Below are 461,373 nucleotides of genomic sequence, written 5' to 3'. Positions count from 1 at the left end.
TGCCGCTTTGCCTCGCGGTAAGCCGATGATTTCCGAAACGCAAAAGCAGGCAGCGCCTCCGGGCGTGCGCCTGGAAGGCAGCACCGATGCCTTGCCGCTGTCGCCCTCGCTGGGTGTGACGCTGGATGCGGCGCGCATGCCGCGACGCTCCACCCTGGTGGATCGTCGCGTGTTGCTCATCACGGTGGTGGCGGTGCTGCTGGGTGTTGCGGCTGCCTTCATCGCGCGGCTGCTCACGGCGTTGATCGGGCTGGTGACGAATCTGGCATTCTACGGACGCTTGTCGACGACGTTCAGCTCGCCGGCCGATAACCATCTGGGGCTCTGGGTGATTGTGGTGCCGGTGGTCGGCGGCCTGATCGTGGGTGCGATGGCACGCTGGGGTTCGCGCGCGATCCGTGGTCACGGCATTCCCGAAGCGATGGAGCAGGTGCTGCTCAACGAGTCGAAGATTCCGCCGCGGATCACGTTCCTGAAGCCGATTTCCTCGGCGATCGCCATCGGCACCGGTGGCCCGTTCGGCGCGGAAGGCCCAATTATCGCCACCGGCGGCGCGCTTGGCTCGTTTGTTGGTCAGATGCTGCATGTGACTGGCGCGGAGCGCAAAGTGCTGCTGGCGGCCGGCGCGGCGGCGGGCATGGCGGCGGTGTTCGGTTCACCCGTCGCTGCCGTGGTACTGGCGATCGAGCTGTTGTTGTTTGAGCTGCGTCCGCGCTCGTTGATTCCGGTGGCGCTGGCGACAGTGGCAGCGACCGGCGTGCGCTATGCGACCGTGGGTTCGGCGCCGGTATTCGCGATGCCGATGCTGGCCACGCCTGGCGGCCTGGCGCTGCTTTCCTACGTGGTCATCGGTGCATTGCTCGGCTTGATCAGCGTCGGCGTGACGCGCATCGTCTACGGCATCGAGGATGTGTTCGAGAAGCTGCCGATCCACTGGATGTGGTGGCCGGCGATCGGCGGTGTCGCGGTGGGCGCGATCGGCTATGTCGCGCCGCTCACACTGGGCGTGGGCTACAGCAATATCGAGAACATCGTCACCGGCCAGCTCACGCTGCAGGCGCTCGCGTTCCTGTGCGTGATGAAATTCCTGTCGTGGTCGATTGCGCTGGGTAGCGGCACGTCCGGCGGTACGTTGGCGCCGCTGTTCACCATTGGTGGTGCGCTCGGTGCGTTGATCGGCATGGGCATCGCCATGCTGGCGCCGCAGTTCGGCATCGACCCTCGGATTGCCGCCCTGGTCGGTATGGCGGCGATCTTTGCCGGTTCCGCGCGTGCGCTGCTCACGGCGGTGGTGTTTGCGTTCGAGACCACCGGGCAGCCTGCCGGTCTGTTGCCCTTGCTCGGCGGTTGCACAGCGGCGTATCTGATTTCCGCGCTGCTGATGCGCAATACCATCATGACCGAGAAGATCGTCCGGCGCGGCGTGCGCGTGCCGGCCGAGTACGCAGCCGACTATCTGGACCAGGTAGTGGTGCGCGATGCCTGCACTCGCACCGTGGTGACACTGCGGACCACGCAGACGCTGGCCGAGGTGCGCCGCTGGTTCAACGAGGGTCTGCCCGACATGCAGCACCAGGGTTATCCGGTGATCGACGATGAGGGGCACGTGCGTGGTGTGCTGACTCGCCGCACGCTGCTGGATCCGCAATGGTCGTACACGCTGACTTTGGGCGAGCTCATGTTGCGTGAGCCGATCGTGGTGAAGGAAAGCCATTCGCTGCGCGAGGCGGCCGATCACATGGTGGCGCAGAACGTGGGCCGCCTGATCGTGGTGGGTGATGAGGCACCGCACGTGCTGGTCGGCATTCTTACCCGCGGCGATATCCTCGCCGCGCACGGCCAGCGTCTGCAGGAGGCGCGCCAGGCCGGCCGCTATCTGCATTTCAGCAAGGGACGCGTCAGGAAGCGTCCGCTCGGCACCTGATCGTTACGTGCGGCGGTAGGTTGGGGTGAGCGGAGCGATGCCCAACAAGACCCTCAGCCATCCCGCAAAGACGTTGGGCTTCGCTCCGCTCACCCCACCTACGCCAACGTGATTACATCTCGTGGTCGCCGATCAACACCACATCCGCTGGGCGCCGCGCGAACAGGCCCACCGTAACGATGCCCGGCACCTGGTTGAGATCGCTTTCCAGCGCCGCCGGGTCGGTAATCTGCCAGCCGTGCACGTCGATGATCCAGTTGCCGTTGTCGGTGATCACGCCGTCGCGCCACACCGGCTGGCCGCCACGCTTGACGATCTCGCGGCCGATCAGGCTGCGGGCCATCGGGATCACCTCGATCGGCACCGGAAACTTGCCGAGCAGCTCGACCCGCTTGCTGGAATCGATGATGCAGACGAACTTCTGACTGGCCGCGGCGACGATCTTCTCGCGGGTCAGCGCAGCGCCGCCGCCCTTGATCAGACGCTTGTGCGGATCGCACTCGTCGGCACCGTCGATGTAGATCGTCAGCGGGCCGGCGGCGTTGAGGTCGAGGACCGGAATGCCGAGCTTCTTCAGCTGCGCGGTGGATTGCTCCGAGCTGGATACGGCACCCTGGATGCGGTCCTTCAGATCAGCCAGCGCGTCGATGAAGAATGCCACGGTGGAGCCGGTGCCGACGCCGACAATGGCGCCGTCTTCGACGTAGCGGATCGCGGCCTCACCGGCCTGGCGTTTTTCGTTGACGCTGTTCATGCGGATTCCGTGTTGAATGGATGTCGCATTATGGCGGTGGCTCGGGTTCTGGGCGAGCACTGAAGCGCAGCCCGGCGGTCGATCAACTTCTGGGCGAGCACCCGCCCCTCACCCCAACCCTCTCCCCAAAGGGGAGAGGCGGTAATTTGAGGTGTTTATTCCAGACCGAGGATGTACTGCCAGTCCGCAGCAGCTACCGGCATGACCGATAGTCGGTTGCCCTTGCGCAGCAAAGGCATCTCGGCCAGAGCGGCGTCGCCCTTGAGTTCGTCCAGGCTGATCGTGCGCTTCAGCTTCTTGACGAACTTCACGTCGACCAGCATCCAGCGCGGCTGATCGCGCGAGCTGCCGGGGTCGAAATATTTGCTGTCATGGTCGAACTGACTGGGATCCGGATAGGCATCCGTGGCGACTTCGGCGATGCCAACGATGCCGGGTGTGGCGCAGTTGGAGTGGTAGAAGAAAACCTGATCGCCCGGGCGCATGTCGTCACGCATGAAGTTGCGCGCCTGGTAGTTGCGCACGCCGTCCCATGCTTCGCGGCGCTTGCGCTTGAGGTCGTCGATCGAGAACGCCTCGGGTTCGGATTTCATCAGCCAGTAATTGACGGTCGCGGATTTGGCGAGGTCGGTTTTTTTGGAGCCAGTCATGCATTCGCCTCGTAGCCAGGATCATTCGCGTTGCAATCGATCAACTCACGATCGGTGGCAATGAAGTCGAGCGCGACGTCCCACTTTGCGGCCTCGATCTGCGGCAGTTCCTGGAATGCGTAGGCGATGCCGACCAACAGCGGTTCGGTCGGGCGCACCTGATCCTTGAGGAAAGCGAAGCTGCGGTCGTAGTAACCGCCGCCGTGCCCGAGTCGATGGCCGCGACGATCGAAACCGAGCAGCGGCACCAGCACCAGGTCGAGCTGGAACGGCTCGAACAGTTCGGTCGGCTCGACCGGCTCGGGGATGCCGTACCGATTCGGTTGCACATCGTCGCCGGATTGCCATGGCGCGAATTGCAGTCGCTGACACTTGCCGATAACCGGCAACAGGAACTGCTGGCCACGTGCGGCCAGCGGCGGGATCACCAGATTCAACGGAAGCTCGCCGTGACTGGCCCAGTAACCCGCAACGCGGCTGTCGGTAAGGTATTCGGGCAGCTGCTCCAGGCTGCGGCGCAGGCCTTGTGCAGCGGCCATGCGTTCGGGCGGGGTCAGTGCGCGGCGGCGCTCGGCCAGACTCTGGCGAAGCTCGCGTCGTTCGGCGGTGGCGTCCACGTGTCGCGCGTCTCCCATCGAAAGCGCGCCCGGCGGACGTCGCTGCGAGCGACCGATCCCGGCTACCGTCAGATGACGGCAGCCGGCCCGGAAATGAAGTGGCGTAAACCGCGATGCCGCTGCACACCGAACGACCTTGATCCAAGATGGATCAGGTGGGAGAGCTACATGGCCTCAAGGCTTTCCGCACGTGGCGGACATGCACAACAGCCGATGTGAAGCCGACCCGGGGCCGTATTTAGGAACAAGGCAAATGTAAGAGTGTGCTGGCGAACATCGCAGAAGACGCCGAGATCCATTTTAGGCGCTTGCCCCGAAATGTGCCACTGGGGATGGACTGCTCAGGTTCATCGGCAACGTGTTTGTATCGGGTGTTCAGCGCTTGCAGTGTGCCTACGCTTGGAGTAATACCGACAGGATTCAGCGCTTCAGCAAATCGCTATCGAGCGCGGCATCCAGCTTGCTACGCAATGCTGCGAGACCGTCGCTCAGACGTCGTTCCTGGCCATCGTGCTGCTTGCGCAGTGCAAGGAATTCATGCGTGACGCTGATGGCAGTCAGCACCGCCAGCCGTTCGAAGCTGGGCGCCTTCGCGTTTGCGCGCAGTTCGCGCATCTTGCGGTCGAGGAAGCCGGCTGCTTCAAGCAGACCGGCGCGTTCTTCCGGCGCGCAGGCGATCAGGAATTCGCGGTCGATCAGTCGCAGCGCGACCGGTTCACTGACAGGTGTATTCATCAACCGTTGCTCTCAAGCGATTTGAGTCGTTGGATCATCGCCTCGACCCGGCTGCGTGCCTGCTCGTTGCGCGCCAGCAGGCCGGCCCGTTCACCGGATAGTTGCTCCTGGCTCTGGCGTAGGCTGCGGTTTTCTTCGGTGAGCCGGCGCACGGTATCGAGCAGCCGGTCAAGCTGCTGCGCCAACGCGGCCAGCTCTTGATGGACATGGTCGGACTGGATGGGATCGGGCACGCTCATGCGAGAAACTATAGCAGGACGTTGGCGGAAGTCAGCGCTGTCGCAGCCAGTAACCGATGCCCCTCCCGACATCTGCACTAAACTGGCGGCTATTCCTTGCTGGAGCACCGCCATGACGGCTAACGGGCTTATGGGCCATGACGATATCGATGCGCTGATCATGCGCTTGCGACTGGGCACCGAAGCCAGCGAACTGCACGGTTCGCTGTGCGGCTACCTGGCCGGTGGCGGCTCCTTGCGGGGCACGTCGGTGCTGGCCGCATTGCAACTCGACGGGGAAGCCACCAACCCGACACCGGATGATCAGGCGCAGCTAGAGCGCCTGGCCAAACAATGCGAAACCGAACTGGCCGACCCTGAACTCGGGTTTGAGCCGTTGCTGCCGGAAGATGACCGTCCGTTGACCGAGCGGGCCGAGGCGATGGTTGACTGGTGCCGTGGATTTCTTGGCGGCTTCGGACTCGCCGGCACGTCGGCGCATGCGCAGTTGTCGGACGAGGCGCAGGAGATCCTGCGCGACCTGGGCACGATCGCCGGATCGTCCTTTGACTTCGGCAGTGAAACGGAAGACGAGGACGCCTTGATCGAAGTGCAGGAGTTCGTGCGGGTCGGCGCGATGTTGTTGCACACCGAATGCACCGCGCACGGGAAGCCCGCCAGCGGCAGCCTGCATTGATTCCGACGGCACCGGCGTTGGCGGCGTTGGCGATCTCACGAGAGGAGTTCGCGCGGCGGCGCCATCAGCTGATGCAAATGGCCGGCGAAGATGCCGTGCTGCTGGTCGCAGCGGCGACCGAGCGCATGCGCAATGCCGATGCGGCATGGCCGTACCGGCAGGATTCGGATTTTCACTATCTGGGCGGCTTTCCCGAGCCTGATGCGGTACTGGCGCTGCTGCCCGGTCGCCGGCATGGTGAGGTCGTGTTGTTTTGCCGCGAGCGCGATCCCGCGCGTGAACGCTGGCATGGCCAGTCGATTGGCACCGAGCGAGCGGTGGCCGAGTACGGCATGGACGACGCGTTTCCGATCGAGGACATCGACGACATCCTGCCCGGCATGATCGAAGGTCGTGGCCGTGTATATTGCCACTTCGGCCGCGAGCCGGAGTTCGATGCACAACTGCTTGGCTGGATGCGTCGCTTGCGTCAGCTGCGTGGCGGCGGCGTGGTACCGAAGGAATTCGTCGCGCTCGGCCATCTGCTGCACGACTTGCGGCTGTACAAGTCGCGCGCCGAGCTGAAGCTGATGCGGGCATCAGCCGCGATTGCGGTCGAGGCGCACCTTGCGGCACTGCAGGTGGCGACCCCGGGACGTCACGAGTATGAGGTCGAAGCGGAATTGCTGCGGGTGATCCGCGGCCGCGGCGCGGTGCCGGCGTTTCCGCCGATCATCGCCGGCGGCGCGAACGCCTGCGTGATGCACTACCAGGCCAATCGCGCGCCGCTCAACACAGGCGACCTGTTGCTTATCGATGCCGGTGCAGAACTTGATTGCTATGCGTCCGACATCAGCCGCACGTTTCCGCTCAACGGCCGTTATAGTCGCGAGCAGCGCGCGCTATACGAAGTGGTGCTGGCTGCACAGCTGGCCGCGATCGACGAGGTGCGCCCCGGTCAGCCATTCAATGCTGCCCATCTGGCAGCCGTACGGGTGCTCGCCGAAGGTCTATGCCAGCTCGGCCTGCTCAAGGGCGATGCCGATGCGGCGATTGCCGATGGCAGCTATCAACGTTTCTTTCCGGCCAAGACCGGCCATTGGCTGGGCCTGGATGTGCACGATGTCGGCGACTACCGCCTTGATGGCGAATCGCGCCTGCTGGAGCCGGACATGGTGCTGACGGTGGAGCCGGGCCTGTATGTGGCGCCGGACGATCGAACGGTGGCAGAGCGCTGGCGCGGTATCGGCATCCGCATTGAGGATGACGTGGTGGTCACCCGCGACGGCAACGAGGTGCTCACTGCTGCGGTACCCAGAGACGCCGATGAAATCGAGGCGCTGCTGGCCGCACGCTAGTCCCCCTGGGTCAGCTCAATTCATCCGGCAGCTGTGAATCAGCGCGGCGGAGATTCGCCTCGTCGGTGGCGTGCACCTCGTACCACATCGCATTCAGGATGGCGAAGGCGCAGGCCAGACCCAGCCCCAGAATCCATGAGAAATACCACATGCCGGCTTACCTCGTGTCGGTGTAGAAGCGGTTGCAAGAAAACCAAAGAGCGCCGAGTACATTGTTGTAGGAGCGCACCCTGTGCCCGATGCTCTTGGCGATCCTGCGAAAGGCATCGCGCACAGGGTGTGCTCCTACAGAAAAATTAATAGCCGCCGTGCGCCTTGCGTATCTGTTCCAGCGTGACTCGTCCGCGCATCACCCGGTAGACCCAGCTGGTGTAGAGGATGATGATCGGCAGCAGCACGGCGGTAACCACCAGCATCGTCTGCAACGTGCCACGACTTGAGGAAGCGTCCCACACAGTGAGGCTGGAACGAGGGTCGAGGCTGGACGGCAGCAGGAATGGAAACAGGGCGAAACCGGCCGACGCGATCGTGCTGCCCACCATCAGGCTGCTGGCGATAAAGGCGGAGACGCTGCGTCGGCTGATCAACAGTTGCACACCGACCGCGGAAACCAGTGCGAGCAATGGTGCGGCCCAGAACCACGGGTATTGCATGTAGCTGGCAAACCAGCTGCCGCCCTGAGCCACCTGCTTGTACAACGGATTGGAAACACCATCCATCACCACCGGCCCGGCCACCGCATAACCGGGAATGCCGTAGGCCACCCAGACACCGGCCAGCACATAGAGCGCGGCGTAAATCAGCGTCATCCAGCGGGCGACTTTCACTGCGCGCACGGCAATCGTGTGGTCGGCCTTCAGCGCAGCCCAGCAGGCGCCATGCGCCAGCAGCATGCTCAGCGACACCAGCCCGGTCAACAGCGCGAACGGATGCAGCAGTTCGAAGAAGCCGCCATGCCAGCTCATGCGCAGGTCATCGTCAAACTGAAACGGTACCCCGAGGAACAGGTTGCCGAACGCGACGCCGGACACCAGCATCACCACCAGCCCGGAGCCGGTGAGCACCCAGTCCCACAACGAAGCCCAGCGCGGGTCATGGATCTTGCCGCGGAAATTGAAGCCGACTGGGCGCAGGATGAAGGCAAGCAAGACCAGTGCGATCGCAAAATACATGCCGGAAAAAGATACCGCATAGAGCATCGGCCATGCCGCGAACGTGGCGCCACCGGCAAGGATGAACCACACCTGGTTGCCCTCCCAGGTGGGCTCGATGCCTTCCAGCAGCACCAGACGTTCCTCATTGTCGCGACCCAGGACCTTGAGCAGCCCGGCGACTCCGAAATCGAAGCCGTCCATGATGGCGAAGCCGATCAGCAGCGTGCCGAGCAGGGCCCACCAGATCACCCGCAGCGTGGTGTAGTCGAGCATGGTGAGATCCTCAATGACCGGCTGTGGTGGATGGGTCGATGGACGGCCAAATGCCCAGGCCATCGGGTCCCTTGCGCGTGAACTTGAGCATCAGAGTCACGTCGACGATGGCCAGCGCGGTGTAAAACAACATGAAGCCGCCGAGTGACGTCAGCACCTGGCCGGCACTCACCGACGACACGCCCAGTGCGGTGGGCAAGACACCTTCGATCGCCCAAGGCTGGCGTCCGTATTCGGCAACGATCCAGCCCAGTTCAATGGCCAGCCACGGCAGCGGCAGACTCCATAGCGCGAGTCGCAGATACCAGCGCTGGCTGTCCAGCTGGCGCGTGCTGGCCTTCCAGAACGACAGCGCGAACAGTGCGATGAAGTAGAAGCCGCAGCCGACCATGATGCGGAATGCCCAGAACAGTACGGGCACATTCGGGATGGTGCTGTCGGCTGCTTTCTGGATATCCGCCGGCGTAGCCTGACGTGGATCATCGACATAGCGTTTGAGCAGGAGTGCGTAGCCCAGGTCGGCGTCGTGGGCAGCGAGTGTCGCCTTGGCCTGCGCGTTGTTCTTGTCCTGGCGCAACGCAAGCATCGCGTCGTACGCCGCGATGCCCTGGACGATGCGCCCCTTGGCGACGCCCACCAGTTCATCGATGCCCGGTATCTTCTCGTCCAGCGAGTGGGTGCCGATCAATCCCATCACCCAGGGAATGCGGACTGCACCCAGGGTCGTGCGATCCTTTATGTCGGGAATGCCGACCAGCGTGAACGACGCCGGCGCGGGTTCGGTATGCCACATCGCTTCGATCGAAGCCATTTTCATCTTCTGGTTCAGCGAAACGGCGTAGCCCGATGCATCGCCAAGCACCACCACGGACAACGCCGCGGCCAATCCGAAACTCGCCGCCACGGTCATCGAGCGTTTCGCGAAATCGATATTGCGCCCGCGCAACAGGTACCAGGCGCTGATCGACAGCACGAACATCGAGCCCATCACGTAGCCCGCGCTCACCGTGTGCACGAACTTGTCCTGTGCGACCGGGTTGAACAGCACCTCGGAGAACGAGGTCACTTCCATGCGCATGGTCTGCGGGTTGAACGCGGCACCGACCGGGTGCTGCATCCACGCGTTCGCAATCAGGATCCACAGTGCCGACAGACTGGTGGCCAGTGCGAGAAACCATGTCACCAGCAGATGTTTGATTCGCGAGATGCGATCCCAGCCCATGAAAAACACGCCAACCAGCGTCGCTTCGAGGAAGAACGCCATCAAGCCTTCGATCGCCAGCGGCGCGCCGAAAATGTCGCCGACATAATGCGAGTAGTACGCCCAGTTCATGCCGAACTGGAACTCCATGGTCACACCGGTGGCTACGCCCATCGCGAAGTTGATGCCGAACAGCACGCCCCAGAACTGCACCATTCGCTTCCATACTTCGCGCCCGGTCATCACATAGACGCTCTCCATGATCGCCAGGATCCACACGAGTCCCAGCGTCAGTGGCACGAACAGAAAGTGGTAAAGCGCGGTCAGCGCAAATTGCAGGCGTGACAGCGTGACGACATCGGCATCGATGATCATGGGTGACCTGCGGGTGGCGTTTGGGATGTGGGTGCCAGCAGATGTGCGATCGCCTGCGGGCTGGTATCGGGTTTCGGCTGTGGCGCGAACAGCAACCACCAGATCAGCATCAGCAGCACGATCTTGAGCGCGATGACGCCGAATAATTCAAGCGTCAGTCTGCGCAGCGGTCGGCGCGGCGTGCTGGCCATTTCTGTCGGAGGTTGGGTGACCGCGGAGCTGGGCATACGGCGGATCCTTGCGGTAGCTGTTCGCAAGCATACGCCGCCCAGGTGTTGTGTGAGTGTGGAGGAACGTCACAGTGGCGGATCGCCGCAGCTACGCCGCGGCGGTGGCTTGGCGCCAAAGCAGGCAGCAGCGATTCCGCCGCCTTTGCGACAACCGGCTTAGGCCAGCCCGAACGCATCCCGCGTAAGGTTCTCCGGTGCACCGTCGGTGCATACCACGTCGTCCTCAATGCGGATGCCACCGTATTGACGGAAGTGATCGACCCTGGCCCAGTCGACCTCGCCCGCCTGCGGCTTCGCTTTCAGCTCTTCCAGCAGCATGTCGATGAAGTACAGGCCGGGCTCGATCGTCACCACCATGCCCGGTTCCAGCGCGCGCGTCATGCGTAGATAGGGATGGCCGGCCGGGCGTGCGATGGTGCCGCCGCATTCGCTCTGCTGGAAGCCAGCGACGTCGTGCACCTGCAGGCCGATAGGATGGCCAAGTCCGTGCGGGAAGAACACGGCAGTCACGCCGGACGCCACGGCACTCTCTTCGCTCATCCGGATGAAGCCATGTTCGCGCAGCACGCCCGCGAGCACGTGATGGGCATGGATATGCAGATCGGGGTAACTCTGCCCCGCGCGCACCTTGCTGACGAAACCTTGCTGGGCAGCGTCGACGCTGTCGATCAGTGCCTGGAATTCGCCGCCATTCGCAGCGGCGTAGGTGCGCGTGATGTCGCTGGCGTAACCGGCCGCGCTGGCACCGGCATCGATCAGGAACGAGCGGCCATGCGTCGGTGGCTTGCGGTCGAAGTTGGTGTAGTGCAGCACCGCGCAGTGTTCGTTCAAGCCCACGATATTCGCGTACGGCAACTCGGCATCGGTTTGTCCGGCGGCGGCGAGATAGGCCTGCTGGATGGCCAGCTCGCTGGCGCCGGCGTGGAACGCCTGTGCGGCGGCGCGATGCGCGCGAGTGCCGATGCGGCTGGCTTCGCGCATCAGCTCCAGCTCGTACGGTGTCTTGTAGCTGCGATACCAGTGCAGGTAGTCGAGCACCGCAGCCGGGTTGTTCGCTTCGACACCTTCCTGTGTGGGGCAGGCGGCAGCGATCACCGCGCGGTTGCCGGCGGGCAGTTGCGCCACCGCCTCGGCGGCGTTGCGCACGATCACGATGTCGAAATGTTCGACCCAGTAACCCTGCGGCGCCTGTGGCACTACGTGCCAGTAGTCGCGCGGCTGCAGGAAGATCAGCTTCGGCTTGCTGCCAGGCGTGTAGGCGATCCAGCTGCCCGGCGCATCGGTCAGCGGCAGCCAGTGCTTGAAGTGCGGACTGACCACGAACGGATAGTCCTGATCATCCAGAAACTTGCGCAGCGGCGTGCCGGCGGCAATCAGCAGGTGCTCGAAACCGCCCAGCGCGAGTGCGTTGTCCGCGCGTTTTAGCAGGGTGGAAAAGTGCTGTGGATAGAGCGAAGCGAGTGATTGGTGCATGAGGATTCCTGCGGGGCGGGGCGCCGAATCGTGCAGCACGCTGCGGTGGATTCGACAACGCGAGCAATGGGAACGATCTGTAGGAGCGCACCCTGTGCGCGATGCATCTTCGGCGCGCCGTCGTTATGGCGTCATCGCTCCGTAGGCTTCGCGCACAGGGTGCGCTCCTACCACCCGCGGTCAGGCAATTATGAAGAGGCGCTCAGGCCTGCGCCAGCCAGCTGTCGAGTCGGGCTGCGTCGGCATCGCTGATTGCCACGATCCGGTAACCGGCCCAGATCTGTCCGGGACTGGCGGCGGGCTCATGCCATTGTTCCTGGATGCCCACCTCGATCGGTTGCGACTGGGTCAGCAGGCGGCCCGACGACGGCAGGGGCAGGCTTACCTGGTAGAGCGCTTCGCTGCGTGGCTCGTTCGCACTGATCAACAGCATGCCGGTGCTGGAAAGGTTGCCCAGGTGCCCCATCGGCTGACCGCTGATCACATCGGTCACGATCGCGGTGAAGGTAGCGCGCTTGCGCTCGGCGCGACGCTGATTGCTGGCTTTGTCGGGCGGGTTCATCGGCGATCGGATTCCTGTGGGGTCGGACGCGGCGCGGCCACCGGCTGACGCAGGTTGCCGGTCAGGCTGCGCCAGGCGCGATCGAGCAGACTCTCGCGCTGCGTGGGCATTTCACACGCGCGGCCGCTGGCGATCTCCTGGGCCAGCTGCATCAGATTCATTTCCTCGCCGCGCTGGCCGCGTCGACTGACCAGCAGGCAGCGGCCGGACATCGGCGAATACCAGGCCAGCTTGCGCTGAACAAGTAGCCCGGTGGTCGGATCGACAAATTCGAACCAGCTGCCAAACGGCAACTCGCGCAAATGCTGCTCGATGCGCCGTGCGCGAGGGCTGGCGACTGGCGTTCGCGACGGCGATGGTGCGGATGCCGACGGAGATGCAGGGGCAGATGCCGGCGTAGAAGTAGGTGCAGCAGTAGGTGCCGCAGAGGTAGGTTTAGGGACAGTTGCAGAAGCAGAGGCAGGTGCAGGTGCAGAAGCAGAAGCAGGCGCAGAAGCAGGTGCAGAAGCAGAAGCAGGCGCAGAGGCAGAAGCAGAGGCAGAAGCAGGTGCAGAGGCAGATGCAGATGCAGATGCAGATGCAGGTGCAGGTGCAGGTGCAGGTGCAGATGCAGGTGCAGGTGCAGGTGCAGCGACCGGCTCCTGGCCCGCGTGCTCGCCCAATCGCTGGTGCTGTTTCAGGCGTAGCGCGAGATCGGTGGCGCTCGGCAGCACTACTGATGGATCGGGATTTTCCGAGCCAAGCAGCCGCTGCGCGACCTGTACCGATTCCTCGGCATGCATGCCGATCTGCTGCAGGCCGTTTTCTACGTCCACTTGCAACTGCAGACGGTCGGCTACCGGCAACCGGCCGAGCAACTGATCAGTGATGGCCAGCTGCGCCCTGAAGTCATCGCTGTCCTCGCCATGACGCAGCAAGGTCAACGCCAACACATCCGACCAGGCCCGATCGAGCAGGGCGCGCAGCAGGCCACGCGGCGGTGATTGCGCAAAGCGCTCAGCCATCAGTTCGCTGGCTCGCCGACGCGCCTGATCCAGCCGCTCACGACCCTGTGCGGCCTCCACGTGACGGCGCTCGGCGGCTTGCGCCTTACGTGTGAGCAGTGCCAGATGATGTTCGATATCGGCCAGCAGGCTCGTATACAGGCCGGTACTTGGCGGTTCCTTGCTGGCGCGCGCGACCAGTTGTTCGAGCTTGATCGCCAAGGGGCGATTGATCTCGTCGTCGCTGCCATCGAGCCAGTCGTTGGCGGCCCCGGTGACAGTGTCCAGCAGCTTTCGCGCCGGATGCTCGGGCTTCTCGAAGAATCCATGGTCGGCGATCGCCATGCGCAAGACAGGCAGCTGCAGGTCGCCGAGCAAGGCGCGTGCACTGCCACTCTGCTGCAGTTGCTGGCCGAGCTGCTCGAACAGCATCGCGACCAGCTCCACGGTGTCGCCCTGTACATCGCTCAGCTGGGTGCGCGGTGCGCCACTGGGGTTGCCGATATTGAGCTGCGTCAGCAGCTCTTCGCGCAACCGCTGGGCGCTGCGCAGCTCGCGGCTGGCATGATCGGTGACCTGTGCCAGATGGTCTTGCAGTGCGCTCAGCGCGGCCTGCAGTTCATCGGGGCTGGCGGCACGCCCGGCTGGCTGACCGCTGACCATGCCCTGATCGGCACGTCGCTGCGCCAACAGGTCGCGAAGCGATTCCAGCACCTGGATGGGGGCGTCTGGTGGCGCACCGGCCGAACTGGCGTGGCGCGCTGGTTCCGCCGCCGTCGCGGCGGCGGCAGCTACTTCGGCTGCCGTGGCAACGTGTGGCCGATTGCTGACATGGCGCGGCACCGGAATGCTGCGCAGCTGCGGCAGGATCCCGTCGGCCTGCAATTGCGCGTTGATGGTGTCGTAGATCGGGGCCAGCGCCTGGATCAGCCAGTGGTCGAAACTTTGCAGCAGGAGCAGATAGTGCTCCAGCGGCAGATCCAGTGCGCTGCTGGCCTGGTGAAACGCCTGCGCCAGGGCATGCGGTCCCAGCGGCAACGATTCGGCCTCCAGTGGCGGTGCTCCCACCAGCACGGCGAGCCGGTAACCCAGTTCGTATAGCGCGTTGCTGTGACGCACTTCGCCACGCGTGCCCAGCTGGCTCAAGGCTATCGTCAGCTCTTGTTTTACGGGATCGAGCAACTCCAGCGATTGCCATGCCTTGGCCTCGGCCGGTGCCTCTGATCTGGCGGTAGCGGTGTCGATGTTGTTGAACGCGGCGCCGACCTGGGCGATGAATTGCTGCTCCAGCACGGTGCGATCCTGCAGCACGCGTTGCCGGCTGGCGAAGCAATCCTGCTGCTCGGTGTGCCGGTGCGTGCGCTCGGCCAGGGTAAATAGTTCACGCTCGAACTCGCTCAGGCATCGCCGTAACGGTTCGTGCAGGCCTTCCGCGCATAGGGTAAAGCTCGCCTCAAGCAATTGCTGCGCGCGTGCAGGCCAGCGTCCGCTGCTGAGGCGCGCGGCCTGATGCGACGCAAGCGAACGACGTCGATCCTGTCCGACATCCATGAACGAACCCTGTTGATCCCCTGGAGGCTTGAGTTTATGCCGGTTGTCACGATCATGCCATGGCTCTACGGATAAGCGTATTCAATCCAGAAAGCTGGCAATCACGTCGTTGAGAAAACGCTGACCCAGGGGGGTGGTATGCAGTTGGTGCGGGCCTTCCCGCAGCCAGCCTCGCTTACGGGCGGCAGCCAGCATTGCGGCAATGCGCCCGGGCGGCAGCCCGGTGCGCTCGCTGAAGTCGGCTAGCGGCACCCCGTCGACCAGGCGCAACGCGTTCAGCATGTACTCGAATGGCAGCTCGGCTGCGCTGACCAGGCTATCGCCACCGATCCGCGCCGGGCCCCCTCTGGCCTCCATATAGGCGCGGGGCAGGCGGGTTTTCCAGCGTCTGTGCACCTGGCCGTCACCCACGTCGCTCCATTTGCCGTGCGCGCCGGCCCCGATGCCGAGGTAGTCGCCGAAGCGCCAGTAATTGAGGTTGTGCACGCAGCGGCGGCCGGGCTGCGCGTAGGCGGAGATCTCGTACTGGCCGTAGCCGGCTGCGGCGAGGCGCTGCTCGCAGGCTTCCTGCATCGCCCAGGCGTGATCGTCATCGGGCAGCGGCGGCGGGTTGGCCGCGAATGCGGTGTTCGGTTCCAGCGTCAGCTGATAATGCGAAACATGGGTCGGCTGCAGCGCGATCGCGCGTTCCACGTCGGCCAGCGCGCCATCCAGCAACTGCTGCGGCAGCGCATACATCAGGTCGAGGTTGATGTTTGTGTAACCGGCATCCTGGGCTGACTTCACCGCTGCTTCCGCTTCCACGGCGGAATGGATGCGGCCCAGGCGACGCAGCTTGTCGTCGTCGAAACTCTGCACGCCAAACGAAATGCGGTTGACTCCGGCCGCCAGATAGCCGTCGAAACGGCCATGCTCGACGGTGCCCGGATTCGTCTCCAGTGTGATCTCGCAATCGTCGACGAACGGCAACCGTGCGCGTGCGCCGTCGAGGAAACGCTCGATCAGCTCAGGGGCGAACAGGCTTGGCGTGCCGCCCCCGAAAAACACGCTGATGATGGGACGGCCCTGCACGGCCGCGCCGAAGTCGACCAGATCGGCATCCAGGTCGGCCAGCAGCAAGTCGGTATAGGCGTCATACGGCGGCGGCTCGCTGCGCACGCCGTGCGAATTGAAGTCGCAATAGGGGCACTTCTTCACGCACCATGGCATGTGCACATACAGCGACAGCGGCGGCGCGAGAAGGCTCACGGCTGTCGCTCGGCCAGTTGCGCATGTAGCTTCGCCAGCGCCTGGCCGCGATGGCTGAGCCGGTTCTTCAGGGCGGCATCCATCTCGGCGACGCTCTCGCTGCGGCCCTCGGGCAGGAATACCGGGTTGTAGCCGAAGCCGCCGGTCCCCCGACCCTCGTCCAAGATGCTTCCGTACCAGCGCCCTTCGGCGATCAGCGGGGCAGGGTCATCGGCACGATGCAGCAAGACCAGCACGCAGATGAAAAACGCGCCGCGTTGCCCGGGCGGCACTCCATCCAGGTCGCGCAGCAGTTTTGCGTTGTTGGCAGCATCGTCGCCATGGCCGCCGCTATAGCGCGCCGAGTACAGGCCTGGCGCGCCGTGTAGATGGTCCACGCACAAGCCCGAGTCGTCCGCCAGCGCCGGCAGGCCGCTCGCGAGCGCGGCGTGGCGCGCCTTGAGCAGGGCATTCTCGACGAAAGTCAGGCCGGTTTCCTCGGCATCCCCGATACCCAGGCTGCCCTGGCTGATCACTTCGAAACCGCTGTCGGCGAGCATCTCGTTGAATTCGACGAGTTTGCCCGGGTTGCTGCTGGCGAGAACAATGCGTTGCATAAACCGACTAGCCACCCTGCGCCAAGGCGGCACGCTGTGCGGCGACCAGCTCGCCGATGCCTTTTTCGGCCAGCGCCAGCAGTGCGTCCATCTCCTCGCGACGGAACGCATGACCCTCGGCGGTACCCTGGACCTCGATGAAGCCGCCGCCGTCGTTCATCACCACGTTCATGTCGGTGTCGCAGTTCGAGTCTTCGGCATAGTCCAGATCCAGTACCGGCATGCCCTGGTAGATGCCGACTGATACCGCGGCAACCGCGCCGACAATCGGATTGCGTTTGAGGTTTTCGCGCTTCATCAACACGTTCACCGCGTCGACCAGCGCCACATAGGCGCCGGTAATGGCCGCCGTGCGGGTACCGCCATCGGCCTGCAGTACGTCGCAGTCCAGCGTGATCACTCGCTCGCCCAGGGCCTGGCGGTTGATGCAGGCGCGCAGCGAGCGACCGATCAGCCGCTGGATTTCCATCGTGCGGCCGCCCTGGCCGCCGCGTGCGGCTTCGCGCTGCATGCGGGTGTTGGTGGCGCGTGGCAGCATGCCGTATTCGGCAGTGACCCAGCCCTCGCCCTTGCCGCGCAGCCAGGCCGGCGCACGATCTTCGACACTGGCCGTGCACAGCACGCGGGTGTCGCCAAAGCTCACCAGCACCGAGCCCTCGGCGTGGCGGGTGTAGTGGCGTTCGATGCTGACGGTACGCAGCTGGTCGCTGCTGCGGCCACTGGGACGGGCGACGGAATTCATGGGGTAGTTCCTGACTTCGCTTGGCCGGATTGGGCAAGGCGGGACGGGAGAGTTTACCATTGAGCACTTTTCCCACGTTCGGATGACCGCCGATGATCCGCAGCATGACGGCCTACGCCAGTGCAGAAACCACCGGACCCGCCGGCACGCTCAGTTGTGAGCTGCGCACGGTCAATCACCGTTACCTCGAGCTGAGCCCACGCCTGCCGGACGATTTGCGCAGCTTCGAGTCGCTCCTGCGCGAACGCATTGCGACGAAATTGTCACGCGGCAAGCTCGACATCACCGTGCGCCGCACCAGCGATTCGCGCACCGATTCGCTGCAGGTCAACAACGCGCTGCTGGCCCGATTGTCGGAATTGAACCTGGACATGGCGGCGCGATTCCCTGGCCTGCATGTGGAGTTCACCGAGTTGCTGCGTTTCCCCGGCGTGTTGCAGCAGAATGCGATCGATCCCGAATCCCAGCAGGCGGCGTTGTTCGACGTACTCGACCGCGCGTTGGACGCGCTCACCGCAACGCGTGAACGCGAAGGCGAGAAGCTGGGCGAGATTCTGCGCGACAAGCTCGACAGCATCGAACGCGTGGTCGCCGATGTGCGCGGCTGGATGCCACAGATCCGCGCGGCGTTGCGCACCCGACTGGAGACGCGACTGGCCGACCTCAAGCAGCCGGTGGAGCCGGGTCGGCTGGAGCAGGAACTTGTATTGCAGATCACCCGAACCGATGTGGACGAGGAGCTCGACCGGCTCAGTACCCACATCGGCGAAACACGCCGGGTGCTCGGCTTGCAGGAGCCGGTGGGCCGGCGGCTGGATTTCCTGATGCAGGAATTCAATCGCGAGGCGAACACGCTGGGCTCCAAGTCGGTCGACGCGCGCAGCACCAACGCCGCCGTCGAGCTGAAGGTGCTGATCGAGCAGATGCGCGAACAGGTGCAGAACATCGAATGAGCGCGATCGATTCCACCCGTAGTGACTTCACCGTCGACGAGGCCAGCAGCGAGCAGATCGAAGGCACCTTGTTCGTGGTCGCCGCACCCTCGGGCGCCGGCAAGTCCACGCTGGTCAATGCGCTGCTCGAACGCGAGCCGGCGATTTCGCTGTCGGTGTCGCATACCACGCGGCCGCCGCGCACCGGCGAGCTGTATGGACGGCACTACTATTTTGTCGAACGCGGTGAATTCGAACGCGAGGTTGCCGAAGGTATCTTTCTCGAACATGCCGAAGTGCACGGCAACCTGTATGGCACCTCGCGCACGACGGTCCAGGCGCTGCTGGCGCAGGGGCGCGATGTCCTGCTGGAAATCGACTGGCAGGGCGCCGGGCAGATTCGCCGAACCAAGCCCGATTGCGTCAGCGTGTTCATCCTGCCGCCGTCACGGACGGAACTTGAACGCCGCTTGCGTGGTCGTGGTTCGGACAGTGCCGAGGTGATCGAGCGCCGGCTGCACAATTCGCGCGAGGAAATCGCCCATGCGCACGAGTTCGACTACATCCTGATCAACGACGTCTTCGAGCGGGCGCTGGGCGACCTGCAGGCAATCGTGCGAGCGGTGCGCCAGCGCAGCGCGCTGCAGTGGCAACGGCATGAATCGTTGATTGTGGAACTGTTGGCGGCCGACCCCACATCTGAGTGACGTAACCCCTCGCTGCATGGCCTTCACACGCCTATTCAGCTACTTTGGCTCCTTTATCCTCGCAAGTTACCGCCCATGACCGAACCCGTTCGCGCCACGTCCGATGACAGCACGCTGGTGCGGGTCCGTGGCCTGACCACGGTGCTAAACGGCAAGACGATCTTCGATCGGCTGGACATGGATATCCCACGCGGCAAAATCACCGCGATCATGGGTCCCAGCGGCACCGGCAAGACCACCCTGCTCAAGCACATGACCGGGCAGATGCGTGCCGATGCCGGTGAGATTCTGGTCAATGGCAAGAATGTGCCCGACATGTCGCGTGAAGCCTTGTACAAGATGCGCGAGGGCATCGGCTATCTGTTCCAGAATTCGGCATTGCTGACCGATTTCGACGTGTTCGAGAACGTGGCATTTCCACTGCGCCAGCATACGAAGTTGCCGGAAGTGCTGATCCGCAACCTGGTGCTGCTGAAGCTGCAGGCGGTGGGTTTGCGTGGCGCGGCGCGGCTGCTGCCGAATGAGTTGTCCGGCGGCATGGCGCGCCGGGTGGCTCTGGCGCGCGCCATCGTGTTCGATCCCATGCTTATCATGTATGACGAGCCGTTTGTGGGGCTCGATCCGGTGGCCTTGAACCAGGTGCTCAAATTGATCCGCACGCTCAACCAGACGCTCGGCATCACCAGCGTGCTGGTGGCGCATGAACTCGACGCGATCAAGCAGGTGGCCGATCATGTATTCCTGATCGCCAACGGCAAAGTAGTCGCGCAGGGCGATCCGAAAACCATCGCCAATGACGGTTCGGCGTGGACCCGGCAGTTCTTCGGCGGCGAAGCGGATGGCCCGGTGCCGTTCCAGTACCCCGCCGGCGATTACGCGCAGGCACTGGGCTTTGGCGGAGCGGCAAAATGAACCCGCGCGCACCGCAAGGCAACAATGTAGTGACCCAGTCGCTGGCACAGATCGGCAACTGCGGACTGTTCCTGCTGACCCTGCTGGCGGCGATACCGCGCAGCTTCCGCTATGTGCGCGAAACGATTCGTCAGCTGTGGTTCGTCGGTGCGATGAGCCTGACGATCATCATGGTCTGCGGCTTGTTCGTCGGCATGGTGCTGATGCTGCAGCTATATCACGTGCTGTCGATTTTCGGTGGCACGTCGGCGAGCGGCATGGTGGTGGCGCTATCGGTTTATCGTGAACTCGGACCAGTGGTGACGGCGCTGCTGTTTGCCGGTCGCGCCGGCACCTCGATCACCGCCGAGATCGGCCTCATGCGCGCGACCGACCAGATCGATGCGATGGAAATGATGGCGGTCGATCCGATTGCATACGTCGCCACGCCTCGTTTCCTGGCAGGACTGATCGCGATGCCCTTGCTGTGCTGCGTGTTCTGCGCCATGGCGATCTTCGGTGGTCATCTGATTGGGGTGAGCTGGCTCGGCATCGACAACGGCACGTTCTGGTCGAACATGACGGCGGTGGTGGAAGTGCACACCGACATCGTCAATGGCGTGCTGTTCAAGAGCCTGGCGTTCGGTGCGGTGGTATCGCTGATCGCGGTCTACCAGGGCTTTACCACGCCGCCGACCAGCGAGGGCGTGGCCTATGCCACCACCCGTACCGTGGTGGCTTCGTCCATTGCGATCCTGGCGCTGGACTTCGTGCTTACCGCCTTCCTGATGTGACCGCGTCATGACGATTGCCCTTATGTACCTCCTTTCATCGAGTCATCCTTCATTGAGGACTGTGCCGTGAGCCAGCCAAGAAATTCCTACGCCGTCGGCACCGGCCTGTTCATCGTGCTGGGTTTTGCCGCGCTGGCCTATCTGGCCACGCAGACCACGTCGGTGGCGAATGTGCATCAAGGCGCCAGTTACACCGTCGATGCGCACTTTGCGAACATCGGGCAGCTGAAGGAACGCGCACCGGTGAAGATTGCCGGCGTGCGGATCGGCCAGGTGCAGTCGATCACGCTGGAGCCGGGTCGGGAGGTGGCCGATGTGAAGCTGGCAATCGACACCCACTACGACAAGATCCCGCAGGATTCGGTGGCGAGCATCTATACCAGCGGCCTGCTCGGCGACCAGTACATCGGCATCCGGTACGGCAGCTCAAAGAAAACCGTCGCTGACGGCGGTACGCTCGTGCTGACTCAGCCGGCACAGCAGTTGGAGGAAATGCTCGGCAAGTTCTTTGGTGCCGGCGGTGTCGCCGACAACCTGGGTGGCACGTATACGGTGAAGGCGAACTTCACCAATGTCGGCGCGCTTTCAGTGGGCGCCCCGGTGAAGATGGCCGGCGTGCCGATCGGCAGTGTGCAGTCGGTTATCGCCGATCCGGTGAAGCTGGACGCCGAAGTCACACTGGCGATCGACAAGCGCTATAACGCGATTCCCGACGATTCGGCCGCCGCGGTGTTCACCAGCGGTTTGATCGGTACCCAGTATGTTGCGATCCAGCCAGGCGGTTCACCGGACGCGCTCAAGGATGGCGATGAGATGGTGTTGACCCAGTCGGCGATGCAGCTGGAAGACCTGATCGGCAAGTTCCTGGTCAACGGTTCGTCAGGCGACAAAAAAGATGCCGGTAACGGCAAACCCTCAGAATCCCCCGCCCCAGCCGGCAAACATTGAACGAGCCGGTTTTGCTGAAGGAGTTACCCATGTTGCGCAGACTGGCTCTTGCCACCGCCCTTGCAATCGGCGCCATCGTTGCCGCCCCGGCGGCATTCGCCGCCCAGGACGCGGCTTCGACGAATGCACCCGCTTCCCAGCGGGCGCCCGAACAGATCGTGCAATCGATTGCCGACCAGTTGGCGAATGCCATCGATGGCCACCGTGAAGAGTTGAAGCACAATCAGGAAAAGTTGATCAACATCATCGACGAAGTGTTCCTGCCGAACTTCGACGTCGACTATGCCTCGATCCTGGTACTCGGGCAGCATGCCCGTGAAGCGACGCCGGACCAGCGCAATCGCTTCGCCAAGGCGTTCTACAACTCGATTACCCATCGTTACGCCCAGGGCCTGCTTGACTACACCCGGGGCCGCGTCAAGGTATTGCCGTTCAACGGCGACCTCAACGACAAGCGCACCGTCGTGCGTACCCAGGTCGTGATGGACGATGGCAAGCTGGTGTCGATCGACTACGCGTTCCGCAAGAGCCGCTCCGGCGACTGGAAGGCCTATGACGTGATCATCGAGGGCATTTCCTATGTCACCAACTACCGCAACCAGGTGGATGCGGAAATCCGCAAGGTCGGCATCGATCAGCTGATCAAGAACCTGGAGACCCAGGGCGAGAATGCGCTGAAGACGATGGAACAGGAAAGCAAGGGCGCGCAGTGACTACGGCTGTCGAACGCGAGGTCGTACTGAGCGCCACCACGCCGGGCACGCTCGCCGTGAGCGGCGTGCTGAGCTTCGATACGGCGGCTTCGGCGTTGCGGGAGATCCAGGCCGCGCTGGCTAAAGGCCCGGTGAACACGCTCGATCTGGCTGGTGTGCGGCATTGCGACAGCGCAGGGCTGTCGTGTGTGCTGGCGGTCGCTGCCGAGGCTGCGCGAGGTGGTGATGCGTTGAAGGTCATCAACGTGCCGGCCGGCATGCAGGTGCTGGCACAGGTCTGTGAGGTCGATCGTCTGCTCGGCTGAGCTGACGCGAAGATGCGCTAACGAAGAAGGGGCCCATGGGGCCCCTTCTTCTTTTTGATGTTCGAGTCGTCAGCGCCGACGGCTACTGTTTGTTGGCTTGATCGGGATGCTTGTTCTCCCACTGATGCTGTTGATCCAGCAATTGATCGGGATCGAAGTTCTTGTCGTCCAGCCCCTGCATCTGCTCGATGACCTTGTCCGGTGGATTACCGTCGTAGATCTGATACACGCGTTGCTGCCGGTAGGCGTCGCGGATGAAAACATAGGGGTCGTAGGCGGATGCCAGGAAGCTCTCGGCGTCGATCGCGCGCGCGCGCAGCGAAACCAGGTAGATCACTTCCGGGATGTAGTACTGGCCATCCTTGAAGTGGTGATTTTGCGAGTAGAGGCTCAGCGGATCGAAGAAATAGCTGTCGACCGGCAGTCGCCACACGTCGCGTACCGTGGTTGGGCCAACGAACGGCAGCACCAGGTAGTCACCATCCGGGATGCCCCAGCGGGCCAGTGTGATGCCGAAGTCATTGTCTTCCAGTGGCAGGCCGATCTGGCTGGCTGGATCGAAGAACCCACCCATGCCCAGCGTAAGGTTGACCAGGAACCGGCCGCTGCTTTGCAGCGCCTGTTTCGGGCGTGCCTGCAGCAGGTCATTGGCGACCGTGATGGGCATGCGGATATTGGTGAAGAAGTCGTTGACCGAGCGGCGTACCGGCGCATTGGTTATGCTGCGATAGCCCACGGCGACCGGGCGAACCACCGCCTGATCCAGTGAATCGTTGAACGCGAAGACCTTGCGGTTGACATGCTCCAGGGGATCGTCGGTGCGCGGTTTGGCGATGGTGCAGCCGGCCAGCAACGCGATAGCGAGCAACGGCAGCCAGCGGCTCAGGCAGAGGGAGCGGGGCAGTGAGGTCATCGGTGCAAGGGGATTCGCGGCGGGGACGGTATATTGTACTGGCTGGTTTTATATCTTGCACAGCTTTCAATCTGCTTTCGCCGTCCACATCCTTCGCGCGGGCAGCCAACCATCATACGCGCCGCGTCGGCTGCATTGCCAGCAAAGCACGCGCTGGCTACACTGTCAGACCATATAAGTCATTTATTCTTTGAGGATTTCGCATGGCACGTATTACCGTGGAAGACTGCCTCGAGGTGGTCGACAACCGTTTCGAGCTGGTGCTGATGGCGACCAAACGCGCGCGCCAGCTGGAAAAGGGTGCCGAGCCGGCCGTCAATCCCGGACAGGACAAGCCCACCGTGCTGGCCCTGCGCGAGATCGCCGAACGCCGTATCGATCAGGCCATGATCGACCAGATCGACAAGAGCGAGCGTGAGCGGGCCGAGCGCGAGGCGCTGGAGTGGGCCGCTGCCGAGGTTGACGACGACCTTTCCAAGGGCGGTGACGACTGATGGATGGCGGTTGCTGTAGCACGCGCGTCCATCGCACCGGCTTGCCGGGAGACTTTGGACGGGCCCTGAAGGGTCGCGCGCATACAGCCACCGTCTGGTTTTACCGCCGTTGTCGCGAGGTGGGTGCCTGAATCGGCCCCCGCAACGATGACCACGGCCACGCATCCCGCTTCCGCCGACATGTCTGTGTTGCCGCCGTATGTGCTGGCTCTGAAAGAGCGCATTGCCTACTTGCCTGAAGGGCAGGTCGAGCGCGTGCTGCGCGCGTTCCAGGTTGGCGCGCAGGCGCACGAGGGGCAGGAGCGCAAGAGCGGCGAGCCGTACATCACGCATCCGGTGGCGGTGGCCGGCATCCTGGCGGAACTCGGCCTGGATGCCGAAACGATCATCGCGGCGATCCTGCACGACACCCTGGAAGACACCGAGTTGAGCCGCGACGCCCTGGCTGCCGAATTCGGCGAGGTCGTGGCCGAGCTGGTCGATGGTGTGACCAAGCTGGACAAGATGCGCTTCGGCAGCCGCCAGGAAGCCGATGCGGAAAGCTTCCGCAAGATGCTGCTGGCGATGGCGCGCGATTTGCGGGTCATCCTGATCAAGCTCGCCGACCGCCTGCACAACATGCGTACGCTGGGCGCCAAGGATGCCGACTCGCGCCGCCGCATCGCCCGCGAGACGCTGGAAATCTTTGCGCCCATCGCGCAACGCCTGGGTATGAACAAGTTCAAGGCGGAGCTGCAGGATCTGGGCTTTCGCGCGTTATACCCGGATCGTTACCGGGTGATCAGCGAACGCATCCGTGCGGCGATCGGCAACCGCCGCGAAGCCATGGGCAAGATCGAGACGGCGCTGTCGATGCGGCTTACGGCCGATCATCTGCAAAGTCGCGTGGTCGGGCGGATCAAGTCGCCGTGGAGCATTTATTCCAAGATGCGTGGCGAGCACAAAAGCTTTGCCCAGTTGATGGATGTCTACGGTTTCCGCGTGGTCGTCGACAGTGCGATGAGCTGCTATATGGGGCTCGGCGCGGTGCACGCGCTATACAAGCCGGTCGACAAGCGTTTCAAGGATTTCATTGCGATCCCCAAGGCGAATGGCTACCAGTCGCTGCACACCGTGTTGCTGGGGCCGTTCGGCGCGCCGATCGAAGTGCAGATCCGCACGGCCGAGATGGACTCGGTGGCCGAGCGCGGTGTCGCCGCTCATTGGGCCTACAAGACGGACAGCGGCCCGGCCAACAGTGCGCAGGCGCGCGCACGCGAGTGGCTATCTTCGCTCGCTGATAGTTCGGCCAACACGGTGTCGTCGGAATTCATCGAAGCGGTCAAGATCGACCTGTTTCCGGACGAGGTCTATCTGTTCACTCCGCGCGGCGACATCCTCTCGCTGCCGCGCAATGCCACCGCATTGGACTTTGCCTACGCCGTGCACACCGATGTCGGCGATCACGCGGTGGCCGCGCGCGTCGACAAGAAACTACTGCCGCTGCGCACGCGACTGGAATCCGGCCAGCTGGTGGAAATCATCACCGCGCCGTCGGCGATGCCGAATCCGGCGTGGCTGGAATCCGTGGTCACCGGCAAGGCGCGCACCGCGATCCGCCAGTACCTGAAACATCTGCAGCACGAGGACGCGGTCGACTTCGGCCATCGCATGCTCGATCGCGCGCTGGATGCGTTGGGCAGCAGCCTGGACGGTATTCCGGCGGCGGTGCTGGATCGCTTCCTCGAGGCATCCAAGTTCAAGCGGCTGGAAGAGCTGCTGTCCGACATTGCGCTGGGCAACCGAATGCCCGACGTGGTCGCCAACCAACTGCTCGCGTCGCGTGGCAAGAAAGCTGGCAAGCTGCCGCAGGCCCCTCAGCATGTGCAGGAGAAAATCCGCATTACCGGCGCCGAGCGCGGTGTGCTGAGTTTCGCCAATTGCTGTCATCCGCTGCCGGGCGACGACATTATCGGCTACCTGTCATCAGGCAAGGGCATCGTGGTGCACCGCGAGGAATGCCCGAATGTGATCGAATTGCGCAAGTCACCGGAACGCAGCGTGGCGATCGAATGGGATCGCGATGTGCAGGGTGACTATCGCGCGCAACTGCGCATCGAAGTCATCAACCGTCCCGGCGTGCTCGCCACGGTGGCTGCCGCGATCGCCGCGGCCGACTCGAATATCGAGAACGTGGAATACGTCGAGCGCGACGCCGCCGCTGCGACGCTGCTGTTCGCGATGGAAGTGAAGAACCGCAAGCACCTGGCCGACGTGATCCGCCGCGTGCGCCGCACCGGCGTGGTCAGTGGCGCCTACCGCTATCCGTTGTAAAGCGGGGAGGGGCGAGGGGCGAGTAGCGAGGGCGTCGCCTCAGAGTTCAAGGTTGCGCCCTCGCTACTCGTCCCTCGCCCCTCGCTCGCTCTACACTTGCGTTTTGCCCGAGGGTTTCCCATGTCCCGCAGCATCATCGCCACTGATCAGGCACCGGCCGCTATCGGCCCGTATTCGCAGGCCGTGCGTCATGGCAACACGGTGTATTTCTCGGGCCAGATTCCGCTCGATCCGGCGACTGCTGCGCTGGTCGAAGGCGATATCACGGCGCAGACGCGACGCGTGTTCGACAATCTCGACGCCGTAGCCAAGGCGGCCGGCGGCTCGCTGGCGCAGATCGTGCGGGTGGGCATTTACGTCACCGATCTGGCGAATTTCGCCGCGGTCAATGCCGTCATGGCCGAATATTTTCAGCCGCCGTACCCGGCGCGTTCCACCATCGAGGTGTCGGGTCTGCCGAAGGCGGCTCACGTCGAGGTCGACGCGGTCATGATGCTGGACTGATCGCAGCCAGCGGCCAGCGCTGACAGTTGTCGGCGACATCCCCGCTGATGTCCGTCTTACGGCGACGGGCCGTGCTCGGTTAGGCTTGGATGTGATGACCACCCGCACCGCCCGTTCCGCTCCCATCGCTGGCACTGACCCGGGCATCGCTCCGGTCACGGTGCTTGCCGGCGTGGGCCCTTCGCTGCTTGCAGCGCTGTCCCGGCTCGGACTGGAGCGGGTGCAGGATCTCTGGTTCCACCTGCCATTGCGCTACGAGGACAAGACGCGGGTCACCGCCATCGCCGATCTGCGCGTAGGCGAGCGGGCGCAGGTCGAAGGTGTGGTCGAGGCGGTCGAGCGCGGCTTCCGTTATCGCCCGCAGTTGAAGGTAGCGATCGGCGATGCGAGCCAGCAGACCCTGCTGCTGCGCTTTTTCCATTTCAATCGGGCGCAGGCCGAGCAACTGCTGCCCGGCACCCGCCTGCTCTGCTTTGGCGAAGTACGGCATGGTGCGCAGGGACTGGAGATGGTGCATCCGCAATATCAGCGGTTGAGCGGCGACGATGCGGTCACGGTCGATGAATTGCTGAGCCCGATCTATCCGACCACCGAGGGGCTCGGGCAGAAGCGGCTGGCCAGCGTGATCGGCAAGGCGCTCGCGTTGCTGCCGCCGGCTGCGCAACTGGAGTTGATCCCACCCGAGCTGTGTGCCGAACACGGTCTGACATCATTGCGAGATGCCTTGCTGTACGTGCATCGACCGCCGCCGGATGCGCACCTGGGCCAGCTCATGCTCGGCCATCATCCGGCGCAACAGCGCCTGGCGTTCGAAGAGTTGCTGACCCAGCACCTGAGCCTGAAGCGCATGCGCGCGGCGGTGCGTCTGCGACATGCGCCAGCGCTCGGCGGCGACCACCATTTGCGTCAGCAGTTGCTGGCCGGCTTGTCGTTCGCGTTGACGGCAGCGCAGCAGCGCGTCGGCGCGGAAGTCGCGCAGGATCTCGCGCAGTCCAAGCCGATGTTGCGGCTGGTCCAGGGCGATGTCGGTTCGGGCAAGACCGTGGTCGCGGCGTTGGCCGCCCTGGCCGCGGTGGAGTCGGGCTATCAGGTCGCGCTGATGGCGCCGACCGAGCTGCTGGCCGAGCAGCACCTGCGCAATTTTCAGCACTGGCTGCAACCGCTCGGCGTCGATGTCGAATGGCTGGCCGGCAAGGTCACCGGCAAGGCCCGTACGGCCGCGCTCGCGCGGGTCGCTGCGGGAGCGCCGGTGGTGATCGGAACGCACGCGCTGATGCAGGAAGGCGTTGCGTTTGCGCGGCTCGGATTGGTGATCGTCGACGAGCAGCACCGCTTCGGTGTGCAGCAGCGACTGGCACTGCGCGACAAAGGCAAGGAAGGCGAGCAGGTGCCGCATCAACTGGTGCTGACCGCTACGCCCATCCCGCGAACGTTGGCGATGAGTGCATATGCCGATCTGGACGTGTCATCGATTGACGAGCTGCCACCCGGTCGCACGCCAGTACAGACCATCGCTATTTCGAATGCGCGCCGGTTCGACGTGATCGAACGCATTCACGCCGCCTGCGGTGAAGGGCGGCAGGTGTATTGGGTGTGCACGTTGATCGAGGAGTCCGAACAGCTGCGCGCGCAAGCGGCCGAAGTGGCACACGCCGAACTGTCGGCCGCTCTGACCGGCTTCAAGGTCGGTTTGATCCACGGTCGCATGAAGCCGAAGGAAAAGCAGGCCGTGATGGATGCGTTCAAGAGCGGCGAGCTGTCCGTGCTGGTGGCGACTACCGTGATCGAGGTTGGCGTGGATGTGCCTAACGCCAGCCTGATGGTGATCGAGAACAGTGAGCGACTCGGGCTGGCCCAGCTGCATCAATTGCGCGGTCGGGTCGGTCGCGGCATGCTCGCTTCCAACTGTGTGCTGCTGTATCAGCCGCCACTCGGTCAGCTCGCACGCGAGCGGCTGCAGGTGATGCGTGAAACCAGCGACGGTTTCCGCATTGCCGAGAAGGATCTGGAACTGCGCGGTCCGGGTGAAGTACTCGGCACCCGACAGACTGGCCAGCTGAGTTTTCGCATCGCCGATCTTGCGCGCGACGCCCATTTGCTGCCCGCCGTGCAGCAGGTTGGTGAACGGATGCTGGCGAAGCATCCATTGCAGACCGAGCGGTTGATCGAGCGCTGGATCGGCGGCGCCGCGCGCTATGTGCACGCGTGAGAGTGGGCTCGCTCATTCAGCGCGTGCGGGGTCATTCGTTCGTCCACCCGATACACTAATCCGCCCGACCTCAACAGGCCACCATGACCAAGCCGCAACTGCTGATTGATACCGATCCGGGCGTCGACGACGCGCTGGCGATCCTGATGGCGCACGCGCATGCCGATATAGCCGGCTTGAGCATTGCTGCCGGCAATGTGGGACTGGGCCATACCGTGCGCAATGCGCGCACGCTGGTCGACCTGCTGGGCGCCAGCACGCCGGTGTTTGCCGGTTGTTCCACACCGTTGGTACGAGCGCCCAGCGAAGATGCTGCGTTCGTGCACGGACAGGACGGTTTTGGCGATGTAGGTTTTCCCGAGCCTAAAGCGCTGCAGACAGATGAGTCGGCCGCCCTGGCCTTGTTGCGATTGACCCGCGAGCGGCCGGGTGAGTTGACGCTGGTGGCGCTCGCCCCATTGACCAACCTCGCGCTCGCGTTGCGGCTCGATCCCACGTTGCCCGATCGGGTCGCCCGGTTGGTGGTGATGGGTGGCGCAGTCACCGGCCACGGCAACACCGGCAACGTACCGGCAGAATTCAATATCGGCTTCGATCCGGAAGCGGCGCATGTCGTGTTCGAGGCGTTTCCACAGTTCGATCTGGTCGACTGGGAAGCGACCTTGCGGCACGCGTTTGACGAAGTGCAGTTCGATGCGTGGCTGCAGGTTGGCGACCACCGCGCCGATCTCTACGGCCGCATATCGCGCACGGCCCGTACGTACAACCTCAAGCATGCCCGTCGCGGGGTGATTGCGGCCGACGCGTTGGCAATGGCAGTGGCGATCGATCCATCGATCGTCACGCGCAGTGAGACGCGCGCCGTTGCGGTGGAGTTGGATGGACGGCTGACCCGGGGTGCGACCGTCGTCGATTGGGCTGGGCGGCTGGGCCGGCGCGCGCAGGCGAAGATCGTGCTGGAGGTCGATCAGGACCGCTTTGCCGCCATGGTACGGCACGCGCTCGGGGCGGAAACCTGACGTTCCGTATGGAGGTCTACCCATGCTCGATAGCGTTCGAACCGGCACGCAAACAGCTTCCGGCATGGCTTCCTTGGGCCATTCAGCAGGTTCTCTGGGCACCGGAGGGTTGCGGTGAAGGTGGATCGGCCGTTACAATGCCGCTCTTTTCACCATCGCTTTAGAGCCTGCCATGAAGCCCGATATCCATCCGAACAACAAGCCGGTGGTGTTCCAGGACCTGTCGTCTGACTTTGCGTTTCTGACCAAGTCGACCATGTCCAGCAAGGAAACCATCAAGTGGGAAGACGGCAATGAGTACCCGCTGATCAAGGTGGATATCTCCAGCCATTCGCACCCGTTCTACACCGGCAAGCAGAAGACGCTTGACGTGGGCGGTCGCGTCGACAAGTTCCGTCGCCGCTATGCGGGCGCTGCCAAAGAGTAAGCGCTTGCGCGTGGCCATCTTCATTGATGGCCCGCCAGATCTCGGTTGATCAGATTCGATCTGAACAGATCGGATTCAATCAGAACAGAATCAAGACGCGGGGCGAGTGCAGGCTTGCCCCGTGTTTTTTCGTGCCTGCGGTTTGTCCATTCGTCGTCGAATGTTGGCTGGACCTTGTGCGATAATGGGGAGTGCCAGACGCCGCGGCGTCCGTTGCACGGCATGCTTTCCCCGGCGTACCACGCCAAGCATTCCCCAAGCCGGCCGGCGCCGCATCACGGTTGCCCCGGTTGACCCACATGAAGGAGGTTTCCGTGTCCGACCCCAAGATCGTCAAGCTGGTGGATGAGTCGAGCAATCGCAGCAGTGAACTGCCGCTGATCAGCGGTACGCTCGGGCCTGCATGTATCGACATTGGCACTCTGTACAAGGACACCGGCCACTTCACTTACGATCCGGGCTACGGCAGCACCGCCAGCACCAAGAGCGCGATCACTTACATCGATGGCGACGAAGGTGTGCTGCTGTACCGTGGTTACCCGATCGAGCAGCTGGCCGAGAAGTCCAGTTTCCTCGAGGTGTCCTATCTGCTGCTCAATGGTGAGCTGCCGAACAAGACGCAGTTCGAGGGCTTCGAGCACGAGATCACGCATCACACGATGATGCATGAGGCGCAGAAGAACTTTTTCCAGGGCTTCCACCACGACGCGCATCCGATGGCCATGCTCGCCGCCGCGGTCGCCTCGCTGTCGGCGTTCTATCACGATGACCTGGATGTGGAAGATCCCGCCGATCGCAAGCTTGCCGCGATCCGCCTGATCGCGAAGATGCCGACCATCGCTGCCGCCTGCTTCCGTTATTCGGTGGGCTGGCCGATGCGCTACCCGCGCAACAACCTCGAGTACGTCACCCGCTTCCTGCACATGATGTTCGAGGTTCCGAGCGAGCCGCTGGAGATGAATCCGGTGGCGGCGAAGGCACTCGATCTGTTGTTCATCCTGCACGCCGACCATGAGCAGAATGCGTCCACCTCGACCGTGCGTCTGGTCGGTTCCACGGGTGCCAATCCGTACGCATCTGTCGCGGCTGGTATCACGGCGTTGTGGGGTCCGGCACATGGCGGCGCGAACGAGGCGGTGCTCAAGCAGCTCAAGGAAATCGGCACGCCCGACAATGTCGAGACGGCGGTCAAGCGTGCGAAGGACAAGAATGACAGCTTCCGCCTGATGGGCTTCGGCCATCGCGTCTACAAGAACTTCGATCCGCGCGCCAAGATCATCCGCGAGATGTGCCACAAGGTGCTGGCCGAACTGGGCGTCAACGATCCGCTGCTCGATGTGGCAATGAAGCTCGAAGAGGCGGCGCTGAAGGACGACTACTTCGTCGAGCGCAAGCTGTATCCAAACGTCGATTTCTACTCCGGCATCATCTACAAGGCGCTGGGCATCCCCACCGAGATGTTCACCGTGATGTTCGCCATCGCGCGCACCTCCGGCTGGATCTCGCACTGGATCGAGCAGCACGAAACACCGGGATCGCGCATCGGTCGTCCGCGTCAGATCTACACCGGTGCCGGCGTGCGCGATTACCTGCCGACGGCCAAGCGCTGACGCGAACGGGTCCACGCTGATGTAACGACAAACGCCCCGGCCTGGTCCGGGGCGTTTGCGTTGTGCGCTATGCGCGGTGCAGACATGCTCCCTCCTTCTGCGTGCCCCGAAGAAGGGAGTCCCTTGTTCGGGGCATGCAGAAGAGGAGGGGGCAGCCGGCTCAGCGCAAGGCCATGCTCAGCTGTTGTTCGAATGCATCGTCGGAGTCTTCGGCCAGCAAGATTTCCACCTGTGCCAGCGAAGCGCGGCGCATGGGCCGATCGTCGGCCCGGTCCAGCGGTGCCTGACGTAGCGCATCGCGTGGCAGCACGGTCAGATCGAACGGCAGCTCGTCGGCGGCAAACAGCAGCACCGGGTATTCGGGCTGGTCGTCGCGGTTGTTGCGCAACCGCCGCGTTTGCGTCTCGATCGGCACGCCGTGCTCGCGCAGATAAAGTCCAACCGCGTCGGGGTCGTCGCTGAAAACGTGCAGGCACACGGCCGAGTGCGCATCCGCGGTGCCTTCGAGTACGGCGCCGACCAGTCTTGGCTCGAACGAGGCAAGAAATTGCATGGCCTCGACCGCTGCTTCTCGCCGCTGTTTGAGCAGCTGTGGCTGACTGTCGGCGAGAAACAGGCGTTGGTGTTCACGCAGCGCATCCTCGATCTCGAGGTTGCGCGGAAGTGCCTGTGTATCGAGGATGCCCAGGCGTTCGGCGGCCTTCAGCTTGGCGTGATGAAAATCGCGGATGCCGTGCTCGCTCATCAGGCGAGCGGCTTCCTGGGCTATGCGTAACCGGTTGCGTCGCAGTCGGTCATGCGCGTGGATGCGGTGATGTTCGCCTCGGGACATGGCACGCTCCTCATCGATCGGTGGCCAGCGGCAAGGACGGGGTCCACCATACCGGAAGTTGATCCGGAAGTTGATCCGAAGTTCAGAAGATATCGTAGGCGTGATTCTGATCCTGGTCCTTCAGCTGGGCAGCCTGGTTGCGCAGGCGATCGACATCTTCCACCTTGAATATCTCGTTCATCCCATTCGGATCACCAGGGCCTGAGGGCAAGCCGCTGTCGCGATTGATCATGACCGTACTGATGCCTGGCGGCATCGGCAACATGCTCAAGGGCAGGTTCTTGAGCACCTCGGCGGTGTAGTCCATCCAGATCGGCAGCGCCACTTTGGCACCAAACTCGCGATACCCCAGCGACGCGTAGTCGTCGTAACCGACCCATACGGCGGTTGTAAGGTCGCCGTTGAAACCGACGAACCAGGCGTCACGCCAATCACTGGTGGAACCGGTCTTGCCGGCCAGATCGGCGCGGTCCAGCACTTTGGCGGCGGCAGCGGTGCCGAGCGGATTCTGGATCACGTCTTTCATCAGTGACGTGAGCAGGAAATCGTTGCGGGGGTCGATGACCTGCGGGGCGAGTACCGGGGGATGGGCGCTCTCGCCGTGCACATCGGCCGGCAACACCGCTATGCCCACGCCATCGACGCTGCTGGCGGAGGCGGGTGCCGTGCTGGCGGCGGCGACGCTGTTGGCCGGGGTCAGGATCATGTCGGCTGGTGGCGGGCCCGGTGGTCGGGTGTCGAGCAGACGCTCCTGGCAGTTGCGGCAGGCCCGTGCGGGATTGGCCAGATACACCGGCTTGCCACCACGGTCGTCAATCTCGTTGATGAAGTACGGGGTGACCAGATAGCCGCCGTTCGCGAACACTGCAAAGCCGCGGGCCATGCTCATCGGCGATACCGAAGCCGTTCCCAGTGCCATCGACAGGTTCGCCGGTATCGAATCGAGCGAGAAGCCGAAGCGGGTGACGTAGTCGCGCGCGTAGCGTATGCCGATCGCATCGAGCAGGCGCACCGAGACCAGGTTCTTGGATTCCACCAGTGCTTCGCGCAGGCGCATGGGTCCGGCGAATTTGCCGTCGTCGTTGGATGGCGTCCAGATGCCACCCGGCTTTGAAGGGTCAGGCAGCGCCAGCGGCGCATCGTTGATGATCGAGGCCGGGGTGAATCCTCGCTCGAACGCCGCCGAGTAGAAGTAAGGCTTGAAACTCGAGCCGGGCTGGCGTGCCGCCATGACGGCGCGGTTGAACTTGCTGCGCGCAAAACTGAAGCCGCCGACCAAAGCCTGGATGGAGCCGTCTTCCGGATTGATCGAGGTCAAAGCCGCTTGCGCAGCAGGGATCTGGTCGAGCTGCCATCCGCCCTTGGCGTTGAGTGACACACGGATGATGTCGCCGCGCTTGAGTACGCCACTGACGCTGCCTGGAGCAGCGCCGGTGCGGTCGTCATTAATGCGGGGGTGAGCCCAGTTGATCGCGGCCAGGTCCAGGCTGATGCTCTCGTGGCTGGGCAGATAAACCGTGGCTTCCTTGGCGCTGCTCGCCGTGACCAGGCCAGGCTGCATGCCCGAGATGTCACTGTAGCTGGACAACAGGTGGTCGTAATCCTGCTCGCTGGCGTCGGCTGGCAGATCCTGATGTGCCTCCGGCCCGCGCCAGCCGTGGCGATGGTCATAGGAAATCAGGCCATCGCGCAGCGCCGTCACGGCCGCCGCCTGGCGGGTGCTTTGCAGGGTGGTCTTGACCACGTAACCCTCGGTCAACGCATCGTTGCCAAGCCGGTCGAGCACTTGTCGACGCACCATTTCTGCGAGATACGGCGCATCCACCTCGATCGGCTGCTCATGCGGAAACGCGTGATTTGCTTCGGCAATCGCCTGTTCGTACGCCGCCTTGGTGATGTAGTTGTGCTTGAACATCTCGCCCAGCACCCAGTTGCGCCGGGCCATCGCGCGCGCAGGGCTGTTGAGAGGATTGACTACCGAGGGCAGCTGAAACGTCGAGGCGATCAGGGCACATTCGGCCGGGGTCAGCTGGTCCAGCGTCTTGCCGTAGTAGTAGGCCGCCGCCGCGCTTACGCCATAAGAGCGATGGCCGAGGAACATCTTGTTGAGGTAGAGCTCAAGGATCTGGTCCTTGCTGAGCTCATGCTCGATGCTCAGCGCGATGAAGATCTCGGTGAGCTTGCGCGAATAGAGCTTTTCAGGGCTGAGGAAGAAGTTGCGCGCCACCTGCTGGGTGATGGTCGAGCCGCCGGGGCCCTTGTCGCCGCCGGTCACGATCACGTGCCAGCCCGCGCGCGCGATGCCGCGCCAGTCCACGCCCGGGTGGTGGTAGAACTCCGCATCCTCAGCAGAAAGCACGGCGTGCTTGAGCAGATCCGGTACGTCGGCAATCGCCACTGGAATGCGTCGAGTCTCGCCAAAACTGGCAATCAGCTTGCCATCGGCGGTCAGCACGCGCAGTGGTACCTGCATGTGATAGTCCTTCAGGACCGCCACCGAGGGGAGTCTTGGTGCTATAAGCCAATAGGCCACGCCGACTGCGATAACTGCCAGAAGCAAACCCGAAAAGGCCAGGATCAGTACCCAGCGCAACAAACGTTTGATTATTCGCATGGTGTGGGGATAGCGAGACCTGAGTCAAAACATGGCAGAGTATAGATGTAGCAGTATTCCTAACATGGGGCGTTGTGGGGCCGATTAGGAAGGATTGTTTGCAAGGGTTGCGCCATCTGTGGGCGATGTCGCAAATGTGGTGGACATCACGTCAATTACTTGAGAAAGTTTCCGTAGGCCGTTGCCATTGCGTTAATTTTTCGATTTAATGCCACTGCGCATCCCACCAGGACTCTGGTTACGGGCGCTAGGGGCAAGGGGGATACACCGTGGGGCTCTTTACACCCAAGAAGCCGGCGCTGATTGGTGTCGACATCAGTTCGACTGCCGTCAAGCTGCTGCAGCTAAGTCAAGTGGGCGGGCGTTATCGCGTGGAGCATTACGCGGTCGAGCCACTGCCACCCAATGCCGTGGTCGAAAAGAACATCGTCGAGGTCGAGGCGGTGGGCGACGCGATTCGTCGAGCGCTGGCGCGATCGGGGTCCAAGCTCAAGCATGCGGCGGCGGCGCTGGCCGGATCGGCAGTGATCACCCGCATCATCCCCATGTCCAGCGAATTGTCCGACGATGATCTGGAGGGTCAGATCCAGGTCGAGGCGAATCAGTACATCCCGTATCCGATCGACGAAGTCAGCCTCGACTACGAGGTACTCGGGCCGGTACGCGACAACCCTGACATGAACAATGTGCTGCTCGCTGCCTCGCGCACCGAGAACGTCGACATGCGGGTGGCCGCGCTCGATCTGGGTGGTCTGACCGCCAGCGCGATCGACGTCGAGGCGTTCGCGATGGAGAACGCGTTTGTGATGGTCGCCGACCAACTCAACGTCGGACGCGATGCGCTGGTGGCCGTAGTCGACATCGGCGCCACCATGACGACCCTGTCCGTCTTGCGCAACCAACGCACCATCTACTCGCGCGAGCAGGTCTTCGGCGGCAAGCAGCTGACCGACGAGATCATGCGCCGCTTCGGCCTCTCCTATGAAGAAGCCGGCCGCGCCAAGCGCAAGGGCGGCTTGCCCGAATCGTACGAGAGCGAAGCGCTCGAGCCGTTCAAGGAGTCGCTGGTCCAGCAGATCAGCCGCCTGTTGCAGTTCTTCTTTGCCGGTAGCGAATACAGCAAGGTTGACCAGGTCGTGCTGGCCGGCGGATGCGCCGCGATCGACGGGCTCGGCGCCATGCTGGAAGAGCAGCTCGGCGTGTCCTGCATCGTCGCCAACCCGCTGGCGCGCATGTCGCTTTCGCCCAGGGTGCAGGCACAGTCGCTGGCCCAGGACGCGCCCGCACTGATGATTGCGGTCGGCCTCGCCTTGAGGAGCTTCGACTGATGGCACACATCAATCTACTTCCGTGGCGTGCGGAACGACGCAAGCTACGCGAGCGCGAGTTCTACATGCAGCTCGCGGCTGCCTTTGTGGCCGCGCTGGGCGTCCTGCTGTTGTGGGGATTCTGGATGGGTCAGCGCATCGACAACCAAAATGACCGCAACGCTTATCTGCAGACCGAGATCAAGGATCTCGACGTGCGCATTGCGAAGATCAAGGACCTTGAACAGGTGCGCGAGCATCTGCTGGCGCGCAAGCAGATCATTGAACAGCTGCAGGCAGACCGTTCGCAGATGGTGCATCTGTTCGACGAGCTGGTGAAGACGATACCCTCCAGTGCGCGTCTGAGCGGTCTCAAGCAGAACGGTCAGGCCTTGTCGCTGGATGGCGTGGCGCAGTCCAACGCCAGCGTCGCCGAATACATGCGCAATATCGAGGCGTCCCAGTGGATGGGACATGCCGACCTGCGCAAGACCGAAAACAGCCATGATTCCAGCCGTATGCCGTACACCTTCGGATTGGATGTGGCATTGAGCCGGCCGAAATCCGACGAACCCGATGGTGTGGATGGCTCGCCTGCCGTCGGCCCGGCGCCCGCTACGTCAACCACTTCCGCCCCGGCGCCGGCAGCCTCGGTTCCGAACGCACCCGGCACGGCAGCGAAGACGGTCACCGGCATGCCTGCTGCTACGTCGGCACCCGCCAGCGTACCGGCGAAACCTGCCGCTGCAGCAGCGGCCAAGCCGGAGACGAAAGCGGTGAATGCGCCCGTCTCGGGAGGAACCAAACCATGAAGTTCCTCAACGACATTCGCAATCTCGACCGCAACAACGTTGGAGGCTGGCCACAATCGGTCAAGATGTTCTTCACCGTGCTGGTGTTTGCCATCGTGCTGCTGGTCGGCTGGTACTTCTTCATTGGCGACCAGCAAGACAGCCTCACGTCGCTGGCCGGCAAAGAAGAACAGCTGAAGCAGGAGTTCGCGACCAAGCAGGCGAAGGCGGTCAATCTGGAAGCGCTGCAGCAGCAGCTCGACGAGATGCAGGACATGTTGCGCCAGCTGCTGCGTCAGCTGCCCAGCAAGACCGAAATGCCCGAGCTGCTGGTGGATGTTTCGCAAACCGCGTTGTCGGCGGGCCTGGAAACCGAGTTGTTCCAGCCGGGCCCTGAAACGCCGAAGGATTTCTACGCGGAAAAGCCCATCACGCTGCGCATGAGCGGCACCTATCACCAGTTCGGCGCGTTCATCAGCGGGGTGGCTTCATTGCCACGAGTGGTGATCCTTACCCTGCACGATGTGTCGTTGACGCCGAAGACGCCGGCCAAGGGCAGTGCCCCTACGGATGGCCTACTCGTTCTGCAGGGCACCGTGAAGACTTACCGCTATCTGGATGACGAAGAGAGCGCCGCCGCGGCCAAAAAGCCGGGCCAAGCCAAGGCGGGGGGGCAGAAATGAACAAGTTTGCTGCCATCAAACCGGTCCATGTGACACGGGTGTTGCTGATGCTGGGCGCAGCGCTGGTGCTGAGCGGTTGCACCCGCGGTATGTCCGATCTGCGCGAGTGGGTCGCGCAGGAAAAGGCCAAGAAGGGTGCGCCGATCCAGCCGTTGCCGGTGATCAAGACGTTCGAGTCCTTCCTGTACGACGATCAGGGCAAGCGCGACCCATTCAGCCCGAGCACGGCTGAAATGCAGCCGACGAGCGCCAACAGTGGCCCACGGCCAGATGCAAATCGTGCCAAGCAGCCGCTGGAAATGTTTGCGCTGGACAGCTTGAAGATGGTCGGCACGGTCGGTGCCGGTGGAACCTTGGAGGTGCTGATCAAGGACCCGGGCGGTGTGATCCATCGTGTCCACAGTGGCGAATACATGGGCCAGAACTATGGGCATATCACCAGCATCGGTGATGACCATATTGATCTGGTCGAGCTGGTATCCAATGGTAATGGCGGCTGGATGGAACGTCCGGCCAGCATCGCGCTCGACGCGAAATAGGAATACAGGGGCTGATGCAATGACCAACCAAATCCAATCCGTCCGGGGCCGTGTCATGCGCCATGCGAGCCGTTACATGTTGCTGGGTCTGCTGATCGCCGGTGCCACCTGGGCCAGCGATGCCATGGCAGCCAGCACTACGCTGAAGAACCTCAGCTTTGAGGCGCTGCCAGGCGGCAGTGTCGAGCTGCACATGGACTTCGGCAACGGCCCGGTGCCGGAACCGAAGATCTTCAGTACCGGCAATCCGCCGCGCATCGCAGTCGATCTTGCCGACACCGACAACGCCGCCGCCCGCCATCTCGATATCGGCAAGGGCTCGACTTCCGGCGTGTCTGCCGTGGAAGCCGGCGGTCGAACGCGGGTCGTGGTCGAATTGATGCGCGCGTCGTCTTACCGTTCACGTGTCGAGGGCCACAGCCTCGTACTCACCATCAACAACGGCACCGCCGATCAGTCCACCACCACGGTCGCGACCATCGATCCGTCCAAGGCGCTGCCTTCGACGATGAATAACGGCGCGACGATTTCCAACATCGACTTCCGCCGGGGACCGAATGGCGAGGGCCGCGTGCTGATCAGCTTCAGCGGCAACGGCGCCAATGCGCAGATGAATCGCAAGGGCGACAAATTGCTGGTCGATATCGATCACGCAAATCTGCCGGCCAATCTTGCGCAACGCCTGGATACGCTGGACTTCGCCACGCCGGTGCAGTCCATCGTTACTCGCGCCGGCACCGGTGGTGGTGGTGCCCACATGGAAATCGCGATCACGGGCAACGTCGATACCTCGGACTACCAGACAGGTGACCAGTACGTGGTCGAAGTGACGCCGAAGCATGCCGATGCGAAGGCGGAAGCGCTGGCGAAGCTCGGTCAGGAGCCCAGCTATAACGGCAAGCGGGTCACCTTCAACTTCCAGGACATTCCGGTGCGCTCGGCGCTGCAGTTGATCGCCGACATCTCCGGGTTGAACCTGGTTGCTTCGGACAGCGTCGGTGGCAGCGTCACGCTGCGACTGGTTAATGTGCCCTGGGATCAGGCGCTGGATGTGATCCTGCGTGCCAAGAGCCTGGACAAGCGCCGCAACGGCAACGTGATCTGGGTCGCGCCGCAGGCTGAGCTGGCCAAGTACGAGCAAGACCTGGCCGATGCCAAGCTGAAGTCCCAGGACACCGCTGAACTGGTCACCGACTATGTGCCGATCAGCTACGGCAAGGCGGCGGATATCGCCAAGCTGCTGACCACGGGCAGCCTGCAAGCTAACCAAGGCGGTGGCGGGGCCAGTGGCAATACTGCGCATGGCTTCCTGTCTTCACGCGGCAGTGCTTCGTTTGACGTGCGCACCAATACTTTGTTGCTCAACGACACGCCGGAGAAGATTAAGCAGCTGCGTGACCTGATCGCGGTGCTGGATACGCCAGTACAGCAGGTACTGATTGAGTCGCGCATCGTGATCGCCACCGACAATTTCGAACGGGATCTAGGTGCGAAGTTTGGTGCCAATGCCACGCGAACCAATCCCAGTGGGCAGGTGATCCAGACCGGCGGCGTGCTTGGCGGGACCCCCGGCAACAATGGAGGCGGTGCGACGACCGCTGCCGCAGCAAGCCCCGTCGGTGCCGGCGGTCTGAACTTCAATCTGCCCTCCACGACGACGGCAGGCAGCATCGGCCTTGCGATCCTGGGCAAGAACTACTCGCTCGATCTGGAGCTTTCCGCGGCGCAGACCGAAGGTCTCAGCGAAACGATCTCCAGCCCACGGGTGATTACGGCGAACCATGAGGAGGCTGACATCCGCCAGGGTCAGGAAATTGGCTACGTGACGTTCCAGAACAGTGCCACGGGCGCCGCCGGCAGCGGCACCGCCACCGTACAGTTCAAGGACGCCGTGCTGGAGCTCAAGGTGACCCCGACGATCACCGCCGACGACCGCATCTATCTGCAGATCAACGTCACCAAGGATGCACTGGCTGGCTACGTCACCGTTCCGGGCAGCGGTCAGGTACCGACCATCGACACCCGCTCGATCAATACCTCGGTGCTGGTGGACAATGGGCAGACCGTGGTGCTCGGTGGCATCTACGAGATCGACAAGTCCAACACGATCGTCAAGGTGCCTGGTCTGGGTGACATCCCGGTGCTCGGTGCGCTGTTCCGGCAGAGCACGCGTATCGTCAACAAAGCCGAACTGCTGATCTTCGTGACGCCGCGCATCCTCAGCGCCACGCTGCAGTAAATTTCACTTCATGCAAGCAAAAGAGGCGGCTTCGGCCGCCTCTTTCTTTGTATGGCCCGCGTCGACGCTTCAGTCAGACTAAACTTCTGGCGATGGCCATGGTCTGTAGAACGCTGCCGGAACCTTCTCCATTGCGCCGTGCCGGACAGCCTCCCCGCGTAATGTCGAGAACGGAAACCGAAATGGAAATGCCTGAAAGCCGGTCTGAAAGCCGACCCGAAATCCGGCCCTTGAGCGATCTGCAGCAGGCCTTCGCGCAACTGCGCGACGATCTGCAGCGCTGCATCATTGGCCAGCCGCATCTGATCGACTGCCTGCTGGTGGCGTTGCTGGCCGATGGTCATCTTCTGGTGGAAGGTGCGCCGGGCCTGGCCAAGACCACGGCGGTCAAGGCGCTGGCGGCACGGATCAAGGCGGATTTCCATCGGGTGCAGTTCACTCCCGACCTGCTACCGGCGGATCTCACCGGCACCGACGTATTCCGCCCGCAGACCGGCAGTTTCGAGTTCGAGCGCGGCCCGCTGTTCCACAACATCGTGCTGGCCGATGAAATCAATCGTGCGCCCGCCAAGGTACAGTCGGCGTTGCTCGAAGCGATGGCTGAACAGCAGATCACCGTGGGCCGCAGCACCTGGCATCTGCCCGAGCTGTTCATGGTGATGGCCACCCAGAATCCGATCGAGCAGGAAGGCACCTTCACCTTGCCGGAGGCTCAGCTCGACCGTTTCCTGATGCACGTGACCATCGGTTATCCGGACGCCGCCGCGGAGCTGGCGATACTCAAGCTGGCACGCGAGCAGGCACGCCGTCGTGCACATCCCACGGCGCCGGTGCAGGCACTGTTGAGTCAGTCCGACGTATTTGCCGCGCGTGATGCGGCAATGGCGGTGCATATGGCGCCCGCGCTGGAGGAATACCTGACCCAGCTCGTGCTCGCCACGCGTGATGCGGGTCGCTACGGGCCTGAACTGAAGCGCTGGATTGCCTGGGGTGGCAGCCCGCGTGCCACCATCGCACTGGATCGCTGTTCGCGCGCGCAGGCATGGCTGGCTGGACGCGATTACGTACTGCCGGAAGACGTACATGGGATTGCACACGAAGTGCTGCGGCATCGAGTGCTGCTCAGCTACGAGGCGGAAGCCGAAGGCGTACGGCCGGATCAGGTGATCGATCGCCTGCTGGATCTCGTGCCGTTGCCGTAAGAGCCTGTTCATGAGCACAACCATGAGTACTTCCGTACGCAAGCAGGTCGATGGCGATGGCCGCAGTCAGGTTTCGTTGGCCGAACTGATTTCATTGCGTGCACGGGTGACGCGTGCACGCATGGCGCCCTTGCCCAGTCGCGCAGCGCGCAGTGGTCAGCAGTCCAGCCGTCTATACGGCCGTGGCATGGACTACGCCGAATCGCGCGTTTATCAGGCCGGTGACGACGTGCGTCGACTCGATTGGCGACTCACTGCCCGCAGTGGAAAGCTGCATACCAAACTATTCCAGGAGGATCGCGAAGGCTGTCTGCTGATCGTGCTGGATACCCATGCCAGCATGCGTTTCGGCACGCGCGTGCGGTTCAAATCGGTGCAGGCTGCACGCGCTGCGGCGTGCGCCGCCTGGTACGCGGTCCAGGCTGGCGAGCGGGTCGGCGTGATGGCCTTCGGTCACGCTGATCAGCTACTGCGTCCGCAGGCGGGTTCGCGTGGCGCGCTGGCGGTATGCGGTGCGCTGGCCGGTTGGGACGCGTTGCCGTCGTCAGACAAAGAGGAGCCACTGGCTGATGCATTGATACGTGCCGGACGCGTGCTGCACGGAGCCAGCCGCGTGCTGCTGATCAGCGATGGCTTCAGCTGCGATACGCGGGCGCGACTGCGTCTACTGGATCTCACCCGGCATGCCGGTGTGAGCGTGCTGGTGGTCGCCGATGCACTGGAGCAGGCGTTGGCACCGCCCGGACGCTATCCGATGGAACATGCCGGCGAGCGTAGCGAAGTGCTGCTGCAGTCCGAACGCCAACGTCGCGAATTTCAGCGCGCGCTTGGCGCTGGTCCGGCACGGCTCGGAGAACTGGCGCAGTCGTTGGGCTTGCGCCACGGCAGCATCGATACTTCGAGTGACCCGTTCGCGTCGGTGGCGACCCTGCTCGGCACCGCGAGGCTGTCCCGATGATCGCCTCGGTCATCCAACCGCCGGCAACGGCCCCAACGCAAGGGCCGAAGCTGCGCGATATCCATCTGCCGCCGGAGCCCTCGTGGTGGCCTCCGGCGCCAGGCTGGTGGGTGCTCGCCCTGCTGTTGCTTGTACTGTTGTTGGCAGGCGTATGGTTTTGGCAGCGGCAGCGACGGGTAGTTCGGCAGCGCGCACAGGTGCTGGCCGAACTCGATCGACTCATGCTCCAGCACCAGCACGACAGCGATCAGGCCGCGCTGGCAAGTGGGCTGCATCAACTGCTGCGGCGGGTGGCGCGTCGGCATGATGCACTGGCCACCCAACAACGCGGTGAAGCCTGGCGGCAGACTCTGGCGCGCGTGCCGGTCGATGCGCTCACGCTGGATCTTTTGCTGGCACTGGATCAGGCGATCTATCGCCCGCAGTTGTCGTTCGATCACGCAGCTGCAGCAGCAGCCGTGCGGAAGTGGCTGCAGTTGGCATTGAAACCACGCACGTGGAAGCCGGCACGGATGGAGCGCGGACATGTTTGAGTTTGCATGGCCGTGGGTGGTCGTGGCGCTGCCATTGCCATGGCTGTTGCGACACTTGCTACAGCCGTCAGCGCCGGGACAGGCCCTGCATCTGCCCCAGCCCGGCCTGCAATTGACCAAGGTGGTTGGCAGGGCCACGCATGGCATCGTTCCATGGCTGCTGGCGCTGGCGTGGCTGTGTCTGTTGACGGCCGCGGCACGGCCGCAGTGGGTGGGGCCGCCGCAGGCGCAGCAGCGTAGCGGTCGCGCGCTGATGCTGGCGGTGGATCTGTCCGGCAGCATGCGCACCGAAGACATGGATCTGGCCGGACAACCGGTCAGTCGCTTTGAAGCTGTCGAAGCGATTGCCGGAGATTTCATCCATCGCCGCAGCGGCGATGAAATGGGTCTGATCCTGTTTGGCAGCCAGGCTTTCCTGGTGACCCCGCTCACCTACGACCTGTCGGCCGTGCGCGCACAACTGCAGAGCGCAGTCGTGGGTCTGGCTGGCACCGAAACGGCGATTGGCGACGCAATTGCGGTGGCCGTGAAGCGGTTGTCGGCGCTACCGGAACAAGCACGCGTGCTGGTACTGCTTACCGACGGCGTCAACAACACAGGCAACATCACGCCGCGCGAAGCGGCGCACGCGGCCAAGGCCGCCGGCGTGCGCATCTATACCATCGGCGTGGGCGCAACGCAGATGCGGGTGCCAGGATTTTTCGGCAGCCAGCTGATCAATCCATCGGCGGATCTGGACGCGGACATGCTGACCACGATCGCTAAGGAAACCGGCGGTCAATTTTTCCGCGCCACCGATGGTACCGAGTTGGCCGATGCGTATCGCGCGATTGATGCCCTGGAGCCTATGCCCCAGCAAGGGCCCACGTTGCGTCCACGGCATGAATTGTTTCGTTGGCCGCTGGCTGCCGCGATCTTGCTGCTGTTGCTGGTGATCGCGCCGCGCCGGTTTGCCCGGTTGCCGGAGCAGGCGGCATGAGCGCGACGCTGCAACAGTTCCATTTCCTGCAGCCGTGGTGGCTGGCCACGCTGGCCCTGTTGCCCTTGTTGCTGTGGCTCGGCGTGCGGCGCAGTTCGGCGCAGCTGGAGCTGTCGCGGCTGGTGGATCCCGAACTGCTCCCTTATCTGCTGCGTGGACGCGCCGCGAACCTACACGTGCCGGTGTGGCTGTTTGCGATCGGCTGGTCGCTGTGCGCGCTGGCGTTGGCCGGTCCAAGCTGGAGCCGAGTACAGCAGCCGCTGTATGCGAGTCGCGCCGCACAAGTGGTGGCGATCTCGCTGTCGCAGCACATGCTTGCGCGGGATGTGGCACCGAGCCGGCTCGATCGCGTGCGCTACAAGGCGCACGATCTGCTGGCCAGCAATCGCGATGGCCTGAACGCGCTGATCGCCTATGCCGGTGAGGCATTCGTGGTGGCGCCGCTGACGTCCGATGCGAACAGCCTCAGCGATCTGCTGGATGCGATGGCGCCCGACACCATGCCGGTGGACGGCGATAGCGCCGCACTGGCGATCCAGCGTGGCGTGACGCTGATCGAGGACGCCAAGGCGGCGGGTGGATCGCTGGTGCTGATCACGGACCAGGCCGATGCGGCCGCCGACGCAGCGGCGCGCAAAGCGAAGGCTGCGGGTGTGCAGGTGTCGGTGCTCGGGGTGGGCACGCCGCAAGGTGGCCCCATACCGCTGGCCGGTGGCGGCTTTCTGCATGACGCGCAAGACCACATGGCGCTGGCCGGTCGTGATGATGCTGCGCTCAGCGCGCTGGCGGCCGCCGGTGGTGGTCGTTATGTGCCGATGAGTGCGGACCGCAGCGATATCGATGCATTGCATGCGCAGTTGCGTTCCGCTCCGGTGAAGGCGGTGAACGGCCCCGTGGGCGATGAATGGCAGGATCGTGGCCCGTGGTTGCTGCTGCCGTTGCTGCTGGTCGTGGCGATGGCATTCAGGCGCGGTTGGCTGCTCTTGCTGCCGCTGATCGTGTTGCCGCTGTTGCCTGGCAACGCCAGTGCCACGAGCTGGCAGGACCTGTGGCAGCGACCCGACCAGCAGGCTGCGCAGGCTTTGCAGCGAGGTCAGCCAAAGCAGGCGCAGCAGCTCGCGCACGACCCCGCCTGGCGCGGTGCAGCGGCGTATCGCGCGGGCAACTATCCGGGCGCGGCACAGGCGCTGCAGCAAGCTCCAGGGGGCGATGCGGCGTACAACCTCGGCAATGCCCTGGCCAGGCAAGGCCAATATCAGCAGGCGATCGGCGCTTACGATCATGCATTGAAACTCGCCCCGGGCAACGCCGACGCCAAGGCCAATCGCAAGGCGGTCGAAGACTGGTTGCGACAGCAGCAAACGCAGCCACAAGATCAGCAGCAGTCGAACGAGCAGAAGAAGCCGGGCAAGAACGGTGACAACGGTCAGCCGTCGTCCGGCGAGCAGGGCAAGGATGGCAAGTCGGACTCGCAGCAGGCGCAGGATGAGAAGTCCGCGCAGGACGCTGCCGGCAAGCCGGGACAGGATGGACAGCCGCAGAAGTCCGGTCAGGACAAGGAGGGCCACGACAAGCAAGATCAGCCTGGCCAGGACCAGGCTGCAAATCAACCCAGGCCGCTGAGCCCGCAGCAACAGGCCGGGCAGAAGGCCCGCACTGATCAGGCGCAACAGGCTTTGCAGAAACAGATGGATCAGGCGTTGGCGGCGCAGCAAAAAGACCAGTCGGGGGCGACCCATCAACTCGGCGCGATGCCGAAGGACGACCCACAATCAAAACTGCCCGCCGATATAAGGCAGGCGTTGCAGCGCGTGCCGGATGATCCGGGCGCGTTGTTGCGGCGCAAATTCGAGCTGGAATATCAGCAGCGTCATGGCGGCGTACCGAACGAGGAAGGGCAACCGTGATGCTTCGACGAATTATCGGACGTTGGCTGCTGGCGGTGCTGCTGGTCCCGGCACTTGGCCACGCCGCAACCGTACAGGCCACGCTGGATCGCAGCAGCGTGCAACTGGGCGAGACTGTAACGTTGAATCTGCACATCAGCGGTGATGCCGGCAATCTGGGTGCGCCTGATCTGGGCGCGCTGGGCAAGGACTTCGAGATCCTCGGGACGTCGCAAAACAGCAGCCTCAGCGTGATCAATGGTGCGGCCACCTCCGAGCTGACATTTGGCGTGGCGCTGCGGCCAAGGCGTGAGGGTTTGCTGCAGATTCCTGCGCTGACCGTGGCCGGCGCCCAGACCAACCCATTGCAATTGCAGGTGACCGCACCCGATCCTGCCGCGGCGGCGGCGACCCACAAAGATGTTTTCATGGAAGCGCAGATCGAGCCGGGACACGGCTACGTGGGCCAGCAATTGAGTTACGTCGTGCGGCTGTATTTCGCATCGGCCATCAGCAATGGTGCGCTGGATGATCCACAGCTCAGCGGAGGCGTAGTGAGCCGGGTGGGTGCTGATCTGAACTACGACGCCGAGCGCAATGGCCGCCCCTACCATGTCATCGAGCGGCGTTATGCGTTGATCCCGCAGCACGCCGGGCACCTCGAGATTCCCGCACTGGGATTTCAGGGTGACGCGGTTGATCCGAACGATCCCAACAGCTTCTTCGGTGCCAGCATCCCGATTTCGGCCAGTGCACCGGCGGTGGCGGCCGACATACAGGCGGCACCGGCCGACTGGGGCAAGACTGCGTGGCTGCCGGCTCGCCAGTTGAGCCTGACGCTGGATGGCTGGCCCGGTGCGCAGAATCAGTTGCGGGTGGGGCAGCCGCTCAATCTCACGATGAATCTGCAGGCAACCGGCCTGCCGTTTGAGGCCTTGCCCGAGCTCAGCCTGCCACCACTGGATGGCGCCACGGTATATCCGGACAAGCCGGTTTCGGGCACGCGCAATGATGGCCAATGGATCGCCGGCTGGCGTCAGCAGGCGTTTGCGATCGTGCCCGAGCGTGCCGGCAGGCTGACCATTCCAGCCACCACCTTGAAGTGGTGGAACGTGCTGACGGACCGCATGGAAATGGCGCAGATTCCGGCGCACAGCGTGACCGTGTTGCCGGCAATCGGCGGCCCTGCGGCTGCTCATCCGGCCAGTCCGGCGGTGGCGTCAACAGCCGTAGCTACCGCGACAACGACTTCGGCCGAATCGACAGCCGCGCACGCCACGCCATGGCGCTGGATTGCCCTGGGCAGTCTCGGCTTGTGGCTGCTCAGTGTGCTGGCATGGTTGCTGTGGCGTCGTCGGCGACGTTCGCCGTCGGTCGTCACGCCGATGCCAGCGCAGGCCTCCGCGCGTCACTATCAACAGGCATTTCTCGATGCGGCTCGCGGCCGCGATTCGGCCGCACAAGTACATAACCTGCTGGCATGGGCACGCGCCGAACGGCCGATGATCCAGAATCTCGGCGATCTGGCTCAGGCGCTCGGTGATGGGCAGCAATGCGCAGCGATCGCCGACTTGCAACAACGCCACTATGCCGGCACGCCAGCGCCGGCTACTGGTGCTGCGCTGCTGGAGGTGTTCAAGCGTGGCTTCGTGTGGCGTACTTCCGCTGCGCGCAACGACGATGCGGATTTACCGCCGCTGTATCCGTTCAAGGTGCATTGAGTTCAAGCTTCATCAAGTTCCCGCTTCATCAAGTTCCCGCTTCATCTAGAGCCCGCTGACAGCTGGCACGCATAGTGTCGTTGAAGCAGCACAGACTGACGTCGATGGATGAATCCTCGTCGAGTTCGTCGCGCAGCGTGGCCACGGCCACACCTGCCGCCAGTGCGGCGGGATAGCCGTAGACGCCGCAGCTGATCGCCGGAAACGCGATCGTGTGCAATCGATACTCGCGTAGCAGACGCATGGCGTTTCGATAGCAATATTCGAGCATACGCGCTTCAGCGTGGTTGCCACCGTGCCAGATCGGCCCTACGGTGTGGATGACGTAACGCGCCGGCAGCGCAAAGCCAGGCGTGATGCGTGCCTCGCCGGTCGGACAGCGCACGCCCGGCGAGCATTCGGGAAGGGCACGGCAGGCTTCCAGCAAGGAGGGTCCCGCCGCACGATGGATGGCGCCATCCACACCGCGGCCACCGAGCAGCGTGGGGTTGGCCGCATTGACGATGGCGTCCACATGGAGCTGGGTGATGTCGGCGGTGATGGCGTTGATGGGCATGGCTTCGAAGGTTGCCGCAACGTATGCTTCGGAAGGGCGACGGGGCGCGACGAGGTTTCAACGGATCATGGCAAAAACGGAAGATATTTCCTTCGGCTATCTGCTTAGCGATGTGACCTTGCTGTTTCGCAAGCACTTCGATCGGCGCGCCGTGAAATTCGGGCTGACTCGTGCACAGTGGCGCGCCACGAAGGTGTTGTACCACCGCGAAGGGCTAAGGCAAACCGAGCTGGCCGAATTTCTGGAAATGGAACCGATCGCGGTGGGTCGGGTGATCGACCGGCTGCAGGCGGCCGGCTTTGTCGAGCGCCGGCACGATCCGAAGGACCGCCGTGCGTGGCGCTTGCACACCACCGAACAGGCGCGAGTGATTGTCGATGACATGGAGTTGATCGCCCGCGACCTGCGCAAGGACGCCACCGTCGGTATCGACTACGACGAACTGGAGCAGGCGCTGGCCGTGATCAACCGGATCAAGGAAAACCTGCTCGCGCTGGATCAGGCGTCACCGGATGTGCCGACGCCGTAGAGCTTGCGCAAAGTCAGCTCAGATCCCTTGTGGGAGCGACTTCAGTCGCGATGGCTCTTCGACCATTTCGACAAGAGCATCGCGACTGAAGTCGCTCCCACAGGTTCTCGCACTTACTCCTTGCTGCCGTCACCAGCGAATGCGTCAGGCGCGGAGCCAAAGTCGCCATCCGCCTGTGCGGCCATGTACGAGAACGCCGCATACACGGCGATGTTTTGCGCCAGTTGCTTGGGATCGATCTTGTCCAGCGTGTCGTTGGCAGTGTGGTGCCAGTCGAAGTAGTAGGTGGCGTCCTGCTCCAGCGACAGCGCGGCCATGCCCTTGCCATGCATCTGCGACAGGTCGGAGCCGCCGCCGCCGGGACGTTTGGCGTCATAGGTCACGCCGATCGGCTCCAGTACCTTGGCGATCTGCTCGATCGCGCCACGTGCCTGCGGCTTGACGCTGGCGCTCATTTTCCACACCGGCGCTGCGCCGAGGTCAGACTCGGTGCCGAGCTGGAATTTGCCGACTTCGGCCGCGTGTTTATCGGCGTAAGCCTTGCCGCCCCACAGGCCCATCTCCTCGTTCGCGAACGCGATGACCCGGATCGTGCGATCGGGGCGCTGCGGCAGGTCGTGGATCAACTTGGCGGCCGCCATCGCGATCGCCACGCCGGCGCCGTCATCGATCGCGCCGGTGCCCGGGTCCCACGAATCGAGATGGCCGCCAATCGCGACCACCTGGTCGGGATGCTTGCTGCCGGTAATCTCGCCGATCACGTTCGCGCCGGTGTATTGGCCGACGATGCCACAGTCGAGATCGAGCTTCATGGTGACCGGTTTGCCATAGGCCAGTTCGCGTTCAAGCTGGTCGGCATCCGGGTTGGACAATGCTGCCGAGGGGATGCCCTTGGCCCCATCCTTGAAGCCGGTAACGCCGGTATGGGCGATGCGCTCCTGCGCATCGGTACCGGCCGAGCGCAACAGATAACCGGCGGCGCCCTTCGATGCGGCAAGCACCGGGCCACCCACGCGCATGGCCGAACCCATGCCGTAGTCGTGACCGTCTTTGGTTCGCTGCATGCGGTAGCCGACGTAGACGATCTTGCCTTGCAAGTTGGCCGGGTCGGCCGCCTTCAGCGCATCGAGGCTGGCGAACTGCACTACTTGTGCGGTGAGGCCGCCTTTCGGGGTGCCCGGCGAATAGCCCAGCGCGGTCAGCACGAGATGCTGCGGGAACGGCGCGACAATGGAACCGCTTTCGCTGCGGCGCTCCCACAACGGATACGTCACCGGTTCGGTGTAGACCTTGTCGAAACCGAGCGCCTTGAATTTTGCGATGGCCCAGTCGCGTGCACGCTGATCGTTCACGCCGCCAGCAAGACGCGGGCCAATTTCCGTGGTCAATGAAGTGACGATCTGATAGCCGGTGTTGTCCTGCAGCGCCCGGTCACGCAACTGTTCGGCGGTGTGCACGGCGGCGGCAGGGATGGTGGTGTCGTGGTCGGCGGCACTGGCCGTCCCGACCGCCATCAGCAGACTGGCGGCGAGCAGAGTGAGTGGAAGTCGGCGCATCAAGAGATCCTCGGCAGCAAACCCCGATTATGGCGTGGCGGGCGAATGCTGCTTGGGCCACAAGTCATGCATCGGGTGATGCATGGCGTATGGATGCAAAGAGGCCGGACACTCGTGGAATGTCCGGCCTCGGGATGATCGCGATGGCGTGCTGCCCGACGCTTAAACCCTGTCGATTGGCCTGGCTTTCAGCAGATCGCGGATCTCGGTAAGCAGGGCAACATCGGCCGGTGTAGACGGAGTTTCCTCGGGCTTCTTCTGCATGCTGTTGATCGCCTTGACCACCAGGAAGATCGCCGCCGCGATGATGAGGAAGGTGATGATGGTGTTGATGAAGGCGCCATAGCCGATCGCCACTTCGGCAATCTTGTGTTTCGGATCGCTGTCGTCACCCGGCTTGAGTACCCATTTTATCGAAGAAAAATCAACGCCGCCCGTCAGCAGGCCGATCGGCGGCATGATGATCTGCTCGACCAGCGAACTGACGATCTTGCCGAATGCAGCACCGATAACCACGCCGACTGCCAGGTCGACGACACTGCCGCGCATGGCGAAAGCCCTGAATTCCTGCAGCATGCTCATGCTTCTCTCCTTGGGTTGGCGATTGACCTGAGGGACTTTAGCGCGATGCCTTGGCTGCGGACAGCGGAGGGGTGCCTTGGGTCAGACGACCTGGCCGTTCAGTTCGGCGACTCCGACCAGCTCGGCATGGAAACGGTCGCCGCGTTGCAGTGCAGCAACACCGGCCGGCGTGCCGGTAAAGATCAGGTCGCCAGCCTTGAGCTCGAACAGCGTAGACAATGCAGCGATGATCTGCGGTACGTCATGCACCATTTCGCTTAGCGTGGTCTGCTGACGCAGCTCGCCGTTGACGCTCAGCCGCAGCACGCTGTTCGCGTCCAGCGTCGCCTCGGCTGCCGGACGCAGCGCGGAAATCGGCGCGGAATGATCAAATGCCTTGGCGACATCCCATGGATGACCCTTGGCCTTGGCCTGCGCCTGCAGGTCGCGACGGGTCAGATCCAGCCCTACGCCATAGCCCCAGACCAGCGATGACGCCTGTTCGGCGGTGAGATCATGGCCGCCGGCGCCCAGCGCCACCACCATCTCCACTTCGTGATGCAGCTCGCTGGTGGCTTGCGGGTAGGGCACATCGGCACCGTCGCTGACTACCGCATCGGCCGGTTTGCAGAAAAACATCGGTGCGGATTTATCCACGGTGGCGCCCATTTCGCGCGCATGTTCGGCGTAATTGCGGCCGATGCAGAACACCCGGCGGATCGGGAATCGTTGATCGCTACCGATGATCGGCAGGCTGGGAATGGCGGGGGGAGCGATGATGTAGGTCATGCGGCAAGCGTAGCAAAAGCGGGCGGATCCAGTCGCGGGTGTAACCTCGTGCAACGCCATACGGCAGGAGAGTGCCGTGAATCATGCGTGTGTCTGCTGCATCGCCGCGACGATGTCTGGCAGGAGGTCCGGGCCGAATGGCATCTGAAGCGGGCAAAAGGTTACCCTCTCTCCAGGCATACCCGGGCAACGGGGGAGTCGACGTTTGCCCGGATGACACCTGTCATCGACGATGACTGATGCTGCACCCTGATCGCGATGTGGGTGATCAGTCAATCTTGCACTCATCGGGCAACCGGCCATGCCGGCAGGGAGTAAGGGTGGACAACGCGGATCTGTTGAAACAACTTCGCATCGAGCGCCATCAGCGCGAGGATCACGGCAGCGGCTCGGGCCGCTGGCCGTGGGCCGTCGGCATCGTGCTCCTGCTGTTGCTGCTGGGCGGGGCGGCCTGGATGCTGATGGGTCACTCGGCCGTGCTGGTGCAGACCGCGCAAGCGGTATCGCCAACTACCGATAGCGAAGCCGGTGCCGTGCTGCAGGCCACCGGGTATGTCACCGCGCGGCGGCAGGCCACAGTATCGGCGCAGATCACCGGCACGTTGATCGCCGTACTGATCGAGGAAGGTGATCACGTAACCAAGGATCAAGTACTGGCGCGGCTGGACGACAGTGCCTACAAGGCAGCGCTCGATACGGCTGTGGCGCAGGCCGCCGCAGCGCATGCACTGGTGGCGCAGTTCCAGGCACAGCTCGCGCAGAACTTGCGGGATGCGGCGCGCGAGGAATCCCTCGCCACGAGCGGTCTGGTTTCGACGCAGCTCGCCGAGCAGGCTCGTACGCTCGCCAACAGCATGCGTGCACAACTCGGGTCGCAGCAGAAACAGGCCGTGTCGGCAGACGCACAAGTCGTCGAGGCAAAGGTCAATTTCGATTACTGCGTGGTGCGCGCGCCGTTCACCGGTGTGATCACCACGAAGGATGCGCAGGTCGGCGAAATCATTTCGCCGTTCTCCGCCGGCGGCGGTTTCACCCGCACCGGCATTGGCACCATCGTCGACATGGATTCGCTGGAGGTGGACGTCGACGTCAACGAGGCCTACATCGGTCGCGTGAAGCCAGACATGCCGGCCGAGGCGGTACTCGATGCCTACCCGGACTGGAAGATTCCGGCGCACGTGATCGCCATCGTGCCGGCCGCCGATCGCGGCAAGGCCACGGTAAAGGTTCGCGTGGCGATCGAACAAAAGGACAGCCGCATCGTGCCGGACATGGGTGTGCGCGTGTCGTTTCTTGAGGTGAAGCCGAAGGTCGCAGCGCAAGCACCCAGGGGCGTACTGCTGCCGGCCAAGGCGATCGTGCAGCGCGACGGCCACAGCGTGGTGTTCGTGGTCGTCGACGGCAAGGTGCGGCAACGTACGGTGGAGCCGTCGACTCAGAGCTATGGCGAGCTGCGGCTCGTTCCCGCAGCGGTCAGCGTGGGCGACAACGTGGTGCTGTCGCCGCCCGCCTCGCTGCATGACGGTTCGGACGTCCAAATGAAAGCCGCAACACCGTAGAGGTTCTTACTTGTGGGAGCGACTTCAGTCGCGATGCCCTTGCAAAGTGCTCAAAGAGCATCGCGACTGAAGGTGCTCCCACAGGAACAGTCATTCATCAGGAGTACTGCCATGGGTACGTTGATCGAAATCCGCGACATCTCCAAAGTTTATGAGCGCGGCAAGCAGAAAGTCGAAGTGCTGCATCACATCAACCTCGACATTGCCCAGGGTGATTTCCTGGCGCTGATGGGGCCATCCGGTTCGGGCAAGACCACCCTGCTCAATCTCATCGGTGGCCTGGATACGCCCAGTGGCGGCAGCATCACCGTGGCCGGTCAGCGCATCGATCAGCTAGGTGGTGGCGCGCTGGCAAAATGGCGTGCGGCGCATGTCGGCTTCGTCTTTCAGTTTTACAACCTGATGCCGATGCTGTCGGCGCAGCGCAATGTGGAGTTGCCCTTGCTGCTGACCAAGCTGTCGGGAGCGCAGCGACGCAACAACGCAGCCATTGCATTGCAATTGGTCGGTTTGCAGGACCGCGCATCGCACAAGCCGAATGAATTGTCCGGCGGCCAGCAGCAGCGCGTCGCGATCGCCCGCGCGATCGTCTCCGATCCCACCTTGCTGGTCTGCGACGAGCCGACCGGTGATCTGGATCGTCAGTCCGCCGAAGATGTACTCGGGTTGCTGCGGCAACTCAACCGCGAGCATGGCAAGACCATCGTGATGGTCACCCATGATCCGAAGGCCGCCGAGTACGCGAACCATACGTTGCATCTGGATAAAGGCACGCTGGTCGAGCAGGCGTTTGCCTGAGGAGGTCGCGATGAAATATCTGCATTTAATCTGGGCAGCACTGTTCCGCCGCAAAATGCGCACCCTCCTCACGCTGGTGTCGATCATCGCCGCGTTTCTGTTGTTCGGCATGCTGGACGCGGTGCGCACCGGCTTTGACGATGCCGGCAAGAGCGCCATCGGTGCGCAGCGCCTGCAGACCGGTTCGAAGCTGTCCTTCATCCAGACCCTGCCGCAGGCGCTGGACGCACAGATCGCGCAGGTCCCTGGCGTGAAGTCGGTGGGCTATGCGAACTGGTTCGGCGGTGCCTATCAGGATCCGCATAACCAGGTCTTCAGTTTTGCGGTCAGCGACAATTACCTCGACCAGTATCCGGAGATTGACGTCAGTGCAGACGAGCACAAGGCGTTCGACAACACGCGTACCGGAGCACTGGTCGGTGAGCAGCTGGCTGCCAAGTATCACTGGAAGGTCGGCGACAAGATCCCGATGCAGTCCACGATCTTTCCGCAACAGGACGGCAGCAAGAACTGGACGTTCGACATCGTCGGCATCCTGCACTCGAAAGACAAGAAGGCCGGTGGCTTCTTCGATCAGATGTTTTTGCTGCACTGGAAATACTTTGACGACAGCACGCCATACAACCGCGGCACTGTGGGCTGGTATGTCAGTCGCGTCACGGATGCGAACCAGGCCGATCGGGTAGCCAAGGCCATCGACGCGCTGTCGAACAATTCCGATCACGAGACGCGCACGCAAACCGAAGCTGCCGCCACCGCATCATGGATGAAGCAACTGGCCGACGTCGGCTTGATCGTCAGCTCGATCATGGGCGCTGTTTTCTTCACCTTGTTGCTGCTGTCGGGCAACACGATGATGCAGGCGGTACGCGAACGGACGTCCGAACTGGCCGTGCTGAAAACGATTGGATTCTCCAGCCATGCCGTGATGGCAATGGTACTGGCCGAATCGGTGCTGCTGCTGTTGCTCGGTGGCGTGCTGGGACTGTTGCTTGCCGTTGTGTTGGTTGCGGGTTTTCATGCGGCGACTGGCGGCGCCATACCGATGGCTCCGGTAGGTGCCGACATCTGGATACACGGGCTGGTGTTGATGGTGGTCGTCGGCTTGCTGGTGGGTGCCTTGCCCGCGCTGCGGGCGATGCGTCTGAACATCGTCGATGCACTGGCCGGGCGCTGAGGAGAATGACCATGTTGAATGAACTTATGGACTCCCCGATGGCGCTGTTTTCCGTGGTGCTGCTGTTGCTGGTGGTGTGTCTGGCACTGTGGATGCTGTTGAGCCGCCAGGGCAGGCAGGCCGCGTCGGTTACCGGTGTGGGTATCAGCACACTCAGGCAAAGACTCGGCATGTCATCGGTAGTCGTAGTGGGCATTGCCGGTGTGGTCGGCGTGCTGGTTGCGCTGCTGGCGATGAGCGAGGGTTATCGCGAAACGTTGAGCAAGACCGGCAGTGCCGATACGGCCATCGTGATGCGCGGTGCCTCGGCCTCCGAGGTGATGTCGGTGCTCGACCGCGCCAGCGTGACGCTGATCCCGCAGGCTGAAGGTATCGCCCGTGATGCGAAAGGACGACCGATCGCCTCACCGGAACTGGTGGTGGCGGCGAACCTGCCGATCAAGGGTGGTAGTGCGGATGATGAGGGCAGCGTGCAGCTGCGCGGTGTCGGCGAACAGGCATGGGCCGTGCGCCCGCAGGTCAAGATCATTGCCGGTCGCACGTTCACTCCTGGCTTGCGTGAACTGATTGCCGGCAAGGGTGCAACGAAGCAGTTCGCCGGGCTGGAGCCAGGTCATCAGATTCGTCTCGGCAGCCAGGTGTGGACCGTGGTTGGCATATTCGCGTCGGGCGATTCGCTGGACTCGGAGATATGGGGTGACGCAGGCGTGGTCGCTGACACCTATCGCCGCGGTGGCAGTCGCGCTTCGGTGACGGTGCGGCTGAGCGATCCGCAGACATTCGATGCGTTCAAGGCCGCGCTGGAAGCGAACCCGCAGCTGAAGGTGGATGTCGACACCACGCTCAACTACTTCAGCAAGCAGTCCGAGGGCACAACGAAGACGATTCGCGCCATTGGCATCACGGTCGGCCTGATCATGGCGATCGGTGCGTTGTTCGGCGCGTTGAACACCATGTTTGCCGCGGTTGCCTCGCGGGCACGGGAAATCGCCACACTGCGTGCGATCGGTTTCCGCGGCTTGCCGGTCGTGGTCGCGATCATGCTGGAAACCATGCTGCTGGCGCTGCTCGGCGGTCTGCTCGGTGGCCTGCTTGCGTGGTTGTTGTTCAACGGCTACAGCGCCTCCACGCTAGCTGCCGGTACCGTAGGCAAGCTCAGTTTTGAGCTCAAGGTCACGGCGAAGCTGTTGTGGATTGGCGTGCTGTGGGCACTCACGATCGGATTCATCGGCGGCCTGTTCCCGGCATTGCGGGCGGCACGATTGCCGGTGACTACAGCCTTGCGCGAGCTGTGAGAGGCGCTGCCACGTAGGTTGGGGTGAGCGCTAGCGAACCCCAACTTTCCCGCAGCATGGCGTTGGGCATCGCTGACGCTCACCCCAGCCTACACTGCTGCTCGAAGTATGCCCTTCCTCGGGTAAGGAGGGGCAAGCTTTGCTCCCTCCCCTGCTCGCAGGGGAGGTTGGGGTGAGGTTGCTCTTCGCGATGAAGATCAAGAGCTTTATCCTCTCCCACCCTCCCCCTGCAAGCAGGGGGAGGGTGGGGATCAAGATCCGTGCAAGAAAGGGCAAGCCGTCCGGCACTAGCTTCGACGCTGTTTCGCCAGCGTGATCACGCCCACGCCAATCAGGATAATCGCCATACCGGCGAGGTCGTACGGACCGACGTGTTCGCCGACAAGCAACACGCCAAACAGCACAGCCACCGGTGGATTCACATAGGCGTAGCTGGTCGCCAGAGCGGGGCGTGCATGCTTGAGTACGTAGAGGTAAGCGGTGAATGCGATGATCGATCCGAACACGGCCAGGTAGACGAGCGCCAACGTCGAGCGTGTGCTCGGATGCAGCGGCAGATGTTCGCCGCTGGAAAAACCCAGGGCGAGCAGGGCAACGCTGGCGCATAGCATCTGCGCGGCGGTATTCATCGGCCCGGGCGGCATTTCCTTGCGGCGACTCCAGACCGATCCGAAGGCCCAGCACATCGCAGCGACAATGAGCGCCAACGCACCCAGCCGCGAACCCGACAGGCCGCTGCCGAGGTTCAATACGATTACGCCGACAAAGCCGATCAGCAGGCCAATGCTCTCGCGCCGGTTCGGCCACGCGCCGTACATGCCGGAGAACAGCGCGGCGAACAGCGGCATGCTGGCCACTGCGACAGCAGCGATGCCCGAGCTCACCCGTTGCTCGGCGAAGCACACCAGGCCGTTGCCAAAACCAAGCAACAGAACACCGGTGAACGCGGCGTTGCGCCATTGCCGTGGCGTGGGCGGTGCCATGCCACGCCAACGCAGGAATCCGTAAAGTGCGGATCCGGCGCACAGGAAGCGGACGCCAGCGAGCAGGAAGGGCGGATAGCTCTCCAGCGCGTAGCGGATGCCGAGATACGTCGATCCCCAGATCACATACAGCGCAAACAGCGCCAGTGGGATCAGCACACGATGATCTGAAAGTGGGCGCGCGGTTTCTGCCGCGGCACCGGCGGAGAGATCTGACATGGGTAGGCAAGCCGGGGAGTGGGTGGCCTGATTATCCGCGAGCTTGCCGGCGTGGGCGAGTGTTAGTGCTGACACCGGCCGGCGCCAGCGCGGCCTGTTCGCGGGCAAGCAGTTCGCGTTTGCGTTCGACGCCCCAGCGCCAGCCGCCAAGTGTGCCGTCCTCGCGCACGATGCGATGGCAGGGCACGATCAGCGCGAGGCGATTGCTGCCGCACGCGCGGCCGATGGCGCGCGCGGCTTTTGGACTGCCAAGCTCCGCGGCGAGTTCGCCATAGCTCTTGGTGGCTCCGTGCGGAATCCGCGTCAGTGCATCCCACACCCGCCATTGAAACGCGGTGGCGGCGACATCCAGCGGTGGCAGCGCCGGTGCGTCCTCATCGCTCCATCCAAGTTCATGCGCGATCCGCGCGATCACTGCGTCGAGCCATTCCTCGCGACCGTTGTCGACGCGTTCGTACTTGGCCTGTGGAAACTCGGCGGTCAGGCGAGTTTCGAGTTCCGCATCGTCATCGCCCAACGTCACGGCGCAGATGCCGCGGCTGGTGGTGGCGACCAGCAGCTGGCCCAGCGGTGTTTCGGTGGTGGTGTAACGAATGGAGGCGCCGGCGCCTCCGGCGCGATAGCTGGCCGGGGTCATGCCGAGCAGGCGATCACTATGCTCGTAGACGCGGCTGCCGGAGCCGAAGCCTGCCTCGTAGACGGCGGTGGTGACGGCGGCACCGTCACGCAGCGCAACTTTCAGCTGATCGAAGCGACGGGCGCGATGATACTCAGCGGGGCTGATGCCGTAGCGTCGACGAAATGCACGTTGCAGATGACTGGGACTGAGATTCGCGGTCTGCGCCAATGCGCTCAATGTCGGCGCTTCATCGGCGCCCTCGAGTTGCAGGCGCACGCATTCGAGTGCGGTTTCGGTGGACTGGCTGCGTGCGTTCATGACGGCATCCAAGGGTGATGCCTGCAGACTAGGGCGACCGGGCAACGTCGACCATCCGGATCGTGCGGTCGCTGCCCTACGAGAAGTGTCGTGCGCTCAATGCGCGACCGGGCGTCCCTGCTGGATCACCACAAATTCGCCTTCCAGCACTCGCGGCTGGTGGTTCGCACCCGGCGTCGTGGTCTGATTGATCTGGCGGCCACGGGTCCATTGACGCCAGGCCAGCAAGAGGCCGCCGCCGACCAGCAACACACCCGCTACAACCAAACCGAACACTAGCAACACGCCAATGAGCGCCACGCCAAGCAACAGCGAAAGCGCGCGAACCAGGGGATGGCGGGAACGACGCATGGAAGGCATGGAAAAGTACATGTGTTAAAAATCCGTGTGGTAAAATCAATGACTTACGCGTGCAACCATGGGGCCAACCGGTCCGCGAGGCAAGTGCCGATGGATACAGTGACTTCCGCCGATTCGCCGTCCGAGGGACCTCTTTCCGGGCGGGCGCTATGCAGGCTGGACGAGATTCCCGATGGTGGCGCCACCGCCGTCGACGCCATGCTGGCTGATGGCGAGGAGAGTGTCATTCTGCTGCGGCATGGCGAGCAGGTGCAGGCCTATCTCAATATTTGTCCGCATACGGCGCGTCGGCTGGACTATGCGCCGGGCAAATTTCTGCTCAAGAACAACACGCTGATCTGCGCCGTGCACGGCGCCACTTTCAATCAGACGGATGGCCTTTGCGTCGCCGGGCCTTGCCGAGGGGAGCATCTAAGAATGGTACCCATACGGGTGGAGACTGACGGCACCATTCATCTGGCTCCGGGAGCGTAAGACAGGTTGCCACGCTGGCGTTCTTGTACTCCCGCTGGAAGCCGGAAGGGGCGGGAGAGGCTTATTGATCTGGCCCATTTCCCGAATGCCCTTCGACTCCGCTGCGCTACGCTCAGGGCGAACGGTTTGTACGACTCCGCTGCGCTAGGCTCAGGGCGAACGGTTTGTACGACTCCGCTGCGCTAGGCTCAGGGCGAACGGTTTATACGACTCCGCTGCGCTACGCTCAGGACGAGTTGTTTATACGTAGCACTTGTGGCCTGGATCAATAGCTTCGGCTACTCGGTGATCTGCTGCAGGTTGTCTTCGAAGTTGTCGCCATCGCGGTCACTGGTCAGGCCATACAGCGTGTAGCGCTTGCTCAATTGCGCGCCACCATCGCGCAACAACGGCTGCCACAGGATGCCAGCACTGCTGGTGTGGGAACTCGGCAACATGAGGTCGAACGGAATCGACACGTAAATGCCCTTGTCGAAACTGCCCTCGCCGAATTGCTGGCCATCGACATTGGTGAGCGTGGCATACGCGCCCATGCGCACACCGTTACGGAACTCACGCGAGACATCGATCGTGGTGCCCCAGTCGCCGGCCAGGTAACGCCCGACGCTGACGGCCAGCGTGACATCCTTGTAGCCCGTGTCCCAATAACCGGTCACATGGCCGGTGACGACGTGGTAGCTAAGGAAAGAGAAATCCTGATCGAAGCCACGCTGCTTGACCCAGTTGAGGTCGGTGCCGATCGCCCAACGATCGCCCATCGGCCGATACAACACTTCGCCGCCAACGCCGCCGAACATGCTCTCCAGCATGCCGCCGTAGGCCATGCCATATAGATCGTTGCCCAGCAGGCGCGCTGTCGTCAGCTGGAAATCGGGCATCGTGATGGTCGAGCTGGTCAGGTAGTAGCGGATGTCGGTGCGGACTCGTGGCAGGTCGCTTGGCGCGGTGTAGGTGAACTTGTCGTAGTTGTTGATCAGGTTCGCACTGACGTCGCCGCTCCACCACAGGTTAGGCCTGAAGTAATAGTTCGCGTCGTAATTGGCGGCAACCTGATACAGGATAAATCCATCCGGGCCACCCACGGACTGGCCGTAAGTCAGAGAGAAGCCACCGTCGAATTTCTTCAGCGGCGCCTGGTACAGCACTTCTTCGGACTGCGGTAGCGGCGCATCCTGCTCGACGCTGCGGCGGAACGTCGACAGATCGATATTGTGATCGAGCAGATCATCGAAACTCTGCCGCTGCACGCTGGTGGCGACCACCGGTGTGCCTTTGCGGGTATCCACCACGGTGTACCAGTCGATATCCGACCCGAGCTGATTGTCCAGCACGCGTGCGGCACGGCCCACACCCTTGGCCGGGTAGAAATAACGCTGCTGTTCGCCGGTGATCAACAGCTCGCTGCCCCGACGGCTGACTTCTGACACCTTGATGCCGGCGTTGCTCTGCAATTCGCTGCTGACCGTCGCCCAGTTCACCTGTTCCGGTGACTGTGTGGGCGGCGTCTGCACACGAGCAGGTAGCGGGGGATCAAGCACTTTGGTCGGTCCAGTGCCCTCGGCCAGATTGGTATGCAGGGTGAAGCCGAACATCGCGGTTGTCCCGCGCTCAAACGCCAGGCTCAGGTCGATGTTGCGATTGAGCCGGTAGACCACGCCAAGATTGATCGGCGTACGTTGTTTCTGGTTGTTGTTCTGCGGTTCGTGTTTGTAATCGTTGCCTTCGTACTCCAGCTTCAGCACCAGTGCCTGCCATGGTGTCTGGTAGCTGATGCCGCCGAAGAGGGCAGTGGGGCCGCGAAAATAGTCGCTGCTGCTGAAATCACCGGTGGTCTTGGAGGCGGCCGGTCGGATGGCGAACCTGTCGCTGAAGATGTCCAGCGGGTTGGAGATGTCGCCCCGGCTACCCGCATAGCCCCACGCCAGGCCCAGGCTGGCATCGACCGGGCCGAAGCGTTTGTTGCTCACCACGTATTCGCTGGAGAACAGTCCGGTGCCACCAACATCGCGGATGCCAACGGCCAGCTCCGGCAGATAATGGCTTTCCTGCCACAGACGTACTTTGACGTCGATCGACTTGTCCTTGTAGCTCTGGTTGCCACTGAGCGGGGCCGGTCCATACGGGCGGTTGCCAATATCGGTGTAGCGGATGATGCCTTCCAGCCACGGCAGCGGTTGCAAGGTGAAGTTGTAGCGCGTGTAAGGCGTGACCTGGCTGGCGGTGAACGCGATTTCACCCTCGTCCGCCATCCGTGCAGTAGCGGTTTGCAACAGCCCGGCGCCGCCCCAGTCACTCTGCGTGGGTGCGCTTTGCGCATGCACCGAACACGCAACGAGCCAGCCAGCCAAGGGCAACAGGCAGGTGCAACGACGACGAGCAAGCTGGAGCGTAGCGTTCAAACCCACGAGTTCCTGTTGTGCATTTCAAAATCAGAGAGCGAGAGCAATCTTTCCCCGCCCTGCGTGCAGCGCAGGGAGAAAGGAAGTGGCGTGCATTGCTCCTCGCTCTGCTTGCCCCGAAGAACGGACTCCCTGCGGTCGCACGGGGAGGTTGGTAGGGGGTGATGCTCCTTGCGCCAGACCATCACTTTGCCCGCGGCCCAGGCAACAGTTGGGTGGCGAGAAAGGTCGCCAGATCGTGGTTGAACGACGGATCGACCTGGCTGATCGCGCGTGCACGCAACGGCACATAGATCAGCGCACCGGGTGCCAGCGTCACGGGAGTACTGCGGTTCCACAAGGCGATGCCTTGCTCAAACACATGGCCGTCCGGTTCGATCACAAAGATGATGTCCTGGTCGGCCTCACCAGTGGCTGCGCAAGCAGCCAGATAGCGCAGCGCATCCTGCAGCGGCACCAGCGGCAACGTGCAGGGTTGTTGCACGGCGCCGACTACGCGGATGGCATCCGGCCGCAGCGGGTAGTACAGGCGATCGCCGTCAGCCAGCAGGCGGTTTTCCGGAGGGTTCACTTCCACAGCCCGCGGGTCGAGCAAGGCCGGCTGTCGTCCAGTGACGGGCATCGGCTTGATCCAGTCCGTCATCGCGCCCGCGAGTGAGGCCAGGTCCGGCTTGCCTTGCTGTCCGGCCTGCTGCCGCAGGCTGTCGAGATCGAACAGCACACCCGCTTTGAGCCGCTCCTGTGATTCCAGCAAGCCCGGCCGCAACCAGGCGGCGCCCAGGATATAGGCCTGCGCCAGTGGCTGGGCGGCCAGCGCCGCATCGCTGAGACGGCCGTGATCCTTGAGCGTTTGTGTAGCAGCGTTGGCGACAACACCGGTGAGTTCTACCTGTACAGGTGCGGCGACCGCAGATGCACACCATGCCAGCAGCGCAAACAGACACATCCTGCGGTGGGTGTGTAGGCGCCTCATGGCTGCTTCTCCCGGTAGGGTCGCAGCTGCAGCAGTTTGAGCGTCAGGCCGGGTACCACCTGTTGTTCGCTCTTCCACACGAAGCCGTCTTGCGGATCCACCCAATAATGATTGGTGGCGCGGTAATGCGCGCCGGGTGCGCTGAGCTGTTCATCCACGCGCAGCACCTGGTGTGTGGTGCCGAGTATCATGATCTGCTCGCTACCGACGGGGGTCAGCCTTGCCTCGACATGCACGCCATAGCGATAGCCGGGTGACCAGTCTTCGTCACGGCTATATTCCATCGGGGCGGTGAGGGTTTGCAGACCATGAGCGAATGGATCATTGGCAGGCAGCTGCAGGCCATCAAGGTTCTGACTCAGTCCGACGGTTTGCACTACGCGACCATGCTCGATGAACACCACCGTCTGGTGTGTGCCGTACCACGCCTCGCGGCGGCCATCGACGTTGCCGAGAATCAGCACGGCGCTGCCTTGCGGACTGGTTGCCTCAAGCTGGTAATACGGCTTGGCAGCCACTTCGGCAGCGCTGGGATCAACCGAGGGAGACCCATGCACCGCCAGCTTCATCGCATCGATGGAGGAACGAGAGAGGTCGGTGCAGCCGTGCACACCCAGCAGCAACAGCGGCCATGTGAGCAAAAAGCGATGCCACCGTGGACTCGATCCTGCGTGCTTGCTGGTTGTGTGTGCTATTGGCGGCGTCGCGCGCGCCATAGTCGTCGGCTGATCCGGTTGCAAGCTTGCGTCCCCGTTCTTTCTGGTGTGGTGCTAGGCAGAGGTCACGCTGGCAATCGCAGCGATCAACAGCCGATTTCTATAGGAGCGCACCCTGTGCGCGAATGGATTTGCCGCAGCACCCGTTGCGCACAGAGTGCGCAATGACAATCGACCAAGCCCCCGCGGAACAAAAAAATCGAAACGAGCACTGCCAACTAGTGGCCTACGTCGTAGCTCGCACTGGCCGCATTCGTGATCAAGCCGGACACCGGCAACAACTGACTCAACAGGCGGTTCCAGCGAGTCACGCCGGCTGGGCCGACAAACACCACATCGCCCGGTTTCACCTTGAACTGGTCGGCCAGCGCAAATGCCACCGGCGAACGCGCATCAAGCTGAAAGACCTTGGCCGGGGCCCGCGCCAGATCCTGTACGCCACGAATCACGTAAACAGCGTTGCCCTTGGACGTCGTCTCATTGAGGCCGCCGGCACGACCCAACACCTGAGTCAGCGTGAGATCGGTGGTCTTGAAGCTGATCGCTATGGGACGCGTCACCTCGCCCATGACATAGGCTTCCTGGCGGTCGTTGTACGGCAGAAACAGGCGGTCTCCCGGCTTCAGGTAAATATCCTGCGCCACATGATTACTGCTGTTCAGCGCATCCAGATCCAGATGGTAATCGTGGCCGTCGCGGGTCAACACCAGGCCCGACAGGTTTGCCTGTTCGGTATTGATGGTGGCCGTACCCAGGGCCTGTGCCAGGGTCAGCGGCACCGCCGTGATCGGCTGCGGGTCGGTTTTCACGAAGGCGCCCTGCAACAGCACACGTTGACTGCCGTAGCCGATCACACTCACATCGACCTGCGGTTTTTCGACGTACTGGGCGAGCTTTGAGCTGATCGCCTGGCGCAGCTCTTCAATCGTCATGCCGGCGACTTTGAGGGGGCCAACGTAGGGATAGAACAACGTGCCGTCCGATCGCACCAGGCGGCCATTGGCCAACGTCTGCTGCTGCGGACCGGCGGGCGAGGTCAGTTCCGGGTGATCCCATACCGTGATGTACAGCGTGTCACCGGCGCCGATCACGTACGGCTCGGTTTGATATGCCAGCAGCGCCGGAGGTACCGCCGCGGTTTGCGCGGCAGCGCGATCCATGGCCAGCAATTTCGGGGTGATGGGTATCAGTTCGACCTGGCTGTTGTCTGCCGAATCACCGCGGACCATGCCGCCCGTCGAGAGGTGCTGGCCAGGAGCCCACATGCAGCCATTCAGGAGTGCGGCAAAAGCAACAACGGTCAAGGTGGTGCGAATTTTCACGATTAGGTACTGCTCATCATTCAAAGGAAAAACTACGGACACAACAAAAGTGCCGGGTTTCCCCGGCACTTTTCTGGATTCAGGTTACGGACTTAATGAGTGCCGGTGGTACCCGTCGTACCCGTCGTACCGGTGCCACCGCCAGCGCCGCCGGAGGTGCCGCCGGACTTGCCATCATGGCTGGAGCCGGAACCGCCAGCGGCGGCGGCTATCGCAACAGCGCCAAGGGCTACGCTGACGACGGCCGTGGTGCTTATGGCGCCGGTAGCTGCCGCACCGGCACCGGCAGTGCCCGCGACGTGTGCCGGCGGCGGCGCAGTCTGAGCAAAGGCCGAGCCCATCATGCCGGCGGCGAGAATTGCAAAAATCATCATCTTCATCTGTCAGTCCTTGTGGTCGGAATCCTGGATCACGTGCCAAACGGTTTAACTATAATTTATCTAAAGGATGCAAGTACAGGCGATCGACTCGTGCCGGTCGAAAGTGCATCCGTGATTGATGCGTGCCGGGGTCGTGTGTACGCAAAATCCTGCAGGGTCTTCAGCCGCGGCCGTCTCGGCTATCATGCTACGTTTGCCGACGTGCGTGCATATATAACGATGCTGCCGAACGTGCTGGTTTAAGAGTGCGGCGGAAGCCGCGAAATGGTTTGCCTGTTGGAATGGACGTGGCTGCGGCTGTCTCCGGTAGGCATATTTTTTAGGGGAAGCGGAATCCGCTCCGAGCGCACTCGGACTACCGCGTTCTCCTGAAGTGGGGGCTTGTCGTCGATCTTGCTGCCTGGCAGCTTCTGTTCGTCGATGTCCAGGATTTGAGGAACTTCAGTACAGTGTTCAAGCGGGTATTAACCGTCTGCATCGGCAACATCTGTCGCAGTCCTACGGCCGAATACATGTTTCGGCAGCGTTTGGCGCCGCGCGATATCCAAGTGAGCAGTGCAGGACTCGGTGCGCTTGCCGGCCATCCCGTGGATGCGACGGCTCTGCTGCTGTTGGCCGAACACGGTATCGACGGCGCGGCGCACCGTGCCCGGCAACTTACCCCAACCATGCTGCGCGATGCCGATCTGGTACTCGGCATGGAAAAAAGTCATGTGACCGCCATGACCCGGCTTGCACCGGAAGCCAGCGGCAAGATTTTCGTCTTCGACAAATGGTTGCAGGGACGGGACATCCCCGACCCGTATCGGCAGCAGCGCGTCGCGTTTGAACATGTCTACGGCATGCTCGCTCAAGGCGTCGACAGTTGGCTGCGCTACCTGTAACCCACTTTCATATTCAAGAGATGACCACCTGAATGGCTGCTACGCAAACCACATCGCAAAGCGATGACGAAATTGATTTGGGCGAACTGCTCGGTACGTTGATCGATCACAAATGGGTGCTCATCCTGGTCACCGGCCTGTTCTTCGCGATCAGCGTGGTATATGCCGTGCTGGCTACGCCAATCTACGAGGCCGACGCGATCGTGCAGGTGGAGCAGAAGGTGCCCGACCTGCCGGGCCTCAGCGCGATCACTCAAACGCTGGGCGCGTCGAGTTCGGAAGCCACCACCGAGATTGCGCTGATCACCTCGCGCACGGTGATCGGCGCGGCAGTCGGTGATCTGGGCTTGAGCGTCGAAATCAACCCGCGACGTTTCCCGTTGATCGGCAATTTCATCGCACGCCATTATTCGCCGGATGAACCCGGTGCCGTGGCCCCGCCCATGCTCGGCATGAGCCGTTATGACTGGGGCGGCTCGACCCTGAATATTTTCCAGCTGGATGTCCCGACCAGCCTGCTGGAGAAGTCGCTGACTCTGATTGCCGGCAAGAGCGGTGCCTACACCTTGCTTGACGATGATGGCAACACCCTGCTCAGCGGCCGGGCAGGTCAATCCGCCAGCGGTCACCGCGTGACCATCCAGGTCAAGGCGCTGGTCGCCAACCCCGGCGCGCGTTTCGAAGTCATCCGCCATCGCGATCTGGCCGTGATCAGCCAGCTGCAGTTGGACGTCAACGCCACCGAGCAGGGCAAGGACTCCGGCATCATTGCGCTGAGTTACGACAACGCCGATCCGGTGCTGGCTACCCAACTGCTTGACCAGATCAGCGGGCTTTACGTGCGGCAGAACGTGGAGCGCAATTCCGCCGAAGCGGCGAACAGCCTGAAGTTCGTCAGGGAACAACTGCCCATCGTCCGGCGTGATCTGGAAAAGGCCACGGGGGCCTTGAACGCCTACCAGACCAAGGCACATTCCGTCGACATCACCATGCAGACCAAGGGACTGCTGGAGCAGGAGGTTGCGGTCGAGACCAGCATCCAGCAACTGCGCATGCAGCAGGCCGACATTGAGCGCCGCTATACGCCACAGCATCCGGCCTACAAAGCCTTGATGGAGCAGATCGGCCAGTTGCAGTCGCAAAAGGACTCCATGGAGAAACAGGTCGGCAACCTGCCCGATACCCAGCAGGAATTGCTTCGACTGACCCGTGACGTGCAGGTGGGCGACGAGACCTACACCGCGCTGCTCAATCAGGCACAGCAGCTGGATATTGCCCGCGCCGGCACCGTCGGCAATGTGCGCATCATCGACAAGGCGGCGGTGGACGTCACCCAGCCGGTGAAACCAAGAAAGGCCATCGTCGTGCTGGGCGGTACTTTCCTTGGCGGCTTCCTTGCCGTCGCCTTCATCTTCCTGCGCAAGATGCTCAATCGCGGTGTGGAAGATCCGGCTGCCATCGAGGAGTTGGGTCTGCCGGTGTACGCGTCGGTACCGCTGAGCCTGCATCAGGGGAGCGTCGAGAGCGTGCGCGAGCTGCGCAGGCAGCAAGTGCCGGTCGCCCATGATCGCCGCCAACACTCTGGCACGCCCATTCGACTGCTTGCCTTGAACGATCCCGCTGACCTGGCTGTCGAGGCCATACGCAGCCTGCGCACCAGCCTTCATTTCGCCATGCTGGAGGCAAAAAACAACATCCTGATGATTTCCGGCGCCAGCCCGAACGCGGGCAAGACCTTCGTGTCCACCAATCTCGCGGCGGTGGTGGCCCAGGCCGGTCAGCGGGTATTGCTGCTGGATGCCGACCTGCGCAGGGGCACCTTGCACCGGGTCATGGGCAGCTCGGCGGCACCAGGGCTATCGGAACTCCTGGTCGGCAAGGCATCTCTTGAAGAGGCCCTGCACCACAAATCGCTGGAGAATCTGAGCTTCATCGGCCGTGGGCATGCGCCACCGAACCCGTCCGAGCTGCTGATGCATGCCAATTTCACGGCCTTGCTGAAGACGTTGATGCCGCTATACGACCTGATCATCATCGACACCCCGCCGATCCTGGCGGTCACCGATGCGGCCATCATCGGCCATCACGCCGGCACTAGTCTGATGGTGGTGCGTTTCGGCCTCAATCAGGCGCGCGAAATCGCGCTGGCCAAGCAGCGCTTCGAACAGAATGGCGTGGAGATCAAGGGGGCCATATTCAATGCTGTCGAGCGGCGCAGCGCCGGTTATTACTCCTACGGTTATTACGACTATCGGGAAGCGACATCCTGATTACGGAGGGTGACGTTTTTTGTCTTTGTGGCATGAAAAGTGCGAGACTTGGCACAGTCACAGGATTGATTTTGTGCTTAAAGCGGACGTCGGGGGGCTTGCCGACGCCGATTGGAACCTGTTGATGACGCTCTCCATGCGGGTTGGTCAGGGCTTGGGGGTGAATGGCGCGATGGTTGCTAGGGACTTTGAGATGCGTTGCCAAAACGCGAATCGAATATCAAGGACGAGTGATGCTTTTGCTGACTCCGGGCGGTTCACGAGCCCACAGTTCAGGGACAACGTTTTTCTCCAAATACGCCGCGCTACTGCACATGCTCATCCGCATGGGCGATGTGGTTGTCGTTGTGTTGGCTGCAGTCGTGTGCAATTGGGCTCGCTTCGCCACGCTGACTATGGAACGGCCCTACCCTGGGATCGTGCTGCGCGCGGTGTTGCTCGTGTTGTTGATTTTTCCGTGGTTTGGCCTTTACCGCAGTTGGCGTGGCGAAGGAGTCGGCAGGGAAATCGCTAGACTGGCGCTGGCATTGGCCACGGTGATGGTGGTACTGCTGATATCTCTATGGGCCGTCAAGGGCTCCGACGAGTATTCGCGGCTCTGGCTTGGCGGCTGGTTTGCAGCGGCCCTCATCCTGCTGAGTGTGCATCGCTGGGTGGGGCGCTTCCTGCTGGGCTGTATCCGTCGACTTGGCATGGACAGTCGCAAGGTGGTGCTGGTGGGGGCCACTCAAGCCGGCCAAAAAATCATCGCGGCTGCCTGCAACAGTCCGTGGATGGGCCTCGATATCGTCGGTTACGTACAGACGCCGTACGATCAGTCGGCCATCGAAGGCATCCCGTTGCTGGGCAGTCTCGACACCTTCATCGAAAACCTGCAGCAACACGCACCGGATCAAATATGGGTAGCCTTGCCGATGCGTGCCGAGGCCGAGATCAAGCGCCTGTTGGAAGCTACCAGTGACCTGCCCAGCACCATCCGGCTGGTGCCGGATATGTTTGGCTACGAACTACTCAACCATCAGGTAACAGAGTTGGGTGGCGTGTCGGTGATTACGCTGCGTGGAAGTCGAGTCACGGGGCATGCACGAATTTTCAAGGCCATCGAAGATCGTGCGCTCGCCGCGGTCATCCTGTTGCTGATCAGTCCGATCATGTTGTTGCTGGCAGTGGGAGTGAAATTCAGTAGCCCTGGGCCAGTGTTTTATAGGCAAAGGCGCGTCGGTCTGGATGGCAAGGAATTCGAGATGCTCAAGTTCCGCTCCATGCCAGTGAACGCGGAGCATAAGGGTGTGATCTGGGGTAATGCCAAGGACAAGAACGTCACTCGCTTTGGTAGATTCATTCGTGCCAGCAGCCTTGATGAACTACCGCAATTTCTGAATGTGCTGAAAGGCGAGCTTTCCATCGTCGGTCCGCGTCCCGAGCGGCCCGTGTTCGTCGAGCAATTCAAGAGCGAAATTCCTGGCTATATGCACAAGCATCTGGTGAAAGCGGGCATCACCGGATGGGCACAGATACACGGCTTGCGCGGAGATACTGATCTGACCAAGCGCATCGAGCTCGATCTGCATTACATCAACCACTGGTCGATCTGGTTCGACCTCAAGATCATCCTGCGCACGCCGTTCGTTTTGCTCAAGCGCACCAACGCCTATTGAGCGGTACAGAACGCGCCCTGCAATGGCACACATGCTCGACGCGCGACGTGCGCGGTGGTCGGGATCGTCTGGCAACGAACCGCTGGATCACCAAGAACATTTTTCAGGTACCAAATATTGAACGTCACGATTTTCGGCACCGGCTACGTGGGATTGGTTTCAGGCGCCTGTCTGGCTGAAGTGGGTCATCATGTTGCTTGCGTCGATGTCGATGTGACGAAGGTGGATGGGCTCAATCACGGTGTGATTCCGATTTACGAGCCGGGTCTGGAGTCCATGGTCAAGAGCAACCATGCCGAGGGTCGGCTGGCATTCACCACCGATGCCGTCACCGCGATCGCGCATGGCGAGGTGATCTTCATCGCCGTGGGCACGCCGCCGGATGAGGATGGCAGTGCGGATCTGCAATACGTACTGGCAGTGGCCAGGACTATCGGCCGTCACCTCGACAAACCGGTCGTGTTGGTCAACAAGTCCACTGTGCCCGTGGGTACTGCCGACAAGGTGCGAACGGCGATCGCCGTCGAGTTGAACGCACGAGGCGTCGACGTTCCATTCGAGGTGGTCTCCAATCCCGAGTTCCTCAAGGAAGGCGATGCGATCAACGATTGTATGCGCCCTCATCGCATCGTGATCGGATCAAGCGACAGCGAAGCTGTGGACAAACTGCGCCACCTGTACGCCCCGTTCAACCGCAATCACGACCGCATGGTGGTGATGGATGTCCGTTCGGCCGAGCTGACCAAGTACGCCGCCAACGCGATGCTCGCCACCAAGATCAGCTTCATGAACGAGATCGCGAATATCGCCGAGCGGGTGGGCGCCGACGTGGAGATGGTGCGTCAGGGTATGGGTTCGGATCCGCGCATCGGCTGGCACTTCATCTATCCAGGTGCTGGCTATGGCGGTTCGTGCTTCCCCAAGGACGTGCAGGCGCTGGCGCGTACGGCGCAGCAGGCTGGTTACGAGGCGCAGTTGTTGAACGCCGTCGAGGCCGTCAACGAAACCCAGAAAGGCCATCTGTTCGAGTTGATCGCACGCCACTACCACGGGGAGCTGGCCGGCAAGACGTTTGCTGTGTGGGGCCTGGCCTTCAAGCCGAATACGGATGACATGCGGGCTGCTTCCAGTCGTTGCCTGCTGGCGCAGCTGTGGGAATCCGATGCGAATGTGCGCGCCTATGACCCCGAAGCCAGCCTTGAAGCACAGCGTATTTTCGGCGAGCGCAACGACCTGGTGCTGTGCGATTCCGCGATAGCGGCGCTACAAGGCGCTGATGCGCTGGTCGTGCTCACCGAATGGAAACAGTTCCGCAGTCCCGATTTTACACAGGTCGGCCGGATGCTAGGGGGACGGGTCATCTTCGATGGTCGCAACCTCTATCAACCCGAAGAAGTTGAGGCTGCCAATATCGCTTATTACGGCATTGGTCGCGGGCGTAGCTGCGTCGGCTCGTCATCGCTTGCCGAGCGACAAGAGTCGCTCGCGTAATGAGTATGCGCGCGCGTATTCCCGCAAAGGTCGCGAGGGGCGTGATCTTTACCTTGCGACCACTTCGGACGATCGCGACATGACGATGACGAAGTCTCGCCTGCGGGAGAACATCGTCTCGCTCTTCGTGCTTCAGGGGGCCAACTATGTGCTCCCGTTGGTCGTCGTGCCGTATCTCGTGCGTGTGCTGGGGCCGGCGAATTTCGGGCGCCTGGCGTTCGCACAGGCTTTCATCCAGTACTTCATTGTGCTTACCGAGTATGGCTTCAACCTGAGCGCGACCCGCACGGCAGTTCAGCTACGGGATGACCCCGAGAAGCTGTCGCGGCTGTTCAGCGCCGTCATGGGGGTCAAGCTGGTTTTGATGTGTGCTGGATTCGTCGTCATGCTCCTGGCGGTCGCGTTCGTGCCGAGTTTTCAACATGATTATGCGTTGTTTGCTTCTGTCTACCTCGGGGTGCTTGGCAGCGTACTGTTTCCTGTCTGGCTCTTTCAGGGGCTCGAGCGCATGCGGCAAATTTCGTTCCTGACGATCACGGCCCGACTCCTGGTGATGGCTGCGGTATTTGTCTTTGTACGTAAGCAGAGCGACTTCCGGGTTGCAGCGGCGCTGCAGGCAAGTGGCTTCCTGCTTGCAGGCATCTTTTCGCTGTTCGTCATTCCGCGCATCGTCAAACTCAAGCTGTGCTTGCCATCCTTGCGCGAAATGCGCCAGGTGATGTCCGACGGCTGGCATGTGTTCGTGGCGACCATCGGCGGCAGCCTCTACAACAGCAGTAACGTGGTTTTCCTTGGTTTGCTGGTCTCGCCGGTAATCGTTGGCTATTACGCCGCCGCCGAGAAGTTGATCAAGGCGCTGCAGAGTGCGATTGCGCCAATCTCCCAGGCGGTGTACCCGCATGTGGCGGCACTGCTGAAGCGATCACGTGGCGAAGCACTGCATTTCCTGAGCCGACTGCTCAAGCTGCAGGGAGCTGGCACGCTGGCCATTTCTCTGGTCTTGTTTGCGTGTGCGCATCCGATTGCATTGCTGCTGTTTGGTCCACGCTATGAACCCAGTGGGGACTTGATCAGGATCATGTCCGTGATCCCGTTCATCATCGGGCTCAACAATATCCTTGGTGCGCAGGTGCTGGTGCAATTCAGCCTGGGCCGGTTGCTGTCCTACAGCACCATGTTGCCAGCGCTGCTCCATGTCTCGTTGCTGTATCCGGTGGTGAAGCTTACGGGTGTGACCGGTGTTGCGTTGCTCGCCGTGTTTACCGAAGCCTTTGTCTTGTTCATTCGTATCGGCGGCCTGGCCAGATGGCATCGCGACATCGTTCACGGTTTGCTGGGCCGCATTGGCGGCAAGGGTGTCACCCCATGATCGCCATTCGCAGAAGATTCATTGCATGACACCCGCATCCATCTTTGCCGTTACCGTTACCTACGGCCAGCGTCGCAGCCTGCTCGAGCAGATGTTGGTTGCGACGCTGGCAGAGGGTATCCGGGATATCGTCATCGTCGACAATGGCGCGGGCTGGGACGTGGGCGAGTTGGTGTCGCAGTATCCGGATGCCAGCCTGCACTTGGTTTCCATGGGGTCGAATCAGGGCTCGGCCGCAGGCTTTGCTGGCGGCATTGGCGCAGCCATGCAGGCCGGTGCCGAGATGATCTGGCTGCTGGATGATGACAACAGGCCGCTTACGGGCGCACTCCACGCACTACTTGAAGTCTATGCCGTGCTGCTCGCTCACGGTGGCACCAAGCAAGACACGGCAGTGCTCGCGTTTCGCCCGGAGCACCAGGCCGATGTGGCCATGGGCGTGCCCCAGGCGCGGATCAATCCGCGTCGCTCCAGTTTTCTGGGCTTTCATGTGCTGGATATCCCCTACAAGCTGTGGCGACGCACGCCCTGGGGCAAGCCACAAGCGCGTCATGGTCTGCCGGCGATGGTCAAGCTGGACATCGCACCCTACAGTGGCCTGCTGTTGCATCGGGAGGCGGTCGAGGCCATTGGCCTGCCGCGTACCGATTTTGTGCTGTATGCCGACGACAGCGAGTGGTCGTTTCGCATCACGCGACGTGGTGGTCGCATCGTGCTGGTCACGACTGCCCACATCGAGGATCTGGAGTCGTCGTGGAACATCAAACGGCGCTTTGGCACATCCTTTTCCGGTCTTTTGTGCGGCCCGGGTGATTCCCGTGCGTTCTACAGCACGCGCAATGCCGCCTTTCTTTGCACGCATTGCCAGCCGAGTAACTGGCCCTTGCGCGCGATCAATCGCACTACTTATTTGGCGCTGCTCTGGTTTCTGGCGTGGGCGAAGGGGCGGCACGGCCGATACCGCTTGCTTAACCAGGCAGTGAGTGATGGCGTGGCCGGCCGCCTTGGCCTCCACTCGGAGTACCCGCTTTGAAGATCCTGTTTCTGAATACCCTCGATGATCCAGCAGATGGTGGCGGAGCCGAGGTCACCATGTGGACCTTGATGCGCGCGCTGACCGAAGCGGGCCACCAATGCATCCTGCTTGCTACGTCCAAAGGCCATGGACTTCAATGTTCAGAGCGTGACGGCGTACGCGTCTGGCGTGCCGGAATTCGGAATATCTATTGGCCGGGAAAACGAAATCGGGCACCGGCGGCGGCGCGATTGCTGTGGCACGCGATCGATAGCTATAACCCGCTGATGCAGGGTTACCTGGAACAGATACTGGAAACCGAAAAGCCGGACGTGGTGTCCATCCACAACCTGCCGGGGTGGTCCTCGGCGGCCTGGGGCACAGTGCGCCGTGCTGGCATTCCCAGTGTGCAGGTACTGCACGACCAATATGCACTCTGCCCCAAGAGCGCCATGTTCAACGATGGGTGCAATTGCCAGCGCCAGTGCATGAGTTGCCGTCTGCTGAGGCTGCCGCATCGGGCGTTGAGTAATGGCGCCTCGGCCGTGGTGGGGGTGAGCCGCTTCATCCTCGATAGGCATCTTGACTACGGTTGCTTCGCCCAAGTAGCCCATCAGCGCGTGATCCACAATGCACGCCAGCCGAGTCCACTGGGGCTGGATGCGCCAAACGTGCCACATGCTGGGTTGCGGATCGGATTCATCGGCCGGTTGGATCCGACCAAGGGTGTAGAGGCCTTGCTGCAGGCGTTCCGCGAATATGAGCGGCCTGATGCCGAGCTGTGGATTGCCGGCACCGGCAAATCGGTTTACCAAGCATCCCTGCCGGCGATGGTGCAAGACCCGCGTGTACGATTCCTTGGGCACGTGTCCCCGCGCGAGTTCTACCCTCAAGTGGATTTTGTAGTGGTGCCTTCCCTGTGGAACGATACTTTTCCGGGTGTGGTGTTCGAGTCGCTGGCTTTTGGCAAGCCGGTGATCGGCTCACGCCGCGGTGGCATCCCGGAGATGATCCGTGACGGCGCGAATGGGTTGCTGTTCGATCCGGACCGGCCACAGGAGCTCGTGGCGGCGTTGTGGCAGCTAAGTGATGACTCCCTACGCGAACGCATGGGTCGTGACGCCCGAGAATCTGCCGCGTCGTTCCTCGATGTTAATGCGTGGGTAGACCTATACGTCGGTCTGTATCGCGAACTAGTGCGGTCAGTCAGCCCGCTGCCTGAAACCACATGAGCGCATACCGGTTCCCATGGGTGACGGCCACCACGTCCGGTACTGACACACCCACATTGGGGTGGAACGCGACGGAATTTGATCTGCTCGGATGAAGACACTCAACTATCTTTCGCCACGTTCCCTGCTGGTGTATGCCGGCGCGCTGCTGTTTGCCTTTACATTGGTGCCACCAGGAATCTACGTTCGATATATGGACGAGCCGAACATGATGTTCGGCAACATCGTCCTGTACCTATTCTTATTCTGCTGTCTGACCGTCCTACGGCTCGGTGTTTATCTTGCCAGTCGAGCGCCAGCGGTCAGGGTGCCCCTCCTTCCTAGCATGCTAAAGGTGGGGCCGTTTTCTTATCTACTTGCGCCGGTGGGTGTTGCCCTGGGGCTACTGGCGGCAACCATCGCGTTGGTACTTCACAACAGTCCGGGCATCTTGGCGCTGGCTCTGTCGGGACAGGGTGCGGAAGTGAAGAGTGCCATGACAGAAGCGAGCAACGGGGCATTCAACGGATCGCTGCCATTGGCCATGGGGGTGTCATGGTGGGCGCTGGCCAAGTATCTGGATTCGCGTGCATACATATCCCGGATGCAACGCGTACTGGTATCGGTTCTCGTCGCTCTGCTGGTGCTTGCGCTCATTCTTGCGGCAGCCCTGATGATGTCGCGCTTCGTGCTGATGCCAACTTTGTGCGGGCTCTTCGTCATTTACGTCAGGCACAAAATCGTTAACGACGGCATAAGGGTCGGATGGTTCATCTTGCGCACGGTGATCGCGCTGGCTTTGGCATTAATCCTATTTGGGCTATTTTCGGTCTTGCGAACGGGCAGTGACGGGCATGCGATGGCACAAAGCTTCATTGGCTATGGGCCTGCATCATTGAACCATTTGGCGGCCTTGCTGGAGGGCAGGCTCGATACAAAAGGGCTTGACCAATATCTGCGTCAGGAGAATTTTGGCTTCTTCTACAAGTTTCCCTTCATGACGAGTCTGCTGGGAAATGCGGATACATTTGCCGAGGGGTTTCAATCCATGTTCAATCGTACATGGGGATCTGGATTGAATGGCGCATACATCTGGTTCACCTCATTTGGTGAGATTGCAGCCCAGCTGAATGTGCTATCGATCGTTTATCTTTTGGTCTATGGATATTTCGTGGGCCGGGCTTGGCGCGGCTTTGTAAAGGCCACCACGTTCGGAATGATTACATATCCTTGGGCGGCATTTGGGCTGCTATCGAGTTTCGGATACAACATTATCGCCAAAAGCTTCCTCTCGGTACTGTTGTTGCTTGCGCTGCTCCTGTGGGCCTATTCGGGGCTGGTGCGTGTGAAGCAGAAGTATCGCGCAATGTAAAGGAAAGACGTGCGGACGGTTTCTCCTGGGTGGGCGCGTACATGCCGGTGAAGCTGAGTGGATATGCCATTTCAAGGATCCGTGTGGGCATGGATCGCAAATCGGCTTTGGTTTTGTCTTTCCGAGTGAAGAGTCGTTATTTTTGGCAGGGATTGATGGTGCATGCACATTTTGATGATTAGTGTCCGGGCAGACCATGGTGGCGGACCCAGGCACATGGAGCTACTCCTGCGTGCCTTGCCCGAGACAGTCGACGCGTTTGTGGCTTGCCCCACTGAGCCACCGTACGGTGAGCGTTTCCATGTGTTGACACAAGGACGAGTCTTTTCATTGCCACACCGACGTTTTAGTCTTGTATCGGCTGTGAAATTGGTGGCCTATGCAAGAAAGCAGCGCGTTGATTTGATCCATACCCACGGTAAAGGCGCAGGGCTTTACGGCAGGATCGTGGCCGCGCTGACGAGGAAGCCGTGTCTGCATACACCGCACGGAATACACGTTGCCCAGTACGGGATCTTTGCCAAGTGGGCATATCGCCTTTATGAAAATGCTTCGGCTCGATGGGTCGATCGGTTGGTATTCGTTTCCGCTGAGGAGCAGAATTCCGCGCAAAATGAAGGCCTGTGGCTGCGCACTGCGTCGAGCGTGATCGTCAACGGCGTGGATGTCGTCACGGACGAAAGCCGAGACCTCATGCGACATGCTATGCGTGTTTCCCACGGGGTCAATGACGCAGCGTTGATAGTTGTAACTCTCAGTCGCTTTGATTTCCAGAAAAACATGCAGGAAGCCTACGAAGTTGCGAAAGCATTTCCTGAGGCCATGTTTTGGTGGGTGGGTGAGGGCGGCGAGAGTGATGAACTGAAGCTGCGGGCCAAGGCTGAAGGGGTTGGCAATTTGCGGTTCCTTGGCGTGTTGGACGATCCGACGGCTGTCCTTGCTGCATCCGATATCTACTTCACTACGTCGCGGTGGGAGGGTTTGCCGCTTGCGGTGCTCGAGGCGATGTCGATGGGGTTGCCCGTGGTGGCCAGCGATGTAACCGGACATAGGGAGCTTGTGGGTAAGTCGGGTGGGGGCGAGCTCTATCCGCTTGGGGTTGCCTCGAAAGCGGTCGACGCGTTGCGGCGTCTTACCATGGATAACACGTTGCGACGGGAGATGGGCGAGCGAGGTCGAAACGTCCAGCGAAAAGGCTACTCCACGAGGCAGATGACTGACTCGGTGGTATCGCTCTATCGCCGGCTTGCTCGAAATGTTGGTGGCCAATGATGCGTATTGCCATCGTCCATGACTGGCTGACGACCTACGCCGGTGCTGAGCGCGTGCTGGAGCAGCTGCTGTCGATGTATCCACAGGCCGATTTGTTCGCCGTCTGCGACTTCGTGCCCGAAGGCGATCGTCATTTCCTGCAAGGTCGAACGCCCACCACGAGCTTCATCCAGAAACTTCCGGGTGCACGCAAGCGCTATCGCAACTACCTGCCGCTAATGCCGCTGGCGATGGAGCAGCTCGATGTTTCTGGCTACGACATCGTGATTTCCAGTTCGCACGCCGTCGCGAAGGGTGTGCTTACCGGTCCAGATCAACTGCATGTGAGCTACGTCCACACGCCGATCCGCTACGCCTGGGATCTGCAGCATCAGTACCTGCGGGAGTCGGGGCTGAATCACGGCTTGAAGGGTTGGTTGGCTCGGGTCCTGCTGCATCGCATCCGCGTGTGGGACTCGCGCACGGCCAGTGGCGTGGATGCCTTCGTGGCGAACTCGCAGTTCATCGGGCGACGTATCTGGAAGGTATATCGACGTGAATCGGACGTGGTCTATCCGCCGGTGGACGTGGAAGTATTCACGATAGGCGAAAGCAAGGAAGACTTTTATCTGACGGCATCCCGATTGGTGCCTTATAAGCGGGTCGATTTGATCGTCGAGGCTTTTGCGAAGATGCCAGAACGCCGACTGGTGGTAATTGGCGATGGTCCAGAGCGAGCGAAGGTCGAGCGGCTTGCGGCTGGCCACCCCAATATCGAATTGCTGGGCTACCAGTCGTCTGAGGTATTGGTCGACCACATGCGGCGGGCCAAGGCCTTTGTCTTCGCTGCCGAGGAGGACTTCGGCATCACTCCCGTCGAGGCCCAGGCCTGCGGAACCCCTGTCATTGCCTACGGACGGGGTGGATCGCTGGAGACTGTGCGTGGTCTTGCCGTCGATAAACCAACAGGGGTGTTTTTTGATTCCCAGTCTGTCGCGGCAATGATTCACGCGGTGGAACAGTTCGGGCAATCGGTATCCGCGTTCAAGGCTGTGCATTGTAGAGAGAACGCATTGCGCTTCTCAGCGAAGCGTTTCCAGACACAGTTTGCCGAGCTTGTTGTTCGTGAATGGACGGCCTTTGAGAGGCGGCGCAATCCCGGATGACGGATGACTTGCATGCCTCGGCATTGTGAACGAGAGCGTGGCCAATGGATGAGCAAGTACGCACCCGCGCAAGTCGTTAGCGACACTGAATACTGCGCCGAGATTTCCTATATCCGTTTTCGTCGATTAAATAAGGGCATCCTTAGTCATCTTTGCGCTTGCAATGCGGGCTTTGCCAGGCTCCATGGCCTCTCGGTGTCGACACGCGGGGCATACGTCGACAAGGGAGTCAGTGTGCAATTTCTATCGCGGTCCGAACGATGTCTCTCTGGTGATTTAGAACTTTGCCGGAAGTAGTTCGCCAGCGTACGTAGTAAAGGTAGGGAGTGTCGCCTGAGACGTCGTAGAAGCGGGATTCGCTTGTAAGATCGATTATGGAGTAGAAGCTGTCGGGATCCGGATCACCTTGACCTGGTCGCCACCAGTTGTCAGCGACACTCGTTCTCAATGTAACTGGTGTACTCCAATGAATGAGGTCGGCTGAGACCATGGCGACAATGACCCGTTTGTTGCTTCGGGCGATTGCAATGAATTTCCTGATCTTGGTGTTGTAGCTAATGGTCGCGACGTAGTAGCTATTATCGATGACCGGTAGGCAGGTGCCTGTGTGTTCCTTGTCATCGCTGTAAGGACTGCCCATCCTTGTCTTGAACGAGTCGCCGTCCCACGCCAACCACGGTTGTGTGAACGGGTTGGGGGTTCTAAACAAGCAGGTCCCACCTGTCTGAGGAGAAAATGGCATTGCCCTTGCCATGAAGTAGTAATAGCCATCGGCTGGGTTGCTTACCACGTTGGAAGAGTCGCGAATGCCGATGGAGTCAATGCTGGTGCTGAAGGTTGTCGGGACTGACGCTGCGGTGTGTAGTTCGCCTGAGAGCGGTGAGAACGTGTTGCCGCCGTCATGGGATGCAAAGCTGACCATGTTTACACTGAGGCAAATTGGAGCCCAATAAGGTTGGCCAGGCTTAAGACGAGCGGCGCATTCTGATAGGTATGCGGGGCCATGAAATTCGTCATGTACCAGCGCGTATACATCCTTACCGTTAGTCGTGACTAGGCCTGTGATCCAGTCTTGGTCAGCAAAGTGAGACGGATTGAAGTCCTGTTTCGAGGGCAGTATGGAGCGGCAGTCCTTTCGAGAAAAAGCCCTTCCGTCGTTCGAGTAAAAGGGAATGTTGTTGTGATGAGCTGCAATCAGTTCAATTTCGCCGTTCTCACGCTTGATCATGCGTGGCGGGGCGTCTGGAACATCCAGTGCAAGAGCTCCATTGGTGGGTGACTCTCTGCGCGAGCACGTGAATGCTTCTGCGGGAATGACAACCTCATCAGGCCCGACAAGGCGAATTTTTGGCGGAGGAGGGACGTCGTTCGATAAGCATGGCAATGTTGATCCAAGAAAAATCAGCATTCCAAGAATCGATCGCGCAGCGCAAATCGAATATGCTAATTGCAGATTCCTAAAGTTGCTCAAGTTTTTTTCCAATGTTTTGGGTCGTGCAGAAAGCGATTCAATAGAAGGTCTAACGAGATGAGGGCATTGAACGTCATTGTAGACAACAGATGGACTGGTGGTGGTATCGGTCGGCTCTATCGGGAGGTGCGTTCCGATCTGCGTCGTAAAGGTGATTTGTTTAGTGATGTTGACATCAAGTTCTCGTTTGCTAACCCACTGGCTCCGTTTTCTCTGGGTCGTGCTGCGGCCGATTCTCGTGGTAACGTATTCTGGTTGCCTGGCCTCATGCCTCTGGCCTGGTGCCACGTTCCCTCTGCGATCACCATGCATGACCTCATCCATCGCATGCATTGTGGCCCTGACCGCCGGGCTTATAATGACCACTTCATAAAGCGTTTAGCGCGACGCTCCTTCGTCGTTCTCACTAATCGGATTATTCCGGCCGATAGATCATTGAGTCGCTAGACAAAGGCTCCTCGGATATTCGAGTGGTCCGTAATGATGTTTCGAGCGCTTTCAGTTCGTCAGGTCCGATTCTCGAAATTGGCTCACCCTATATCCTATGCGTAGGTAACTACCGTGCGCATAAGAACATAGACGTATGCTAACTGGGTTTGCCAACGCTGGGCATGGTAAGGATGCTCTTCCCGTATGTGCGGGGCCGCCGGCTGAGTCGGTTCCAGCTATGGCAGTTACGCTTGGTATTTCCCAGTAGCTACGATTTCTTGATGGGGTTAGCGAAGAGCGATTGGCGGCAGCCTGTCGCGGGGCCAGAGGCGTTGTTCAAGTCTCGCTCTAACAGGGATTTGGTCTGGCTGTTATCGAGGCAATGGCTTGCGGAACCACGGCGTCTGCTCATGAACGACCTCTTTGCAGAGGTGGGTGGGCAGGTTTCGGCGCTAGTTGGTCTGCTTACTATCGATGCAATCGCCTGCGCGATGAGGAGTTTACGAGACTGTGAGGTGAGGTGGCGGCAGCGCGAAAAGTGTCAGCGTGTGTCGGGTCACATGTGCAGGCACGACGCGTGATCCTGGCAGCGGGGAATGTGTCGCGCAGTTTCATGGCGGCTGAGCAGCTGCTGGAGTTGATCGAGAAGCAGTCCGGCAGTTGCCTGGCCGACGACGACACCGTGTATACGGTCGTAGCTGACCGGGATATCGGAGCGCCCCTTGTCCAGAAGGGACTTTCTTCGGTCGTGCGCGAATGCTCTGGTGCTGATGTGCCAGCAGCATTTGCGCACAGGATGCGCTCCTACAGGGTTTGATAAGGCGTTGCGCTTCTCTGGAGGAGTCCGCTAGGCGGCGTCGCCTTGGTCGAATGACCTGCAGATTCCGATAGCGGCTACGCCGATGCAGGCGCCCAGTGACATTCCCAAGATAAACATAAGCATCGCTGCATCCCCCTATGGATGCCGTTCTGCAGGACGGTTGGAAGCTGGATTTTCGGCTCATGGAAATAATACAGATGGCCACCACGTCACAGTTTATGATGTTGCTGTGCCGCGGGAGGGCGCGCCCGTGGGTCGCATCTGATTGAGACGCGGAGGAGCGTAGTGCATCCACAAGGGACTTCCCTCGGTCGTGCGCGAATGCTCCTGGCACCGATCGCGGTCAGAGCATTCGCGCACAGAGCCTGCCTCGGACTCGATCCGGTCCGGGGGCGCTCCTTCAGGTTTGATGCGCGATGTTGGGTCGGGTTAGGTGTCCATATCCATGGTTCGAGGGAATCACATGCAGGTGTTGGTTTGCGGCGGTGCCGGTTATATCGGCAGCCACATGGCGAAGTGGCTGGCGGCACGCGATGTCGCGGTCACCGTGCTGGACAATCTTTCTACCGGGCATCGCGAGGCGGTGCAGTGGGGCGAGTTGGTGCAGGCGGACCTGCTGGATCCGGCATCGCTCGATCGCGCGTTTGCCGGGCGCCGATTCGATGCGGTGATGCATTTCTGCGCTCGCTCGCTGGTGGGGGAGTCGATGACCCAGCCGTATGCGTATTACGCCAACAATGTCAGCGGCACCTTGAATTTGCTGCAGGCGATGCAGCAGCACGGGGTGGGCCGTCTGGTGTTCTCATCCACGGCGGCGGTGTTTGGCCAGCCGACCCGTGATCGCATCGACGAGGATCATCCCAGGGCGCCGATCAACCCGTATGGCGCCAGCAAACTGATGGTGGAGCGCATGCTGACCGATGCGTATGCAGCCTATGGGCTGCGCTCGGTGGCCTTGCGCTATTTCAATGCGGCGGGCGCCAGCCCGGATGGCGATATCGGTGAGGCGCATACGCCGGAGACGCACCTGATTCCCAACGTGCTGCGTGCGGCGCTGGGTACGGGGCCGGCGCTCAAGGTGTTTGGTGACGACTACCCCACGGCGGACGGCACCTGTGTGCGCGACTATGTGCATGTGGACGATCTGGCGCAGGCGCACCTGTTGTCACTGGCGTACATGGATCAGCACGCAGGGGCGCATGTGTTCAACCTGGGTAATGGCCGCGGCTTCTCGGTACGCGAGGTGATTGGCGCGGCAGAGCAGGTCAGTGGCAAGGTCGTTGCGCATGAGATCGCGCCACGGCGTGCGGGCGATCCGGCGGTGCTGGTCGCGTCCAGTGAAAGGGTGCGTACCGAGTTGGGCTGGCAGCCGAAGTACACAGCATTGGCGCCGATCATCGAGAGCGCATGGCGATGGCATTGCAAACCGAGCTTCTGATGCACTGGCTGGATGGTGAAGGCCGCGGCGCGACGGGCTTGGGGTGGTGATGCTGCTCGATCGTCAGACATGGATACATATCACCGCTCTTGGCGACAGCGCGGTGACGCTGCCGTGCATCGGCTTGATCACGCTGTGGCTGCTGCTGGCAGCGCCAACGCGGGGACTGGTCTGGCGCTGGTTGCTGCTGGTTGTCGGCGTGATGGGATTGGTGGCGGTCAGCAAGCTGGCTTTCATGGTGTGGGGAGTGACCTTGCCCGGGCTGGAATTCACTGGCCTCAGCGGACATTCCGCGCTGGCGGCTGTGGTGTGGCCCGCCATGGGTGGACTACTGGTCGGGCGAGGCGGTACGACTTGGCGAATGTCGGGTGTGCTGCTGGGATTGCTTTTGGCGGTAGTGATCGCGTGGTCGCGCGTGGTGTTGCATGCGCATTCGGTGTCCGAGATCGTGCTCGGCTCGGCAGTGGGTACGGTCTTCTCACTGGTGTTTCTGGGGCTGCATTGGCGAGCCTGGCGTTTGCCGTGGCCGTCGTATATGGCGCTATTGCCCCTGCTGCTGGTGTTGCCGTTCGTGTATGGGCGACACTTCCCGTCGCAAGACATGCTGGTGACGATAGCCCGGCACCTGTCTGATGGGCCGCTGCACACACGCCAGGAACTGCATTGGCCCTGATCGCGGCCGGTGGCCGCAGCATCACAGAGTCAGGGAGCCGCCGTTTGCGGAGCATGTCGAAGAGCCCACGGCTCTGTAGGAGCGCACCCTGTGCGCTCCCGCAAGATGGAGTCAGCGGTTGATCAGTGACGAGACTTCGGCGGTCCGTTCCAGCATCAAAGCGCCATCGGCGCGTGATTCCACGTTGAGACGCAACAAAGGTTCGGTGTTGGAACTGCGCAGGTTGAAGCGCCAGTCGCCGAAGTCGGCACTGACGCCGTCGGTGTGATCGAGCGCTGGCGACTGTGCGGCAAAATGCGCCATCACGCGCTCGGTGGCGGCGCGTGCATCGGCTACCTTGAAATTGATCTCGCCACTGCAAGGGAAAGCTTGCATCCGGTCTTCCACCATCTCCGCTAGCGAGAGCCCGCTGGCCGAGATCAGGTCGGCGATCAGCAGCCAGGGGATCATCCCCGAATCGCAATAGGCGAAGTCGCGGAAATAATGGTGCGCGCTCATCTCGCCGCCGTAGATCGCGTTTTCAGCACGCATGCGTTCCTTGATGAAGGCGTGCCCGGTCTTGCTCATGACGGGGATGCCACCGGCCTCGCTTACCATCTCAACAGTGTTCCAGAGCAGGCGCGGGTCGTGGATGATCTTGCCGCCCGGATGGCGTGCCAGCAGCGCCTTGGCCAGCAGGCCCACGAGGTAGTAACCCTCGATGAAGCGGCCGTCGGCGTCGAAGAAAAAGCAGCGATCGAAATCGCCATCCCAGGCCACGCCGAAGTCGGCGCCGTGCGCGCGCACGGCATCGGCGGTGGCAGCACGGCACTCGGGCAGCAACGGATTGGGAATGCCGTTGGGAAAATGGCCGTCAGGCTGGTGCTGGATGCGGATGAACTGGAATGGCAGCTGCGGGGCCAGCTGGTCGATCACCAGGCCGGCGCCGCCGTTGCCAGCATTGACCACGATCTTGAGCGGCTTCAGTCGATCGCGATCGACGTAGCCAAGCAGGTGCGCGATGTAGGCGGACTTGTCCGTCATTGTGCGTGGCAAGGCACTGGATGTCGGGATGGGTGCAGCATGGCTTGCAGCGAAATCACGTATCGCAAACAGCCCGCTGTCGCCGCTGATCGGGCGCGCGCCTTCACGCACCAGTTTCATACCGTTGTAGTCCATCGGATTGTGGCTGGCCGTGACCATGACGCCACCCGCCGCGCCGAGGTGGGCCGTCTGGAAATAGACCTCCTCGGTGCCCCCCAGGCCGATGTCGATCACCTCGCGCCCGGCGCTGTGGAAGCCCTCGGTTAATGCATTCTGCAGCGCCAGACTGGTCAGCCGCACATCGCGGCCCAGAACTACGGGACCGGGTTCCAGTTGATATGACATGGCGAGGCCGATCTTGTGGGCCAGCGCTTCGTCGAGCTCATCGGGGACGCGCCCACGAATGTCATAGGCCTTGAAGCAGGGGAGCGAGGTCATCCGTGGTTCCTGACGATTGCAGTGAGCCGGACATGATAGCGGGCCGCATCGCTTCCTTGCCGCGTTCTGCCACGGTGGCTCTTGCAGCCATCCTTTTGAACACGTCGGCAGTCAGCAGGCTCTGCACGTCGAACACGGGACAGTTTTCACAACCGAGGCTGCGAATGTCCTCCTCGCCGCGGTCGAGAAAAGTCCGAGGTTTCGCGGCCGGCAGCATGGCTTCACAGCCAGCGGCAGGCCGACATAGCCGAGCCCGACGATCGCGATTTTCGTGGAGGAGAATGTGGGGTTCTGCATGGGGCGGTCCGGAGGCTTGCTGCCGCGAATGGACCAGGCAACCGTCTAATGGTCCGCGCGAATTATGTATTGGATCAGCGGAACATCAGGTTGATCGCGATCAGGGTGACCACGAGCACGATCAGGGTCAGCGGCAGGCCGACGCGCAGGAAATCCTTGCCGCGATAGCCACCGGGGCCGGTGACCATCATCAGCGCCGGGTGACCGGAGCTGAGCAGGAAGGTGTTGGACGAAGACACGGCTACGATCAGCGCATAAGCCGATGGGTTGCCTCCCGTGGCAACCGCCACGCTGATCGCGATCGGCACCATCATCACGGTGGCGCCGACGTTGGACATCACTTGCGAGAACAGCAGCGTGAGTATCGCCAGCGAGGCTTGCAGCACCCAGTGCGAGCTACTGCCCATGTGTTGGAGTACCTGTTGGGCGATCCACGCGGCGGTGCCGGTGGCATCCATCGACCAGCCCAGCGGAATCAGGCAGGCGGTGACGAAGATCGTCTTCCAGTTGATCGCCCGGTAAGCCTCGTCCATGTTCAGCACGCCAGTCAGCAGCATGCCGATCGCGCCGGTCATCATCGCTACGGACAGGTCGAGATGAGTAAACAGCGCCAGGCATTTTGCCAGCACGAAGAAGCCCACCGCTTGCCAGATCTTGCCCGGGCGTTGTTCCTGTTTGGGAATATCGGTGACGACAACCAGGTCCTTGTCTTCCGCCGCCAGTGACAGATCGCGCCAGTTGCTGTGCAGCACCATCGTGTCGCCGGCGCGCAGGGTGACCGCGCGCACGTCGTCGCGAAACACCTGCTCGCCGCGGGTGATCGCCAGCACCGAGATGCCAAAACGCTTGCGCAGGCGCAGGTCGCCCACGGTCTGCTTGATGAAACGCGAGACCGGCGGAATCACCACTTCGGAAATGCCGGCGCGAGTTGGATTGAACAATTCGCCGAGCTGGCGCATGTGGGTCGACAGCCGGCACAACTGATTGTTCGCGAACCGGCTCAGTTGCTCGCGCGGACCCAGCACGCCCAGCACGGATCCGACCCAGATGACGTGATCGGCCGGCGGAGCCATGCGCGCTTCGTTGCCGCTCTTGATCGCCAGGATCAGTGGCGCGTCGTACAACTGTTCCACTTCGCCGATGCTCATGCCGACCAGTGGGCTTTCCGCGGTGACGGTGAGTTCGGCGGTTTCGCCGCCAATGCCGTAGGTCTCGGCGAAGTAACTCTCGGTGCGGCCGGGGGTGACTTTCAGCCGTTCGTCCTCGTGCCCCGGCAATAGCTTGCGGCCGAAGAAATAGAAATACAGCACGCCGACCAGCGACAGCGCCAGGCCCACCGGGGTCACGCTGAACAGGCCGAACTTCGGGATCGTGTGCGCACCTGGCAGCAGGTTGGCGTTCGCGCTGGCGATCAGGTCGTTCAGCACGATCAGCGGCGAGTTCGCGATCAGCGTGGTGTTGGTCGCAGTGAGGATGCAGAACGCCATCGGCAGCAGCAATCGCGAAATCGGCACGCCGGTGCGCGCGGACAAGCGGCTGCTGACCGGGATCATCAGCGCCGCCAGTGCCTGGCTGGGAATCACCGCGCTGAACAGGCTGGCGACCAGATTGATCACCAGGCCAAGGCGCGACTCCACGCCACGCGCCATGCGCATCACGAAACGTGCGGTGAGGTTGAGGACACCGGCGCGGTCCAGCCCCTCGCCCATGATCATGATCGCGATGATCGCGATCACCGCGTTGCCGGCGAAGCCGTTGAATACGCGATCGGATGGAATCAGCCCGGTCAGGCCGATCGCCACCACCACCAGCAACGCCACCATGTCGGCACGGATCCACTCCAGCACCAGCATCAGCATGGTGAAGCCCACCAGCCCGAGTACCATGATCATTTCGGGGGTGAGCGAGAGTCCCACTAGCGCGCGTCCCGGAAGGGCGGCTGGCAACGGTAGATACGGCGGGGCAGTGGAAGCTTCACGCTGCGTCGATTCGTCCCTGGGTGGATCACCCAAGTATAAGCGGGCGAGCAGCGCTGCTGGTGAATCGGAGCAGCATGGGATTGCGCGCGCCGCACGCAAGGAGCGCCGGGTTTCGGGAGCTGCTCAGGATTTGCGGTAGAGCAGATCCCAGACACCGTGGCCGAGTTTCAGGCCGCGCCGTTCAAAGTGGGTTTCGATGCGCCATTCGGGCTTCTCGGCGTACTGGCCGGAACCGAGTTGATTGCGCCAGCCGGGCGCCGCCTCCATGACCTCGAGCATGTGCTCGGCGTAGGCCTGCCAGTCGGTGGCCAGATGCAGCAGGCCGTTCGGTGCCATGCGCGAGGCGAGCAAGGCAACGAACTCGGGCTGGATCAGTCGGCGCTTGTTGTGGCGTTTCTTGTGCCAGGGATCGGGGAACCAGATGCGCGCCTCGGCCAGCGTGCCGGGCGCGATCTCGTGCTGCAGCACCTCCACGGCATCGTGCCGGTACAGCCGCACATTGTTCGCCTCGCGCGCGGCCAGCGCGTTCATCAGTCGGCCGACGCCGGGGCCGTGCACCTCGACACCGATGAAGTCGCGTGCCTGATCATGCTCACTGGCCCAGGCGAGGGCTTCACCGTTGCCGAAACCGATCTCCAGCACCAGCGGCGCCTGGCGGCCGAAGCTCGTGGTGAAGTCATGCGCGGAGCCGTCGCCGCGATAGTCGATGCCGTAGCGCGCCCAGTGTTCATCGAACGCACGCTGCTGCGCGGGTGTCATGCGCCCTTCGCGCAGCACGAAGCTGCGGATGCGGCGCATGTATTCCGGAGCGCTGGTGTGGCCGTCGTGCTCGTTGTCGGGTGTGTCGGTCATGGAAATCCTGGAGCTTCGGGCTCCATGTCTTGCTTGGTTTTGCTCCTCCCTCTTCTTCCGGGCAAGCAGGGGGGGAGTAGCGAGCAAGCCATCGTGCCGTCAACCGTGATGAAGTGCCGGCGTGTTGGTTTTGCTTTGCTCTTTCCGCGAGCAGGAGAGTACGAAGTGACTCAGCCGATGGTGCCGTCAATCGGTGATGAAGCGGAGGCATAGCGCTTGCGCGGAATCCGGCCGGCACGGAACGCGGCGCGTCCGGCCTGGATCGCCAGTTTCATCGCATGCGCCATAAGCACCGGATCTTTCGCGCCAGCAATCGCTGTATTCATCAGCACGCCGTCGCAGCCCAGTTCCATGGCGATCGCTGCATCGGAGGCCGTGCCGACGCCAGCGTCGACGATGATCGGCACCTTCGCGTTCTCGATGATCTCAAGCAGGTTGTAACGATTCTGGATGCCGAGACCGGAGCCAATCGGCGCGGCCAGCGGCATCACGGCGACGCAGCCGATGTCTTCGAGGCGCTTGGCCAGGATCGGGTCATCGCTGGTGTAGACCATCACATCGAAACCGTCGGCAACCAGAATTTCGGCGGCCTTGAGCGTTTCCACCACGTCGGGAAACAGCGTGCGCTGGTCACCCAGCACCTCGAGTTTTACCAGCTTGTGGCCGTCGAGCAGTTCGCGCGCCAGCTTGCAGGTGCGCACCGCATCGGCCGCGTTGTAGCAACCGGCGGTGTTCGGCAACAGGGTGAATTCCTGCGGCGGCAGCGCATCGAGCAGGCTGGGCTGGCCGGCGTCCTGGCCGACGTTCACGCGACGGATCGCCACCGTGACGATCTCTGCACCGGCTGCCTGCGAGGCACGGCGGGTTTCGTCGAAATCCTTGTACTTGCCCGTGCCTGTGAGCAGGCGGGAACCGTAGCTCTTGCCGGCAATGATCAGTGGATCGGCGGAATCGTAGGTCTTGATATTCATGTTGTGGTTTGCCAATTCGAGCAATGCGACGCGGCTGATCAGCCGCCGCCGATCGCGTGGACGATTTCGATCTGATCGCCATCGACGAGGGTGCGGGTGGCGTGCTGGCTGCGCGGGACGATCTCCCGGTTTACTTCCACTGCAACACGCCGTCCGGCGTAGCCGGCTTCGTCGAGCAGCTGGGCGACCGTGGTATGCGGGTTGCAGTCCAGTGGACTGCCGTTGAGCGTGATAGGCATCCACGCATTCTAGCCGGATTGCGTCGCGCGCTCCGACGGGTGGCGTCGCAACGGTTTTCCTCGGTCAGGTGGTTTTTGATTGCCTGGGGAGACCGAATCCATCCGTTTCCCTGCAGCGAGCAGGGCTGGTTTCCGTCGGGTGCTTCAATCTCGGAGCTCGATGATTCTGCGCCGGTGAGTTGGCACTCCGCCGGATTGAAAGGCTTCGGGTCCGTTCGGTCCGGGCCAGCTGGCCGTTCAGGGTAAGAAAGTCGAAGTCGTCGCGACCGGCAAGGCGAGTGCTGCTGCGGCCCGAGCTGGAATTCGGACGCGGCCGCAGGCCTCCCTGGACAGCCTTCGGGGCGCTCGACAGTTCCCACCGCGCGAGTCCCGGGTTACCATCCGCCGGCCAAGCGGGTGTAGCTCAATGGTAGAGCTGTAGCTTCCCAAGCTACTGACGAGGGTTCGATTCCCTTCACCCGCTCCACTCCCTCGATCCCCACCGAGCAATTTCGAATTCCCATGGCGGATCTGATCAAAGTGGACCTGATCAAGGCGGATCTGGTCAACGCTAGTCTGATCACGTTGGGCTGGCGTGAACGGCTCTCATTGCCGCAGCTCGGCATCAGCATGCTCAAGGCCAAACTGGATACCGGCGCGCGCAGCAGTTCGCTGCATGTCGACACGCTCGAAAGTTTTCAGCGGGACGGTATCACCTGGCTGCGCTTCACCATGCATACCAGTCGGCGTCAGCCGGCGGACGTATGTTGCGAAGTGCCCGCGCTGGATCGGCGCACGGTGACGGATACCGGAGGCCGGCGCACCGAGCGCTGGTTTATCCGTAGTGAGCTGGAACTGGCCGGACAGTGTTTCAGCGTCGACATCAATTTGACTGATCGTCGGCATATGCTGTTTCCACTATTGCTTGGCCGCAGCGCCCTGAACGGCCGCTTTTCGGTTGACCCCTCACTTTCCTATACCCAGTCGCGGCCGCACCTGATGGCCACCGACCATTGATGATGGCCCCCGTATGAAAATTGCGATCCTGTCGCGCAATACGCGTCTGTATTCCACCAAGCGGCTGGTCGATGCGGGTCGCGAACGTGGTCACGTGGTACGCGTGCTCGATCCCTTGCGCTGCTATGTGCGCATCGCGCCGGGCGCCGTGGCGATCCGTTACAAGGGTAAGGAAGTGCGTGACATCGATTGCGTGATACCGCGCATCGGCACCTCCAGCACGTTCTACGGCACTGCTGTGCTGCGCCAGCTGGAAATGATGGGCGTGTACACCCCCAATCCGTCGGACGCCGTATTGCGGGCGCGCGACAAACTGCGCTGTCTGCAGATTCTCGCTGCGCAGGGGATCGATATGCCGGTCACGGTGTTTGGCGACAACCCGGATGACACGGCCGACGTGCTGGCCTTGCTCGGTGACCCGCCGCATGTGATCAAACTCAACGAAGGCAGCCAGGGCACCGGCGTGGTGCTGGCGGAGAAACGCAGCGCATCGCAAAGCGTGATCGAGGCGTTCCGTGGGTTGTACGCGAACTTCCTGGTGCAGGAGTTCATCGCCGAGGCGAAGGGAAGCGACCTGCGCTGCTTCGTGGTCGGCAAGAAAGTGGTGGCCGCGATGCAACGCGACGCCAGCCCGGGCGAATTCCGCGCCAATTTGCACCGCGGTGGTACCGCCGTGGCGGCGACGTTGAGCGCGGAAGAAAAGCGCATTGCCGTGCGCGCGGCCGGTGCGCTTGGACTGGGCATCGCCGGCGTCGATCTGTTGCGCTCCAATCGCGGACCGTTGCTGCTCGAAGTGAATGCTTCGCCCGGCCTGGAAGGTATCGAAGAGGCCACCGGTATCGATGTGGCCGGCGCCATCATTGATCTGTTGCAGACCCAGGCGAGCGAGTCGCCGGTGGGCGTGCGGCCGCGTCGCGCCGCCCTACGAAAGGCGTAGTACGAATGCGATCCTGACCCATTGTGACGATCAACGTCTGGTGTGCGAGCACGATGCGCCACCGGGGTCACACATTCCCCGCGCGACGTGCCACACCTACGGCGAAATTCAGCGGAAGCAGCGCGAAACCCAGCGCCACATGCAAACGTTTCAACAAATGCCCCAGTTCAAGAGCGACGGTTGAGCACGGCTTGCCACCTGATGGTCGGCGAGGCGGGTTCCAACGTATAGGGGGTGAGATGACAAGCCGCCCATGGGGTTCGTTGCAGTCCGTCGGGGAGCAGCGGGGGAGGCTGCGTCAATGCGGTAGGGGGCGCTGGCATGGCGTTGGCAACGCCGTATATGCTGCTGATGCGTTGTTGCCCTGGCTGATCGCCCGGAGCCCGTCTGGCTACGAAGAAGATAGTACGAACATCTTCGTTGACAGCGTCGCGGCGACTGTTTTACGATCGGGCGCAGGTAGATCAAGCGTCCGGTTCCCCGCGTCGGGGTGCGGCTTGGTCGGGGGTAGTTGAGCATGAAATTGAAGACTTGGCTGGTGGGCGTAGCCGTGGGTGCCGCGGTGTTGCAGGTGGGGATTGTTCAGGCGAAGACTGACGTGGTCGTCAAGGCGGAAAACAAGGACGACTTTACGGCGGTGGTCGCCGCCATACATCAGCAGATGCAGCCCGGCGGCCATTATGAGTTCACCAGCAAAAAGGACCGGGCAGCCGTCGACACGCAATTCGGCGAGATGCAGTCATTGTTCGACAAGTACGGCACCGTCGATCAGATGGATCAGGCCTCGAAGGTTCAGCTGTTCAATGATCAGCAGGCCGTCAACGCGATCCTGACCCACAATAGTAGCGATCGCCTGGTATGCGAGCACATCGCGCCGCTCGGATCGAACATTCCCAAGACCGTCTGCAAGACGTACGGTGAAATTCAGCGGGAGCAGCGGGATAGCCAGCACTACATGCAGAACTTCCAACAGGTGCCTCAATTCAAGAGCGGCGGTTGAGCGGCATTTGCAAGTGATGGCCGACGAAGCAGGCTCTGCCCTCTTTAACCAAGTGGGAGTGACATGAAAGCACAAGCGTCTGGTGTACCTAGGCCTACCGAAGCGGAGCTTGAGATCCTGCACATACTGTGGGCGCGAGATGCCTGTACGGTGCGGGAAGTGCACGATGTGCTGTCGGTCGATGAGACCAGCGGTTACACCACGGCGCTGAAGTTGTTGCAGGTGATGCATGCCAAGGGACTGGTCGAACGCGATGACACGCAGCGCGCCCATGTATACCGTGCGACGGTCAGCAAAGAGCGGACCCAGAAGCGGTTCCTGCTGGACATCGTGCAGCGTGTGTTCGAAGGTTCGTCTTCGCAGCTGGTGCTGCATGCGCTGGGCAGCCAGCGTGCCAGCCGCGAAGAGTTACGCGCGATCCGCAGCCTGTTGAACAAACTCGACAAGGACGCGCCGTGATGGACGCACTGCCGTTGATCCTTGCCAGCGCACACCTGATCGGCTGGACACTCGTGCATTTTGTCTGGCAGGGCGTCCTGCTGGGTCTGGTGTATGCGGCGGTGCGGGCCGTGTTGCCGCGCGGCGAGGCGCGCTATCGGTTCGGCATGGCCATGCTGATAGCGCTCGCCTTGTGTCCCTTGCTGACGGTGTGGCGAATGCTGGAAGCGCCTTCGTCGGTGCTCCGGACAGCTGGCGCGATGGTGAGCTCGACCGCCATCGGCGACGGCGCGACGGGCAGTGCATGGACATGGGATAGCGGGCTCGATGCCGCCTTGCCCTGGATTGTGCTCGCGTGGTCTTTGGGCGTGCTGGTGCTGTCGTTGCGTGCGTGGCAGCAATGGCGCGGACTGAAGGCGCTGGTGAAGATGGCCGAGCAGTTGCCTATGTGGCAGTTGCGGGTCAACGATATGGCGGAACGGTTCGGTCTGCGTCGACGTGTGACGGTGCTGTGCAGCAAGGTCATCGCAACGCCAGCCCTGGTGGGCTGGATGCGGCCGGTGATCCTGTTGCCGATGGCGGTGGCGTGCAGTTTTCCGGTGGCGCAGGTCGAGTTGATCCTTGCTCACGAGTTGGCGCATTTGCGTCGATGGGATCCACTCGCCAATCTATTTCAGGTCGCGCTCGAAACCGTGTATTTCTATCATCCCGTGGTGCACTGGATTTCGCGCGACGTGCGCAACGAACGCGAAATCTGCAGCGATGAGCTGGCCATTTCAATCAGCGGTGGCGACCGGCACGAGTTTGTGGCGGCATTGGCCGAGCTGGGTGAATTGCGTGAGCGACATGGCTCGCTGCTGCTTGCCGCCAGTGGCGGCGTCTTGCTCGATCGTGTGCAGCATATGGTGGTGCCGATGCAGGAAGCTACCCGCGCACGCACGCCAGCCCGTTTTGTCGCGGTGCTGCTCGGAGCAGTCCTGGTGTCACTGACGCTGCGGCTTGAGTGGAAGCAGGACCAGCTGCAGCGCAACCTGACCGATTCCATCATGCAACTGCAGTCGATGATCGCGCCGTCATGGTTGCCGTTGGCCCAGTTGCACGTGGCGTGGCATCTGTCTGATCTGGCGCCGAGCCATGCCGTGCTGGCGCGACCGCTGGTGGACACCCCGCCCGTGGTCGCCGCGCCAAGTCCGCTCGCATCACCAAGTGCCACGACGCTCGCGATACTGCCGCATCCAGCGCCGTTGCTGGTTTCCGACTTGCTGCCAGCCCATGGCGTGTCACTTGCGCGCCTTGCCGAACCGGTAGCTCCGCTCGCTTCGTCCGTGCCGTCGATGCCGATGCCCGTACGCATGCGCCAGCCGGTCTATCCGCAGAATGCGCTGGCGCGAGGCATCGAAGGGCAGGTTGTGGTCGAGTTCGGTCTGGCTATCGATGGCAGCCTGCGGGATTTGCGCGTGATCAGCGCGCAGCCTGCGGACGTGTTCGATCAGGCGGCCATACAGGCGATGCGTGGCTGGAAATATGCGTTGCCGACGGATGTGCTCACACAGCGGCGATACCGCCAGACCCTGGTGTTCACATTGAATGCGGCGAAGAGCGGTACCCCATCAAGCACCCAGGCTGGCGACGAGGTTCAGGCGCGCGTCGGCTGCCGGGTCGCTACCGGGACGTTGATTTGTCGCCTTCCTGGCGATACCGATTCGCATGCGGCCGGAGCGGATGAGCAGTAGTGAGTTGCGGCGCATAAGGTTGAGGCATGCTGCTGATCACGGGAGCTTGCTTAACGGTGGCACGGGTATCGGTTAACCACACCGTAACCCGGGACACCCTATAAAGCATGCACTGTCTGTCTGCCTGACACTCCAGCCGCCTAGGTTCGAGCGACGGTAGATGATGGTATCGGGGCTGTAGCTTGGGTCCAGGTGTGGCGACGGCGAGTCGCGCATCTGGGCCTTTTTCTTGCCTGCGTGATTGTTGTGTTCAGTTTCGCGCGGCGATCGGGCGCGCTTCCCCCCAACAAGCTTGTTAAGCTTGTTAAGCTTGTAACCCCAGCCGTTCCATGTCCGGCTGCGCAGGAGTGACACATGCGCGTTCTGGTAATCGAAGACAACAGCGATATCGCGACCAACATCGGCGATTATCTGGAAGACCGCGGCAACGTGGTCGATTTTGCGGGCGATGGCGTCACCGGCCTGCATCTGGCGGTGGTGCATGATTTCGACGTGATTGTGCTGGACCTCACCCTGCCCGGCATGGACGGTCTGGAAGTGGCGCGCAAGTTGCGTCACGAGGCGCACAAGCAGACGCCGATTCTGATGCTCACCGCGCGCGATGCGCTGGAGCAGAAGTTGACCGGTTTCGAATCCGGCGCCGACGACTACATGACCAAGCCGTTCGCGCTGCAGGAACTCGCCGCGCGGCTGGAAGTGCTGGCACGCCGTGGCAAGGGTCCGCAGAGCCGCGTGCTGAAAGTGGCCGATCTCACGTTCAACCTCGACACGCTGACCGTGAATCGCGAGGGCAAGTCGATCCAGTTGAATCCGATCGGACTGAAATTGCTCCAGGCGCTAATGGAAGCGAGCCCGTCGGTAGTCACCCGTCAGGATCTGGAACAACGTGTATGGGGCGAAGAGCTGCCGGACAGCGATTCGCTGCGCGTGCACATCCACGGTTTGCGTGCGGCAATCGACAAGCCGTTCGAGAAGCCGCTGATCCACACGCGGCACGGCATTGGCTATCGGATGGTCGAGCCGGATGCAGTCCAGGCGTAAGCTTCGCTTTCGATTGATCGTCTCCTTCGCGCTGTTCGGCTTTGGCCTCAGCGCGTTGTTTGCTGTGGCCGCGCTTTATGAGCGTGCCAAGGTTGAAGATCAACTGGTGGTGTCCTCATTGCAGCAGGATGCGGACAGCTACGTTCAGCAAATGCACGAATCGCCGGGTCAGCCGTTCTATTCCAAGCTGATGACGGGTTGGGGCTGGAGCGATCGCACGATCTACAAGGCACCTCTTTCCTGGCAGGAATTGCCCGTCGGCGTGCATGACCTCTATGAGGCTGATGACGGCGGACAGAAGCACTACAAGCTCGCCGTCAGCCGCAAGTACGGCCTGATCGCGTTCGTCAAATACGACGTCAGCCGGGATGACCTCGGTAAGCAGCAGTTGCTGATCAGTGTGATTGGCGCCGTGTTCCTGTTTGGACTGCTCTCGTTGGCGCTTGGAGTCTGGCTTTCACGCAAGGTGCTCAAGCCAGTCAGTGATCTGGCCAACCGTCTGCGCGACTTTCGCAAGAACGGCAAGGCCGAGCCGCTGGCGCCGCATTTCGCTGACGATGAAGTGGGCGAGCTGGCCCATGCGCTGGACGAATATTCGGAGCGGCTTACCGAAATGGTCGAGCGCGATCGCGAATTCAATTCCGACGTCAGCCACGAATTGCGCACGCCGTTGGCGGTGATCGCCAGCACCACGGAATTGCTGCAGGGTTCGCCCGACCTGACGGAAAAACTGAGCGAGCGCCTGAAACGCATCGAGCGCGCTTCGCGCCAGGCGACCGAACTGATCGAAGCCTTGTTGCTGCTGTCGCGTGCCGAGCGACGCGGGCCGACGCGTGGCGAAACCACCGAGGTCGGCAAGGTCGCCGCCGACGTGATCGAAAGCCAGCGCCCGCAGATGCGCGGCAAGCCGCTGACCATCGACCTGGTCGTCAACGAGGCGGTCAACGTCAACGCCCCGGCTTCAGTATTGTCGGTGGCACTGACCAACCTGATCGGCAACGCGATCAAGTACACGCTCGAAGGCAGTGTGCTGGTCGAAGTAGGGCAGGGTCGCATCGAAGTGATCGACACCGGCCCTGGCATCAAGCCGGAAGATGCCGAGCGATTGTTCCAGCGTGGCGTGCGCGGTGAAGGTGCTGGCGGCAGCGGCGCGGGCCTGGGCCTGGCGATCGTGCGCCGGCTATGCGAGCTCTATGGCTGGGACGTGTCGATGCGTCCGCGCGCCGATGCCAACGGCGCGATCGCGAGCATCGTGTTTAGTTAAGCAGGGGCGAGGGACGAGTAGCGGGGGCGATTGCGACAAGCCTTCTGTGCGGCCGAACACGGCGCTCTCGCTACCAGCTACTCGTCCCCCGTCCCTCGCGAATCAGACCGTTTCGAGCCAGCCCCACTGATCGTTGGTCTTGCCGGTGAACAGGCCGAAGAACAACTCCTGCAGGCGGCGGGTGACCTGGCCGGCCTTGCCTGCGCCGACCTGTTTGCCGTCGACCGAACGGATCGGCGTGATTTCGGCGGCCGTACCGCACATCAGCAGCTCGTCGGCGAGGTACAGGTATTCGCGGGGAATATCGCGTTCGACCACTTCGATGCCATCTTCGCGGGCCAGCGTCTTCAACGTATCGCGCGTGATGCCGGCGAGGATCGAGGCACTGGCGGGGGTGGTATGCAATACGCCGTCGAACACCAGGAACAGGTTCTCGCCCGCGCCTTCGCTGAGCAGGCCGGTGGAGGCCAGCGCGATGCCTTCGCCGAAGCCGAGTCGGCGCGCTTCACGCGCGATCAGCTGGCCGGACAAGTAGTTGCCGCCGGCCTTGGCGCCTGCCGGAATCGTGTTCGGCGCGAACCGCTGCCAGCTGGAGACACACGCGTCGATGCCGTTTTCCAGTGCCTCGGCACCGAGGTACGGCCCCATCGGCCATGCGGCCACCGCGATATCGATCGGCGTTTCGGCGGACAGGCCGAAACCACCCAGTCCGCGATACGCGACCGGGCGCAGGTACGCTGCACCGAGGCCGTTCTTCTTGATCACCGCGCGGCAGGCCGCGGCGAGCTCATCGGCGGAATACGGCAGCACCATGTCGTAGATTTTCGCCGACTGATACAGCCGATGCAGGTGGTCGGTAAGCCGAAAAATGGCCGCACCGTCGGGTGTGGCATAGCTGCGGATACCTTCGAACACCGACGAGCCGTAATGCAGCGCATGCGACATGACATGGGTGGTCGCTTCCTGCCAAGGCTTGATGCTGCCGTTCTGCCAGATCCACTCGGGGTATTGCTGCGCCATGACGGTTCTCCAATGGGGACCGCTCATGATAGCTGTTAGGGCGTCGTGTGGCTGGCGTGACGTCGTCAGTCGGTATTGCGCAACCACAGGCAACCGGCATGCCGCACGATGCCGAAACGCAGCTCATGTGGGCTGCCGCTGCCGTCAGTGCCGGCCGTATGCAGCACCAGCTGATCGCTGGCTGGCGGCGAGGCGGGTGGTGTAGTTGGGGCGTAGGGATCGGCGCTGCTGCTATCCGCCGCTGGCGGCGAATCGCGCGAGGGGCTGAGATCCAGCAACGGCCGTTGCATCAGTGCGCTCAGCGAGCGGATATCGGCGACGGCGGCGCCGTGCCCATAGCCGTTCCACAGCATCAGGCCGGCCAGCCGGTTGGCGTCGTGGTTGGCAAACGCGTCGATCACGCTTTGCCGCAATGCGTCTATCGTCGCCGCGCACAGGGTCGTCGGCGGTGGTTCGAGCGGGTGGCTGCTCTCACTCGGCTTGGCCGCGGGATCGACCGAGGTGGCCTGAAGTGCGGTGCAGGGCTGGTCGGTGAATACCGGACTGCCATTGGCGCCGACACAATGCTGGATCGGGTTCTGCGCCACGGCAGGCGCAGCCCAGATGAGCAGAGTGAACCACAGCAGGGCAGATAGCAGGCGCATCACACCAGCATACCTGCGCCCGGGGTCAGCTCAGCTGCTCCAGTACCGACTGGGTCGCCTTGGCGCGATTGAGCGTGTAGAAGTGCAGCCCCGGCGCGCCGCCCTGCAGCAGGCGACGGCACAATTGCGCCACCACCTCGGCGCCCAGCCCGCGGACCGACTCGGCATCGTCGCCGTGCGCCTGCATCCGCTTGGCGATCCAGCGCGGAATCTCTGCGCCGCACATGTCGGAAAAGCGTTTCAGCTGGCTGTAATTCGCGATCGGCATGATGCCCGGCACGATCGGCACGGTCACGCCCAGCCGGCGCACGTCATCGACAAAACGGAAATAGGCGTCGGGATTGAAGAAATACTGGGTGATCGCGCCGTTCGCGCCGGCATCGATCTTCGCCTTGAAATGGTGCAGGTCGGCCAACGCATCGTCTGCCTGCGGATGGATTTCCGGATACGCCGCCACTTCGATGTGGAAGTACTCGCCGCTGTGCTCGCGGATGAAGCTCACCAGCTCGGCGGCGTAGCGAAAATCACCCGGCGTGGCCATGCCCGAGGGCAGGTCACCGCGCAACGCCACGATGCGTCGATAGCCGGCCTCCCGGTAGCTGTCCAGCAGCGCACCCAGCTCGGCGCGGGTGCCACCCACACAGGACAGATGCGGCGCCACGTTGAGGCCATGTTGCCGATGCAGGCGGGCCACCGTATCGCCGGTGTAGCTGAGCGTTGAGCCACCGGCACCGAACGTGACCGACGCGTACTCCGGCTTATGCGTCTTCAGCAGCTGGGCGGCACGATCGAGCTGGGCCCGCTGCTCGTCGGTCTTGGGCGGAAAGAATTCGAAGCTGATTGACGGCATCGCAAAGGTTCCAGATAAGCAGTGCAGGCAAGTATATATCTCTATTTCGCGATGGAGCGATATATGAAGATCAGATCCATAACCGTTCGCCCTGAGCGTAGGTCCGCAGGACCGAAGTCGAAGGGCTGCCCTTCGACTTCGCTGCGCTACGCTCAGGGCGAACGGAGGGATTGGGATACAACGGCGGGACAGGGATACAACGGAGGGAGTGGGGGTAGCGCAAATCAGAAAAGAAGAAGGGCGCTTGCGCGCCCTTCTGAACTACTGCACGACTGATCGGGTGATCAGTAGCGGTAATGTTCCGGCTTGTACGGACCTTCGACCGGCACGCCGAGGTAGCCGGCCTGCTCTTTGGTCAGGGTGGTCAGCTTCACGCCGATCTTGTCCAGGTGCAGGCGTGCGACTTCCTCGTCGAGCTTCTTCGGCAGGATGTAGACCTTCGGCTCGTACGTGTCCTTGTTCGCCCACAGGTCGATCTGCGCCAGCGTCTGGTTGGAGAACGAATTGGACATCACGAAGCTCGGGTGACCGGTGGCGCAACCGAGGTTCACCAGGCGGCCTTCGGCCAGCAGGAAGATCGCGCGGCCATCCGGGAACACGTACTTGTCGACCTGCGGCTTGATGTTGATCTTCTCGACGCCGGCCATTTCGTTCAGCGCATCGACCTGGATCTCGTTGTCGAAGTGGCCGATGTTGCAGACGATGGCCTGATCCTTCATCGACTTCAGATGCTCAAGCGTCAGCACGTCCTTGTTGCCGGTGGTGGTGACATAAATGTCGCCACGGCCCAGCGTGCTTTCGACGGTGTTGACTTCGAACCCTTCCATCGCCGCCTGCAAGGCGTTGATCGGATCGATTTCGGTGACCACCACGCGCGAACCGTACGCACGCAGCGAGTGCGCGCAACCCTTGCCAACGTCGCCATAACCGCAGACCACGGCGACCTTGCCGGCCAGCATCACGTCCATCGCGCGCTTCAGGCCATCGGCCAGGGACTCGCGGCAGCCGTAAAGGTTGTCGAACTTGCTCTTGGTGACCGAGTCGTTGACGTTGATCGCCGGGATCAGCAACGAGCCGGCTTCGGCCAGCTGGTACAGGCGATGCACGCCGGTGGTGGTTTCTTCGGAAACGCCCTTCCAGTCGCGAACCACGGTGTGCCAGAAGTTCGGGCGCTCGGTATGCACGCGCTTCAACAGGTTCTTGATGACCTGTTCCTCATGCGAGGAGGCCTTTTCGTCGACCCACTTGGAGCCTTTCTCCAGCTCGTAGCCCTTGTGGATCAGCAGGGTGACATCGCCGCCATCATCGACGACCAATTCCGGGCCGAGGTATTTGTCGGCGCCCTTGCCGGGGAAGGTCAGCGCGTCGAGCGTGCAGTCCCAGTATTCCTCCAGCGTCTCGCCTTTCCATGCGAACACCGGCGTGCCGGTCTTGGCGATCGCGGCGGCAGCATGGTCCTGGGTCGAGAAGATGTTGCACGAGGCCCAGCGCACGTCGGCGCCGATGTCCTTCAGCGTTTCGATCAGCACGGCGGTCTGGATCGTCATGTGCAGCGAACCGGTCACGCGCACACCCTTAAGCGGCAACGTGGCGGCGTGCTTCTTGCGGATCGACATCAGGCCCGGCATCTCGTGTTCGGCGATGTCCAGCTCCTTGCGGCCCCAATCGGCGAGCGAGAGGTCGGCAACCTTGTAATCGTGGGTCATTTCTTTGGTAACGGCGTTCATGGATGTCTCCGGTTAGTGCGAATCGCTTCGCGTCAATCAACCGGGCGCCGTTGTGGAACGTGCCGCGCCGAGCCTGGCCGTCTCGTGAAAGTCTGCGGGGTAGGCAGGCTGTTGCGGATGGACCCGCATTCACGAACGGTCGCAGCGCCCCTCGGCGGGCAGTACAAGCCCCCAATTATAGCGGCAGTCGGGCGGGGATGCCTCCTGCGCTCTGATTCGGTAGTCTGGCCGTTCACCTTGCGCTGGAGTCACACGTGGAAGAAAGCCGCGAATCCGAATTCCTGCCGCATGACGGCCCGCTGCGCGAGGATGTCAGCCGACTCGGCGCAATGGTCGGACGAATGCTGGCCGAACAAGGTGGCAAGGCTTTCTTCGGGCGGGTCGAGCAAGTGCGTATCGCAGCGATCCGGCGGCGTCGCGAAGGCGCCTCGGTGGACGAGCTGGCCGGTTCGCTGGCCGGCCTCGAGGCCGGAGATGCCGAGGCACTGGCGCGCGCATTCGCCACCTACTTCCAGGCCGTGAATACCGCCGAACGGGTGCACCGCATTCGCCGCCGCCGCGATTATCAACGCGAAGGCAGTGCGCCGCAGCCGGAGTCATTGGTCGACGTACTCGGTCGACTGAAAGCGCAGGGAGTCGGCGCGGATGAGTTGCTGGGCTGGCTGGAACAGCTGTGGATCGAGCCGGTGTTCACCGCGCATCCGACCGAGGCGGTACGCCGTTCGTTGCTGGAAAAAGAACAGGCGGTGGTGCGATCGCTGGTCGATGGATTCGATCAAAACCGCACGCCGCAGGAACGCAAGGAGGATGACGATCGTATCTTCATGGCGCTTTCCTCGGGCTGGCAGACCGCCGAGGCCTCGCCAGTTCGACCCACGGTGCAGGATGAACACCATCACGTCGGCTTCTACCTGGTCAATCCGATCTACCGCATCGTGCCTGCGTTGTATGAATCGCTCGCCTCGGCCTTGCAGGAGGTCTACGGCGTGGCAGTCTTGCTGCCGCGCCTGCTCGGCTTCGCGACCTGGGTGGGCGGCGACATGGACGGCAATCCAAACGTCGGCGCCGAGACCATCGCCGCCAGTCTGGCCACCCAGCGCGCCCATGTGATCGAGCACTACGTGGCCGACGTGGCAACGCTCGCCCGCTTGCTCAGCCAGACCGAAGGCCGCGTCGCCGTCGACGCGCGTCTGCAACAGCGACTGGACGACTACCGCGTGCGCTTTCCCGCGGCGGCGCAAAAAGTGCGGCCGCGGCACGCCGACATGCCTTATCGCAGCCTGCTTACCCTGATCGGCGGCCGGCTTGAAGCCACCCAGGACGACAATCATGTGGAAGGCTATACGTCTGTTGCCGAACTTCTGGATGACCTGCAGCTGATTGCCCGAAGCCTGGTTGACCATCACGGTCTGCATGCCGGCGCCTACGCGGTGCAGCGGTTGATTCGACGCGTGCGCACGTTCGGCTTGCATCTGGCGCGGCTGGACGTGCGGCAGGATTCACGCGTTCACGACGACGCACTGGCCGCGCTGCTGGATGATCCGGCGTGGAACGAGCATGCGGCGGATGAGCGTGCCCGGCGACTGCAGCCATACGCCAGCGGTGAGCAGGCGTTTGGCGGCAGCTCGGATGCGAATGCCGTCAGCACACGCGCGGTGTTCGACGCGCTGCACGTTGCGCACGGCCGCTATGGTTCGGGCGCGATTGGTCTGTACATCATCAGCATGGCGCGCTCGGCGGCCGATGTGCTGGCGGTGCTGGCATTGGCAAGGTACGGCGGCTTTGCGGATACGTCGCCTTTGCCCCCTCTCCCCCTCGGGGAGAGGGCTGGGGTGAGGGGGCGCGCTGGCGATAAAGCTACTTCAGAGCGAGCTTCGATCGACAGCTCGGCGAGCACCCGCCCCTCACCTCAATCCTCTCCCCACGGGGGAGAGGAGGCCAATGCGGTGGGCGTTGTCCCGCTCAACATCGCTCCACTGTTCGAGACGGTTGACGACCTGAAGAACGCGCCGGCCACGTTGCGTGCGCTACTCGCTGATCCGGTCTATCGTCAGCATCTGGCCGCACGCGGCGATCAGCAGTGGGTGATGCTTGGCTATTCGGACAGCGGCAAGGATGGCGGCACACTCGCCTCGCGCTGGGGTCTGCAGCGCGCGCAAGTGGAGTTGCTGCAAGTGGCGAATGCCGCCGGCATCCGGCTCGCGTTCTTCCATGGCCGCGGTGGTTCGGCCAGTCGCGGCGGTGCGCGCATCACGCCGGCCTTGATGTCGTCACCACGCGGTGCCGTCGCAGGCGTGCTGCGGGTGACCGAGCAGGGCGAGGTGATCCATCGCAAGTACGGTATCCGTGCGTTGGCGCTACGCAATCTTGAGCAAACCGTCGGCGCCGTACTTCGCGCTTCATTGCGTCCGCGTGAGACGGAACCGCGCGAGGAGCGCTGGCGCGAACAAATGGACAAGTTGTCGACGAAGAGTCGGCAGGCCTACCGCGCGTTTGTAGAGCGCGAACACTTCGTCGACTATTTCCGGCACGCCACGCCGATCGACGTGATTGAGCGGATGACGCTCGGCTCGCGTCCGGCCAGCCGGCGCAGCATGCGCGGCGTGCAGGATCTGCGGGCGATTCCATGGGTGTTCGCGTGGACCCAGTGCCGTTCGATCATTACCGGATGGTACGGATTGGGCACGGCGCTGGAGCAGGGGGTTGCCGAGTTCGGCGAAGCTGGACTGGCCGAGATGGCGCGTGATTGGCCGTTCTTCAGCAATCTGCTGGATGACGTGGAAATGGTGCTGGCCAAGTGCGACCTGGATATCGCCGAGGCGTTCTCGAAACTTTCCGGCCCGCTGCATGAGGAATTCTTCGGCCTGATACGCAGCGAGTTTGAACGCACCCAGCGCTGGCTGCTCAAGCTCAAGGGCAGCGACGCGCTGCTGCAGGGCGATCCACGTCTCGCCGCCTCGATCCGTCTGCGCAACCCCTACGTCGATCCGATGAGCCTGCTGCAGGTCGATCTGCTGCAGCGCTGGCGTGACGGCGATGGAAAAGACGATGCGCTGTTGCAGGCGCTGGTCGCCTGCGTCAACGGCGTATCACAGGGTTTGCAAAACACCGGCTGATGGCTCGGACTGGTCGTGGCACTATCGCGAAAGTCCGTTACTCGAATCAGGGAAGCAACGAAATGGAAGCAATCCGGAAAGCGGCTCTGGCAACGTTGTTCATACTGGGCACCATCAGTGTCGTGGGATCGGCAATGGCTGCTGAGGGTAAGCCACAGAATCCTCAGACACAGGGCGACCCGGCCCAAAGCAGCCCGGCATCAAGCGGGCCGGACATCACGGCCGCAAGACACTTCCTGGAGAGCCTTTACGCCAACTACCGAGTTGATGGCGAAGGCGTCCCCAATCAGACGGTGAAGGACGTCGACGTCTATGATCCGTCGTTTCTGGTGTTGATGCATGCCAATCAGCAGGCTGCCGGGGATGGGGAGGTCGGATACCTCGATGGAGATCCCCTGTGCGACTGCCAGGATTTCGACATCCGCGCGGTGAAGTTCGACTTCAAAGCTGTCGGCAAAAGCCAACTCGTTGCGACGGTGATGTTTCACAACCTGGATCGGGATACCACGTTGCGTCTGGCACTTCGTTTCACTTCACGCGGCTGGCGTGTCGCCGATGTGATTTCAGCGAGCGACGGCAGCCTGCGTGCGGGTCTTCAGAAAAGCACGCTCGAGTTGAAGCGAAACGGCGCTGCGCACTGAGCGCGTGGCCGTGCGTGGAATCTTTTTTGACAAACTCAACCAGCGCCAATGACCCCAACCTACGTTCTCCATGCGTAACAGCGGGCTCTTGTGGGAGCGACTTCAGTCGCGATGCTTTTCTACCCTCTCAAGAGCATCGCGACTGAAGTCGCTCCCCACAACTGCAACAGCCGGCAAGCGTCGGACGTTACGAAGCATCCAGTGCTGACCAGCGTGCGTAGGCTGCATCCAGCTCGGTCTGCAGTTTCGCCACCGCTTCGTTTGCTTTCGTGATCGTGGCGCTGTCCTGCTTGAAGAAATCCGCCGTCGTCATCGCCTCGCCATGCGCGGCGATCGCGGTTTCCAGTTCTTCAATGCGTGCAGGCAGCAGATCCAGTTCGCGCTGATCCTTGAAGCTCAATTTCCGCTTTGACGTCGCGGCGGCTGCAGGTGTGGCTTCGTCGCGAGTCAGTCCCGGCTTGGCCGCTGCCGCAGCAACCGCGCTTGCAGCCGCCGGCCGCTGGCGCAGCCAGTCGGTGTAGCCCCCGACGTATTCGCCGATCTGGCCATTGCCTTCCAGTACCAGCGTGCTGGACACCACGTTGTCGAGGAACGCGCGATCGTGTGAGACCAACAGCAGGGTGCCCTGGTAATCAGTCAGCAATTCTTCCAGCAGTTCGAGTGTCTCGACGTCCAGATCGTTGGTCGGCTCATCCATCACCAGCAGGTTGGATGGCTGGGCAAATAGCTTTGCCAGCAGCAACCGGTTGCGCTCGCCGCCGGACAACCGGGTGATCGGTGCGCGGGCGCGCTCGGGCGAAAACAGGAAATCCTGCAGATATCCGACGATGTGTTTGCGCTGGCCATTGAGTTCGATGAACTCGCGGCCCTCGGCCACGTTGTCGAGCGCATTGAGCTGGTTGTTGAGCTGCAGGCGATGCTGATCGAAGTAAGCGACCTGGATGCTGGTGCCCATTTCCGATTCGCCACGCTGTGGCTTCAATTCGCCCAGCATGATCTTCAACAGCGTGCTCTTGCCGGCGCCGTTCGGGCCAATGATGCCGATGCGGTCGCCGCGCATGATGGTCGTGGACAGATCATCGATCAGCACGCGGCCGCCGTAGGCCTGATGCACGTGCTGCAGATCGATCACCTTCTTGCCCGAGGATTGCGCACTGGCCAGCGTCATCTTCGCGTTGCCGGTGAGGTTGCGTCGCTCGGCGCGCTCGTTGCGCAGCGCCTTCAGCGCGCGCACGCGACCTTCGTTGCGGGTGCGTCGTGCCTTGATGCCCTGGCGGATCCACACTTCTTCCTGCGCCAGCTTCTTGTCGAACAGCGCGTTCGCCTGCGCCTCGGCATGCAGGCGTTCCTCGCGCCGGCGCAGATAGTTTTCGTAATCGCCGGGCCAGTCGGTGAGCTGGCCGCGGTCGATCTCGACGATGCGTGTGGCCAGTGCGCGCAGAAAGCTGCGGTCATGCGTGACGAAGATGATGCTGCCTTCGAACTGCTTGAGAAAATTCTCCAGCCAGCCGATCGCCTCGATGTCCAGGTGATTGGTCGGCTCGTCCAGCAGCAATACATCGGGCTTGCGTACCAGTGCCTGTGCCAGCAGCACGCGACGTTTCATGCCGCCGGAAAGCGCCGCAAAATCGGTGTCGGCCGGCAGCTCGAGCTTGGTCAGCACCTCGGTCACCCGGCGATCCAGATCCCAGCCGTGTTGCGCTTCGATCTGCGTCTGCACGTCGCCCAGGGCGTCGAAATCGGCCTGCGTGTGCAGCTCATGCAACAGATGGTGATAGCGCGCCAGCAGGTGGCCGAGATCGCCCAGCCCCTCCGACACCACGTCGAACACGTTGCCTGCAGTGTCCTGCGGCACCTCCTGCGCCATGCGCGCGATCACTACGCCGCTTTGCACTCGCACTTCGCCGTCGTCGGCATGCAACTCGCCGGCGATCAGCTTCATCAGGGTGGATTTGCCTTCGCCGTTGCGACCGACGATGCAGACACGCTCGTTCGCTTCGATCGACAAATCGACGTGTTCGAGCAGGAGGGGGCCGCCGATACTGAAGTCGACGCGTTGCAGTTGGATAAGAGACATCCGCCCATTGTAGCGGGTACCCCTTTGAAAGCCGCCTTTCAGAGGTTTGATTTTTTTGAAAGTTTTATTGTGATTTCTTTCAAAGCTCACTAAAGTCAATGTTCGTGCCAACAATGGCTTCAATGGACGTGATCGTGGATGCTGCGGACTTTCAGTCAGCCGAAGCCGGTCGTTTGGTGCGCACACCACAGGGACCGCCGGCCTTTGTACCTGCGCCACTGCCGCCGCTCATCGTTTTCGATCATGCATTGGTACTTGCGCTGTCGCGTGCCGACGCTGCTCTAAGTGAATTGTCCGGCCTCGGTCGACAGCTGCCCAATCCACATTTGCTGATCGCGCCTTATCTGCGCCGCGAGGCCGTGTTGTCCTCGCGTATCGAAGGCACCCAAGCCAGCATCGCCGACCTGCTTGCCGACGAAGCCGGGCAAACTCCACAGGCACCGCCCGATGACGTGCTGGAAGTACGCAACTACGTCGTTGCGCTGGAGTATGGCGTACAGCGGCTGCACTCTCTGCCGCTCTCACTGCGACTGGTGCGTGAGCTGCACGAAAAGCTGCTGCATGGCGTACGCGGCGAGACCGCCACGCCTGGCCGTTTTCGGCGAAGCCAAAAATGGATAGGGCCACCGGGCAGCACACTGGCCAGCGCGTTTTACGTGCCACCGCCGGTGGAGGAGATGAAGGAGGCACTTGGCTCGTGGGAGCGCTTCATGCATGAGCGCGACGAACTGCCCGACCTGATCCAGTGTGCATTGATGCATGAGCACTTTGAGGCGATCCATCCGTTTCTCGATGGTAATGGTCGAGTGGGGCGGCTGCTGATCACCTTGTTCCTGATCGAGCGGGAACGACTCCCCCAGCCGCTGCTCTACCTGTCCGAATATATCGAACGCGAGAGACGCGGCTACTACGAAAGCCTGCAACGCATTCGCACGCACGGCGACTGGAATGGCTGGCTCCACTATTTCCTTGCTGGAGTGCGCTGGAGCGCGCGCCGGGCGGCGAGACAGGCGCGCGAGCTGATGGATCTGCGCGAAACGATGCGTCGGAAGGTCGTCGATTCGCCCAAGGCGTTGGCGCTGGTGGATGAGCTGTTCGCCAACCCACACATCAATGCCGCCCGGGTGAAGGCGTTGCTCGGCGTGTCCGATCCCACCGCTCGCGCTGCATTGGCCGAGCTGGAGCATGCTGGGCTGCTGCAGGAAACCAGCGGTCGCCAGTGGGGTCGGCAATATCTCGCACGCGGTGTGCTCAAGGCGATCGAGATGCCGGCCAATGACAACAACCATGAAGACTGAAGGAATGCCCCCGCATGCCTGAACTGAACTGGCTCGGCGACCGCAAGGCGCGCGAGAAGCGCGACATCGGCATGGTGTGGGCTGCCGTCAGCAACGGTCGATGTGTGTTTGCGATGGTGACTGATGCGGCAACCGCCGGTATGTCGGTCAAGGCGCAGTTGCGACAGGCGATCGGCGCGTGATGTTTCGAGCACCGACACCATGACGGCCTTTCGCTGCACGGCAAAGCTACTCAAGGTCATGAAGGCTGAGCTACCCGGTGAGTTGCTGCCAGCGAGCAACCGGCTCGGTGAATGGACGGCCAATCTGGTCCGCGTCGGTCGGATCAATCTGGTGCTGGCAGTGAGTGAGCCGACGCGTTTCGCTGTGGTGATCGATGCTGCACCCTATGCGACGGTGCCGGAGCGTTTCGTCCACGCGTTGTTCAACGCATTGCTGGATTTGGGCATTCCCACCGACAGGGCCGCCGCTGAGGTTACAGCGATGCAGCCGCTGACGTTGGCGGCGAGCAACTCGAAATCGGTACTGGGAACGCTCAACCAGTTCGCCTGGGAGATGGAATGTGATCTGCGAGATGGGTGCGCACATTCGGCACGCGAACTGAGTCATCGGCTGGTGCAAACCATCGTGTTGAAGCCGAGCCACATTGTTTATCCGGCGGATCGTGTGCGCGAAATGTTCGGTCTGCCGCCGATCGATCATCGCGACCGCCTCGCGATGCTGGCGCGCTCGCAGGTCGAAAGCTTCGGAATGCCCGCCACGGGATCCATGAATTAATCGCCCCAACAGCAGCCCCTACACCAAAGTGGGTGGGTTGACATTTCCGGCAACCTATTTAAAAACATACATTTAACGAGGGAAGTTCGCGCGTCACCTATGGATATTGCGGCGACGATGCATTATCGTCGCGCCCACGTGCGCCGATGTTGCAGTTTGAGTAGCGAGGAATCTGGGTTGGCTATCAAGTTCACAAAGCCAGGGCGGTTGCTGAACCGGGTTCGCGGCATGTTCGTGGCCGTGCTCCTGTGCGGCCTCGGCAGCTTTGCCGGTGTGGCCCATGCCGGCTACGCCGCCATTGTCGTGGACGCGACAACCGGTGAGGTGCTGAACGAGGTCAACGCCGACGAGCAGAACTATCCGGCCTCGCTGGCCAAGATGATGACGCTGTATCTCACCTTTCAGGGGCTGCAGAACGGCAAGCTGAAGATGGATGATGAGTTTCCGGTTTCGGCCTGGGCGGCAGACAGAGCGCCGACCAAGCTCGGTCTGCGCCGCGGCCAGACGATCTCGGTGAACGATTGCGTCTTCGGCATGATCACGAAATCGGCGAACGATGCAGCGACTGTTATGGCAGAAGGTCTCGGCGGCTCGGAGAGCCACTTCGCCGACCTGATGAATGCTCAGGCACTTCGGCTCGGGATGACGGGCACCCACTTCGACAATGCGTCGGGCCTGCCAGATCCGCAGAACACAACGACGGCACGCGACATGGTGAAACTGGCCATGGCGCTGTATCACGACTTTCCCCAGTACGTGCAGTTTTTTGCGACCAAGGAATTCATGTTCCGTGGCCAGCTTGTGCGCGGACACAACCATCTCATGGACAGCTATCCGGGCATGGATGGGCTGAAAACCGGCTTCACCGACGCGTCCGGATTCAATCTCGCCTCCACCGCCGTCAGGGATGGCCACCGCCTGTTTGGTGTGGTCATGGGCGGGCGTACTGCCTCGGCCCGCGACCATTTGATGGCCCGCTTGCTGGATGATGGCTTCGATCACCGGCAGACCCCTGCGATCCTGGTCGCTCAGGCCAGCAGTCCCAGTATGGCGCACCGGGTGCTGGCCGCGTTGTCGCCCATCGGTAGCGCCGAGGCTGAAGCGGTACCGGCACCACAGCATCATCGTCGCCGGGGTAGCAAATCCGAGCCGGTCGCGCATAACGTGTGCATTCCGCATAAGGGTGTCGTGTGTCCCCGTCGCGAGGTAGCGCATCATTCAAGGCGCGGCGCGACCCGACTCGCCCAGCGCAACAGCAGCAAGAAACCGGTTGTCGCGGCGTCGAGTAGCGACGGCTAGCTTGACCTGGGGCCACGCATGAGCGGGCCGCGCTTCGCACAGGTGTATTCAGTTCAGGGCCGCCGCGCCGAGACGCGTGAACCCTACGCTGAAGCAGTACATCCGGTTCTGGCGTGATCCGGCTTCGCGCAATTTCCCTACGCTCCCATTGGTCCGGGCGTTGGCGACAGGGCGGCGAGTCCGGGTCGCTGAGCGCATTTGCTCAGGTTTTCCCGGTTTGCGATGGTTTTCGCGATGTGCACAAACAAAAACCCCGCGGCGTGCCGCGGGGTTTTTGTTTGCCAATGCAGCGTGGCTTACTTCAGTTTGGCGTCGGCGCGCAGCGCCTCGGCACGATCGGTCTTTTCCCACGAGAATGCGGTGAAGGTTTTGCCGTCGGCATCCTTCATCTCGTGCGGGGTGCGGCCGAAGTGGCCGTAGCTGGCGGTCTGCTGGTACATCGGGTGAATCAGGTCGAGCATCTGCAGAATGCCGTACGGGCGCAGGTCAAAGTGCTTGCGGATCAGCTTCTCGATCTTTTCGTCGCTGATCTTGCCGGTGCCGAAGGTGGTCACCGAGATCGAGGTCGGGTGGGCGACGCCGATCGCGTAGCTCACCTGCACTTCGCAGCGGTCGGCGATGCCGGCGGCGACGATGTTCTTGGCCACGTAACGCGCGGCATAAGCAGCCGAACGGTCGACCTTGGACGGATCCTTGCCGGAGAACGCGCCGCCGCCGTGGCGAGCCCAGCCGCCGTAGGTGTCAACGATGATCTTGCGACCGGTCAGGCCGCAATCGCCCACCGGACCGCCAATGACGAACTTGCCGGTCGGATTGATGTGGAACTTGGTGCCCTTGTGCAGCAGCTTCGCGGGCAGCACCGGCTTGAGGATGGTCTCGCGCACCGCCTCGATCAGGTCTTTCTGCTTCACGCTCGGATCGTGCTGGGTCGACAGCACCACGGCGTCGATGGCGGTGGCGACACCGTTCTCATAGCGCAGGGTGACCTGGCTCTTGGCGTCCGGACGCAGCCACGGCAGCGGCGAGTTCTTCTTCTTGCGAACCTTGGCCTGCTGCTCGACCAGGCGGTGCGCGTAGTAGATCGCCGCTGGCATGAAGTCCTTGGTTTCGTTGGTGGCATAGCCAAACATCAGGCCCTGGTCGCCGGCGCCCTGGTCTTCCGGGTTCTTGCGATCCACACCCTGGTTGATATCCGGCGACTGCTTGCCGATCAGGTTCAGCACGCCGCAGGTCTCGCCGTCGAAACCGACTTCCGAGGAGTTGTAGCCGATGTCGACGATGACCTTGCGGGTCAGCGCTTCCAGGTCGATCCATGCATTCGTGGTGACTTCGCCAGCGACGATTGCCACGCCGGTCTTGACCATGGTTTCGCAGGCAACGCGGGCGCGCGGGTCCTGCGCGAGGATCGCGTCGAGCACGGCGTCGGAGATCTGGTCGGCAACTTTGTCCGGATGGCCTTCGGAGACCGATTCGGAGGTGAACAGGTAATTGGACATCGCGGTTTATATCCTTTCGTGCGGATAGAGAGATACAAGAGCCGGACATAATACATCCCCGCTCCCGGTTTTGCAGCCTCAGCATGCCGATGAAGGATGACGATTTCATGCCGATTCAGCCATTTGGACGGCTTTTTGGCCTGTGAAGGGTCATCCTGAAGCCCGTCTCGGCCGCCGCTCCCCAGGCAGGAAGCGGCTTTTCCGCTCAGTACACCGTGGCATGGGCCTGGACGAAGCTGAAGAAGAACACCGCATTGGGATCGTTGCGCACGGCATGAAGTTCACGGCGCATGCCCTCGACGGTGGTCGTGTCGACCTTGCCGTCCGCGATCAGCTGATCGGCCGCCGAGACCAGCAGCTCTTGCCAGAACTCGATCATATGTTTGCGCCGCCCGGGCTGGCGGTTGTCCAGATGGATGGTCTTCACCTGTGTCTGCACATCGCGGTAGCCGCCGGCCAGCAGCAGGTTGCCCAGCTTTGCGCCGATGAACGGATCGCCACCGCTGTCGTACTGGTGGTCGTTGAAGGCCATCCAGTAGCGCAACAGATTGGGCGAATAGGGGTCGAGGAAGAACGATGAATTGAGTACCTCGGTGACATAGACCAAGGCGCCGGGGCTGAGCACGCGGCGTACTTCGCTCAGCACTCGCGCCGGGCTCGGCATGTGTTCGAGTACCCAGCACAGATAGGCCGCATCGAAGCTGCGCTCGGCGAACGGAAGGTCGGAGGCATCAGCCTGCTTCAGCGCGTATCGCGATTCACACCACGCGGTGGCAGCGAGGTTCTTCTCGGCAGCAGCCAGCTGCGCGGCGGACAGATCCACGCCGGTAACGTGCAGTTCCGGAAACCGCCGCAACAGGATTTCCGTCTGCGCGCCCACGCCGCAACCCACTTCCAGCAAACGCGTGGCACCCCCGTAATCGATGTTGCCGAACAGACTGGTTTCAAACATGCGCGCCTGGCGCACCAGTCGCGACTGCTCCTCGGCGGAAAAGCCGTGGATGTACGGGAAGTCACCAGTAACGATGCTGTTCACGAGAGTGCCCGTGAAGTCGGGGGAGTGTTTCGTGCGGTTCTTGATCGCGTGCAGAACACAGTACACCTCCCACGCTGACTGGAGTAAGTCCTGTTACCGGCGTTCTGGCACGCAGTCGGGCGCCGGGGATCAGAGGGCGCCATTCAGGCGGCCAGAAGTTCGCCGGCCGCGAGTGCGGCGAAGTAGTCGCGGGTCAGGCGCAGCTGCGCCTCGGCCGATTCGGCTCGATTGACGACCTGCCGGAACGCGGCATTTTCCGGCCGGTCCCTGGCATACCAGCCCAGATGCTTGCGGGCGATGCGCACGCCCTGCAGTTCACCATAGAACGCATAAAGCTGTTCGAGATGACCGATCAGAATCTGTGCGACTTCGGCCGGCTGCGGTGCAGGCAACAACTCGCCAGTCGCAAGATAGTGTGCGATCTCGCGGAAGATCCAGGGCCGCCCTTGCGCGCCACGGCCAATCATCAACGCATCCGCGCCAGTGACATCGAGTACGTGCCGCGCGTGCTGCGGCGTGTTGACGTCGCCATTGGCCAACACGGGAATGCGCACGGCCGCCTTAACGGCGGTAATCGTGTCGTATTCGGCTTCGCCTTCATATTTGTCGGCGCGAGTGCGCCCATGCACGGCCAACGCGGCGATACCGCTGTCTTCGGCAATCCGCGCGATGTTGAGCGCATTCTTGTTCTGACGGTCCCAGCCGGTGCGGATCTTCAGGGTCACCGGCACCTCAACCGCGTCGACCACCGCCTTGACGATGCGTGCCACCAGCGGCTCGTCCTGCAGCAGCGCGGAGCCGGACCACACGTTGCACACTTTCTTTGCCGGGCAACCCATGTTGATGTCGATCAGCTGTGCGCCGTTGGCGACGTTGAAGCGCGCCGCCTCAGCCAGCATTGCGGGGTCATAACCGGCGATCTGCACACTGACCGGTTCGGGTTCGCCGGCGTGATCCATCCGTTGCAGCGACTTGCGCGTGTGCCACAGGCGCGGGTCGGCGTTGGTCATTTCCGACACGGCCAGACCTGCCCCCAGCCGTTTGCACAGCAGGCGGAATGGTTTGTCGGTGACGCCGGCCATCGGGGCCAGCACCACCGGCGGGTCGATGCGGTAAGGACCAATCTGCATTCGCCCATTGTAGCTGTAGCCGAGAATGGCCTGGCGCCGTTATGCGGAGGGTCACCTGCACTGGGAGCGGCTGCTATCCTGAGTCGGTTCATCACGCAGGAGCCCAATATGAGGTGGCGAACGCTCTTGTGGGCCTTGCTGGTGTTGCCGGCGCTGGCGTCGGCACACCATGCCGACAAGGACGCTCGCGGTCTGCACGACGTCACCGTGCTGATCATCCGGCATGCCGAAAAAGCCGAGCCGGGTAACGGGCTCAGTACACTTGGCGAGCAACGCGCGGCTGCCTACGCCAGCTATTTCGATCCACTGCGACTGGATGGCGAGAGCTTGCAACCGCAGCAACTGATCGCCACGACTGACAGCAAGGCGAGCGAACGGCCCCGGCTGACCTTGACCCCACTCTCATCGCGCCTGTCCTTGCCGATCGAGCAACCTTTTGCCGACGATCAGGTTGATGAACTGGTCAGGTCGCTGCGCAAGCAGAATCAGGCAGCCGTCGTGCTGATCGCGTGGCATCACGGACACATCGGCAAGTTGATCAATGCGTTCGGTGGCAGCGCCAAGGATCTATTGGGCAGCAAATCATGGCCAGCGGATGTCTACGACTGGATGGTGGTGCTGCGTTTCGATGATCGCGGCCGGTTGATCGAATCGCGCAGCGAGCGGGTGCAGGAGCACCTGCTGCCCAGCGACAGCGGGAGGACTTCGGGCACCTGATCGCGTGTTGAGGAGGTTGCCGTAGGCGGATCAGCGATTCGCCCGCACGTGCTTGTGTTTGAACAGCAGTGCGAACAAGACGGCTACCACCAGCGCATACAGTGCAAAGGTCAGCCAGATGCCATGCCAGTCCTTTGCGCCGGCGTGGGTGAAATAGCGATCGATGATGATGCCGCTCAGCGAACTGCCCAGCACCGCGCCGACACCGTTCGTCATCAACATGAACAACCCCTGCGCGCTGGCGCGGATCGACGGATCGCTCTGACCCTCGACGAATAGCGAGCCCGAGATGTTGAAGAAATCGAATGCCATCCCGTACACGATGCAGGACAGCACGATCATCCAAAGCTCGTGGCCCGGGTTGCCGAACGCAAACAGGCCGAAGCGCAAGGTCCACGCCAGCATGCTGATCAGCATCACCGTCTTGATCCCGAATCGCTTGAGGAAAAAGGGGATGGCCAGGATGAACAGCGTCTCGGAGATCTGCGAAATCGACATGATGATTGCTGGATAGCGGACCGCCACCAGACCCTTGTACGCATCGATGTTTTCGAAGTCGTGCAGGAACGTGTCGCCATACGCATTCGTCAGCTGCAGCGCGGCGCCCAGCAACATGGCGAAGATGAAGAAGATCGCCATCTGGCGGTTGCGAAACAGCGAGAACGAGGTCAGCCCCAGCGTGTCGATCAGCGACAGCTCGGACATGCGTTTGAGCTTCGGCGGGCAGGCCGGCAGCGTGAACGCATACAGGCCCAACAGCACCGCTGCGCCGGAGGCCACGTAGAACTGACCGGCGGAGGTCTCCAGATGCAACAGGCTGACCGTCCACAAGGCCGCGATGAAACCGATCGTGCCCCACACCCGGATCGGCGGATAGTCCCGCACGACGTCCTTGCCATCGTCTTTCAGTGCCGCGTATGCCACCGTGATCGACAGCGAGATGGTCGGCATGTAGCACATCATGTTGATCAGCATCACCCAGAACAGGGTGGTGGGGTCATTGATCATCGGTATCGCGAACAAAACCGCGGCGCCGGCCAGATGCAGCAGGCCGTAGAGCTTCTCCGCATTGATCCATTTGTCGGCAATCACGCCCGCGATGGATGGCATGAACAGCGAGGCGATACCCATCGTCGAGAAGATCGCGCCGAACTCCGCGCCTGACCAGTGCTTGGTCTGGAACCAGTAGGCGCCGATGGTGAGCAGCCACGAACCCCAGACGAAGAACTGCAGGAAGTTCATGGCGATGAGTCGGAGCCTGAGACTCATGAACGATTAGCCAGCATGTGTATTTCCCTTGTCGAGCCGGGGAACGTTCCCATGGCCACCAAACCCGGTGAGGTTAGAGGATGCTCCAAGCTTGCGGCAAGGTAGGCTGCGGCGCAGCTCAGGTGCCATCGCCGAGCACGGCGGCCACATGCGCGCGCAATTCCGGCAGAAGTTCGGCCTCGAACCACGGGTTGCGCGTCAGCCACACGCGGTTGCGCGGGCTCGGATGCGGCAGCGGCAACACGCCATTGGCGAGATGCGTGCGCCACGCCAGCACGGTGTCGGTGAGTGTGCGACCGCGCCGCTTGCCCAGCAGCCCGGCCTGTGCGTACTGGCCGATGGCCAGGGTCAGGCGCACCCGCGTGAGCATGGGCAGCAGCCGCGGATGCCAGGTCGGCGCGCATTCCGGCCGCGGCGGCAGGTCGCCACCACGAGCGCTGCCAGGAAAGCAGAAGCCCATCCCTACGATCGCAATGCGTCGCGCGTCATAGAACAGGGTGCGATCCACGCCCAGCCATGCGCGCAGGCGATCGCCGCTGACATCATCGAACGGGATGCCACTCATGTGCACTTTGCGCCCGGGTGCCTGGCCAACGATCAGCAGGCGCGATGAAGCCATGGCCTGCAGCACGGGTCGCGGACCGAGCGGAAGATGCGCTTCGCAAATCTTGCAGGCGCGAATTTCGGCAAGTAGCTGATCGAGCGCGCAACCTGCCTGCCCGCGGGGGCGCTCCCTCGCCTGCGTGTCCTGAAGAAGGGATTCCCTTCGGTCGCAGGGGAGGGCCGGAATGGGATGCTCTTTGTCCATGCGCTTCACGGCAACAACTTGCCCGGATTGAGGATGCCCTCCGGGTCGAACGCGTGCTTGATGCTGCGCATCAGATCCAGCGTGCTTGGCGCGAGCGCCAGCGGCATGAATTCGCGCTTGACCATGCCGATACCGTGCTCGCCCGACAGCGTGCCTTCCAGTCGAATCACCAGCGCAAACACCTCGGCAAGACACGCATGTGCGCGTTCGCGCTCGGCATCGTCGCGCGGCAGCAAGTTCACATGCAGGTTGCCATTGCCGGCGTGGCCGAAGGTGACGATCAACACGTCGTGCTTCGCAGAGAGTTGCTTGATGCCGTCGACCAGCGCCGGCAGATGGCTGACCGGCACCACCACGTCCTCGTTGATCTTGTTCGGCGAAATCGTTCGCTGCGCGGGCGAGAGCGCCTTGCGTGCTGCCCACAATGTCCGTGTTTCCTCGGCGGTCTCGGCGATGCGCAGCTCCTCAAGTCCGTCACCACGCGCGGCGCGCGAGACGGCTTCCACAGCGGAAGGCAGAGTCTCCGGTTCGCCGTCGACCTCGATCATCAGCAGCGCGCCGGCCAGCGGCACGCTGTCACCGCCGTGGTCGTGCGCCAGCTTCAATGCAACGTCGTCAATGAACTCCAGCGCGCATGGCGTCACCGGCTGCGCCATGATCCGCGCGACGGCGCGAGCGGCGGCACCGACGTCGCGATAGGTCGCGCGCAGCGTGCGCACGGCCGAAGGTTTCGGCGTGAGTTTCAGGGTGGCTTCGGTGATCAGTGCCAGCGTACCTTCCGAGCCGATCAGCAATCGGGTCAGGTCGTAGCCGGTGGCGCCCTTGCTGGTGTAGGTGCCACATCGGAAGCCCTCGCCGTTGCCGCTGACGGCGCGCATGCCAAGCGTGTTCTCGCGTGGACTGCCATATTTCACCGTGCGCGGCCCGGCCGAATTGCAGGCCAGGTTGCCGCCGATGCTGCACCACGGCGCCGACGTGGGATCGGGTGGCCAGAAGAAGCCGTGCGGCAGCAGCGCCTGTTGCAGATCCCCGTTCAATACACCGGGCTCGACCACCGCGAGGCGATTGTCCGGGTCGATCCTGAGGATCCGGTTCATCCGTTCGAAGCTCACCACGACGCCACCGTTTACGGGCACCGTGGCGCCCGTGGTGTTACTGCCACGGCCGCGCGCGATAACCGGCACCTTGTGCCCACGACAGGCCTGCACCAGCGCTTCGACCTGCGCATGCTCGGTGGGAAACACCACCGCGTCGGGCAGCGCGTGGAGGCGCGAGTTGTCGTAGGCGTAGGAAATTCGCTCTGCTTCGCCGGTGGCGAGTGCATCGGCGAAAAAAATCCCGCGCAGACTGGCGAGTAGTTCATCAGGCAATGGCATCGCTAAAGCCTATCCCAATGCGCGAAGAAGTTGCGTTTGCATCCGCGGCGCCGGATCTTTCAATGAGCTTCGAACGCGCCACGCAGCCAATCCTGACGGATGTTGTCTGCTGGACCGTCGTAGGTCACCACATCGAAGCGGCAGGCACGTCGTGCGTGTTGCGGATGTGCAGCCAACCAGTGTTGGGCGGCCTGAATCAACTTGTTTTGTTTGCTGGCAGTGACCGACGCCGCGGCATCGCCATGACTGGCACTTTTTCGATAACGCACTTCGACGAAGACCACGGTGTCGCCTTCACGCATCACCAGATCGAGTTCACCGTGACGCGTCGTGTAGTTGCGTGTGAGCAGTCGGAGGCCGGCGCGTTCGAGTTCGGCGCAGGCGCGCTGCTCGAAGGAGTCGCCGGCGGCTCGCATCAGCCTGAAGCTGGCTGGAAGCCGCCGGTTGGGGACGCGCTGGCTGGCGCTGGCGAGCTGGTGTCAGGTGGCGGAGCTCCGGAAGGGACGTCATCGGTCTGCAGGCTGCCACCCAGCGGCCGCGCCAGGCCGTCCTGGAACTTGGCCCAGATCAGCACGCGGCGCACTCGACCGAACTCATCGGCGGTGAGCTGGCCACTGGCGCCGGGTAGATAGCTGCCGGGGTGCGCGCGCAGCCAGTCGAGGTAGGGCACCAGGTTCCAGGCGTCCATGCCGAACGCGAACAGCCGGGCGGCGCCGCCCTGCGCACCCGGCAACTGGGCGGCGATATCGGCATGGACGGGTAGGCCCGGCTGGGCGTCGAACAGCCACGGCGCATCGCAGAATTCCACGCCTTCCAGGTCGCGATTGGCGGTGGCATCGTCGATGCCGTCATACACATGCGAGGTGGCAAACACCGGAAGATGGATATTGGCGACCAGCAGCTGCGGCAGCAACGAACGCGCCTGGTTCGGCCGCATGCTGATGAAGATGCCTGCGTCGCCGGCACCGGTGCTGGCATCGGTGGGGCTCAGGCCGCTGGGCGCCGCCGTGAATGTCGTCAAGGTGGTCGAGCCGTCCAGTTGTCCGCCGCGGGCGGCTAGCTCGGCCTTGAATGCGCTGGCTGCGCGTTGGGCAAAATCGTCGTTGGAGATCAGTACATAGGCGTGCCGCACACCGCGTTCGACCATGTGGTCAGCGGCTTGGGCGCCTTCGGTTTCCGGCAATAAGCCAAATTCACTGATGTTGCCGGCTGGCAGTTGCTTGTCATCGGGATGATTCAACGCCAGCAGCGGCACCGGCAAAATCACCTGTCCGAATACCGCGGCTACTTCAGCGCGAGTAAGTGGGCCGACGATCAGCTGCGCACCATCACCGACGGCCTGCTGATACGCCTTGACGGCGCCGTCGGCGGTGCCTCGGCTGTCATACACGCGCACCGTCGGTCGGGGTGCGTGGGTGTGTCCGGCATCGATATAGGCCGCGAAAAAGCCTTCGCGTATCGACTCACTCGCTGCAGCGAAATTACCGTCGCTGGGCAACAGCAGCGCGATCTTCTGGGGGACCTTGTAGCCCTCGCGCACGTTCGCATTGGCGCCCGGCAGCAGGGTGCCGACGGGCTGTTGCAATTCCGGTTGCGGCTGCGCCACGGCCACGCCGAGTCGACCCAGTGCCTCATTGACCCATGGCAGCATGCGGTCGCCCGGGTTCATGGCGGCGGCACGCTGCTTGAGTGGCTGGGCACCTAATTTGACCAGCAAGTTGAGCGCCTGCTTGCGGTTCTGCGATTGATCGAGACCGCTCAGCTGGGCGTCCATCTGCACGCGGGTTCGGGCAGCGCCCCAGTTGTCCCCACTGGCTTCCATCGCGCGTGCGCGCAGCTCCAGCAGCCGCAGTTGCAGCGAGGGCGGCACCGTGACATTCGGCTGGGTGGTGAGTTGCAGCGCGCTGACGGCATCATGCTGGGTTAGTGCCAGTTCGGCGCGCAGCAGGTCAAAACGCAGCGGCTCGTCGTCGGTCAACCGCTGTCGCTTGATCTGCGCAAGGGTGGGCGCGGCGAGCGGAATCTGGCCTTCCTGCCTCCATGCTTCAGCGGCCAGCAGGCGGTAGTGATCGCCTCTGCCGGAGGATTGCGTAGCGAGCGTGAGATACGCCTCCGCCGCTTGGTCGAACTGTCCTTGCTGCGCCAGGTTTGCGGCGTTCTGCGCGGCGACGAGTTCGGCTGGCGAAGGCTGCACGTTGGCCAGCATGCAACCGGTCAACGAGAGCAAAAACAGCAGTCCGATCGCGGCAACGCGCGAGAGGCGCAAGAAGCGCATGGGAACTCCGTTGATCGTCAAGGTCGGCAATGCGCGATCATAGCCGATCGTATTGCATTGCCGACCCGCGGCTCAGGAGTTTCCGATGTCATCAGTTCAGCCAGGCAGCCTGTGGGTGGTAGCCACCCCGATCGGTCATCGTGAAGACCTTTCGGCTCGCGCGATCGAGACCTTGCGCGCGGTCAAGGTGATTGCTGCCGAAGACACCCGGCATAGCCGCCCGTTGCTGGTACACCACGGCATCGACACGCCGCTGATCGCCTTGCACGAACACAACGAACGCGATGCGGTGGACGCCATCGTGCGCCGGATGACGGCGGGCGAATCGGTGGCGCTGATTTCCGACGCCGGTACGCCGCTGATCAGCGATCCGGGCTTCCGACTGGTGCGCGCCGCGCGCGCGGCCGGCATCCGCTGCATTCCAGTGCCGGGGGCTTGCGCCGCGATTGCGGCGTTGTCCGTGGCGGGCCTGCCCAGTGACCGGTTTGTGTTCGAGGGATTTTTGCCGCCGAAAGCGGCGGCGCGCCGCAGTCGTCTGCAGGAACTGGCCGGTGATGCGCGGACGGTGATCTTCTATGAGTCGTCGCATCGCGTGGCCGAGAGCCTGGTCGATATGCGAGATATTTTCGGCGCCGAGCGTGAAGCCGTGCTGGCGCGCGAACTGACCAAGATGTTCGAGACCGTGCTCGGCGAGCCGCTGGCCGAACTTGCGGCGCGCGTCGCGGCCGATCCCGATCAGCAGCGCGGTGAGTGCGTGATCCTGGTCGCTGGCCGTGGCGAGGAGGCTGACGCGAAACTCGCCGAAGGTCAGCGTGTCTTCGCGATCCTGCGCGACGAGTTGCCGCCGGCAAAGGCGGCCAAGCTTGCCGCAGCGATCAGTGGCGCTCCGCGCAAGCTGCTGTACGAGGGGTAGGAGCACACTCTGTGCGTGATGCTCTTACTCCGCCTGGGGATAAGAGCACCCCACCCCGCGCCAACCCTGCCCTGCAAGCAGGGCAGGGAGCGCGCAGGCGGAGCATAAGCAGGGCGGCGCTCCTGCGGCAGCGACGCTGTGGCGTCAGCTTTGCTCCTCCCCTGCTTGCAGGGGAGGGTTTGGGAGGAGTGAAGCTTTTGATCTTCCGTCGGGCTGTCGACCACTGGCCGAGAGGCCCGTGAGACGCGCCTGAGAATACGGGGGCTTCCGAAAAGCATCGCACCTAGGGTCCGCTCCCACTAGACTGGGCGGTGGAGTCGGCCGGGCAGTCGCGTCGCACGCAAGTGCATCGAGGAAAGTCCGGGCTCCATAGGGCAGAGTGCCAGGTAACTCCTGGGCAGCGTGAGCTGACGGCCAGTGCAACAGAGAGCAGACCGCCGAACGGCATCTTCGGATGTGCGTGGTAAGGGTGAAAGGGTGCGGTAAGAGCGCACCGCACGCGGGGCTAACGTCGCGTGGCACGGTAAACCCCACTCGGAGCAAGACCAAATAGGGGAACGATAACGCGGCCCGCGTTGTTCCCGGGTAGGTTGCTGGAGCCAGACGGCGACGTCTGGCCGAGAGGAATGACTGTCGCGTCGCAAGACGTACAGAACCCGGCTTACAGGCCGACTCCACCTCTTTTTCTTGCGTTTCACCTTTGGCGTGGCGGCAATCACGCCAAAGGTGGGCAGGCGAGCGCCGGGGATGAACGCCGATTCATCGCGATGGCCCCGCAAAGCCAGATTTAGCCTCGTCAGGCGCCGTGATCGCCTGGTTGCTGAATGAAAAAATCCCTTGCTTTCAACCACCTTGCGCAAGTTCGTGAGAAAGCGCTGGAAATACCGTCACAACTTCGCCTTTCTCCTTGATTCACAAGCGAAATTCCCTTGACAGTCTCATAGGGCGAGACTATCGTGGGTTCCGGTGTGAAATCGTGGGTTTTAGTGGAGTTTGTGACCGTGTTCCAAGGCGAAACCGCCATCACTGTAGACGACAAGGGCCGAGTGGCCATCCCGACCGCGTACCGCGAGTCGGTGATGGGCGAGTGCGCCAATCGTCTGGTGATTACCTACAACCCGTTCGAGTCGGGTTGTCTGTGGCTGTTTCCGCAGGCGGAGTGGGAGCGCGTGCGCGACCAGGTGAATGCCCTGTCCAGCGTCAAGGCGGTGCATCGCGCATTGCAGATGAAGCTGGTGGGTGCGGCAGCTCTGGTCGAGCCGGATAGCGCCGTACGCATCCTGCTGCCGGCAAGTCAGCGCAGCGCCGCTGGCATCGAAAAGAAAGCGGTGCTGCTGGGCATGGGTAACAAGTTCGAGCTCTGGAGCGAGCAAGCGCATCTGGCGAAGATCCGCCAGACCATCGGTGAAGACGAAATCAGTGACGACATGGCGGATCTGCGTCTCTAAGACGCGTGCGCTGGGGTTGGGAGTGCGGCATGACGGAGCAGCAATTGCAGCACATCCCGGTGATGCTGGGTGAAGCAGTGGAGGGTCTCGCCGTGCAGGCAGGCGGGCGTTATCTCGATGGTACTTTCGGTCGCGGTGGTCATGCCCGCGCCGTGCTGTCGCGCCTCGGTCCCGACGGTCGCCTGTTGTTGATGGATCGCGATCCGACGGCCATTGCCGCAGCACAAGCCGAGTTCGCCGCCGATCCACGGGTACTGATCCGGCACGCCAATTTTTCCACGCTGGCCGAGTGGGACGAAACCAGCGCCGGGCTCGATGGCGTGCTGCTCGATCTGGGCGTGTCCTCGCCGCAGCTGGACGAGGCCGCACGCGGCTTCAGCTTCATGGCCGACGCGCCGCTGGACATGCGCATGGACACCAGCCAAGGCGAGAGCGCGGCCGAATTCCTGGCGCGTGCGGATGAGCGCGAGATCGCCGATGTGCTGTGGAACTATGGCGAAGAGCGTCACAGTCGGCGCATCGCACGAGCGATCGTGGCTGATCGTGATGCCACCCCATTCACCCGCACCGGCCAGCTCGCTGCGTTGTTGGAACGCGTGGTCGGCCGCCGTGAACCGGGCAAACATCCGGCCACGCGCAGTTTCCAGGCGCTGCGGATTCGCGTGAATGGCGAGCTGGATGCGTTGCAGGACGGGATGAACGCCGCGCTGGATCGGCTCAAGGTCGGTGGGCGGCTGGCCGTGATCAGCTTCCACTCTCTCGAAGACCGCGCGGTGAAATTATTCATCCGCGATCACTCCGGCCGTGTGCAGAACAGCCGGCGCGGGCCACCGGTGCTGGCCGCGCCGGCACGCCTGGCAGCTGTCGGCAAGGCGCAGTTTCCTTCCGACACGGAGATTGCCGGGAACCCACGTTCGCGTTCGGCGGTGTTGCGCGTGGCGGAGAAGCTTTGATGAAAGTGATCGGCGCCCTGTTCATGCTGATGATGCTGGCCGCGGTACTGGCCAGCGCGCTCGGCGTGGTGTGGACGCGTCACGAGAGCCGTGTGCTGTTCGTCAGTCTGACGGCTCTGCAAAACCAGCGCGACGATCTGAACATCGAATACGGCAAGCTCGAGCTGGAACAGGCGACGTATGCCGAGCCGCGTCACATCGATGACGAGGCTCGCCAGCGACTCGGCATGCTCGAGCCAACTCCGCAAGACATTCGGTTGTTGAGCCAATGAGCTGGCGCGAGCACATTACAGCCCCCCACCGGCAAAGTCGTCGTCACGGCGGCGGCCCCAGCGCACGCAGGCGCATGGTGGTGGTGGTGAGTCTGCTGGGGCTGGCATCGCTCGGGCTGATGGCACGCGCGTTCGATCTGCAGATCGTGCGCAAGCAGTTCTACCAGCAGCAGGGTGACGAGCGCTTCCTGCGCCAGATGCCGATCCCGGTATCGCGCGGCACCATTTTCGATCGCAATGGCGAGCCGCTGGCGGTGTCGACGCCGGTGATGTCGATCTGGGCCAATCCGTCCGAAGTCCTCGAGAACGCCGATCGCATCCCGGATCTGGCCAAGGCGCTGGGTGTGGATGCGGCCGAACTCGAGAGCCGGCTGGAGCAGCGCTCCAATCGCGAGTTTGTCTATCTGCGCCGGCAGATGCGGCCGGAAGCGGCGCAGGCGGTGCTGGACCTGGGTATTCCGGGCATCGATGGCCAGCGCGAATTCAAGCGCTATTACCCATCGGGCGAAGTGACTGCGCACGTGCTTGGTTTCACCAATATCGACGATCACGGCCAGGAAGGGCTGGAGCTGGCGTACGACGACTGGCTTTCCGGCAAGCCCGGCTCCAAGCAGGTCATCCGCGATGGCAAGGGACATGTGGTCGAGGATGTCGAGCAGATCCGTGCGCCGCAGCCCGGGCGCGATATCACGCTGAGCATCGATCGGCGCGTACAGTTTCTCGCCTATAGCGAGCTAAAGGCCGCGATCGAAAAATCGCAAGCCGATTCCGGCTCGATGGTGATCCTCGACGTGCAGACCGGCGAAGTGCTGGCGATGGTCAACCTGCCGACCTACAACCCGAACGCTGTGGGCGACACGCCGCCGGCGGGCCGCCGCAATCGCGCGATGACCGACGTGCTCGAACCCGGCTCGACGATCAAGCCGATCCTGATGGCCGCCGCGCTATCCAGCGGAAAATTCACCCCGACCAGCCCGCTGATCAATACGACCGGCGGCCATTGGTTTTATCTCGGTCACGATATCCATGACACGCATGACTGGGGCGTGCTGACACCGACGGGCGTGATCATGAAGTCCAGCAACGTGGGTGCCGCGCACATCGCGTCGGACCTCGATACCACGTTGATGTACGACACCTACCGCGCGTTCGGTTTCGGCACCAGCACCAACAGCGGCTTTCCCGGTGAAGCGTCCGGCCTGCTCAGGCCAGGAAGCCGCTGGGGTCTGCGCGACAAAGCCATTCTTGGCTACGGATACGGCTTGAACGTGACCGTGCTGCAGCTGGCCAATGCCTACAACACGATCGCCGATGGCGGCGTCATGCATCCGCCGACCTTCGTCAAGGGTGCCGACAACGACCCGAAGACCATCGTTGCGCCGCAGATCGCCACTGAACTGATCGGCATGCTCGAAACCACCACCCAGCCCGGTGGCACGGCAGCGCCGTACGCGTGGATCGCCAACTACATCGTCGCCGGCAAGACCGGCACGGCACACAAGGCTGCTGCGGGTGGTTACTCGAAGGACAACTACGGCGCCGCTTTTGCGGGCATGGTGCCGGCGACGAATCCACGACTGGCGGCAGCGGTGGTGGTCGACAATCCGCGCAAAGGCAGTTACTACGGTGGCTTGGTCTCGGGCCCCGTGTTTGCCAAAGTGATGGCCGGCGCGCTGCGCCTGCTCGATATACCACCAGACAACATCGGTCGCTGGTATGCCGGCGGTCCGCTGCAGGGTCAGAACGGGCTGACGGGTAACCAGGCACCGGTCGCGCCGAATATCGAAGAAGCACCAGCCGACGAGGCGACGCCATGAGCATCGGCCACCTCGATCAATTGCTGCTGGGGATCGCCGATGCGCAGGTCGCCGAAACGCCCGGTGCGAACCGCATCGTGGTGTCTGGGCTGACGCTCGATTCGCGCCAGGTGCGTCGTGGCGATGCATTTTTCGCCTTGCGCGGTTTGCATGGACATGGCATCGAATTTGCCGCGAACGCGGTACAGCGTGGCGCGCAAGTAGTGCTGGCCGAAGCGCCTGCCGTCGAGACGGAACCGTTGAATGTGCCGTTGCTGTGGATCGACGACCTGCATGCGCAGGTCGGCGAAATCGCGGCGCGTTTCTACGATCGTCCCGCCGAATCGATGCGTGTGATCGGCATCACCGGCACCAACGGCAAGACATCTTGCGTGCAGTTGCTGGCGCAAGCGCTGACCTTCCTGGGTCATCGCGCGGCCACCATCGGTACGCTCGGCGCAGGCCTGCACGGACAATTGCGCGAAGGCGAGCGCACCACGCCCGATGCGATCAGTGTGCAGGGACTGCTGGCGGGTTTTCGCGATGCCGGCGCCACTCATGTGGCGATGGAAGTTTCGTCGCACGCGCTGGAGCAGGGTCGTGTCGCGGCGGTGGACTTCGAGCTGGCGGCATTCACCAATCTCACCCGCGATCATCTGGACTATCACGGCAGCATGGAAGCCTATGGTGCGGCCAAGGCGAAGCTGTTCGCATGGCCGGGCCTGCAGGCCGCCGTGATCAATATCGACGATGCGTTCGGTCGTGAACTTGCGTCGCGATTGCCCGCTGGCGTGAAGCCCCTGCGGCTCAGTATGTCGGACGATCCCGATGCAGAGATTGCGGCCAGCGCCATCATTACCTCGGCCGAAGGTCTCGCTTTCCAGCTGCGCACACCGTGGGGCACGCATGCGTTGAGCAGTCATCTGCTTGGCCGTTTCAATGTTGCAAACCTGCTTACGGTAGTGGCTTGCCTTGGCGCGCTGGGTGAATCGTTTGAGCGCATCGTGGCTGCGGTCAAGATTTTGCAGCCGGTCAATGGCCGCATGAGTCGGCTTGGTGGCCAGCATCACCTGCCACTGGTCGTGGTCGACTACGCCCACACGCCGGATGCGCTGGAACAGACACTGACTGCGTTGCGCGCGCATTGCGCCGGTCGCCTGATCTGCGTGTTTGGCTGCGGCGGCGAACGCGACGCAGGCAAGCGCCCGGTGATGGGCGAGATCGCGGCGCGGATGGCGGATATCGCGATCGTGACCGACGATAACCCGCGCGGTGAAGACGGCGATGTCATCGTGGCGCAGATCGTCGCCGGCATGGGTGCGGCGCGGTCGATGGCCGTGGAGCGTGATCGCGCGGTGGCGATCGGTCATGCGTTGAAACTCGCACAGTCAGGCGACGTCGTGCTGATCGCCGGCAAGGGCCACGAAACCTATCAAGAAGGTGCTGCCGGCAAGCGACCGTTTGATGATCTGGCAGTAGCGCACGCGGCGCTTGAGCAGATGACGTGGGAGCCACGCGCATGATGCGGTTAAGCGCCATCGCCATGTGGACACACGGTCGGCTACTTCGCGCCGACTGCGTCGGGGCCGAGGCCTCCGGCGCGGACGTTGAGGTGACCGGCGTCGCGATCGATACGCGCAAGCTCCAGCCGGGAGACCTGTTCGTGGCGTTCAAGGGCGAGCATGTGGACGGCCATGACTTTCTTGCCCAGGCGGAGGCGCGTGGCGCTTCGGCCGCACTGGTCTCACGCAAGATCGACAGCAAGTTGCCGCAGGTGCTGGTTGACGACGTCGAGCTGGCGCTGGGCGACCTGGCCAGCGCCGCGCGTGCTCAACACAATGCGCGGGTGATCGGCATCACTGGTTCCAACGGCAAGACCACAGTGAAAACGCTGACGGCCTCCATCTTGTCGCTGCATGGCCGCACCCACGTCAACACCGGCAGCTACAACAACGAGATCGGCTTGCCGCTGACCTTGCTGGCGATGCCTGCGAACACCGAATACGCGGTCCTGGAAATGGGTGCCGGCAAGCCCGGCGACATCAGCTATCTCGCTGCCATCGCGCGGCCCGATATTGGCCTCGTCAATATCATCGCGCCAGCGCATCTTGAGCGGATGGGTAGCGTGGAAGGCGTCGCCGAAACCAAAGGCGCGCTGTATCAGGCGTTGCCAGCGGACGGCGTGGCGATCATCAATGCGGACGACGCGTTCGCCCGATTCTTTGGTGGACTGGCCGGTTCGCGCCGCGTGCTGAGCTTCGGCCTGGATCACAAGGCGGATGTGGGCGCTGACATCATCGAGCAGCGTGTGGATGGATCGCGTTTCGTGCTGAGCACGCCGGTAGGCGATGCCGAAGTGGCGCTACCGTTGTCGGGGCGGCACAACGTGGCCAATGCGCTGGCAGCTGCGGCGATTGCGCTGGCGCTGGATGTGCCGCTGGCGACGATTGTCACGGGACTGCAGCAGGCGCGCGCCGTCGAGGGTCGGCTCAAGCGCGAGGCCATGGCGGGCGGCTGGACGCTCATCGACGACAGCTACAACGCCAACCCCAGTTCGATGGCGGCCGCGATCGACACGTTGGCGTTGGCTTCCGGCGAGCGCTGGCTGGTGCTGGGCGACATGGCGGAACTGGGTGCGGATGCGCGCTCGCTGCACGCCGCTGTCGGCGCGCATGCGCAGCAGCATGGCATCGAGCGCCTGTTCGCCGTCGGTCCGTTGAGCGCCGCTGCGGTCGAGGCATTCGGCGCACAAGGTGAACATTTCGAGGACAAGGCTGCACTGATCGCTGCCTTGCAGTCACGCCTGCACACCGGCGTGACATGTCTGATCAAGGGCTCGCATTCAGCGGGCATGGAACAGGTAGTTGCTGAATTGAAGCAGGCTGCATTGAAACAGGCCAAATCAAAACCAGAAGGCGCATTGAAGGACCACAAGCCAGGGGAGGGCACTTCTCATGCTGCTTGAATTGGCCGACTGGATGGCACGGCATTTCACCGCGCTGCATCTGTTCCAGTACATCACCTTCCGTACCATCATGGCGGCGCTCACGGCGCTGGCAGTGTCATTGCTGCTGGGCCCCGCGCTGATCCGCAAACTGAGCGCACTCAAGGCCGGCCAGGTGGTACGCAGTGATGGCCCGCAGACGCATCTGGTCAAGGCTGGCACGCCGACCATGGGCGGCGTGATGATCCTGCTCTCGGTCACTATCGCCACCTTGCTGTGGGCCGACCTGCAGAACCGCTACGTATGGGTCGTGCTGGCGGTGATGCTCGCGTATGGGGCGATCGGCTTTTACGACGACTACCGCAAATTGGTACTGAAGGACAGCCGTGGGCTGGCCAGCCGCTGGAAGTATTTCTGGCAATCGGTGTTCGGTCTCGGCGCAGCCCTTTTCCTTTACTACAGCGCGCCACATGCGATCGGCACTCTGCCGGTAGCCGAGACCGCGTTGTACGTGCCGCTGTTCAAGCACGTCGTGCTGCCGATGGGTCTGTTCTTCGTGGTGGTGACCTACTTCATGATCGTCGGGTTCTCCAATGCGGTGAACCTCACCGACGGTCTGGACGGTTTGGCCATCATGCCGACCGTGCTGGTTTCCGGAGCGCTTGGCATGTTCGCGTATCTGGCCGGCAACAAGGTGTTTTCCGAATACCTCGGCATTCCCTCGATCCCGGGCGCGGGCGAGCTGGCGATCTTCTGCGGTGCGCTGGCGGGCTCGGGGCTCGGCTTCCTGTGGTTCAACACGTATCCGGCGCAGGTGTTCATGGGTGACGTCGGCGCGCTGGCGATGGGCGCGGCACTCGGTTGCGTCGCCGTGATCGTGCGTCAGGAAATCGTGTTGCTGGTGATGGGCGGCGTGTTCGTGATGGAAACCGTCTCGGTGATGTTGCAGGTGGCGAGCTTCAAGCTCACCGGCAAACGCATCTTCCGCATGGCGCCGATCCATCACCATTTCGAATTGAAGGGCTGGCCCGAGCCCCGCGTGATCGTGCGTTTCTGGATCATCAGCGTCGTGCTGGTGCTGGTCGGTCTTGCCACGTTGAAGGTGCGCTGATGTTCGACTTCGACAGCAACCAGGCAACACGTCGACAAGGCCCGCGCGGCAGCTTCGATCTGCCGTTGCTGGTCGCGCTGATCGGACTGGCCAGCGTGGGCGTGGTGATGGTCGCCTCCAGTTCGATCGCGGTCGCTGACAGCGAGCACAAGGGTGCGTTCTACTTCCTGATTCATCATCTTGTTTTTCTGAGCCTCGGCCTTGTTGCGACCGCCTTCGCGATGCGCACCGAACTCAAGCTGTTCGAAAAGTATGCGTTCCATCTGATGCTGCTCGCATTTGCGATGCTGCTGGCAGTGTTCATTCCGCACTTCGGCATGCGGATCAATGGTGCGCGGCGCTGGCTGAATCTGCTGGTGACCAGCTTTCAGCCGGTCGAAGCGGTGAAGCTGATCCTGGTGACATACATCGCCAGCTATCTGGTGCGCCATCGCGAAAGTGTGGAAACGCGTTTCCTCGGCCTGATCAAACCGATCATGGTTGCCGGCATCATCGTGCTGATGCTGTTGGCGCAACCTGACTTCGGCTCAGCCACGCTGGTTATCGCGGTGACCATCGCCATGGTCTGGCTCGGCGGCGCGCGGCCGATTTTCCTGTTCATCATGGGCTTGCCGCTGATGCCCCTGCTGTACATCGCAGCGACTGGCGAGAGCTATCGCATGAAGCGGTTGACCACTTTCCTGCATCCGTGGGATCACCCGTTCGATGACGGCTTCCAGCTGACCCAGTCGCTGATGGCGATCGGTCGCGGTGAATGGACCGGCGTGGGGCTCGGCTCGAGCGTGCTGAAGCTGTCCTATCTGCCGGAGGCGCACACCGACTTCATCTTTGCAGTGATCGGCGAGGAGCTCGGGCTGGCCGGCGTAGTGCTGGTGATGGGCTTGTTCGCGCTGGCGGTAGGTCGCGGTCTGTATCTTGGCTTGAAAGGCGTCGAGATCGGCCAGCGCTTCGCCGGCTACGTCGCGTTCGGTATCTCGCTGATGCTGGCGATGCAGGCGATCGTTTCGGTGGGCGTGAATCTGGGTGCATTGCCGACCAAGGGACTGACCCTGCCGCTCATCAGCTACGGCGGTTCGTCGATGGTGCTGACTTGCGCGATGGCAGGCGTGCTGCTGCGGGCCACCTTCGAGATCAACCGCGCGCTGGATGCGCGTGAAGTCACCAGGCGCCTGCCAGCGGCCGTGGTCGCGGCCGATGCAGGTATCGCGCTCAAGCCGCGTGAGGCGGTGGCCGCATGAACGCATCAGCACCCGTCCTGATCATGGCCGGCGGCACCGGCGGCCACATCTTTCCCGGCTTGGCTGTTGCCGAGTGTCTGCGTGCCCAAGGCGTGCCGGTGGTTTGGCTGGGAGCCGTGGGTGGCATGGAGACTCGCGTGGTGCCGGCACATCAGCTCGAGCTGCACACCGTGGCAGTCGGCGGCCTGCGCGGCAAAGGTTTGAAGACACGCTTGCTGGCGCCGCTGATGCTGCTGCGGGCGTTGTGTGCGTCGCTGCTGGTATTGCGCAGGATCAAGCCGCGCAGCGTGCTGTCGATGGGCGGCTACGTGGCGGGTCCCGGTGGTCTCGCCGCATGGTTGCTGCGGCGGCCATTGCTGGTGCATGAACAGAATCGCGTGGCCGGTTTCACCAATCGCAAGCTGGCCACGATCGCCAAACGCGTGCTGGCCGGTTTTGCCGATGCGCTGCCGCAGGCCGAATGGGTCGGCAATCCGGTGCGCGGCGCGATTGCGGCGCTGCCGATACCGACGCAGCGCATGGCTGGCCGCAGTGGCAAGCCGCGGCTGTTGGTGCTCGGCGGGAGCCTTGGCGCGCGCGCCTTGAACCAGGTGTTGCCGCAGGCGTTGTCGCAATTGACGGCGTCCGAGCGTCCAGAGGTGTTGCATCAAGCGGGCAGCCGCGGTCTCGACGAGGCACGCGAGGCCTATGCGAATGCCGGCGTCGAGGCACAAGTAGTGCCGTTCATCGACGACATGGCGGCCAGCTACGGTTGGGCCGATCTAGCCGTGTGCCGTGCCGGCGCGCTGACTCTGGCCGAACTCACGGCCGCGGGACTCGGCGCGCTGCTGGTGCCATTTCCGCACGCGGTGGACGACCACCAAACACGCAACGGCGAAGTACTGGTGGCGGTCGGCGCCGCCGAGTTGATTCAGGAGCGTGATCTGGACGTACAGCAATTGGCGCAGCGGCTGACATCGCTGTTGCAGGATCGCCCGCGGATGATCGCGATGGCCGTTGCGGCCCGCACCCTGGCCAAGCCCGACGCGGCCCAAGTCATCGCGCGCGCCTGCATGGAGGTCGCCGCATGACGCCCCGTCGCCTGCATGCGCACGAAGATCTGATGAGCACGTTTCGTCGGGTGCACTTCATCGGTATTGGTGGTGTCGGCATGAGCGGCATCGCCGAGGTGCTGCACAATCTGGGATACGCGGTATCCGGTTCGGACCGCGCGAATTCGTCGACGGCTCAGCGGCTTCAGCAGCTGGGCATCACCGTGCATGTCGGTCATGCCGCCGAACATGTGGGCGATGCCGACGTGGTGGTCACCTCGAGCGCGATCAAACAGGATAACCCCGAGCTGGTGACGGCGCGTGCCGCGCGCATCCCGGTGATACCGCGGGCGGAGATGCTCGGCGAGCTGATGCGTTTCCGCCGCGGCGTCGCCATTGCCGGTACCCACGGCAAGACCACCACCACCAGTCTCACCGCCAGCGTGCTGGCCGAGGCTGGCTATGACCCGACGTTCGTGATCGGTGGTCAGCTGAATGCGGCTGGCGCGAATGCACGGCTGGGCACGGGCCAGTATCTGGTGGCGGAAGCTGACGAATCGGATGGTTCGTTCCTGATGTTGTCGCCAGTGATCGCTGCGGTCACCAATATCGACGTCGATCATCTTGAAAACTATGGCGGCGACTTCGCGCAGGTGAAGAAGGCGTTTGCCGATTTCCTGCATCGGCTGCCGTTCTATGGACTGGCCGTGTTGTGTGTGGACGATCCGGAAGTTGCCGAGTTGGCGAAGTCCACCCCGCGCCGCGTGATGACGTACGGCATCGATACCCCGGACGCCGACGTGCGCGCGGTGGATCTGACCCAGCACGGCTTCGAAATGCATTTCAACCTGCTGTTGCCGGGTCGCGACGAACCGCTGCCAGTCAAGCTCAATCTGCCAGGCCGGCACAACGTGCTGAACGCTTTGGCCGCTGCCGCGATCGGCTGGCAGCTGGGTGTCGAGGCACGCGCGATCGCGCATGCACTGGAGCACTTCCAGGGCGTCGGCCGGCGCTTCCACCGACGCGGCGACATCATGCTTGATCAAGGCAGTGTGTTGCTGATCGACGACTATGGCCATCATCCGCGCGAGCTCGCCGCGGTGTTCGCCGCGGCGCGCGGTGGCTGGCCGGATCGCCGCCTGGTGGTTGGTTTCCAGCCACATCGCTACAGCCGCACGCGCGATCTGCTGGATGACTTCGCGAACGTGCTGGCCGAGGCCGACGTGCTGGTGCTGACGGACGTCTATCCGGCGGGTGAGGCGCCTATTGCCGGTGCCGATGGCCGCGCGCTGGCGCGCGCCGTACGTGCGCGCGGCAAGGTCGACCCGGTACTGATCGAGCATCCGCGTGAATTGAAAGACACCTTGCCGACCCTGTTGCATGACGGCGATCTGCTGTTGTTGCTGGGTGCCGGCGACATCGGCACGGCGGCGCTTGAGCTGGCGCAGGCCGGCCATCTGAGGACAGGCAAGTGAACAGCGACAACGTCAACAAGATCAGCAGCAGGATCACCGATCCCGCCCAGTTCGGCCGCGTCGCCGTGGTGATGGGCGGTAGCTCGGCCGAGCGCGAAGTGTCGCTCGATTCCGGCCGCAACGTGCTGGCCGCGCTGCAGGCGCGGGGTATCGATGCGCATGCGATCGACGGAATTCCTGCTCTACTGGACGCACTGCGCGCCGGTCACTTCGCCCGCGTGTTCAACATCCTGCACGGCCAGCATGGCGGTGGTGAGGATGGTGTGCTGCAGGGAGCGCTGGAGTCGCTCAACGTACCGTATACGGGTTCAGGCGTGCTCGGCTCCGCGCTGTCGATGGACAAGACGCGCTCCAAGCGGGTGTGGCAGTCGCTCGGATTGCCGACACCGAAATTCGCCGCATTGCCGCGCGGTGCGGATGTGCATGCGGCGGCGCGCCAGATTGGTTTCCCGCTGATCGTGAAGCCCGCTTCCGAAGGTTCCAGCGTCGGTGTGACCCGCGTGTTTGCGGAAAGCGATCTGGATGAGGCAGTCAAGCTCGCGGTGAAATATCCGGGCGACCTGCTGATGGAGACACTGATCGAGGGCGACGAGCTGACCGTCGCGATTCTCGGTCGCGAGGTGTTGCCGAGCATCCATATCGTGCCGAAGGCGGCGTTCTACGACTACAACGCGAAGTACATCGCCGAAGACACTCAATACATCTGCCCCGGCCTCGACGGCGCGGCTGAAAGTGACATACGCGCGCTGTCACTGGATGCGTTCGATGCCCTCGGCTGTGCCGGCTGGGGTAGGGTCGATGTGATGCGCGATGCCGCCGGTCGCAACTGGCTGCTGGAAGTGAACACTGCGCCGGGCATGACCTCGCACTCGCTGGTGCCGAAGGCGGCTGCGGCTGCGGGCGTCGATTACCAGGAACTGTGCTGGCGCGTGCTCGAAACCAGTTTCCGGGGGGGCGCATGAGAGGAGCCGTTCGCTTCGTTGCCTGGTGTTTGGCCATTGCGCTGATCGCGCTGCCGATCGTCGGCGTGCTGCGCGGATGGTTTGCGGCCAATCGCTGGCCGGTGACCGAGCTGACCGTGCAGGCGGAGTTCAAGCATGTGAGTGCGCCCGAAATCCGCGCCGTGGTGTTGCCGCGCCTCGGCAAGGGCTTCTTCGCACTGGATCTCGACTCGGTGCAGAAAGCCGTCGCTGCCTTGCCGTGGGTGGAGTCGGTGGAGGCACGCAAGCGCTGGCCGGATACCTTGCTGCTGCGCATCTACGAACGTCAGCCGTTCGCGCGCTGGAACGACAAACAGCTGATCAGCCGGCAAGGCCTGGTGTTCGACGCGCCGGGTGCGACCGACACCGATGCATTGCCGGATCTGCGTGGGCCGGATGCGCGGCTGGCCGAAGTGGTGAGCTTCTATGCGGACACGCTGAAGGCGTTCGCCGGCACCCATCTGCTGATCACCGGCGTTGCGCTGACCGAGCGCGGCAGCTGGAGCGTCACGACCGCCAGCGGCGCGCAGATCGTGATCGGCGATCGCGATCAGGCTGGCCGACGGTTGCACCGTTTCCTCAATGTCTACCCGCAGTTGATGGCCGGTCATACCGACGGCTTCACCTACGCCGATCTTCGCTACACCAATGGATTTGCCGTGCGCTGGCCGCAGTTGCCGGTCGCTACCCACGCTGGAGGCTCGCCCCGCACATGAAACCGCGCAACGACAAACAACTGGTAGTCGGTCTTGATATCGGCACCTCGAAAGTGGTGGCGATCGTCGGCGAGTACGAGCCAGGCGAGCCGATCACGGTGATCGGCATCGGTACGCATGTCTCCCGCGGCATGAAACGCGGCTCGGTGGTCGACATCGAATCGACCGTGCACTCGATCCAGCGCGCGGTGGAAGAAGCCGAGCTTATGGCCGGCTGCGACATTAGGTCAGTGTACGCATCGATCTCCGGCAGCCATCTGGAAACCCGCAACTCACACGGCAACGCAGCGATCCGCGACCGTGAAGTGACCGCGGCTGACCTGGAGCAAGTGCTGGAAGCGGCCAGCGCGGTGGCGATCCCGGCTGACCGCAAGGTGCTCTACAAGGAGTCGCAGGAATACCGCATCGACGGCCAGGACGGTATCCGCTCACCGGTGGGCATGAGCGGCGTGCGGCTCGAGGCAAACGTTCATCTGGTTACCGGTGCGGCCGCCGCGGTGCAGAACATCAGCAAGTGCATCCAGCGTTGCGGACTGTCGGTGGACGAACTGGTGCCGTCAGCCTTGGCCAGTGCGAAGGCCGTGCTGACCGACGACGAGCGCGAGCTCGGCGTGTGCCTGGTCGACATCGGCGCCGGCACTACCGACATCGCGATCTATACCCAGGGCTCGATCCGCTATACCGCCTCGCTGCCGGTCGGCGGCGATCAGGTCACCAGCGATATCGCCTATGGCGTGCACACGCCGACCGCGCATGCGGAGGAAATCAAGATCAAGTACGCCTGTGCGCAGACAGGGCTGGCGCATGCCGAGGAGACTATTCAGGTCCCCAGCGTCGGCGATCGTCCGCCGCGCCGTCTCGCGCGGCAGTCGCTCGCACAGAGTGTGCAGGCGCGCTACGAGGAAATCTTCGAGATGGTGCAGGACCAGCTGCGCCGCTCCGGCTACGAGAGTTTGGTGGCTGCCGGAGTGGTGCTGACGGGCGGCGCCTCGAAGATGGAAGGCGCGCTGGAGCTGGCCGAGGAGATCTTCCACAAGATGGTGCGCATTGGCGTGCCGCAGCAGATCAGCGGCCTCGGCGAAGTCGTCTCCAGCCCGCTGCACTCCACCGGGGTGGGCCTGCTGCTGCACGGCATGCGCGCGGGCGGCATGCGCGGCAGTGGGCCGGTCGGCGGCAACGTCGGCGGGCTGGTTGGCAAGTTGCGTGGCTGGATTACCAGGAATTTCTGACAGCGGCACATTGATTTTTTTTGGTGGTGCAGGGAGCGCCACCAAGGGCGAAAGGATGTTTGCCCACCACCGTGGACCGGCAGGTGTCGCGTTCCATGGTTACAACGACAACAACTCTACGGAGGACGGGAAATGTTTGAACTGATTGAAAAACTAGCACCCAATGCAGTGATCAAAGTGATTGGCGTAGGCGGTGGTGGCGGCAATGCCGTGGCGCACATGCTGAATGCCAATATCGAAGGCGTCGAATTCATCGTCGCCAACACCGACGCGCAAGCAATGACCAGCTGCAGCTCGCGCACCCACTTGCAGCTGGGCGGCAACGTGACCAAGGGTCTCGGTGCCGGCGCCAACCCCGAGGTCGGCCGTCAGGCCGCACTGGAAGACCGTGAGCGCATCGAGGCCATGCTCGAAGGGGCCGACATGGTGTTCATCACCGCCGGCATGGGCGGTGGTACCGGTACCGGCGCGGCGCCGGTGGTGGCACAGCTGGCCAAGGAAAAGGGCATCCTCACCGTGGCGGTGGTCACCAAGCCGTTCCCGTTCGAGGGTCGCCGGCGCATGCAGGTCGCCCTGAAGGGTATCGAGGACTTGTCGCAGCATGTCGACTCCTTGATCACCGTGCCAAACGAGAAGCTGCTCAGCGTGCTCGGCCGCGAAGTCACCCTGCTGAATGCGTTCAAGGCCGCCAATGACGTGTTGCAGGGCGCCGTGCAGGGCATTGCCGACCTGATCACCGCCCCGGGCCTGATCAATGTCGACTTTGCCGACGTGCGCACCGTGATGTCAGAAATGGGCTTGGCGATGATGGGCTCGGGTACGGCTCGTGGCGACGACCGCGCACAGGCGGCTGCCGAGGCGGCGATCAAGAACCCGCTGCTGGAAGACGTCAATCTCAACGGCGCCTGCGGCATCCTGGTCAACGTCACGGCCGGTCCGAACCTGACCATGCGCGAGTTCGACGAGATCGGCCGGATCATCCATGACTTCGCCAGCGAAGACGCCACCGTGGTGATCGGCACCTCGCTTGACCCGGAAATGAAGGACGACGTGCGTGTCACCGTGGTGGCCACCGGCCTCAACCGTGCCGTGGCTTCGCGCCAGTCGATCCGCATGGTCGAGACCCAGCAGGTGCAGATGCGCCCGCGGCCCGTGGTGCTGCGTACCGGTACCGGCAATGAAGTAGTGGACTACGCGCAACCGGAGATGACCATCAGCAGCACTAACCGTGCAGAGGCCGCCGTGGCTCCCGGAAAGGGTGCTGAGCCGGGCTTCGACTACCTGGATATTCCAGCGTTTCTGCGTCGTCAGGCCGACTGAAGCGGGTCGACTCAACCTGAATAGCGCAAATTAACGTTAAGGAGATGCAAAAAAATTGAACAAACGCCCGTTGGGCTTGTCAGTCAACCATCGTGTCAGTTGCGGCCGTTCCGTCCGCGGCTTGACCAATTCAGTTTCGGTCGGCTTTCTTTAGCGACGGAATGTGTTGATAGGCAACGGCCAGTCAGGTGCTCATGCGAGTAGCGACGAGACGATGCGCCTGGATGGCGCAAGACCACAGCCAGGCGGGTTTGCCCGCTATGGCCGGTCCGATGTTCGTGCCGGATTCCCGTCCCAGGCACGGACGTCGCGTCGATGCGCAGATGCTTGGTCGGGGAGCAGGGTCCGAATGTCCTCCATCTCAAGGATGAAAGAAACATGAAGGTCCAATCATACTGTACGGTACGGTTTGCTATTGCCACAGGTTAAAACTGTGTTAGCATCCGCTCCTGATTGGCTGCTACCTCCACAGGTACCAACAAAAATGATCAAGCAGCGTACGCTTAAAAATATCATCCGAGCCACCGGTGTCGGCTTGCACACCGGCGACAAGGTGTACATGACGCTACGTCCGGCAGCGCCGAACACCGGCATCATCTTTCGCCGCACGGATCTCAATCCGCCGGTGGACATTCGCGCCCGCCAGGACAACGTCGGCGACACTCGACTGTCGACCACGCTGGTCAATGGTGCCGCCCGCGTTTCCACGGTCGAGCATCTGCTGTCGGCAATGGCTGGCCTGGGCATCGACAATGCCTACGTCGACCTGTCAGCGCCGGAAGTGCCGATCATGGATGGCAGCGCCGGGCCCTTCGTGTTCCTGCTGCAATCGGCCGGTATCGAAGAACAGAATGTGGCGAAGCGCTTCATCCGCATCAAGAAGTCGGTGAAAGTGCAGGACGGCGACAAGTGGGCCAGCTTCGATCCGTTCGAGGGCTTCAAGGTCGGCTTCTCGATCGACTTCAATCACCCGATCATCAGCAAACGTACCTCCCGTGCGGAAATCGATTTCTCCACCACCTCCTTCGTCAAGGAAGTGAGTCGCGCACGCACCTTCGGCTTCATGCGTGACATCGAGGCGATGCGCGAGCAGAACCTGGCGCTGGGCGGCTCGATGGACAACGCCGTGGTGTTGGATGACTACCGCGTATTGAACGAAGACGGCCTGCGCTACGAGGACGAGTTCGTCAAACACAAGATTCTCGACGCGATCGGCGATCTGTACCTGCTTGGCCACAGCCTGATTGGCGCCTACCACGCACACAAATCCGGCCATGAGCTCAACAACAAGTTGCTGCGCACGTTGATGGCCGACGCCACGGCGTGGGAAGAGGTCAGCTATCAGGACGATCCGGCCACCTCGCCGATCTCCTACGCGCACCCTGCACAGGCGATCTGATTCCGCCTGCCGCCCGTCGGTTGCTCCGACTAGCCAAGAAGGCCGTGTCTATGACACGGCTTTTTTTGTGACGCAAGTCACACTTTGACGGGTTTTCTTCACGCCCTGAATACGCGCCGCGGTGTTCCCAAACGGTCGCGCATGGTATAAACCCATCCTTCTGCAACAGACTGCGACCGACTTATGAGGGCCGCCAAAGCAGGAAAGAGTCGATTCAGGGCGCCAGGTGCGTTCCGTCGGCTCCGGAATCAGCGGTTTCGGCGAGGGACGCCAGCTCAAGGAACAGAACCCGTAGTTCGGGGTCTGAGATTGACGCCGCGGCGGCCCGAAGATGGGTGGCTGCGGCGGGCGAAAGCGGTTTAGACCGATCCGGCTCTGTTGCAACCGGTGGTTGGGGGACCACTTTCACGGTGACTGAACTGGCGCATGTGCCGATGGCATGTGCGGCGGCAAGGATCTGTGTCTGCATCAAGCGCAGGCGCGATGCCCAAGCCGGTGAAGACGCCAAAAAGATGAGGCGGTCGTTGCGCAAGTTGGCGAATTTTACCTGCTCGCGTAACGGTGACGGCAGCGTCTGACGTAGTGCGCGATCCAGCGCTTCCAGCGCGCCGGCCTTTTTGGCCAGCGTCGCGAAGGAGCCACAGTCGACGATGGATTTCGGTCCATTGCCGATACGGCGGGAAGTGGCCTGATTGGGCTTGGCCTGATTGGGGCTGGCTGGAGCGAAGCGCTGCATGGTGCCGAATTCGACTTTGGAAAGACATGCAAATCATACTCGTGTCACGTGCCAGGAAATTGCCCAAAACCCTTGATTTGGCGGATCGGCGCCTGCGCTGGAAGCTGCTTTCGATGCTCACGCTGGCGGTGCTCGGCTGCGTAGGCTTAGGGGTGGCGCTGGCCTTGACGGTCGCCAGTCCGCGCGACCGCGCGCTGGGTGAAATCCACGATCTGCAACAGCAGATTCAACAGCAGAATGGCCAGTTGGGCGGTGTACGCCAGGATGCCCAGCGTGGGCTCGATGCGCTGGCGATCAAATTGGGCCAGTTGCAGGCCCAGTCCACCCGTCTGAACGCCTTGGGCGAGCGGCTGGCCCAGGTGGGCAAGCTTGACGACGGTGAGTTCAATTTCGACCAGCAGCCACCGGTTGGCGGTATCGAGGACGTTGGCGGCAGTGCTTACGCCTTGCCGCAGGCGCTGGACAGCAGCATCAACCAGCTTGCCGGCCAGTTCGACATCCAGCAGGCGCAATTGTCGGCGCTGCAGAGCCTGTTGCTGGACGCGAAGATCGAATCGAATCTGAAACCCACCGGGATGCCGGTGCCAGGCTATATCTCATCCTATTTCGGTGTGCGTGCGGATCCATTCGATGGCCGTTCCGCGCGGCATACCGGGATCGACATCGCCACTCCAATTGGCACGCCGGTGCATGCCGTGGCCGAGGGCATGGTGACGTTTGCAGGCGTCCGCAGTGGCTACGGCAACGTGATCGAGATTGATCATGGCAACGGCTACATGACCCGCTACGCGCACAACAGCGCGCTGGAAGTGCGCCCCGGCCAGCATGTGCAGGTGGGCGACGTGGTCGCCGATGCCGGTTCCACCGGTCGCTCGACCGGGTCGCATGTGCATTTCGAGGTCTGGTACGACGGCCGGGTGGTCAATCCGCTGGCCTTTGTGCGCAATCATCGGTAGAACGACCGGCCTTGCGGCGGCCAGCCCCTTGAATCCGCTGGTTGCCGACGCCATCCCGGTTCACGGAATCGGCACGCACTGATGGGCGTGCTTTGATGAGCCCTGCCTTTATGAACCGTGCTTTGCGGGCCGTGGTTTTGCGGGCCGTGCTTTTGTGGGCATGTAGTAATATGCCTGATTGGTCCGCGCCTGTTGCGGACATTCTGTTACCCAATCCGGAAGATCGATGTTCAACCGTGCCCTGACGAGCCTTTTCGGTAGCCGCAACGAGCGCGTACTGCGCCAGCTTTCCAGAACCGTTACACGCATCAACGCGCTGGAGCCCGAGTTCGAGAAGCTGGGCGACGATGCCTTGCGCGGCAAGACGGATGAGTTCAAGAAGCGGGTTGCCGATGGCGAGTCGCTGGACAAGCTGCTGCCGGAGGCATTTGCGGTAGTGCGCGAGGCGGCCAAGCGGACGCTTGGCATGCGCCACTACGACGTGCAGCTGATCGGTGGCATGGTGCTGCACTCGGGCAAGATCGCCGAGATGCGCACCGGCGAAGGCAAGACCCTGGTCGGTACGCTGCCGGTGTATCTCAATGCGCTGGCCGGCAAGGGCGTGCATGTGGTGACCGTGAACGACTATCTGGCGCGCCGCGACTCCGCGCAGATGGGCAAGCTGTACAACTTTCTCGGTCTGAGCGTGGGTGTGGTGTATCCGGGCATGGATCACGCCGACAAGCACGCGGCGTATGCCACCGACATCACTTACGGCACCAACAACGAATTCGGCTTCGATTACCTGCGCGACAACATGGCACTTAGCAAGGAGCAGCGCTATCAGCGCGGCCTGCACTATGCGATTGTCGATGAGGTCGACTCGATCCTGATCGACGAGGCACGCACCCCGCTGATCATTTCCGGGCCGGCCGAAGACTCGCCGCAGCTGTATCTGGCGGTGAACAAGATTGTGCCGCGGATGAACCGTCAGCCGGATGAGGAAAGTGCTGGCGACTACTGGGTTGACGAGAAGCAGAAGCAGGTGCACTTGTCCGAAGAGGGCATGCAGCACGCCGACGAGCTGCTGCGCGAAGCAGGTGTGATCGAGCAGGACAGCGGTCTGTACGACTCGAAGAATCTGGCGGTGGTGCACCATCTGAACGCGGCGCTGCGCGCGAACGGCATCTATCAGCGCGACGTCGACTACATCGTGCGCGATGGCGAAGTGATCATCGTCGACGAATTCACCGGCCGTACGCTGGCGGGTCGACGCTGGTCCGATGGCCTGCATCAGGCGGTGGAAGCGAAGGAAGGCGTGCCGATCCAGCGCGAGAACCAGACGCTGGCGACGGTCACGTTCCAGAACCTGTTCCGCATGTACAAGAAGCTGGCCGGCATGACCGGCACGGCCGACACCGAAGCGTTCGAGTTCCAGAGCATCTACGGCCTGGAAGTGGTGGTGATCCCCACCCACATGCCGATGATCCGCAAGGACAACTCGGACATGATCTTCCTGGCGCAGGATCCGAAATACCGCTCGGTGATCGAGGACATCAAGGATTGCCACAAGCGCGGTCAGCCGGTGCTGGTCGGCACCACCTCGATCGAGGTGTCTGAGTTGTTGTCGGGCATGCTGACCAAGGCGAAAGTGGTGCACGAAGTGCTCAACGCGAAGCAGCACGAGCGCGAGGCGCATATCGTGGCGCAGGCCGGTGCGCCGGGTCAGGTCACGATCGCCACCAACATGGCTGGCCGCGGCACCGACATCGTGCTTGGCGGCAGCCTGGACGCGGCCATGGCGGCACTGCCGGCCGACGCCAGCGAGATGGATCGCCAGCGCGTCAAGGCCGAGTGGAAAAAACTGCACGAACAGGTGCTGGCGGCTGGTGGCCTGCACATCATCGGCACCGAGCGGCACGAGTCGCGGCGTATCGACAACCAGCTGCGCGGTCGTTCCGGCCGTCAGGGTGACCCCGGCTCCTCGCGCTTCTATCTGTCGCTGGAAGACAACCTGCTGCGCATCTTCGGTGGCGAAGGGCTCGTCCGCTGGATGAAGCGCTTCGGCATGAAGGACGACGACGCGCTGGAAGATCGCATGATCAGCCGGCAGATCGAAAAGGCCCAGCGCAAGGTCGAGCAGCACAACTTCGATATCCGCAAACACTTGCTGGAATTCGATGACGTTGCGAATGACCAGCGCAAGGTGATCTATCGCCAGCGTGACGAATTGCTCGAGGGCGAGGATGTCTCCGCCACCGTCGCCGATATCCGCGAGGATGTGGTGCAGTCGATGGTGCTGGCGCATGTGCCGCCGGAGAGCATCGACGAACAGTGGGACCTCGCCGGCCTCGATCGCGAGCTGGAAAGCGAGTTTGGTATGTCGCTGGAGCTCAAGCACTGGGTCGAACAGCAGCAGGAAATCGATGCCGGCGCGATCCTCACGCATGCGCGCAATGCGGTGAACGAGATGTTCCAGGCGAAGGAGGCCCAGATCGGCTCCGAAACCATGCGTCAGCTCGAAAAGCACATCATGCTGACGGTGGTCGACAACGCCTGGAAAGATCATCTGTCCAACATGGATTACCTGCGCCAGGGCATCTATCTGGTCGGCTATGCCCAGCAGGATCCGAAGCAGGCGTTCAAGCGCGAATCGTTCAAGCTGTTTTCCGAGATGCTCGAGCGGATCAAGACCGAGGTCGTGCAGATGCTGGCGCGTATCCGCATTCGCAGCGAAGAGGAAGTCGCCGCGATGGAAGCCGAGCAGCAGCGCATGGCGGAACGCCTGCAGAAGCAGATGCTGGCGACCGGTGGCGGTGCGCCGGTAGACGCCTTTGCCACGGCTGCCGTGGAGCCGTCAGGTGCCACGACTGGCTTCGCAGCCAAGGCGCAGAGCGATGCCCCCAAGGCTGGTCGCAACGATCCTTGCCCCTGCGGTTCGGGGAAGAAGTACAAGCATTGCCATGGTCAACTGGCCTGAGCTGCATCAGTAACGAAAAACCCCGCTGCGGCGGGGTTTTTCCTGGGTCACAGGGTCAATCCTCGCCACCAGGCGGCCGCTTGCGGTGCGCCTCGGCGTTCACGGTGATGTATTGCGGCTCTTCACTATCCAGTCGCAACGCGGTGAGTTGCCCGCCCCACACGCAGCCGGTGTCGATCGCATGCACACCGTATCCGGCGAAGCGACCAAGCGCTGACCAATGGCCACAGACGACCCGGGTGTCGCGGCGACGCAAGCCCGGTACCTCGAACCAGGGATACAGCCCGGCTTTTTGTGTGCCCGGCATGCCCTTGGCTTCGAAATCGATACGGCCGTTGACATCGCAATAGCGCATCCGGGTCATCGTGTTGATGGTGGCGCGTTGGCGATCCAGCCCCTGCAGTCGGCTCGTCCACAGCGCCGGCCGGTTGCCGAACAGATTGCTCAGCAACCGCGGGTGGCGCGGGCTGGACAGCTCGCGCTCGACGTCCTGCGCGGCGCGCTGGGCCTGGCGCAGTGTCCATGACGGTGCGAGCCCCGCATGCACCATCGTCCAGTTGAGTTGCTCGTCATGGTGCAGCAGCTTTTGCGAGCGCAGCCATTCGAACAGCACCGGGGCGTCGTCGGCGAACAAGACTTCGCGCAGTTCGGGATTCACCCGAGCCTGCGCGTCGGGGCGCCGCTGCGCTATCGCCAGCAGGCTCAAGTCGTGATTGCCGAGCGTGACCACAGCTTGCTCGCGCAAGCTGTGGATCAGACGCAGCGTATCCAGCGACTGCCCGCCGCGGTTGACCAGGTCGCCACAGAACCACAGCTGGTCCCGCGCCGGATCGAAGCGCAGCTTTTCCAGCAGTCGTTGCAGTTCGGGGTAGCAACCCTGCACGTCGCCAATCGCATAGGTGGCCATCTCAGAGCAGGGCCATCAGTGAAGCGTTCGCGGGATAGACAGGGTGAAGGTCGGAATCGGCGCCTCGAACTGGGTGCCATCGTCGGCCAGCATCTGATAGCTGCCGCCCATGGTGCCGACCGGCGTCTCCAATACGGCGCCGGAGGTGTATTCGAAATCGTCGCCAGGACGCATCCATGGCTGTTCGCCGAGCACACCGTCCCCCCGCACTTCCTCCACCTTGCCGTTGGCGTCGGTGATCATCCAGTGGCGTGCCAGCAGGCGTGCCGGCATGTCGCCAGCGTTGCGCAGGGTGACGGTGTAGGCGAAAACGTAGCGATTGTCACCGGGCTTCGATTGATCGGGGACGAAACGGGTTTCGACCTGCACGTCGATCGTGTAGGAAGATTTTTCAGTCATGGCCCGATTGTAAGGCCTGTCGCCGTGAATGGGGCGCAGCCGCCGCGATTGTCATGAAGACGGTGGTCACTGGCGTGACTGTCATGAGCGTGACCTTCACGAACGTGACCTGCGTGGCGCACGCCCGCGTCAGAGATTGCTGTAGATCTTGGCCAGCCGTACGAAATCGTTGGGAGCGAGCGTTTCGGCGCGCGCCTTGGGGTCGACGTCGGCGCGACGGATCGCATCGCTGTCCAGTAATTGCTTGAGTGCGTTGCTGAGCGTCTTGCGCCGTTGGGCGAAGGCAGCCTTGACCACGGCGTAGACATGTTCGGGATTGGCGTCGTGCCGTTCGTGCGGCGACAGCGGCAGCAGCCTCACGACGGCGGAGTCCACTTTCGGTGGCGGGCGGAATGCCTCCGGCGGCACGGTGAACAGCGGTTCGACCCGGCAGGCCAGCTGCAGCATCACGGATAGCCGTCCATATACCTTGCTGCCGGGCTCGGCGGCCATCCGCTCGACCACTTCCTTCTGCAGCATGAAGTGCATGTCCTGAATCGCTGCGGAGTGCTCGACGCAGTGAAACAGGATCGGACTGGAAATGTAGTAGGGCAGGTTGCCGGCAATGCGCAGACGTTCCACACCATGGCTGTGTGCGAGCGCGGTGAAATTCACCTTCAACACATCGGCGTGAATGATATGCAGTTCGCCAGCGGCAGCAGCACGCGCCTGCAAACCGGGGATCAGGTCGGTATCCAGTTCGATCGCCGTGAGCTTGCCGGCCGCCGCCAGCAACGGCAGCGTCAGCGCGCCTTCGCCGGGGCCGATCTCGACTACGAAATCTTCGGCCCTTGGGGCGACCGCACTGACGATGCGCTCGATATAACGGCGGTCGTGCAGGAAGTGCTGGCCGAAGCTTTTCTTGGGGCGGGCGTTCATGAAATTTCTCGCGAGATGGGCCTTTCATCCCGGCCATCTTCGAGCGAGGGGGAAGGGGATAGGGAGGCACTGCGCGCAATCAAATCGATGGCCATCATGACGGCGGCGATCAAGCTGGCAGGATCGGCTCGACCGGTACCGGCCAGATCCAGCGCGGTGCCGTGATCGACCGAGGTGCGGATAAACGGCAGGCCGAGAGTAATGTTTACAGTACGGTCGAACGCTTCGCTTTTCAGCACCGGCAGCGCCTGGTCGTGATACATCGCCAGCACGGCATCGTAGTGCGGGCGTTGTGCCGGCACGAACGCCGTGTCGGCGGGCAATGGGCCGAGCAGCTGCATGCCGTCTTTGCGCAGCGCCTCCAGCACCGGGATCACCGTGTCGATTTCCTCGCGGCCAAGGTGACCGCCTTCGCCCGCATGCGGGTTGATCCCCAGCACGGCGATGCGTGGCTCGGCAATGCCGAACTTGCTGCGCAACTCGGCATGCACGATGCGTAGCGTGCGGGTCAGCGAGGCGTGGGTGATCGCCGCGGATACTGCGGCCAGCGGCAGGTGCGTGGTCGCCAGCGCTACGCGAAGTTCCGGGCTGGCCAGCATCATCACCACGTCGGCTTGCGCGCGTTCGGCGAAGAACTCGGTGTGTCCGCTGAAGCGGATGCCGGCGTCGTTGATCGATGATTTTTGCAGCGGCGCAGTGACCACTGCGTCGTATTGACCGGTCATGCAGCCATCGGCAGCCTCGGTCAAGGTCGCCAGCACATGCCGTGCATTGCGTGGATCGGGCTGACCGGGTATTTCATCGAATGCAAGTGGGACGTGCCGCAGAAGAAGCGTGCCTGGGCGGCGCTGAGTCTGCGGGCTGCCATCGTCATCGATCAACTCGATGACCGCACCGCAACGACTCGCAGCGCGTTCAAGCAAGCCGCGATCGGTGATCGCAATCAGGCTGGCTGCCAGCGGGGTGGCCGCCAGCCTGATCAGCAGTTCAGGGCCGATACCCGCCGGTTCACCAGCCGTAACGGCGAGCCGCGGGAGTGGCGTCTGGTTCAAGCGAGCTTACGGCGACGTGGCAACGTCAGCCTGGCTGTCCGTATCGCGCAGTTCCGGTACCAGGATGTTGATGTAGGCGTTGGAACGCATCTCGCGCAGGTAATCGTCATAGGCCTGGTCGGATTTGCGATTGCCAATCGCTTGACGTGCCTGGTCGCGGGCGATCTGGTTCGTGAGGTCGCTCTGACGCGTACCAAGTCGCTGCACGATATGCCAGCCGGCTTCGCTCTGGAACGGTTTCGATACTTCTCCGTCCTTGAGCTGATCCAGTTGCTGGGCGATGGTGGTGCCCCAGGCCTGTTGCTGGAACCAGCCCATGTCGCCACCGGCATTGGCCGTGGTGTCGTCCTTGGAGTCTTCCTTCGCCACGGTGGCAAAGTCCACATGTTTGTTGACAATGCGGTTGTAGAGCTCTTGCGCCTTCTGCTCTGCCTGTGCCTGGCTGACCAGGTCGCTCGGCTTGATCATGATCTGGCGGGCATGGAATTCAGTGACCATCTGCTGACTGGGTTGGCGCTGGCCGATCAGCTTGATGATGTGGAAGCCGGTCGGGCCGCGCAGTGCCGCGCTGACGTCACCGGGCTTCATCGACCCGACCGTATCGGCAAATGCCGGCGGGATCTCGTCCATCCGCCGCCAGCCCAGGTCACCACCGTCCAGTGCATCGCTGGCATCGGAGTAGCGGATGGCCGCCGCGTTGAAATCCATGCCGCCCTTGATTGCGGCAAGCGCCTGCTCGGCCTTGGCCTGGCTAGCCTGGATGGCGGCGGCGTCCGCGCCTGAGGGGGTGCTGATCTGGATATGCGACAGATGCACTTCGCCACCCTTGTACGCCGCACTGCTGAGCAGGTTGTCGATCTCGCCATCAGTGACCGAGACCGAGTCACGCACCACGCTCTGATGCAGGCGCTGCACGGTGATCTGCTCGGCCAGCTGCTCGCGGAATGCCGCAAAGCTGTTGCCGTTGCGTTCCACTTCGGTGCGCAACTGCTCGGGCGTGAGCTTGTTTTGCTGGGCTACGCCAGCGACAGCCTGGTCGACGTCGGCATCGGAGATGTGAATGCCTTGATCCTGCGCCCGCTGAACCTGCAGCTTCATCAGAACCAGTCGATCCAGCACCTGCTTGCGCAGCACGTCCATCGGCGGCAATTGCCCAGGCTGGTTGGCGTATTGCTGCTGCACCGAATGCACGGCGTCGTCCAGCTCACTTTGCAGGATCACGTCATCATTGACGACAGCGTCGATGCGGTCCAGCGGGGGGCTTGCAGGGGCGGCCGGTGTCAGCAGCTGGGCGTGGGCAGGCAGGATGATCGCGAGCGCGAGCAGGAGGAGTGCAATGGGTTGCTTCATCAGTGGGGAGCCTGAATCGCCGGGGGCGAATGCGAATTATTGATAGCCAAGAATATCACGGCGCAACAGTGGATCGATTTCGCCGCCCGACGAGCCGATCCCCTTGAAGACCACCTCGAACATGATGGCGTTATTGCGAAGATTGGTACCGCTGCCAGGGGCGAGCGGGGCCTGACCGTAGAACGTCTGATCCACGTAATTACGATCGACCAGCCGCAACGTAACGCAACAGTTGTCGTATTCGACGCCAACCAGTGCCTCGACCGTGCCGCTGATTGAGGTGGCAAGTCCCTTGACCGGCTGGGCGTAGGTCCACGACCCCATCAGCCGCCAACGGTCGGACAACGGGTAGACCGCCGAAACACTGAATTGTTTCAACAGGCCGTTAAGATAGTGATAGGAAAAATTGAGGACGCCGTCCGTACCCAGTCGGTGCTGCAGCTCCACAGTCGCCATGTCGGTATGGTCGGTGTTCGGGCTCCACTGATAGGTGGTGTTCAGGCGCCACCGGTCAGCCAGCTGCAGGTTGAGCTGGGCCACGTAGTCCGAGCCTGACCAATCCGTTGATGGCGCCACGGTATTTTGCCCGGTCGGCAGCTGCACTCGTTGCGGAGTGAAATAGGTGATCTGGCCGAAGCTGGCCGACAACCGTTCCACACCATTCTCGTCGAGCAGGCGAGTGGTCAGCGCCCCGGTGAGGTCGTTCGCATTCATTTGTCGATCTGCGCCGGAATACTGATTCGGCGAGAACAGCTGCCAGTAGTCGAACGTCATCAGGCTCGTGTCGAACAGTGGCAAATTGTTCTGATTGCGATACGGCACGTACAGGTAATACAGGCGCGGTTCGAGCGTCTGCGTATAACTGTTGCCGAACAGCGTAGTGCTGCGATCGAAGATCAGTCCGCTGTCGATGCTGGTTATGGGCAATGCGCGGCTGGGCGATTGCTCGGTGAATGGCGAGGTTTGTCCTGACGCAAGCAATCCGCCGTAGCCGTAGTTGCCATAGTTGCTATCGAGGTCATATGCCGTGTAGCGATAGGCCACCTTGGGTTTGACGAACCAGTACGAACCCTGGAAATCAGCGGCGAGGAACGGGTACAGATCGAGACGATTTCCGTCCACGAAATCGCGCTGATAGCTGGTGACGCCATTCTGGTTGACCAGCGAATACTCGTTTTTGGTGAACGCAACGGCTTCGTTGTTCATGCCGAATTCGAGCCAGCGCGATATCGGGACATTGAAATTCAGCGTCGCGCGCGGCAGCCGGTTGTAAGGGTTCACGGAGTCGGGCAGGAACGGGTTTACGTTCTGGTAGACGTCGCCACCGAGCGTCGAATTCCACCAGGTGCCGCTGCCAATGGCATACACGCTGGACGTCAGCGTACCAATCGCGCTGTTGTCCAGCAGGCTGCCGAAGTCGTACAGGTAGTTACGGTCCGAAGCATGGTTGATGTTGGTGGTCAGGTACCAGGTATCCCACAGGTGCGAGGCACTGATGTATTTGACCAAGTAGCGATCTTCGCCCTTGGTCTGGGCCGCGGTGCCGCTGTCGTTGGTTTGATCGTTCGGGAGAAACTCGGCATCGAGCTGGCCGGTGTAACCGGGGAACAGATAACGGAATTGGCCGCCCAGCATCTCACCGCGACTGGTGAAGACACTCGGTGTCAGGGTGGCATCATAATTGGGTGCCAGATTCAGGTAATACGGCGCCATCACTCGAAAGCCGGCGCGGCTGGTATTGCTGAGGATCGGCGTCAGAAAGCCGCTCTCGCGCTCATTGTCGAGCGGAAAGGTGAAGTAGGGCAGGTACAGGATGGGTACGTTGAATACACGTATCGTGGCATCGCGGGCCACGCCGCGTTCTTTCACGTAGTCCTGCAGGATGGACTTGGCGTGGATTTCCCAGATGTGGTGGCCAAGATCGCAGGTGGAGTAGGTCGCGATGCTGTATAGGCGGTGGTCCGAGTCGAACATTTCGCCGCGCTGGGCGACGCCGTTGCCGCGTGACTTCAGCATCTGGTAGCGCAGGTCGCCATCGGCAACGCCGGTACTGGCGTTGTTGTTGCCGCGCATGTGGGCGGCGGCCAGCAACGACCCGGCGTCCTGGTAACGGACGTTGCCTTGCGCGTCGTAGTCGGACGTGTCGTCGTTGTAGGCGGCCGTGTCCGCATGCAACTCCTGGTCGGCACGCTGCATGTTCACGTTGCCCGACAGGTGGTAGACCGTCTGGTCGGAGCTGTCGACGTGCTGTGCCCGCGCGAACGTGGTGCTGGTTTCGCGCACCGTGCTGTCCTTGCTCAGGAACGGATCGTAGAACTCCAGCAGTGCGTTCGGCCGGCACATCGAATAGTTGTAGGGACGCGTCGTGCAATGGAACGAACCCAACGGACAGACCTGTTCGGGGCCGTTCTTGGGTTGATCACGGGCACTCGTGGCATGGACGTTGCTACCAATCAAGGCAATTGCTGTAGCGACAGCCAGCAGGCGGCGCGGGGGGAGCTTAGGCATCACAAGGAAAATCTGCCGGCTTTGGAAGCCCGTTAAGCTAGCAGAAAGTCCCCACGTAAGGCAGGTCAACGTTTTCCGGACGGCGTGAGGATTCAGCATCAATGAGCAGAAGTTGAGCAGGAGCGGCGTCGGACGGTGCGCTGCTCTGACGCTCGGGCCTTCTCCCTTTGGGGAGAAGGTGGCCCGCAGGGCCGGATGAGAGGCGGGTGCTCGCGGGGAGCTGACTTGGGGCTGGCTTTGATGGGGCTTTGAGGCAAGCACCAGCCCCTCACCTCAATCCTCTCCCCGTAGGGGAGAGGAGGCGAGCGAGCGCGCTTCGCGCGGATTTAATCCATAAGTGCGCTTACATGCGCGCTTGCACTGGCTGCCAGTGCGGCCAGCTCATAACCGCCTTCCAGCGTGGAGACCAGTCGGCCGCTCGCGTGCGTGTGGGCCAGCGCGACCAGCCGTTCGGTGATCCAGGCGTAGTCTTCATGGCCCAGCTTGAGGTCCGCCAGCGGATCACTGCGATGGGCGTCGAAGCCGGCCGAGACCAGCACCAGCTGCGGCTTGAATGCGTTCAATCTTGGCAGCAACAGACCTTCCCACAGTTCGCGGAATTCGTATGAGCCGGCCCCGGGCGACAACGTGGCGTTGACGATATTGCCGACGCCGCGTTCGTCCTCGCGGCCACTGTCTGGATACAGCGGCGATTGATGGCTGGAAATAAACAGCACCCGCGGCTCGTGCTCGAAAATGGCCTGGGTGCCGTTGCCGTGATGCACGTCGAAATCGGCGATCGCGATGCGCTTCAGGCCATGTGCGGCCAGCGCGTGGGCGGCGCCCACCGCGATATTGTTGAACAGGCAGAAACCCATCGCCTGATCGCGGGTGGCGTGGTGGCCCGGCGGTCGCACGGCACAGAACGCATGCTGGATATCACCCGCCATCACGGCATCCACGGCGGCCACTGCAGCACCGGCCGCGCGCAGTGCCGCTTCCACCGAACCGGGCGACATGAAGGTGTCCGGATCCAGCTGAAAGATGCCTTCGAGCGGGGCGCTGCTCAGGATGTGATCGACGTGGGCGGCACTGTGCACCCGCAACAGCTGCTCGCGGGTCGCAAGCGGTGCTTCGGCCCGCTCGAGTGCGGCGTGGCGGTCATGGTCCAAGGCCTGCAGCACCGCTTGCAGGCGCGCCGGGCGTTCAGCATGGCCTGGGCCGGGGTCGTGCTGCATACAGGCGGAATGGGTATACAACCGCAGCATGCGGGGTTATTCGGCAGGTTGGGGTTTGCGGCGGCGCTCGTGCTGCCACAGCACTTCGCCGTGGCCACTGGCGCGCGCCAGTACGCGGGCGATCACAAACAGCAGGTCGGACAGCCGGTTGAGATAACGCTGTGCCTGCGGCCGTACTTCTTCAACCCGCGCCAGCGCGATCACCTCACGCTCGGCGCGACGGCATACCGTGCGTGCCAGATGACAGCAGGCCGCGGCCATGCCGCCACCCGGCAGGATGAAATCTTTCAGTGGCGGCAGCGGATCGTTGAAGCCGTCCAGTACTTGTTCCAGTCGATCGATATCGGCGTCCTCGATCATCACCATGCCGGGGATGCAAAGTTCCCCGCCAAGGTCGAACAAGGCGTGCTGCACCTGGCCAAGTACGTCGGCCACCGCGACATCCACTCCGTCGGCCGCCAGCACCATGCCGATGGTGCTGTTGAGCTCGTCTACCGTGCCGTAGGCGGCTACGCGCAGCGAGTCCTTGGCTACCCGTGAACCATCGCCCAGGCCGGTGCTGCCGTCGTCGCCGGTACGGGTGTAGATCTTCGAGAGTCGGTTGCCCATCGATCGGCCGCCGTTGGCTTAGTGGTGCAGGCCGGGTCGGTCCGACTGCCGCAGCACACGCGCCAGTTGCACCACCAGAACGTGCAGAACCGCACCGATGGCGACATAGCGCACGGTGGTGTCGAGAAACCACAGATACCAGTCGCCCAGATTGACGAACCAGCTGGCCAGGTTGCGCGGCTGCGGCACGCTGGCGCTGAGCCAGTAGAAACTGCCATTGGAAATGAGGTAGCACACCGCTTCGCTGACCAGCAGCGCGACCACGGTCAGGCCCAGCGTCTGCAGGCGCAGCCCGACCTGATGCTTGGCCAACCAGCTGCCGCCGAACCAGAGTGCGCCGAAATACACGGGCATGAACCAATAGGCCGCCGACACGCAGTAGTGGCTCCAGAAATCGACGCCCTGGCCGGTGATCACGAAGAAGTCGATCAGCACCGCTTCGGCAATCAGCAACGGAAACGCCCAGCGCGCGGAACCGCGCAGCCAGAAACCGGCGAGGAAGAACACGCCCCATGACGCATCGGGCAACGCACCGAAGTGATGGAGGCGGGTGGCTGCCATCGCCAGCGCAAGCAACAGGAAAATGCCCACGCGTTGGATCTGCGTCTTGGCCATGTGGTGCTCCATGAAAGCGACTGAACAGACCGCCAGTTTAGCCCAATGTGCTGCAACACAGGTCGGGTCAGCGCGTATTATCGGTATATGACTGCCCCGGATTCTCCCGAAGTGAACCGCCACGACGTCCTGATCATTGGGGGCGGCCTGGTGGGCGCCAGCCTGGCGATCGCGCTGGACGCCGCCGGCATCGCCGCCACCCTGGTCGAAACCGCCGCGCCGCGCGCTGACGCCCAGCCCAGCTATGACGAGCGCAACCTGGCGCTGGCGCGAGCCACCGTCAACGGTCTTGCTGCGATCGGCGTCTGGCGGCATGCCGCCGCGCGCGCCACGCCGATCCGGCACATCCATGTCAGCCGTAGTGGTGAATTCGGTAGTGCACGGATCGATGCGGACAAGCAGGGTGTCGACGCACTGGGTTGGACCCTCCCCGCGCGTGAACTCGGCGCGGCGTTGCTGCGTCGGCTGGACGAATGCACCCGGTTGACCCGGCTCGCCCCCGCTACGCTGGCGGCGTTGCAGCCGATGGCCGGGGGCTGGCGCGCGCAGATCAAAACGGCGGACGGCATGCGCGAGATCGACACCGAGTTGCTGGTCGGCGCGGACGGAACCGAGTCGTTCGTGCGCACGCAGCTCGGTATCGACGTCGAGCGACACGATTACGGGCAGACCTTGTTCGTCTGCACTGTCACTCCTGAGCGCGATCATCAGCAGCGCGCCTACGAACGTTTTGCCGATGACGGCCCCATTGCGCTGCTACCGCTGGCCGAGCGTCGCTGTGGGCTGGTCCTCACCGTGGCCGCGGATGAAGCGGACGCCGTCGCCACGATGGACGATGCCGCTTTTATCGAACTGGCGCAGCAGCGTTTCGGCTGGCGTCTGGGACGCCTGACCCGACTCGGCAAGCGACATCCATACGCGATCCATCGCGTCGCCGCGCAACAGCTGACCGGACCCCGCGCGGTGCTGGTCGGCAATGCCGCGCAGACCGTGCATCCGATCGGTGCGCAGGGATTCAATCTGGGTTTGCGTGACGCATTGACCCTGGCCGAGTTGGTCGCTGCAGCAACCGATCCGGGTGCGCCTGAGTTGTTGGCGCGCTACGCTGCGCGCCGCGCGTCGGATCGCGAAGGAACCATGGCAATGAGTCATGGCCTGGTGCGCCTGGCCTGTCTGCGGCAGCCGCTGCTGGCACCATTGCGGTCGCTGGCGCTGCTGGCTTGCGACCGCGTCCCGCCGCTGCAACGCGCCTTGGCTCGACGTGGCATGGGGTTTCGCGGCGAACCACCGCTGGCGGTATTGGAGCGGCTGCCGTGAACATACCTACGCAGGAAGCCTCGGTCCGCCGTCGCGCGCCAGCGCTGGATGCAGCGGTGGTCGGTGGCGGCATGGTCGGCGCTGCCGCTGCGCTGGCGCTGGCCCGTGCCGGCTTCGCCACGGCATTGCTGGAGGCGCGTGCGCCGAAGGCATGGCATCTGCATGATGAAGTGGATCTACGCGTGGTCGGACTGGCGCCATCGTCGCTTGCCTTGCTGGATGAGCTTGGCGTATGGCCGTCCATCCGCGATGCACGCGCCGGCCCGTATGCGCACATGCATGTATGGGACGCCGAGAGCGGTGCGGCGATCGATTTCGACGCCGCCAGCGAAGGGCGCGAACTGCTCGGCTACATTGTCGAGAACAACCTGGTGCAATGGACGTTGTGGGAGGCACTGGAAGCAGCAGGCGTGCGTCGGCTATGTCCGGCCGAGGTGCGCGCGTTCGACGCGAGGGAAGATCGTATCCAGCTCGAATTGGCCGACGGCGAAACGCTGGCGGCCCGCTTGCTGGTGGCCGCCGACGGCGCCGCCTCGCCACTGCGACAACTCGCCGGCATTGCCACGAGCGGTCGCGACTATGCGCAGCGTGCGGTGGTCGCGCACGTCAGCACGGAGCGGCCGCACGACGGCACCGCATGGCAGCGCTTCATATCGACCGGACCGTTGGCGTTGTTGCCGCTGGCCGATGGCCGCAGTTCAGTAGTGTGGTCTTTGCCCGAGGCCGAGGCACTGCGGGTGCTGGCGCTGGACGATCGGGCGTTTCTCGACGAGCTCGGCCTTGCCAGCGATTTTCGCCTGGGCCGCATCATGGACACGACACAGCGCGCTGCGTTTCCATTGAAGCTGCAACTGGCCGAGTGCTACCAGGCCGAACGCTTCGTGCTGCTTGGCGATGCCGCGCACGCGGTGCATCCATTGGCGGGGCAGGGCGTGAACCTGGGCTTGCGTGATGTCACCGAGCTGCGCGACACATTGGTCGCAGCGCGCGACGGGGGCCGCGATATCGGCGCCGCGCATGTGTTGCGCCGCTATGCACGGCGCCGGCGCAGCGCCGATACACTCGACGCACTTGGCTTCGATGCGCTGGCGCGCATCTATGCCTTGCAGTCTCCGGCGCTGGTCGCGGCGCGTGGCCTGGGTGTGCGCTTGCTTGACCGCCTCGCTCCGCTCAAGCGACGCCTTGCGGAGCATGCTGCCGGACTCTGACAATTTCCTTCCCTTGCATGCCTCGAAGATGGGATTCCCTTCGGTGGCAGGTGGAAGTCAGGAGAGATAGAGCTTTCGAGTTCGTGGCCAAAGAGCACTCACCCCAACCCTCCCTTGCGTGCAGCGGAGGGCGTTTGCAAACCCATCGGAGTAATCATCATGCGTTTCGCCCGACTTTGCTGTCTGTTGCTGCTTGCAGGTTCCGCGTTCGCCACCCAGGCGAAGATGGTGCACCGTCCGGTCGAATGGACGCAGGACGGCACCAGCTTCCACAGCGTGCTGGTCTACGACGATGCATCAAGCGCAAAGCGTCCCGGCCTGGTGATGGTGCCTAACTGGTACGGCGTGAACGACGCTGCCGTACAGAAGGCCGAGATGATTGCCGGCAAGGATTACGTCATCCTGCTCACCGACATGTACGGCGCCAGCGTGCGTCCGCAGCAGGGCAATGCCGAGCAGGCGGGGGCCGCCGTGAAACCGCTGTACGGCGATCGCGCGCTCATGCGCAAGCGGGTGAACGAAGCGCTGGCCCAGCTCAAGGCGCAAGCTTCGACGGCGCCGATCGACACCGGCAAGCTGGGCGCGATCGGCTTTTGCTTCGGTGGCTCGGCGGTTCTGGATCTGGCACGCAGCGGCGCGGAAGTCGCGGCGGTGGTGTCTTTCCACGGCGGCCTGAGTACCGACGACCCGGGGCTGGCGAAAAACATCAAGGCGCGTGTGTTGGCAATGAACGGCGCCGACGACAAGGGCACCATGCCGGACGCCGACAAGTTCATGGATGAGATGCGCGCCAGTCCGGCGGACTGGCAGTTTGTGGTGATCGGTCATGCCGTGCACTGCTTCACCGAGGTCGGCGAGAACTCGGCGGGATGCCGCTACGACGCGCGTGCCGCGGCACGCAGCTACCGGCTCATGCACGACTGGCTGCACGCGGCGTTCACCAACACGCCCTGATCGCGATTCAGAGGGCGCGGTGTGCCCACCTTCGGCAATAAATCAATGGTCCGCCCCGGAGGAGGGGCGGTACCAGTCGGGCGGACTTGCTCGCAACATCGTCACAAACCGGTCAGCACAATTCGGGCGCCAGACTCCCGTAGCGCATCGGTGACGATGCTCGGGCCTCCGTATGCCATTGCCGCCCTCTGCCATGGGTCTCCCTTACCTTCAGGACAACCATGAAAATCAGACGAGGCGCCGTACGCGTACAGGACCGGGCAGAGCTGCTGCGCGCCCTGCAGAATTCGAAAATGGCACGATCCGCCCATGCCTATGTGCGCGGCAACACCGTGCAGTTCTATGAATGGCTGGAGGCGAAGCACGGTTGGGCGATTCCGCAGGGACCCGCCGTGTGGATCTGCGGCGACTGCCATGTCGGCAACCTGGGTCCGCTCGCCGATGATGAAGGTCAGGTGCAAGTGCAGATTCGCGATCTCGATCAGACCGTGATCGGCAATCCCGCGCATGACCTGATCCGGTTGGCGCTCTCGCTGGCGACCGCTGCGCGCGGTTCGGACCTGCCCGGAATCACCACTGTGCGGATGATCGAGGCGCTGATGGCCGGATATGAGTCGGCGTTTCCTGAAACCGATGAGCCGACACCGAAGAAGCCGCAAGCGGTCACCCTGGTGATGAAGAAGGCGCTGGAACGAACCTGGAAGCACCTAGCGCGGGAGCGCATCGACGGCGTCGAACCGACCATCCCGCTGGGCAAGCGGTTTTGGCAGCTGGACAGTGGCGAGCGCAAGGCGATAGAAGCCTTGTTCAGCACGCCCGCCGTGAGTGAGCTGGTGACGCAGCTGGAGAGTCGCCCCGACGATGCACACATCAAGGTGGTCGATGCCGCTTACTGGCGCAAAGGCTGCAGTTCCCTGGGCCGATTGCGTTATGCGGTTCTGCTCGAAGTGAATGGGGATACCGAAAAAGGTGGTGACCTGTGTCTGGTCGACATCAAGGAAGCCACTCCGGCCGCTGCGCCCCATGCGCCGCGGATCGTCATGCCGCGTGACCACGCCAAGCGGGTGGTGGAGGGCGCCCGGCATCTTTCACCGGCGCTCGGCAATCGCATGCGGGCAGCGTCCCTGCTGGATCGCCCGGTCTTCATCCGCGAGTTGTTGCCGCAGGACCTGAAGCTTGAGATCGAGCAGATGGGCCGAAGCGAGGCGCTGAAAGTTGCGCACTTCCTGGCCATGGTGATGGGGCATGCGCATTGCCGACAGATGGACAGCGCTACGCGTCGCGCCTGGCGCAAGGAATTGCAACGCAATCGTTCGAAGTCGCTGGATGCGCCGTCATGGCTGTGGTCAAGCGTGCTGGATCTGATGGGTGAACATGAGCGCGGCTACCTGGAGCACTGCCGCAAATACGTGCTGCAAGGCGAGCATTGATCCGATCCCCGCGATCGTTGCACCGCATCCTGCTGCGGTTGCGCGGATCCGGGCTGACGATCAGTACGCGCGGTTGACTGCGTACGAGGCGAGTGTGAATAGCGCCTCGCGATAGGCGGAGTCGGGCAGATTGCCCAGGGCGGCGCGGGCGGCGTCGGCATGCGCTACAGCACGTTGGTGGGTGCGTTCGAGCGCGCCGGAATCGCGGATCGCGGCGATGATGTGATCGAGCGAATCAAGCCCGCCGTGTTCGATCGCGTGGCGCAGCGACTGTGCCTGCTCCGGCTTCGATTTTTCCAGCGCGTAAATCAGCGGCAAGGTCGGCTTGCCCTCGGCCAGATCGTCACCGATGTTCTTGCCCAGGGTGTCGGCGTCGCTGACGTAGTCGAGCAGATCGTCGGCAATCTGGAACGCGTAGCCGAGCTGCATGCCGTATTCGCGCAGCGCCTGCACCTGGAGTGGTGGCAACCCGCCGAGCAAGCCGCCGAGTTCGGTAGCAGCGGCAAACAACACGGCGGTCTTGCGCTCGATCACCGCCAGATAGGCCTCTTCGCTCACGTCGGCGTTGCCGATGTTGAGCAGTTGCAACACTTCGCCCTCGGCGATCGTGTTGGTGGTGTCGGCGAGGATGCGCATGATGCGCATGTCATTGAGTTCCACCATCAGCTGGAACGAGCGCGAATACAGGAAATCGCCGACCAGCACACTGGCGGCATTGCCCCAAAGCGCGTTCGCCGTCTTGCGGCCGCGGCGCAGGTCGGACTCGTCCACCACGTCGTCGTGCAGCAGGGTGGAGGTGTGGATGAATTCGATCACCGCGGCCAGCTTGATGTGCTGGTCGCCCCGGTAGCCGGCCGCTCCGGCGGCCAGCGTATGCAGCATCGGGCGCAGCCGCTTGCCGCCGCTGGCAATGATGTGATCGGCGATCTGGTTGATCAGCACCACGTCTGATGACAGCCGCTGGCGGATCAGGGTGTCGACGCGTTGCATGTCGGCAGCGGCGAGATCGCGCACTTGGGCGAAGTCGGCGGGGCGGCGGGCGTCGGCTGGCATCGAGTTCATGGACACTTCAAGGCGGCGGTGTATCGGTAGGATTATAGGGCCGTGCGACAGATTGCGCCGCCACCCATCGTTGCAAGCTCGGCTGTGGCGGGCGAGGCGGGCTAATTAAGGAATTGCAATAGAGCGCGGCCGGCCCAATGATGAGCACTAGCGGTTTCGTGGAACCGTGCATCGAGTACCGATCCGATGGCACATGAAATCATCTCGCTAATCGCGCAATACGGCCTCTTTCTGGTCTTTTTCAACGTCCTGTTGGAGCAGGCCGGCGTGCCGCTGCCGGCCGTGCCGACCTTGGTGGTGGCCGGCGCACTGGCGGCGAGCGGGCATTTGGCCGTCGTCAATCTCCTGCTTGCCGCGCTCGCCGCCTGCCTGATCAGCGACCTGATGTGGTACTGGGCCGGCCGGCATTACGGAGCGGGCGTGATGCGCACGCTCTGCCGTATCTCGCTGTCGCCTGATTCGTGCGTGCGGACCTCCGAGCTGCGCTTCCAGCGGTGGCGCGGACAAGTGTTGCTGATCGCGAAATTCGTGCCGGGGTTGTCCACCGTGGCCCCGCCGCTGGTCGGTGCGATGGGCTTGCGGCTGCCTGCATTCGTGCTTTTCGATGGGCTCGGTTCACTGCTCTGGCTGGGTGCCGCCGTCGGTCTGGGTTACGTTTTTGCCGAGCAGATCGACGTCCTGCTGGCCGCGTTGGCCAGTGCCGGCACGTTCGCGTTCGAGCTGCTGCTGGGCCTGCTTGCGCTCTACATCCTGGGCAAATGGTGGCAGCGCCGGCGTCTGCTGATGACGCTGAGGATGTCGCGCATCACGGTAGAGGAGTTGAGTGAGGCTGTCGCCAGCGGCCAGGCTCCCGTGGTGGTGGACGTGCGTTCGGATGCGTCGCGCCAGCTCGACACGCGGGTGATCCCCAGTGCGTTGCTGCTGGATTCGGGCAGCATCGATCGGACCGTGAATGACATTCCGTTCGAGCAGGAGCTGGTGCTCTACTGCAACTGCCCGAACGAGGTATCTGCCGCCAAGGTGGCGAAAATCCTGATGGACCAGGGCTATCGGCATGTGCGCCCGCTGCTTGGCGGGCTGGATGCGTGGGACGCGGCCGGCTACGAGATCAGGAGGTTGCCATCGGCATCCGCCGGGGCCGTTGATGGGACGCTGCGGGCGGCCATCTGAGCTCGGCGCCGCCATGCCTTCGGCCTGGACCCATCTCAGCCCCCTTCGCTCGGCTCCCTCACCCTTCGCCCTGAGCGTAGGCCCGTAGGGTCGAAGTCGAAGGGTGCCCCCCTCGAGCGCCCCTTGCTGGCAACGCCATCACGGTCTTGAAGTGTCGAGAGTGGCGAGCCTCATGGCGGCTCCTGCGGCTGCCGGATTCGGGTGGTAGGCCCAGCGAAACTGGGCCTAAACGCAAATCTTTACGCGTTCTTTACGGGGTGGCGGCGATTCGCTACCCCGTTGTTATGCGCGACTTCCTACGATGCGCCTCATTGCTGCGCCCTATCGTTTGAGGAGTCCATTCCATGGATGCCATCTATCTGCTTCTGCTGATCGTGCTGTCTGCCGCCATGATCGGTTTCCTGCTGCTTTGCGACCGTCTGGGCCAGCGCAAGTAACGCGCGCGGGCGCCTTTGCGCCTGTCGTGGACCCCGCGTCCCTCATGGAGCTCTTTTCGTGAACATCATTTATGTGTTGGCCACCGTGATCGCGGTGGTGCTGGCCGGCTATCTGTGCGTGGCCCTGCTCAAGCCGGAGTGGTTCGAATGAACGCCAATGACTGGATTCAAATTGCCCTCAGCCTGGGCGTCCTGCTGCTGTTGGTGAAGCCGCTGGGCAGCTATATGGCCCTGGTATTTGCCGATACGCCGAACAATGTCGCTCCCAATAAAGTCCTCCGTTTTGGTCAGGGCACTGAAAAGCTGCTCTATCGCCTGTGCGGAATCGACAGCCGTGAAGACATGGGCTGGCGCCACTATGCGGTGGCCATGCTGGCGTTCAACCTGATCGGCCTGCTGGTGGTCTACTTGCTGCAGCGTCTGCAGCCGTGGCTGCCGCTCAATCCGCAGCATTTCGCGACGATCACGCCGGACTCGGCGTTCAACACGGCGATCAGCTTTGCCTCCAACACCAACTGGCAGGGTTACGGCGGCGAGTCGACGATGAGCTACCTGACCCAGATGCTTGGGCTGGCGGTGCAGAACTTCGTGTCGGCGGCGACCGGCATGGCGATCCTGCTGGCGGTGATTCGCGGCTTTACTCGACGCAGTGCAAAGACGGTGGGTAATTTCTGGGTCGATATGACCCGTAGCACGCTCTACGTGCTGGTTCCGCTGTCGCTGGTGCTGGCGTTGCTGCTGGTATCGCAGGGTGTCGTGCAGAACTTCAAGAGCTACGTCGACGTACCTGTAGTGCAGACCACCACGATGACCGAGGCCGTCAAGGACGCCGCCGGTAATCCGGTGCTCGATGCGGCGGGAAAACCCGTCACGAAGGATAGCCAGGTCACGACGCAGACCTTGCCAATGGGCCCGGCCGCTTCGCAGATTGCGATCAAGCAATTGGGCACCAACGGTGGTGGTTTCTTCGGCGCCAACTCGGCACATCCGTACGAGAACCCGACGCCGTTCAGCAACTTCCTCGAGTTGCTGTCGATCCTGCTGATTCCCGCGGCGCTTTGCTACACGTTTGGTTCGATGATCGGCGATCGGCGGCAAGGCTGGGCCTTGCTGATGGTGATGTCGCTGATCATGGTGCCACTGTTGATTGCCTGCACGAGTGCGGAGCAGGTCGGTAATCCTGCGCTATCCGGACTCAGTGTCGACCAGCACGCCACGGCGTTGCAGGCCGGCGGCAACATGGAAGGTAAGGAGACCCGTTTCGGCATCGTCAATTCCACGCTGTGGGCGACTTACACCACGGCGGCGTCGAACGGCTCGGTCAACGCACAGCATGACTCGTTCACTCCGCTGGGCGGCATGATCCCGATGTGGTTGATGCAACTGGGCGAGGTGATCTTCGGCGGTGTCGGTTGTGGTCTCTACGGCATGCTCGCGTTCGCGGTGGTCGCGGTGTTCATCGCCGGGCTGATGGTGGGCCGTACGCCGGAATACCTTGGCAAGAAAATCGAAGCGCACGAGATGAAGATGGCCAGTCTGGCCGTGTTGATCCCATGCATGCTGGTGGTGGTTGGTACGGCCATCGCGGTGATGATGCCGGCCGGCGTGGCTGGTGTGGCAAACCCGGGTCCGCACGGTTTCAGCGAGATCCTCTACGCGTTGAGTTCGGCGTCGAACAACAACGGCAGCGCGTTTGGCGGTCTGTCAGTCAACACCCCGTTCTGGAATGTGTTGCTCGGCATCTGCATGTTCGTCTCTCGCTTTGCCCTGGGCATCGCCATGCTGGCGCTGGCTGGATCGCTCGCAGCGAAGAAGCATGTACCGGTATCGGCCGGCACGCTGCCGACGCATACCCCCCTGTTCGTGGTGCTGTTGGCCTGCGTGGTGGTCGTGGTGGGTGCATTGACCTTCCTGCCCGCTCTGGCTCTTGGCCCCATCGTCGAATCCCTGATGTCTGCTGCAGGACACTGATCCATGAATTCCTTATCTAATGCGGAACGGTCTAATGTGGAACGGCCTGATATGGCACGTCCCCCAGTGGACCGCCCCCAAGTGGCCCCTCGTGCCGGTGCAGTTAGCAGCTTCGGCCGCGAACTGATCCTCAAGGCGATCGCCGATTCGTTCCGCAAATTGTCGCCGCGGACGCAATTCCGCAACCCGGTGATGTTTGTGGTGTTCGTGTGCAGCGTGCTGACCACCCTGTTGTGGGTGCAGGCACTGAGCGGTCATGGCGAAGCGCCGACGAGCTTCATCTTCTGGGTCAGCATCTGGCTGTGGTTTACCTTGCTGTTTGCGAACTTCGCCGAAGCACTGGCGGAAGGTCGCGGCAAGGCGCAGGCCGCTGCCTTGCGCAGCTCGCGCAAAGATGTGGTTGCCAAGAAACTGGCCGGTCCCTACCGCGACGCCGCCATCACGTTCACACCGTCGAACGAATTGCGTACCGGCAACTTCGTGCTGGTCGAAGCGAATGAACCGTTGCCCGGCGACGGCGAAGTGGTGATGGGCGCGGCCAGCGTGGACGAGAGCGCGATCACCGGCGAATCCGCGCCAGTGATTCGCGAATCCGGTGGCGATCGCAGCGCGGTCACCGGCGGCACCCGCGTGCTGTCGGACTGGCTGATCGTGCGTATCACCAGCAATCCGGGCGAAAGCTTTCTCGATCGCATGATTGCGATGGTCGAGGGTGCCTCGCGGCGCAAGACGCCGAACGAAATCGCGCTGACCATCCTGCTGGCGAAGTTCACCCTGATCTTCCTGCTGGCTTGCGCAACCCTGCTGCCGTACTCGATCTATAGCGTGCAGGCCGCCGGTAGCGGGCATCCAATTACGCTAACTGTGCTGATCGCGCTGCTGGTCTGCCTGATTCCCACCACGATCGGTGCGCTGCTTTCCGCAATCGGCATCGCCGGCATGGATCGGATGATTCGCGCCAATGTGATCGCCACCTCGGGCCGTGCGGTTGAGGCGGCGGGCGATATCGACGTGTTGCTGCTGGACAAGACGGGCACGATCACCCTGGGCAATCGTCAGGCGGTGGCGTTCCTGCCGGCGCCGGGCGTCGAAGAGAGCGCCCTCGCCGACGCCGCGCAGCTGGCTTCGCTGGCCGATGAAACACCCGAGGGTCGCAGCATCGTGGTGCTGGCGAAGGAGAAGTTCGGCATTCGTGAACGCGAGCTGGAAGCGAATGCCGCTCAGTTCGTGCCGTTCACCGCGCAGACCCGCATGAGTGGCGTCGACATGACCGGCCGCAGCATCCGCAAGGGTGCGCTGGACGCGGTCGAGAAGCACCTCGATGCCGTCGGCAGCCATCTGCCACCACTGGTCAAGCGCATGGCCGAAGAGATCGCCCGTCGCGGCGCGACTCCCCTGATCGTGACCGAGGGCACGACGGCGCTTGGCGTGATCGAGCTGAAAGACATCGTCAAGGGCGGCATCCGCGAGCGTTTTGCCGAGATGCGCCGCATGGGCATCAAGACGATGATGATCACCGGCGACAATCCGCTTACTGCGGCGGCGATCGCGGCTGAGGCTGGCGTGGACGATTTCCTTGCCGAGGCCACGCCCGAGGCCAAGCTCAAGTTGATCCGTGACATCCAGGCCGAAGGCCGCCTGGTCGCGATGTGCGGCGACGGCACCAACGATGCGCCGGCGCTGGCTCAGGCTGACGTGGCGGTGGCGATGAACACCGGCACTCAGGCGGCCAAGGAAGCCGGCAACATGGTCGACCTGGATTCCAATCCGACCAAGTTGATCGAAGTGGTCGAGATCGGCAAGCAGATGCTGATCACCCGCGGCTCGCTCACCACGTTCTCGATTGCCAACGACATTGCGAAGTATTTCGCGATCATTCCGGCGGCGTTTGCGACCACGTATCCGGCGCTCAACGCGCTCAACGTGATGCATCTGGCCACGCCGCAGAGCGCGATTCTGTCCGCGGTGATCTTCAACGCACTGATCATCATTTGCCTGATTCCATTGGCGCTCAAGGGCGTGGCCTATCGCGCACTCGGTGCTGGTGCGCTGCTGCGCCGCAACCTGCTGGTCTACGGACTGGGTGGCGTGGTGGTGCCGTTCCTTGGCATCAAGCTGATCGACATGTTGCTGGTCCTTTGCGGACTGGCCTGATTACCCCTCAACGTCATCCCGACCAACCCCGAAGAGGGGGCAAGGGTCGGGATCCAGTCAAGAAAGCGCGTCACCTCAATCGGAGTCACTGCCTTGCAAACGCTCAAGCTTTCAGTATCGATGCCTGACGAAACCCACCCGGATATGGAGCTGCGGCTCTCGGCAAATGATTCGGCGTGCGATGTCGTCATCGCGTTGCCGCTGCGTTCGCGCAGCGAGGCCAGCGCCGGGACGCCCCCCGTTGTCACTGTCCATGGCGCGGTACCGGGCACCGATACTGATTCTTCGCGTGGCACCAGTGCTGAAGAAGAATACGTGCTTGGCGGATACGCCGGCATCTGACCGCCGCATTGCGCGGCTCCCAACAACTATCTCAATCGAAGAAAGTCCGGCAAATGCCGGTGCAAGGACCACCCATGAAGTACAACAACAAACTGGCCGCCACTGCTTTGCTGGCGATGATTCCGACCGGGTATGCGATGGCAGCGACCACCGCCATTGATAGCGTGGATATAGCGGCAGCGCCACAGTCGGCGGTCACCGCGCCGGCATCGACACCGGCAGCTGCACCGCTGGCGAGCAGCGATTGCTCCAATGGATTTCTCAGCCGCCTGGCTTCTGCCTATCGCGAAGATGCGCAGCCAGCCGATCCGAACGCACCGGCAGCCGCGCGTCGCGCGATGCCGGCGCCGCTGGATTCACCGCCGTTTCCGAACGCCGAATGGCAGCTTGGCGGCGTGGACACACCGATTGGCGTGCCGGACGGCAATGCGCAGTACCCGCTCGAGAAGGCATTGAGCTGCACCGCGCTCGGCCAGTGGATGCAGAAGAACCGCATCGAGGTTTTCGGCTGGGTCAATCCTTCGGCCAACCTGAGTTCGTCGAATTTCAGCAACTTTCCGCTGTCGTACGCGACGCGTCCGAACCGTGTGGAATTCGATCAGTGGGTGCTCAATATCCAGCGTGTTCCCGACACGGTACAGACCGACCATCTCGACTGGGGCTTCGATATCTCCAATCTGTATGGATACGACTACCACTACACCGTCACCAAGGGTGTCTTCAGCAATCAGCTGCTGAACAACCCCGCGCCAGGCCAGCCGCTCAATGGCCATATCTATGGCGACGATCCGATGCTGTTCTACTACGACCTGTACATCCCGTGGGTCGCCCAGGGCATGGAGGTCCGCATCGGTCGCTGGCTTTCGCTGCCGGATATCGAGGCACAGTTCTCGCCGCAGAATTATCTTGTGACTCATTCGATCCTGTACACGGTCGATCCCTATACCCAGATGGGTGTGTTGACGACCACCAAGCTCAACGATCAGTGGACGGTTCAGTTGGGTATCGATGGCAGCAACGACACGGCGGACTGGAATCATTCGGCGCGTCCATCGCTGCAGGCTTGCGTGCGCTGGGTATCGGCAAGCAACAACGACATGCTTTATCCCTGCCTGAATAACGTCAATGGCTCCAACTACAATTACAACAACGTGCAGATGTATGTGATGACCTGGGGCCATCGCTTCAACCAGAGCGTACACATGCTCACCGAGGCCTATCGCATGTTTGGCCGCGGCATTCCCGGCTTCGGCCCGGGCGGCACGCCTGGTGTTGTCGCGTCTTCCCCGCTGGCCGGCGAGGCTGGTGAATTCGGTGTCGTCAACTATCTGAACTTCGAGCTGAATTCGAGCAACATGCTGTCGGTCCGCAACGAGTTCTACAACGACGAAAAGGGTCAGCGTACGGGCTTCGCCACGCGCTACAGCAGCCACACCATCGGCATAACCCATTGGGTTTCGCAGGATCTGGAAATCCGCCCGGAGCTGCGCTACGAGCACTCGTATGACGTGTCGGCGTATGACGGTGGCAGGAAAGACGATCAGGAAACCGCGTTGATCGACGCGATCCTGCACTACTGAGGTCAAGACTATGAGCAGGTTGTTACGCAATTCACTGATGATGTTGGTGGTGATGACGGTTATTACCGGCATCGCCTATCCACTGCTGGTTACCGGAGTGGCGCTGCTGGTGTTTCCGGGGCAGGCCAACGGCAGCCTGATCGTTCGTGATGGCAAGCCGATCGGCTCGAGTCTGATCGGCCAGTCGTTCACCGAGCCGAAGTACTTCTGGGGGAGGCCATCGGCGACTTCGCCGCAGGCCAACAACGGTATGAGCTCCGGTGGCTCCAACATCGGCCCGACCAACCCGGCGCTGACAGACGCAGTGAAGCAGCGTATCGCTGCCCTGCAGGCGGCTGATCCCGGCAATCACGCGCCGGTACCGGTCGATCTGGTCACTTCGTCGGGCAGCGGGCTTGATCCGGAGATCAGCCCGGCGGCGGCGCAGTACCAGCTGGGCCGTGTGGCGAAGGCGCGAGGTATCAGCGATGCACAGCTGAAATTGCTGATCGCCCAGGCCACCTCGGGGCGTCAGCTGGGCTTGCTCGGTGAGGCACGGGTCAACGTGCTGCAGCTCAATCTCGCGCTGGATGCCTTGCCCGCGCACTAGACTTTGGCGGTAAGGTGCCGAGCTACCATCCATCCGCGATCCCCATCGGCGACCCCGCATGAGCGAACCCTCCCGAGAAGCACGTGCCGATGCCTTGCTGAGCACGGAACGCGACGAGCGTAACCATCGGTTGAAGGTCTTTCTCGGCGCCGCTCCCGGCGTCGGGAAGACCTACGCGATGTTGTCGGCTGCGCGCGAACTGAAGCGTCAAGGCGTGGACGTGGTAGTGGGGCTGGTCGAGACCCATGGCCGCTCGGAGACCGCGGCACTACTGGACGGGCTGGAGCAACTGCCGCGCCGGTCGGTGAACTACCGCGGTCGTGACTTCAGCGAGTTCGATCTGGACGCTGCGCTGGTGCGCAAGCCGGCCATGCTGCTGGTCGACGAGCTGGCCCATCGCAACCTGCCAGGCGGCCGCCACGAGCGGCGCTGGCAGGACATCGCCGAGCTGCTCGATGCCGGCATCGAGGTGTATACCGCACTCAACGTGCAGCACTTGGAGAGCCTCAACGACCAGGTGCGACGGATCACCGGGGTCACCGTGCGGGAGACGGTGCCCGATGCCTTCCTCGATCGAGCGCGGGACATCGTGCTGATCGACCTGCCGCCGCGCGAGCTGATCGCGCGGCTCAAGCAGGGCAAGGTCTATGTGCCGGAGACCGCGGCGGCGGCACTGGACGCGTTCTTCTCACCCACCAATCTGGCAGCGCTGCGCGAGCTGGCGGTGGACACCATCGCCGGCCACGTCGACAGCGACCTGCGCGAGCACATGCTGGCGCGCGGCGGTGCGATGCCGGTGCGCCGACGCGTGCTGGCCGCGATCGACGGCCAGGCGCAAAGTGAATACCTGGTGCGCGTGGCCCGGCGCATCGCCGAACGCCGTGGTGCACCGTGGAGCGTCGCGTTTGTCGACACCGGATCAACCCTCGACAAGGCCCGCCGCGAGCGACTGGAGAGCGCCATGCGGCTGGCGCGGCGACTTGGCGGTGACACCGTGGTCCTGCGCGGCCATGCGATCGCCGATGAGCTGATCGCGCATGCCGATCGCGAAGGAGTCGGCCAGATCATTCTCGGCCGTACCCGCGAACGCGTGGTGGCGCGCATGCTGGGTCGCTCGCTGACCCAGCTCCTGCTGCGGCGCGGCGCGCATCTCGAATTGACCATCATCGCCACGCCGACCGAGCGCGCGCAGGCGCGACGCAAGTTGCGTCTGGTTGGCATGCCGGGTGGGGTAGGGCGCCGCGGTGAGTACATCTACGCCACCCTTGCCACGCTGGTCGCGTTCGCGTTGTCGTTTGTTGCCGACCGCTACCTGTCGGTGGCGAACCTGTCGCTGATCTTCCTCACCGCGGTGCTGGTCGTGGCGGTTCGCACGCGCATGGCGGTGGCCGTCTATACGGCCATCTTGTGTTTCCTTGGCTACAACTTCTTCTTCGCGCCACCGCGCTACACGCTGGAGATCGCGAACTTTGACGATGTGCTGGCGGTCAGCCTGTTCCTGATCGCCGCCCTGGTCTGCAGCCGTCTGGCGACCCGGTTGGCCAGTCAGGTCGAGTCGCTGCGTGCGGCTCACGTATATACGCGCGCCTTGCTTGCGCTGGGCCAACGGCTGGCCACCAGCACCGACGCCGACGGTATCCGCAAAGTGGGTGCCGATGCACTGGCGCAGGCCTTGCGCTGCGAGGTGGCAATTCTCGCCCGTGCCGCCGACGGCAACCTGCAGGTTGCCGCCGCCGTGCCACGCGAGATGGCACTCCTGACGCAGGATCTGGCGGCAGCCGACTGGTGTGAACGACACGCGGAGCAGGCCGGCCGTTACACCGACACGCTCAATGCCGCGCCGTGCTGGACCTTGCCCTTCGGTAACGAGGAAAACCGACGCGGCGTGGCTGCCTTGCGGTTCCCCAAAGGCAACAGTGAGCCTGATCCTGACCAGCGCAGCCTCGCCCTGGCGATGGTGCAGGATATTGGCCAGGCGCTGGAACGCGCCAGACTCGGCGACGAACTGGAAGGCGCCCGTGTCCAGGGTGAAACCGAACGCTTGCGCAATGCCCTGTTGTCCTCGGTATCGCACGACCTGCGTTCGCCACTGGCCTCGATGATCGGTTCGGCCGGCACCCTGGCAAGCTATGGCGACCAGCTGCCCGCGGGCGAGCGCCGCGAGTTGCTGGAGGCGATTCTCGGCGAAGGCCAGCGGCTGGATCGCTATATTCAAAACCTGCTCGACATGACGCGGCTGGGCCACGGCACACTCAAGCTGGATCGCGACTGGACCGATGCAACCGAAATCGTGGTCGCCGCGGTCAATCGTTTGCGCAAGCTGTTTCCCTCGCTGCGGGTGGAGACGTCATTGCCGCACGACACCGTGCTGCTGTTCGTGCATCCGGCGCTGATCGAGCAGGCGCTGTTCAATATCCTGGAGAACGCAGCACGCTTCACGCCAGCCGATGAGGCGGTGCAGGTGATCGTGCACAGCAGTGACGGGAAGTTGCTGATCGACGTCAGCGATCGCGGTCCCGGCATTCCGGAGGCGGAACGGGCGCTGATCTTCGACATGTTCTATTCCGTATCGCGCGGCGATCGCGCGACACAGGGCACCGGCTTGGGCCTGGCGATCTGCCGCGGCATGATCGGGGCGCACGGCGGCAGCGTGGAAGCTTTGCCGCGCGACGGCGGCGGCACCACGATTCGTATTACCCTGCCATTGCCGGCACCGCCCGATGCCCCACCTTGATCAAATAGCCATGAACTCATCCCCTCGCGTGCTGGTGATCGACGACGAGGCGCAGATCCGCCGCTTTCTCGACATCGGCTTGCGGGCCGAGGGCTACGAGGTGCTGCTGGCCGCCACGGCCACCGAGGGTCTGGCGCTGGCGGCGACGCGTACGCCGGATCTGGTGATTCTCGATATCGGCTTGCCCGACATGGAAGGCCATGCGGTGCTGGCCGAGTTGCGCCAGTGGAGCCAGGTGCCGGTGCTGATGCTGTCGGTGCGCGACGCCGAGAGCGAAAAAGTGCGTGCGCTCGATCACGGCGCGAACGACTACGTGACCAAGCCGTTCGGGATCCAGGAGCTGATGGCGCGCTTGCGCGTTCTGTTGCGCAACCGGCCGGACGAACCGGAGCTGTTGCCGCGTTACGACGACGGCCATCTCGTGGTGGACCTGGCACGGCGCGAAGTAACGCTGGAAGGCGCGCCGCTCGCGCTGACCCGCAAGGAATACGCGGTGCTGGCCATGCTGCTGCGCCACGCCGGCCGTGTGGTCACCCAGCAACAACTGCTGCGTGAAGTGTGGGGCCCAACCCACACCAGCGACAGCCAGTATCTGCGCATCGTGCTGGGCAAGCTGCGGCAGAAGCTCGGCGACGATCCCGCTGCGCCACGCTGGCTGAAGACAGAACCCGGCGTGGGCTACCGCTTTCTCGGCGGGAGTTGAAATCGCGACCGCTCTCGACCGGAAGCCTTCGGCGCGATGCGGGCAACAAGCTAGCGAACGATAAACCAGGCCACAACGACACTCGTCACCGCGCAGGCCACGAAACTGTCGAGTAGTACGCCAAGCACAAAGCCGCGATGGAAATTGACGAACAGCGCCATCGACAGCAAGGAAGGCAGCGGCAAGGCGACCCAGCACAGCGAACCAAAGGCGAGCCCCTGCAACCACCAGGCACGGCCATGCGCGGCAGTGACCCCACCCGTAAGCGCGAAGAGCAAGCCCAGGCCAACGCTACCCAAGATGATAAATACACTTGAAAGCGCGTACTGCTTTGCGCCCTCCGGCCGCCATGTATTCGGCGTGAGCGCCTGGAAGCGATGGAACAGCGCGCCCATGAACAGATACCCGGTAAAGATGGAGACAACGCCTCCAACGACCCCGCCCAACAAGGCAGACATCACGTTCATGGCTCAGTCCTCCAGCACGAAAGTGTTTCGCTGACATCCTAGGGGTTGCTGACCTGGCTATTGAGGTCCAGCCTCCGACGGCCGAGCTCACCGCGCTCTGATGAAATCGACAAACGCGCGCAGCGGCGCAGGCAGATGGCGGCGTCCGGAATAGTAGAGAAACGGTCCGGTAAACGTCTGCCACCACGGCTCCAGCAACGGCTCGAGCGTCCCACTGTCGAGGTGAGGACGCAACCAGTCCTCGAACAAATGGACCACGCCCAGGCCACCCACGGCCGCCTCAACGACCAGATCTACGGCGGCGCCCAGGCGGACCATCAGTGGGCCCGAAGGATCAACCCGCACGATCTCTCCGTCGCGTTCGAACTCCCACGTGGGAATCGCGCCGCCCGCAAACTGTCCGCGCAGACAGGCATGAGTGAGCAGGTCGCGCGGGTGTTCTGGCCGACCTCGGGCATTGAGATATTCCGGTGACGCGGCAGTCGCGAAGCGCTGAAAGCGCGGGCCGATCGGCACAGCGATCATGTCCTGCTCAAGCCGCTCGTCGTAGCGGATGCCGGCGTCGCAGCCCGCCGCGAGCATGTCGACGAAGCTGTCCTCCACGATCACTTCAAGTTTGATCTCGGGGTAGGTCTTGAGGAACGGCGTGACGATCGAAGGAAGCACGATGCGGGCGACGTTGGCCGGTACGTTCAGTCGGAGCGTTCCCGTCGGGCGGTCTCGGAAACTGTTGACGACGTCCAGCGCAGATTCCACTTCACCGAGAGCGGGCACGAGCCGTTCGGCCAGGCGAGCCCCCGCCTCGGTCGGCAAGACACTGCGGGTCGTGCGGTTGAGTAGCCGCACGCCGAGTCGCGTTTCCAGGCGCCGCACAGACTCACTCAGCCTCGAGGCGGAGGTGCCGCTTGCGCGAGCCCCTTCGCGGAAGCCTCCCGCCTGCACTACCGCCAGGAACGCAAAGAGATCCTGTAGATCTGTCGCCATTGTTCGGTTTTCCGCACAACCCGTGCTGATTTAGCCGGATTATCGTGCAATCGGTCAACGCCTATAGTCGTGCGGTGCCTATCTCGGCCGCACCTTTCCTGGAGCCAACATGACCAACCTTATGAAATCGGGGACTTTCTCGTTGGGTGACCGCAAGGTGACCCGGATGGGCTACGGCGCCATGCAGCTGGCGGGTCCCGGCGTATTCGGACCGCCGAAAGACCGCGACACCGCGCTTGCGGTGCTCCGTGAGGCGTTGGCGTCTGGCGTGGATCACATCGACACCAGCGACTTCTACGGACCCCACGTCACCAACCAGCTCATCCGTGAAGCACTGCATCCCTATGCGCAGAATCTGGTGATCGTGACCAAGGTTGGCGCCACACGCGGAGCCGACGCGTCATGGAATGCGGCACAGAGCCCCGCCGAGCTGACGCGCGCGGTGCATGACAATCTGCGCAACCTTGGCGTGGATGTGCTGGATGTCGTGAACCTGCGCATCATGGGCAATGTTCACGAGCCCAGCGAAGGATCCATCGAGGAGCAGTTCACCGCATTGGCCGAGCTGCAGCAGCAAGGTCTGATAAAGCACCTTGGCCTGAGCAACATCACCGCGACTCAAGTGACGGAAGCGCAGCGCATCGCCAACGTCGTCTGTGTGCAGAACCACTACAACCTCGTGCATCGCGATGACGACGCGCTCATTGATGAGCTCGGCCAAAAGGGCATCGCCTACGTTCCCTTCTTTCCGCTCGGCGGCTTTACGCCGCTTCAGTCAGGGATCTTGTCCTCGGTCGCGCAAAGACTCGATGCGACGCCGATGCAGGTTGCCCTCGCTTGGCTGCTCGCGCGCGCACCCAACATTCTTCTCATCCCCGGCACATCGTCACTCAAGCACCTGCAGGAAAATTTGGCGGCAGGGGAGCTAGTGCTTGCGGAAGACGTTCTTGCTGAACTGGATGAGATCGGGCGGAAGCGCGGGGAATACGCTGGTTCTTGAAAGTCCCTACGCGAACCACAGCCGCCATGTTCGCGAAGCATGGGTGTCGGACCCTGACTCGGACAAGCCTCTGTCAGAGGCTAAGGATGTCCCCGCATGTGCCGGCGACCTCTGCCGGTCGATGCTTATGGAAAAATCGTTCTAACCGCTGGTGTCCACACACTTTGAGGTGGCACATGATCGTATTCAACGTGGGTCGTAGAGGCATCACAACGTTGTCGTGCAATGGAAATCCTCTAGGGACGTATCGTCGATATCGCCGGTGCCGTAGTAACTGACTCTGGACACGGTCATCGCACCAATATGATTCTGGTAGCGAAGGTGATAAATCGTGGTTGAGGCACCGAACGTTGAGGTGCTCACTAAAATCACCAAGTTGCCCAGTTGTTCTTTGAGGACAACGATTTTCCAGTTCGGTCCATTTTGCGCCCTGACAATTAGATCGGCCCCGGTGGTATCGATTGTGAACTGACCGCCCATTTTCAGCAGGTCAATCCTTGAGCCGCCATCGGGAAGAATGTCTTTCAGGAGTCGGCCGTCTTTGGTGGGCGCTGCTAGTAAATATGCATAAGCCTCGCTAACGGATTTGCACTGGGCCTTAAAGCCTTCAGGCAGCTCCATCAGTGGAGGAGTCGTCAGACTGGCAAGCATCATCAGAGTCGTGATCACAGGACTTCTCCAGCATCATCAGCGGCAAAAACGTGGCGGAGACGTCGGCTCAAGCTAAACGAGATCGGCGTGGCGCCAATCAAGCACTATTACCACTAGCTGATGGGCTGGCGGTGCACCCAGGACAACCACTCCGCGTTGAGCGCAGACGATATCAAACTTATTGGCCTGCCTCGGGATCTTGCCAAAATGCAACTAATCTATCGGCGCAAACTGGGCGAACAGGTCAGTGAATTCCGAAAGACCGATCAGCGGAACGTAGTCACACACCTGGGCATACTCAGCCCATAACTTGTGAACTGCCGGGTTGCCGTGTGCCTTCTCGATGGCGCCATCGCACCACTCGAATATTTCGACGATGGTCCCATCTTTGCTTTTCAGTGCGATGGGCGGCCGGTCAGTTGCGAGACCAAGGTTTCGCAGATACGGCACGTGCTCTCTGACCAGGGCAAGTAGCTCGCTCTCCTTGCCCGGCTTCGGCTTATATCCAACGATCACGACGGCACCCATGGCGAATCCTCCTTGCTAGGCACTGCTGGACGAACTTGACGCGGCTCTGGAACGGGCGGCGTGGAAGCAGCGCCCCTAGCTTGCGCGGCGATGGCCCACGCTGCAATGTTCGCCACGAGCTAAGGGCGGGGACGTTGGATGTCCCAACGATAGTCCGACCTCGCGGTTCGATTTTGACTGATCCAGCCGCTTGGTTTGCGGCAAACTTCGTCAGGCGCGACTCGCATCGGACGGGAAACTGCCGGGCCACTTAAGGAGCCAGGCGAAGCGTCGGTGCCGACGACGGAGTGCGGATTGTGTTTGGCTCGTCCGCGCCTGGATAGGCGCCGCATTGCCGACCTTGTCACGGGCCGTGACAACGTTGGTGGTGAAGCGTCGGATGTTCGCATTGTCAAACAAGAGACGTCGGGTGAAGGACTCGAAGTCGTCCACGTCGCGCGCAACCACGATCAGGATGAAGTCCGCTTCGCCCGTGACGTAGTAGCACTGCTGCACGTTCGGGTCGGCTCGTGCGCCCTTTCGAAATGCGTCGAGCATGTCGGCACGTTCGCGCTCCAGTTCCACGCCGACGATGAACGTCATGGCTTGTCCCACAGCGGTGGGATTTACGATCGCGACCTCGGCGACGATCACAACCACCACCGGTAACGGAGAGACAGCCGCGCACGTTTTCGCGGAGAGCCCTGCTTTCACTGCGGCACGGTCGCCTCTGTCTCGGCATCGGCGATGGTACCGACGGCATGCAAATGTCCGCTCCCATGAGAGCGGACATTTGCAGTCAGCTATCCACAGCGCCACCCCATCGGCGCAACCGTGGATCAGCATCATTCTGAGCAGGAGGCGAATACTTCAGGCACCCTGCCCGATACTCAATAAAGCGGCGTGCCCGCCTGGTAAGCGCTGACGAAGGACTGCCAGTCCAGATTGACCTGGGCTGCATAGCTGAAGGCGAACGTCGAGATTTCTGACTCCAGTCCGCTGGTGCTGCTGACGGCATTGCTGACTTGTTTGTCGATGCTGTAGGGCACGATGGCGCTGTTGTAGTCCTGATCGGAAACCGCATGCGCGGAGGCCAGTGCCTGGCCCAGGTAGGTGGCAGCGGTGTTCAATTTGCCGGCGCTGGTCAGCTGGGTGTAATCGAAGTCTTCTTCGTACGGGGATTTCTCGTGGAAGAAATAGTTCAGGCCGTTGATCGTGGCGTAGCCGATCAGCACGTCGGCATTCAAGGTCTGCGCCTTGGCTGTCATGGCGACGCGGTTGGCTTCGTTGTTGTTGTAGTCGACGGCGGGCAGCTGGCCATTGTCTACCTCGGCCACGGCACTGGTGGTCTCCTGCTTGATCTCCAGGATCACGTCGTCCGAAGTAGAGGTGGAGGGACCTTCGATGAGGATGTAGTAGCGCAGCTTGCCCAGGCTGCCGACGCCCGAGCCCAGCTTCTGGCGGATGTCCTTCACCTGGTAGTAGCTGGCGGCGTACTGCTTGGACGAAGCAATGGTGCTGATGTAGCTGTTCATCGCTGCAACGATGTTGTTGTAGGTCGTGCTGTTGACTGTGACCAGGGTGTTCGCGATGGTCTGGAAGCTGCGCGAGCCGCCGGTGACTTGCGTGTACTTGCTCAGCAGGCTGGAGCGGCTATCGCTCTTTGAATCGCTGATGGTGGTCTGCACCGCGCCGGAAGTATTGCCGTTCTTGAGCTGGAAACTCAGCTCGGCGCTGCTGCCACTGAAGTTGTTCATTTCACTGACATAGGCGCCCACCATGGTGTTGATCGCGGTGGTGATATCGCTGTCGGCTACGCCGTTGGCGCGGCCGGCCAGCACCATGCTGGTGGCCAGGCGGCGCAGGTCCCAGACATATTGACCGAGGTAGCCTTCGTCGAAGTCATCCACCGAGAACACGTTGTTGCTGCCGCTGTCCTGCCAGGCGCCGAAGTTGCCGATGTGGGCGTCACCGCCGATCCAGGTGTAGCCGGTCTGCGTGGTGGCATAACTTGATGCCGGCAGAGTCGCCATGTCCTGGTAGAAAATATGATCGGTGCCGCGATAGAAGTCGAACGCGTCGCCCGCCATGGTCGACATCTTGGTGGCCAGATCGGTGCTGTCAGTCGCGGCAAAGGGGTGGTTGTAGTTGTAGATCTGCGACACCACCCAGCTGGTGCGCGAGGTGGCGGCCTGCGCGGCGGATACGCACAGCAAGCTGGCGATGGACAGGACGATCAACGCTTTCTTCATGGCTGGTTTCCCCTGGGCACAAGAAAGGCACGGCTGGGCCGTGCCTGGTGAGTAGCCGCGGATTCAATCAGCGTGGAATGACAAGGGCGTGACGTGGCGAGGCCGCCCACGCAGCACGATGTTGCGTCGACATCCGAAGCTTCAGCGGATCGGGTTCAACCGTGCTTGCGACTCTGCATGATGCATTTTGAGTGCGTGTCTAGCCTGCCGAAAGCGTGCGCCAATAGCGGACTTCATCGATCGTCAGGCCCCAAACCAGGGCGGTTCGGTGCATGCCGTCGGACTGCCACTGATCGGTTTGGTAGAAACGCTCTGCGCGGGTGTTTCCAACCAGGACCCACAACAGCGCACGCCGGAACCCGAGGTCCAGAAGATGGGCGCGAGCTGCCGACATCAAGGCCATGCCGATGCCGCGGCCCCACCAGTCAGGATCAACATAGAGCGCACACAGCTCTCCATTCCCCGGCGCAGCCGGGTCGCTCGAAGGAGCGCTGGTAGCAAAGCCATGAATGACTCCCGCTTCAGCCGCAACGATCGTCTTTGGCTGACGGGGGTCCGGGCTGGCGAAGTTGTACCGCTGCGCCCGTTCCTCCGGCTGCAGCTGATCGAGGTAATCATCCGGAAGCAGGTTTCGGTAGCCCACCTGCCATGAGCGCACGTGGACGCGCGCCACGCTCATCGCATCGTCGGGTTCGGCGGCTCGCAGAAGCATGCCTGACTCTAGCGCATCGAATGCGCATGAAATGAGGCGAAGGCGTGTAGGGAGCATGCCCGGATGGCGTCATTCGGCTTTGACATCCCGCATGGCGCAGGCCGTTGCGTCGACCGGGCGAACTGCCTCGCAGGGTGTAGGCCCGTCGATTGCTGTGTCGACTGTCATTGCGAATGTCAGTGTCAGCCCCGGCGCGGGAGACGAGCCGGAATACCGCCGCCAGGGCGGCCCGCCCGCAATCACTTGGCCCGGCCGTCGGCCTGGCGCTCAGGCTTGCCGTAGCAGATGCCGCGGAATCTGGCGGGCAGGGGCAGCGGCCTGCACATTTCCAGCGCCAGATTGGCGGCAGCCGGCTATGATAGGAGGCCGACGGGCGCCCCCGATAACGGATGGCGACTGGCAAACCAACGACAGCGGCCGATGCTTCAACATCGGCCAAGCACAGCGAGGTAGACACATGGCACGCGGCATCAACAAGGTCATCCTGGTTGGCAACCTCGGCGCGGATCCGGAAATGCGCCACACCGGTGGCGGCACGGCGGTGACCACGCTGAATCTTGCCACCTCGGAAAGCTGGACCGACAAGCAGAGCGGCGAGAAGGTCGAGAAAACCGAGTGGCACCGGGTGAAGTTGTTCGGCCGGCTGGCCGAGATCGCCGGTGATTACCTGAAGAAGGGCCGACAGGTCTATATCGAAGGTTCGCTGCGCACCGACAAGTACACCGACAAGGCCGGCGTCGAGCGCTACAGCACCGACATCATCGCCAGCGAGATGCAGATGCTTGGCGGCAACGAAGGCGCCGGTGGTGGTGGGGGCGGCGGTCAACGCGAGCGCCCGCAGAGTGCCAGCGGTGGCCAGCGCCAGGGTGGCGGCAGCTACGGCGGCCAGTCGCGCGACAATGATGATCGCGGCAGCCAGCAGCGTCAGGCGCCGTCGCCGGCCGACAGCGGTTTCGCGGATGACGAGATCCCCTTCTAGACAACACCTTGGATTAAGAGTGTTGCCTTTTGGCCTAAAAGCCCCCGAGAAATCGGGGGCTTTGTGTTTTCTTGGTTGAACATTTCCGTGTCGTCTTTAGCATCGACCGTTCGTCCAGGCTGCACCTTGAAAAATGTCGGGTTCAGTGATCAGCCTGGAGGCTGAAGCCTGAGCGACCGCGCGATGTTCGCCCTGACGCTAGGGCTTCAGTGGCGGGTAGCCTTCTGTGTAGATCCACTCCGTCGCTTTCGCCGGTGCATGGCAGCCCTTGCAGTTCAGCTTGTAGTCGAACGTCGGGCGCACGACCCCATCCTTCATGGGGAGACTGCGTGAGGCCACCGACGGGTTGGCGGCGTCAAACCACGACCAGCCCCAGCCATCACCCCACACATCACTCGCGGGATGGTGGCCATTGCGGTCCCTGACCATGACGAACCAGCCCCTCAAACTGTCGACGTGACTGACCGTGCCGGTCGTCATAGCCTCGGTAGCTGCGCGATAGACCTCTTTCACAAGTACCGCGCCATCGGGAAAATGCCCGTCCTTGCGATAGGCGTCGATGGTGCCGGGCGATGCGTAGAGGACGTGCATCTCTGCCGATCCCGGGCCCTGGTCCCTGGCAACTGCCCAGGTCCCCAGGAACTGGTATGTCGTTCGATAGTTGGCGGGCACGTGGAGCTTTCCGAAACGGTCGACCGCCGTATCGACCTTCACCCGACCGGCAGGATCTGAGCCAGAGCTCGTCGGTCCAGAGGCGGCGAACGCAAGAGCGGTCACTGCAAGAACGGCCACCGATCCGGCCACACTGACAATCGCAGCGTTGAACAGCTTCATGATTGATTTCTCCGCCCGACCTACTGCCGCCGATCCGCGCCGTGTCCGAGATTGCGACCCGAGGAAAGTGCCGGCGCGGAGCCGCTGCATTCGGCATTCTCGAGAATTAACGTCAACACGCTGCAGTATCGATGCCCGTGGCGCTCAGCGGAATTCACTATACGCTGGTAGGGGAAACACGACGACGATGGATTCGGGATAGAGGCGCCAAGCTGGTGCGCATTTCTATTTTATGTGTTCCTTGTGCGCGCACTGATGAATCAAACAAGACGCAAGTTTGCCTGTCCCCTGGAGCAAGACTGAGGAGTCGGTCTTCCATGGCTCAACACATTCAACATCGGTCCAGAAGTTGGAACATTGACGTCGCGGCCATGGCCGGATTCTTCACGGGCGACCAGCTCAGCAGGGACATCGCTTAGCTGACTCGTTCCCGGTCGTATGGCCTGCGGCGATGGATCGATTCCGTTAGGAGCTCAGAGGTAATCCGCGGCTGATTTGCTTACGGAGACTTGCATCGGGTCTCGACATCGATTCCAGGATGACAAATGATCCGCAGAGGTAAATCCATTAGACAAAGGTCTCGGCACGAACCTGGAATGGATCTATCGACATATATCTGCCACTGCGCGCAGGGGCGCCACGCCATCGGCAGGCTGGCTTATTTGCGCCGTGCCGGCTTCGCATCGATAGGTGCCAGAATCCAATGCAGAGCGATGAGTTTGCCGGTATCTGTCGGTCGCGTGTGGAGGAGCAGCTCGGCCAAACGCTGAAGCAATTGATTCACTTCCGCGAGCTCCGCAGGATCAACCCAACCCCTGAGCCGCGCCACCCACAATTCGCGCGACGGTCCTTCGGTCACGGTGCCGCCTTGACTCACCGATCGCACAAAATCGCGCTGCGCGAGGCGCGACATGCTCGAGGCGACACGAGCAACAGCTCTGGCATTAGCGGTCGCGCCCGGCTTGTAGCGCAAGCTCAAGTGCTCCCCTTTGGGGACCGTCAAATGATAGCGCCGTGCGGAAGCCTCGGCGCGTTCTTCGACCAGGCCTCCACGCACCAGCGCGCGTAGATGGTAGTAGAGCCCATCCGCAGGCCGACCGAGTTGCACTGCTAATTCGGCGGCCGTCGCTGCGCCCCCCAATGCCTGAATAGTGGTGACGAGTTCGAGGCGAATCGGCGTGGCCAGTACGGCGATTTTTTTCGCATCCTCGATGATGCCGTTCGCAGGTTTCTTCGCCACCAGCTGGATTGCCTTCGTTGAAAGTATATGCAATTGTTCAATCAACCCGATGGTCGTGCAAGTACCCCACCTGACAACGGAGATGCACATGACCTGCAGACTATCCCTATCGGCGCTGTTGAGCCTATTCCTGCTGGTACCTACAGCGAAGGCATACGCTGAGGATGCGAATAGCGTATTTGCGCGCTTTAAGGCCGCCAGCGGCGGTGTGCACTGGGACGGCGTGCGTTCGCTGGATAGCACTGCTGAGACAACGGGAGGTGGCCTCAGCGGAAAGGTCCACCAACTTCAGGATCTGTTGACCGGCCGCTCCAGCGAAAGCTATCAGATGGGTGCCATTGACGGTGCCGATGGATACGACGGCATCCATGGCTGGGAGCGTGATTCCGGTGGCGAAGTGGCCGTGCAAGATACTCCCGGGGCCAAGCGCCTTGCGCGTAGCCAGGCTTGGATGAATGCATACGCTTACTGGTATCCGCAGCGCATGCCCGCCACGTACGGAGCGGTGGAAACGCGCGAACTGGACGGCAAACGGTTTAATGTCATCAAGGCGATACCCGAGGGCGGCGAGCCGGTCACGTTATGGTTTTCAATGGATACCGGTCTTCTGGCCCGCTTTGCCCAGCCGGATGGAGACGGAGGAGTGCAGACGACGGCACTCGATGACTACCGTAAGATCGACGGCGTACTGCTGCCGTTTCACTTTGTGAACGATGATACGGATGCGGCCGGCCGCACCGATCCGCGCAATCATCAGGATATCCGGGTCAATCGCGCCAACCTCAATGCCGCGGTGTCCGATAGCGATTTCGCCGTACCCGCCATGGTTGCCACCGCGCACATCAATGATGCAAGCGGTACTACCCGCGTCCCGTTCGACCTGGCCAACAACCACATTTACATCGACGGTTCTGTCAACGGCAAGCCGGTCCGTCTCATGTTCGATACCGGTGCCGGCAATCTATTGACGCCAGCAGCCGCCAAGAGGCTGGGTCTCACCAGCGAAGGCAAACTTGCTTCTGGTGGCGTTGGGGAGCAACTCAACAATCGGGGTTTCGCTCGCGCCAAGGAGGTTCGCGTCGGAGCTGCTACGCTCGCCGACCCCGTATTCGCGGTGACCAATCTTGGTGACTTGCCGAAGGTCGAGGGCGTACCACTCGATGGATTGGTCGGTTACGAGATGTTCCGGCGATTCGGGGTGACGATAGATTATGCAAAAAAACAGATTACGTTCTCCGAACCGAAGAAATTCACACCGCCGCCGGGCGCCGCCGCACTGACATTTGATCTCGACGGCCACTATGCCGTCATCTCAGGCACATTGGATGGCGTGCCAGTACGAGTCATTGTCGACACGGGCTCGCGCGGGTCGCTCGTTATGACTGCGGCCTTCGTGCACGCACACGACCTGATCACGAAATACGGCGCGTCGCCGGAAGCGGTGACCGGTTGGGGCGTTAACGGTGGATCGCGCGGGCGTCCGGCGCGTTTCGGCACGCTGCGCCTGGGTGACTTCGATATCGACGGCGTCGCCGGCGATCTTTTCGTTGGTGACAAGGGCGGTCTCGCGAATCCCGATTGGTCAGGCGATCTTGGCGGCGGCGTATTGCATCGCTTCACCGTCGCGTTCGACTACGCCAATAAGAAAATTTACCTCGCACCGAATGTTGACATCGATAAACCGTATGCCTTTGATCGCAGCGGCCTGTGGTTGCTTGTCGATGGTGACTCGCTGAAAGTTGTCGACGTCGCCAAAGATAGTGCGGCTGAGCAAGCAGGTATGCACATTGCTGACCGTATCAGCTCAATCGATGGCGTGGCCATTGCCACAAAGTCACTTTCCGACTGGCGCCAGCAACTGCGCGAGCTGCCGGTGGATACGCGGCTGACTATCCGATTCCAGCGCGACGGCAAGATTAGCGACGCGACACTGACTCTGGCAGATCGGATGCCGGCAGCGGCGAAGCATATAACTGGCAAAAGCAGCGCGGACGGAAAGCTCTAGCGACTTCGGGTCGATAGCCAGGGCCAACAGGCTCCGTATGCGTGGAAAAGCTGTATCCCGATGATGGCCAAAGCCACCCCGAAGCGGAGTGGCTGAAGCCTTGTCGGGTTCAGCGTTTCTGCATGAAGACTTTGGATGCGATAGCAAAGGAAGAGTTTATGAAGGCACTATCGATCGGTCTGGTTTTGATGTTTGTTTCGCTGCAAACGTTCGCTCAGACCGTTCAGGCGGATCTGCCCTCCAATGACGAGACGGCTTGCTTGAGCCATGACCCCACTATCAGTATCCAGGCGTGCACTGCGGTGATCCAATTGGGACAAGCCACCGCAAATCTGGCTACCTTTTACATCAATCGTGGGCTTTCCTACGCCAGGCAGGGGCTCTACAGCCAGGCTATCGCCGATCAAACCAAGGCAATCGCGCTCAATCCCGATGAGGCACACTCATACATCAATCGCGGCAGCTTCTATGGCAAGACTGGCCTCTACGATCAAGATATTACCGATCAAACCGAGGCGATCTCACTCAGTCCCCATTCCGACATGGCCTTCCGCAATCGCGGCAACGCCTATAGCGCCAAGGGACTGTACGATCGGGCCATTGCCGACTACGCCAAGGTGATCCTGCTTATGCCCGACAGCGATGTAGCCTACTTCAGTCGCGGCTACGCCTATAGCGCAAAGGGTCTCTACGACCTGGCTATCGGCGATTACACGAAGGCTATCTCCCTCAATCCTGACTACGCTCTTGCCTACAACAACCGTGCCTTGGTTTATCACCGGAAAGGTGAGAACGCGAAGGGCTTGTCCGACGCCGAGAGGGCAGTGGTACTGGCACCGAACGACGCCGCATTCATCCAGACAAGGGCACAGGTGTACGAACAACTCGGTCAGCGCGACAAGGCTATCGCCGACTATCGCGCGGCACTCAAATTGGCCCCCGACATGAAGTTCGCTCAGGATGGGCTAGGTCGACTTCGGGTAGCGCATTAGCCCCGCTCGTTTTGTCTGTGGAGACAGCCAGGAACTGCTTCTGAGTCGTGAGGCAACCGCTCAAACCTCGAGGCCCGAATCATGCGGGCCTCGAGGTTTTCAGGGATCACGTTCGGTAATCACGTCCGGACGTCGGTGACTCACTTCACGGTGAACGTGTTGTTGCTGCGGTCCACGTCGGGGACCAGGTGCGCCGGGTCGATGGTGGCGGACTTGACTGGCTTGCTGCCGTCCACGCGGACGATGTAGCTGTGGTGCTGCATCCAGGTTTCCACCGGGACTCGCACGTCCTGTTTGCTGCCGTCGGTGTACAGCACCTCCAGCGTGGCCGGCAGCACGAGTTGGTCGAGATTGGCCACGGTGACTTGCGCACCTTTGTGCCAGTCGCCATCGACCGGCGTCACGTTTTGCACGGCCAGGTCGAGCTTCCAGTTGTGCTGATACCAGCCGCGCCAGAACCAGGCGAGATCCTCGCCGGTCTCGCTATCCATGAAGCGGAAGAAATCCGACGGGCTGGGATGCTTGTAGGCCCAGGTCTGGATGTACTTGCGGAACGCCGGATCGAAACGCGCAGGGCCGATGATCTGTTCGCGCAGCAGCACCAGGCCATAGGCGGATTTGAAGTACGTGACCGGGTGGCGGTACTTCTCCTTGGTCTGGTCGGCGATGGTCAGTAGGGGAGGTGCGTCGGGATCGGTCAGTACCTTGACGATTTCATCGGCCGGATTGCCACCGCCGGGCGCGTATTCCTCGTCGCGCTTGGGCGCGAATTCGCCGTGGTTGAAATGATCGGCTTCGTAGATGTCGATGAAGGTGTTGAAGCCTTCATCCATCCACGCATGGCGGCGCTCGTCGGTGCCCACGATCATCGGGAACCAGGTGTGGCCGACCTCGTGCGCGATCAGCGGCTGCAGTTCTTTGCTGTGTGCGGTCTTGTCGTCGAAGGTGATGCCCGGGTATTCCATGCCGCCGGCGGTGCCTGCTTCATTGATCGCGACCGGGTAGGGATACGGAAACCACTGCTTCGAGAAATACTCGACCGACGCCTTGACGTATTCGGTGGCGCGGCCCCAGGCGTCGTTGCCGCCGCTTTCCACCGGATACGCGGACATCGCCAGCGCCGTTTTGCCGCCGGGCAGGTTGATCCGTGCGGCGTCCCACACAAAGGCTTTGGACGCACCGAACGCCACGTCGCGGCTGTTCTGCATGCGGAAGTGCCAGGTCAGCGTGCCACTCTGGTTTGGACGGCTGGACGGATCGTTCACCTCGGTGGGTGAACGAATCATTACGGTGGCATCGCTATGCCGCGCCTGTTCCAGCCGTTGCTGCTCGGTTTTGGTGAGCACCTCTTGTGGGTTCAGCAGTTCGCCGGCACCCACCACGATCATGTTCCACGGTACGGTGATCGAATAGTCGTAGTCGCCGTAGTCGAGATAGAACTCCTGGTTGAGATACGGGGCGGTGTCCCAGCCGACCAGGTCGTCGTAAACGCACATCCGCGGAAACCACTGCGCGATCTCGAAGATGTCGCCGTTCTTGCTCGGGTTGACGTCGGTGCGGCCGCCGAACTCGCCGGGCACGGTATAGCTGTAGCTGACATGCAGGCGCAGCTGACCGTCGTGCGCCTTCAGCGGCGTGGGCAGGGTTATCTGCATGCGTGTGTCGGAGACCAGCCAGTCCACTTTCTGCAGCTTGCCATCGGCGCCCTCCACCTGCACCGACGCTATGTTGTAGCCGTCGGTGAACTCGGTCGGGAAGCGATCGTCGGCGAATGCGCCGCGGGCGTCCTTGCGATAGCGGTTCTGGTCGAGCTGCAGCCACAGCACGTCGAGTTCGTCGGGACTGTGGTTCGTGTAGGTGACTACCTCCTCGCCGCTCAGCTTACGGCTTGCCGGATCGAGCGCAGCCTTGATCTGGTAGTCCGTGCGGTTCTGCCAGAACAACGGCCCGGGCTTGCCGCTGGCCGAGCGGTACGCTGTCGCCGGCTGCGGATAGTTGAACGGAGCAAAGGTTTGCAGCGGATCGAACTTCGTGGCGCTGTCAGGCGCTGCCGCATGCAACGGCATGGCCGCTGCGCAGAGCAGCGACAGGCAAACGGTGAGGCAGGGGATTGGCAGGGTACGCATGCATCAGTTCCGGGAAGGGTGTGTGTCATCACGTGTGTGGCAGCGGAAATGATGGCGGCGCGTTGTCGTCAGCGCTGCCCCATGGCTTGTCCGGCGCTGACGGCCGAGGCAGGCGATGCTGGGACCCGCTGCATGTATTTTCCTTTCGGCGCATTGTGGGAGCGACTTCAGTCGCGATCGCTCTCCGCTGCTCGATCAGCTTTTGGAGCATCGCGACTGAAGTCGCTCCCACAGGGGAGGTGCCGGCTTCAGCGAGGGGGCAATACATTCAGCAATTCGTAGCAGGCGCCCATGGTGTGGTAGTCGGTCTTGCCTGCCGGGCTTTTTTCGTCGTCGATCTTGCGGTTGTCATTGGTGAGGATGCGGTACCAGGCGCCGTAGTTGTGGTCGACGAAATGCTGCCACGCGTAAGTCCACAGTTTCTCGTACCAATCGTCATAGACGGCCAGACCGGTACGCGCATGCAGCAATGCGGCGGCCGCCAGTGATTCGGCTTGTACCCAAAAATATTTGTCGCCATCGCATACGCTGCCATCCGGGGCGAAGCCGTAGCTGATGCCGCCGTGCTCGGTATCCCATGCGCGTGCCAGTGCGGTGTCGAACAGCTGCATCGCCGTTGGCAGCAGCCAGTTTTCCTCGCGACCGCGTTCGAGCAGCAGCGGTTCAAGGATCAGCAGCAGCTTGGCCCATTCGGTCAGGTGGCCGGGCTGGAAACCCCAAGGGCGAAACAAGTGCTTCGGGTCGTCCCGGTGGTAGTCCCAGTCGACGTTCCAGTCACTGTCGTAGTGCTCCCAAACCAGGCCGCCGGCCTTGGCGGCCTGGCGCCGAGTGATGTGGTCGGCGAGCATGAGTGCACGTTCCAGATAGCGCGGTTCGTCGCTCGCCTGATAGGCAGCCAGCATCGCCTCGCACATGTGCATGTTCGCGTTCTGGCCGCGATAGCCGCTGAAGTGCCAGTCGGCATCGGCCTCGTCCCGATACAACCCCGCGTCGGCATCCCAGTAGCGTTGCTCCAGCAGCTGCCAGGTCTCCTCCATCCATGCCGCCGCCTCGGTGATGCCGGCTTTGCGCGCCGTGGCATAGGCAAGCAGAACGAATGCCACACCATAGGCATGGTTGGTGCGATCTTCCGGCTGACCGTCGCGGATCGTCCAGGCGTAACCGCCGCTGTGCGGGTCACGATGCACGTCGCGCAGATAGCGCAGGCCATGTCGCGCGGCATCGAGGTATTCGGCGGTTTCAAACTCGATCGCCGCCATCGCATAGTTGAAAATGAAGCGCGTGCTGCTGACCAGATGCCGGTCACGGTCATCGTAGATCGTGCCGTCGTCCTTGAAGTAGTGAAAAAACCCCCCGGCCGGATCGATCGCACGTGGGTGATAAAACGACATGGTCTGCGCGATGTGGTCGCGCAGAAATGTTTCGGAATGGAAGTCGGGCAAGGTCGGTACGTTGTTCATGCGTGGGCATCCATGAAGGCCAGCACTTCGCCTTCGTTCGGCATCGCGGCAAAGGAACCCTGGCGGGTCACGGTCAACGCGCCGCAGGCGGCGGCGTAGCGCAAGATCGCGTGCAGGCGTGGCAGCTCGGTCACCAGATGGTCGATCCGCTCGGGACCCACTTCAAGCCCGGCCAGCCGGCACAGCAGGCCGCCGACGAATGCGTCGCCGGCCGCCGTGGTATCGACGGCATCGACCGGATAGCAGGGCAGTTCGCCTTCCGCATCGGGATGGAACCAGCGCAGCGGTCCGGCGCCGTCGGTCACCACCACCAGTCGGGTGCGTCCAAGCCACAGTCGATCGAGTGCTGCCTGCTCTCCGTCAAGTGCAAGCCACGCAAATTCCTCGGCGCTCATCTTCACCACGTCGGCCAGATGCAGGGCAGGCCACAACAACGGGCGCGGGTCGACCTCGGCGGACCACAGTGCCGGACGCAGATTGACATCGAAGCTGACCAGCGCGCCGGCATCGTGCGCGCGTTGCATGCCGTCGCGAGTGGTCGCGGCCAACTCCGGATCGGTCATGCTGTTGGAGCACACATGAAACACCGCTACATCGCGAAATGCGCCCGCGCGAAAGTGCGTGGGCCGGAACAGCAGGTCGGCCGTGGACGACCGATAGAAACTGAAGCTGCGTTCACCGCACGCATCCAGTGTGACAAACGCGAGCGCGGTGTTTGCCGCATCGGTGCGGGCGATGTCATCGGTGCCGACGCCGGCACGCTTGAGACTGTCCAGCAAAAAGTCACCGAATGCGTCGCGCGCCAGCATGCCGGCGAAGCGCGCTGCGCCACCGAGTCGCGCCACCGCCACCGCGACATTGGCCGGAGCACCGCCGGCGAACGGCACGAAGTGCTGCCCAAAGCCATGGCCATCGTTACCTTCGGCATGAAAATCGATCAGTGCCTCGCCAAAACAGAGAATCGGTTGCATCGTCATGATCGTAGTTTCTTAGAGTGAACAATGAGGCGCCGCAGCGGCATCGCTTTTGAAGCTGACTTACTCGGTGACGCGTACCTTGGAACCACGGACGCCGTAGAAAACGATGTACAGGTAGCACAGCAGTGGTAGGAAGAACGCGTGTTGCAAACCGATGTGATCGGCGAATACGCCCTGCACGTAGGGGATCAACGCGCCACCCACGATCGCCATGATCAGCAGGCTGGAGGCCTTGCTGGTCAGCGGCCCCAGATGCTCGATGCCCAGCGCAAAGATGGTCGGGAACATGATCGAGTTGAACAGTCCGATCGCGATGATGCTGACCACCGCCACCTCGCCACTGCTGAGCATCGTGGTGAGCACCAGCAGCGCGTTGATCGCGGCAAATATCGCCAGCAATACGCGCGGCGAGATTTTCGCCATCAGCGCCGAACCGATGAAGCGGCCGATCATCGCGCCGAGCCAGTAAAAGGATACGTAGTGCGCGGCCTGCTGTTCGCTCATGTGGCCGATATCCGGCATCGACAGGTAATTGACCATGAAGCTGCCGATCGACACTTCGGCACCGACATAGAAAAAGATGCCGAGCACGCCGAACAACACGTGCGGATGACGCAGCACCTCGGCGAAACCATGCCGTTCGTGGTCGCCTTTGTCGGTCGCCTCGGTCAGCGCAGGCAAACGGAACAGCCACACGAAAATCGCGAGCAGAAACAACACCACGGCCAGCCCGATATACGGACCCTGCACCGCCTGCGCCTGCTGGGTCTGATAGACCAGCTGCTGCACCGGACCCAGCTTTGCCAGCTCGTCTGGTGTCTTGACCACGTTGGACAGAATCAGCAAGCCGCCGAACCAGGGAGCCAGAAAAGTGCCAAACGAATTCAGTGCCTGCGCCAGGGTCAGCCGACTGGAGCTGGTTCTTTCGGGACCGAGCAGGGCCACATACGGATTGGCGGCCACCTGCAGCACGGTGATTCCGGTAGCCAGCACGAACAGCGCGCCAAGGAACGCGGGATACAGGTGAAAGCCTGCGGCAGGCCAGAAGCCCAGCGCACCGACACCGGCGATCGCCAGCCCGGCGACGATGCCTTTCTTGTAGCCCAGTGAGGCGATCAGCCGCCCGGCGGGCAGCGCCATCAGAAAGTACGCACCGAAGAACGTGAACTGCACCAGCATCACTTGCGCGTAACCGAGCTGGAAAATCGACTTCAGATGCGGAATCAATATGTCGTTGAGACAGGTCAGGAAGCCCCACATGAAGAAAATGGTGGTGAGCACGCCCATTGCCATCGGGTAGTCGGTGTACCGCTCGCGGCCCGCCTTTGCAGTCGATGTGACGGGCGAAGGCGAGTGTGGACTGATAGCTGAAGTCATGCGGTTTTCCCCTGGAACGGATCAGGCGGTGGGTGGCGCGCAGCTGCTTTCACGCACGACCAGCTGCACCGGTGCGATGGTCTGGCGGCTATCGGCCTGAGGTTCCTGCAATCGCTGCAGAATCAGTTTCGCGGCTTGCTGCCCGCGCTCGCGCGGTGCGGTCGACAAGGTAGTGAGAGGCGGCATGCCCAGCGCGGCTTCGGCGATGTCATCGAAGCCGGTCAATGCGAAATCCTGCCCCGGGCGCAGCCCACGCTGGTTGAGACCGAGCATCAGCCCCAGCGCAACCGCATCGTTGTAGCAGACCGCCGCCGTCGGTGTGGGCGTGCCTGCGAACAAGGCGCTGGTTTGATGGGCGGCTTCAAGTCGGGTCGGCGCGCATTCGATCCGCCAGTGCGGTTCGATCGGCAGCCTGGCCGCTTGCATCGCCTGCACATAGCCGGCGTGGCGCTGACTGCACGAACTGGAGTCGCGATGGCCTCCGAAGAACGCGATGCGTTGATGGCCACGGGCGATCAGGTGCTCGGTGGCCAGACGTGCGCCGTGCTGGTTGTCCAGCATCAGCTGGTCCCAATGCGCGAACTCCGGCAACGTGCCGCCCAACTCGCGATTGAACAGCAGCAACGGTGAGCGCGCGCCGACAGCAGCCAGCACGTCATGCGCATTGCTGTGTTCGGCCGGCGACAGGATGATGCCGCCGGGCCCATGTTCCAGCAGCGAGCTCAATACGGCTTGCTCGCGCGTGGCCGATTCACTGGTGCAGCCGAGCAGGGTGACGAAGCCGGCTTCGCCCAAAGTCTGGTCTACGCCGGCGGCGAATTCGGCGAAGAAGGGATTGGCCAGATCATTGAGTACCAGCGCGATGCTCGACGAGGTGCGGCGGCGCAGGTTGGCGGCGGAGCGGTTATAGACGTACCCTTGCAGGCGAAGCTCTTCCTCGACCCTGGCGCGAGTATGCTTGTTCACCAGCGGGCTGCCACGCAGCACCAGCGATACCGTGGCACGCGACAACTCGCACCCGGCGGCGATGTCGTTCAAGGTCACCTTGCGGTTGATCGGGGTATGGCTGGACATGACGCTCTGCCGGATTAGAACGATCTAAATGTAACTTATCGGCGGAGATGCGCACGTCGCGGCGCAACATGCGTTGTTTCCCGCCGGGTGCTAGCTTGTCGACCTGAATCGATCCAAATTCGAGGTTGACAATGACTGTCCGGTTGCGCCGCGTACTCCCCTGGTTGCTTAGTGCCTCGCTCGGCCTGGCTGCTACCACAGCAGCAGCTGCGTCAAATCCGCCCGCAGGACATGCTGGCGAGGTCGATCCGCGCATTGGCACCGGCGGCGACGGACATACCTTTCCTGGCGCCACGGTGCCGTTTGGCATGGTCCAGCTATCCCCCGACACGGCCATGCCGGACTTCAAGCACGCGTACAAGTGGGCCGCGGGGTACCGGTACGACGACCCCAGCATCATGGGTTTTTCGCACACGCACTTCTCCGGTTCCGGGCATTCGGACCTGGGCGACGTGCTGGTGATGCCGATCGCCGGTGACGTGCAGCTGGAGCCCGGCGACGCGGGCAAACCCGGCAGCGGCTATCGCTCGCGCTTCAGCCATACCAGCGAAGTGGAGCAGGCCGGCTACTACGCCGTGACGTTGAGCGACTACGACATCCGCGCCGAGCTCACCGCCGGGCGACGTGTCGGCTGGCATCGCTACGGCTTTCCCGTGGGCAAGCCGGCGCACGTGCTGCTCGATCTGCGCCCGAGCATTTACGACTACCCGGGCAAAGTGCTGTGGGCCAGCTTGCAGGTGCATGCCGACGGCACGGTCACCGGCTGCCGTGACACGCGTGGCTGGGCGCCGGGTCGTGAGCTGTGCTTTGCGATGCGCTTTTCGCAACCGATGACATCGCGCGAGCTCTACAACCGCGAGAAAGATCTCGTCTACAAGGGTTTCAGCGGGCCGGGTAACCAGCCGCAAGACCGTGATGCGCAGAACGGCCGAGCCCTGGTCGGGGTGTTCGATTTCGGCCAGCTGAAGCAGCCGTTGCTGGTGAAAGTGGCGATTTCCTCGGTCAGCGAGGCGAACGCGACCGCCAATCTCGATCAGGACGGCAAAGGCTGGGACTTCGATGCCCGCCGTGCCGAGGCGAAGGCAGCGTGGGACAAGGCGCTGTCGGCGATCGACGTCGAGGGCTCGTCGGATCAGCGCATCGGCTTCTACACCTCGCTGTATCACGCGATGCTGGCACCGACATTGAGCATGGACGTCAATGGCGAATACCGTGGGCCAGACCACGCCGTGCATCACGCTGACGGCTTCGATTTCTATTCAAGCTGGTCGATGTGGGACGTCTATCGGGCGGAGGAGCCGCTGATGGTGTTGCTGCGTCCCGATCTCAGCACGCACTTCATCCGCTCGCTGATCGCCGCGCAGCAGGCCAGTCCGTTCGGCATGTTGCCGGTATGGGCGTATCAGGGGCTGGAGACCTGGTGCATGACCGGCTATCACGCCGTGGCGATCATCGCCGATGCCTACGTCAAGGGCGTTCGCGGCTTCGACGCGGACAAGGCGTTGAAGGGGATGGTGGCCACGGCCACGTATGGCGATTACGGCGATCTCGCCGATTACATGAAGCTGGGCTACGTGCCGATCGACAAGGAAGTGGAGGCCGCGTCCAAGACGCAGGAATACGCCTATGACGATTGGGCGATCGCGCAGATGGCCAAGGCGACGGGCAAACAGGACATCGCCGCCACGTTCGCAAAGCGCGCCACCAACTGGCGCCATGTGTGGGATCCGGGCACAGGTTTCATGCGCGCCAAGCTGAGCAATGGCCAGTGGCATGAACCGTTCGATCCGACCTTTGCCGGCTACGGCAGCGATTACACCGAAGCCAATGCGTGGCAGTACTCCTGGTACGTGCCGCAGGATGTCGCCGGACTGATTGGTGCCATGGGCGGCGACGCGAAGTTCGTCGCCAAGCTCGACCAGTTGTTCGATGCCAAGGTCGACCCAGCGCAGTTCAAGGACGTGGAAGACATCACCGGCCTGATCGGCTGGTATGCGCACGGCAACGAGCCGAGCCACCACATCGCCTATCTGTACGATTACGCCGGCGCAGCGTGGAAGACGCAGCAGCGGCTCAAGCAGATCATGGACAGCCAGTACGCCACGCGTCCCGATGGCCTTGCCGGCAACGATGACCTTGGCCAGATGTCGGCGTGGTATGTGTTCAGTGCTCTCGGTTTCTATCCGGTGACGCCGGCCAGCGACGAGTACGCGATTGGCCGGCCCTTCGTGCCGAAGGCGGCGATCCATCTTCCCAACGGTCATACCTTCAGTGTGGTGGCTGATCACCTGGATGACGCGCATCCGTATGTTGGCGCAGTCACGCTCAACGGCAAGCCGCTGGAGCGGGTCTATCTGCATCACGCCGAGATCCTTGCCGGCGGCGAGCTGCACTTCACCATGCAGGCCACGCCGAACACGCAGTGGGGGCAGGCCGATACGGCGAGGCCGACGGCGACGAGTCGCTACGGCGAATGAGCGATGGTCATCGGCCGCTCATATCGGGCGGCTGATCTGACCCGCGTAGCTCGGTTGCCGCCCGAGAATCTGTCTGGGATCTTCCTGTAGCCCCTCGGGGAGGTCCTGGACAGGCTTCGAGGTCAATCGGCGTTTGGCGAAAGATGCCAGAATGCCGGCTACCTCCCGTCTCGGGTTTGCTGATGCTGCGAGCTATATGAAGGTCAGAGACGTTGTTCGCTGGCGAATGGCCGGTCTGCTGCTGGCGGTGCTGGTCATCGTCGGGCTGCCATATGCCGTCACCCTCTCCAATACCCACGGCACGCAGAAGGCCGTCGGGTGGGTGATTCACTCGAATGCGATAAAAGCACTGACCTATCAGATCGCCTACGTGGTTCGCGACAGCGACGCGGCGGCTTATCGACTGCTGGCCGGTGACGGCAATGATCTGACCCGCCAGCGTGCGCAACGTGCCGGTAACGAAGCACCGGGGTTGCTGCAGCAGTTGCGCGCCATGACGAGTGACAACGCTGACCAGCAAGTCCAGATCGGCGCCTTGGAAACCAATGTCAATGGCCATATCACACTGATGAACCAGGCACTGTCGCGGCTGCAGCAAGCGGACACCGCGGGCGCCAGGCAGTCTTTGCGTGACGCCGGTGATCTGTTCAAGATCAATGCGCCGATTTCAAGCATCGTGCAAAACGAGGACAGCCTGCTACGGGATCGCCAGGCGGCTGCCGGGCGAGAATCGTTCAACACCACGACCGTGCTCGCCACCACTGCGCTGGCGCAGCTCGTGCTGCTGATCATCATCGTGATCACCTCCGAGCGACAGATTGGCCGGCGCCTGGTAGCGGAGACCCGTGAGAGTCGCGCGGAGCTGCGTTCTCAGTTGATCTTGCAGGCCGTGCGCGAGCCGATCGCCCTGTTCGACGAGAACCTTCAGAGCCTGATGGCGAATACCGCTTTCTGCGAATTGTACGGGCTGGATCCTGATCAGCGTTCGCAGCCACTGGCCCAGATGGGTCAAGGCGCCTGGAGCGACACCGTATTGCTGCAGCGGCTTACCGACGTGCTGTTGCGCGATCGCGAGCTGTGGGACTACGACATGATCCAGCGCACCGTCGATGGAGTCGATCGACATGTAGTGATCAATGCGCGTCGGCTGCAGCAAGAGGATGCCAGCATGCCCGCACTATTGCTGACGGTGAGCGATGTCACCGCGCGTGCGCTGGTCGAGCAGCAGGTGAACGAGCTCAACCGTCAGCTTGAGGGCAAGGTGACCCAGGTCTCCGATGTCAATCGTGAGCTGGAGGCGTTCAGCTATTCGGTTTCGCACGACCTGCGTGCGCCGTTGCGTCACATCGCCGGGTTTGCTCGCAAGCTGGAACATCACCTCGGCGAGCGCATCGACGAAAAGGGCCGTCATCACATCGAGGTGATCACCAGTTCGGCGCAGCGCATGGCCTTGCTGATCGACGACCTGCTGGTATTTTCGAGGCTAGGTCGCGGCGCGCTGCGCTTGCAGGCAGTGGACATGCAGTCGATGGTTGACGAGGCGCGGGCATTGGCCGAATCAGGCATAGGGGATCGGCGTATCGTATGGACCGTCGCGCCCCTGCCGATGGTGATCGGGGACGAAAACATGTTGCGCACGGTATGGCAGAACCTGCTCGGCAATGCGGTCAAATACACCGGTCAGTGTGAGGTGGCGCGCATCGAAGTGAGCGTGGAGCGGCAGCGCAATGGCGATTACGAGTTCACCGTGGCCGACAACGGCGCCGGCTTCGATATGCAATATGCGGACAAGCTGTTCGGGGTATTCCAGCGGTTGCATCGGCCGTCGGAATTTCCCGGCAATGGCATCGGGCTGGCCAATGTGCGACGAATCGTGGTGCGCCACGGTGGTCGCGTATGGGCCGAGGGCGAAATGGGGCAGGGCGCCCGTTTCCATTTTTCGCTGCCGGCCGTCGATCTGGCCGGGGCACGCACGTAAGGCTGGACCATGAACAAGCGAGTGCTGCGCACTATCCTGCTGGCCGAAGACAGCCCGGCGGACGCCGAAATGGCCATGGACGCACTGAGCGACGCCCATCTGGCGAACCCGGTGGTGCATGTAGAAGACGGGGTGGACTGTCTGGACTATCTTTATTCGCGCGGTGCGTGGGAGGGACGCGAGTCGGGCGATCCGGCGGTGGTGCTGCTGGACATCAAGATGCCGCGCATGAACGGGTTCGAGGTGTTGACCAAGATGCGTGCCGATGAGCGGCTGCGACGGATTCCGGTGGTGATCCTGTCGTCCTCGCGCGAAGAGAGCGATCTGGCGCGCAGTTGGGATCTTGGCGCAAATGCCTATGTGATCAAGCCGGTCGATGTGGACCAGTTTTTCGAAGCCGTACGCACGCTGGGACAGTTCTGGGCGGTACTCAATCAAGCGCCTGAGCAGGGTTGATCGGGCGCAAAGTTGCCGGGCCGCGCCGCGCGGCTTGCAACAAGTGCGCAAGTGCGGGAAAAGCAAGAGCAGCAGGGGGGGACCGACATGCCAAACAGGCAGTTTCAGCCAACATCAACCATTCGTGTGCTGCAGGTCGAGGATAGCGAACTCGATGCCGAGCTGATGCTGACAGAGCTCGACAGCGACGGCATCGAGTACGAAGTACAACGGGTCGACGATGAAGCGCGCTATGTCGCCGCGCTGAGCGAGTTCGAACCGCATATCGTGCTGTCCGATCTCAGCATGCCCGGCTTTTCCGGTCAGCGAGCTCTCGAGTTACTGCGTGAGCATGATGAAGATCTACCCTTCATCTTCGTCTCCGCCACGCTTGGCGAAGAGGCGGCGATCGCGGCGCTGCGCAACGGCGCCACCGATTACATCCTCAAGCAGAATCCGGCCCGACTGGCCAGCGCGGTGCGTCGTGCGCTGGCCGAGGCGGAGGCACGCCGTGCCCGCCGCCGTGCCGAGGGCGAGCTGATCCGCGCACAACGCTTCGAGAGTCTCGCGATGCTCGCGGGTGGCCTCAGCCACGATCTGCGCAACCTGCTGCAACCGTTGCTGCTGGCCGGCGACAGTCTGCAGGATTACCAGGACGACCCGCGCCTGGCGCGACTGGGCAAACTGGTGCGCGATTGCGGCAAGCGTGGTCTGGACATGGTGCAGTCGATGTTGTCGTTCGCGCGCGGCGCGAAGCGTGCAGAGCAGGTGCGCCTCGGCGCGCTGCTCAACGCGCTCGGACTGCTCATGCAGGGCAGCATTCCACGCACGGTCGCCATGGAATTGGTCATCGATGATCCGGAGTTGTGGTTCGAAGGCAACCACACCGAACTGCAGCAGTGCCTGCTCAATCTGTGCCTGAATGCGATCCAGGCGATGCCCGATGGTGGCAACTTGCGCATCGAGGCCACGCAGGCCGAACTGCCGCAGGACTTCTTCATGGCGGAGGAGCAATCACGGCAGTGTCGCTATCTGCGCATGAGCGTGATCGACACTGGTCCGGGCATGGATCAGGCGGTGCTTGGGCGCATGTTCGAGCCGTTCTTCACTACCAAGGAGACCGGCACCGGGTTGGGCCTGGTGTCGTGCAAGCGCATCGTCAGCAGCCATGGGGGCGTGATGCGCGTGGACAGTGCGCCGGGTCGTGGCACCCGCTTCGACCTCTATTTCCCGCTCGAGGAATTGATTGCCGACATCGAGCAGGCGGATGACCTGGATCGCCTCGAAGGCATGGCCGAGGTCGTCCTGGTCGTGGTGGAGGAGGCGGCCCAACTGTCCCTGTTGGCTGACACGCTGGGGGCCTACGGTTATCAGGCGCACGCCAGCCAGAGCGGTACCGCTGCGTTGCAGTGGATCGAGGCCTGCGGTTTGCCGGAACTGGTCGTGCTGGATGCGGACATGAACCTGTTGACCGGTGTGCGCACGGTGGCCGCGCTACTCGATCGTGGTTACACCGGCGCCGTGATCCTGCTGGCCCGTTCCGACGCGCCGCCGGATCTGCACGGTCTGCCGCCACTGGAGCACCTCTACGTGGTGGATAAACCGGTAAGCACCCCGGTGCTGTTGCGCACCTTGCGCAAGGCGCTTGGGGCGGCCGGAAATGGGGGGTAATCCGGTCGCCGAACTACCCGTGCAGGCAGGAGGATTCACGGCGCGCGGCATGCCTGGCTACTATTTCAGTCTGGCCGTGCGCAGCTTTCGCCGCAGCAAGGCATTGACCGCCCTGATCGTCGTGCTGATGGGTTGCGGTGTCGCCACCTGCATGGTCACCTGGGCGGTTTTCAGGGCCACGGCGGCTGATCCGATACCGTGGAAATCCAGCAAGTTGTTTGTGCCACAGATCGACAATTTCGGTCCCGCGCACAACGATCATGGCAAGCCACCCGACTTACTCGACTACACGGACGCCACGGCGCTTTTGCATGCGCACCAGGCACGTCGCCAGTCGCTGCTCTACGCGATCAGATTGTCGGTCGTGCCAGACCAGCAACAACGGCAGCCGTTTTCACTGCCGGGCGATGCCGTCAGCAGCGATTTCTTCGCGATGTTCGATGTGCCGTTTCGTTATGGCAGCGGCTGGAGCACGGTCGACGACGACCAGCGCACCTCCGTGGTGGTCATCAGCGACGCGCTCAACCAGCAACTTTTTGGTGGTGCCAACAGCGTGGGCCGGGAGATCGCCCTGGATACCCACAGCTATCGCATCGTCGGCGTGCTTGGAGACTGGAACCCGCGCCCGCGATTCTTTGATGTGAGCAGCTCCGGCTATCCCTTCAGCAATCCTGGCCAGATCTATATTCCGTTCAGTCGCGCAGTCGATCTGCAGAAAAGTACCAGCGGCAGCATCGTTTGCAGTGGCGATGGGAGCAATCCCGCGAGTGCGGGCTGGGATGCCTTCCTGCGTGGCGAATGCGGATGGATCGCCGCCTGGGTGGAACTACCTACACCAACGGACGCCGAACACTATCGTCAGTACCTGAGCAATTACGCCGCCGAGCAGCAACGTCTGGGCCGTTTAGGCTGGCCTGCCAATGTGCGCCTGCGCAACGTCGTTCAGTGGCTCGATCTCGAGCGTGTGGTGCCGAAGGCATCGAAGCTTTCGTTGATTGTCTCTTTCAGCTTTCTACTCATCTGTCAGGTCAACGCGGTGGGTTTGCTGTTAGCTCGGTTCATGAGTCGCGCGCCGGAGATCGGCGTGCGACGGGCATTGGGCGCGTCTCGCCGGGCGATCTATCAGCAGTTTCTGATCGAGGCGGCGACCATCGGCGTGGCCGGTGGCGCGCTTGGATTGGCACTGACGTGCGTGGGCATGAAAGGCGTCGGTCTGGTGTTTGAGCCGCAGATCGCCGAGCTGGCTCGGCTGGACGGATCGCTGATGCTGGTGACCTTGCTGGTCGCGATCGCCGCCACCGTCATCGCCGCTTTCTATCCCACCTGGCGGGCGGCGCAGGTACAGCCTGCCTGGCAACTGAAATCCAACGGATGATCCTGCATTGAACTGGCGCGGCGACATGATGCAGATCCGGCCGATCCTCGCAGCGCTGCGTCGGCACAAGGCGGCCACGATACTCATCGTGTTGCAGATCGCGCTGACGCTGGCCGTCGTCAGCAACGCGCTCTTCATCGTGCAAACCCGGATCGTGCATCTGTCGCGTCCGACCGGAGTAGACGAGGCGCACCTGTTCGTCATCAAGAATGAGTGGGTGGGAAAGCTGGATGCTGCGCAGGTCGACGCGCAGATGCGTGCCGACCTGGCCACACTGCGCAACCTGCCAGGTGTGCGTGACGCTTTCGCCAGCGAGGCTTATCCGCTGGGAGGTGGCTGGGGTTGGCTGGAATCCATCAAGTGGCAGCCGGACAAGCCGCGGCATCAGTTGGCGGTCATTTATTTTGCCGATGAGCACGCCTTGGCGACCTTCGGCATCACGCTGATTGCAGGCCGCAACTTTCACGCCGACGAGATCGGCCGTATCGGCCTGTACGACACCGCGTCTCCGGCGGTGGTCATCATCACGCGTGATCTGGCACAGAAACTCTTCCCGGGCGGCTCGGCGCTGGGCCGGACGGTTTATCTGACGGGCGGCCCCACCACCGTCATCGGCATCGTCGATCGCTTGCAAGGGCCGTACGCGGGCAGCACCACACGCTCGATTGACGACGATCAGATCCTGGTGCCCGCCTACCTGGACGATCCGTCCCACAGCGACTATCTGGTGCGCGCACAATCCGGCCAGTTTGAGGCGGTGATGCGCGCGGCACCGAAGGCGTTGCTGGCGCTGAACCGTTCGCGTGTGATCAACCCCGACGGCGGCATGATCGCGCTGACCCAGGCTCGCGTTCAAAGTTATGCAGGCGATCGTGGCGTGGCGATCATGATGGGCGTGGTCTGCCTCATGTTGCTGCTGGCGACCGCCGGCGGCATCGTCGGCCTCAGCAGTTTCTGGGTCAGCCAGCGGCGCAGGCAAATCGGCGTCCGACGTGCGTTGGGCGCCACCCGTCGAGACATCCTGCGCTACTTCCAGACCGAGAATTTCCTGATCGTCGGCGGTGGCATCGCGGTCGGAGTGTTACTTGGCGTGGCGGCTAATCTGACGCTGATGACGTACTGGGAATTGCCGCGGATGCCATTGACCGTGCTGCTGCTTGGTGCCGTACTGCTTTGGCTACTCGGTCAACTGGCGGTGCTCGGCCCGGCGCGTCGGGCAGCCGCCGTGCCGCCGGTTGAGGCGACACGATCGCTGTGACGGGGCTTCCCACCCGCGACAAGCGGGTCGAAGCCCGTTATCTACAGCGACGGCTGTTTGTCGGTCGTTATTCCGCGGCGGCCCTACTTGGCTTTGGGGGAGCGCCCGGACACTCGACGGCCCATCTCGTGACCGTCATGTCATTCAGCTTCTCCCCGATCGTGTCGACACGCAGACAAACGCCGTTCTTCGCGTAGAACAAGATGCAGCGCGAGCTGTCAGATGAGCATGAGTCGACCTCGATGAACTTGCGCGCTGTCAGCTGTAGCTCTGCTCTGCTGTATTCATATCCATCGGTCGCATGCATCCGCGTCGGTCTCCATCCTTGTTTGACAAGCTTGTTCCGTGCCGCGACCAAGGACTCGCCGACGGCGATGCCAGCCGGTCCGCGCTTGTGGTTCGTGGTCGGCGCTCCGTCCGCGAACGCCATCCCGGCCCCAATGCAACACCACAGCGTGGCTACCGCGAGGATCGATGCTTTCACTGGCCTGTCCCTCCGGCAGCTTTGTAGCTCGCCAAAAATTCTGAATACTCGACATACGGTTGCGGTGGATAGTGATTCGCCAAGCCTGGCCCTTCGGGAACCGCCGCCCACTTGATCGCCGGCTGAGATGAGGTCCTGGGAAAGTGTTTCCCCGTTTTGGATCGGCTAGTTTCGCTGACTCATATCATCTGGGCATCCATTCGCACACAACACTGAGGAATGTTCTTCAGACCAAAGCGTATTTCGCAATAGTCCCGAAGTTGCATCTGTTCATCCGGCAATAGCTTATCGAAAGGAACCAGTTCGAGGTTTCGTTCTGCTGGATTACGAAATTCATATCTAAAGGTTGGTCGATGTTTTAGGAGCGGCTCCCAATCCGAACCAATTTCATGGTCGTTCGCGACATATTCAGAACCCACGAACGCCCGAAAAAGGAGGAAAATAGCGACTGCCAGAAAACCTCGTTTTATCCATTTCATGGAGCGGCCAACTTCAGCTCTCTTCTCAGCTGCTGAGTAATGATCATGTTGATACCCAGACAATCGCGCTTCTTGGCGTAGAACAAGATGCGAGCTGTCAGAGGACCATGAGTCAATATCGAAGAGCTTGCTCGCTGTCCACTGGATATCCGCTTCGGTGTATTCATATCCGCCAGAATTTTGGCAGGTCCTCTTGTTGAGTAACGCCGCGTTCGTAGGCGTCAAGGACGCGATCCGCTACGTAGCCGTAAAGTGAGTTCGCTTCTCAATTGCTCGGCGATGAAGCCGGCCATGGCAGGTTGCCCCAAGGGGCGGATGAATATTCCCAGCAGGCGCCCTGTGGTTTCCAAGATCCATTTCCTGAAGGCGGAATATCTTCATCCAGCCTCCTTCCACACGTCTGCGTGTAACACTGCCGAATAGAAACCTTGCCATAACGTATTTTGCAAAATTCATGAAAATTCGCTTGCTCGGTGGGTGAAAGTTCATCGAACGGGTCGATGTCAAGCACGCGTTGAGCGGGGTTGTGGAAATGAAACTGAAACGTCGGTTCATGCTTCACAAACAGGGGCCAACTTACTCCCTCCTCATGGTCGCCAACTACGCGCTCGGCACCGACAAATGCCCAAAAGACTACTGCACTTAGCGTGACGGATGTGAGGATGACTATCCGTTTCATGGGGCGGCCAACTCAAGTTCCCTTCGCAGCATGCCAGCTATGATCATTCCATATACTCCTGGGCAGGCGCGGCTAGTCATTAGAGCCTTAGCAAATTCGCGATGACCGCCAAGGGTGCTAATATTGAAAAAGTCCGTCAACGTCTTGGTCAGGGCTGATGCCGCTTCTAGTTGGCGCTCGCTAGGCTCATCGTGGTTGACCGCAAATTCATCTTTTAGCACGCCAAGCCCTTCCGAAATTCCACGTTTTACGCCTTCCTCTTTGGTGGTGTTCCACACTCCAGGACCATACTTTTCGGCTTCGCCGCGTGTACTAAAATCTGCGAGAAACACAATACCAATGACGCCAGCGTTGCCATCTTTGATGTGCCGCCCTTTGTAACGAATGTCCAGCGCTTCATAGATTGTGCCTTGGCAGTCAATTGCATAGTGATAGCTGACCTGTCCAAATTTGGCCAAGTCGATCGCTTCGGCTTTCCGCATTTCGTCGGCGCCATCAGCGGCGCAGCTGAAACTGTTACCGGCGTGATGGATGGCTATTGCCGTGTAGTCCCAGTCCTTTCCTGGGCTTGTTGCCGGTTCCTTTGCCTTCCAGGCCGAGCGCGTTTTGATCTTAAAGTGCTTCAGGGTCAGCGCATCAATGATCGCCTGCCTTGTGGCGGCACGATTGTTGACGATAATTTCGATAGCATCATCCTTGCTGCTTCCGACCATAGTTGATGCATGAGTCCAGCGCGTGATGGTGTAGTCAGTCATAACCATGCTCCTGATTCGGATTAAGCGGGCGCTTAGGCGCCGAAAACATTGCATGGATTGACACCGGCATCGCCTCATCGGCAGCTACGTGGGCGTAGCCAGTAGAGTCGGTTTGGCCGCGCTGCATCGAGCCACCCACGTCTGCAATGAACGCCTGATTCGCCAGCGGCTCATCCGTAGTGCTGTCACGCAGCAGGAACCAGCGAGAGTATTTTGCTTGGTTCGCTTGGTTCGAGTGCCGGGTGATAGCCGTCGCGGGTGCACGGGCCGCCGATCCGCCAATGTCCTGGATGCTTGAGCTACGCCCATAAACAGCGACGATTCGGGGTGGGGGACTGCACTCGCAAAGGACGATATCGCCCTCCACTGCTTCATGCGCTCGAATAGTGGCGTCGTACATTCGCAGGTCGTAATCGGGCGTGCCCGGCCCTTCAGCTATCAGTCCCGCGCTCTCGCAAACTCCGCAATAGGCGCGATGCCCGATAAAAGCCTGATTCCGGGATCTCCCGTCAAACCCCTCAATGGTGCAACCACCTAGGCCTTCAATAACCTCGCTATGGGTCCCGTTATCAAGCGGATCGCCTTCTACGACGTGATAAAAGATAGCCATTGAGCCTCCGGCAGCCGTATTTGTTTTAAGAGAGCCTCTGATGCGTACTTCGGACAGTTCGCAGGCGGCTCGCGGCACACGGCAAGGTGCGGGCTTGGTGTCGTTGAGGGCTTATGACGGCATGCATCGTGATTGTGAGTTTTGTTTTGCAAGTATTCCCTCCCGCGCCAGGGCGCGGCCGATAGTCACCGCGGCTGCCAGTCAATCACCGGCGGGGCGACGAAGGGAATGAGAAAAGTCTCAATATCCCGACGGGACATTGAAGGCTGCCCACGCCTTTTAGGGCATATCTATCAAAGGGGGAGTGTTCTCGATCGCTTCGATCAGTGATCAAGCGGCACTCGCCCAAAAGAAATGCCAGCGTTGCGCTGGCATCTCACTTCACCGTTGAATCCAGCCCCTCAGTCGATGCCGAGCTTCTTCAACTTGTAGCGCAGCGCGCGGAACGTGATGCCGAGTTTTCTGGCGGCGGCGGTCTTGTTGTAGCGGGACTCTTCCAGCGCCTTGACGATGGCGGTGCGCTCGAGATTGCTGATGTAGTCGTCCAGGCCGCCATTCGCATCGGCCGTGGCCGCGAGCCCGGCGGCGACACTCTGCGGCTGCTCGGTGGTGGAAGCCGTGTCATGATTCTGGCGTGAGCTGCGTTGCGGCAGCATCAGGTCGATGGCATCGATGCTGGCGCCGTCGCACATCGCCATCGCGCGTTCGAGGATGTTTTCCAGCTCGCGCACATTGCCAGGGAAGTCGTATGCCTCCAGTGCCTGGCGCGCGTCTGGCAGCAGTTGCCCGATGCCGTCGCCGCTCTTGCTGGCAAGCGACTGCAGGATGAAGGCGGCGAGCTGGGGCACGTCGCCGCGACGCTCGCGCAACGGCGGCACGCGCAGCTCGATCACGTTGATGCGATAGAACAGATCCTGCCGGAACTGACCCTGCTCGACCAGCTGGCCGAGGTTTTTGTGCGTGGCGGAAAGAATCCGCACATCCACCGGAATTTCGTCGCGGCCACCGATCGGCCGTACCGCCTTTTCCTGGATCGCGCGCAGCAGTTTCACCTGCATGTGCAGCGGCAATTCGGCGACTTCATCGAGGAAAAGCGTGCCGCCCTGGGCGACCTGGAACAAGCCTTCCTTGTCGGCGCCGGCACCAGTGAAACTGCCCTTGCGGTGGCCGAAGAATTCGCTTTCCATCAGCTCCGACGGAATCGCGCCGCAGTTGACCGGCACAAACGGGCCGCTCGCCCGGGGGCCTTGTTCGTGGATCAATCGGGCTACCAGCTCCTTGCCCACACCCGATTCGCCGGCGATATATACCGGCGCCTGATTGCGCGCCAGCTTGCCGATGGTGGCGCGTACTTGCTGCATGGCCGGCGAGTCGCCGATCAGGCGTTCGCTGGAGTCGCCAGTTTTCGCCGCCGCGCCTCCGTTGCGCTTCTCTTCGGCCAGTCGCAAGGCGGTGCGCACCAGCCCGCGCAGCATCTGGATATCCACCGGCTTGGAGACGAAATCGAACGCGCCGGCCTTCAGGGCATTCACCGCGGCATCGACATTGCCGTAGGCGGTGATCATGGCAACGGGGGTATCCGGGCTGGTGCTGGCGATCAGTTCGATGATCTCCTGGCCACTGCCGTCGGGTAGCCGCATGTCGGTGAAACACAGGTCGTAGCTGCGTTCGGCCAGGGCGCGGCGTGCATCGGCCACGGTGCCCACAGCGTCAACCTGCAAATCCATCCGACCGAGCGTGATGGTCAGCAGTTCCCGGATGTCGCGTTCATCGTCGATGACCAGAACGGTCTGTGAAGTCATGGGCTTCTTTGGCGATTGAGAATGGATGCAGGTTACTAGGGCGGGCCAAAAGGTCAACGCGTGCTGGCTTGGGCCACTTCCACCGGGTCGGCAGGACTGCGTGCCGGCGGCGTCAGCACCAGCCGGAAGCAGCTTCCACCACCGGCCACCCGCACATATTCCAGCGCGGCCTGATTGGACTCGCTCATCTGGCGGGCCAGGTACAGGCCCAGCCCGGTCCCGTATTCGTGGGTGGTATAGAACGGTTCGAAAATTTGTGCGGCCACCTTCGGCGCGATGCCGGGGCCGCGGTCGATCACTTCCAGGATGGGCACCCCGTGTTCGCCCTGTCGGGTCACTACCATCACCCGCGCGGGTTCGCCCGGCATGCGGCCGTAGCGCAGCGCGTTTTGCACCAGGTTCCACACCACCTGCTGCAGTTGCTGTGGGTCGGCCACAGCCGCTACCGGAGGGCCATTGCTGGCAATGACCCGCAGCGAGTCGGCGCCAAGATCGTTGCCCTGGCTATATTCCTCGACGAAACCCTGCGCCCACTTGCCGAGGTCGAGCGTTTCCGGCCGCGAGCGCTCGCGCCGCGACAACTGCAGGATGTTCTCGATGATCTCGTTGAGCCGGATGCAGTGGTTGTTGATGATTTCGACCATGCGCTGGTCGGTGCTGTCCATGCTTTTCGACTCGGCCAGCAATTGTGCTGAATAGCGGATCGCCGCCAGAGGGTTGCGGATCTCATGAGCGATCGACGCCGACAGGCGGCCGAGCGAGGTGAGCGTGAGCTCTTCGGCGCGGCGCGACAGCAGCGACGTATCGTCGAGAAAGATCAGCACGTGCGAGTCGTCGTTCGGCGCCAGGCGGGTGAAGCGAGGCACAACCTCGGGCACCCCGTCGGCGAGCTGGGTGGCGGTTTCGTCCAGCTTTCCGGAGGTCATCCAGTGGTATAGCCGGCGCGACAATTCCGGCGCCAGCTGGCCCAGGTCGCGCTGATCGGCGCCGGGGTTGCCCAGCAGCATCCACGCCGACTCGTTGATCTGGTGGATGCGGTTGGCGTCGTCTACCAGCAGCACGCCGGTCTTCATGCGGCGGATGATCAGTTCATTGACCTGGGACAGGTTCGCCAGATCGGTGCTGCGCTGCTCGGCCAAGGCTTCGGTGGCGCGCAACTGGCGGCCCAGCACATGGCATAACGTGGTGCTGGCGAAATAGGCCAGCCCGAACAGGGCCGCTTCAAGCAGGTCCCGATCACCTGGCCCGCCCCGTGACCTCTCGAAAAAGGTATGCCCCAGGATGCCCAGCGTGGCTAGCGCGGCAAAAAAGCTCGAAAGCCGCAGCGGCAGGATCAGCGCGCCGGCGCTCAGGTTCACCGCCAGCATCATCGCGATGCCGATATGCGCGTCGGGCATCGCCGTAATCGACAGCACGGCGGCGGCAATGTCCACGATCAAGGCCGCGGACACCGCCACGTTGACATATTCCATGCTGCGCCGATTCAGCATCAGCGAGATCAGCGCAAACAGCAGGTAGGCCGAAGTGATGCTGCGGGCGAAGTCCGGTGTCCCCAAGGTGGGCCAGCCCAGTCCTTCCGGACTGAACGCCAGACCAACATATACCAGCGCCTGCACCAGCCTGAAGACGTTGAGAAACGTCAGTTCATGGCGAATTGTCGCGGTTCGCGCAACGGGTGTGGACAAAAGTGGCGTGCTGGACACGTGGCGGGCACTCCTTGGCGGTTTCGCGCGAGTATAGACGGGCGGCTCGCCGCTGCGGCGGCAGTGCGGCACAGTGCATGAAAGCCGACCCGCCAGGCGGTCAAAACACGCCGCTCTTTCCATTGCCGCCCGCTTCCGCGAAAATAGGCGGCCGTATTGCGCGGTTTTTGCCAGTTTGTGTGGCATGCGCACTGCATCCCGGCAGCGCGTCACTCCGCCGTCCGACTTCTTGACCCACGCAGTGAATGCGTGCGGCCGCCACGTTTTCCGTTCGCTCGAGGTATCGAATGAATTTCCACGAATACCAGGCCAAAGAACTGTTCGCGCAGTACGGCATCGCCGTACCGCCGGGCAAGGTTGCCAATTCCCCCGATGCCGCCGTCGATGCTGCCAAGCATCTCGGTGGCTCGCAGTGGATGGTCAAAGCACAGATCCATGCCGGCGGCCGCGGCAAGGCTGGCGGCGTAAAGTTCTGCAAGAGCTTCGACGACGTCCGCGCTGCAGCCAAGGGCATGCTGGGCACCCATATGGCCACCTACCAGACTGCCGGCCGCGCGCTGCCGGTGAACCTGGTGCTGGTCACCGACGCGACCAATATTGCCCGTGAGCTGTACCTGTCGATCCTGGTCGACCGCGACAGCAAGGCGATCTCGTTCATCGCCTCCAAGCACGGCGGCGTGGACATCGAGCAGGTCGCCAAGGACACGCCCGAAGACATCCACACGATCGTGATCGACTTCGTCGAAGGCCTGCAGCCGTACCAGTGCCGCCAGCTTGGCTTCGCGATGGATCTCAACGCCAAGCAGGTCGGTCAGCTGACCAAGATCATGCTGGGCCTGTACAAGCTGTTCAACGAACAGGATCTGGCGCTGGTCGAGTTGAATCCGCTGGCTGTGCTGGAAGACGGCAACCTCGCCGCGCTCGACGGCAAGGTGGACTCCGACGACAACGCCGAATTCCGTCATCCAAACCTGGCCGCGATGCGCGACCTGACCCAGGAAGACGCCGCTGAAGCGGCAGCCGTGCAGTACAACCTCAACTACGTGACGATGGACGGCACCATCGGCTGCATGGTCAACGGCGCCGGTCTGGCGATGGCCACGATGGACGTGATCAAGCTGGCAGGCGGCGAGCCGGCCAACTTCCTCGACGTCGGCGGTGGCGCCACCAAGGAGCGCGTCACCGAGGCGTTCAAGTTGATCCTCTCCTCGGACAAGGTGCGTTGCATCCTGGTCAACATCTTTGGCGGCATCGTGCGCTGCGACCTGATCGCCGAGGGCATCATCGCCGCGGTCAAGGAAGTGGGCCTGAAGATCCCCGTGGTGGTGCGCCTGCAGGGCACCAATGTCGAGAAGGGCCGCGAATTGCTGGCCAACTCCGGTCTGGCGATCACGCCGGCCGACGATCTCAACGACGCGGCGCAGAAAGCCGTGGCTGCGGCCAAGGTTTAAGGAGCAATCGAATGAGCGTTCTCGTCAACAAAAACACCAAGGTCCTCGTGCAGGGCTTCACCGGCCAGCAGGGCACCTTCCACGCCGAACAGGCGATCGCTTACGGCACCAAGGTGGTCGGCGGCGTGACCCCGGGCAAGGGTGGCAGTGAGCACATCGGCCTGCCGGTCTTCAACAGCGTGTCCGAAGCGGTCGACGAAACCGGCGCCGATGCGTCGGTGATCTTCGTGCCGCCGCCGTTCGCGGCCGACTCGATCCTCGAGGCGATCGATGCGGGCATCCGCGTCATCGTGGCGATCACCGAGGGCATCCCGGTACTCGACATGCTGCGCGTGAAGAACGTGCTGCAGCAGCATCCGGAAATTGTGCTGATCGGGCCGAACTGCCCCGGCATCATCACCCCGGGCGAGTGCAAGATCGGCATCATGCCGGGCCACATTCACATGCCGGGCAAGGTCGGTATCGTGTCGCGTTCCGGCACGCTGACCTATGAGGCTGTGTTCCAGACCACCAACGAAGGCCTGGGCCAGTCGACCTGCATCGGCATCGGCGGCGACCCGATCAACGGCCTCAGCTTCATCGACTGCCTGAAGCTGTTCCAGGACGATCCGCAGACCGAAGGCATCATCATGGTCGGCGAAATCGGCGGCAGCGCCGAGGAAGACGCCGCCGAGTTCATCGGCGAGTACGTCAAGAAGCCGGTGGTGTCGTTTATCGCCGGTGCTTCGGCTCCGGCCGGCAAGCGCATGGGCCATGCGGGCGCGATCATCTCCGGTGGCAAGGGCACCGCAGCGGCGAAGTTCGCTGCGCTGGAAAAGGCTGGCGTCACCACGGTGAAGTCGCCGGCCGATCTGGGCAAGACGCTTGCCAAATTAATGAAGTAACCGAGCCTCTCGGCGCTAAAATGCGAAGGCCGCGACTCGTCGCGGCCTTCGCTGTATCTGGAGCTTCAGTTCATGGCAAATCTGCGTCTGGCGCTAGCCCAGTTCGATTTCGCGGTTGGTGCGGTGGCGGCGAATGCTGCCAGGGTCGGTGATTTGATCGCGCAAGCGTGTACCGGTGGCGCCGACCTGGTGGTGTTTCCGGAGCTGACCCTGAGCGGCTATCCGCCGGAAGATCTGCTGCTGCGGCCGAGCTTCCTTGCTGCTTGTGAGAGCGAGCTGGCCGCGCTGGCTACCGCCACCGATGGCGTCGCCGCGCTGGTCGGCCATCCGCACAGCGAGGGCGAGGTGTACAACGCGGCCAGCCTGTTGCGCGACGGTCGCATCGAGGTGACTGCGCACAAACAGGCACTGCCGAACTATGGCGTGTTTGACGACAAGCGCTATTTTCGTGCCGGCCATGAGACGGTCACCGTGATGATCGCAGGCGTGCGCGTTGGTTTGCTCATTTGCGAAGACGTATGGCGGCCCGAGCCGGCGGCGCAGGCCGCTGCCGCAGGTGCCGAGCTGATCGTGGTGATCAATGCCTCACCATGGGACGCGGCCAAGCACACCGAACGCGAGGCAGCGCTGACTGCACGGGCGCGCGAAACCGGTTGTGCCTTTGCTTATCTCAATCTCGTCGGTGGCCAGGACGAAGTGGTTTATGACGGTGCCTCGATGCTGGTCAACGGCGATGGCTCGATCGCCGCACGTGCAGCGGCTTTCGTCGATGCGCTGCTGTGGGTAGAGTTCGATGCCGCCACGCGCCGGTTGCATGCGCAGAGCTGGCCGGTTGCCGTAGACAGCTCGATCGAGGCGACGCTTTACGCGGCGCTGGTGCGTGGGACGCGAGACTACATCGACAAGAACGGTTTCGGTGGCGTGCTGCTGGGACTGTCCGGTGGTATCGATTCGGCGCTGACGCTAGCGCTGGCAGTCGATGCGCTGGGCGCTGAACGCGTCACCGCGGCGATGATGCCGACGCGCTACACCTCACAGCTGTCGCTCGACGGTGCGCGGGCACAGGCCGAACAGCTCGGTGTGGACTATCACATCATCTCGATCGAGCAGACCTACGAGTCTTTCATCACGGCACTCACGCCGGCGTTCGCCGGCAAGCCGGCGGACACCACCGAAGAAAACCTGCAGTCGCGCACGCGTGGCGTGATGTTGATGGCACTGTCCAACAAGCACGGCCGACTGCTGCTGGCGACCGGCAACAAGAGCGAGATGGCGGTCGGCTACGCCACCCTTTACGGCGACATGTGCGGCGCCTACGCGCCATTGAAGGACGTCTACAAGACCGTGGTGTACCAGCTGTCGCGGTGGCGCAACGCACACGCCGCGCTGGCCGGCGAGGGCGACGTGATTCCTATCGCGGTGATCGAACGACCTCCGTCGGCTGAATTGCGCGACAACCAGACCGATCAGGATTCGTTGCCGCCGTACGACGAACTGGACGCGATCCTTGCGCGCTTCATCGAGGGCGAACAGTCGCAGGCAGAGATAGCCGCGCAAGGATTCCACGCCGATACTGTACGCCGCGTGGTGCGGCTGGTACTGCTGAACGAGTTCAAGCGGCGGCAGTCGGCACCCGGGCCGCGCGTGACCACCCGCGCGTTCGGGCGCGAGCGGCGCTACCCGATAACCTCGGGCTGGCGTTGAGCCTCGACGAGCAGCTCTTGTGGGAGCGACTTCAGTCGCGATGCTTCTCGGCGCCATGCGGAAAGGAGCATCGCGACTGAAGTCGCTCCCACAGGCTCTCCCGCAGGTTTTCGCACTTGGGGTGCCGCCCACAAAAAAGGCCGGCGATCACTCGCCGGCCTTTCTACTTTCAGACTACAGATCGATCAATTATGACCCGAGAACGGCACCATCTTGCGCAACGTGGAAGGCGCGTGCGGCCACTTGGGGTCGGTCAGATAAGGATGGTTCGGGTAGTTCAGCGCCAGCACCTGGCGGGCCTGGTCGGACAGTTCCTTGTGACCCAGTGACAGATAATTGCGCGCGAGCAGGGCCAGCGCGTCGCCCGTCTGAGGTGCCTGCTGGTAGTGCTCGATCACGTACTGTGCGCGGTCGGCCGAGGCAACATAGGCCTCGTTGCGCAGATAGAACTCGGCCACGTTGATCTCGTACTGCGCCAACGTGTTGCGCAGGAAGATCATGCGCTGACGTCCATCAGCGGTGTAGGCGCTGTCGGGGAAGCGACGTGCCAGTTCCGAGAAATCATCAAACGACTGCAGGTTGTAGCCCTGGTCGCGGCGATCCTGCGCGGTTTCACGATAGACATAGCGCTCGAGCATGCCGCTGGTGCGATCAAAATTGATCAGGCCGCGCAGGTAGAAGGCATAATCAACGTGTTTGTTGGCCGGATACGTCTTGATGAAGCGGTTGACAGTCGAATACGCCTCTTCCAGCTGGTTGTCCTTGTACTGCGAATAGGCCATGTCAAGCTGGGCCTGTTCGTTGTACGGACCCGATGGAAAACGTGCGATCAGGCGCTGGTAAGCCTTGGTCGCGCCGGCATAGTCGGAGTTCTCCAGCGAGTCGTGCGCCTTGGTGTACAGCGCGTCCACCGGCAAGGTGTCGAGGGTGTCGCGTTTGTGGCTAAAAATGGAGCAGGCACTCATCGACATGACGAGCGCGAGTACGGCGAGCACTTTCAAGGCGGGCAATTTGAACATCGGCAACTTGGGCAAGCCCATAGATAGGCGCATAGGGAAGAATTCAGATGTTTGATCGAAAAGACATGATAGCCGAAACCGGCCGATGCCCGCGGAGCCAGGCATGACCACGATTCGGCACGAGGCGGTAGTGCCGCTGACAGCCGCAGGACGCAGGTTCGACCAGGCTTTGGCCGAGATGTTCCCGGACTATTCGCGTTCCCGGCTCAGCGGATGGATCAAGTCCGGCGCGGTGACGCTGGATGGCGCCCAGGCTCCACCACGCCAGTTGCTGCGTGGCGGTGAGCAGGTGCTGCTGCAGGTTCAGCTGGAAACCGAGGTATCCAGCACGCCGGAGGCCATTGCGCTGGACATCGTGTACGAGGATGAGCACCTGCTGGTGCTGAACAAACCCGCTGGGCTGGTGGTGCACCCGGGCGCCGGCAACCCTGCCGGTACCTTGCTGAATGCCTTGCTTCATCACGATCCGAAGCTGGCCGAGCTGCCGCGTGCCGGCATCGTGCACCGGCTGGACAAGGAGACCTCGGGGCTGATGGTGGTGGCCAGGACACTGCCGGCGTATACCGCGCTGGTCGATCTGCTGTCGCGGCACGAAGTGGAGCGCCAGTACGAGGCGGTGGTGCTGGGCACGATGGTGGCCGGCGGCACGGTGGATGCGCCGATCGGCCGCAGCATGGGCGACCGTCTGCGCCAGGCGGTACGTGACGAGGAAGACGGCAAGCGCGCGGTGACCCATTACCGGCTGCGCGAGCGCTTCCGGGCGCACAGCTTGCTGCAATGCCAGCTGGAGACCGGCCGTACTCATCAGATCCGCGTGCATATGGCGCACATAAACCATCCGCTGCTCGGTGATCCGTTGTACGGCGGCGGCCTGAAATTACCCAAGGGTGCCTCGCCCGAACTGATCGCCGAGCTGCGCGGATTTCGTCGACAGGCGCTGCATGCCGAGCGATTGTCGTTTGTGCATCCGATCAGTGGCGAGACACTGTCGTTCAACGCCGAACGGCCGGCCGATCAAGAGCAGCTGATCGTGGCCTTGCGCGCCGATCTGGCCGCTCATGGCGCCGACGACTATTGACGTTCTCCAACGAAGCCGCCGCCCATGTTTGATACATCCCGCCTGACCGATAGCTGGATTTTCCCCGACTGGCCGGCTGCGTCGCGGGTGCACGCGGCCGTGACGACCCGTCACGGGCCGGGTGTGTCGGCGCTCCCGTTTGAGCGCTTCAACCTCGGCCTGCGCAGTGGCGATGCGGTCGATGCCGTCGTTGCCAACCGCGGCGCGTTGCAGCAGGCATTGGCCCTGCCGGCCGCGCCGCGCTGGCTGCGTCAGGTGCACGGGACCACCGTGGCCGATCTGGGGCCGTTACCAAGTCCGGAGGAGCCACAGGCGGACGCTGCGGTGTCGCATATATCCGGCACCGTGCTGGCGATCCTCACCGCCGATTGCCTGCCGGTACTGTTCTGCGCCACCGATGGCAGCGAGATCGGTGCCGCGCATGCAGGCTGGCGCGGTCTGGCCGGTGGTGTGCTGGAGGCGACGCTAGCCCAGTTGCATACGCCGCGCGAACGGCTGCTGGCATGGTTGGGGCCGTGCATCGGTGCGGCTTCCTATGAGGTGGGTGAAGAGGTGCGCGCGGCCTTTGTCGATCGCGACGCAGCGGCGGCCGACTGCTTCGTGCCGACCCGGCCGGGCCATTGGCGCTGCAATCTTGCAGCGCTGGCACGGCTGCGCCTGACCGCAGCGGGGGTCAACCACATCCATGGCTGCGGCCTGGATACCCTGACCGACCCACGCTTCTATTCGTATCGCCGTGAAGGCGCGCGCAGCGGCCGCTTCGCGAGCCTGATCTGGCTTGCCGATAGCTGAGCTGCAGGAGCACGAATGGCCGTTGTGGGAGCGACTTCAGTCGCGATGCCCTTGCCTGGCCCGAAGCAAGAGCGTCGCGACTGAAGTCGCTCCCACAGGGGTTCTCTCGCATGGGGGTTCTCTCCCATAGGGGTTCTCCCGCATGGGGAGGAGCTCTTGCCATGGTCGTCCGTTGGGCCCGCGCTTGCTTGAATCGTCCAGCCACTGTCCGCATCTCTGCGGGCAGTGGCGGTGTGTTTGCCAGAATCCTTTTCACCTCTCGCGGGGGATCATTCATGCGAATGGACAAACTTACGTCGCGTTTCCAGCAGTCGCTGGCCGACGCGCAGTCGCTGGCCGTGGGGCGCGACAACAACATCCTCGAACCGGCGCACGTCATGGCGGCGCTGCTTGATCAGCAGGGCGGTTCCACGGGGCCGCTGCTGACCCAGGCGCAGGTCAATGTGCCGGCGCTGCGTCAGCGCATCAACGCCTTGCTCGATCGGCTACCGAAGGTCAGCGGACAAGAAGGCAACATCCACGCGGGCAACGAGCTGACCCGCCTGCTCAACCTCACCGACAAGTTGGCGCAGCAGCGCGGCGATCAATTCATTGCCAGTGAGCTGTTCGTGCTGGCGGCATTGGAGGACAAAGGTGAGCTGGGCGCGGCGCTGAAAGCAGCGGGTGCAACGAAGACTCATCTTGAAGCGGCCATCGAGAAACTGCGCGGTGGCGAGAAAGTGCAAAGTGAGAACGCCGAGGAGCAGCGCCAGGCGCTGGAGAAGTACTGCATCGACCTGACCGCTCGCGCCGAGAGCGGCAAGCTCGATCCGGTGATTGGCCGCGATGAGGAAATTCGCCGCACCATCCAGGTGCTGCAGCGGCGCACCAAGAACAACCCGGTGCTGATCGGCGAACCCGGCGTAGGCAAGACCGCGATTGTCGAGGGGCTCGCCCAGCGCATCATCAAGGGCGAAGTGCCCGAAGGCTTGCGCGATCGCCGCGTGCTCGCGCTGGACATGGGTGCGCTGATCGCCGGCGCGAAGTTCCGTGGTGAATTCGAAGAGCGCCTCAAGGCCGTACTCAGCGACCTGTCCAAGCAGGAAGGCCGGGTGATCCTGTTCATCGACGAACTGCATACCGTGGTCGGTGCCGGCAAGGCGGATGGCGCGATGGATGCCGGCAACATGCTCAAGCCTGCGCTGGCGCGCGGTGAGCTGCACTGCATCGGTGCCACCACGCTGGACGAATACCGCAAGTACATCGAGAAGGACGCCGCGCTGGAACGTCGTTTCCAGAAAGTGTTCGTGGGCGAGCCGAGCGTCGAAGACACCATCGCGATCCTGCGTGGCTTGAAGGAACGCTACGCCGTGCACCACGGCGTCGAGATCACTGATCCGGCGATCGTTGCTGCGGCCACGTTGTCGAACCGCTATATCACCGACCGTCAACTGCCGGACAAGGCGATCGACCTGATGGACGAGGCGGCGAGCCGCATCCGCATGGAGATCGATTCCAAGCCGGAAGAACTCGATCGTCTGGAGCGCCGGCTGATCCAGTTGAAGATCCAGCGCGAGATGCTGAAGAAGGAGAAGGACGACGCCAGCAAACAGCGCCTCGCCGATCTGGAAACCGATATCGAAAAACTCGGGCGCGAGTTCTCCGACCTCAACGAAATCTGGAAGTCGGAGAAGGCCACGCTACAAGGCGCGACCAAGGTGAAGGAGCAGATCGAGCAGGCGCGGCAGGATCTGGAAACCGCGCAGCGCGGGCAGGACTACGCAAAGATGAGCGAGATTCAGTACGGCCGCCTGCCGGAACTGGAGAAGCAGCTTGCCGCCGCACAGGCCGCCGAGACGCAGGATTTCAAACTGCTGCAGGACAAGGTTACCGAAGAGGAGATCGCCGAGGTGGTGGCGCGCTGGACCGGTATTCCGGTCGCCAAGATGCTTGAGGGCGAGCGCGAGAAACTGCTGCACATGGAAGACGATCTGCATCGCCGCGTGGTAGGTCAGGACGAGGCCGTGCGCGCCGTGTCCGATGCGATCCGTCGTGCCCGTGCCGGCTTGTCCGATCCGAACCGACCCAGTGGCTCGTTCCTGTTCCTGGGGCCCACCGGCGTCGGCAAGACCGAGCTGTGCAAGGCGCTGGCCGAATTCATGTTCGACACCACCGATGCGATGGTGCGCATCGACATGAGCGAATTCATGGAGAAGCATTCGGTGAGCCGACTGATCGGCGCGCCGCCGGGCTATGTCGGTTACGAGGAAGGTGGTTACCTCACTGAGGCTGTGCGTCGTCGGCCGTACAGCGTGATCCTGCTGGACGAGGTGGAGAAGGCGCATCCGGACGTGTTCAATATCCTGCTGCAGGTGCTCGACGATGGGCGTCTGACCGATGGGCAGGGTCGCACGGTGGATTTCCGCAACACCGTGATCGTGATGACATCGAACCTGGGCTCCAACCTGATTCAGGAGCAAGCCGGTGACTCCGAAGCGGATTACATGCAGATGAAGGCCTCGGTGCTGGCGGTGGTGCAGGGGCACTTCCGTCCCGAGTTCATCAACCGGCTCGATGAGCTGGTGGTGTTCCGCCCGTTGGACAAGAAGCAGATTCGGGCTATCGCGAGGATCCAGTTGACCTACCTGGAAAAGCGTCTGGCCGAGCGTCAGCTCAAGCTGGAAGTCAGCGACGATGCACTGGCATTGCTGGGCAATGCCGGGTTCGATCCGGTGTATGGAGCACGTCCGCTGAAGCGGGCGATCCAGCAACAGCTGGAGAATCCGCTGGCGAAGGAGATCCTCGAAGGTCGCTATGCGCCGGGCGCGGTGATCCGGGTGGCGGCGGCTGGCGGACATCTAGTCTTTAGCCAGCACTGATCCATCGCAGGCATGAGAAAAATCTTGGTGAGCACCGAGGGCTGAATCGCGGTGTTCGCCAACCTTCCGTTGAAATCCCCCCGAACGGGCCGATAATGGGGAGTTGCCAACCTGGAGTTGGCTGGAAAGTCTGGAACCTACATGCCCATTTACGAATTCGAATGCAGCGGTTGCGGCCACCGTTTCGACCGTCTGCAGAAACTGTCCGACACGGATCCCACGGTCTGCCCGGCCTGTGATGCGCCGCACTTGCGGCGGATGGTCAGCGCGCCGTCGTTCCGCCTGGCCGGCAGCGGCTGGTACGAGACCGATTTCAAGAAGGACGGCGACAAGAAACGCAACCTGGCCGGGGACGCCGGTGGCAGCGGTAGCGTAAGTGCCGCACCAGCCGACAAGGCCGCCGCGACAGCTGCGCCACCGGCAGCGACGCCGGCACCTGCCGCGGCCCCAAGTACATCCAGCAAGAGCGATTGAAGGCGGCGGGGCGTCTGACCATCGTGGTCGGATGCAGCAGTGGTAACATTCCGGGTCTTTTCCATCTGTTTCAGCCGCCCTGCGGCCCGGAGTTCCAAGCGCATGCGCACGCATTACTGCGGCCTCATCGATGAGGCGCTGATCGGCCAGACCGTCACCTTGTGTGGCTGGGTCAACACCCTTCGCCTGCAAAGTCACGTCGCGTTTGTCGACCTGCGCGATCACGAAGGTCTTGCACAGGTAGTGATCGAGCGCGACAACGCGGCGGCGTTCCTGGTGGCTGGCGAGATCGGCAACGAGTACTGCCTGCGCGTCACCGGCACGCTGCGCAAGCGACTGTCGGTCAACGACAAGCTGAAGACCGGGACGGTCGAGCTGCTCGCCGATACGGTGGAGATTCTCAACGCCGCGAAGGATCTGCCGTTCGCGCTGCACGAGAATCCGAACGAGGAGATGCGCCTGACGTATCGCTACCTCGACCTGCGCCGGCCGGAAATGCAGCAGATGATGCGCAAGCGCATCAAGCTGGTGCAGGCACTGCGCCGTTATCTCGACGAGCGTGGCTTCCAGGACGTCGAGACGCCGATCCTGACCAAGGCCACCCCCGAAGGTGCGCGCGATTACCTGGTGCCGAGCCGCGTGCACCCGGGCCAGTTCTATGCGCTGCCGCAGTCGCCGCAGCTGTTCAAGCAGATCCTGATGATGGCGGGTTTCGATCGCTACTATCAGATCGCGCGCTGCTTCCGTGACGAAGATTTGCGCGCCGACCGTCAGCCGGAATTTACCCAGCTCGACCTCGAGTTTGCGTTCGTCGAAGAGCACGACGTGCAGGATTTCGTGGAAGAACTCATCCGCCATGTATTCCGCGAAGTGCAGGGCGTCGAACTCGATGCGACGTTCCCGCGCATGACCTGGGCCGAGGCCATGCGTCGCTTCGGTTCGGACAAGCCCGACCTGCGTATCGCGCTGGAGCTGATCGACATCGCCGATGCGGTGAAGCATGTCGAGTTCAAGGTATTTGCCGAGCCGGCCAACGACCCGAACGGTCGCGTCGCCGCGCTGCGCCTGCCCGGTGGCAGCACGCTCAGCCGCAAGGACATCGATGGGCTGACCGAATACGTTTCGCGTTACGGCGCGAAGGGTCTGGCCTGGTTGCGTATCGACGATCTGGCCAAGGGCCGCGAAGGCATCAATTCGCCGGTCGCGAAGTTCCTCGACGATGCGGCGCTGGACGGCATCCTCAAGGCCACCGGTGCGCAGAGTGGCGACATGCTGTTCTTCGGCGCTGGCAGCTGGAAGACGGTCACCGACTTCATGGGCGCCTTGCGGCTGAAGGTCGGCAAGGATCGTGGGCTGGTGGAGAACAGCTGGAAGCCGCTGTGGGTCACCGATTTCCCGATGTTCGAGTACGACGCCGAAGCGCAACGTTACGTGGCCCTGCATCATCCGTTTACGGCCCCGAAAGTCGACGATGCGGCCCAGCTGCGTGCCGATCCGGCGAATGCCGTGAGCCGTGGCTACGACATGGTTCTGAACGGCAACGAGATCGGGGGTGGTTCGATCCGTATCCATCGCCCGGATATGCAGAGCACGGTCTTTGAGCTGCTCGGTATCGGCGCGGCAGAGGCCGACGCGAAGTTCGGCTTCCTGTTGAAGGCGCTGAAATTCGGCGCGCCGCCGCACGGCGGTCTCGCGTTCGGCATCGATCGCATCGCGGCGCTGATGGCGGGCACCGAATCGATCCGCGACGTGATCGCGTTCCCCAAGACCACCAGCGCACAAGATCTGATGACCGATGCACCGTCGATGATCGTGCCGGCACAGTTGAAGGAGCTGCACGTGCAGGTGCTGGCCAGTGACGCGCCTGCCGCGTGACAGCAGGTGGGTTGACCGGGTCTCGGCCCTGGTCAAGTTGAACGTTGTTGCTCGCGGGAGTCTTGCCGTTTCCTCCACTTCGCCTCAGGTCTCATTGGCATCATGTCCGATCATGTGATCCTGCTGCACGGCCTGTGGATGCGCGGTTTCGCGCTGGCCATGTTGCATCGGCGTCTGATAGAAGACGGCTTTCGCGTGCATCGCTTCGACTACCTGAGCGTGGCGGCCACCCAGCAACGCATCCTGGATCGGCTGCAGGCGCGCATGGATGAGCTGGCAGCGGAAGCCGACGCGGTGCATCTGGTTGGCCACAGCCTTGGAGGATTGCTGGCGTTGCGCGCCTGTCTCGAAGCGCGCGAATTGCCGCAGGGGCGCATCGTCTGCCTCGGTTCACCAGTGAAGGGCAGCGCCGCGGCGCGCGGTTTTGCCGGCTGGGGTCGCGGCGGTGAGGTCTTGCTGGGTCACAATCGTGAGCTGCTGCAGCAAGGGTTTGAACGCTGGGACGGGCCGCGCGAGGTAGGCATGATCGCCGGCTGCATGCCGTTGGGCCTGGGCGCCGTGCTGGGCCATTTCGAGGGCCAACATGACGGTACCGTGGCGGTGGACGAGACCCGGCTACCGGGGCTGGCCGATCATTGCGTGGTCGAGGCCAACCACACCGGACTGCTGTTTTCGGTCGATGTGGCGCGACAGGTGGGGCAATTCCTGCGCAGCGGACAATTCACCCACGCCTAGCACAGGGCTACTGCTACAACCCGGCTGTTCGACGCGACCGGCACGCGAGTCGAAATCAGGTAAAATTGCCGGCTTATCAACCTGATTCACTGCAGGCATTGTCATGGGTAGAGGGCCGTCCATCGAAGGTCGCAAGAATGCCGAAGACGCCAAGCGCGCCAAGGTATTCACCAAACTGATCCGCGAGATCACCGTGGCGACGCGCGCCGGGGTGGCCGATCCGGCCAGCAATTCGCGGTTGCGCGCGGCAGTGGACAAGGCGCTCTCGGCGAACATGACCAGGGACACCATCGAGCGCGCCATCAAGCGTGGCTCCGGTGCCGATGGCGGCGCCGATATGCAGGAACTTCGCTACGAAGGCTATGGTCCGGCCGGCATCGCGCTGATCATCGATTGCGTCACCGACAATCCGGTCCGCACGGTTGCCGATGTGCGCCACGCGTTGACCAAGCACGGCGGCAACCTGGGTACCAGTGGTTCGGTGGCGTTTCAGTTTCACCGCTGCGGCGAGCTGGTGTTCGCCACGGCTGGCGATGCCGGGCAAGAGGAGAAGATCCTCGAAGCCGCGCTGGATGCCGGTGCCGACGACGTAGTGAACGAGGGCGGCGAGAGCAGTGTGCTGTGCGCGCCGGACAGCTTTGAAACCGTGCAGAAGGCGCTGGCTGCCGCCGGCCTCAAGCCGTTGCGCGCCGAGGTGGTGATGCGCCCTGCCAATCGCGTGGCGATTCCCGCCGAGGCACAGGAGACGCTGCTCGATCTGATCGACTGGCTGGAAGAGCTCGACGACGTGCATGAGATCTATCACAACGCCGTGCTGCCAGCTGAGGCCCAACCGTAGGTTCGGTTCGGCGGGTTCGCCCGCCGCCGCATACGGCTTCCCATGACCTGTCGCCTGTCTCCATGACCCGAATTATCGGCATCGACCCGGGCAGCCAGCGGACCGGCGTGGGCATCATCGACGTGGACGCGTCAGGCAAGCTCACCCACGTCTTTCATGGCGCGTTGGCAGTGGCCTCGGAGGCTACCTTTCCGTTGCGTCTGAAACGCATTTTTGAAGAACTCTGTGACATCATCGCCGCCCATCAGCCGGTGGAATGCGGGATCGAGCGCGTGTTCATGGCGCGCAATCCCGATTCGGCGCTGAAACTGGGGCAGGCGCGCGGCGCCGCGATCTGTGCGGTAGTCAGTCGGGGGATCGTGGTGCACGAATACGCAGCAACCGAAGTAAAGCAGGCCGTGGTAGGTAGCGGCCGCAGCGACAAGACCCAGGTACAGCACATGATCGGCATCCTGCTCGGCCTCAAGGGTCCACTTCAGGCCGATGCCGCCGACGCACTGGCGATCGCGGTGACGCATGCGCATACACGCGCCAGCCTGGCTCGCGTGGGCATACCGCGAACTGCCTGGAGGCGAGGCCGATGATCGGTCGTCTGCGCGGCACCCTGATCTCCCGGCAGCCACCCTGGCTGCTGGTCGAAGTTGCTGGTGTCGGCTATGAGCTGGAAGCGCCGATGTCGACGATCTACGACCTGCCGGGGATCGGCAAGGAAGTGATCCTGCTCACCCATCATGCGGTGAAGGAAGACGGCGTGTCGCTGTACGGCTTTTTGCATGAAGCCGAGCGCGCGCTGTTCCGCAACCTGCTGAAGGTCAGCGGGATCGGCGCGAAGATCGCGCTGGCCGTGCTGTCCGGTGCTTCCGTCAATGATTTTTCGCGTCTGGTACATGCCGGTGACGTGGTCGCGCTGACCAAGATTCCCGGCATCGGCAAGAAGACCGCCGAACGTATCATTGTGGAATTGCGCGATCGCGTGGACGGCATTGGAGTGACTCTGCCGGGCACATCGGCGAGCCCCGGAGCACCGCTCGATCCGGCGGGCGAGGCCACGGTGGCGCTGCAACAGCTTGGGTACAAACCGGTCGAAGTAACGCGTCTGGTGCAAAAGGTTGCCGCCGCCGGCGACAGCGCCGAAACCATCATTCGCAAGGCGCTGCGCGCCGCACTCGGAGGTTGAATCCGTGAATCACGAAACCACGCACGGCACCGGCGACACTGACGCCCGACGTCGCCTTGCGGCGCTGGCGGTAGGCGCCATTGGCGTGGTCTACGGCGACATCGGCACCAGCCCGCTATACACCCTGCAAACGACGCTCAGTCACGATGGCATGCGGCCCACGCCCGAAAGCATCTATGGCGTGCTCTCGCTGATCTTCTGGGCACAGATCCTGGTGGTGTCGCTGAAGTACGTGGTGTTCATCATGCGCGCCGACAACAAGGGCGAGGGCGGCATCATGGCCTTGATGGCCCTGGCGCAGCGCAGCGTGCGCGAGAAGCCGAAGCTGCGTTGGGTGCTGGCCATCCTCGGCATCTTCGGCGCGTCGCTGTTCTATGGCGATGGCGTTATCACGCCGGCGATTTCCGTGCTGTCGGCTGTGGAAGGCGTGAAGGTCGCGGCTCCCGGTCTCGCACATTGGGTGGTGCCGGTGACCGCCGTGATCCTGTTTTTCCTGTTCGCCTTGCAACGTCACGGCACGGCAAAAGTGGGCAGCGTATTCGGGCCGGTGATGATGGTCTGGTTCGTCACGATCGCGCTGCTTGGCGTGCATATGATCCTGCAGAATCCGCAGGTGTTGCGCGCGCTCAATCCCATGCATGGCGTGCACTTCTTTTTCACCCATGGGATACAGGCGTTTATCGCGCTCGGTGGCGTGGTGCTGGCGCTCACTGGAGCGGAGGCGCTTTATGCGGACATGGGGCATTTCGGCAAGCGGCCGATTCGCTTTGCATGGTTCAGCTTCGTGTTGCCGGCACTCGTGCTCAACTATTTCGGTCAGGGTGCCTTGCTGCTTGCGCATCCCGAGGCGGCCGACAATCCGTTCTTCAAGATGGTGCCGTCGGTCCTGCTGTATCCGATGATCGCTTTGGCGACCCTGGCCACAGTGATCGCGTCGCAGGCGGTGATTTCCGGCGCGTTCTCGATGACCCGGGAGGCGATGTCGCTGGGTTACTCGATGCGCATGCAGGTGGTGCACACCTCACGCGAAATGTCCGGGCAGATTTTCGTGCCGTGGGTCAACAGCTTTCTGCTGGTGATGGTGCTGGTGGCGGTGTTTGGGTTCCGCAGCTCCGACAGCCTGAGCGCGGCGTACGGCATTGCGGTGACCGGTACCATGACCATCACGACCATGCTCGCGCTGGTCGTGGCGCGTTATCAGTGGCACTGGAGCCGGGTCGCCGTGGTGGCAGCGGGCGTGCTGTTCCTGACCATCGACCTGTCATTCCTGGGCGCCAACCTGATCAAGGTCGAGTACGGCGGCTGGTTCCCGCTGGTGCTTGGTCTGGGCGTGTTCGTGCTGATGACGACCTGGCGTCGTGGCCGTGAGCTGGTGGTGCGCGAGATCAAGCAGGGCGGCCTGGCGCTGGAGCCGTTCATCGAGAACATTGCCGAGCATCCGCCGCTTCGGGTTCCCGGCACCGCGGTGTTCCTGACCGCGAACCAGAATGCCGTGCCACATGCGCTGCTGCATAACCTCAAGCACAACAAAGTGCTGCATGAGCGCAACGTGCTGTTGACGGCGGAGATCCTGGAGACGCCGGCGGCCGATGCCGACGAACGCATTCTCATCGTGCCGCTGGGCGACGAGTTCTACCGGCTGTCGCTGCGCTTCGGCTTTGCCGAGGATCCGAACATCCCTCTCGCGCTTTCGAAGTGCTCGAACGCCGGGCTGCCGTTCGACATGATGGACACCACGTTCTTCCTGTCGCGCGAAAACATCGTCGCCGACAAGGGTCGTCCCGGCATGGTGCTGTGGCGTGACAAGCTGTTCGCGTTCATGGCGCGCAACGCCTTGCCGGCCACCGCGTTCTTCCAGATTCCCGGCAACCGCCTGATCGAGCTGGGAGCACAGATCGAGATTTGAGGCGAGCGGGGGAGAGAGTAGGAGCGAGGGACGAGTAGCGAGGGCGCCGCATGTTTCGCTTTTCGCCCTCGCTACTCGCCTCTCGTCTCTCGACCCCCAGCTCTTCGCCTTAAGCCATAATACGAACATGACCGATACCCGCATCATCACGGCGGCCGCCCAGCTCGACGACGAGGCGCTGGAAGCCACGATTCGTCCCCGGCGGTTCGCCGAATATCTCGGCCAGCAAGCTGTGCGGGAACAACTGTCGATTTACATCGAGGCGGCCAGGAAGCGTGGCGGCGCGCTGGATCATGTCTTGATCTTCGGGCCGCCCGGCCTGGGCAAGACCACGCTCAGTCATGTCATTGCGAACGAACTGGGGGTCAACCTTCGTTCGACCTCCGGCCCGGTGCTGGAGCGCGCTGGCGATCTGGCCGCGCTGCTGACCAACCTCGAACCGAACGACGTGCTGTTCGTCGACGAGATCCATCGGTTGTCACCGGTGGTCGAGGAAGTGCTGTATCCGGCGATGGAAGACTTCCAGATCGACATCATGATCGGCGAAGGCCCCGCCGCGCGCTCGATCAAGCTGGATCTGCCACCGTTTACGCTGATTGGTGCGACCACGCGCGCCGGCATGCTCACCGCGCCGTTGCGCGACCGCTTCGGCATCGTGCAGCGATTGGAGTTCTATACGTCCGATGAGCTCACGGCAATCGTGCGGCGTGCCGCACGCATCCTGGGCATTGCGTGCGCGACCGAAGGGGCACAGGAGATCGCCCGTCGTTCGCGTGGCACCCCGCGCATCGCCAATCGGCTGCTGCGTCGCGTGCGCGATTACGCCGAGGTGCGCGCTGGCGGCGAGATCACGCTGGCCGCGGCGCAGGCGGCGCTGGACATGCTGAAGATCGATCCGGAGGGTTTTGACGAACTGGATCGTCGCCTGCTCAGCCTGATCATCGAGAATTTTGACGGTGGGCCGGTCGGGGTTGAATCGTTGGCTGCCGCGCTCAGCGAGGATCGCGGCACGCTGGAAGACGTGGTCGAACCCTATCTGATCCAGCAGGGCTATCTGATCCGCACCGCGCGTGGCCGCATGGTCAGCGCCAAAGGCTGGCGCCACCTGGGGCTGACCCCGCCGCCGCGCCAGGCGCAGCCGGCCGATCTGTTCAATGTCGATGTCGGCCATGACTGAGCCCGCGCAAGATCAGCCCTTCAGCTGGCCGGTGCGGGTGTACTGGGAGGATACCGACGCCGGTGGCGTGGTCTATCACGCCAGCTACCTGCGTTTCATGGAACGCGCCCGCAGCGAGTGGTTACGCGGGCTCGGTATCGACCAGTCCGCACTCAAGCAAACCACCGGGCTGGCGTTCCTGGTGCGCGAAATGCAGATCGATTTCCTCAAGTCTGCCCTGCTGGATGATGAACTGCTGGTAACGGTCGAAGTCAAAGAACGGCGCGCAGCCAGTATCCTGTTCAGCCAGACGATCAAGCGGGCCGACGGCAGCAGCGTGATCCGCGCCAAGGTCCGGGTGGCCTGCGTGGATATCCAGCGCATGCGTGCGGCACCGATTCCGACCGACCTGATACCGGCACCTGCCTGCTGACAACCTTCCACGACAACCTGGTTCAAGACGACTTGTTCCAGGACAACCAAGCCGACTGGCGGAGAACCTTCAAACAATGAACGGTGGACTGAACATTTTCTCGCTGATCGCGGATTCGAGCTTGCCCGTACAGCTGGTGCTGGCCGTGCTGCTGGTGTTCTCGTTCTTGTCGTGGGTGATCATCATCCGCAAGTATTCGCAGACCAAGGCAGCGATGCAGAATGCCGAAGCATTCGAGGAGCGCTTCTGGTCCGGCGGCGACCTGGCGCAGCTGTTCCGCGAGGTCAGCAATCGCGGTGCCGAGAATGGCGGAATCGAGAACATCTTCGAATCGGGCTTTCGCGAATTCGCCCGCCAGCGTCAGCGCAAGACGCATGACGTGCGTAGCGTGATGGAGAGTTCCGAGCGCGCCATGCAGGTCGCCGGCACCCGTGAAATCGGCTTGCTCGAGCGCAACCTGGAGTTCCTGGCCAACGTCGGTTCGATCAGCCCCTACGTGGGCCTGTTCGGCACGGTGTGGGGCATCATGGGTGCGTTCCAGGGCCTGGGCGAGATGAAGGACGTGACCATCGCGGTGGTTGCTCCACACATTTCCGAGGCACTGATCGCTACGGCAATGGGTCTGTTCGCGGCGATTCCGGCGCAGTGGGCGTACAACCGCTACGCCACCAAGGTCGAACGCATCGCTTCGCGCTATGACGTCTTCCAGGAAGAGTTCTCCTCCGTGCTGCAGCGGCAGATCCAGACCGACGACGTGGCTTGAGCGGAGCAGCAATCATGGCAACTCCCCGGCGCCAGAAGCGCTACAAGCTGAAATCCGAAATCAACGTCGTGCCATACATCGACGTGATGCTGGTGTTGCTGATCATCTTCATGGTCACCACGCCGATGATGAACTCCAGCGTCGATGTGCAACTGCCACAGGCGAACGCCAAGTCGATGCAGCAGAAGAAAGATCCGGTGCTGGTATCGGTGCTGCAGGATGGTCAGCTGTATCTGACCCTGAGCGGCGAGAAGAAGGAACTGGTTGACGAGAATTCCCTCAAGGTCAAGGTGGGCGCCTTCGTGGCCGCAAATCCTGAAGTCAACGTGCTGGTCGGTGGTGACGAGCGCGGTGCCTATGGCGGTGTGTTCAAGGTTCTGGCCGACCTGCAGCAGGCCGGCGTCGCCAAGGTGGGCCTGATGGGACAGCCGGGTGAGCCGCAGAGCCAGGGCAAGAGCGCATCCGATGGACGAAAGTAAGGCGACGCCGAAGGCGGTCGTTCTTTCCGCCATCCTGCACGTCGGCATCGTGGGGTTTCTGTTCCTCGCGATCCTGCCGTGTTCGAGCTACGAGACTTTCTTCAACGCGCTGGGCCTGCCGGCGTGGATGAACCCGATCCGGTGTTCCGCGCCTTTGCAACTGCAGGGTCCGATCATCCAGGCCGTACTGATTGGCCCCACCGGTAGCCCGCCGCCGAAGTCGGTCAAGACCAAGCCAATTCCCAATACCGTACCGCCTCCGCCGGCCGTGACGCCGCCTACACCGCCGCCACCGGAAAAGCCGCAGGTGCAGACGCTGCCGCCGCCGCCCGTGCATCCCGACGTCGTGGATCAGGAGCGTGTGGTCGAGGATGCGATGCAGAAGGCCGACGACGCCAAGAAGCTGCAGGAAGAGAAAGAGCGCCAGCGTCAGGCCGATCTGGACGCGCAGGCGGCCAAACAGAAACAAGAGAAGCAGAAGCAGATCGACCAGATGCTGGCCAAGATGGATGAGGCAGCGGCACAGACCCAGAAGGCCGACAGCAAAGCCAAGCAGGCCAAGCAGCAGCTGGAAGATCTGGCAAATGCCAAGGATCAGAGCCAGCCCGACGTGGCCAAGGCCGATCAGCTTCAAACCGGCAACAACAGCCAGAACAGTGACCTCAGCAGTGAATATGCGGCGGCAATTCAGAATGCGGTCACGCCGAACTGGTTGCGTCCGGATAACATGCCCAGCACGCCGTGCGCGGTTAATATCGTGCAGTCACCCGGTGGCGACGTGATGAGCGCTACGGTTGACCCTAGTTGCCCCTACGACGACGCCGGTCGGCGTTCGGTCGAAAATGCAGTGCTGCGAACCAAGACTTTGCCCTACAAAGGCTTTGAGAGTGTGTTCAAGCGCAACCTAACCTTCACATTCAGACCGCAATGATCAAGCCTATGCGCAAACTAAGCCCAAGCTTCGCCTTCGTCCTGCTGGCCATTGCGGCGCTGTTCGCCGGCCCTCTCGCAGCCCAGTCATTGAATATCGACATCGTCGGTGGCGTAAAGACCGCCACGCCGATCGTGGTGGTACCGTTCGCCCAACAGGGCGGTGCGCCGCTGACGACCGACATCGCCGATGTGATGCGCAACGATTTCAACCGCTCCGGCAAGTTCCGTTCTCTGGACAAGCCCAGCATCGTGGAATTCCCCTCGCAGGGAGCGGACATCAAGTTCGCCACCTGGCGTCTGCTCAAGCAGGACTACATCACGGTAGGCCGCGTCAGTGATGCCGGCGGTGGCATGCTGAAGGTCGATTTCGAGTTGTGGGACGTCAACAAGCAGCAAAGCCTGCTCGCCCAGTCGTTCACCGCGCCAGCAGGGGACTTACGTGGCGTCGCGCATCAGATTGCCGACATGGTCTATCAGAAGATCACTGGTGTGCGTGGCGCGTTCTGGACCCGCATCGCCTACATCACGGCAGTTGGGCTCGGCAACAACACGACTTATTCGCTGATCGTGGCGGATTCGGACGGCTTCAACCCGCAGGTCGTCGCCCGCTCGAAGGAGTCGCTGCTGTCGCCGGCGTGGTCGCCGGATGGCAAGAAGATCGCCTACGTTTCGTTTGAGAGCGGCAACTCGCATATCTATGTGCAGGATCTGACCACCGGTGCGCGTCAGCTGATCGAAGGTCACAGCAAGGGTATCAACAGTGCGCCGTCGTTCTCGCCGGACGGCAGCAAGCTGGCGGTCTCGCTGTCCTTCGTGGGCAACCCGCAGATTTTCGTGACCGACCTCAGCGGTCATAGCGAAACCCAGCTCACCCGTGGCGGACTGTCGATCAATACCGAGCCGGTATGGGCGCCGGATGGGCAGAGCATCTATTTCACGTCCGATCGATCCGGCAAGCCGCAGATCTACCAGGTATCGGCCGGCGGCGGTGACGCGCAGCGAATCAGTTTCCAGGGTCAGTACAACGCCAAACCGTCGATCAGCTACGACAGCAAGCAAATCGCGATGGTGCAGGGCAACGGGAACGTGTATCGTATTGCCATCATGGACCGTAGTCTGGGAGGCCAAGTGCGTTTCGTGTCGCAAGGCCCCATCGACGACAGTGCATCGTTTGCGCCTAATGCAAGCATGTTGTTGTACGCCGCCACCGACGGTAGTCGTGGAGTGCTTTACTCCGTGTCCAGCGATGGCTTGGTCCGACAGCGGCTGGCGCTTGCCGGCGGCAACGTGCAGGAGCCTGCCTGGGGTCCATATAGGGAACACTGATTTTTCGTGCTGCATCGCACAAGCGGTGCGGTATGATGCCCACGGATCGGGCCCGAGCAACGCTAAAGGCGTGTTTCGGATTCCGGTTGCGGCTCCTTGCCGCGCCAACCAGTCAGAGTGATTGTACGAAATTACGCACAATCGCTCTTTCGAAGTGTCAAAATAACAGCCGGTTAACCGGCGTCGCCGTCCCGTTACCATTATCTATCGTTTTGTCGGAACTCAACTCGTAAGGAACGTCATCATGAATAAGACCGTTCGCGTCGCCCTGGTTGCTCTGTTGTGCGTTGGTGCAGCCGCTTGCGCCAAGAAGCAGGCCGTTCAGCCGCAGCAGCCCGCCCAGGAACAGACCACCCAGACTCAGAGCAACGAGACCACTGGCAAGTACAAGCTTGGCGATCTCGATACCGATGCCTGCCTGCGTCAGCGCGTCGTGTACTTCGATTTCGACAAGACCGAAATCAAGCCGGAGTTCCAGCAGATCATGGCGTGCCACGCCAAGTACCTGCAGGATCGCCCGACTTCGCAGGTCCGTCTCGAAGGCAACACCGACGAGCGCGGTACGCGTGAATACAACCTTGGTCTCGGCGAGCGCCGTGGCAAGGCTGTTTCCGACGCGCTGCAGGCAGCCGGTGGTTCGGCCAGCCAGCTCAACGTGATCAGCTACGGCAAAGAGAAGCCGGTGTGCCGCGAGCACAACGAGGATTGCTGGGGCAAGAATCGTCGCGTCGAGATCGTCTACACGGCGCAGTAATTGATGAAGCGACTGGCTTGCGGTTTTAGTTTCACAGCCAGGTTCAGCATGGTGGGCGCGATCGCGTCCGCCATGCTGTTCGCGTGTGTGGCAAGTCCGGTGTTCGCGCAGGATTCCCGGCTGAGTCTGGCCGATCGCGTCGCGCTGCTTGAGCAGCAAGCGCAAAACAAGGACCAGAGCGGTATCGGCATGGTCAACCAGATGCAGCAACTGCAGGCGCAGGTGCAGCAGCTACAAGGCCAGATCGAAGAATTGCAGCACAACCTGCAAGAGCTCAACGACAAGAACAAGGCGCAGTATGCCGACCTCGATGGCCGTCTCGGGCGTCTTGAGGGTGGCAATGCTGCAGGTGCAGGTGCAGGTGCCGCGGCAGCCAGCCCGCAGGCAGCCAATCCACCGGCAGCGGCAGCCGCAGTCGTAGGTGGCAACAACAGCAGCACTGGTCAGTCGAACCCGTCAGCAGCCAGCAGCGCAGATCCTGCCGCCGCTCAGGCCGCTTACAACGTGGCTTTCAAGGCACTGCAGGCCGGCGATTATGTGCAGGCGTCGCGCCAGTTTCGCAGTTTCATCCAGCAATACCCCAATCATGCGCTCACGCCCAACGCCTATTACTGGCTGGGCGAGTCGTACTACGTCACGATGAACTACCCGGTGGCGCTGGAATCCTTCCAGCACCTGCTGAGTCAGTTTCCGCAAAGCGAGAAGGCGCCCGACGCGCTGCTCAAGATCGGCTACAGCCAGCTCGAGCTGAAGCAGGATGCGGCGGCCAGGGCCACGCTCAGCTCGGTGAAGACCAAATACCCGGGTTCCAAGGCAGCCAGCCTGGCCCAGGAACGTCTGCAGCACATCGCGCAGCCACCGGCCAACTGAGGGCGCGGCGGTGAGCGGCAACAGCGCACTCGTGGCATCTACCACGTCTGTTTCAGTCGTCACCGAACGGCTGCGCATCACCGAGATATTCCACTCGATCCAGGGTGAGGCCGATGCGATCGGCTGGCGCACGGTATTCGTGCGGCTCACCGGCTGCCCGTTGCGCTGTGTCTGGTGCGACACGGAATACTCTTTTTATGGCGGCGATTGGCATGCGATCGACGACATCCTTGCGCAGGTGGCCTCGTACGGTGCCAAACACGTCTGCGTGACGGGTGGCGAGCCGCTGGCGCAAAAGCGTTGCCTGATCCTGCTACAAAAACTGTGCGACGCCGGCTATGACGTATCGCTGGAAACGTCCGGTGCACTCGATGTGTCCGCGGTCGATCCGCGCGTGCGCAAGGTGATGGATCTGAAGGCGCCCGATTCCGGCGAGAGCCAGCGCAACCTGTGGTCGAATCTCGATCATCTGCTCGCGCACGATCAGATCAAGATCGTGATCGCCAGCCGCGCCGACTACGAGTGGGCTTGCGCAATGCTGACGGAGCACGCGCTGGCGCAGCGCTGCATGGTGCTGTTTTCGCCCGTGCACGGCGCGGTGCAGCCGCGTGATCTGGCCGAGTGGATCATTGCCGACAAGTTGCCGGTGCGTTTTCAGATGCAGTTGCACAAGCTGCTGTGGAACGACGCAGCCGGTCACTGATCGGCTGCCGGAATTGATCCTTTGGTGTACGCGCGATCACAAGCGCGAGTAGTTTCTATTTTGCGCGCCGGCCTGTGTTGCTGGTGGCGTTCGCGGCCGGTGTCCGGCCACCCATCGTGGAAAAGTCATGTCTCAAAACACTTTGCGCAAGGCCGTCGTGCTGGTTTCCGGCGGCATGGATTCGGCAGTCACCATCGCTTTGGCCCGGGAGCAGGGCTACCAGGTCCATGCGTTGAGCGTGGCCTATGGTCAGCGTCACAGTTCGGAACTGGCGGCATCGGATCGCGTGTCGCAGCTGCTCGGTGCGGTGGAGCACAAGACAGTAAGCGTCGACCTGCGCAGCATCGGAGGCTCCGCGCTTACCGCTGACATCGACGTGCCACTGGATACCCCAGCGCACGAGACTCACGCCGGCGCAAACGAAGAAGATATTCCGGTGACCTATGTGCCGGCACGCAACACCATCATGCTGTCGATCGCGCTGGGCTGGGCCGAGGTGCTCGGCTCCAATGACATCTGGTGCGGCGTCAACGCGGTCGATTATTCCGGCTATCCGGATTGCCGCCCCGCGTTCGTCGAGGCATTCGAGACGCTGGCGAATGTCGCAACCAAGGCCGGCGTGGAAGGCGCCGGCATTCGCATCCACACACCGCTGATGCGCATGAGCAAGTCCGATATCGCGCGCGAAGGTCAGCGTCTGGGCATCGATTTTTCGGTTACCGTGAGCTGCTACAAAGCCGACAGCGAAGGCCGCGCCTGCGGTCATTGCGATGCCTGCCGCCTGCGCGCGCAGGGCTTCCGCGAAGCCGGTCTGCCGGACCCGACGCGTTACGTCTGAACGGCCTTGCTTGTGCCGGTGCCGCCCAGCCCGTAAAATTGCCGGCTTGGCTTTCAAAATGATGGGCCGTTAGCTCAGTTGGTAGAGCAGTAGACTTTTAATCTATTGGTCCCGGGTTCGAATCCCGGACGGCCCACCAGTTTCAAACCCGCATGGCCTAACGCTTTGCGGGTTTTTTTTGGCAAGCTTCCAGCGGCTGGGATGCAGTGTTTTGGCCGTAGCCGTAGTTTCGGCGCATCGCGGTTCGGGGCACCACTCTGCCGGCTATCGGCAAGACATCTTCTGCTATCAGCAAGGCTCAAGCGGGCCTGGTCGGCATGGCCAAGACCTGCTGAATGAGGCGGAATGCCAAGGATGCAGCGCCCCGGGTAATTCAAGTTGCACCAGGCGAGGCCGATGATTAGGGACACGCCCCAGTCTTCTGAAATGCCCATGCTCGCCTCGAATTCGCCGCGCCGCTTCTCCGTTCGTCTTCGCTTGCAGCTTGCGTTTGGCGTGCTCACTTTGCTGTCCATGGCCACGGCGGCGGTGGGTGCCTGGGGGATTGTCGGCCTGCAGAGCACGACGCTGGAGACGCTGCATGGCGATGTGCGTTTTGCGGCTGACGTGCGTCAATTGCAGGCCGGCTTGCTGGAATTGCGCCGCTTCGAGAAGGACACCTTCATCAACATTGGAGATGCCGCTCAAGTGGCGTCTTATCACAGCAAGTGGGGTGGCGCGCACGCCAAGGCCCTGCACGAACTCGATGCGCTGGAGGTCTTTCCCACAGCCTCCGGCGAGGTATCCACGTTCCGTCACAACCTTGCGCTGTATGCGGATGGCTACGAGACGACGTTCCAATTGATCACTGCGAATACCTTCAAGGATGCGCACGAGGCCAACCTTCATTTCGTACAGTACAAGGAACCCATTCGCGCGCTCGACGACCTCACGCTGGCGATGGCGGCGGAGTCCGACAAGCGCGCCGCCGGCGTTGAGCCGCGTCTGGATGCGCGGGCAAAAGCTACGCTCGTCGTGACTGCCATGGCGGCGATGAGCGCGTTGCTGATCGCCATGGCGCTGGCATGGAGCACGACGCGCCGCATCATGCGCCCACTGACCAGTGCGCAGCAGCTGGCTCAGGCGATCAGCGGTGGTCGTCTCAGCAATGCGCTGGTGGTCGACGGCAATGACGAGTTCAGCGATACCCTGCATGCGCTGCAGTCGATGGATCGCCGACTGGCCGAGATCGTTGGTCAGGTCCATGAGACCTGCGAACAGCTTGCTGCGACCTCGCGTGACATTTCCCAGGGCACCGATGAGCTGTCGCGCCGCACGCAGGAACAGGCCAGCGCGCTGGAGGAAACCGCGGCCTCGATGGGGGAGATGACGGCCGCCGTGAAACAGAATGCGGAGGGCGCGAACGAAAGCCGCGATGTGGTACGTGGCGTTCGCACACACGCTGGTGAAGGCACGGCACTCGCGCAGGAGGCGGCTTCGGCGATGAGTGAGATCAGAGCAGCCAGCACCAAGATCGTGGACTTCGTCGGGCTCATCGACGAGATCGCTTTTCAGACCAATCTGCTGGCGCTGAACGCGGCAATCGAAGCATCCCATGCGGGAGAGGGTGGACGCGGATTCGCCGTGGTGGCTGGCGAGGTTCGGCGATTGGCCCAACAAAGCAAGTCCGCCGCGCATGAGATCCGTCAACTCGTAAGCGACAGCCGCGACAAGGTGACCCAGGGCAATGCGCTGGTCGAGCGCACGGGTCATGCGCTGATCCAGATCCAGTCGGGAGTGCAGCAGATCAGCGGACTGGTCGAGGAGATCGCCGCTGCGTCGCAGGAGCAGGCCGGCGGCATCGACCAGGTCAATGACGCCGTTGCCAGCATCGACACGGTGACTCAACAGAACGCAGCGATGGTGGAGGAAGCCAGCTCCGCCAGCCGTACCGCGCTGGAACTCACCCAGTCGTTGCGTCGGCAGATAGCGTTCTTCCAGATTGCTGCCGTGTCTTCTCCCGTATCCGAAAGGCGAACCCATGCCATGGCGGTGCACACGGACCTGGTTCCAGCCTGATCGATATGATGCTGACTAGCCACTGGGCTGCCCGTGCAGGACAACCCAGTGGCGCCACGCCGTTACTGCTTGCCGACGACCAGCAGGGTGAAGCCGCTGACCGGGGCGCCTTTCGGCGTGGTGTCGGCGGAGACCAGATAGGCCAGGTGTGTGTTGGGATCCAGTGCGAGCGTGCGTGCACCTTGCTGGGTCGCCACGTTGGCCAGCACCGTGTAGTGGTCGGCATCGTCCTCATGCACGATGGTCAGCGTACCGTCGTGGTTCGAGCTGTAGACCAGCCGCGTCTGCGCATCGAACGCCGCAGCATCCGGTCCCTTGCCGATCGCCACCTTGGCGACCTGGTGGCCATCGCCGGCATCGGTGACGATCATCAGGTTGTTGTCGCACACTGAGAACAGCCGTGCCGATGCCGCGTCGTAAGTGAGTCCGGAGGGCGAGTCGCATGGCGCCAGGCCCCACACGTTTTCCACTTTGTTGGTCTTCGTATCGAGCCGCGCCAGTTCGCCCTTGTCCTCCAGATTGACGAACACATGGCCATGCCCATCAACGGCCGCAAACTCCGGCCGGCCGGGCAGGGCGATGGTGGCAACTTCCTTGCCAGCGACCGGGTCGATCACGCTGACCGTATTGCTGTGGCCATTCATGGTCAGCACATGGCCCGTCGCCGGATCAAACACGATCGCATCGGGGTTCTGGCCGCTTACCGGAATATTGCCGAGCGTCTTCAGCGACTCCAGATCGATCACGCTGACGCTGTTTCCCTGTCCGTTGCTGACATAGCCGCGATGCTGGGCCAGTGCCAACGCCACGCCGTGCGCGCGGCTCATGCCGGGAATCTCGGTGAGCAGCTTGCCGCTAACGGTATCGACCACCATCACCCGATCGTTGCGGGCGATGAACAGGTGGTGCGCGACCGGATCGATACTGAGGTAGTCCCAACCACCAGCGCCGCCGAGCAGATGGCGTTGCTGCACGGCATACGTCGCCGCGGGAGATTGGGCGGCGCTGGCTGCGGCCGGACTGATCGACCATGACGCCAGTACGGCCACGGGCAGCAACAAGCTCAATGATTTCATCGGTGACTCCAGATGCGGATGAGAGGGGGCGCGTACCCCGCCAGCATGCCTGCCGGACGATTAGTGATTGCTGTGGAATGGGCAACTTCAGGGACTGCCGCGGGCGGCAATCCAGGCCGCCATCATGGCGGCGCGTAGCTGCTGCGGCGAGACCGGCTTGTGGAGCAGCGGGATCTTGGCCGCGACGATCTCGCGCAGGCGCTCGCTGCGGGTTTCGCCGGTAATCAGCAGGCGCGCAAAAGGAAGTTCGCCATCGGGTTGATAGTGCCGATCGAGCGCGGCAAACACGTCGAGCGCGCGCTCGCCTCCGCGCAGGTTCAGATCGGACACCACGATGTCCGCTGGCCCAGCCCAGTCCTCGATGGCCTCCATCGCCTGCAGACGGTCCTCGGCCACCGCCACGTCACAACCCCAGCTGCGCAGCAGGTAGCGGATGCCGGAAAGAATCGCCGGATCGTCGTCCATCACCAGCACGCGCTTGCCCGCCAGATCCGCTGGCAAATCTTCGGCAAACCCCGCCAGCTCCAGTTGCGCGGGTACGGTTGGCAGCTGGAAATGAAACACGCTGCCGCGTCGCAGCCGCGATTTCACGAGTACCGTGGTATCGAGCAGCTCGGCCAGTCGCTGCACGGTCGCCAGGCCAAGGCCCAGCCCCGGATGCGAGCCGTCGCCGGATCCCACTTCAGGGTGATCGTCGATCCGGTAGAACTCGTCGAACACGCTGGAAAGGTGTTCGGCGGCAATGCCGTTGCCGGTGTCCCACACCTCGACGCGCACCCGCGCTTCGCCGTCGCGCCGCACGCCGACCAGTGCGCCGCCCTGATGCGTGTAACGCAACGCATTGCTGACCAGGTTGTTGAGGATGCGTGTCAGCATGCTGCGATCGCTGCGCACCCACATGCCGCTCCGGCGCATGGTCAGGCGCAGGCCACGCTGTTCGGCAACCATGTCGAAGTTGCGGCTGACCTCGGCAAAGATCTGGTCGAGCGGAAATTCGGTGATTTCGACCTGGATCGCGCCAGCTTCCAGGCGCGACAGGTCGAGCAGCTCGCTGAACAGATGATCCAGCGATTGCACGCACTCCTGGATATGCGCAATGCGGTCCAGTCGCAGCGGATCGTATTCGTCCACCGCCAACGCGGAAGAGAACAAGGTCAACGCGTACAGTGGCTGACGCAGGTCGTGCGAGGCGGCCGCGAGAAAGCGCGCCCTGGCCACGCTGGCCGCTTCAAGTGCCTCGTTCTTGCTCGCCAGTTCCAGGGTGGCGAGTTCGATTTCCTGTTCCATTCCGCGTCGCACGTCGTACAGCTCCGCTGCCGCGTGGTTGAAGCCCTGCTGCAGCTCGCCGATCTCGGTGCGATCGGTCACTGCCACGGCGACCTTGCGGTCGGTTCGACCGAGTTGCCGCACCGCGCCAGCGAGGTGGCGCAACGGGAAGCTGATCCAGCGCGCGACCTGCCAGCCAATCACGCCGGCGACAAACAGGCTCAGCACCAGCACGATCAGCGCATTGCGCAGGCTCTCCTCCTGCGTGGCGATCGCGTCATGCAGGCTCACATCCACCAGCACCGAACCGAGTGCGGGTTGCTGCGGGTGATCCCGATCGATCACGTCGTGCACCACGGTCAGGATTTCCTGCGAGCCGTCGTTGTCGCCGGGCTTGCGGTTGTCGGCGAGGATCTGGCCGTCGGCGGTGCGGATCTGCACGCGCGTCACATGCGGCAGGCCGCCGATCGAATGGGCAATCCCCAGCAACTGGCGGAGCTCCATGTTGCGCAACGGCTGCACGCAGACCGAGGCAGTCTGGGTTGCGATCGCATCCGCCGTGCCCTGCGCCATGCGATGCAGGGTGATCAGCTGGTGGCGGGTGAGCAGGGTCACCAGCAAGGTGGCGGTGATCAACGTGGGCACCAGCGCGACAAAGGCCAGCCGCTGGGTCAACGACGTCCGTTGCCACAGCCGCATCGGCCAGGAGTTGGTCGCCATGTCCATCCGCCCCGCACCTCCCCTGCATCGCCTCGCTGCGTCAACGCCACGAGGCCGATCGGTTCACCCCGTACGCAGATGCGCATCCCGGGTGCAGCCCCACACTAGCGCGAAATGGCCGCGTTGACAGCTCATCTGGCGCCTTTTTGGCGCCGCCGGGCTGGAGAGTGGCTCAATCGACGTGTTTGATCGCCTGCCGGTAGCGCCGGGTGAGGCGTTCGATCAACAGCGGCAACAGCGCGAGCACAGCGATCGCCGCCAGCGGCAGCATCACTTCGCGGTGAAATAACAAGCCGAGGTCAAAGGTGCTGCTCTGGCTCATCACGCTGCCGAGACCGGCGCCGATCGAGCTCTCGAACCACAGCATCGTGGTGCCGCCCACCACGGTAGCGCAGAGGAACAGCCATAGCGAACAGCGCAGCCACGCCAGGCACACCGTGACGATGCCGAATGGCACCATCGGTACGAAGCGAAGGAACAGGGTGTAGCTGACCGGATGGCGTTCGAAGCCGTGGTGCAGCTTCTCGACGACCTTGGGTGGATGTTTGCTGCCGGCACCGAACGCATAGCGGCTGGCCAGATAGAGGATCAGCGATCCCAGGGTCAGGCCGACCGACGAGCAAGCCGTGCCGTCGACGGTGCCAAATGCGATACCGCCGGCAAGGATCACCACGATAGTGCCCGGGATGCCAGTGGAGGTAACCAGCGTCAACAGGCCAATATAGGCCAGCCGCCACATCCAGGGGTGCTCGGCAATATGCGCGCGCAGCTCATGCTGGTGCGCGACCACTTGTTCGGGATGCAACCGGTCGAACGCCCCAGACAAAAACAGCACAACACCAGCCAGCAGCAGCAGGATCAATGGCAGCGCGGCGCGCAGGCGGCTCAATACGTTATACCGGTGGTGCCGTAGGCTGCCAGCACGGTGCGCGCCTGATCGCGCAGGATGTCGCGACGCACGGCGATATTGCGGCGTTCCAGTTCGCCGATCCAGTCGGCCGGCAGCGGGCCCTCGTCGAATTCAGTGAGTTCCTCGACGTCGTCAGCGCGCGCGCCGATCAACAGCTCGTCGATGCCGGCCCAGACCATCGCGCCGTAGCATTGGCAGCACGGCTGTGAGCTGGTGGCCAGCACGTAGTGGCCGTCGTCCTCATTCATCCGGGACCGGCTCAGGCGTTGCTGCGCGATCATGATGGCCATCATTTCAGCATGCGCGACCGAACAGTTTTGTGACACCACGCGGTTTACGCCCGCCGCGACCAGGCGACCACTGACGGCATCGAACACAGCAGCGCCAAACGGGCCGCCACCACCGCGCTCGACATTCTGCCGCGACAATTCGATCGCCAGGCCAACGCGTTCGTCGTCGCTGGCGTAGCGCCGGCCGATATCGGCGACCTCGTCGATCCATGGCGGCAGGGTGAGATGGATCTGCAGTGGCAGCATGCTCTCGCTCCGTCTATTGACCAGCCTGTTTCGCCCACGTATCGCGCAAGGTCACGGTGCGGTTGAATACCGGCGCCGTGGCGCGATGGTCGACCCGATCCGCTACAAAGTAACCCAACCGCTCGAACTGAAAGCGCTGCTCCGGCTCCACGGCGGCGGCGGCCGGTTCCAGCCACGCCTGCACCACGCGCTTGGCCAGCGGGTTGACGTGCTCGAGCCAGCTCTTGCCGTCCTCCTCGCTGTCCGGTGCGGCCACGTTGAACAGGCGGTCGTAGATCCGCACTTCGGTAGCCACGGCGTGCTTCGCGCTGACCCAGTGGATGGTGCCCTTTACCTTGCGGTCGGCACCGGGCATGCCATGGCGGGTTTCCGGATCGAGCGTGCAGTGCAGTTCAGTCACGATGCCATCATCATCCTTGACCACGTGTACACACTTGATGATGCCGACGCCGCGCAGGCGCACTTCACCTTCCGGCTTCAGTCGATGAAAACCCTTCGGCGGCACTTCGGCGAAATCTTCACGTTCAATCCACAGCTCACGCGCAAACGGCACGTCGCGCATGCCGAAGCTGTCGTCTTTCGGGTGGTTCGCGAAGTGCAGCGTTTCCTCGTGGCCTTCCGGCAGGTTGGTGAGCACCAGCTTCAGCGGATCGAGCACGGCCATGCGGCGCGCGGCGGTGACGTCCAGATCCTCGCGGATGCAGTTCTCCATGATCGCGTAATCGATCACGCTGTTCTGCTTGCTGATGCCCACGCGCTCGATCAGCAGGCGCAATCCGGCTGGCGTGAAACCGCGCCGGCGCAGGCCGCGCAAGGTGTTCATGCGCGGGTCGTCCCAACCGTCCACATGGCCTTCGCTGACCAGCTGCGCGAGCTTGCGCTTGCTAGTAATGGCGTAGCTCAGGTTCAGTCGGGAGAACTCGATCTGTCGCGGTTTGTCCGGCTGTGTCGGCAAGCCGGCAGCGAGCAGTGACTGCCACAGCTGCGGGTTGTTCTGCAGATCGACATGGTCGACGAACCAGTTGTACAGCGGGCGATGGTCCTCGAACTCCAGCGTGCACAGCGAATGGGTGATGCCTTCCAGCGCATCGGACAGGCAGTGCGCGTAGTCGTACATCGGATAGATCGGCCACGCATCGCCGGTGTTCTGGTGGGTGATCTTGCGGATGCGGTAGATCGCCGGATCGCGCATGTTGATGTTGCCGGCGCTCATGTCGATCTTTGCGCGCAGCGTCTTGCTGCCATCGGCAAACTCGCCCTCCCGCATGCGGCGGAACAGGTCGAGGTTTTCCTCCACACTGCGCTCGCGATACGGTGAGTGACGGCCGCCGGTGGTCAGCGTGCCCCGGTACTCGCGCATCTCCTCGGCATTCAGGTCGTCCACATACGCAACGCCGTCTTCGATCAGTTTGAGGGCCGAACGATAGAACACCTCGAAATAATCCGAGGCGTGGCGCAGCGCATGCCACTCGAAGCCGAGCCAGCGCACGTCGTCCTTGATGCCCTCGACAAACTCCGGGTCTTCCTTGCCCGGATTGGTATCGTCCAGGCGCAGGTTGCACCAGCCGCCGAATTGCGCGGCGATGCCGAAACTCAGGCAGATCGCCTTCGCGTGGCCGATATGCAGGTAGCCGTTCGGCTCCGGCGGAAAGCGGGTGTGTACCGCGTGGTGCTTGCCGACGGCGAGGTCGTCGCGCACGATCTGCCGGATGAAATCCTGACCTGCGACGGCCGCTGTCGGGGTGGCGGGGGCGGCGGCGGGATTTTCAGTCGACATCAGGCAAAGCTCGCGTGCGGTGGCGGAACATCCAAGTTTACCCTGTCGCCAGCATCGGGCGCAGGGCGGCCCAGGTGACCTGAACAGGCCGGGGCTGAACGGTGGCTCCGGCCGACCGGGGCAAGCCATCCCTTGCCCCACACTGGCGCGGTGGCGTAGCGTGCACCCATGCACACCATCTATCGAGCTGAAAACCTGTTTGACGCCCATCTGGTCAAGGATGCGCTGGAACATGCGGACATTCCGGCGTTCATCTCCGGCGAATACCTCACCGGCGCGGTAGGCCAGCTCCCCGCGATGGACTACATCGCGGTGATGGTGCCTGAATCGAGCGTGGCGACCGCCAGCGGCATCGTGCGTGAGGTGGAGGCCCAGCTCAGCGAGGCGCGGCTGGCGATCCAGGAAAGCGGAGCGCCCGATGATCCGCTGGCCGTGCCCTGCTGAGCGCAGCGGGCTTTTGCGGCGCGGGCGGTTGTGACGGAATCGGAAACCTGGAAAAGCCGCCCCGTTGCGCGTCATTCCCGCGAAGGGATGACAAGCTGGGGCAGTGGTTAGTCGAGGCGCCCCATCAAGGAATCCCATGCAAGATCGAGCTGTATTGAATCTGGCCGCGCTGATCCGCGCCGTGCCCGATTTTCCGACTCCCGGCGTGATGTTTCGCGACGTGACTCCGCTGCTTGCCGATGCCGGCGGCTTTGCCCGCTGCATCGACGCGCTAGCCGAGCCGTGGCAGGGCAGCAGGGTCCAGGCGGTGTGCGGCATTGAAGCTCGCGGCTTCATCTTCGGTGCGGCGCTGGCGCAGAAGCTGCACGCCGGCTTCGTGCCATTGCGTAAACCCGGCAAACTGCCGCCACCCGTCGTGACGGTGAACTATCAGCTGGAATACGGTAGCGACCGGCTGGAGGCGCAAAGTGATGCGCTGAAGCCTGCCGAACGGGTGTTGATCGTCGACGACGTGCTGGCTACCGGAGGCACCCTGGCGGCAGCACGCGCGCTGATCGACCAGCTGGGTGGCGAACTTGTGGGCGCCAGTGTGGTCATTGAATTAGCCGCGTTGCAGGGTCGGGCGCGCTGGCAGGGTCATCAACCGCTACACAGCCTTTTGCGCTATTGAGTCGTGCTTCTCCCGCTGCCGTATGGCCGGCGTCGGCTTCTGGAGAGCAGTCTTTCGGAGAGCAGTCATGTTTGGTATCGGCGCCTGGAAACATCGCCTGCCTCAGCGCGATGAGGCCTTGCCGGGGCGCGAGCAGCCCCTGCTGCCGGGCAAACCGCACCATGTGCACGGTCGCTCGCTACTGACCGAGAGTTATCCGCACGGCGAAATGGTGCTTTTCGGCATGGGCTGCTTCTGGGGCGCCGAGCGAAAGTTCTGGGGCCTGCCCGGCGTGCTGAGTACCGCGGCTGGTTACGCCGGCGGCTATACGCCCAATCCCACCTACCGCGAAGTCTGCTCAGGCCAGACCGGCCATGCCGAAGTCGTGCAGGTGGTCTACGACCCGACGGTGACGAGCTTGCAGAAATTGCTGAAGGTGTTCTGGGAAGGCCACGACCCAACCCAGGGCATGCGTCAGGGCAACGACACCGGTACGCAATATCGCTCAGCCGTCTATACGTCCAACGTGGCGCAGCTTGGTGTCGCCGAAACCATGGCCCGAAACTATCAGGTCGAACTGGATCGCGCAGGTCTACACCCGATAAGCACGGAGATTTCCATCGCCGGTCCGTTCTATTACGCCGAAGACGAGCACCAGCAATACCTGTCGAAGCATCCGGATGGATATTGCGGGTTGAGCGGGACTGGGGTTGGTTGTCCGATGGGTATGGATGTTTTGGAGTGAGGTGCGCGTGTCGCTCGCAAGCGGGCGCGTTTAGTCACGGCGTGTCTATCTCAAGACTCTCTACATAAACCAGCTCACAAGCACCCGCGCCGACATCGTCGCGGGTCATCGAAGTCTTCCAGCGCCAGCCGCCGGGGCGGCTGGCGTCGACCAGGAAGCCTTCGATGTGCACGACTTCACCCGGGCGTACCTTCTTGAGTTCGTAGAGCACGCCGGGGTCGGCGGGAATCATGTGCATGTTCGCGCTGTGCGTTTCGATCTCCCGGCGTGGGATCGGGAACTGTTTCACCTGCCAATAGTAGAAGCGGCCGGACTGGCTGATATCGATGTTCGCCAGCACGGCGCTGTCGGACATGCGGCCCCAGCCCAACGCGAGATCCTCGGGTATCAGTTTGGCGTCGGCTCCCCAGGAATAGTCCGCGCGCGACAACACACGTGCGGTGAGTGTGAAGCGCGCACGGGTAGTCAGCGTGACATCGCCGTGCTGCAGCTGTGCACCATCGTCGATATCGACTTGCTCGGGGATATCCGGCGCCAGCACGCCGGGCGGTGGATGCAGCGGTCGTTTGTTCCACCATGAAACCCCACCCCACAGCACCAGCAGCAGGGTCGCGCCTATCCAGAGTTTGCGCATCGTCAGTTGAAATCCGCTGCCAGCGCGCGGCGCTGTTCGGGAGTAAGGCTTACGTCGACGGGCATGGCTGGCAGCGTCGCGGCCAGCGTGATCGTCGCGCCGGCATTCCAGCTCGCGATCATCGCTTCGTCGAGTTCGAAGCGCAGAAAGTGAACAGCGGCAGTTTTATCGTCATTGCTGCGTTCCATGTCTTCGTCAGCGATGGCGGTGACTGGGGCGTGCCCGTGCACGGTCAGTTTGATGGTGTGCTCGATGCCGCGCAGGCGCACTAGTTCGCGCTTGCGTTGCTCGACGTCGTCGTACTCGACCATCATCGTGGCCTTGAGGTTGCGGCCGTCGGGAATCAGCGGATTGTAGGCGTCCAGTTCGTCCTGGATGCCAGTCCCCTCGAAGATGCGTTCGATGCGCAGCATTTCCTGCACCTGATACTGGATGCTCAGGCGGTCCTCGAAGATCAGCCTCAGGTGTTCGCCGATGTGCACGCTGCGCTGCTTCTTGTGCGCTATCACTCGAGCGCGAAACTCGCCGCGTTGCTGGGCGTAGGCTTCGAGAGTGAGCAGATCGGCGCGGGTCAGTATGTGCATGGTGTTTGTTGTAGCAGGGATGAGGGATGAGTGGCGAGGGACGATAGCAAAGGGCGAGAGCGGAGGGTGGCGGAGGCAGCTGTTCTCGCCCCTCACCCCTCGCTACTCGCCCCTCATACCCCATATGCCTTACGCAGCAGGCTGAGTGGATGTTCCGCGGCCGGCTTGTCACCAAGGCCATGGGCGATATGGTTGCCGGCCATCGGGCAGTCGCTGGTGAAGTGGTCGGCCTGCGCCTGTGCGACACGACTTTCCACCGGTTTTGCCAGCTTGCGCGAGAGTGCATAAGTCGCATGTTTGACGCCATAGGTGCCATCGTGGCCGGAGCAGCGTTCGATGGTGACGACTTCGGTGTCGGGCGCCAGTTGCAGGATGTCGCGTGTCTTCGGCCCGATCTTCTGTACACGCTGGTGGCACGGCACCTGCCAGGCGACCTTGCCCAGCGACTGTTTGAAGTCGGTGGCCAGCAGCCCTGCTTTGTGGCGTTCAGCCAGGTATTCGAACGGGTCGAAGAAGCGGTCGCGGACCAGTGCGACTTCGGCGTCGTCGGGAAACATCAGCGGCAGCTCCTGCTTGAACATCAGCACGCAGGATGGGATCGCCGCGGTGAAGTCCCAGCCATCGCGCGCCATCTTCGCGAGCACCGGAATGTTGCGCTCCTTGTACTTCTTCACCGTCTGCAGGTCACCCAGCTCGAACTTGGGCATGCCGCAGCAGCTTTCCTGCTCGACCAGTCGCGTGGGGATCGCGTTGTGCATCATCACCGCAGCGAGATCCTCGACCACGATGGGGTCGCAGTAGTCGCAATAGCAGGTGGCGAAGATCGCCAGCTTCCCGCGGGTACGGCCGGCCGGCCGTGCTTCGCCGATACCGTCCAATGCCTTCAGTCGTTTGCGGGCGCTGGGTGTGTAATAACTTGGCACGCGTGCATCGGCGTCCACATCCATGGTCTTTTCGAGCAGCTTGCGCGCGAGCTTGTTGTGGTTGGCGGCGTTGATCGTCTGCACCACTACCGGAATCGACGCGAGCTTGCCGACCATGCGTGTATTGGACAGGATCTTCGCCGACAGCGGCACGCCGTCACGCTCGAACGCCACAGCTTTGGCGCGCAGCATCAGGTGCGGGAAATCCACGTTCCACGGATGCGGCGGCGTATACGGGCACTTGGTCTGATAGCACAGGTCGCACAGGTAGCACTGCTCGGTGACCTTGGGATAGTCGGCCTTGTCGACGCCGTCGATCTCCATCGTCTTCGACTCGTCGATCAGGTCGAACAGGGTGGGGAAGGCGTGGCACAGGCTGACGCAGCGGCGGCAGCCGTGGCAGATGTTGAACACGCGCTCGAGCTCGGCATCCAGCGCCTGCTGATCCATGAATTCGGGGTTGGTCCAATCCAGCGGATGCCGGGTGGGCGCCTCCAGATTGCCTTCGCGCTTTTCGCTGATGGGATCGGCCATCGTTAGTCTCCCCGGTATCTGGCGGCTGGCGGGTCGTTATCGAGGCCCCCGTAGGAGCGCGCCCTGTGCGCGATAACCAACGGAGCGGAAACGCCGTCACCTCGATCACGCACAGGGCGCGCTCCTGCAAGGCGCCCCCCAAGGTACCGGCGGTCCCGACGTCGAGGTCGGGATCGCCATGCATGCGCGACTCAGCCCAGCTCGGCCAGCGCCTTGGTGAAGCGGTTGGCGTGCGACCGTTCGGCTTTCGCCAAAGTTTCGAACCAGTCGGCGATTTCTTCGAAGCCTTCCGTGCGCGCCGACTGGGCCATGCCCGGATACATATCGGTGTACTCGTGGGTTTCGCCGGCGATGGCGCTCTTCAGATTCAGGTGGGTTTCGCCGAATGGCAGCCCGGTGGCCGGGTCGCCCACGTGTTCCAGGTATTCCAGGTGGCCATGCGCGTGGCCGGTCTCGCCTTCGGCCGTGGAGCGGAAAACCGCGGAGACATCGTTGTAGCCCTCGATGTCGGCCTTGCCGGCGAAGTAGAGATAACGGCGATTCGCCATCGATTCGCCGGCAAACGCATCTTTCAGGTTCTGCTCGGTCTTGGACCCTTTCAAATTGCTCATGACATCACCTCGTGGCGTGTGGCTGGGAGGGTAGGCGAGAACGATCGTACGGTCGTGACTAGCCGAGCGTAGCGCTCGGTCTTCAGGCAATGAAATTGATTGTTTCGATGGAACGCATAGCTTGCAGCTATCGACGCGCCGACTTTCGCGTTGGCGATGTGATGTTCTCTGCGGGCACCTGCGTGGCGGCCGTATGCGCGTCGAGCAGGTCGGGTGGTAGCTGGCGGAAGATCTCCGCCAGACGCTTCAGGAACACATCCATGGCCGAGCTCTTACGCCAGACCATCGCGACGCGCCGGCTCGGTGGATGACCCTTGAACTCGATCAGGTGCAGGTTTTCGACCTGCGCCACCGGTGGCTTTACCGCCATGCTCGGCAATAACGTGATGCCGACGTTTGCCGCCACCATCTGCCGCAGCGTCTCCAGGCTGGTGGCGCGGAAGCCGCTGCGTTCGCCGATGCCGGCCATGTGGCAGACCTCCAGCGCCTGATCGCGCATGCAATGGCCTTCCTCCAGCAGCAGCAGGTTTTGGCTGGACAGATCGGACAGTTTCAGCTGGCCCTGCTGCTGCGCCAGCGGGTGATTGTGCGAGACCGCCAGCAGGAAGGGCTCTTCAAACAGGAACTCGGTATGCAGGCTGTCCTCGTGCAATGGCAGCGCGAGGATGGCCGCGTCCAACTTGCCCTCGCGCAACAGCCGCAGCAATGCCTCGGTCTTGTCTTCGACCAGCAGCAGCTCCAGCTTGGGGAAAGCATTGCGCACCAGCGGTAGCGCATGCGGCAGCAGATAGGGGCCCAGGGTGGGAAAGACACCCAAACGCACGGTGCCGGACTCGGGATCGAGCGTACGCCGGGCCACGCCGCGGATCTGTTCGATTTCGTTGAGTACGTCGCGGGCACGCACGGCGATGTCGCGACCGACCTCGGTCAGCAGCACCTTGCGTGGCGTGCGCTCGACCAGCGGCACGCCCAGTTCGTCCTCCAGCTTCTTGATCTGTGTGGACAGGGTTGGCTGGCTGACAAAGCAGGCCTCGGCGGCGCGCCCGAAGTGGCGATGCTCGGCAAGGGCGACAAGATACTGGAGATCGCGCAGGTTCATGGGTTGACCTCAGGCAAGCCATAGGCAATGACTATGAACACGATGGTAACAATCAATTTGAACAATGCAAGTGCAGACGTTATCTTCTTCGCCAAGACACCTGATGCAAGGCGTCTCTCAACCCTCGCTCCACTAACTGAAGGCCTACTCCATGCTGACCATTGGCGATAAGTTCCCGCACTTCAATCTCACCTCCGTTGTCTCGATCGAGAGCCTGGACAAGGCGTTCTTCCCGATCACCAACGATACGTACAAGGGCAAGTGGCTGTGCGTGTTCTTCTACCCGAAGGACTTCACGTTCGTCTGCCCGACCGAGATCAAGGGCTTCAGCGACGTCAACGAGCAGTTCGCCGATCGCGACTGCCAGGTGCTGACCGCCAGCACCGATTCCGAGTTCGTGCACCTTGCCTGGCGCAAAGATCACAAGGATCTGCGTGACCTCAAGTTCCCGATGCTGGCCGACATCAAGAAGGACCTCAGCAACGCGCTGGGCATCCTGACTGAAGATGGCGTGGCGCAGCGTGCGACGTTCCTGGTTGATCCGGAAGGCGTCATCCGCTTCGTCTACGTCACCGACGGTTCGGTGGGTCGTAATCCGGCCGAAGTGCTGCGCGTGCTGGACGCACTGCAGACCGACGAGCTGTGCCCGTGCAACTGGAGCCAGGGCGAAGAGACCCTCAAGGTCGCCTGAGTCTGGGCCGCCTTAATCCGGGCGGCTTCAATCCAGCGTTTCACTTGCAAGACCCGCGCGTCAGGAGTCCCTCCCTCTCTCCCCGCTGACGCGCGGGTTACCCCACCGGCGGCGAGGTTCGCTTCGCCGCCGGTTTTTTTTGCCCGAATTTTTTGAGGTTCCCCATGAGTCTTGCTGATCTGAAAAGCCAGTTGCCCGACTACGCCAAGGACCTGCGTCTGAACCTGGAGTCCGTGCTGACCGAAGGTGGTGCGCCGGGCCTTACCCAGAAACAGATCGCCGTGATCGCACTCGCTTCGGCGGTCGCCTCGCGCTACAAGCCGCTGACCGCGGCCATCAACGAAGAAGCCGCCAAGCATGCCAGCGCCGAAGAGTTGAATGGCGCTCGCGTCGCTGCTGCGATCATGGGCATGAACAACATCTACTACCGTTTCGTGCACCTGGTCGGTGACCCAGAGTACGGCACGCTGCGCGCGAATCTGCGCATGAATGCCATGGCGAATCCCGGTGGCGACAAGGTCGACTTTGAACTCGCCTCGCTGGCGGTATCTGCGGTCAATGGTTGTGGCATGTGCCTGGAGTCGCATGAGAAGACTCTGCGCAAGCACGGCCTGTCGGCACAGCCAATTCAGAGCGCTGCCCGCATCGCTGCGGTGATCCATGCGGTGGCGGTGGCGCTTGAGCAGGCCGACGTGGCTGGCTGAGTTCACCCGCGCCCGCTTCGCAACATGAAACCCGGCCAGCAATGGCCGGGTTTTTTTTTGTGCATAGCAGCGTGAAATGGCATGCCTTCTGGCACTGGGGCAAAAAATCGCGCTGACCTAGCGTGGAGGTTTGTCTTCAGCCAGGTAGGCTCCGCATGCATCGTCTCGTTCGCCCGCTCGTTCTCACTGCATTGGCCGCCTGTTGCGGCGCTGCGTTTGCCGCCACCGCCGATCAGGCGCCACAAGGTCGGCTGCCGGGTTGGGCGGTGCCGCAGTCCTACCAGCTCGCGTTCAAGGTCGATCCGGCGCAGCAGGATTTTTCCGGCACCACCACGATCAAGGTCAAGTTGACCCAGGCCTCCGATCACCTGTGGCTGGACGGGAACGAGCTGAAGGTGTCGAAGGTGAGCATCACGGATGCCGCCGGCAAGGCACACGACGGCAAGTACGTGGCCGTGGACCCGAAGGCCGGTGTGGCGCGGGTCGATTTCGGCAGCACCCTGCAGCCGCAGCAGCTGACGCTGACGTTCGAGTACACCGCGCCACTCAACGCGCAGCTGCAGGGCCTGTACAAGGTCAGCGCGAAGGGCCAGCCGTACGCGATGACGCAGATGGAACCAATCAGCGCACGCTTCGCGTTTCCCAGCTTCGACGAGCCGGGCTTCAAGACCCCGTTTGACATCAGCCTGACGATACCCGCGGCCGATACGGCCGTGGCGAATACCAAGCAGGTCAAGGAGACCGCCGCCGGCGACGGCTGGAAGACGCTGCAGTTTGCGCAGACGCTGCCGCTGCCGACGTATCTGGTCGCCTTTGGTGTCGGTCCGTGGGATATCGCGCAGGGTCCGGATATCTCGCCCGATGCGTATCGCGCCACGCCGCTGCCATTGCGCGGGATCGCTTCCGCGGGAGAGGCGCATCGCATGCAGCATGTGCTCAGCGAAACGCCGAGCATCATCCACGCGCTGGAGAACTACTACGGCTTCGGTTATCCGTGGGACAAGCTCGACGTGCTCGCCGCGCCGGATTTTGCCGCCGGCGCGATGGAGAACGCTGGTCTGGTGACGTTCCGCGACTGGCTGCTGCTGCTCGACAAGGATTCGCCGGCGCGCAACGTGCAGGGCTCGTTCAACGTGACCGCGCACGAGCTGGCGCACCAGTGGACCGGCGACACGGTGACGATGGCATGGTGGAACGATATCTGGCTCAACGAGGCGTTCGCCACCTGGATGCAGCAGAAGGTGACGATGCAGGTGCATCCGGAATACCGCGCGGATCTTGATCGGGTGCTTGGTGCGCAGGGCGCCATGAGCAATGACAGCCTGGTCAGCGCGCGCATGATCCGCCAGCCGATCACCGGCAATGGCGACATCGAAACGGCGTTCGATGGCATCACTTACCAGAAGGGTGCCAGCGTGCTCGGCATGTTCGAGAACTACGTCGGCGAGAAGACCTTCCAGAAGGGCATGCAGGCGTATATCCAGAAGCACAAGTTTGGCAATGCCGATGCCGATGATCTTGTGTCGGCGATCGCTACTGCTGCGGGCAAGGGCGATGCGTTCAAGCACGCGTTCGACAGCTTCCTCAATCAAACCGGCGTGCCGTTCGTAAAGACCACGCTCGAGCAGAACAACGGCAAGACCGTGCTGAACCTGAGCCAGAGTCGCTACCTGCCGATTGGCAGCGCCGGCGACAGCTCGCGCTTTTGGGGCATCCCGGTATGCGTGCGCTATGGCACGGCAGACGGCAGCAAAGTCAGTTGCGAGATGCTCGACAAGGCGACCGGCTCGATCGTGCTTGCGGGGGCCAGCAACCCGACCTGGATCATGCCGAACGCGGGTGCCAGCGGTTATTACCGTTTCAGCCTGGGCAAGAGCGAACTGGGTGGCCTGATCAAGCAGGTCGGCAAGCTCAGCGATACCGAGCAACTGGCTTACGCCGATGCGGTCAACGCGAGTTTCCGCCACGGTGATCTGGACGCCGGTGACGTCCTGGCCGGACTGCAGCCACTGACCGACTCGAAGATCCGTGAAGTGGCTAGCGCGCCGCTCAGTCAGGTGGCATGGATCTATCACCACGTAGCCACCACCGACGCCCAGCGCGCACGCCTGGCGGCATGGGTGAAGCAGGCTTATCTGCCGCGCCTCGAGCAGTTCGGCTACCAGCGCAAGACCGGCGAAGCTGAGGACGCGGCGCTGTTGCGCACCACCCTGGCCGGTGCACTGGCGTTCGATTTCAAATTGCCCGAAGTGCGTGCGGCCTTGCTCAAGCAGGGTGAAGCAGCGCTCAAGCCCAAACCGGATGGCCGTCTGGATCTGACCGCCGGCGATCCGGATCTGCTCGGCGATGCACTGGGTGTGGCCGTACAGGAGCAAGGCAAGCCGGTGGTCGATACATTGATCGCCGAACTGCCCAAGACCAGCGACGCAGCGCTGCGCAACAGCATCCTCGCAGGCCTGGCCAACGTGAGCGATCCAGCGGCGGCGGAGCAGGTGCGCAACTTCGCGCTCGACAAGCAGGTCAAGGTGGGCGAAATGGCCATGTTGTTGATGGGCGATCGGGACACCGAAGCCGGTCGCGATGCGATGTGGCAATGGTTCACCGCGCACTATCCGCAGGTGCTGGCGCGCACCGGCAGCTTCGCTGGTGGCTATTTGCCGCGACTTGCAGCGGGCGGTGGCTGCTCGCAGTCGGAACACGATCGCCTGCAGGCATTCTTCAAGTCACGCATGAAGGACGCCGATGGGGTCGACCGCGGCCTGGCACAGACCAGCGAATCGATCCAGCTGTGCAGCGCGCTGAAGGCGAAGCAGGATCCGGCAGCGATCGACGCGGCCCACTGACGGATCTCTGAACCAGCTGACGCTGCTGGCAGCATCGGCCAGAGTTGTGCAACACAAAACGCCGGGCGGCAACGCCCGGCGTTTTCTATGGTGTGCTCGCGGTGGCCGCGTGCTGGTGCTGCGCCACCTGCGCCTGGATGAAACTGACGGTGTCTTCCAGCACCGGCGCCTTGGCTTGAAATGGCCGTGACATCGCGAACAGGATCGCCATGTGGCCGATATCCGGATACAGCTTCAGTTCGACTGGCTCGCCTTTGCGCTGAAGTTGGTCTGCCAGCGACTGCGCATTGCGGGGCCACACGATCTTGTCGGTGGTTCCCTGCATCAGCAGCATCGGCGGTTCGTCGCCGTTGACATATTGCACGGGCTGCGAGCGTAGCTGCGCCTCGTGTGTACTGCCGAACATATCAATGAAATCGGGATCCTTCAGCGGCAGAAAATCATACGGGCCGGCCAGGCCGATGAAGCCGGATAAATCACGCGGCTGCATGCCGACGGCGTCCAGCCAATGCGCATCCGTGGCAAGCAGTGCGCCGATATGTGCGCCCGCCGAATGTCCCATCACGAACAACTGCGCACTGTTGCCGCCGTACTCGCCAGCATGCGCCTGTGTCCATGCCACGGCATGCGCGGCATCCTGCATGAAGCCGTCAAGCCGCACCTGGGGCCAGAGTCGATAGTCGGGAATCACCACCACCATCCCGCGTTGCGCCAATGCCTCGCCGACCCAGCGATACCACTGCCGCTTGCCGGATTTCCAGCTGCCGCCGTAGAAAAAAACCACCACCGGCGCGTGCTCCGTGCCGGGCAGGCGATAAACGTCCAGCGCCAAGTGGTGCCCGGGGTCGAACACCACATCGCGCTGCACCAGCACATGGGTCTTGCCGGTACTGGCGTTGAGACCGCCAAACAGCACAGTCTGGCACCCCGTAAGCAAGCCGCTGCCGAGCAGCAGCATGATCGATGCGATAAAGCTGCGACGTAACGGAAGGGGAGATGAGCGATCGCGGTCGGAGGGCATGTGTATTCCTGTGGGAGGGTCTTGCCTTACGTAGATACGTTACGCGCCCGAGGCAGGATGCAGACCCGGCTGTATGCCTGCCGTGTTCCACTTACACTGTGCCGGCCGCACGGGCACACAGGGAGAAATGCATGCTTCGTCGCTCGATGGGATTGCTGGGTCTGTGTCTGCTGTTTGCCGCGCCCTTGCCAGCACAGGATGTACCCCCTCCATTGCGTGACTGGCAGGGCTGGGTGCTGCATGACGTGCCGGAACACGATTGCCCGTTCCTCGCCAACCAGAGTCCGGATGCCCGCAGCTACCGGTGTGCATGGCCCGGTCGCCTGACCCTCGACGTCGACAAGGATGGTGCTCGTTTTGGCCTGGATGTGCATGTCGACGCATCGAGCTGGGTAGCCTTGCCGGGCGATGAAAAGAACTGGCCGCAACAGGTCAGCGTCAACAATCAGCCAGCCACCGTCTTGCTGCGCGACGATCAACCGAAGCTGTGGCTGGCCCCGGGCGACTATCAATTGCGCGGAAATTTACCCTGGGCATCGCGACCGGCGCGACTGCGCGTGCCGGCGATGATCGGGCTGGTCACCCTGAGCGTCGATGGCGCCGCCGTCACACGCGTCGAACGCAACGGTGATCAACTGACCCTCGGCGAAGCGGCCGCCGCGCAGCGCGCTGCCGATGCGTTGTCGCTGCGTGTATATCGTCGCCTGCAGGATGGTCTTCCGGCCACGCTGCAGACGCAGTTGCAGTTCAACGTCACCGGTAGTGCGCGCGAACAACTGCTTGGCCCGGTGCTGCCGTCCGGCTTTGTCGCCACCGCCTTGTCCGGTGATCTGCCGGCACGGCTGGAGAACGATGGCCATCTGCGTGTGCAGCTGCGACCGGGGCAATGGACGCTGTTGCTCGTCGCGCGCGGCATCGCCCCATTGAGCAAGGTTGCGCTGAAGCTGCCGTTGACGCCCTGGCCACGGCAGGAAATCTGGAGTTATGCCGATGACACCGCGTTGCGCAGCACGCGAGTGGAAGGTCATGCGACGGATGCAGCGCAGGCGGGCGTGCCGGACGACTGGGCCGAGCTTCCTGCGTACGCACTGGACGATGTCTCGGGCTTGGCGGTCGAGCAGGGCAACCGTGGCGATGAGGGCGGCCAGGACGATCAGTTGCATCTGCAACGCCAGCTGTGGCTGGATTTCGATGGTGGTGGGTTGAGTGTTGCCGATCATCTCAGTGGTGAGCTTCGCCATCATCAGCGGCTGGATGTAGACGCGCCGTGGCAGCTGCAACGCGCCGCACAGAATGACGATCCGTTGCTGGTCACCAAAGGTGCGGACGGACTCAGTGGCGTCGAGCTGCGGTTGACCCAACGGCGACTTAGCCTCGACGCCGGCCTGCGCCTGCCCGCGCATGGCGACGCGATCCCGAGCTCGGGATGGCGACTGCCACTGGAAGACATCGACGCCACCCTGCACCTGCCGTACGGCTATCGTCTGCTTGGGGCGAGCGGCGCGGATCGTTCGCCCGACTCGTGGGTGGCGCAGTGGAGCCTGCTCGACCTGTTCGTCGTAGCGTTGATTGCGCTGCTGGCCGGGCGTTTGCTCGGTTGGCCTTGGGCACTGTTGACGGCTGGCTATCTCACCCTGGCACAGCACGAAAGCGCCGCGCCGCTATGGACGCTGGCTGTCGTGCTCGCGTTGACGCTGTTGCTGCGTGCGTTGCCGGAAGGACGTCTGCGCTCGACCGCACGCATCGGCGCGGTGGCCACCTTCGCGCTGGCGTTGCTGTGGACGTTGCCATTCGCAGCGGCGCAGCTGCAGTCCGCGCTGCATCCGCAGTTGGAGGGTGTCGGTCAGAGCCGAATGGTATCGGCAAATTTCGCTGCGCCCGCGGTTCAGGACGAGCGCTCTGCGTACGCGATGAAGCAACGCATGCTGGCTACCGCACAGCAACCCCCGCCGCCGCCAGCACCGGCTGTCGAAGAAATGAGCGCCAATGCTGTGGCGGCCCCAGCGCCGAGCCTTCAGAGTGTGGTCGTGGCGGGTTCAAGGATAACGGCGTCCACGCAGGTGAGTTCGGAGCAGGACAACCGGGCGCTGATCCAGGCCGGTGCCGGTACGCCACACTGGGACGAGGACAACAACTATCGTCTCGGCTGGTCCGGTCCGGTGACGTCGGAACAAAGCACTCGCCTGGTGATCGCGCCTGCATGGCTGGTGCGGTTGCTGCGCGTGGTGATGGTGGCGCTGCTGGCGACCTTGCTGGCAAAGCTGCTGACCACGTTGCTGTTGCCATGGCGTAGCCGCTGGCACGAATTGCGTGGCGCTGGTGTTGTTGGCGCCGCCATGCTTGCCATGGCATTTTTGCCTATGGGCGTGCATGCGCAGAGTATGCCGAGCCAGCAAATGCTGAACCAGTTGCGCGATCGGCTGACCGAGGCGCCGAAGTGTGCCCCGGCGTGTGCCGAGGTGGCGCAAGCTCAGCTGCAGGCGAAAGGCGATGCCCTCGATGTGGAACTGGAGGCGCATGTCGGCGCGCCAATCGCGCTGCCATTGCCGCAGGCGGACGATGCACTGCAGCTGTCCGATGTCAGCGTGGATGGTCAGGCCAAGGTAGTGCTCACACGTAACGATGATCAGCTGTTGCTGCGGCTGGATCGTGGTGTACATCGGGTGAGCCTGCACTACCGCATCGGTACAGCAGACAGCGCAAACCTTCGTTTCGTGATGCGCCCGCAGTACATCGCTTTCAACGGCCAGACGTTCAACGGCCAGACGTTCAACGGCCAGGGCTGGTCGCTGGATGGCGTCGATGATGGCCGGCTGCTGGGCGACAGCATCGCGCTGCATCGCGTGCGTACGGCCAGCGACGGCAACAATCTACCCGCGGTGCAGAGCTTTCCACCCTACGTGCGGTTGACCCGTAGCCTCGCGCTGGGTGTCGATTGGGTCGTGGAAAACCAGGTCGAGCGCATCGCACCGCAGCAGGGTGGTTTCAGCACCACGCTGCCACTGTTGCCCGGTGAGCATCCGCTCGGCGACGATGCGCTGGTCAAGGATGGCCGCATCAGCGTCACCTTCAACGCGAACAGCGATGTCGTGCGCTGGACCAGTCGCCTCGATCACGCGGCGCAACTGTCGTTGCTGGCACCTGCACTGGGTGATCGCGCCGAGGTGTGGGAGGTGCACACCGCACCGATGTGGCACGTCGAGGCGAAAGGTGTGCCAACCAGCGCCAGCTATGACGGCCTGCGCTTCCAGCCATTACCGGGCGAGAGGCTGCAGCTCGCCTTTAGCCAGCCAGTGGCGGTGACGGGCGACAGCCTTGCCTTCGACAGCGTACAGCTGGACAGCACGGCCGGCGAACGAGCCAGCGAAATCACGCTGAACCTGCATGCGCGCAGTACCCGTGGCGGAGAGCATGCGATCAGCCTGCCCGAAGGCAGCGAATTGCTGGATGCGAGGCGCGACGGTCAGTCGATCAATCTTGCCGTGCGCGATGGCAAGCTTGGCCTGCCGCTGTTGCCTGGCGAACACACTTACGCGCTTCGCCTGCGCGAGCCGAAAGGTATCGCCACACGCATGGTCACCCCGGGATTCGCGCTGCACGCGCCTGTGGCGAACATCGATCTCACGCTGCAACTGCCGCAGGATCGCTGGGTATTGTGGGCATGGGGACCGACAGTTGGCCCGGCGGTGCTGTACTGGTCGCAGCTGATCGTATTGCTGCTGGCCGCGTGGCTGCTGGCGCGCTATGCACCGACGCCGCTGCGCTTCCAGCACTGGTTGCTGCTTGGGCTCGGCTTTTCCGCGTTCGCATGGAGCGCGTACGCGCTGGTGGTGGTCTGGCTGATCCTGCTCGGGCTGCGTGCACGGCACGCACCAGCGGAACAGCTGGGTACGACGAAGTTCAACTTGCTGCAGCTGGGGCTAGCTGCATTGACCCTGCTGGCGCTGGCGGTGCTGATCGCTGCCGTGCCCAAGGGTCTGCTGGGTCTGCCCGACATGCATGTGGCCGGCAACGACTCCAGTGCCTGGAACCTTCACTGGTTTGCCGATCAGAGCTCTGATGCGTTGCCACGCGGTGGCGTGTTCAGTGTGTCTCTATGGGTGTACAAGCTCGCCATGCTGGCGTGGGCGCTTTGGCTGGCCAACGCGTTGATCGGCTGGCTGCGCTGGGGCTTCGATGCGTGGACGCGCGGCGGCTACTGGCGCAAGAGCGAGCCCAGGTCTTCGGGAGTCGCGCCGCCCCAGTTGCCAGTCACGCCTGTTGTGGAATCCCCGCCACATGATTGAAGTCCGCCATGCCCTTTTTGCTGCGACACAGCGTCTGGGCGAACGCATTGACGCTGAAATACTGTTGCTGCATGTGCTCGGCAAGCCACGCAGTTGGTTGATCGCACATGCCGATGATGTGTTGGATATGGACGTCCAGACGGCTTATGCCTCGCTGGTCGAGCGCCGCATCGCGGGCGAGCCAGTGGCTTATATCACCGGGCACCGTGGCTTCTGGTCGTTTGAGTTGGAAGTGACGCCGGCCACGCTGATCCCGCGGCCGGAGACCGAGTTGCTGGTGGAGCTGGCACTTGCACGACTGCCGCACGAGGCTGGCGCCGCCGTTGCGGATCTTGGTACGGGCAGCGGTGCCATTGCGTTGGCGATTGCGCATGAGCGGCCGCGAGCACGGGTGGTCGCCACCGATGTCAGCATGGCAGCGCTCGCGGTGGCACAGCGCAATGCATTAAGTCTTGATGTCGGCAATGTCACTTTCATCCAGGGCGACTGGCTGACGCCGCTGGCCGGCGAGCGCTTCAACCTGATCGTCTCCAATCCTCCCTATATCGAAGCGGCCGACCCGCATCTCGGTCAGGGGGATCTGCGTTTTGAGCCGGCTGACGCACTGGCTTCAGGTAGCGATGGCCTGGATGCGATCCGCCGCATTGTTGGCGATGCGCGCGAGCATCTCGATGTTGACGGCTGGCTATTGTTCGAGCACGGCTGGAATCAGGGTGAGGCTGCGCGTGCGTTGCTCCATTCGGCAGGCTATGCCGAGGTTGTGACGGCGCAGGATCTTGAGCAGCGGGACCGCGTCAGTGGGGGATGTTGGCGCGGCTGATACGGACACGACTACATCCAGCCATATAGGCCGGATCCACTGGTCATGTGGCTCGGCGCGCTACCTCAGGAGTGAGCGTGTAGAGCAACGCCGGCAGAAACGCGAAGGTGGCCAGTAGCACGGCGCCCAGGCTGAGCAGGAGCATGGCGCCCATGCTGGCCATGCCGCGGTCGTGCGACAGCGCCAGCGAGCCGAACGCGGTACCGGTAGTCAGCGCCGAAAACAGCACGGCGCGCGCCGAAGCGGAACCGACAAACGAACGCATGCCGGCGCGCCAGTTCATCACGAAGTACACGTTGAACGACACGCCGACGCCGAGCAGCAGCGGCAGTGCGATGATGTTGGCGTAGTTGATCGCCATGCCGTCCACCCTCGCCAGCAGTGCAGTCAGCAGCGCCGACATTCCCAGCGAAAGCAGCACGATGCCACTATCGAGAAACCGGCGCAGCACTGCCAACAGCACCAGCGCAATCGCCAGCGTCGCCAGTACGGCTGCCTGCTGGAACGCGCGCATGATGGAGTCCGCCGAGGCGATGGTGGTAACCGCCGGGCCGCCAGCCTGCGGCGCGATGGCTTGCACGGCCCGCACAAAGCGACGGAGCACGGCGGTGTCCTGTGCGGCGGCAGTGGGCGACACCTGGATGCGCACTTGTCCTTGCGGGCTCACCCAATCGCGACGGATCGACACGGGCAGGTTCTTGAGGGTGATCTCGTTTGCGTCCAGGGCATCGCGCAGGCTGGCCAGCTGTTCGGGCAGGAAGCGACTGACCGCCGCGTTCATCGCCAGCAGATGGTCGTCGGGTGCTTGGCTCAACCGCTGTAACGCGGCGTCGATGCCGCGCAACGGCGAGTCGGCAGGCAGCTCGTGGTTGGCGTCGGCGATGGCACCACGGGTGTCGACGATGGCAGAGCGCAACGCCGTCGGCGTGACCGGTGTCGGCGAAGCCCGTGGAGTCAATGAGGGAAGCATCAGATCCTGCGCCTGCTCCAGTTGATCGAGCAGTGAGGACTGGCCTGGCGGCACGAAGGTCGCCGCCGAAATCACGCTGGCCACTTCCGGCAGCTTTTCCAGCTGCGCACCTAGCGTGCGTGCCTGCGCCAGGTCAGGCACCATGATGTTGATGTTGAACGGGTTCGTGAGTGGGTTGTCCGCCATGCTGCGCAACGTTCGCATGGGCTCGGAGTCGGGCGCCTGGGTATGCAGCGGGTTGGCGTCGAACGGCATGCTCACGCTGGCAACCGCACCGGCCGTGCCAAGCAGCACGAACAGGATCAATACTCCTTTGCGTCGGTGCTGAATCGTCGCGTCCCAGCGCACGCCGAACGGCAGGGCCAGTTCGCCACCCTGGTCGCGTGGTTGGAACAGCCATAGCAGCGCGGGTAGCAGGGTGAGTGTGCACAGCAAGGCGAGGCCCATGCCGACGCCAGCAATCAGGCCAAGCTGTGCGACACCAACAAAGGCCGTCGGCGCAAAAGCAAGAAAGCCGCACGCGATGGCGGCAGCGGCCACGCTGATCTGCAGGCCCGCGATCGCGCCGGTCTGGCGCAGCGCGCCAGCCAGTGAGGGTTGCTGTCGGCGCATGTCACGCAGACGCACCGCGAACTGGATCGCGAAGTCGATGGCGAGGCCGACGAACAACACCGCAAATGACACGGAGATCAGGTTCAACGTGCCGATCGCCAGAGCTGCAAAACCGAACGTAAGCGCCAGGCCGACCAGCAGGTTCAGCAGGATTGGTACGATCAGACGCCAGGAACGCAGCGCCAGGTACAACCACAGCGCCAGCAGGACGAGGCTGACCAGCGTGCTGCCCACGATGCCCTCGGTCAGCGCGCCAAACTGTACGTCCGACAGTGCGACCGAACCGGTGTAGTCGACCCTGGCGCGACCGCTGCGCACTTCGGGCAGGCTGGCGCTAATACGTTCAAGTGCCTGGGTGGCGGCAAGACCGGGTTGCAGGGCACCTGCCTGCATCACCGGATGAATCAAGACGAGCCGCAATGGATCGGCGTCCCCGTCGACACCTGTGCCGAGCAGGTTCTGCCACGACAGCGGCACGGCGTGGCCAGCGGCTGCAGCATCCAGCACCTGACGCAGTTGTTCCAGTGCAGGCTTGTAGGCGGTGAGATCGGCGTGCTCGATGCGCACACCCTCCGCCATCAGCGAAATGCCATGGAGCAGCCCGAGCGCCGACGGTTCGGTGGCGAGTGGGCCCAGCAGTGGTTGTGCGTTCAACAGCGAATCGAGCAGCTTGGTCAGGTCTGGCCCTGAAAGCAGCAGCAGACCTTCGTGTCGGAAGAACGGATCGGCATCCGGTCGGGCCACATCGTGGAAATGGCTTTGATCAGCCTGCAGTGCTTTTGTCAGTGCAACTGCAGTGGCGTCGGTTTCCTCGGGAGTTGACCCGCGTACCACGGCGACCAGCACATCGTTGAACTGTGGAAATTCGCGATCCGTCGCCAGTTCCTGTTGCCGCCATGGCAGGCTGGTGGCAAACAGGTGATCGGTATCCGAATCGATGCCCAGGTGGCCGGCCGAGAACCAAAGGCAGACGGCGGCGAGCAAGGCGAAGGCCAGCGTGGTCAGCCACGCATGCCGTCGGCTGGCATCGACAAGACGTGCGATCCACTCGGTCATGCTGACGCGCCTCCCGGTGGGGCGGCCAGTCAAAGTCGGTAGCCATCCCGTTTCTGTTTGCCGTCACGGTATCAGAGAGCGATGGGAACTGTTCAAGATCTTGCGGGGCTCGCGCGGGGAGCGCTTGGCGGGAGCGCTACTCCCTCCCCTGCTTGCAGGGGAGGGTTGGGGAGGGGTTGCTCCAGGGCCCGAAGATCAAAAGCCACCCCCTCCCAACCTCCCCCTGCAAGCAGGGGGAGGAGCAAAGCAGGCGGCTTCGCTGGTGGCCCAGACGGGCTCAATGGGGGTATAGCGTGCGCGCCTTGCTGGCTTGTGATGCGCGCAAGAGAGCTTGAACAGGATCCAGGCGCTTGCGCGCGCCTGGATCTCAGGCGCTCGCGCTTGCCTGTTTCATTGTCCCTGCAAGCGGAAATCGTGCGCAGATCGCGTTGCGGATGCTGGGTAGATCGAGTCCGGCCATCGTCAACACTTCTTCGCGACTGCCGTGCTCCAGATAGACGTCTGGAAGGCCGATATGCAGGATCGGCAAAGTGATGCCGTGGGCAGCCAGGCATTCGGCCACGGCGGAACCGGCGCCACCGGCGACGGCGTTGTCTTCCAACGTAACGAAGGCATCGTGCGTCTTCGCCAGCTCCAGGATCAGCGCCTCGTCCAGCGGCTTCACGAAACGCATGTTGACGAGCGAGGCGTCGAGTTCCGCGGCAATCGTCGCGGCTGGCGCCAGCATCGCGCCGAAACTGAGGATTGCCAGGCCATGACCGCGTCGACGCAGTTCGGCTTTGCCTATCGGCAAGGTGTCCAGGGCCTTGTGGATGGCCGTACCGGGTCCGCTGCCACGCGGGTAGCGGATGGCGGCGGGGCCGGGATGCTCGAAGCCGGTGCTCAGCATCATGCGGCATTCGTTTTCGTCCGCCGGCGCCATGATCACCATGTTTGGCAGGCAGCGCAGGAACGTGAGATCGAAACTGCCGGAATGAGTAGCGCCATCCGGCCCGACGACGCCGGCGCGGTCGATTGCGAACGTGACGTCGAGATTCTGCAACGCGACATCGTGAATGGCCTGGTCGTAGGCGCGCTGCAGGAACGTGGAGTAGATCGCGACGACGGGTTTGGCGCCTTCGCAGGCCATACCGGCAGCTAGCGTCACCGCGTGCTGCTCGGCGATCGCCACGTCGAAATAGCGTTGCGGGTATTCCCTGGAGAAGCGCACCAGGCCGGAACCCTCGCGCATGGCCGGGGTGATCCCGAGCAGGCGCTCATCGACGGCAGCCTGGTCACACAGCCAGTCGCCGAAGATGTCGGTATAGGTTGGCTTGGCCGGTGCGTTCTTTTTGACCAGCCCGGCCTGCGGATCGAACGGGCCGACCGCGTGGTACTCGATCTGCGCCTGTTCGGCCGGCGCGTAGCCTTTGCCCTTGGTGGTAATCACGTGCAGCAGTTGCGGGCCCGGCAGGTCTTTCACCGTACGCAACGCGTGCAGCAGCTGCGGAATATTGTGGCCGTCGATCGGGCCGGTGTAGTGGAAGCCAAGTTCCTCGAACAGCGTGCTGGGCACGAACATTCCCTTGGCGTGCTCCTCCCAGCGCTTGAAGAAGCGGCCGAACAGCGACTGCTTCGGGATCGCCCGCTTTGCGCGCTCGCGCCATACATTGAGCGTGCGGCTGGCCATGGCGCGGGCCATCATCTTGGTCAGAGCGCCGACGTTCTCGCTGATCGACATGCCGTTGTCGTTGAAGACCACCAGCATGTTCGGCTCGACGTCGCCGCCGTGGTTCAGCGCTTCGAACGCCATGCCGGCGGTCATCGCGCCATCACCGATCACGGCGACCACCTTGCGCTGGTCATTCTTGCGCTGCGCGGCGATCGCCATGCCCAGCGCGGCCGAAATGGAAGTGGACGAGTGGCCGACGCCAAAGGTGTCGTATTCGCTCTCTTCCCGGCGCGGAAAGGGTGCGAGGCCGTCCTTCTTCTTGATCGTGGTGATGCGCTCGCGGCGACCCGTGAGGATCTTGTGCGGATAGCACTGGTGGCCGACGTCCCAGACCAGGCGATCGTCCGGGGTCTTGAACACGTAGTGCAGCGCGACGGTGAGTTCCACCACGCCCAGGCCCGCGCCGAAATGGCCGCCGGAGCTGGCTACCGCCTCGATCAGGTACTGGCGCAACTCGTCGGCAACGGCGGGTAATTCATCATCGGTGACGCGGCGCAGGTCGGCGGGCGTGTCGATTTTCGCCAGATGGGGATAGCGGGCAAGGTCAATCATCTGCGTATTGTTGGCCCAGCGGCGAGGCGGGGCAAGGGCAAAACCATGGCATTGCCGGACACACGGGCGCCATCGGCCCGTTCAGACAGCCTCTCAGGCGTTGTGCGGCCGGCGATCGCGCGGTAGATGGCTGACCAGGAATTCCATCTGGTCGGCCAGGATATTGCGGTTGGAGAGGATCAGGTGCTCAACCCAGCTCGGTCGATACGGCACCGCCAGCAGGGGCATGTGGGCCTGCTGTGGCGTGCGGTTGCTCTTTTTCAGGTTGCACACGAGACAGGCGCTGACCACGTTCTCCCACTCGTCCTTGCCGTGCTTCGAAATCGGCAACACGTGGTCGCGGGTCAGCTCGCCGCGGGTGAAGTGATCGCCGCAGTACAGGCACAGGTGGCGATCGCGGGCGAATAGCGCGGTATTGGTCAGTGCGGGCGCCGGATCGATCGCGTGGTCACGGCAGTGGCCGGTGCTGGCGACGATCGGGTGCAGCTGCAGCAGGCTTTGGGCGCCAAGCAGGCGATTCATGCCGCCATGCACGGTGAGGCACGGGTCGCCCAGCGTCCAGGCCACCGCGTCCCGGACATACAGGCAAACCGCGTCTTGCCAGCTGATCCAGTCGAGGATGCGGCCGGCGGCGTCCAGCGATAGCACCCGGGTCGCGTTGAGATCGGCCCGGCTTGGCACTTCCATCAGCATGTAGATCGTCCTTCAGCCTGGGCTTTGAGATCGGTTCGGCGATGCAGGATGCTCGTTTTCCGCAGCATAGAACAATTTCATTGCAATTCGCATGCAAGTGTGGCCGACAGCCCGTCCAAGGGTCCGGCGGACCCCGCCCGGGATCGGTCGCTGAGGCCTGGTTGCGCTGATATGATTGAGAATCGACATAGACCCGATCGCCGGGTTTGGGAGGGGGCGCCTGGTGGCGACCCCGGCACGGCGGGGCATGAGGTATCAACGTGGCTGAAGTTCTTTTCTACGAGCGCCCGGTGCCGCTTAACCGCACCGAGCACAAAGATCTGCGTCTCAAGAGCGTGCCGAACACGAAGTTCGCGATGAGTGTCCATTCAGTGCCGCTGACCGGTGCGGAGTTCGCCGTTGCTGCCCGCGACCTGCCGATCGTGTTCGCTGGCAACAGTATTGCCGATGCGGGTCCGATCGCGTTGCTTGGTCTGCGCCAGGACGAAAATCTTTATGTCGATGCCGACGGTCAGTGGGCACCGAACACCTATATTCCGGCGTTCGTGCGTCGCTATCCGTTTGTGCTGGCCGAGAAGCCGGACGGCCAGGAAGGCGACGATCTCACGGTGTTTCTCGACGAGCGCTACGAGGGCTTCAATACAGCCGAAGGCGAGCGCCTGTTCAAGGAAGACGGCACCGACACCGACCTGCTGACCAATGCGGTGAAATTCCTCGGCGAGTTCCAGCAGAACGTGGCACGCACGCGCTGGTTCATGCAGCAGTTGAACAAACATGACTTGCTGATGTCGCGCAATGTCCGGCTGCAGAAGCCCGGTCGTGACGGCAGCGAAGCCCGCTCGATCAACCTCAATGGCCTGTTCGTGGTCAACGAGGAGAAGGTGCGCAGTCTGGACGAGAAAACCGCCCACGAGTTTGCCCGTGAAGGTGTGTTCGGCTGGATCTATGCCCATCTGATGTCGCTGACCAACCTTGATCGTCTTGGGCAGCGACTGGATGTGCGTGAGCAGGCAGAAGCGGCCAGCAGCGCAACCAGGAATTGACCTGAGCTGTTGTCGGCGCAGCGCCCGATAGCGTTGCGCCGACATGCCCCGCGCGCAACGCGCGGCCGGCGTTTGGAGCAACCCTGCGCGGCGTGAACGCGCTCCCTTAAGAAACGACTAAGCGGCAGGCATCAAGCTGTCTCCATGCAGCATGCCCGGTCCCCGCACGTCACCACCGCGTGGCAACACCCGTCCCCTCACAGGCGCCTATGTCGTGGTTGCTGGTGGGCGACATGGGCGATCGTCGGACTGATGATGTCCGGCTGCGCTTCGTACGCGCCGTTGCCGCTCGACAGCGGATCGGGCCTCGCCAGCGCGGCGCAACTCACGGCACCGATGGTCGACATGCCGGCGTCGATGTCGTCGACCCATCGCTTCGATCCGTCCGATGGCCTGGACGTTACCGAAGTAGCGATGCTGGCGGTGGCAAACAGTCCGCAGCTGAAGCTCAAGCGCGACGAGCTGGGAATATCCCGCGCGCAGGCGTTCGCGGCAGGCCTGCTGCCCGATCCGTCAGTAAGTTTCAGCAACGATTTTCCCAAAGAATCCGGCAACGGGTTAACCAGTGCGTTCAGCCTCGGTCTCAGCGAAGACATCACGGCGTTGCTGACGCGTTCGTCGCGCAAGGCGGCCGCGCGCAGTCAGGCCGATCAGGTCAACCTTGAGTTGTTGTGGGCCGAGTGGCAGACCGTGGCGCAGGCACGCTTGCTGTTCGACCAGGTGTTGACGCTGCGCGCACAGCATGCCCAGCTTGAAACCGAGCAGGCCGCGCTGGGTTCAGTCGAGCACGACATCGGTGCAGCGCTCAGCAGCGGCAACCTGACCTATGACAGCGCCAGCGTTGGGCTCAATGCTGGCGCGGATGTGCGCAAACGCCTGACTGACGGTGCCGTCGCGCTGCATCAGGCCGAAAGCGATCTGCACATGCTGCTAGGCCTGGCGCCGACAGCGCCGCTCGACCTGGTCGGCGCGCCTTATCAGGTCGAGCCGACACCGGAGCAGGTGCAGCAGGCGCTGCTCGACCTGCCACGGCGGCGGCCGGATCTGCTGGCGCTGCAGGCCGGATATCAGTCGCAGGAAGCGCGGCTGCGCGGTGCGGTCCTCGCCCAGTTCCCGGCGCTCAACATCGGCGTCAGTACGGCACGCGACACCACCCCGGTGTACACGAACGGTTACAACATCGGCATCACGCTGCCGCTGTTCGATCGCAACCGCGGCCATATAGCGATCGAGCAGGCAACCCGCCAGCAGTTGAAAGACGATTACGAGGCGCGCGTACTGACCACGCGCAGTGACATGCAGCGGCTGCTGGCCGACCTCGCGAGCATGCAGCAACGACGCAACGCGTTGAGCACTCATGCCCGGCAACTCGACGAGGCGCGTCAATCCGCCGAGCATGCCTGGCAAGCCGGCTTGCTCGATTGGCCAACCTATCTGTCGGTCCGTGGCAATGCGCTGAGCGCGGATCTCGACCTGCTTGACCTGCAGCAGCAACAGGCCACGCAGGCGATCGCACTGGAAGCGTTGCTCGGCAACACCGATCTGGTTATGCCCCATCCAAATCCCGCAAAAACATTCGCCCCATGAAGCTTGCTCTCTCGATCCAAAGTCGCTCAAGGCAAAGTCTGTGCATCTGGCTGCTGATCGGGCTGCTGGCAGGCTGCAGTCATGCGGGAGCCGGCGATGACGCGGCCCATGCTGTCGATCAGGGCGCCCAGGTCGCTGTGACCACGGCGATGCCGATACAAAAAGCCTTCCACGACACCATCGAAGCGTGGGGCACGGCGGTGGGCGACCCCCACCGAACGCGGGCGATCAGCTTCGCGCACGGCGGCCAGATTGTGGATGTGCAAGTGGTGGCCGGGCAGACCGTCACCCGTGGACAGCCGCTATTGACGATCACGCCCGATCCAGCCACGCGCAGCGCTTATCAGCAGGCGCAAAGCGCGTTGACGCTGGCCCGCGGCGAGCTCGGGCGCACCGAGCAATTGGCGGCGGTGCGGCTCGCCACGCAGTCGCAATTGGCCACTGCGCGCAAGACGCTCGCCGATGCCCAAGCTACCCTTGAGGCGCAGCGCGCACTCGGGGGTGACGTTACCCGGGAAACGGTCAGCGCCGCAGCTGATGGTGTGGTCACCGCGATCACCGTGGGGCTCGGCGAACGCGTCGCCGCCAATGCGCCGTTGCTGAACTTCACACCCACACATGCCCTGATCGCCCAGCTCGGCGTGCAGCCGGAAGATGCTGCCAGTCTGCGACCGGGCATGCCGGCACAGCTGCGCGGCGTGTACGGCACGGCAGCGGTTCTGGTGGGCACACTGACCATGGTTGGGCAGTCGGCCGATCCGCAGACCCATCTGCTGCCGGCGCAGGTCGAGCTTTCCGCCGATGCCAGCACAAACCTGATGGCCGGCGCGGCGTTGAAAGCGCGCATCCGCACGGCCGAGTTCACCGCTTGGGCGGTGCCGCGGGCAGCAGTGCTGCACGACGAGCATGGCGACTATCTGTTTCAGTTCGAGCACGGTCCAATGGAGCAGGGCCACGCCAAACGCGTCGACGTGAAGCTGCGCAGTCCGGACGGGGACACTGTTGGCGTGCAAGGTCCGCTCGATCCATCAGCCAGGGTGATCGTACTCGGCGCCTACGAACTCGACGACGGACAGGCCGTGCGGGAGTCCACCCGGTGAGTATCACGGTGTGGATGCAAAGGCATCGCCGTTCGCTGCTGTTCCTCGCGTTGATGTTGGCGCTCGGCGGCGTCGCCAGTGCGCTAAGGATGCCGGTCGCCCTGTTTCCGAACGTGGCGTTTCCGCGCGTGAAGGTCACGCTGGATGCCGGCGATCGCCAGGCCGACCAGATGGCGATCGAGGTGACCACGCCGGTGGAGGAGGCGATTCGCCGCGTGCCTGGCGTACGCGATGTGCGCTCCACCACCAGTCGAGGTAGCGCCGATATCGCGGTCACGTTCGACTGGGGCGCGGACATGAGCCTGGCGCTGCAGGAAGTCAACGTGGTCGCCGGGCAGATCCTCCCGCTATTGCCCGCCGGCACCCGCTTGAGCACGCGGCGAATGGATCCGACGACGTTTCCCGTATTTGCCTATAGCCTGCGCTCGCACACCTTGTCGCCGAGCGCATTACGTGATCTGGCCGAGTATCAGCTGCGGCCGCTGCTCAGTGGCATCAGCGGCATCGCGAAAATTGACGTGCAAGGCGGCGAAGTGGCCGAATTTCACGCCGATGTCGACCCACTTCGATTGCGCGCGTTGAACCTGAGCCTCGACGACGTCACCACGGCGGTCACCCACGCCGCGACGATCCAGGCCATGGGTCGTGTATCCGATCACTACAAACTCTTCTTGCTGCTGGCTGACAATCAACCGAAAACTGTTGCCGCGCTGCGCGACATCGTGCTGCGCGCCGGAGCCGGTGGGGTGGTACGACTTGGCGACGTGGCCACGGTCAGCCTGGACCACGTGCCGCAGTGGATCCGCGTCAATGCGGATGGCCAGAACGCCGTGTTGCTGCAGGTCTACCAGCAACCCGGTGGCAACACCGTGCAGATCGCGCGCGAAGTAAAACAGCGTCTGGCTGACTATGCGCCGCAGATGCCGTCCGGCGTGCGCATCGCGAACTGGTACGACCAGACCCAGCTGGTGACCGGCGCTGCCGGCAGCGTGCGCGATGCAATCCTGATTGGTATCGTGCTGGCCGGGTTGGTGCTGTTCGTGTTCCTGCGCAATACGCGGGTCATTCTGATCGCGTTGATCGTGGTGCCGGCGGTGCTGGCGATCACCGTGCTGCTGCTTTCCGTGCTCGGCATGAGCTTCAACATGATGACGCTGGGTGGCATGGCGGCAGCCGTCGGGCTGATCATCGACGACGTCATCGTGATGCTCGAACACATCATGCGTCGCCTGGGTCAGCACGCCGGTGAGTTGCATCAGCGTATCGCCCGCGCAGCATGGGAATTCACCCGCCCGTTGACCGGCTCCAGCGCCGCCACGGTGGTGATCTTCCTGCCGTTGGCGTTCCTGTCAGGCGTGACCGGTGCGTTTTTCAAGGCGCTTTCGCTGACCATGGCCAGCGCGCTGATCATCTCCTACCTGCTCACCTGGGTGGCTGTACCACTGCTTGCCGAGCGTCTGCTGGATCGGCGCCATCTGCTCGAACATCCACCGGGTCGTTTCGCGCGGCGCGTGATGCATGGCTATCAGAACCTGCTGCAGCGTTGGCTGAAGCGACCGCTGCTGGTGCTAGTGCTGGTGGTGCCGTTGTTGCTCGTCGGCGTGTTTGCCTACACCCGCGTCGGTACCGGTTTCATGCCAAGCATCGACGAGGGTGGTTTCATCCTCGACTACCTGTCGAAGCCCGGCACTTCACTGGAAGAAACCGACCGTGTGCTGCAGCAGGTCGAGACCATCATCCGCGCGAATCCCGCGGTCGACACTTACTCGCGACGTACCGGCTTGCAGCTGGGTGGGGGCCTCACCGAAGCGAATCAGGGCGACTTCTTCGTGCGCCTGAAAAGCGGCTCGCGCCCCGACACCGAGCAGGTGATGGAGCAGGTGCGCACGCAGGTCGAGCAGCAAGTACCCGGACTGGACATCGAGCTGTCGCAGCTGATGGAAGATCTGATTGGCGATTTGGTGGCGGTGCCTGAGCCGATCGAGATACAGCTTTACAGCGACGATGCCAAACAGCTCGAAAGCACTCCTCGCCGGGTCGCCGAAGCGATCGGCAAGATTGCAGGAGTGGACGGCGTACGCAACGGCATCAATCCGGCCGGCGATGCGCTGACCGTGCAGGTAGATCCGATCAAGGCGGCTCTGGAAGGGCTGGATCCGGTCAGCGTCACCGACCAAGTGACGGCGGCGATCGACGGTACGGTGGCTGCGCAATTGCCGGAAGGCAGCAAAGTCATCGGCGTGCGCGTACGTCTGCCACCCGGCACGCATCAGCGACTGGAGCAAATCGCCGCGCTTCCCATTCGCGCGGCAGACGGTCACCTGTTGCCGCTATCCCGCGTTGCCACGCTGAAGGAAGTGCAGGGTCAGCCGGAAATCACCCGCGATAACCTCAAGCGCATGGTCGCGGTCACCGCACGCATCCGCGGCCGCAGCCTGGGTGCCACGATCGCCGACGTCAGACGCACGCTGGCCCAGCCGGGCTTGCTGCCGAAGGGCATGTATTACCAGCTCGGCGGGCTTTATCAGCAACAGCAACAGGCGTTTCTCGGATTGACCATCGTGATGCTGGCGGCATTCGCGCTGGTGTTCACGCTGCTGCTGTTCCTGTATGAGAGTTTCCGTATCGCGATAGCGATTCTGGCGATGCCGCTGCTGGCGATACCGGCGGTGTTTGCCGGGCTGTGGCTGACCGGGATCGAACTCAATATCTCGGCGATGATGGGCATGACGATGATCGTCGGCATCGTCACCGAGGTTGCGATCTTCTATTTCTCCGAACTTGAAGAGGCTGCCGCTACCGCGTCGCTGCACGAGGCCTTGCACGAGGCTGGCCAGCACCGCACGCGACCGATCGTGATGTCCACGCTTGCCGCTATCCTCACCTTGCTGCCGCTGGCCTTGGCCCTGGGCAAGGGCTCGCAGATGCAGCAGCCGCTCGCCGTGGCGATCATCTCCGGCATGCTGATGCAGCTGCCGCTGGTCCTGCTGGTGATGCCCGTCTTGTACGCGCTGTTGCGCCGCGGAGACGCAACCCGCAGGTTGGGGTGAGGGTAGCGAACCCCAACGCAATCCCGTCGCCATATTGGGGTTGGCTGTGCTCACCCAACCTGCAAAACCGAAGCAGCCCATCCTTACTTTTGTGGGAGCGACTTCAGTCGCGATAGGACTCTCAAGGGCGACTCAGGCAACATCGCGACTGAAGTCGCTCCCAGAAGAAGTGGGCACGGACTCCCACTGTGTTCAACGAACCGATTTCGCCAACCGCAGCAGATCCGGCGCGTAGCCGCTGCGCTCGTATAGCGCGCGGGCGCGCTCATTACCAGGGAATACCGCCAGCGTCACCAACTGGCAATGATGTTCGCGCGCCCAACCTTCGGCGTGCACCAGCAAGGCCTGGCCAACGCCATTGCCCTCGTGCTGCGGCGACACCGCCAGATCGGAGATGTGACAGTTGCTGCGTCCGGTGAAGAAATCCGCCGTGCGCTGCAGATGGATGAAGCCTACCCGTTCGCCATCCGCGTCCTCGGCCACGAACAGGTAGCTGTTCGCCGGCTGATCCTCCAGATGCCGTAGCAAATCCTTGCGGATACCCTCGATGCATTCGTGCCGGCGTCGCCACGGCGGCAGGGTGAAATCCACAAAACGGGGCACCAGCGCGAGGATGAAATCGTCATCGTCTTCGGCCAGACGAATCAGCAGGGACGTGTCAGTCATGGGGAGTCGACAGGTGGTAGCGATATCCGTTGCCGTTTCTACACCTTGTGCGGTAGCGGCGAAAGTCCCGGCCGGCGTATCCGGTTCCAATGCGCCTGGATTCCGGGAGCGGGGCGTGACTGCGCCTCTGGCCGGGCAGGCCGACGCGTGTATATTTCGGGCGACGTGACAACCCGCTGGCGCGCTCCGCCGGTCCTGAATCGCCGACCGTGATGCAAGGAATCGTTTGTGCCGACCACCCGCCGCATCCACGTCCAGCCCGCCGTCGATGGCATCCTCGCGCAGGGCATCCGCGATATCCAGAGCGAGCAGAAGCTGCCACTGGCGTTCCCGCCGGAGGTCGAGGCTGCGGCGGCGCAGGCCGCTGCCCATCCTCGGCTGCCGGCACTGGATCGCACCGATATCCCGCTGGTCACGATCGATCCGCCGGAATCAATGGATCTGGATCAGGCGATGTACGTCGAGCGTAGCGATGGCGGCTACCGAGTCCATTACGCGATTGCCGACGTCGCAGCGTTCGTGACCGCCGGTGATCCGGTCGATCTCGAAGCGAACCGGCGCGGTGAAACGCTGTACGGCGCGGACGCGAAAATCCCGCTGCACCCCAAGGTACTGTCCGAAGGTGCCACCTCACTGCTGCCTGGGCAGTTGCGGCCGGCACTGCTATGGACAATCGAGCTGGATGGGAGCGGAGGGATTTCAAGCATCGACGTTCGACGCGCAAGAGTGACCAGCCGCGCCAAGCTCGACTATGCCGGCGTGCAACAGCGCATCGACGCCGGCACCGCCGATCCGATGTGGGCCGTATTGCGCGAGATCGGCGAGTGCCGCAAGCAATGCGAGCGGGCACGTGGCGGCATCAGCCTGCCGTTGCCCGAGCAGGAAATCAGCGTCGACGGCAGCCGCTGGATGCTGTCATTCAGAGCACGCCTGCCGGTCGAGGACTGGAACGAGCAAATCTCGCTTCTGACTGGCATGGCCGCCGCGCAACTGATGGTGCAGGCGAAGGTCGGTCTGCTGCGCACCTTGCCCGAACCCGAGCAGCCATCGATCCAACGGCTCCGAATCACCGCCAAGGCGCTCGGCATCGTCTGGGCAGCGGAGGAAGGCTATCCCGACTTCATCCGCTCACTCGATCCGTCGAAAGACACCCACGTCGCGATGCTGACCGCGTGCACCACGGTTCTGCGCGGCGCCGGCTATGCCGCGTTCAACGGCGCATTGCCTGCGCAGCCGATGCAGTGGGCGCTGGCCGCGGCATACACCCACGTCACGGCGCCACTACGCCGGCTGGTCGACCGCTACGCCGGCGAAGTCTGCGTGGCGCTGTGCGCGAAGCAGCCCGTGCCAGCCTGGGTGCTCGCCGCGCTGCCAGGCCTGCCTTCCACAATGCAGGCCTCCGGCCATCGCGCGCGTCAGTATCAGCGCGCGGTACTGGATCTCGCCGAAGCCGAAGTCCTGGCGCCACGCGTAGGCGAAACCTTCTCCGGCGCAATCGTCGAAGTCGCCGCCAACGATCCCAAAAAAGGCGTCGTCATCGTGCGTGATCCAGCCATCGAAGCAAGCATTTCCGCCCCCTTTCCCTTGTCATTGGGTGCTGACGTCAAAGTCAGGCTGGTCGAGGCAGATCCGGTCAAGCGCGTCACGCGTTTTGAACTCGCTGGATAACGCGAAGACGGAGTCGGCCGGGTAGCCCCCTTTCTTATTGGAAATGGCGAACAAGATGTCGTTTGCCCCCGGCTCAGGTTGCGCCCACAGCCGTGACGGTGCGGTCGGTCGTTCCATAGGGATTTTCAGACAATTCTGATGGTCTCACCCTGATCAAAATCTCATTCTTACCTGCATCCGGTATTCGCCGGCAGAGGGTAGAGCGATGAGAGCTGATCGCATCGAGTACCGCATTAGCGGTGGTCCGCCGAACGGCTGGAAGATCTTTCGGCAGGACATGCAGATAGGTATCCGTCGCTCCATTGTCGACGCTGTAAGTTTTGCGACGCATCTCGCCGAACGGGAAGCGGTACTGGGCGTGGCTTTGACCAAGGTCGCCATGGATGCGCCGCTGGCGCGCATGCATTTTGCGTGAGCATCGCTTGCCTATCGCGATCGGGTTGATCGCGTAGAGGGTTTTCGGCGACGTGCCCTTGATTTGATATTGCGCAGGAGGGCACCTACAGACCCACGCGACGAAGCGGTGACTCTTCTGCCAGGGCAGACCCCGCTGTCGTCACCCGGTCGCCGTTGGCAAGCAAGTTGCTTGGCTCGTGGCATGAATGACGAAGCCTACGACATCTCCCACCTGCTCGAGTCCGAACCGGTCAAGGTCGACGTGCCGGAGCTGCGGATCGTTCGGACGCCTCCGCCGCCTCCAGGCCTTCCGGCCCGACCGGTGGTTGTCTCTGCGCAGGAAGCCATGGCACAGGAACTCCTGAAGGCCGCTGAAGCCCACGAAGAAATGATCCGGCAGTACCTGCGGATCAGCGGAGACCCGGTTGACGACCCTTATTGGCAGTGACGTGCCGACGGCGACTGGGGCGCCGCCGCTCTTGAGCCATAGGTGACCAAGTTCGGCACATCTTCCTGATGCCTGTCGACGGCACCGGCTTGGCGTTGAGCGTTACTGTCCGATGCAAACTTGCCAGTGCTGCAGTTGAAAAAGCCGGCGTGTAGTCCCGCTGCGTTCGTTTGATCCCTGGATTCATGAGCGCGCCTTTTCTTCGGTGAAAAGGTGTCAATTCATTTCAGGACGGGTCAAGTCCAAAAAAAAAGAAGCCCGGGCTTGCCCGGGCTTTTTTGCTACCAGGTGACCCGCTGGCGCATCAGGCGATGGCAGGCAGTGTATCGACACCCGCTTCGATGGCAGCTTTGTGCATCAGGCAACGCGGCAGGATGCGCGCGAAGTAGAAGTGGGCGGTGTCGCGCTTGGCCTGTTTGAACGCGGCGGATTGCGTGCTGGCTTCGGCGGCGGCGACGCTGCGGGCCCACAGGTAAGCGAGGGTGACGTAGCCGGAGTAGTAGAGGTAGTCGGTGGCGGCGGCGCCGAGTTCCTCCGGGTTGGCCTGGACGCGTTGGGCGAGTTGCAGGGTGAGGTCGCCCCATTGTTTCGTGGCGATGGCAAGCGGACCGATCAGCGTGCGCAGCGCGGCGTCGGCGCTGTGCTGCTGGCAGAACGCGCTGATTTCCTCGAGGAAGTGCTTGAAGCCAACTCCCTGCAGCTGGAGGATCTTGCGGCCCAGCAGGTCGGCGGCCTGGATGCCGGTGGTGCCTTCGTACAGCGTGATGATGCGGGCGTCGCGGACAAACTGCTCGACGCCGTTCTCGGCGATGTAGCCGTGGCCACCGTAGATCTGCAGGGCCTCCTTGGTGCACTCCTGCGCCAGTTCGGTAACCACGCCCTTGGCGATGGGAATCAGGAACGCGACCAGCTCGCCGGCCTTTTTGCGCGCCGCTTCGTCGCTGGCGCGTGATTCGATATCGGTCTGCAGTGCGGTGTACAGCACGAGGGCACGCGAGCCTTCGACGAACGCACGCTGGGTCAGCAGCATGCGACGAACGTCCGGCTGTACCAGCAGATTGTCGGCGGACTTGTCCGGAAACTTGGCACCGGACAGCGAACGCGACTGCAACCGTTCGCGCGCGTAGTTGAGGCTGTTCTGCAGCGCGCGCTCGGCCAGCGCCAGGCCCTGCACGCCGACCGACAGGCGCGCGGCATTCATCATGGTGAACATGGCGGCCAGGCCCTTGTGCGGCTGGCCGAGCAGGAAGCCTTCAGCGCCGTCGAAATTCATCACGCAGGTGGCCGAACCGCGGATGCCCATCTTGTGCTCGATCGCACCGGCCGCAACGGTGTTGCGCGCGCCCAGCGAGCCATCGTCATTGACCTTGAATTTCGGCACGATGAACAACGAGATACCGCGGCTGCCGGCAGGTGCGTCGGGCAGGCGCGCAAGCACCAGGTGCACGATATTTTCGGTGAGGTCGTGTTCACCGGCGCTGATGAAGATCTTGGTGCCGGTGATCTTGTAGGTGTTGTTTTCACCGGGTTCGGCGCGCGTCTTCAGCAGGCCCAGATCGGAACCGGCCTGCGGCTCGGTCAGGCACATGGTGCCGGTCCAGCGGCCCTCGATAATGGGTTTCATGAAGCGCTCGCGCTGCCATTCCTCGCCGTGGATTTCCAACGCATGGGTAGCGCCCTCTGACAGCAGCGGATACAGGCTCCACGCCAGGTTGCCGGACTGGAAGATCTCGGTGGTGGCGGTGCCCAGTACACCGGGTAGTGCCTGGCCGCTGTATTTCTCGGGGTTCGTCAGGCCGGTCCAGCCGCCTTCGGCAAACTGGCGGAACACATCCTTGAAACCCTTCGGCGTGGTCACCGTCTGGCTGGCCTTGTCGTAGTGGCAGCCTTCCTCATCGCCTGGCCCATTGGTCGGCGCCAGCAGCTGTTCGCTGAGGCGGCCGGCTTCTTCGAGCACGGCATCGAGCAGATCACGGGTGTGAGCTTCGCCACCGGGCAGGGCAGTCAGGGTTTTTTCGGCGCCCAGCACATCAAACAGGGCAAAGCGCAGATCGTCGAGGGGGGCCTTGTAAGCAGTCATGGTGATTCCTGGGATTCGTAGGGGCGATGTTTGAGGGGGCGTTGGTTCTTGAGGATGTCGTTGCAGGTGTCAGCGGTAGGTGTTCGCAATACCCGGCACCGGCGATAGCCAGTCGCTGCCGCTGAAGGTGAAGTCGCGTGTCTGCTTTTCCTGCTCCGGCTTGGCGTTGGTGCTGCCGCTGACGCGATAGGCGAGCGAACCGGCGCTGCCCTTGCTCGCGATCACCTGCAACGCCTGCGTCATCGCCGTGGTTGGCAGGATGTCGAGCTGGACCACATCGCCGACCAGCGGGGGAACGTCGAGCTCAAACGTTCCGTGCAGGCGGATAGGCATCAGCGCGGCGATCTGCAGCTGGCCTTCGAGTGAATTGAAATCCATCTCGCCGTAGCTGTTGTTCTGGATGCGCACGGTCAGTTGCCAGTGGCCATTCGGCAGCACCCGCAGCTGCTGGACGGTCACAGTCGGCGGGAACACGCTCTTTTTCGGTGGCCCGCAGGCGATCAGGCCAACGGCCAGCAACACCAGCAGAAAACTTCTCAGCAGTCGTTTCATGGGTACGCCTCAAACGATTGTTTGAATCTTAGCCCAGCCGGTATGCCAAAGTCAGCGCCTGTTCCCATTGCGAGGTGCAGCGGGCATCATCGCGGGTCTTCCCAACTCTGCAGACTCCTTCATGACCCGTCGTATTACCGCTCGCCGTTCGCCGATCCATGGCAATGGCGTTTTCGCCACTTCTGCCATCGCCAAGGGCGAGGAAATCATCGAGTACAAGGGCAAGTTGTTGACCCATGCCGAGGCTGACGATCTTTACGGCGACGGCGGCGAAACCGGCCATACGTTTCTGTTCACGCTCAACGAGCAGTACATCATCGACGCCAACCAGCAGGGCAACACGACGCGCTGGATCAACCACAGCTGCGCGCCGAACTGCCGTGCGCTGGTCGAGGAGAGCGCCAGCGGCGATCCGCGCCGCGACAAGGTGGTGATCGAGGCGATCCGCAACATCAAGCCCGGCGAAGAACTCACCTACGACTACGGCATCGTGCTCGAGGTTCCACATACCGCACGTCTGAAGAAATTGTGGGCGTGCCGCTGCGGCTCGCCGAAATGCATTGGGACCATGCTCAAGCCCAAGCGTTGAGCTTCCGCCTTGCCCCTCCCCCTGCTGGCAGGGGGAGGTTGGGAGGGGGTGGTCCGAGCTTGCCTGAGATCATAAGCAACCCTTCCCCAACCCTCCCTTGCGACCGAAGGGAGTCCCTTCTTCGGGGCAAGCAGGGGAGGGAGCGTTTCGGTGCACGCCTGCGCAGGCAGGGGAGGACGCGCTTTGGCCTGGCTGATTCGACATGAGGATCACACCTCGGTGTCACAGGTGTAATCGATGGCAACGACTTCGATGACCAGGTCGCCGGCCGGGCGCCGCCAGCTCACCTCGTCGCCGACGTGGGCGCCAAGCAGCGCCTGTGCCAGCGGGGAGAGGTAGCTGACCCGATGCTGTTCGGCATCGGCCTCGTCCTCGCCAACGATGCAGTAGCGCTGCTCGCCTTCGGCACTGTCCACAGTCACGCTGGCACCAAACGCCACGCGATCTTCCGGCTGAGTCAGCAGGTCGACTTCGATTGCACTGTGTACGCGTGCGGAGAGCCAGCGCAGGTCACGCTCCAGCGGAGCCAGTTCGTTTTGCTGCGCCATCGTGTCGGCAGAGTTCATCAACACATCGCGTCGCGCTTGTGCAGCGGTCAGGCGTGCATGCAATTGCGCGAGTCCGCGCGGGGTGACGTAGTTCGGGTGGTCGCTCAGCGGCAGGTCTGGCAATGCTGGTGCGGCGTCATCCGATTCCTTGACGAAGGCTCGGCTCATCGGGATTCTCCTGCGCTCGCTGGAATCAGCGCAATTTCTGAAGACTGAGGTAGTGGTGCGAAAGCCGCGCGTCAAGCACCGCTTCGTGTTCGGCTCTGCGGCCCGATCACCCGGACCGCGGCACCATCATCGCGGGCACGCTTGCATGCGGCGCGTCAATCCTCCTCGGCATGCGGTTTCCATGCTTCGCTGAGCTGCTTCTGCACCGTCGATGGGACGGTTTCGTAATGGCTGAGATCAAGGCTGTAGCGGCCGCGGCCACCCGTCATCGATTTCAGCTCAGTCGGATAGTCGATCAGTTCAGCCAGCGGAGCCTGCGCCTTGATCACCAGCTCGCCACCGCGCTGGCTGTCGGTACCCATGATGCGCGCGCGCTTGCCGGCGAGGCCGCCGGTGACGTCGCCGACGTTGTGCTCGGGAATCGCCACTTCGACGTTGACAATCGGCTCGAGTACCACCGGGCGAGCCTTGCTGATGGCATCGAGAAACGCCTTCTTGCCGGCGCTGATGAACGCGACTTCTTTTGAGTCGACCGGATGGTATTTGCCGTCGTAGACGGTCACCCGAAGGTCTTGCAACGGATAGCCGGCAATGGCGCCGTGCTCCATCGCCTGGCGTACGCCTTTCTCGATCGCCGGCAGGAACTGACCGGGAATCACGCCGCCCTTCACCGCATCGATGAACTCGAATCCGGCGCCGCGATCGAGCGGTTCCACCCGCAGGAACACCTCACCGAACTGGCCGGCACCGCCGGTCTGTTTCTTGTGCCGGTGGTGACCTTCAGCGTGGCCGGCGATGGTTTCGCGATACGCGATGCGCGGCGGATGGGTGACCACTTCGACGCCGTAGCGCTCACGCATGCGTTCCAGCATGACTTTCAGATGCAGGTCGGATAGGCCGCGCACCACCGTCTCGTTGAGCTCCTTGTGATGCTCGACGCGGAAGCATGGATCTTCTTCGGCCAGTCGCGACAGGGCGTTGGAGAGTTTCTGCTCTTGTCCCTTGTGCATGGGCACCAACGCCAGGCCGAACATCGGTGAGGGAAAGGCAAGCGGTGCAAGCGTGATGCGATCTTCATCGTGCGAGTCATGCAGCACCGCATCGAAGTGCATATCCTCGATCTTCGCCACAGCGGCGATGTCGCCGGGAATTGCCGCCTCGATCTCCACGTGCGTCTTGCCCTGTAAACGAAACAGATGGCCGACCTTGAAGGGTTTGCGGCCGTCGTCGATCAGCAGCTGACTGTCACGGCGAATCGTGCCCTGCCACACGCGGAACACGCCGAGCTTGCCGACGAACGGATCGTTGATGATCTTGAACACGTCGGCGATCACGTGTGTCGCTGGATTGGCGCCGACCACCAGTGGTTCACCATCACCGCGTACGAACGGTGGTGGGTTGCCCTCGGCCGGATTCGGCAGCAGTCGCGCGGCGACATCCAGCAACTCGTGCACGCCGGCTCCGGTGCGTGCGCTGACAAAACAGATAGGCACCAGGTGCCCCTCGCGCAGGCATTGCTCGAAGGCGTCGTGCAATTGCTGTGGCGTCAACGCGCCTTCGCCGGCGTCGAGGTAGTCGCCCATCATGGTTTCGTTGATCTCGACGACCTGATCGACAATGCGCTGATGCGCTTCGGCCAGCGAGGAAAAATCGGTGGTGCCTTCGCTGTGGAAGAAGCAGTCGAGCACGCGTTTGCCGTGACCAGCGGGCAGGTTCACCGGCAGACACTCGTTGCCGAACTCCTCGCGCAGCGCGTCGACCAGCGCGGCCAGGTCTGCGCCGTCGAAATCGATCTTGTTGATCACCAGCACGCGTGCCAGTCCGCGCTGTTGCGCATGCGCCATCAAGCGGCGGGTGCCGTGCTCGATGCCGTTGATGGCATTGACGACCACCGCCACGGTTTCCACTGCGGCCAGTGCTGACAGCGTGGCGCCGCGGAAATCGGCATAGCCGGCAGTGTCGATGAGGTTGATGTGACAGCCCGCATGGTCGATATGCGTGACGCAGCTGTCGATCGAATGGACGCGCGCCTTTTCCTGGCTGTCGGTGTCCGAGACCGTACTTCCGCGCTCCACCGTGCCCGGCGTCTGGATCACGCCTCCGGCCAGCAGCAGAGCTTCGAACAGCGTGGTCTTGCCCACACCGGCGTGGCCGGCGAGCGCGATATTGCGGATGCTTTCCGTGGTGTACGACACGATGCGACCCTCCCAATGCAGGGCGCAGCCTCGTGGCATGAACGGCGCCGCATGAGGCCGCACGTTGGCGACTGACGATGGCGGGCCGTCATGGTCGTCCTTCGTGTGTACCGGGTGAATGCGGCTCCGGAACAGGGCGAAAGCGGTCATGGCGGAGCGGCGCGAGGCGCCGCCCGCCTAGACTTGAGCGAACGGCGGGTGCGGTCAAGCTGCAGTGCGGGGAACCGCGGCCTTGCCCCGTGGTCTGCACTGGGCGCGGGAATCCCCAACGAGGTAGCCGGACCGGCTCTTCAGCCAGTCTTCCTGGGTTCAAGCACGTCAAGGCATCCTGCCCGCGGCTACCGCAACCATCGAGGCATCGTCATCGTTCATCCGCCGCAGGTCGAACATCACCGTTGGACGCCGCAGGGTTTCGATCATCCGAATTACGGACTGACACCGCTGGACGGGCCAACTCTGGCGGTACTGCGGCAGCTGCGTTGGCGCAAATCGCCCCCCGATCGTCGGCAACTGTGGCTGGCGTTGGTGGTGGCCGCCCTGCTGCATGTGCTGTTCATATGGGTGACCTGGCAGGAGATGCGCCCGCCGCCGGCGCCGGCGGCCGCGTATGTGCAACGCGCCGAAGTGATGCAAGTGCGCTTCATCGAGCGTGCGGTACCGACCGACGTCGAGCCGCCCCCGCCCCCGGAACTGCCCGCACTTCCCCCACGGCCACGTGTGGTGTTGAAGCACGTGGAGCCGGTGTCGAAGGACGCCATGACCGTGCAGTTGCCAGCAGCCTCGTCGTCCACGGCGCCGCCTGCGAAGTTGTTCGACAACAATGGGCAGGCATTGCTGCCGACAGCGGCGAGCAGTGCGCCTGCCCCGTCCGCGGCCGGTTACGTGCAGGGCATGCCGAAGGGTGACACGCAGATCATGCAGAACAAGGATGTCGTCAAATACCAGACCACCCGTTTCAATGGCGATTGGGGTAGTGGCAACGTCGTTGACCGCGCGCTGCAGAAAGCGGTGGACAAGACGACGGTGACGCATACGTTTACCCTGCCCAAGGGCGTGCATATCCATTGCGGCGTTTCCCTGGCGATGCTGGCTGGCGGCTGCGGCGGTGATCCTCCAGCGCCGCCGTCAGCGAAGGATGGTGACGAGCGTTTGAACATGGCGCCGGCGCAATCGTTGGCGCCGGATCCACAAGCGCCGAAACCACCCAGCGAGGACGCCTGCATCGCGATGTATCGCGCCGGCAAACCGCTGGCCAGTGGCTGCCCGGTCGATACGCCGATTCGCGCGGTCGATGCCGAGCTGCGCGAGCGTGCCGCGGGTGCCGTCAGTCACCCTTGAGGTGTCATTCGCAACGCGCGTGGGGCCCATTACACTGGCAGCATGCCCCATACGCCCTCGGACCGCTCCGCTGCCAACCGTTCAGCCAACGAGCCGCCATGGTTTGTTATGAACTTGCCAGCGGCTGGGACCGCCCCGGCGATCGTCTATCGCCAGCGCATTCGTGAACGACCTCGCGAGCGCGGGCTGCGCGTGGCCGCTGCGATCGGCTCGTTGTTTGTGCATCTATTCTTCCTGTTCGCGTTCGTGCTCGGTCCGGCTTACCAGCCGGTACTGCTGCCAGCGGCGAAGGCGCGGTTTCTGCAGGTGCGCATGATCGAGGCCCCCAAGCCGCCACCGCCGCCGCGCGGCACGCCGCCGAAAGAGCTGGGACCACGGCATCAGGGTCATGCCGGTCAAGTGGCATCGATCAACGCGAGCACGGCCAGCATGCCGACTTCGCCGATGGCACTGCCGATGCCTTCAGCACAGCCGTTGCCGGCGGTGACGCTGGCGGCCACCCAGCCAGTGACGCCGAAAACCAAGCCAGTCGCCGCCCCCAAGCCACCCGCAAGCGTGCCGCGGCCCGCGCCGACGAAGCAGCTGCAACCGATCCCGCTGGCTGGTGAACCACCCACGGTGGCGGTGACTACGCCATCGCTGCAGCCTCCGATACCGCCGAAATTTCAGCCTGAGCTGGTACGCAAGCCGCAACTCGAAGGCACCCGGCCACTTCCGTCGACGCCGTCTCTGACGATGCCTGAGGTACCCACGCAGACGCCGCCGACTATCACCGCATCGAGCATTGTGCTGAATGAGCTCGTTCCAAAATCCAGCGCACCAGCCAGCGTGGCACCAGCTCGACCGCAGATCCCCGCTGCACCGCCAGTGCCCGAGCTGCAACCCATCCCGTTGCCGGCGCTGCCGTCGCCGGCGGTGAACCTGCAAACTCAACTGAACCCGCCCACGCCGAGCGTGCCGCGCGAATTGCCACAGGTGCAGGCGCCGGCGATCCGGGTTGCCGACGCACAGCCGGCCGAAGCACAGTCGGCCGAAAAACCACTCGAGCCGGTGCCGCTGGCTCCTGCCGAGGTACCGAAAGTACAGCTGCAGGCGCCGGCGGTGAAGATCGCCAACGCCGACAAGCTACCGGCGCCGGCCATCCAGCCGTCCGTTGCGCGGCCAGAGCTAAACGCGCCATCCACCGTCGCGACAGCCACCGCGCCGACCACGGAACCTGCAAACACCAGCAAACCGGCCGAATCATCCGAGTCAACTCCTGCCCAGTCGCCAGCGACGGCGACCAACCCGGGAGAGGCGAATGCCATGCACGACGTCAGCACGGCACCCAACGCCACACCCGAAGGCAGCGAAAGCGGCACGCCCGGTGAGCCAAACGGCGTGGCTGCCGCGCCGGAAAACGTCGGCAACCACGCCAATGGCCCGCAGCCGGCCGCGGGGCAGGGCAACAATCAGGGTGTCGGTGAAAAAACGCAGGGCGCGGGTCAGCCGGGTGGCAATCAGGCGGGGGCCGCGCAAGGAGAAAAGCAGGGCGTGCCCGGTAGCTACATCCAGCTGAAGCCGCATGGCGATACCGAAATAATGAATCACGGCACGCCGAACATCGGCTACAAGCCCACCCGCTTCGAACAGGACTGGACGCCTGAGGGTGAGAGTTCGATCGACACCGCGCTGCGCCACGCCGTGGAAAAAACCACCCTCTCGCATACATTCCACTTGCCGCGCGGCGTGCGCATCGAATGCAAATTGATGCCGCTGTTGCCGATCGCACTGTTTGGTTGTGGCAATCCCGATCCGCCGGCCACCCCGCTGGCCAGCAAGATTTACAACCGCCTGAACCTGCCGCCCGCGAACCCGCTGGTGCCACCTGTGCCCGCGGCCAGCACGGCGGTGCCCGCCGTGGCCGCGGTCAAGCTGGACAACAGCGTGCAGTGCGCCGATGCCCGCGTTGCCGGTGGCCCGATCCCGCCGGGCTGCGGTGGCGCTTCGCCGGGCAGCCCCCTGAACAAGCCGGCTCCTTCATCCAGTTCCTGGGTGCCGGCGAGCGATCAGTTCCACTAGCGTAGATGGCGAGCGAGGGACTATGCCGTCATGGGCGATTCAACCGGACGTTGCCGCCCTGGACGTGTCTGTACAATCGTCCGGCGGGGTAGGCAAAAACTATCCGAGTAAGGTGTGTCAAGAATGCGAAACCAACGGAAAGAAATCACCATGAAACAAACCATGGGCTGCGTCATCATCATCGCGCTACTGTCAGGCTGCACCAGCGCGGGATCGCTACGCAATGCGGCACCTACCGCCGTCTATGCGGGAGACGCCACGGCGGAAGACGTCCTTTCCTGTGTTTCCAACGCTTGGTCCGCGAAGCAACTGCCCATGTCCACTGAGGCGGTGTTCGGTGGAACAAGCATCCAGCTCCAGGAAAAAGCGGATGGGCCGATCGTCGCGCTTGTGGATATCACGCCGTCTGGAGGACATACGCTCGCCAAGTACTATTCGCGATTCGCCTATGACGACACCTGGTATTTCACCCAGGTCAAGAGCTGCATGGATAAGTAGCGATGTAGTTGCCTGATGTCGAACGAGCTGCAGTCGATCGTACGATCCAGATGAGAGCCCGCCGCAGTGCGGGCTTTTTTCATGCGGATTTTCAAGGCTGGAACCTCGCCTGCACCGCTCAGATGGGAACGCATCGGTGGCTTGCGTGCAGCTCGAAGGGGTGGGGCGCGCGCCATCGCTCATTGCGCAAGATATTAACGCAATAACTTGCGATTTTGGTGTATACGGTAGGGATGACAGGGAGAGTCATCATGCCTTTCAAGTCGCGTCAGCGAGGTATTTCGCTGATCGAAGTGCTCGTCGCGTTGCTGATCTTCAGCGTGGGTCTGATTGGCCTCGCCGGTCTGATGGTGATGGCCATGCGGGCCAACCAGGCCGCTTACCAGCGGACCCAGGTGACTTTCCTTGCCGACGGCATGGCCGATCGCATGCGGGCGAACGCCTTGGGCGTGTGGCGTGGCAGGTACAACGGCAAAGACTACCCCGTGCCCGGCACCACCAACTGTGAGCGGGCGGCCTGCACTTCGGCAAGCCTCGCCATGCACGACAGACAGGTTTGGAGCAGTCTGCTGACCGCGTTCCTACCGGACCCTGCTGCCGCCATCAGCTGCACGACAGCTAGCAGTTATATCCCGACCGCGGACCAACTCACCCGGCGACCACCCTATGGTGGCCACTGCGCGATGACAATCAGCTGGAGCGAGCGCGACGCGGGCGACGCGAGCCACCGTGATACCGCCAGGCAGACCTTCGCCTGGGAGTTCCAGCCATGACGTATCGACGTGTCGCGCACCGGTCCTCTGGCATCACCCTGATCGAGTTGATGGTAGCGATGGTGCTGGGCTTGCTGGTCACCGCCGGTATCGTCACGGTGTTCGTCTCCACTTCCAACCACAACCAGGTGCAGACGCAGTTGGCGAACCTGCAGGAAGAGGGGCGCTTCGCCATCGCCAGAATCAGCGCCGATCTGCGCATGGCCAATGGCTTCTACTGCAGCAATTCCGGTGGCGTGGCCGACAATAGTGACAGCACGGGCATTTACATGGATGGCCTGCGGGCGCCGAAGGTGTATGCCAAGGGTCTGGTCGACGCGCTATCGGATGTCACCACACTATGGGGCAGCGCGTCTTATCCAGGGGCTCCTGCATCGCCTTATTACCTGCCGGCATTCTTGTCCATGCGCGGGTATGAATGCGGCAAGACGACCTGCGCGCCGGGTGCGCCCACGAGGTTGCCTGCGGCAGGAACCGGTTTCGGCGCACGGGTCATCGGAGCAAGCGTACTGACCGTGCGCTATCTCGATTCATCCCGTGGCTGGGCGATCGGTGGCGTCAACAGCACAGCCAGTGTCGACGCCAGGGGCAAGCTGCACAGCATCACGGTAAGGCCGGCCGCGAGCGAGCCGCTGCTATCAGAGTTCAAGGCTGGCCATGTGGCGATGCTCGCCGATTGTTCCAATGCCCAGATATTTGCGGTGGATACGCCGTCCTCAGGTCTCTTTGCCGTATCGGCAACAGGAAACTTCCCTGATACCGCGTTGAGCCGTCCAAAACCGCAGTCATCGCCACGGTTGTTTGACCTGAACACCGATCTGCTCAATGTCACCTACTACCTGCAGATGATCGACAACGGCAATGGCCAGAAGACCGGTGCACTGATACGGCGCGCCCAGCCTCCGGGCGAGGATAGCGTGCGCAGCGAAGAAGTCGTGCGTGGCGTGGAGCGTCTGGATTTCATGTACGCCGTGGAAGACCGGAGCGGCAACACGCGTTTCCTGCATGCGCCGGAAGTGGATACACGCGCAGGCGGCAGCATCGACTGCCCAACCTCGGTGCCAAATCCCGACGGCACGAAGGCGTCGATGAATTCTTGTGGTTGCCTGTGGCGCGCGATCAAGAGCATCGAAGTGCACATCCTGATGGACGGCCAGACGCCCTTGTATGCGCTCTCGAGCCATGAAATGAATTACGTCTACGTCACCGACGGGAACACCGTGCCCACGGCGCCCGATGATGCCAGGCGCGCCTTCAGGCCGAGTGAACAGGGATTTGCCAATTCGATGTTGCGGCGTGAGTTCAGCGCGCTCATATCGCTGCGCAACTACAACCCATGAAGAGCCAGCGTGGCGTAGTGCTGCTGATGGCGCTCATCTTACTGTTGTTGTTGACCATGCTGGCGATCAGTGCTGCTGGGCGCTCGTTGCTGCAGGAGCGCATGGTGGGTGGTCTGCGAAATGCACAGTTGGCCGAGATGGGCGCCGAGGCTGCCGCGCGTGGCGCAGAGTGGAAGCTGTGGAGCCTTTCGGCGCGCGGACTGCGCCTGGATTGTCCGAGTGGTCTGCTCGGCAGCTGTTACAGCTTCGACCCGGTCGCGCCCAACATCGCCGTCATCCACTTTCGTACGAGTACTGGCTGGCCCGCAAACGCGGATTTGAACGCCTCGACCGAATACAGAGGCGACGATGGTGCCGCTATCGACTACACCACGTTACGCGGCAGCACGTTGACAGGCGAGTCACAGAAGATAGCCGGGTTGGCGAAGAACCCGCGCTACATCATCGAGCGCCTGGGCCCTGAGACACCGCCCGGTGTGGGCAGCCAGATCGAAGGTGGCGTTACCGCCGCTTATGGAAGCAGCTCCACGCCGTCCACTTCGTTGTGGGTCTGGCGCATAACGGCGCGCTCGACCGGCGGCAATGCCGACACCGTTCGCCTCGTGGAAAGCACGTTTGCCGCGCCGGGCAACAATTGAGATACGGACGTCCAGATCATGAAAAAAACGGCTTCAACAGATGGGCGATGGATCGTCCGTATCGGTGGTCTCGCGATCAGCCTCATCACCGGTGTGCCGCCCGCTGCGATCGCCGGCACGGTGGACCTGAGTGCCAAGCCACCGGAGGCCAGTACCGCCGTAGCACCGAACCTGGTGCTGACGTTCGACGATTCCGGCTCGATGAACTGGCATCACTCACCGGATCAGCGGCCGTATACCGGCGTGGGTTGGAATACGGCGAATGATGGTGATCAGAGTGCCGCGGCAAATATCGCCTATCGCCCGCAGGCCGGCCCCTATCTTTGTGCTGGCGTGATCACGCCGGGCACGACCGAGCCAGACGATCCGCGCGCATGGAGCATGAACGGTCTGTACTTCAATCCGGACAACACCTATGCCCCGCCGTTGACGGCGGATGGTTTGAGCGCGATGCCTAACTCGACCTACGCGGCAGCCTGGGACAACGGCATCCAGATCAATCGACCGATCAGCCCGGTAGCCATACAGACCGCGGGGAGCAACCAGAACACGCGTAATCTGGGTAGCGTCATTTTTTGTGGAAATGCCGGAGCGGGGTACTACAAGTACACCGGTACCAGGGCGAGCTTGCCGCTGGATGCCAAAGGCCAGTTCAGTGTGACGGCCACGGCTGTTCTTTACACGAATGACAACTGGACCTGGGTACCGCTGAATTCGGCTGCGGACCAGCAGAATTTTGCAAACTGGTATTCGTACTACCGCACCCGCACGATGGCGGCGTTGACAGCAATCGCGCGCGCCTATGCGCCGTTCGACAAGAATGTGCGCATCGCATGGCAGAGCATCAATGCCAGCAACCTGAGCAACAGCACAGCGATCTACAAGTTCGTGGACGGCGCAACGACCCACGACGTGCGCACCAGGTTCTACAACTGGCTATTTGCCATGACGGCCAGCGGCGGCACTCCGAACCGGTCCGCTGCGAAGCGCGTGGGCACGTACTTCACCCGTCGCACCGGCGCTGTGGATGAAAACCCTTACTGGGACCGCGACACAGACAAGGAGCTGGTATGTCGGCAGAACTTTCATATCCAGATGACCGATGGCATGTGGAACGGCGATGATCCGTCGTCGCCGGGCGGTAACGACACGACGAACATGGCCGCGTTGCCCGACGGTCGCTCGTTTTCAACATCCAACCGGGAAAGCGCGGTGGTCTGGAACGAGCTTGGTAACCCGATAGTCACGATGGCGGACCTGGCATTCCATGAGTGGTCGAGCGACCTGCAGGCCGGCGTGACCGGCTCGAGCCTGTTCGCGCTGCAGGCCAATCGCCGCAAGGTGGCGCCATATATCACTGATACCTCGACGGCGCTGTTCAACATGCCGCTCGCGGCAAACAGCGATCCGCGCGACAACCGCGAAATCTACTGGAATCCGGCTAACGACCCGGCGAGCTGGCCACATCTGGTGCAGTTCATGATCGGCTTCGGTGCTTCTGGCACGCTGGCCAACAACAGCACGACGTATGCGAGCCTGCGCAAGGGCGACACGAAGTGGCCCGCGCCCGTGGTCGCCACGGACGACGGCCGGAAGATCGACGACATGTGGCATGCCGCGCTGAACAGCCGCGGCCAGTTTTTCGCCGCCAGCGGCCCGAGCGACCTGATCACCGCGCTGAGCAGGATCATCAACAGCATCTCGGCGCGCAGCGCCACGGCCGAGGCCGGCAGTTTGAGTTCGTCGGTGCTGGGTCCGGCAGCGATGATCTACAAGCCAGGCTATGACACGAATGACTGGACCGGCACGTTGACCGCGAACCGGTTGGGCGCGGATGGCACGGTGGCCGCCGCCGTGCTTTGGAACGGTCGTGATCTGTTGGATGCCCGCACCCGTGGCGGCGACCCACGCGTGATCTTGACCAGCACCGGTACCGGCAGTGGCAAAGCAGCGGCCTTCAATGGCGCCGACGTGGTCGCCGCGATCAATGCCGTGGATCCGGCTTTCGGTACCACGGCGACCACACCCACCGGTGCCGACCGACTGGACTGGCTGCGCGGCAGTCAGACCAGGGAGGGCGCCAGCTTCCGTCAGCGCAATCACGTATTGGGTGCCATGATGAATGCGCAGGCGCTGTATGTGGCGCAGCCCGCCAGCGGCTATCGCGACAACTGGCCTGCCAATTCACCGGAAGCGCTGGCCGCGAAAGCCGGCGACGGCTACGCCAGGTTCCAGCAGGAACGCGCCAGGCGTGCGCCGACGATCTACGTGGGCGCGAACGACGGGATGCTGCACGCCTTCGATGCGACCACGGTCGACACGCCGGCAAACAATGTTGACGTGTTGTCGAGCCCGGGCAGGGAGCGTTGGGCCTATGTGCCGTATTCGGTGTATGGGCGGCTGACCCCATGGGCCTCGTTGAAGAGTTTCAATTTCAAGCCATCGGTGGATGGCACGCCAGTGAGCCGCGACGTGTATTTCAGCGGCGGCAGCCCTCGAGGCTGGCGCACCATCCTGGTCGCGGGTCTGCGTTACGGCGGTCGTGGCGTGTATGCATTGGACATCACCAGCAGCGAAGCCGACGAAACCAAGCCATCGGACAAGGTGCTGTGGGAGTTCAACAACACCAGCGTTGGCGGTGCGAATCTCGGATATACGTTTGGCCGTCCAAACATCGGCCGGCTGGCCAGCGGTCAATGGGTAGTGATCGTACCCGGCGGCTACTTTCCGACTGAGCTGGCAGTGAATTGCAGCAAGACAGGCACCAGTAGCGAACCGGTCTGCAACACATTCAGTTCGCTGTTCGTGCTGGATGCGCAGAGCGGGGCGCTGCTGAAAGAGATCAAGACGCCGACCACTGGCTTCAACGGCTTGAACAGCGATGTGGAAAGCTACGGAATGGGTACGCCGGTGCTGGGCGATTACGAAGGTGATCAGATCGAAGACGTGGCATTCGCAGGCGACCTGCAAGGCAACGTCTGGCGTTTCGACCTCACCGGCGACAGCGGCCACTGGAAGGCCGAATTGTTCTTCCGTTCATCCAGTCCCGGCGATCGCCCGGTCACCGTGATGCCGCGGTTGTTCCCCGATCCTGTGGGCGGCGGCCTGATGGTGGTGTTCGGCACCGGCAAGTACCTGGCCGGCAGCGACAACGTGATCGACAGCAGCACCCAGCAACAGGCCGTCTACGGCATCCGGGATTCCGGCAGCGCTGGCCAGGCGGTAGTGGTGGAGGGCGCCGCAGCTACGCCTCTGGTTGAACAGACAATGATCGAACGGGATGCCGTTCGCGGCCTGACCAACCATGCTGTTCCGCTCAGGGCGGCACCCGTCGGTAACCTTGCCGGCACTCCGATCCGCGGCTGGTTCTTCAAGCTGTACGCCGGCGATACCGGCGGCGGTGGCCAGGTCGACAAGGGCGAGCGGGTGGTCGTGGATGCCGCGGCGCTGTTCGACACCAATCGCGCCATCATCACGACGCTGATCCCGCAGGGCAGCGAGCCCTGCGAGCCGGCGTCGCGCGGCGCAGTGATGCTGGTGGACGCGGCCACCGGTGGCGCGGCGGATGGCGTGAATCTCGGCAGCGTCGGCAACTGGCCCGATGCCTACAAGCAGGCCGGTGGCCTGGTGAAAAGCCCCCCGACCGGAGGTTCGTTGCCTGTGGCTGCAGCGGTCGGCGGTGGGCAGATCCATCTGCCCGGCATGACCCGTCAGCGGGACGGCAAGCCGTTCAGTGCGGGCGCGCCGATCTGGCGCCGCCGCTCATGGCGCGTATTGAACAACGACCTGTAAGCAGAGGCCCCACCATGAAGTGCAAGCGAGGATTCACGCTGGTCGAATTGATGGTGGTCGTCGCGATCATTGCCATTCTTGCTGCGATCGCGATTTCCACGTATGGCCGCTACGCGTATCGCGCGCGTCGTCCGGATGGGCAGGAGTTGTTGCTGCGCATCGCCAATGCGCAGGAGCGCTATTACGCGGTCTACAACGTTTACGCCGATCTGAAGACGATCGGCTATTCGAACACCGCCACCGTAAAGTCGGAGAAGGGTTACTACGAGGTTGTCGCGGACCAGGGTGGCACGAATGACTGGCAAAGTTACGTGGCGATTGCCGTGCCGAGCGAAGTGCAGATCAATGACGCATGCAGCAGCCTGTCGATCGACAACACCGGTAACAAGCTGCCGGCAGCGGGCGATGTCCCAGCCAATCGCAACGGTCGCTGCTGGTGACGAATGAGCTGGCTTCAGCTAAAGGATGCGGGTGGAAGGGCACGCCTGAGGCGTACCCTTCCACCAAGGTCAGGCAGACGTTTTGCCGGTCACCACCGGCAGGCTGATGAAACTCGCGTTACCCGGCGTGTGCCATATGCGCTGGGTGGCCTTCTGGTAGTCGGCGGGCTTGGCGTCGAAGATGTTCGGTACGAAGTGCTGCGGGTTGCGGTCGTACAGCGGGAACAGTGTCGACTGTACCTGCACCATGATGCGGTGGCCGGGCTGAAATACATGGTTCGCGGTCGGCAGGCCAAATGTGTAAAGCAGTGGTTGATCGGACATGATCGCCTGCGCATGCTCGAAGCTTTCGCGGTAACGGCCGCGGAAGATGTCCAGCGAGATCGGCAACTCATAGCCGCCCATCGTCGGATCGGAAGGCACCTGATCCGGATAGACGTCGATCAGCTTGACTACCCAGTCACCGTCAGTACCGCTGGTCGAGGCGAACATATGAGCGATCGGCGCACCACCGATATGCAGCGGCGCAGTCAACGGCGCGCTGACATAGGTGATCACATCCGGACGGCCATCGACGAAGCGCTGGTCGTGCACCAGCCAGCGTGTCCATGCGTCGTGGTCGGCGAAGCTCACCGGTCGCGGCAGATACGGTACCGGATTGGCCGGATCTGAAACGTACTCGTCGTACTTCGACTGTGCAGCGTCCGGCGCATTGAACGACAGCGAGTGATCGGCTCCCAGATACAACGGCCGGGACGTGTTCGGGCAACCATGGTCGCAGCTCTGCGGCCACGACTTATAGCGATCCCAGTGGTTTTCACCGGTGTTGTATATCAGCACCGGCGGCGTATCCGCCTTCGGCGCGCCATCGACCAGGTACTGATTGAAAAACGGCAACAGCACATCGCGACGGAACTGCAGCGCGGTGTCACCGTTCCACTGCAAGGCGCCAAGGGAGGAGCCGTCGTAGTTCACCTGGCTGTGCCGCCATGGCCCCATGACCAGGTAGTTCTTGTCGTTTCCCTTGTCCTTCGGTTCCATCGCCTCGTAGCTGTGGATGGCGCCCCACATGTCTTCCTGGTCCCACAGCCCCTGCAACCACATGGTCGGCACCTTCAGTGGCTGCTGCGCCATGACCCGGTCCAGCGCCTGGCCCTGCCAGAACGCGTCGTAAGCGGGGTGCTCATGCAGCTTGCGCCAGAACGGCAGTTGTTCCAGTCCGGACGCCCGCGCGAAGTCGCCGGCGGAGCCGGCGTTCAGGAAATTCGTGTAGTCATCGTAGCCCTCACGCGGGACCGCGCTGCCCTTGCCCTTGATGGCGGTCTGTCCGGTGATGTAATCGAAGTTGGTCTGGCGGAACGCGCCATAGTGAAACCAGTCGTCGCCCATCCAGCCGTCCACCATCGGACTCTCCGGTGCGGCCACCTTCAACGCCGGATGCGGGTTGATCAGCGCCATCACTACGGTGAAGCCTTCGTAAGAGGATCCGAGCATGCCGAGCTTGCCGTTCGACTCGGGGGTGTTCTTCACCAGCCAGTCGATGGTGTCGTAAGCATCGGTGGAATGATCGACCTCGCTGGAGTTCAGCGGTCCGCGCAGTGGGCGCGTCATCACGTACTCACCCTCGGAGCCATATTTACCGCGCACGTCCTGAAACACGCGGATATAACCGGCCTTGATGAACATCTCGTCACCCTGCGGCAGTTCGGCCAGCATGTGCGGCGACTCGAGTCTCGCGGCGCGAGTGCTGGCATCGTAAGGTGTGCGCGTGAGCAGGATCGGCGCGTGCGTTGCACCTTTCGGTATCACAATCACCGTGTATAGCTTCACGCCGTCGCGCATCGGGACCATCACCACGCGCTTGACGTAGTCGTAGCTCGTCGTGGGCGCGGCGTAACTTCCCGGAATATCCGGCGTCAGCGGCGCGGTCTGCGCCTGCAGAACGCTGCCGGACAACAACGCAGACAAGGCAACGGCAACGGTGAGTGACAACTTGCGCATAAGTGCTCCGATGCGGAGTGGCCATCGCCATGGCCGAGCCCGCTGCTAGGTGGATGGCGTGCGCGGTTGCGCAACATGCCGACTGTATCGGCAAGATGCGCCGCTTCCTACCCATGACTTCCTGCACGGCAGCGCCGTGATCGACGCGCATCGCGCGGCCCACTCAGTCTGTGCTGCCCGCGGCTCGCATGTCCATGCAAGCATTCCGTCGCGCCGCCCTGGTCGAAGTCCTACCGACTCCTGGGCCCGTAGAACTACGCTGGTTAGCAGCCTCCACCTCCGGCAAGGTGTTGCACGCTAGCGTCGACGGACCGACATCGGGTCGTATGCACGGTCGTCATCGGCCGTGCGTTCGTGCGAGCAGCGACGGAGAATCGCGATGACCAAGACCAAGAATGACAAGCCAAACATCCTCTTCATCATGGGTGACGATATTGGCTGGTTCAATATCAGCGCCTATAACATGGGCATGATGGGATACAGGACGCCGAACATCGATCGCATCGCGAACGAAGGGGCGCTGTTCACCGACTGGTATGCGCAACAAAGCTGTACTGCCGGGCGCGCCGCATTTATCACCGGCCAGTCGCCGATCCGGACCGGCATGACCAAGGTCGGCCTGCCGGGTTCGGATATTGGCTTGCAGCCGGAAGATCCAACCGTGGCCCAGGTGCTGAAAGCGCAGGGCTACGCCACGGGTCAGTTCGGCAAGAACCATCTTGGCGACTTGAACAAGTACCTGCCGACGGTGCATGGCTTTGACGAGTTCTTCGGCAACCTCTATCACCTGAATGCCGAGGAAGAGCCGGAAAATCCCGACTACCCGAAGGATCCGAAATTCCGCGAAAAGTTTGGTCCGCGTGGTGTCATGCGCTGCTGGGCTACCGACAAGGACGATCCGACCGTCGATCCGCGTTGGGGTCGCGTGGGCAAGCAAAAGATCGAAAACACCGGCCCGCTGCCGATCGAGCGCATGAAGACGGTCGACGAAGAATTTCTCGGTGCGGCGAAGGACTTCATCAACCGCAAGACGGCCGAAGGCGGCCCGTGGTTCTGCTACTTCAATACCACCCGCATGCATCTGAACACCCACCTGAAGGATGCATCGATCGGCAAGACCGGTCTGGGCGTCTATCCGGATGGCATGGTCGAGACCGATGGCATGGTCGGTGAGTTGCTGCAGCAGCTCGACAGTCTCGGCCTCACGGACAACACGATTGTCGTTTACACCACGGACAACGGCGCCGAGTGCTGCTCGTGGCCGGACGGCGGCACCACGCCGTTCCGTGGCGAAAAGGCCACGAACTGGGAGGGTGGCTTCCGCGCGCCGTGCGTCATGCGCTGGCCGGGAACGATCAAGCCGCACACGATCATCAACGATGTCTGCGCGCACGAAGATTTTCTGCCCACGTTTGCTGCGGCAGCGGGTGAAGCGGCGATCGTCGACAAGCTGCTCGCGGGCACCCAGCTGGGTGATGCCACGTTCAAGGTTCACCTGGATGGCCACAGTCTCCTGCCGTTCTTCAAGGGTGAGGTGCAGCAGTCGCCGCGCGAAGGCTTCATGTACTGGAGTGACGATGGCGACATCATGGCGGTGCGCGTGCGTGACTGGAAGATCACGTTCCTGGAACAGAATCACGGTGGCATGGGGGTTTGGCAGCGCTCCTTCACCCCACTGCGAGCGCCGAAGGTATTCAACATGCGCTCCGATCCGTTCGAGCGCGGCGACGACAGCATCGAGTACAACACCTGGATTGTGCAGCGGATGTTCCTGATTGTTCCGGCGCAGGTGTGGGCGTCACAGTGGCTGTCGAGCTTCCAGCAATTCCCGCCACGCCAGAAGCCGGCCAGCTTCAACCTGGCCGATGTCATGTTGAAGATGGAATCGGCAAGGACCAGTCAAGGCTGATCCCACGTTGGATCTGATCCACGACTAGTTCGGCCATGCGTATCCCAAAAGCCCTCGCTACAGTGCGAGGGGTTTTGCATGGGGCTGCAGTCGCGCCACTGAATCGACATCGATCACAGCAACCGCAGCAACTCCTTCATCAGCGGCAGACGCCGCACGCGCACGGCAGTGGCACGAAATACCGCGTTCGCCAGTGCCGGTGCAGCCGTCGGCATGGCGAGGAAGCTGGCGCCGGTGGGCGGCACGTCATCAGCGGGGACAATGATCACCTCCACCGCGTCGGGCAGCTGGGCCATGCTGGCGAGTGGATAGTCCTTCAAATTGTGCTGCTGGATCTGGCCGTCATTGAACGTGATCGCCAGGTTGAGTGCGGTAGACAGCGCATCCAGCGTGGCACCGGCGACCTGGCCCTCCAGTCCCATCGGGTTGATCACCCGGCCGACATCAACGGCGCACACGACGCGTTGGATGATCAGCTTCTGGCCCTGCATCGCCACTTCGATCGCATGCGCCACGTAGGCGCCGTTGACGTGCCAGCACGCAATGCCGAGCCCGTTCACGCTGTGCAACCAGTTTTTCCATTCGATGCGATCGGCCACCAGCTTGAGCACATTGAGCAGGCGGCCGGTGTCCAGCGTGCTGCCTGCGCTCAACGCTACCTGGCGCGGGTCACCGAGCAGGCGCAAATGCGTGTCCAGCGGATCTTCTTTCATGCTGTGGGCAATTTCGTCGATGAAACTCTCCACCGCGAACGCGTTGCTGAGGTGCGGCATGCCACGGGCAGGCCCGCGCGGAATCGCCGAATTCAATGCGTACCAGTCACTGCGATAGTTCGGCACCAGCGCAGCGGGAAGTTGATCGGCGTCCACTTCGGACGTCCACAGACGATTGTCCGGCACGCCCCGGTGGGTCAGTGCCGAGGCACTGGCCATGCGCTGGGTCCAGCCAAGCAGCTGCCGCTTGCGGTCGAGCACCGCGCCAAGCTGGTGCACGCTGCCGGAGCGGTAGTAGTCGTGGTCCAGATCCTGCTCGTTGGTCCACAGCAGGCGCACCGGTTTTCCGCTGGCCTGGGCCAGCATCACGGCTTCGGCGACGTAGTCGTGGTCGAGCCGTCGGCCGTAGCCGCCGCCGACGCGCGGCACGCTGATCTCAATTTGCGCGGGGCCGAGGCCGGTCAGGCGTTGCACCACCGCCCAGGCGTCGCGCGGCGACTGGGTTGGCACGACCACGCTGGCTTTGTCCTTGTCCAGTCGCACCACGCAGTTCATCGGCTCGGCAGTCGCATGCGCCAGCCACGGCTGGAAATAGGTCGCCTGTAGCCGCCGCGCCGCTTTTTTGCTGGCCACATCGACGTCGCCATCATTGCGCACTCGGGCGCTGGGGTCGGTGGTGCTGATGAGCAGGGCGCTGGCCTGCTGCTCAAGCGAAGCGCTGCTTTCGCTGTTGCTGGCACCCGGCTTCCAGGTGAGTTTGAGGCTGTGCAGCCCCTGCAGGGCCGCCCAGGGGTCTTCGGCCAGCACGGCAACAGCCGGCGCGATCACCGTACTGCCCCACGGCTGGCCAGGCTCCGGTTTGAGCTGCACTACTTTCACCACGCCTTTGACAGCCATGGTGTCACTGCTGTCGAGGTGTTCCAGCGTGCCATCCGGCCATGGGCAGTGCATCAGCACGGCAACCAGCGCGTCGCCTGATTGCTGGTCGCTCGCAAACTGCATCTGGCCAGTGACGATGGCGCGTGCATCCACGTCACCAGCGGGCTTGCCAATCAGCTGAAAGTGGTCGGCGCTCTTCGGCGGAGGTGCATTGTTCGGCAAGGCGATCTTGCTGGCGTCCTCGACCAGGCTGCCGAAGTCCAGACGACGGCCATCCGGTGCAATCACCGCGCCGGATTCGCAGCGCAGCCGGTTGGCCGGCGCGCCGAGCCGTTGTGCCGCGGCCTGTAGCAATAGCCAGCGGGCCAACGCGCCTACCTGACGCAGGTCGGCCCACGCGGCAGGAATCGAGCTGCCGGTACCACCGATCTGACGCCCATAGGTCCAGCGCGGCTGGCCGTTGTTGTCGGCCACGCCGAGACCGAGCGGAACCACTCGGACGCGGCTCCAGTCGGCGTCGAGCTCGTCGGCGATGATCCGCGGCAACGACGTGGCCACGCCGGTGCCGGTTTCCGGATCGCGTGCGCCGATCAACACATTGCCGTCGCTGTCGATGCGCACAAAGGCGCCCAGGTCGTAGAAAGTGTTGCCGAGCAATCCCAGTGGTACCGGCGCATCGGCCGCGTCAGCCGCGCTTATGCCGACCATCAGCACGCCGGCGCCGGCCGCCAATACCTGCAGGAAGCGTCGGCGCGAAAGTCGGATGCCGTCGTTGCGGAGCCCATCGTTGGTGGTGCGTTCGCTCATGGCTGGCCTGCCTTGCCAGCGGCGACACGCTTGATCGCGCGGCGCACGCGGGTCTGGCAGCCACACCGGCACAGGTTGGGCAGCTGGTCGATGTCATCATCGCTGGGCTGCTTCTTGCGCTTGAGCAAGTCGACCGCGGCAATCAGCCAGCCCGGCGTGCAATAGCCGCAGCCGATCGCGTCCTCGTCGATGAAGGCCTGCTGCACCGGATGCAGGGTGCCATCGTTGGCGGCCAGCCCTTCGACCGTGGTCACCTGTTTATCGGCCAACTTGGCCATCGGCACGCTGATCGCCGAGACCGTCTTGTCGTTCACCAGGACCAGGTCGGCACCATTTTCACCGTGCGCGCCGCCGTACTTGGTACCCGTCAGGCGCAGCACGTCCCGCAGGTACCACAGCAGCGGCATCTGCGGATCGCCGGTGTGACGGTAGTTTTCGCCGTTGATCTCCAGAGCAATGCCTTCGCGTACCTTCTCGGGAACGATGGTGCTGTCGGGAGTAACCGGCACGGCCTGGACTTGCACGGGCGCCATTCAAGATCTCCTTCAAAACGTATCCACGCATTGTGGCATTGCCGGCGGTGGCTTAGGAGCCCAGGCGGCTGAACAGCCGTTGCCAGACAAAGTAGACCGGCACGCCCGCAGCCATGATCAACAGGACGATGCCGGTGCTGCGTGGGCTGTCGCGCAGGGTCGCCACCAGCACCAGTGCAATCGTGACCACAAACAACAGTGGCAGCAGCGGGTAGCCAGGCACGCGAAAGCTGGCGGGTTTGGCACCGTGGCGGCGATACCAGAACAGTGTGGCGACGCCGACGGCACAAGCCAGCCAGTCGCCGAATGTGGCGTAGTCCAGCAACTGGCCGTAGTTGACTGAAAGCGCCAGCACGATGGCCCAGCCGGACAGCAACAGCAGCGCAGTATTCGGGGTGCGGTAACGCGGATGCAGCTGCGCCACCGAGCGGAAAAACAGCCCGTCTTCGCCCATCACCTGCAGGACCCGCGCGCCGGCAACCAGCGTGATATTGCAGAAACCGAGTGCTGAGATCGCCACGCCGAGCGCAATCACCTTGGCACCAAGCGGGCCGAATACCTGCTGCATGACATCCGCTGCTGGCGCGTGGCTGGCTGCCAACCCGGCATGACCGAGTACCGCCAGGTAAGCCACGTTGACCAGCGTGTATGCAGCGATCACCAGCAGCATGCCGAGCAGAAGGGCGCGCGGCAGCGTGCGCTGCGGATCGCGTACTTCCCCGGCCAGATTGTTGAGATAGGTGAAACCGGAATAGGCAAACAGCACCGGCAACGCCGCGCCAATGAAACCGACACCGCTGCGCGCAGGATCCGTGACCAGCACCGAGGTATGGCCGGAGCCGGCGAAGAACAAACCGCAGACCACCAGCGCAGCCACCGCCAGCAACTTGAGCAAGGCGAACAGATTCTGGATCTGCGCACCGAGACGCAGGCCGAACAAGTTGAGCCCGGCCACGAATACCAGCGCGCCCACCGTCAGCGGCAACGCCCAGCCTGGCGGCAGATCGAACAAGGCGCAGGCGTAGCTGGCGAAAATCGTGGCGACCGCCGCGCTGGATCCGGAGTAGATCACCAGCAGCATGGTCCAGCCAAACAGGAATCCGGCCAGTGGCCCGAACGCTTCGCGCAGGTAGACATAGCTGCCGCCGGCCTGCGGTCGTCGGGCACCGAGCTCGGCGTAACACAACGCGCCGATCAGCGTGAGCACGCCGGCGCCGACCCACATCAGCAACAGCGTCAATCCCGAATCGGTACGCTGCGCGGCAATGCCGGGGTTCAGAAAGATGCCGCCGCCAATTATTCCGCCGACCACGATCAACGCGGCGTCCCACGGGCGCAGGCTGCGGGCATAGCCGCCGGAGGTCAAGCTGTCGCTCATGAAATACCCGCCGCAGGAAACCGCAGGCGAGGATGGCGGGTGGATCGTTTCGCGGCAAGCCCCGGGACAGTCTTAGGCTCTAAGGGTTGCGCTGGCCGGCGACAAGTCGCCGGCCAGCGCTGCTGCCTGGTTCGCCTCGTCGATCAGAAGCCGCTGCGCAGGAACGTATTGAAATTCGCTACGTTGAGCGTGCCGATGCCGGCACCCGGCTCGTAACCCGGGATGCCGAAGTAGAACCAGTTGTCACCGGCCGTGATGTCGTTGAAGGGCGAGAACACTCCATAGCCGAAGAAGTTCTGCAGCAGGTAGACCTGCGGGCCCCACAGGCCGATGCGATGGCCGTTGCCCTGCCGCAGCAATGCGGTGATGCCGTTGAGCTGCGGCGCGACGAAACTGGTGCCGCCATAGCCATCAGCCACACCGGGGGAAGGGAAATCCACCGAGTCGACGAGGGTATAACCGCTCTCCGGATCGGCATTCAACGAAATATCCGGGACATTGCGCCCGGCAAAATTTGCCGGCAGCGTGAAGATCGTCTGTGGCGCGCTTCCGCCGTAGTAGATCAGCGACTGGTTCGGTTCGCTGCGCCGGATCCCGCGGGTGAGGAGTTGATAAAAAGGCTCCTGCCAGTAGATGCTGACACCGCCGCCACCGCCCGAGCTGAAGAGCTGTTGCCGCCAGCCACCGGGTATCGGGTCGTAGGCGTTGAGGTAGTTGGCGATATAGTCCCAGCCCCACACCTGTTCGTGTTTGATCGACTCTGTCGGCCCTCCGCCTGAGCCGAAGAAATAGGTGATGTTGAAGCTGAAGGGCCGTGTGGTGCCTCCGGACGATGTGATGTAGGCATCGTCGGAAGGTGAATCCACCGTCAGCGGTGTGCTGTATGTGGGGGAGTCAAAGCCTTCTCGCACCAAGTCGTAGGCACCCGAATCCCCCGAGGCGGCGAACGTCGAGATGCCCTGTGCGGCGGCTTCGAGGAAAATCTGGTGAAAGGCTTTCAGGATGCCGGTCTCATCGACACCACCATTCATTTGTGGAAACAGGTCCTCCTCGGCCTGTCCCCAGCTGGTCGAGATGCTGTCCGCGATATTGTCGGAGACGGCTGCGTAGAACGCGTCGACGAAGTTACCATTCGTGATGTTGGGCGCCTCGTAAACGCGGATGTTCGCCTGGGGCGCCAGGCCGCCGGACTGCTCCACGTCCAGCGAGGTTTCGTCATCGCCGACACCTGCAACGGGCGTGTCGCCTCCGTCAATCGGGATCACGGTGATGCGGTTGGCTTTGACTGGCAAGCCAATCATGCTCCAGTACGCATACGCATCGCTGGGTTGGAAGGCCGCGAGTGTGACGATGCCGATGGTCGAGCCCTTGCCATTGATGCCGGCCTGATACAGCGGGTTGATGTTGTAGAAGTTGGCGACGTCGCCAACCGTGTACTCCTCAGGGATGCCGGTGGCCGTGCTATTGCCCTTGGCTTGCGCGAAGGCAGCGGTCTTGTTCGGCAACTTGAAGGCACCGATTCGATCCGCGCGAGCGATGTTGGGATGCAGTTTCACATCCGTGCTGAGTCCGGCGGCGGATAACAGCGTATCAGCGATGACGGACGGGATGACCGGTTGCGTGCTGGGTCGGTGAAATTGCCGCCCGTCGGCTGACTGGTAGTCGTGAATGGACGTCTGGAAGGCCGCGCTGAACTGGCTCAGCGTACCGGTGGCCTCGATCGCCAGATGATTGGACATGACCGTGGTTGAGCTGATGCCCTGTTGTTTCAGGAACGCCTGGACGCGGGCAATCTCGCTGGCGGTGGCGCCATAGCGCTCTGCGAACTGGGCCGTGGTTAGAAATTGGTGGTAAAGCGGATCGCCAGGGGTGACGGAGCGCTGGATGTAATCCTCCAGCGCAGCCTGATTGTGCAGCTTCAGTACCAGCGTGACATTCACCGGCTGGCTCTTTGCCGTTGCGCCCAGATCAGTGAATGTCTGTGGGGCGGCCGCCAGCGAAGCGGTGGAGAGGCCTGTAAGCAACAGTGTCAGGGATGTTGCCAGGGCCGTGCGTTGCAGATTCATATGCATGTGAGTTTCTCCAATGACGAAAACTCTGGCGCGAAGCGGAAGCTTCACCCGCAGCTGGCAGCTGTCTGTCATTCGTGCGGAGCCGCTCCGTCTGCCCGGGCCAGGCCATAGTGCGTTTCATCAACTCGAGTGATTCCCAACCACTTTCGGTCGGCGCGACGCCCCCTGAAGTTCGCTGCGCGCCGACACGTAAACGCTACGCGCCGCATGTCCCAAGCGGAAGTGCCACGGCTACGCAAGAATTTCCACGGCAGCGACAGATCGATCCAATGATGGCGTCGCGTGTCCGGGTTGGAACCCGACTTCAGCAGCTTGCGTGGTGTCTGGCGGAAGGGCCGCGACACGTGCCAGCGCCCCGACGCACAGATGGAGAACGCCTTGAGCTTGTGAAGTCGAGCCCAGCGACACCCGTCACAGCGAGGTTGGACATCGCAGCGTTCGGCTCAATCTGCAAAAAAAGCTTTTCAGCATGCATCCCCTTGGCAGACGACGGCCGCCAAGGGGATGGTTCTCGCTTTTCAGTACATCATGAAGCGTGGATCAATCGATCACGGCAGATGGACAAATTTCTTCCACGCTGCAAGCAGGTTATTCGCATTGACCGTACCCAGGCCATTGGCAAAGTTCCAGCCTGGCTGTGCAGCAAATGCCGCGGTGGTGTTGTTGTATGTCGACGTGCTGGTCGAGGTCAGTCCGACCAGGGCCGGTCCATAGAAGTCGAAGAGATTCGGGATCGTTGCGTAGAAGTAACAATCCGGAGTGACCTGATCGAACGCCGCGACCTGGAGGCAATTGGTGGAGTTGCCACCGCTGGTGATGGTGTGGAACACGCAAGCGGAAGTTCCTTTGGTGCCGTTGTCGGAATTGCAGGCAGCCAGCGAGCTACGGAATTGCTTCTGTGCCAGTGCATACAGCGTTGGTGCGGCATTGCCCTGATACGCCGAGAGGCCCCCATTGGACAAGCCCTGGTCGAGCAGTGCCTGAACACCGGCGAACATCGGCGAGGACAGCGATGTGCCGGCCACCAGCTCCACTGGCGAAGTGAAGTTAGGTGTGCACGGATAGGCGCCGGTGCACAGGATGACCCACGAAACCCCGCCGTATGAACCGCCGAATAGCGAGACATCAGGCAAATCACGCGACTGGTCTTTCGCTGCACCAAGGACTTGTCGTTGCCAGGCTGGTTTCGCGTCCACTGACGATGGGCCGCCGCTGCCGCTTTCGGAAGTTACGTTGAAGCCGAACGGATCAGACTTCAATGACTTCTTGCAGAACTGAAGCGCGGTCGCGAAGCCCATGGATTTTGCGGCCAGCGTGTTTCCGCAGGCCGTGTTCCAGGTGAGTTCCGGCACGTAGGACAGTGCCGTGCCATACAGCGAATTGGGCGTGCTGCTGAAGTACTTCGAGGTGGTGCCATCGAGTATGTCAGCGGTGTCTGTTCCACCGACGCCGGTGTCATTGGGCGAGGTGGCAAACGAGTTCGCGTCAATACCGTAGCCGTTGATGATGGAACCGTTGAAGCTCGGATTGGAGCCGGAATCACCGGTGGAAACGAAGACAGAGATACCTTCCGCATCTGCCTGTGCCCACATCAGGTCGATCGCGGTCTTGCTGGCGGTATCGGTGAAGCCTTCACCGAAACCATAGCTTGCGCTGATGACGTTCGGCCGCGCAGTGCCATTGATCAGGTTGTCTGCTGCCATGAAGACACCGCCAAAGAAGTTGCTGGTGTCGGAATCAGAGCAGGTCGCGACCCAGATGTGGGCGCCCGGCGCCATCGCCGTGGACCACTCCGCATCCAGCACGGTCTCGATACTTTCTCCACCGGGGCTGGCGCCGCCCGGATCAGTACAATTGCTCGTGCTCGGCGTCAATTGAGGCTGGAACTGGTTGAACGTGCCGCCGTATCCGCCCAGGCTGAACTGGCTGACGAAGTTGGGCCAGTCTGAAACATCCATGTCCTGGTCTTCGACTACCGCAATGGTGATTCCCGTTCCGGTCAGGCCGCTGCTGTACAACGCCGTAGTGTTGTAGATCACGTTCATGTCGTTCGGCACGAAGCCGCGCAGGCTGCTGTTGAACTGCAGCGCCGGTTTGGTTCCGACAGCAGCGCTGGACGCAGGCGTTTGTTTGGCCTTGAAGTTATGTTTCGCGGCGTCGTACTGCGCCACCTGCGGAGGCACGTGCATGGGTTGCGGCCGGAAATCGTTGAGGCCCGCGATACCCACCACGACGCTGCGCAGCGCCGACGGCACGCTGATGTCGCTGGCATTGGCGATGTGGCTGACTTTATTGATGGTGTAGCGGTTTTCCTGCGTGTGGAACGCCTGGCGAACCTGGCCTGCGGTACCACTGAAGTCGATCTGCATCTTGTTCGGGTACACGCCATTGACGGTGAAGCCCTGCGACGTCAGCCACGATTTCACAGCGGCAATGTCGGCATCGGCGATACCAAAGCTTTCGCCAAATTGAGCGGGTGTCACCCACTGCTGAAACTTGGACGAGGCAGGATCGTGTTGCGCGGTAATCAATGACTCCAGTGCCGATGTACGCAGCGCGCTGCGCTGGAGAATGAGCTGCATGTGATTCATGCGCATCGAGTCGGGCACGCTGGCCGTCGGCTTCGCCGAGCTGATGAACTTGAGATGGCTGTTCCCAACGATCGACACAGCGCTGTTGTTGACGGCTTGTGTCACGCGCGGCATCTCCGCGGTGTTGAGGTCGGCGGTGGCCGACGCTGCTTGAGCCAGGACGGTTGCGGGCAGCGTTGCGAGCGCTGCGGCAATCGACACGTAGATCAACGGATGCTTGTTTGTCATGACCTTGCTCCCAATACTTGAAACGTAAAGCGAGGCCCCCTGTTTACTTTGTTGGTTGGTTGTCACCGTTGCTGGTCGTAGTTACCTCCCTTGAATGTCGTAGTCGCTGGTAAGGATTCGAGAAGATTGATCACGGCTATTGCCCCCCGCGCGCTCTGTGTCTTGTCCCCGGGCACCACGAACCATCAGACCCCACGCCATGCCGGCTGGATGGTTCCAGCGAAGCCAGAGCTCCGACTGTGATGACCTTGATTGACTCCCGCTGCTGCCTGGCTGAGCGCTCGGGCAGTGAGACATCGTGCTCCCGATTTACCCGTGTCGTCCAGTACCTGCGTCGTTACGAAAGAAAAGCGGGCGATCCGCCCCTCCCGAAGTCATCCGACAGGCGACTCTCCTACTCCAAAAGGTGGCCGGTTCGAGTTTTCGACTGACTCAGTCGGCGCAGTTGGCAGGCAGGTGCCAGGCAGGCGCCTGCCACTCTGCACTTAGCGTGCCAAGAACAGTGTGTCGCCCATGCATCCCCTTGGCAGGCGGCTCCCGCCAAGGGGATGGTTCCGGCTATTCAATCCATCATGCTGCGTGGATCAATCCTTCAGTGGACGTGGACAAACTTCTTCCATGCTGCAAGCAGGTTGTTGGCATTGACCGAACCCAGGCCGTTGGCAAAGCTCCAGCCTGGCTGTGCAGCAAACGCCGCGGTGTTGTCGTTGTACTTCGACGTACTGGTCGAAGTCAGTCCCACCAGGGTGGCGCCAAAGAACTCCTCGTAGTTCGCGATCGTTCCGTAGAAGTAACAATCCGGAGTGACATCACCGAATGCCTGGATCTGTATGCATTGAGTGGAGTTGCCACCGCTGGTGATGTTGTGGAAGACGCACTTGGCAGTTCCCTTGGTGCCGTTGTCGGCGTTGCAGGTCGACAGCGTGGAGGGCGCGCCACCGCCTGCTCCACCGAATTCCTGGGCTGCAAGCGCATACAGCGTCGGTGCGGCGTTGCCCTGGTTCGGCGACAGGCCAGAACCTGACAAGCCCTGGTCGATCAGCGCCTGGATGCCGGCGAACATTGGCGAGGACAGCGATGTGCCGGCCTCCAGTACCACCGGAGTAGTGAAACCAGGTGCACATGGATAAGCGCCGGTGCACAGGATCACCCATGAATACCCGCCATAGGAGCCGCCGAACAGCGAGACATCCGGCAAGTCACGCGACTGGTCTTTCGCTGCACCATGAACCTGTCGTTGCCAGGCGGGTTTCGCATCGACCGCGGACGGACCGCCGCTGCCGCTTTCAGAGGTTACGTAAAAGCCGAACGGGTCGTAGATGAGCGCGTTCTTGCAGAATTTGAGTGCTGTTTGGTTGACCAGTTGCTTGGCCGCCAGCGTGTTTCCGCAGGACGTGTTCCAGGTGAGTTCCGGCACGTAGGACAGTGCCGTGCCATACACCGAGTTGGGAGTGTTGCTGAAGTACTTCTTGGTGGTCCCGTCAAGAATGTCGGCAGTGTCGGATCCGCCGACGGCTGTGTCATGGGGCGACGTGGCAAACGAGTTGGCGTCAATGCCGTAGTTCTCGATGACGGAGCCATTGAAGCTCGGGTTGGAGCCGGAATCGCCGGTTGAAATGAAAACCGAGATGCCTTCCGCATCCGCCTGTGCCCACATCAGGTCGATCGCGGTCTTGCTGGCGGTGTCGGTAAAGCCCTCGCCGAAGCCATAGCTTGCGCTGATGACGTTCGGCCTCGAGTTGCCGTTGATCAGGTTGTCTGCCGCCATGAAGACGCCACCGAAGAAGTTCGTGGTGTCGGAATCACTGCAGGTGGCGACCCAGATATTGGCGCCTGGTGCCATGGCCGTGGACCACTCTGCATCCAGCACCGTCTCGATACTTTCCCCGAACGGATCGTTACCACCCGGATCCGAGCAGTTGCCCGTGCTCGGCGTCAACTGAGGCTGAAATTGGGTGAACGTGCCACCGTAACCGCCCAGGTTGAACTGACTAACGAAGTTGGGCCAGTCATCGGTATCCATGTCCTGGTCTTCAACCACCGCAATGTTGATGCCCGTACCGGTCAGGCCGCTGGTGTACAGCGCGGTAGTGTTGTAGATCACATTCATGTCGTACGGCACGAAGCCGCGCGCACCGTTGGTAAAGGCCAGCGCCATCGGGTTGGCGGCGGAGTTGGAACTGGCATTGGCATTGGACGTGGAACTGGTCTTGGACGCTGCCGCCGTTTGCTTCAGCTTGAAGTTGTGCTTGGACGCGTCGAACTGTCCCACCTGCGGGGGCACGTGCAACGGCTGTGGCCGGAAATCGTTGAGGCCCGCCACGCCTACCACGACGCTGCGCAACGCCGAGGGGACGCTGATGTCGCTCGCATTGGCGATGTGGTTGGCTTTGTTGAAGGTGTAATGATTTTCCTGCGTGTGGAAGGCCTGGCGAACCTGGCCTGCCGTACCGCTGAAGTCGATCTGAGTCTTGTTCGGGTACACACCATGGACGGTAAAGCCCTGCGAAATCAGCCACGACTTCGCGGCGGCGATATCGGCATCGGCAACTCCAAAGGTTGCGCCAAATTCAGCAGGTGTGAGCCATTGGTGGAACTTGGGCGAGGCAGGGTCGTGCTGCGCAGCGATCAGCGATTCCAGTGCGGATGTACGCAATGCGCTGCGCTGGAGGATGAGCTGCATGTGATTCATCGGCATCGAGTCGGCAACGCTGCCCGTGGGCTTCGCCGAACTGACGAACTTCAGGTGGCTGCTGGCAATGGTCGACACGACTTTGTTGTCGACGGTTTGCGTGACGCGTGGCGTTTCCGCAGTGTTGAGATCTGCCGTGGCAGATTGTTGCGACGTTGCCGCTTGAGCCAGTAACGCTGCGGGCAGCGTTGCGAGTGCTGCGGCAATCGATACATAGATCAACGGATGCTTGTTTGTCATGACCTGGCTCCCAATGATTCGAGATGAAAAAGCGAGGCCCCCTGTTACGTCTTTCGACGGTTGTCGCGGTTACGTGTCGTGGTCACCTCCATGGACTGCCGTGATAGCCGGTAGGGATTCGATAAAGACGGATCAACAGCTTCGGACCGCCGCAAACTCCACGACGTGCCCGCTGGTTCCATGCCGTCGACACCAACGTGCCGCCAGCTGGCTGCTTGGTTCCAGCGTGTGATGAAGCTATTGAACCCCACTACTGCCTGGCTGAGCTGCGAGGCAGAGAGGGATCGTGCTCCCGATCTGTGTATGTCGTCCAGTACCTGAGGCAGGTCGACATAGAGGGAATGGCACGTTCGACCCGACGGCCGACGGGCGCCCCACCCAGGCGAAAAGCTGATCAGATCGCATTTGTTTGACTTGCTTGGGGTCGGGTACCAGATTGCGGTATGCGATCCGTGTGCTTCCCATGAGCCTTATCTTCATCTTCGCGTCAGGCCATGTGACGGTCAGCCCGCCCGGATGATTCCGGGCCGAACGCGTCGTAAGGGGCAAGTTCTTGCGACTATTATCTGGTGCGCATGTTTTTGCGTAGATGTGGTTGGGGGTTACGATTTCACGAAATGCTTCAGCCTGGCCGACTTGCGAAAACTGCCGCCATCGAATTCAGGGTTGTCGATGTGTATGGCTCCGGCAGGTGGGCCCGTCCCGGTTTTTGCCGAATATGGCTATCGGATGATCATTCCCTTGAATGATCATTTCTGCCTCAAAGCAACGACCACCCTGCGCGGCCGTTTTTTGAGGCCAGGCCCAGTTGCGGCACAATAGAGGGCTTGCGCATTGTGAATAGCTGTTCCAGCACCTCCCCATCCCCGAAGCCTATCCATGACCACCATCAAGCAAGACGACCTGATCCAGTCCGTCGCCGACGCGCTGCAGTACATCAGCTACTACCACCCGGTCGACTACATCACGAATCTCGCTGCTGCCTATGAGCGCGAGGAATCGCCCGCTGCGAAGGACGCTATCGCGCAGATCCTGATCAATTCGCGGATGGCCGCCGAAGGTCATCGCCCGCTGTGCCAGGACACCGGCATCGTTACCGTGTTTCTCAAGGTGGGTATGAACGTGCGCTGGGACGCCACGCTGTCGCTGGAGGACATGGTCAACGAAGGCGTGCGTCGTGCTTACAACGATCCGGACAACAAGTTGCGCGCCAGTGTGTTGGCCGATCCGGCCGGCAAACGCACTAATACGAAAGACAACACGCCAGCGGTGATCAACGTCTCGATCGTGCCGGGCGACGCCGTGGATGTGATCGTTGCGGCGAAGGGCGGCGGCTCGGAAGCGAAATCGAAATTCGTGATGCTCAACCCGTCGGACTCCATCGTCGACTGGGTGCTCAAGACCGTGCCGACGATGGGCGCCGGCTGGTGTCCGCCGGGCATGCTCGGCATCGGCATCGGCGGCACTGCCGAGAAGGCGATGCTGCTGGCGAAAGAGGCGCTGATGGAACCGATCGACATCCAGGATCTGATCGCCCGCGGCCCGAGCAATCGCGCGGAGGAATTGCGCATCGAGCTGTACGAGAAGGTCAACGCGCTGGGCATCGGCGCGCAAGGACTGGGAGGCCTCACCACCGTGCTTGACATCAAGGTGAAGGATTACCCGACTCACGCAGCGAACTTGCCGGTGGCGTTGATCCCGAATTGCGCGGCCACGCGCCACGCGCACTTCACGCTGGACGGCTCCGGCCCGGTGATGCTCGATCCTCCATCGCTGAAGGACTGGCCGCAGCTTACCTACGACAGCTCCAAAGGCCGTCGCGTGAATCTTGATGCCCTGACGCGCGAAGACGTCGCCAGCTGGAAGCCAGGTGAGGTACTTCTGCTCAATGGCAAACTGCTCACCGGTCGCGATGCGGCACACAAGCGCATGGTCGAGATGCTCAACAAGGGCGAGCCGCTGCCGGTCGACTTCAACGGTCGCTTTATCTATTACGTCGGTCCAGTCGATCCTGTGCGCGATGAAGTAGTCGGACCGGCTGGCCCCACCACGGCGACCCGCATGGACAAGTTCACCGAGCAGGTGCTGGCGCAGACCGGTTTGCTCGGCATGGTCGGCAAGGCGGAACGCGGGCCTGCGGCGATTGAAGCGATAAAGAAACATCAGTCGGTGTACCTGATGGCCGTCGGTGGCGCCGCGTATTTGGTCTCCAAGGCGATCAAGGCCTCGCGCGTGGTCGGCTTTGCTGATCTGGGCATGGAAGCGATCTACGAGTTCACCGTGCAGGACATGCCGGTGACCGTGGCGGTCGATTCACTCGGTACGTCGGTGCACCAGACGGGCCCGAAAGAATGGCAGGCACGGATAGGCAAGATCCCCGTAGTTATCCAATAACTCTGTGCGCACAGAGCACACGTTCGTCTCCTCTCCCCTTTGGGGAGAGGACTGAGGTGAGGGGCGGGTGCTCGCGGGTGTGCTGATCGAAGCAACGCACTGCACGCGAGTTCCCGCAAGAGTGTCCCCCTCACTCCAGCCCTCTCCCCGCCGGGGAGAGGGGGCAAAGGCGGCGTCCTCCTCTCGTGGCCCTGCACGCTTGCTCGCACGGATCCGGTGCTTGCCACGATCCAGCCATCAAACAGACGTCCAAACGCCATTCATTCGCGCGCCATTGCAATCAGACTGCTGCGGCGCAACACTGGCGAAATATTTTCCCAACTGCTGATAAGACGCTTGTGACCTCGAACGCCCCGCCGTTAGCCGCAGACGCCCCCTGGATCGTGATGAAGTTCGGCGGCACCAGTGTCGCCACGCTTCCCCGCTGGCAGAATATCCGTGAGCTGGTTGCCAGTCGCCGCGCCGAAGGTGCGCGCGTGCTGGTAGTCGTTTCCGCGCTCACCGGCGTCACCGATGCGCTCAAACAATTGTGTACGCAGGGCGACCGGGGCAAACGCAACGAAGCGGCTCAGGCGATCGCGCAGCGGCACTATGAGTTGCTCGAGCACATGCAGCTGGCGCTGCCGGATACGCTGGGTGCGCGGCTGCACGATCTGGCCGCGCTGGCTGACGAAGGCGCGGCTGCCCTGGGCGAACTGGCTTGGCAGGCGCAGGTGCAGGCGCACGGCGAGCTGATGTCCAGCGCGCTCGGTGCGGCTTTTCTCAGTCATAGCGGCCTGCCCACGCAATGGCTTGATGCGCGGGACTGTCTCGCGGCGATCGCCTTGCCGAACCAGAACGAGCGCACGCGGCTACTGTCTTCAATGGTGGATTCGCGACCGGACCCGGTGCTCGCCGCGCGGCTGGCAGCGCAGGGTGAGGTATTCATCACGCAGGGCTTTATCGCTCGCGAATCGCAAGGTCGCACGGTGCTGCTTGGGCGCGGTGGCTCGGACACTTCGGCCTCGTATTTCGGCGCGCTGCTGAAGGCACAGCGGGTGGAGATCTGGACCGACGTGGCCGGCATGTTCACTGCCAATCCACGCCAGGTGCCGGGCGCACGCCTGCTGCAACGGCTGGACTATGAGGAGGCGCAGGAAATCGCCTCCACCGGCGCCAAGGTTCTGCATCCGCGTTGCCTGTCGCCGCTGCGCGAGCCGCGCGTGCCGTTGCTGATCAAGGACACCAACCGGCCGGAACTCGAGGGCACGGTGATCGGTCCGGAGGTGCGCGAGCACGCACCCAGCGTCAAGGCGATCAGTGCGCGCAAGGGCATCACCCTGGTATCGATGGAATCGGTGGGCATGTGGCAGCAGGTCGGCTTCCTCGCCGATGTGTTTGCACAATTCAAGCAGCACGGTCTGTCGGTGGATCTGATCGGCTCGGCCGAGACCAATGTCACGGTGTCGCTCGACCCCACCGAAAACCTGCTCGACTCCGATGCGATCGCCGCACTGGCCACCGACCTGGCCAAGGTGTGCCGCGTCAAAGTCATTGCACCGTGTGCGGCGATCACCCTGGTGGGTCGCGGCATGCGTTCGCTGCTGCATACGTTGTCCGGTGTGCTGGCCGAGTTTGGCCAGCTGCGCGTACATCTGATTTCGCAGTCGTCGAACAACCTCAACCTCACCTTTGTCGTCGACGAGAGCGTGGTAGACGACCTGCTGCCGCATCTGCACGATCTGCTGATTGCCGCCGGCGCACTTCGTACCGACGACAGTGCGTTGTTCGGCCCCAGTTGGCAGACACTGTATGGCAGCGGCGAAGCGCCCGACATTGCCGCCGCGTGGTGGCGCGAATCGCAGCGGCAACGCTTGCTTGAACTGGCCGCCGAAGCCACGCCGCGCTACGTTTATCACCTGCCGACGGTGCGCCATCAGGCGCGCGAGTTGAAGGCGCTGGCGGCGGTCGATCGCCTGCACTACGCAGTGAAGGCGAACACTCATCCGGCAATCCTGCGCGCACTCGCGGCCGAAGGCTTCGCGTTCGAGTGCGTTTCGCCCGGTGAGTTGAAAGCGGTCAGCGCGATCGTGCCGGAGTCCACGCCGCTGCTGTTCACACCGAACTTCGCCGCGCGTGCCGACTACGTTTTCGCCTTGGATACCCGCGCCACCATTACGCTGGATGCGCTGTATCCGCTCGAGCATTGGGGCGAATTGTTCCGCGGCAGGGAGATCGTGCTGCGGGTTGATCTGGGCCGCGGCCTGGGCCATCACGAAAAAGTTCGCACCGGCGGCAGCGGTAGCAAGTTCGGTTTGCCGCTGGACCAGCTTGCTGTGTTCCTGCAGCTGGCCGAAAGGCACGACGTGACGGTGCGCGGCCTGCACGCACACCTGGGGTCAGGCGTGCTTGATGTGGCTCACTGGGGCGAGGTGTACGCGCAACTGGCGAGTCTTGCCGAGCGCATCGGCAGCGTGGCCTTCCTCAATATCGGTGGTGGCCTCGGCGTCCCGGCCCATCCAGGCGAAGCGCGGCTGGACATCGAAGCGCTCGATCGCTTGCTGAGCGAGGTCAAATCCGCTTATCCGCAGTACCAGCTGTGGATGGAGCCGGGCCGCTATCTGGTCGCCGACGCCGGTGTATTGCTGGCACGAGTAACCCAGCAGAAAGGCAAGGCGCAGCTGCGCTATCTGGGCATCGACACCGGCATGAACAGCCTGATCCGCCCGGCGCTGTACGATGCCTGGCATGAAATCGTCAACCTGACCCGACTGGATGAACCGGCTACGGCGCTGTTCCAGATCGTCGGTCCGATCTGCGAGAGTGGCGACGTGCTCGGCACCGACCGCCGCCTGCCCGAAGCAACCGAAGGTGATGTGATGCTGATCGCGCAGGCCGGCGCCTACGGCAAGGTCATGTCCTCTCATTACAACCTGCGCGACGAAGCCGACGAGGTCGTCATCGACTAGCTCTTCTTCCTCTCCCCATCGGGGAGAGGATTGAGGTGAGGGGCCACTCTTGCGGTAACCCATAATCAAGGACGTTCACGGATGAAACGTCTCAACGTAGATCGGGCGCGTGGACTGCGCCAAACCATGACGGATGCGGAGCAAGCGCTGTGGCGCCATTTGCGCAATCGTCAATTGTCAGGGTTTAAATTCCGCCGCCAGCATGAGATCGATCGATACATCGTTGATTTCGTCTGCACGGAGGCGCTGCTGATCGTGGAGCTGGATGGTGGTCAGCATGCGGAGCAGGTCGAGTACGACGAGCGACCCACGCATCAGTGGCAAGCCATGGGCTACCGTGTCCTGCGTTTCTGGGACAATGACGTACTGGTAAATAGCGAAAGTGTGCTTGAGGTGGTGATGGAGGCCTTGGCAAGCACCCCTCACCCCAGCCCTCTCCCCGCGGGGGAGAGGGGGTAAATGCGCGGTGACTGATGAGAGTGAATGAAGTGATCCAACCACGCCTGACCCAAGTATTCCGATTTTTGCGCACAAGCTACGCCGACGGTGTGGCCGAGCTGGTGTATGCGTTTGATGGCGGTGAGGAACTGATCGAGCGAATTCGCTTCCCACATGCGCCGGCTGTTCCGGCCACGCGCGTAGCGGCGTTCGATGCAGCTTTGCGCCTGCTGCACCTGATCGCCGGCGTCAGCTACTACAAGGCTGGCGTGCCACCGAAGATCGACGTGGCCGATGGGCCGCTGGACGACAGCACTGCCGATCTGCTCGATGCGCTGTACCTGCATGGACTGGCCGAGTTCGCCTATCGCAACGGGCTGGACCTGCGAGGACATATCGCGTTCCCCCGTGGTGCTGCAACACAGCCGGTGGCACCGGTACTTGGTTTGCCCCAACGTACGCTGGTGCCGATCGGCGGTGGCAAGGATTCGCTGGTCGCGGTCGAGGCAATCAAGTCGATTGGCGGTGAGGCGACGGCAGTATGGGTCGGCAACTCGCCGCTGATCGCTGCGTGTGCCGGACGCACTGGGTTGCCCACGCTGAATATCCAGCGCGAACTGGCGCCCGGCCTGTTCGAATTGAACCGGCTGGGTGCGTGGAACGGCCATATCCCGGTAACCGCCGTCAATTCGGCAATCCTCGCCGTGGCGGCAATCCTGTATGGCTACGATTCCATCGCGTTCGCCAACGAGCGTTCTGCGTCGGCTGCCACGCTGGAGTACGAAGGCCAGCAAGTGAACCATCAGTGGAGCAAGGGCTACGCGTTCGAAGCGATGCTCGGTGACTGGTTGCACGGTCACGTGGCAGCCGATCTCGATTATTGCTCGCTGTTGCGCCCGTACTCGGAGCTGGCGATCACCCGCGCTTTCGCGAAGCTCACTCCGTACTTCGATACCTTCTCCAGCTGCAACCGCAACTTCAAGTTGCTTGGTCCGAAACCGGCCGATCGCTGGTGCGGGCAGTGTCCAAAATGCCATTTCGTGTTTCTCGCGCTGGCGCCGTTCTTGCCCAAGCCCCGGTTGCTGGCAATTTTCGGTCGCAACTTGCTGGACGACGAGACGCAGGCGGGCGGTTTCGATGCGTTGCTGGAATACCAGGACCACAAGCCGTTCGAATGCGTGGGCGAGGGCGCCGAAGCACGCGCTGCCATGTACACGCTGAGCCAGCGGTCGGAGTGGCAGGAAGATGCGCTGGTCTCGCGTTTCCGCAGCGAGATCCTGCCGCAGCTCGATGCTGCGCAACTGGCACTCGAACCGTGGCTGACACCATCCAGCGAGCATCGCATTCCGACACGCTTGCAGCCCGCATTGGCAGCGATCGGCTGATGCATGCCTCGGCCTCATCGCCGCATATTGCCACGCTGGCTGGCCAGCGTGTTGCGATCTGGGGATTCGGCCGCGAAGGCCGGGCCGCCATCACGGCGTTGCGCCAGCGATTGCCGCAACAGTCGTTGACGCTGTTCTGCAGCGCCGCCGAGACGGCAGCCGCGCATGCGTTCGATGCCACGCTCGACGTGCGTGGTGAAGAGCCCGATGTAGCCGCACTGACTGCATTCGATGTCGTCATCAAGTCGCCTGGCATCTCGGCGTACAAGCCGGCGCTGATGGCGGCGGCGAAGCAGGGCACGCGCTTCACTTCGGGTACCGCGCTGTGGTTCGGTGAGCACGGGCTCGGCAGCGGCACGCAGGCCCAGGTAATCGCCGTCACCGGCACCAAGGGCAAGAGCACCACCAGCGCGTTGATCGCTCATTTGGCGCGCGCGTTGGGTGTGCGTACCGCGCTTGCCGGCAATATCGGCCTGCCGCTGTTGGAACTGCTGGATCAGTCGGCCGAACTTTGGGTGATCGAGCTGTCCAGCTTTCAGACCAGCGAGGCTGGCTCGCTGGAACTCGGCGTGATCACCAGCCTGTATGAGGAGCACCTGGACTGGCACGGCTCGCGCGAGCGCTATGTCAGCGACAAATTGAAACTGGCCCAGGTCGCACAACAGCTGCTGGTCAATGCACTACAGCCGGCCTTGCTTGAGCACACCGAGGATCATCCGCACCGCCTGCCATTTGGCCAGCCGGCAGGCTGGCATGTGGCCGACGGGTTCATCAAGCGCGGTACGCGCGAGGTGTTTCCGATCGAGCAACTCGCTGCGCCGGGTCTGCACAACGCACTCAACGCCTGCGCCGCACTGGCTGCACTGGCCGCTGTAGGGATGGACGCGCTGGCGGCTGCGCCTGCGCTGGCAAGTTTCCGCCCGCTGCCGCATCGGTTGCAGTCTCTTGGTGAACATGACGGACGCCAGTGGATCAACGATTCGATCAGCACCATGCCGCAGGCCACGCTGGCTGCGCTGGAAAGTCTGCCGGGGCGCCAGGTGACGGTGCTGGTCGGCGGTCACGATCGCGGGCTGGACTGGTCCGATTTCGTCGAGGCCGTGGCGGAACATCCACCGTGGGCGATCGTCTGCAGCGGTGCCAACGGTCCACGCATCGCCGCTGCGTTGCAGGAGGTGGAAGTGGCTAGCGAGATCGCCCTGGTCGACGGGCTCGATGCCGCCGTCGCACTCGCCCGCAGACTTACCCCGCAGGGCGGCTGCGTACTGCTGTCACCGGGCGCGCCCAGCTTCGACCAGTTCCGCGACTACGCCGAGCGCGGCCGGCACTTTGCCGAGCTGGCTGGCTTTGACGGGCAGGCGATCACCGGGATCGAGGGGTTGGGAATCGCCTGAGCCAATCGCCAGCCTCGGCATTACCCAGGCTCGTGGAGACGTTGAGGTAAGTGCTTTCGAATCGTCGCCATGCTGTGGCGTCGTTCGAATGTCCCAAGCCCAACGTCTCAAACCTGCATCAGGCGATACGTGCCAAAGAAAGGGCCGCACCCGGGAGGGTGCGGCCCTTTCTCTACATAGGATCAGTTCGCCGATGGCGTTCTGGGCCTGCATGAAGCCGCAGAGCCCGCGGTGAAGATCATTGCCTCAGTGCCCGTTGTCCTTGTCGTTTTTCTTCTCCGGTCTTGCCGGTGCGCGTGCCGGCTCCGGGCGCTGTTGTGCTGCAGGCTGCGGGCGTTGCTCAGCTTGCGGACGAGGTTGCGCGGGCTGGGGTCGCTGCTGCGCAGGCTGCGGCCGTTGCTGCTCAGGCTGTGGACGTTGCTGCACAGGCTGGGGTCGCTGCTGCTCGGGCTGTGGCCGCTGCTGCACAGGCTGCGGCCGCTGCTGAGCCGGTTGTGGACGCTCTTGTGTCGCTTGTGGGCGTTGCGCAGGTTGCGGACGCGTGGCCGCCGGCCGTGGCGTCTCCTGCGTCTGGGCAGCGGGCCTTGACGCTGGTGGCGTCCGCTCCGGTTGTGGCCTGTTGAAGTTGTTGGGTGCGGACGGTCGCGTCATACCTTGTTGTGCGGCCCGGTTCGTGGGCTGCGGAGTCACTGGCGACTGAGCTGTTGGGCGGCGGCCAGTGGATGGATTCGCCTGCCCCGGCGTCCGTACCTGGTCGCGGGTAGTCCCCGCTGCTGAACCGCTGCGCGGCAGCTCTGCACCTCGGGTCGGCACGGTCGGCTGCGCCGCTCCTTGCGTCGGAGCTGGACGCCCTGGCCTGGCACCGGCCTGCCCATTGCGCACTGGCTCAGCGCCGCGTACCGGTGTGCCGAAAGTCGGCACGCTCATCGGCCGCGACGCAGGCGCCTCACCCGGCCGGCTCCGCATGGCCTGGGGTGTATTGACCACAGCACGGTTGGCGGCGGCGTTGCCGGGATTGTTGAAGTTGCGGTTGCCAGGGTTACCTGGATTGCCGGGGTTGTTGAAGTTGTTGCGGTTCGCGACAGCCGGGTTGCGCACGATGTTGTTGTTGACCGTGCGGTTGTTGTAGTTGTTGGTGGTGTAACGATTGACCACGGTGGTTGAACGCGACACGTAGGTCGAGTTGTTGTACACCACGGCCGGTCGCTGCCATCCGCCGCCGTTACCGTGTCCAGGGCCCCAGTGCATGCCCCAGTTGTTCCAGCCATAGGCCGGGCCGTTGTTGTAGTGGTCATGGTGATTGAACAGGCTGCCCACCAGAATGGCTGCTCCGAAAGTGACGGCGCCCACCGCAATCAGGTCGCCGGTGGAATAGCCGGCCGGCTGCACATAGGCGTAACCGGGATAGACCGGAACCTCCTCGCCGTAGACGGTTTGCGGGTTGTAGCTGGGCACGTAAACGGTATCCGGATCTGCGGGCATGATCTGGATCGCCTGATCCGGTTCCTGCACGACACTGGGGCCGTTGTAGACGGGAGGCTCACCATTGTCACCATTGTCGGTGTAGGCCGTGGTGTCCACGGCGGTCACCGGCTGGGTCACGACACGTTGCTGCGCCGAGTCGCGCAGATTGCCGTGCTTGGCCGCGCGCTGGCGCATCACCTGGATGGCATTCATCACATCGGTGGGGTCGTTGACGTACGCCTCGCCGAGCGAGGTCGTCCATTGGATATTTTGTGCCATCTGACTCAGTACCGAGGGAAACGCGGTGAGTCCCTTCACGCTGGGATCCCATGGCTGCGGCGCAATCGCGGTCTGCAACGGCACGCCTTTCAGATTGGGACTCTGCGCGAGAAGGCTGTCTGCGGCGGTGATCTGGTCGGGATAGGTCGCGCCGGCCAGCACCTGCGCCACCAGGTTGTCCGGGAACAGGGCGATCGGTGCTACCAGTTGATAGAGCTGATCTGCTGTGGGCGGCGTGTAGGGTGCAGCTGCCTGCGCAGCGGAGCCGGCGGGTGCGGGCGCGCTGGATGCCGGCATGGGGGCCGTTGCCGAAGTGGCTGGTGTTCCGGATGCCGGTGGCTGGCTATTGTTGCAGCCGACCAAAGCTACCGCACTGGCGCAGAACAGCGCGCCGGTCGCCTTTCGTATCCATGACTTGCTGTACATCGGAACAATCTCCCTGCTGTTGAGCATTCGAGCCATGGCCTGCGATGATTTTGGGATCACACTGCAGTTCGACTCGAGTGACGATGAGATAACCGATCCAATCCCTCCGATCGAATTCAGTTTTCACGCAGTATGGCGACGCAAGTTGAATGGCGGCTGTCGATGCCGACGAGTATTCACATGCCTGTGACGTCAGTACCGGCTTGAGCTCCGCGTCGTGATTCAACGGGACAGGAGAGCTTATTTCTCGTATCGGTAATTCAGGCTGGCGCGGCTGAAGTCGGTGGCATTCTCTGCCTCAAAGTTCCAGCGCTTGGTAAATCGATAGCGCAGGGTGACTACCTGACCGGACTGGAACAAGCCGACGCCATAGCTCAGGTAAAGCCGTGGCGAGAGATATTTACCGACTGTGAATGCGGAGTTGCCGCCCAGCGCATCGCTGCTGGCAACGCCTACATCGTCCATGCCGATTTTCGTGCCGATACTTTTCGCCAGCCGGTTGCCAGCTGCCGAGCCCAATGCCTGCGCGGCGGCACCGACCATATTGCCCTCGCCACCTTTTGCCTGTGAAAGTGGCTTGCCGGTGACCAGGTAAGCCAATGCGTCGGATTGTTCCATCGGGGGATTGGAGAAGACATTCAGCACAGGGCGCTCGGCGGTACCCGTAATCTGCAGGCCGACACGCTGGCCATCGTCGACGGTGGCGTTGGGATTGAGTTTACGTTCGGCGCGAATGCTCAGGCCCGGGTTTTCGATAGGGGTGCTGGCGAACAGGAGTTGACCCTGTTCGATGTTCAAATCGTTGCCATAGGCTTTGTAAGTGCCGGCCACGCTGACCTGCCCCTGACCGGTCGTGTAACGGCCCGGTCTTTCGTCGACCGTGAGTACGCCCGTGAGATAGCCATCCAAACCCTTGCCGACGAGATGGGTATGTGAGCCGAGATCGACCTTCACCGATGCGGTTATCGGGAGAATGGATCTACCCGCGACCGGCTGCGGACGATCGACTACCACCACATCGGGCGAGGCTTTTCCAACGTCGCCGCCTGTCATCTTGTCCACATTGACGTCGGCGCTGTCGAGTAGCACGGAGCCCGTGGCATTGATGGCTTGTGCGTCACGGCGAATGAGAATGTCCGGTGACGCCACGACCTTGGCCGCGGGGATATCCACCACAGTGAAGTTCTGACCCTTGAGGGTGAGGGTGCTTTGTGCGCCCTTGTTCAAATCGGCTATGCCGTTGATGGCGAGTGAACCTTTTCCGGATTGCACGTTGCCAGTGATTCGCAGTTGCTGGGCGCCGCTCGCGCCGATGATGAGACGACCTTGCGCAAGCTTGAGTCCGAGGTCCGGCACTTCAGCGGCAAAGTTCTCCACTCCGGCCTGTCCGGTCACTGCCGGTTGAACGAGCGTGCCGCCCAGGCGGAAGTTTCCATCGAGCTGACCTTTTACTTTCGCCACGCGGGGTGTCAGCAACTCGACAAAGGCGAGGCTATCAAGATGCAGGTTGATCTGGCCATCCAATAACTGTTGCGCACCGTTGATGCCGAGTTGCCCATCGAGACGACCGCTGCCGTTTAGATTGGCGTGGACGGCCATTCGTTGGCTCAGGGGACTCAGGTCTGCTGTCAGGGCGAGGTTGCCATAGGTCAGCATCGGCTGGTCCGGCTGATCCAGGTAGGTGACGCTGCCGCTCGATGAGGTGATCGAGGCGTTGCCGTTGAGGCTGCCCGTTGCACTGCGCTGCAATTTGCCGTTGCCCTCCAGGATGCCGTCGGCACGCAAGGGCAGGTCCGATGTTGCGACGGCGCTCATGACCAGCGCCAGCGGAACCGCATGCAGACGATAGTTTGCGTTGAGGCTGCCGGCTTTGTCGCGCAACCCGCTCACGCAAAGCAGGGGTTCGCCGGCGGTGAGGCAAAGTTCGCTGAGGTTCGCGACGCCGTTGTTCCAGCTAAGCCGCGAGGGTTGCTGCAGGTGCCAGCGCGGTAAGCCTTGCACGTCCAGCGTGAGAGTCGAGAGCGTGCCGTTCCAGGCAGAGCCCTTGAGAGATCCGTTGAGCGCGAGATCCGCTGACAACGGTTGTCCTTGCAGCGTCAATGACAAATGATGTTGTGCCGCATTGCCAGACCCGTTCAGGTGCACGTCCCGAAAAACAAGGCCATCCACGTCGACGCCGGTTGCGACGAGATCGAGTTTTCCACCGGGTGCACTGATATCCGGGATGCTGGCCTGCAGATGCAACTCGCCGATCTTCTGCGATTGCCAGACGATCGATTGACCTTGCAGGGTTCCATCCACGGCAAGTCTCGGCAGCTTGCCGCGAATATTGAATTTGCCACTCAGAGCCCCTTGGGTCTCGGGCAGGAAATCATTCAACGTGGCAATTGCCAGCGTGACATCCGCATTGTTGCTGTCACCGGGTTTTGCCTTGAGCTGCACGCTGCTGCCGCCGGAGGCCAGATTGAGGGTACCGTCGACAACGCGATTCGGCGAAAGATGAAGCTGACCGTTGCCGTGCACTGCGCGACGCAGCCACTGGCCTTCGAGTTTGCGCAGTTCGAGTGTGACATCCGGTCCGCTACTGGCCAGGATGCCCTTGGTCGAAAAGTCAGTGTTCAAGGAGCCCTGCCATCCAAACAGCAACTGGCCGGGATCGAATTGATGGGTGACTGCCTGGAACTGCCATGCCAGCTGCGGTTGCAGAATGAGTGTGCCGCTGGCATCGAGATCACCCTGGGGTTGCTGCAGCTTCAGCGTGTGCAGAAGGATCTGTTGCGGCGTTCCATCCAGGTTCAACGCGAGTTTCGCCAGTTTCCGCGGGGGGCCGATGTCGACATCGCCTTCGGCGTGATACTGCTTCGCGCTGCCTTTGACAGTCAGGTTGCCGTGACTGTCCAGCTCCTGGCCCACCAGGTCGGCGGGCAGTTCGAGATCCTTCCATGCAATGCCCAGATCAGCGCTGATCGGCCTTGCATCCAGCTGGATCGTGCCTGATGCATTCACGCTCCCCTTGATTTGTGGCGAAGCCACGGACAGTTGTTGCAGCGTCAGCGTTTTTAAATCATCGTCGAAGCGCGCCTGCAACGGTTGCAGCAAGAGGTGGTAGGCGTTGAGATCAATCGAACCGTTCAAAGCGCCACTTCGACGGTCGCCGCTGCCGTGTACATCCAGCGCCACATTTTCAAGTGCACTGGCACCGATGAGTGGTGCAGGGTTGAAGGGCGAGACATCGAGTTTCCCGGTCCAGGCAAAGTCGTTGCGCTGATCCATGTCGAGGTACAGATGGGCGACGACAGGTTGCGCCAGGGTGAGCTCGATGTTGGCCAGCCGTCCATCGCTTTGCACCGCGAGCGTGCCGGCATAGACGTTGTCGCCGATTTTCCATGTGGCTGCGGCATGGCCCTTGCCGCGATAGTCTTTACCGATGCCGATCTGCCCGTCGAGGCTGACGTGACCTTCGGCTGCATCGAGGGCGAGTCGGTTCACGGCGACTCCGACATCGGTCCAATGGCCAGCCAGATCGAGACGGGTAGAGGCGAAGAGCATTTGACCGTCTTGAGTGATTGTCGTTGGGCCGACATGCACCTGATCCAGTACCAGCGCTATGGGTGGCTTCAACGAGAAGCCGGAGTTCGATGTTTCTTCAGGCGAAGGCTTGGGCAGGGCCACATCGGCCCGTTCCACATCCAGTCTCAGTACGTGCAGCTGTTTGTGCAGCAAGGCCCACGGGCTCAGATCCAGCTGTGCTCTGCTGATGTTCACCACGGTGCCCTGACCATCGTCGTAGTGCAGGCCGGCAACTTCGAGCGGACCGATCAACCGACCTTGTGCTTGCCGTATTTGCAGTGCTCCATGAGTCAGACCTTCGGCGCGCGCCAGTGCAAAGCGGAGCCCGGAAGCACTGCAAAGCAGCCAGTAGATGCTGGCTGCGAGCAAGACCAGGACGACTACGATGGCGGCACCCAACCAGCGCAACCACCGATAACGTGGGCGAGAGACAGTCTCGGGAGTGGTAGTCATGTCAGCTCCCTCACAGATCGGGCCCGATCACCAGGTGCAGCTCCAGACCATGGCGTTGCGAGTCGTTGACCGGCGTACCGACGTCGACGCGTACCAGGCCAACCGGCGAACGCCAGCGTACGCCCAGACCGGTGCCGATGCGCGGGGTAAAGGTGGTCCCGTCGAACGCGTTGCCGGCATCCACGAAGACGGCCATGCCCCATTGTTGGGTGAAGTAGTGCTCGACCTCGCTGCTGGCGACGATCAGGTTGTTGCCGCCGATGACGCGGCCATAGGCATTTTCCGGTCCGATCGACTGGTAACTGTAGCCACGGACGGAGTTGTCGCCACCCGCGAAGAAGCGCAGTTGTGGTGGCAGCGCGGAAAAATCATCGGTCCAGATGTGGCCGATGCTGGCGCGCAGGATTAGCCGGTTATTTCCGGCGAATCCGCGGATCCACTTTGCGTCTGCGGTCAGCTGGCTGAAGCTGGCGCTGGAGATCAGGTCGTCCAGCGTTGTGCGCGCGTTGAAGCTGAGCGACCAGCCGCGTTGCACGAAATTGAAATTGTCCGCCTGTTTGCGCGTGAGCGAGCCCTCGGCATACACCAGCGTGCTGGCGCCATGTGCGACACCGGGCGTACTTTCCGGCTCATCCGGGCGTTTACCCACATCGAACGTGCCGGATATGGCATGCAGACCCACGGTGCGCACCCAGTTATGCCACAGCGCCGTTTCGTTGGCGGTCAGTTCGAAGGTACGCGATTGGGATGTGTCGGTATCCGAATCGCGATAGCTGGCGCCGTAGTTGAAACTGCGCTGGTTGTCGCCGGGTAGAGGGATGGAGTAGACCGTAGATACCGTCTTCAACCTTTGCGCGACGACGATTTCATTTTTCCATTTGTGCCCACGCCGGTTGATCCAGCGCATTTCAATGCCGCCGCGTACGCCATAACCGGTATCGGTGCCGAGAAAGAGGCCGCCGGTGTAGATGGTGCGTTTGGCCGGTGCCAGCTGTACGTTGACATCGACCGTGCCGTTGCTGGCGTTGTCGACGTCAGGCATGACGTTCACGATCGAAAAGTAATCGGCGCCATTCAACGCCTGCTGCAAGAGCAACAATTTCGCCTGGTCGAAATAGTCGCCGGGCTTGAACGGTATATAGCGCTTCAGAAAGCCTTCGCGGAACTGGGAACCCTCGAAATGCACCTGACCGAAGTGGTAGCGCCGGCCAAGCTCCCATGCCAGATGAATCGTCGCCGTGTGCTGGGCGCTGTGCACTTCGACGCGGTGCACGAGCAGCCTCGCATCGAGAAAGCCATTGGCAGTCAGCGCGCCACTCAGCGTATCGCGTGCACGATCGTAGGCGCCGTCGTCGAGCTGTTGGCCGTTGAGTTGTTCGACGGCGCGGCGTGCCTGACGGACAGGCTTCAGGTCCGAGGCCGATTTATCCAGCTCGATATCGACCGAAGTCACCATTACGGGTTGTCCGGTCACCACATGCAGGGAGACGTGCCAGTCCTTGCCGACTTGTTCAAGTTTGCCGGTGACACTGGCGTCGTAGTAACCGTAGGGTTCCAGCGAGGTCCTCACCTGTGCCTCGGCATTTGCGTAGAGCCGACGCACTTGCGCCTCGCTGGCATCGCGATTGGCGTATTGCGAGAGATCGACGCCGGCGACAACGGCTGCCTTGAGTGGATCCTCCACGCCATCCACGACCAGCTGCACGCCGGCATGGGCCCATGCCGGGATCAGCAGCAGCGGCAACAGGCATAGGCGGCGTCGCGATCGGCGCATGCGCTGGGGTTCCATCCTCATCAGGGTATCGCCCGATAACGTGCACCGCCGTGCAGGTTATCGCAAGCGTAGCTTTACGAATTCGAGGTGGCTGATGCATTTCGATTTGCTCCTCCCCCTGCTTGCCCCGAAGGAGGGACTCCCTTCGGTCGCAGGGGGAGGTTGGGAGGGGATTCAGCTTTTGATCTTTGAGCGAAGGGCGACCCCACCCCAACCCTCCCCTGCAAGCAGGGGAGGGAGCAAGTCAGAGCCAGGGGGAGTGCCGATCAGCCGGCCTTGTCGCCCGCTTTGTGCGCAATCCACGCGCCGATCACCGCTGAGACGTACGGGATCGACTGCGCGGCGAGGATGAAGATCCACAATGTGCCTTCGATATAGCGGGTGCCGTAACCCAGCGCCATGCCGACGATGCACAGCGCCAGTGCGATCGCCATCAGTCCTTCCTCGCGCACCGGCGCAAACGCGGCGAAATTGCTGCCGCCCAGACGCCGACTCTTGGCGGTCACCACGAACGAGGTCTTCTCGCGGGTCAGCCCATGCAGGATGCCGCGCGCGATCGCGTGACTGAGTCCCATGCTGGCCAGCGACGCCATCAAGGTGTCGTACCAGCTGCACGGCACGCGGGCACGGTACAGCACGATGCCGAAGATCGCCTTCGCGAAGAAGAATCCGATCACCGGGATCAGGAACAGCTGCATCGGCAGGCTGAACAGCTGCGGGTACGCGACCATGCCGGCGGTCCAGAAGATCGCCATCAGCGTAAAGATCAGGTGCAGCGCATCGGCGAACCAGCTGAACCAGCCGGTGAGGAAGTGGAAGCGCTGGCCACCCGACAGCGGGCCCGGCTTGGTCATCCAGCTCCAGCGGCCTTTCAGGATCTGCATCGCGCCGAACGCCCAGCGATAGCGCTGGCTCTTGTACGCTTTGAAGTCCGCGGGGGTGAGACCCTTGCCCATCAGTTCATCGACATAGACCAGGTCGTAACCGGCATGCATCAGGCGCAGGCCGAGTTCGGCGTCTTCGCAGATCGTCCACTCCGACCAGCCACCGGTGCCTTCCAGGGCCGAGCGGCGCACCATCGTCATGGTGCCGTGCTGAATGATCGCGTTGCGCTCGTTGCGATGGTGCATGCCGATGCGGAAGAAGCCGTCGTACTCCCACGCCGTCATCCGGCGGAACGTGTTGTGCTCGAACTCGCGATGCGCCTGCGGGCACTGCACCACGGCGACCTTCGGATCATGGAAGTGGCCGGTGAGGGTAGCCAGCCAGTCGGCACGCACTTCGTAATCGGCGTCGATCACCGCGACCACATCGGCGCGCGGGTCGGTTTCCTTCAGGCCGAAGTTCAGTGCGCCGGCCTTGTAACCCGGCCACGGTTCCAGATGGAAGAAGCGGAAGTGCTTGCCGAGTTTTTCGCAGTATTCCTGCACCGGCTTCCACACCGCCGGATCCTTGGTGTTGTTGTCGATCACCAGCACTTCGTAGTTCGCGTAATCGAGCGCGGCCAGCGAATCGAGCGTGATGATCACCATTTCCGGCGGTTCGTTGTAGCAGGCCAGATGGATCGACACGAACGGCTGCTTTTCCGGCGGATCGGGCGTCAGCATGCTGGCATGGCGCACCCATTCGCGTCGCCACAGCACTTCGGTGAATTCGAAGCCGTTGATCAGCAGGATCGACAGGATCGCGATCTGCGCCGGGAACAACAGCACCAGCATGGTCCAGTCGACCCAACTCAGATAGAAGTTGAACGGCAGTGTGGCCGACCAGGTGATCAAGCCGCAGGCGAGCTGGATCAGCGCGCAGAAGAAAAAGCGGCCCATCAGCTTGAAGCGGCTGAAGCTGCGTGCGAACCAGATCATCGGGAACAGCGCCAGCAGGCTCGCTGCAATGGCCTTCCACGGCCATGCGGTGTCTTCTGTCACCGGGCCGACGAACGGGAACTTCGGCTGACGGTCGGCGTTGAACATGCCCCAGTAAGCGCCAGTGCGACCTTCGCCGAGGTCTTCCTTCCACGGCTGGTCGAACGCTTCGAGCAGGTAGTAGTCGATGTTTTCAGCTTTGGCCGCGTTGAGCCATTCGCGGATGAAGATCGCTTCGTTGGAGACCGAGGGATCGGCATATTCGTGACGATCGCCATTCGACGGCCAACCGATTTCGCCGACTACGACCGGCTTGTTCGGGAAGCGTTGCCGGATCGCGTGATAGGAGCCCAGCGCTGCATTCAATGCTGCGTTGCGTTGCGCGGGATCGCGGGCATTGACGACGACCGGTATGCCATTCCAGAAGGGGAACAAGTGGATGGTGATGAAGTCCACATGCTCGGCAAGTTCGGGATACTTGAGCCAGATGTAATCGGGCTCGGCGATCGACACCGGCTGGTGCAGCGCTGCGCGCACGCGATCGAGATAGACCATCATCTGCTCGGGCGTGAGGTCGTTGCGGAACAAGGTCTCGTTGCCCACGATCACCCGGTTGATCGTGCCCGGGTACTGCCGCGCCATCGCGATCAGCGTGGAGATCTCTTTCTCATTGTTGTCCAGCCGTTTGTCGATCTCGGCACCAGCCATTACCTTCAGGCCGTCTTTTTCTGCCAGCCGATACAGTTGCGGGTTCTGCTGCATCGTGTAGGTGCGCACATTACCGGTGTACTTGCGCAGCAACTTCAGATCGTCGTCGATCTGCTGGTCATTCGGGAAATCCTGCTTGAATGGGCTCTGGTAGCGCTGGAATACCGACAGCGAGAAGCCGCTGATGTTGCCGTGCCAGTCGTCAGGGCCATGCGGCAGGTTGCCCCACCACCACAGACCGATGTTCATGGCGGCCACGACCAGCGCAAGCACCAGGGCAGTGAGCAGGGGATATCGGCTGTCTTGGTTTACTGCGGTGGTGCTCAAAAAAATCCCCGGGGGAAGCCTGCGCAACAGGCGGTGGAGCCTGAGGAGCTTAACCAATGCAAGGCCGTGGGCTCAACCAAAAGCGTCAGTAGCTTTCAGTGCGAGGTCAGGCGCGGGCGGGAATGGCCGAGATTCGAGGACGATCTGCGCGCTGGGACCGGTCCCGGTGGCTGGCGGCAAAACGGCGCCAGCTTGCGCTGGCACCGTCTGTTTCATCCGGGTGGGGAACATGCCTTGGCGTGCTTACCTGAGCAGCGAGCGGAGCATCCAGGCGGTTTTCTCATGTTCCTTCAGGCGGCCGGTGACCATGTCGGCGGTGCCTTCGTCGCCGGCAGCGTCGGCGGCCTTGATGGTTCCGCGGGCGGTGTGCGCGGCGATTTCGTGGCCTTCGACCAGCTGGTTCACCATTTCCTTCCACTCCGGCACGCCGGCCTCTTCCTTGATCGAGGTGAGCTTGCCGAACTGGCTGTAGGAGCCCGGGGCGAACACATCGAGCGTGCGGATGCGCTCGGCGACTTCGTCAGCGGCCAGCCACAGCTCGTTGTATTGGGTTTCGAACATGGTGTGCAGGCTGTTGAACTGCGGCCCGGTGATGTTCCAGTGAAAGCTGTGCGTCTTCAGGTACAGCGAATAGGTATCGGCCAGCAACTTGGACAGGTGCTTGGCGACCTGTTCGCGATCCTTCTTGGCGATACCGATGGAAATGGCCATGTGTTGATCCTTACCTGTGGTTGAGGGGTGCCTTGGGGTAAACAGTAGTGGCTGGGCGTACCGCTTTGGAAATGAATCCTGCCGATGCTGGTGATAGCCGGCGGCTATCGGTTCGGCCCGCTGGCGAACGGTTGCCGGATGAGTCAATGAGTCAGCGGCTATCATGTGCGGCCCGATCAACCGATGTCTCCATGCCCGCTCCCGAAGCCACCGCTGACACTCGCATTCGCTCGTTGCGCAACGCGCTGGATTCGGTATCCAGTCGCGATTTCGGTCGCCTGCTGGGGCGCTGGCGCGTGCTGTCACGTCGACCTGACGAAGCCAAGCTGGCGAAGCTGGTTGCCGATATCGAGCGCTCCGCCGCCGCGCGGCAGGCCCGGGTTGCTGCGAAACCGGCCATCCGACTGGACGAATCGCTGCCGATCAGCGCGCGCGCCGACGACATCATCGACTTGATCCGCAAGCATCAAATAGTAGTGATCGCCGGTGAGACCGGCTCGGGCAAGACCACCCAGCTGCCGAAGCTGTGCCTCGCCGCCGGTCGCGGCGAGGCCGGCATGATCGGCTGCACCCAGCCGCGCCGGTTGGCTGCGCGTTCGGTGGCGCGCCGCGTCGCCGAGGAGCTTGGCAGCCAGGTCGGCGACGTGGTGGGTTTCCAGGTGCGCTTCAACGACCAGGTGTCCGAGCGCAGCCTGATCAAGTTCATGACCGACGGCATCCTGCTCGCCGAGACGCAGGGCGATCCCTGGCTGTCGAGCTACGACACCATCATCATCGACGAGGCGCACGAACGCAGCCTCAATATCGATTTCCTGCTCGGCTATCTCAAGCGGTTGGCAGTGAAGCGACCGGAGCTGAAGATCATCGTCACCTCGGCGACGATCGACACGGCGCGTTTTGCCGAGCACTTCGACGGTGCTCCGGTGGTTGCGGTGGAAGGACGTGCGTTTCCGGTGGAAGTGCGTTGGCGCTCACTGGATGCTGTCGCACCTGCAGGAGCGCGCCCTGTGCGCGATGGATCTTCGTCGGTGCCGCAGAAAGAGCATCGCGCACAGGGTGCGCTCCAACAGAGGGCGCGCGATGCGTTTCAGGAAGGCAGTGCCGAACATATCGCTGCCGTGCTGGATGAAATCAGCCACGACGATCCCCGCGGCGACGTACTGATTTTCCTGCCTGGCGAACGCGAGATCCGCGACGCCCATCTGCTGCTGTCGCGGCGGCAGTATCGCGAAACGGAAATCATGCCGCTGTACGCGCGGCTGTCCGCTGGCGATCAGGATCGCGTGTTCAAGCCCGGTATCAAGCGCCGCGTCGTGCTGGCGACCAATGTGGCGGAGACCTCACTGACGGTACCGCGCATTCGCTATGTGATCGACACCGGCACGGCGCGGGTGAAGCGTTACAGCCAGCGCAGCCAGCTCGAACGATTGCACGTTGAGCCGATTTCGCAGGCCGCGGCCGACCAGCGCAAGGGACGCTGTGGCCGAGTGGCGGCGGGCATCTGCTATCGGTTGTATGACGAGGCCGACTACACCAGCCGCGCCGCCTATACCGATCCGGAATTACTGCGCTCGTCACTGGCCAACGTGATCCTGCGCATGCTGGCGCTGCAGCTTGGCGAGGTGGAGGATTTTCCGTTTCTGGAAGCGCCCGATCCGCGGGTGGTGGCGGATGGCTACCGGCGTTTGGCGGAAATTTCGGCAATCGACGAGACGCGCAAACTCACCGCGATCGGCCGCGTGCTCGCACGACTGCCGATCGACGTGCAGCTGGCGCGGATGCTGGTCGAGGGCGAAAAGCTGCACAGTTTGCGCGAGCTGCTGACCATCGTCAGCTTCCTCAGCGTGCAGGATCCACGCGAACGCCCCTCCGACGCGCGTCAGCAGGCGGATGCGGCACATGCCGCTTTTGCTGACCCGAAATCCGACTTCGTCGGTGTGCTGAATCTGTGGCGCGAGTACCACACCGCGCACGAGGAGCTGACCCAATCGAAGTTGCGCGATTGGTGTTCAAGGCATTTTCTCAGCTTCATGCGCATGCGCGAATGGCGCGAGCTGCATCGGCAGTTGCTGCTTGTGGTGCAAGAGCTGGGCTGGCGGCATGACGTTGTCGCGACGCCCCCAGCTGTTGCCCCCTCACCCCAGCGGGGAGAGGCTTGGGGTGAGCGGGCAGGCTCGCGCAGCACCGCACGCACTGCTCCTCCCCCTGCTCGCAAGGGGAGGTTGGAAGGGGATGATGCTCTTGGCGCGGCGAAGAGCACCCCACCCCAACCCTCCCCTGCAAGCAGGGGAGGGAGCAAAGCGACTTCCGGCGAGCACCGGACCCTCGCCCCAGCCCTCTCCCCACCGGGGAGAGGTGGCGACTCGGCCTCGGGTAGTGAGGCTGATCGCCTGTACGAAGGCGTCCACCGCAGCCTGCTCGCGGGCCTGCCGACCCAGGTCGGACGCAAGGACGAGAAGGGCGTCTACCTCAGCACCCGTGAGCGCAAGTTCCACGTATTTCCCGGCTCGGCGCTGTCCAAGGCACTGCCGGCCTGGGTGTTTTCCGCGCAGATCCTCGATGTGGGCGGGCGCGTGTGGGGCATGATGAATGCGCGGATCGAGCCGTTGTGGATCGAACAGCAGGCAGCGCACTTGCTGCGTGCCAACTGCCGTGATGCGCATTGGTCGAAGAAGCGCGGCGCGGTCGTGGCCTACGAGCAGGTCAGCCTGTTCGGGCTGGTCCTGGTCGAGAAGCGGCCGGTGACGTTCCAGCAACAGGATTCTCCGTTGGCACATGCGATCTTCCTGCGCGAGGCACTAACTCGTGGCGACATCGATACCCGCGTCGACTTCGTGCGCGCAAACCAGCGCGTGCTGGAGGAGGCGCGCGGCATCGAGGCGAAGCAGCGCCGCGAAGGCCTGATCCGTCACGAAGACGAACTGGTCGCGTTCTTCGAAGGCAAGCTGCCCGAGGAAATCGCCAGCGTTCGCGCGCTGGAAGCGTGGTATCGCAAGACGCGTCCTGCCGAACAGGCCGCATTGCGCTGGTCGCTGGACGACGTGATGGCCGGCGGCGCCGGGCTGGATGCGAACGCATTTCCGGCAACGTTGGAGTTTGCCAATCACCGCTACCGACTCGAATACCGCTTCATGCCCGGCGACGAGGCCGACGGCGTGACCCTGCACCTGCCGTTGGCCATGCTGAATGCCTTGCCGACAGCTCGCTGCGAATGGTTGGTGCCCGGCTTGCTGGGCGAGAAAGTGGCCGAGCTGATCCGCGGCTTGCCGAAATCGCTGAGGCGAAATTTTGTGCCGGCACCGGACTTCGCGCGTGCGTTTGTCGAGGCCGAGTCCCCGCGTGACGAACCGCTGGCGAAGACCTTGGCCGCGTTCCTGAAACGTGCCACCGGCGTCGAAGTGGCAGCGGCCGAATTCGCCGCGGTCGACTTGCCGGCGCATTTCCACATGCGCTACCGGCTGCATGACGAGCAGGGCAAGACACTAGCCAGCGGACGCGACCTGATCGCATTGCGCCGCCAGTGGGAAGGCCAGGCGCGCGAGGCGTTCTCGCGCAAGACGGATATCGAGCTGACCCGCGAGGACGTGACGAGTTGGGACTTGGCGGAGATTCCGGCGCAGGTGCGTTCCGACAGCGGTTTGCTGGCGTTCCCGGCGCTGGTCGATCTGGGTGAGACGGTGGCGCTGCGTGTGTTCGAGCGCGCCGATGAGGCGCACGACGCTCACTCGCAAGGCGTGGTGCGGCTGCTGCGCAATGCGCTGGCGAGCGACGCCAAGCAAGCGCGGCGGCGGTTGCCGATCAGCAACCCGCTGGCCCTGAAGTACGCACCGCTGGGCGGCGTGGATGGCCTGCGTGAGGATCTGCTCGAAGGTGGCTTCACCGATCTGCTCGAGCAACACGAACTGGACGTACGTACCGCTGGTGCGTTCGAGACGCTTCGCGCGCAGTGTTCGCGCGAGTTGTTCGGCGCCGGCGTCGAGCGCCTGAAGCTGGCCGAGCCGATCATTGAAGCGCAGGCGGAATTGAAGCCGTGGCTGCAGCCACCGTTGCTGGGGTTTGCGCGCGCCAGCTATGACGATCTGCGTGAGCAATGTGATGCGCTGCTCACGCCGGGTTTCCTGCGTGAACTGTCGCCGGCGCGGCTGGCGCATTACCCGCGTTATCTGAAAGCGATGCGCTTGCGGGCGGAGCGTCTGCGGCAGGATCCTGCGAAAGACCAGCAGCGGCTGCTGCAGGTCATCCCGTACTGGCGCGAGTATCTGAAACACCGTGCCGCTGGAACCAGCGCAGCGGATCTAGCCGAACTGCGCTGGTTGATCGAGGAATGGCGCGTGTCGCTATTCGCTCAGGAGCTGAAAACCGCCGAGCCGGTGTCGGCCAAGCGGCTGGCGAAGGCGCTGGCGGCGCTGTCGTGAATCAGCGGCTCACTGCTCGCGCAGGACGTGAATGCTGTCGTTGCAATCTTGCACGTACATCAGCCAGTTACCCAGCATCATCGGCTTGATCTTGACCCAGGGATTTTCCCTGGAAGGGCAGGACGTGCTGCCCGAATCGGCCTGTCTCCACACCTGGCCATTGTCAAGCTTGAACTCGGTACTGCCGCCCCAGCCATCGAAATGCCCGACGATATGGGCATCGATCCTGCTACGCGACGCCTTTTCCGGATAGAACACCGGCTTGCCCGTCGCGGTGACGACCTTGGTGGTGACTTTGGGATGCGCGCTCAGCCACTGATCGAGGCTCTGCAATTCCTGTGGTGACAGCTTGTCCAGGCCGGCGGCCTTGAACTCGTCGCTGGTCATGCGCTGCTGCAACCCGGGCGCCGGCGCTTCTTGTGCGTGCACGGACAGGCAGCACAGCGGTAGCGCGAGCAAGGTCGACAGGAGCAGGTGACGTGGGCGAATCATCATGGGGGTGAATCCTCTGGGCGCGGCGGACCGCAGGCTGTAATGGGCAACGATAGTGTTGGGTGAGGACGGGAGTGATGGCGTAGTGCACGATTCTGCGCGGTAACCGGCCTCCAAGCCAAGCTCGCCTTGTTTCTCGCGGAAGCATATCCGCAAGCCCGGTCGCCGGCTCTGCGCCTCCCCCTGCTAGCAGGGGGAGGTTGGGAGGGGGTAAAGCTCTCACTGCGGCCAAGAGCACCCCTCCCCAACCCTCCCCTGCAAGCAGGGGAGGGGGCAGTGCATAGATGTGCGCAGTGCGCAGGTTGGGTTGAGCGGAGCTGCGCCAAGATTTTGGACAGGCTTTACTATGGCCGTCTGTAAAGGATCCACGCACCATGGCCCAAGCCGCCAAACCCTCCAGCCTGCTGCAATGGCGCGATCGTGCCGGTGTGCTGTCGCCACTGCTGGCCGAGGCCGTGCAGGCATGCACGTTGCATCCGGTGCCCGAGGCCGAGTGCTGCGATGTACTGGACCTGCTGGACATGCTTGGCTGCGATGCGCAGACCCAGGCTGCGGCGCTATGGTTTGAATTGGCGCGCGTCGATCCCCCATTGTGGACGGCGCAGGGCACCAGGCTTCCCGCGGAGCTGCAACGCCTGGTCGGTGGCCAGCAGGCGGCCGAGCAGGTGTGGGCGTTGCATGCGCAGCGAGCGCCCGAGGGTGCGGCCGAAGGTCTGCGCCGATTGCTGCTGGCCATCGTGCGAGATCTGCGCGTGGTGTTTGTGTTGCTCGCGCGACAGCTGGCGCGAATGCGCTCGGCAGCGGCGCTGCCAGCGGAGCAGAGCGCCGCGCTGGCGCGACTGACCCGCGACATCCATGCGCCGCTGGCGAACCGGCTGGGCATCTGGCAGTTGAAATGGGAACTCGAGGATCTGGCGTTCCGCTACCTGCAGCCGGATGTCTACAAGCGCATCGCCAGGCTGTTGGACGAACGGCGTGCCGATCGCGAAGGTTTCATCCGCGATGCGCTGGACGAGTTGCAGCAGGCACTCGCCGCGGCCAGCATCCATGCCGAGCTCGCCGGGCGGCCCAAGCACATCTATTCGATCTGGAAGAAGATGCAGCGCAAGTCGCTGGATTTTTCCGATCTGTACGACATCCGCGCGGTGCGCGTGCTGGTCGACAATGTGACCGATTGCTATGCCGCGCTCGGCGTCGTGCATGCGCGCTGGCCGCATCTGCCGGGCGAGTTCGACGACTACATCGCCCGACCCAAGGCCAACGGTTACCGCTCGCTTCATACGGCCGTACTGGGGCCAGCCGGCAGGACGCTGGAAGTGCAGATCCGCACGCACGAGATGCATCGCGCGAACGAGCTGGGTGTGGCCGCGCACTGGCGTTACAAGGAAGGCGGCAGCGGCGATGCCGAGTTCGAGGCGAAGATCGCCTGGATGCGCAAACTGCTGGAGCCACGTGGCGAAGACGACAATGCGCTGGCTGCCGACCTGCACACCGAGCTGCTGGAAGATCGCGTCTACCTGCTCACCCCCAAGGGCGAAGTCTTCGATCTGGCACGCGGCGCGACCGTGCTGGATTTTGCCTACCTGATACATACCGAAGTCGGTCATCGCTGCCGTGGCGCCAAGGTCAACGGTCGCATCGTGCCGCTGACGTTTCAGCCGCAAAGTGGCGATCGGGTGGAAATCCTCACCACCAAGGTGGCCGATCCCAGCCGCGACTGGCTGTCGCCTCATCATGGCTATCTGCACACCGCGCGGGCGCGCGACAAAGTGCGTGCGTGGTTTCGGCGGATCGCCCATGACACCAATCTGGCGGTCGGTCGCAGCATGTTCGAGCGTGAACTGAAGCGATTGGCGCTGTCGACGGCGGACGTGGCGAAGCTGCCGGCGCACTTCCATCTGAAGAATCACGACGAACTGCTGGTGTCACTGGCGTTGGGTGAAATCACTCCCGGCCAGATCGCCCGCGTATTGCAGGAAGCCGCGCAGCCGCCGGAGATGACTCAGTCAGCGCCGCCGCTGGCTGCGCGGCCGGCCACTCTCGACCATGCTGCGCTCAGCATCGAGGGTATCGGCAACCTGCTGACCACGCTGGCGCGCTGTTGCCAGCCGTTGCCCGGGGACCCTGTCCGCGGCTTCATCACCAGGGGGCGCGGCGTGTCGGTACACCGCGCCGATTGCACCAGCCTGGCGCGGTTGGCACGACGCGATCCGGATCGGGTGATCGAAGTGACCTGGGGCAGCGCGGCCAGCCAGGCGTACGAGGTCGACATCGAAATCCGCGGCTACGACCGCAAGGGCTTGCAGAAGGATGTCACCAGCGTCATCAGCAACGCCGCCACCCACATCATTGCCTCGTCCAGCCGCATGTTCGCGCGCAGCGGCGAGGTGGAAATGCGTTTCACCCTGCGTGTACGTGATTTCGAGCAATTGTCGACCCTGCTCGGTAAATTGCACGCCCTGCCGAACGTGGTCGAGGCGCGGCGGCTGGGCGTCGGCTGACTGCCGGGCTGTTCTGCGGGCTGCGTTGCTGGGCCGGCCCTCCGCACCGGCTACGCCCAAGCTGAACGCCCGTGATTGCGGCGCAAAGCGCGGCCCCAGCCCAATGCTAAGCTGCATCAGTTGCTTTCAACGACATGGATTATGAGCGGACGCCGAGACCAGCACGAAGCGGATTCACACGGTCGCACCGAACCCACCCTGGGTGATCTCGATCACCTGGATGCGCCGCGCGTTCCATCCGATGACGGCTTGCCGCAGGTGACCGTCGAAGCGCGCCATTCCCGTCCAGCGACGGCGGTGCCAAGGTCACGCGACAGTCGGCGTGGCTGGCTGATTCCGCTACTGCTATTGGTGTTGATCGGGTTGCTTGCCGGGGTCTGGTTCAATCAGAACCGCTTGCGCGGGATGTTGCCGCGTACCGAGTTGAACGATGTGCTGGGGCGCGCGCAGCAGGCATTGCAAGCCGGCCATCTGGACGGCCAGGACGGCACCAGCGCGCGTGAGCTGTTTCAGGCGGCGGTGGCATTGGAGCCTGACAACGACCGTGCCCACGACGGCTTGCGCCAAGTAGGCCAGGCCGAGTTGGCGCAAGCCGATGCGGCGCTGCAGGCGGGGCATCTCGATCAGGCGACGCAACAGGCAGCGGTGGCCCGCGAGCTACTCGGCGGCGGCAGCGACATCGACCGGCTGGATAGCGCCATCAGCAGCAAGCGTGCGGCGCAGGTACAGCCCACGGATCTGGTTGATCAGGCGCAGCAGGCGCTGGCCGCCGGCAAGCTGGACGGCCCGCGTGGCGCAGGCGCGCTGTACAAACGGATGCTGCAGGCCGACCCGGGTAACGCCGTGGCGGCTCACGGACTGGATCAGGTGGGCGACGCGTTGGCCGTGCAGGCGCACAAGGCATTCGATGCGAACGACCGGGCGACGGCGAACGCCAGTATCGAGCAGCTCGCCACACTGCAGCCCAACAACGGTGCGCTGCCGGCGCTGCGCGCCTTGCAGGCACAGGACCGCAAACTGGATAGCGACGCACTTGACGGTGCGCTGAGGCAGGGGCTGGACGCCCTGCGCGCTGGCCGCATCAGCGGTGATGGCGACGACACCGCGCTGGCTCATTTCAAAGCCGCGCTCGCACTCGATCCAGACAATTCGCAGGCCCGGGCTGGCCTCGGCCAGGTGGCGCAGGCATTGATCGTGCAGGCGAACGCGGCGATCGATGCCGACGATGCGACGCAAGCGACCAAGCTGCTGGATCAGGCTGCTGCGCTGGCGCCGAAATCGGCAGATCTCGCTGCTGCGCAGGCACGTCTGCACAGCAGCGCACGGCAAATACCCGCCGCAGCGCCGGCGCAGCAGGACGACGAAGTGGCGTCGGCAGCACCTGCCGCGCTGTCGCCGCAGCAAAGCGCCGCCGTAGCCCACCTGGTGCAGCGTGCGCAGGCCGCGGCTGCGCACGGCAACATCATGTTGCCGCCCGGCGACAGTGCCTATGACCTATATCGCAATGCGTTGTCCATCGACGGCAACAACGCGTCCGCCCTGCAGGGGCTGCAGGCGTTGCCCGCACAGGTCGAGCAACAGTTCAATCAGGCGCTGGCCCACGGCGACCTGGCGCAGGCCGGCGAGATGCGCGCCGACCTGTCCGATCTGGCGCCCGGCGATGCAGCACAAGTCGCGTTGAGCGGGCGATTGGTCACGGCCTGGCTTGATCAGGCTGAAAAGCAGCTGGCCAGCGGTGATCGCGTCGGCGCCAGCCAGTCGCTGGAGCAGGCACGCAAGTTGGCGCCAAATCAACCGCGCGTACTGGATCTGAGTGCGCGACTACAGGGCGGACCGTGAGCGTGATATGACGGTTCTGGTCCTTGGGGGAAGCAGTCAGATCGGTCACTTCCTGTTGCCGCGGCTTTCGGCCTGCGGTGAGCCGGTGATCGCGTTGAGTCGACACCCGCAGCCCGCACAATCCGGCGTGCAGTGGCTGCTGGGTGAACTGCCCGATGCCATGCCCGAGCTGCCTGCATTGTCGGCCATCATCAGCTTTGGTCCATTGCTGGCGTTTGCCGATTGGCTCGCGCGCAGTGCGTTGATCGACGCGCCGCGGGTCATTGCCACCAGCTCGATGAGCGCTGAAACCAAACGCGATTCCAGCATGCCCGCCGAGCGTGCAATCTCCCGCCAGTTGCGCGATGGCGAGGCGGCGCTGGCAGCAGCCTGCGCCCGTCATGGTTGCGCGTGGACGGTGCTGCGGCCGACCTTGATCTACGGTGCCGGGCTGGACAAGAGCCTGACGCCGATTGCCAGGCGTGCGATGCGCACGCGACTATTTCCGTTGCCGACCGGCAACGGCCTGCGCCAGCCCGTGCATGCAGACGATATTGCGCAGGCCGTCCTGGCCGCGCTGGAATGTTCGGCGGCTGCCGGACGGATTCTGCCGATCGGCGGCGGCGAGCGCCTGCCGGCCGGCGAGATGTTTGCGCGCGTGCGCCGCAGCCTGCCACAGGCTACGTTGCCGCTGCCCCTGCCGGCCTGGCTGTTGCGGCTCGGCCGTTACGCGCTGCCGCGGCTGCGCGGCCCGTTGAACCGGCTGGATGTCGATCTGGTTGCCGACAACGGCGAACTGCAGCGCTTGCTCGGCATCAGCCCACGACCGTTCCGGCCCGAGCCGACCGTGTGGAAACTGCCGGTGTAAGGGCGCAACCCGGCATAATGCCTGCGTTTTGCCACGGAACCGGCCCTTGCGTTCAGATGCCCGCCGGGTGGCAGGCCCTATGATCGGCCCACCTATTACCGGATTTCCCCACGTTGGACTTATTGACCCGTACCCGTTCGATCGCACGCGCCTGTTGGCCGTGGTTGCGCATCCCGTTCTGGATCGGCATGGGCCTGTTGTTCGGTTTCGTGCTGCCGTACTCGCTGGTGTTGAACAAGCGCGTGCAGGATCGCTTCAACGATCTGGTGTTTGCCGTGCCCACCCGTGTCTATGCGCGACCGCTGCCGCTGGCGGCCGGCACGCCGATGACGCCGGCCGCACTGGAGCTTGAGCTCACCTTTGCAGGCTACAGCGATGACGGCCACGGACAGGTGGCCGGCAGTTGGGTAAAGCAGGGTACGCGCTACCTGATTACCTCACGCGGATACGCCGGCCCCGATGGCGGCGAGCTGCCCAAACATATTCGCGTCACCCTGGGTAACGGCACGGTGCAGTCGGTGCAGGACATGGTCGGCGACAAAGCCATCGCGCTGACGCATCTGGATCCGGCGCGCATCGCCACGCTGTACGGCGCCAGTCAGGAAGAACGCCGCTTCGTGCATCTGGCCGATGTGCCGCCGCTGCTGTTGAGCGGTCTGCAGGCGGTCGAGGATCGTGATTTCAAACATCACATCGGTATCGATTTCAGCGCGATCATTCGCGCCGCATTCGCGAACCTGCGCGCCGGGCATACCGTGCAGGGTGGTTCCACGCTGACCCAGCAGCTCGTGCGCAACCTGTTCCTGAGCCGCGACCAGAACTTCACGCGCAAGATCAATGAAGCACTGATGTCGATGCTCCTCGAGGCGCACTACAGCAAGGGACGTATCCTCGAGGCCTACGTCAACGATGTCTTCCTCGGACAGCAGGGTGACCAGGCCATACGTGGTTTTGCAGCGGCGTCCGAGTTCTACTTCGGCCGTCGCATGGAGGATCTGCGGCCGCAGGAAATCGCACTGCTGGTCGGCATGGTGAAAGGGCCCAGCTACTACGATCCGCGCCGCGCGCCGGATCGCGCACTGACCCGGCGCAACCTCGTGCTGCAAGAGTTTGCCGATACCGGCCTGCTCGACGCCGCGCAGGCCAGCAGCGCTCAGGCTGCCCCGCTGGACGTCATCAACAACGGTCAGTTGCCGCATGATCGCTTCCCCGCGTTTCTGCAACTGGTGCGCACGCAGATCACCGCCGATTTCGACGAACAGTCGCTGCGGGATGGCAACCTGTCCGTCTTCACCACGCTCGATCCGGCCGCCCAGCTGTATACCGAACAGGCGATCACCACGGCGCTGCAAAGCCTCGGCAAGCGCGGCGATGCGGTGCAGGCAGCAGGTGTGGTGACCGATGCGCAAACCGGCAGTGTGCTGGCGGTGGTCGGCAGCAAGATTCCCGGCGACCAGGGCTTCAATCGCGCGCTGGATGCACGCCGGCCGATCGGTTCGCTGGTAAAGCCCTTCGTCTATCTGGTGGCACTGACGCAACCGGAGCGCTGGAATCTTTCCAGCCTGCTCGACGACAGCCCGGTCAGCATGCGCCAGCCAGACGGCAGCATGTGGACGCCGCACAACGATGACAACCAGAGCCATGGCCAGTTGCCGATGGTCGATGCGTTGGCGCATTCGTGGAACCTGGCCACGATTCATCTGGGTCTTGAAGTGGGTTTGCCGCGGATCCAGGCGTTCCTGAAATCGTTTGGCCTGGACAATGTGAGCCCCAGCCCATCGCTGCTGATTGGCGCACTCGATCTGGCCCCGCTACAGGTAGCGCAGCTTTACCAATACCTGGCTGCGGACGGTCACGCGTTGCCGCTGGTGGCAGTGCGCGGCGTTGTCGACGGCAACGGCCGCACCATCAAGCGTTATCAGGTACAGAGTGGCAACGGTGAATACCAGAGCGCGGTGCGGCTGGTGACGTGGGCCATGCAGCAGGTGGCACTGACCGGCACCGCCCATGCGATTGGCGATTCGAACCTGAAGTGGTTGCATGCCGCCGGCAAGACCGGTACCAGCAACGATTTGCGGGACAGCTGGTTTGCCGGCTTTACCGGCGAACATCTGGCGGTGTTCTGGATCGGCCGCGACGACAACAAGCCGACCACCCTGTTCGGTGCCGATGGTGGGTTGCGCGCATGGCGCGAGTTGTTCGCCAAGCTGCCTACGCAGGCGCTGCCCACCACCGTGGCAGACGGGCTGGAAATGGCGTGGATCAATCCGACCGATGGCAAGCGCACCGAATCGCAATGCGAAGGCGCGCGGCAGTTTCCGGTCGTCGCCGGCACGCTTTCGGCGGATACCGAAGGTTGTTTTCTGCAGAGTCTGTTCGGCGGCAGCGCGCCGTCCTCTGCTGCCAGTACGCCGTCGCCCCCCAACCCCGATACCCCGATCCGGAATTGATCATGTTGCATTTTCTCAAGCGTTTTTCCGTCCTGCCTGTGCTGGTTGTCTTCGCCCTGCTTGGTGCGTGCAGTCTGTTTGCTCCGGAGCCGCCGGCCCCGGTCAAGCCCGCGGTCGTGCCGGATCACGACATGATCGCGGCGATCCGCACGGCAGGTGATCGCGAGAAGTCCGTCATCAGCGTCAATCCGCTGCGTGACCCCGGCGTCACCCTGTTGCAGGACAACGCGCAAAATGACGAGCAAGCCGGTCATTACGCCGATGCTGCCGCCAAGCTCGATCAGGCCATCAAGCTCAGTCCGGATTCGCCCGACCTGCTGCAGGATCGCGCAGAAATCGCAGTACGACTGAAGGACTATACGACGGCCGAAAAGCTCGCTCATCAATCGTGGTCGATCGGTCCCAAGCTTGGGCCGCTATGCGCGCGCAACTGGCAGACCATCGTGGAGATGCGTCTGCAAGCTGGCGATGCGCCGGGCGCCGACACCGCCCGCAAGTGGGTGCAGCAGTGCCACAAGGCCGGTATTGAGCGCTATTGAGCGCCTTGTGTAGGTTGGGGTGAGCACTGCGATGCCCAACTTCCCCGTTGCCGAGAAGTTTCGTTGGGCATCGCTGCGCTCACCCCAACCTACGGCCTCTGGTTTAACGCTGCTTCAAAACAGCGCTGCCAGCAGCAACACGATGCCGACAATGCTCGTCGCCCAGATCAAAGTGCGCAGGTAGGGAATACCTGCGGCATAGACCGGGACATATACAATTCGCGCCCAGAAGTAGAGCTGCGCTCCCAGGATGGTCATGGCGTCGTGGCGCTGCAGCAGCTGGGCGGCCAACACAACGGCGACGAAGATCGGAAAGGTCTCGAGAAAATTGGCACGTGCGCGATCCAGCCGGGCGACTACACCAGTGAGAGGTGGCGTCGTATCCCGTGCGCTGACAGCCCAGCCAAGGCCTCGTTGGCCCGTGGAAAAAGTCGCGGCAATCAGAATCTGCACCAGCCCCAGTACAACGCTCCAGACCAGCATGTTCAATTCGGTAGTCATGATCCGCCCCCTCGATGTGGTGGTGGCATGGTGAACTATCCAAATCGCCCATGCCAGCGTAACGGTTTGCCACGCGTCGGCACTGGGCGATACTGCGTGGATGACCAGCTCCAATAACACGCGTCCGCACACCACCTGGCCCGATGACACCCAGCCGGATGACATCGGTACGCTGCTCGGCGCCGATGGCCCGTTTGCCCGCGAACTGCCGAACTTTGCACCGCGCGAGGCGCAGCAGCTGATGGCGCGGGCAGTGCAGCAGGCCATCGCCGGGCGCGAGACGCTGATTGCGGAAGCCGGCACCGGTACCGGCAAGACCTTTGCGTACCTGGTACCGGCGCTGTTGTCGGGTGAACGGGTGATCATCTCCACCGGCACCAAGACGCTGCAGGATCAGCTGTATTTCCGCGATCTGCCGAAAGTGAGCTCGGTGCTAGGTACGCGTGTGAAGGCAGCACTGTTGAAGGGCCGCGCGAATTACCTGTGTCTCTATCGGCTCGACCAGACGGTGCGCGAAGGCGCCACCTTCGATCGAATCCAGGCGGCGCAGCTGGCGACGATCCGCGCGTGGTCGGCACGCACGCGGCGCGGCGACCGGATGGAACTGGCCGAAGTGCCCGAGGAGTCGCCATTATGGCCACGCGTCACCTCCACGCCCGAAAATTGCCTGGGCGTGGAGTGTCCGTTCTTCGACGACTGCCATGTGGTGAAGGCTCGCCGCGAGGCGCAGGAGGCCGACATCGTGGTGGTGAACCACCATTTGCTGTTTGCGGACCTCGCTCTCAAGCAGGAAGGCTTCGGCGAAATCCTGCCGGGTGCTTCAGCGTTCATCCTTGACGAGGCGCACCAGATTCCCGAGCTGGCGGGGCAGTTTTTTTCGCAGAGCGTCAGCGCGCGTCAGTTGACCGAGCTGGCGCAGGATGCGCTGACTGAATGCACCGGCATCACCGGCGCGATCGGCTTGTTGCTGGAGCCAGTGGAGGCGCTACAGGATGCGGCGCGCCGGCTGCGACTGGCGATGGATACGTTGCCGCAACGTGGCGCATTTCAGCAACTGGAGGAACGCGCCGGCGTGAGCGAAGCGCTGCGTGATCTGCGCGAGTTGCTGGTCACGCTGACCGAACTGCTTGCCTCACAGGCAGAGCGCTCGCGCGGCTTCGCGAACCTGCACGAGCGCGCTGGCCTGTTTGCCGATCGACTGGATCGCATCGTCGAAGGGCGCGGCGATCGCGACGTGCGCTGGTACGAACACTATCCACGCGGCTTCGCGTTGTATGCCACGCCGCTGGATCTGGCCGCGCCGATGCGCACATTGCGCGAGCATACGCAGGCCGCCTGGATTCATACCTCGGCAACATTGTCGGTAGCAGGTGACTTTGGCCACTTCGCACGCCAGCTCGGGCTGGAAGATCCGCAGACGTTGAGCCTGGAAAGTCCTTTCGACTATGCACGCCAGGGCCTGTGCTATCTGCCGCCGCCGCTGCCTGATCCGAACGCCCGTGACTACACCGAAAAAGTGATCGAGGCCGTGTTGCCAGTGCTGCATGCATCGCGTGGTCGCGCGTTTCTATTGTTCACTTCGCATCGTGCGCTGCGGCGTGCCGCCGAGTTGCTGCAGGACAAGGTGCCATGGCCGCTGTTCGTGCAAGGCACCGCGCCACGACCGCGCCTGCTGGAAGAGTTTCGCGCGAGTGGTCACGGGGTGTTGCTCGGCGCGGCAAGTTTCTGGGAAGGCGTTGACGTGGTCGGCGAGTCGCTCAGCGTCGTGGTGATCGACAAACTTCCGTTCGCCGCGCCTGACGATCCGGTACTGATGGCGCGACTTGATGCGCTGGAGCAATCCGGGATCAATCCGTTCATGGGCTGGCAGGTGCCCAACGCCGTGATTGCGTTGAAGCAGGGAGCCGGCCGCTTGATCCGCGACGTGCACGATCGTGGAGTGTTGGTATTGTGCGATCCGCGGATTTCAAGTAAAGGCTATGGGCGGCTGTTTATGGCCAGTCTGCCGCCGATGCCGCGTACGCGCGAACTGGCTGACGTGCAGGCATTCTTTGACGAGACGAATACAACGACAATCACTACGGGTTGAGGAGACAGCAGATGGCCAAGGTCACGGGACTGGGCGGTATCTTCTTCAAGGCACGCGACCCTGCTGCACTCGGCGCGTGGTACGCGAAGCATCTAGGCCTGAATGTCGAGAAATGGGGCGGCGCCCGTTTCGAAGACAATGCGGGTAGTGCTGGCTACACGCTATGGTCACCGTTTGCCGCCGATACCGGCTATTTCGCGCCGAGCACCCAGCCATACATGATCAACTTTCGCGTCGACGATCTCGATGCCCTGCTGGCGCAATTGCGTGCTGACGGCATCCAGGTAGATGACCGTGTCGATGAAAGTGAATACGGCCGTTTCGGCTGGCTCATGGATCCGGAAGGCACACGTATCGAGCTGTGGCAGCCACCCGCGTAAACATGCGCGCCTCTATCTGGCCTGTCGCCTCGTGATTCCTGCAGGGGCGCGACATGGAACCTGATCTGTCCACTGCGCCCGAACTGCTCGGCGTACTCGAGCAGTTGCGCGAGCGCGAACCGATCTTCCATCGTCCCGAGTTCGGCACCACGCGTGCGGAGTTCGAACGCATGATGGAAGCAGATTTTTGGGAGGTGGGGGCGTCCGGTCGTCGTTACAGCAGGCAGTACGTCCTCGACGTGCTCGACACACGTCGCCACTCGTCCGATGAAGACGCGTGGGAAACCAGTGATTTTCATTGCCGCGAGTTGGCGGCGAATATCTTTCTGCTCACCTACACGCTGCTGCAGGGTCAGCGCCGCACCCGGCGCGCGACTATCTGGAGCCGTGCGTCAGGCGACTGGAAAATCGTGTTCCATCAGGGCACGGAAGTGGCGGACGCCTGAACGTCCGCCAAGAGTCCCGTGCAACGGACTGACTGGTCAGTCCAGCGCGGTGCCGAAGCGATGTTTCCGCGGCAGATAGTAATGATCCGGGTCCAGCGAAACGGCGACGTAGCGCGAACGTCCCACGATTTCATTGCGTGCAAAGAAACCCAGATAGCGCGAGTCCTTGCTGTTGTCGCGATTGTCGCCAAGCAGCAGGTAGTGGTCGGCCGGCACCATGACCGGCCCGTAATTGCTGGCTGGACTTGGCCAGTTCGCGGAAAGCCGCACGGCATGGCGCACATCGCCGAGCTGCTCAATGGCATAACGAGCGGGATCCTGCAGGTCGTCATGGATGCCGCTATAGGCGGCTGGCGCATAGCTCGATGCGTGGCCGTTGATGTAAAGCACGTTGTCGCGCATCGCCACTTCGTCACCGGGCAGGCCGATCACACGCTTCACCAGGCGCTCGTTGGCGGCTTGTGAATCAAGCACTACGATGTCCCCCCGTTTAGGGTCGGCCAGATGCATCAACGACACATGCGTGAAGGGCAGCCGCACATCGTAGGCCGCCTTGTCGACAAAAATGCGGTCGCCAATCTGGATCGTCGGCTGCATCGAGCCGGTCGGCACCACGTTCCAGTCGGCTACCGCGCTGCGGAACACGATCATGCACAGCATGAACGTAATAAAGCCCTTGTTGCGTGCCAGAAACCTGATCACGGTGCGCATGGAAACCCCTCCTGGAGGATCACATCGGTCCGACAGCGGAACGAGCGGATACCTGAAACAGGTTGACCGCGCCGACCCTGCGAAGTTGCACGGAGGAAGCCGGCGCCCGTCGGTACGGGCAGCGCAAGGCCATCTCGCGGCCAGCCATGGGCCACTCGTCGCCCTCGATGCCGCCGATGTGGCTGCTTTCATCGGTACTCCAATCAAGGGAGTGCGGGCGATGAACCACTGGACACAAACGGTAACGGCCAAGGTGCTGGGCATCGGCTTGCTTGCATTGTTGATGACGATACCGTTGATGGAGGTGAGCGGGCTGGTGAGTGAACGCCAGCAGCTACGCGAGACAGCCATTGCGCAAATCGCCCAGGGCTGGGGCGGCTCGCAGGTGCTGGGTGGTCCGGTGCTGACGGTGCCGACGCTGCGCCCACTTGCCATCGCGGACAGCGGGCCTTTACAGAGTGGGACGCCACAGTGGCGCGCCGGCACTGAAAGCATGTTGGCTGACACGCTGAAAGTAGACGCTGCGATGGCCGTGGAAACCCGCCGCTATGGCATCTATGCCGCGCCGGTATTTGTATCGACGGTAAGGCTCAAGGCTACCTGGCGGGCGGAAGATCTGGCGCAGTTTCACCAGGCCAGCACGGCACAATGGCAGGGCGGCAAGGCCGAACTGCGCCTGCCGATCGGTGATTTGCGCGGTTTGCAGGAAGTCAGCGACCTGCGCATCAACGGCAAGCCGGCACGCTTCGATTCGTCGGCGGATCGCCTTGGAAAATGGCCGAATGTGGTGGTGCCGATTGACATTGAGGCGTTGGGCAGCCAGCCGATCGATGTCGAAATCAGCCTCAAGCTGGCCGGCACCGAGTCACTGCAGTTGCTGCCGCTGGCACGCAGCACCGACGTGACGATGCACGCACCGTGGCGCGATCCGAGTTTTACAGGCGCTGCGCTGCCGCTCGAGCACCAGATCGATGCACAGGGCTTCAGCGCGCACTGGCATCTGCTCGATCTCAATCGCAGCTACGGCCAACACTGGACTGATGGCGCCGACGGCCTGGATCAGGCGTTGCAGGCATCGGCGTTCGGCGTGCAGTTGTATCAGCCGGTCGATGTGTATCAGCGCAACGAACGCGCCGGTAAGTACGGGCTGCTATTCATCGCGATGACGTTCGTTGCGTTCTTCCTGTTCGAGGTGCTCAAACGGTTGCGCGTGCATCCGGTGCAGTATTTGCTGGTCGGCGCGGCACTGGCCACGTTCTACGTGGTGCTGCTGGCGTTGTCCGAACAGATTGGTTTTGGCGCGGCCTATGCAGTGGCCGCCGCGTCGGTGGCGTTCATCGTGGGTGGCTACGCAATGGCGGTGCTGCGCGCGCGCCGCGCCGGCCTGTTGCTGGGAGGCGTGCTGGCAGTGATCTACGCCATGTTGTACGGCCTGATCGCCGCTGAGCAGTACGCCTTGCTGATTGGCGCGCTGGTGCTGCTGGTGATGGTGGCGCTGATGATGTATCTCACCCGACGCATCGACTGGTACGCCTATGTACCGACAACGACCTCCGGACAGGGCACGCCACCGGGCATGCCGCCGACCGTGCCGCCAGCCGGTATCATGGAGCCATCATGAATCTGCTCGCGATTGAAACCGCCACCGAAGCCTGCTCCGTTGCCTTGATCCACGGCGATGAATTGATCGCGCGCAGCGAGATCGCCCCGCGGCGGCACACCGAGCTGGTGTTGCCCATGGCTGACGCGTTGCTGGCCGAAGCCGGCATCGGCCGGCATGCACTGGATGCGATCGCCGTCGGTCGCGGTCCCGGTGCATTCACCGGCGTGCGACTTGGCGTGTCGCTGGCGCAGGGTATGGCGCTGGCGCTGGGTCTGCCGGTGATCACCATTTCCTCGCTGGCAGCGCTGGCGCTGGAAGCGCCTGAGGATGAAGGTACGGCGATTCTCGCGGTGATCGATGCGCGGATGGGCGAGATCTACGCGGCCTGTTATCGGCGTGATGACAACGGCGGACTGATCGCGCTGGACGACGAGCGCGTCTGTACCGCCGACTCGTTGCAATTGCCGCAGGCCGCTGCGTGGCAGGTGGTCGGTAGTGGTTGGGCGACGTATGCCACGGTGTTGTGCGAACGCCTCACCGGCACGCTGCGTTCGGCGGACGGGATGCGTTATCCGCAGGCCGCACACGTCGCCGAACTGGCCATGCGCGAATTCAGGGCCGGTCGCGCACAAGCGCCGGAACTGGCGCTGCCCGTCTATCTTCGCGACAAAGTGGCGCTGACGCTGGTGGAGCAGGGCAAAGCCTGAGTTGCCTGTTCTTTCCCCCAGCCCCCGCCGGAGACAAGTCGAGAGCTGCCGCGCAAGGCGCACGCGGCGGTTCGCGATCTGCGCTATGTTCACTTACGAGCGCCCATGACTGATATCGGCAAGTTGTAGCCAGCGCCTTGCGCCGGACAAGATGGAGATGTCCGCACTCCCATGGTGGACGTAGCAGATGGCCTGTCGGTTACGTCCCCAGCAGATTGAGGAGCTCAGTACTCATGTCCGAAGTCAGCACATTGCGGCTCTATCTCCTTCGCGGGATGTACTTGCTCATCGCAGTCGGGCTCGCAAACATGGTGTGGCCCTTGATCATTGCCCCGCCTGATTCGGTTGCCAACGCGAAGACCGTGATTCGTTCGCTTTTAGGCGCGCTGGCCCTGCTCTCTGCTCTGGGGCTGCGATACCCGCTGAAGATGCTTCCGCTGCTACTCTTCGAGCTCCTCTGGAAGGTCATCTGGGTCGTCGCTTTCGCGCTGCGCATGTGGCTTGCCGGAGGTCTCGATGACTACGCGTCCGAGACACTATTTGCATGCATGATGGGCATTGTCCTGGTTCCCATCGCCATACCGTGGGGCTACGTATTCAGACATTATTTCAGGGCCCCGGGTGACCCCTGGCGGCAAGCTGCTCCGCGCCGTGCTGCCTGATCCCTCGGGCTGGACTTTCTCCGGCACGGTTTGTGTAGACAGCTCATGAGTCAGGTTGACCAGCGTGACCTCAGAGCTGCCCGATAGTCAGCTGTACCAGCAGGCTGCTGACGGCGACGGCGATCCATACGCCGAGGCCGAGCAGGATGGGACGCACGCCGGTGGCGGCCATTTTGCGCAGGTCAGCCGACAGCCCGATCGCGGTGAGCGCGACGATGATCAGGAATTCCGCCGCCGTGTGAATCGCTGGCTGGATCACCGTGGGGATCACGCCGGCAGTGCGCACGGCGGAGGCGACCAGAAACCACAGGATGAACCACGGAAAGATTTTTGCGAGGCTGAAATGGCCGACGCCACCGTCCTGCTTGAGTTTGCGCTTTTCGCGTGCAGCGACCACAAACGCCAATACAAGGCAGATGGGAATGATCAGTGTGGCGCGGGTCAGCTTGACGATGGTGGCGTAGTCGCCGGCACTCTTGCTATAGCTGTAGCCCGCCGCGACGACAGACGAGGTGTCGTTGATAGCGGTACCAGCCCACAGGCCGAAGCCCATGTCCGACATGTGCATCAGGTGGCCAAGCAGCGGAAACAGCAGGACGGCTATCAGGTTGAACAGAAAGATGGTGGAGATCGCGAACGCGGTGTCGTGATCGTCCGGCTGGATGATCGGGGTGATTGCGGCGATGGCCGAACCGCCGCAGATCGCGGTACCCACGCCGATCAGGATCTTCAGTTTGTCGTGCACGCCCAGCCAGCGCCCGAGCAGCCATGCGGCAAGAAACGCCACCGTCATGGTCACCAGCGTCACGGACAGCGATTCGAGCCCGGTCCTGACCACCTGGCTAAGGCTGAGTCCGAAACCGAGTGCGATGATCGACCATTGCAGCACGTACTTGCCGGCGAACGCGATACCCGGTTGGTAACGCTCGCCTGGAGCCAGCAGGTTGCGCACGATGATGCCCAGCACGATGCCGATCACTGGACCGCCAATCAATGGCGCGTAGCGTCCAAGCACCAGCGCGAGCAGGCCGATCACCACCGCCAGCAACAGGCCGGGCACTTGTTGCCGCAGGTTGGGGGACGAAATGGCGACCGAGGGTACGTTCATTGGGGGCTCCGAGAATGACGTCATTGTCCGCGCCCACATCCATCAGTAAAACTTGGAATATCTGATTGAAGGTATAAGATGAACTGATGATCAATATCAGCCCCCGCCAGCTCGAGGTCTTCGTGCAGGTAGCGCTGCACGGCAGCGTGCGCGCCGCTGCCGAGCGGCTATACCTGACCCAGCCCGCCGCCAGCATGGCGCTGGCTGAAATGGAGCGGCAGCTGGATGCGCCCGTGTTTGCGCGAGAGCGCGGTCGATTGCGGCTGAACGCGCGCGGTCGCGAGCTGCTGCCGCTGGCGCAGGAATTGCTGGAGCGGCATGCCGAGTTCAGCCGACGCGGCAGCGAGGGTAGCGCGGCGCTGGCTGGTGAGCTGCGCATCGGCGCCAGCAATACGGTGGGTAATTATCGTGTCGGCGAGCTGCTGGGCGCGTTCGTACGCGGCCATCCACAGGTAGCGATTCGCTTGCGGGTGGCCAATACAGAAACGATTGCGGCGGGTCTGCTCGATCACAGCCTGGACGTCGGTTGCGTCGAAGGGCCGGTGGCCCATCCGCTGCTGGAAGTGCGGCCGTGGCGCGACGATTTGCTAGTGGTATGCGCCCCGCCGGATCATCCACTGGCGCGCAAGCGTGGCCTGAAGCCGGCCGACTTCGCGGGCGCCCGCTGGGTGCTGCGCGAGCCCGGTTCGGCCACGCGCGCGACCAGCGAGCACGTGCTGGCGCAGCTGCCTCCCGGTGAAACCGTGCTGGAGCTGGATCAGATCGAGGCGATCAAACAGGTCGTCGTGGCCGGGCTGGGGATCGCGTGCCTGCCTGCTGTCGCTGTCACCGACGCGCTGGCGGCGGGGCGGCTGAAGGCATTGAAAACGCCGTTCCTCGATCTGCGGCGCAAACTTTCATTGCTGCTGCACCGACAGAAATACCGTGGCGCGTTGCTCGACGCTTTCTTGGAGAGTACCGGTGTGGACGACACTGGATTTCGTCGCTGAACCTGCCAGGTTTTCGCGCGCAGCGGCCGGATTTTCCAGGCACTCAAAGCGGTGTCTGAACGAGCCAGATCAAGAGCACCCCGCCCCAACCCACCCCTGCAAGCAGGGGTGGGAGCACCTCGCGCGGCGGGTGACTCGTGTCAGTACCGGTGGCAGGCCGTCCCTGGCCCGCAAATCCTCAAACTTGTCCTGGTGATCCACTAAAGCAGGGTAAAACAGCGACACTCGTTCGCATTTATTGCTTGGTTGCCACGTACGAGCTGGTCGATCCGTGCAGCATGTCATTGACTGCGATCGTCATCGTCTTGCCATCGGCGGCCACGGTCATTTTCGCGACGCTGATGACTTTTCCATTGCGCTTGTCGGTTTCCTGGATGCCGTTCTTGCCGAGCTTCTTGACCGACACGCTGGTGGTTCCGGGGTCACCCGCATACGGTGCGTCCGAACCATCCAGCTTCGCGTTGTAGGACTGGCCGGTTGGGCTGGTCATGCTCAGCATGTTGCCGTCAACCTTGTACGTGAAGGTCAGTCCGTTGTCCGAGACATTCCCATAACTCGAGGTCCGCCAGGAGCCCGAGATGGCGTGTGAACCCTTCGGTCCCATCGCCACGCGCGTCATGGTGCCGTTGCCTGTCACGGCTGCGGCATTGGTATCGCTGCTGTCGCTGAATTCGAACGCTGCGGTCTTTCCGTCCGCCGCAACCACTGTCTTCGAAGTCGCCACGACCTTGCCGGCCTTCTTCTGGGTTTCCTCGACCGTATGATCGTCCACTACCTTGAGGGCCATCGTGTCGAAGTACGGGTGCCCGGTGACCGGGTGATCATCACCATCCGCCTTTATGCTGATGGCCGGGGCGCATGTCTTGCACTCGTACATACCGTTCTGCAGTAGCAAAACGTCCGGCTTTTTCGGCATCTGGGCCTTGCTCAAATCGATTTTCCAAGTGCCGTCGAAGCTGCTTTGCGCCATGACTACCGAGGGCATCAACAATGCCCCCAACAAACCTGCGAGAAGAAATTTCTTCATGACTGACTCCCCTAGCTGTTGAGTGAACTCACGAAGCTCCCGGAGAGCCTGGATGGAACCCCGGTGCCATTCGAACGCCCAGCCGTTTCGCCCCCTTAACTTCTGAAGGTGTGCCCACCCGTGTGAAGAAAAGCGAAACAAATCGTGACAAATTTGCTATTGCAAATAAGAAGAACGGCGACGACCCTCGCCCGGATGGAAAAGGTCGGGAGGCAACGCTCACAGGGAAGTCATGGCCGCTGCCAAGCGGCCAGAACATACGCGTAACCGATCAAGCCGGGGCCAATGAACCGATGATCTCGTTCAACAGCGCTTCGGCCTTCTCATGGGTGGGGGCGCGCAGCAGCCGGGCGGCGTGTCGGCGCAGGTGGGCGTGATCGAAGGTGGCGAGGCGGTCGCGCACCTGCAGGATCTGGCCGGGGTGCATGCTGAATTCGTGCAGGCCCAGCACCAGCAGCAGCGCGGTGAAGTTCACATCGCCAGCGATTTCGCCGCACAGGCTCACGGGCTTTTTCGCGCGGCGCCCGGCACTGATCACGTGCGAGAGCAACCGCAGCAATGCTGGCTGCAATGGGTTATAGATATTTTCCAGCGCATCGTTGCCACGATCGGCGGCGAGCACGTACTGGGCCAGATCATTGGTGCCGATCGCGAGGAAGTCGGCGTGCTCCAGCAACGCGCGTACATTGATCGCCGCTGCCGGCACTTCGATCATCGCGCCCAGCGGGAGTTTCTCCGGCAAGTCGATGTTGTCGCGTTTCAGATCCTGCCGCGCCAGCTTGAACAGCGTGCGCACCGCAATCAGTTCATCCGGCTGGGTCACCATCGGCACCAGCACGCGCACAGGGCCGTAGCAGGCGGCACGCAGGATCGCGCGGATCTGGGTGGAGAACACCGCCGGATAACGTAGCGACAGCCGTACGCCACGCACGCCGAGCGCGGGGTTGTCCTCACCGCGCATGGTCAGGCCGGCAGCATCCGCCTTGTCGGCGCCCAGATCCAGTGTGCGGATCGTGACCGGCAGACCGCCCATGCCCATCACCAGGTCGCGATAAGCGATGAACTGCTCGTCTTCCGACGGCAGTCCCTTGTGTCGCAGGAACAGGAATTCGGTGCGATACAGACCCACGCCATCGGCGCCGCGCGCACGCGCCATGGCCACGTCGGCAGGCGTCTCGGCATTCGCGAGCAGGCTGATGCCGACTCCATCGCGCGTACGTGTGGGTGCATTCGCCAGCAGTGCCAGGCGTCGACCTTCGAGCACCGCCTCGCGTTGCCAGGCTCGATACCGAGACAGGTCCTGTGCGGTGGGGTGCACCACGGCCTCGCCGCGTTCGGCATCGAGCAGGATCAGGTCGTCGTCGTGGATATTCGACAGCGCGTCACGCGTACCCACCAGCATCGGCAGGCCGAGGCTCCGCGCAAGAATGGCGCTATGCGAATACGCGCTGCCGGAACTGCCCACCACGCCGAGCAGGCCGTTGCCGGCCAGTTGTGCCATGTCCGCTGGCGCGATGCTGTCGGCGATCAGGATCTCGCCGACGCGCGCTGCCAGCTTGCGTTCCTCCGGGCTGGTCTGCCGCTGCAACGCGGAGATCACCCGGTTGATCACCTGTTCGACATCCTCCTTGCGGCTGCGCAGGTAAGGATCGTCCATCGCCTCGAACACCGCCGAAAGTCGATCGCGCTGTTTTTTCAACGCCGCGCCGGGGCGGTAATGGCCGATCCGCACCAGATCGTCCAGCCCACGCAGCAGCTCCGCGTCGTCCAGCAGCAGGCTGTGCGCATCGATGAACTCATTCACCTCGCGTGCGAGCGCGCCATGCAGTTTGCCGCGCAGCTCGCGCAGTTCCTGTCGCGCGGTATCCAGCGCGCGGTGCAACAACAGCAACTCTCCCTCGATCTCGTCCTCAGCCAGCGGTCGCGTGTCGACCGTATAGCGGCTGGGCTGCACCAGGCGGGCCCGACCCAGGGCCATGCCACGCGCAGCGATCGTGCCGTTGAGCACATGTCTCATGCATGCCACCCCGCAGGCTGGACTGATACGGCCAGGGTGGGTAACAGGTTGAGGTTCAGCAGGTTGGCAGGCGGACTACCCATTCAAGCTCCTTCATCGAATTTGCGCTCGAACAACTCCGCTACCGCGGTCAGCGCGGATTGCTCGTCCGGGCCATCGGCGCGGATGATGAGCGGAGTGCCGAGGCCGGCAGCCAGCATCATGACGCCCATGATGCTTTGTGCGTTGACTTCGCGTCCTTTGCTGATCAACCACACCGTGGATTTGAAACCATGTACGAGTTGTACCAGCTTGGCCGAGGCGCGGGCGTGCAGGCCGAGCTTGTTGGATACGACGATTTCTTGTTCAAGCATGATCGATGAAGATTCCCCCGCGGCCACCGCTGGCCGCTATCTCGGCGAGTTCGTCCAATGGTTTTTCCGCATAGTTGAGTACACGCAACAGCATCGGCAGATTGAGGCCGGAGACGCAGCGCAAGCGCACGCCAAGCGCGCCAAGTGACAGACCGATGTTGCATGGTGTGGCACCGTAGAGATCAGCCAGCACCAAGACACCATCGCCTTGGTCGAGTTCCCGCGCATGGCGCATGGTGAGGGTACGCATCACGTCCGGATCGGACTGAGGCGGTATTTCCACTGCCGCTACTTGCAGCGGTAGTTTCGGCATTACGTGGTGGGCGGCGGAGATCAACGCGTTGCCGACCCCCTCGTGAGTCATCAGCAGCAGGCCGACGCTCACGACCGGATACCTGTGGTGGTTGCGTAGATTGACGACATGATCATCACTCGAGTTCACGGTGGAAGGTGAGCACGCCTTCGCGACGATCGCGATAATAGGCGGCGAGTTTCTCGACCAGGTAGACCGACCGGTGTCGGCCGCCGGTGCAACCGATCGAGATCGTCATGTAGCTGCGGTCATCCTGTTCGAAGCGCGGCAGCCATGCATCCAGCCAGCGCACCGTATCGGCATAGTATTCGCCGACCATGGGCTCATGATCGAGGAATTCGCGCACCGCCGCATCCTTGCCAGACAGCGGGCGCAGGTGCGGATGCCAGTGCGGATTAGGCAAACAGCGTGCATCGAACACGAAGTCCGCATCCAGAGGCAGCCCACGACGGAACGCAAACGACTGGAACATCAACGTGAGCCCTTCGGTAGCTTGCGCATAACCGGTGGCAACCAGTCGGCGCAACTGGTGCACGTTGAGTTCGCTGGAATCGATCACCTTTTCGGCGATGGCCATCAGCGGGCGCAGTAGCCTGCGTTCCTCGGCGATGGCGTCCGCCAGCGACAAACCTCGCGTGGCCAGCGGATGGCGGCGACGGGATTCCGAATAGCGCTTGATCAGCACTTCGTCGCGGCAGTCCAGGAAGATCAGATGTACCTGCACGCCGGCGGCTGCCAGCCCGGACAGCACGGTGGGCATGTGCGCGAAATCGGTGCCGCGGTTGCGTACGTCCACGCCCACCGCAATGCGCTGACGCTTGCCACGGTCGTCATTGATCACCGCATTCACCAGCTGCGGCAGCAAGGCCGAGGGCAGGTTGTCGACGCAGTAGAACTCAAGATCCTCCAGCGCGCGCAATGCGACGGTCTTGCCGCCGCCGGACATGCCGGTGAGCACGATCAGGTGGACTTCGTGCGGATCGACCAGCGGATCAAGCAGGGGCTCGTTGTTCTCGTTCATGCAATTACCACGGAGGCAGCCGGCGCAATTGATGCGCCTGCCGGTCGATAAAGGTCTGTGCGGGGTCGATGCCCTTGCTCTTCAGGGCGTGGCTGCGTACAGCCGCCTCGACGAGTACCGCAAGGTTGCGTCCCGGTGCCACCGGTATGGTGATCATAGGCACCGGCACATCGAAGATTTCGCGATGCCCGATGTCACCGGTGAGGCGCGTCAAGGCGTCGGTTTCCTCGCCGTCGCGCATCGGCTTGAGGTGGATCACCAGCCGCAGGTACTTGGAGGGCTTGACCGACATGTGGCCGAACATCTCGCGCACGTTCAGCACACCCAGTCCACGCACTTCCAGCAGATCCTGCAGCAGCTCGGGGCAGTTGCCGTCAATCACATCCGGTGCGATGAGGGTGAATTCGGTGGCGTCGTCAGCGACCAGTCGATGGCCGCGGCTGATCAGCTCCAGCGCAAGCTCGCTCTTGCCGGAGCCGGCTTCGCCAGTGATCAGCACGCCGATCGAGAAGACTTCCAGGAACACCCCGTGCAGGGTCGTCTTCGCTGCCAGCAGGCGCGCCAGATGGTATTGCAGATAGGTCAGCAGTTCGTGGCTGCGCTTGGGACTCACCCAAAGCGGCGTATTGGTTTCCTCGGCCACCTCGCGCAGGTCGGCGGGCAGCGTCTGATCTTTTGTCACGATCAGAGCCACCGGCTGATAGGCGGCGACCTTGTGGATCACCTCCCAGCGCTGGCGCGAATCCAGCGCGTCGAGGAAGCTCAGCTCTTCGGTGCCGATGATCTGGATCTTGTTTGGATAGATGACGTTGAGATAGCCGATCAACGACGGTCGACGCGCCTGTGCGGCACCGGGATCGAGCGCACGCGTTTCCCCCCGCATGCCGGATATCCAGCGCAGGCCCATGCGTTCGTGGACGCCCTCGAATAGTTGTCGCGCGCTGATCCGGTCCAAGCGAAGAGTCCTTGCGCCGCATGGGGAGCCCGGTGGGCGTCTGCGGCGATGGGACCATTGTGCCAGTTTGGGGGATGGATGCGTGGATGGGGGAGCGGGTCAGGAGGGAATCTGGCCCCTCATCCGGCTCTGCGGGCCACCTTCTCCCCGATGGGGGAGAAGGGAGTTGGGAGCGGCCTGCGACCGCGAAGTTTCAATGGGTTGCCCCCATTCCGGCCTGGTCGGCCAACTTCTACCGGCGGGGAGAAGGGATCTGGAGGGCGGCGAAGGTTTTATCAGCCGTATTGGCGTTCTTCGCGGGTTTCTCGTTGGTGTTTGTCGCTGACTTTCTCGCGGTGCTTGCGTAACTGGTTGACGAGTTTGTCGAACAGGACATCGATGGATACATACATGTCGGCCTCGGCGGCTTCGGCATGTAATGTGGCGCCGGTGACTCCCAGCGTGCCCTCAGCACGCTGCTGGAGCTTGTCGACCGACAGCACAATGGCAAGGCTGATCAGTTTTTCATCGAGGCGTGTCAGGCGGTCAAGCTTGGTGGTGGCGTGCTCCCGGAGTGCCGGGGTGACTTCGATCTGCTGGCCGCTGAGTTGGAATTGCATGGGGCGCCTCCTCTGGTGGTGCAGTGCCGCCTTTCGGCGGCGGATAAACGTGCCACTGCTGTGATGACAGTGGCACATCGTCAAACACTCTCTACAGGTATGGGAACGCTTTTAGTCTTGGCAAGTTCCCGCGCATGTTTCGCAGAATGATTTCGCGCACGTTTTTCGGATGTGAATCAACTGGCACGCTGGCGTTCGCTGGAACTGGGAATGCGCAGGCCCTCCCGGTATTTGGCGACGGTGCGGCGGGCTACCTGGATACCCTTGCGTTTCAGTTCCTCCGCAATCGCCTGGTCGGACAGGGGTTTGCGGGCGTCTTCGGCGTCGATCAGCTTGCGCAGCATGGCCTGGATCGCGGTGGCCGACGCGCTGCCGCCGTCCTCGGTGGAAACGCCGCTGGAAAAAAAGTATTTCAGTTCAAACGTGCCGCGCGGGGTGTGGATGTATTTGCGGGTGGTGACGCGCGAGATGGTCGATTCGTGCATGCCCACTTCTTCAGCCACTTCGCGCAACACCAGCGGATGCATCGCTTCCGGACCGTAGTCGAGGAACGCACTCTGCCGGCGCACGATCGCTTCGGCGACCTTCAGCAATGTCTCGGCGCGCGATTCCAGGCTCTTGATCAGCCAGCGTGCTTCCTGCAGTTGGCCGCGCATCCAGCTGGCGTCCTCACCGCGGGCTCGCGCGATCATGCCGCAGTAATGCTGGTTCAGCCCGAGTCGCGGCTGGCAATCCGGATTCAGGCTGACCCGCCAGCGGCTGGCGTCCTTCAACGCGTAGACATCCGGCGCCACATATTCCACCGGAGTGGCGTCCAGCGCCGCGCCGGGGCGCGGATCAAGGCTGCGGATCAGCACGGCGGCGGCGGTGACCTCGTCTTCACTGGCGCGCAGCCGGCGCGCCAGTCGGGCGACATCGTTGCGCGCGAGCAATTCCAGCTCGGTGTCGACCATGCGCAGCGCCAACTCGCGCTGCGGCGTATCCGGATCGAATTGTTGCAGTTGTACCCGCAGACAGTCGCGCAAATCCAGGCTGGCGACGCCCGCAGGGTCGAAGCCCTGCAACTGGCGGCGTACGGCATCGACTTCACCGATGCTGGCCTTGAGATCGGCCGGAAGCACGGCGAGTACCGCCTCCAGCCCCTCGGTGAGATAGCCGTCGGCATTCAACGCGTCGATCAGCACCGTGGCGATCGCATACTGGCGGGGATTGAACGACGCCATGTTGAGCTGCCACAGCAGGTGTTGCTGCAGGGTTTCCGGCGCCGCGTTCTGCGGCTCGAAATCCTCATCGCCGCGCGAGCCTGTGCTGCTGCCGTTGCTGCCGACGCTACTGCTGGAAAAATCGATCGGGGATTCAGCGACACCGCCGCCGTCAGCCCACTCGGTGGAGTCGTCGCCGTCGCTGTCGCTGCTGCCAGCGGCTGCGCTGGAGCTTTCGGCACTTGGGTATTCGCTTTCGGCGTCGTCGGCATCCACCGGCTCGGCGTCGTCGCTCTCTTCGGCGAACTCCAGCAGCGGGTTACTCTCGGTGATCTGTCGCAGTTCGGCTTCCAGCTCCAGCTGTGACAACTGCAACAAGCGAATCGCCTGCTGCAGTTGCGGCGTCAGGGTGAGCTGCTGATGGAGGCGGAACTGCAGTGCGGGTTTCATGCCAGCCAGATCGAAGGAACTCGCAGCCATCCTAACGCTTGCCCGCTGATGCGGCCATAGGACTGTGTCGCATCCTGGTTGCCCCAGTCCGCAAAGCCGCCGGCGGATCGCGGGGCAATAACGCCGGGCCAGGGTCGGCGACGGTTTGCGCCGAGCCATACCTAGGTTGGGGTGAGCGTAGCGAAGCCCAACCTACAGGAGCTGTAGTCCTTGGGTCAGAGGCGGAATTCGCGGCCCAGGTACACTTCGCGCACTTTCTCGTCGGCGAGGATGTGTGCGGGGGTGCCGCGCGAAAGGACTTCGCCGTCGCTCATGATGTAGGCGCGGTCGCAGATGCCCAGTGTTTCGCGCACGTTGTGGTCGGTGATCAGCACGCCGATGCCGCGTTCTTTCAGATGTCTGACAATGCGCTGGATCTCGCCGACCGAGATCGGGTCGACGCCGGCGAACGGTTCGTCCAGAAGCATGTAGCGTGGCTGCGCGGCGAGTGCGCGGGCGATCTCGACGCGACGACGTTCACCGCCGGACAGGCTGATGCCTTTTTGATCGGCGATGTGCGAGACCTTCAACTCATCCAGCAGGCTTTCCAGCTCGGCGTTGCGCTGCTTGAGGGTGAGACCCTCGCGCAGCTCGAGCACGGCCATGATGTTGTCGGACACGCTGAGCCGGCGGAACACCGACGCTTCCTGCGGCAGGTAGCCAATACCCAGCTTGGCGCGCGAGTGCATCGGCAGACTGGTGATGTCCTGCTTGTCCAGTTTGATACTGCCGGCATCGGCTTCGATCAGCCCGACCACCATGTAGAAGCAGGTGGTCTTGCCGGCGCCGTTGGGCCCCAGGAGGCCGACGACTTCGCCCTCGCGGATCGAGAACCCAAAATCCCGCACAACCTTGCGCGCCTTGAAACTCTTTTGCAGACCTTCGGCCGAGAGCATGGGTTACGGTTGTTCCTTGGTCGGGGTCGAGGCGCTGCTGGCGTTTGCTGGCGGGGCGGTTGGCGGCGTCGCATGGGGTGCGCTGGCAGGAGCGGCGGGCTTGGCCGGGGCTGGCGCGCCGGCGGCCGGCTTCGGCTTCGGCAGGAAGATCATGTGCACCAGTCCATCGCCACCGCTGTTGCCGGTCATGTAGCTGGTCTGGGTGTTGTAGGTGAGCTTGTCACCATGCGCCTCACCGCGGCCCTGCTGGTGCACCACGGCATGACCGGTCAGCACCGCAATGCCGTTGATGTTGTCATAGTCAAGCTGGTCCGCATCGCCGGTCATCAGGTTTCCGGAATCGTCGACCTGCTCGATGTGTGCCAGTTTGCCCTTGTTTACCGTGATCACGATGCGGCTGATCTGCGTGTCGGCGTCGATATAGACCAGCGCCTTATCCCCGGTGGCCTTGAGCGTGCCCTGGGTAGCGATCACGTTGCCGGTGAGCGTGGTGATGGTGTTGGGCAGGTTGAAGCCGTCGGTGGACGCGGCGTGCAGGTCCATCGGCTGGTTGCGGTCATCTTGCTTGGCCAGCGCCGGCTGCAGCAGGAGCAGGCCGAGCAGGAGCAGGCCGAGCCGGAGACGGTTTGGGTGCGCGTGGCGGGAAAGTGATGTGCGACGCATCAAGCAGCTCCAGATGGTTTTCGTTGAGGTTGGCACGCATGCCGATCCCGCTCATTGTACGTTCGCCCTGCACGACATGGGCCGGCTCTGCCGTCTCCATCCGGTTTTCCTTCGGCCAGAGGGTGGCTTCGGAGGTGTTCAGGGTGGTTACCGGCGTCGGGACTCCGGTCGCCGTGGTATAGGCCGGCCGGTGCATGTAGACCGGGCCTTGCAGCTTGATCAGGGTGCCGCTCTTGTCGACCCAGCCGTACAGCGAATTGCCATCCCAGTCGGGAACGACGCCAGGCTGCTTGGACGGGATCACGAAGTTCGGTTTGATGATGTACAGGGTGTCGTCTTCATCGTGGCGATCCAGCTGCGGCGAGGTCATGCTGAAGCTGGGCAGGCCATCGACGCCGTACGACCACATCGTGAAATGATGCAGCGTGTAGCCGGAACGTGGTGGGCCGACAAAATCGTGCTCCGGCGCCTGAGGGCTCAGCCACCACATCAGCCCCTGGCTGATGGCCGCAGCGAGCCCGACCACGACGATGGCGACGGTCAGGCGACGCTCCCGCAGGTAGGACATCAGGCTCATTGCCAGCGTTCCCGTTCGGCGGCGCCTTTGCCCTGGGCGTGCAGGATCAGGTCGCACACCTCGCGCGCAGCACCCTGGCCGCCGCCGAGACGGGTTTGCCAATGTGCCTGTTCGGCGACCCACGGGTGGGCGTTGGCCACGGCAACCGCCAACCCGGAGATGCGCATCGCCGGCAGGTCTGGCAGGTCATCGCCGATGAAGGCGGCCTGCTCAGGGCTGAGATTGAGCGCGTCCAACAATTCCAGCAGGCAGGCCCGTTTGTCGTTCTGGCCCTGATAGACGTGCGCGATGTCCAGCTCTTCGGCGCGCAAGGCGACCGGGTGACTGATCCGAGCACTGATGATCGCGACGAGCACGCCGCTCGCCATCAGCTGCTTCAGGCCGAGCCCATCGTGCACATGGAACACCTTGGTTTCACGGCCGTCCTCGGCGTACCAGAGGCGGCCGTCGGTCATGGTGCCGTCCACGTCGAATACCGCCACGCGGATCTTGGCAGCACGGGCGAGGATGTCGGCGGGGAGGTTGGTCAGATAGCTGGGGGGGTTCACGGGGTTTGCTGGCTGGTGAGGTGAGGAAGGGGCGAGGGACGAGTAGCGAGGGCGCTAAAATCGGGCTTCATGGGCTCGTGAGGTTCAGTTCATCGCCCTCGCTACTGGCCCCTCGTCCCTGAGCTGCTGTGCATCAGACCACACGGGCGCGGAGCAAATCATGAATGTTCAACGCGCCAACCACGTGCTGTTCATCGTCGACCACCAGCAGCGCGTGAATCTGGTGTTTTTCCATCAACTGCGCGGCTTCCGCCGCCAGCTTGTCGGCGCTGATCGTCTTGGGTCCACGGGTCATCAGCTCGGCCACCGTGGCGCCGCGGAGATCCACGCCTTCATCGTCCAGCGCGCGGCGCAGATCGCCATCGGTGAACACGCCGAGCAGGCGCTGATCGGCGTCGACCACCGCAGTCATGCCCAGGTGCTTGCGGGTCATTTCGACCAGCGCGGCGGTCACGCCGGCATCCGGCGACACCCTGGGTACGTCGTCGCCGGTATGCATCACGTCGCTGATATGCAGCAGCAGGCGGCGGCCGAGGCTGCCTGCCGGATGCGAGCGGGCGAAGTCATCCGAGGTGAAACCGCGCGCTTCCAGCAGCGCAATCGCCAGCGCGTCGCCCAGTACCAGCGCGACGGTGGTGCTGGTGGTCGGTGCCAGGCCCAGCGGGCAGGCCTCGCTGGAGATGCTGCCGTCCAGGTGCACGTCGGCCTGGGTGGCCAGTGAGGAGCCGGGCTTGCCGGTGATCGCGATCAGCGGGATGCCCTGGCGCTTGATCACCGGCAGGATGAACAGCAGCTCGTCCGTTTCACCCGAATAGGACAATGCCAGGACCACATCCTGCGGCAGGATCATGCCGAGGTCGCCGTGACTGGCTTCGCCCGGATGCACGAAGAACGCCGGTGTTCCAGTGGACGCCAGGGTGGCGGCGATCTTGCGCGCCACATGGCCCGATTTGCCCATGCCGCTGACGATCACGCGCCCCTTGCAGCCCAGGATCAGCCGGCAGGCCTCGACAAAATTCTGCCCGATCCGCGGCTCCAGCGCATGGATGGCCGCCGCTTCGGTGGCGATCACCGTGCGTGCGCTACGCAAGATGGTGTCCGGGTTCAGGTCGATGACGGCGGGCGGGGCGATGCGTGCGTTCATGTGGGCTCGATGGAGGCTGAGAATCTGATGTCCGTGGCCGCAATGGCTGGGGGCATCATCGGCTATTGCCGTCGATTGTGGCTGGTTTGGCATCGTTGTCGTTTCTGCGACAGCGAATTTCCATTACCATGGCATATTCGTATTTTAACGTCATAAGTCCGCGCGTTGGATTCAACAAGCGACAGAATCCGCGTTTTGCCGACTCAAGCTCACCTATGGACCACCCCCTCCCGATGGACTCAGCCAGCATCCAGGCAATGATCGAAAACGGCCTGCCCGGTGCGCAAGCGGAGGTCAGCGGCGCCGATGGCGTGCATTTCGAGGCCACCGTGGTGGCCAGCCAGTTCGCCGGCAAGCTGCCGCTGGCGCGGCATCGGCTGGTTTACGCCACGCTGGGCGAGCTGATGGGGGGCGCGATCCACGCGTTGGCGCTGAAGACGCTGACACCCGAGGAAGCTGCGCCGCGCCGCTGATGGCCGCAGACGCACTCCACCGCTTCATTCAAGGAACATGATGGCCAAGATCCTGATCAGTGGCGGCACGCCACTCCATGGCGAGGTCGGTATTTCCGGCGCCAAGAATGCCGTGTTGCCGATTCTCGCTGCCTGCCTGCTGGCTGACGAACCGGTCAGCATCGGCAACGTGCCGCATCTGCACGATGTCACCACCTTTATTGAATTACTCGGCCAGATGGGCGTTCAGCTGGTGCTGGACGATCGCATGAAGATGCATGTCGACCCGCGCACGACCAGCACCTGCATCGCGCCATATGACCTGGTGCGCACGATGCGCGCCTCGATCCTGGTGCTGGGCCCGCTGGTGGCACGTTTTGGCCAGGCCGAAGTCTCGCTGCCAGGCGGTTGCGCGATCGGTTCGCGCCCGGTCGATCAGCATATCCGTGGCCTGCAGGCGCTGGGTGCGCAGATCACCGTCGAGAACGGCTACATCAAGGCACGCGCAAAGCGGCTGAAGGGCGCCCGCATCCTGATGGACATGGTCACCGTCACCGGTACCGAGAACATCATGATGGCGGCCACGCTGGCGCAGGGCACCACGGTGATCGAGAACGCCGCGCAGGAGCCCGAGGTGGTGGACCTGGCGAACTGCCTGATCGCGATGGGCGCGCAGATCGAGGGCGCTGGCACCTCGACCATGGTGATCCATGGCGTCGAGCGCCTGCACGGCGCCGAGTACGAAGTGCTGCCTGACCGTATCGAAACCGGTACCTTTCTGGTCGGCGCGGCGATGACGGGTGGCAAGGTGCGTACGCGGCGTGCCCGTGCCGACACGCTCGATGCGGTACTGGCCAAGCTTGAGGAAGCCGGTGCGCACATCTGCGTCGGCGACGACTGGATCGAGTTGGACATGGGCGGGCGTCGGCCGAAGGCAGTGAACATCAGCACAGCGCCGTATCCGGCATTTCCAACCGACATGCAGGCGCAGTTCACCGCGCTCAACTGCGTCGCCGAGGGCACCGGCGTAGTGACCGAAACCGTGTTCGAAAACCGCTTCATGCATGCACAGGAATTGCAGCGGCTCGGCGCAGATATCCACGTCGAAGGCAATACAGCGGTGATCCAGGGTGTGCAACAGATGAGCGGGGCGCCGATCATGGCCACCGATCTGCGCGCATCGGCCTGTCTGGTGCTGGCCGGCCTGGTCGCCAAGGGCGATACGGTGGTCGATCGCGTGTATCACATCGATCGTGGTTACGAGAATATCGAGGAGAAGCTCGGTGTGCTCGGTGCGAAGATTCGCCGCTTGCCGAACTGAGTCATCGTCGTCTGCAGGCAACAAAAAGCCCGGTCATGCCGGGCTTTTTTTATCGCGCCTGCGTGGCTATCAATCGGCCTTGTAGCTGACCAGCTCCATCACCAGGTCGCCGCCGTCATGCTGCGACAGCTTTACGGGCAACAGGTACTTGCCCGGCGCGTACCACGCGCTGAAACCGCGCTCGGCGTCGGTGCGATCGACCCGCTCGGCATTGAAGCTGCCGGCCGGCACCTTGACGGTTTCCTTGCCGGTCACCTTGAAATTCTGCGTCTGTACTTCCTGGCGCGCGGCAACCGGCAGCGCTATCTGCTGCTTGCCGTCGCGCAAGGCCAGCCCCAGCGCCAGCGGCGTGGTGTTGCGCTCGACCATACCGGCGGTCGCGGGATAGCTGTTCGGGCCCTTGCCCTCGTCGACGGTCACCTGCTGTTTGGTCCAGTCGACCAGCAGGTGGCGCTGCTTGTTCTTGATTGCCGCATCCAGCTGATAGTCGTAGCTGATCGCTTCGGGCACATCGCCCTTCCAGCGGAAGCGCGAGGTCTCCTTGATGCTGGCACTCATCATGGCGGCCATCCCACCGGTGCTCTTGACGTCGCGGCTGTAGATCCATTCGCCGTGGCTGCCGGCACGCAGGGTCACCGTGGCTTCGCCCATCGGCTCGCCACCCTGCAGCACGTTGTAGTGGGCGGTAAAGCTGGTGGGAGTTGTGGCGAGGGCAGCCTGGGCGCCGAACAGCAGGCCGAGGCCGAGCAGGGGAGTAAGCAGGGTTCGGGTAGTCATGCGACGAGTCTGCCGGCACCGGGCTGAACCGTGGATCACTCCCGTGTCTGCAGGCCCTGCTCGTTCAGTACGAGTGGGGTCAGCAGCGGCTGGTCGTCGAGCCTTGGCGCCTGGCCGTCCCAGCGCAATCGCCGAGTGGCCAACAGACCGAGGACGGCGGGCAACAGCCGGTGTTCCAGTGGCAGCAATCGTTCCGCCAGTTGCTCTTCGTCGTCACCCGGCTCGATCGCGACGCGTGCCTGTGCGATGACCGGGCCGCCATCCAGTTCGGCGGTGACGAAGTGCACGCTGGCGCCATGCTCGGTGTCGCCCGCTTCCAGAGCGCGGCGATGGGTGTGCAGACCGCGGTACTTCGGCAGCAGCGAGGGATGGATGTTGATCATCCGGCCGATCCAGGGCGCCAGTGCCTCGCCATCGAGTATCCGCATGAAACCGGCGAGCACCAGCAGCTCGGCACCACTGGCGGCGATGCGGGCGAATAGATCGAGGTCAAACGCGCGCCGATCCGGATAGCTGCGTGGGTCGAGTGCCAGCGTGGGAATGTTGGCCGCTTCGGCCATGCGCAAGGCGCCGGCCGCCGCCTTGTCGCTGCCGACCAGCACGAAGTCGACCGGGAGCTCGCCACGCTCACGCGCGGCGAGCAGCGCAGCGAGATTGCTGCCACGCCCGGAAGCAAGGACGGCGATGCGCGGTAGTGAGGACATAAGAGTTCCGAGATCAATGGCCGCTCGCCCTGAGCGTAGGCCCGAGGGGCTGAAGTCGAAGGGCTGCCCTTCGACTTCGCTGCGCTACGCTCAGGGCGAACGGGCAGTGGTCGACTCGGGTGGCTCAGCCGATCCGCACGCGCTCGTTGCCCTGCGCGGGCACCACTTCGCCGATCACCGAGCTGGGCAAGCCGTGCTTGGCCAGCAGCGCGGATGCCGCAGCGACCGCATCGCTCGGCAGGATCACGGTAAAGCCGACGCCGCAGTTGAACGTGCGCCACATTTCCTCGCGCGCCACGTTGCCTTCGCGCATCAGCCAGTCGAACACCGGCGGCAGCACGATCGTCGAAGCGTCCAGCGCGATACCCAGTCCGTCCGGCACCACGCGGATGATGTTTTCCTTCAGGCCACCACCAGTGATGTGCGCCATGCCGTGCACCGGGGCTGATTTCAGCAACTCCAGCATCGATTTCACGTAGATCGTGGTCGGCGCCATCAGCGCATCGGCCAGTTTCACCCCGGCGAGGTCGAGATCGAGCGGGTTGCCGGCACGCTCGAGGATCCGCCGGACCAGCGAGTAGCCATTGGAATGCGGACCCGAGGAGGCCACGCCGAGGATCACGTCGCCGGCAACGATCGCCTCGCCGCTGAGCATCTGCGACTTCTCGACCGCGCCCACCGTGAAGCCGGCCAGATCGTATTCGCCGGGTGGATACATGTCCGGCATCTCGGCAGTCTCGCCGCCAATCAGTGCACACCCGGCCAGTTCGCAACCCTTGGCGATGCCGCCCACCACCGCCACGGCGGTATCGACATCGAGCTTGCCGGTCGCGAAGTAATCGAGGAAGAACAGTGGTTCGGCGCCCTGCACAAGCACATCGTTGACGCACATGCCGACCAGATCGATGCCGATCGTGTCATGCCGGTTCAAGACTTGCGCCAGCTTCAATTTGGTGCCGACGCCATCGGTGCCGGACACGAGCACTGGCTCCTTGTAGCGACCGGACAAGTCGAACAGGCCGCCGAAGCCGCCCAGTCCACCCATCACTTCGGGGCGGAATGTCCGTTTGACCAGCGGCTTGATGCGTTCGACCAGGGCATTGCCGGCATCGATATCGACGCCGGCGGCGCGGTAGGTAAGTGCGTCAGACATGGTGAAGACCGGCGTGGAAGAAACGCGCAAGTTTAGCAGTATGTGGAATCGATGCTGGTCTGCCCCGGTGTATCGGCGGATCCGGTAATGCTTCGATAGACGCTGGGGGCGCGATTGGGCAGACTTCGCGGAGCTTTCCCTTCAAAAGACGTCCACCCCATGCGCCTGTCCCGCCTGCTGATCGTTATCCTGCTGCTGGGCTTTGCCGTGCTGCCGCCGCTGGCTGCGCAAGGCCAGGCTCCGGTGGCGTCGCCGGCAGCGCCAGGTTCGCCTTATTCGGTCATCGTGCCGGTGGCCGACACCAGCGACGCCCAGCGTGACCAGGCCTTTGCGACTGCACTCGGGCAGGTACTGACGCGGGTGGCTGGCGGTCAGGATCTGCGCAGCAATGCGGGCTATGACGATGCGCTGAAAGGCGCGGGCTCGATGGTTCAGAAGTTCCAATATCAACGCGCTACGACCGGCCTGAGCCTGGAAGTGAACTTCGAGCCGGGCACGGTGCGACGGTTGGTCGCCAAGCTGGGCGTGGCCAGCGCGGGTGTGAAACCGCCAGTGCTGCTGCTGGTGCAGGGCGCGGACGGCAAGTTGCTCGACCAGGCCGCGTTGACCAGTCTGGTCGCGTCGGCGGGTGCACGTGGCACCAACGTGGTCTATCCCGATGCGACCAGGCCGCTGGATGCCGCCAAAGTGGCCGCCGCCGATCCGGCCGCGCTGGCGGCGGTCGACCAGCAGTACCACACCGGCTTGGTGCTGCTCGGTAGCCTGCAAAACGGCAAGGCCAGCTGGACCTTGATATCTGGTGGGCAGTCACAGCATTGGACCGGCACCGGCGCGACCGAAGATACCTTGCTGGCAGACGCAGGCAACGGCATGGTCGATCGCATCGGCAAGCAGCTGAACGTGATTGGCTCCAGCATCAGCGACGGCAAGCTGTGGGTCAGCGGCCTGAACTCGGCGATCGATTACGCGAACCTGTTGGCCGTCCTGCGCGCTGATCCGTCGGTGCGCCAGGTGCAGACGCTGGAGGCGCAGAACGACAGCGTATTGTTGTCCGTCAAGGCGTCCATGCCACTGAGCGGGCTGGCCGCGAATCTCGCCGCCGGTGGCCGCTTGCTGTTGCAGGGCGAACCTCACCAGGGCGCCGATGCCAACCTGCGTTGGCTGCATTGAGCCGTTGCGTGATGATGTCGGCGAACCGCAGCGAGCGGTACGTCAGCGCTTTCAGGGGCGCTGGCCGGCCCACGGCATTCCTGTGAAATTCCGCCCTGTGAGAGTCCGATGAGCGCGCCCATGACACACGACACCTCGCGCCGCTGGCAGATGCTCGTCATCGCGCTGGTCATCGGTTACCTGATCTGGCTGCTGTCGCCGGTGCTGATGCCGTTCGCGGTCGCCGCCATGCTGGCCTACCTGGGCGATCCGCTGGCCAATCGGTTGCAGCGACTGGGCATGAGCCGGGCATGGGCGGCGAGTGTCGTTTTCCTCGTGCTGTTGCTGGTACTCGTCGGCGTGTTGCTGCTGCTGATTCCATTGATCTCGCGGCAGATCGAAAACCTGATCGAAAACCTGCCCCGCTATTCACAGTGGGCGCAACAGACCGCGTGGCCCTGGGTACAGCAAAAGCTGCACCTCGATCCACGCATGTTCGACAGCGACCAGCTGCTGGTGGCGTTCAAGGCGCACATGGGTTCGATCGGCGACTTCGCCACGACCGTGGTGGGCAAGGTGTCGCGTTCGGGCATGGATATTGTGCTGTGGATGACCAACCTGGTGTTGATCCCGGTGGTGGCGTTCTACCTGCTGCGCGACTGGCACCGGCTGGTCGGCACGATTGATCGCATGCTGCCACGCTGGATCGAGCCGACCATCGCCCATCTGGCCCACGAATCGGACAAGGTGCTGGGTGCGTTTGTGCGCGGTCAGCTGCTGGTGATGCTGGCGCTGGGTATTTTCTACGGCGCCGGTCTGACCTTGGTCGGGTTATCGGTCGGTCTGCTGATCGGCATCGTCGCGGGTCTGCTCAGTTTCGTGCCGTATCTCGGGTTTATCGTCGGCTTCGGTGCCGCGATTATTGCGGTGCTGGTGCAGTACGGCGACTGGTCGCACGTGCTGCTGATCTGTGGCGTGTTCGCGGTCGGCCAGTTGCTGGAAGGCTATGTGCTGGTACCTCGGCTGGTCGGCGGCAAGATCGGGCTGCATCCGGTGGCGGTGATCTTTGCGGTGCTGGCCGGCGGCTATCTGTTCGGCTTTCTCGGCGTGCTGCTGGCGCTGCCCGCGGCCTCGGTGATCGTGGTGCTGCTGCGTTACCTGCTCGAACGTTACCGGTTGAGCGAGCTGTATACCGAGGAGGGGCCGGAGGATCCGGCGCTTTCTGGGCAAACCGAGGTCGAGGTGGATGTCACGGTACGCAACGTCGGCGACACTGCGACCGAATCAGCACTGAAACCCGGCAAAGTCGACCCGAAAGCACCATGATCCCGCAGTTGCCACTCGCGCTGCGCTGGCCGCGCCGTCAGCGTTTCGAACACTTCCACGCCGGTGCCAATGCCGCCGCACTCGCCGCGGTGCACGCGCTGGCTTCGGAAGCCGGTGCAGCGTGGGTCTATCTGCATGGCGCGCTCGGCAGTGGGCGCAGTCATCTGCTGATGGCTGCGTGTCAGGCCGCCAGTATTTTGGGTCGCCGCGTGCAGTATCTGCCGCTGGCGGCGCTGGGGGATCGCGCGGCGGCGTTGCGTGGCGTGGTCGGCAGCGAGTTGCTGGCGCTGGACGATCTGGGTGCCATCGCTGGCGATCGCGAAGCGGAACATGCGCTGTTCGATCTCTACAACCGCGCGCGTGCAGAGGGGAGCGCGCTGCTGTTCGCCGCCGATGCCACGCCGGCCCAGCTTGGCCTCCAGCTGCCCGACCTGCGTTCGCGCCTCGGTGCCTGCACCCAGTTTGCGCTGAAGCCACTCGATGACGCCGAACGCCGTGCTGTGCTGAAAGCTCAGGCCGCTTCGCGCGGCATCGAACTGGACGAGAGCGTGCTCGACTGGCTGTTCGCCCGCTATGCGCGGGATCTCGGCGCGCTGCTCGATTTGCTCGACAAGCTGGACCAGGCATCGTTGGCTGCACAGCGGCGGATCACGATTCCGTTCCTGCGCAGCTTCCTGCGCGACGCGGATGAGATGCATTGATCGGAAGGCCGGGAGGCCGCGCCTCGCGTAGGTTGGGGTGAGCAACGCGAAGCCCAACGATCGTGGTAACCCCATGTTGGGCATCACTGCGTTCACCCCAACCCACGCGGTGCGTGCTTCGAGGTTTCCACATACAACAAAGGCGCCCGCAGGCGCCTTTGTTTGTTTACCGAGTCGATAAGGTTCAGGCCTTCAGAAGTGCGGGTGTCGCCTGTTGCCCGATCGCATCGACCATGGCCTTCGCCACGTTGAGGTTGCCGGCGATGATGTTGCCGCTGGCGGGGATGCCGTCGCGACCGGCGAAGTCGCAGTAGCGGCCGCCGGCTTCGTGCACCAGCAATACGCCAGCAGCCATGTCCCACGGTTTCAGGCCGATCTCGAAGTAGCCGTCGTAGCGGCCGGCCGCAACATAAGCCAGATCCAGTGCGGCGGAGCCGGAGCGACGGATGTCCTCGGCCTGGCCGAGGATCGCGCGGGTCATGTCCAGCTGCGCGGGGAGGTGCTCGCGCTGGCGGAACGGGAAACCGGTGGCGATCATCGCGCCGCCGAGGTTCTCGCGCTTGGACACGCGCATGCGGCGATCGTTGATATACGCGCCGTCACCCTTGCTGGCGGTGTACAGCTCGTCGCGCAGCGGGTCGAAGACCACGGCGTGAATCGGCACGCCTTTTTCCAGCAGCGCGATGGAAACGCTGAAGTGCGGAATGCCGCGCAGATAGTTGTGGGTGCCGTCGAGCGGGTCGATCACCCAGGTCATCGGACCCTTGCCCATGGCACCGCTTTCCTCGGCGAGGATCGCGTGATCCGGATAGGCGCGGCGCAGTTCCTTGATGATTTCCGCTTCGGCCAGCTTGTCGACTTCGGAAACGAAATCCATCTGCTGCTTCTCGACGACATTGAGGCCGTCGATGCGGTTCATGTAGCGCAGGATCACGTTGCCTGCAGAACGCGCGGCGCGCGCCGCGATCGTAACGTGGGGTCTGGGCATGGCTTCGACTTTGCAAAAGAGCGGGGTTGCGGCCGGCGATTCTAGCAGAGGCGGGGCCTAAGAGCCTGCTTATCCTCTCCCCGGCGCGAGCCACGGGGAGAGGACGAGCAGGCTCTGAAGGCGGGATGGCAGTTCTCAGGCCCGCCGCATCCACTATTCTAGGCGGCCACTCTCTGCCAGTTGTTTCGCATGACTACTGCCCCTGATCTCGCCGCCCTTATCCGCTTTGTGCTGGTGCGTACCTCGCATCCGGGCAATATTGGCAGTGCGGCGCGGGCGATTCGTACGATGGGCTTCGAGCGACTGGAACTGGTGGCGCCGGCCCGCTTTCCCGACACGGAAGCGAATGCGCTGGCGGCTGGCGCAGACGACGTGCTGGCGAGCGCCGGCATCCATGATGAATTGATCGACAGCCTGGCCGGGAGCAGCCTGGCGCTGGGTTTGTCGGCGCGGCGACGCGGTGTAAACCTGCCCGAGATCTCGCCGCGCGAAGCGGCCGCGCAGGTGCTGGCTGCCGCCGCCCGCGGCGAGCAGGTGGCGCTGGTGTTCGGCAATGAACGCACCGGTCTGGAGAACGAAGAACTCGCGCGCTGCCACGCGATGGTGCGGATTCCCAGCGTGGATGATTTCAGCTCGCTGAACCTGTCACAGGCGGTGCAGGTGATGGCCTATGAGCTGCGCGTGGCGATGCTGGGAGACGATGTGCAGGCGTCAGCGCCGGTGCGCGATGAGCCGCCCGCCGATGCGACGCAGATGGAACAGTTCTACGTGCATCTGGCGCAAATGCTGGACGACATCGAGTTCCACAAGGGGCGTGAGCCCACCACGATCATGCTGCGTCTGCGCAAGCTGTTTCAGCGCGCGCAGCCGGATGAGCGCGAGCTGCGCGTGCTGCATGGGATTCTTGCCGACGCGCAGCGCATGGCGCAGCTTGCGGCGAAGCGGTAGAAACTCACCTTCGGCGCGATGCTCTTGTGGGAGCGACTTCAGTCGCGATGCTACTGCTTTGCCCTTGGGCTCTAAAGCAAGCAAGCCAACAATAAAGCCAAGCCAGAGCATCGCGATTGAAGTCGCTCCCACAAGGGCAAGTGCGCGAGCTTTCGCGCACAAGGTGCGCTCCTACAAGTCGTCCGAGTCCTCGTCCGACGGAGCGCGGGTGACCAGGAGTTTGTCGATGCGGGCGCCGTCGAGGTCGACCACCTCGAAGCGGATGCCGCGCCACGTGAATACTTCGCCGGTCTGCGGGATGCGGCCGAGCGCGGCCATCACCATGCCGGCGACGGTGCGGAAGTCGTGTTCCTGCTCACCGGGCAGGTGATCCAGATGCAGCAGTTCACGCAGGTCATCGGTCGACAGACTGCCGTCGATCAGCCAGCTGCCGTCTGCACGCTGCACGATGGGCGCGTCCTGATCGTCGGCGCCATGCGCGATCTGGCTGACGCCGACCACTGCGGCCAGCAGGTCGTTGACGGTCACCACGCCTTCGATGTCGCCGTACTCGTCCACGACCAGCGCCAACTTTGTTTCGGCGTCGCGGAATTCTTCCAGCAGGTCCAGCGCGCGCGCCGTTGCCGGCACGAACAGTGGTTTGGACAGATGATCGAACAGCTCCGGCTTGCCTTCCGCAAAGCTGTGCAGCAGGCGCTTGACCTCGACTACGCCGACCACATCGCTCTCGTTGCCGCGAAACACTGGATAACGCGAATACGGGGTCTGCCGCAGCACCTCGACGTTCTCCTGGCGCGAGGCGGCGATGTCCAGCCAGGCGATGCGCATGCGGGGGGTCATCACGCTGTCCACCGTGCGGTCGCCCAGGCGCAGCACGCGGTTGACCATGTTGTGTTCGTCCGGATCGAGCACGCCCTGTTCGGCGCTTTCGGCCACCAGCATGCGGATCTCATCCTCGGTGACCACGCCGCGGCGTCGCTGATGAACCCGCATCAGCCGCAGCAACAGGTTGCTGGACACGTTCAGCAGCCACACGAACGGTGCGGTCAGCCGCGACAGCACCAGCATCGGAAACGCCATGTATACCGACACCTGTTCCGGTGCCGAGAGCGCCAGCCGCTTGGGCACCAGTTCGCCGATCACGATCTGGATGAACGAGATCAGCACAAAGCCGAGCACGATGCCGATCACCCGCGCATACGGCCCCAGCCAGGCGGCGCGACCGTCATGCAGGGCGTCGGCAATATGGCCGCCAAGGGCGTCGCCGGCGATCGCGCCGGTGGTCAGCATCACCAGCGTGATGCCCACCTGCACGGTGGAAAGGAAGTGCTCCGGCGCCTCGGCATGACGCAGCGCCATGGCGGCACGGCGGCTGGTTTTCGCCATTTGCTTGAGCCGGCTCTTGCGCGAAACGACCAGAGCCATCTCCGACAGCGCAAAAAAGCCGTTGCACAGGGCCAGTACGAATACAAACGCGATTTCGGTCAGCATCGCGACAAGGGCGGGTAGGGGTCCATGGGGTGAAGTGTAAGGGCTGGCGGGCCTCTACTTCACCTCGGTGGCGGTCTCAGGGCGTCCTTGAGGGTGGGCCTGTCCTGTAACATTACCGTCATCTGGTTCCCTCAAGGCTTGGCGGCATGTTTTCACTGCAGACGATTTTTGGCAAAGGCGACAAGTTCTATGGCCTGCTCGAGCAAAGCGCAGCCACCGTTTGCGAGAGTGCCAAGGCCCTGCATGAGCTGTTGAGCAAGCCCGGGCAGGGCTCGGTGATGGCAGCGTTTACCGCCACCCGCGCCCGCGAGAAGGAGCTGGCGGCGCAGATCAGCGAGGGCCTGGTCAACACCTTTGTCACCGCGCTCGATCGTGAAGACATCGAGGCGCTGAACTCGGCGCTGTACAAGATTCCCAAGACCATCGAAAAATTCGCCGAACGCTACGAAATCGTGGCCGAGCGCCTGGTTGGAGTGGAATTCGCCCAGCGCGCGCTGGTGCTGGAGCGTTCCAGCGAGGTTGTCGCCGAGATGATCGGCGAGCTGCGCCGCGGCCTGCGCATCGACCCGGTAAAGAAATTGCAGGATCGCCTGCAGGCGCTGGAATCCGAAGGCGACCGCATGCTGCTGTCGCCGTATCGCACGCTGTACGTCGAGGGCGGCGATGTGATGCGGGCGGTGCTGGCGAAGGATCTTTTCGAGCTGATCGAGAAGGCGATCGACAAGTGCCGCGATGTCGGCAACATCGTGTATTCGATCGTGCTGAAGAATTCCTGAGGGCGTTGCCGTGAGCCTTTGCATCACGCGTTGCCCGATTGAGGCATACCCAGTCCGCCGTGCTGAGGCGATCGTCGCCGGAGACCGCGTATGAGCCTCAGTCTGGTCCTGGCGGAAGTGCTGATCGCACTCGGTTTTACCTACATCAACGGCTTCCACGACACCGCCAATTCGATTGCCACTGTCGTTGCCACCAAGGTGCTGACGCCTGGTCAGGCGGTGCTGCTGGCGGCTGTCACCAATCTGTTTGGCGCGTTGCTGGGCACCGCCGTGGCGGCCACGATTGCATCCGGGTTGATTGATGCCGGGGTGATCGACGTGGGCCCGCAGTTGGTGATCTGCGCGTTGCTGGCAGCCATTGTGTGGAACCTGATCACCTGGTGGCTGGGCCTGCCGTCCAGCTCCAGCCACGCGCTGGTCGGCTCGCTGGTGGGTGCGGCCGTCGCTGCATCGGGTAACAAATTCAATTCGGTGATCTGGGTGCAGGGCAACTGGATCACCGGCCACGGGGTGATCCCGAAGGTGATCATCCCGATGGTGCTGTCACCGCTGGCCGGCTTCATCATCAGCTTTGCGTTGATGGGGGGGCTGTATGCGCTGCTGGCATGGTTTGCCAATCGGCGTGGCTGGTTGCGTCGGTTCGGCCGCACACCGTTCGTCAACAGCTTTTTCGGCAAGGCGCAGATTCTTTCCGCCACCGCCATGGGCGTGGCGCACGGCATGAACGATGCGCAAAAGAGCATGGGCATCATCGCCCTGGCGCTGGCCGGCGGCACCGCGGCGCATCAGTTCGATCAGCTACCCCACATGCTGGGTTTCCTTAGGATCGCCGAGAACACCGCCGGCGGGTTTGTCATTCCGGTCTGGGTGAAAGTGGTATGCGCCCTGACCATGGCGGCCGGCACGGCCGGTGGTGGCTGGCGCATCATCAAGACGCTGGGCCACAAGATGGTCAAGCTGCACCCGATCAATGGCTTCGCTGCCGAAACCAGTTCCGCCGCGGTCATTTTGACCGCCTCGATGTTCGGTATTCCGGTATCGACCACCCACAACGTGTCCGCCTCGATCATGGGCGTGGGCGCGGCCAAGCGTTTCAGCGCGATTCGCTGGTCGGTGGTGGAGCGCATGGTGTGGGCGTGGATACTCACCCTGCCGGTGACCGCATTGCTCGCCTACGGGCTGGTGCAATTGGCTGGAAAAGCCTGGTAGGCGGCGCCTAGAGCGCGTCGCCACCACTGACGACGATCTGTTCCAGCTGGTCGCCGAGCGTGCCCAGCTCCGTGACCACGCGTTGCAGCTCGTTGCTGTCGAGCAATTCGTACGGGCGGTTTTCGCACAGATGCAGGTAGGGTGAGCCATCGAGGTCGGCTACTGCCAGAAAGCCCGTGCGCTGCTGCCAGTTGAAGCGCAGGCATCGGCTTGGATCGGTGCCGGCGAGCGGGCCGATCGGGGTCGAAATGCGCAGGTAGCGTCGGCCTGATTCGTCTTCCAGTTCGGCCAGATAGATGCCCTGATGCCGATCGCGCGACAACTCCAGATCGAAACTGATCAGGTAGGGATCGTTGTGGCGCAGCTCGTGCTGGCTGCTGATGTGGGAACGCACGGCTTCAAAGTGACGCATGGTGCGACTTCCGCGGCTGGTAAAAGGCGCTGCTACTCTGCCACGTCTGCGAGTCCGCGTCGCGTCGATCGGGTGTCAGAATCATTCCCGGGTCGAATGCGGCTTCTTTCCCTGGCCTGATGGCAGAATATTTCTGAACTTGCGCATGAACGACGGTCACGCACGCATCTACGCCGCCATTGCCGCGATTCCTGCAGGCCGGGTCGCCAGCTACGGCGCCATCGCCGCCCGTGCCGGCTTGCCGGGGCGGGCTCGGCTGGTCGGCCGGCTGCTGGGTGAAACGCCCGATGGCATGCGACTGCCGTGGTACCGCGTGCTGCGTGCCAGCGGACAGATCGCGATGGCGCCGGGCAGTCGCGGTTTTCGTGAGCAATCACGGCTGCTGCGGGCGGAATGGATCGAGGTGAAAAACGGTCGGGTGCCGTTGTCGCGATTCGGGCTCGATGGCGACCTCGATCACGCATTGTGGGGCATGCCGGACGACTGAAGGGAAGGTGCTCCGACGGTCTGCGGCGTGTTTTTCGCGAAGTTTCCGCGAAGTGTTGCGGTCGGGTTTGCTAGCATGTAACCGATGGATTCCTCAGCTCTCGACCTTCTTCAAAGCGTTTTCGGTTACCCCAGTTTCCGCGGTCAGCAACAAGCCATCGTCGAGCAATTGTGCGCAGGCGGTGATGCGCTGGTGCTGATGCCGACGGGCGGCGGCAAGTCGCTGTGCTATCAAATTCCGGCGTTGCTGCGGCAGGGCACCGCGATCGTGGTGTCGCCGCTGATCGCGTTGATGCAGGATCAGGTCGACGCGCTGCGCGAGGCCGGCGTCGCCGCGGCCTATCTCAACTCCAGCCTAGGTGCCGAGGATCAGCGCGAGGTCGAGCGGCAATTGCTGGCCGGCGAATTGAACCTGCTCTATGTGGCGCCCGAGCGGCTGCTGACCGGACGTTTCCTCGGTCTGCTGGAACGCACCGAAGTGGCACTGTTCGCGATCGACGAGGCGCACTGCGTTTCGCAATGGGGCCATGATTTTCGGCCCGAGTATCGCGAGCTGGCGATTCTGCACCAGCGTTTCCCGCAGGTGCCGCGGATCGCACTCACCGCCACTGCCGACCCGCGCACCCGCGATGAAATCGTCGAGCGACTCTCGTTGCAGCAGGCGCGGCAATTCGTCGCAAGTTTCGACCGGCCGAACATCGGCTATCGGGTCGGCCTGCGTGACAACGCGAAGCGTCAACTTACCGAGTTTCTGCAGGGCCATCGTGGTGAATCCGGCATCGTCTATTGTCTCAGCCGCAAGAAGGTAGACGACATTGCCGAATGGCTGGCCGAGATCGGCGTCGAGGCATTGCCGTATCACGCCGGCCTCGATGCGACCAAGCGCGCCGCCAACCAGAAGCGCTTCCTGCGCGAAGACGGTGTGGTGATGGTCGCTACCGTCGCGTTCGGCATGGGCATCGACAAGCCCGACGTGCGCTTTGTCGCGCACCTGGACTTGCCGCGCAGCATCGAGGGCTACTACCAGGAGACCGGCCGCGGCGGTCGCGACGGGCTGCCGGCCGAGGCGTGGATGATCTACGGTCTGTCCGACGTGGTGACGATGAGCCAGATGATCGCGCAGTCCGAATCGGCCGACGATCGCAAGCGGGTGGAGCGGCAGAAGCTGGAGTCGTTGCTGGCCTATGCCGAAGCCACCGATTGCCGTCGTCAGTTGTTGCTTGGCGCGTTTGGCGAGACTTATCCCGGCCCCTGCGGCCATTGCGACAACTGCGTCGCGCCGCCGAAGACGTGGGACGCCACGGTGCCGGCACAGAAGGCATTGTCGGCCGTCTATCGCAGCGGTCAGCGCTTTGGCTCTGGTCATGTGATCGACATCCTGCGCGGCGAGGAAACCCAGCGCGTGCTCAGCCTCGATCATCATCGGTTGAGCACGTTCGGGATCGGTGCCGAGATGGACGAGAAGCAGTGGCGCTCGGTGTTTCGTCAGCTGCTTGCTGCCGGCCTGCTGGAGGCCGACGCGGAAGGCTATGGCACCTTGCGCCTGACCGCCGCGAGCCGTGCCGTGCTCAGCGGCGAGAAGACGGTGAAGCTGCGCGAGGATGCTCGTCCCGCGCGTGGCCGCCGCCGCGACAGCAAGCTGATCGTTGCGGGCGGAAGTCTCGGCATCGAAGCCTATGAGCAGTCGATGTGGGACGCGCTGCGCGCCTTGCGCACGCAACTGGCCAAACAGCATGGCGTGCCGCCGTACGTTGTGTTCCACGACGCGACCTTGCTGGCGATGTTGCGCGCGCTGCCGGCGAACGAGGACGAGCTGGCCACGATCAGCGGCGTCGGCGAAGCAAAGCTGAAGCGCTATGGCCGCGACTTCCTCGCCGTGATCAACGCGCAGGAATAAGCCGTCGCTGTTGTGTCGGCGCTTGTGCTGGGCAGCGACTGGCCTTACAACTGACCGACATCGCGAGTGCATGCCGTTGAGGATGACGGCGGCGCATCGGCGTACTTCACCCTGAGAGGATGGTGCATGCACGACGCCCCACTCATTGCGACACTCGTCAGCGGCATCGTGCTGGCGTTTGTGTTTGCTTCCATCGCATACAAGCTGCGCTTGCCGCCATTGGCTGGGTACCTGATGGCCGGCGTGGTGGTGGGGCCGTTCACGCCGGGCTATGTCGCCGACGGCCACCTGGCGCACGAGCTGGCCGAGGTCGGCGTGGTGCTGCTGATGTTCGGCGTGGGCCTGCATTTTTCGCTGAAAGACTTGCTGTCGGTCAAAGGCATCGCGATCCCCGGTGCGCTGGGCCAGATGGCGGTGGCCACTGTTCTGGGCATGCTGCTTGGCTGGGGCCTGGGCTGGCCGATGGCACAAAGCTTTGTGTTCGGCCTGGCGCTGTCGGTGGCAAGTACCGTGGTGTTGCTGCGGGCGATGGAAGAGCGCCGGCTGATGGAAACCGAACGCGGCCGCATCGCGGTGGGCTGGCTGATCGTCGAGGATCTGGCGATGGTGCTGGCCCTGGTGCTGTTGCCAGCGATCGGACTGGCGCTGAGCAGCGGCGGGCAGAATGGCTCCTCTCTCTCGTTTGCAGCGATCGCCGGCACGGTCGGCATCACGATCGGCAAGGTGGCGTTGTTCGTCGCGTTGATGCTGATCGTCGGCAAGCGGTTGATCCCGTGGATTCTCAAGGTCGTCGCGCATACCGGCTCGCGCGAACTGTTCCGTCTGGCGGTACTGGCGATCGCGCTGGGTGTGGCGTTTGGTGTGGCTGGATTGTTCGGCGTGTCGTTCGAGCTTGGTGCGTTCTTCGCCGGCATGATGATGGGCGAGTCGAAGCTGGCCCAGCGCGCCACCGAGGAAACATTGCCTCTGCGCGATGCGTTCGCGGTGCTGTTCTTCGTCTCGATTGGCATGCTGTTCAATTACCACGTGGTGCTGACCGAGCCGCTGGTGGTGCTGGCTGCACTGTCGATCATCGTGATCGGCAAGTCGCTGGCGGCGTTCGCCATCGTGCTGGCGTTTGGACGTCCATTGCGCACCGCGCTGACGATTGCCACCAGCCTGGCGCAGATCGGTGAGTTTTCCTTCATCCTGATCGGCGTAGGCGTGGCGCAGAACCTTGTGTCAAAGGGCGCGCAGGACGTGTTGCTGGCCGCCGCGATCCTGTCGATCCTGCTCAACCCGCTGTTGTTCAAACTGCTCGATCGCGCCCGACCGTGGCTGGATGCGCGTGAAGCGCTGCAACAAGAGCAGGCGTTGGCGCCGGCGCTGGTCGAGCCAGCCGCCGACATGGCTACCAGCACGCTGACAGGGCATGTGGTGGTGGCTGGCTACGGCCGGGTGGGGCGACTGGTCGGTGAGTCGCTGCACGAGCGGGGCGATGCGGTGCTGGTGCTGGAAGAGGAAAAGGAAAAGATCGAGATGCTGCGCGAGCACGGCATCGAAGCGATCGTCGGCAACGCGGCGCAGGACGACGTGCTGGAGGCTGCCAATCTCGCTCATGCGCGCGCACTGGTGGTCACGGTGCCCGATGCATTCGAGAGCGGTGAGGTGGTGCGGCTGGCGCGACTGGCCAATCCGAAACTGCAGATCATTGCCCGCGCCGATTCCGATGCAGGCATGGCTCATCTGCTGCAGAAGGGCGCCGATCTGGTCGTGCTGGCCGAGCCCGAACTGGCGCGTGGCATGCTCGAACATCTGCTGGCGCGCGAGTCGGGGTCAGTGCCCAGGATCCACTGAGACTCTGTTACGTTGGCCGGTACCGTTCGCTGCATACGTATTCAGCCGGACAGGCCAAGGGGTACAGGGCAGACTCGGTGAACAATTCAGTGATGCCATGACGTGGGGACGCAATGAGCACAGCAGGCGCAACAGACGGGTCGGGGCAGCACGCCACCGCGCGGGTGGTACTCATATCGGCGGCGGCGGCGCTGGGCGGCTTCCTGTTCGGTTTCGATACCGCGGTGATCAACGGTGCGGTCGAAGCGATCCGCGGCAGCTTCACACTGGATGCGGCACAGACCGGATTTGCGGTGTCGTGTGCACTGCTCGGTTCGGCGCTGGGTGCCTGGTATGCAGGCATGCTCGCGAACCGCTGGGGGCGGGTACGCACCATGCAGGTGGCCGCCGTGCTGCTGGTGGCTAGCGCGGTGGGCTCGGGACTGGCGAGCGGTGTGTGGGATCTGATCCTGTGGCGACTGGTCGGCGGTATCGGCGTCGGCGTGGCTTCGGTGATCGCGCCGACGTACATCGCCGAAGTGTCGCCTGCCTACATCCGTGGCCGGCTGGGATCGATGCAGCAACTGGCGATCGTGCTTGGCATCTTCACCGCGTTGCTCAGTGATGCATGGCTGGCCGGTTCGGCCGGCGGCGCGTCGCACGCGCTGTGGTTCGGGATGGCGGCGTGGCGCTGGATGTTCCTGGCGGCGGTATTGCCGGCGCTGATCTACGGCACCCTGGTGCTGGGCGTGCCGGAGTCGCCGCGCTACCTGGTGGCCAAGGGTCGTCTGGCGCAGGCCAGGGACGTGCTGCGTGAGGTGCTGGACATGCACAGCGACACCGCACTGGACAGCAAGCTGCACGACATCGAGGAAAGCCTGCGCTCCGAACATCCGCCGCGCCTGAGCGACTTGCGCGGCAAGGCTGCCGGGCTGCTGCCGGTAGTGTGGATCGGTATCCTGCTGTCGGTGTTCCAGCAGTTCGTGGGCATCAACGTCATCTTCTATTACTCGTCCACCCTGTGGCATTCGGTGGGCTTCAGCGAGGCGGACTCGTTCACGATCACCGTGGCGACTTCGGTGGTGAACGTGCTGGTCACCCTGGTGGCGATCGCGCTGGTCGACAGGATCGGCCGCAAGCCCTTGCTGACCATCGGATCGGCCGGCATGGCGGTGACCCTGGCGACAATGGCCTGGTGTTTCTCGCAGGCTACCGGCAACGGCGCCACGCTCAGTCTGCCCGGTGCGACCGGCATCGTGGCGTTGATCGCGGCGAATGCCTACGTGGTGTTTTTCGGGGTCAGCTGGGGTCCGGTTGTGTGGGTGCTGCTGGGCGAGATGTTCCCGAACCGCATCCGCGCCACCGCGCTGGCGGTGGCCGCGGCGGCGCAGTGGTTGGCGAACTTCGCGATCACCAGCAGCTTCCCGGCGCTGGCCGAGATCGGCCTGACGTTTGCCTATGGGTTGTATGCCGGTTTTGCGCTGCTGTCGTTGCTGTTCGTGCTGTATGCCGTGCGCGAGACCAAGGGCATTGAGTTGGAGGACATGCAGGCATGACGAACGGGGAGCGTGCGGCGGCCTACGACAGGCGATGGGCAAAACAGCTAGGATTCGGAACGACCGGCGGCCAAGTCATGGCCGGCGTCATGCTGTCTTGCAGAAGGTTTTCGGATCCATGTGCGGATGAAGGGAAAGGCCACATCGATCGATATCGCCCATCTGGCCGGGGTATCCCAGGCCACGGTTTCGCGTGCGCTGCGCGGCAGTCCGCTGGTCAATGAAGAAACGCGGCGGCGGATCCAGGCCGCCGTCGAGCAGCTCAACTACAAGGTCGACAAGAACGCATCCAATCTGCGCCGGATGTATTCCGGCACGCTGGCGTTGCTGTTGTTCGAGGATCCCACGGCCGACGAGTCGCACATCAATCCGTTCTTCCTGTCCATGCTGGGCTCGATCACCCGGGCCTGCGCGCAGCAGGGTTACGATCTGTTGATCTCGTTCCAGCAGTTTTCGCGCGACTGGCATGCCGACTTTGCCGATAGCAAGAAAGCTGACGGCATCATTCTGCTCGGCTATGGCGATTATCTGGCCTATCGCGACAAGCTGGAAAAGCTGGTCGCCCAAGGCACCTGCTTTGTGCGTTGGGGAGCGGTGCTCCCCGATCAGCCGGGCGTCTCCATTGGTTGCGACAATTTCCACGGTGGCTACGCGATTGCCGAGCACCTGTTGGAACGTGGCTGCCGCCGCATCGCCTTTCTCGGCGATGCTTCAAGCCATTACCCGGAATTCTTCGAGCGCTATCGCGGCTATGTCGACGCATTGCAACAGGCCGGCATCATGGTCGATCCCGACTTGCAAGAAAATGCTGAAAGCACCGAGCGCTCCGGCTACGAGGCGATGTACACGCTGATCACGCGTGGTGTCGGCTTCGATGCGGTATTCGCCGCCAGCGACCTGATCGCGATCGGCGCACTGCGCGCGCTTTCCGTACATGGGTTGCGGGTGCCGCAGGATGTCGCACTGGCCGGCTTCGACGACATCGCCATGGCCAGCTTCGTCAATCCACCGCTGACCACCGTGCTGCAGGACACCCGACAGGCGGGCGAAGTGCTGGTCGACAGCCTGCTCAAGCTGATCCGCGCTGAGCCCGTCGAGAGCGCGATCCTGCCGGCGAAGTTGATCGTGCGGCGTTCGAGTCTGCGCGGTTAGAGCGGTCGAACGCAGACAGTTTTGCGGCTCATGCCGATGTCGGCAGCGCTTGCTGAGTGGGTTCGCGCACGCGCAGCGTGCACAAACCGGCCACAATCAGACTCGCACCACCCAGGACCAGCGCCCAGATCGGCTGGCCGTGAAAGAACAGCTTCAGCAACACGCCGAGCACGCTCGCTGCCAGCAGCTGCGGGATCACGATGAAGAAATTGAAGATGCCCATATAGACGCCCATCTTCGCGGCCGGCAGGTTGTCCGACAGCAGCGCATAAGGCAGCGAGAGGATCGACGCCCAGGCGAAGCCCACGCCGACCATCGACAGCAGCAACCAGTCCGGGTCGCGGATCAGCAGGAACGACAGCAGCCCCGCGCCACCCAGGCATACGTTGATCAGGTGGCTTATGCGCAGCCCCCAGCGGCGCACCATCCAGGGAATCACGACCGCCGCCAGCGCAGCGAAACCGTTGTAGACGGCGAATAGCACATCGACCCAGTTCGCGCCGTTGTTGTAGGCGATGGAGTGCGGATCGGCGCTGCCGAAGTGCACCTGGGTCACCGCTGGCGTGGTGTAGATCCACATCGCGAACATCGCGAACCAGGAGAAGAACTGCACCCACGCCAGCTTGCGCATGGCCTCGGGCATCGCATTCAGATCGCCCAGCACCTGGGTGAACATCCCCTCGCCACCGTGCGCACGACTCAGCCAAAGCAAGGACAAGCCGTACGCAACAAATCCGCCGGCCAACAGGTACAAGTTGTGGTCCAGCTTCATCCTGACGATCAGCGCGATCGCGATGACACCGACCGCTACCCAGGCGAGCCCCTTGCGCCACGCGGCGCGCCGGTCGACCGTTTCAGCGGACAGCTCGGGCGCCGATGCCGTATCGGCGTCGAACGCCAGCAAGGTATCCGGTGGGTACTCGCGCGTGGTGCACACCGTCCATAACACCGAGCCCAGCAGCACCACGCCGCCGAAGTAGAACGCGTATTTCACCGTGTCCGGCATACCGCCGGCCGCTCCCACATTGTCCACCCCCAGCTTCGCCAACAGCCACGGCAGCAACGACGCCACCACTGCGCCGGTGCCGATGAAGAAGCTCTGCATCGCGTAGCCTTGCGCGCGTTGCTGCGTGGGTAGTTGATCGCCGACGAAGGCGCGAAACGGCTCCATCGACACGTTGAACGAGGCATCCATAATCCACAGCAACCCTGCAGCTACCCACAACGCCGGCGCGTTTGGCATCCATAGCAAAGCCAGCGTCGCCAGCACGGCGCCCACCAGGAAATACGGACGCCGCCGACCCAGCCGGCCCCAGGTGCGATCGGACAGGTGCCCGATCAGCGGCTGCACCAGCAACCCGGTCAGTGGCGCGGCGATCCACAGCGACGGAATATCCGATACGTCCGCGCCGAGCGTCTGGAAGATGCGGCTTACGTTCGCGTTCTGCAGTGCGAAGCCAAACTGGATGCCGAGGAAACCGAAGCACATGTTCCAGATCTGCCAGAACGACAGCTCGGGTTTCCGGTTCATGGTGTCGGTGTTCCCGTAGCCAGCGGCGCAATCAGCAGATCGCCGATGCTCGCCGTGTTCAGTGGTCCATCGATGCCACCGCTGCCACCGGTGTAATGCACGAAGTGACGCAGGTAGCTCATGTTGAATCCCTGCTCGACTGAAAAGCTGCAGCGTGCTCGCGCCTGCGCCGTGAAGCTGATGGTGGTGGAGAGCTGCATGCCATCGCTATGCGGCATCACCAGCGGCATGGGTTGCAGCGTGTGGTCGCCGCAGCGCACGACCAGCAGTTTTACCGCAGCGGTGATGCCGGTGTTGATCGGTCCGTGATCGTTGCTATAAGTCAGGGTGACCTGGAACCTGCCACTGGCCGGTGCGATCCAGGCACGCGGCCATGCGCCGCTCACGCGCGTGCTGTCCCCGACGCATACGGCAGGGCTGGGCAGTGACTCGAGGCCATCGTGGCTGCGTTGGGTGACGCTGAAACATTGTTGTGCTGGCTGTGCGTCGAACTGTCTGCTGCCGTTGATCGGGCCCTGCGGCTGTCCGTTGAGATAGAGCAGGCCGCTACCCTTGATGCTGACCTGCCAGTGCTTGCCGTCACGCATCACCGTTGGCGCATCCGGCGTGGGCGGCGCAAACATTGGCGCATCCAGGCGCAGTGGCGCGACAGGTACCTGCGCCGATGTCAGTTCGACCACGCTGTCCGTGCCATGGCGCTGGACCGTGCCAGTGACCAGCAGATTGCCATTGAGCATCGCCGGACGTACCAGCGTGATGCGTCGGCCAGGTAGCTGCAGGCTGATGCGATCGCTGCTGCCGAACAGCATGGGCACCAGCGACACCGGCAGCTTCGGTTCTATCTGGCCATCGTCCGTCAGGCCGAAGACGCCTTCAGTGACCATGTTCAGATAGCCGGCCACCGACCACAGCTGGCGCGGCGAGTCGACCACGGGTCCACTCAGCTTGCCATCGTCGACGTGTATCGACTGCGTGGCCAGCTCGAAGTTCTCCATGTTCGAGCCGCTCAGCGCCGCCCCACGCATCAGCGAGTGGAGCTCGTGTGCGATGCGTTCGGGATCGTTGACGGTGCGCGCGGCGCGCAGCGCATAGGCACTGACGAAAGGCCAGATCGCGCGATTGTGGTAAATCGGCTGATCGGCGCGCTCGGGCCAGATCACCGGGCTACCGGCGGCATAGGTGGGATAGTTCGCCAGCGACTGCCGTGCGCGGTCGGCGTCCGCCACGCCGCTGGTGATGGCCAACGACAGGCCGAGCAGATCGTAGGCCTCCACCGGCGCGCCGTCGCCGCCGATATAGCTCATGTACATGCCGTGATCGGCGCGCCAGAAATGGGTGTTGATGGCGGTCTTCAGCGCGTCAGCCTGGGCGCGGTAGTTGGCGGCTTTCGGATCGTTGCGTTGTTCGGCCATCTGGACGGCCAGCTGCAGTGCCTGATAGTGCAACACGTTGGTGGACAGCGCGAACGACTGCGCGATGAAGACGACGTTGTTCGCAGTCCAGCCGGGATAGGTTTGTTCGCGCCAGTCGAGGAACGAGGTCTCGCCGCGGTACAAACCCAACGCATCGTCGAACACGTACTGCCGGTCCTGCACCAGCGTGTCGGCGAGCGCACGATAAACCTGATCGGAAAAACCACGGTCATCCAGCAGATGGCGTGCACCGAGAAACCACACGATACGATCCGTGCTCACGGGCCAGCTGCCGCCAGAGCCGGTGTCCTGCATCGGATACCGCATGTCCTTTAAATCAGGGGCTGTCGGCACGGAGGTGCTGCGCACGTCGGAAAGCTTGAACAGCAGCGATGCCTTCGCGCGCGCCGGATCAAAGCGCCACAGCCCCAAGTCCACCGAATAAGACAGATCGCGCGTCCATACGTAATGCCACTTCACGCCCGTCTCGAAACAGGCGCAGGGCATCGACTGGCCGTGGTCGAACGCGTCGTCGCTGATCGCCGCCACCGAGTCCTGGCGCAGATCGTCCTGTGCCATCGCGAACAAGCCATCGAACAGTGCGCTGGCGGTATGCACGGATGCCGGTTGTGAGGAAATGTGGCGATCGCCGGCGGGCGCGTGCAGCACGAAGCTGCCATCCGCCGCCATCGTCATGGCCGCCGTCTGCTTTTGCCAGCTCAATTGATGTTGCCAGTTCGCGACAGCCGCCGGCTGCGACGCGGCCAATGTCGCCATCAGCAATGAGCTCAGCATGGGCATGCTTCGACTAGCCTCGCGACGTCAAGAGATTGAATCATTCGCTGCCCCGGCTGCCATTGCCTGCATGCCCGCGGCCAAGCTTGATTGACTGTGCCGTACCAGCGCGCAGTTTCACATAGACCACAGCGCCGAAACGGTCGTGTCCCCGGGCCCAGCCTTCGCCTGCAGCATTCTGCAGCGCAGCGAGGTTCTCGTAGGCCGCCAGCGCCGCACCCTGCTGACTGATCGGGCCGCCGGCGTCGGTGTGCCATTGAATCAGGTAGTACTGAAGCGCCGGGCGATATGAGCCCATCGGCGCAGCGGTGCTGAATTCGACGTCGTCATGGGTACGCCGAGAAGACAGCGTCTGGCTGAAGTAGTCGCCGTGTTCGTAGGCGTAGCTGACGCCGTCGTCGTCGTAATAGTCGAAGTGGGTAGGCGTGGCGCCGGGGAACACATCAACAGTCAGCGTGGTGACCGGATGCTGTCCGACGTAATCCATTACCGGCTGGGTGGGAATGATCGCGCCGTCGCGGATGAACAGCGGTATGTCATCCCAGTGAGTACTGTCGATCGGATAGTCGATGCTGCGGCCACCCTGGTAGACCGTGCCCTTGAACCAGTCGACCCAGCGACCCGCGGGCAGGTAGATGTTTTTGACGGTCTGGCCCCGCTCGACCACCGGCGACACCAGCAGGTGGTCGCCGAACATCCACGCATCCACATCGTTGCGCAGCTTCGGATCATCCGGATAGTCGAAGATCAGCGGGCTCACCAGCCCCGAGCCATGAGTGTGGCTCGCATGTTCACTGGCGTAGATGTACGGGATCAGCGCATAGCGCAAGCGGATCGCCTTGGTGGCGGCGGCTTCGGCGATCGGACCATAGCGCCATGGCTGGCGCTTCTCGTTGAACGTACCGTGCACGCGGAAGATCGGTGTGAACGCGCCGAACTCGAGCCAGCGCGCGTAGTTCTCGTCGCTGGGATGACCAATGAAACCGCCGCCGTCCATACCCCACAGCATCGCGCCGACATCGATCGCGCTCAACATGCGCTGGCGTTGCGCCGCCATGCTGGCGAAGCCGGTGGGAATATCGCCCGACCATAGACCGTAAGCGTAGCGCTGCGAACCGAGCCAGAAGTTGCGATTGACCGACCACACGCGAAGCGTCGAATACGCGCGCTGGCCGTCATACAACGCGCGCTGCATGTTCATGAATTGGTTGTTATCGTCGGTGTTGTCTGCCTCATCGTTCCACCAGCCCACGATGCCGGTGTCGAACGAATGCTTCAGCGCATCGTTGAAGAACCACGTGCGCGCCGCCGGTAGATCGAAATCGATATCGCCCACCGGCTTGAGCGAGAAATAATCCACGCTGGTCGGCTTGCCGGGAAACCAGAAGTCGTGCGCCGTGGCATAGCGACCTTCCACGGTGTCGATGTGGATGCGCGGTTTCATGATGCCGCTGAGGTGCATGCCTCGACCGTCCAGCTCCTTCTTCAGCTTGCCGCTGGGGCCGTTGGGAAACTTGTCGGTGTTCCAGCGGAACTCGCCATCGTTGTCCTGGCCCCAGGCCTTCCAGTCGAAGTCGAGAGTGAAGTTGTCGATCGGGATGTGCTTGGCGCGATAGGTGTCGACGATATCCAGAAGCTCTTTTTCGTCGATGCCCCACTGGCTGTTGGTGAAGCCCATCGCCCATTTGGGAAACAGCGGCGCGTGGCCACTCAATTGCGCCAGATCGCCGAACAGCTCGCGCGGTTGGCCGACGAAAATGTAGAGATCCACCGACGGCTTCGTCGACGCGCCCTTCGACACCGTGTCGATATCGATGCGCGTGGAGCCCAAGTTGAACGCAACATTGTCGTCGCTGGCCAGCAGCACGCCATAGCCGGCCGTGCTCCATACGAAGGGTGCGCCGGCATTACCTTGTTCGCCGGCCTTGGCTACCAGCGCGCCTTGCCGTAACAGGCCAGCAGTGGCTGGCTCTGTCGCGTTGTAACCGTGGATGCCGTAGAGCGCATCGCCCGCAGCATGCATCAGCGAAACCTGGCCCTGCTCCAACGCCGCGGAATACAGTGTCAGCAAGTGCCGGCCACTGACGTCTTCCACGCTGAGTGTACCGTTGCGCTTGTTCCAGGTCGCTGTGAGGCGGGCAGATGCCATCGTCACGGTATTCGTGTCTTCGCGTACCTGCGCGGCTGAGTGGGTGCGGTCAGGATGGGGGTCGAGCACCAGCGCGGGCGGCGTTGCCGAAGTGCCTGCCTGCACGTGCAGGATGCCGCGGCCGTCCAGATGGATCGCGATGGGCGTCCCGAAACAACCATTGACCGACATGCCGTCGTTTTCGAGATGTAGGGTCGGCGGCTGGCACTCCAGCATGGTGGCGGCTTCCACTGCGGACAGCACAAGCATGCCGGCGAGCGCGAGTGCAACGCGAAAGGCGACCAGCTTGCGCCGGCAGGTCACTGCAGAACCACGCTGCTATAGGGAGGCAGTTGCAGGCCTTCGGCGTCGATCGTCGCGCCGGTCGTGCTCTGCCGCAGCAGGTGATTGAAATGGGGTTCGCCAGGGACGTCCAGCGGCATCGACTGTGGCGCGCCGGAAAGGTTATGCACGACCAAAACGGCTCCCTGTGCATCGGCGCGTTCCCACACCACCAGGTGATCGTTCGCTTCCGGATAGACGCGGAAACTGCCGTCGCGCAATGCGCTGATCTCGCTACGCCAGTGGATGAGCATGCTGTAGTAATGCAGCAGCGAGTTCGGGTCGACCTGTTCGGCTTCGACCGAGACTTCGGCGCCATTGCCGGAGGTAGGTGCCTCCCATGTGGTTTCGCCGCGACCGCCCGACGTGCGCTGCCAGCGCATCGGCTCGCGCATGGCTGAATCAGGCTTGTGGCCGCGTGTGCCGAGTTCCTCGCCGTAATAGATGTAGGGTTGGCCGGGTAGGGTCAGCAGCAACGCCGCGGCCATTCGCATGTGCTGCGGATTGTCGTCGAGCTGGCTCATCACCCGCTCCTGGTCGTGGTTGGAGAGGAAGGGCGCGTCGTCGAGACGGCCGCTGGCCGCACGATATGCGGCGTAGGTGTGTTCGAGGATCACGGCGAGACTGAGATTGCGCTCGCGGCGTGCGCAGTCGATCAGTTGTGTCGCCAGCGGAAAGTTGAAGACCGCATCCAGCGGTTTGAAATACGGCGCCAGCTCGGTAGCCGATGGCCGCGTCACTTCGCCGACCACGTAAGCATGGGGATTCACTGCATCGATGCCGTGGCGGAACTCGGTCCACCACGCGATATTCTTCGCCAGCACGGTGGGATCGTCGACGTCCGATTGCAGGTCGTCGTAGATATGCTGTGCAGCATCCAGTCGAAAGCCGTCGACGCCCTTGCCAAGCCAGTAACGACCTATCTTGACCATCTCCGCCCGCACCGCAGGGTTGTCGTAGTTCAGGTCGGGCATCGTGGGCGCGAAGATGCCGAGGTAGTCACGCATGCCAGCGTGTTTCATACCAGCGGGTTGCGCGTGCCAGGCACTGACGCCGGTGGCGCTGAGCGTATCCAGGTCGGTGTACTTGTCGGCCCATGCGTACCAGCCGTGGTAGGGGCTGTTCGGATCGAGTGCCGCCTTGAACCAGGGATGTTCGTTGCTGCTGTGATTGATCACCAGGTCCATGATGACCTTGATGCCACGCTTGTGCGCTTCGGCCAGCAGGTGTTCGAAATCGTGCATGTTGCCGTACTGCGGGTTGATGCCGTAATAGTCGGTAATGTCGTAGCCGTGATAGCTGGGCGATGGATTGATCGGCATCAGCCAGATGCCACTGACGCCGAGCGACTGCAGGTAGTCGAGCTTGGCGGTGACGCCGTTGAGATCGCCGATGCCATCGCCGTTGGTGTCGTACCAGCTGCGCACAAAGATCTCGTAGTACACCCCTGACGAGGGTTGTTGATGTGTGGCATCGGCAAGCGCCGGTGCAGGCATCGAAGACTGCTGCGCGCCCGCAGTGCTGCATGCGAGACAGAGCGCGAGTGCTGCGCAGGTGTGGGCAAAGTCACGAAGAGCAGGATGTAACCGTGGCATGGCGTTTCCCAGAAGCCTGGCGCGGTTGCCACGAAGGCTCGCCCGCCGCATAGGTGGATAGTTCCGGACGGCCGAAGTCGTTCGTCAACCTTGGCGCGCGTCACCATGGAGTGCAGGAGTGGCACGAACCATAGCATTAGCTTGGATCGGCGAATCGTCGGGAAAAGCCCGACCCCACAAGGGCGTGGGGTCGGGTGGGGCAGCACAAGCCGAGCCTCGTGCGTCGAGGCCCGGCGCGGGCTTATAACGACAGATTGAAACCTGCATAGATCGTGCGGCCGAAGTACTGGATCGTGCCGGTTTCCGAGGGATTGCCGAAGTAGGTGCGGGTCGGCTGATTGGTCACGTTCAAGACCTGGAACAACAGGCTCATGTCCTTGTTGATCTTGTACGCAGACTGGAAATCAATCTCCGTCTCGTCATTGAAGTAGACGAGCTGGTTGGTCACCGCGATCTGCGAGTCCGATACCCATGGCGAGCGGTGGGTGAGCGTGACATTGGCAGAGAACGGGCCGTAGTCGTAGAACACGGCGCCGCTGATCACGATGCGAGACAGGCCCGGCAAGGTCTGGTTTTGCGGGGCGCCGCCCAGCACCGAGATGTTGCTCACCGCACTCTGCGTATAGGCGTAGTTGGCCGACACACCCAGGCCAGACCAGATGCCGGGCAGGAAGTGGGTCTTCTGGAACGCCAGCTCCATGCCACGCACGTAGCCGCCCTTGGTGTTGTTGAACGCGGTCTGGTATTCACCGTTCTCATAGGGCAAGCCAGTGGCTGGATTGGTCGGTACCGTAATACCGACGGAGGCGAAGTCGAAGTTGTTGTAGGTGACGTTCTGCACGAACGAGTCGATGTGCTTGAAGAACGCATCAGCGGAGATCACACCACTGGAATCGTCGAAGTAGTGTTCATAGGTGAGGTCGTACTGACGGGCTACCAGCGGATCGAGCAACGGACTGGTGCCACCCCAGATGTTGTACTGGCCATTCGACTCCCAGGCACCGGAGCCGGCCAGCAACTGATTGATCGGCGGCCGGGCCATCACCTTCGCTACCGAGAAGCGGGTCTGGTCGTTGTCGGTCCAGTGGTAGATCAGGTTCAGCGATGGCAGATAGTCGGTATAGGTCTTGCCGGTATTGAGCGGTGCGTAATTGTTGTTGATGACACCGTAACCGTCAGCGATGGGCACACCTTCGCCGTTGTCCACTTCCTGCAGGCCCGAGCTGTACTGGTCCGTGTGCGCCACGCGAATGCCGATGTTGCCGGTGAGCGAGTGGTCGAACACGGTGGTGTCGATGTCAGCCATGAAGAATGCATCACGCTCCTTCTCGCTGACCGTGCCGCTCTGGATTTCCGTCCAGTTGTTGTTCCAGTCCTTCACGGGCGTTCCCTGGGCAACACCGTTGGCGGCCAGGATGGCCGGCGCATTGAGTTTCAGGAAGCACGGAAATCCGGCGAATGAACCTTGCCAGCAGGTTGTTGTGGCATCGCTGCTGTTGAGCCGCAAGGGCGGTTGGCCGGCTACCGGCGAAGTATTCCATTCCGAACCGTATACCCACGTGCTGCGATCGGCTTGGTAGTTGTGGTTGTTGATGTAGATGCCCGCTTCCAGCCCGGACAGCAGCGAGTTGTTGAGGAAGTCGTATTTCACGCTGGTGCGGAATGCCTTGTTGGTATCCGTGTATACATACGGATAGACACCGTAGCGGGACAGCGCCATGTCGTTCGGATTGGTATAGACACCCGGATTGGCGAACGAGACGCTGCCGATATTGGTGCCCGCCAGTGCGTAGGTGGTCGACTGGCTCATCAGCGTGGGTGTCGCCGTACCCAGACCGTTGTAGGGATCGGCGGTGGTATCGACGTTGACCTCGTTGCTGTAGGCGCGAGACATCGACGCATCGGCTTCCACGTGCCACGGCCCGTGGTTCCACTTCAGGTTGAGGCCGCCTGAGAAAATGTGCGAGATGGTGGTGTAGTTGTCCGCCGTCGTCTCGTTGGAGTACTGGTTGCCGGTGAATGGATTGGGCGTGCCGGCGGGATAGGAGGCTGGATTCGAGCTTACGGTGCCGCCAAGCAGTGCGCCATTCGACGAGATGATCGGGTTGGTGATCTGCGCATTGTTGTTATAGAAATTTTGCGAGCGGAAACCATAGCCGTATGACTGGTCGTCGTATCTCGAGAAGAAGCCATCGGCGCTGACCTGAAGTTCGTCGTTGGGCTTCCATACGATAGTCGACAGGTAGCCATCGCGTTTTTCCTCGCCACCGTTCTGCTGCACCTGAATGCCTTCAGGGACGTAGGCCTGCGGTGCACCGGCGTAGCTGTTGATGGGCTGGGTCGAGGAGTTGAACGCCTCGCCCACGAACTGTTCGGACACATGCGGCTGATACATTTCGGCGACGCCAAGGCCGACGCCCACCGTATCGTCGAGAAACTTGCCCTGATAGGCGGCACTGAAGCGGTAACCCAGCGCGCGGGCACCGGTGACGTCATGGGCCTGGCCGTCGTAACTGCCGCGCGCGTCGATATTGAGCGACTGGTCCTTGGTATTGTTCAACGGGTTGGCGGTCTGCATGTCGACTGTGCAGCCGACACCACCTTCGATCAGCGAAGCCTGCGAAGACTTGTACACCGTCGCCTGGTTGATCAGTTCGGACGGATATTCGTCGAACTGCACGTAGTTGGTGCCGCTGGTCGGCGGCTGCTCGCGGCCGTTCAGCGTGGTCAGCACGAAGTTGCCGTCCAGGCCGCGACAGTTGATCTGCGAAGCCTGGCCGCCGATGCGCTCGGCGGCGACACCGGGCAGGCGGGTCAACGCGTCCGCGATCGATTGATCAGGCAGGCCGCTGATGTCCGCGGCGGTCACCACATTCACGATGGTGTCGGAGTAGCGTTGCAGGTCGATCGATTTCTCGATGCTGTTGCTGAAGCCGGTCACGGTGATCGCAGACAGGCTGGTGGCGAGTTTCTGTTCCTGCGTCGGAGCTTTTGAATTCTGTTCTTCTTTTTTCTTTTTATCGTCGGCGGCCTTCTTGTCGGCAGCGCTCTGGGTACCGGATGTTGACGTAGTAGTCGTCTGCGTAGTGGTCGACTGCGTAGCGCCCGAGGCAGCTGTACCGCTGCTATCGGATTGCGCTGCCCTGACCCCGGCAGTGCAGCACAGGCCGGCGGAAATCAGCGCCAGAGCCATAACGTTGCGTTTCAAAAGCATGTTCTCGTCTCCCCACGAAAAATGTTGTTGTTGTTCTGGAACCCTGGCTGCCTCGAGCTTCCGTGTCGGTGAGATCGTTGGCAGGTTGCGCTGGTCGAGTGTCTCCAGCGGCGTGTGGGCATGGTAGGGCCGGGTTTCCGCGACTCACCACTTTCTGCATACGTATTCATGCCGGCCTCGCCCGGCATGTCATCGCAGCGCAACATCGATCGGGGACAACTCGCCATCGCGCGCGGGCCGAGTCACGCGAAACCACATGTGTGCTCATCGCGGCCATGCATCGGAAGCGCCGCAATGCATCAGGCGCAACCAACGCAAGCACGTCGCATGACGCAACCGCAGCACGAATGAATACGTATGCAGGCCACTGCGTGGTGTAAAGGACCTGCAGCTAAGCTGAGCGCCGTTCGCCGACGAGCGCCTTGAGGGGTACTTGTGGCCCAGTCTTGGGGTTCTGTTCCATGATCGATGCTTCCTGGTGGCGCGGTGCCGTCATATACCAGATTTATCCGCGCAGCTTTCTGGACACGGATGGCGATGGCGTGGGTGACTTGCCCGGCATTGTCGAGCGACTCGACTATGTGGCGAGCCTCGGTGTGGACGCGATCTGGATCGCGCCGTTCTTCCGTTCGCCGATGGCCGACTTCGGCTACGACATTGCCGACTACCGCGACGTCGACCCACTCTTCGGCACGCTCGACGATTTCGATCGTCTGCTGGCCAAGGCGCATGGGCTCGGCTTGAAGATCATGATCGATCAGGTGCTCAGCCATACCTCGATCGAGCACAGCTGGTTCAAGGAGAGTCGCGAGAGTCACGACAACCCCAAGGCTGACTGGTACGTGTGGGCCGACGCCCGCGCGGACGGCAGCGCGCCGAACAACTGGCTGTCGCTGTTCGGCGGCTCGGCCTGGCAGTGGGAGCCGCGGCGCGGGCAGTACTACCTGCACAATTTCCTGTCCTCGCAGCCGGACCTGAATTTTCATCAGCCACAGGTGCGCGCGGCCGCGCTCGACAGTGTGCGTTTTTGGCTGGACAAGGGGGTGGATGGTGTGCGCCTGGATGCCATCAATTTCTGCTTCCATGATAGCCAGCTGCGCGACAACCCGCCCAAACCGAAAGCACAGCGCGTCGGTCGGGGTTTCAGCCCGGACAACCCGTACGCCTTCCAGTACCACTACTACAACAATACCCAACCGGAGAACCTGGCGTTTCTCGGCGAGCTGCGCCGCTTGATGGATCGCTACCCGGACGTCGCTGCGCTGGGCGAAATCTCCTCCGAGGATTCATTGGCAACGATGGCCGAATACACCAGCGGCCATCGCCTGCACATGGGCTATAGCTTCGAGTTGCTGACGGATGATTTCAGTGCCGCGCACATCCGCGGCACGGTGCAGCAGCTGGAATCGAAGATGACCCAGGGCTGGCCGTGCTGGGCGATTTCCAACCACGACGTCGAGCGCGTGCTGACACGCTGGGGCAGGGGGAAATCCTCCGCACAGCTGGCCAACCTGCTCACCGCGATGGTCTGTTCGCTGCGCGGTTCGGTATGCGTTTACCAGGGCGAGGAGCTCGGTCTGACCGAGGCGGAGCTTCCCTACGAATCATTGCAGGATCCCTATGGCATCGCGTTCTGGCCGCAGTTCAAGGGGCGCGATGGGTGCCGTACGCCGATGCCGTGGAACGACGATGCGCATGCCGGATTCAGCCGTGGTACGCCGTGGCTACCGGTGCCTGATGAACACCGCGCACTGGCCGTGGCCCAGCAGGAATCCATTCCCGGTTCAGTGCTGAACGGCTTCCGCGCTTTCATGCATTGGCGCAAATCGCAGCCTGCGCTGCGCTGGGGCGATATCCGTTTCCTGGAAACAGCCGAACCCGTGCTTGCGTTTACCCGCAGCTTTTCCGGCGACACCGTGCTGGTCGTCTTCAATCTCGCCGATCAAGCCGTCGACGCCACCCTGCCAGCACTCAATAACTCGCATCGGCTGCATGGTCATGGTCTGGCGCAAGGCGACCTCGATGGCAACCGACTGCACCTGCCCGGGTATAGCGCCTGGTTTGCGAAGCTCGATTGAATCAGCCGTGATCGACATAGGAAAATCGGCGCTCCAGTCCATGGCGAGAGCGATACTGATTCCGCTCCTGTCGGCTTGCGTCCTGGTGGGGTACCCCAGTGATGGTCGATCGGTCGAGGCATTGCACGCGACGCCAGCACTGATGGATGCCACCGGCAGCGACGCGGCATCGGCCACAACTTCTGTGGTGCGGCTACAACTCGCTGCGAAGGCATTCGCGCCAGAGCAGATCAAGGTCGCAATCTATCTTCCGCCAGGCTATGAGCAGGCCGCGGCGACCGGTCGGCGTTTCCCGGTGCTGTACGCGAACGACGGACAGGACATGCCGGCTGTGGGTTTGCAATCGACGCTGGTGCAGCTGTATCGCGACAAGGCCATCGAGCCCGTCATTGTCGTTGCGATCGACATGCTGTCCGATCGCGCGAGTGCGTACGGACTGTCCGATCGCGCCACGTCGCGAAGCATTGTCGGCGGTTCGCGCATCGGTCCGATCGGGACGCGGGCGCAGGACTATTCTGCCTGGGTCGCTACCCAACTCTTGCCCTACGTCGACATGCACTACCGAACGCAGAGATCCGCCAAAGCGCGCACGATACTCGGCTGGTCGCTCGGCGCGCTGAACGCATTCAATCTTGCCTGGCAGTATCCGGATCTGTTCGGCAGGGTGGGCGCGTTCTCGCCCTCGTTCTGGCTGGCGTCCGATCGCACCAATGCCGATACGATCCAGAAAACGCGGCTGGCGCAGGACGTTGTCGACCGCAGCAGCAAGCGTGTCGGCCTCAAGTTGTGGTTCTCGGTAGGCACCGCGGAAGAAACCAGCGACCGCAACGGCGACGGCGTCATCGATGCGATTGAAGACGTGCAGGATCTGATCGAAGGTTATCGTGCTGCCGATGGATTCCAGACGCGCGGCCTGAAGCAGCTAGGCTATTCGATCGATCCTGATTACGCGCAACATCCATCAGCCCACATCGATGTCGCGTTGCTGCTGTTGAAGGATGGCGAGCACAACCAGGCATCGTGGAAAAAGATGCTGCCACCGTTTTTGCTTTGGGCCTACGGCCGGCACTGAAACGTGACCGATCCCTCAATACCGATCACTCCCTACTGGATGGTTCAGGCTTGAGCCTGATACCGCGGCTTGTCGGGTTTTCGACGGATTGCGCAAATTGCCGCTGACGGCGGCATCGTAGTGCGCTTACACTAGCGGAGACTCGCTGGGGTATACGCTGGCAATGGATCCGGCGGAGGGGCGCGAGGGGGTTATGGGCGAATTCTGGAAGCGATTGTTTACACGCAACGTGCCGACGGTGAGGCCGGGATTTTCCGTCGGTCATGTTCCGCTGGCGGTGGCCGTCGCGTTGACCCCGGACAACCCTGCGCCGGACAGCGCAGAGATCGAGGACCGATTTTACCGCCTGGTTCTGGGTATGCCCGAATCCGCAGTTGTCGAACCGCTTCCGTCAGAACTGGCGATGCTCAAGCGACTCCACGAGCTCTGCGGCGCCGACCGCTTCGATATCGGGAGCCTGCCGCGTCTGCCTGCCGTATTGCCCCAGCTGCTGCGCCTGCTCAAGAGCGATTCGGCTGACGGTACCAAGCTGGCCCAGTTGATCGGCCGCGACCCGGTGCTGGTCGGTGAGGTCATGCGCGTGACCAAGAGCGCGCATTACCGCACCCTCAAGCCGATCGTCAGTCTTCAGCACGCCGTGGTGTTGCTCGGTCAGGAAGGTCTGCGCCAGATGGTCACGCAACATGTGATGAAGCCGATCCTGCAAGCCGGTGCTGGCATGTTCGGCTATGCCGCAGGGCAGCGCCTGTGGGATCACGCGGAGCGCAGCGCGCACGCCAGCATGTTTCTAGCCCGAGGTCAGGGCGATCCGTTTGAAGCGTACCTGGCTGGAGTCGTCTGCAATGCAGGCGTCGGCGCGATGATTCGTGTGCTGGATCGGGAGGCTCCTCCGACACTGGGCGTCTTTAGCCGGGATTTTCTTGCCAGCTGCGCAAAGATCGCGAGTCATCTGACCCTGCGTGCGGCGCAGCACTGGGAATTGCCGTCCAACGTTATCCAAGCGCTGCGCGAGCGGATGGATGTGGACGACAGACCGCCGGTCACCGCATTGGGCAAGGCTCTGGTGGCTGGCGATCAGCTGGCGATGATCCAGTTGCTGGCTGAAAACCACCTGGTGCCGCACACCACACCGGCGGCCCACGATCGCATCGATGGGCTGCCGCAAGCGCAGATAGATCGTGCGCAGCAGGACTTGCAGCGAAGCTTTCGCGTGCAGAACGACTACGTCGACTGAATGCCCGAGGGCATGCGTCCATGGCGCGTGTCGATCTTTGCAGCAGGTTTTCTCAGCGACGCAGGCAGGCCGCAATCGCGCGCGCTATGCGGGTGACGTTGCGGGTGTTTCGTGGGCAGCGTCCGGATGAACCCACGCAGGACTCCGGGGAGCGCGCGTGATGTGTCAGCTCCCGGCTTCAATAACCCTGGGCGATGGTAGGTAGATCAGTACGCGCGCTGATCGGCGAAGTTGTAGACCTGGTCGGCCCACTGCGTCGCTTCAAGGTAGACCGTGGCCATCCTCAGGATGTTCTGCGGCTGCACATTGGTTGCACCCAGTTCACCCGCTTCCCAGATATAGATCTGTTCAAGCAGAGGTGCGAACGGGCCGCGGCCTCCCACCAGGGCCTCAGTGATCTCGGGCGCGAGTGGCAGATGGCTCAGCACGAGCTCCATCGGAGCGCACATCAACGTATCCAGCAGAGACAACAGGCCCGTCATGAACGCCATTTCCTGATAGTTGGCGGACATGCCCTGTGCCAGCTTTTCGCACATGTGGGCGCGAATAAGCGCGGCGCGCAGCAGCTCGGGCGGCCGGTCGTTCATGCCGCTCAGCGCCATCGCGTAGATCCAGTTGCGCATGCGCGCCACGCCGAAAAAGATCGCCGCCTGCTGAATGGATTTGAGCTGTCGCGGCAGTGCGAAATAGGCGGAGTTGACGCAGCCGAGCAGCTTGTAGCTCAGTACCGCGTCGTCGCGGACGATCTCGCCCAGTTCGACCGGACCCGGATTGTTCTCCTGCAGCGCGTTCATCAGCCGCAGCAGGTTCATGCGGTTGGGCGTGAGGACCGGCGCTACGATCTGTTCGGGCAACAGCAGATAACGTCCCTGCACGGCCTGCAAGGCGAGTGGTTTGCAGCGGTGGTAGATCTCGTGATCGTCCACGAATCCGGCGATGACGCCCAGACCACGCGCATGCAATTGTGCGCTGCGCAGAGCGAGCGTAGCGGCATCGAGCGCACCGGCATCCAGACGCACGTATTTGGCCATGGCCAGCAGTGGTTCAAGATTGCCGTAGGGTTCATCGGTGTTCGCATCGAGCTCGCTGAGGTCGAGCAACAGCGAGCAATTGCGTAGCGCCAGTTGCTCCAGCAGTTCGGTGTCGTGAATGCTGGTCGGATCAATGATGATGCCCAGGCGCGGATGGTGCGCCAGCACATCGATCTGCTCGATCAACAGATCGCGCGGCAGTCGAAGGAATGCGCGGTTACCGCGAACCAGCCGGGCCATCACGCCATCGGTGATGGTGGAAAGCAGGCGCCGCATGAGGGCTGCTTCTGCGTCCGGCTCCAGCTCGTCGCGGTGAAACATCAATTCATAAGCGAACAGCTGGCCGCTCTTGTCCAGCATCGGGCTGCGCACCACCGGCAGGTGCGTATCGCCGAGCAGGATGGTGGTGGCGTCGCTGGACGTCGTTGTAGCTGAGATTGTGTTCATTGTTCTTCGTCGGGCGCGGGCGGCTGCATTGCGTTTTCAGGGGGTGGCAAAGGCTCGGCCGCCACCGTCGCACGATCTTGGGTAGCGTCGTATCAGGCTTCGGCCAGCGGCAGCGAACGATGTCCGGCGCGAAGTTCTCCGCTGTGGCTGTAGATGCCAGTGTCGTTGCCGCTCCCCGTCAACACGGAAAGCGCCCGACGCACCTGGGACAGTCGCCGGCCGACCAGCGCGCCGTTGCGTTGATTTTTGTCCCTGCAGGTCGTCAATGTCTTGAGAAGATCGCCCCAGGCGGGCTGAACTTCCTGCGCAGCATGCGCCGACGTGGCAACGATATGCAGGCGCTCGGCATCGAGTTGTTCGAGTCGGCGCATCAGCATTTGCTTGGCCTCCCCCGCGCGATTCAGTGCGCTGGCATCGGCGCTGTTGAGCGCTTCGCGTTCCTCGTCCAGCACGATGACCAGCTGTGCGGTGGCCGCGCTCATCTCGTCCACGACGGTGCGCAGGGTGGTGTCGAGTTCGGCCTGCAGCGGCGCGTTCATGGCGTGCCGTTGATCTGGCTTTCGAGCGAGGTGAGACGGTCGGCAATCTTGCCGGCGTCGACACTGTAGGTACCGTCAGTAAGCGATTTGCGAATCTGCTCGACACGGGCGGTATCGACCGGGCTTTGCGCATTCGTGCTGCTGGCTTGCTGCAGCGCGCGCGCCGAGTCGGTCAGTTTGACGCTGTCGTCGGCCTGCGCCGCAGACGAGCCGCCGGCGACGGTCGAGCCGGCCTGACTGCCGTTGCTACCCTGGTTGGTCTTCGCCTGCGGTAGCGCGGGCAATCCGTTGGGTGAAATAGTCGTGTTCATAGGCGTGGGATTCTCTTGTGCGATGAGCCCTGTAATGGGATATCGGCGTGTCTACCTAAAACTTTAAGGTCGTTGAGGCCACTTAGTATGCTTTTTTATCAAAAGTTAAGGTAACGCCTTTACTTCATCGGCTCCCAGCACCACTCCGGCCACCACAAGGCCCGAATGAGTGTTGCGCACACGCAGGCGCGCCCCGGTGTCGCCACCGTCCAGCGCCAAGCCGGCAGTACGTACTTCGATGCCATCGAGCTGGGCGATCAATTGCACCTGATCTCCGGCACGCACCACCTCGCGGCCGTTGAGTTGACCAGGCTCCAGCACCGAGCCCGAGCTTAACGGCCGCGCCAGCGACCGGCCGGCGAGCTGGTCCAGACTGTCGACATAGCCATAGGCCAGGTGGGTGATGTCACGCTCCTCGGTATGGACGTCGCCCAGCCCGATACTGTCGCCTCGAGCCAGCGGTCGAACAGTTACCAATACCTGCCGGTAGACCTGCATTTGCACGGGGACCTGGATCACCCAGCCGCCGTTACCGGGGCAGATGACCGACACGGCGACCCGTGTGGTCGCGCCCTGACGCGACGGCAGGCGTGCCTGCAAGGCTTGCGGGCAGGGTGCCAGGCGCAGGTGCGGGTTAAGTTTCTCCGGCACGATCACCACCCGGCTGCCGGCCTGGCCATATTGCGCGCGCACCGCCTGCTCGGCGACGGCACGCAAGTCCGTGGCCGTATCAGACGCGGCCATCGAAGCGGCCGTTGCCGCGGTGGATGCCAGCAGCAAGGCGGTGAATACACGCCGTTTCATGGGCGGTTGTCGGCCAGCATGCTGGCGAGGTGCGTGTTGATCGCCTCACGCTCGCTCTCGAACTTGCTGGACATCTGTGCAGCCTGATCGAGCTGGCCGTTGCCGAGCAGCTCGAGGAAGGCGGTGCCCTGCTCATGCAGGCGGGCAGCGGATTCGCGCAAGCTCAGATTGGCCGGATGATTGCTATGGCGTGCGGCAAGTCGACCGAGGCTACGCTGCAGTGCATCCGTGTCGAACCATCGGCGGTCCAGCGCGGTGGGTTCTCGCAGTGCCAGCTCCATGCCGTGGCGCAAGCCCTGCACGGACTCGCGCACGGTCAGGCTGAGGCTGGCGATGTCGTCGCCACTTTCGCTTTCCAGCCAGCTCAGACAGAGCCGGTGTGCCAGCACCGCTGCACGATTGAGTGCTTCGCCATGGCGAAGCGCTTCGTTGGCGCGACGTTGCAGCGCGCCAAGCGATGCTTGAATCGTGGTGGCGCGAACCTGCAGGCCGTCCTGGTTCTCGCACAGCGAGCGCAGGCGTCCACCGGCACCCTGCAGTGCCTCGCGCCCCTGATTCAAGGATGCTTCCGCGGTAACGATGCCCGTCTGGGCGCGTTCCAATCGTTGCAGGCCAAGCTGCACGTCACCATCCATATGTAGCGAGAACTCGCCGATGGAGCCGGTCACTTTCTCGATTTCGGCGGTAGCCTGCGAAGTTTTCTCGGCGAGCTGCTTGACCTCGTCGGCGACGACGGCGAAGCCGCGACCGGCCTCGCCAGCACGTGCCGCTTCGATCGCCGCATTGAGCGCGACAAGATTGGTCTGATGGGCGATTTCCTGCACACTCGTGGTCAGGTCGCGAATCTGTGCGACTTGCTCGGCGAGATGACTCTGGTTGTGGTTCATTGCCGACAGCGCGCTGCGCAGCAGTCGCAGTTGGCCATTCAACTCGCTCACGGTGGCCTGGCTGTGTTCGCCGGCCTTGCTGGCCGCTTCGATGCCAACCTGTACCTGTTGCAGGGCCGTCGAGATCCCGGCACTGCCGTCCGTCAAGCGACCGACGCCCTCGCGGCTCTCGCCAGCGGATTGCTCCAGCGCGGCCTGCTCGCGATTAAGTGCCTGTGCATTGGTCAGCACCAGACTCTGCTGCTCCAGCGATTGCAGCGCCACGGATGCCGGTGGGCGGGGCGCCAATCGCGCCAACAGGGGCGCCAGCGCGCTTGCGGCGCTGGGATGCTTGCGACTCAACGCCGCCAGCTGGGCATCGTTTCCAGCGAGGGCAGCTTGTATCAGGGCGGCCAGATGCTGGCTGCGAATCAGGCTCATAAGCAAGACAATTCCTTGAAGGTCGGCTCCCATAGAGATCGTCTGGAAGCGCATAAACTTGAGTAAGCAAGGCACATGCCATGGCCGATCCTGCAGTGGCAGGCGCAAATCGCGAGGCGCATAGGGGAGGGATCAAAGCCGGCAGCCTCAAGTCGGCGCATGGCGCGGCCGATAGCGTGCGATGAGTCGCATTAGTCGCGACGGATCGCATCGAGGAAAAAACATGGCCGCCGCACAGTTGCTGCAAAGCGTGGAAAGCCATACCCGGCTTGCCGGGCACAATCGGGTGGCGATGCTGCTGTTTCGTCTGGGCGATGCCCAGCTGTTTGGCATCAACGTATTCAAAGTGCGCGAGGTACTGCGCAAGCCGCCGCTGGAGCGCATGCCTGGCGCACACAAGTTGCTGGCGGGCAGCTGCGACTATCGTGGCAAGACAATACCGGTGATCGACCTGGGCGTGGCCATGGGTTACCCGCCCCTGACGTCGGTGGACTCGGCACACCTGGTGGTGACCGAGTTCAGTCGTTCGGTACAGGGTTTTCTGGTCGCCGATTTCCAGCGCATCGTGCACTGCACGGGTGAGTCGCTGGAGTCGCCGGCCGGTGCGCTGGGTTACGGCCATCGAGTCAGCGCGGTCACGCGCATTGATGGCCAGCTGATGGCGGTGATCGATGTGGAGCAGGTGCTGGCCAGTATTGATGGCTCGGTCGTGGAGATCTCGACGCAGCTGCAACAGGCCGCGGAGCAACGCACGATCACGCCGCGCCGAATCATGGTCGTGGACGATTCGCTGGTGGCGCGTCAGCGGCTGGTGAGCTTGTTCAAGCAGATGCAGCTCGACTGCGTCATCGCGCAAGACGGGCATGAAGCATTCGATCGCCTGATGGAGCTGGCGAGCGGCCCGGCCGATGGCGGCATCAAGCTGGTGGTGTCGGATATCGAAATGCCACGGATGGACGGTTACGCGTTGACGCGTGCGATCCGCGAGGAGCCCGCGCTGCGTCGTCTGAAAGTGGTGCTGCATAGCTCATTGAGTGGTGTCTTCAACGAGGCGATCGTGCGGGAGGTCGGCGCGGATCGTTTCATCGCGAAATTCCAACCCGATCTGCTGGCGCAAACCGTTTTGGAATTGCTGGAGCTGTCAACAAATTGACGTCGGATTTCCGGTCTTAGACACGTCGGGATTTCGTCCCGAGGCGTCGACATAACGTCATCAGATGCGGGTGCGGCGCGCGGCCGAGCGCGCTCTGGCGCCACTGCGGCGCTGATTCGCCCGTGTGTTTGGCGATGGCATGTAACTTGCTCCCGACCCCTCAGGCAGCTATTGCCGCAGGGAGCTTGTAGTGACCAATACCACCGACAGCGTGTTCGGACTGAACGCTCAGGCACTCGCCTTATGGCAGCGCCGTTCGGAAGTTATTGCCTCGAATCTGGCCAACGCAGACACACCCGGCTATCAGGCGCGCGACGTGGACTTCCGCAGCGCACTGCAACAGGCCAGCGGTGAGTCGAGTCAGCTCGCGCTGAGCACTCCGAGTGCCGGTCAGATCGGAGCTGCCGGCAGTGACGCCGATCAGCTCAAGTATCGCGTGCCGATGCAACCAAGTATGGACGGCAACACGGTCGACACCCAGGTCGAGCAGGCCGCCTTCGCCGCCAATACCGTGCACTACCAGGCCAGTCTGAGCTTCATCAACAGCACGATTCAGACCTTGCGTCTGGCCATCACCGGAGGAAACAACTGATGTCGTTGATGAAGATTTTCGATACTGCGGGTTCCGGCATGGCCGCGCAATCGCTGCGCCTCAACACAGTGGCCAGCAATCTTGCCAACGCCGACAGCGTCAGCAACAGCCCCGACTCTGCGTATCGCGCGAAGGAGCTGTTGTTTGCACCGACGCAGGGCGTGCAGGAAGGCTCGATGACGCAGGACGCCGACGAGGGCACCAACGGCGTGCGCATGCTTGGCGTGACCGAAAGCCAGCAGCCGGTGGAAACCCATTACGAGCCCGGCAATCCGATGGCCGATGCCAGCGGCACCGTATACGGCAGCAACGTCAATCCGATCGACGAGCTGGTCAACATGATTTCCGCGTCGCGTTCGTATCAGAACAACGTCGAAGTGATGAACAGCGCCAAGCAGCTGGCGCTCAAGACCATCGAACTCGGTAGCTAATTCAAGGAATCGCACATGACCACCATCAACGCTACCAGCGCCAACGCTCCCACCCTCTCGGGAAGCACGAACGTCACCAGTGCTCCCTCATCGGGCGCGCAGATGACCCAGGCGGACTTTTTGCAGCTGATGACCACGCAGCTGCAGGCGCAGGATCCGACCAAGCCGATGGACAACTCGCAGTTTGCCTCGGAGTTGGCGCAGTTCAGTCAGTTGTCCGCAACGCAGAATATCGACACCGATCTGCAGACGTTGAGCGGCAACGTGAGCAGCGGGATGCAGACATCGCAGGTATTGAATTCGGCCAACCTTGTGGGGCGCCAGGTCCTCGTGCCGTCGAGCAGTCTCAGCTACAGCGGCAGCGCCGTGAATGGCGCGGTGAATGTCACCAGCCCCGGCGATGTGCAGGTATCGATCGAGGACGCCAATGGCAATGTGGTTCAGACCATGGATCTGGGCACGCAACAGGCCGGCCTGTCCCCCTTCAGCTGGAACGGCACCGACAGCAGCGGCAAGCAGCTGCCGGCCGGCACCTATAGCGTCACGGCGAATAACGGTGGCAACAGTGCTGCGCTCTCGACCTATGTCGCCGGTTCGGTCACTGGCGTCGGCTACGGCGGCAGCAGCACAGGCACTTATTTACAGGTGGCCGGGATTGGCGGCGTGCCGCTAAGCCAGGTCGCGCAGATCAACTGACGTCGGCTCTGTCCGCACTTACTTTTCGAGGAATCCAGCATGGCTCTCAATCAGGCGCTCAGCGGTATCAATGCGGCTCAGTCCGATCTCAACGTGATCGCCAACAATATCGCGAACGCCGGCACGGTGGGTTTTAAAGGCTCGACTGCGCAGTTCGCGGATATCTTTGCGGTCACCGGCCTCAACCTGAGCGCAACCGCGATCGGTAGCGGCGCCGAACTGACCAAAGTCGCGCAGCAGTTCACTCAAGGTGACATCGAAACAACCAGCAACAGTCTTGATCTGGCCATCAGCGGCGATGGCTTCTTCACGATCAACAATGGCAGTGGTCCGCAATACACGCGTGACGGTGCATTCCATCAGGATCCCAACGGCACCGTGGTGACTGCTGATGGTTCGAATTTGCAGGTCTATCCGCCGAACGGGGCGGGCGGTTTCGATACGAGCACGCTGACCAATCTTCAGCTCAACACCGCGCAGAGCAGCGCCACCGCAACCAGCACCATCACCATGAGCGCCAACCTGCCGGCCAGTGCAGCATTGCCGGCCGACGCACCGTTCAATCCGAGTGATTCGCAAAGCTATACCAACGCCACGCCCCTGACGATCTACGACTCGCAGGGCGGTTCACACCAGGCGACGGTGTACTACGTCAAAACCGGCAACAACACGTGGAACGCGAATCTCTATGTCGATGGCCAGAGTGCTGGCTCGCAGGCGGTCACGTTCAATTCGTCCGGCGTCATGGCCACTCCAGCCGGCGGCAATCTTGTGTTCACACCGGTGCAGCCGACCAATGGCGCCACCTTCCCCGCCACGATGACGGTCAACCTGGCCAACACCACCCAGTTCGGTACCGCATTCTCGGCAGGTCCAACCACTCAAAATGGTTTCCAGGCGGGCACGCTGTCGAATGTGGACATCGGACCCGACGGCGTAGTGACGGCGTACTACTCCAATTTCCAGAGCAGTCAGATCGGTCAGGTGGCGATGGCCAACTTTGCCGATCCGCAGGGCCTGAGCCAGCTCGGCAACACAACCTGGGCCGCCACCGGTGCATCGGGTAACGCGATCATGGGCACCGCCGGTACCGGTACATTCGGGAGCACCAACATTCAGTCCGGTGCGCTGGAAACCTCCAATACATCCGATACCACGGCGCAGCTGGTCGACATGATCCAGGCGCAACAGGACTATGAGGCGAATTCGCAGATGTTGAGTACCAGCGACTCGCTGGCCCAAACGCTGATTCAGGCCGTGAACCACTAATCGATAGCCATGGATCGCTCCGTATACATCGCGATGACCGGCGCCACGCAGACCATGCGTGCGCAGGATGCAGTGAGCCACGATCTGGCCAATGCATCGACCGTGGGTTTCAAAAGCGCGCTCAGCGCCTTCCAGAGCATGCCGGTCCTCGGGGCCGGCGCGGCGACCCGCATCAACGCGGTAGCCCAGGGCGTTGGCAAGGACTATTCGCCGGGCGCGATCCAGCAGACCGGTCGCTCACTGGACGTTGCGGTCAACGGGCCCGGCTGGATTGCAGTGCAGGCAGCCGACGGCAGTGAGGCTTACACGCGAGCAGGCAATTTGCAGCTCGGCTCCGACGGAAGTCTGACCGACGGTCGCGGCAATCCGGTTCAGGGCGGTGGAGGGCCGATCACCGTGCCCGACAGTGCACAGATCAGCATCGGCAGCGACGGCACGATCTCCACCGTGCCGATGGGCGAGGGTCCCAATACGATCGCGGCAGTCGGTCAAATCAAGCTGGTGAACCCCGATCCCACGCAGCTGACCGAAGGCGCGGATGGGCTGATGCATCTGGCGGACGGCGGTCAGGCCGATACAGATCCCAGCGTGTCGTTGGCGCCGGGTGCGCTGGAGGCAAGCAACGTCAATCCATCTTCGGAGCTGGTGAAGATGATTTCGTTATCGCGTCAGTACGAAATGCAGGTGCGTTCGATCAAGACGGCTGAAGACGATTCCGATGACAGCATGAAACTTTTGCAGACCAGCTGATCCCGGTCGCTCTGCACCCAAGATTTAGGAGTAAGCAATGTTTTCCTCTCTATGGATTGCCAAGACGGGCCTGGATGCACAGCAGACTCAGATGGACGTCATTTCGAACAACCTGGCCAATGCCAGTACGACCGGCTTCAAGTCGTCGCGCGCGTCGTTTCAGGATCTGATTTATCAGAACGAAGGCCAGCCAGGCAGTCAGACCACCGAGCAGACCCAGTCGCCTACGGGTCTGTTGCTGGGCACCGGCGTGAAAGTGGTCGGCAGCGAGAAACTCTTTACCCAGGGCGCGATCACGCAGACAGGCAACGCGCTGGATGTCGCAGTGCAGGGCAACGGATTTTTGCAGGTGAGTCTGCCGGATGGAACCGTGGCATTTTCCCGCGACGGTTCGCTGCATCAGGATTCGACCGGGCAGCTGGTCACGGCTGACGGCTATGCGCTGGTCCCGGCGATCACGCTGCCGACGAATGTCGGCAAGATCACCATTGGCACCGATGGCACGGTTACTGCGACCAGCAATGGTTCGACCACGTCGACCCAGATCGGTGTATTGCAGCTGGCCAACTTCATCAATCCGGCAGGGCTGCAGTCAATGGGCCAGAACCTTTATCTGGAAACCGAGTCCAGCGGCACGGCGCAAACCGGGCAACCCGGCGTCAACGGCATGGGAACCTTGTCGCAGGGGTCGCTGGAATCCTCCAATACCAACGTGGTGGAGGAGATGGTCAACATGATCGAAGCACAGCGCACCTATGAGATGAACTCCAAGTCGATCAGTGCCGTCGACGACATGTTGCAGTTCGTCATCAACAAGACCTGAGCTCCATCATGCAATATCTGTCCCTATGCACGCGTGTCGCCCTGGCGCTGGCTTTTGCCGCGCTGGCCGGATGCGCGATGCAGCCAAAACACGACGACGCCGATTGGGCGGCCACACCACCGGCGGAGCCGCCTGTGGCAACGCAGACCGATGGTGCGATCTACCACGACATGCAGAACATGGAATTGTTTGCGGACGCGCGCGCGCATCGCATCGGCGACATTCTCACGATCAACCTGGTCGAAAGCACCCAGGCCAGCAAGAAGTCCGAAACCAGTACCAGCAAGACCGACAAGAACCAGATTGGCGCACCGCAGATCCTGGGCCATTCGCTGAGCATTCACGGTGGCAAGGCAGCCGACACCACCGCGAACGCAGCAAACAGTTTCGACGGCGCCGGCAGCAGTACGCAAAGCAATCAGTTGAGCGGTCAACTCACAGTGACGGTGGCGCAGCGTCTTTCCAATGGCAACCTGCTGGTGCGCGGCGAGAAGTGGCTGACGATCAATCAAGGCCAGGAGCTGGTGCGCATTTCCGGCATCGTGCGAGCGCAGGACATCGAGCAGGACAACTCCGTGGACTCCACGCGCGTCGCCGATGCGCGGATCGCGTACACCGGCCGCGGCACTCTGGCTGACGCCAATACGCAAGGCTGGCTGTCGCGCTTTTTCAATTCCAAGTGGATGCCTTACTGATGATCGCCCGGTGCTGGAAGCGATCGTCGGTCAGCGCGCTATTCGCCGTGCTGGTATCAACGCTGGCGCTGATCCCGCAGGCGCATGCGGACAAGGTTCGCGATCTGGTGCAAGTCGCCGGCGTGCGCAGCAACCAGCTGATCGGCTATGGGCTGGTTGTCGGCCTCGACGGCACGGGCGATCAGACCACCCAGGCACCGTTTACCACGCAGAGCCTGGAAAACATGCTCAAGCAGTTCGGTGTCTCGGTACCGACCACCATTCAGCCGCAGCTTAAAAACGTCGCGGCGGTGACGATCACGGCCGAACTGCCACCGTTTGCCAAGCCGGGTCAGGCCATCGATGTCACCGTGGCATCGATCGGCAATGCCAAGAGCATCCGTGGTGGCGAATTGCTGATGGCGCCGCTGCGCGGTGCCGATGGCAACGTTTACGCGATGGCGCAGGGTAGCGTGGTCGTCGGTGGTGTCAGCGCACAAGGCAAGAGCGGTTCCAGCGTGCAAATCAATATCACCGCGAGTGGCCGCGTGCCCAACGGCGCGACGGTCGAGCGCGCAGTGGTTTCCTCGTTCGGCACGGCCGGCGATATGGTTCTGGATCTGAATACCGCTGACTACATCACCGTCGGACGCATCGCCGACGCGATCAATCATCTCTATGGTTCGGGTACGGCGCATGCGGTGGACGGAGGTTCGGTGTCCGTGCGCGGACCGACCGATCCCGCTCAGCGCGTCGAGTGGCTTGGCGCGATCGAATCGCTGGATGTTCAGCCCGGTGACGTGCCCGCACGGGTGGTGGTCAATTCACGCACGGGCACGGTAGTCATCGGTTCGGATGTGCGGGTTACCGCTGCCGCGGTGGCGCATGGCTCGATCCAGGTCACCATCAGCGAGCAGCCGCAGGTGAGCCAGCCGGCGGCTTTCAGCAAAGGCCAGACCACGGTCGTGCCCGAGAGTAATGTGACGATCAGCCAGGACGGTGGGCACATGTTCAAGTTCGGCCCCGGGGTCAGCCTCGATTCGATCGTGCGCGCGGTGAATCAGGTCGGTGCCACGCCGAATGATCTGATTTCGATTCTGCAGGCGCTCAAACAAGCCGGCGCGCTGCATGCCGAGCTGGTGGTGATCTGATGGCCGACGTGGTCCAGGCGGGTGCGCAAAGCTTAAGCACCTGGACTGACCTGTCCGGGTTCGGTGCCCTGCGTCATCAGGCCGAATCCGACAGCAACGCCACGTTGCCCGCGGTGGCCAAACAATTCGAATCGATCTTCACCCAGATGATGTTGAAGTCGATGCGAGACGCCAACGCCAGCTTTGGCGATTCCATGTTCGATAGCCAGGCCGGCAATGAATGGCGCGACATGTTCGACCAGCAGCTGTCGCTCAATCTTTCCCAGCACGGCAAGGGTCTGGGTATCGCCGATCTGCTGGTGCGTCAGCTTGGCAGCCACGGTGGACAGATCGGCGCTACCAAACAGGGAATGGTCGATCCGAGTGCGGTCGGTCTGGTGGACGGCTGGCGGCAACGGTTGCATGAGGTCGCTGATGCGACGCGCTCGGCAGGTCGCGCCTTGTTGGCGTGGTTGCCGGACGACGCGGAGCAATTTGTGCGCGAGCTGGCACCACAGGCCAGCGTTGTGGCCAAACACCTGGGCTTGTCGTTGCGCGCCGTGCTGGCCCAGGCCGCGCTGGAGACGCAGTGGGGCAAACACATGCCCACGCATCCGGATGGCAGCAGCAGCTTCAACTTGTTCGGCATCAAGGCCAGCGGCAGCTGGGGTGGGTCCAAGGTCAGTGTGCCCACGGTGGAGTATCAGGATGGGATTGCCGTGCGCAAGCAGGCGCAGTTCCGATCCTATAGCTCACCGGGTGATTCGCTGGCCGACTATGCCGATCTGATCGGCAAGGATCCCCGCTATGCACACGCGATTGGCCGCGGTGACGACGTGCTCGGCTATGCATGGGCATTGGTGGACGGCGGTTACGCCACCGATCCGGACTATGCGACCAAGCTGGCCGCGATCGCGAACAGCCCGATGATGCGCCAGGCGCTGGATGCGCTCAAGAACGCGACTTCCGTGCCGAAACCCTGAGATGGCCCATGCCATCGGTACGCCCGAAGCTTAAGTTTAAAAGGAATGCTCCATGTCCAGCATGCTCAGTATCGGCATCTCCGGGATCAACGCGGCGCAGGTCGCGCTGAGCACGGTCAGCAACAACATCGCCAATGCCAGTACTCCTGGCTATAGCGACGAGAGCGTGAATCAGAGCGAGGCCATCTCGCAACGCGGTGGCCAGTTCACCATCGGCAGCGGCGTGGACGTGCTTGGCGTGCAGCGTGCCTACAGCCAATTCCTGACCACCGCCGTGTGGAGCAGCACGTCCAGCCTGCAGGGTGCGACCACCATGGGCAGTCTGACCGGCACGCTCAACAGCTTGTTGAGCAACAGTGGCAATCTGCAGACCGCGCTGGACAATTTCTACGGTGGCTTCAGCAGCGTCGCCAGTTCGCCGAGTGCGGCATCCACGCGCTCGGCGACTCTTGGCGGCGCTACTTCCGTGGCAAGCGTATACAACACGCTCGGCCAGCAGCTTACCCAGCAGTCGGCGTCGGTCAACAGTCAGATCGGCGGTACCGTTACCAGCATCAACAACCTGGCCTCACAAATCGCGACACTCAACGGTCAGATTGGCCAAGCCAACCCCAGCGGCACGCCGAACAGTCTGCTCGATCAGCGCGACAACCTGGTGCAACAGCTCGCTGGACTCACCGGCATGTCCGCGGTGACCGAGAGCAATGGCTCGGTCAGCGTCTATACGACCGCCGGCCAGGCCTTGGTCAGCGGCACGCAATCCTACGCACTGTCGGCGGGAAGCAATCAGTACGATCCGACCAGTACCGACGTTTTCGACAGCGCCGGCAACGACATCACATCGCAGCTCACCGGTGGCACGCTGGGTGCGCTGATCAACTATCGCAGCAACGTTCTCGAACCGGCGCAGAATGCGCTGGGCCAGTCGGCGATCGCACTCGCCTCCAGCGTCAACGGGCAGCAGGCACAGGGGCTGGATCTGAATGGCAAGCAGGGTCAACCGATTTTCAGCGTGGGCTTGCCAGCCGTGCTGCCGTCGAGCAACAACTCGACAGGCGGGGCAACGGTAACAGCATCGGTCAGCGACGTTTCCCAGCTGACCAGCTCCGATTACATTTTGAGCTACACCGGAACCGGCACCGGCACCAACGGTTGGAGTCTGAGCACGACGGGTGGGCAAAGCGTACCGTTGACGGCCAATCCCGACGGCTCGCTATCGGCCGATGGTTTGACTTTCGGTGTCTCCGGCACGGCGCAAAAGGGTGACAGCTACGAGATCCAACCCACCCGCAACGCTGCCAACTCGCTGACGGTAAGCATGACCGATCCCAACGGCATTGCAGCCGCATCCGCGTTGACGGCGACGGCCGCCAGCGCGAATACCGGAACGGGCAAGGTCGGTTCGATCAGCGTCAGCAATGCGACGAACGCCAACCTGCTTGCCGGTGCCAGCGTGAAGTTTGGTGCGGGCGGTGCCTATACCGTTACCGATGGCAACGGCAATACAACGACCGGTACGTTTACCGCCGGTCAGCCGATTACCGCCGATGGTTGGAGCCTGACCCTGAGCGGTACCCCCGCCAGTGGCGACAGTTTCAGCGTGGCGGCCAACACCAACGGACTCAATGGCAACTCGAACGCGCTGTCGCTGGCGGGACTGTCCGATGTCGGTGTGCTCAATGGCGGAAAGACGTCGATCGTGAACAGCTACGCGAACCTCACGACGCAGATCGGAACCGCTGGTAGTCAGGCTGCCTCCGACCTGACCACACAGACCAATCTATTCAACCAGGCGCAAAGCAGTCAGCAGAGCGTCGCAGGCGTCAACATCAATCAGGAAGCCGCGAACCTGGTGCAGTTTCAACAGGCCTATCAGGCCTCGGCGCAGGTGATCTCCACCGCGCAGCAGCTTTTCACCAGTCTGATCACTGCGTTACAGGACGGCTAATCATGATGCGTATCTCGACGAGCTGGATGTACCAGCAATCGCTGAACACCATGTTGAACCAGGAGGCGGAGCTCGCCAACACCCAGAACCAGGTCAGCTCCAGCAAGGCCATCAACGTCGCGTCCGACAATCCGGTCGGCGCATCGCAGATTGTCGGGCTCAACCATATCCTGGCGGAAAACACCGGGTTCGCGAACAACATCGGCAGCGCCAATACTCGGTTGTCGACCGAGACCAACACTCTGAGCTCCGTCAGCAACTTGCTCAACGGCGTGAACGACCTTGCTTTGGGGTCCATCAATGGCTCGATGTCGTCCGGCGATATGAGCGATATGGCGACCCAGTTGACGCAGATGCGTAACTCGCTGGTGCAATTGGCCAACACCAGCGATGCCAATGGCATGGCGCTGTTTGCGGGCACCAGTACGACGACCACGCCGTTCGTGCAGAGCGCCAATGGGTCCGTCAGTTACGCCGGCAATGACCAGCAAGCGTATACGTCGATCGGGGAGGGCCTGCAGGTGGCCAATGCCGATCCCGGCAGCTCGGTGTTCATGAATCTTGCCGCGGGCAACGGCTCGTTCGTGGCGACTGCCCCCGCCAGCAACACCGGCACGTTGGTCGTGGGTGCCAACAGCGTGACCGATACCAGTGCCTGGAGTGCGGCGAACGCCGCCGGACCAGTCAACGACACGATCACGTTTGGAGCCGGCGGCACGTACGCAGTGACAGACAGTGCCGGCAATCCGGTCACTGACGCCAGCGGCAACCCGATCACCGGTACCTATCAGGACGGCGGCAGCATCAGTTTCAACGGCGTCTCGGTCACCATGAGCGGTACCCCGGCGGCGGGCGACACGATGAACGTGCAGGCCGATACCGGCTCGAATAACCAGGACGTATTCACCACGCTCAACAATATGATCAGCGCGCTGCAGAGTGGCGGCAGTTCCACCGCGTTCGTCAACACCATGAACCGTCAGCTCGAGTCGCTCAATCAGGCGATGAGCAGCGTCAACAGCACGCAGGTTTCGGTGGGTAGCCGGATGGACACGTTGCAAGATCAGCAGACCAGCGACTCCGGACTCAGCGTGACGTACCAAAGCGCGCTGTCGGATGTGCAAAACGTGGACATGGCCACGGCGATCAGCAACCTTTCGCTGCAATCGACCGCACTTCAGGCATCGCAGCAGGTGTTTGCCAAGGTCCAGGGACTGACCCTGTTCAACTACATACATTGATAGTCATGCAAATGGCGGCTCAGTTCGCGTGTCGCTCCTAGAGAAAAAGCCCCGGCGTAGCGATACGCCGGGGCTAATTTTTGCTCTCGATGCGAGCCCCTCGCTTAGCTCGGAAGCCAGGCGCTGCGCCAGTCGAGCAGCTTGTCTTGCGTCAGCATCCAGTCCCGACGTACTGCGTCGCGCAATGCGTTGCCGGATTTGGCCGTGGCGTCCATGTCGTCCAGGTGCATGCGGATCGAAGTCATCCAATCCTTGTAGCGGTTCTTCACCCGGGTCACTGGCAGCTCGTTCTGATAGCAGACGATGTCGCTGCAGATGACGGGAAATCCGCAGGCCCCGTACTCAAGCAGGCGCAGGTTGCTTTTGCAGGCATTGAAGATATTTGCTTCCAGCGGAGCCAGCGCAAGGTCGAGGTTGAGCGACGCCAGCTTGGCCGGGTATTCCTCGATGGGGACGCCCGGATGAAACTCGTGCACATAGGGACGCAGCTTGTCCGGGCACATGCCGAAGAATACCCATTCGACTTCGTCGGCCAAGTCGCGGACCACTTCGGCGATGAGTTCCAGATCACCACGATGACTCGCTCCGCCGCCCCAGCCAACGCGCGGCTTCTTGCTGGTTCGACGCTGGCTACTGACATCCCCCCACCAATTGACGGGCAATCGGTTGGGGACCACCCGGATATCTTCGTGCAGGCCGGCGAATTGCTCGGCCAGCGCCTCAGTGGAGACGACGAAGCGATCGGTCATCGCGACGGCTTTGCGAATCACCTTGAGCACATCCTTGGGCATGGTCTTGTGGAACGCGCTTTTGATCGGCACTTGAGGAAGGTAGTCGTCCAGCTCGTAAACTTTGAATGCGCCGACGAAGTCCTTGTAGCCGCGCATGATGTTGAGCTGTTCATCGGTCAGCTGGCGCTGCAGGACGATAGTGTCGGGTGCGAAGCGCTCCATGTAGATTGGCGTGAGATGCGCATCGGCGATGACACCCTCGGCAATATCCTCGCGTTGCATCGACAGCAGTGGCTGGCGCACCCGGTAATGTCCACAGCCATTGGCATCGGCGGCCACGCCGTAGATGCGCGGCGCCGAGGGCTTGCTGAAGGGCTGCCAGGCCACACTTCGACGCTGGTCGAGGTCGAAGCCGTGGCCATCCAGGCTGAGGTTGTGGTTATATGCCGGGTCGCGCGCCAGCAGCGGCAGCCACTTGCGGTACATCGCTTGCTGCTCGCTCTGGAAGCGCTTTTGCTTGGCTTCTTGCGCCGTCTTGTCGACGTTGGCCTGACTGACGCTGCCCAGATGCAGGAGTCGCGCATACGGTGTCCACACCGTCAGGTAGCCAGCCCGATGCGCCTTGAGGCACAGGTCCACGTCGTTGTAGGAGACCTTGAAGTCCTGCTCGTCCAGGCCACCCAAATCGTCGTAGACCGACTTGCGGATCATCAGGCAGGCGGCGGTGACGGCAGTGTAGTTCTGATCCACCTGCAGCCTGTGCATGTATCCGGTGGCATCCATCGCTTCACCGTTGAAAGGATGATCAGCGGGGCCGCGCAGCCCAAGCACCACACCTCCGTGCTGGATGCGGCCATCCGGATAGTGCAGCTTGGCGCCGACAATGCCGACCTCCGGTCGCTGGGCGTGATTGAGCAGCGCGTCGATCCAGTCCTCGTGCAGTACCGCCGTATCGTTGTTGAGCAGGATCAGGTACTCGCCGCGCGCCTGCGCGGCGGCGAAATTGTTGATCGCCGAATAATTGAACGGATGTGGGTAGCGCAGTACGCGCAGCTGCTCGCTCTGCAATCGCTCGATGCCGTCCAGATAAGCGCAGGCGGCAGGCTCCTGGCTGTCGTTGTCGACGATCAGCAGCTCGTAGTTCAAGTAGCTCGTCTTGGCCAGCAGGCTGTCGATCAGGCCATTGAGTATGGGCATCTGATCGCGGGTCGGGATAATGATCGAAACCAGCGGTTGCTGCGCATGCAGATAGCGCACGCGATTCATGCCGGGTACCGGGCCCGGCAGCATGTCATGCGCGATCTCGAGCCGCTGCAGATGCGCGCTGACAACCGCCGCCGAATGGTTCTGCACTGCGGTCGACGCCAGCCATTGCGGATACGGCAGGCTGGCGTGATAAAGCACTTCTGCAATATGGCCGATGGCAGGCGACCCGTAGCGCTCGGTCACCCGGAACATGAAGTCGCAGTGGGCAAGCTGATCGAAGTCCGCGTTCAGCCCATCCAGTGCGAGCAGGGCCTCCCGGCTCATCGCCAGCGTGCGCCCGATGTAGGGATAGCTGCGCAGAAGGTCGAGATTGAAGTCGGGTTTGAATAGAGGCTGCTCGTAGCCATTGCTGTCGCAGAGATCTTCATCCACATAGCAACAGGCCAGTTCAGGCTGTGCGGCAACGCGTTCGGCCAACAGCAGCAGCGCGTGTTCAGCCAGTTCGTCGCCGGCGTACAGCGGAAGCAGCCACTCGGCGTGGTTGTCGCGCACCAGCTCATTGAGTTGCGCGGTCCAGTCGTTACGCAGCGGATGCAACGCGATGCCCTGGGCGAGGGTAGGGTCGTCGACCGACAGCACGCTTATGCTGAGTCGCCGATGTTGCTGTGCGCTCAAGCTGGACAGGCTGCGTTGCAGGCCGATCGTATCGCCGACGGCATCGATCACCACCACATGTACCCGGCACAGATCCTGGCGCGTCTCCTGCACCTTCAGCTGCGTGTTCCCCAGTCGCATCGGTTCCAGCCACTGACGATAGAGTTCGGCCGGGCTGAGTACGCGTGGCACAAAACTGATCGCCAGGCCGCTCGTGTCACTGGCTACGTCGCTGCGAAAATAGTCACCGTGGTGGATCGCCGTAGCCTGTTGCAGATGGGTGTGACTCACACCCATCTGCAACAGGCGTTCCCATAGGTCCCAGTCGCCTGGGTAGAAGTATTTCCAGCAGCCGGCGTTGTAGCGAAACGTCTTCAACCCGGCGTGATAGAGGCTACCGATGCGCGAGATGACGCCGTGAGCGGGCATGTCGCTACCCACCAGGCCCTGCTCGTTGCCGTGATCATCGATAAATCGCACCTGGCTGTGCGCCCATTCGCTGCGCTGGTTTTGTGCGGCGCGAAGCAGTGTCGACAGATGCTCCGGCATGAACTCGTCATCGTCGTCTAGATGGGCGATCCAGGCACCACGTGCGCAGCGCAGGCCGAAGTTCATCGGCTTCGTGCCCGCGACATACCACAGGGGTCCCTTCATCGTCGGATAGTTGCCGCGACGCTTGAGATTGTGGAAATGCACGCGTGGATCGGTAGCGGCGGCATCGCGCAGCAATGCTGCCTGCGCTTCGTCCATGCAGTCACCGACGATCAACAGCTCCCAGTGGGAATACTCCTGGCGCAATACGCTGGGCAAGGTGCGCTCGATAATGATCTTCGCCCGGTTATAGGTCGGCACGATGATTGAGATCAGCGGTTGCTCGGCATAAGCCGCGGCATAGTCGGCGCTTGCGCGAATGCGTTGCAGCCGAGTCGGGTCGTCGCTGCGCAGGCGTGCCTTCTCGCGCAGGCCGTGCTCGTTGAAGAATTGCTGCATCAGCTCGATGCGTTGTTGTGCCTGCGACAGCTGGATCTGCTGGATCTGCTGGATCGATGGTTCCGGTCCGCTCATGGATGACTCTTCAAGTAGTGACGTGGCGACGCATTGCGCCGAAGAAGGCGCTCATGCAATGCATTGAAAGGGGTGGGCTGCTTGCAGCGCGACTTCCTGTGCGAGGACCTGCTCGCTCGGTCGCTCGCGAAGCTGTCGTGCGGGACTGCCAACATAGACTCCCCATGGCGCCAGCTCGCGGTTCACCAAGCTGCCGGCGCCAACCGCGGCGCCCTCGCCGATGCTGACGCCTGGCAACAGCACGGTATTGACGCCGATCATCGCGTGGCGACCGATGTGTACGTGCGAGCGCGTCACGTGTCGAAATTCCGTCGGGATAGTCGAATTGGTCAGGCCGCCGCCGAGGAAATCATCCGAGCCAGTGAGCACGCGCACGCCCGAAGACAATGAGCAGAAATCACCTATGCGCAGCTCGCCACCACCGACGAGCGAGCAGAACGAAGCGATATGCACGTGGCTGCCGATGATCGTCGGCGCCCGCGCATAGATCAGCACGAAATCATCAATGATCACGTTGTCGCCCAGCGTGATGAATTCTGCGCCGATGATCTTGGCGCCAGAATAAATACGCACGTTGCGGCCGAGTTGGCGAAAGCCGAACGAGGCTGGATTGATCAGGCTCATGCGTGTACCTCATGCTTGAATTCAGCGCGGATTGAATCGCAGGCAGTCGATTCAGCAGGAACCAGCTCGGCCATCGCGGCGCCGACGCGTTGCATTTGCGTCTCGTCGATATCGATGAAGAACGGCAGTCCCAATAGCCGTTCAGCCAGGTCGTGCGCTACCGGCAGCGGGCCGGCGGCGTATGCGGCGAACGCCGGGTGACGGTCCAGCGTGGGGCAGTACCACTGGCGTGTTTCTATGCCGCGAGACAGCAGGTGCGGTTGTAGGTCGCCCGCGCGCAATCCGGGTGGCAACAGGCCGACCAGGATGGGGTAGATGCCATGCTCCGGCCGGCGCTGCATGCCCAGGTCCGGGCAATGGCGCTGCAATACGTAGTGATAGCGCGCCTGCACGGCGCGTCGCCGTTCGACCATGACCGGCCACTGATCCAGTGCGGCATGCGCGACGGCGGCATGGTATTCGCTGAGCTTGCCGTTTTCGCCGGCGACAAAAACCTGACTGCCGCGCTCCAGGTCAATGCCGAAATTGCTGAGTCGACGTACCCGTGCGGCCAGCTCGGTGTCGTAGCTCACAACCAGCCCGCCTTCGCCGGCGGCCAGCGCCTTGGTCGCGTGCAAGCTGAAAACGACATGGCAATAGCGGCCGATGCGTTGATTACCATACGCGCCGGCGGCATCGATCACGACAGGTATGCCGGTGTCGACGACGAACGCATCCCAGGCTTCGACATCCTGTGGATTACCGAAAGTAGCCACTGGCATCACGGCAGCGACGCGATGGTTTGCGGCATATTCGCGTGCGGTCTCTGGCGTAAGCAGCCAGGTCGATGCGTCGACGTCGCCGATCAGTGGCTGATAGCCGGCACGGATCACCGCGGTAGCGGTGGCAACGAAAGTCAGTGCCGGCAGCAGTACGCTGGATCCGGGCGGGAGCTCCAGTGCACCCAGCACCAGTTCGAGGCCGGCGGTGCCGCTGGCTGCGGTAATAGCGGTCGGCGCGGTCAGTGTCGGCGCAAAGCTCGCAGCGAAGCGTTGCTCGAGCTGCATGGCCAACGGGCCAAAGTTGGTATACCAGCGATTGGCATCGATCTGTCGTAAATAAGGAATCAATGCATCGGTATCGGGCAGCTGCGCTACCAACAGGGGGATCCTGCTGGGCGTGCTCAACGGATGTGCTCCAGATACAGCACGAAAGAGCTCTCGCATGGATCACCGCGGTACGCTCGTTGCCGAGTTGCGATCGATGACATCGTGGCGTTTCCCTATGGTTGTTCGACAGTGTCAAAGCCAATGTCGTGGCGACGGTTTTCCGTCGCGCCGGCATTGCCATGGGGTAGTCAGCAAGCTTGATGCCAACCGTCAGTTCGCGTATGGCCGCGTGAATGCCTCGACTCCGCATGTCAGCGGATCGTGATTGCCGATAAATCCGGGGCTGCTCCCGATCTTCGCTGAGTCGCGGCGGGGCTGCGTTCCTGCGCTGATACCCATGCGCATGCCGGATCGACGCAGCGAGCTCTCAAGTATTTCCTGGCGGTGCCGAAAAACTTCCCGAGGCGGTTGGAACTTCAGTCGTTCAAAGCCCCGCCGGAATGAACTCAACTGCACTAACCGATAATCGGTTCCAAGGAGACTTCCATGTCACTCGTCCTCAATACCAATATTTCTTCGTTGCAAGCACAGAACAATCTGAACAAGTCGTCGAGCGAACTGAACACGGCCACCGAGGATCTGTCCTCGGGTCTGAAGATCAACAGCGCCGCCGACAATGCTGCCGGCTTCGCCATCGCAACCCGCTTCCAGACCCAGATCGGCGGCTTGTCGCAGGCCAGCCAGAACGCCAGCGACGCCATCAACCTGGCGCAGACCGCAGGATCGGCGCTGACCCAGGTCACCTCCAACCTGCAGTCCATTCGCGACTTGGCGGTGCAGGCTGCCAACGGCACGTTCCAGTCTTCCGACCGTGCCGCCATCAATACTTCCGTACAGCAGTTCCTGTCGGAAATTACCCGTATTGCCAACCAGACCAGCTTCAACGGCACTAACGTCCTGAACGGCTCGACCAGCAGCCTTTCGTTCCAGATTGGCGCCAACGTGGGTCAGACCATCAACTTGAGTCTGGGTCAAGGTGTGACCACAGGCCAGATGGGGCAGATCTCGGAAGTTTCCACCGCCAACCTGAGTGGCGACTTCGTCGACGCCTCCGGCAACGCCACGACGCTCGACCTGTCCACCATCAGCATCAGCGGTGCCAACGGCGCCAGCGTGACGCTGTCCGGCACCGCTACATCCGCGCAGGACGTGGCAGACGCCATCAATGCGACCGGCCTGTCTGGCGTCAGCGCGGCGGTCAACGCCAGCGGTGGCGTCAACATCTTCTCTGCCGGCAGCCTGGCGGTCTCGGGTGGTGCGTCGTCCGCCACTTCCGTGGCCGGTAGCGGCGGCGGTCTGACTTCCTCGGCAACCTTTAACGGTGTCACTGGTTCGGCGGGATCTGCAACCTCCACCGGCTCGTATACCGCGGGCAACACCATCAATGCGGGCGGTTCGCTGCAGGGTAGCGATGTGTTGACGGTGGATGATGCCAACCAGCTGATCTCGCGTGTCGATGCGGCGCTGACCGCGGTCAGTACCTTCTCCAGCAACCTGGGTGCGGTGCAGAACCGCTTTCAGTCGACCATCGCCACCCTGGGCGCGCAGCAGACCAACCTCACGGCGTCGCAAAGCTCGATCCAGGATACGGATTTCGCTGCGGAAACTGCCAAGTTGAGTCAGTCGCAGGTGTTGCAGCAGGCCGGTATCTCGGTATTGGCCACGGCCAACTCGCAGTCGCAGAGCATCCTCAAGCTGCTGCAGTAATCGCTTCGACTGGCCATGACGGCATCGCCATGGCCAGCTTTTTGCTTGTGCGTTCTGGCGGTGCGGTTTGCCGCCAGAAAACACGCTCGAGTGGCGGGTAAAGCTTTCGCATCTGGCGTGGGCTTTGCCGGCAGCTTGGCGGATCGCGGCGAAACCGTGATGTTGCGACCAACCATTTTGCGAGGCTTTGCATGACCAGCATTTCAGGCACCTCATCGAGTACAGCCAGCACGGCTAGTACACCACCGTCGAGTAGCTCGCCTTCCGCGAGCGGCACAGGCCTTGCCAGCATCAGCGGCACCGGCCTGCTGAGCTCGCTGGGGCTGGGCACCGGCCTGGACGTAAACTCGATCATCAGCGCGCTGGTCAACGCGGAGCAAGCAGGTCCGCAGGCACAGATCACGGCGCAGACGCAGGAGGACCAGAACCAGATCGCCGGGTTGACTGGCCTCAGCACAGCGTTGAGTGGCTTGCAGTCGGCGTTGTCGGAGCTCACTTCCAGTACGACCTATTCGACTTTTGGCGCCACGTTTGCGAATACCGCGCTGGGTTCGGCGACGACATTGCCCAACGCGGCAGCGGGTACGTACAGCATCGATGTCACCTCGTTGGCGACAGCGCAGATGCGAACGAGCAGCGCCGTTGCCAACACGGCGGCGGTGGGTAGCGGCACGCTTAGCATCGGCGTGGGCAGCAAAACCATGAATATCTCGGTCTCTGCCAGCGACACGCTGTCGAGCATCGCCACGTCGATCAACAATTCGACCAGCAATCCGGGCGTTTCGGCCACTGTCGTCGCGGGCACGAACGGCTCCCAGCTGGTGCTGACATCGACCAGCACCGGTGTAGCGAATGCGTTCACCATCAGCGCCACCAGCGGTAGCAGCAGTGGCCTGAGCGCGCTGGCGACGTCGCTTGGTACGCCCGGCAGCAACGAGGCGACTGACGCCAAGCTGACGATCGACGGCATTCCGGCGACGAGTGCCTCCAACAACGTCAGCGGTGTCTTGACCGGCGTGACGATGAACCTGACCGCCACCGGTACCACGCAACTTACGGTGGCGCAGAACACGGGGCCGATCACCACAGCGGTGAACGACTTCGTCACCGCGTACAACCAGTACGCCAGCATAGTCAGTACGTTGAATAGTTTCGACCCCACCACCGGTGCGGCGGGTGTGCTGCTGGGTGATTCGACGATGAACTCCATCCAGAGCCAGCTTTCCAACGTGTTGGGCGCATCGCTCCACGGCAACAGCATTGGCACCTTGGCCAGTCTCGGCATCACCCGCAATGCCGATGGCAGCATGTCGCTCAACACGCAGACGTTGAGCACGGCGCTGTCCAATAATTCGTCAGCGGTGCAGAACCTGTTCGCAAGCAGTAAGGGTTTGGCCACTCAGCTCAGCACGTTGGTCGGCAACTACAACAGCAGCGACGGGATTCTGCAAAGCCGGATCAACAGCCTCAACAGCTCCGTCAAAAATCTGGGTACCCAGACGACGGCGTTGAACGCGCGCATGGCGGTTTACCAGCAGCAGCTGGTCCAGCAATACACGAATCTGAGCACCATGATGACGTCGCTCAACAACACCAGTTCCTTTCTCACCCAGTCGTTGGCATCGCTCAACGGCACCAGCAACAACAAAAACTGATACTTAGGGAAGCGCCATGAGCTACGCCATGATGCGAAACGCCAGTTCTCTGTACCGCCAGACCAGTGTGCAAGGCAGTGTCGAAGGGGCAGATCGCCATCAGCTGATTGCCATGTTGCTCGATGGCTTGGCCGATCGGATCAATCAGGCCCGTGGCCATATCCTGCATAAGGACGTTGTGGCCAAGGGGCAGACCTTTGCCAAGGCCATCGGCATCCTCGGCGAGTTGCGCCAGAGTCTTGACCATAGCGTGGAGCCGACGTTGACTGGACGGCTGGACAGCCTTTACGACTACATCACCCGTCGCTTGCTGCATGCCCAGCTCAACGACGATCTTGCGGCGCTGGACGAGAGTCAACGCTTGTTGGCCCCCATCCGCGAGGCCTGGCACGGTATTCGCGCGACTTTTCTGGCGCAGGAAGCCCAGGCTCAGCCGAAGGCGAAGCTGGGATGAGTGGCGCCGCGCACGCGGCCCTACGGCAGGCGCTGGATATTTCCGCGCAGATGCTCGATGCGGCTGACCTGGGCCATTGGTCGCATGTCGCCGAGCTCGACGTCGATCGGCAAGCGTGCATTCGGCAGCCGCATGCTGCCGACCGGTACAACATTGAAGCGCTGACGACCTTGCATGAACACAATCGCCGCTTGCTGGAACGCGCAGAGCTCGCACGCGCGGGGGTAGAGCGACAACTGGGCCAGCATAAATACAACCATCGCGCCTTGAGTACCTACATAGCCTCATCCGGCTGAGCTGAGCTGAGATGAGAGTCGCTCGGGTCCTACGCATGGGCATGCGTTGTGGATGAACGCGCCGCCCGGGCGATAGGATCCATTCAACGGCAGCCGTGGGAGCGGTCAATACAAATGCAAGACGAAAGGTGGCAAGAATTTTTCCAGCGGATGGCCTACGAGGGCATCCTGCATATCGCCGTGGTTTCCATGGACAGCTTGCCCGATGCGTTGGCGCTGGCCGGCTACAACGAGCGAAATCTGCATGTATTGCGTGCGCTTGCCTCGCTGGATGAGCGTCGGGCCGAGAATGGCAGCGACGAAGACAGTCCGGTGATGCAGGAACTGCTGCACATGGACAGCAAGATCAATGTGTTGATGGAGATCGTCAATCGTCTGCTGATCCCGGTTGCACTATTACCCTCCAGACAACCGATCCGTTTCAATGCGCTCGGCGTGGTTGTCCCGCAAGCGATGTTGCCGGCAACAGGGCCGCTGTTGGTAAGTCTCCATTTCGACGCTTGTCGCGCGCTTCCGCTGGAGCTTCCATCTCAGTTTGTGCAGCGATTCGACGATGGGAATGCTTTTGTTTCTTTTTTCCAACCAAGTGAGTTGGTCTCAGATGGGTTGGATAGATTCGTTTTTCGTCATCACCGACGAAAAGTGGCAGAGGCACGCCTCACCTCGACCTGAGGAGCACCGGACGCACGTCTCGCAACGAGCGTGACTTGCATCACTCTTTGAGAGGTTGGTGCGGTGAAATTTTGGCGTGATTGCGCTCGTTCCACCGCCTGAAGAGGCGTCCGCAGCGGCTGCTTTTGTTCCAATAATATCGATCTAAATCACGGATCTAGGACTTTTTCCTACCAAGGCCCTCGCAGAATTTTGGCCCGCCCCGCCAATCATTCGTATGCGTATGGGCAATCTCCCCGTGGTTTTTTTGGCGCCCTTCTTGCCTTAGACCTTCCAGGTGCTGCGATGGATCGCAAATGCATACGGGGGAAACACGGTCAGGGATTGCTCCGTGTTTGGTCGATGGTTTCGGAAGTGAACTTGCACCATGCAGAAGAGCAATATTCTTGTGATCGAGCCCGATGAAGCCCGGGCAGACAACATCGTCTGGGCATTGATCTTTCTCGGCTACTACCCGCAATTGTGGAATCCCTCGCTAGTGGCCGACTCTGCCACGCAAGATTGGCGCGCCGTCTATGTGGGCAGTCTCGACGACAGGGATGCCTGCCGAGGAATACTGGAATCGCTGGAACAGCACAGCAAGCAGCTGCTCTTGCTGGTCGCCGCGGATTCGCCGCAGGCAACATGGCTGACCGCTGACGGGTCCGCTTATTCGGAGCGGCTTGAACTGCTGGAATTTCCGTTGCGCTACGAGCGGCTGGCCGATGCCATGCGCGGTCTGCATGCGCGTCTGTCAGGTGGCATCCCTGGCCCCCAGCGACTGGTTGGCAGTTCCCAGGCGATGGCGCGTGTCAACGCCTTGATCCAACAGGTCGCCCCCTTCGATTCCAGCGTGCTCGTGCTGGGCGAATCCGGCACCGGCAAGGAAATGGTGGCGCGCGGCATCCACGACTGCTCGCCGCGTCGCGACAAGCCGTTCGTCGCCATCAATTGCGGCGCGATCCCGGCCGAGTTGCTCGAAAGCGAATTGTTCGGTCACGAAAAAGGCTCCTTCACGGGGGCGATCAGTGCACGCAAGGGCCGCTTTGAAATGGCTGAGGGCGGCACCCTGTTTCTTGACGAAATCGGTGACATGAGTCTGCCGATGCAGGTCAAGCTGCTGCGTGTCCTGCAGGAGCGCATGTATGAACGTGTCGGCGGAAATCGCACACTGCGCAGCAACGTTCGAATCATTGCCGCGACACACCGTAATCTGGAGCGGGCGATTGTCGAAGGGCGTTTCCGCGAGGACCTTTACTACCGCCTGAGCGTGTTTCCGCTGGAGATGCCGTCGCTGCGTCAGCATCTCGAAGACCTGCCCGAGCTGATCACCGAGTTCAACCAGCGCTTGCTGCGACGTGGCCTCGGTGGTGCGCGTTTCAGCGGCGGCGCGATGCAGGCCCTGCGTCAATACGGGTGGCCGGGCAATGTGCGCGAGCTCTCGAATCTGGTGGAGCGGATGGCGATTCTCTATCCCCAGAGTGAAGTGCGCGCCAGCGACCTGCCAGAAAAGTATCGCGGTGCGCATGCTGGCGAAGAAGTCGCAGGTGGCTCGCTGCTGGCCATGCTGGATGAGCATCCGCCGACCTTGGCCGGCGCCATGCTGGAGACCGACATGCTGTTGCCTGAAGGTGGCGTGGATCTGAAAGATCACCTGGCCGACATCGAAGTGGGGCTGATCCGCCAGGCGCTCGACAATACCGATGGCGTGGTTGCCCATGCCGCGAAACTGCTACGGATGCAGCGCACGACCCTGGTCGAAAAGCTGCGCAAATACGGTCTGCAATCAGGTGCTGCCGCGCATTGAATGACGTTGCCGCCGTGGCACGGCTTGTGCTTTAACCCCTTCATTACCGCATCAGCGTTGGAAAACCGACATGGGCCAAATTGACGTCAACAACGTGCTTTCGCAAATGCGCCAGCTCGGCGCGCAAGCTTCGTTTCCCACATCAGCTGCCGCTCCGTCGATTGGCGCGGCGCAGGGCAGCGATTTCGGTTCGCTACTGAAGCAGTCGCTAGCTGCCGTGGCGGATACCGCGACGGGCGGCATCAGCTCGCTGATCACGCAGTCGTTGTCTGCCGTGGCTGGTGCGCAGAACGACGCGCAGACAAAGGTCGACGCGTTTGAGCGGGGCGATGCCGGTTCCGACATCGGCAGCACCGTCATCGCCGGGCAGAAAGCCGATCTTGCGTTTCGCTCGCTGGTGCAGGTGCGCAACAAGCTCACCGATGCGTACAGCACCATCATGAACATGCCGGTCTGACGATCGAATTGCCGCCTGACGCTTCAAAGCGTCCTCGATACTGAGCAGTATTCATGGCCGAAAACGCCATCACGCCTTCTGGTAACGGTTCGCGCATGGATCCGCTGAAAAGCATCCTGCGCAATCCGGCGACCCGACTCTTGCTGTTGCTGTTCGGCGTCGCCGGCGCGGTGGCTTTCGGCGTAGCTATCGTTCTATGGTCGCGCGGTCCCAACTACGGGCTGCTCTACGCGGGTCTCGATCCCAAAGACGCGGCGAGCGTCACCCAGGCATTGCAGGCGACCAATACGCCCTACCAGCTCGGCGCCGATGGTGCATCCATTTCCGTGCCAGCCGCCGACCTGGCCAATACCCGTCTTCGTCTGGCCAGTCAGGGACTGCCGCAGGGCAGTACTGCTGGAGCCACGCTGCCGCAGAGCGACTCGCCTTTCGGCATGAGCGACCTGGCCGAGAGTACGCACTATCAGCAGATGCTGGAAACGGACTTGGGCAACACCATTGCCGGCCTGCAATTCGTCCGCGCTGCACGTGTCCATCTCGCCTTGCCCAAGGCGTCCGCCTTCATTCGTGACAACCATCCGGCTGGCGCATCCGTGTTGGTGACGCTGTACCCGGGTCGTCAACTGGACAGCAGCCAGGTGGCTGCGATCGTACATCTGGTCTCTTCCAGCGTGCCTGATCTGGATCCCTCCCAGGTATCGGTGGTTGATCAGCAGGGCGCGCTGTTGACGGTCAGCGATCCCGATAGTCCCGGCGCCGTGGGCGACATGCGCTTGCGGCTGGCTACACGTATGGAGAACAGCTATGCGCAGCGGATCGAACAGTTGCTTACGCCATTGGTTGGCCAGGGACGCGTGCGCGCACAGGTCTATGCGGATCTGGATTTCAGCCAGACCGAGAAAGCTACCGAGAGCTACGACAACACCAACCCGGCGGTGCGCAGCGAGCAGACCAGCAGCGTGCAGAAAAGGGACGACGTTGGCGGCGCGATCGCTGGTGCATTGAGCAATCAGCCGCCCAACACCGTGGCGCAACCCACCGCCGCCAAACCCGGTGCAACGCCCGCGTCTGCTGCTGCCGGCGCGCATGCGGCGACGGCACAGTCGGCCACGCCCACTGAAACAACGTCGAACTCCACGCGGAACTACGAACTTGGCCGCACCATCAGCCATGTCAGCGACCCTGCCGGACGCCTGACCCGCCTGACCGTCGCCGTGGTGGTGGACAACAAAGCTGCCATCGACGGCAAGGGCAAGAGCGTACCTTTCAGCAGCCAGGATCTGCAGCATCTGACCGACCTCACCAAGAATGCGGTGGGTTTCGACGCGCAGCGCGGCGACAGCGTCAGCGTGATCAATCAGGCGTTTACCGAAACGCCGCACGAGGAAGCGCCATTCGTTCAGCCGCTGTGGGAGCGCCCGGGCATGATGGATCTGATCAAGCAGGGTGTGGGCATTCTGATTGCGCTGCTGATCGCGTTCGGCCTGCTGCGTCCGATGCTCAAAGGCCTGATGCGTGCACCCGAGCCGCTGACAGCGTTGGCGGGTCCGATGCCAACCATGTCGGTGCGGATCGCCGATGACGACTACCAGGATGAGCGCAACGAACCGGTTCGTCTCAGCGGCAACACGCCGCAATTGCAGCAGACCATCGCTTACGAGCAGAAGATCGGGCTGGCGCGCAAATTGGTCCAGGAAAATCCGAAACAGGTGGCACAGGTAGTCATGAATTGGGTGGGCGACGATGGCGGTTGATGCAAAGGATATAAGTGGTGCACGACGCGCTGCGATCCTACTGCTGACGTTGGGCGAACAGGACGCCGCCGAGGTGCTCAAGCATCTCAGCGCGCGCGATGTGCAAGCCGTCGGTACGGCCATGGCAACGCTGACCAACGTGTCGCGTGAGCAGGTGGAGCAAGTCCTCAACCATCTCAACGACGACATGGGTCGACAAACTTCGCTGGGCGTAGGTACCGAGGAATACATCCGCAAGATGCTGGTCAGCGCGCTGGGTGAAACCAAGGCCGGCAGTCTGATCGATCGCATCCTGCTGGGCCGCTCGACCAAGGGGCTGGAATCGCTCAAGTGGATGGAGAGCCGCGCCATCGCGGAGATGGTCGGCATGGAGCATCCGCAGATCATCGCCCTGGTGCTCGCGCATCTGGAGCCGGACCAGGCTGCCGAAGTGATCGGTTATCTGCCTGCACGCGTGCGCAGTGACGCGGTGATGCGCATCGCCAATCTCGATGGCGTGCAACCGCACGCACTCAACGAGCTGGATGAAATCATGGAGCGCCAGTTTTCCGGCACCTCCACCAAGTTGAAGTCCGCCAGCGTCGGTGGACTCAAGGCCGCAGCCGACATTCTCAACGCGATGGAATCGAATCGCGAAGCGGAGCTGATGTCGGCCATCCGCGGCCAGGACGCGGGCCTCGGTGGCCGCATAGAAGAATTGATGTTCGTGTTCGAAGACCTGGCCGATCTGGACGACCGCAGCATGCAGACCTTGCTGCGCGAAGTACCGTCGGCACGCCTGATCACGGCACTGAAGGGCGCTGAGCCGGCGGTGCGCGACAAGATTTTCGCGAACATGTCCCAACGCGCTGCCGACATGCTGCGTGACGACCTTGAGGTAAAGGGCCCGGTCAAGCTGAGCGAAGTCGACGCGGCGCAAAAGGAAGTGCTCACCATTGCACGCAAACTGGCCGACGCCGGGCAGATAAGTCTGTCCGCCGACGGCGATGAGTTCGTCTGATGTCCAGCGTGCTCAGTCGCGACAAAACCTTTGCTTTCGAGCGTTGGGATCCGCCGCAAGTCGGCCATACCGCCGTGCAAGTCGTGGCCGAGCCGGCACCGCCGCCCGGGCCGACGATATTTGAGCTCGAAGAAATCGAGCGACACGCGCGTGACGAGGGCTTTGCTGCTGGCCTGGCCGAAGGGCGCGCGGTCGCAAAACATCAGCTGGACCAGCAACTGGCACGTTTCGAAGCGCTATGTGCAGCCGCTGCCCGTCCATTGGGAGCGCTCGATGACATCACCGAACGAGAGCTGGCGCGACTGGCCAGCGTGATGGCACGCCGAGTGGTTGCGCGCGAATTGCAGCTCGATCCATCGCTGATCGAGCAGGCCGTGCGCGCCGCCGCGGCAGCACTGCCCTCGGCGACGCGCGATCTACGCGTGTGGGTGCATCCGGATGACCTGAATTTGTTGCGTGAACTCGGTGCGAGCGAGCCGCTATGGCGTCTCGGCGCGAAGCCTGAACTCAGCCGCGGCGACTGTGTACTGGAAAGCGAGCGTTCCCGGCTCGACGCGCGGGTCGACACGCGTCTGGCGGCAGTGATTGACGCCGTGCTCGGCAACGATATAGACGATGGCGACGACGAGGTTGTCGCGTGAGCGTCGAACCCGCGCCTAGCGATCCGTCGCCGGAAGCGCGCAGGCTGCGTTGGCAGCAGCAATTGGCGAAACGTGCGAAGCGCGCGACCACGGTGCCGATGCTCACCGTGGAAGGTCGGTTACGCCGGGTGGTTGGGCTGACGCTGGAGGCCGAAGGCTGTGAAGCGGCCATGGGCTCACGCTGCCTGGTCGACACCGCCGATGGTGTCGCGCTGGAAACCGAGGTCGTCGGTTTCGCCGATGACCGCCTGCTGCTGATGCCAGTCTCTGAAATGCACGGTGTACTTCCAAATGCGCGGGTGCGTCCGTGTGCGCGTCTTGGTGGTCTGCCGGTCGGTGAAGGGTTGCTGGGCCGGGTGATTGGCGCCGATGGCGTGCCGCTGGATGACTTGGGTCCGCTCGATCTCGATGAACATGCCGCGCTCAAGCGCGACCCGATCAACCCGATGGCGCGCAAGCCGATCGATACGCCGCTGGATACCGGGGTGCGTGCAATCAATGCGTTGCTGACGGTTGGGCGTGGTCAGCGCCTGGGGCTGTTCGCCGGTTCGGGCGTCGGCAAGTCGACCCTGCTCGGCATGATGACGCGCTATACCGATGCCGATGTGGTCGTGGTCGGCCTGATCGGCGAGCGCGGCCGCGAAGTCAAGGAATTCGTCGAGCAGACGCTGGGTGTGGAGGGTCGCGCGCGTGCCGTCATCGTCGCTGCTCCAGCCGATGCTCCGCCGCTTAAGCGACTGCGCGGTGCGCAGTACGCCACGGCGATTGCCGAGTGGTTCCGCGATCGCGGTTTGCGCGTACTTTTGTTGATGGACTCGTTGACGCGTTATGCCCAGGCGCAACGTGAGATTGCCCTGGCGATCGGCGAACCGCCAGCGACCAAGGGCTATCCGCCGTCGGTGTTCGCCTTGATGCCGGCCCTGGTCGAGCGCGCCGGCAACGGTGCCGATGGCCGCGGCTCGATCACCGCGTTTTACACCGTACTCACCGAGGGCGACGACCACCGGCACGATCCCATTGCCGATGCCGCGCGCGCCATTCTCGACGGGCACATTGTGCTATCGCGCGACTTGGCCGAGGCAGGGCACTACCCTTCGATCGATATCGAAGCCTCGATCAGCCGCGTGATGCCGGCGGTGGTCAGCAAAGAGCAGATGCAGGCCGCACAGCGCTTCCGCAAAGTGTATTCGGCTTATCGTCAGCAGCGCGACCTGATTGCCGTGGGCGCTTATCAGAAGGGTGCCGATCCACAGGTGGACCAGGCCATCGCGATGTGGCCGCGGATACTGAAATTTCTGCAGCAGGAAGTCGACGAACCGGTGACGTTGCGCGAGGCGCAGGATCGACTGGGTGCACTCGCGGCCGAGGTGAACGCATGACGGCGCGCTCGACGAGATTGCAGCCGGCAGTCGAACAGGCGCAGCGCCGCGAGCAGGACGCACTGCAGCGGCTGGCCGGACAGCAGCGGCGCACGGCCTACGTGCAACAGCAGCTCGACGATCTGGAACGTTATCGTAGGGAATACAGCCTGAGCGCCGGTGGTCTGACGGTGAGTGCGCTACTCAACCGTCAACAATTCGTCGATCGCATCGATCAGGCCATCACCCAGCAGAAACGCGAAGTGGAGCGCCAGCGGCGCGTGACGGAGACGGCACGCGTGCAATGGTTGCAGACGCATGCCCGTGAACGTGCGCTAGACAGCGTGGTTGAGCGCTTTCGCACGCAGGAGCAGCAGAGCGAGCAGCGGCAGGAGCAGGCCGAAATGGATGAGCACACGCAGAACCGGCGTCGCGCAGCCGGCTTCTTCTGATTCGCGTTCAAAGGCTGGCCCGGTTTTTGCTGCAGCCAGTGAGAATCCGTTTCGCACGAGTGCCACAGCATGAGCGCCAGTCCGCTACCCGCCCTGACTACCGGCAGTCCGACGACCGCCATTCATAGCCATGCCGCGCCGTCTCCGTCGACTGATCAGGCGAGACTGCGCAACCCGGACAGCGCGTTCAATACGCGTCTGCAGGATGAGCGGCGGCGGCAGTCAGGTGCATCGCCAGCCGCGCCCCGCACGTCGGCAAAAAGCGGCGCCAACGACAGCTCCGACACAACCAGCAGCAAAAACTCGGGTCCATCGTCCACCACAGCTGTTGCCGCGACCTCCGCTGCAAACGCGGTCGCGAGCACTGCCAACACATCGACGGTTTCAGACGTCAATACGCCGAGCGCGACCGACAACTCTGCCCCGTCCAGCGCCGACGACACGGCAACGGCATCGCTGGCTACGACGGTGCTGGGTCTAATCGACCAGTCCTCGGGCAATGCCGACGAAGCGGCAGCGGGAGCCCCCAACGGAATAGTCACCAAGGGCAAGACGCCACTTCAGGGCGACAACGGAAATGCGCCCGTGCAGCCGCAACCAAGTGTGATGCCGAATGCCGGCACCGTCATTCCCGTGCCCGCGCTCGTGGGTCGGGCTGCCGAGCAGAGTGACGGCGGTGCCGCAACGTCAGGCGTGGTTCCAGCAACCATGGCCGCGAGCAATACGCCGCTAGCGCAGATCGCGGGCAAGTCGGGCGGTGCGATTTCCGCAACGAACGACACCGATGCCTCAGACGCCGCCGACACCGATCCCGCCAGTGCGGGCGTCGATGGCGGCACCGGTGCTGGCAGCTTGCTGGGACAGATTGCGGGCGATGCGGCGCAGGCTTCCAGCGGAGCGCTCCCTGGCGCAGGCCATGCCACGTTGTCCGTCGTTGCCGCCAGCACCGAAACGGATAGCCAGTCACAAAGCGGCGGCGATCTTGCGGCAATGAACGGCTCGCTCAGTGCACCAATGTTCGCCACGGCGCCGATTGGCATTCTTTCCCCGCATTCGTTGAGCATCAATGCGCCAGTCAATTCGCCGACGTTTTCGCAGCAGTTGGGCCAGCAGGTTGCATGGCTGGGCAACCAGGACATCAAGCAGGCGCAGATTCGCCTGAATCCGCAGGAGCTCGGTCCGCTCGACGTAAAGGTAAGCATTGAACACGGCAAGGTTGATGTAGCGTTCATGGCCCAACATCCTGCAACCGTAGCGGCCGTGCAGCAGAGCCTCAGTCAGCTCAACCAGATGCTTGGCGGGCATGGCTTGTCGCTGGGCCAGGCCACAGTTGGCCAGCAGGCCAGCCAGCATCAGTTCACTGGTTCGCAAAGCCAGTCATCGTCATCCGGTTCGACCGTCGCCGATGAAGAACCGGCCGATGGGTCGGCCAGCACATCGGCACAACCGAGGGCCATCGGCCTGGTCGACGCCTTCGCCTGATTCGTCGTTCGACGTTATTCCCGACGGCCCACGTGGCCGTCTTTTGCGTGGGCGAAATTTGTCCACGAGGCTCGCGCACGAGCACCGACGGAATCACCACACCAGCTTTGCGCCCGCTTGTCGTCGCGCGTCAATAAAACGTTGCGGATTCGGCGCGAGCCCCGGCCAATGCGCATCGCAGCGCCATCTACACCGATGGCATGACGCTTGCTAAACACCATCAGGAAGCGCGTTCCGCGGTAGCGGACGTCGAGAGATTCATGTTGAGAGGACGAGATTGTTCATGGCTAACGCTGAAAGTGTTGAGGTCCAGGCGCCGGTCGCAGTCGTCAAGAAAAGTGGCGGCAAACGCATGATGTTGATTGCGGGAGTGGTGGTGGTGCTGGTCGCGTTGGGGATTGGCGGTTTCATGTTCGTTGGCCAGCGCTCCGCGCAGGCCAAGTCGGCGGCGGGTGCGCCTGCCGCAGCGGCAGGCGCTGCTGCCGCTGTGTACTTGCCGCTTGATCCGGTATTTGTGGTGAATTTTCAGGACGACGACGCCACGCGCTATCTGCAGGTTGGGGTCACGGTGATGTCGCACGATCCTGCTGCGATCCAGGCGATGAAGGACAACGATCCGGTCATTCGCAACGCACTGGTGATCCTTTTCAGTAGCCAGACCTTTGCTGAGCTCAGCAATACCGCCGGTAAGCAGAAACTGCAGGCACAGGCACTGACGGCAGTGCGCAAGATTGTCGCCGACAAGATCGGCAAACCCGGCGTGGACGCGCTGTACTTCACCAGCTTCGTGATGCAGTAAGAGATCGATAGCGATGAGCGACCTACTTTCACAGGAAGAGATCGATGCGCTGCTCAACGGCGTCGACGATGGCCAGGTGGAAACCGAAAGCGATGTTCCACCCGAGCCGGGCACGGTCATTGATTTCGATTTCACCCAGCAGGATCGCATCGTGCGCGGCCGGTTGCCGACGCTGGAGATGATCAACGAGCGTTTCGCGCGCTTCTTCCGCACCGCACTGTTCGGTGTGTTGCGCAAGACCTGTGAAGTGTCGGTGCTCGGCGTGCGCATGCTCAAGTTCAACGAGTACGTGCATGGTCTCGCGGTACCGAGCAATCTCAACCTGATCAAGGTCAAGCCGCTGCGCGGTACGGCGCTCGCGGTGATGGAGCCGCGACTGGTCTTCACCGTGATCGACAATTTCTTTGGTGGCGACGGTCGTTACCATGCGCGCATCGAAGGTCGCGATTTCACGCCAACCGAGAATCGTGTCATCCAGATTCTGTTGGCCGAGCTGTTTGCCTCGATGGTGGAGGCATGGGCGCCCGTGATGCCCGTGCAGTTCGAATTTCTCAATTCGGAAATCAATCCGCAGTTCGCGAATATCGTCAGCCCCACCGAGACGGTGGTGGTGTCGCGCTTCCACGTCGAGCTCGATGGCGGTGGCGGTGAAATCCATCTCACCGTGCCGTATTCCATGGTGGAGCCGATCCGCACCGTGCTCGACGCGGGCGTGCAAAGCGATCGCGTGGAACGCGACGATCGCTGGATCAACAATTTGCACGAAGAAGTCATGGACGCGGAAGTGGATCTGAGCGCGCTGCTACTGGAGTCCCAGATGAGTATCGGCGAATTTCTGTGGCTGCGGGTCGGTGACGTCATTCCGCTCACGCTGCCGGAACTGACCACCGTGTTTGCTGAAGATATACCGATATTTCGTGGCCGTTACGGTCAATCCAACGGGCGCTATGCCGTGCGTTTCAAATCCCAGGTCGGGCGTCGCGAGCGGCCGTCATTACTCGATTATTCCGAAGAGAAAGTCCTATGAGCCAGAGCACCGAAAGCGTGCTTCACACCAACGGAGCCTCCGCCCTCGGCGAAGGGCGCGTCGAGTTCGACGCGTTGAGTGGGGCTCCTGCCGATGGTCCCGACGTCAGCCTGGACATGATCCTCGACGTTCCTGTAACGCTTGCCATGGAAGTCGGTCGCACCCGCATCAGCATTCGCAATCTGCTGCAACTGAACCAGGGCTCGGTGGTGGAGCTCGATCGTGCCGCGGGCGAGCCGCTGGACGTGTTCGTCAATGGCACGTTGGTGGCGCACGGCGAAGTAGTCGTCATCAACGAGAAATTTGGTATTCGCCTGACTGACGTACTCAGTCCGTCCGAGCGCGTGCGCAAGTTGCGATGAGCGCGGTGCTTGCCATCCTGGCGCCGATCGCCCAGCCGACATTGCCCGATATCAATGTCGCCGGTGAACTGCTGCGTGTCTTGCTGAGCCTGGCTGGGATCGTCCTGCTGATTTTCGCAGCCGGTTGGCTCGGTCGCCGGCTGCAGGGTCGCCAGTTCGTTGGCGGACGACGCCTGCGTTGCCTCGAGACGCTGCCGGTGGGCTCGCGCGAACGCGTGCTGCTGCTGGAAGTCGAGGGTCAGCGCGTGCTGGTGGGTGTCGGTGCCGGTGGCGTGCGCACCTTGCATGTCTATGAATGCGTGGAACCGGTAGCCGCGGTCGAAGCTGCCCCGCCACCCAGTTTTAGCGAGCTGCTTGGCCGCTGGAGGCGTCGCTGATGAATCGTCGTATGTTGTTGGTCCTGAGCGTGCTGCTGTTGTTGCTGCTGCCGCTGGGCGTGCTGGCCGCGCCTCCCGTGTCGACGGCAGCGATCACGCCGATTGCGCCGATCGCGCAGATCCAGCCCGCCGGGATTCCACTGCTGACCGTGCAGAATGTCGGCGGCGCGCAGAACTGGAGCATGTCGCTGCAGGTGCTGGCACTGATGACAGTGCTGACGCTGTTGCCGGCCGTGCTGCTGATGATGACGTCGTTCACTCGCATCATCATCGTGCTGAGTTTTCTGCGGCAGGCCCTGGCGACGCAATCCACGCCACCCAACCAGGTGCTGTTGGGGTTGGCGTTGTTCCTCACCATGTTCGTGATGTCACCGGTGATCAACCGCGCTTACGTGGATGGCGTGAAACCCTATATGGATCACCAGATGAGCGCAGAGGACGCGGTGCCCGCAGCGGCAGCGCCCTTCAAGCATTTCATGCTGGATCAGACGCGTGACGCCGACCTTCAGCTCTTCACCCATCTGGCCAAGGAGCAGCCGTATACCAGCAAGGAGGCCGTGCCGTTTCGTGTTGCGATGCCCGCCTTCGTTACCAGCGAGTTGAAGACCTCGTTCCAGATGGGATTCCTTTTGTTCATACCGTTCCTGGTGATCGATCTGCTGGTGGCAAGTGTGCTCATGTCGATGGGCATGGCGATGGTTTCGCCGGCGCTCATCTCGTTGCCGTTCAAGATCATGCTGTTCGTGCTGGTGGACGGCTGGTCGTTGTTGATCGGCACGTTGGCCGGGAGCTTCTACACATGAGTGTCTATAACGACTCCGTGTCGTCGGCATCGCCGCTGTCTGAACTCTGGCTCGCGCCAGTCTCGTTTCTTGAGAACGCCGGCGTTGGCACGGTTGGGGCATTTGCTGAAGGCGTTGCTGACCCCAACGAGTTGCAGGGGCGCTATCCATGACGCCGGAATGGGTGATCAACTTCGGTCAGCACGCCCTGTTCGTGGCAATGATGGTGGCTGCACCGATGCTGCTGACTGCGCTGGCCGTGGGTCTGCTGGTCGGCATCATCCAGGCGGCTACGCAGATCCATGAAATGACGCTCAGCTTCATTCCAAAATTGCTGGCGATGGCGATCGTGGGTCTGCTGGTTGGACCGTGGATGTTGCGCACGCTGGTGCAGTTTACCCACGACATTATTGTCGGCTTGCCCGCGGCGATCAAATGACCAGCACGCAGCTGGCCGCCTTGATGAGCTCACTGGGCGGCATGCTGTGGGCGCTTGGGCGCGTCGGCGGGTTTTGCATGGTGGCGCCAGTGTTCAGCGCCAAGGTGATTCCCATGCGCGTTCGCGGCGCTATCGCTGTACTGCTTACTTTTGTGCTGTCCCCGTTGGCGCCGGCACAGCAGATGGACCTGTTCAGTGCAACCGGCGTCGCCACCATGGTCGTACAGGTGTTGATTGGCGGCAGCGTCGGTTTCGTATTGCAGCTGGTATTCCAGGCTGTTTCCTATGGCGGCATGCTGATCGGACAGAGCATGGGTCTGGGCTTTGCCGAAATGGTCAATCCCACCAGCGGTACCAACGTGCCGGTGCTTGGGCAGTTCTATCTGGTGCTGGTGACCTTGCTCTTCCTTGCGATGGACGGCCATCTGAAGGTCATCTCGCTACTGGCCGACAGTTTCCGTACGTTGCCGCCAGGGATGGATGGCGTCAGCGACAAGACGCTGTTCGCCGTGGTTTCTTCAGGCGCCGATATGTTCTCTGGCGCACTTCGGGTGGCGCTGCCCGCAATGACGGCGTTGCTGCTGGTGAACATCGGCTTTGCGGCAACCAGCCGCGCCTCACCGTCCATGAATCTGTTCGCCGTGGGCTTTCCCATCAGTATTTGCGCGGGGTTTATCGCGTTGTGGCTGGGCCTGCGTGGACTTGCTGGCGCCTATAGCACACTGCAGGCCGGGGGATGGACGCTGATGAAATACCTGGTCGGGTCCTGAGGAGCAGGGCATGGCAGAGGGCGAAAATGAAGATCGCACCGAACAGGCGTCAGAAAAGCGCCTGGAAGACGCGCGCGAAAAAGGCGAAGTCCCACGTTCGCGAGATCTCTCCGGTGCGCTGGTGGTGTTGGCGGGTGTGAGCGCCATGCTGTCGAGCGGCAGCATGATGTACGCACATGCGCGACAGATCTATCGGTTGGGCCTGAGCTACTCGCGCACTGACCTGTTCAGTGACCGGCTGCCGTTGCATGCGCTGTCCACCGCGGGGCGAGAAGCCGTTGCGTTGATGGTGCCGATCTTCGCGGCGACCGCCATAGCGGCGCTGGCTGAGCCGATGTTGCTCGGTGGCCTTAATTTCAGCGTGCAGGCACTGCAGCCAAACTTCGGACGACTCGACCCGATTGCCGGCGTGGCCAAGATGTTCTCGCTCAATAGCCTGGTCGAGTTGAGCAAGTCCCTGCTCAAGCTGCTCTTCATCGGTGGCACGCTGGTACTGCTGCTTCGCCATGAGGAGGCTGCCGTGATTGCCACCGGCAACGGCACGGTCGGCAGCGGCATCGCGCAGATGCTGACCTTGCTGGGCAACGCGGGCTTGCTGTTCGCGGTGGTGCTCGGTGTGATCGGTGGCGTCGATGCTGTGTGGCAGCGCTTTGACTACAACCGCCGGCACCGCATGACCAAGCAGGAGCAGCGCGACGAGCACAAGGACACCGACGGCAACCCCGAGTTGAAGGGGCGCATCCGTCAGGTGGCGCAGCAGCTGTCGCGTCGACGCATGATGCAGGAGTTGCCCAAGGCCGACGTGGTCGTGGTGAACCCGACCCACTTCGCGGTGGCGCTGAAGTACGACGAGAATCGCATGCGCGCACCGCGGGTCGTTGCCAAGGGTGCGGACGTGGTGGCCCAGCAGATTCGGCTGGTGGCATCGGCCCACCGCATCCCATTGGTCGAGGCGCCGCCGTTGGCACGTGCCTTGTATGCGACCACTCATCTCGGCCAGGAAATTCCCGCCGCGCTGTATGCCGCCGTGGCGCAGATCCTGGCCTATGTCTATCAATTGAAACAGGCGACCGAACAGGGCGCTCCCATACCGGTATTGCCAAAGCCGGAGATTGATCCGGAGCTCCAGGGCCGCTACCGCGAACCGCAGTGATTCAAACCATCAGGGCATACAGGCATGGCCGCAGTATCAGCGTTTAGTACATTCAAGCAGGTAACCCGCCGAGGCGCAGGCGCGCCGATCGTCATGCTGGCGATGCTGGCGATGCTGATGTTGCCGCTGCCACCGTTCGTGCTGGACATGCTTTTCAGCTTCAACATCGCCCTGTCGCTGGTGATTCTGCTGGCGGTGGTTTACGTGATGCGACCGCTGGAGTTCGCTGCGTTCCCCACGGTCGTGTTGATGGCGACGCTGTTGCGGCTCGCACTGAATATCGCTTCGACCCGCGTGGTGCTGCTGCATGGTCACGACGGCCCCGGTGCCGCAGGCAAGGTAATTGAAGCGTTCGGCGAATTCGTCATCGGTGGCAATTTTGCCGTCGGCCTGGTGGTGTTCGCGATCCTCACCATCATCAACTTCGTGGTGATCACCAAAGGTGCCACCCGCGTGTCGGAAGTGACCGCGCGCTTTACGCTGGATTCCATGCCTGGCAAACAGATGGCGATCGATGCCGACCTCAATGCCGGACTGTTGACTCAGGATCAGGCACGGGAACGACGCCAGGAAGTTCGCGAGGAAGCGGACTTCTACGGCTCGATGGACGGTGCCTCCAAGTTTGTCCGCGGTGACGCTACCGCCGGCATCCTGATCCTGGTCATCAACATCGTCGGCGGCTTCTTCGTCGGCATCATGCAGCACGGTCTGTCGGCAGGCGAGGCGGCCCGCACCTATACGTTGCTCACCATCGGTGACGGCCTGGTGGCGCAGGTACCTTCGCTGATGCTCTCGGTTGCCACCGCGGTGATTGTTACCCGCGTGTCCAAATCACAGGATATGGGCAAGCAGGTCATCGGTCAGGTATTCGCGCAGCCGCGCGCACTTGCGGTGGCCGGCGTGGTGCTTGCGGTGATGGGATTGATCCCGGGCATGCCCAACATCGCATTCCTGACGCTGGCCGCTGCCTGCGGTAGCGCCGCCTGGCTGATGGTTCGTCGCGAACACGAAGCGAAGAACAAACTGGCGAGCGCAGCCACCGCTGCCCTGGCCGCACCCACACCGACCGAGCGGCTCGAACTGGGCTGGGAGGACGTTGCCAGCGTCGATCCAGTCGGCCTGGAAGTGGGCTATCGATTGATCCCACTGGTCGACAAAAACCAGGGCGGCGAGCTGATGGGGCGGATCAAGTCGGTACGCCGCAAGCTGTCCCAGGAACTGGGCTTTCTGATGTCGGCCGTGCATATCCGCGACAACCTGGACCTGGGCCCGAACACCTACCGCATCGCCCTGATGGGCGTACCGATGGGCGAGGCGGAGGTCTATACGGAGCGCTTCATGGCGATCAACCCGGGTCGTGTGCATGGCACGTTGCAGGGTCTGAGCACGCGCGACCCGGCATTTGGCCTGGAAGCGGTATGGATTGAAAACAACCAGCGCGATCACGCGCAAAGCCTGGGCTACACGGTGGTCGATCCAGCCACGGTGATCGCAACGCATCTGTCGCACATCCTGCAGAACCATTCGCACGAATTGCTCAGTCATCAGGACGTGCAGCAGTTGCTGGATCGCCTGGCGACGAGTGCGCCGAAGTTGGTCGAAGATCTGATTCCCAAGCGGTTGCCGCTCGGTGTGGTGGTCAAGGTGCTGCAAAACCTGCTGGCCGAACGGGTGCCGATCCGCAACATGCGCAGCATCGTCGAGTCTTTGGCGGAGCATGCGGCGCAGAGTCAGGATCCCGGCACCTTGACCGCGTCGGTACGGGTGGCGCTGGGCCGCCAGATCGTCCAGGAAATCGCCGGTCTGGGCACCGAAATTCCCGTGCTGACGCTAGCTCCGGAGCTGGAGCAGATTCTGCTCAGTTCCCTCACCAGCAGCGGTGCGGCGGGCGCTGCCGTGGAACCAGGGCTGGCCGATCGTTTGCAGAAGAGCGTAGCCGAGGCGGCGCAGCGGCAAGAAGCGGGCGGCGAGCCGGCGGTGTTGTTGGTGCAACCCCAGCTGCGGCCTTGGCTCGCGAGGTTCACTCGCCATGTGGCCCAGAACCTGCATGTACTCGCTTACAACGAAGTGCCGGACAACCGCCGAGTGAGGCTGGTGCAGGCACTGGGTCGATGAACTGAAGCTGGCGTGGCGAAGATGGCGGAGCACTGGATGAAGCGTGACAATTCAAAAGTGATATGGCGAACCACGACATGCGCGACGCGGTTGTCGTGCGCGTCGGGCATCCGGTGCGGGCGTCGCTCATGAAGATCAAGCGCTTCCTCGCCAACGATATGCGGCAAGCCATGCGCGAAGTTCGCGCAGAGCAGGGTGCCGATGCGGTGATTCTCTCCACGCGGCGTCTTGAAGACGGCATTGAAATCATCGCTGCCGTCGACTACGACGAAACTCTGATTCGCGAAGCAGCCAGGCACGGCGCCCCGATGCCGGAGACCGTGGGCGACAAGCGCGTGCATGCCGCTACGCCGCCGCCGATGCCGGTGGCGCCCAGCGAAGTGGCTATGCTGCAACCGATCGTCGAGCAGGGCGTGCTCGAGGCGGCCCGCATGCGGGTCGAGATGGGCGGCTTGCGCGAGTTGCTGGAGCAGCAACTGTCCAGCCTCGCCTGGAACGATATGGAACGCCGCCGCCCGATGCGTGCTCGCGTGCTGCGCGACATGACGCGACTGGGCATCGAGCCGGATGTGGCACGCAAACTCGTCGAAGAACTGCCTGAGCAACTAAGCGCCGACCAGGCGCGTTATTTGCCGCTTGGCTTGCTCAGCAGAAGTCTCAAGGTGAGCGGCCGCGATCTGGCCGAGACCGGTGGCATGACAGCGCTGGTGGGTCCGACGGGCGTCGGCAAGACCACCACGATTGCCAAACTGGCGGCGCGTGCGGTATTGCGCCACGGCCCGGCGAAAGTAGCGTTGGTCAGTACCGATCATTACCGCATCGGCGCTGCCGCGCAGCTGGAGCACTACGGTCGCCTGCTCGGCGTGCGTGTCCATCCGGCGCATGATGCGGCCAGTCTGGCGCAAGCACTCGATAGTCTGCGTGACCACCACACCGTGCTGGTCGACACCGCCGGAGTGGCTGGCAACGATCCGCGCCTGGAACAACAAATGGATGTCCTGCGCGAGGCCGGTGCCCATGGTGCCCATCCGCTGCGCGCTTACCTGGTTCTGGCGGCAAATGCGCAGGCCTCGTCGCTGGACGAATCGGTACGCGCTTATCTGCCGATGAAGCCGCAAGCCTGCATCGTGACCAAGCTGGACGAAGCACCCAGCCTGGGCGGCGTGTTGTCGGTGCTGATCCGCTACCGCCTGGCGCTGGACTGCACCACCGACGGGCAGCGCGTGCCCGAAGACATCAGTGCCGCCGATGCACGCGTACTCGTGTGCCGTGCCGCACAGGTTCAGCGGCGACTGACTGCAGCGGCCGACGATGTGGAAATGGCCGATCGATTTGGGCTGGCGGTAGCCAGTCTATGAACGGGGCAGTGACGGTGGATCAGGCTTGGGGCTTGCAGAATTTATTTCCGACGCCGGCGCGCGTGCGCCCGCGTGAGGCTGAACTCTTTCATCAGGCGGCCAGCCTGCACGCGATGACGCCACCGCGGCGCACAACCCGCACGTTGGCCGTAGCGGCAGGCAAGGGCGGCGTGGGCAAGACCACGATCGCCGTCAACCTCGCGATGGCGATGTCGATGGCCGGCCACGACGTGATGCTGCTCGACGGGGACATGAGCGTCGCCAACGTTGACGTGCAGTTGGGTCTGACGCCGTTACGGCACGTCGGGCACATGCTCGAAGGCAACTGCACCTTGCAGGACCTGATCATCACCGGTCCGCATGGGCTGAAGGTGATTCCTGGCGGATCGGGCGCGCGCCGCTTGGCCCAGTTGTGCAACGGCGAGCATGCGGCGGTCATACGTGCCTTCGATGAGCTGATTCTGCCGCCGGAGTATCTGGTCGTGGATACCGCAGCCGGGGTATCGGACAACGTGGCGATGTTCGCGGCCGCGGCCGACGACGTCGTGGTCGTGGTCTGCGACGAGCCCGCCTCGCTGACGGATGCCTACGCCTTGATCAAGATCCTCAGTCAGGATTTCGGCGTGCGGCGATTCCATGTCGTCGCCAATATGGTGCGTCATGCCGGTGAGGCGCGGCGCCTCTACGAGAAGCTGGCTCGTGTGAGCGAGCGATTCCTTGATGTGGCGCTTGACTTCATGGGCATGGTGCCGCACGACGAGCGGCTGCGGCAGGCGATTCGTCGCCAGAGCGCGGTCGTGGATCTGTGGCCCTCCAGCCGTTCAGCAATGGGATTCAAGCAATTGGCGAGTGCTGTCGATACATGGGGGCAACCCATGTATTCGGACATTGGTCGGATCGCCTTTTTCAGTGGTCAGAGCGAACCGGTTACGGGGTGGTGAGAATGAGCGTGGCTTCGGAATACCTGCAACTGCAACGCGAAGATGCCGATCAACTGGTACGCCAGCATGCGCCGCTCGTGCGACGCATTGCCTACCACCTGATGGGGCGATTGCCGCCGAGCGTGGATGTGGGTGACCTGGTGCAGGCCGGCATGATCGGTTTGCTTGAGGCCGCGCGCAATTTCGCCACCGATCGTTCGGCGAGTTTCGAGACCTACGCAGGTATTCGGATTCGTGGCGCGATGCTTGACGAACTCAGGCGTACCGACTGGACCCCGCGATCGGTGCATCGCAAGGTTCGCGAAGTGGCTGAAGTGGTGCGGCAGATTGAAAACGAGACAGGCGCGGACGCCGAGAGTGCCGAGGTCATGCGGCGGCTGGGCATCAGCGTTGATGAGTACCACCAGGTGCTGGCCGATGCGGCCAGCGCAAGGTTGCTGAGCTTGACCGCGCCTGACGATGGTGAAGGCGACGGTGGTGGGGCGATGGATGTCATGGACCAGGATGGCCTGAGTCCGCAGGAACGAATCGAGCGCAGTGGAATGAAGGCTGCGTTGGTCAAGGCGATCACCACCTTGCCCGACCGCGAACAGTTGGTGATGTCGTTGTACTACGAACAGGAATTGAACCTGAAGGAGATTGGATTGGTGCTGGGCGTGACCGAGTCGCGGGTCTGCCAGATTCACGGCCAGGCCTTGATACGCCTGCGTTCGCGGATGAGCGCCTGGCGCGACGACGAATAGCAACGGGTGAATCACCGCACCGTCAGCACAAGTAAACGTGCAAGAAATACAAAGCAACAATCATGGTGACGAGCGGCACAGGTACTGCATCGAAAGCCGAGGTTTGCGTCGCCATCAGTTCAACGGTGGTCTCGCACCGGTGACGGGTCCAGACCGCTTGTCTTGATTTTTTATGTGCTGCCTGAATCGTCCAGGGCGGAACTAGCGGAGAGAAGTGTTTGGACAAGAACATGAAAATTCTGGTGGTCGATGATTTCTCCACCATGCGGCGGATCGTTCGCAACCTGTTGGTGGAACTCGGATTCAGCAATCCGCTGATCCAGGAAGCGGACGACGGCAACAACGCGTTGACGATGCTGCGCGCGAGCTCCTTCGACATGGTCGTTACGGACTGGAACATGCCCAACATGACCGGCATCGACTTGCTGCGTGCGATTCGCGCCGAACCGAAATTCAAAGGACTGCCCGTGCTGATGGTCACCGCAGAAAACAATCGCGAGCAGATCATCGCTGCCGCCCAGGCCGGTGTGAACGGTTATATCGTCAAGCCCTTCACCGCGATCACGTTGCGCGAGAAGCTGGAGAAGATCTTTGAGCGCCTGGCCGCCAGCGGAGCTTCCGCATGAGCGCCGTGATGCCTGAGGTGGAAGGCGACAACATGCCCGAAGAAGTGCTTGCGCTGCTCAACAGCGAAGACGGCGCGGCGTTCGAACAGGCGCTGGACACCATGGTGCGCCAGCGCGAGCAGCATCTTTTCCGCGCACTGGGATTGCTTGCCCGCGATCTCCACGGTGCGGTGCGTCGCCTCGGCGGCGAGCTGGCGTTCGAAGGCGTGCCCGGCAGCATGGCCGATGCCCGCAAGCACCTGGTCGAAGTGCTGGACATGAGCGCCAAGGCGGCACACCGCAGCCTGGACTTTGCCGAGCGCATGCGTCCTGAAGCCGATGCCTTGTCGCGCAACGCTGCCGAAGTGCTCGACTTCAATGACAACAAGAATGATTCGGCCACCGTGCTCGCACGACAGGCGCAGGCATTTGCCGAGCGCTGCTGCGACGGTCTCGACGATATGGTCATGGCGCAGTCCTGGCAGGACCTTTCTGGCCAGCGCATCAAGAAAGTGGTTGGCTTCATCGAGAGTGTCGAAACGTCATTGCTCGAGCTGGTACGCCTGACCGGTGCGCTGGCTGGCGGCGAGGCGCCGATTGCGGCGGCCAAGGTGTCGAGTCAGGACGAGGCCGATCGTTTGCTCAGCGAGTTCGGATTCTAGTCGCGGAGCGAATGGGCAGATGCTGATGGATCCTTCTCTGGACAGCGAATTACGCGACGATTTCCTGGTCGAGGCCGGTGAATTGGTGCTACGGCTGGGCGAACAACTGATCCAGCTGGAAACGTCGCCGCTGGATCGTGAGCTGTTGAACGCGGTGTTTCGTGTTTTCCACACCGTCAAGGGTGGCGCAGGCTTTCTAGCGATCGATCCGATGGTGCAGCTATGCCATTGCGCGGAGGAATTGCTCAACGAGGCGCGCAAGGCGACGCTGGTGCTGGGGCCTGCGCAAATGGACGCGCTGCTTGAAGCGCTGGACTTGCTCAATGGCATGATGGAGGCGCTGGCCAACGGCACAACGATGGCGTCGCCACCGCCGGGACTGCTTGAGCGGCTGTTGCCTCCGGTTGCCAGACCAATGGCCATCCAGAGCGCAGCCGTCGTCGCGCCGCTGGATGGCGTCGATTCGGTCGAGCAGGCGTTCGAAGCCATGCTTCAGGAAGTGCGCGGGCCGCAGCCGGCGACAACCGACAGCGCAAAGGGCAATATCAGTCACAACGAATTCGAGGCCTTGCTGGATAGCCTCTATGGTCAGGGTGGCGCACCAGGAACAGCGCCGGCTTCCGCTGCGCCGATCAAAAACGATGAGCGAATCGGTGAGGACGAATTCGAAGCATTGCTGGACAGCATCCATGGCAAGGGCGCGGTGCCCGGTGCTGCAGCAGTCACGGTCGCCAAAGCCCAGCCCGCTGGTGCAATCGGCGACGACGAGTTCGAGGCCTTGCTGGATAACTTGCATGGCAAAGGTGGGCTTCCCGGCAGTCAGCCGGCAGTGGCGCAACTGCCGGTAGCCGTCGCATCGGCACCGGCGCCTGTACCCGCTGCAACGGTTGAAATGGCGACGGCTCCAGCCGTGTCCGCCACGACACAGACAGCCGCACCGGGGAAGCCGACAGCGGCGGCGGCGGAGACCACGGTGAGGGTCGATACCGCACGGCTCGATGCGCTGGTCAATCGTGCGGGTGAGTTGGTCTTGCTGCGTAACCGGATGTTGAGTCTGGCGGCACGCAGCAACGACGAATCGTTGGCGTTGGCGGCCGACGAGCTGGATCGAATTTCCGACGAACTGCAAAGCGCCGTGCTCGGCATGCGCATGCAACCGATTGGACGTCTGTTTCAACGGTTCCCGCGCATCGTGCGCGATCTTGCGCGGCAGCTTGGGAAAGATATCGAGCTGGTGCAGGAGGGTGAGGACACCGATCTGGATCGTAGCCTGGTCGAGGCGCTGGCCGATCCGCTGGTTCATCTCTTGCGCAACGCAGTCGATCACGGTCTGGAGGACCCCGCCGAGCGTGAACGGGTGGGCAAGCCACGCAAGGGTATCGTGCGTCTCAGTGCAAGCCAGCGCGGTGAACGCATCGTGATTGCAGTGAGCGACGACGGTCGCGGCATGGATCCGGAGGTCCTGCGGCGCAAGGCGCTCGAGAAGGGCGTGATCGATGCGGCGCAGGCGTCGCGCTTGTCCGAGATGGAATGCTATGAATTGATCTTCCGGCCCGGATTCAGCACGGCCGCGACCATCTCGGATATTTCAGGTCGCGGCGTCGGCATGGACGTGGTCAAGACGCGCGTCGCTGAACTGGGCGGCACCTTGCAGGTGCACTCGCGTCTGGGTCATGGCAGCACGCTGGAGCTGACCGTGCCGCTGACGCTGGCGATCCTGCGTGTGTTGATGGTGCGCGTCGGTGATCGGCTGTTTGCGTTGCCGCTGGGCAATGTCAGCGAAGTATTCGAACTCGACGCGGCGCAAGACCGCACGCTCGATGGTCGCCGCGTTGCCGCGCATCGAGGGCGTGCGCTGGTGCTGGGCGATCTGGCCGGCTGGGCCGGGATCGACGGTCCCGGTGGCAGCCATGTGGTGGTGCTGCACGTCGGTCATTTGCACCTTGGCTGTCTGGTGCACGAAGTGATCGGGCGCGAAGACGTCATGGTCAAGCCGTTGGGGCCGCTATTCGAAGGTGTGCCCGGTGTCGCCGGCGCCACCGTCACCGGCGACGGTCAACTGGCGCTGGTGCTGGATCTGGCCGCATTGTCCGAGGGCAGTGGTCGATTGCTTCCTGCTTTAGGAGTGACTGCCTGACATGGACCTGATAAGTATCATCGGCACGATCCTGGCCTTCCTGGTGCTGATTGTCGGCGCCATCCTCAAAGGTACCGACGTGTCGGCGCTGTGGAATCCGGCCGCCTTCACCATCGTTTTCGGCGGCACCATCGCGGCGCTGATGTTGCATACCCAGGGCAACGTGCTCAAGCAGTCCATGGGCATGTTGGGCATGGTCTACAAGCCACCGCAACTGCAGCCCGCAAACCTGATCAGCCGCGTGGTTGGCTGGAGCGAAATCTCCCGTCGGCAGGGGCTGCTCGGACTCGAGCCGCAGATCGAAGCGGAGTCCGATCCGTTCGTGCGCAAAGGCCTGCAACTACTGGTCGACGGCAGCGAGCCGGAGGCCATACGCAGCGTGCTTGAACTGGAAGTGGAAACGCGCGAGCACGTCGATCTGACAGCGGCCAAGGTGTACGAAAACGCGGGCATCTATTCACCGACGATGGGCATCATCGGCGCGGTGCTGGGGCTGATGGCGGTGATGCGCGACCTGACCGATCCGGCCAAGCTCGGTCATGGTATTGCCGCCGCGTTCGTCGCCACCATCTACGGCATCAGCCTGGCCAACTTGCTGCTCTTGCCCATCGGCTCGCGTCTGAAGGCGCTGATTCACAAGCAGACCCAGGTGCGCGAGATCGTCATCGAGGGACTCGTCTCGATCGCCCAGGGCGACAACCCCCGCCAGATTGAAAGCAAGCTGCAGGGTTATCTCGTATGAGACGCAAACGCCACGAGGACCACGTCAACCACGAAGCCTGGGTGATCCCCTATGCGGATCTGCTGACGCTGCTGCTGGCGTTGTTTGTGGTGCTGTACGCCATGTCCAGCGTCAATACGACGAAGTACCGTGCCTTGGCGCAGGCGATCTCGGCGGCTTTCAACGGCTCGCAGCAAGTCATCCATCCTCTGCAGCCCAACAATCCCCAAGCCAGCCTGACGCTGCCCGCGGGCGTGCCGTCGCCGGTACCTAGCGCGCCGCTGGCAAAAATGCTGATGTCGATACCCGCGCAGCAGATGATGGCACCCATCAAAGAGCACGCCAGCCAGGCAAGCCGAAACAAGCTCAACAGCGAACAGCAGGATCTGGAACGCATCCGCAGCCAGGTCGAACACGCGCTGCAACCCTTGATCGACAAGAACATGGTCGTCGTGAGACGTACCACCAGCTGGCTGGAAATCGAGATACGCACGGATATTCTGTTTCCCAGTGGCGTGGCCACGGTGTCGCCGTCGGCGAACCAGGTGCTGACGAGTCTTGGCGAAATTCTGGCGCCGTTTGCCAACCCGCTGCGGATCGAAGGTTATACCGACGACGTGCCGATCAATACGGCACTCTACCCATCCAACTGGGAGCTGTCGGCCGCTCGCGCGGCTAGTGTGGCGAGGTTGTTCGCCGATCACGGCGTCGATCCGGATCGACTCGGCATCGTCGGTTGGGGGCAATACCATCCGTCCGCCGACAATGTCAGCCAGGACGGCCGCAACCGCAACCGGCGCGTATTGGTGGTCGTGCTGAGCAATCGCGCGGCGCCGCAACGTTTCTACAGCAATAGCGATCAGATCGAAAACACGGCCGACGCTGACCCGGTAGCGCCCGATGGGCACGCACCCGTTCCAGTGGCGACATCACCGCCGTCAACCTCGCCTCCACCCACTGGCGCCGTAGAGGCGCGCGCAGCTGCGCCTGTTGCGCCTACCGCGCCTGTTGCGGCGCCTGGTCCGGTGGTTGATATGCCGGTAGCCGCAGGAAATATCGGCACAGCGACGATAGCTACTTCGCCGCTTCTGCTGATGCCGGATACCAAGGACTGACGCATGCAGATTTGGGCCATCGCCAATCAGAAGGGTGGGGTAGGCAAGACCACCACGACCGCTGCGCTCGGTGCGTTGATGGCCGAGGAAGGCATGCGCGTGTTGCTGGTGGACATGGATCCGCATGCTTCGCTGAGCGGCTATTTTTCGCTGGAAGATCTCAGCGGCATGGGCAGCGTCTATGAGCTGTTCCGCGAAAACAATCCACCCATGGCCGCCAGCCTCACTCGCGACACCGGGTTTCAGGGCCTGTCGTTGCTGCCGGCGAACGCGCCCATGGCCACGCTGGATCGCCAGCTCGCCAGGCGGCAGGCTACCGGTCGCATTCTCGGCAATGCCCTGGCGTTGCTGAGTAACTCGTTCGACTACGTACTGCTGGACTGCCCACCCACGCTTGGCTTGTTGATGGTCAATGCGCTGGTCGCGTCGCAGCTTCTATTGATGCCCACGCAGACCGAAGCACTCGCGCTCGACGGGCTCGAGCGCATGCAGCGCACTGTGCAGATGATCGAGCGCTCGATGGGCCGCGTACTGCCGCGGTGGGTCGTGCCGACGATGTATGACGCCGCCACCTTGCATGGTCGCAGCGCCTTGATGACCATGCGCGAGCGCTACCGGCACGCGGTGACCCGCAACGTCATCGCGGTGGACCCACAGATTTGCGAAGCGGCCGAACATGGCCTGCCGCTCAATCGCTGGCCGGCGGCCACGGAGAGTGCCGACAGCTACCGCGCGCTACTTCGAGAGTTGCTCGGCACCGAGCGCCAAGTCAGTCAGGCATCGGCATGAACGGTGACACGATACCGGCATACCAGGCCGTCGACGATTACCTGGACGAGCTGCTCGGTGATGCGCCGGTGCAGCCTTCCGCGAGAGCGCCGGACGATGACCTTGCATGGCCGCCGATATCGGCGGGCTATCTCATGTGCACCGCTGCCGGTTTGCTTATTGCCCTGCCGATGGGCCAGGTCGCGGACATCCTGCTGACCCCCATGGGCGATGGCGACGAACTGCTGGCAAGCGACGGCGACACCGATCGGCGAGTACGCGTGGCCGACCTGGGCCGCATCCTTGCGGACGACCTGCGCGAGCCTGCCGCCGACATGCTGGTTGTACTCAGCGGCTGGCGTTGGGCCTTGGCCTGCCGCAGCACCGAAGAAGAAGCGACACATATTGCGAACAAGGATGTTAACTGGCGTGTGGCGCGAGAGCAGCGTATCCGTCGGCCATGGCTCGGCGGCATGTTCAAAAGCGGTCATTGCGCGGTGCTTGATGTCGTCGCACTTCTGGATATGCTGGACGGTGAATACCCGGGTAACACAAGCGCATGAGCAAGCTTTCCAATATCGACGCCATCACGCAGCAGCCATGGCTGGCCTTCCAGCTGGATGGGCAGCACTACGCTGCTCCGCTGAGCCATGTCAGCGAAGTTATTCGCGATCGCGCGCCTACACCCGTACCGGGCGCGGCGGACGATCTATTGGGCATCTGTCAGCTGCGCGGCAGCATCGTGCCGGTGATGGACGGGCGTCGTCGCCTGGGTCTGCGCAGCGCGGTCGTTCACGACCAGGATGCTGTTCGTATTGTCGTCTTCGCGCACGGCGGACATCGGGTGGGTTTCAGGGTGGACGCGGTAGGCGAGTTGTTGCGACCGCAGATCGATGCGATCGGGCCGCCCCCACCCGGGCGCCTCGATGGCGCGGACGATCCGGTGCAGGCGGTACTTGCCTGGCAGGGTGGTTTCGTTGCGCTGCTTGATATCGTACGGCTGTGCCGTCTCGCGCCGGAGCTGCAACGTGTGGCTTGACGCGATGGTGATCGTGCTGGTGTTGTTGCAAGTGGCCTTGCTGGTGTTGTCCTGGCTGCAGGGGCGACGGTTGCGGCGTGACCTCATTGGTCAGGCCAACGCCGGGGGCGGCGTGCCTGCGTTACTGCTGACGAACACGCTCAATCAGATCGAGCATCGGCTGCAGGCGCTGGACGAGCGCTTGCGACTGCTCGATGAGCAAAGCCGCGCCGTCAGGCCGGCGCCAATACCTGCCGTGGCGCAACCCGTGTCGCGTCCACATCAGTCCGCCACCCACAACTACGAGTTGGCCCAGCAGTTGGCTCGTGAAGGCTGCGGGCTGGAGGTATTGATGGAGCGTTGCGGTTTGTCGCGCAACGAGGCGGAGCTGGTGCAGCGCCTCTACGCTGGCCGTACGTAACCGCGAGTCGTACGCTCCGTGAATGCGCTGCCCCGCGTTGAATCTCACGCTTTGCCCGAGGCCGCATAAACGCTGGCCAGCACGGCGGCGGCGGCGTTGTAGAGCAGCGACGGCACATCCTTGCTCATGCGCAGGGACGTCAGCAAGGCGGCAATCTGCGCGTCATGGTGTAAAGGCAAGCCAAGCGCGCGCGCGCGCTCAAGCAGACTTTCCAGTTCGTCGGCACTGAGGCTGGGCGGTATTGGCGTTCCCTCGGCACCGCTGGAAAGGCGGAGCACCACCTTGCGTTGCGGCGCTGGCAGCAGCGGCTTCATGCCGTGGCCTTCAGAAACACGGCGCTGCGACTGTTGCCGGCTTGCGGCAACCCGGTCTGGCAGCTCAATTGATCGAGGCTCAGCCCGCTGGCGGCAAGCCGTTCGCGCAGATCTCCGAACTGACCTTCCAGCAAAGCCACGGTGTTGCTGAGCAGCGCCCATAGCCGCACCGACAAACGCAGGCCGCGCAAGACGAGCTCACCTTGCACCGGCCCCAGCGACGGCAGGTCCAGCGCAAAACCAAGCGTCCAGTGCTGGTCCTGCTCGGCGTCGTTGGCGTGCTGCTCCAGGCGAACCTGCAAGACGTCGGCCCCGTGTTCGTCTTGCACCGGAATTTCGACCATCCACGCTGGTACGTTGCGAGCCTGCAACTGAGCGACCTCAAGCCGCGCCAGCGCCGCCTGTACGTCGTTACGCAAACGTGGCAGGAAGTCAGCCGCCTTATTGCTCTCAGCCAACTCCGCGGGCAACACGAACCGGCCCTGCGGCGTCATGCCGCGAGACTGCAACGGCGGCGCGACATCGTTGCCGCTGCCGTCGCGCAAAGCCGGCTGGTCTTCCAGTGCCGACAGCAATCGCAGCAGCGCGCCTTTCCAGTCGTCCTGGCCAAGCTCGGCGTTGTCGCCGGTTGCCTGCGCCAACTGCGATTCAAGGAACAGGCCGCTGCGCTCGATCGCTTCGCGTAAACCCTCGCCGGTAGCCACCTCCTCGGGATTGCTCATGCTGTGCTCGAGCAAGGCCAGTGCCGTGCGTACATACGGTGGAAGCTGGCGCAGTACCGGCCATTGCGCCAGCGCCGTTACCGTGGCCAGTAGTGAGGCATAGCCATTCTGTCGCGGCAGCCGCTCGCACAGCGCCTGGTTGACGTTGGCATTGACGGTGGCCTGCGCGCCAATCAGTTCCAGCTGTGGCTGCGCACCAAGGCTGAGCACGCGAACCTGAAATTGCGAGGGCAGCTGCGTGCCCGGCGCTTCGGCCTCGACCGTCAGCGCGCCGATCTTCAGCACCAGCAGGCCCTGTTCGGTAAACCCGAGCGTGTGTGCGGACAACACGTCGCCCATGCGCCAACCCATGGAGTCGGCACCGGCGGCTGCACCAATCCAGGTCAGTGCGGCAAAACTGGTTGGTTGGATGATCAAGCGTGGCTCCTCCGCCAGCGATCGCGCCAAGTCCGTCGCACCTGCAATCGTCTAATGAAGATCGGCAGATTCGGCAAGAACTTGAGCCCTGTCGCAAGAATGCTGTGTCGATAAAGGCTAAAGCTGCCGCCGTGCTGGCCGATAAATTCCTTGAGAAGAATTCCGACGGGGTTGGACGTATGGGCGGCGGCAGCAAAAACGTGGCAGCGGCAGCGGCAGCGAAGGCTGCGGCGGTGATCGGGCTGCCAGCCGATTGTCGCATGGCCGAATTGCCGGCGCTGCGCGATCAGTTTTTGCTGGCTCTGGCTGCCCCGCTGAGCACGCTGGAAGCGAGCGGGGTGGAGCGCGTCGATACGGCCGCGCTGCAACTGCTCGTGGCGTTTCATCGCGATGCGCTAGCTCGTGGCCAGCAGGTTGCCTGGGCTTCGGTGAGCGCGCCGCTGCGAGACGCCGCCGAACGGCTCGGCCTCACAAAGACATTGGCGTTGCCGGCCGCGACGCCGGCCTGAACTAGAGGTGGATGATGGCAAAGATTCTCGCGGTAGACGATTCGGCTTCGATGCGCGGCATGGTGGCCTTCACCCTGCGCAGTGCCGGCTATGAGGTGAGCGAAGCGGAGAACGGCCAATTGGCGCTCGACGCTGCGCGCGGTGCCCGCTTTGACCTGGTGCTGGCTGACGTCAACATGCCGGTGATGGACGGCCTCAGCATGGTGCGGGAATTGCGCGTGCTGCCCGAGTACAAGGGCGTGCCGATCCTGATGCTGACGACGGAGTCGAACACCGAAAAGAAAATGGAAGGCAAGGCGGCTGGCGCGACGGGTTGGCTGGTCAAGCCGTTCGATCCGGAACAGCTGCTGGCGACTGTTCGCCGCGTTCTAGGTTAAGCGAGAACGCAATGAGCACCGTCAGCCTGGCGCAGTTCCACCAAGTTTTTTTCGAGGAGAGTCTCGAAGGCCTCGACGCCATGGAAGCGGCGCTGCTCGCGCTTGATCAGGGCGGCGATGCTGAGCTGGTGCACCTCATTTTCCGAGCGGCTCATTCAATCAAGGGCGGCGCTGCCACCTTCGGCTTCCCGGACATGGCAGCGTTCACGCATGAAGCGGAGTCGCTGCTGGATGAGCTGCGTGATGGCCGCCGCGCCACTGATGGAGCCATTGTCGAACTGTTGCTGCGCACGGTGGATTGTTTGCGTGGCATGTTCGACCGCGCCCAGACGGGACAGCCGCTTGCCAATGCCCAGAGTGATGAGCTGCGCCAACAACTGGCGGCGACGGTCGGGCGGTCCGTAGTTGCCCCGGCCGGGAAAACCATCGACAAGTCGACGGCGCAGAGCGGCTGGGTCATCCAGTTTCAGCCCCATCCTGGCATGCTCGCCGGCGGCAACGATCCATTGCGCCTGCTGCGTGAACTTGCCGAGTTGGGTCAGCTGACCGTCGAAGCGCAGCTGGATCGGCTGCCGGCACTGGACGCGCTCGATCCTTCCGAATGCCATCTTGGCTGGCGCATCGAGCTGATCGGTGCGGCTACTCGCGAAGCTATCGTGGCTGTGTTCGAGTGGGTTGAGGGCGAGTGCGACCTCAGCATCGAACCGTTGGCGCAGGTCGCGACAGCGCAGCCTTCAAACATCGTCGAAGCCGTTGCTGCGCCTGCCGTGCAAAACGTGGCGGCCAAGGCGGTGGCTGGCAGCAATGATGCCGGCTCGGTGCGAGTCGGCATCGACAAGATCGACGGATTGATCGACCTGGTGGGCGAACTGGTAATCACCCAGGCGATGCTCGACCAGTTCCGCGAAGAGTTCGATCCATCGCGGATTGCCTTGCTGCAGCATGGTCTGGCGCAACTGGCCCGCCACACGCGCACGTTGCAGGAAAGCGTGATGGGCATACGCATGTTGCCGATCGGTTCGGTATTCAACCGTTTTCCGCGACTTGTGCGTGATCTGACCCAGAAGCTGGGCAAGCTGGTCAAGCTGGAAATGATCGGCGAGCACACCGAGCTGGACAAGACCGTCTTGGAGAAGATCGGCGATCCGCTGGTGCACCTGGTGCGCAACGCGATCGATCACGGTCTGGAAATGCCGGAGAAGCGTCGCGCCGCCGGCAAGAACGAAACCGGCACGCTGCGGCTCGAGGCCTTTCATCGCGGCGGTTCGATTGTGGTGGAGATTGTCGACGACGGCGCCGGCCTCAATCGTGACGCGATTGTGGCCAAGGCGCTGCAGAAGGGTTTGATCCAGAGTGCCGACGGGCTTTCCGACGAAACCGTCAATGAGCTGATCTTCCAGCCGGGTTTCTCGACGGCGGCGACCACCACCGACTTGTCAGGACGTGGTGTGGGCATGGATGTGGTTCGTCGCAACGTGACGGATCTGGGTGGCAGCGTTGCCATCAAGAGTCGTCCAGGCGCCGGTACCACCTTCACCATCACGCTGCCGTTGACGCTGGCGATCATCGACGGCCTGAGTGCGGCGGTCGGCGAGGAGTGCTACATCGTTCCGCTGGTGTCGATCGTCGAATCGGTTCAGCTGCGCGCCGATGCGGTGCGTAGTGTGGTTGGCGGCGGCGAATTGTTCCGCTTCCGCGACGAGTACCTGCCGATCGTGCGCCTGCACGAGCAATTCGGTTGTCCCGGAGCGAAACAGCAAATCGAAGACGGCCTGGTGATCGTGGTCGAGGCCGACACCGGTCGGGTCGGCCTGTTCATCGATGGGCTCATCGGCCAGCAGCAGGCGGTGGTCAAATCTCTGGAAGCGAACTATCGGCGCGTCGAGGGCATTTCAGGCGCCACCATTCTGGCGGACGGTTCTGTGGCATTGATCATCGATGTTGCAGGACTGGTCCGCATGCAGTCCCGCCGTAAAGCGGCGTAAGCCCGTGTCATCGCGCAGCTCGCCGCTCAAGCTCGCTGCGCGATGGCCGATACGTTATTCAGGGCCTGGCCTTAGTTATCTGGAATGCCAATGAGTCAGTCATTTTCCGACGGCACCGCCGCGACGCAATACCTCACTGTCAACCTCGCCGACGAGGAATACGGCATCGACATCCTGGCCGTGCGCGAGATCCGCGGCTGGACGCCGGTGACGCGCATTCCACAGGCGCCAGGATATGTGCTCGGTGTACTCAACCTTCGTGGCGCCATCGTGCCGGTGCTTGATCTGCGCCTGCGCTTTGGCCTGACTCGTGAGGAATACAGCGGCACCACAGTGACCGTGATCATCACGGTTGCCAGTCGTCTTTTCGGCATCGTTGTTGATGCGGTATCTGACGTGCTCGACGTCGAACAGAACCATGTGCGCCCGGTGCCGGACATGGGTACCGCGGTGGACACCGAATATTTGAAAGGATTGACCTCAATCGGCGAGCGGATGGTCTTGCTGCTCGACGCGGACAAGCTATTGCAGCCGCAGGACGCGCAGATGCTGGATGCCGCGCTGAACGCGGTTGACGACGTAAAAGCTGTGGCCTGACAGGAATAGAAGATGAAAATGCCCTCATTCAAACTGAAGTTCTCCTCGCTCACCATCCGCGCGCGACTGATCGCACAGATCACCCTGTTGGGTGCGATGCTGCTCGGCGGCGCCGCGATCGGCCTGGGCTCGATGTCCCTTCAGAACGAAGGTACGCGCCACATCTATGAAGAAGAGATGGTGCCGGCGCAGATCGTCGGCAATATCCGCACCGACTCGCTGAAGTCGTTCATCGTACTGGGCGAGGCGGCGAGTGTGGTCGGCAAGGCCGATCAGCTGAAGCAGAAGCTTGCCGAGTACGATCGCTATCAGACCGACCTAAACAGTCTGAAGAAGAGCTTCTCGGCGCTGCCGATGACCCCCGACGTCGCGGCGGCCTTCAAGAACTACAGTTCGACCGAACAGGACTATGACCAGGCCAAAGACGATGTGCTGGATGCGCTCAAGAAGAGCGACCCATCGGTGTCTGATTCGCTGGAAATGGAAGTGCGTCCGCTCTTGATGCAACGCCAGGACGCGCTGGGCAAACTGGTCGATGCGCAGCGCGCGGAGGCCGAAAAGATCTTCCAGTCCCAGGTTTCCACCTACCAGCGCATCCGCATGATCAGTATCGGCGCACTGACGATCGGCCTGCTGTTCGCACTGGTGATGGCCACCATGCTGATCCGCTCGATCACCCAGACACTTGAGTATGCGATGAAGGTCGCCAACGAAATTGCCGACGGTAAACTCGGCCACGACATTGTGGTCCGTCGCAAGGACGAACTCGGTCGTCTGCTCGAAGCATTCCGAACGATGGACGATCGCCTGGTCGCGATCGTCAGCGAAGTCCGTCATGGTTCGGATGAAGTCAGCACGGCTGCGCAGCAGATTGCGCGCGGCAATGACGACCTGAGCCAGCGTACGCAAGAGCAGGCCTCGAGCCTCGAAGAGACCGCGTCCTCGATGGAGGAAATGACCTCGACCGTTAAGCAGAATGCGGAGAACGCCAGCCATGCCAACCAGCTGGCCCGCGGTGCCCGCGAGCAGGCCGAGCGTGGCGGTGAAGTGGCAGCGCAGGCGGTTACGGCGATGCGCGAGATCAACAGCTCCAGCCGCAAGATCTCCGACATCGTCAGCCTGATCGATGAAATCGCGTTCCAGACCAATCTGCTCGCGCTGAACGCTGCAGTGGAAGCTGCACGCGCTGGCGAACAGGGGCGTGGGTTCGCGGTGGTCGCCACCGAAGTGCGCAACCTGGCACAGCGCAGCGCCGGTGCGGCCAAAGAGATCAAGGGGTTGATCAACGACAGTGCCGACAAGGTGCGCGCCGGTACCGAGCTGGTCGACCAGTCGGGTAAGGCCTTGGCCGAGATTGTCGATAGCGTCAAGAAGGTCACTGATATCGTCGCCGAGATCGCCGCGGCGAGCCAGGAGCAATCCGCCGGCATCGATCAGGTCAACAACGCCGTGTCACAGATGGACGAGATGACCCAGCAGAATGCCGCGCTGGTTGAGGAAGCGTCGGCGGCAGCGCGTGCGATGCACGAGCAGGCGACTGAACTGACTCGTCAGGTCGGCTTCTTCCAGCTTGGTGGCGACGATGCGCCGGTCGCAGCTGCGCCGCCCCGTGCGCATGCGCGGGCAGCGGTGGTCGAGGCCGAAGCGGTGTTCGCTGCTGTACGCAAGGCCGCGCCGAAAGCACCGGCCCACCGCGCGATGGAAACCGCTGATAGCGGAGCGTGGAAGGAATTCTGACCTCATGTCCGCACGCACGATGCTCGACGATACAAACAACGCGTCGGCAGGGGCAGGTGGTGCGACGCTTGGCGATACCGAGTTCGCGTTCCTTTGCAACTTTGTCTACAAACATTGCGGCATCGTGCTGGGAGAGCACAAGCGGCAGCTGGTCCAGGGACGATTGGCACGACGGCTTCGCGCGTTGAAGCTGCGTGGCTTCGACGCCTATGTCGAGTTGTTGTGCCGCGATCCGCAAAGCGAGCTGGGTGAGTTGGCCAGTGCCATCAGCACGAATGTCACGGCCTTCTTTCGCGAAATGCATCACTACGACCTGCTGGTTGACGAGCTGTTGCCTCGCTGGCTGGAGGCCAAACGCTCCGGCGGCAAGTTGCGCATCTGGTCGGCAGGCTGCTCCACCGGGGAAGAGCCCTACGCGCTGGCGATGGTGCTGGCGGAGGCTCTGGAGCGCAGCGGCAGCAACGTCGATGCGCGCATCCTGGCCACCGATCTCTCGCCGCAGGCCCTTGAAGTTGCACGCCGCGGCGAATATCCGCTGGATCGCCTGGGCGGCGTCAGCGAAGCACGTCGCAATCGCTGGTTCCTTCGGGGCGAGGGCGCTTTCGAGGGGCTGGCGTGCATCCATCCGCGCTTGCGCGAGCTGGTCAGTATCCAGCCGCTCAACCTGCTCCACGAGTGGCCGATGCGCGGTCCTTTCGACGCGATCTTCTGTCGCAACGTCGTGATTTATTTCGACAAGCCGACCAAGCAGAAACTATTTGAACGCTACGCCGGCCTGCTGGAGCAGGGCAGCTATCTGTTCCTGGGGCATTCCGAATCGATGTACGGCCTCAGCGATGCATTCGACCTGGTCGGTCGCACGGTTTACCGGAAGAATGCTGCGTGAATGCATTCGCTTTGGGACTGACCGCGTTGACCGCCGCTCCGACGGTGATACCGGGCTTCGAGCACATGCGAAGGTTCTGGGAACCCACGCACGGTTGCATGACGGTCAAGGTGCTGCCTGGCGAGTTCTACGTGAGTGCGCAGGAAGAAATGATCTCCACCGTTCTGGGGTCGTGCGTGTCCGCGTGCATCCGCGACCGTCATCGGCAAATCGGTGGAATGAACCACTTCATGTTGCCCGAGCCGCTCGGCGAACGCGACGGATGGTCATCGGCGGTTGGGCGCGCAGCACGCTACGGCAATGACGCGATGGAGCAGCTGATCAACGCCATCCTCAAGGCCGGTGGACGTCGGCAGGACCTGGTAGTGAAGGTCTTCGGCGGTGGTCGTGTGCTGGCCCAGATGACCGATATCGGCCAACGCAACATCGCCTTCGTCAAGCGCTACCTGGAAGCGGAGGGGCTCGAGCTGCTGGCCGCGGATGTCGGTGACATCTATCCGCGCCAGGTGCAGTTTTTTCCGGCCAGTGGACGCGTGCGTGTGCGACAACTACGCGCAGTTCGTGACGTGGCAGTAGCCGATCGCGAGCAACATTACCTCAAGCGTTTGGCAAATGATCCGATAAAGGGTGAGGTGGAACTGTTTTAGTCGGGGTAGGGCAGGCAGACGGCAGGCACCCATGGTGCATCCCCGATTCTTGCGTGCTTGCCTGACGCGGTTCGCATCCACATAAAACGAGAACAGCAGCAATGGGAAAAGTGCGCGTCCTGGTGATCGACGACTCCGCTCTGGTGCGGAAGTTGCTGTCGGCCATGCTCGATTCCGATCCAGGCATCGAGGTGGTTGGCGTGGCCGCCGATCCGTTGATCGCGCGCGAGAAGATCAAGCTGCTCAATCCGGATGTGCTGACGCTCGACGTCGAAATGCCGCGCATGGATGGGCTTACGTTTCTGGAAAACCTCATGCGGCTGCGACCCATGCCGGTCGTGATGGTGTCCTCGCTGACCGAGCAGGGTGCTGAAGTAACGTTGCGTGCGCTGGAGCTTGGTGCGGTGGACTTCTTCACCAAGCCTTCGAGCGATCTGGCCAGTTGTTTTGCCGAATGCGCTCAGGACATCTGCGCCAAGGTAAAACTCGCTGCACAGGCGCGGCCACGGGCCTACACGGCGGTTCAACGACTGGACGTGCCGCCCAGGCTATCGGCCGACGCGGTGCTGCCCCGCTCGCAGTCGCCCGGTACGAGAGGCAGCGGGCGCATCATTGCGATTGGCGCGTCCACCGGTGGCACCGAGGCCATCCGCGTCTTGCTCGAGGCGATGCCGCCGGACGCACCGCCGATCGTCATCACGCAACATATTCCAGCCGCTTTCAGTGGACCGTTCGCTGCACGCGTGAACCACTGCTCGGCGATGCGGGTCTGCGAAGCGGGTGACGGGCAACCGATCCAGCCCGGTCATGCGTATATCGCACCGGGTAGTCAGCATCTCCTGGTGATGTGGGACGGCGCCAAATACGTTTGCCGCCTGCATGACGGTCCACAGGTCAATCGCCACAAGCCCAGCGTCGATGTGTTGTTTCGCTCGATGGCCGCAAGTGTCGGTGCTTCGACCGTCGCCGCGCTGCTGACCGGCATGGGTGATGACGGTGCCCGAGGGTTGCTCGAACTGCGCGAAAGCGGCGCACCCACGCTGGTCCAGGACGAAGCCAGCTCGGTGGTATGGGGTATGCCCGGCGCGGCCTGGAAGATGGGTGCGGCCGAAGAAATGCTGCCCCTGGAACGAATCGCTGCGCGGTTGCTCGCGCTGGCTCAACAACCGATCGTCGACGCCAAGCGCGTCGCGTCCTGATGCACCGGGTGTCTACAATGAATAACGCAAAGTCCGCTCCGCGCCCCCTCGTCGGCATCGTCGTGAGCTTGCTGGCCATTTTTTCAAGCCTGCTCTGGCATCCGGTGTGGTTGATGCCCTTGTTGCTGATTGTCACCAGCATGGCCTGGATATGGGAGCGGCGCCGGCTCGGTGCACGGACCTCCATATCAGTTGCACCCATCAACACCAGCAGCGGGCCGGTACGCGAAGCGCTGGAGGATGTGCGCGGAGCCCTGGTCGACGAATTGGGTCATGCCTCGCGCGAACTTCATCAGGCGTTGGACCTTCTGCGTGATGCAGTGTCCGAACTGGGCGGCGGATTCGACGGCCTGTCACACAAAACCGGGCTGCAGCAGTCGCTGCTCAAACAGATTATCGAGGCACAGGAAGGCGGCGTTTCAGTGCAGGACTTCGCCACGCGTACCGGCGATCTGCTGGAACATTTCGTAGGACTGATCGTGCAGCTATCGCGCGAAAGCCTGCGCATCGTCTATCGCATCGACGGTATGTCCAAGGAAATGGATGCGGTGTTCGCGCTGCTCAAGAACGTGAACACCATCGCCGAAGAAACCAATCTGCTCGCCCTCAACGCAGCGATCGAAGCCGCCCGCGCCGGTGAAGCTGGTCGAGGTTTTGCGGTGGTCGCCGGCGAGATCCGCAATCTGGCCAGCCACTCCAACCAGTTCAACGAACAGATTGGCAGCCACGTCGAGCGTGCGCGCACGGCGATGGATCAGGTACGCGGCCTGATCGGCGCGCTGGCTTCGCAGGATCTCAACGTGGCGCTATCGGCGAAGGGCGGCATCGACGCGATGATGGCGCACGTTACCGAAAGCGATGCGCGCACCAGCGCGGTGGCCGACCAGGCAGTCGAAATCAATCGCGGACTGGGCAACGACGTTTCCACCACGATCCGTTCGCTGCAGTTCGAAGACATCCTCAGTCAGCTGCTCAACCAGACCCGTACGCGCCTGGTCGAATTGCAGGGAGTAGCGGCGGAGACCACACGCGACATCGAGGAAATAGCCTGCGGACCGATGGAAGCCGCAGCCCTGGAAGAGCGTGCACAGCGGGTACGCTCGCGATTGGCCATCCAGCGAGAAAAGGCCCGCCTGCGTTCACGCGGTCCCGCCTTGCAGAGCACGATGGAAGCTGGCGAAATCGAACTGTTTTGAAGGAATGAACGCCATGAATCTCAACGTGCACCACGATACCGAGCAGGACTGCCTGACCTTGCAGTTCGGTGAGCACTTCGACTTCACCGTACACCGCGCCTTTCACGACGCGTGCCTGGGCGAGCGCAAGCCATCGCGTAGCTATGTCGTGGACCTTGGCGACGTCAGCAGCATGGATAGTTCCGCGTTGGGCATGCTGCTGCTGCTGCGTGAGCACGCAGGCGGCGATCGCGCCGAGATCCGCATCGTCAACGCAGATACAGCACTGCGCGGAACCTTGCGTGTCGCTGGCTTCGACAAGCTGTTTGTATTGCATTGAGAGGGTTGCAGCGCCGGCCCCTGAGGGTTGATGGGTCACGCCGCAGCACGTCCGCCGCCTGCTGATTCTTGCGGGTGTGGGAGCGACTTCAGTCGCGATGCTCTGGCTTTGTTGTTTGGCTTTCAGAGCTTCAGAGCTTCAGAGCTTTAGAGCTCAAGAGCGTTTCGTCCTCCTACGGAGGGCGAGTCACTTTTCTCTTGAGTGGCCAAGAGAAAAGTAACCAAAAGAGAAGGCCACCCCGCTTGGCGCTTGCCGGGCATCCATGCCCGGCAAGTCCGTGAGGCGGGGCCGGGCTTTTCGACAGGACTCCTGTCCTGACGAAAAGGAATCGACATCCATGTCGATTCCCCCTGCGGGGCCTATCGACCCCACCTCACCGCCGCACAGGGGCCCCGGTAGAGCGGCGCGCGTCCTGCGCGCACTGTTTGTAAGAGCTGGATCAAAGGCAGGGCCGGAGCAAAGCCAAAGCCAAAGCCGAGCGAACTTCGTGCGCGGCAGATGTGCTCCCTCCCCTGCTTGCAGGGGGAGGAGTAAAGCTAAAGCCAAAGCCAAAGCCAAAACAGAAGTTAAAACAGAGGCCAAAACAGAGGCCAAAACAGAAGCCAAAACAGAAGCCAAAACAGAAGCCAAGGGCAAAGCAGCACCGCGCCTTACGCTGACGGGCTTTCGCAGCCGCGCAGCGGATGCGCACCGAGTGGCGCGCAGGACGCGCGCCGCTCTACCCGGGGCCCCTGTGCGGCGGTGAGGCGGGGGCGACAGGCCCGCAGGGGGATCGACATGGATGTCGATCCCTTTTCGTCAGGACAGGAGTCCTGTCGAAAAGCCCGGCCCCGCCTCACGGACTTGCCGGGCAGGGATGCCCGGCAAGCGCCAAGCGGGGTGGCCTTCTTATATGGACGCCTCCCGGTTTGGCAAGAGTCGCTTTGCTGTGATGGACGAACCGAAGCGGTTGCATTCTTATATCCGGCCTTTGATGCAGGCATGGTGCCTGCTGGCCCTGATGGAATGTGCTGATCCGCGCCTTGTCTCTTTGAAGGACTTCGCGTCCCGGAAGGCCATCAGGTTTAGCGGATCACG

The 461,373-nt window shown here is 62.6% G+C and carries 395 protein-coding genes, 2 tRNA genes, 2 other RNA genes and 1 riboswitch; of the genes, 246 read left to right on the top strand and 153 right to left on the bottom strand.

Annotated features, from left to right (window positions below; translation table 11 throughout):
* Positions 1-25: 25 nt before the first annotated feature.
* On the top strand, positions 26-1,924 hold the full coding sequence (locus tag HDE77_RS04640) for a chloride channel protein (protein WP_255482535.1): 1,899 nt from the start codon (positions 26-28) through the stop codon (positions 1,922-1,924).
* Between the two features lie 112 nt (positions 1,925-2,036).
* Here HDE77_RS04640 and rpiA read toward each other — a convergent pair whose 3' ends face one another.
* The 6 genes from rpiA to HDE77_RS04610 all read right to left on the bottom strand — a co-directional run bounded on the left by rpiA (position 2,037) and on the right by HDE77_RS04610 (position 4,919).
* Positions 2,037-2,678: a ribose-5-phosphate isomerase RpiA gene (gene rpiA / locus HDE77_RS04635; protein WP_184416032.1), complete on the bottom strand. Its 642-nt coding sequence runs from the start codon at positions 2,676-2,678 to the stop codon at positions 2,037-2,039.
* 155 nt (positions 2,679-2,833) lie between these two features.
* Complete coding sequence (locus HDE77_RS04630; RefSeq protein WP_184415977.1) at positions 2,834-3,328, bottom strand: EVE domain-containing protein; 495 nt, start codon at positions 3,326-3,328, stop codon at positions 2,834-2,836.
* Positions 3,325-3,945: a 5-formyltetrahydrofolate cyclo-ligase gene (locus tag HDE77_RS04625; protein WP_184416031.1), complete on the bottom strand. Its 621-nt coding sequence runs from the start codon at positions 3,943-3,945 to the stop codon at positions 3,325-3,327. Before HDE77_RS04625 ends, HDE77_RS04630 begins: the two co-directional genes overlap by 4 nt.
* 101 nt (positions 3,946-4,046) lie before the next feature.
* Positions 4,047-4,233: non-coding RNA, 6S RNA (gene ssrS / locus HDE77_RS04620), on the bottom strand.
* Between the two features lie 132 nt (positions 4,234-4,365).
* Positions 4,366-4,680 carry a cell division protein ZapA gene (gene zapA, locus HDE77_RS04615; RefSeq protein WP_184415976.1) on the bottom strand — a complete coding sequence of 105 codons (315 nt, stop codon included), beginning with the start codon at positions 4,678-4,680 and terminating at the stop codon, positions 4,366-4,368.
* Positions 4,680-4,919, bottom strand: a complete 240-nt coding sequence (locus tag HDE77_RS04610; protein WP_184415975.1) for a TIGR02449 family protein — start codon at positions 4,917-4,919, stop codon at positions 4,680-4,682. Before HDE77_RS04610 ends, zapA begins: the two co-directional genes overlap by 1 nt.
* 112 nt (positions 4,920-5,031) lie before the next feature.
* Here HDE77_RS04610 and HDE77_RS04605 point away from each other — a divergent pair, with 112 nt between their 5' ends.
* A complete protein-coding gene (locus HDE77_RS04605; protein ID WP_184415974.1) occupies positions 5,032-5,595 on the top strand; it encodes a UPF0149 family protein in 564 nt (187 codons plus the stop codon).
* Positions 5,592-6,932 (top strand): aminopeptidase P N-terminal domain-containing protein, encoded by a 1,341-nt coding sequence (locus tag HDE77_RS04600; protein ID WP_255482534.1) that lies wholly within the window; start codon positions 5,592-5,594, stop codon positions 6,930-6,932. The genes HDE77_RS04605 and HDE77_RS04600 overlap by 4 nt, the downstream gene beginning before the upstream one ends.
* Before the next feature lie 10 nt (positions 6,933-6,942).
* Here the strand turns inward: HDE77_RS04600 and cydX are convergent, their stop codons facing one another.
* From cydX to rph, 10 genes are all read right to left on the bottom strand, one after another.
* A complete protein-coding gene (gene cydX / locus HDE77_RS04595; RefSeq protein WP_184415972.1) occupies positions 6,943-7,083 on the bottom strand; it encodes a cytochrome bd-I oxidase subunit CydX in 141 nt (46 codons plus the stop codon).
* Positions 7,084-7,228: 145 nt separating this feature from the next.
* Positions 7,229-8,359: a cytochrome d ubiquinol oxidase subunit II gene (cydB, locus tag HDE77_RS04590; protein ID WP_184415971.1), complete on the bottom strand. Its 1,131-nt coding sequence runs from the start codon at positions 8,357-8,359 to the stop codon at positions 7,229-7,231.
* A 10-nt stretch (positions 8,360-8,369) separates the two neighbouring features.
* Positions 8,370-9,935 (bottom strand): cytochrome ubiquinol oxidase subunit I, encoded by a 1,566-nt coding sequence (locus HDE77_RS04585; protein ID WP_184415970.1) that lies wholly within the window; start codon positions 9,933-9,935, stop codon positions 8,370-8,372.
* A complete protein-coding gene (gene cydP, locus HDE77_RS04580) occupies positions 9,932-10,162 on the bottom strand; it encodes a cytochrome oxidase putative small subunit CydP (RefSeq protein ID WP_184415969.1) in 231 nt (76 codons plus the stop codon). Before cydP ends, HDE77_RS04585 begins: the two co-directional genes overlap by 4 nt.
* A gap of 159 nt (positions 10,163-10,321) precedes the next feature.
* The gene (gene pepQ, locus HDE77_RS04575; RefSeq protein WP_184415968.1) at positions 10,322-11,638 is read right to left on the bottom strand and encodes a Xaa-Pro dipeptidase; all 1,317 of its coding nucleotides are present in this window, start codon (positions 11,636-11,638) and stop codon (positions 10,322-10,324) included.
* Between the two features lie 202 nt (positions 11,639-11,840).
* Complete coding sequence (locus tag HDE77_RS04570) at positions 11,841-12,200, bottom strand: PilZ domain-containing protein (RefSeq protein ID WP_184415967.1); 360 nt, start codon at positions 12,198-12,200, stop codon at positions 11,841-11,843.
* Complete coding sequence (locus HDE77_RS04565) at positions 12,197-14,734, bottom strand: DUF1631 family protein (protein ID WP_184415966.1); 2,538 nt, start codon at positions 14,732-14,734, stop codon at positions 12,197-12,199. Before HDE77_RS04565 ends, HDE77_RS04570 begins: the two co-directional genes overlap by 4 nt.
* Before the next feature lie 81 nt (positions 14,735-14,815).
* Positions 14,816-15,982: a radical SAM family heme chaperone HemW gene (gene hemW, locus HDE77_RS04560; RefSeq protein ID WP_184415965.1), complete on the bottom strand. Its 1,167-nt coding sequence runs from the start codon at positions 15,980-15,982 to the stop codon at positions 14,816-14,818.
* Positions 15,979-16,578: an RdgB/HAM1 family non-canonical purine NTP pyrophosphatase gene (gene rdgB / locus HDE77_RS04555; protein ID WP_184415964.1), complete on the bottom strand. Its 600-nt coding sequence runs from the start codon at positions 16,576-16,578 to the stop codon at positions 15,979-15,981. The genes hemW and rdgB overlap by 4 nt, the downstream gene beginning before the upstream one ends.
* Before the next feature lie 7 nt (positions 16,579-16,585).
* The gene (gene rph / locus HDE77_RS04550) at positions 16,586-17,320 is read right to left on the bottom strand and encodes a ribonuclease PH (protein ID WP_184415963.1); all 735 of its coding nucleotides are present in this window, start codon (positions 17,318-17,320) and stop codon (positions 16,586-16,588) included.
* Positions 17,321-17,412: 92 nt separating this feature from the next.
* Here rph and HDE77_RS04545 point away from each other — a divergent pair, with 92 nt between their 5' ends.
* From HDE77_RS04545 to HDE77_RS04515, 7 genes are all read left to right on the top strand, one after another.
* The gene (locus HDE77_RS04545; protein ID WP_184415962.1) at positions 17,413-18,273 is read left to right on the top strand and encodes a YicC/YloC family endoribonuclease; all 861 of its coding nucleotides are present in this window, start codon (positions 17,413-17,415) and stop codon (positions 18,271-18,273) included.
* Positions 18,270-18,959, top strand: coding sequence for a guanylate kinase (gene gmk, locus HDE77_RS04540; RefSeq protein WP_184415961.1), 690 nt, complete (start codon positions 18,270-18,272; stop codon positions 18,957-18,959). The genes HDE77_RS04545 and gmk overlap by 4 nt, the downstream gene beginning before the upstream one ends.
* 75 nt (positions 18,960-19,034) lie before the next feature.
* Positions 19,035-19,871 (top strand): ATP-binding cassette domain-containing protein, encoded by an 837-nt coding sequence (locus HDE77_RS04535; RefSeq protein WP_184415960.1) that lies wholly within the window; start codon positions 19,035-19,037, stop codon positions 19,869-19,871.
* The gene (mlaE, locus tag HDE77_RS04530) at positions 19,868-20,644 is read left to right on the top strand and encodes a lipid asymmetry maintenance ABC transporter permease subunit MlaE (protein ID WP_184415959.1); all 777 of its coding nucleotides are present in this window, start codon (positions 19,868-19,870) and stop codon (positions 20,642-20,644) included. The genes HDE77_RS04535 and mlaE overlap by 4 nt, the downstream gene beginning before the upstream one ends.
* Before the next feature lie 66 nt (positions 20,645-20,710).
* Positions 20,711-21,592, top strand: a complete 882-nt coding sequence (gene mlaD / locus HDE77_RS04525) for an outer membrane lipid asymmetry maintenance protein MlaD (protein ID WP_184415958.1) — start codon at positions 20,711-20,713, stop codon at positions 21,590-21,592.
* A gap of 29 nt (positions 21,593-21,621) precedes the next feature.
* Complete coding sequence (locus tag HDE77_RS04520) at positions 21,622-22,305, top strand: ABC transporter substrate-binding protein (RefSeq protein WP_184415957.1); 684 nt, start codon at positions 21,622-21,624, stop codon at positions 22,303-22,305.
* Positions 22,302-22,610, top strand: coding sequence for an STAS domain-containing protein (locus HDE77_RS04515; RefSeq protein ID WP_184415956.1), 309 nt, complete (start codon positions 22,302-22,304; stop codon positions 22,608-22,610). The genes HDE77_RS04520 and HDE77_RS04515 overlap by 4 nt, the downstream gene beginning before the upstream one ends.
* Positions 22,611-22,692: 82 nt before the next feature.
* On the opposite strand, the gene HDE77_RS04510 is transcribed toward HDE77_RS04515, so the two are convergent.
* Entirely contained in the window at positions 22,693-23,523 is an 831-nt protein-coding gene (locus tag HDE77_RS04510) for a VacJ family lipoprotein (RefSeq protein ID WP_184415955.1), read from the bottom strand.
* A 203-nt stretch (positions 23,524-23,726) separates the two neighbouring features.
* Here HDE77_RS04510 and rpoZ point away from each other — a divergent pair, with 203 nt between their 5' ends.
* The 7 genes from rpoZ (at position 23,727) to HDE77_RS04475 (ending at position 32,099) form a co-directional block, all read left to right on the top strand.
* Positions 23,727-24,017 carry a DNA-directed RNA polymerase subunit omega gene (gene rpoZ, locus HDE77_RS04505; RefSeq protein ID WP_184415954.1) on the top strand — a complete coding sequence of 97 codons (291 nt, stop codon included), beginning with the start codon at positions 23,727-23,729 and terminating at the stop codon, positions 24,015-24,017.
* Between the two features lie 147 nt (positions 24,018-24,164).
* On the top strand, positions 24,165-26,330 hold the full coding sequence (locus HDE77_RS04500; RefSeq protein WP_184415953.1) for a bifunctional (p)ppGpp synthetase/guanosine-3',5'-bis(diphosphate) 3'-pyrophosphohydrolase: 2,166 nt from the start codon (positions 24,165-24,167) through the stop codon (positions 26,328-26,330).
* A 120-nt stretch (positions 26,331-26,450) separates the two neighbouring features.
* Entirely contained in the window at positions 26,451-26,834 is a 384-nt protein-coding gene (locus HDE77_RS04495) for a RidA family protein (protein ID WP_184415952.1), read from the top strand.
* A gap of 94 nt (positions 26,835-26,928) precedes the next feature.
* The gene (gene recG / locus HDE77_RS04490; protein ID WP_184415951.1) at positions 26,929-29,043 is read left to right on the top strand and encodes an ATP-dependent DNA helicase RecG; all 2,115 of its coding nucleotides are present in this window, start codon (positions 26,929-26,931) and stop codon (positions 29,041-29,043) included.
* A gap of 83 nt (positions 29,044-29,126) precedes the next feature.
* Positions 29,127-30,062 (top strand): nucleoside hydrolase, encoded by a 936-nt coding sequence (locus HDE77_RS04485; RefSeq protein ID WP_184415950.1) that lies wholly within the window; start codon positions 29,127-29,129, stop codon positions 30,060-30,062.
* Positions 30,063-30,234: 172 nt separating this feature from the next.
* Positions 30,235-30,489 (top strand): type B 50S ribosomal protein L31, encoded by a 255-nt coding sequence (locus tag HDE77_RS04480; RefSeq protein WP_184415949.1) that lies wholly within the window; start codon positions 30,235-30,237, stop codon positions 30,487-30,489.
* A 314-nt stretch (positions 30,490-30,803) separates the two neighbouring features.
* Positions 30,804-32,099, top strand: a complete 1,296-nt coding sequence (locus tag HDE77_RS04475; protein ID WP_184415948.1) for a citrate synthase — start codon at positions 30,804-30,806, stop codon at positions 32,097-32,099.
* A 160-nt stretch (positions 32,100-32,259) separates the two neighbouring features.
* On the opposite strand, the gene HDE77_RS04470 is transcribed toward HDE77_RS04475, so the two are convergent.
* Both HDE77_RS04470 and HDE77_RS04465 read right to left on the bottom strand, forming a co-directional pair.
* Complete coding sequence (locus HDE77_RS04470; RefSeq protein WP_184415947.1) at positions 32,260-32,931, bottom strand: hypothetical protein; 672 nt, start codon at positions 32,929-32,931, stop codon at positions 32,260-32,262.
* A gap of 82 nt (positions 32,932-33,013) precedes the next feature.
* Positions 33,014-35,545, bottom strand: coding sequence for a penicillin-binding protein 1A (locus HDE77_RS04465; RefSeq protein ID WP_184415946.1), 2,532 nt, complete (start codon positions 35,543-35,545; stop codon positions 33,014-33,016).
* Positions 35,546-35,814: 269 nt separating this feature from the next.
* Between HDE77_RS04465 and HDE77_RS04460 the strand changes: the two genes are divergently transcribed.
* From HDE77_RS04460 to HDE77_RS04410, 11 genes are all read left to right on the top strand, one after another.
* Complete coding sequence (locus HDE77_RS04460; protein ID WP_184415945.1) at positions 35,815-36,873, top strand: pilus assembly protein PilM; 1,059 nt, start codon at positions 35,815-35,817, stop codon at positions 36,871-36,873.
* Positions 36,873-37,664, top strand: coding sequence for a PilN domain-containing protein (locus tag HDE77_RS04455; protein ID WP_184415944.1), 792 nt, complete (start codon positions 36,873-36,875; stop codon positions 37,662-37,664). The genes HDE77_RS04460 and HDE77_RS04455 overlap by 1 nt, the downstream gene beginning before the upstream one ends.
* Positions 37,661-38,326, top strand: coding sequence for a type 4a pilus biogenesis protein PilO (pilO, locus tag HDE77_RS04450; RefSeq protein WP_184415943.1), 666 nt, complete (start codon positions 37,661-37,663; stop codon positions 38,324-38,326). The genes HDE77_RS04455 and pilO overlap by 4 nt, the downstream gene beginning before the upstream one ends.
* Positions 38,323-38,865: a pilus assembly protein PilP gene (locus HDE77_RS04445; RefSeq protein WP_184415942.1), complete on the top strand. Its 543-nt coding sequence runs from the start codon at positions 38,323-38,325 to the stop codon at positions 38,863-38,865. The genes pilO and HDE77_RS04445 overlap by 4 nt, the downstream gene beginning before the upstream one ends.
* Before the next feature lie 19 nt (positions 38,866-38,884).
* On the top strand, positions 38,885-41,104 hold the full coding sequence (locus HDE77_RS04440; protein ID WP_255482533.1) for a type IV pilus secretin PilQ: 2,220 nt from the start codon (positions 38,885-38,887) through the stop codon (positions 41,102-41,104).
* Positions 41,105-41,286: 182 nt separating this feature from the next.
* Positions 41,287-42,306: a MoxR family ATPase gene (locus tag HDE77_RS04435; RefSeq protein WP_184415941.1), complete on the top strand. Its 1,020-nt coding sequence runs from the start codon at positions 41,287-41,289 to the stop codon at positions 42,304-42,306.
* 22 nt (positions 42,307-42,328) lie between these two features.
* A complete protein-coding gene (locus HDE77_RS04430; protein WP_184415940.1) occupies positions 42,329-43,264 on the top strand; it encodes a DUF58 domain-containing protein in 936 nt (311 codons plus the stop codon).
* Entirely contained in the window at positions 43,261-43,797 is a 537-nt protein-coding gene (locus HDE77_RS04425; RefSeq protein ID WP_184415939.1) for a DUF4381 family protein, read from the top strand. The genes HDE77_RS04430 and HDE77_RS04425 overlap by 4 nt, the downstream gene beginning before the upstream one ends.
* Positions 43,790-44,776, top strand: coding sequence for a VWA domain-containing protein (locus tag HDE77_RS04420; RefSeq protein ID WP_184415938.1), 987 nt, complete (start codon positions 43,790-43,792; stop codon positions 44,774-44,776). Before HDE77_RS04425 ends, HDE77_RS04420 begins: the two co-directional genes overlap by 8 nt.
* Complete coding sequence (locus HDE77_RS04415; protein ID WP_184415937.1) at positions 44,773-46,683, top strand: tetratricopeptide repeat protein; 1,911 nt, start codon at positions 44,773-44,775, stop codon at positions 46,681-46,683. The genes HDE77_RS04420 and HDE77_RS04415 overlap by 4 nt, the downstream gene beginning before the upstream one ends.
* Positions 46,683-48,383: a BatD family protein gene (locus HDE77_RS04410; RefSeq protein WP_184416029.1), complete on the top strand. Its 1,701-nt coding sequence runs from the start codon at positions 46,683-46,685 to the stop codon at positions 48,381-48,383. The genes HDE77_RS04415 and HDE77_RS04410 overlap by 1 nt, the downstream gene beginning before the upstream one ends.
* A gap of 28 nt (positions 48,384-48,411) precedes the next feature.
* Here the strand turns inward: HDE77_RS04410 and HDE77_RS04405 are convergent, their stop codons facing one another.
* Complete coding sequence (locus HDE77_RS04405; protein WP_184415936.1) at positions 48,412-48,939, bottom strand: O-acetyl-ADP-ribose deacetylase; 528 nt, start codon at positions 48,937-48,939, stop codon at positions 48,412-48,414.
* A gap of 67 nt (positions 48,940-49,006) precedes the next feature.
* On the opposite strand from HDE77_RS04405, the gene HDE77_RS04400 reads away from it, so the two are divergent.
* A complete protein-coding gene (locus HDE77_RS04400) occupies positions 49,007-49,468 on the top strand; it encodes a MarR family transcriptional regulator (RefSeq protein ID WP_184415935.1) in 462 nt (153 codons plus the stop codon).
* A gap of 113 nt (positions 49,469-49,581) precedes the next feature.
* On the opposite strand, the gene HDE77_RS04395 is transcribed toward HDE77_RS04400, so the two are convergent.
* From HDE77_RS04395 to HDE77_RS04385, 3 genes are all read right to left on the bottom strand, one after another.
* Complete coding sequence (locus tag HDE77_RS04395) at positions 49,582-51,024, bottom strand: M20/M25/M40 family metallo-hydrolase (RefSeq protein ID WP_184415934.1); 1,443 nt, start codon at positions 51,022-51,024, stop codon at positions 49,582-49,584.
* A gap of 162 nt (positions 51,025-51,186) precedes the next feature.
* The gene (mscL, locus tag HDE77_RS04390; protein ID WP_221444106.1) at positions 51,187-51,606 is read right to left on the bottom strand and encodes a large-conductance mechanosensitive channel protein MscL; all 420 of its coding nucleotides are present in this window, start codon (positions 51,604-51,606) and stop codon (positions 51,187-51,189) included.
* Positions 51,607-51,687: 81 nt separating this feature from the next.
* On the bottom strand, positions 51,688-52,374 hold the full coding sequence (locus HDE77_RS04385) for a fumarylacetoacetate hydrolase family protein (RefSeq protein ID WP_184415933.1): 687 nt from the start codon (positions 52,372-52,374) through the stop codon (positions 51,688-51,690).
* A 320-nt stretch (positions 52,375-52,694) separates the two neighbouring features.
* Between HDE77_RS04385 and HDE77_RS04380 the strand changes: the two genes are divergently transcribed.
* The 4 genes from HDE77_RS04380 (at position 52,695) to HDE77_RS04365 (ending at position 57,203) form a co-directional block, all read left to right on the top strand.
* Complete coding sequence (locus HDE77_RS04380) at positions 52,695-53,933, top strand: efflux RND transporter periplasmic adaptor subunit (protein WP_184415932.1); 1,239 nt, start codon at positions 52,695-52,697, stop codon at positions 53,931-53,933.
* Between the two features lie 111 nt (positions 53,934-54,044).
* Entirely contained in the window at positions 54,045-54,731 is a 687-nt protein-coding gene (locus HDE77_RS04375) for an ABC transporter ATP-binding protein (protein WP_184415931.1), read from the top strand.
* A 10-nt stretch (positions 54,732-54,741) separates the two neighbouring features.
* A complete protein-coding gene (locus HDE77_RS04370) occupies positions 54,742-55,908 on the top strand; it encodes an ABC transporter permease (RefSeq protein ID WP_184415930.1) in 1,167 nt (388 codons plus the stop codon).
* Positions 55,909-55,919: 11 nt separating this feature from the next.
* On the top strand, positions 55,920-57,203 hold the full coding sequence (locus tag HDE77_RS04365) for an ABC transporter permease (RefSeq protein ID WP_184415929.1): 1,284 nt from the start codon (positions 55,920-55,922) through the stop codon (positions 57,201-57,203).
* Between the two features lie 287 nt (positions 57,204-57,490).
* Here HDE77_RS04365 and yedA read toward each other — a convergent pair whose 3' ends face one another.
* From yedA to HDE77_RS04350, 3 genes are all read right to left on the bottom strand, one after another.
* On the bottom strand, positions 57,491-58,405 hold the full coding sequence (gene yedA / locus HDE77_RS04360; RefSeq protein ID WP_184415928.1) for a drug/metabolite exporter YedA: 915 nt from the start codon (positions 58,403-58,405) through the stop codon (positions 57,491-57,493).
* Positions 58,406-58,436: 31 nt separating this feature from the next.
* Positions 58,437-59,342, bottom strand: coding sequence for a methylated-DNA--[protein]-cysteine S-methyltransferase (locus HDE77_RS04355; RefSeq protein ID WP_184415927.1), 906 nt, complete (start codon positions 59,340-59,342; stop codon positions 58,437-58,439).
* A gap of 96 nt (positions 59,343-59,438) precedes the next feature.
* A complete protein-coding gene (locus HDE77_RS04350) occupies positions 59,439-59,714 on the bottom strand; it encodes a hypothetical protein (RefSeq protein WP_184415926.1) in 276 nt (91 codons plus the stop codon).
* 78 nt (positions 59,715-59,792) lie between these two features.
* Between HDE77_RS04350 and HDE77_RS04345 the strand changes: the two genes are divergently transcribed.
* Positions 59,793-60,176 (top strand): Rieske 2Fe-2S domain-containing protein, encoded by a 384-nt coding sequence (locus HDE77_RS04345; protein WP_184415925.1) that lies wholly within the window; start codon positions 59,793-59,795, stop codon positions 60,174-60,176.
* Positions 60,177-60,454: 278 nt separating this feature from the next.
* Here the strand turns inward: HDE77_RS04345 and HDE77_RS04340 are convergent, their stop codons facing one another.
* From HDE77_RS04340 to HDE77_RS04320, 5 genes are all read right to left on the bottom strand, one after another.
* A complete protein-coding gene (locus tag HDE77_RS04340) occupies positions 60,455-62,581 on the bottom strand; it encodes a YjbH domain-containing protein (RefSeq protein WP_343206056.1) in 2,127 nt (708 codons plus the stop codon).
* A gap of 178 nt (positions 62,582-62,759) precedes the next feature.
* A complete protein-coding gene (locus HDE77_RS04335) occupies positions 62,760-63,548 on the bottom strand; it encodes a capsule biosynthesis GfcC family protein (protein ID WP_255482532.1) in 789 nt (262 codons plus the stop codon).
* A complete protein-coding gene (locus tag HDE77_RS04330) occupies positions 63,545-64,189 on the bottom strand; it encodes a YjbF family lipoprotein (RefSeq protein ID WP_255482531.1) in 645 nt (214 codons plus the stop codon). The genes HDE77_RS04335 and HDE77_RS04330 overlap by 4 nt, the downstream gene beginning before the upstream one ends.
* Positions 64,190-64,482: 293 nt before the next feature.
* The gene (locus HDE77_RS04325) at positions 64,483-65,529 is read right to left on the bottom strand and encodes a polysaccharide biosynthesis/export family protein (RefSeq protein ID WP_184416025.1); all 1,047 of its coding nucleotides are present in this window, start codon (positions 65,527-65,529) and stop codon (positions 64,483-64,485) included.
* A 149-nt stretch (positions 65,530-65,678) separates the two neighbouring features.
* Positions 65,679-65,966, bottom strand: a complete 288-nt coding sequence (locus HDE77_RS04320; protein ID WP_184415923.1) for a hypothetical protein — start codon at positions 65,964-65,966, stop codon at positions 65,679-65,681.
* 449 nt (positions 65,967-66,415) lie between these two features.
* Between HDE77_RS04320 and HDE77_RS04315 the strand changes: the two genes are divergently transcribed.
* The 10 genes from HDE77_RS04315 (at position 66,416) to HDE77_RS04270 (ending at position 79,653) form a co-directional block, all read left to right on the top strand.
* Complete coding sequence (locus tag HDE77_RS04315) at positions 66,416-66,850, top strand: low molecular weight protein-tyrosine-phosphatase (RefSeq protein WP_184415922.1); 435 nt, start codon at positions 66,416-66,418, stop codon at positions 66,848-66,850.
* Between the two features lie 32 nt (positions 66,851-66,882).
* Positions 66,883-69,120, top strand: coding sequence for a polysaccharide biosynthesis tyrosine autokinase (locus HDE77_RS04310; RefSeq protein WP_184415921.1), 2,238 nt, complete (start codon positions 66,883-66,885; stop codon positions 69,118-69,120).
* Positions 69,121-69,353: 233 nt separating this feature from the next.
* Positions 69,354-70,778 carry an undecaprenyl-phosphate glucose phosphotransferase gene (locus tag HDE77_RS04305; RefSeq protein ID WP_184415920.1) on the top strand — a complete coding sequence of 475 codons (1,425 nt, stop codon included), beginning with the start codon at positions 69,354-69,356 and terminating at the stop codon, positions 70,776-70,778.
* A 117-nt stretch (positions 70,779-70,895) separates the two neighbouring features.
* A complete protein-coding gene (locus tag HDE77_RS04300; RefSeq protein ID WP_184415919.1) occupies positions 70,896-72,269 on the top strand; it encodes a UDP-glucose/GDP-mannose dehydrogenase family protein in 1,374 nt (457 codons plus the stop codon).
* Positions 72,270-72,348: 79 nt separating this feature from the next.
* Positions 72,349-73,638 carry a flippase gene (locus tag HDE77_RS04295; protein ID WP_184415918.1) on the top strand — a complete coding sequence of 430 codons (1,290 nt, stop codon included), beginning with the start codon at positions 72,349-72,351 and terminating at the stop codon, positions 73,636-73,638.
* A gap of 25 nt (positions 73,639-73,663) precedes the next feature.
* Entirely contained in the window at positions 73,664-74,671 is a 1,008-nt protein-coding gene (locus HDE77_RS04290) for a glycosyltransferase (protein WP_184415917.1), read from the top strand.
* A complete protein-coding gene (locus HDE77_RS04285; RefSeq protein WP_184415916.1) occupies positions 74,668-75,885 on the top strand; it encodes a glycosyltransferase family 4 protein in 1,218 nt (405 codons plus the stop codon). The genes HDE77_RS04290 and HDE77_RS04285 overlap by 4 nt, the downstream gene beginning before the upstream one ends.
* Positions 75,886-75,976: 91 nt before the next feature.
* Positions 75,977-77,236 carry a hypothetical protein gene (locus HDE77_RS04280; protein WP_184415915.1) on the top strand — a complete coding sequence of 420 codons (1,260 nt, stop codon included), beginning with the start codon at positions 75,977-75,979 and terminating at the stop codon, positions 77,234-77,236.
* A 162-nt stretch (positions 77,237-77,398) separates the two neighbouring features.
* Positions 77,399-78,508 (top strand): glycosyltransferase, encoded by a 1,110-nt coding sequence (locus HDE77_RS04275; RefSeq protein WP_184415914.1) that lies wholly within the window; start codon positions 77,399-77,401, stop codon positions 78,506-78,508.
* 53 nt (positions 78,509-78,561) lie between these two features.
* Positions 78,562-79,653, top strand: coding sequence for a glycosyltransferase family 4 protein (locus tag HDE77_RS04270; protein WP_221444103.1), 1,092 nt, complete (start codon positions 78,562-78,564; stop codon positions 79,651-79,653).
* A 229-nt stretch (positions 79,654-79,882) separates the two neighbouring features.
* Here HDE77_RS04270 and HDE77_RS04265 read toward each other — a convergent pair whose 3' ends face one another.
* The gene (locus HDE77_RS04265; RefSeq protein WP_184415912.1) at positions 79,883-81,061 is read right to left on the bottom strand and encodes a hypothetical protein; all 1,179 of its coding nucleotides are present in this window, start codon (positions 81,059-81,061) and stop codon (positions 79,883-79,885) included.
* A 1,069-nt stretch (positions 81,062-82,130) separates the two neighbouring features.
* On the opposite strand from HDE77_RS04265, the gene HDE77_RS04260 reads away from it, so the two are divergent.
* From HDE77_RS04260 to HDE77_RS04250, 3 genes are all read left to right on the top strand, one after another.
* Positions 82,131-82,370, top strand: a complete 240-nt coding sequence (locus tag HDE77_RS04260; RefSeq protein ID WP_184415911.1) for a hypothetical protein — start codon at positions 82,131-82,133, stop codon at positions 82,368-82,370.
* Positions 82,371-82,836: 466 nt separating this feature from the next.
* Complete coding sequence (gene galE / locus HDE77_RS04255; RefSeq protein ID WP_184415910.1) at positions 82,837-83,811, top strand: UDP-glucose 4-epimerase GalE; 975 nt, start codon at positions 82,837-82,839, stop codon at positions 83,809-83,811.
* Positions 83,812-83,860: 49 nt separating this feature from the next.
* The gene (locus HDE77_RS04250; protein ID WP_184415909.1) at positions 83,861-84,484 is read left to right on the top strand and encodes a phosphatase PAP2 family protein; all 624 of its coding nucleotides are present in this window, start codon (positions 83,861-83,863) and stop codon (positions 84,482-84,484) included.
* 111 nt (positions 84,485-84,595) lie between these two features.
* On the opposite strand, the gene HDE77_RS04245 is transcribed toward HDE77_RS04250, so the two are convergent.
* The 6 genes from HDE77_RS04245 to thiS form a co-directional block, all read right to left on the bottom strand.
* Positions 84,596-85,945 (bottom strand): phosphomannomutase, encoded by a 1,350-nt coding sequence (locus tag HDE77_RS04245; RefSeq protein ID WP_184415908.1) that lies wholly within the window; start codon positions 85,943-85,945, stop codon positions 84,596-84,598.
* Positions 85,914-86,162 (bottom strand): hypothetical protein, encoded by a 249-nt coding sequence (locus HDE77_RS04240; protein ID WP_184415907.1) that lies wholly within the window; start codon positions 86,160-86,162, stop codon positions 85,914-85,916. Before HDE77_RS04240 ends, HDE77_RS04245 begins: the two co-directional genes overlap by 32 nt.
* A gap of 154 nt (positions 86,163-86,316) precedes the next feature.
* Positions 86,317-88,134, bottom strand: a complete 1,818-nt coding sequence (locus HDE77_RS04235; protein WP_184415906.1) for an SLC13 family permease — start codon at positions 88,132-88,134, stop codon at positions 86,317-86,319.
* A 210-nt stretch (positions 88,135-88,344) separates the two neighbouring features.
* The gene (gene trmB, locus HDE77_RS04230; protein ID WP_184415905.1) at positions 88,345-89,073 is read right to left on the bottom strand and encodes a tRNA (guanosine(46)-N7)-methyltransferase TrmB; all 729 of its coding nucleotides are present in this window, start codon (positions 89,071-89,073) and stop codon (positions 88,345-88,347) included.
* A 170-nt stretch (positions 89,074-89,243) separates the two neighbouring features.
* A complete protein-coding gene (locus HDE77_RS04225; protein ID WP_184415904.1) occupies positions 89,244-90,044 on the bottom strand; it encodes a thiazole synthase in 801 nt (266 codons plus the stop codon).
* 38 nt (positions 90,045-90,082) lie between these two features.
* On the bottom strand, positions 90,083-90,283 hold the full coding sequence (gene thiS / locus HDE77_RS04220) for a sulfur carrier protein ThiS (protein ID WP_184415903.1): 201 nt from the start codon (positions 90,281-90,283) through the stop codon (positions 90,083-90,085).
* 392 nt (positions 90,284-90,675) lie between these two features.
* Here thiS and HDE77_RS04215 point away from each other — a divergent pair.
* The 8 genes from HDE77_RS04215 to HDE77_RS04180 all read left to right on the top strand — a co-directional run bounded on the left by HDE77_RS04215 (position 90,676) and on the right by HDE77_RS04180 (position 97,692).
* Positions 90,676-90,749: transfer RNA gene (locus HDE77_RS04215), tRNA-Gly, on the top strand.
* Positions 90,750-90,784: 35 nt separating this feature from the next.
* Positions 90,785-91,279 carry a RimK/LysX family protein gene (locus tag HDE77_RS04210; protein ID WP_184415902.1) on the top strand — a complete coding sequence of 165 codons (495 nt, stop codon included), beginning with the start codon at positions 90,785-90,787 and terminating at the stop codon, positions 91,277-91,279.
* 13 nt (positions 91,280-91,292) lie between these two features.
* A complete protein-coding gene (gene rimK, locus HDE77_RS04205; protein ID WP_184415901.1) occupies positions 91,293-92,216 on the top strand; it encodes a 30S ribosomal protein S6--L-glutamate ligase in 924 nt (307 codons plus the stop codon).
* 517 nt (positions 92,217-92,733) lie between these two features.
* Positions 92,734-93,216, top strand: coding sequence for a hypothetical protein (locus tag HDE77_RS04200; RefSeq protein WP_184415900.1), 483 nt, complete (start codon positions 92,734-92,736; stop codon positions 93,214-93,216).
* Between the two features lie 63 nt (positions 93,217-93,279).
* A complete protein-coding gene (locus HDE77_RS04195; protein ID WP_184415899.1) occupies positions 93,280-93,675 on the top strand; it encodes a BlaI/MecI/CopY family transcriptional regulator in 396 nt (131 codons plus the stop codon).
* Positions 93,675-95,387 (top strand): TonB family protein, encoded by a 1,713-nt coding sequence (locus HDE77_RS04190; protein ID WP_184415898.1) that lies wholly within the window; start codon positions 93,675-93,677, stop codon positions 95,385-95,387. The genes HDE77_RS04195 and HDE77_RS04190 overlap by 1 nt, the downstream gene beginning before the upstream one ends.
* Positions 95,388-95,741: 354 nt before the next feature.
* Positions 95,742-96,428, top strand: a complete 687-nt coding sequence (locus HDE77_RS04185) for a response regulator transcription factor (protein WP_140649363.1) — start codon at positions 95,742-95,744, stop codon at positions 96,426-96,428.
* Positions 96,412-97,692 (top strand): HAMP domain-containing sensor histidine kinase, encoded by a 1,281-nt coding sequence (locus tag HDE77_RS04180; protein WP_184415897.1) that lies wholly within the window; start codon positions 96,412-96,414, stop codon positions 97,690-97,692. The genes HDE77_RS04185 and HDE77_RS04180 overlap by 17 nt, the downstream gene beginning before the upstream one ends.
* A gap of 102 nt (positions 97,693-97,794) precedes the next feature.
* On the opposite strand, the gene HDE77_RS04175 is transcribed toward HDE77_RS04180, so the two are convergent.
* The 4 genes from HDE77_RS04175 to ahcY all read right to left on the bottom strand — a co-directional run bounded on the left by HDE77_RS04175 (position 97,795) and on the right by ahcY (position 101,933).
* Positions 97,795-98,712: a branched-chain amino acid transaminase gene (locus HDE77_RS04175; RefSeq protein ID WP_184415896.1), complete on the bottom strand. Its 918-nt coding sequence runs from the start codon at positions 98,710-98,712 to the stop codon at positions 97,795-97,797.
* 65 nt (positions 98,713-98,777) lie between these two features.
* Positions 98,778-99,356, bottom strand: coding sequence for a DUF4124 domain-containing protein (locus tag HDE77_RS04170; protein ID WP_184415895.1), 579 nt, complete (start codon positions 99,354-99,356; stop codon positions 98,778-98,780).
* 25 nt (positions 99,357-99,381) lie between these two features.
* Positions 99,382-100,206, bottom strand: a complete 825-nt coding sequence (gene metF / locus HDE77_RS04165) for a methylenetetrahydrofolate reductase [NAD(P)H] (RefSeq protein WP_184415894.1) — start codon at positions 100,204-100,206, stop codon at positions 99,382-99,384.
* 284 nt (positions 100,207-100,490) lie between these two features.
* The gene (gene ahcY / locus HDE77_RS04160) at positions 100,491-101,933 is read right to left on the bottom strand and encodes an adenosylhomocysteinase (protein WP_184415893.1); all 1,443 of its coding nucleotides are present in this window, start codon (positions 101,931-101,933) and stop codon (positions 100,491-100,493) included.
* A 35-nt stretch (positions 101,934-101,968) separates the two neighbouring features.
* A riboswitch (S-adenosyl-L-homocysteine riboswitch) is annotated at positions 101,969-102,092 on the bottom strand.
* Between the two features lie 95 nt (positions 102,093-102,187).
* Here ahcY and HDE77_RS04155 point away from each other — a divergent pair.
* On the top strand, positions 102,188-105,049 hold the full coding sequence (locus tag HDE77_RS04155) for a phosphoenolpyruvate carboxylase (RefSeq protein WP_184415892.1): 2,862 nt from the start codon (positions 102,188-102,190) through the stop codon (positions 105,047-105,049).
* 62 nt (positions 105,050-105,111) lie between these two features.
* Entirely contained in the window at positions 105,112-105,690 is a 579-nt protein-coding gene (locus tag HDE77_RS04150; protein ID WP_184415891.1) for a DUF3828 domain-containing protein, read from the top strand.
* A gap of 187 nt (positions 105,691-105,877) precedes the next feature.
* Here the strand turns inward: HDE77_RS04150 and HDE77_RS04145 are convergent, their stop codons facing one another.
* On the bottom strand, positions 105,878-107,767 hold the full coding sequence (locus HDE77_RS04145; protein ID WP_184415890.1) for an ATP-binding cassette domain-containing protein: 1,890 nt from the start codon (positions 107,765-107,767) through the stop codon (positions 105,878-105,880).
* Positions 107,768-107,889: 122 nt separating this feature from the next.
* Between HDE77_RS04145 and HDE77_RS04140 the strand changes: the two genes are divergently transcribed.
* From HDE77_RS04140 to HDE77_RS04125, 4 genes are all read left to right on the top strand, one after another.
* On the top strand, positions 107,890-109,065 hold the full coding sequence (locus HDE77_RS04140; protein WP_184415889.1) for a Fic family protein: 1,176 nt from the start codon (positions 107,890-107,892) through the stop codon (positions 109,063-109,065).
* Positions 109,066-109,079: 14 nt separating this feature from the next.
* Positions 109,080-109,247 (top strand): hypothetical protein, encoded by a 168-nt coding sequence (locus HDE77_RS04135; protein ID WP_184415888.1) that lies wholly within the window; start codon positions 109,080-109,082, stop codon positions 109,245-109,247.
* A 19-nt stretch (positions 109,248-109,266) separates the two neighbouring features.
* Positions 109,267-109,842, top strand: a complete 576-nt coding sequence (locus tag HDE77_RS04130; protein WP_184415887.1) for a hypothetical protein — start codon at positions 109,267-109,269, stop codon at positions 109,840-109,842.
* Positions 109,843-110,019: 177 nt separating this feature from the next.
* Positions 110,020-111,141, top strand: a complete 1,122-nt coding sequence (locus tag HDE77_RS04125) for a D-alanyl-D-alanine carboxypeptidase family protein (protein WP_255482530.1) — start codon at positions 110,020-110,022, stop codon at positions 111,139-111,141.
* Positions 111,142-111,437: 296 nt separating this feature from the next.
* On the opposite strand, the gene metK is transcribed toward HDE77_RS04125, so the two are convergent.
* The 3 genes from metK to dusB all read right to left on the bottom strand — a co-directional run bounded on the left by metK (position 111,438) and on the right by dusB (position 114,803).
* Positions 111,438-112,637 (bottom strand): methionine adenosyltransferase, encoded by a 1,200-nt coding sequence (gene metK / locus HDE77_RS04120; protein WP_184415886.1) that lies wholly within the window; start codon positions 112,635-112,637, stop codon positions 111,438-111,440.
* Positions 112,638-112,842: 205 nt separating this feature from the next.
* Entirely contained in the window at positions 112,843-113,664 is an 822-nt protein-coding gene (locus tag HDE77_RS04115) for a methyltransferase domain-containing protein (RefSeq protein WP_343206059.1), read from the bottom strand.
* Positions 113,665-113,816: 152 nt separating this feature from the next.
* On the bottom strand, positions 113,817-114,803 hold the full coding sequence (gene dusB, locus HDE77_RS04110) for a tRNA dihydrouridine synthase DusB (RefSeq protein ID WP_184415884.1): 987 nt from the start codon (positions 114,801-114,803) through the stop codon (positions 113,817-113,819).
* Between the two features lie 108 nt (positions 114,804-114,911).
* Between dusB and HDE77_RS04105 the strand changes: the two genes are divergently transcribed.
* Positions 114,912-115,520 carry a flagellar basal body-associated protein FliL gene (locus HDE77_RS04105; protein WP_184415883.1) on the top strand — a complete coding sequence of 203 codons (609 nt, stop codon included), beginning with the start codon at positions 114,912-114,914 and terminating at the stop codon, positions 115,518-115,520.
* Positions 115,521-115,550: 30 nt separating this feature from the next.
* Here the strand turns inward: HDE77_RS04105 and HDE77_RS04100 are convergent, their stop codons facing one another.
* The 5 genes from HDE77_RS04100 to HDE77_RS04080 form a co-directional block, all read right to left on the bottom strand.
* Positions 115,551-116,789: a nucleoside permease gene (locus HDE77_RS04100; protein WP_184415882.1), complete on the bottom strand. Its 1,239-nt coding sequence runs from the start codon at positions 116,787-116,789 to the stop codon at positions 115,551-115,553.
* 118 nt (positions 116,790-116,907) lie between these two features.
* Positions 116,908-117,408: a uracil-DNA glycosylase family protein gene (locus HDE77_RS04095; protein ID WP_255482529.1), complete on the bottom strand. Its 501-nt coding sequence runs from the start codon at positions 117,406-117,408 to the stop codon at positions 116,908-116,910.
* Positions 117,409-117,602: 194 nt separating this feature from the next.
* Complete coding sequence (locus HDE77_RS04090; RefSeq protein ID WP_184415880.1) at positions 117,603-118,973, bottom strand: FAD-linked oxidase C-terminal domain-containing protein; 1,371 nt, start codon at positions 118,971-118,973, stop codon at positions 117,603-117,605.
* A 59-nt stretch (positions 118,974-119,032) separates the two neighbouring features.
* The gene (locus HDE77_RS04085; RefSeq protein ID WP_184415879.1) at positions 119,033-119,389 is read right to left on the bottom strand and encodes a YraN family protein; all 357 of its coding nucleotides are present in this window, start codon (positions 119,387-119,389) and stop codon (positions 119,033-119,035) included.
* Complete coding sequence (locus HDE77_RS04080; RefSeq protein ID WP_184415878.1) at positions 119,389-121,248, bottom strand: penicillin-binding protein activator; 1,860 nt, start codon at positions 121,246-121,248, stop codon at positions 119,389-119,391. Before HDE77_RS04080 ends, HDE77_RS04085 begins: the two co-directional genes overlap by 1 nt.
* A gap of 85 nt (positions 121,249-121,333) precedes the next feature.
* Between HDE77_RS04080 and rsmI the strand changes: the two genes are divergently transcribed.
* The 17 genes from rsmI to lpxC all read left to right on the top strand — a co-directional run bounded on the left by rsmI (position 121,334) and on the right by lpxC (position 140,073).
* The gene (gene rsmI / locus HDE77_RS04075) at positions 121,334-122,161 is read left to right on the top strand and encodes a 16S rRNA (cytidine(1402)-2'-O)-methyltransferase (protein ID WP_184415877.1); all 828 of its coding nucleotides are present in this window, start codon (positions 121,334-121,336) and stop codon (positions 122,159-122,161) included.
* A gap of 313 nt (positions 122,162-122,474) precedes the next feature.
* Positions 122,475-122,841: RNase P RNA component class A (rnpB, locus tag HDE77_RS04070), an RNA gene on the top strand.
* A 321-nt stretch (positions 122,842-123,162) separates the two neighbouring features.
* Positions 123,163-123,609 carry a division/cell wall cluster transcriptional repressor MraZ gene (gene mraZ, locus HDE77_RS04065; RefSeq protein ID WP_184415876.1) on the top strand — a complete coding sequence of 149 codons (447 nt, stop codon included), beginning with the start codon at positions 123,163-123,165 and terminating at the stop codon, positions 123,607-123,609.
* 29 nt (positions 123,610-123,638) lie between these two features.
* On the top strand, positions 123,639-124,562 hold the full coding sequence (rsmH, locus tag HDE77_RS04060; RefSeq protein ID WP_184415875.1) for a 16S rRNA (cytosine(1402)-N(4))-methyltransferase RsmH: 924 nt from the start codon (positions 123,639-123,641) through the stop codon (positions 124,560-124,562).
* Between the two features lie 8 nt (positions 124,563-124,570).
* Entirely contained in the window at positions 124,571-124,834 is a 264-nt protein-coding gene (gene ftsL / locus HDE77_RS04055) for a cell division protein FtsL (protein WP_184416023.1), read from the top strand.
* Positions 124,831-126,651, top strand: coding sequence for a penicillin-binding protein 2 (locus tag HDE77_RS04050; protein ID WP_184415874.1), 1,821 nt, complete (start codon positions 124,831-124,833; stop codon positions 126,649-126,651). The genes ftsL and HDE77_RS04050 overlap by 4 nt, the downstream gene beginning before the upstream one ends.
* Positions 126,648-128,153 carry a UDP-N-acetylmuramoyl-L-alanyl-D-glutamate--2,6-diaminopimelate ligase gene (locus tag HDE77_RS04045; protein ID WP_184415873.1) on the top strand — a complete coding sequence of 502 codons (1,506 nt, stop codon included), beginning with the start codon at positions 126,648-126,650 and terminating at the stop codon, positions 128,151-128,153. The genes HDE77_RS04050 and HDE77_RS04045 overlap by 4 nt, the downstream gene beginning before the upstream one ends.
* Positions 128,150-129,595, top strand: a complete 1,446-nt coding sequence (gene murF, locus HDE77_RS04040; protein WP_184415872.1) for a UDP-N-acetylmuramoyl-tripeptide--D-alanyl-D-alanine ligase — start codon at positions 128,150-128,152, stop codon at positions 129,593-129,595. Before HDE77_RS04045 ends, murF begins: the two co-directional genes overlap by 4 nt.
* Positions 129,585-130,685: a phospho-N-acetylmuramoyl-pentapeptide-transferase gene (gene mraY / locus HDE77_RS04035; protein ID WP_184415871.1), complete on the top strand. Its 1,101-nt coding sequence runs from the start codon at positions 129,585-129,587 to the stop codon at positions 130,683-130,685. Before murF ends, mraY begins: the two co-directional genes overlap by 11 nt.
* Complete coding sequence (ftsW, locus tag HDE77_RS04030; protein WP_184415870.1) at positions 130,685-131,923, top strand: putative lipid II flippase FtsW; 1,239 nt, start codon at positions 130,685-130,687, stop codon at positions 131,921-131,923. Before mraY ends, ftsW begins: the two co-directional genes overlap by 1 nt.
* Positions 131,920-132,993, top strand: a complete 1,074-nt coding sequence (murG, locus tag HDE77_RS04025) for an undecaprenyldiphospho-muramoylpentapeptide beta-N-acetylglucosaminyltransferase (RefSeq protein WP_184415869.1) — start codon at positions 131,920-131,922, stop codon at positions 132,991-132,993. The genes ftsW and murG overlap by 4 nt, the downstream gene beginning before the upstream one ends.
* On the top strand, positions 132,990-134,429 hold the full coding sequence (gene murC, locus HDE77_RS04020) for a UDP-N-acetylmuramate--L-alanine ligase (RefSeq protein ID WP_184415868.1): 1,440 nt from the start codon (positions 132,990-132,992) through the stop codon (positions 134,427-134,429). The genes murG and murC overlap by 4 nt, the downstream gene beginning before the upstream one ends.
* Before the next feature lie 20 nt (positions 134,430-134,449).
* Positions 134,450-135,391 (top strand): D-alanine--D-alanine ligase, encoded by a 942-nt coding sequence (locus HDE77_RS04015; RefSeq protein WP_184416022.1) that lies wholly within the window; start codon positions 134,450-134,452, stop codon positions 135,389-135,391.
* On the top strand, positions 135,388-136,125 hold the full coding sequence (locus tag HDE77_RS04010; protein ID WP_184415867.1) for a cell division protein FtsQ/DivIB: 738 nt from the start codon (positions 135,388-135,390) through the stop codon (positions 136,123-136,125). The genes HDE77_RS04015 and HDE77_RS04010 overlap by 4 nt, the downstream gene beginning before the upstream one ends.
* Positions 136,122-137,354 carry a cell division protein FtsA gene (gene ftsA, locus HDE77_RS04005; RefSeq protein WP_184415866.1) on the top strand — a complete coding sequence of 411 codons (1,233 nt, stop codon included), beginning with the start codon at positions 136,122-136,124 and terminating at the stop codon, positions 137,352-137,354. The genes HDE77_RS04010 and ftsA overlap by 4 nt, the downstream gene beginning before the upstream one ends.
* Before the next feature lie 132 nt (positions 137,355-137,486).
* Positions 137,487-138,674, top strand: a complete 1,188-nt coding sequence (ftsZ, locus tag HDE77_RS04000) for a cell division protein FtsZ (RefSeq protein ID WP_184415865.1) — start codon at positions 137,487-137,489, stop codon at positions 138,672-138,674.
* Between the two features lie 484 nt (positions 138,675-139,158).
* Positions 139,159-140,073, top strand: a complete 915-nt coding sequence (gene lpxC, locus HDE77_RS03995; RefSeq protein WP_184415864.1) for a UDP-3-O-acyl-N-acetylglucosamine deacetylase — start codon at positions 139,159-139,161, stop codon at positions 140,071-140,073.
* Between the two features lie 214 nt (positions 140,074-140,287).
* Here lpxC and HDE77_RS03990 read toward each other — a convergent pair whose 3' ends face one another.
* Entirely contained in the window at positions 140,288-140,809 is a 522-nt protein-coding gene (locus tag HDE77_RS03990) for a DciA family protein (protein ID WP_184415863.1), read from the bottom strand.
* 26 nt (positions 140,810-140,835) lie between these two features.
* Here HDE77_RS03990 and HDE77_RS03985 point away from each other — a divergent pair, with 26 nt between their 5' ends.
* Positions 140,836-141,765, top strand: coding sequence for a M23 family metallopeptidase (locus tag HDE77_RS03985; protein ID WP_184415862.1), 930 nt, complete (start codon positions 140,836-140,838; stop codon positions 141,763-141,765).
* Positions 141,766-141,991: 226 nt separating this feature from the next.
* Positions 141,992-144,724 carry a preprotein translocase subunit SecA gene (secA, locus tag HDE77_RS03980; RefSeq protein WP_184415861.1) on the top strand — a complete coding sequence of 911 codons (2,733 nt, stop codon included), beginning with the start codon at positions 141,992-141,994 and terminating at the stop codon, positions 144,722-144,724.
* A gap of 55 nt (positions 144,725-144,779) precedes the next feature.
* Here secA and HDE77_RS03975 read toward each other — a convergent pair whose 3' ends face one another.
* From HDE77_RS03975 to HDE77_RS03935, 9 genes are all read right to left on the bottom strand, one after another.
* Positions 144,780-145,631 (bottom strand): symmetrical bis(5'-nucleosyl)-tetraphosphatase, encoded by an 852-nt coding sequence (locus HDE77_RS03975; RefSeq protein WP_184415860.1) that lies wholly within the window; start codon positions 145,629-145,631, stop codon positions 144,780-144,782.
* Positions 145,632-145,646: 15 nt separating this feature from the next.
* A complete protein-coding gene (gene apaG / locus HDE77_RS03970) occupies positions 145,647-146,030 on the bottom strand; it encodes a Co2+/Mg2+ efflux protein ApaG (RefSeq protein ID WP_184415859.1) in 384 nt (127 codons plus the stop codon).
* Positions 146,031-146,159: 129 nt separating this feature from the next.
* Positions 146,160-146,948 (bottom strand): 16S rRNA (adenine(1518)-N(6)/adenine(1519)-N(6))-dimethyltransferase RsmA, encoded by a 789-nt coding sequence (rsmA, locus tag HDE77_RS03965; RefSeq protein ID WP_184415858.1) that lies wholly within the window; start codon positions 146,946-146,948, stop codon positions 146,160-146,162.
* Positions 146,945-148,000, bottom strand: coding sequence for a 4-hydroxythreonine-4-phosphate dehydrogenase PdxA (pdxA, locus tag HDE77_RS03960; protein WP_184415857.1), 1,056 nt, complete (start codon positions 147,998-148,000; stop codon positions 146,945-146,947). The genes rsmA and pdxA overlap by 4 nt, the downstream gene beginning before the upstream one ends.
* A 6-nt stretch (positions 148,001-148,006) precedes the next feature.
* Complete coding sequence (locus tag HDE77_RS03955; RefSeq protein ID WP_184415856.1) at positions 148,007-149,350, bottom strand: peptidylprolyl isomerase; 1,344 nt, start codon at positions 149,348-149,350, stop codon at positions 148,007-148,009.
* A 36-nt stretch (positions 149,351-149,386) separates the two neighbouring features.
* The gene (gene lptD, locus HDE77_RS03950; RefSeq protein ID WP_221444101.1) at positions 149,387-151,858 is read right to left on the bottom strand and encodes an LPS assembly protein LptD; all 2,472 of its coding nucleotides are present in this window, start codon (positions 151,856-151,858) and stop codon (positions 149,387-149,389) included.
* Positions 151,859-152,184: 326 nt separating this feature from the next.
* The gene (locus HDE77_RS03945) at positions 152,185-153,105 is read right to left on the bottom strand and encodes a histone deacetylase family protein (protein ID WP_184415854.1); all 921 of its coding nucleotides are present in this window, start codon (positions 153,103-153,105) and stop codon (positions 152,185-152,187) included.
* Positions 153,106-153,111: 6 nt separating this feature from the next.
* Positions 153,112-153,684 carry a cob(I)yrinic acid a,c-diamide adenosyltransferase gene (locus HDE77_RS03940; RefSeq protein ID WP_184415853.1) on the bottom strand — a complete coding sequence of 191 codons (573 nt, stop codon included), beginning with the start codon at positions 153,682-153,684 and terminating at the stop codon, positions 153,112-153,114.
* Positions 153,685-153,702: 18 nt separating this feature from the next.
* On the bottom strand, positions 153,703-154,299 hold the full coding sequence (locus tag HDE77_RS03935; protein WP_184415852.1) for a hypothetical protein: 597 nt from the start codon (positions 154,297-154,299) through the stop codon (positions 153,703-153,705).
* A gap of 87 nt (positions 154,300-154,386) precedes the next feature.
* Between HDE77_RS03935 and ubiH the strand changes: the two genes are divergently transcribed.
* The 4 genes from ubiH (at position 154,387) to HDE77_RS03915 (ending at position 159,208) form a co-directional block, all read left to right on the top strand.
* The gene (ubiH, locus tag HDE77_RS03930) at positions 154,387-155,616 is read left to right on the top strand and encodes a 2-octaprenyl-6-methoxyphenyl hydroxylase (RefSeq protein ID WP_255482528.1); all 1,230 of its coding nucleotides are present in this window, start codon (positions 154,387-154,389) and stop codon (positions 155,614-155,616) included.
* Complete coding sequence (locus tag HDE77_RS03925) at positions 155,613-156,824, top strand: UbiH/UbiF/VisC/COQ6 family ubiquinone biosynthesis hydroxylase (RefSeq protein WP_184415850.1); 1,212 nt, start codon at positions 155,613-155,615, stop codon at positions 156,822-156,824. The genes ubiH and HDE77_RS03925 overlap by 4 nt, the downstream gene beginning before the upstream one ends.
* Before the next feature lie 159 nt (positions 156,825-156,983).
* Positions 156,984-157,778 (top strand): dienelactone hydrolase family protein, encoded by a 795-nt coding sequence (locus HDE77_RS03920; RefSeq protein ID WP_184415849.1) that lies wholly within the window; start codon positions 156,984-156,986, stop codon positions 157,776-157,778.
* A 221-nt stretch (positions 157,779-157,999) separates the two neighbouring features.
* Positions 158,000-159,208 carry a DUF2252 family protein gene (locus HDE77_RS03915; protein ID WP_184415848.1) on the top strand — a complete coding sequence of 403 codons (1,209 nt, stop codon included), beginning with the start codon at positions 158,000-158,002 and terminating at the stop codon, positions 159,206-159,208.
* Positions 159,209-159,268: 60 nt separating this feature from the next.
* On the opposite strand, the gene HDE77_RS03910 is transcribed toward HDE77_RS03915, so the two are convergent.
* Positions 159,269-160,270: a polyprenyl synthetase family protein gene (locus HDE77_RS03910; protein ID WP_184415847.1), complete on the bottom strand. Its 1,002-nt coding sequence runs from the start codon at positions 160,268-160,270 to the stop codon at positions 159,269-159,271.
* Positions 160,271-160,456: 186 nt separating this feature from the next.
* On the opposite strand from HDE77_RS03910, the gene HDE77_RS03905 reads away from it, so the two are divergent.
* The 9 genes from HDE77_RS03905 to HDE77_RS03865 all read left to right on the top strand — a co-directional run bounded on the left by HDE77_RS03905 (position 160,457) and on the right by HDE77_RS03865 (position 171,950).
* Positions 160,457-161,440, top strand: a complete 984-nt coding sequence (locus HDE77_RS03905) for a DedA family protein/thiosulfate sulfurtransferase GlpE (RefSeq protein ID WP_184415846.1) — start codon at positions 160,457-160,459, stop codon at positions 161,438-161,440.
* A 495-nt stretch (positions 161,441-161,935) separates the two neighbouring features.
* On the top strand, positions 161,936-162,028 hold the full coding sequence (gene kdpF / locus HDE77_RS03900; RefSeq protein WP_184415845.1) for a K(+)-transporting ATPase subunit F: 93 nt from the start codon (positions 161,936-161,938) through the stop codon (positions 162,026-162,028).
* Positions 162,025-163,848: a potassium-transporting ATPase subunit KdpA gene (gene kdpA / locus HDE77_RS03895; RefSeq protein WP_184415844.1), complete on the top strand. Its 1,824-nt coding sequence runs from the start codon at positions 162,025-162,027 to the stop codon at positions 163,846-163,848. Before kdpF ends, kdpA begins: the two co-directional genes overlap by 4 nt.
* Before the next feature lie 51 nt (positions 163,849-163,899).
* Positions 163,900-166,002: a potassium-transporting ATPase subunit KdpB gene (gene kdpB, locus HDE77_RS03890; protein ID WP_255482527.1), complete on the top strand. Its 2,103-nt coding sequence runs from the start codon at positions 163,900-163,902 to the stop codon at positions 166,000-166,002.
* 93 nt (positions 166,003-166,095) lie between these two features.
* Complete coding sequence (locus HDE77_RS03885) at positions 166,096-166,344, top strand: hypothetical protein (RefSeq protein ID WP_184415843.1); 249 nt, start codon at positions 166,096-166,098, stop codon at positions 166,342-166,344.
* Between the two features lie 74 nt (positions 166,345-166,418).
* Positions 166,419-167,924: an outer membrane beta-barrel protein gene (locus HDE77_RS03880; RefSeq protein WP_255482526.1), complete on the top strand. Its 1,506-nt coding sequence runs from the start codon at positions 166,419-166,421 to the stop codon at positions 167,922-167,924.
* Between the two features lie 10 nt (positions 167,925-167,934).
* Entirely contained in the window at positions 167,935-168,513 is a 579-nt protein-coding gene (kdpC, locus tag HDE77_RS03875; protein WP_184415842.1) for a potassium-transporting ATPase subunit KdpC, read from the top strand.
* A gap of 58 nt (positions 168,514-168,571) precedes the next feature.
* Positions 168,572-171,247 carry a sensor histidine kinase KdpD gene (locus HDE77_RS03870; RefSeq protein WP_184415841.1) on the top strand — a complete coding sequence of 892 codons (2,676 nt, stop codon included), beginning with the start codon at positions 168,572-168,574 and terminating at the stop codon, positions 171,245-171,247.
* Positions 171,248-171,257: 10 nt separating this feature from the next.
* Positions 171,258-171,950 (top strand): response regulator, encoded by a 693-nt coding sequence (locus tag HDE77_RS03865; protein WP_184415840.1) that lies wholly within the window; start codon positions 171,258-171,260, stop codon positions 171,948-171,950.
* A gap of 50 nt (positions 171,951-172,000) precedes the next feature.
* Here the strand turns inward: HDE77_RS03865 and HDE77_RS03860 are convergent, their stop codons facing one another.
* Together HDE77_RS03860 and HDE77_RS03855 are read right to left on the bottom strand one after the other, a co-directional pair.
* Complete coding sequence (locus HDE77_RS03860) at positions 172,001-172,417, bottom strand: hypothetical protein (RefSeq protein ID WP_184415839.1); 417 nt, start codon at positions 172,415-172,417, stop codon at positions 172,001-172,003.
* An 87-nt stretch (positions 172,418-172,504) separates the two neighbouring features.
* A complete protein-coding gene (locus tag HDE77_RS03855; protein ID WP_184415838.1) occupies positions 172,505-173,401 on the bottom strand; it encodes a LysR family transcriptional regulator in 897 nt (298 codons plus the stop codon).
* Between the two features lie 109 nt (positions 173,402-173,510).
* Here HDE77_RS03855 and HDE77_RS03850 point away from each other — a divergent pair, with 109 nt between their 5' ends.
* Positions 173,511-174,401 (top strand): aldo/keto reductase family oxidoreductase, encoded by an 891-nt coding sequence (locus HDE77_RS03850; RefSeq protein WP_304625140.1) that lies wholly within the window; start codon positions 173,511-173,513, stop codon positions 174,399-174,401.
* A 207-nt stretch (positions 174,402-174,608) separates the two neighbouring features.
* Here the strand turns inward: HDE77_RS03850 and HDE77_RS03845 are convergent, their stop codons facing one another.
* The 5 genes from HDE77_RS03845 to HDE77_RS03825 all read right to left on the bottom strand — a co-directional run bounded on the left by HDE77_RS03845 (position 174,609) and on the right by HDE77_RS03825 (position 178,523).
* Complete coding sequence (locus tag HDE77_RS03845; RefSeq protein WP_184415837.1) at positions 174,609-175,070, bottom strand: hypothetical protein; 462 nt, start codon at positions 175,068-175,070, stop codon at positions 174,609-174,611.
* A gap of 195 nt (positions 175,071-175,265) precedes the next feature.
* On the bottom strand, positions 175,266-175,580 hold the full coding sequence (locus HDE77_RS03840; protein WP_184415836.1) for a hypothetical protein: 315 nt from the start codon (positions 175,578-175,580) through the stop codon (positions 175,266-175,268).
* A gap of 210 nt (positions 175,581-175,790) precedes the next feature.
* Positions 175,791-176,162, bottom strand: a complete 372-nt coding sequence (locus HDE77_RS20285) for an Lrp/AsnC ligand binding domain-containing protein (protein WP_221444099.1) — start codon at positions 176,160-176,162, stop codon at positions 175,791-175,793.
* 287 nt (positions 176,163-176,449) lie between these two features.
* Complete coding sequence (locus tag HDE77_RS03830) at positions 176,450-177,811, bottom strand: DUF2252 family protein (protein ID WP_184415835.1); 1,362 nt, start codon at positions 177,809-177,811, stop codon at positions 176,450-176,452.
* Positions 177,812-178,010: 199 nt separating this feature from the next.
* A complete protein-coding gene (locus HDE77_RS03825) occupies positions 178,011-178,523 on the bottom strand; it encodes a GNAT family N-acetyltransferase (protein ID WP_184415834.1) in 513 nt (170 codons plus the stop codon).
* 457 nt (positions 178,524-178,980) lie between these two features.
* Between HDE77_RS03825 and ssb the strand changes: the two genes are divergently transcribed.
* A complete protein-coding gene (ssb, locus tag HDE77_RS03820; RefSeq protein ID WP_184415833.1) occupies positions 178,981-179,502 on the top strand; it encodes a single-stranded DNA-binding protein in 522 nt (173 codons plus the stop codon).
* 198 nt (positions 179,503-179,700) lie between these two features.
* Here ssb and HDE77_RS03815 read toward each other — a convergent pair whose 3' ends face one another.
* Together HDE77_RS03815 and HDE77_RS03810 are read right to left on the bottom strand one after the other, a co-directional pair.
* The gene (locus tag HDE77_RS03815; protein WP_184415832.1) at positions 179,701-180,336 is read right to left on the bottom strand and encodes a cytochrome P460 family protein; all 636 of its coding nucleotides are present in this window, start codon (positions 180,334-180,336) and stop codon (positions 179,701-179,703) included.
* Positions 180,337-180,994: 658 nt separating this feature from the next.
* Positions 180,995-181,621, bottom strand: coding sequence for a helix-turn-helix domain-containing protein (locus HDE77_RS03810; protein WP_184415831.1), 627 nt, complete (start codon positions 181,619-181,621; stop codon positions 180,995-180,997).
* Between the two features lie 352 nt (positions 181,622-181,973).
* On the opposite strand from HDE77_RS03810, the gene HDE77_RS03805 reads away from it, so the two are divergent.
* Positions 181,974-183,581, top strand: a complete 1,608-nt coding sequence (locus HDE77_RS03805; protein WP_184415830.1) for an aspartyl protease family protein — start codon at positions 181,974-181,976, stop codon at positions 183,579-183,581.
* A 41-nt stretch (positions 183,582-183,622) separates the two neighbouring features.
* Entirely contained in the window at positions 183,623-184,573 is a 951-nt protein-coding gene (locus HDE77_RS03800) for a tetratricopeptide repeat protein (RefSeq protein WP_184415829.1), read from the top strand.
* 140 nt (positions 184,574-184,713) lie between these two features.
* On the opposite strand, the gene HDE77_RS03795 is transcribed toward HDE77_RS03800, so the two are convergent.
* The 5 genes from HDE77_RS03795 to HDE77_RS03775 all read right to left on the bottom strand — a co-directional run bounded on the left by HDE77_RS03795 (position 184,714) and on the right by HDE77_RS03775 (position 191,587).
* Positions 184,714-186,639: a M1 family aminopeptidase gene (locus HDE77_RS03795; protein ID WP_255482543.1), complete on the bottom strand. Its 1,926-nt coding sequence runs from the start codon at positions 186,637-186,639 to the stop codon at positions 184,714-184,716.
* A 308-nt stretch (positions 186,640-186,947) separates the two neighbouring features.
* The gene (locus HDE77_RS03790) at positions 186,948-188,159 is read right to left on the bottom strand and encodes an AGE family epimerase/isomerase (RefSeq protein WP_184415827.1); all 1,212 of its coding nucleotides are present in this window, start codon (positions 188,157-188,159) and stop codon (positions 186,948-186,950) included.
* Positions 188,156-189,136 carry a carbohydrate kinase gene (locus HDE77_RS03785; protein ID WP_184415826.1) on the bottom strand — a complete coding sequence of 327 codons (981 nt, stop codon included), beginning with the start codon at positions 189,134-189,136 and terminating at the stop codon, positions 188,156-188,158. Before HDE77_RS03785 ends, HDE77_RS03790 begins: the two co-directional genes overlap by 4 nt.
* Positions 189,137-189,196: 60 nt before the next feature.
* Positions 189,197-190,429 (bottom strand): L-fucose:H+ symporter permease, encoded by a 1,233-nt coding sequence (fucP, locus tag HDE77_RS03780; RefSeq protein ID WP_255482542.1) that lies wholly within the window; start codon positions 190,427-190,429, stop codon positions 189,197-189,199.
* Positions 190,430-190,534: 105 nt separating this feature from the next.
* Entirely contained in the window at positions 190,535-191,587 is a 1,053-nt protein-coding gene (locus HDE77_RS03775) for a LacI family DNA-binding transcriptional regulator (RefSeq protein WP_184415824.1), read from the bottom strand.
* A 131-nt stretch (positions 191,588-191,718) separates the two neighbouring features.
* Here HDE77_RS03775 and HDE77_RS03770 point away from each other — a divergent pair, with 131 nt between their 5' ends.
* From HDE77_RS03770 to HDE77_RS03745, 6 genes are all read left to right on the top strand, one after another.
* Complete coding sequence (locus HDE77_RS03770; RefSeq protein WP_184415823.1) at positions 191,719-194,064, top strand: GH92 family glycosyl hydrolase; 2,346 nt, start codon at positions 191,719-191,721, stop codon at positions 194,062-194,064.
* A gap of 196 nt (positions 194,065-194,260) precedes the next feature.
* Positions 194,261-196,042, top strand: a complete 1,782-nt coding sequence (locus tag HDE77_RS03765; RefSeq protein ID WP_184416017.1) for an ATP-binding protein — start codon at positions 194,261-194,263, stop codon at positions 196,040-196,042.
* Positions 196,043-196,051: 9 nt separating this feature from the next.
* On the top strand, positions 196,052-196,498 hold the full coding sequence (locus HDE77_RS03760; protein WP_184415822.1) for a response regulator: 447 nt from the start codon (positions 196,052-196,054) through the stop codon (positions 196,496-196,498).
* 87 nt (positions 196,499-196,585) lie between these two features.
* Positions 196,586-198,148: a response regulator gene (locus HDE77_RS03755; protein ID WP_184415821.1), complete on the top strand. Its 1,563-nt coding sequence runs from the start codon at positions 196,586-196,588 to the stop codon at positions 198,146-198,148.
* Between the two features lie 49 nt (positions 198,149-198,197).
* Entirely contained in the window at positions 198,198-199,523 is a 1,326-nt protein-coding gene (locus HDE77_RS03750; protein WP_184415820.1) for an FtsX-like permease family protein, read from the top strand.
* 25 nt (positions 199,524-199,548) lie between these two features.
* Positions 199,549-200,781 (top strand): FtsX-like permease family protein, encoded by a 1,233-nt coding sequence (locus HDE77_RS03745; protein WP_255482525.1) that lies wholly within the window; start codon positions 199,549-199,551, stop codon positions 200,779-200,781.
* A gap of 663 nt (positions 200,782-201,444) precedes the next feature.
* Here the strand turns inward: HDE77_RS03745 and HDE77_RS03740 are convergent.
* From HDE77_RS03740 to HDE77_RS03715, 6 genes are all read right to left on the bottom strand, one after another.
* Entirely contained in the window at positions 201,445-201,969 is a 525-nt protein-coding gene (locus HDE77_RS03740) for a hypothetical protein (protein ID WP_184415819.1), read from the bottom strand.
* Positions 201,970-202,009: 40 nt separating this feature from the next.
* Positions 202,010-202,423, bottom strand: a complete 414-nt coding sequence (locus tag HDE77_RS03735; RefSeq protein ID WP_184415818.1) for a hypothetical protein — start codon at positions 202,421-202,423, stop codon at positions 202,010-202,012.
* On the bottom strand, positions 202,420-203,178 hold the full coding sequence (locus HDE77_RS03730) for a peptidoglycan recognition family protein (RefSeq protein ID WP_184415817.1): 759 nt from the start codon (positions 203,176-203,178) through the stop codon (positions 202,420-202,422). The genes HDE77_RS03735 and HDE77_RS03730 overlap by 4 nt, the downstream gene beginning before the upstream one ends.
* A complete protein-coding gene (locus HDE77_RS03725; RefSeq protein WP_184415816.1) occupies positions 203,171-203,788 on the bottom strand; it encodes a PAAR domain-containing protein in 618 nt (205 codons plus the stop codon). The genes HDE77_RS03730 and HDE77_RS03725 overlap by 8 nt, the downstream gene beginning before the upstream one ends.
* 401 nt (positions 203,789-204,189) lie before the next feature.
* Positions 204,190-205,590: a sigma-54 dependent transcriptional regulator gene (locus HDE77_RS03720; RefSeq protein ID WP_184415815.1), complete on the bottom strand. Its 1,401-nt coding sequence runs from the start codon at positions 205,588-205,590 to the stop codon at positions 204,190-204,192.
* A 53-nt stretch (positions 205,591-205,643) separates the two neighbouring features.
* Positions 205,644-207,293: a HAMP domain-containing sensor histidine kinase gene (locus tag HDE77_RS03715; RefSeq protein ID WP_184415814.1), complete on the bottom strand. Its 1,650-nt coding sequence runs from the start codon at positions 207,291-207,293 to the stop codon at positions 205,644-205,646.
* Between the two features lie 245 nt (positions 207,294-207,538).
* On the opposite strand from HDE77_RS03715, the gene sucC reads away from it, so the two are divergent.
* The 3 genes from sucC (at position 207,539) to HDE77_RS03700 (ending at position 211,332) form a co-directional block, all read left to right on the top strand.
* Positions 207,539-208,744 (top strand): ADP-forming succinate--CoA ligase subunit beta, encoded by a 1,206-nt coding sequence (sucC, locus tag HDE77_RS03710; protein WP_184415813.1) that lies wholly within the window; start codon positions 207,539-207,541, stop codon positions 208,742-208,744.
* An 11-nt stretch (positions 208,745-208,755) separates the two neighbouring features.
* Complete coding sequence (sucD, locus tag HDE77_RS03705) at positions 208,756-209,628, top strand: succinate--CoA ligase subunit alpha (RefSeq protein ID WP_184415812.1); 873 nt, start codon at positions 208,756-208,758, stop codon at positions 209,626-209,628.
* A 72-nt stretch (positions 209,629-209,700) separates the two neighbouring features.
* The gene (locus HDE77_RS03700; RefSeq protein WP_184415811.1) at positions 209,701-211,332 is read left to right on the top strand and encodes an NAD+ synthase; all 1,632 of its coding nucleotides are present in this window, start codon (positions 209,701-209,703) and stop codon (positions 211,330-211,332) included.
* A gap of 185 nt (positions 211,333-211,517) precedes the next feature.
* Here the strand turns inward: HDE77_RS03700 and HDE77_RS03695 are convergent, their stop codons facing one another.
* On the bottom strand, positions 211,518-212,351 hold the full coding sequence (locus tag HDE77_RS03695) for an outer membrane protein assembly factor BamD (protein ID WP_255482524.1): 834 nt from the start codon (positions 212,349-212,351) through the stop codon (positions 211,518-211,520).
* A gap of 103 nt (positions 212,352-212,454) precedes the next feature.
* On the opposite strand from HDE77_RS03695, the gene rluD reads away from it, so the two are divergent.
* The 22 genes from rluD to HDE77_RS03585 all read left to right on the top strand — a co-directional run bounded on the left by rluD (position 212,455) and on the right by HDE77_RS03585 (position 234,397).
* A complete protein-coding gene (gene rluD, locus HDE77_RS03690; RefSeq protein ID WP_184415809.1) occupies positions 212,455-213,429 on the top strand; it encodes a 23S rRNA pseudouridine(1911/1915/1917) synthase RluD in 975 nt (324 codons plus the stop codon).
* A gap of 24 nt (positions 213,430-213,453) precedes the next feature.
* A complete protein-coding gene (gene pgeF / locus HDE77_RS03685; protein WP_184415808.1) occupies positions 213,454-214,221 on the top strand; it encodes a peptidoglycan editing factor PgeF in 768 nt (255 codons plus the stop codon).
* 275 nt (positions 214,222-214,496) lie between these two features.
* A complete protein-coding gene (gene clpB / locus HDE77_RS03680) occupies positions 214,497-217,079 on the top strand; it encodes an ATP-dependent chaperone ClpB (protein WP_184415807.1) in 2,583 nt (860 codons plus the stop codon).
* Positions 217,080-217,220: 141 nt separating this feature from the next.
* Complete coding sequence (locus HDE77_RS03675) at positions 217,221-217,553, top strand: zinc ribbon domain-containing protein (RefSeq protein WP_184415806.1); 333 nt, start codon at positions 217,221-217,223, stop codon at positions 217,551-217,553.
* 102 nt (positions 217,554-217,655) lie between these two features.
* The gene (gene aspS, locus HDE77_RS03670) at positions 217,656-219,428 is read left to right on the top strand and encodes an aspartate--tRNA ligase (protein WP_184415805.1); all 1,773 of its coding nucleotides are present in this window, start codon (positions 217,656-217,658) and stop codon (positions 219,426-219,428) included.
* Positions 219,429-219,530: 102 nt separating this feature from the next.
* On the top strand, positions 219,531-220,163 hold the full coding sequence (locus HDE77_RS03665; protein ID WP_184415804.1) for an alpha/beta hydrolase: 633 nt from the start codon (positions 219,531-219,533) through the stop codon (positions 220,161-220,163).
* Between the two features lie 103 nt (positions 220,164-220,266).
* On the top strand, positions 220,267-221,001 hold the full coding sequence (locus HDE77_RS03660; RefSeq protein WP_184415803.1) for a YebC/PmpR family DNA-binding transcriptional regulator: 735 nt from the start codon (positions 220,267-220,269) through the stop codon (positions 220,999-221,001).
* A gap of 62 nt (positions 221,002-221,063) precedes the next feature.
* Positions 221,064-221,585 (top strand): crossover junction endodeoxyribonuclease RuvC, encoded by a 522-nt coding sequence (ruvC, locus tag HDE77_RS03655; protein WP_184415802.1) that lies wholly within the window; start codon positions 221,064-221,066, stop codon positions 221,583-221,585.
* Positions 221,582-222,178, top strand: a complete 597-nt coding sequence (ruvA, locus tag HDE77_RS03650) for a Holliday junction branch migration protein RuvA (protein WP_184415801.1) — start codon at positions 221,582-221,584, stop codon at positions 222,176-222,178. Before ruvC ends, ruvA begins: the two co-directional genes overlap by 4 nt.
* 4 nt (positions 222,179-222,182) lie before the next feature.
* A complete protein-coding gene (locus HDE77_RS03645; protein WP_184415800.1) occupies positions 222,183-224,084 on the top strand; it encodes a potassium transporter Kup in 1,902 nt (633 codons plus the stop codon).
* Between the two features lie 127 nt (positions 224,085-224,211).
* On the top strand, positions 224,212-225,261 hold the full coding sequence (gene ruvB / locus HDE77_RS03640; protein WP_184415799.1) for a Holliday junction branch migration DNA helicase RuvB: 1,050 nt from the start codon (positions 224,212-224,214) through the stop codon (positions 225,259-225,261).
* Positions 225,254-225,673 carry a tol-pal system-associated acyl-CoA thioesterase gene (gene ybgC / locus HDE77_RS03635; RefSeq protein ID WP_184415798.1) on the top strand — a complete coding sequence of 140 codons (420 nt, stop codon included), beginning with the start codon at positions 225,254-225,256 and terminating at the stop codon, positions 225,671-225,673. Before ruvB ends, ybgC begins: the two co-directional genes overlap by 8 nt.
* 76 nt (positions 225,674-225,749) lie before the next feature.
* Positions 225,750-226,436, top strand: a complete 687-nt coding sequence (gene tolQ, locus HDE77_RS03630) for a protein TolQ (protein ID WP_184415797.1) — start codon at positions 225,750-225,752, stop codon at positions 226,434-226,436.
* A gap of 14 nt (positions 226,437-226,450) precedes the next feature.
* Positions 226,451-226,915, top strand: coding sequence for a protein TolR (gene tolR, locus HDE77_RS03625; protein WP_184415796.1), 465 nt, complete (start codon positions 226,451-226,453; stop codon positions 226,913-226,915).
* On the top strand, positions 226,902-227,846 hold the full coding sequence (tolA, locus tag HDE77_RS03620; protein WP_184415795.1) for a cell envelope integrity protein TolA: 945 nt from the start codon (positions 226,902-226,904) through the stop codon (positions 227,844-227,846). Before tolR ends, tolA begins: the two co-directional genes overlap by 14 nt.
* Positions 227,847-227,854: 8 nt before the next feature.
* A complete protein-coding gene (tolB, locus tag HDE77_RS03615; protein WP_184415794.1) occupies positions 227,855-229,174 on the top strand; it encodes a Tol-Pal system beta propeller repeat protein TolB in 1,320 nt (439 codons plus the stop codon).
* Between the two features lie 244 nt (positions 229,175-229,418).
* A complete protein-coding gene (pal, locus tag HDE77_RS03610) occupies positions 229,419-229,928 on the top strand; it encodes a peptidoglycan-associated lipoprotein Pal (RefSeq protein WP_184415793.1) in 510 nt (169 codons plus the stop codon).
* Positions 229,929-229,931: 3 nt separating this feature from the next.
* Positions 229,932-230,798 carry a tol-pal system protein YbgF gene (gene ybgF / locus HDE77_RS03605; RefSeq protein ID WP_255482523.1) on the top strand — a complete coding sequence of 289 codons (867 nt, stop codon included), beginning with the start codon at positions 229,932-229,934 and terminating at the stop codon, positions 230,796-230,798.
* A 10-nt stretch (positions 230,799-230,808) separates the two neighbouring features.
* Positions 230,809-231,501 (top strand): 7-carboxy-7-deazaguanine synthase QueE, encoded by a 693-nt coding sequence (gene queE, locus HDE77_RS03600; RefSeq protein WP_184415792.1) that lies wholly within the window; start codon positions 230,809-230,811, stop codon positions 231,499-231,501.
* A gap of 127 nt (positions 231,502-231,628) precedes the next feature.
* Positions 231,629-232,339, top strand: a complete 711-nt coding sequence (gene queC / locus HDE77_RS03595) for a 7-cyano-7-deazaguanine synthase QueC (RefSeq protein ID WP_184415791.1) — start codon at positions 231,629-231,631, stop codon at positions 232,337-232,339.
* Between the two features lie 63 nt (positions 232,340-232,402).
* A tRNA-Lys gene (locus HDE77_RS03590) sits at positions 232,403-232,478 on the top strand.
* A gap of 293 nt (positions 232,479-232,771) precedes the next feature.
* On the top strand, positions 232,772-234,397 hold the full coding sequence (locus HDE77_RS03585) for a methyl-accepting chemotaxis protein (RefSeq protein ID WP_184415790.1): 1,626 nt from the start codon (positions 232,772-232,774) through the stop codon (positions 234,395-234,397).
* Positions 234,398-234,459: 62 nt separating this feature from the next.
* Here HDE77_RS03585 and HDE77_RS03580 read toward each other — a convergent pair whose 3' ends face one another.
* The 5 genes from HDE77_RS03580 to HDE77_RS03560 all read right to left on the bottom strand — a co-directional run bounded on the left by HDE77_RS03580 (position 234,460) and on the right by HDE77_RS03560 (position 240,682).
* Entirely contained in the window at positions 234,460-235,473 is a 1,014-nt protein-coding gene (locus tag HDE77_RS03580; RefSeq protein ID WP_184415789.1) for a YncE family protein, read from the bottom strand.
* 87 nt (positions 235,474-235,560) lie between these two features.
* Complete coding sequence (locus HDE77_RS03575) at positions 235,561-237,459, bottom strand: hybrid sensor histidine kinase/response regulator (RefSeq protein ID WP_255482522.1); 1,899 nt, start codon at positions 237,457-237,459, stop codon at positions 235,561-235,563.
* Positions 237,460-237,631: 172 nt separating this feature from the next.
* Positions 237,632-238,348: a VTT domain-containing protein gene (locus HDE77_RS03570; RefSeq protein ID WP_184415787.1), complete on the bottom strand. Its 717-nt coding sequence runs from the start codon at positions 238,346-238,348 to the stop codon at positions 237,632-237,634.
* Positions 238,345-238,905: a nucleoside deaminase gene (locus tag HDE77_RS03565; protein WP_184415786.1), complete on the bottom strand. Its 561-nt coding sequence runs from the start codon at positions 238,903-238,905 to the stop codon at positions 238,345-238,347. Before HDE77_RS03565 ends, HDE77_RS03570 begins: the two co-directional genes overlap by 4 nt.
* Before the next feature lie 13 nt (positions 238,906-238,918).
* Positions 238,919-240,682, bottom strand: coding sequence for a glutamine--tRNA ligase/YqeY domain fusion protein (locus tag HDE77_RS03560; protein WP_184415785.1), 1,764 nt, complete (start codon positions 240,680-240,682; stop codon positions 238,919-238,921).
* 168 nt (positions 240,683-240,850) lie between these two features.
* Here HDE77_RS03560 and HDE77_RS03555 point away from each other — a divergent pair, with 168 nt between their 5' ends.
* From HDE77_RS03555 to msrA, 3 genes are all read left to right on the top strand, one after another.
* Positions 240,851-241,126 carry a DUF2007 domain-containing protein gene (locus HDE77_RS03555; RefSeq protein WP_184415784.1) on the top strand — a complete coding sequence of 92 codons (276 nt, stop codon included), beginning with the start codon at positions 240,851-240,853 and terminating at the stop codon, positions 241,124-241,126.
* 136 nt (positions 241,127-241,262) lie between these two features.
* The gene (locus HDE77_RS03550) at positions 241,263-241,796 is read left to right on the top strand and encodes an adenine phosphoribosyltransferase (RefSeq protein ID WP_184415783.1); all 534 of its coding nucleotides are present in this window, start codon (positions 241,263-241,265) and stop codon (positions 241,794-241,796) included.
* 67 nt (positions 241,797-241,863) lie between these two features.
* Positions 241,864-242,520: a peptide-methionine (S)-S-oxide reductase MsrA gene (gene msrA / locus HDE77_RS03545; RefSeq protein WP_184415782.1), complete on the top strand. Its 657-nt coding sequence runs from the start codon at positions 241,864-241,866 to the stop codon at positions 242,518-242,520.
* Positions 242,521-242,554: 34 nt separating this feature from the next.
* On the opposite strand, the gene HDE77_RS03540 is transcribed toward msrA, so the two are convergent.
* The 5 genes from HDE77_RS03540 to HDE77_RS03520 form a co-directional block, all read right to left on the bottom strand.
* Positions 242,555-243,154: a hypothetical protein gene (locus HDE77_RS03540; protein ID WP_184415781.1), complete on the bottom strand. Its 600-nt coding sequence runs from the start codon at positions 243,152-243,154 to the stop codon at positions 242,555-242,557.
* Positions 243,155-243,156: 2 nt separating this feature from the next.
* Positions 243,157-243,738: a DUF3501 family protein gene (locus tag HDE77_RS03535; RefSeq protein ID WP_184415780.1), complete on the bottom strand. Its 582-nt coding sequence runs from the start codon at positions 243,736-243,738 to the stop codon at positions 243,157-243,159.
* Between the two features lie 113 nt (positions 243,739-243,851).
* Positions 243,852-245,195: a heterodisulfide reductase-related iron-sulfur binding cluster gene (locus HDE77_RS03530; RefSeq protein ID WP_184415779.1), complete on the bottom strand. Its 1,344-nt coding sequence runs from the start codon at positions 245,193-245,195 to the stop codon at positions 243,852-243,854.
* Positions 245,196-245,386: 191 nt separating this feature from the next.
* Entirely contained in the window at positions 245,387-245,806 is a 420-nt protein-coding gene (locus tag HDE77_RS03525) for a rubrerythrin family protein (RefSeq protein WP_184415778.1), read from the bottom strand.
* 127 nt (positions 245,807-245,933) lie between these two features.
* Positions 245,934-246,905 carry a LysR substrate-binding domain-containing protein gene (locus tag HDE77_RS03520; RefSeq protein WP_184415777.1) on the bottom strand — a complete coding sequence of 324 codons (972 nt, stop codon included), beginning with the start codon at positions 246,903-246,905 and terminating at the stop codon, positions 245,934-245,936.
* Between the two features lie 151 nt (positions 246,906-247,056).
* Between HDE77_RS03520 and HDE77_RS03515 the strand changes: the two genes are divergently transcribed.
* The 3 genes from HDE77_RS03515 (at position 247,057) to HDE77_RS03505 (ending at position 251,143) form a co-directional block, all read left to right on the top strand.
* Positions 247,057-247,596, top strand: a complete 540-nt coding sequence (locus HDE77_RS03515) for a peroxiredoxin (RefSeq protein ID WP_184415776.1) — start codon at positions 247,057-247,059, stop codon at positions 247,594-247,596.
* Positions 247,597-247,760: 164 nt separating this feature from the next.
* A complete protein-coding gene (locus tag HDE77_RS03510; RefSeq protein WP_184415775.1) occupies positions 247,761-248,300 on the top strand; it encodes a carboxymuconolactone decarboxylase family protein in 540 nt (179 codons plus the stop codon).
* Positions 248,301-248,455: 155 nt separating this feature from the next.
* Positions 248,456-251,143 carry a M1 family metallopeptidase gene (locus HDE77_RS03505; protein ID WP_184415774.1) on the top strand — a complete coding sequence of 896 codons (2,688 nt, stop codon included), beginning with the start codon at positions 248,456-248,458 and terminating at the stop codon, positions 251,141-251,143.
* Positions 251,144-251,228: 85 nt separating this feature from the next.
* Here the strand turns inward: HDE77_RS03505 and HDE77_RS03500 are convergent, their stop codons facing one another.
* A complete protein-coding gene (locus HDE77_RS03500) occupies positions 251,229-252,101 on the bottom strand; it encodes an alpha/beta hydrolase (protein WP_255482540.1) in 873 nt (290 codons plus the stop codon).
* 194 nt (positions 252,102-252,295) lie between these two features.
* Here HDE77_RS03500 and HDE77_RS03495 point away from each other — a divergent pair, with 194 nt between their 5' ends.
* Entirely contained in the window at positions 252,296-256,450 is a 4,155-nt protein-coding gene (locus HDE77_RS03495; protein WP_184415772.1) for a hypothetical protein, read from the top strand.
* Positions 256,443-257,270 carry a peptide chain release factor N(5)-glutamine methyltransferase gene (gene prmC / locus HDE77_RS03490; RefSeq protein ID WP_184415771.1) on the top strand — a complete coding sequence of 276 codons (828 nt, stop codon included), beginning with the start codon at positions 256,443-256,445 and terminating at the stop codon, positions 257,268-257,270. The genes HDE77_RS03495 and prmC overlap by 8 nt, the downstream gene beginning before the upstream one ends.
* 43 nt (positions 257,271-257,313) lie before the next feature.
* Here prmC and HDE77_RS03485 read toward each other — a convergent pair whose 3' ends face one another.
* From HDE77_RS03485 to HDE77_RS03475, 3 genes are all read right to left on the bottom strand, one after another.
* Positions 257,314-259,908: an MMPL family transporter gene (locus HDE77_RS03485; protein WP_184415770.1), complete on the bottom strand. Its 2,595-nt coding sequence runs from the start codon at positions 259,906-259,908 to the stop codon at positions 257,314-257,316.
* Positions 259,909-260,275: 367 nt separating this feature from the next.
* On the bottom strand, positions 260,276-262,171 hold the full coding sequence (gene dxs / locus HDE77_RS03480; protein WP_184415769.1) for a 1-deoxy-D-xylulose-5-phosphate synthase: 1,896 nt from the start codon (positions 262,169-262,171) through the stop codon (positions 260,276-260,278).
* A 93-nt stretch (positions 262,172-262,264) separates the two neighbouring features.
* Complete coding sequence (locus HDE77_RS03475) at positions 262,265-262,864, bottom strand: HNH endonuclease (RefSeq protein WP_184415768.1); 600 nt, start codon at positions 262,862-262,864, stop codon at positions 262,265-262,267.
* Between the two features lie 260 nt (positions 262,865-263,124).
* Between HDE77_RS03475 and HDE77_RS03470 the strand changes: the two genes are divergently transcribed.
* The 4 genes from HDE77_RS03470 (at position 263,125) to HDE77_RS03455 (ending at position 269,644) form a co-directional block, all read left to right on the top strand.
* Positions 263,125-263,907, top strand: coding sequence for a SapC family protein (locus tag HDE77_RS03470; RefSeq protein WP_184415767.1), 783 nt, complete (start codon positions 263,125-263,127; stop codon positions 263,905-263,907).
* A gap of 255 nt (positions 263,908-264,162) precedes the next feature.
* Positions 264,163-265,494 carry a TolC family protein gene (locus HDE77_RS03465; RefSeq protein WP_343206055.1) on the top strand — a complete coding sequence of 444 codons (1,332 nt, stop codon included), beginning with the start codon at positions 264,163-264,165 and terminating at the stop codon, positions 265,492-265,494.
* A complete protein-coding gene (locus HDE77_RS03460; RefSeq protein WP_184415765.1) occupies positions 265,491-266,594 on the top strand; it encodes an efflux RND transporter periplasmic adaptor subunit in 1,104 nt (367 codons plus the stop codon). The genes HDE77_RS03465 and HDE77_RS03460 overlap by 4 nt, the downstream gene beginning before the upstream one ends.
* Positions 266,591-269,644 carry an efflux RND transporter permease subunit gene (locus tag HDE77_RS03455; RefSeq protein WP_184415764.1) on the top strand — a complete coding sequence of 1,018 codons (3,054 nt, stop codon included), beginning with the start codon at positions 266,591-266,593 and terminating at the stop codon, positions 269,642-269,644. Before HDE77_RS03460 ends, HDE77_RS03455 begins: the two co-directional genes overlap by 4 nt.
* Positions 269,645-269,836: 192 nt before the next feature.
* Here HDE77_RS03455 and HDE77_RS03450 read toward each other — a convergent pair whose 3' ends face one another.
* Complete coding sequence (locus tag HDE77_RS03450) at positions 269,837-270,310, bottom strand: GNAT family N-acetyltransferase (protein WP_184415763.1); 474 nt, start codon at positions 270,308-270,310, stop codon at positions 269,837-269,839.
* Between the two features lie 228 nt (positions 270,311-270,538).
* On the opposite strand from HDE77_RS03450, the gene HDE77_RS03445 reads away from it, so the two are divergent.
* The 3 genes from HDE77_RS03445 to HDE77_RS03435 all read left to right on the top strand — a co-directional run bounded on the left by HDE77_RS03445 (position 270,539) and on the right by HDE77_RS03435 (position 272,822).
* Complete coding sequence (locus HDE77_RS03445; protein ID WP_184415762.1) at positions 270,539-271,978, top strand: RNB domain-containing ribonuclease; 1,440 nt, start codon at positions 270,539-270,541, stop codon at positions 271,976-271,978.
* A gap of 205 nt (positions 271,979-272,183) precedes the next feature.
* Positions 272,184-272,393 (top strand): hypothetical protein, encoded by a 210-nt coding sequence (locus HDE77_RS03440; RefSeq protein WP_184415761.1) that lies wholly within the window; start codon positions 272,184-272,186, stop codon positions 272,391-272,393.
* 183 nt (positions 272,394-272,576) lie between these two features.
* A complete protein-coding gene (locus HDE77_RS03435) occupies positions 272,577-272,822 on the top strand; it encodes a hypothetical protein (protein ID WP_184415760.1) in 246 nt (81 codons plus the stop codon).
* Between the two features lie 304 nt (positions 272,823-273,126).
* On the opposite strand, the gene HDE77_RS03430 is transcribed toward HDE77_RS03435, so the two are convergent.
* Together HDE77_RS03430 and HDE77_RS03425 are read right to left on the bottom strand one after the other, a co-directional pair.
* Positions 273,127-274,902, bottom strand: a complete 1,776-nt coding sequence (locus HDE77_RS03430) for an acyl-CoA dehydrogenase C-terminal domain-containing protein (RefSeq protein ID WP_184415759.1) — start codon at positions 274,900-274,902, stop codon at positions 273,127-273,129.
* Between the two features lie 69 nt (positions 274,903-274,971).
* Positions 274,972-275,454, bottom strand: coding sequence for a hypothetical protein (locus HDE77_RS03425; protein ID WP_184415758.1), 483 nt, complete (start codon positions 275,452-275,454; stop codon positions 274,972-274,974).
* Positions 275,455-275,575: 121 nt separating this feature from the next.
* Between HDE77_RS03425 and HDE77_RS03420 the strand changes: the two genes are divergently transcribed.
* Positions 275,576-276,043, top strand: coding sequence for an SET domain-containing protein-lysine N-methyltransferase (locus HDE77_RS03420; RefSeq protein ID WP_184415757.1), 468 nt, complete (start codon positions 275,576-275,578; stop codon positions 276,041-276,043).
* Between the two features lie 209 nt (positions 276,044-276,252).
* Here HDE77_RS03420 and HDE77_RS03415 read toward each other — a convergent pair whose 3' ends face one another.
* Both HDE77_RS03415 and fusA read right to left on the bottom strand, forming a co-directional pair.
* The gene (locus HDE77_RS03415) at positions 276,253-276,759 is read right to left on the bottom strand and encodes a GreA/GreB family elongation factor (protein WP_184415756.1); all 507 of its coding nucleotides are present in this window, start codon (positions 276,757-276,759) and stop codon (positions 276,253-276,255) included.
* A 155-nt stretch (positions 276,760-276,914) separates the two neighbouring features.
* Complete coding sequence (fusA, locus tag HDE77_RS03410; protein WP_184415755.1) at positions 276,915-278,954, bottom strand: elongation factor G; 2,040 nt, start codon at positions 278,952-278,954, stop codon at positions 276,915-276,917.
* Positions 278,955-279,044: 90 nt separating this feature from the next.
* Between fusA and HDE77_RS03405 the strand changes: the two genes are divergently transcribed.
* The 8 genes from HDE77_RS03405 to HDE77_RS20405 all read left to right on the top strand — a co-directional run bounded on the left by HDE77_RS03405 (position 279,045) and on the right by HDE77_RS20405 (position 289,834).
* Positions 279,045-280,292 (top strand): hypothetical protein, encoded by a 1,248-nt coding sequence (locus HDE77_RS03405; RefSeq protein ID WP_255482520.1) that lies wholly within the window; start codon positions 279,045-279,047, stop codon positions 280,290-280,292.
* Positions 280,293-280,400: 108 nt separating this feature from the next.
* Positions 280,401-282,353, top strand: a complete 1,953-nt coding sequence (locus HDE77_RS20660; protein ID WP_184415754.1) for a hypothetical protein — start codon at positions 280,401-280,403, stop codon at positions 282,351-282,353.
* A 150-nt stretch (positions 282,354-282,503) separates the two neighbouring features.
* Complete coding sequence (locus HDE77_RS03395) at positions 282,504-282,851, top strand: hypothetical protein (RefSeq protein ID WP_184415753.1); 348 nt, start codon at positions 282,504-282,506, stop codon at positions 282,849-282,851.
* A 251-nt stretch (positions 282,852-283,102) separates the two neighbouring features.
* Positions 283,103-283,624 carry a type IV pilus modification protein PilV gene (gene pilV / locus HDE77_RS03390; RefSeq protein WP_221444097.1) on the top strand — a complete coding sequence of 174 codons (522 nt, stop codon included), beginning with the start codon at positions 283,103-283,105 and terminating at the stop codon, positions 283,622-283,624.
* Positions 283,621-284,964 (top strand): PilW family protein, encoded by a 1,344-nt coding sequence (locus HDE77_RS03385; protein ID WP_184416013.1) that lies wholly within the window; start codon positions 283,621-283,623, stop codon positions 284,962-284,964. Before pilV ends, HDE77_RS03385 begins: the two co-directional genes overlap by 4 nt.
* Positions 284,961-285,602, top strand: a complete 642-nt coding sequence (locus HDE77_RS03380; RefSeq protein ID WP_184415751.1) for a pilus assembly protein — start codon at positions 284,961-284,963, stop codon at positions 285,600-285,602. Before HDE77_RS03385 ends, HDE77_RS03380 begins: the two co-directional genes overlap by 4 nt.
* Before the next feature lie 18 nt (positions 285,603-285,620).
* Positions 285,621-289,394, top strand: a complete 3,774-nt coding sequence (locus tag HDE77_RS03375) for a PilC/PilY family type IV pilus protein (RefSeq protein WP_184415750.1) — start codon at positions 285,621-285,623, stop codon at positions 289,392-289,394.
* Between the two features lie 14 nt (positions 289,395-289,408).
* Positions 289,409-289,834 carry a type IV pilin protein gene (locus tag HDE77_RS20405; protein ID WP_304625137.1) on the top strand — a complete coding sequence of 142 codons (426 nt, stop codon included), beginning with the start codon at positions 289,409-289,411 and terminating at the stop codon, positions 289,832-289,834.
* A gap of 69 nt (positions 289,835-289,903) precedes the next feature.
* Here the strand turns inward: HDE77_RS20405 and HDE77_RS03365 are convergent, their stop codons facing one another.
* Positions 289,904-291,835 carry a CocE/NonD family hydrolase gene (locus HDE77_RS03365; RefSeq protein WP_184415749.1) on the bottom strand — a complete coding sequence of 644 codons (1,932 nt, stop codon included), beginning with the start codon at positions 291,833-291,835 and terminating at the stop codon, positions 289,904-289,906.
* A gap of 379 nt (positions 291,836-292,214) precedes the next feature.
* Between HDE77_RS03365 and HDE77_RS03360 the strand changes: the two genes are divergently transcribed.
* Positions 292,215-293,744, top strand: coding sequence for an arylsulfatase (locus HDE77_RS03360; protein WP_184415748.1), 1,530 nt, complete (start codon positions 292,215-292,217; stop codon positions 293,742-293,744).
* 113 nt (positions 293,745-293,857) lie between these two features.
* On the opposite strand, the gene HDE77_RS03355 is transcribed toward HDE77_RS03360, so the two are convergent.
* The 6 genes from HDE77_RS03355 to HDE77_RS03330 all read right to left on the bottom strand — a co-directional run bounded on the left by HDE77_RS03355 (position 293,858) and on the right by HDE77_RS03330 (position 305,877).
* The gene (locus tag HDE77_RS03355) at positions 293,858-296,143 is read right to left on the bottom strand and encodes a molybdopterin cofactor-binding domain-containing protein (protein ID WP_184415747.1); all 2,286 of its coding nucleotides are present in this window, start codon (positions 296,141-296,143) and stop codon (positions 293,858-293,860) included.
* Positions 296,140-296,676, bottom strand: coding sequence for a (2Fe-2S)-binding protein (locus HDE77_RS03350; RefSeq protein ID WP_184415746.1), 537 nt, complete (start codon positions 296,674-296,676; stop codon positions 296,140-296,142). The genes HDE77_RS03355 and HDE77_RS03350 overlap by 4 nt, the downstream gene beginning before the upstream one ends.
* A gap of 52 nt (positions 296,677-296,728) precedes the next feature.
* A complete protein-coding gene (locus HDE77_RS03345; RefSeq protein WP_184415745.1) occupies positions 296,729-298,054 on the bottom strand; it encodes an amino acid permease in 1,326 nt (441 codons plus the stop codon).
* 143 nt (positions 298,055-298,197) lie between these two features.
* A complete protein-coding gene (locus HDE77_RS03340; RefSeq protein ID WP_184415744.1) occupies positions 298,198-300,126 on the bottom strand; it encodes a S53 family peptidase in 1,929 nt (642 codons plus the stop codon).
* 548 nt (positions 300,127-300,674) lie between these two features.
* Positions 300,675-302,945 carry a protease pro-enzyme activation domain-containing protein gene (locus HDE77_RS03335; protein WP_184415743.1) on the bottom strand — a complete coding sequence of 757 codons (2,271 nt, stop codon included), beginning with the start codon at positions 302,943-302,945 and terminating at the stop codon, positions 300,675-300,677.
* Between the two features lie 592 nt (positions 302,946-303,537).
* The gene (locus HDE77_RS03330; protein ID WP_184415742.1) at positions 303,538-305,877 is read right to left on the bottom strand and encodes a protease pro-enzyme activation domain-containing protein; all 2,340 of its coding nucleotides are present in this window, start codon (positions 305,875-305,877) and stop codon (positions 303,538-303,540) included.
* Positions 305,878-306,756: 879 nt separating this feature from the next.
* On the opposite strand from HDE77_RS03330, the gene HDE77_RS03325 reads away from it, so the two are divergent.
* The 5 genes from HDE77_RS03325 (at position 306,757) to murD (ending at position 314,436) form a co-directional block, all read left to right on the top strand.
* Positions 306,757-308,271, top strand: coding sequence for a fumarate hydratase (locus HDE77_RS03325; RefSeq protein WP_184415741.1), 1,515 nt, complete (start codon positions 306,757-306,759; stop codon positions 308,269-308,271).
* Between the two features lie 338 nt (positions 308,272-308,609).
* Complete coding sequence (locus HDE77_RS03320; protein ID WP_343206054.1) at positions 308,610-311,219, top strand: bifunctional aspartate kinase/diaminopimelate decarboxylase; 2,610 nt, start codon at positions 308,610-308,612, stop codon at positions 311,217-311,219.
* An 81-nt stretch (positions 311,220-311,300) separates the two neighbouring features.
* On the top strand, positions 311,301-311,678 hold the full coding sequence (locus tag HDE77_RS03315; protein WP_184415739.1) for an endonuclease domain-containing protein: 378 nt from the start codon (positions 311,301-311,303) through the stop codon (positions 311,676-311,678).
* Positions 311,679-311,692: 14 nt separating this feature from the next.
* Positions 311,693-313,042 (top strand): UDP-N-acetyl-alpha-D-muramoyl-L-alanyl-L-glutamate epimerase, encoded by a 1,350-nt coding sequence (murL, locus tag HDE77_RS03310; protein WP_184415738.1) that lies wholly within the window; start codon positions 311,693-311,695, stop codon positions 313,040-313,042.
* Positions 313,042-314,436, top strand: a complete 1,395-nt coding sequence (gene murD / locus HDE77_RS03305) for a UDP-N-acetylmuramoyl-L-alanine--D-glutamate ligase (RefSeq protein WP_184416012.1) — start codon at positions 313,042-313,044, stop codon at positions 314,434-314,436. The genes murL and murD overlap by 1 nt, the downstream gene beginning before the upstream one ends.
* Positions 314,437-314,682: 246 nt before the next feature.
* On the opposite strand, the gene HDE77_RS03300 is transcribed toward murD, so the two are convergent.
* Positions 314,683-316,476 (bottom strand): DUF3300 domain-containing protein, encoded by a 1,794-nt coding sequence (locus HDE77_RS03300; RefSeq protein WP_184415737.1) that lies wholly within the window; start codon positions 316,474-316,476, stop codon positions 314,683-314,685.
* Here HDE77_RS03300 and HDE77_RS03295 point away from each other — a divergent pair.
* Positions 316,475-316,795: a hypothetical protein gene (locus tag HDE77_RS03295; protein WP_184415736.1), complete on the top strand. Its 321-nt coding sequence runs from the start codon at positions 316,475-316,477 to the stop codon at positions 316,793-316,795. The two genes, HDE77_RS03300 and HDE77_RS03295, sit on opposite strands and share 2 nt — an antisense overlap.
* A 50-nt stretch (positions 316,796-316,845) precedes the next feature.
* Here the strand turns inward: HDE77_RS03295 and HDE77_RS03290 are convergent, their stop codons facing one another.
* The 4 genes from HDE77_RS03290 to HDE77_RS03275 all read right to left on the bottom strand — a co-directional run bounded on the left by HDE77_RS03290 (position 316,846) and on the right by HDE77_RS03275 (position 326,010).
* Positions 316,846-320,628, bottom strand: a complete 3,783-nt coding sequence (locus HDE77_RS03290; protein WP_184415735.1) for a translocation/assembly module TamB domain-containing protein — start codon at positions 320,626-320,628, stop codon at positions 316,846-316,848.
* A 10-nt stretch (positions 320,629-320,638) separates the two neighbouring features.
* Entirely contained in the window at positions 320,639-322,402 is a 1,764-nt protein-coding gene (locus tag HDE77_RS03285; protein WP_184415734.1) for an autotransporter assembly complex family protein, read from the bottom strand.
* A 266-nt stretch (positions 322,403-322,668) separates the two neighbouring features.
* Positions 322,669-325,299: a glycosyltransferase family 2 protein gene (locus tag HDE77_RS03280; RefSeq protein WP_184415733.1), complete on the bottom strand. Its 2,631-nt coding sequence runs from the start codon at positions 325,297-325,299 to the stop codon at positions 322,669-322,671.
* 243 nt (positions 325,300-325,542) lie between these two features.
* Positions 325,543-326,010, bottom strand: coding sequence for a Dps family protein (locus HDE77_RS03275; RefSeq protein ID WP_184415732.1), 468 nt, complete (start codon positions 326,008-326,010; stop codon positions 325,543-325,545).
* A gap of 191 nt (positions 326,011-326,201) precedes the next feature.
* On the opposite strand from HDE77_RS03275, the gene hrpA reads away from it, so the two are divergent.
* Positions 326,202-330,425, top strand: a complete 4,224-nt coding sequence (hrpA, locus tag HDE77_RS03270) for an ATP-dependent RNA helicase HrpA (RefSeq protein ID WP_184415731.1) — start codon at positions 326,202-326,204, stop codon at positions 330,423-330,425.
* Between the two features lie 9 nt (positions 330,426-330,434).
* On the opposite strand, the gene HDE77_RS03265 is transcribed toward hrpA, so the two are convergent.
* The gene (locus HDE77_RS03265) at positions 330,435-330,920 is read right to left on the bottom strand and encodes a hypothetical protein (RefSeq protein WP_184415730.1); all 486 of its coding nucleotides are present in this window, start codon (positions 330,918-330,920) and stop codon (positions 330,435-330,437) included.
* A 371-nt stretch (positions 330,921-331,291) separates the two neighbouring features.
* Here HDE77_RS03265 and HDE77_RS03260 point away from each other — a divergent pair, with 371 nt between their 5' ends.
* The 5 genes from HDE77_RS03260 (at position 331,292) to HDE77_RS03240 (ending at position 339,093) form a co-directional block, all read left to right on the top strand.
* Positions 331,292-333,418 carry a bifunctional (p)ppGpp synthetase/guanosine-3',5'-bis(diphosphate) 3'-pyrophosphohydrolase gene (locus tag HDE77_RS03260; protein WP_184415729.1) on the top strand — a complete coding sequence of 709 codons (2,127 nt, stop codon included), beginning with the start codon at positions 331,292-331,294 and terminating at the stop codon, positions 333,416-333,418.
* A gap of 141 nt (positions 333,419-333,559) precedes the next feature.
* Positions 333,560-335,257, top strand: a complete 1,698-nt coding sequence (locus HDE77_RS03255; protein WP_184415728.1) for a hypothetical protein — start codon at positions 333,560-333,562, stop codon at positions 335,255-335,257.
* A gap of 7 nt (positions 335,258-335,264) precedes the next feature.
* On the top strand, positions 335,265-336,104 hold the full coding sequence (locus HDE77_RS03250; protein WP_184415727.1) for an NAD-dependent epimerase/dehydratase family protein: 840 nt from the start codon (positions 335,265-335,267) through the stop codon (positions 336,102-336,104).
* A 113-nt stretch (positions 336,105-336,217) separates the two neighbouring features.
* A complete protein-coding gene (gene mrcB, locus HDE77_RS03245) occupies positions 336,218-338,554 on the top strand; it encodes a penicillin-binding protein 1B (RefSeq protein WP_184415726.1) in 2,337 nt (778 codons plus the stop codon).
* Between the two features lie 2 nt (positions 338,555-338,556).
* Positions 338,557-339,093, top strand: coding sequence for a tetratricopeptide repeat protein (locus HDE77_RS03240; RefSeq protein WP_184415725.1), 537 nt, complete (start codon positions 338,557-338,559; stop codon positions 339,091-339,093).
* Positions 339,094-339,207: 114 nt separating this feature from the next.
* On the opposite strand, the gene HDE77_RS03235 is transcribed toward HDE77_RS03240, so the two are convergent.
* Positions 339,208-339,594: an MAPEG family protein gene (locus tag HDE77_RS03235; protein WP_184415724.1), complete on the bottom strand. Its 387-nt coding sequence runs from the start codon at positions 339,592-339,594 to the stop codon at positions 339,208-339,210.
* A gap of 100 nt (positions 339,595-339,694) precedes the next feature.
* Here HDE77_RS03235 and HDE77_RS03230 point away from each other — a divergent pair, with 100 nt between their 5' ends.
* The 3 genes from HDE77_RS03230 to HDE77_RS03220 are packed head-to-tail and all read left to right on the top strand — an operon-like array spanning position 339,695 to position 342,509.
* On the top strand, positions 339,695-341,683 hold the full coding sequence (locus HDE77_RS03230) for an ATP-dependent DNA helicase (RefSeq protein WP_184415723.1): 1,989 nt from the start codon (positions 339,695-339,697) through the stop codon (positions 341,681-341,683).
* 11 nt (positions 341,684-341,694) lie between these two features.
* Positions 341,695-342,063 carry a VOC family protein gene (locus HDE77_RS03225; RefSeq protein ID WP_184415722.1) on the top strand — a complete coding sequence of 123 codons (369 nt, stop codon included), beginning with the start codon at positions 341,695-341,697 and terminating at the stop codon, positions 342,061-342,063.
* A 53-nt stretch (positions 342,064-342,116) separates the two neighbouring features.
* Positions 342,117-342,509, top strand: coding sequence for a DUF4440 domain-containing protein (locus HDE77_RS03220; RefSeq protein ID WP_184415721.1), 393 nt, complete (start codon positions 342,117-342,119; stop codon positions 342,507-342,509).
* A gap of 36 nt (positions 342,510-342,545) precedes the next feature.
* On the opposite strand, the gene lepB is transcribed toward HDE77_RS03220, so the two are convergent.
* The gene (gene lepB / locus HDE77_RS03215) at positions 342,546-343,220 is read right to left on the bottom strand and encodes a signal peptidase I (RefSeq protein ID WP_184415720.1); all 675 of its coding nucleotides are present in this window, start codon (positions 343,218-343,220) and stop codon (positions 342,546-342,548) included.
* A 220-nt stretch (positions 343,221-343,440) separates the two neighbouring features.
* On the opposite strand from lepB, the gene creD reads away from it, so the two are divergent.
* The 3 genes from creD to HDE77_RS03200 all read left to right on the top strand — a co-directional run bounded on the left by creD (position 343,441) and on the right by HDE77_RS03200 (position 346,192).
* Positions 343,441-344,841, top strand: a complete 1,401-nt coding sequence (gene creD / locus HDE77_RS03210) for a cell envelope integrity protein CreD (RefSeq protein WP_184415719.1) — start codon at positions 343,441-343,443, stop codon at positions 344,839-344,841.
* Complete coding sequence (gene tsaB, locus HDE77_RS03205; protein ID WP_184415718.1) at positions 344,838-345,530, top strand: tRNA (adenosine(37)-N6)-threonylcarbamoyltransferase complex dimerization subunit type 1 TsaB; 693 nt, start codon at positions 344,838-344,840, stop codon at positions 345,528-345,530. The genes creD and tsaB overlap by 4 nt, the downstream gene beginning before the upstream one ends.
* A 233-nt stretch (positions 345,531-345,763) precedes the next feature.
* A complete protein-coding gene (locus HDE77_RS03200; RefSeq protein WP_184415717.1) occupies positions 345,764-346,192 on the top strand; it encodes a hypothetical protein in 429 nt (142 codons plus the stop codon).
* A 70-nt stretch (positions 346,193-346,262) separates the two neighbouring features.
* On the opposite strand, the gene HDE77_RS03195 is transcribed toward HDE77_RS03200, so the two are convergent.
* Positions 346,263-347,300, bottom strand: a complete 1,038-nt coding sequence (locus HDE77_RS03195) for a YeiH family protein (RefSeq protein WP_184415716.1) — start codon at positions 347,298-347,300, stop codon at positions 346,263-346,265.
* Between the two features lie 86 nt (positions 347,301-347,386).
* Here HDE77_RS03195 and HDE77_RS03190 point away from each other — a divergent pair, with 86 nt between their 5' ends.
* The gene (locus HDE77_RS03190; protein WP_184415715.1) at positions 347,387-348,289 is read left to right on the top strand and encodes a LysR family transcriptional regulator; all 903 of its coding nucleotides are present in this window, start codon (positions 347,387-347,389) and stop codon (positions 348,287-348,289) included.
* A 235-nt stretch (positions 348,290-348,524) separates the two neighbouring features.
* Here HDE77_RS03190 and HDE77_RS03185 read toward each other — a convergent pair whose 3' ends face one another.
* The 13 genes from HDE77_RS03185 to HDE77_RS03125 all read right to left on the bottom strand — a co-directional run bounded on the left by HDE77_RS03185 (position 348,525) and on the right by HDE77_RS03125 (position 360,093).
* The gene (locus HDE77_RS03185) at positions 348,525-349,316 is read right to left on the bottom strand and encodes a hypothetical protein (RefSeq protein WP_255482519.1); all 792 of its coding nucleotides are present in this window, start codon (positions 349,314-349,316) and stop codon (positions 348,525-348,527) included.
* 271 nt (positions 349,317-349,587) lie between these two features.
* Positions 349,588-351,333, bottom strand: a complete 1,746-nt coding sequence (ptsP, locus tag HDE77_RS03180) for a phosphoenolpyruvate--protein phosphotransferase (protein WP_184415714.1) — start codon at positions 351,331-351,333, stop codon at positions 349,588-349,590.
* Between the two features lie 83 nt (positions 351,334-351,416).
* Entirely contained in the window at positions 351,417-351,686 is a 270-nt protein-coding gene (locus HDE77_RS03175) for an HPr family phosphocarrier protein (RefSeq protein WP_184415713.1), read from the bottom strand.
* On the bottom strand, positions 351,679-352,071 hold the full coding sequence (locus tag HDE77_RS03170; protein WP_184415712.1) for a PTS fructose IIA subunit family protein: 393 nt from the start codon (positions 352,069-352,071) through the stop codon (positions 351,679-351,681). The genes HDE77_RS03175 and HDE77_RS03170 overlap by 8 nt, the downstream gene beginning before the upstream one ends.
* A gap of 43 nt (positions 352,072-352,114) precedes the next feature.
* Positions 352,115-353,020, bottom strand: coding sequence for an RNase adapter RapZ (gene rapZ, locus HDE77_RS03165; RefSeq protein ID WP_184415711.1), 906 nt, complete (start codon positions 353,018-353,020; stop codon positions 352,115-352,117).
* A 4-nt stretch (positions 353,021-353,024) separates the two neighbouring features.
* Complete coding sequence (gene hprK, locus HDE77_RS03160) at positions 353,025-353,975, bottom strand: HPr(Ser) kinase/phosphatase (protein WP_184415710.1); 951 nt, start codon at positions 353,973-353,975, stop codon at positions 353,025-353,027.
* 275 nt (positions 353,976-354,250) lie between these two features.
* Complete coding sequence (gene raiA / locus HDE77_RS03155; RefSeq protein WP_184415709.1) at positions 354,251-354,574, bottom strand: ribosome-associated translation inhibitor RaiA; 324 nt, start codon at positions 354,572-354,574, stop codon at positions 354,251-354,253.
* 176 nt (positions 354,575-354,750) lie between these two features.
* A complete protein-coding gene (locus tag HDE77_RS03150; RefSeq protein WP_184416010.1) occupies positions 354,751-356,226 on the bottom strand; it encodes an RNA polymerase factor sigma-54 in 1,476 nt (491 codons plus the stop codon).
* Between the two features lie 215 nt (positions 356,227-356,441).
* Positions 356,442-357,161 (bottom strand): LPS export ABC transporter ATP-binding protein, encoded by a 720-nt coding sequence (lptB, locus tag HDE77_RS03145; RefSeq protein ID WP_184415708.1) that lies wholly within the window; start codon positions 357,159-357,161, stop codon positions 356,442-356,444.
* Positions 357,162-357,164: 3 nt separating this feature from the next.
* Positions 357,165-357,704: a lipopolysaccharide transport periplasmic protein LptA gene (gene lptA / locus HDE77_RS03140; RefSeq protein WP_255482518.1), complete on the bottom strand. Its 540-nt coding sequence runs from the start codon at positions 357,702-357,704 to the stop codon at positions 357,165-357,167.
* 13 nt (positions 357,705-357,717) lie between these two features.
* Positions 357,718-358,401: an LPS export ABC transporter periplasmic protein LptC gene (gene lptC, locus HDE77_RS03135; RefSeq protein ID WP_184415706.1), complete on the bottom strand. Its 684-nt coding sequence runs from the start codon at positions 358,399-358,401 to the stop codon at positions 357,718-357,720.
* Positions 358,398-358,949 (bottom strand): HAD-IIIA family hydrolase, encoded by a 552-nt coding sequence (locus tag HDE77_RS03130; RefSeq protein WP_184415705.1) that lies wholly within the window; start codon positions 358,947-358,949, stop codon positions 358,398-358,400. Before HDE77_RS03130 ends, lptC begins: the two co-directional genes overlap by 4 nt.
* 133 nt (positions 358,950-359,082) lie before the next feature.
* Positions 359,083-360,093, bottom strand: a complete 1,011-nt coding sequence (locus HDE77_RS03125; RefSeq protein ID WP_184415704.1) for a KpsF/GutQ family sugar-phosphate isomerase — start codon at positions 360,091-360,093, stop codon at positions 359,083-359,085.
* Positions 360,094-360,326: 233 nt separating this feature from the next.
* Between HDE77_RS03125 and HDE77_RS03120 the strand changes: the two genes are divergently transcribed.
* Both HDE77_RS03120 and murA read left to right on the top strand, forming a co-directional pair.
* Entirely contained in the window at positions 360,327-360,566 is a 240-nt protein-coding gene (locus HDE77_RS03120; RefSeq protein ID WP_184415703.1) for a BolA/IbaG family iron-sulfur metabolism protein, read from the top strand.
* 40 nt (positions 360,567-360,606) lie between these two features.
* Positions 360,607-361,866 (top strand): UDP-N-acetylglucosamine 1-carboxyvinyltransferase, encoded by a 1,260-nt coding sequence (murA, locus tag HDE77_RS03115; protein ID WP_184415702.1) that lies wholly within the window; start codon positions 360,607-360,609, stop codon positions 361,864-361,866.
* Between the two features lie 69 nt (positions 361,867-361,935).
* On the opposite strand, the gene HDE77_RS03110 is transcribed toward murA, so the two are convergent.
* The 3 genes from HDE77_RS03110 to purM form a co-directional block, all read right to left on the bottom strand.
* On the bottom strand, positions 361,936-362,643 hold the full coding sequence (locus tag HDE77_RS03110; RefSeq protein ID WP_184415701.1) for a DUF3108 domain-containing protein: 708 nt from the start codon (positions 362,641-362,643) through the stop codon (positions 361,936-361,938).
* A gap of 35 nt (positions 362,644-362,678) precedes the next feature.
* Positions 362,679-363,347, bottom strand: coding sequence for a phosphoribosylglycinamide formyltransferase (purN, locus tag HDE77_RS03105; protein WP_184415700.1), 669 nt, complete (start codon positions 363,345-363,347; stop codon positions 362,679-362,681).
* Between the two features lie 124 nt (positions 363,348-363,471).
* Positions 363,472-364,500 (bottom strand): phosphoribosylformylglycinamidine cyclo-ligase, encoded by a 1,029-nt coding sequence (purM, locus tag HDE77_RS03100; RefSeq protein ID WP_184415699.1) that lies wholly within the window; start codon positions 364,498-364,500, stop codon positions 363,472-363,474.
* A gap of 159 nt (positions 364,501-364,659) precedes the next feature.
* Here purM and HDE77_RS03095 point away from each other — a divergent pair, with 159 nt between their 5' ends.
* The 3 genes from HDE77_RS03095 (at position 364,660) to hda (ending at position 367,676) form a co-directional block, all read left to right on the top strand.
* Complete coding sequence (locus tag HDE77_RS03095) at positions 364,660-365,670, top strand: DUF2066 domain-containing protein (RefSeq protein ID WP_184415698.1); 1,011 nt, start codon at positions 364,660-364,662, stop codon at positions 365,668-365,670.
* Positions 365,671-365,790: 120 nt separating this feature from the next.
* Positions 365,791-366,975 carry an AI-2E family transporter gene (locus HDE77_RS03090; RefSeq protein ID WP_184415697.1) on the top strand — a complete coding sequence of 395 codons (1,185 nt, stop codon included), beginning with the start codon at positions 365,791-365,793 and terminating at the stop codon, positions 366,973-366,975.
* On the top strand, positions 366,972-367,676 hold the full coding sequence (gene hda, locus HDE77_RS03085) for a DnaA regulatory inactivator Hda (RefSeq protein ID WP_184415696.1): 705 nt from the start codon (positions 366,972-366,974) through the stop codon (positions 367,674-367,676). The genes HDE77_RS03090 and hda overlap by 4 nt, the downstream gene beginning before the upstream one ends.
* A gap of 184 nt (positions 367,677-367,860) precedes the next feature.
* Here hda and HDE77_RS03080 read toward each other — a convergent pair whose 3' ends face one another.
* Positions 367,861-368,664, bottom strand: a complete 804-nt coding sequence (locus HDE77_RS03080) for an inositol monophosphatase family protein (RefSeq protein WP_184415695.1) — start codon at positions 368,662-368,664, stop codon at positions 367,861-367,863.
* A gap of 189 nt (positions 368,665-368,853) precedes the next feature.
* Here HDE77_RS03080 and HDE77_RS03075 point away from each other — a divergent pair, with 189 nt between their 5' ends.
* Positions 368,854-369,612, top strand: a complete 759-nt coding sequence (locus tag HDE77_RS03075; protein ID WP_184415694.1) for an RNA methyltransferase — start codon at positions 368,854-368,856, stop codon at positions 369,610-369,612.
* A gap of 171 nt (positions 369,613-369,783) precedes the next feature.
* Here HDE77_RS03075 and HDE77_RS03070 read toward each other — a convergent pair whose 3' ends face one another.
* A complete protein-coding gene (locus tag HDE77_RS03070; RefSeq protein WP_184415693.1) occupies positions 369,784-371,103 on the bottom strand; it encodes a hemolysin family protein in 1,320 nt (439 codons plus the stop codon).
* 146 nt (positions 371,104-371,249) lie between these two features.
* On the opposite strand from HDE77_RS03070, the gene HDE77_RS03065 reads away from it, so the two are divergent.
* On the top strand, positions 371,250-371,879 hold the full coding sequence (locus tag HDE77_RS03065; protein WP_184415692.1) for a pit accessory protein: 630 nt from the start codon (positions 371,250-371,252) through the stop codon (positions 371,877-371,879).
* A gap of 90 nt (positions 371,880-371,969) precedes the next feature.
* On the top strand, positions 371,970-373,088 hold the full coding sequence (locus HDE77_RS03060) for an inorganic phosphate transporter (protein WP_184415691.1): 1,119 nt from the start codon (positions 371,970-371,972) through the stop codon (positions 373,086-373,088).
* 7 nt (positions 373,089-373,095) lie between these two features.
* Here HDE77_RS03060 and HDE77_RS03055 read toward each other — a convergent pair whose 3' ends face one another.
* A complete protein-coding gene (locus tag HDE77_RS03055; RefSeq protein ID WP_184415690.1) occupies positions 373,096-373,500 on the bottom strand; it encodes a hypothetical protein in 405 nt (134 codons plus the stop codon).
* A 145-nt stretch (positions 373,501-373,645) separates the two neighbouring features.
* On the opposite strand from HDE77_RS03055, the gene HDE77_RS03050 reads away from it, so the two are divergent.
* The 5 genes from HDE77_RS03050 to HDE77_RS03030 all read left to right on the top strand — a co-directional run bounded on the left by HDE77_RS03050 (position 373,646) and on the right by HDE77_RS03030 (position 380,406).
* Complete coding sequence (locus tag HDE77_RS03050; protein WP_184415689.1) at positions 373,646-373,987, top strand: MGMT family protein; 342 nt, start codon at positions 373,646-373,648, stop codon at positions 373,985-373,987.
* 84 nt (positions 373,988-374,071) lie between these two features.
* Positions 374,072-375,883 (top strand): DNA helicase RecQ, encoded by a 1,812-nt coding sequence (gene recQ, locus HDE77_RS03045; RefSeq protein ID WP_184415688.1) that lies wholly within the window; start codon positions 374,072-374,074, stop codon positions 375,881-375,883.
* Positions 375,884-376,009: 126 nt separating this feature from the next.
* Entirely contained in the window at positions 376,010-377,719 is a 1,710-nt protein-coding gene (ybaL, locus tag HDE77_RS03040) for a YbaL family putative K(+) efflux transporter (RefSeq protein ID WP_184415687.1), read from the top strand.
* Between the two features lie 113 nt (positions 377,720-377,832).
* Entirely contained in the window at positions 377,833-379,254 is a 1,422-nt protein-coding gene (locus tag HDE77_RS03035; RefSeq protein WP_184415686.1) for a sugar porter family MFS transporter, read from the top strand.
* A 126-nt stretch (positions 379,255-379,380) separates the two neighbouring features.
* A complete protein-coding gene (locus tag HDE77_RS03030) occupies positions 379,381-380,406 on the top strand; it encodes a LacI family DNA-binding transcriptional regulator (RefSeq protein ID WP_184415685.1) in 1,026 nt (341 codons plus the stop codon).
* Between the two features lie 28 nt (positions 380,407-380,434).
* Here the strand turns inward: HDE77_RS03030 and HDE77_RS03025 are convergent, their stop codons facing one another.
* The 5 genes from HDE77_RS03025 to HDE77_RS03005 all read right to left on the bottom strand — a co-directional run bounded on the left by HDE77_RS03025 (position 380,435) and on the right by HDE77_RS03005 (position 391,423).
* Entirely contained in the window at positions 380,435-381,937 is a 1,503-nt protein-coding gene (locus HDE77_RS03025) for an MFS transporter (protein WP_184415684.1), read from the bottom strand.
* Positions 381,934-384,144, bottom strand: a complete 2,211-nt coding sequence (locus tag HDE77_RS03020; RefSeq protein WP_184415683.1) for a Six-hairpin glycosidase-like protein — start codon at positions 384,142-384,144, stop codon at positions 381,934-381,936. Before HDE77_RS03020 ends, HDE77_RS03025 begins: the two co-directional genes overlap by 4 nt.
* 40 nt (positions 384,145-384,184) lie before the next feature.
* Positions 384,185-386,596 carry a TIM-barrel domain-containing protein gene (locus tag HDE77_RS03015; protein ID WP_343206053.1) on the bottom strand — a complete coding sequence of 804 codons (2,412 nt, stop codon included), beginning with the start codon at positions 386,594-386,596 and terminating at the stop codon, positions 384,185-384,187.
* Positions 386,593-388,110 carry an alpha-amylase family glycosyl hydrolase gene (locus HDE77_RS03010; protein ID WP_184415682.1) on the bottom strand — a complete coding sequence of 506 codons (1,518 nt, stop codon included), beginning with the start codon at positions 388,108-388,110 and terminating at the stop codon, positions 386,593-386,595. Before HDE77_RS03010 ends, HDE77_RS03015 begins: the two co-directional genes overlap by 4 nt.
* 340 nt (positions 388,111-388,450) lie before the next feature.
* Entirely contained in the window at positions 388,451-391,423 is a 2,973-nt protein-coding gene (locus tag HDE77_RS03005) for a TonB-dependent receptor (protein ID WP_184415681.1), read from the bottom strand.
* A gap of 461 nt (positions 391,424-391,884) precedes the next feature.
* Here HDE77_RS03005 and HDE77_RS03000 point away from each other — a divergent pair, with 461 nt between their 5' ends.
* From HDE77_RS03000 to HDE77_RS02990, 3 genes are all read left to right on the top strand, one after another.
* Positions 391,885-393,501 carry an alpha-glucosidase family protein gene (locus HDE77_RS03000; protein ID WP_184415680.1) on the top strand — a complete coding sequence of 539 codons (1,617 nt, stop codon included), beginning with the start codon at positions 391,885-391,887 and terminating at the stop codon, positions 393,499-393,501.
* 40 nt (positions 393,502-393,541) lie between these two features.
* Positions 393,542-394,573: an alpha/beta hydrolase-fold protein gene (locus HDE77_RS02995; protein ID WP_184415679.1), complete on the top strand. Its 1,032-nt coding sequence runs from the start codon at positions 393,542-393,544 to the stop codon at positions 394,571-394,573.
* A gap of 193 nt (positions 394,574-394,766) precedes the next feature.
* Entirely contained in the window at positions 394,767-395,807 is a 1,041-nt protein-coding gene (locus HDE77_RS02990; protein ID WP_184415678.1) for an HDOD domain-containing protein, read from the top strand.
* 206 nt (positions 395,808-396,013) lie between these two features.
* Here the strand turns inward: HDE77_RS02990 and HDE77_RS02985 are convergent, their stop codons facing one another.
* The 5 genes from HDE77_RS02985 to HDE77_RS02965 form a co-directional block, all read right to left on the bottom strand.
* The gene (locus HDE77_RS02985) at positions 396,014-397,285 is read right to left on the bottom strand and encodes an HDOD domain-containing protein (RefSeq protein WP_184415677.1); all 1,272 of its coding nucleotides are present in this window, start codon (positions 397,283-397,285) and stop codon (positions 396,014-396,016) included.
* Between the two features lie 92 nt (positions 397,286-397,377).
* Positions 397,378-397,824: a flagellar protein FlgN gene (locus HDE77_RS02980; RefSeq protein WP_184415676.1), complete on the bottom strand. Its 447-nt coding sequence runs from the start codon at positions 397,822-397,824 to the stop codon at positions 397,378-397,380.
* A complete protein-coding gene (flgM, locus tag HDE77_RS02975) occupies positions 397,821-398,135 on the bottom strand; it encodes a flagellar biosynthesis anti-sigma factor FlgM (protein WP_184415675.1) in 315 nt (104 codons plus the stop codon). The genes HDE77_RS02980 and flgM overlap by 4 nt, the downstream gene beginning before the upstream one ends.
* A 105-nt stretch (positions 398,136-398,240) precedes the next feature.
* Entirely contained in the window at positions 398,241-398,939 is a 699-nt protein-coding gene (gene flgA / locus HDE77_RS02970; protein WP_184415674.1) for a flagellar basal body P-ring formation chaperone FlgA, read from the bottom strand.
* Positions 398,936-400,246: a methyl-accepting chemotaxis protein gene (locus tag HDE77_RS02965; protein ID WP_184415673.1), complete on the bottom strand. Its 1,311-nt coding sequence runs from the start codon at positions 400,244-400,246 to the stop codon at positions 398,936-398,938. The genes flgA and HDE77_RS02965 overlap by 4 nt, the downstream gene beginning before the upstream one ends.
* Positions 400,247-400,469: 223 nt before the next feature.
* Here HDE77_RS02965 and HDE77_RS02960 point away from each other — a divergent pair, with 223 nt between their 5' ends.
* The 12 genes from HDE77_RS02960 (at position 400,470) to flgL (ending at position 411,936) form a co-directional block, all read left to right on the top strand.
* Positions 400,470-401,399 carry a chemotaxis protein gene (locus tag HDE77_RS02960; protein ID WP_184415672.1) on the top strand — a complete coding sequence of 310 codons (930 nt, stop codon included), beginning with the start codon at positions 400,470-400,472 and terminating at the stop codon, positions 401,397-401,399.
* Between the two features lie 190 nt (positions 401,400-401,589).
* Positions 401,590-401,991: a flagellar basal body rod protein FlgB gene (gene flgB / locus HDE77_RS02955; protein ID WP_184415671.1), complete on the top strand. Its 402-nt coding sequence runs from the start codon at positions 401,590-401,592 to the stop codon at positions 401,989-401,991.
* A complete protein-coding gene (gene flgC / locus HDE77_RS02950; RefSeq protein WP_184415670.1) occupies positions 401,991-402,422 on the top strand; it encodes a flagellar basal body rod protein FlgC in 432 nt (143 codons plus the stop codon). The genes flgB and flgC overlap by 1 nt, the downstream gene beginning before the upstream one ends.
* Before the next feature lie 15 nt (positions 402,423-402,437).
* A complete protein-coding gene (locus tag HDE77_RS02945) occupies positions 402,438-403,118 on the top strand; it encodes a FlgD immunoglobulin-like domain containing protein (RefSeq protein ID WP_184415669.1) in 681 nt (226 codons plus the stop codon).
* A gap of 39 nt (positions 403,119-403,157) precedes the next feature.
* Positions 403,158-404,387: a flagellar hook protein FlgE gene (flgE, locus tag HDE77_RS02940; RefSeq protein ID WP_184415668.1), complete on the top strand. Its 1,230-nt coding sequence runs from the start codon at positions 403,158-403,160 to the stop codon at positions 404,385-404,387.
* A 9-nt stretch (positions 404,388-404,396) separates the two neighbouring features.
* A complete protein-coding gene (flgF, locus tag HDE77_RS02935; protein ID WP_184415667.1) occupies positions 404,397-405,137 on the top strand; it encodes a flagellar basal-body rod protein FlgF in 741 nt (246 codons plus the stop codon).
* A gap of 37 nt (positions 405,138-405,174) precedes the next feature.
* The gene (gene flgG / locus HDE77_RS02930) at positions 405,175-405,960 is read left to right on the top strand and encodes a flagellar basal-body rod protein FlgG (protein WP_184415666.1); all 786 of its coding nucleotides are present in this window, start codon (positions 405,175-405,177) and stop codon (positions 405,958-405,960) included.
* Positions 405,961-405,968: 8 nt separating this feature from the next.
* Positions 405,969-406,655, top strand: coding sequence for a flagellar basal body L-ring protein FlgH (flgH, locus tag HDE77_RS02925; protein WP_184415665.1), 687 nt, complete (start codon positions 405,969-405,971; stop codon positions 406,653-406,655).
* Positions 406,655-407,785 (top strand): flagellar basal body P-ring protein FlgI, encoded by a 1,131-nt coding sequence (locus HDE77_RS02920; RefSeq protein WP_184415664.1) that lies wholly within the window; start codon positions 406,655-406,657, stop codon positions 407,783-407,785. The genes flgH and HDE77_RS02920 overlap by 1 nt, the downstream gene beginning before the upstream one ends.
* A complete protein-coding gene (gene flgJ, locus HDE77_RS02915) occupies positions 407,785-408,747 on the top strand; it encodes a flagellar assembly peptidoglycan hydrolase FlgJ (protein ID WP_184415663.1) in 963 nt (320 codons plus the stop codon). The genes HDE77_RS02920 and flgJ overlap by 1 nt, the downstream gene beginning before the upstream one ends.
* A 52-nt stretch (positions 408,748-408,799) precedes the next feature.
* A complete protein-coding gene (gene flgK, locus HDE77_RS02910) occupies positions 408,800-410,695 on the top strand; it encodes a flagellar hook-associated protein FlgK (RefSeq protein WP_184415662.1) in 1,896 nt (631 codons plus the stop codon).
* 2 nt (positions 410,696-410,697) lie between these two features.
* A complete protein-coding gene (gene flgL / locus HDE77_RS02905; protein ID WP_255482517.1) occupies positions 410,698-411,936 on the top strand; it encodes a flagellar hook-associated protein FlgL in 1,239 nt (412 codons plus the stop codon).
* A 104-nt stretch (positions 411,937-412,040) separates the two neighbouring features.
* On the opposite strand, the gene HDE77_RS02900 is transcribed toward flgL, so the two are convergent.
* The 3 genes from HDE77_RS02900 to HDE77_RS02890 are packed head-to-tail and all read right to left on the bottom strand — an operon-like array spanning position 412,041 to position 417,382.
* Positions 412,041-415,592: a glycosyltransferase gene (locus HDE77_RS02900; protein WP_184415661.1), complete on the bottom strand. Its 3,552-nt coding sequence runs from the start codon at positions 415,590-415,592 to the stop codon at positions 412,041-412,043.
* Positions 415,593-415,643: 51 nt separating this feature from the next.
* A complete protein-coding gene (locus HDE77_RS02895; protein ID WP_184415660.1) occupies positions 415,644-416,216 on the bottom strand; it encodes an acyltransferase in 573 nt (190 codons plus the stop codon).
* Positions 416,213-417,382 (bottom strand): DegT/DnrJ/EryC1/StrS family aminotransferase, encoded by a 1,170-nt coding sequence (locus tag HDE77_RS02890; protein WP_221444096.1) that lies wholly within the window; start codon positions 417,380-417,382, stop codon positions 416,213-416,215. Before HDE77_RS02890 ends, HDE77_RS02895 begins: the two co-directional genes overlap by 4 nt.
* Before the next feature lie 468 nt (positions 417,383-417,850).
* On the opposite strand from HDE77_RS02890, the gene HDE77_RS02885 reads away from it, so the two are divergent.
* The 3 genes from HDE77_RS02885 to fliS all read left to right on the top strand — a co-directional run bounded on the left by HDE77_RS02885 (position 417,851) and on the right by fliS (position 421,180).
* On the top strand, positions 417,851-419,071 hold the full coding sequence (locus HDE77_RS02885; protein WP_184415658.1) for a flagellin: 1,221 nt from the start codon (positions 417,851-417,853) through the stop codon (positions 419,069-419,071).
* Positions 419,072-419,262: 191 nt separating this feature from the next.
* On the top strand, positions 419,263-420,726 hold the full coding sequence (fliD, locus tag HDE77_RS02880) for a flagellar filament capping protein FliD (RefSeq protein WP_184415657.1): 1,464 nt from the start codon (positions 419,263-419,265) through the stop codon (positions 420,724-420,726).
* 16 nt (positions 420,727-420,742) lie between these two features.
* Positions 420,743-421,180: a flagellar export chaperone FliS gene (fliS, locus tag HDE77_RS02875; RefSeq protein ID WP_184415656.1), complete on the top strand. Its 438-nt coding sequence runs from the start codon at positions 420,743-420,745 to the stop codon at positions 421,178-421,180.
* A 20-nt stretch (positions 421,181-421,200) separates the two neighbouring features.
* Here fliS and HDE77_RS02870 read toward each other — a convergent pair whose 3' ends face one another.
* Positions 421,201-421,428, bottom strand: a complete 228-nt coding sequence (locus tag HDE77_RS02870; protein ID WP_184415655.1) for a hypothetical protein — start codon at positions 421,426-421,428, stop codon at positions 421,201-421,203.
* A gap of 162 nt (positions 421,429-421,590) precedes the next feature.
* Between HDE77_RS02870 and HDE77_RS02865 the strand changes: the two genes are divergently transcribed.
* From HDE77_RS02865 to HDE77_RS02715, 31 genes are all read left to right on the top strand, one after another.
* On the top strand, positions 421,591-422,148 hold the full coding sequence (locus HDE77_RS02865; RefSeq protein WP_184415654.1) for a PilZ domain-containing protein: 558 nt from the start codon (positions 421,591-421,593) through the stop codon (positions 422,146-422,148).
* 367 nt (positions 422,149-422,515) lie between these two features.
* Positions 422,516-423,934 carry a sigma-54 dependent transcriptional regulator gene (locus HDE77_RS02860; RefSeq protein WP_184415653.1) on the top strand — a complete coding sequence of 473 codons (1,419 nt, stop codon included), beginning with the start codon at positions 422,516-422,518 and terminating at the stop codon, positions 423,932-423,934.
* A 70-nt stretch (positions 423,935-424,004) separates the two neighbouring features.
* Positions 424,005-424,391, top strand: a complete 387-nt coding sequence (locus HDE77_RS02855) for a flagellar hook-basal body complex protein FliE (protein ID WP_184415652.1) — start codon at positions 424,005-424,007, stop codon at positions 424,389-424,391.
* A gap of 53 nt (positions 424,392-424,444) precedes the next feature.
* The gene (gene fliF / locus HDE77_RS02850) at positions 424,445-426,145 is read left to right on the top strand and encodes a flagellar basal-body MS-ring/collar protein FliF (RefSeq protein WP_184415651.1); all 1,701 of its coding nucleotides are present in this window, start codon (positions 424,445-424,447) and stop codon (positions 426,143-426,145) included.
* 10 nt (positions 426,146-426,155) lie between these two features.
* A complete protein-coding gene (gene fliG, locus HDE77_RS02845; protein WP_343206058.1) occupies positions 426,156-427,145 on the top strand; it encodes a flagellar motor switch protein FliG in 990 nt (329 codons plus the stop codon).
* Positions 427,145-427,786, top strand: a complete 642-nt coding sequence (locus tag HDE77_RS02840; RefSeq protein ID WP_184415649.1) for a FliH/SctL family protein — start codon at positions 427,145-427,147, stop codon at positions 427,784-427,786. The genes fliG and HDE77_RS02840 overlap by 1 nt, the downstream gene beginning before the upstream one ends.
* A complete protein-coding gene (gene fliI / locus HDE77_RS02835) occupies positions 427,783-429,165 on the top strand; it encodes a flagellar protein export ATPase FliI (RefSeq protein ID WP_343206052.1) in 1,383 nt (460 codons plus the stop codon). The genes HDE77_RS02840 and fliI overlap by 4 nt, the downstream gene beginning before the upstream one ends.
* Positions 429,162-429,596, top strand: coding sequence for a flagellar export protein FliJ (fliJ, locus tag HDE77_RS02830; protein ID WP_184415648.1), 435 nt, complete (start codon positions 429,162-429,164; stop codon positions 429,594-429,596). The genes fliI and fliJ overlap by 4 nt, the downstream gene beginning before the upstream one ends.
* A 69-nt stretch (positions 429,597-429,665) precedes the next feature.
* Positions 429,666-431,078 (top strand): flagellar hook-length control protein FliK, encoded by a 1,413-nt coding sequence (locus tag HDE77_RS02825; RefSeq protein ID WP_184415647.1) that lies wholly within the window; start codon positions 429,666-429,668, stop codon positions 431,076-431,078.
* Positions 431,079-431,361: 283 nt separating this feature from the next.
* A complete protein-coding gene (locus tag HDE77_RS02820; RefSeq protein WP_184415646.1) occupies positions 431,362-431,877 on the top strand; it encodes a flagellar basal body-associated FliL family protein in 516 nt (171 codons plus the stop codon).
* 7 nt (positions 431,878-431,884) lie between these two features.
* Positions 431,885-432,904 carry a flagellar motor switch protein FliM gene (gene fliM / locus HDE77_RS02815; protein ID WP_343206057.1) on the top strand — a complete coding sequence of 340 codons (1,020 nt, stop codon included), beginning with the start codon at positions 431,885-431,887 and terminating at the stop codon, positions 432,902-432,904.
* Positions 432,901-433,266, top strand: a complete 366-nt coding sequence (gene fliN / locus HDE77_RS02810) for a flagellar motor switch protein FliN (RefSeq protein ID WP_184415644.1) — start codon at positions 432,901-432,903, stop codon at positions 433,264-433,266. The genes fliM and fliN overlap by 4 nt, the downstream gene beginning before the upstream one ends.
* Positions 433,263-433,643: a flagellar biosynthetic protein FliO gene (fliO, locus tag HDE77_RS02805; protein ID WP_184415643.1), complete on the top strand. Its 381-nt coding sequence runs from the start codon at positions 433,263-433,265 to the stop codon at positions 433,641-433,643. Before fliN ends, fliO begins: the two co-directional genes overlap by 4 nt.
* Positions 433,643-434,446 carry a flagellar type III secretion system pore protein FliP gene (fliP, locus tag HDE77_RS02800; RefSeq protein WP_184415642.1) on the top strand — a complete coding sequence of 268 codons (804 nt, stop codon included), beginning with the start codon at positions 433,643-433,645 and terminating at the stop codon, positions 434,444-434,446. Before fliO ends, fliP begins: the two co-directional genes overlap by 1 nt.
* On the top strand, positions 434,443-434,598 hold the full coding sequence (locus HDE77_RS02795) for a hypothetical protein (protein WP_184415641.1): 156 nt from the start codon (positions 434,443-434,445) through the stop codon (positions 434,596-434,598). The genes fliP and HDE77_RS02795 overlap by 4 nt, the downstream gene beginning before the upstream one ends.
* Positions 434,595-434,864 (top strand): flagellar biosynthesis protein FliQ, encoded by a 270-nt coding sequence (gene fliQ, locus HDE77_RS02790; RefSeq protein ID WP_184415640.1) that lies wholly within the window; start codon positions 434,595-434,597, stop codon positions 434,862-434,864. The genes HDE77_RS02795 and fliQ overlap by 4 nt, the downstream gene beginning before the upstream one ends.
* Positions 434,861-435,634, top strand: coding sequence for a flagellar biosynthetic protein FliR (gene fliR, locus HDE77_RS02785; RefSeq protein ID WP_184415639.1), 774 nt, complete (start codon positions 434,861-434,863; stop codon positions 435,632-435,634). The genes fliQ and fliR overlap by 4 nt, the downstream gene beginning before the upstream one ends.
* A gap of 10 nt (positions 435,635-435,644) precedes the next feature.
* A complete protein-coding gene (gene flhB / locus HDE77_RS02780) occupies positions 435,645-436,787 on the top strand; it encodes a flagellar biosynthesis protein FlhB (RefSeq protein WP_184415638.1) in 1,143 nt (380 codons plus the stop codon).
* Between the two features lie 24 nt (positions 436,788-436,811).
* Positions 436,812-438,902 (top strand): flagellar biosynthesis protein FlhA, encoded by a 2,091-nt coding sequence (gene flhA / locus HDE77_RS02775; RefSeq protein WP_184415637.1) that lies wholly within the window; start codon positions 436,812-436,814, stop codon positions 438,900-438,902.
* A gap of 77 nt (positions 438,903-438,979) precedes the next feature.
* Positions 438,980-440,260 (top strand): flagellar biosynthesis protein FlhF, encoded by a 1,281-nt coding sequence (gene flhF, locus HDE77_RS02770; RefSeq protein WP_255482516.1) that lies wholly within the window; start codon positions 438,980-438,982, stop codon positions 440,258-440,260.
* A gap of 32 nt (positions 440,261-440,292) precedes the next feature.
* The gene (locus tag HDE77_RS02765) at positions 440,293-441,201 is read left to right on the top strand and encodes a MinD/ParA family protein (protein ID WP_255482515.1); all 909 of its coding nucleotides are present in this window, start codon (positions 440,293-440,295) and stop codon (positions 441,199-441,201) included.
* Positions 441,202-441,203: 2 nt separating this feature from the next.
* The gene (locus HDE77_RS02760) at positions 441,204-441,944 is read left to right on the top strand and encodes an RNA polymerase sigma factor FliA (RefSeq protein WP_184415635.1); all 741 of its coding nucleotides are present in this window, start codon (positions 441,204-441,206) and stop codon (positions 441,942-441,944) included.
* A gap of 218 nt (positions 441,945-442,162) precedes the next feature.
* Positions 442,163-442,570, top strand: a complete 408-nt coding sequence (cheY, locus tag HDE77_RS02755) for a chemotaxis response regulator CheY (protein ID WP_184415634.1) — start codon at positions 442,163-442,165, stop codon at positions 442,568-442,570.
* Entirely contained in the window at positions 442,567-443,211 is a 645-nt protein-coding gene (locus tag HDE77_RS02750; RefSeq protein ID WP_184415633.1) for a protein phosphatase CheZ, read from the top strand. Before cheY ends, HDE77_RS02750 begins: the two co-directional genes overlap by 4 nt.
* Positions 443,212-443,236: 25 nt before the next feature.
* A complete protein-coding gene (locus tag HDE77_RS02745) occupies positions 443,237-445,348 on the top strand; it encodes a chemotaxis protein CheA (RefSeq protein ID WP_184415632.1) in 2,112 nt (703 codons plus the stop codon).
* 1 nt (position 445,349) lies between these two features.
* Complete coding sequence (locus tag HDE77_RS02740; protein ID WP_184415631.1) at positions 445,350-446,090, top strand: flagellar motor protein; 741 nt, start codon at positions 445,350-445,352, stop codon at positions 446,088-446,090.
* Entirely contained in the window at positions 446,087-447,184 is a 1,098-nt protein-coding gene (gene motD, locus HDE77_RS02735) for a flagellar motor protein MotD (RefSeq protein ID WP_184415630.1), read from the top strand. Before HDE77_RS02740 ends, motD begins: the two co-directional genes overlap by 4 nt.
* Before the next feature lie 3 nt (positions 447,185-447,187).
* Complete coding sequence (locus HDE77_RS02730; protein WP_184415629.1) at positions 447,188-447,973, top strand: ParA family protein; 786 nt, start codon at positions 447,188-447,190, stop codon at positions 447,971-447,973.
* Complete coding sequence (locus tag HDE77_RS02725; RefSeq protein ID WP_184415628.1) at positions 447,970-448,515, top strand: hypothetical protein; 546 nt, start codon at positions 447,970-447,972, stop codon at positions 448,513-448,515. The genes HDE77_RS02730 and HDE77_RS02725 overlap by 4 nt, the downstream gene beginning before the upstream one ends.
* Positions 448,512-448,991: a chemotaxis protein CheW gene (locus HDE77_RS02720; RefSeq protein WP_184415627.1), complete on the top strand. Its 480-nt coding sequence runs from the start codon at positions 448,512-448,514 to the stop codon at positions 448,989-448,991. The genes HDE77_RS02725 and HDE77_RS02720 overlap by 4 nt, the downstream gene beginning before the upstream one ends.
* Positions 448,981-449,391: a DUF2802 domain-containing protein gene (locus tag HDE77_RS02715; protein ID WP_184415626.1), complete on the top strand. Its 411-nt coding sequence runs from the start codon at positions 448,981-448,983 to the stop codon at positions 449,389-449,391. The genes HDE77_RS02720 and HDE77_RS02715 overlap by 11 nt, the downstream gene beginning before the upstream one ends.
* A gap of 44 nt (positions 449,392-449,435) precedes the next feature.
* Here HDE77_RS02715 and HDE77_RS02710 read toward each other — a convergent pair whose 3' ends face one another.
* Positions 449,436-449,705: a flagellar biosynthesis protein gene (locus tag HDE77_RS02710; RefSeq protein ID WP_184415625.1), complete on the bottom strand. Its 270-nt coding sequence runs from the start codon at positions 449,703-449,705 to the stop codon at positions 449,436-449,438.
* On the bottom strand, positions 449,702-450,844 hold the full coding sequence (locus HDE77_RS02705) for a flagellar hook-length control protein FliK (RefSeq protein ID WP_184415624.1): 1,143 nt from the start codon (positions 450,842-450,844) through the stop codon (positions 449,702-449,704). The genes HDE77_RS02710 and HDE77_RS02705 overlap by 4 nt, the downstream gene beginning before the upstream one ends.
* 104 nt (positions 450,845-450,948) lie before the next feature.
* Between HDE77_RS02705 and HDE77_RS02700 the strand changes: the two genes are divergently transcribed.
* The 11 genes from HDE77_RS02700 to HDE77_RS20280 all read left to right on the top strand — a co-directional run.
* Positions 450,949-451,353 carry an STAS domain-containing protein gene (locus tag HDE77_RS02700; RefSeq protein ID WP_343206051.1) on the top strand — a complete coding sequence of 135 codons (405 nt, stop codon included), beginning with the start codon at positions 450,949-450,951 and terminating at the stop codon, positions 451,351-451,353.
* 11 nt (positions 451,354-451,364) lie between these two features.
* Positions 451,365-451,730 (top strand): response regulator, encoded by a 366-nt coding sequence (locus tag HDE77_RS02695; RefSeq protein WP_184415623.1) that lies wholly within the window; start codon positions 451,365-451,367, stop codon positions 451,728-451,730.
* A gap of 11 nt (positions 451,731-451,741) precedes the next feature.
* On the top strand, positions 451,742-453,715 hold the full coding sequence (locus HDE77_RS02690; RefSeq protein ID WP_184415622.1) for a chemotaxis protein CheA: 1,974 nt from the start codon (positions 451,742-451,744) through the stop codon (positions 453,713-453,715).
* 90 nt (positions 453,716-453,805) lie between these two features.
* A complete protein-coding gene (locus tag HDE77_RS02685) occupies positions 453,806-454,312 on the top strand; it encodes a chemotaxis protein CheW (protein WP_221444095.1) in 507 nt (168 codons plus the stop codon).
* A gap of 12 nt (positions 454,313-454,324) precedes the next feature.
* Entirely contained in the window at positions 454,325-456,049 is a 1,725-nt protein-coding gene (locus tag HDE77_RS02680) for a methyl-accepting chemotaxis protein (RefSeq protein ID WP_184415620.1), read from the top strand.
* 4 nt (positions 456,050-456,053) lie between these two features.
* Positions 456,054-456,935: a protein-glutamate O-methyltransferase CheR gene (locus HDE77_RS02675; RefSeq protein ID WP_184415619.1), complete on the top strand. Its 882-nt coding sequence runs from the start codon at positions 456,054-456,056 to the stop codon at positions 456,933-456,935.
* A complete protein-coding gene (cheD, locus tag HDE77_RS02670; protein ID WP_343206050.1) occupies positions 456,932-457,582 on the top strand; it encodes a chemoreceptor glutamine deamidase CheD in 651 nt (216 codons plus the stop codon). Before HDE77_RS02675 ends, cheD begins: the two co-directional genes overlap by 4 nt.
* 101 nt (positions 457,583-457,683) lie before the next feature.
* Positions 457,684-458,781, top strand: coding sequence for a chemotaxis response regulator protein-glutamate methylesterase (locus HDE77_RS02665; protein WP_184415618.1), 1,098 nt, complete (start codon positions 457,684-457,686; stop codon positions 458,779-458,781).
* 17 nt (positions 458,782-458,798) lie between these two features.
* Positions 458,799-459,977 carry a methyl-accepting chemotaxis protein gene (locus HDE77_RS02660; RefSeq protein ID WP_184415617.1) on the top strand — a complete coding sequence of 393 codons (1,179 nt, stop codon included), beginning with the start codon at positions 458,799-458,801 and terminating at the stop codon, positions 459,975-459,977.
* Positions 459,978-459,990: 13 nt separating this feature from the next.
* Positions 459,991-460,296: an STAS domain-containing protein gene (locus HDE77_RS02655; RefSeq protein WP_184415616.1), complete on the top strand. Its 306-nt coding sequence runs from the start codon at positions 459,991-459,993 to the stop codon at positions 460,294-460,296.
* Between the two features lie 892 nt (positions 460,297-461,188).
* Positions 461,189-461,373 (top strand): hypothetical protein (locus HDE77_RS20280; protein ID WP_221444094.1); only part of this gene is annotated, 185 nt, incomplete at its 3' end.

The sequence above is a fragment of the Rhodanobacter sp. MP7CTX1 genome, assembly GCF_014205795.1.
Classification (GTDB): domain Bacteria; phylum Pseudomonadota; class Gammaproteobacteria; order Xanthomonadales; family Rhodanobacteraceae; genus Rhodanobacter.
The sequence above is the reverse complement of the archived record's forward strand: the minus strand, read 5'-3'. Positions and strand labels throughout refer to the sequence as shown.

Coding starts and splice junctions, on each gene's coding strand:
- HDE77_RS04640 (WP_255482535.1), top strand. CDS start 26: ATGATTTCCGAAACGCAAAAGCAGGCAGCGCCTCCGGGCGTGCGCCTG.
- rpiA (WP_184416032.1), bottom strand. CDS start 2,678: ATGAACAGCGTCAACGAAAAACGCCAGGCCGGTGAGGCCGCGATCCGC.
- HDE77_RS04630 (WP_184415977.1), bottom strand. CDS start 3,328: ATGACTGGCTCCAAAAAAACCGACCTCGCCAAATCCGCGACCGTCAAT.
- zapA (WP_184415976.1), bottom strand. CDS start 4,680: ATGAATACACCTGTCAGTGAACCGGTCGCGCTGCGACTGATCGACCGC.
- HDE77_RS04610 (WP_184415975.1), bottom strand. CDS start 4,919: ATGAGCGTGCCCGATCCCATCCAGTCCGACCATGTCCATCAAGAGCTG.
- HDE77_RS04605 (WP_184415974.1), top strand. CDS start 5,032: ATGACGGCTAACGGGCTTATGGGCCATGACGATATCGATGCGCTGATC.
- cydX (WP_184415972.1), bottom strand. CDS start 7,083: ATGTGGTATTTCTCATGGATTCTGGGGCTGGGTCTGGCCTGCGCCTTC.
- cydB (WP_184415971.1), bottom strand. CDS start 8,359: ATGCTCGACTACACCACGCTGCGGGTGATCTGGTGGGCCCTGCTCGGC.
- HDE77_RS04585 (WP_184415970.1), bottom strand. CDS start 9,935: ATGATCATCGATGCCGATGTCGTCACGCTGTCACGCCTGCAATTTGCG.
- cydP (WP_184415969.1), bottom strand. CDS start 10,162: ATGCCCAGCTCCGCGGTCACCCAACCTCCGACAGAAATGGCCAGCACG.
- pepQ (WP_184415968.1), bottom strand. CDS start 11,638: ATGCACCAATCACTCGCTTCGCTCTATCCACAGCACTTTTCCACCCTG.
- HDE77_RS04570 (WP_184415967.1), bottom strand. CDS start 12,200: ATGAACCCGCCCGACAAAGCCAGCAATCAGCGTCGCGCCGAGCGCAAG.
- HDE77_RS04565 (WP_184415966.1), bottom strand. CDS start 14,734: ATGGATGTCGGACAGGATCGACGTCGTTCGCTTGCGTCGCATCAGGCC.
- rdgB (WP_184415964.1), bottom strand. CDS start 16,578: ATGCAACGCATTGTTCTCGCCAGCAGCAACCCGGGCAAACTCGTCGAA.
- rph (WP_184415963.1), bottom strand. CDS start 17,320: ATGAATTCCGTCGCCCGTCCCAGTGGCCGCAGCAGCGACCAGCTGCGT.
- HDE77_RS04545 (WP_184415962.1), top strand. CDS start 17,413: ATGATCCGCAGCATGACGGCCTACGCCAGTGCAGAAACCACCGGACCC.
- gmk (WP_184415961.1), top strand. CDS start 18,270: ATGAGCGCGATCGATTCCACCCGTAGTGACTTCACCGTCGACGAGGCC.
- HDE77_RS04535 (WP_184415960.1), top strand. CDS start 19,035: ATGACCGAACCCGTTCGCGCCACGTCCGATGACAGCACGCTGGTGCGG.
- mlaE (WP_184415959.1), top strand. CDS start 19,868: ATGAACCCGCGCGCACCGCAAGGCAACAATGTAGTGACCCAGTCGCTG.
- HDE77_RS04520 (WP_184415957.1), top strand. CDS start 21,622: ATGTTGCGCAGACTGGCTCTTGCCACCGCCCTTGCAATCGGCGCCATC.
- HDE77_RS04510 (WP_184415955.1), bottom strand. CDS start 23,523: ATGACCTCACTGCCCCGCTCCCTCTGCCTGAGCCGCTGGCTGCCGTTG.
- rpoZ (WP_184415954.1), top strand. CDS start 23,727: ATGGCACGTATTACCGTGGAAGACTGCCTCGAGGTGGTCGACAACCGT.
- HDE77_RS04500 (WP_184415953.1), top strand. CDS start 24,165: ATGACCACGGCCACGCATCCCGCTTCCGCCGACATGTCTGTGTTGCCG.
- HDE77_RS04495 (WP_184415952.1), top strand. CDS start 26,451: ATGTCCCGCAGCATCATCGCCACTGATCAGGCACCGGCCGCTATCGGC.
- recG (WP_184415951.1), top strand. CDS start 26,929: ATGACCACCCGCACCGCCCGTTCCGCTCCCATCGCTGGCACTGACCCG.
- HDE77_RS04485 (WP_184415950.1), top strand. CDS start 29,127: ATGACCAAGCCGCAACTGCTGATTGATACCGATCCGGGCGTCGACGAC.
- HDE77_RS04480 (WP_184415949.1), top strand. CDS start 30,235: ATGAAGCCCGATATCCATCCGAACAACAAGCCGGTGGTGTTCCAGGAC.
- HDE77_RS04470 (WP_184415947.1), bottom strand. CDS start 32,931: ATGTCCCGAGGCGAACATCACCGCATCCACGCGCATGACCGACTGCGA.
- HDE77_RS04465 (WP_184415946.1), bottom strand. CDS start 35,545: ATGCGAATAATCAAACGTTTGTTGCGCTGGGTACTGATCCTGGCCTTT.
- HDE77_RS04455 (WP_184415944.1), top strand. CDS start 36,873: ATGGCACACATCAATCTACTTCCGTGGCGTGCGGAACGACGCAAGCTA.
- pilO (WP_184415943.1), top strand. CDS start 37,661: ATGAAGTTCCTCAACGACATTCGCAATCTCGACCGCAACAACGTTGGA.
- HDE77_RS04445 (WP_184415942.1), top strand. CDS start 38,323: ATGAACAAGTTTGCTGCCATCAAACCGGTCCATGTGACACGGGTGTTG.
- HDE77_RS04440 (WP_255482533.1), top strand. CDS start 38,885: ATGACCAACCAAATCCAATCCGTCCGGGGCCGTGTCATGCGCCATGCG.
- HDE77_RS04435 (WP_184415941.1), top strand. CDS start 41,287: ATGGAAATGCCTGAAAGCCGGTCTGAAAGCCGACCCGAAATCCGGCCC.
- HDE77_RS04430 (WP_184415940.1), top strand. CDS start 42,329: ATGAGTACTTCCGTACGCAAGCAGGTCGATGGCGATGGCCGCAGTCAG.
- HDE77_RS04425 (WP_184415939.1), top strand. CDS start 43,261: ATGATCGCCTCGGTCATCCAACCGCCGGCAACGGCCCCAACGCAAGGG.
- HDE77_RS04420 (WP_184415938.1), top strand. CDS start 43,790: ATGTTTGAGTTTGCATGGCCGTGGGTGGTCGTGGCGCTGCCATTGCCA.
- HDE77_RS04415 (WP_184415937.1), top strand. CDS start 44,773: ATGAGCGCGACGCTGCAACAGTTCCATTTCCTGCAGCCGTGGTGGCTG.
- HDE77_RS04410 (WP_184416029.1), top strand. CDS start 46,683: ATGCTTCGACGAATTATCGGACGTTGGCTGCTGGCGGTGCTGCTGGTC.
- HDE77_RS04405 (WP_184415936.1), bottom strand. CDS start 48,939: ATGCCCATCAACGCCATCACCGCCGACATCACCCAGCTCCATGTGGAC.
- HDE77_RS04400 (WP_184415935.1), top strand. CDS start 49,007: ATGGCAAAAACGGAAGATATTTCCTTCGGCTATCTGCTTAGCGATGTG.
- HDE77_RS04395 (WP_184415934.1), bottom strand. CDS start 51,024: ATGCGCCGACTTCCACTCACTCTGCTCGCCGCCAGTCTGCTGATGGCG.
- mscL (WP_221444106.1), bottom strand. CDS start 51,606: ATGAGCATGCTGCAGGAATTCAGGGCTTTCGCCATGCGCGGCAGTGTC.
- HDE77_RS04385 (WP_184415933.1), bottom strand. CDS start 52,374: ATGACCTACATCATCGCTCCCCCCGCCATTCCCAGCCTGCCGATCATC.
- HDE77_RS04375 (WP_184415931.1), top strand. CDS start 54,045: ATGGGTACGTTGATCGAAATCCGCGACATCTCCAAAGTTTATGAGCGC.
- HDE77_RS04370 (WP_184415930.1), top strand. CDS start 54,742: ATGAAATATCTGCATTTAATCTGGGCAGCACTGTTCCGCCGCAAAATG.
- HDE77_RS04365 (WP_184415929.1), top strand. CDS start 55,920: ATGTTGAATGAACTTATGGACTCCCCGATGGCGCTGTTTTCCGTGGTG.
- yedA (WP_184415928.1), bottom strand. CDS start 58,405: ATGTCAGATCTCTCCGCCGGTGCCGCGGCAGAAACCGCGCGCCCACTT.
- HDE77_RS04355 (WP_184415927.1), bottom strand. CDS start 59,342: ATGAACGCACGCAGCCAGTCCACCGAAACCGCACTCGAATGCGTGCGC.
- HDE77_RS04350 (WP_184415926.1), bottom strand. CDS start 59,714: ATGTACTTTTCCATGCCTTCCATGCGTCGTTCCCGCCATCCCCTGGTT.
- HDE77_RS04345 (WP_184415925.1), top strand. CDS start 59,793: ATGGATACAGTGACTTCCGCCGATTCGCCGTCCGAGGGACCTCTTTCC.
- HDE77_RS04335 (WP_255482532.1), bottom strand. CDS start 63,548: ATGAGGCGCCTACACACCCACCGCAGGATGTGTCTGTTTGCGCTGCTG.
- HDE77_RS04325 (WP_184416025.1), bottom strand. CDS start 65,529: ATGTGGGCTCCTGGCCAGCACCTCTCGACGGGCGGCATGGTCCGCGGT.
- HDE77_RS04320 (WP_184415923.1), bottom strand. CDS start 65,966: ATGAAGATGATGATTTTTGCAATTCTCGCCGCCGGCATGATGGGCTCG.
- HDE77_RS04310 (WP_184415921.1), top strand. CDS start 66,883: ATGGCTGCTACGCAAACCACATCGCAAAGCGATGACGAAATTGATTTG.
- HDE77_RS04305 (WP_184415920.1), top strand. CDS start 69,354: ATGCTTTTGCTGACTCCGGGCGGTTCACGAGCCCACAGTTCAGGGACA.
- HDE77_RS04295 (WP_184415918.1), top strand. CDS start 72,349: ATGACGATGACGAAGTCTCGCCTGCGGGAGAACATCGTCTCGCTCTTC.
- HDE77_RS04290 (WP_184415917.1), top strand. CDS start 73,664: ATGACACCCGCATCCATCTTTGCCGTTACCGTTACCTACGGCCAGCGT.
- HDE77_RS04280 (WP_184415915.1), top strand. CDS start 75,977: ATGAAGACACTCAACTATCTTTCGCCACGTTCCCTGCTGGTGTATGCC.
- HDE77_RS04275 (WP_184415914.1), top strand. CDS start 77,399: ATGCACATTTTGATGATTAGTGTCCGGGCAGACCATGGTGGCGGACCC.
- HDE77_RS04265 (WP_184415912.1), bottom strand. CDS start 81,061: ATGCTGATTTTTCTTGGATCAACATTGCCATGCTTATCGAACGACGTC.
- galE (WP_184415910.1), top strand. CDS start 82,837: ATGCAGGTGTTGGTTTGCGGCGGTGCCGGTTATATCGGCAGCCACATG.
- HDE77_RS04250 (WP_184415909.1), top strand. CDS start 83,861: ATGCTGCTCGATCGTCAGACATGGATACATATCACCGCTCTTGGCGAC.
- HDE77_RS04245 (WP_184415908.1), bottom strand. CDS start 85,945: ATGACCTCGCTCCCCTGCTTCAAGGCCTATGACATTCGTGGGCGCGTC.
- HDE77_RS04240 (WP_184415907.1), bottom strand. CDS start 86,162: ATGCTGCCGGCCGCGAAACCTCGGACTTTTCTCGACCGCGGCGAGGAG.
- HDE77_RS04235 (WP_184415906.1), bottom strand. CDS start 88,134: ATGATCATGGTACTCGGGCTGGTGGGCTTCACCATGCTGATGCTGGTG.
- trmB (WP_184415905.1), bottom strand. CDS start 89,073: ATGACCGACACACCCGACAACGAGCACGACGGCCACACCAGCGCTCCG.
- HDE77_RS04225 (WP_184415904.1), bottom strand. CDS start 90,044: ATGAATATCAAGACCTACGATTCCGCCGATCCACTGATCATTGCCGGC.
- thiS (WP_184415903.1), bottom strand. CDS start 90,283: ATGCCTATCACGCTCAACGGCAGTCCACTGGACTGCAACCCGCATACC.
- HDE77_RS04210 (WP_184415902.1), top strand. CDS start 90,785: ATGGCGGATCTGATCAAAGTGGACCTGATCAAGGCGGATCTGGTCAAC.
- rimK (WP_184415901.1), top strand. CDS start 91,293: ATGAAAATTGCGATCCTGTCGCGCAATACGCGTCTGTATTCCACCAAG.
- HDE77_RS04200 (WP_184415900.1), top strand. CDS start 92,734: ATGAAATTGAAGACTTGGCTGGTGGGCGTAGCCGTGGGTGCCGCGGTG.
- HDE77_RS04195 (WP_184415899.1), top strand. CDS start 93,280: ATGAAAGCACAAGCGTCTGGTGTACCTAGGCCTACCGAAGCGGAGCTT.
- HDE77_RS04190 (WP_184415898.1), top strand. CDS start 93,675: ATGGACGCACTGCCGTTGATCCTTGCCAGCGCACACCTGATCGGCTGG.
- HDE77_RS04185 (WP_140649363.1), top strand. CDS start 95,742: ATGCGCGTTCTGGTAATCGAAGACAACAGCGATATCGCGACCAACATC.
- HDE77_RS04180 (WP_184415897.1), top strand. CDS start 96,412: ATGCAGTCCAGGCGTAAGCTTCGCTTTCGATTGATCGTCTCCTTCGCG.
- HDE77_RS04175 (WP_184415896.1), bottom strand. CDS start 98,712: ATGGCGCAGCAATACCCCGAGTGGATCTGGCAGAACGGCAGCATCAAG.
- HDE77_RS04170 (WP_184415895.1), bottom strand. CDS start 99,356: ATGCGCCTGCTATCTGCCCTGCTGTGGTTCACTCTGCTCATCTGGGCT.
- metF (WP_184415894.1), bottom strand. CDS start 100,206: ATGCCGTCAATCAGCTTCGAATTCTTTCCGCCCAAGACCGACGAGCAG.
- ahcY (WP_184415893.1), bottom strand. CDS start 101,933: ATGAACGCCGTTACCAAAGAAATGACCCACGATTACAAGGTTGCCGAC.
- HDE77_RS04150 (WP_184415891.1), top strand. CDS start 105,112: ATGGAAGCAATCCGGAAAGCGGCTCTGGCAACGTTGTTCATACTGGGC.
- HDE77_RS04145 (WP_184415890.1), bottom strand. CDS start 107,767: ATGTCTCTTATCCAACTGCAACGCGTCGACTTCAGTATCGGCGGCCCC.
- HDE77_RS04140 (WP_184415889.1), top strand. CDS start 107,890: ATGGACGTGATCGTGGATGCTGCGGACTTTCAGTCAGCCGAAGCCGGT.
- HDE77_RS04135 (WP_184415888.1), top strand. CDS start 109,080: ATGCCTGAACTGAACTGGCTCGGCGACCGCAAGGCGCGCGAGAAGCGC.
- HDE77_RS04130 (WP_184415887.1), top strand. CDS start 109,267: ATGACGGCCTTTCGCTGCACGGCAAAGCTACTCAAGGTCATGAAGGCT.
- metK (WP_184415886.1), bottom strand. CDS start 112,637: ATGTCCAATTACCTGTTCACCTCCGAATCGGTCTCCGAAGGCCATCCG.
- dusB (WP_184415884.1), bottom strand. CDS start 114,803: ATGCAGATTGGTCCTTACCGCATCGACCCGCCGGTGGTGCTGGCCCCG.
- HDE77_RS04105 (WP_184415883.1), top strand. CDS start 114,912: ATGAGGTGGCGAACGCTCTTGTGGGCCTTGCTGGTGTTGCCGGCGCTG.
- HDE77_RS04100 (WP_184415882.1), bottom strand. CDS start 116,789: ATGAGTCTCAGGCTCCGACTCATCGCCATGAACTTCCTGCAGTTCTTC.
- HDE77_RS04095 (WP_255482529.1), bottom strand. CDS start 117,408: ATGGCTTCATCGCGCCTGCTGATCGTTGGCCAGGCACCCGGGCGCAAA.
- HDE77_RS04090 (WP_184415880.1), bottom strand. CDS start 118,973: ATGCCATTGCCTGATGAACTACTCGCCAGTCTGCGCGGGATTTTTTTC.
- HDE77_RS04085 (WP_184415879.1), bottom strand. CDS start 119,389: ATGCGAGCCGCCGGCGACTCCTTCGAGCAGCGCGCCTGCGCCGAACTC.
- HDE77_RS04080 (WP_184415878.1), bottom strand. CDS start 121,248: ATGCGCTTCTTGCGCCTCTCGCGCGTTGCCGCGATCGGACTGCTGTTT.
- rsmI (WP_184415877.1), top strand. CDS start 121,334: ATGTCATCAGTTCAGCCAGGCAGCCTGTGGGTGGTAGCCACCCCGATC.
- rsmH (WP_184415875.1), top strand. CDS start 123,639: ATGACGGAGCAGCAATTGCAGCACATCCCGGTGATGCTGGGTGAAGCA.
- HDE77_RS04050 (WP_184415874.1), top strand. CDS start 124,831: ATGAGCTGGCGCGAGCACATTACAGCCCCCCACCGGCAAAGTCGTCGT.
- HDE77_RS04045 (WP_184415873.1), top strand. CDS start 126,648: ATGAGCATCGGCCACCTCGATCAATTGCTGCTGGGGATCGCCGATGCG.
- murF (WP_184415872.1), top strand. CDS start 128,150: ATGATGCGGTTAAGCGCCATCGCCATGTGGACACACGGTCGGCTACTT.
- mraY (WP_184415871.1), top strand. CDS start 129,585: ATGCTGCTTGAATTGGCCGACTGGATGGCACGGCATTTCACCGCGCTG.
- ftsW (WP_184415870.1), top strand. CDS start 130,685: ATGTTCGACTTCGACAGCAACCAGGCAACACGTCGACAAGGCCCGCGC.
- murG (WP_184415869.1), top strand. CDS start 131,920: ATGAACGCATCAGCACCCGTCCTGATCATGGCCGGCGGCACCGGCGGC.
- murC (WP_184415868.1), top strand. CDS start 132,990: ATGACGCCCCGTCGCCTGCATGCGCACGAAGATCTGATGAGCACGTTT.
- HDE77_RS04010 (WP_184415867.1), top strand. CDS start 135,388: ATGAGAGGAGCCGTTCGCTTCGTTGCCTGGTGTTTGGCCATTGCGCTG.
- ftsA (WP_184415866.1), top strand. CDS start 136,122: ATGAAACCGCGCAACGACAAACAACTGGTAGTCGGTCTTGATATCGGC.
- ftsZ (WP_184415865.1), top strand. CDS start 137,487: ATGTTTGAACTGATTGAAAAACTAGCACCCAATGCAGTGATCAAAGTG.
- lpxC (WP_184415864.1), top strand. CDS start 139,159: ATGATCAAGCAGCGTACGCTTAAAAATATCATCCGAGCCACCGGTGTC.
- HDE77_RS03990 (WP_184415863.1), bottom strand. CDS start 140,809: ATGCAGCGCTTCGCTCCAGCCAGCCCCAATCAGGCCAAGCCCAATCAG.
- HDE77_RS03985 (WP_184415862.1), top strand. CDS start 140,836: ATGCAAATCATACTCGTGTCACGTGCCAGGAAATTGCCCAAAACCCTT.
- secA (WP_184415861.1), top strand. CDS start 141,992: ATGTTCAACCGTGCCCTGACGAGCCTTTTCGGTAGCCGCAACGAGCGC.
- HDE77_RS03975 (WP_184415860.1), bottom strand. CDS start 145,631: ATGGCCACCTATGCGATTGGCGACGTGCAGGGTTGCTACCCCGAACTG.
- apaG (WP_184415859.1), bottom strand. CDS start 146,030: ATGACTGAAAAATCTTCCTACACGATCGACGTGCAGGTCGAAACCCGT.
- rsmA (WP_184415858.1), bottom strand. CDS start 146,948: ATGAACGCCCGCCCCAAGAAAAGCTTCGGCCAGCACTTCCTGCACGAC.
- HDE77_RS03955 (WP_184415856.1), bottom strand. CDS start 149,350: ATGAAGCAACCCATTGCACTCCTCCTGCTCGCGCTCGCGATCATCCTG.
- lptD (WP_221444101.1), bottom strand. CDS start 151,858: ATGCCTAAGCTCCCCCCGCGCCGCCTGCTGGCTGTCGCTACAGCAATT.
- HDE77_RS03945 (WP_184415854.1), bottom strand. CDS start 153,105: ATGCTGCGGTTGTATACCCATTCCGCCTGTATGCAGCACGACCCCGGC.
- HDE77_RS03940 (WP_184415853.1), bottom strand. CDS start 153,684: ATGGGCAACCGACTCTCGAAGATCTACACCCGTACCGGCGACGACGGC.
- HDE77_RS03935 (WP_184415852.1), bottom strand. CDS start 154,299: ATGGCCAAGACGCAGATCCAACGCGTGGGCATTTTCCTGTTGCTTGCG.
- ubiH (WP_255482528.1), top strand. CDS start 154,387: ATGACTGCCCCGGATTCTCCCGAAGTGAACCGCCACGACGTCCTGATC.
- HDE77_RS03920 (WP_184415849.1), top strand. CDS start 156,984: ATGCGTTTCGCCCGACTTTGCTGTCTGTTGCTGCTTGCAGGTTCCGCG.
- HDE77_RS03915 (WP_184415848.1), top strand. CDS start 158,000: ATGAAAATCAGACGAGGCGCCGTACGCGTACAGGACCGGGCAGAGCTG.
- HDE77_RS03910 (WP_184415847.1), bottom strand. CDS start 160,270: ATGAACTCGATGCCAGCCGACGCCCGCCGCCCCGCCGACTTCGCCCAA.
- HDE77_RS03905 (WP_184415846.1), top strand. CDS start 160,457: ATGGCACATGAAATCATCTCGCTAATCGCGCAATACGGCCTCTTTCTG.
- kdpA (WP_184415844.1), top strand. CDS start 162,025: ATGAACGCCAATGACTGGATTCAAATTGCCCTCAGCCTGGGCGTCCTG.
- kdpB (WP_255482527.1), top strand. CDS start 163,900: ATGGCACGTCCCCCAGTGGACCGCCCCCAAGTGGCCCCTCGTGCCGGT.
- HDE77_RS03880 (WP_255482526.1), top strand. CDS start 166,419: ATGAAGTACAACAACAAACTGGCCGCCACTGCTTTGCTGGCGATGATT.
- kdpC (WP_184415842.1), top strand. CDS start 167,935: ATGAGCAGGTTGTTACGCAATTCACTGATGATGTTGGTGGTGATGACG.
- HDE77_RS03870 (WP_184415841.1), top strand. CDS start 168,572: ATGAGCGAACCCTCCCGAGAAGCACGTGCCGATGCCTTGCTGAGCACG.
- HDE77_RS03865 (WP_184415840.1), top strand. CDS start 171,258: ATGAACTCATCCCCTCGCGTGCTGGTGATCGACGACGAGGCGCAGATC.
- HDE77_RS03860 (WP_184415839.1), bottom strand. CDS start 172,417: ATGAACGTGATGTCTGCCTTGTTGGGCGGGGTCGTTGGAGGCGTTGTC.
- HDE77_RS03855 (WP_184415838.1), bottom strand. CDS start 173,401: ATGGCGACAGATCTACAGGATCTCTTTGCGTTCCTGGCGGTAGTGCAG.
- HDE77_RS03850 (WP_304625140.1), top strand. CDS start 173,511: ATGACCAACCTTATGAAATCGGGGACTTTCTCGTTGGGTGACCGCAAG.
- HDE77_RS03840 (WP_184415836.1), bottom strand. CDS start 175,580: ATGGGTGCCGTCGTGATCGTTGGATATAAGCCGAAGCCGGGCAAGGAG.
- HDE77_RS20285 (WP_221444099.1), bottom strand. CDS start 176,162: ATGACGTTCATCGTCGGCGTGGAACTGGAGCGCGAACGTGCCGACATG.
- HDE77_RS03830 (WP_184415835.1), bottom strand. CDS start 177,811: ATGAAGAAAGCGTTGATCGTCCTGTCCATCGCCAGCTTGCTGTGCGTA.
- HDE77_RS03825 (WP_184415834.1), bottom strand. CDS start 178,523: ATGCTTCTGCGAGCCGCCGAACCCGACGATGCGATGAGCGTGGCGCGC.
- ssb (WP_184415833.1), top strand. CDS start 178,981: ATGGCACGCGGCATCAACAAGGTCATCCTGGTTGGCAACCTCGGCGCG.
- HDE77_RS03815 (WP_184415832.1), bottom strand. CDS start 180,336: ATGAAGCTGTTCAACGCTGCGATTGTCAGTGTGGCCGGATCGGTGGCC.
- HDE77_RS03795 (WP_255482543.1), bottom strand. CDS start 186,639: ATGCCGTTGCATGCGGCAGCGCCTGACAGCGCCACGAAGTTCGATCCG.
- HDE77_RS03790 (WP_184415827.1), bottom strand. CDS start 188,159: ATGAACAACGTACCGACCTTGCCCGACTTCCATTCCGAAACATTTCTG.
- HDE77_RS03785 (WP_184415826.1), bottom strand. CDS start 189,136: ATGACGATGCAACCGATTCTCTGTTTTGGCGAGGCACTGATCGATTTT.
- fucP (WP_255482542.1), bottom strand. CDS start 190,429: ATGGCAATGGGCGTGCTCACCACCATTTTCTTCATGTGGGGCTTCCTG.
- HDE77_RS03775 (WP_184415824.1), bottom strand. CDS start 191,587: ATGTCCAGCCATACCCCGATCAACCGCAAGGTGACCTTGAACGACATC.
- HDE77_RS03770 (WP_184415823.1), top strand. CDS start 191,719: ATGACTGTCCGGTTGCGCCGCGTACTCCCCTGGTTGCTTAGTGCCTCG.
- HDE77_RS03765 (WP_184416017.1), top strand. CDS start 194,261: ATGAAGGTCAGAGACGTTGTTCGCTGGCGAATGGCCGGTCTGCTGCTG.
- HDE77_RS03760 (WP_184415822.1), top strand. CDS start 196,052: ATGAACAAGCGAGTGCTGCGCACTATCCTGCTGGCCGAAGACAGCCCG.
- HDE77_RS03755 (WP_184415821.1), top strand. CDS start 196,586: ATGCCAAACAGGCAGTTTCAGCCAACATCAACCATTCGTGTGCTGCAG.
- HDE77_RS03750 (WP_184415820.1), top strand. CDS start 198,198: ATGCCTGGCTACTATTTCAGTCTGGCCGTGCGCAGCTTTCGCCGCAGC.
- HDE77_RS03745 (WP_255482525.1), top strand. CDS start 199,549: ATGATGCAGATCCGGCCGATCCTCGCAGCGCTGCGTCGGCACAAGGCG.
- HDE77_RS03735 (WP_184415818.1), bottom strand. CDS start 202,423: ATGAAACGGATAGTCATCCTCACATCCGTCACGCTAAGTGCAGTAGTC.
- HDE77_RS03730 (WP_184415817.1), bottom strand. CDS start 203,178: ATGACTGACTACACCATCACGCGCTGGACTCATGCATCAACTATGGTC.
- HDE77_RS03725 (WP_184415816.1), bottom strand. CDS start 203,788: ATGGCTATCTTTTATCACGTCGTAGAAGGCGATCCGCTTGATAACGGG.
- HDE77_RS03720 (WP_184415815.1), bottom strand. CDS start 205,590: ATGACTTCACAGACCGTTCTGGTCATCGACGATGAACGCGACATCCGG.
- sucC (WP_184415813.1), top strand. CDS start 207,539: ATGCGTGCGGCCGCCACGTTTTCCGTTCGCTCGAGGTATCGAATGAAT.
- sucD (WP_184415812.1), top strand. CDS start 208,756: ATGAGCGTTCTCGTCAACAAAAACACCAAGGTCCTCGTGCAGGGCTTC.
- HDE77_RS03700 (WP_184415811.1), top strand. CDS start 209,701: ATGGCAAATCTGCGTCTGGCGCTAGCCCAGTTCGATTTCGCGGTTGGT.
- HDE77_RS03695 (WP_255482524.1), bottom strand. CDS start 212,351: ATGTTCAAATTGCCCGCCTTGAAAGTGCTCGCCGTACTCGCGCTCGTC.
- rluD (WP_184415809.1), top strand. CDS start 212,455: ATGACCACGATTCGGCACGAGGCGGTAGTGCCGCTGACAGCCGCAGGA.
- pgeF (WP_184415808.1), top strand. CDS start 213,454: ATGTTTGATACATCCCGCCTGACCGATAGCTGGATTTTCCCCGACTGG.
- clpB (WP_184415807.1), top strand. CDS start 214,497: ATGCGAATGGACAAACTTACGTCGCGTTTCCAGCAGTCGCTGGCCGAC.
- HDE77_RS03675 (WP_184415806.1), top strand. CDS start 217,221: ATGCCCATTTACGAATTCGAATGCAGCGGTTGCGGCCACCGTTTCGAC.
- aspS (WP_184415805.1), top strand. CDS start 217,656: ATGCGCACGCATTACTGCGGCCTCATCGATGAGGCGCTGATCGGCCAG.
- HDE77_RS03665 (WP_184415804.1), top strand. CDS start 219,531: ATGTCCGATCATGTGATCCTGCTGCACGGCCTGTGGATGCGCGGTTTC.
- HDE77_RS03660 (WP_184415803.1), top strand. CDS start 220,267: ATGGGTAGAGGGCCGTCCATCGAAGGTCGCAAGAATGCCGAAGACGCC.
- ruvC (WP_184415802.1), top strand. CDS start 221,064: ATGACCCGAATTATCGGCATCGACCCGGGCAGCCAGCGGACCGGCGTG.
- ruvA (WP_184415801.1), top strand. CDS start 221,582: ATGATCGGTCGTCTGCGCGGCACCCTGATCTCCCGGCAGCCACCCTGG.
- ruvB (WP_184415799.1), top strand. CDS start 224,212: ATGACCGATACCCGCATCATCACGGCGGCCGCCCAGCTCGACGACGAG.
- ybgC (WP_184415798.1), top strand. CDS start 225,254: ATGACTGAGCCCGCGCAAGATCAGCCCTTCAGCTGGCCGGTGCGGGTG.
- tolQ (WP_184415797.1), top strand. CDS start 225,750: ATGAACGGTGGACTGAACATTTTCTCGCTGATCGCGGATTCGAGCTTG.
- tolR (WP_184415796.1), top strand. CDS start 226,451: ATGGCAACTCCCCGGCGCCAGAAGCGCTACAAGCTGAAATCCGAAATC.
- tolA (WP_184415795.1), top strand. CDS start 226,902: ATGGACGAAAGTAAGGCGACGCCGAAGGCGGTCGTTCTTTCCGCCATC.
- tolB (WP_184415794.1), top strand. CDS start 227,855: ATGCGCAAACTAAGCCCAAGCTTCGCCTTCGTCCTGCTGGCCATTGCG.
- pal (WP_184415793.1), top strand. CDS start 229,419: ATGAATAAGACCGTTCGCGTCGCCCTGGTTGCTCTGTTGTGCGTTGGT.
- ybgF (WP_255482523.1), top strand. CDS start 229,932: ATGAAGCGACTGGCTTGCGGTTTTAGTTTCACAGCCAGGTTCAGCATG.
- queC (WP_184415791.1), top strand. CDS start 231,629: ATGTCTCAAAACACTTTGCGCAAGGCCGTCGTGCTGGTTTCCGGCGGC.
- HDE77_RS03585 (WP_184415790.1), top strand. CDS start 232,772: ATGCTCGCCTCGAATTCGCCGCGCCGCTTCTCCGTTCGTCTTCGCTTG.
- HDE77_RS03580 (WP_184415789.1), bottom strand. CDS start 235,473: ATGAAATCATTGAGCTTGTTGCTGCCCGTGGCCGTACTGGCGTCATGG.
- HDE77_RS03575 (WP_255482522.1), bottom strand. CDS start 237,459: ATGGCGACCAACTCCTGGCCGATGCGGCTGTGGCAACGGACGTCGTTG.
- HDE77_RS03565 (WP_184415786.1), bottom strand. CDS start 238,905: ATGCTGCCACTGCAGATCCATCTCACCCTGCCGCCATGGATCGACGAG.
- HDE77_RS03560 (WP_184415785.1), bottom strand. CDS start 240,682: ATGTCGACTGAAAATCCCGCCGCCGCCCCCGCCACCCCGACAGCGGCC.
- HDE77_RS03555 (WP_184415784.1), top strand. CDS start 240,851: ATGCACACCATCTATCGAGCTGAAAACCTGTTTGACGCCCATCTGGTC.
- HDE77_RS03550 (WP_184415783.1), top strand. CDS start 241,263: ATGCAAGATCGAGCTGTATTGAATCTGGCCGCGCTGATCCGCGCCGTG.
- msrA (WP_184415782.1), top strand. CDS start 241,864: ATGTTTGGTATCGGCGCCTGGAAACATCGCCTGCCTCAGCGCGATGAG.
- HDE77_RS03540 (WP_184415781.1), bottom strand. CDS start 243,154: ATGCGCAAACTCTGGATAGGCGCGACCCTGCTGCTGGTGCTGTGGGGT.
- HDE77_RS03535 (WP_184415780.1), bottom strand. CDS start 243,738: ATGCACATACTGACCCGCGCCGATCTGCTCACTCTCGAAGCCTACGCC.
- HDE77_RS03530 (WP_184415779.1), bottom strand. CDS start 245,195: ATGGCCGATCCCATCAGCGAAAAGCGCGAAGGCAATCTGGAGGCGCCC.
- HDE77_RS03525 (WP_184415778.1), bottom strand. CDS start 245,806: ATGAGCAATTTGAAAGGGTCCAAGACCGAGCAGAACCTGAAAGATGCG.
- HDE77_RS03520 (WP_184415777.1), bottom strand. CDS start 246,905: ATGAACCTGCGCGATCTCCAGTATCTTGTCGCCCTTGCCGAGCATCGC.
- HDE77_RS03515 (WP_184415776.1), top strand. CDS start 247,057: ATGCTGACCATTGGCGATAAGTTCCCGCACTTCAATCTCACCTCCGTT.
- HDE77_RS03510 (WP_184415775.1), top strand. CDS start 247,761: ATGAGTCTTGCTGATCTGAAAAGCCAGTTGCCCGACTACGCCAAGGAC.
- HDE77_RS03505 (WP_184415774.1), top strand. CDS start 248,456: ATGCATCGTCTCGTTCGCCCGCTCGTTCTCACTGCATTGGCCGCCTGT.
- HDE77_RS03500 (WP_255482540.1), bottom strand. CDS start 252,101: ATGCTGCTGCTCGGCAGCGGCTTGCTTACGGGGTGCCAGACTGTGCTG.
- HDE77_RS03495 (WP_184415772.1), top strand. CDS start 252,296: ATGCTTCGTCGCTCGATGGGATTGCTGGGTCTGTGTCTGCTGTTTGCC.
- prmC (WP_184415771.1), top strand. CDS start 256,443: ATGATTGAAGTCCGCCATGCCCTTTTTGCTGCGACACAGCGTCTGGGC.
- HDE77_RS03485 (WP_184415770.1), bottom strand. CDS start 259,908: ATGACCGAGTGGATCGCACGTCTTGTCGATGCCAGCCGACGGCATGCG.
- dxs (WP_184415769.1), bottom strand. CDS start 262,171: ATGATTGACCTTGCCCGCTATCCCCATCTGGCGAAAATCGACACGCCC.
- HDE77_RS03475 (WP_184415768.1), bottom strand. CDS start 262,864: ATGCTGATGGAAGTGCCAAGCCGGGCCGATCTCAACGCGACCCGGGTG.
- HDE77_RS03465 (WP_343206055.1), top strand. CDS start 264,163: ATGTCCGGCTGCGCTTCGTACGCGCCGTTGCCGCTCGACAGCGGATCG.
- HDE77_RS03460 (WP_184415765.1), top strand. CDS start 265,491: ATGAAGCTTGCTCTCTCGATCCAAAGTCGCTCAAGGCAAAGTCTGTGC.
- HDE77_RS03450 (WP_184415763.1), bottom strand. CDS start 270,310: ATGACTGACACGTCCCTGCTGATTCGTCTGGCCGAAGACGATGACGAT.
- HDE77_RS03440 (WP_184415761.1), top strand. CDS start 272,184: ATGAGAGCTGATCGCATCGAGTACCGCATTAGCGGTGGTCCGCCGAAC.
- HDE77_RS03435 (WP_184415760.1), top strand. CDS start 272,577: ATGAATGACGAAGCCTACGACATCTCCCACCTGCTCGAGTCCGAACCG.
- HDE77_RS03430 (WP_184415759.1), bottom strand. CDS start 274,902: ATGACTGCTTACAAGGCCCCCCTCGACGATCTGCGCTTTGCCCTGTTT.
- HDE77_RS03425 (WP_184415758.1), bottom strand. CDS start 275,454: ATGAAACGACTGCTGAGAAGTTTTCTGCTGGTGTTGCTGGCCGTTGGC.
- HDE77_RS03420 (WP_184415757.1), top strand. CDS start 275,576: ATGACCCGTCGTATTACCGCTCGCCGTTCGCCGATCCATGGCAATGGC.
- HDE77_RS03415 (WP_184415756.1), bottom strand. CDS start 276,759: ATGAGCCGAGCCTTCGTCAAGGAATCGGATGACGCCGCACCAGCATTG.
- HDE77_RS03405 (WP_255482520.1), top strand. CDS start 279,045: ATGGTCGTCCTTCGTGTGTACCGGGTGAATGCGGCTCCGGAACAGGGC.
- HDE77_RS20660 (WP_184415754.1), top strand. CDS start 280,401: ATGAACTTGCCAGCGGCTGGGACCGCCCCGGCGATCGTCTATCGCCAG.
- HDE77_RS03395 (WP_184415753.1), top strand. CDS start 282,504: ATGAAACAAACCATGGGCTGCGTCATCATCATCGCGCTACTGTCAGGC.
- pilV (WP_221444097.1), top strand. CDS start 283,103: ATGCCTTTCAAGTCGCGTCAGCGAGGTATTTCGCTGATCGAAGTGCTC.
- HDE77_RS03385 (WP_184416013.1), top strand. CDS start 283,621: ATGACGTATCGACGTGTCGCGCACCGGTCCTCTGGCATCACCCTGATC.
- HDE77_RS03380 (WP_184415751.1), top strand. CDS start 284,961: ATGAAGAGCCAGCGTGGCGTAGTGCTGCTGATGGCGCTCATCTTACTG.
- HDE77_RS03375 (WP_184415750.1), top strand. CDS start 285,621: ATGAAAAAAACGGCTTCAACAGATGGGCGATGGATCGTCCGTATCGGT.
- HDE77_RS20405 (WP_304625137.1), top strand. CDS start 289,409: ATGAAGTGCAAGCGAGGATTCACGCTGGTCGAATTGATGGTGGTCGTC.
- HDE77_RS03365 (WP_184415749.1), bottom strand. CDS start 291,835: ATGCGCAAGTTGTCACTCACCGTTGCCGTTGCCTTGTCTGCGTTGTTG.
- HDE77_RS03360 (WP_184415748.1), top strand. CDS start 292,215: ATGACCAAGACCAAGAATGACAAGCCAAACATCCTCTTCATCATGGGT.
- HDE77_RS03355 (WP_184415747.1), bottom strand. CDS start 296,143: ATGAGCGAACGCACCACCAACGATGGGCTCCGCAACGACGGCATCCGA.
- HDE77_RS03350 (WP_184415746.1), bottom strand. CDS start 296,676: ATGGCGCCCGTGCAAGTCCAGGCCGTGCCGGTTACTCCCGACAGCACC.
- HDE77_RS03345 (WP_184415745.1), bottom strand. CDS start 298,054: ATGAGCGACAGCTTGACCTCCGGCGGCTATGCCCGCAGCCTGCGCCCG.
- HDE77_RS03340 (WP_184415744.1), bottom strand. CDS start 300,126: ATGCATATGAATCTGCAACGCACGGCCCTGGCAACATCCCTGACACTG.
- HDE77_RS03335 (WP_184415743.1), bottom strand. CDS start 302,945: ATGACAAACAAGCATCCGTTGATCTACGTGTCGATTGCCGCAGCGCTC.
- HDE77_RS03330 (WP_184415742.1), bottom strand. CDS start 305,877: ATGACAAACAAGCATCCGTTGATCTATGTATCGATTGCCGCAGCACTC.
- HDE77_RS03325 (WP_184415741.1), top strand. CDS start 306,757: ATGACCACCATCAAGCAAGACGACCTGATCCAGTCCGTCGCCGACGCG.
- HDE77_RS03315 (WP_184415739.1), top strand. CDS start 311,301: ATGAAACGTCTCAACGTAGATCGGGCGCGTGGACTGCGCCAAACCATG.
- murL (WP_184415738.1), top strand. CDS start 311,693: ATGAGAGTGAATGAAGTGATCCAACCACGCCTGACCCAAGTATTCCGA.
- murD (WP_184416012.1), top strand. CDS start 313,042: ATGCATGCCTCGGCCTCATCGCCGCATATTGCCACGCTGGCTGGCCAG.
- HDE77_RS03295 (WP_184415736.1), top strand. CDS start 316,475: ATGGGGGCCGTTGCCGAAGTGGCTGGTGTTCCGGATGCCGGTGGCTGG.
- HDE77_RS03300 (WP_184415737.1), bottom strand. CDS start 316,476: ATGCCGGCATCCAGCGCGCCCGCACCCGCCGGCTCCGCTGCGCAGGCA.
- HDE77_RS03290 (WP_184415735.1), bottom strand. CDS start 320,628: ATGACTACCACTCCCGAGACTGTCTCTCGCCCACGTTATCGGTGGTTG.
- HDE77_RS03285 (WP_184415734.1), bottom strand. CDS start 322,402: ATGCGCCGATCGCGACGCCGCCTATGCCTGTTGCCGCTGCTGCTGATC.
- HDE77_RS03275 (WP_184415732.1), bottom strand. CDS start 326,010: ATGGCCATTTCCATCGGTATCGCCAAGAAGGATCGCGAACAGGTCGCC.
- hrpA (WP_184415731.1), top strand. CDS start 326,202: ATGCCCGCTCCCGAAGCCACCGCTGACACTCGCATTCGCTCGTTGCGC.
- HDE77_RS03265 (WP_184415730.1), bottom strand. CDS start 330,920: ATGATGATTCGCCCACGTCACCTGCTCCTGTCGACCTTGCTCGCGCTA.
- HDE77_RS03260 (WP_184415729.1), top strand. CDS start 331,292: ATGGCCCAAGCCGCCAAACCCTCCAGCCTGCTGCAATGGCGCGATCGT.
- HDE77_RS03255 (WP_184415728.1), top strand. CDS start 333,560: ATGAGCGGACGCCGAGACCAGCACGAAGCGGATTCACACGGTCGCACC.
- HDE77_RS03250 (WP_184415727.1), top strand. CDS start 335,265: ATGACGGTTCTGGTCCTTGGGGGAAGCAGTCAGATCGGTCACTTCCTG.
- HDE77_RS03240 (WP_184415725.1), top strand. CDS start 338,557: ATGTTGCATTTTCTCAAGCGTTTTTCCGTCCTGCCTGTGCTGGTTGTC.
- HDE77_RS03235 (WP_184415724.1), bottom strand. CDS start 339,594: ATGACTACCGAATTGAACATGCTGGTCTGGAGCGTTGTACTGGGGCTG.
- HDE77_RS03230 (WP_184415723.1), top strand. CDS start 339,695: ATGACCAGCTCCAATAACACGCGTCCGCACACCACCTGGCCCGATGAC.
- HDE77_RS03225 (WP_184415722.1), top strand. CDS start 341,695: ATGGCCAAGGTCACGGGACTGGGCGGTATCTTCTTCAAGGCACGCGAC.
- HDE77_RS03220 (WP_184415721.1), top strand. CDS start 342,117: ATGGAACCTGATCTGTCCACTGCGCCCGAACTGCTCGGCGTACTCGAG.
- lepB (WP_184415720.1), bottom strand. CDS start 343,220: ATGCGCACCGTGATCAGGTTTCTGGCACGCAACAAGGGCTTTATTACG.
- creD (WP_184415719.1), top strand. CDS start 343,441: ATGAACCACTGGACACAAACGGTAACGGCCAAGGTGCTGGGCATCGGC.
- tsaB (WP_184415718.1), top strand. CDS start 344,838: ATGAATCTGCTCGCGATTGAAACCGCCACCGAAGCCTGCTCCGTTGCC.
- HDE77_RS03200 (WP_184415717.1), top strand. CDS start 345,764: ATGTCCGAAGTCAGCACATTGCGGCTCTATCTCCTTCGCGGGATGTAC.
- HDE77_RS03195 (WP_184415716.1), bottom strand. CDS start 347,300: ATGAACGTACCCTCGGTCGCCATTTCGTCCCCCAACCTGCGGCAACAA.
- HDE77_RS03190 (WP_184415715.1), top strand. CDS start 347,387: ATGATCAATATCAGCCCCCGCCAGCTCGAGGTCTTCGTGCAGGTAGCG.
- HDE77_RS03185 (WP_255482519.1), bottom strand. CDS start 349,316: ATGAAGAAATTTCTTCTCGCAGGTTTGTTGGGGGCATTGTTGATGCCC.
- ptsP (WP_184415714.1), bottom strand. CDS start 351,333: ATGAGACATGTGCTCAACGGCACGATCGCTGCGCGTGGCATGGCCCTG.
- HDE77_RS03175 (WP_184415713.1), bottom strand. CDS start 351,686: ATGCTTGAACAAGAAATCGTCGTATCCAACAAGCTCGGCCTGCACGCC.
- rapZ (WP_184415711.1), bottom strand. CDS start 353,020: ATGAACGAGAACAACGAGCCCCTGCTTGATCCGCTGGTCGATCCGCAC.
- raiA (WP_184415709.1), bottom strand. CDS start 354,574: ATGCAATTCCAACTCAGCGGCCAGCAGATCGAAGTCACCCCGGCACTC.
- HDE77_RS03150 (WP_184416010.1), bottom strand. CDS start 356,226: ATGAAACCCGCACTGCAGTTCCGCCTCCATCAGCAGCTCACCCTGACG.
- lptB (WP_184415708.1), bottom strand. CDS start 357,161: ATGCTCTCGGCCGAAGGTCTGCAAAAGAGTTTCAAGGCGCGCAAGGTT.
- lptA (WP_255482518.1), bottom strand. CDS start 357,704: ATGGACCTGCACGCCGCGTCCACCGACGGCTTCAACCTGCCCAACACC.
- lptC (WP_184415706.1), bottom strand. CDS start 358,401: ATGAGCCTGATGTCCTACCTGCGGGAGCGTCGCCTGACCGTCGCCATC.
- HDE77_RS03125 (WP_184415704.1), bottom strand. CDS start 360,093: ATGAACGCACGCATCGCCCCGCCCGCCGTCATCGACCTGAACCCGGAC.
- HDE77_RS03120 (WP_184415703.1), top strand. CDS start 360,327: ATGGACTCAGCCAGCATCCAGGCAATGATCGAAAACGGCCTGCCCGGT.
- murA (WP_184415702.1), top strand. CDS start 360,607: ATGGCCAAGATCCTGATCAGTGGCGGCACGCCACTCCATGGCGAGGTC.
- HDE77_RS03110 (WP_184415701.1), bottom strand. CDS start 362,643: ATGACTACCCGAACCCTGCTTACTCCCCTGCTCGGCCTCGGCCTGCTG.
- purN (WP_184415700.1), bottom strand. CDS start 363,347: ATGTCCTCACTACCGCGCATCGCCGTCCTTGCTTCCGGGCGTGGCAGC.
- purM (WP_184415699.1), bottom strand. CDS start 364,500: ATGTCTGACGCACTTACCTACCGCGCCGCCGGCGTCGATATCGATGCC.
- HDE77_RS03095 (WP_184415698.1), top strand. CDS start 364,660: ATGCGCCTGTCCCGCCTGCTGATCGTTATCCTGCTGCTGGGCTTTGCC.
- HDE77_RS03090 (WP_184415697.1), top strand. CDS start 365,791: ATGACACACGACACCTCGCGCCGCTGGCAGATGCTCGTCATCGCGCTG.
- hda (WP_184415696.1), top strand. CDS start 366,972: ATGATCCCGCAGTTGCCACTCGCGCTGCGCTGGCCGCGCCGTCAGCGT.
- HDE77_RS03080 (WP_184415695.1), bottom strand. CDS start 368,664: ATGCCCAGACCCCACGTTACGATCGCGGCGCGCGCCGCGCGTTCTGCA.
- HDE77_RS03075 (WP_184415694.1), top strand. CDS start 368,854: ATGACTACTGCCCCTGATCTCGCCGCCCTTATCCGCTTTGTGCTGGTG.
- HDE77_RS03070 (WP_184415693.1), bottom strand. CDS start 371,103: ATGCTGACCGAAATCGCGTTTGTATTCGTACTGGCCCTGTGCAACGGC.
- HDE77_RS03065 (WP_184415692.1), top strand. CDS start 371,250: ATGTTTTCACTGCAGACGATTTTTGGCAAAGGCGACAAGTTCTATGGC.
- HDE77_RS03060 (WP_184415691.1), top strand. CDS start 371,970: ATGAGCCTCAGTCTGGTCCTGGCGGAAGTGCTGATCGCACTCGGTTTT.
- HDE77_RS03055 (WP_184415690.1), bottom strand. CDS start 373,500: ATGCGTCACTTTGAAGCCGTGCGTTCCCACATCAGCAGCCAGCACGAG.
- HDE77_RS03050 (WP_184415689.1), top strand. CDS start 373,646: ATGAACGACGGTCACGCACGCATCTACGCCGCCATTGCCGCGATTCCT.
- recQ (WP_184415688.1), top strand. CDS start 374,072: ATGGATTCCTCAGCTCTCGACCTTCTTCAAAGCGTTTTCGGTTACCCC.
- ybaL (WP_184415687.1), top strand. CDS start 376,010: ATGCACGACGCCCCACTCATTGCGACACTCGTCAGCGGCATCGTGCTG.
- HDE77_RS03035 (WP_184415686.1), top strand. CDS start 377,833: ATGAGCACAGCAGGCGCAACAGACGGGTCGGGGCAGCACGCCACCGCG.
- HDE77_RS03030 (WP_184415685.1), top strand. CDS start 379,381: ATGAAGGGAAAGGCCACATCGATCGATATCGCCCATCTGGCCGGGGTA.
- HDE77_RS03025 (WP_184415684.1), bottom strand. CDS start 381,937: ATGAACCGGAAACCCGAGCTGTCGTTCTGGCAGATCTGGAACATGTGC.
- HDE77_RS03020 (WP_184415683.1), bottom strand. CDS start 384,144: ATGCTGAGCTCATTGCTGATGGCGACATTGGCCGCGTCGCAGCCGGCG.
- HDE77_RS03010 (WP_184415682.1), bottom strand. CDS start 388,110: ATGCCTGCACCGGCGCTTGCCGATGCCACACATCAACAACCCTCGTCA.
- HDE77_RS03005 (WP_184415681.1), bottom strand. CDS start 391,423: ATGCTTTTGAAACGCAACGTTATGGCTCTGGCGCTGATTTCCGCCGGC.
- HDE77_RS03000 (WP_184415680.1), top strand. CDS start 391,885: ATGATCGATGCTTCCTGGTGGCGCGGTGCCGTCATATACCAGATTTAT.
- HDE77_RS02995 (WP_184415679.1), top strand. CDS start 393,542: ATGGCGAGAGCGATACTGATTCCGCTCCTGTCGGCTTGCGTCCTGGTG.
- HDE77_RS02990 (WP_184415678.1), top strand. CDS start 394,767: ATGGGCGAATTCTGGAAGCGATTGTTTACACGCAACGTGCCGACGGTG.
- HDE77_RS02985 (WP_184415677.1), bottom strand. CDS start 397,285: ATGAACACAATCTCAGCTACAACGACGTCCAGCGACGCCACCACCATC.
- HDE77_RS02980 (WP_184415676.1), bottom strand. CDS start 397,824: ATGAACGCGCCGCTGCAGGCCGAACTCGACACCACCCTGCGCACCGTC.
- flgM (WP_184415675.1), bottom strand. CDS start 398,135: ATGAACACGACTATTTCACCCAACGGATTGCCCGCGCTACCGCAGGCG.
- flgA (WP_184415674.1), bottom strand. CDS start 398,939: ATGAAACGGCGTGTATTCACCGCCTTGCTGCTGGCATCCACCGCGGCA.
- HDE77_RS02965 (WP_184415673.1), bottom strand. CDS start 400,246: ATGAGCCTGATTCGCAGCCAGCATCTGGCCGCCCTGATACAAGCTGCC.
- HDE77_RS02960 (WP_184415672.1), top strand. CDS start 400,470: ATGGCCGCCGCACAGTTGCTGCAAAGCGTGGAAAGCCATACCCGGCTT.
- flgC (WP_184415670.1), top strand. CDS start 401,991: ATGTCGTTGATGAAGATTTTCGATACTGCGGGTTCCGGCATGGCCGCG.
- HDE77_RS02945 (WP_184415669.1), top strand. CDS start 402,438: ATGACCACCATCAACGCTACCAGCGCCAACGCTCCCACCCTCTCGGGA.
- flgE (WP_184415668.1), top strand. CDS start 403,158: ATGGCTCTCAATCAGGCGCTCAGCGGTATCAATGCGGCTCAGTCCGAT.
- flgF (WP_184415667.1), top strand. CDS start 404,397: ATGGATCGCTCCGTATACATCGCGATGACCGGCGCCACGCAGACCATG.
- flgG (WP_184415666.1), top strand. CDS start 405,175: ATGTTTTCCTCTCTATGGATTGCCAAGACGGGCCTGGATGCACAGCAG.
- flgH (WP_184415665.1), top strand. CDS start 405,969: ATGCAATATCTGTCCCTATGCACGCGTGTCGCCCTGGCGCTGGCTTTT.
- HDE77_RS02920 (WP_184415664.1), top strand. CDS start 406,655: ATGATCGCCCGGTGCTGGAAGCGATCGTCGGTCAGCGCGCTATTCGCC.
- flgJ (WP_184415663.1), top strand. CDS start 407,785: ATGGCCGACGTGGTCCAGGCGGGTGCGCAAAGCTTAAGCACCTGGACT.
- flgK (WP_184415662.1), top strand. CDS start 408,800: ATGTCCAGCATGCTCAGTATCGGCATCTCCGGGATCAACGCGGCGCAG.
- flgL (WP_255482517.1), top strand. CDS start 410,698: ATGATGCGTATCTCGACGAGCTGGATGTACCAGCAATCGCTGAACACC.
- HDE77_RS02900 (WP_184415661.1), bottom strand. CDS start 415,592: ATGAGCGGACCGGAACCATCGATCCAGCAGATCCAGCAGATCCAGCTG.
- HDE77_RS02895 (WP_184415660.1), bottom strand. CDS start 416,216: ATGAGCCTGATCAATCCAGCCTCGTTCGGCTTTCGCCAACTCGGCCGC.
- HDE77_RS02885 (WP_184415658.1), top strand. CDS start 417,851: ATGTCACTCGTCCTCAATACCAATATTTCTTCGTTGCAAGCACAGAAC.
- fliD (WP_184415657.1), top strand. CDS start 419,263: ATGACCAGCATTTCAGGCACCTCATCGAGTACAGCCAGCACGGCTAGT.
- fliS (WP_184415656.1), top strand. CDS start 420,743: ATGAGCTACGCCATGATGCGAAACGCCAGTTCTCTGTACCGCCAGACC.
- HDE77_RS02870 (WP_184415655.1), bottom strand. CDS start 421,428: ATGCTGGCCCAGTTGTCGCTCTACCCCCGCGCGTGCGAGCTCTGCGCG.
- HDE77_RS02865 (WP_184415654.1), top strand. CDS start 421,591: ATGCAAGACGAAAGGTGGCAAGAATTTTTCCAGCGGATGGCCTACGAG.
- HDE77_RS02860 (WP_184415653.1), top strand. CDS start 422,516: ATGCAGAAGAGCAATATTCTTGTGATCGAGCCCGATGAAGCCCGGGCA.
- HDE77_RS02855 (WP_184415652.1), top strand. CDS start 424,005: ATGGGCCAAATTGACGTCAACAACGTGCTTTCGCAAATGCGCCAGCTC.
- fliF (WP_184415651.1), top strand. CDS start 424,445: ATGGCCGAAAACGCCATCACGCCTTCTGGTAACGGTTCGCGCATGGAT.
- HDE77_RS02840 (WP_184415649.1), top strand. CDS start 427,145: ATGTCCAGCGTGCTCAGTCGCGACAAAACCTTTGCTTTCGAGCGTTGG.
- fliJ (WP_184415648.1), top strand. CDS start 429,162: ATGACGGCGCGCTCGACGAGATTGCAGCCGGCAGTCGAACAGGCGCAG.
- HDE77_RS02825 (WP_184415647.1), top strand. CDS start 429,666: ATGAGCGCCAGTCCGCTACCCGCCCTGACTACCGGCAGTCCGACGACC.
- HDE77_RS02820 (WP_184415646.1), top strand. CDS start 431,362: ATGGCTAACGCTGAAAGTGTTGAGGTCCAGGCGCCGGTCGCAGTCGTC.
- fliN (WP_184415644.1), top strand. CDS start 432,901: ATGAGCCAGAGCACCGAAAGCGTGCTTCACACCAACGGAGCCTCCGCC.
- fliO (WP_184415643.1), top strand. CDS start 433,263: ATGAGCGCGGTGCTTGCCATCCTGGCGCCGATCGCCCAGCCGACATTG.
- fliP (WP_184415642.1), top strand. CDS start 433,643: ATGAATCGTCGTATGTTGTTGGTCCTGAGCGTGCTGCTGTTGTTGCTG.
- HDE77_RS02795 (WP_184415641.1), top strand. CDS start 434,443: ATGAGTGTCTATAACGACTCCGTGTCGTCGGCATCGCCGCTGTCTGAA.
- fliQ (WP_184415640.1), top strand. CDS start 434,595: ATGACGCCGGAATGGGTGATCAACTTCGGTCAGCACGCCCTGTTCGTG.
- fliR (WP_184415639.1), top strand. CDS start 434,861: ATGACCAGCACGCAGCTGGCCGCCTTGATGAGCTCACTGGGCGGCATG.
- flhB (WP_184415638.1), top strand. CDS start 435,645: ATGGCAGAGGGCGAAAATGAAGATCGCACCGAACAGGCGTCAGAAAAG.
- flhA (WP_184415637.1), top strand. CDS start 436,812: ATGGCCGCAGTATCAGCGTTTAGTACATTCAAGCAGGTAACCCGCCGA.
- flhF (WP_255482516.1), top strand. CDS start 438,980: ATGCGCGACGCGGTTGTCGTGCGCGTCGGGCATCCGGTGCGGGCGTCG.
- HDE77_RS02760 (WP_184415635.1), top strand. CDS start 441,204: ATGAGCGTGGCTTCGGAATACCTGCAACTGCAACGCGAAGATGCCGAT.
- HDE77_RS02750 (WP_184415633.1), top strand. CDS start 442,567: ATGAGCGCCGTGATGCCTGAGGTGGAAGGCGACAACATGCCCGAAGAA.
- HDE77_RS02745 (WP_184415632.1), top strand. CDS start 443,237: ATGGATCCTTCTCTGGACAGCGAATTACGCGACGATTTCCTGGTCGAG.
- HDE77_RS02740 (WP_184415631.1), top strand. CDS start 445,350: ATGGACCTGATAAGTATCATCGGCACGATCCTGGCCTTCCTGGTGCTG.
- motD (WP_184415630.1), top strand. CDS start 446,087: ATGAGACGCAAACGCCACGAGGACCACGTCAACCACGAAGCCTGGGTG.
- HDE77_RS02730 (WP_184415629.1), top strand. CDS start 447,188: ATGCAGATTTGGGCCATCGCCAATCAGAAGGGTGGGGTAGGCAAGACC.
- HDE77_RS02725 (WP_184415628.1), top strand. CDS start 447,970: ATGAACGGTGACACGATACCGGCATACCAGGCCGTCGACGATTACCTG.
- HDE77_RS02720 (WP_184415627.1), top strand. CDS start 448,512: ATGAGCAAGCTTTCCAATATCGACGCCATCACGCAGCAGCCATGGCTG.
- HDE77_RS02710 (WP_184415625.1), bottom strand. CDS start 449,705: ATGAAGCCGCTGCTGCCAGCGCCGCAACGCAAGGTGGTGCTCCGCCTT.
- HDE77_RS02695 (WP_184415623.1), top strand. CDS start 451,365: ATGATGGCAAAGATTCTCGCGGTAGACGATTCGGCTTCGATGCGCGGC.
- HDE77_RS02690 (WP_184415622.1), top strand. CDS start 451,742: ATGAGCACCGTCAGCCTGGCGCAGTTCCACCAAGTTTTTTTCGAGGAG.
- HDE77_RS02685 (WP_221444095.1), top strand. CDS start 453,806: ATGAGTCAGTCATTTTCCGACGGCACCGCCGCGACGCAATACCTCACT.
- HDE77_RS02680 (WP_184415620.1), top strand. CDS start 454,325: ATGAAAATGCCCTCATTCAAACTGAAGTTCTCCTCGCTCACCATCCGC.
- HDE77_RS02675 (WP_184415619.1), top strand. CDS start 456,054: ATGTCCGCACGCACGATGCTCGACGATACAAACAACGCGTCGGCAGGG.
- HDE77_RS02665 (WP_184415618.1), top strand. CDS start 457,684: ATGGGAAAAGTGCGCGTCCTGGTGATCGACGACTCCGCTCTGGTGCGG.
- HDE77_RS02660 (WP_184415617.1), top strand. CDS start 458,799: ATGAATAACGCAAAGTCCGCTCCGCGCCCCCTCGTCGGCATCGTCGTG.
- HDE77_RS02655 (WP_184415616.1), top strand. CDS start 459,991: ATGAATCTCAACGTGCACCACGATACCGAGCAGGACTGCCTGACCTTG.